At 70.4% G+C, this 452,674-nt stretch carries 393 protein-coding genes, 3 tRNA genes, 3 rRNA genes and 42 pseudogenes (1 of these 441 running past the window's edge); 259 read left to right on the forward strand and 182 right to left on the reverse strand.

The window, feature by feature from the left end:
• Positions 1 to 221: 221 nt before the first annotated feature.
• The 5 genes and pseudogenes from ACXKR8_RS36715 to ACXKR8_RS36735 all read left to right on the forward strand — a co-directional run bounded on the left by ACXKR8_RS36715 (position 222) and on the right by ACXKR8_RS36735 (position 5,202).
• Positions 222 to 755 carry a glycosyltransferase family 28 protein gene (locus ACXKR8_RS36715; protein WP_458268871.1) on the forward strand — a complete coding sequence of 178 codons (534 nt, stop codon included), beginning with the start codon at positions 222 to 224 and terminating at the stop codon, positions 753 to 755.
• Positions 710 to 1,714: a serine hydrolase domain-containing protein gene (locus ACXKR8_RS36720; protein ID WP_458268872.1), complete on the forward strand. Its 1,005-nt coding sequence runs from the start codon at positions 710 to 712 to the stop codon at positions 1,712 to 1,714. Before ACXKR8_RS36715 ends, ACXKR8_RS36720 begins: the two co-directional genes overlap by 46 nt.
• Positions 1,715 to 1,945: 231 nt before the next feature.
• Entirely contained in the window at positions 1,946 to 2,656 is a 711-nt protein-coding gene (locus tag ACXKR8_RS36725; protein WP_458268873.1) for a polysaccharide deacetylase family protein, read from the forward strand.
• Positions 2,657 to 2,703: 47 nt separating this feature from the next.
• Positions 2,704 to 3,567, forward strand: a complete 864-nt coding sequence (locus ACXKR8_RS36730; RefSeq protein WP_458268874.1) for a GNAT family N-acetyltransferase — start codon at positions 2,704 to 2,706, stop codon at positions 3,565 to 3,567.
• A gap of 86 nt (positions 3,568 to 3,653) precedes the next feature.
• A pseudogene (locus ACXKR8_RS36735) lies at positions 3,654 to 5,202 on the forward strand (ISAzo13-like element transposase-related protein).
• A gap of 62 nt (positions 5,203 to 5,264) precedes the next feature.
• Here the strand turns inward: ACXKR8_RS36735 and ACXKR8_RS36740 are convergent.
• From ACXKR8_RS36740 to ACXKR8_RS36790, 11 genes are all read right to left on the reverse strand, one after another.
• Positions 5,265 to 6,734 (reverse strand): AMP-binding protein, encoded by a 1,470-nt coding sequence (locus tag ACXKR8_RS36740; protein WP_458268876.1) that lies wholly within the window; start codon positions 6,732 to 6,734, stop codon positions 5,265 to 5,267.
• Positions 6,731 to 7,219: an acyl carrier protein gene (locus ACXKR8_RS36745; protein WP_458268877.1), complete on the reverse strand. Its 489-nt coding sequence runs from the start codon at positions 7,217 to 7,219 to the stop codon at positions 6,731 to 6,733. Before ACXKR8_RS36745 ends, ACXKR8_RS36740 begins: the two co-directional genes overlap by 4 nt.
• The gene (locus ACXKR8_RS36750; protein WP_458268878.1) at positions 7,216 to 8,640 is read right to left on the reverse strand and encodes an ANL family adenylate-forming protein; all 1,425 of its coding nucleotides are present in this window, start codon (positions 8,638 to 8,640) and stop codon (positions 7,216 to 7,218) included. The genes ACXKR8_RS36745 and ACXKR8_RS36750 overlap by 4 nt, the downstream gene beginning before the upstream one ends.
• Before the next feature lie 38 nt (positions 8,641 to 8,678).
• Positions 8,679 to 9,848 (reverse strand): MFS transporter, encoded by a 1,170-nt coding sequence (locus ACXKR8_RS36755; RefSeq protein WP_458268879.1) that lies wholly within the window; start codon positions 9,846 to 9,848, stop codon positions 8,679 to 8,681.
• A complete protein-coding gene (locus tag ACXKR8_RS36760; protein WP_458268880.1) occupies positions 9,835 to 10,440 on the reverse strand; it encodes a hypothetical protein in 606 nt (201 codons plus the stop codon). Before ACXKR8_RS36760 ends, ACXKR8_RS36755 begins: the two co-directional genes overlap by 14 nt.
• A 38-nt stretch (positions 10,441 to 10,478) precedes the next feature.
• On the reverse strand, positions 10,479 to 11,606 hold the full coding sequence (locus ACXKR8_RS36765; protein WP_458268881.1) for an insulinase family protein: 1,128 nt from the start codon (positions 11,604 to 11,606) through the stop codon (positions 10,479 to 10,481).
• A gap of 1 nt (position 11,607) precedes the next feature.
• On the reverse strand, positions 11,608 to 12,663 hold the full coding sequence (locus ACXKR8_RS36770) for a JmjC domain-containing protein (protein ID WP_458268882.1): 1,056 nt from the start codon (positions 12,661 to 12,663) through the stop codon (positions 11,608 to 11,610).
• Position 12,664: 1 nt separating this feature from the next.
• Complete coding sequence (locus tag ACXKR8_RS36775) at positions 12,665 to 13,438, reverse strand: SagB/ThcOx family dehydrogenase (protein WP_458268883.1); 774 nt, start codon at positions 13,436 to 13,438, stop codon at positions 12,665 to 12,667.
• Positions 13,439 to 13,559: 121 nt separating this feature from the next.
• Positions 13,560 to 14,429: a YcaO-like family protein gene (locus ACXKR8_RS36780; RefSeq protein WP_462099970.1), complete on the reverse strand. Its 870-nt coding sequence runs from the start codon at positions 14,427 to 14,429 to the stop codon at positions 13,560 to 13,562.
• A 206-nt stretch (positions 14,430 to 14,635) separates the two neighbouring features.
• The gene (locus ACXKR8_RS36785; RefSeq protein WP_458268885.1) at positions 14,636 to 15,235 is read right to left on the reverse strand and encodes a TOMM precursor leader peptide-binding protein; all 600 of its coding nucleotides are present in this window, start codon (positions 15,233 to 15,235) and stop codon (positions 14,636 to 14,638) included.
• Positions 15,232 to 16,584 (reverse strand): MmgE/PrpD family protein, encoded by a 1,353-nt coding sequence (locus ACXKR8_RS36790; RefSeq protein ID WP_458268886.1) that lies wholly within the window; start codon positions 16,582 to 16,584, stop codon positions 15,232 to 15,234. Before ACXKR8_RS36790 ends, ACXKR8_RS36785 begins: the two co-directional genes overlap by 4 nt.
• A gap of 803 nt (positions 16,585 to 17,387) precedes the next feature.
• Here ACXKR8_RS36790 and ACXKR8_RS36795 point away from each other — a divergent pair.
• Positions 17,388 to 18,797, forward strand: a complete 1,410-nt coding sequence (locus ACXKR8_RS36795; RefSeq protein WP_458268887.1) for a condensation domain-containing protein — start codon at positions 17,388 to 17,390, stop codon at positions 18,795 to 18,797.
• A 177-nt stretch (positions 18,798 to 18,974) separates the two neighbouring features.
• On the opposite strand, the gene ACXKR8_RS36800 is transcribed toward ACXKR8_RS36795, so the two are convergent.
• Complete coding sequence (locus ACXKR8_RS36800; RefSeq protein WP_458268888.1) at positions 18,975 to 20,510, reverse strand: TldD/PmbA family protein; 1,536 nt, start codon at positions 20,508 to 20,510, stop codon at positions 18,975 to 18,977.
• A gap of 110 nt (positions 20,511 to 20,620) precedes the next feature.
• Between ACXKR8_RS36800 and ACXKR8_RS36805 the strand changes: the two genes are divergently transcribed.
• From ACXKR8_RS36805 to fabI, 3 genes are all read left to right on the forward strand, one after another.
• Positions 20,621 to 20,694: transfer RNA gene (locus ACXKR8_RS36805), tRNA-Met, on the forward strand.
• 224 nt (positions 20,695 to 20,918) lie between these two features.
• A complete protein-coding gene (fabG, locus tag ACXKR8_RS36810) occupies positions 20,919 to 21,623 on the forward strand; it encodes a 3-oxoacyl-[acyl-carrier-protein] reductase (protein ID WP_458268889.1) in 705 nt (234 codons plus the stop codon).
• Between the two features lie 5 nt (positions 21,624 to 21,628).
• A complete protein-coding gene (gene fabI, locus ACXKR8_RS36815) occupies positions 21,629 to 22,399 on the forward strand; it encodes an enoyl-ACP reductase FabI (protein ID WP_458268890.1) in 771 nt (256 codons plus the stop codon).
• Positions 22,400 to 22,516: 117 nt separating this feature from the next.
• On the opposite strand, the gene ACXKR8_RS36820 is transcribed toward fabI, so the two are convergent.
• The gene (locus tag ACXKR8_RS36820) at positions 22,517 to 23,194 is read right to left on the reverse strand and encodes a FadR/GntR family transcriptional regulator (RefSeq protein ID WP_458268891.1); all 678 of its coding nucleotides are present in this window, start codon (positions 23,192 to 23,194) and stop codon (positions 22,517 to 22,519) included.
• Positions 23,195 to 23,301: 107 nt separating this feature from the next.
• Between ACXKR8_RS36820 and ACXKR8_RS36825 the strand changes: the two genes are divergently transcribed.
• The 3 genes from ACXKR8_RS36825 to ACXKR8_RS36835 all read left to right on the forward strand — a co-directional run bounded on the left by ACXKR8_RS36825 (position 23,302) and on the right by ACXKR8_RS36835 (position 25,358).
• Positions 23,302 to 24,591: an MFS transporter gene (locus ACXKR8_RS36825; protein ID WP_458268892.1), complete on the forward strand. Its 1,290-nt coding sequence runs from the start codon at positions 23,302 to 23,304 to the stop codon at positions 24,589 to 24,591.
• 68 nt (positions 24,592 to 24,659) lie between these two features.
• Positions 24,660 to 24,782, forward strand: coding sequence for an SGM_5486 family transporter-associated protein (locus ACXKR8_RS36830; RefSeq protein ID WP_458268893.1), 123 nt, complete (start codon positions 24,660 to 24,662; stop codon positions 24,780 to 24,782).
• Between the two features lie 39 nt (positions 24,783 to 24,821).
• Complete coding sequence (locus tag ACXKR8_RS36835) at positions 24,822 to 25,358, forward strand: SixA phosphatase family protein (protein ID WP_458268894.1); 537 nt, start codon at positions 24,822 to 24,824, stop codon at positions 25,356 to 25,358.
• A gap of 100 nt (positions 25,359 to 25,458) precedes the next feature.
• On the opposite strand, the gene serB is transcribed toward ACXKR8_RS36835, so the two are convergent.
• From serB to ACXKR8_RS36850, 3 genes and pseudogenes are all read right to left on the reverse strand, one after another.
• Positions 25,459 to 26,673: a phosphoserine phosphatase SerB gene (gene serB, locus ACXKR8_RS36840; RefSeq protein WP_458268895.1), complete on the reverse strand. Its 1,215-nt coding sequence runs from the start codon at positions 26,671 to 26,673 to the stop codon at positions 25,459 to 25,461.
• Between the two features lie 168 nt (positions 26,674 to 26,841).
• Positions 26,842 to 27,944, reverse strand: a pseudogene (locus ACXKR8_RS36845) (streptophobe family protein).
• Complete coding sequence (locus ACXKR8_RS36850) at positions 27,827 to 28,639, reverse strand: streptophobe family protein (RefSeq protein ID WP_462099971.1); 813 nt, start codon at positions 28,637 to 28,639, stop codon at positions 27,827 to 27,829. The pseudogene ACXKR8_RS36845 and the gene ACXKR8_RS36850 overlap by 118 nt, the downstream one beginning before the upstream one ends.
• A 183-nt stretch (positions 28,640 to 28,822) precedes the next feature.
• Between ACXKR8_RS36850 and ACXKR8_RS36855 the strand changes: the two genes are divergently transcribed.
• A complete protein-coding gene (locus ACXKR8_RS36855) occupies positions 28,823 to 31,351 on the forward strand; it encodes an FHA domain-containing protein (protein ID WP_458275184.1) in 2,529 nt (842 codons plus the stop codon).
• 189 nt (positions 31,352 to 31,540) lie between these two features.
• Positions 31,541 to 32,332: an MHYT domain-containing protein gene (locus tag ACXKR8_RS36860; RefSeq protein WP_458268897.1), complete on the forward strand. Its 792-nt coding sequence runs from the start codon at positions 31,541 to 31,543 to the stop codon at positions 32,330 to 32,332.
• A gap of 27 nt (positions 32,333 to 32,359) precedes the next feature.
• Here the strand turns inward: ACXKR8_RS36860 and ACXKR8_RS36865 are convergent, their stop codons facing one another.
• Entirely contained in the window at positions 32,360 to 33,451 is a 1,092-nt protein-coding gene (locus ACXKR8_RS36865) for an S-adenosylmethionine:tRNA ribosyltransferase-isomerase (protein WP_458275185.1), read from the reverse strand.
• A gap of 161 nt (positions 33,452 to 33,612) precedes the next feature.
• Positions 33,613 to 34,311 (reverse strand): SDR family NAD(P)-dependent oxidoreductase, encoded by a 699-nt coding sequence (locus ACXKR8_RS36870; RefSeq protein WP_458268898.1) that lies wholly within the window; start codon positions 34,309 to 34,311, stop codon positions 33,613 to 33,615.
• 275 nt (positions 34,312 to 34,586) lie between these two features.
• On the opposite strand from ACXKR8_RS36870, the gene ACXKR8_RS36875 reads away from it, so the two are divergent.
• A complete protein-coding gene (locus ACXKR8_RS36875; protein WP_458275186.1) occupies positions 34,587 to 35,681 on the forward strand; it encodes a GAF domain-containing sensor histidine kinase in 1,095 nt (364 codons plus the stop codon).
• Complete coding sequence (locus ACXKR8_RS36880) at positions 35,674 to 36,336, forward strand: response regulator (RefSeq protein WP_458268899.1); 663 nt, start codon at positions 35,674 to 35,676, stop codon at positions 36,334 to 36,336. Before ACXKR8_RS36875 ends, ACXKR8_RS36880 begins: the two co-directional genes overlap by 8 nt.
• Before the next feature lie 18 nt (positions 36,337 to 36,354).
• Here ACXKR8_RS36880 and ACXKR8_RS36885 read toward each other — a convergent pair whose 3' ends face one another.
• On the reverse strand, positions 36,355 to 37,146 hold the full coding sequence (locus tag ACXKR8_RS36885) for a hypothetical protein (protein ID WP_458268900.1): 792 nt from the start codon (positions 37,144 to 37,146) through the stop codon (positions 36,355 to 36,357).
• Positions 37,147 to 37,250: 104 nt separating this feature from the next.
• Here ACXKR8_RS36885 and ACXKR8_RS36890 point away from each other — a divergent pair, with 104 nt between their 5' ends.
• From ACXKR8_RS36890 to ACXKR8_RS36915, 6 genes and pseudogenes are all read left to right on the forward strand, one after another.
• The gene (locus tag ACXKR8_RS36890) at positions 37,251 to 38,042 is read left to right on the forward strand and encodes an ABC transporter ATP-binding protein (protein ID WP_458268901.1); all 792 of its coding nucleotides are present in this window, start codon (positions 37,251 to 37,253) and stop codon (positions 38,040 to 38,042) included.
• Positions 38,043 to 38,204: 162 nt separating this feature from the next.
• Positions 38,205 to 38,560: pseudogene (locus ACXKR8_RS36895) on the forward strand (NfeD family protein).
• Between the two features lie 58 nt (positions 38,561 to 38,618).
• A complete protein-coding gene (locus ACXKR8_RS36900) occupies positions 38,619 to 39,584 on the forward strand; it encodes an SPFH domain-containing protein (protein ID WP_458268902.1) in 966 nt (321 codons plus the stop codon).
• Positions 39,585 to 39,676: 92 nt separating this feature from the next.
• Positions 39,677 to 40,431: pseudogene (locus ACXKR8_RS36905) on the forward strand (sulfite exporter TauE/SafE family protein).
• Between the two features lie 66 nt (positions 40,432 to 40,497).
• Complete coding sequence (locus ACXKR8_RS36910; RefSeq protein WP_458268904.1) at positions 40,498 to 40,809, forward strand: 4a-hydroxytetrahydrobiopterin dehydratase; 312 nt, start codon at positions 40,498 to 40,500, stop codon at positions 40,807 to 40,809.
• Between the two features lie 43 nt (positions 40,810 to 40,852).
• Positions 40,853 to 42,730: an outer membrane protein assembly factor BamB family protein gene (locus ACXKR8_RS36915; protein ID WP_462099972.1), complete on the forward strand. Its 1,878-nt coding sequence runs from the start codon at positions 40,853 to 40,855 to the stop codon at positions 42,728 to 42,730.
• 147 nt (positions 42,731 to 42,877) lie between these two features.
• Here the strand turns inward: ACXKR8_RS36915 and ACXKR8_RS36920 are convergent.
• Both ACXKR8_RS36920 and ACXKR8_RS36925 read right to left on the reverse strand, forming a co-directional pair.
• Positions 42,878 to 43,378, reverse strand: a pseudogene (locus ACXKR8_RS36920) (HNH endonuclease).
• 125 nt (positions 43,379 to 43,503) lie between these two features.
• Entirely contained in the window at positions 43,504 to 44,037 is a 534-nt protein-coding gene (locus tag ACXKR8_RS36925; RefSeq protein ID WP_458268907.1) for a YbhB/YbcL family Raf kinase inhibitor-like protein, read from the reverse strand.
• A gap of 110 nt (positions 44,038 to 44,147) precedes the next feature.
• Here ACXKR8_RS36925 and ACXKR8_RS36930 point away from each other — a divergent pair, with 110 nt between their 5' ends.
• Positions 44,148 to 44,804, forward strand: a complete 657-nt coding sequence (locus ACXKR8_RS36930; protein ID WP_458268908.1) for a DNA-3-methyladenine glycosylase — start codon at positions 44,148 to 44,150, stop codon at positions 44,802 to 44,804.
• Here the strand turns inward: ACXKR8_RS36930 and ACXKR8_RS36935 are convergent.
• Together ACXKR8_RS36935 and ACXKR8_RS36940 are read right to left on the reverse strand one after the other, a co-directional pair.
• On the reverse strand, positions 44,788 to 45,090 hold the full coding sequence (locus ACXKR8_RS36935; protein WP_458268909.1) for a hypothetical protein: 303 nt from the start codon (positions 45,088 to 45,090) through the stop codon (positions 44,788 to 44,790). The two genes, ACXKR8_RS36930 and ACXKR8_RS36935, sit on opposite strands and share 17 nt — an antisense overlap.
• 1,079 nt (positions 45,091 to 46,169) lie before the next feature.
• The gene (locus ACXKR8_RS36940) at positions 46,170 to 46,364 is read right to left on the reverse strand and encodes a hypothetical protein (RefSeq protein ID WP_462099973.1); all 195 of its coding nucleotides are present in this window, start codon (positions 46,362 to 46,364) and stop codon (positions 46,170 to 46,172) included.
• Positions 46,365 to 46,495: 131 nt separating this feature from the next.
• Between ACXKR8_RS36940 and ACXKR8_RS36945 the strand changes: the two genes are divergently transcribed.
• From ACXKR8_RS36945 to ACXKR8_RS36980, 8 genes are all read left to right on the forward strand, one after another.
• Complete coding sequence (locus ACXKR8_RS36945; protein WP_462099974.1) at positions 46,496 to 46,813, forward strand: hypothetical protein; 318 nt, start codon at positions 46,496 to 46,498, stop codon at positions 46,811 to 46,813.
• 29 nt (positions 46,814 to 46,842) lie between these two features.
• On the forward strand, positions 46,843 to 47,697 hold the full coding sequence (locus ACXKR8_RS36950) for a DUF4397 domain-containing protein (protein ID WP_458268911.1): 855 nt from the start codon (positions 46,843 to 46,845) through the stop codon (positions 47,695 to 47,697).
• Positions 47,698 to 47,704: 7 nt separating this feature from the next.
• Entirely contained in the window at positions 47,705 to 48,367 is a 663-nt protein-coding gene (locus tag ACXKR8_RS36955; protein ID WP_458268912.1) for a class F sortase, read from the forward strand.
• A 136-nt stretch (positions 48,368 to 48,503) separates the two neighbouring features.
• Positions 48,504 to 49,283, forward strand: coding sequence for a ferritin-like domain-containing protein (locus ACXKR8_RS36960; protein ID WP_458268913.1), 780 nt, complete (start codon positions 48,504 to 48,506; stop codon positions 49,281 to 49,283).
• Complete coding sequence (locus ACXKR8_RS36965) at positions 49,280 to 49,927, forward strand: ferritin-like domain-containing protein (protein WP_462099975.1); 648 nt, start codon at positions 49,280 to 49,282, stop codon at positions 49,925 to 49,927. The genes ACXKR8_RS36960 and ACXKR8_RS36965 overlap by 4 nt, the downstream gene beginning before the upstream one ends.
• Positions 49,858 to 50,079: a ferritin-like domain-containing protein gene (locus ACXKR8_RS36970; RefSeq protein WP_462099976.1), complete on the forward strand. Its 222-nt coding sequence runs from the start codon at positions 49,858 to 49,860 to the stop codon at positions 50,077 to 50,079. Before ACXKR8_RS36965 ends, ACXKR8_RS36970 begins: the two co-directional genes overlap by 70 nt.
• 184 nt (positions 50,080 to 50,263) lie before the next feature.
• Complete coding sequence (locus ACXKR8_RS36975; RefSeq protein ID WP_458268914.1) at positions 50,264 to 50,644, forward strand: cupredoxin domain-containing protein; 381 nt, start codon at positions 50,264 to 50,266, stop codon at positions 50,642 to 50,644.
• A 43-nt stretch (positions 50,645 to 50,687) separates the two neighbouring features.
• The gene (locus tag ACXKR8_RS36980; protein ID WP_458268915.1) at positions 50,688 to 51,101 is read left to right on the forward strand and encodes a hypothetical protein; all 414 of its coding nucleotides are present in this window, start codon (positions 50,688 to 50,690) and stop codon (positions 51,099 to 51,101) included.
• A 30-nt stretch (positions 51,102 to 51,131) separates the two neighbouring features.
• On the opposite strand, the gene ACXKR8_RS36985 is transcribed toward ACXKR8_RS36980, so the two are convergent.
• A complete protein-coding gene (locus ACXKR8_RS36985; protein WP_462099977.1) occupies positions 51,132 to 53,237 on the reverse strand; it encodes a SpoIIE family protein phosphatase in 2,106 nt (701 codons plus the stop codon).
• A gap of 136 nt (positions 53,238 to 53,373) precedes the next feature.
• Between ACXKR8_RS36985 and ACXKR8_RS36990 the strand changes: the two genes are divergently transcribed.
• The 8 genes and pseudogenes from ACXKR8_RS36990 (at position 53,374) to ACXKR8_RS37025 (ending at position 64,222) form a co-directional block, all read left to right on the forward strand.
• The gene (locus tag ACXKR8_RS36990; RefSeq protein ID WP_458268917.1) at positions 53,374 to 54,396 is read left to right on the forward strand and encodes a discoidin domain-containing protein; all 1,023 of its coding nucleotides are present in this window, start codon (positions 53,374 to 53,376) and stop codon (positions 54,394 to 54,396) included.
• Positions 54,397 to 54,500: 104 nt separating this feature from the next.
• Complete coding sequence (tyrS, locus tag ACXKR8_RS36995) at positions 54,501 to 55,772, forward strand: tyrosine--tRNA ligase (protein ID WP_458268918.1); 1,272 nt, start codon at positions 54,501 to 54,503, stop codon at positions 55,770 to 55,772.
• Between the two features lie 634 nt (positions 55,773 to 56,406).
• Positions 56,407 to 57,933: ribosomal RNA gene (locus ACXKR8_RS37000) — 16S ribosomal RNA — on the forward strand.
• Positions 57,934 to 58,225: 292 nt separating this feature from the next.
• Positions 58,226 to 61,349: ribosomal RNA gene (locus ACXKR8_RS37005) — 23S ribosomal RNA — on the forward strand.
• A gap of 116 nt (positions 61,350 to 61,465) precedes the next feature.
• Positions 61,466 to 61,582: ribosomal RNA gene (gene rrf, locus ACXKR8_RS37010) — 5S ribosomal RNA — on the forward strand.
• The 16S, 23S and 5S rRNA genes sit together here, the layout of an rRNA operon.
• A 212-nt stretch (positions 61,583 to 61,794) precedes the next feature.
• Positions 61,795 to 62,333: pseudogene (locus ACXKR8_RS37015) on the forward strand (DEAD/DEAH box helicase); the annotation flags it as partial.
• Between the two features lie 104 nt (positions 62,334 to 62,437).
• Positions 62,438 to 63,037: pseudogene (locus tag ACXKR8_RS37020) on the forward strand (DEAD/DEAH box helicase); the annotation flags it as partial.
• Positions 63,038 to 63,439: 402 nt separating this feature from the next.
• Complete coding sequence (locus tag ACXKR8_RS37025) at positions 63,440 to 64,222, forward strand: tetratricopeptide repeat protein (RefSeq protein ID WP_458275188.1); 783 nt, start codon at positions 63,440 to 63,442, stop codon at positions 64,220 to 64,222.
• An 84-nt stretch (positions 64,223 to 64,306) separates the two neighbouring features.
• Here the strand turns inward: ACXKR8_RS37025 and ACXKR8_RS37030 are convergent, their stop codons facing one another.
• A complete protein-coding gene (locus ACXKR8_RS37030; protein ID WP_458268919.1) occupies positions 64,307 to 65,638 on the reverse strand; it encodes a DUF1015 family protein in 1,332 nt (443 codons plus the stop codon).
• Between the two features lie 43 nt (positions 65,639 to 65,681).
• Between ACXKR8_RS37030 and ACXKR8_RS37035 the strand changes: the two genes are divergently transcribed.
• Both ACXKR8_RS37035 and ACXKR8_RS37040 read left to right on the forward strand, forming a co-directional pair.
• Complete coding sequence (locus ACXKR8_RS37035; RefSeq protein ID WP_458268920.1) at positions 65,682 to 66,146, forward strand: tetratricopeptide repeat protein; 465 nt, start codon at positions 65,682 to 65,684, stop codon at positions 66,144 to 66,146.
• A gap of 11 nt (positions 66,147 to 66,157) precedes the next feature.
• Positions 66,158 to 67,165, forward strand: coding sequence for an HAD-IIA family hydrolase (locus tag ACXKR8_RS37040; protein ID WP_458268921.1), 1,008 nt, complete (start codon positions 66,158 to 66,160; stop codon positions 67,163 to 67,165).
• Positions 67,166 to 67,204: 39 nt separating this feature from the next.
• Here the strand turns inward: ACXKR8_RS37040 and ACXKR8_RS37045 are convergent, their stop codons facing one another.
• Positions 67,205 to 67,552 (reverse strand): sterol-binding protein, encoded by a 348-nt coding sequence (locus ACXKR8_RS37045; protein ID WP_458268922.1) that lies wholly within the window; start codon positions 67,550 to 67,552, stop codon positions 67,205 to 67,207.
• A 113-nt stretch (positions 67,553 to 67,665) separates the two neighbouring features.
• Here ACXKR8_RS37045 and ACXKR8_RS37050 point away from each other — a divergent pair, with 113 nt between their 5' ends.
• The 6 genes from ACXKR8_RS37050 to ACXKR8_RS37075 all read left to right on the forward strand — a co-directional run bounded on the left by ACXKR8_RS37050 (position 67,666) and on the right by ACXKR8_RS37075 (position 73,677).
• The gene (locus ACXKR8_RS37050) at positions 67,666 to 68,511 is read left to right on the forward strand and encodes a hypothetical protein (protein WP_458268923.1); all 846 of its coding nucleotides are present in this window, start codon (positions 67,666 to 67,668) and stop codon (positions 68,509 to 68,511) included.
• Positions 68,504 to 68,680, forward strand: a complete 177-nt coding sequence (locus ACXKR8_RS37055; protein WP_458268924.1) for a hypothetical protein — start codon at positions 68,504 to 68,506, stop codon at positions 68,678 to 68,680. Before ACXKR8_RS37050 ends, ACXKR8_RS37055 begins: the two co-directional genes overlap by 8 nt.
• Before the next feature lie 20 nt (positions 68,681 to 68,700).
• Positions 68,701 to 69,513 (forward strand): TlyA family RNA methyltransferase, encoded by an 813-nt coding sequence (locus ACXKR8_RS37060; RefSeq protein ID WP_458268925.1) that lies wholly within the window; start codon positions 68,701 to 68,703, stop codon positions 69,511 to 69,513.
• Between the two features lie 88 nt (positions 69,514 to 69,601).
• Positions 69,602 to 70,498, forward strand: coding sequence for an NAD kinase (locus tag ACXKR8_RS37065; protein ID WP_458268926.1), 897 nt, complete (start codon positions 69,602 to 69,604; stop codon positions 70,496 to 70,498).
• Positions 70,499 to 70,693: 195 nt separating this feature from the next.
• Entirely contained in the window at positions 70,694 to 72,421 is a 1,728-nt protein-coding gene (recN, locus tag ACXKR8_RS37070; RefSeq protein WP_458268927.1) for a DNA repair protein RecN, read from the forward strand.
• Between the two features lie 116 nt (positions 72,422 to 72,537).
• Positions 72,538 to 73,677 (forward strand): glycosyltransferase family 4 protein, encoded by a 1,140-nt coding sequence (locus tag ACXKR8_RS37075; RefSeq protein ID WP_458268928.1) that lies wholly within the window; start codon positions 72,538 to 72,540, stop codon positions 73,675 to 73,677.
• A 59-nt stretch (positions 73,678 to 73,736) separates the two neighbouring features.
• Here the strand turns inward: ACXKR8_RS37075 and ACXKR8_RS37080 are convergent, their stop codons facing one another.
• The 3 genes from ACXKR8_RS37080 to ACXKR8_RS37090 form a co-directional block, all read right to left on the reverse strand.
• A complete protein-coding gene (locus ACXKR8_RS37080) occupies positions 73,737 to 74,420 on the reverse strand; it encodes an HAD-IA family hydrolase (RefSeq protein WP_458268929.1) in 684 nt (227 codons plus the stop codon).
• 75 nt (positions 74,421 to 74,495) lie between these two features.
• Complete coding sequence (locus ACXKR8_RS37085; protein ID WP_458268930.1) at positions 74,496 to 74,711, reverse strand: DUF6243 family protein; 216 nt, start codon at positions 74,709 to 74,711, stop codon at positions 74,496 to 74,498.
• Between the two features lie 62 nt (positions 74,712 to 74,773).
• Complete coding sequence (locus ACXKR8_RS37090; RefSeq protein WP_458268931.1) at positions 74,774 to 76,699, reverse strand: glycoside hydrolase family 15 protein; 1,926 nt, start codon at positions 76,697 to 76,699, stop codon at positions 74,774 to 74,776.
• 423 nt (positions 76,700 to 77,122) lie between these two features.
• Between ACXKR8_RS37090 and ACXKR8_RS37095 the strand changes: the two genes are divergently transcribed.
• From ACXKR8_RS37095 to ACXKR8_RS37145, 11 genes and pseudogenes are all read left to right on the forward strand, one after another.
• On the forward strand, positions 77,123 to 78,781 hold the full coding sequence (locus tag ACXKR8_RS37095) for a CTP synthase (protein ID WP_462099978.1): 1,659 nt from the start codon (positions 77,123 to 77,125) through the stop codon (positions 78,779 to 78,781).
• Positions 78,782 to 78,883: 102 nt separating this feature from the next.
• Entirely contained in the window at positions 78,884 to 79,531 is a 648-nt protein-coding gene (locus tag ACXKR8_RS37100) for an NUDIX domain-containing protein (protein WP_458268933.1), read from the forward strand.
• Between the two features lie 72 nt (positions 79,532 to 79,603).
• Positions 79,604 to 81,739, forward strand: a complete 2,136-nt coding sequence (locus ACXKR8_RS37105; RefSeq protein ID WP_458268934.1) for a hypothetical protein — start codon at positions 79,604 to 79,606, stop codon at positions 81,737 to 81,739.
• A gap of 222 nt (positions 81,740 to 81,961) precedes the next feature.
• A complete protein-coding gene (ald, locus tag ACXKR8_RS37110) occupies positions 81,962 to 83,077 on the forward strand; it encodes an alanine dehydrogenase (RefSeq protein ID WP_458268935.1) in 1,116 nt (371 codons plus the stop codon).
• A 387-nt stretch (positions 83,078 to 83,464) separates the two neighbouring features.
• Positions 83,465 to 84,661: a ParA family protein gene (locus tag ACXKR8_RS37115; protein ID WP_462099979.1), complete on the forward strand. Its 1,197-nt coding sequence runs from the start codon at positions 83,465 to 83,467 to the stop codon at positions 84,659 to 84,661.
• Positions 84,646 to 85,188, forward strand: a complete 543-nt coding sequence (locus ACXKR8_RS37120; protein ID WP_458268937.1) for a hypothetical protein — start codon at positions 84,646 to 84,648, stop codon at positions 85,186 to 85,188. Before ACXKR8_RS37115 ends, ACXKR8_RS37120 begins: the two co-directional genes overlap by 16 nt.
• Before the next feature lie 47 nt (positions 85,189 to 85,235).
• Positions 85,236 to 86,093: a segregation and condensation protein A gene (locus tag ACXKR8_RS37125; protein ID WP_458268938.1), complete on the forward strand. Its 858-nt coding sequence runs from the start codon at positions 85,236 to 85,238 to the stop codon at positions 86,091 to 86,093.
• A 395-nt stretch (positions 86,094 to 86,488) separates the two neighbouring features.
• Entirely contained in the window at positions 86,489 to 87,106 is a 618-nt protein-coding gene (gene scpB / locus ACXKR8_RS37130) for an SMC-Scp complex subunit ScpB (protein ID WP_458275189.1), read from the forward strand.
• A gap of 61 nt (positions 87,107 to 87,167) precedes the next feature.
• Positions 87,168 to 88,319, forward strand: a complete 1,152-nt coding sequence (locus tag ACXKR8_RS37135) for a pseudouridine synthase (RefSeq protein ID WP_458268939.1) — start codon at positions 87,168 to 87,170, stop codon at positions 88,317 to 88,319.
• Positions 88,320 to 88,334: 15 nt separating this feature from the next.
• The gene (locus tag ACXKR8_RS37140; RefSeq protein WP_458268940.1) at positions 88,335 to 88,922 is read left to right on the forward strand and encodes a TetR/AcrR family transcriptional regulator; all 588 of its coding nucleotides are present in this window, start codon (positions 88,335 to 88,337) and stop codon (positions 88,920 to 88,922) included.
• Positions 88,923 to 89,179: 257 nt separating this feature from the next.
• Positions 89,180 to 90,542: pseudogene (locus tag ACXKR8_RS37145) on the forward strand (MFS transporter).
• 94 nt (positions 90,543 to 90,636) lie between these two features.
• Here ACXKR8_RS37145 and ACXKR8_RS37150 read toward each other — a convergent pair.
• The 5 genes from ACXKR8_RS37150 to ACXKR8_RS37170 form a co-directional block, all read right to left on the reverse strand.
• Positions 90,637 to 90,711 (reverse strand) — tRNA-Trp (locus ACXKR8_RS37150).
• A 408-nt stretch (positions 90,712 to 91,119) separates the two neighbouring features.
• Positions 91,120 to 91,195: transfer RNA gene (locus ACXKR8_RS37155), tRNA-His, on the reverse strand.
• Positions 91,196 to 91,237: 42 nt separating this feature from the next.
• Positions 91,238 to 91,405 (reverse strand): hypothetical protein, encoded by a 168-nt coding sequence (locus tag ACXKR8_RS37160; RefSeq protein WP_458268943.1) that lies wholly within the window; start codon positions 91,403 to 91,405, stop codon positions 91,238 to 91,240.
• Positions 91,406 to 91,460: 55 nt separating this feature from the next.
• Positions 91,461 to 91,823, reverse strand: coding sequence for a DUF952 domain-containing protein (locus ACXKR8_RS37165; protein ID WP_458268944.1), 363 nt, complete (start codon positions 91,821 to 91,823; stop codon positions 91,461 to 91,463).
• Between the two features lie 83 nt (positions 91,824 to 91,906).
• Entirely contained in the window at positions 91,907 to 93,148 is a 1,242-nt protein-coding gene (locus tag ACXKR8_RS37170) for a glycoside hydrolase family 6 protein (protein ID WP_458268945.1), read from the reverse strand.
• A 231-nt stretch (positions 93,149 to 93,379) separates the two neighbouring features.
• On the opposite strand from ACXKR8_RS37170, the pseudogene ACXKR8_RS37175 reads away from it, so the two are divergent.
• A pseudogene (locus ACXKR8_RS37175) lies at positions 93,380 to 94,502 on the forward strand (M24 family metallopeptidase).
• Here ACXKR8_RS37175 and ACXKR8_RS37180 read toward each other — a convergent pair.
• A complete protein-coding gene (locus ACXKR8_RS37180) occupies positions 94,468 to 95,919 on the reverse strand; it encodes an aminotransferase-like domain-containing protein (protein ID WP_458268947.1) in 1,452 nt (483 codons plus the stop codon). The pseudogene ACXKR8_RS37175 and the gene ACXKR8_RS37180 overlap by 35 nt on opposite strands.
• A 52-nt stretch (positions 95,920 to 95,971) precedes the next feature.
• Here ACXKR8_RS37180 and ACXKR8_RS37185 point away from each other — a divergent pair, with 52 nt between their 5' ends.
• The 4 genes from ACXKR8_RS37185 to der all read left to right on the forward strand — a co-directional run bounded on the left by ACXKR8_RS37185 (position 95,972) and on the right by der (position 100,427).
• Positions 95,972 to 96,961 carry a DMT family transporter gene (locus tag ACXKR8_RS37185; RefSeq protein ID WP_458268948.1) on the forward strand — a complete coding sequence of 330 codons (990 nt, stop codon included), beginning with the start codon at positions 95,972 to 95,974 and terminating at the stop codon, positions 96,959 to 96,961.
• A gap of 6 nt (positions 96,962 to 96,967) precedes the next feature.
• Positions 96,968 to 98,059 carry a prephenate dehydrogenase gene (locus ACXKR8_RS37190; protein WP_458268949.1) on the forward strand — a complete coding sequence of 364 codons (1,092 nt, stop codon included), beginning with the start codon at positions 96,968 to 96,970 and terminating at the stop codon, positions 98,057 to 98,059.
• Positions 98,060 to 98,158: 99 nt separating this feature from the next.
• Positions 98,159 to 98,875, forward strand: a complete 717-nt coding sequence (gene cmk, locus ACXKR8_RS37195; RefSeq protein ID WP_458268950.1) for a (d)CMP kinase — start codon at positions 98,159 to 98,161, stop codon at positions 98,873 to 98,875.
• A gap of 97 nt (positions 98,876 to 98,972) precedes the next feature.
• Positions 98,973 to 100,427 (forward strand): ribosome biogenesis GTPase Der, encoded by a 1,455-nt coding sequence (gene der, locus ACXKR8_RS37200; protein ID WP_458268951.1) that lies wholly within the window; start codon positions 98,973 to 98,975, stop codon positions 100,425 to 100,427.
• 74 nt (positions 100,428 to 100,501) lie between these two features.
• Here der and ACXKR8_RS37205 read toward each other — a convergent pair whose 3' ends face one another.
• Both ACXKR8_RS37205 and ACXKR8_RS37210 read right to left on the reverse strand, forming a co-directional pair.
• Positions 100,502 to 100,801: a hypothetical protein gene (locus ACXKR8_RS37205; protein ID WP_458268952.1), complete on the reverse strand. Its 300-nt coding sequence runs from the start codon at positions 100,799 to 100,801 to the stop codon at positions 100,502 to 100,504.
• Between the two features lie 103 nt (positions 100,802 to 100,904).
• Positions 100,905 to 101,783 (reverse strand): hypothetical protein, encoded by an 879-nt coding sequence (locus ACXKR8_RS37210; protein WP_458268953.1) that lies wholly within the window; start codon positions 101,781 to 101,783, stop codon positions 100,905 to 100,907.
• Positions 101,784 to 102,364: 581 nt separating this feature from the next.
• On the opposite strand from ACXKR8_RS37210, the gene ACXKR8_RS37215 reads away from it, so the two are divergent.
• Complete coding sequence (locus tag ACXKR8_RS37215; protein ID WP_458268954.1) at positions 102,365 to 103,108, forward strand: LysM peptidoglycan-binding domain-containing protein; 744 nt, start codon at positions 102,365 to 102,367, stop codon at positions 103,106 to 103,108.
• A 260-nt stretch (positions 103,109 to 103,368) separates the two neighbouring features.
• A pseudogene (locus ACXKR8_RS37220) lies at positions 103,369 to 103,506 on the forward strand (transglycosylase family protein); the annotation flags it as partial.
• Here the strand turns inward: ACXKR8_RS37220 and ACXKR8_RS37225 are convergent.
• A complete protein-coding gene (locus ACXKR8_RS37225; RefSeq protein WP_458275293.1) occupies positions 103,470 to 103,634 on the reverse strand; it encodes a hypothetical protein in 165 nt (54 codons plus the stop codon). The pseudogene ACXKR8_RS37220 and the gene ACXKR8_RS37225 sit on opposite strands and share 37 nt — an antisense overlap.
• A gap of 280 nt (positions 103,635 to 103,914) precedes the next feature.
• Here ACXKR8_RS37225 and ACXKR8_RS37230 point away from each other — a divergent pair, with 280 nt between their 5' ends.
• Complete coding sequence (locus ACXKR8_RS37230) at positions 103,915 to 104,052, forward strand: LysM peptidoglycan-binding domain-containing protein (RefSeq protein WP_458275294.1); 138 nt, start codon at positions 103,915 to 103,917, stop codon at positions 104,050 to 104,052.
• Here the strand turns inward: ACXKR8_RS37230 and ACXKR8_RS37235 are convergent.
• The 4 genes from ACXKR8_RS37235 to ACXKR8_RS37250 are packed head-to-tail and all read right to left on the reverse strand — an operon-like array spanning position 104,038 to position 107,989.
• Positions 104,038 to 104,799 (reverse strand): ATP-binding cassette domain-containing protein, encoded by a 762-nt coding sequence (locus ACXKR8_RS37235; RefSeq protein WP_458268955.1) that lies wholly within the window; start codon positions 104,797 to 104,799, stop codon positions 104,038 to 104,040. The two genes, ACXKR8_RS37230 and ACXKR8_RS37235, sit on opposite strands and share 15 nt — an antisense overlap.
• Before the next feature lie 30 nt (positions 104,800 to 104,829).
• Positions 104,830 to 105,534: an ATP-binding cassette domain-containing protein gene (locus tag ACXKR8_RS37240; RefSeq protein WP_458268956.1), complete on the reverse strand. Its 705-nt coding sequence runs from the start codon at positions 105,532 to 105,534 to the stop codon at positions 104,830 to 104,832.
• Positions 105,531 to 107,444 carry a branched-chain amino acid ABC transporter permease gene (locus tag ACXKR8_RS37245; protein ID WP_458268957.1) on the reverse strand — a complete coding sequence of 638 codons (1,914 nt, stop codon included), beginning with the start codon at positions 107,442 to 107,444 and terminating at the stop codon, positions 105,531 to 105,533. Before ACXKR8_RS37245 ends, ACXKR8_RS37240 begins: the two co-directional genes overlap by 4 nt.
• Entirely contained in the window at positions 107,441 to 107,989 is a 549-nt protein-coding gene (locus tag ACXKR8_RS37250; RefSeq protein ID WP_458268958.1) for a hypothetical protein, read from the reverse strand. The genes ACXKR8_RS37245 and ACXKR8_RS37250 overlap by 4 nt, the downstream gene beginning before the upstream one ends.
• Positions 107,990 to 108,137: 148 nt before the next feature.
• Between ACXKR8_RS37250 and ACXKR8_RS37255 the strand changes: the two genes are divergently transcribed.
• The 5 genes from ACXKR8_RS37255 to ACXKR8_RS37275 all read left to right on the forward strand — a co-directional run bounded on the left by ACXKR8_RS37255 (position 108,138) and on the right by ACXKR8_RS37275 (position 113,124).
• Entirely contained in the window at positions 108,138 to 108,734 is a 597-nt protein-coding gene (locus tag ACXKR8_RS37255) for a hypothetical protein (protein ID WP_458268959.1), read from the forward strand.
• 28 nt (positions 108,735 to 108,762) lie between these two features.
• Complete coding sequence (locus tag ACXKR8_RS37260; protein ID WP_458268960.1) at positions 108,763 to 110,103, forward strand: ABC transporter substrate-binding protein; 1,341 nt, start codon at positions 108,763 to 108,765, stop codon at positions 110,101 to 110,103.
• Between the two features lie 105 nt (positions 110,104 to 110,208).
• Positions 110,209 to 111,069: an acyl-CoA thioesterase gene (locus ACXKR8_RS37265; protein WP_458268961.1), complete on the forward strand. Its 861-nt coding sequence runs from the start codon at positions 110,209 to 110,211 to the stop codon at positions 111,067 to 111,069.
• Between the two features lie 96 nt (positions 111,070 to 111,165).
• Entirely contained in the window at positions 111,166 to 112,446 is a 1,281-nt protein-coding gene (locus ACXKR8_RS37270) for an MFS transporter (protein ID WP_458275190.1), read from the forward strand.
• 165 nt (positions 112,447 to 112,611) lie between these two features.
• Positions 112,612 to 113,124 carry a hypothetical protein gene (locus ACXKR8_RS37275; protein ID WP_458268962.1) on the forward strand — a complete coding sequence of 171 codons (513 nt, stop codon included), beginning with the start codon at positions 112,612 to 112,614 and terminating at the stop codon, positions 113,122 to 113,124.
• On the opposite strand, the gene ACXKR8_RS37280 is transcribed toward ACXKR8_RS37275, so the two are convergent.
• Positions 113,073 to 113,693: a phosphonate degradation HD-domain oxygenase gene (locus tag ACXKR8_RS37280; RefSeq protein ID WP_458268963.1), complete on the reverse strand. Its 621-nt coding sequence runs from the start codon at positions 113,691 to 113,693 to the stop codon at positions 113,073 to 113,075. The two genes, ACXKR8_RS37275 and ACXKR8_RS37280, sit on opposite strands and share 52 nt — an antisense overlap.
• 131 nt (positions 113,694 to 113,824) lie before the next feature.
• Between ACXKR8_RS37280 and ACXKR8_RS37285 the strand changes: the two genes are divergently transcribed.
• The 5 genes from ACXKR8_RS37285 (at position 113,825) to ACXKR8_RS37305 (ending at position 118,225) form a co-directional block, all read left to right on the forward strand.
• On the forward strand, positions 113,825 to 114,298 hold the full coding sequence (locus tag ACXKR8_RS37285) for a hypothetical protein (protein WP_458268964.1): 474 nt from the start codon (positions 113,825 to 113,827) through the stop codon (positions 114,296 to 114,298).
• A 96-nt stretch (positions 114,299 to 114,394) separates the two neighbouring features.
• On the forward strand, positions 114,395 to 115,645 hold the full coding sequence (locus ACXKR8_RS37290; protein WP_458268965.1) for an FUSC family protein: 1,251 nt from the start codon (positions 114,395 to 114,397) through the stop codon (positions 115,643 to 115,645).
• A 104-nt stretch (positions 115,646 to 115,749) separates the two neighbouring features.
• Positions 115,750 to 115,953, forward strand: a complete 204-nt coding sequence (locus ACXKR8_RS37295) for a hypothetical protein (protein ID WP_458268966.1) — start codon at positions 115,750 to 115,752, stop codon at positions 115,951 to 115,953.
• Positions 115,954 to 116,073: 120 nt separating this feature from the next.
• On the forward strand, positions 116,074 to 116,991 hold the full coding sequence (locus tag ACXKR8_RS37300) for an RNA polymerase sigma factor SigF (protein WP_458268967.1): 918 nt from the start codon (positions 116,074 to 116,076) through the stop codon (positions 116,989 to 116,991).
• Between the two features lie 160 nt (positions 116,992 to 117,151).
• Positions 117,152 to 118,225, forward strand: a complete 1,074-nt coding sequence (locus ACXKR8_RS37305; protein WP_458268968.1) for a fatty acid desaturase family protein — start codon at positions 117,152 to 117,154, stop codon at positions 118,223 to 118,225.
• Between the two features lie 22 nt (positions 118,226 to 118,247).
• Here the strand turns inward: ACXKR8_RS37305 and ACXKR8_RS37310 are convergent, their stop codons facing one another.
• A complete protein-coding gene (locus tag ACXKR8_RS37310; RefSeq protein ID WP_458268969.1) occupies positions 118,248 to 118,778 on the reverse strand; it encodes an NUDIX domain-containing protein in 531 nt (176 codons plus the stop codon).
• Positions 118,779 to 118,839: 61 nt separating this feature from the next.
• Positions 118,840 to 119,598: an SAM-dependent methyltransferase gene (locus ACXKR8_RS37315; RefSeq protein ID WP_462099980.1), complete on the reverse strand. Its 759-nt coding sequence runs from the start codon at positions 119,596 to 119,598 to the stop codon at positions 118,840 to 118,842.
• Between the two features lie 245 nt (positions 119,599 to 119,843).
• Here ACXKR8_RS37315 and ACXKR8_RS37320 point away from each other — a divergent pair, with 245 nt between their 5' ends.
• Positions 119,844 to 120,566 (forward strand): GntR family transcriptional regulator, encoded by a 723-nt coding sequence (locus ACXKR8_RS37320; protein WP_458268971.1) that lies wholly within the window; start codon positions 119,844 to 119,846, stop codon positions 120,564 to 120,566.
• 174 nt (positions 120,567 to 120,740) lie between these two features.
• Positions 120,741 to 121,709 (forward strand): SIS domain-containing protein, encoded by a 969-nt coding sequence (locus tag ACXKR8_RS37325; RefSeq protein ID WP_462099981.1) that lies wholly within the window; start codon positions 120,741 to 120,743, stop codon positions 121,707 to 121,709.
• On the opposite strand, the gene ACXKR8_RS37330 is transcribed toward ACXKR8_RS37325, so the two are convergent.
• A complete protein-coding gene (locus tag ACXKR8_RS37330; RefSeq protein WP_458268973.1) occupies positions 121,675 to 124,017 on the reverse strand; it encodes a SpoIIE family protein phosphatase in 2,343 nt (780 codons plus the stop codon). The genes ACXKR8_RS37325 and ACXKR8_RS37330 overlap by 35 nt on opposite strands.
• Before the next feature lie 159 nt (positions 124,018 to 124,176).
• On the opposite strand from ACXKR8_RS37330, the gene ACXKR8_RS37335 reads away from it, so the two are divergent.
• Positions 124,177 to 125,061 carry an ATP-grasp domain-containing protein gene (locus ACXKR8_RS37335; RefSeq protein WP_458268974.1) on the forward strand — a complete coding sequence of 295 codons (885 nt, stop codon included), beginning with the start codon at positions 124,177 to 124,179 and terminating at the stop codon, positions 125,059 to 125,061.
• Positions 125,062 to 125,128: 67 nt separating this feature from the next.
• Here ACXKR8_RS37335 and ACXKR8_RS37340 read toward each other — a convergent pair whose 3' ends face one another.
• From ACXKR8_RS37340 to ACXKR8_RS37355, 4 genes are all read right to left on the reverse strand, one after another.
• Positions 125,129 to 125,983: an SCO6745 family protein gene (locus tag ACXKR8_RS37340; protein WP_458268975.1), complete on the reverse strand. Its 855-nt coding sequence runs from the start codon at positions 125,981 to 125,983 to the stop codon at positions 125,129 to 125,131.
• Positions 125,980 to 126,534 carry an ATP-binding protein gene (locus ACXKR8_RS37345; protein WP_458268976.1) on the reverse strand — a complete coding sequence of 185 codons (555 nt, stop codon included), beginning with the start codon at positions 126,532 to 126,534 and terminating at the stop codon, positions 125,980 to 125,982. Before ACXKR8_RS37345 ends, ACXKR8_RS37340 begins: the two co-directional genes overlap by 4 nt.
• A 108-nt stretch (positions 126,535 to 126,642) precedes the next feature.
• Entirely contained in the window at positions 126,643 to 126,987 is a 345-nt protein-coding gene (locus tag ACXKR8_RS37350; RefSeq protein WP_458268977.1) for a hypothetical protein, read from the reverse strand.
• A 66-nt stretch (positions 126,988 to 127,053) separates the two neighbouring features.
• Positions 127,054 to 127,971, reverse strand: coding sequence for an SDR family oxidoreductase (locus tag ACXKR8_RS37355; protein WP_458268978.1), 918 nt, complete (start codon positions 127,969 to 127,971; stop codon positions 127,054 to 127,056).
• 117 nt (positions 127,972 to 128,088) lie between these two features.
• On the opposite strand from ACXKR8_RS37355, the gene ACXKR8_RS37360 reads away from it, so the two are divergent.
• From ACXKR8_RS37360 to ACXKR8_RS37375, 4 genes are read left to right on the forward strand one after another with little or no spacing between them, the layout of a single operon-like run.
• Positions 128,089 to 128,766, forward strand: coding sequence for a TetR/AcrR family transcriptional regulator (locus ACXKR8_RS37360; protein WP_458268979.1), 678 nt, complete (start codon positions 128,089 to 128,091; stop codon positions 128,764 to 128,766).
• A gap of 60 nt (positions 128,767 to 128,826) precedes the next feature.
• Positions 128,827 to 129,231: a PPOX class F420-dependent oxidoreductase gene (locus ACXKR8_RS37365; RefSeq protein WP_458268980.1), complete on the forward strand. Its 405-nt coding sequence runs from the start codon at positions 128,827 to 128,829 to the stop codon at positions 129,229 to 129,231.
• Between the two features lie 57 nt (positions 129,232 to 129,288).
• A complete protein-coding gene (locus ACXKR8_RS37370; RefSeq protein ID WP_458268981.1) occupies positions 129,289 to 129,675 on the forward strand; it encodes a DUF427 domain-containing protein in 387 nt (128 codons plus the stop codon).
• A complete protein-coding gene (locus tag ACXKR8_RS37375; RefSeq protein WP_458268982.1) occupies positions 129,672 to 129,989 on the forward strand; it encodes a hypothetical protein in 318 nt (105 codons plus the stop codon). Before ACXKR8_RS37370 ends, ACXKR8_RS37375 begins: the two co-directional genes overlap by 4 nt.
• Here ACXKR8_RS37375 and ACXKR8_RS37380 read toward each other — a convergent pair.
• Together ACXKR8_RS37380 and ACXKR8_RS37385 are read right to left on the reverse strand one after the other, a co-directional pair.
• A complete protein-coding gene (locus ACXKR8_RS37380; protein WP_458268983.1) occupies positions 129,986 to 130,699 on the reverse strand; it encodes a lysophospholipid acyltransferase family protein in 714 nt (237 codons plus the stop codon). The genes ACXKR8_RS37375 and ACXKR8_RS37380 overlap by 4 nt on opposite strands.
• Positions 130,700 to 130,743: 44 nt before the next feature.
• Entirely contained in the window at positions 130,744 to 131,637 is an 894-nt protein-coding gene (locus ACXKR8_RS37385) for a helix-turn-helix domain-containing protein (protein ID WP_458268984.1), read from the reverse strand.
• Positions 131,638 to 131,790: 153 nt separating this feature from the next.
• Here ACXKR8_RS37385 and ACXKR8_RS37390 point away from each other — a divergent pair, with 153 nt between their 5' ends.
• The 4 genes and pseudogenes from ACXKR8_RS37390 to ACXKR8_RS37405 form a co-directional block, all read left to right on the forward strand.
• Positions 131,791 to 132,726, forward strand: a complete 936-nt coding sequence (locus ACXKR8_RS37390; RefSeq protein WP_458268985.1) for an SDR family NAD(P)-dependent oxidoreductase — start codon at positions 131,791 to 131,793, stop codon at positions 132,724 to 132,726.
• Between the two features lie 417 nt (positions 132,727 to 133,143).
• On the forward strand, positions 133,144 to 133,530 hold the full coding sequence (locus ACXKR8_RS37395; RefSeq protein WP_458268986.1) for a helix-turn-helix domain-containing protein: 387 nt from the start codon (positions 133,144 to 133,146) through the stop codon (positions 133,528 to 133,530).
• Between the two features lie 86 nt (positions 133,531 to 133,616).
• Complete coding sequence (locus ACXKR8_RS37400; protein ID WP_458268987.1) at positions 133,617 to 134,138, forward strand: hypothetical protein; 522 nt, start codon at positions 133,617 to 133,619, stop codon at positions 134,136 to 134,138.
• A gap of 41 nt (positions 134,139 to 134,179) precedes the next feature.
• Positions 134,180 to 135,376 (forward strand): annotated as a pseudogene (locus tag ACXKR8_RS37405) (MAB_1171c family putative transporter); the annotation flags it as partial.
• Positions 135,377 to 136,157: 781 nt separating this feature from the next.
• Here the strand turns inward: ACXKR8_RS37405 and ACXKR8_RS37410 are convergent.
• Both ACXKR8_RS37410 and ACXKR8_RS37415 read right to left on the reverse strand, forming a co-directional pair.
• Entirely contained in the window at positions 136,158 to 136,757 is a 600-nt protein-coding gene (locus ACXKR8_RS37410) for a DUF6461 domain-containing protein (RefSeq protein ID WP_458268989.1), read from the reverse strand.
• A gap of 84 nt (positions 136,758 to 136,841) precedes the next feature.
• On the reverse strand, positions 136,842 to 137,339 hold the full coding sequence (locus ACXKR8_RS37415) for a peptidylprolyl isomerase (RefSeq protein WP_458268990.1): 498 nt from the start codon (positions 137,337 to 137,339) through the stop codon (positions 136,842 to 136,844).
• 249 nt (positions 137,340 to 137,588) lie between these two features.
• Between ACXKR8_RS37415 and ACXKR8_RS37420 the strand changes: the two genes are divergently transcribed.
• Positions 137,589 to 139,202: a cellulose binding domain-containing protein gene (locus ACXKR8_RS37420; RefSeq protein ID WP_458268991.1), complete on the forward strand. Its 1,614-nt coding sequence runs from the start codon at positions 137,589 to 137,591 to the stop codon at positions 139,200 to 139,202.
• Positions 139,203 to 139,256: 54 nt separating this feature from the next.
• Positions 139,257 to 139,937: a nucleoside/nucleotide kinase family protein gene (locus ACXKR8_RS37425; protein ID WP_458268992.1), complete on the forward strand. Its 681-nt coding sequence runs from the start codon at positions 139,257 to 139,259 to the stop codon at positions 139,935 to 139,937.
• A gap of 67 nt (positions 139,938 to 140,004) precedes the next feature.
• Here the strand turns inward: ACXKR8_RS37425 and ACXKR8_RS37430 are convergent, their stop codons facing one another.
• From ACXKR8_RS37430 to ACXKR8_RS37445, 4 genes are all read right to left on the reverse strand, one after another.
• Positions 140,005 to 141,108, reverse strand: coding sequence for a hypothetical protein (locus ACXKR8_RS37430; RefSeq protein ID WP_458268993.1), 1,104 nt, complete (start codon positions 141,106 to 141,108; stop codon positions 140,005 to 140,007).
• Between the two features lie 130 nt (positions 141,109 to 141,238).
• Positions 141,239 to 142,546: a class I SAM-dependent methyltransferase gene (locus tag ACXKR8_RS37435; protein WP_458268994.1), complete on the reverse strand. Its 1,308-nt coding sequence runs from the start codon at positions 142,544 to 142,546 to the stop codon at positions 141,239 to 141,241.
• A 154-nt stretch (positions 142,547 to 142,700) separates the two neighbouring features.
• Entirely contained in the window at positions 142,701 to 143,090 is a 390-nt protein-coding gene (locus ACXKR8_RS37440) for a discoidin domain-containing protein (protein ID WP_462099982.1), read from the reverse strand.
• 8 nt (positions 143,091 to 143,098) lie between these two features.
• Positions 143,099 to 146,362, reverse strand: a complete 3,264-nt coding sequence (locus ACXKR8_RS37445) for a choice-of-anchor D domain-containing protein (protein ID WP_462099983.1) — start codon at positions 146,360 to 146,362, stop codon at positions 143,099 to 143,101.
• Positions 146,363 to 146,540: 178 nt separating this feature from the next.
• On the opposite strand from ACXKR8_RS37445, the gene ACXKR8_RS37450 reads away from it, so the two are divergent.
• Positions 146,541 to 147,356, forward strand: a complete 816-nt coding sequence (locus tag ACXKR8_RS37450; RefSeq protein WP_462099984.1) for a hypothetical protein — start codon at positions 146,541 to 146,543, stop codon at positions 147,354 to 147,356.
• On the opposite strand, the gene ACXKR8_RS37455 is transcribed toward ACXKR8_RS37450, so the two are convergent.
• Both ACXKR8_RS37455 and ACXKR8_RS37460 read right to left on the reverse strand, forming a co-directional pair.
• Positions 147,308 to 148,171 carry a glycoside hydrolase family 19 protein gene (locus ACXKR8_RS37455; protein ID WP_462100714.1) on the reverse strand — a complete coding sequence of 288 codons (864 nt, stop codon included), beginning with the start codon at positions 148,169 to 148,171 and terminating at the stop codon, positions 147,308 to 147,310. The two genes, ACXKR8_RS37450 and ACXKR8_RS37455, sit on opposite strands and share 49 nt — an antisense overlap.
• A 395-nt stretch (positions 148,172 to 148,566) precedes the next feature.
• Complete coding sequence (locus ACXKR8_RS37460; RefSeq protein ID WP_458268998.1) at positions 148,567 to 150,048, reverse strand: SDR family oxidoreductase; 1,482 nt, start codon at positions 150,046 to 150,048, stop codon at positions 148,567 to 148,569.
• A 660-nt stretch (positions 150,049 to 150,708) separates the two neighbouring features.
• Here ACXKR8_RS37460 and ACXKR8_RS37465 point away from each other — a divergent pair.
• From ACXKR8_RS37465 to ACXKR8_RS37480, 4 genes are all read left to right on the forward strand, one after another.
• A complete protein-coding gene (locus ACXKR8_RS37465; protein WP_462099985.1) occupies positions 150,709 to 150,957 on the forward strand; it encodes a VOC family protein in 249 nt (82 codons plus the stop codon).
• Between the two features lie 84 nt (positions 150,958 to 151,041).
• Positions 151,042 to 151,287, forward strand: coding sequence for a hypothetical protein (locus ACXKR8_RS37470; protein ID WP_462099986.1), 246 nt, complete (start codon positions 151,042 to 151,044; stop codon positions 151,285 to 151,287).
• Positions 151,284 to 151,691 (forward strand): DUF308 domain-containing protein, encoded by a 408-nt coding sequence (locus ACXKR8_RS37475; protein WP_462099987.1) that lies wholly within the window; start codon positions 151,284 to 151,286, stop codon positions 151,689 to 151,691. Before ACXKR8_RS37470 ends, ACXKR8_RS37475 begins: the two co-directional genes overlap by 4 nt.
• Before the next feature lie 152 nt (positions 151,692 to 151,843).
• Positions 151,844 to 152,797 (forward strand): site-specific recombinase, encoded by a 954-nt coding sequence (locus ACXKR8_RS37480; protein ID WP_458269001.1) that lies wholly within the window; start codon positions 151,844 to 151,846, stop codon positions 152,795 to 152,797.
• Between the two features lie 3 nt (positions 152,798 to 152,800).
• Here the strand turns inward: ACXKR8_RS37480 and ACXKR8_RS37485 are convergent, their stop codons facing one another.
• Complete coding sequence (locus ACXKR8_RS37485) at positions 152,801 to 153,031, reverse strand: hypothetical protein (RefSeq protein WP_462100763.1); 231 nt, start codon at positions 153,029 to 153,031, stop codon at positions 152,801 to 152,803.
• Here ACXKR8_RS37485 and ACXKR8_RS37490 point away from each other — a divergent pair.
• From ACXKR8_RS37490 to ACXKR8_RS37515, 6 genes and pseudogenes are all read left to right on the forward strand, one after another.
• A pseudogene (locus ACXKR8_RS37490) lies at positions 152,922 to 153,948 on the forward strand (MFS transporter). The gene ACXKR8_RS37485 and the pseudogene ACXKR8_RS37490 sit on opposite strands and share 110 nt — an antisense overlap.
• A 10-nt stretch (positions 153,949 to 153,958) precedes the next feature.
• Positions 153,959 to 156,287, forward strand: a pseudogene (locus tag ACXKR8_RS37495) (molybdopterin oxidoreductase family protein).
• A 7-nt stretch (positions 156,288 to 156,294) separates the two neighbouring features.
• Positions 156,295 to 156,921: a 4Fe-4S dicluster domain-containing protein gene (locus ACXKR8_RS37500; RefSeq protein ID WP_458269004.1), complete on the forward strand. Its 627-nt coding sequence runs from the start codon at positions 156,295 to 156,297 to the stop codon at positions 156,919 to 156,921.
• Positions 156,918 to 157,583 carry a QcrA and Rieske domain-containing protein gene (locus ACXKR8_RS37505; RefSeq protein ID WP_458269005.1) on the forward strand — a complete coding sequence of 222 codons (666 nt, stop codon included), beginning with the start codon at positions 156,918 to 156,920 and terminating at the stop codon, positions 157,581 to 157,583. Before ACXKR8_RS37500 ends, ACXKR8_RS37505 begins: the two co-directional genes overlap by 4 nt.
• A 6-nt stretch (positions 157,584 to 157,589) precedes the next feature.
• Positions 157,590 to 157,976 (forward strand): hypothetical protein, encoded by a 387-nt coding sequence (locus ACXKR8_RS37510; protein WP_458269006.1) that lies wholly within the window; start codon positions 157,590 to 157,592, stop codon positions 157,974 to 157,976.
• Between the two features lie 39 nt (positions 157,977 to 158,015).
• Positions 158,016 to 159,302 (forward strand): MFS transporter, encoded by a 1,287-nt coding sequence (locus ACXKR8_RS37515; protein WP_458269007.1) that lies wholly within the window; start codon positions 158,016 to 158,018, stop codon positions 159,300 to 159,302.
• Between the two features lie 18 nt (positions 159,303 to 159,320).
• On the opposite strand, the gene ACXKR8_RS37520 is transcribed toward ACXKR8_RS37515, so the two are convergent.
• The 6 genes and pseudogenes from ACXKR8_RS37520 to ACXKR8_RS37545 all read right to left on the reverse strand — a co-directional run bounded on the left by ACXKR8_RS37520 (position 159,321) and on the right by ACXKR8_RS37545 (position 165,862).
• A complete protein-coding gene (locus tag ACXKR8_RS37520) occupies positions 159,321 to 159,869 on the reverse strand; it encodes a YceI family protein (protein WP_458269008.1) in 549 nt (182 codons plus the stop codon).
• Between the two features lie 4 nt (positions 159,870 to 159,873).
• Positions 159,874 to 160,896 carry a prolyl oligopeptidase family serine peptidase gene (locus tag ACXKR8_RS37525; protein ID WP_458269009.1) on the reverse strand — a complete coding sequence of 341 codons (1,023 nt, stop codon included), beginning with the start codon at positions 160,894 to 160,896 and terminating at the stop codon, positions 159,874 to 159,876.
• Positions 160,897 to 161,314: 418 nt separating this feature from the next.
• A pseudogene (locus tag ACXKR8_RS37530) lies at positions 161,315 to 162,499 on the reverse strand (MFS transporter); the annotation flags it as partial.
• Between the two features lie 76 nt (positions 162,500 to 162,575).
• Positions 162,576 to 163,973, reverse strand: coding sequence for an FAD-binding oxidoreductase (locus ACXKR8_RS37535; protein WP_458269011.1), 1,398 nt, complete (start codon positions 163,971 to 163,973; stop codon positions 162,576 to 162,578).
• A 270-nt stretch (positions 163,974 to 164,243) separates the two neighbouring features.
• Positions 164,244 to 164,780, reverse strand: a complete 537-nt coding sequence (locus tag ACXKR8_RS37540) for a DoxX family protein (RefSeq protein WP_458269012.1) — start codon at positions 164,778 to 164,780, stop codon at positions 164,244 to 164,246.
• Positions 164,780 to 165,862 carry an LLM class flavin-dependent oxidoreductase gene (locus ACXKR8_RS37545; protein WP_458269013.1) on the reverse strand — a complete coding sequence of 361 codons (1,083 nt, stop codon included), beginning with the start codon at positions 165,860 to 165,862 and terminating at the stop codon, positions 164,780 to 164,782. Before ACXKR8_RS37545 ends, ACXKR8_RS37540 begins: the two co-directional genes overlap by 1 nt.
• A 311-nt stretch (positions 165,863 to 166,173) precedes the next feature.
• Here ACXKR8_RS37545 and ACXKR8_RS37550 point away from each other — a divergent pair, with 311 nt between their 5' ends.
• The 5 genes from ACXKR8_RS37550 to ACXKR8_RS37570 all read left to right on the forward strand — a co-directional run bounded on the left by ACXKR8_RS37550 (position 166,174) and on the right by ACXKR8_RS37570 (position 170,202).
• A complete protein-coding gene (locus tag ACXKR8_RS37550) occupies positions 166,174 to 166,533 on the forward strand; it encodes an antibiotic biosynthesis monooxygenase family protein (RefSeq protein WP_458269014.1) in 360 nt (119 codons plus the stop codon).
• Positions 166,526 to 167,389: a cupin domain-containing protein gene (locus tag ACXKR8_RS37555; protein ID WP_458269015.1), complete on the forward strand. Its 864-nt coding sequence runs from the start codon at positions 166,526 to 166,528 to the stop codon at positions 167,387 to 167,389. The genes ACXKR8_RS37550 and ACXKR8_RS37555 overlap by 8 nt, the downstream gene beginning before the upstream one ends.
• A 63-nt stretch (positions 167,390 to 167,452) precedes the next feature.
• A complete protein-coding gene (locus ACXKR8_RS37560; RefSeq protein ID WP_458269016.1) occupies positions 167,453 to 168,001 on the forward strand; it encodes an ester cyclase in 549 nt (182 codons plus the stop codon).
• A 1-nt stretch (position 168,002) separates the two neighbouring features.
• Positions 168,003 to 169,082 (forward strand): alkene reductase, encoded by a 1,080-nt coding sequence (locus ACXKR8_RS37565; RefSeq protein WP_458269017.1) that lies wholly within the window; start codon positions 168,003 to 168,005, stop codon positions 169,080 to 169,082.
• Positions 169,083 to 169,230: 148 nt separating this feature from the next.
• Complete coding sequence (locus ACXKR8_RS37570; RefSeq protein ID WP_458269018.1) at positions 169,231 to 170,202, forward strand: LacI family DNA-binding transcriptional regulator; 972 nt, start codon at positions 169,231 to 169,233, stop codon at positions 170,200 to 170,202.
• A gap of 50 nt (positions 170,203 to 170,252) precedes the next feature.
• Here the strand turns inward: ACXKR8_RS37570 and ACXKR8_RS37575 are convergent, their stop codons facing one another.
• Positions 170,253 to 171,305, reverse strand: a complete 1,053-nt coding sequence (locus tag ACXKR8_RS37575; RefSeq protein ID WP_458269019.1) for a LacI family DNA-binding transcriptional regulator — start codon at positions 171,303 to 171,305, stop codon at positions 170,253 to 170,255.
• A 232-nt stretch (positions 171,306 to 171,537) separates the two neighbouring features.
• Between ACXKR8_RS37575 and ACXKR8_RS37580 the strand changes: the two genes are divergently transcribed.
• From ACXKR8_RS37580 to ACXKR8_RS37610, 7 genes and pseudogenes are all read left to right on the forward strand, one after another.
• Positions 171,538 to 172,485 (forward strand): NAD(P)-dependent oxidoreductase, encoded by a 948-nt coding sequence (locus ACXKR8_RS37580; protein WP_458269020.1) that lies wholly within the window; start codon positions 171,538 to 171,540, stop codon positions 172,483 to 172,485.
• Positions 172,482 to 173,774: a M24 family metallopeptidase gene (locus ACXKR8_RS37585; protein ID WP_458269021.1), complete on the forward strand. Its 1,293-nt coding sequence runs from the start codon at positions 172,482 to 172,484 to the stop codon at positions 173,772 to 173,774. The genes ACXKR8_RS37580 and ACXKR8_RS37585 overlap by 4 nt, the downstream gene beginning before the upstream one ends.
• Before the next feature lie 39 nt (positions 173,775 to 173,813).
• On the forward strand, positions 173,814 to 174,872 hold the full coding sequence (locus ACXKR8_RS37590; RefSeq protein WP_458269022.1) for a thiamine pyrophosphate-dependent dehydrogenase E1 component subunit alpha: 1,059 nt from the start codon (positions 173,814 to 173,816) through the stop codon (positions 174,870 to 174,872).
• Entirely contained in the window at positions 174,860 to 175,837 is a 978-nt protein-coding gene (locus ACXKR8_RS37595; RefSeq protein WP_458269023.1) for an alpha-ketoacid dehydrogenase subunit beta, read from the forward strand. The genes ACXKR8_RS37590 and ACXKR8_RS37595 overlap by 13 nt, the downstream gene beginning before the upstream one ends.
• A 71-nt stretch (positions 175,838 to 175,908) precedes the next feature.
• Positions 175,909 to 177,363, forward strand: a complete 1,455-nt coding sequence (locus ACXKR8_RS37600) for an NAD-dependent succinate-semialdehyde dehydrogenase (protein WP_458275191.1) — start codon at positions 175,909 to 175,911, stop codon at positions 177,361 to 177,363.
• A gap of 47 nt (positions 177,364 to 177,410) precedes the next feature.
• The gene (locus ACXKR8_RS37605) at positions 177,411 to 178,715 is read left to right on the forward strand and encodes a dihydrolipoamide acetyltransferase family protein (RefSeq protein WP_458269024.1); all 1,305 of its coding nucleotides are present in this window, start codon (positions 177,411 to 177,413) and stop codon (positions 178,713 to 178,715) included.
• Positions 178,712 to 179,702 (forward strand): annotated as a pseudogene (locus ACXKR8_RS37610) (FAD-dependent oxidoreductase). The gene ACXKR8_RS37605 and the pseudogene ACXKR8_RS37610 overlap by 4 nt, the downstream one beginning before the upstream one ends.
• Positions 179,703 to 179,782: 80 nt before the next feature.
• On the opposite strand, the gene ACXKR8_RS37615 reads toward ACXKR8_RS37610, so the two are convergent.
• The gene (locus tag ACXKR8_RS37615; RefSeq protein WP_458269025.1) at positions 179,783 to 180,256 is read right to left on the reverse strand and encodes a MarR family winged helix-turn-helix transcriptional regulator; all 474 of its coding nucleotides are present in this window, start codon (positions 180,254 to 180,256) and stop codon (positions 179,783 to 179,785) included.
• 97 nt (positions 180,257 to 180,353) lie between these two features.
• On the opposite strand from ACXKR8_RS37615, the gene ACXKR8_RS37620 reads away from it, so the two are divergent.
• Together ACXKR8_RS37620 and ACXKR8_RS37625 are read left to right on the forward strand one after the other, a co-directional pair.
• Positions 180,354 to 180,824, forward strand: a complete 471-nt coding sequence (locus ACXKR8_RS37620) for a DUF6069 family protein (RefSeq protein ID WP_458269026.1) — start codon at positions 180,354 to 180,356, stop codon at positions 180,822 to 180,824.
• A 440-nt stretch (positions 180,825 to 181,264) separates the two neighbouring features.
• Positions 181,265 to 181,576: a hypothetical protein gene (locus ACXKR8_RS37625; RefSeq protein WP_462099988.1), complete on the forward strand. Its 312-nt coding sequence runs from the start codon at positions 181,265 to 181,267 to the stop codon at positions 181,574 to 181,576.
• A 105-nt stretch (positions 181,577 to 181,681) separates the two neighbouring features.
• Here the strand turns inward: ACXKR8_RS37625 and ACXKR8_RS37630 are convergent.
• From ACXKR8_RS37630 to ACXKR8_RS37640, 3 genes and pseudogenes are all read right to left on the reverse strand, one after another.
• Positions 181,682 to 182,867, reverse strand: a pseudogene (locus ACXKR8_RS37630) (alginate lyase family protein).
• 104 nt (positions 182,868 to 182,971) lie between these two features.
• Positions 182,972 to 183,439, reverse strand: a complete 468-nt coding sequence (locus tag ACXKR8_RS37635) for an alginate lyase family protein (RefSeq protein WP_462100715.1) — start codon at positions 183,437 to 183,439, stop codon at positions 182,972 to 182,974.
• A gap of 55 nt (positions 183,440 to 183,494) precedes the next feature.
• Positions 183,495 to 184,349, reverse strand: a pseudogene (locus ACXKR8_RS37640) (alginate lyase family protein); the annotation flags it as partial.
• A gap of 364 nt (positions 184,350 to 184,713) precedes the next feature.
• Between ACXKR8_RS37640 and ACXKR8_RS37645 the strand changes: the two are divergent.
• From ACXKR8_RS37645 to ACXKR8_RS37660, 4 genes and pseudogenes are all read left to right on the forward strand, one after another.
• Entirely contained in the window at positions 184,714 to 186,048 is a 1,335-nt protein-coding gene (locus ACXKR8_RS37645; protein WP_458275193.1) for an ABC transporter substrate-binding protein, read from the forward strand.
• Positions 186,049 to 186,086: 38 nt separating this feature from the next.
• The gene (locus ACXKR8_RS37650) at positions 186,087 to 186,995 is read left to right on the forward strand and encodes a carbohydrate ABC transporter permease (protein WP_458269029.1); all 909 of its coding nucleotides are present in this window, start codon (positions 186,087 to 186,089) and stop codon (positions 186,993 to 186,995) included.
• Positions 186,992 to 187,905, forward strand: a pseudogene (locus ACXKR8_RS37655) (carbohydrate ABC transporter permease). The gene ACXKR8_RS37650 and the pseudogene ACXKR8_RS37655 overlap by 4 nt, the downstream one beginning before the upstream one ends.
• A gap of 18 nt (positions 187,906 to 187,923) precedes the next feature.
• Positions 187,924 to 188,937, forward strand: a complete 1,014-nt coding sequence (locus tag ACXKR8_RS37660; RefSeq protein WP_458269031.1) for a hydroxyacid dehydrogenase — start codon at positions 187,924 to 187,926, stop codon at positions 188,935 to 188,937.
• 63 nt (positions 188,938 to 189,000) lie between these two features.
• On the opposite strand, the pseudogene ACXKR8_RS37665 reads toward ACXKR8_RS37660, so the two are convergent.
• Positions 189,001 to 191,221: pseudogene (locus tag ACXKR8_RS37665) on the reverse strand (NADP-dependent isocitrate dehydrogenase).
• 121 nt (positions 191,222 to 191,342) lie between these two features.
• Here ACXKR8_RS37665 and recQ point away from each other — a divergent pair.
• The 3 genes from recQ to ACXKR8_RS37680 all read left to right on the forward strand — a co-directional run bounded on the left by recQ (position 191,343) and on the right by ACXKR8_RS37680 (position 195,003).
• Positions 191,343 to 193,283, forward strand: coding sequence for a DNA helicase RecQ (gene recQ, locus ACXKR8_RS37670; RefSeq protein ID WP_458269033.1), 1,941 nt, complete (start codon positions 191,343 to 191,345; stop codon positions 193,281 to 193,283).
• A gap of 95 nt (positions 193,284 to 193,378) precedes the next feature.
• The gene (locus ACXKR8_RS37675) at positions 193,379 to 194,023 is read left to right on the forward strand and encodes a cation:proton antiporter domain-containing protein (protein ID WP_462099989.1); all 645 of its coding nucleotides are present in this window, start codon (positions 193,379 to 193,381) and stop codon (positions 194,021 to 194,023) included.
• The gene (locus tag ACXKR8_RS37680) at positions 193,924 to 195,003 is read left to right on the forward strand and encodes a cation:proton antiporter domain-containing protein (protein WP_462099990.1); all 1,080 of its coding nucleotides are present in this window, start codon (positions 193,924 to 193,926) and stop codon (positions 195,001 to 195,003) included. The genes ACXKR8_RS37675 and ACXKR8_RS37680 overlap by 100 nt, the downstream gene beginning before the upstream one ends.
• A 20-nt stretch (positions 195,004 to 195,023) precedes the next feature.
• Here ACXKR8_RS37680 and ACXKR8_RS37685 read toward each other — a convergent pair whose 3' ends face one another.
• Positions 195,024 to 195,392, reverse strand: a complete 369-nt coding sequence (locus ACXKR8_RS37685) for a winged helix-turn-helix transcriptional regulator (protein ID WP_458269035.1) — start codon at positions 195,390 to 195,392, stop codon at positions 195,024 to 195,026.
• Between the two features lie 65 nt (positions 195,393 to 195,457).
• Here ACXKR8_RS37685 and ACXKR8_RS37690 point away from each other — a divergent pair, with 65 nt between their 5' ends.
• From ACXKR8_RS37690 to ACXKR8_RS37700, 3 genes and pseudogenes are all read left to right on the forward strand, one after another.
• Positions 195,458 to 196,468, forward strand: a complete 1,011-nt coding sequence (locus tag ACXKR8_RS37690; protein ID WP_458269036.1) for a zinc-binding alcohol dehydrogenase family protein — start codon at positions 195,458 to 195,460, stop codon at positions 196,466 to 196,468.
• A 163-nt stretch (positions 196,469 to 196,631) separates the two neighbouring features.
• Positions 196,632 to 197,502 (forward strand): annotated as a pseudogene (locus ACXKR8_RS37695) (chitosanase).
• Positions 197,503 to 197,612: 110 nt separating this feature from the next.
• Entirely contained in the window at positions 197,613 to 197,855 is a 243-nt protein-coding gene (locus tag ACXKR8_RS37700; RefSeq protein ID WP_458269038.1) for a hypothetical protein, read from the forward strand.
• Between the two features lie 24 nt (positions 197,856 to 197,879).
• Here ACXKR8_RS37700 and ACXKR8_RS37705 read toward each other — a convergent pair whose 3' ends face one another.
• Complete coding sequence (locus ACXKR8_RS37705) at positions 197,880 to 198,413, reverse strand: GNAT family N-acetyltransferase (protein ID WP_458269039.1); 534 nt, start codon at positions 198,411 to 198,413, stop codon at positions 197,880 to 197,882.
• 46 nt (positions 198,414 to 198,459) lie between these two features.
• Entirely contained in the window at positions 198,460 to 198,843 is a 384-nt protein-coding gene (locus ACXKR8_RS37710) for a hypothetical protein (protein ID WP_462099991.1), read from the reverse strand.
• Between the two features lie 205 nt (positions 198,844 to 199,048).
• Between ACXKR8_RS37710 and ACXKR8_RS37715 the strand changes: the two genes are divergently transcribed.
• The 5 genes from ACXKR8_RS37715 to ACXKR8_RS37735 all read left to right on the forward strand — a co-directional run bounded on the left by ACXKR8_RS37715 (position 199,049) and on the right by ACXKR8_RS37735 (position 202,456).
• Entirely contained in the window at positions 199,049 to 199,813 is a 765-nt protein-coding gene (locus ACXKR8_RS37715) for a DUF4232 domain-containing protein (RefSeq protein ID WP_458269041.1), read from the forward strand.
• 3 nt (positions 199,814 to 199,816) lie between these two features.
• Positions 199,817 to 200,506, forward strand: coding sequence for a class F sortase (locus tag ACXKR8_RS37720; protein WP_458269042.1), 690 nt, complete (start codon positions 199,817 to 199,819; stop codon positions 200,504 to 200,506).
• Between the two features lie 85 nt (positions 200,507 to 200,591).
• Complete coding sequence (locus ACXKR8_RS37725) at positions 200,592 to 201,098, forward strand: RNA polymerase sigma factor (protein ID WP_458269043.1); 507 nt, start codon at positions 200,592 to 200,594, stop codon at positions 201,096 to 201,098.
• Positions 201,082 to 201,933, forward strand: a complete 852-nt coding sequence (locus tag ACXKR8_RS37730) for a DUF4232 domain-containing protein (protein ID WP_458269044.1) — start codon at positions 201,082 to 201,084, stop codon at positions 201,931 to 201,933. Before ACXKR8_RS37725 ends, ACXKR8_RS37730 begins: the two co-directional genes overlap by 17 nt.
• Before the next feature lie 25 nt (positions 201,934 to 201,958).
• Positions 201,959 to 202,456 (forward strand): N-acetyltransferase, encoded by a 498-nt coding sequence (locus ACXKR8_RS37735; protein ID WP_458275194.1) that lies wholly within the window; start codon positions 201,959 to 201,961, stop codon positions 202,454 to 202,456.
• A gap of 42 nt (positions 202,457 to 202,498) precedes the next feature.
• Here ACXKR8_RS37735 and ACXKR8_RS37740 read toward each other — a convergent pair whose 3' ends face one another.
• Entirely contained in the window at positions 202,499 to 203,155 is a 657-nt protein-coding gene (locus ACXKR8_RS37740; RefSeq protein WP_458269045.1) for a GOLPH3/VPS74 family protein, read from the reverse strand.
• Between the two features lie 41 nt (positions 203,156 to 203,196).
• Between ACXKR8_RS37740 and ACXKR8_RS37745 the strand changes: the two genes are divergently transcribed.
• Both ACXKR8_RS37745 and ACXKR8_RS37750 read left to right on the forward strand, forming a co-directional pair.
• Entirely contained in the window at positions 203,197 to 203,583 is a 387-nt protein-coding gene (locus ACXKR8_RS37745; RefSeq protein ID WP_458269046.1) for a VOC family protein, read from the forward strand.
• 83 nt (positions 203,584 to 203,666) lie between these two features.
• Complete coding sequence (locus ACXKR8_RS37750) at positions 203,667 to 204,020, forward strand: hypothetical protein (RefSeq protein WP_458269047.1); 354 nt, start codon at positions 203,667 to 203,669, stop codon at positions 204,018 to 204,020.
• 18 nt (positions 204,021 to 204,038) lie between these two features.
• Here the strand turns inward: ACXKR8_RS37750 and ACXKR8_RS37755 are convergent, their stop codons facing one another.
• Positions 204,039 to 205,835, reverse strand: a complete 1,797-nt coding sequence (locus tag ACXKR8_RS37755) for a glycoside hydrolase family 35 protein (RefSeq protein WP_458269048.1) — start codon at positions 205,833 to 205,835, stop codon at positions 204,039 to 204,041.
• The gene (locus ACXKR8_RS37760) at positions 205,832 to 208,816 is read right to left on the reverse strand and encodes a glycoside hydrolase family 2 TIM barrel-domain containing protein (RefSeq protein ID WP_458269049.1); all 2,985 of its coding nucleotides are present in this window, start codon (positions 208,814 to 208,816) and stop codon (positions 205,832 to 205,834) included. Before ACXKR8_RS37760 ends, ACXKR8_RS37755 begins: the two co-directional genes overlap by 4 nt.
• 210 nt (positions 208,817 to 209,026) lie before the next feature.
• Here ACXKR8_RS37760 and ACXKR8_RS37765 point away from each other — a divergent pair, with 210 nt between their 5' ends.
• From ACXKR8_RS37765 to ACXKR8_RS37785, 5 genes are all read left to right on the forward strand, one after another.
• Positions 209,027 to 210,106: a LacI family DNA-binding transcriptional regulator gene (locus tag ACXKR8_RS37765; protein ID WP_458269050.1), complete on the forward strand. Its 1,080-nt coding sequence runs from the start codon at positions 209,027 to 209,029 to the stop codon at positions 210,104 to 210,106.
• 118 nt (positions 210,107 to 210,224) lie between these two features.
• Complete coding sequence (locus ACXKR8_RS37770) at positions 210,225 to 211,580, forward strand: ABC transporter substrate-binding protein (RefSeq protein WP_462099992.1); 1,356 nt, start codon at positions 210,225 to 210,227, stop codon at positions 211,578 to 211,580.
• Between the two features lie 28 nt (positions 211,581 to 211,608).
• On the forward strand, positions 211,609 to 212,559 hold the full coding sequence (locus ACXKR8_RS37775) for a carbohydrate ABC transporter permease (RefSeq protein ID WP_458269052.1): 951 nt from the start codon (positions 211,609 to 211,611) through the stop codon (positions 212,557 to 212,559).
• Entirely contained in the window at positions 212,556 to 213,470 is a 915-nt protein-coding gene (locus ACXKR8_RS37780; RefSeq protein ID WP_458269053.1) for a carbohydrate ABC transporter permease, read from the forward strand. Before ACXKR8_RS37775 ends, ACXKR8_RS37780 begins: the two co-directional genes overlap by 4 nt.
• Positions 213,471 to 213,504: 34 nt before the next feature.
• Positions 213,505 to 214,533 (forward strand): hydroxyacid dehydrogenase, encoded by a 1,029-nt coding sequence (locus tag ACXKR8_RS37785; protein WP_458269054.1) that lies wholly within the window; start codon positions 213,505 to 213,507, stop codon positions 214,531 to 214,533.
• 38 nt (positions 214,534 to 214,571) lie between these two features.
• Here the strand turns inward: ACXKR8_RS37785 and ACXKR8_RS37790 are convergent, their stop codons facing one another.
• Complete coding sequence (locus tag ACXKR8_RS37790; protein ID WP_458269055.1) at positions 214,572 to 215,657, reverse strand: LacI family DNA-binding transcriptional regulator; 1,086 nt, start codon at positions 215,655 to 215,657, stop codon at positions 214,572 to 214,574.
• A 245-nt stretch (positions 215,658 to 215,902) separates the two neighbouring features.
• Here ACXKR8_RS37790 and ACXKR8_RS37795 point away from each other — a divergent pair, with 245 nt between their 5' ends.
• Together ACXKR8_RS37795 and ACXKR8_RS37800 are read left to right on the forward strand one after the other, a co-directional pair.
• Positions 215,903 to 218,836: a polysaccharide lyase family 8 super-sandwich domain-containing protein gene (locus ACXKR8_RS37795; protein WP_458269056.1), complete on the forward strand. Its 2,934-nt coding sequence runs from the start codon at positions 215,903 to 215,905 to the stop codon at positions 218,834 to 218,836.
• 37 nt (positions 218,837 to 218,873) lie between these two features.
• Positions 218,874 to 219,758, forward strand: a complete 885-nt coding sequence (locus tag ACXKR8_RS37800) for an alkaline phosphatase family protein (protein ID WP_458269057.1) — start codon at positions 218,874 to 218,876, stop codon at positions 219,756 to 219,758.
• A 45-nt stretch (positions 219,759 to 219,803) separates the two neighbouring features.
• On the opposite strand, the gene ACXKR8_RS37805 is transcribed toward ACXKR8_RS37800, so the two are convergent.
• Positions 219,804 to 220,574: a DeoR/GlpR family DNA-binding transcription regulator gene (locus ACXKR8_RS37805; protein ID WP_458269058.1), complete on the reverse strand. Its 771-nt coding sequence runs from the start codon at positions 220,572 to 220,574 to the stop codon at positions 219,804 to 219,806.
• A 292-nt stretch (positions 220,575 to 220,866) separates the two neighbouring features.
• On the opposite strand from ACXKR8_RS37805, the gene ACXKR8_RS37810 reads away from it, so the two are divergent.
• Positions 220,867 to 222,084, forward strand: coding sequence for a ricin-type beta-trefoil lectin domain protein (locus tag ACXKR8_RS37810; protein WP_458269059.1), 1,218 nt, complete (start codon positions 220,867 to 220,869; stop codon positions 222,082 to 222,084).
• Positions 222,085 to 222,340: 256 nt separating this feature from the next.
• Here ACXKR8_RS37810 and ACXKR8_RS37815 read toward each other — a convergent pair whose 3' ends face one another.
• Complete coding sequence (locus tag ACXKR8_RS37815) at positions 222,341 to 222,856, reverse strand: rho GDP-dissociation inhibitor (protein WP_458269060.1); 516 nt, start codon at positions 222,854 to 222,856, stop codon at positions 222,341 to 222,343.
• A 266-nt stretch (positions 222,857 to 223,122) separates the two neighbouring features.
• Here ACXKR8_RS37815 and ACXKR8_RS37820 point away from each other — a divergent pair.
• The 3 genes and pseudogenes from ACXKR8_RS37820 to ACXKR8_RS37830 form a co-directional block, all read left to right on the forward strand.
• Positions 223,123 to 223,215, forward strand: a pseudogene (locus tag ACXKR8_RS37820) (hypothetical protein); the annotation flags it as partial.
• A 131-nt stretch (positions 223,216 to 223,346) separates the two neighbouring features.
• A pseudogene (locus tag ACXKR8_RS37825) lies at positions 223,347 to 224,315 on the forward strand (MFS transporter); the annotation flags it as partial.
• Positions 224,316 to 224,388: 73 nt separating this feature from the next.
• Positions 224,389 to 224,997 (forward strand): MFS transporter, encoded by a 609-nt coding sequence (locus ACXKR8_RS37830; protein ID WP_462099993.1) that lies wholly within the window; start codon positions 224,389 to 224,391, stop codon positions 224,995 to 224,997.
• Between the two features lie 80 nt (positions 224,998 to 225,077).
• On the opposite strand, the gene ACXKR8_RS37835 is transcribed toward ACXKR8_RS37830, so the two are convergent.
• Positions 225,078 to 225,857 carry an NAD(P)H-dependent oxidoreductase gene (locus ACXKR8_RS37835; RefSeq protein ID WP_458269062.1) on the reverse strand — a complete coding sequence of 260 codons (780 nt, stop codon included), beginning with the start codon at positions 225,855 to 225,857 and terminating at the stop codon, positions 225,078 to 225,080.
• A 179-nt stretch (positions 225,858 to 226,036) separates the two neighbouring features.
• Here ACXKR8_RS37835 and ACXKR8_RS37840 point away from each other — a divergent pair.
• From ACXKR8_RS37840 to ACXKR8_RS37855, 4 genes and pseudogenes are all read left to right on the forward strand, one after another.
• Positions 226,037 to 226,886, forward strand: a pseudogene (locus tag ACXKR8_RS37840) (helix-turn-helix transcriptional regulator).
• Between the two features lie 154 nt (positions 226,887 to 227,040).
• A pseudogene (locus tag ACXKR8_RS37845) lies at positions 227,041 to 227,529 on the forward strand (glycogen debranching N-terminal domain-containing protein); the annotation flags it as partial.
• A 511-nt stretch (positions 227,530 to 228,040) separates the two neighbouring features.
• Entirely contained in the window at positions 228,041 to 228,493 is a 453-nt protein-coding gene (locus tag ACXKR8_RS37850) for a glucosidase family protein (RefSeq protein WP_462100764.1), read from the forward strand.
• Between the two features lie 5 nt (positions 228,494 to 228,498).
• A complete protein-coding gene (locus ACXKR8_RS37855; RefSeq protein WP_462100765.1) occupies positions 228,499 to 229,107 on the forward strand; it encodes a hypothetical protein in 609 nt (202 codons plus the stop codon).
• Here ACXKR8_RS37855 and ACXKR8_RS37860 read toward each other — a convergent pair.
• On the reverse strand, positions 229,069 to 229,593 hold the full coding sequence (locus ACXKR8_RS37860) for a glycosyltransferase (RefSeq protein WP_462100716.1): 525 nt from the start codon (positions 229,591 to 229,593) through the stop codon (positions 229,069 to 229,071). The genes ACXKR8_RS37855 and ACXKR8_RS37860 overlap by 39 nt on opposite strands.
• A complete protein-coding gene (locus ACXKR8_RS37865) occupies positions 229,560 to 230,141 on the reverse strand; it encodes a hypothetical protein (RefSeq protein WP_462099994.1) in 582 nt (193 codons plus the stop codon). Before ACXKR8_RS37865 ends, ACXKR8_RS37860 begins: the two co-directional genes overlap by 34 nt.
• Positions 230,142 to 230,660: 519 nt before the next feature.
• Between ACXKR8_RS37865 and ACXKR8_RS37870 the strand changes: the two genes are divergently transcribed.
• Positions 230,661 to 233,426: a tetratricopeptide repeat protein gene (locus ACXKR8_RS37870; RefSeq protein WP_458269066.1), complete on the forward strand. Its 2,766-nt coding sequence runs from the start codon at positions 230,661 to 230,663 to the stop codon at positions 233,424 to 233,426.
• 105 nt (positions 233,427 to 233,531) lie between these two features.
• Here ACXKR8_RS37870 and ACXKR8_RS37875 read toward each other — a convergent pair whose 3' ends face one another.
• Positions 233,532 to 234,761: an MFS transporter gene (locus ACXKR8_RS37875; protein ID WP_462099995.1), complete on the reverse strand. Its 1,230-nt coding sequence runs from the start codon at positions 234,759 to 234,761 to the stop codon at positions 233,532 to 233,534.
• Positions 234,762 to 235,063: 302 nt separating this feature from the next.
• Positions 235,064 to 235,882: a sirohydrochlorin chelatase gene (locus ACXKR8_RS37880; RefSeq protein ID WP_458269068.1), complete on the reverse strand. Its 819-nt coding sequence runs from the start codon at positions 235,880 to 235,882 to the stop codon at positions 235,064 to 235,066.
• Between the two features lie 228 nt (positions 235,883 to 236,110).
• Here ACXKR8_RS37880 and nirB point away from each other — a divergent pair, with 228 nt between their 5' ends.
• Positions 236,111 to 238,630, forward strand: a complete 2,520-nt coding sequence (gene nirB, locus ACXKR8_RS37885) for a nitrite reductase large subunit NirB (protein ID WP_458269069.1) — start codon at positions 236,111 to 236,113, stop codon at positions 238,628 to 238,630.
• A gap of 1 nt (position 238,631) precedes the next feature.
• The gene (gene nirD / locus ACXKR8_RS37890) at positions 238,632 to 239,003 is read left to right on the forward strand and encodes a nitrite reductase small subunit NirD (RefSeq protein ID WP_458269070.1); all 372 of its coding nucleotides are present in this window, start codon (positions 238,632 to 238,634) and stop codon (positions 239,001 to 239,003) included.
• Positions 239,004 to 239,046: 43 nt separating this feature from the next.
• Here the strand turns inward: nirD and ACXKR8_RS37895 are convergent, their stop codons facing one another.
• Together ACXKR8_RS37895 and ACXKR8_RS37900 are read right to left on the reverse strand one after the other, a co-directional pair.
• Positions 239,047 to 240,153 (reverse strand): glycosyl hydrolase family 18 protein, encoded by a 1,107-nt coding sequence (locus ACXKR8_RS37895; protein ID WP_458269071.1) that lies wholly within the window; start codon positions 240,151 to 240,153, stop codon positions 239,047 to 239,049.
• A 77-nt stretch (positions 240,154 to 240,230) separates the two neighbouring features.
• Positions 240,231 to 241,058 (reverse strand): GntR family transcriptional regulator, encoded by an 828-nt coding sequence (locus ACXKR8_RS37900; RefSeq protein WP_458269072.1) that lies wholly within the window; start codon positions 241,056 to 241,058, stop codon positions 240,231 to 240,233.
• 168 nt (positions 241,059 to 241,226) lie between these two features.
• On the opposite strand from ACXKR8_RS37900, the gene ACXKR8_RS37905 reads away from it, so the two are divergent.
• Both ACXKR8_RS37905 and ACXKR8_RS37910 read left to right on the forward strand, forming a co-directional pair.
• Positions 241,227 to 242,570 (forward strand): ABC transporter substrate-binding protein, encoded by a 1,344-nt coding sequence (locus ACXKR8_RS37905; protein WP_458269073.1) that lies wholly within the window; start codon positions 241,227 to 241,229, stop codon positions 242,568 to 242,570.
• A gap of 16 nt (positions 242,571 to 242,586) precedes the next feature.
• The gene (locus tag ACXKR8_RS37910; protein ID WP_458269074.1) at positions 242,587 to 243,579 is read left to right on the forward strand and encodes a carbohydrate ABC transporter permease; all 993 of its coding nucleotides are present in this window, start codon (positions 242,587 to 242,589) and stop codon (positions 243,577 to 243,579) included.
• Positions 243,580 to 243,607: 28 nt separating this feature from the next.
• On the opposite strand, the gene ACXKR8_RS37915 is transcribed toward ACXKR8_RS37910, so the two are convergent.
• Complete coding sequence (locus tag ACXKR8_RS37915; protein WP_458269075.1) at positions 243,608 to 244,804, reverse strand: RNA-guided endonuclease InsQ/TnpB family protein; 1,197 nt, start codon at positions 244,802 to 244,804, stop codon at positions 243,608 to 243,610.
• Between the two features lie 146 nt (positions 244,805 to 244,950).
• Between ACXKR8_RS37915 and ACXKR8_RS37920 the strand changes: the two genes are divergently transcribed.
• The 3 genes from ACXKR8_RS37920 to ACXKR8_RS37930 are packed head-to-tail and all read left to right on the forward strand — an operon-like array spanning position 244,951 to position 248,173.
• Positions 244,951 to 245,853: a carbohydrate ABC transporter permease gene (locus ACXKR8_RS37920; RefSeq protein WP_458269076.1), complete on the forward strand. Its 903-nt coding sequence runs from the start codon at positions 244,951 to 244,953 to the stop codon at positions 245,851 to 245,853.
• Positions 245,850 to 247,097 carry a 6-phospho-beta-glucosidase gene (locus ACXKR8_RS37925; protein ID WP_458269077.1) on the forward strand — a complete coding sequence of 416 codons (1,248 nt, stop codon included), beginning with the start codon at positions 245,850 to 245,852 and terminating at the stop codon, positions 247,095 to 247,097. The genes ACXKR8_RS37920 and ACXKR8_RS37925 overlap by 4 nt, the downstream gene beginning before the upstream one ends.
• On the forward strand, positions 247,097 to 248,173 hold the full coding sequence (locus ACXKR8_RS37930; protein WP_458269078.1) for an N-acetylglucosamine kinase: 1,077 nt from the start codon (positions 247,097 to 247,099) through the stop codon (positions 248,171 to 248,173). Before ACXKR8_RS37925 ends, ACXKR8_RS37930 begins: the two co-directional genes overlap by 1 nt.
• Here the strand turns inward: ACXKR8_RS37930 and ACXKR8_RS37935 are convergent.
• The 3 genes from ACXKR8_RS37935 to ACXKR8_RS37945 all read right to left on the reverse strand — a co-directional run bounded on the left by ACXKR8_RS37935 (position 248,142) and on the right by ACXKR8_RS37945 (position 252,979).
• A complete protein-coding gene (locus ACXKR8_RS37935) occupies positions 248,142 to 249,923 on the reverse strand; it encodes a sensor histidine kinase (protein WP_458269079.1) in 1,782 nt (593 codons plus the stop codon). The genes ACXKR8_RS37930 and ACXKR8_RS37935 overlap by 32 nt on opposite strands.
• Positions 249,913 to 250,635 (reverse strand): response regulator transcription factor, encoded by a 723-nt coding sequence (locus ACXKR8_RS37940; protein WP_458269080.1) that lies wholly within the window; start codon positions 250,633 to 250,635, stop codon positions 249,913 to 249,915. The genes ACXKR8_RS37935 and ACXKR8_RS37940 overlap by 11 nt, the downstream gene beginning before the upstream one ends.
• A 97-nt stretch (positions 250,636 to 250,732) precedes the next feature.
• Positions 250,733 to 252,979: a sigma-70 family RNA polymerase sigma factor gene (locus tag ACXKR8_RS37945; RefSeq protein ID WP_458269081.1), complete on the reverse strand. Its 2,247-nt coding sequence runs from the start codon at positions 252,977 to 252,979 to the stop codon at positions 250,733 to 250,735.
• A gap of 395 nt (positions 252,980 to 253,374) precedes the next feature.
• On the opposite strand from ACXKR8_RS37945, the gene ACXKR8_RS37950 reads away from it, so the two are divergent.
• Positions 253,375 to 254,268, forward strand: a complete 894-nt coding sequence (locus tag ACXKR8_RS37950; protein ID WP_458269082.1) for a polysaccharide deacetylase family protein — start codon at positions 253,375 to 253,377, stop codon at positions 254,266 to 254,268.
• Positions 254,269 to 254,289: 21 nt separating this feature from the next.
• On the opposite strand, the gene ACXKR8_RS37955 is transcribed toward ACXKR8_RS37950, so the two are convergent.
• Together ACXKR8_RS37955 and ACXKR8_RS37960 are read right to left on the reverse strand one after the other, a co-directional pair.
• Positions 254,290 to 255,603, reverse strand: a complete 1,314-nt coding sequence (locus tag ACXKR8_RS37955; protein ID WP_458269083.1) for an LCP family protein — start codon at positions 255,601 to 255,603, stop codon at positions 254,290 to 254,292.
• A gap of 48 nt (positions 255,604 to 255,651) precedes the next feature.
• Positions 255,652 to 255,897 (reverse strand): hypothetical protein, encoded by a 246-nt coding sequence (locus ACXKR8_RS37960; protein WP_458269084.1) that lies wholly within the window; start codon positions 255,895 to 255,897, stop codon positions 255,652 to 255,654.
• Between the two features lie 490 nt (positions 255,898 to 256,387).
• Here ACXKR8_RS37960 and ACXKR8_RS37965 point away from each other — a divergent pair, with 490 nt between their 5' ends.
• Complete coding sequence (locus ACXKR8_RS37965) at positions 256,388 to 256,735, forward strand: VOC family protein (RefSeq protein WP_458269085.1); 348 nt, start codon at positions 256,388 to 256,390, stop codon at positions 256,733 to 256,735.
• A gap of 19 nt (positions 256,736 to 256,754) precedes the next feature.
• Here the strand turns inward: ACXKR8_RS37965 and ACXKR8_RS37970 are convergent, their stop codons facing one another.
• The 6 genes from ACXKR8_RS37970 to ACXKR8_RS37995 all read right to left on the reverse strand — a co-directional run bounded on the left by ACXKR8_RS37970 (position 256,755) and on the right by ACXKR8_RS37995 (position 263,150).
• Complete coding sequence (locus ACXKR8_RS37970; RefSeq protein WP_458269086.1) at positions 256,755 to 257,471, reverse strand: class I SAM-dependent DNA methyltransferase; 717 nt, start codon at positions 257,469 to 257,471, stop codon at positions 256,755 to 256,757.
• A 94-nt stretch (positions 257,472 to 257,565) separates the two neighbouring features.
• The gene (locus tag ACXKR8_RS37975) at positions 257,566 to 258,669 is read right to left on the reverse strand and encodes a TIGR03118 family protein (RefSeq protein ID WP_458269087.1); all 1,104 of its coding nucleotides are present in this window, start codon (positions 258,667 to 258,669) and stop codon (positions 257,566 to 257,568) included.
• A 104-nt stretch (positions 258,670 to 258,773) separates the two neighbouring features.
• Complete coding sequence (locus ACXKR8_RS37980; RefSeq protein WP_458269088.1) at positions 258,774 to 259,529, reverse strand: alpha/beta fold hydrolase; 756 nt, start codon at positions 259,527 to 259,529, stop codon at positions 258,774 to 258,776.
• On the reverse strand, positions 259,526 to 260,974 hold the full coding sequence (locus ACXKR8_RS37985) for an NAD(P)/FAD-dependent oxidoreductase (protein ID WP_458269089.1): 1,449 nt from the start codon (positions 260,972 to 260,974) through the stop codon (positions 259,526 to 259,528). Before ACXKR8_RS37985 ends, ACXKR8_RS37980 begins: the two co-directional genes overlap by 4 nt.
• A 30-nt stretch (positions 260,975 to 261,004) precedes the next feature.
• Positions 261,005 to 262,498, reverse strand: a complete 1,494-nt coding sequence (locus ACXKR8_RS37990; RefSeq protein WP_458269090.1) for an APC family permease — start codon at positions 262,496 to 262,498, stop codon at positions 261,005 to 261,007.
• A gap of 112 nt (positions 262,499 to 262,610) precedes the next feature.
• Complete coding sequence (locus ACXKR8_RS37995; protein WP_458269091.1) at positions 262,611 to 263,150, reverse strand: hypothetical protein; 540 nt, start codon at positions 263,148 to 263,150, stop codon at positions 262,611 to 262,613.
• 264 nt (positions 263,151 to 263,414) lie between these two features.
• On the opposite strand from ACXKR8_RS37995, the gene ACXKR8_RS38000 reads away from it, so the two are divergent.
• Complete coding sequence (locus tag ACXKR8_RS38000) at positions 263,415 to 266,264, forward strand: fascin domain-containing protein (protein WP_458269092.1); 2,850 nt, start codon at positions 263,415 to 263,417, stop codon at positions 266,262 to 266,264.
• Positions 266,265 to 266,348: 84 nt separating this feature from the next.
• On the opposite strand, the gene ACXKR8_RS38005 is transcribed toward ACXKR8_RS38000, so the two are convergent.
• Complete coding sequence (locus ACXKR8_RS38005; protein ID WP_458269093.1) at positions 266,349 to 266,732, reverse strand: DUF5997 family protein; 384 nt, start codon at positions 266,730 to 266,732, stop codon at positions 266,349 to 266,351.
• 55 nt (positions 266,733 to 266,787) lie between these two features.
• On the opposite strand from ACXKR8_RS38005, the gene ACXKR8_RS38010 reads away from it, so the two are divergent.
• From ACXKR8_RS38010 to ACXKR8_RS38030, 5 genes are all read left to right on the forward strand, one after another.
• A complete protein-coding gene (locus ACXKR8_RS38010) occupies positions 266,788 to 267,618 on the forward strand; it encodes a LysR substrate-binding domain-containing protein (protein WP_458269094.1) in 831 nt (276 codons plus the stop codon).
• A gap of 251 nt (positions 267,619 to 267,869) precedes the next feature.
• Positions 267,870 to 268,529, forward strand: a complete 660-nt coding sequence (locus ACXKR8_RS38015; protein ID WP_462099996.1) for an SAM-dependent methyltransferase — start codon at positions 267,870 to 267,872, stop codon at positions 268,527 to 268,529.
• A 113-nt stretch (positions 268,530 to 268,642) separates the two neighbouring features.
• Positions 268,643 to 268,813, forward strand: coding sequence for a hydrophobic protein (locus tag ACXKR8_RS38020; RefSeq protein ID WP_458268253.1), 171 nt, complete (start codon positions 268,643 to 268,645; stop codon positions 268,811 to 268,813).
• Between the two features lie 152 nt (positions 268,814 to 268,965).
• Complete coding sequence (locus tag ACXKR8_RS38025; RefSeq protein ID WP_458275195.1) at positions 268,966 to 270,540, forward strand: FMN-binding glutamate synthase family protein; 1,575 nt, start codon at positions 268,966 to 268,968, stop codon at positions 270,538 to 270,540.
• A gap of 55 nt (positions 270,541 to 270,595) precedes the next feature.
• On the forward strand, positions 270,596 to 272,326 hold the full coding sequence (locus ACXKR8_RS38030; protein ID WP_458269096.1) for a thiamine pyrophosphate-dependent enzyme: 1,731 nt from the start codon (positions 270,596 to 270,598) through the stop codon (positions 272,324 to 272,326).
• 38 nt (positions 272,327 to 272,364) lie between these two features.
• Here the strand turns inward: ACXKR8_RS38030 and ACXKR8_RS38035 are convergent, their stop codons facing one another.
• Positions 272,365 to 273,696, reverse strand: coding sequence for a GAF domain-containing SpoIIE family protein phosphatase (locus tag ACXKR8_RS38035; RefSeq protein WP_458269097.1), 1,332 nt, complete (start codon positions 273,694 to 273,696; stop codon positions 272,365 to 272,367).
• 78 nt (positions 273,697 to 273,774) lie between these two features.
• Positions 273,775 to 274,041: an STAS domain-containing protein gene (locus ACXKR8_RS38040; protein ID WP_462099997.1), complete on the reverse strand. Its 267-nt coding sequence runs from the start codon at positions 274,039 to 274,041 to the stop codon at positions 273,775 to 273,777.
• 261 nt (positions 274,042 to 274,302) lie between these two features.
• On the opposite strand from ACXKR8_RS38040, the gene ACXKR8_RS38045 reads away from it, so the two are divergent.
• Positions 274,303 to 274,752: an ATP-binding protein gene (locus tag ACXKR8_RS38045; protein ID WP_458269099.1), complete on the forward strand. Its 450-nt coding sequence runs from the start codon at positions 274,303 to 274,305 to the stop codon at positions 274,750 to 274,752.
• Here ACXKR8_RS38045 and ACXKR8_RS38050 read toward each other — a convergent pair.
• Complete coding sequence (locus tag ACXKR8_RS38050) at positions 274,736 to 274,885, reverse strand: hypothetical protein (protein ID WP_458269100.1); 150 nt, start codon at positions 274,883 to 274,885, stop codon at positions 274,736 to 274,738. The two genes, ACXKR8_RS38045 and ACXKR8_RS38050, sit on opposite strands and share 17 nt — an antisense overlap.
• A 3-nt stretch (positions 274,886 to 274,888) precedes the next feature.
• Between ACXKR8_RS38050 and ACXKR8_RS38055 the strand changes: the two genes are divergently transcribed.
• Positions 274,889 to 275,413, forward strand: a complete 525-nt coding sequence (locus tag ACXKR8_RS38055; RefSeq protein WP_458269101.1) for a LysR substrate-binding domain-containing protein — start codon at positions 274,889 to 274,891, stop codon at positions 275,411 to 275,413.
• A 31-nt stretch (positions 275,414 to 275,444) separates the two neighbouring features.
• On the opposite strand, the gene ACXKR8_RS38060 is transcribed toward ACXKR8_RS38055, so the two are convergent.
• Positions 275,445 to 276,332, reverse strand: coding sequence for a hypothetical protein (locus ACXKR8_RS38060; protein WP_458269102.1), 888 nt, complete (start codon positions 276,330 to 276,332; stop codon positions 275,445 to 275,447).
• Positions 276,333 to 276,588: 256 nt separating this feature from the next.
• Between ACXKR8_RS38060 and ACXKR8_RS38065 the strand changes: the two genes are divergently transcribed.
• From ACXKR8_RS38065 to ACXKR8_RS38085, 5 genes are all read left to right on the forward strand, one after another.
• Positions 276,589 to 277,776: an MFS transporter gene (locus tag ACXKR8_RS38065; protein WP_458269103.1), complete on the forward strand. Its 1,188-nt coding sequence runs from the start codon at positions 276,589 to 276,591 to the stop codon at positions 277,774 to 277,776.
• Between the two features lie 129 nt (positions 277,777 to 277,905).
• Positions 277,906 to 279,063 (forward strand): hypothetical protein, encoded by a 1,158-nt coding sequence (locus tag ACXKR8_RS38070; protein ID WP_462099998.1) that lies wholly within the window; start codon positions 277,906 to 277,908, stop codon positions 279,061 to 279,063.
• Positions 279,060 to 279,479, forward strand: coding sequence for a hypothetical protein (locus tag ACXKR8_RS38075; protein ID WP_462099999.1), 420 nt, complete (start codon positions 279,060 to 279,062; stop codon positions 279,477 to 279,479). Before ACXKR8_RS38070 ends, ACXKR8_RS38075 begins: the two co-directional genes overlap by 4 nt.
• 62 nt (positions 279,480 to 279,541) lie before the next feature.
• Entirely contained in the window at positions 279,542 to 280,717 is a 1,176-nt protein-coding gene (locus ACXKR8_RS38080; RefSeq protein ID WP_458269105.1) for a serine hydrolase domain-containing protein, read from the forward strand.
• A gap of 25 nt (positions 280,718 to 280,742) precedes the next feature.
• Positions 280,743 to 281,660 (forward strand): LysR family transcriptional regulator, encoded by a 918-nt coding sequence (locus tag ACXKR8_RS38085; protein WP_458269106.1) that lies wholly within the window; start codon positions 280,743 to 280,745, stop codon positions 281,658 to 281,660.
• 40 nt (positions 281,661 to 281,700) lie between these two features.
• Here ACXKR8_RS38085 and ACXKR8_RS38090 read toward each other — a convergent pair whose 3' ends face one another.
• Both ACXKR8_RS38090 and ACXKR8_RS38095 read right to left on the reverse strand, forming a co-directional pair.
• Entirely contained in the window at positions 281,701 to 282,750 is a 1,050-nt protein-coding gene (locus ACXKR8_RS38090) for a hypothetical protein (RefSeq protein ID WP_458269107.1), read from the reverse strand.
• Positions 282,751 to 282,789: 39 nt separating this feature from the next.
• Positions 282,790 to 283,365: a GNAT family N-acetyltransferase gene (locus tag ACXKR8_RS38095; protein ID WP_458269108.1), complete on the reverse strand. Its 576-nt coding sequence runs from the start codon at positions 283,363 to 283,365 to the stop codon at positions 282,790 to 282,792.
• 141 nt (positions 283,366 to 283,506) lie between these two features.
• Here ACXKR8_RS38095 and ACXKR8_RS38100 point away from each other — a divergent pair, with 141 nt between their 5' ends.
• A complete protein-coding gene (locus ACXKR8_RS38100; RefSeq protein WP_458269109.1) occupies positions 283,507 to 284,067 on the forward strand; it encodes a hypothetical protein in 561 nt (186 codons plus the stop codon).
• Between the two features lie 37 nt (positions 284,068 to 284,104).
• Here the strand turns inward: ACXKR8_RS38100 and ACXKR8_RS38105 are convergent, their stop codons facing one another.
• Positions 284,105 to 284,680: an AAA family ATPase gene (locus ACXKR8_RS38105; RefSeq protein ID WP_458269110.1), complete on the reverse strand. Its 576-nt coding sequence runs from the start codon at positions 284,678 to 284,680 to the stop codon at positions 284,105 to 284,107.
• 194 nt (positions 284,681 to 284,874) lie between these two features.
• Here ACXKR8_RS38105 and ACXKR8_RS38110 point away from each other — a divergent pair.
• Together ACXKR8_RS38110 and ACXKR8_RS38115 are read left to right on the forward strand one after the other, a co-directional pair.
• A pseudogene (locus ACXKR8_RS38110) lies at positions 284,875 to 285,349 on the forward strand (DIP1984 family protein).
• 414 nt (positions 285,350 to 285,763) lie between these two features.
• Positions 285,764 to 286,615: a DUF72 domain-containing protein gene (locus tag ACXKR8_RS38115; RefSeq protein WP_458269111.1), complete on the forward strand. Its 852-nt coding sequence runs from the start codon at positions 285,764 to 285,766 to the stop codon at positions 286,613 to 286,615.
• A gap of 51 nt (positions 286,616 to 286,666) precedes the next feature.
• Here the strand turns inward: ACXKR8_RS38115 and ACXKR8_RS38120 are convergent, their stop codons facing one another.
• Positions 286,667 to 288,409: a choice-of-anchor P family protein gene (locus ACXKR8_RS38120; protein ID WP_458269112.1), complete on the reverse strand. Its 1,743-nt coding sequence runs from the start codon at positions 288,407 to 288,409 to the stop codon at positions 286,667 to 286,669.
• Between the two features lie 284 nt (positions 288,410 to 288,693).
• On the opposite strand from ACXKR8_RS38120, the gene ACXKR8_RS38125 reads away from it, so the two are divergent.
• The 7 genes from ACXKR8_RS38125 to ACXKR8_RS38155 all read left to right on the forward strand — a co-directional run bounded on the left by ACXKR8_RS38125 (position 288,694) and on the right by ACXKR8_RS38155 (position 298,822).
• Positions 288,694 to 289,287, forward strand: a complete 594-nt coding sequence (locus ACXKR8_RS38125) for a TetR family transcriptional regulator (protein WP_458275197.1) — start codon at positions 288,694 to 288,696, stop codon at positions 289,285 to 289,287.
• Between the two features lie 77 nt (positions 289,288 to 289,364).
• On the forward strand, positions 289,365 to 290,897 hold the full coding sequence (locus ACXKR8_RS38130) for an MFS transporter (protein ID WP_458269113.1): 1,533 nt from the start codon (positions 289,365 to 289,367) through the stop codon (positions 290,895 to 290,897).
• 157 nt (positions 290,898 to 291,054) lie between these two features.
• Positions 291,055 to 292,026, forward strand: a complete 972-nt coding sequence (locus tag ACXKR8_RS38135; protein WP_458269114.1) for an esterase/lipase family protein — start codon at positions 291,055 to 291,057, stop codon at positions 292,024 to 292,026.
• Positions 292,027 to 292,085: 59 nt separating this feature from the next.
• Entirely contained in the window at positions 292,086 to 294,086 is a 2,001-nt protein-coding gene (locus tag ACXKR8_RS38140; protein ID WP_458269115.1) for a vWA-MoxR associated conflict system protein, read from the forward strand.
• On the forward strand, positions 294,083 to 295,045 hold the full coding sequence (locus ACXKR8_RS38145) for an AAA family ATPase (RefSeq protein WP_458269116.1): 963 nt from the start codon (positions 294,083 to 294,085) through the stop codon (positions 295,043 to 295,045). Before ACXKR8_RS38140 ends, ACXKR8_RS38145 begins: the two co-directional genes overlap by 4 nt.
• Before the next feature lie 37 nt (positions 295,046 to 295,082).
• Positions 295,083 to 297,800: an SAV_2336 N-terminal domain-related protein gene (locus tag ACXKR8_RS38150; RefSeq protein WP_462100000.1), complete on the forward strand. Its 2,718-nt coding sequence runs from the start codon at positions 295,083 to 295,085 to the stop codon at positions 297,798 to 297,800.
• 146 nt (positions 297,801 to 297,946) lie between these two features.
• Positions 297,947 to 298,822 carry a TIR-like protein FxsC gene (locus ACXKR8_RS38155; protein ID WP_462100001.1) on the forward strand — a complete coding sequence of 292 codons (876 nt, stop codon included), beginning with the start codon at positions 297,947 to 297,949 and terminating at the stop codon, positions 298,820 to 298,822.
• Here the strand turns inward: ACXKR8_RS38155 and ACXKR8_RS38160 are convergent.
• The 3 genes from ACXKR8_RS38160 to ACXKR8_RS38170 all read right to left on the reverse strand — a co-directional run bounded on the left by ACXKR8_RS38160 (position 298,816) and on the right by ACXKR8_RS38170 (position 302,176).
• Entirely contained in the window at positions 298,816 to 299,523 is a 708-nt protein-coding gene (locus ACXKR8_RS38160; RefSeq protein ID WP_458269118.1) for a maleylpyruvate isomerase family mycothiol-dependent enzyme, read from the reverse strand. The genes ACXKR8_RS38155 and ACXKR8_RS38160 overlap by 7 nt on opposite strands.
• Before the next feature lie 133 nt (positions 299,524 to 299,656).
• The gene (locus tag ACXKR8_RS38165; protein ID WP_458269119.1) at positions 299,657 to 301,606 is read right to left on the reverse strand and encodes an ABC transporter ATP-binding protein; all 1,950 of its coding nucleotides are present in this window, start codon (positions 301,604 to 301,606) and stop codon (positions 299,657 to 299,659) included.
• Between the two features lie 108 nt (positions 301,607 to 301,714).
• Positions 301,715 to 302,176 (reverse strand): MarR family winged helix-turn-helix transcriptional regulator, encoded by a 462-nt coding sequence (locus tag ACXKR8_RS38170; protein ID WP_458269120.1) that lies wholly within the window; start codon positions 302,174 to 302,176, stop codon positions 301,715 to 301,717.
• Positions 302,177 to 302,311: 135 nt separating this feature from the next.
• Here ACXKR8_RS38170 and ACXKR8_RS38175 point away from each other — a divergent pair, with 135 nt between their 5' ends.
• Both ACXKR8_RS38175 and ACXKR8_RS38180 read left to right on the forward strand, forming a co-directional pair.
• Positions 302,312 to 303,418 (forward strand): ABC transporter permease, encoded by a 1,107-nt coding sequence (locus ACXKR8_RS38175; protein ID WP_458269121.1) that lies wholly within the window; start codon positions 302,312 to 302,314, stop codon positions 303,416 to 303,418.
• 96 nt (positions 303,419 to 303,514) lie between these two features.
• Positions 303,515 to 303,679, forward strand: coding sequence for a hypothetical protein (locus tag ACXKR8_RS38180; protein ID WP_462100002.1), 165 nt, complete (start codon positions 303,515 to 303,517; stop codon positions 303,677 to 303,679).
• A gap of 92 nt (positions 303,680 to 303,771) precedes the next feature.
• Here ACXKR8_RS38180 and ACXKR8_RS38185 read toward each other — a convergent pair whose 3' ends face one another.
• Positions 303,772 to 304,629 (reverse strand): L,D-transpeptidase family protein, encoded by an 858-nt coding sequence (locus ACXKR8_RS38185; protein ID WP_458269123.1) that lies wholly within the window; start codon positions 304,627 to 304,629, stop codon positions 303,772 to 303,774.
• A 601-nt stretch (positions 304,630 to 305,230) separates the two neighbouring features.
• On the opposite strand from ACXKR8_RS38185, the gene ACXKR8_RS38190 reads away from it, so the two are divergent.
• From ACXKR8_RS38190 to ACXKR8_RS38205, 4 genes are all read left to right on the forward strand, one after another.
• A complete protein-coding gene (locus ACXKR8_RS38190) occupies positions 305,231 to 306,025 on the forward strand; it encodes a helix-turn-helix domain-containing protein (RefSeq protein WP_458269124.1) in 795 nt (264 codons plus the stop codon).
• A 160-nt stretch (positions 306,026 to 306,185) separates the two neighbouring features.
• Positions 306,186 to 307,661 carry an MFS transporter gene (locus ACXKR8_RS38195; protein WP_458269125.1) on the forward strand — a complete coding sequence of 492 codons (1,476 nt, stop codon included), beginning with the start codon at positions 306,186 to 306,188 and terminating at the stop codon, positions 307,659 to 307,661.
• 94 nt (positions 307,662 to 307,755) lie between these two features.
• Complete coding sequence (locus ACXKR8_RS38200; RefSeq protein ID WP_458269126.1) at positions 307,756 to 308,121, forward strand: nuclear transport factor 2 family protein; 366 nt, start codon at positions 307,756 to 307,758, stop codon at positions 308,119 to 308,121.
• 638 nt (positions 308,122 to 308,759) lie between these two features.
• A complete protein-coding gene (locus ACXKR8_RS38205) occupies positions 308,760 to 310,700 on the forward strand; it encodes a hypothetical protein (RefSeq protein ID WP_458269127.1) in 1,941 nt (646 codons plus the stop codon).
• A gap of 11 nt (positions 310,701 to 310,711) precedes the next feature.
• Here the strand turns inward: ACXKR8_RS38205 and ACXKR8_RS38210 are convergent, their stop codons facing one another.
• Positions 310,712 to 310,873: a hypothetical protein gene (locus ACXKR8_RS38210; RefSeq protein WP_458269128.1), complete on the reverse strand. Its 162-nt coding sequence runs from the start codon at positions 310,871 to 310,873 to the stop codon at positions 310,712 to 310,714.
• Positions 310,874 to 310,912: 39 nt separating this feature from the next.
• Positions 310,913 to 312,319, reverse strand: coding sequence for a DUF6777 domain-containing protein (locus ACXKR8_RS38215; RefSeq protein ID WP_462100003.1), 1,407 nt, complete (start codon positions 312,317 to 312,319; stop codon positions 310,913 to 310,915).
• A 249-nt stretch (positions 312,320 to 312,568) separates the two neighbouring features.
• Here ACXKR8_RS38215 and ACXKR8_RS38220 point away from each other — a divergent pair, with 249 nt between their 5' ends.
• The gene (locus tag ACXKR8_RS38220) at positions 312,569 to 313,933 is read left to right on the forward strand and encodes a streptophobe family protein (RefSeq protein WP_458269130.1); all 1,365 of its coding nucleotides are present in this window, start codon (positions 312,569 to 312,571) and stop codon (positions 313,931 to 313,933) included.
• Positions 313,934 to 313,949: 16 nt separating this feature from the next.
• On the opposite strand, the gene ACXKR8_RS38225 is transcribed toward ACXKR8_RS38220, so the two are convergent.
• From ACXKR8_RS38225 to ACXKR8_RS38240, 4 genes are all read right to left on the reverse strand, one after another.
• The gene (locus ACXKR8_RS38225) at positions 313,950 to 315,029 is read right to left on the reverse strand and encodes a serine/threonine-protein kinase (RefSeq protein WP_458275198.1); all 1,080 of its coding nucleotides are present in this window, start codon (positions 315,027 to 315,029) and stop codon (positions 313,950 to 313,952) included.
• Positions 315,029 to 315,562, reverse strand: a complete 534-nt coding sequence (locus tag ACXKR8_RS38230) for a hypothetical protein (protein ID WP_458269131.1) — start codon at positions 315,560 to 315,562, stop codon at positions 315,029 to 315,031. Before ACXKR8_RS38230 ends, ACXKR8_RS38225 begins: the two co-directional genes overlap by 1 nt.
• Positions 315,563 to 315,652: 90 nt before the next feature.
• Positions 315,653 to 317,986 carry an FHA domain-containing protein gene (locus ACXKR8_RS38235; protein ID WP_458269132.1) on the reverse strand — a complete coding sequence of 778 codons (2,334 nt, stop codon included), beginning with the start codon at positions 317,984 to 317,986 and terminating at the stop codon, positions 315,653 to 315,655.
• 71 nt (positions 317,987 to 318,057) lie between these two features.
• On the reverse strand, positions 318,058 to 319,065 hold the full coding sequence (locus tag ACXKR8_RS38240; protein ID WP_458269133.1) for a helix-turn-helix transcriptional regulator: 1,008 nt from the start codon (positions 319,063 to 319,065) through the stop codon (positions 318,058 to 318,060).
• 97 nt (positions 319,066 to 319,162) lie between these two features.
• Here ACXKR8_RS38240 and ACXKR8_RS38245 point away from each other — a divergent pair, with 97 nt between their 5' ends.
• Both ACXKR8_RS38245 and ACXKR8_RS38250 read left to right on the forward strand, forming a co-directional pair.
• A complete protein-coding gene (locus tag ACXKR8_RS38245; RefSeq protein WP_458269134.1) occupies positions 319,163 to 319,585 on the forward strand; it encodes a VOC family protein in 423 nt (140 codons plus the stop codon).
• A 23-nt stretch (positions 319,586 to 319,608) separates the two neighbouring features.
• On the forward strand, positions 319,609 to 320,703 hold the full coding sequence (locus ACXKR8_RS38250; RefSeq protein ID WP_458269135.1) for a winged helix DNA-binding domain-containing protein: 1,095 nt from the start codon (positions 319,609 to 319,611) through the stop codon (positions 320,701 to 320,703).
• Positions 320,704 to 320,847: 144 nt separating this feature from the next.
• Here the strand turns inward: ACXKR8_RS38250 and ACXKR8_RS38255 are convergent, their stop codons facing one another.
• Together ACXKR8_RS38255 and ACXKR8_RS38260 are read right to left on the reverse strand one after the other, a co-directional pair.
• Positions 320,848 to 321,462, reverse strand: coding sequence for a hypothetical protein (locus ACXKR8_RS38255; protein WP_458269136.1), 615 nt, complete (start codon positions 321,460 to 321,462; stop codon positions 320,848 to 320,850).
• A gap of 124 nt (positions 321,463 to 321,586) precedes the next feature.
• Positions 321,587 to 323,044, reverse strand: a complete 1,458-nt coding sequence (locus ACXKR8_RS38260) for an MFS transporter (protein ID WP_458269137.1) — start codon at positions 323,042 to 323,044, stop codon at positions 321,587 to 321,589.
• Between the two features lie 163 nt (positions 323,045 to 323,207).
• Between ACXKR8_RS38260 and ACXKR8_RS38265 the strand changes: the two genes are divergently transcribed.
• The 3 genes from ACXKR8_RS38265 to ACXKR8_RS38275 all read left to right on the forward strand — a co-directional run bounded on the left by ACXKR8_RS38265 (position 323,208) and on the right by ACXKR8_RS38275 (position 324,945).
• Positions 323,208 to 323,855: a TetR/AcrR family transcriptional regulator gene (locus tag ACXKR8_RS38265; protein ID WP_458275199.1), complete on the forward strand. Its 648-nt coding sequence runs from the start codon at positions 323,208 to 323,210 to the stop codon at positions 323,853 to 323,855.
• Positions 323,856 to 324,058: 203 nt separating this feature from the next.
• Positions 324,059 to 324,643 (forward strand): RNA 2',3'-cyclic phosphodiesterase, encoded by a 585-nt coding sequence (gene thpR / locus ACXKR8_RS38270; protein WP_458269138.1) that lies wholly within the window; start codon positions 324,059 to 324,061, stop codon positions 324,641 to 324,643.
• Complete coding sequence (locus ACXKR8_RS38275) at positions 324,619 to 324,945, forward strand: FCD domain-containing protein (RefSeq protein ID WP_458269139.1); 327 nt, start codon at positions 324,619 to 324,621, stop codon at positions 324,943 to 324,945. The genes thpR and ACXKR8_RS38275 overlap by 25 nt, the downstream gene beginning before the upstream one ends.
• 19 nt (positions 324,946 to 324,964) lie before the next feature.
• Here the strand turns inward: ACXKR8_RS38275 and ACXKR8_RS38280 are convergent, their stop codons facing one another.
• From ACXKR8_RS38280 to ACXKR8_RS38300, 5 genes are read right to left on the reverse strand one after another with little or no spacing between them, the layout of a single operon-like run.
• The gene (locus ACXKR8_RS38280; RefSeq protein WP_458269140.1) at positions 324,965 to 325,633 is read right to left on the reverse strand and encodes a response regulator transcription factor; all 669 of its coding nucleotides are present in this window, start codon (positions 325,631 to 325,633) and stop codon (positions 324,965 to 324,967) included.
• Positions 325,630 to 326,088 (reverse strand): sensor histidine kinase, encoded by a 459-nt coding sequence (locus ACXKR8_RS38285; RefSeq protein WP_462100004.1) that lies wholly within the window; start codon positions 326,086 to 326,088, stop codon positions 325,630 to 325,632. Before ACXKR8_RS38285 ends, ACXKR8_RS38280 begins: the two co-directional genes overlap by 4 nt.
• Before the next feature lie 5 nt (positions 326,089 to 326,093).
• Entirely contained in the window at positions 326,094 to 326,795 is a 702-nt protein-coding gene (locus ACXKR8_RS38290; RefSeq protein WP_462100005.1) for a DUF7134 domain-containing protein, read from the reverse strand.
• A 16-nt stretch (positions 326,796 to 326,811) separates the two neighbouring features.
• Positions 326,812 to 327,642, reverse strand: coding sequence for an ABC transporter permease (locus tag ACXKR8_RS38295; protein WP_458269142.1), 831 nt, complete (start codon positions 327,640 to 327,642; stop codon positions 326,812 to 326,814).
• The gene (locus ACXKR8_RS38300; RefSeq protein WP_458269143.1) at positions 327,639 to 328,565 is read right to left on the reverse strand and encodes an ABC transporter ATP-binding protein; all 927 of its coding nucleotides are present in this window, start codon (positions 328,563 to 328,565) and stop codon (positions 327,639 to 327,641) included. Before ACXKR8_RS38300 ends, ACXKR8_RS38295 begins: the two co-directional genes overlap by 4 nt.
• A gap of 356 nt (positions 328,566 to 328,921) precedes the next feature.
• On the opposite strand from ACXKR8_RS38300, the pseudogene ACXKR8_RS38305 reads away from it, so the two are divergent.
• Positions 328,922 to 329,011: pseudogene (locus ACXKR8_RS38305) on the forward strand (aminotransferase class I/II-fold pyridoxal phosphate-dependent enzyme); the annotation flags it as partial.
• A gap of 155 nt (positions 329,012 to 329,166) precedes the next feature.
• Here the strand turns inward: ACXKR8_RS38305 and ACXKR8_RS38310 are convergent.
• Together ACXKR8_RS38310 and ACXKR8_RS38315 are read right to left on the reverse strand one after the other, a co-directional pair.
• Positions 329,167 to 329,562: an Imm50 family immunity protein gene (locus ACXKR8_RS38310; RefSeq protein WP_458269144.1), complete on the reverse strand. Its 396-nt coding sequence runs from the start codon at positions 329,560 to 329,562 to the stop codon at positions 329,167 to 329,169.
• Complete coding sequence (locus ACXKR8_RS38315) at positions 329,555 to 330,067, reverse strand: Imm50 family immunity protein (protein ID WP_458269145.1); 513 nt, start codon at positions 330,065 to 330,067, stop codon at positions 329,555 to 329,557. The genes ACXKR8_RS38310 and ACXKR8_RS38315 overlap by 8 nt, the downstream gene beginning before the upstream one ends.
• Before the next feature lie 154 nt (positions 330,068 to 330,221).
• Between ACXKR8_RS38315 and ACXKR8_RS38320 the strand changes: the two are divergent.
• Positions 330,222 to 330,689, forward strand: a pseudogene (locus ACXKR8_RS38320) (transposase); the annotation flags it as partial.
• A 642-nt stretch (positions 330,690 to 331,331) separates the two neighbouring features.
• Here ACXKR8_RS38320 and ACXKR8_RS38325 read toward each other — a convergent pair.
• Entirely contained in the window at positions 331,332 to 334,502 is a 3,171-nt protein-coding gene (locus ACXKR8_RS38325; protein WP_462100006.1) for a LamG-like jellyroll fold domain-containing protein, read from the reverse strand.
• Positions 334,503 to 334,788: 286 nt separating this feature from the next.
• Entirely contained in the window at positions 334,789 to 335,403 is a 615-nt protein-coding gene (locus ACXKR8_RS38330; RefSeq protein ID WP_462100007.1) for a hypothetical protein, read from the reverse strand.
• A 350-nt stretch (positions 335,404 to 335,753) separates the two neighbouring features.
• Between ACXKR8_RS38330 and ACXKR8_RS38335 the strand changes: the two genes are divergently transcribed.
• From ACXKR8_RS38335 to ACXKR8_RS38365, 7 genes are all read left to right on the forward strand, one after another.
• The gene (locus ACXKR8_RS38335) at positions 335,754 to 336,989 is read left to right on the forward strand and encodes an ISL3 family transposase (RefSeq protein ID WP_458274984.1); all 1,236 of its coding nucleotides are present in this window, start codon (positions 335,754 to 335,756) and stop codon (positions 336,987 to 336,989) included.
• 59 nt (positions 336,990 to 337,048) lie between these two features.
• On the forward strand, positions 337,049 to 337,339 hold the full coding sequence (locus ACXKR8_RS38340) for a transposase (protein ID WP_458266877.1): 291 nt from the start codon (positions 337,049 to 337,051) through the stop codon (positions 337,337 to 337,339).
• Between the two features lie 319 nt (positions 337,340 to 337,658).
• Positions 337,659 to 337,868 (forward strand): transposase family protein, encoded by a 210-nt coding sequence (locus tag ACXKR8_RS38345; RefSeq protein WP_462100717.1) that lies wholly within the window; start codon positions 337,659 to 337,661, stop codon positions 337,866 to 337,868.
• Positions 337,811 to 338,893 carry an ISL3 family transposase gene (locus tag ACXKR8_RS38350; RefSeq protein ID WP_462100008.1) on the forward strand — a complete coding sequence of 361 codons (1,083 nt, stop codon included), beginning with the start codon at positions 337,811 to 337,813 and terminating at the stop codon, positions 338,891 to 338,893. The genes ACXKR8_RS38345 and ACXKR8_RS38350 overlap by 58 nt, the downstream gene beginning before the upstream one ends.
• A gap of 33 nt (positions 338,894 to 338,926) precedes the next feature.
• On the forward strand, positions 338,927 to 339,769 hold the full coding sequence (locus tag ACXKR8_RS38355; RefSeq protein ID WP_458275200.1) for an IS3 family transposase: 843 nt from the start codon (positions 338,927 to 338,929) through the stop codon (positions 339,767 to 339,769).
• 398 nt (positions 339,770 to 340,167) lie between these two features.
• Positions 340,168 to 340,983, forward strand: coding sequence for a polymorphic toxin-type HINT domain-containing protein (locus ACXKR8_RS38360; RefSeq protein ID WP_462100009.1), 816 nt, complete (start codon positions 340,168 to 340,170; stop codon positions 340,981 to 340,983).
• Positions 340,976 to 341,446, forward strand: coding sequence for an SUKH-3 domain-containing protein (locus tag ACXKR8_RS38365; protein ID WP_458269148.1), 471 nt, complete (start codon positions 340,976 to 340,978; stop codon positions 341,444 to 341,446). The genes ACXKR8_RS38360 and ACXKR8_RS38365 overlap by 8 nt, the downstream gene beginning before the upstream one ends.
• Positions 341,447 to 341,686: 240 nt before the next feature.
• On the opposite strand, the pseudogene ACXKR8_RS38370 reads toward ACXKR8_RS38365, so the two are convergent.
• Positions 341,687 to 341,923: pseudogene (locus ACXKR8_RS38370) on the reverse strand (tyrosine-type recombinase/integrase); the annotation flags it as partial.
• Between the two features lie 744 nt (positions 341,924 to 342,667).
• On the opposite strand from ACXKR8_RS38370, the gene ACXKR8_RS38375 reads away from it, so the two are divergent.
• Together ACXKR8_RS38375 and ACXKR8_RS38380 are read left to right on the forward strand one after the other, a co-directional pair.
• Positions 342,668 to 343,066, forward strand: coding sequence for a transposase (locus ACXKR8_RS38375; RefSeq protein ID WP_458266979.1), 399 nt, complete (start codon positions 342,668 to 342,670; stop codon positions 343,064 to 343,066).
• Positions 343,063 to 344,097 (forward strand): IS3 family transposase, encoded by a 1,035-nt coding sequence (locus ACXKR8_RS38380; RefSeq protein WP_458274906.1) that lies wholly within the window; start codon positions 343,063 to 343,065, stop codon positions 344,095 to 344,097. The genes ACXKR8_RS38375 and ACXKR8_RS38380 overlap by 4 nt, the downstream gene beginning before the upstream one ends.
• Here the strand turns inward: ACXKR8_RS38380 and ACXKR8_RS38385 are convergent.
• Positions 344,077 to 346,446 carry an NACHT domain-containing protein gene (locus tag ACXKR8_RS38385; protein WP_462100010.1) on the reverse strand — a complete coding sequence of 790 codons (2,370 nt, stop codon included), beginning with the start codon at positions 346,444 to 346,446 and terminating at the stop codon, positions 344,077 to 344,079. The two genes, ACXKR8_RS38380 and ACXKR8_RS38385, sit on opposite strands and share 21 nt — an antisense overlap.
• A gap of 367 nt (positions 346,447 to 346,813) precedes the next feature.
• On the opposite strand from ACXKR8_RS38385, the gene ACXKR8_RS38390 reads away from it, so the two are divergent.
• Positions 346,814 to 348,214 (forward strand): IS1380 family transposase, encoded by a 1,401-nt coding sequence (locus ACXKR8_RS38390; RefSeq protein WP_458266600.1) that lies wholly within the window; start codon positions 346,814 to 346,816, stop codon positions 348,212 to 348,214.
• A gap of 369 nt (positions 348,215 to 348,583) precedes the next feature.
• Here ACXKR8_RS38390 and ACXKR8_RS38395 read toward each other — a convergent pair whose 3' ends face one another.
• Positions 348,584 to 348,895, reverse strand: coding sequence for a trypco2 family protein (locus ACXKR8_RS38395; RefSeq protein WP_458269150.1), 312 nt, complete (start codon positions 348,893 to 348,895; stop codon positions 348,584 to 348,586).
• A 118-nt stretch (positions 348,896 to 349,013) separates the two neighbouring features.
• Here ACXKR8_RS38395 and ACXKR8_RS38400 point away from each other — a divergent pair.
• The 5 genes and pseudogenes from ACXKR8_RS38400 to ACXKR8_RS38420 form a co-directional block, all read left to right on the forward strand.
• Positions 349,014 to 349,732, forward strand: a pseudogene (locus ACXKR8_RS38400) (transposase); the annotation flags it as partial.
• Between the two features lie 63 nt (positions 349,733 to 349,795).
• Positions 349,796 to 350,008, forward strand: coding sequence for a hypothetical protein (locus ACXKR8_RS38405; protein WP_458269151.1), 213 nt, complete (start codon positions 349,796 to 349,798; stop codon positions 350,006 to 350,008).
• Between the two features lie 1,259 nt (positions 350,009 to 351,267).
• Positions 351,268 to 351,876 carry a restriction endonuclease gene (locus ACXKR8_RS38410; protein ID WP_458269152.1) on the forward strand — a complete coding sequence of 203 codons (609 nt, stop codon included), beginning with the start codon at positions 351,268 to 351,270 and terminating at the stop codon, positions 351,874 to 351,876.
• A 102-nt stretch (positions 351,877 to 351,978) separates the two neighbouring features.
• Positions 351,979 to 352,416 (forward strand): MerR family transcriptional regulator, encoded by a 438-nt coding sequence (locus tag ACXKR8_RS38415; protein ID WP_458269153.1) that lies wholly within the window; start codon positions 351,979 to 351,981, stop codon positions 352,414 to 352,416.
• Positions 352,413 to 353,384, forward strand: a complete 972-nt coding sequence (locus ACXKR8_RS38420; protein WP_458269154.1) for an NAD-dependent epimerase/dehydratase family protein — start codon at positions 352,413 to 352,415, stop codon at positions 353,382 to 353,384. The genes ACXKR8_RS38415 and ACXKR8_RS38420 overlap by 4 nt, the downstream gene beginning before the upstream one ends.
• A 94-nt stretch (positions 353,385 to 353,478) precedes the next feature.
• Here the strand turns inward: ACXKR8_RS38420 and ACXKR8_RS38425 are convergent, their stop codons facing one another.
• Entirely contained in the window at positions 353,479 to 354,756 is a 1,278-nt protein-coding gene (locus tag ACXKR8_RS38425; RefSeq protein WP_458269155.1) for a competence protein CoiA family protein, read from the reverse strand.
• 279 nt (positions 354,757 to 355,035) lie between these two features.
• Between ACXKR8_RS38425 and ACXKR8_RS38430 the strand changes: the two genes are divergently transcribed.
• From ACXKR8_RS38430 to ACXKR8_RS38440, 3 genes and pseudogenes are all read left to right on the forward strand, one after another.
• On the forward strand, positions 355,036 to 355,620 hold the full coding sequence (locus ACXKR8_RS38430; RefSeq protein WP_458269156.1) for a DUF4365 domain-containing protein: 585 nt from the start codon (positions 355,036 to 355,038) through the stop codon (positions 355,618 to 355,620).
• Positions 355,559 to 355,831 carry a hypothetical protein gene (locus tag ACXKR8_RS38435; protein ID WP_458269157.1) on the forward strand — a complete coding sequence of 91 codons (273 nt, stop codon included), beginning with the start codon at positions 355,559 to 355,561 and terminating at the stop codon, positions 355,829 to 355,831. The genes ACXKR8_RS38430 and ACXKR8_RS38435 overlap by 62 nt, the downstream gene beginning before the upstream one ends.
• 24 nt (positions 355,832 to 355,855) lie before the next feature.
• Positions 355,856 to 356,142, forward strand: a pseudogene (locus tag ACXKR8_RS38440) (transposase); the annotation flags it as partial.
• Between the two features lie 12 nt (positions 356,143 to 356,154).
• Here the strand turns inward: ACXKR8_RS38440 and ACXKR8_RS38445 are convergent.
• Positions 356,155 to 356,910: pseudogene (locus tag ACXKR8_RS38445) on the reverse strand (ISAzo13-like element transposase-related protein); the annotation flags it as partial.
• 39 nt (positions 356,911 to 356,949) lie between these two features.
• Here ACXKR8_RS38445 and ACXKR8_RS38450 point away from each other — a divergent pair.
• Positions 356,950 to 358,308 (forward strand): IS4 family transposase, encoded by a 1,359-nt coding sequence (locus ACXKR8_RS38450; protein ID WP_458269158.1) that lies wholly within the window; start codon positions 356,950 to 356,952, stop codon positions 358,306 to 358,308.
• A 17-nt stretch (positions 358,309 to 358,325) separates the two neighbouring features.
• Here ACXKR8_RS38450 and ACXKR8_RS38455 read toward each other — a convergent pair.
• A pseudogene (locus tag ACXKR8_RS38455) lies at positions 358,326 to 359,276 on the reverse strand (ISAzo13 family transposase); the annotation flags it as partial.
• Between the two features lie 63 nt (positions 359,277 to 359,339).
• On the opposite strand from ACXKR8_RS38455, the pseudogene ACXKR8_RS38460 reads away from it, so the two are divergent.
• From ACXKR8_RS38460 to ACXKR8_RS38480, 5 genes and pseudogenes are all read left to right on the forward strand, one after another.
• A pseudogene (locus tag ACXKR8_RS38460) lies at positions 359,340 to 360,233 on the forward strand (IS3 family transposase); the annotation flags it as partial.
• A gap of 261 nt (positions 360,234 to 360,494) precedes the next feature.
• Positions 360,495 to 360,809: pseudogene (locus tag ACXKR8_RS38465) on the forward strand (Uma2 family endonuclease); the annotation flags it as partial.
• A 5-nt stretch (positions 360,810 to 360,814) separates the two neighbouring features.
• Positions 360,815 to 360,946: a hypothetical protein gene (locus ACXKR8_RS38470; protein WP_462100766.1), complete on the forward strand. Its 132-nt coding sequence runs from the start codon at positions 360,815 to 360,817 to the stop codon at positions 360,944 to 360,946.
• A gap of 227 nt (positions 360,947 to 361,173) precedes the next feature.
• Positions 361,174 to 361,317: a hypothetical protein gene (locus ACXKR8_RS38475; RefSeq protein WP_458269160.1), complete on the forward strand. Its 144-nt coding sequence runs from the start codon at positions 361,174 to 361,176 to the stop codon at positions 361,315 to 361,317.
• A gap of 511 nt (positions 361,318 to 361,828) precedes the next feature.
• Positions 361,829 to 362,236 (forward strand): CBS domain-containing protein, encoded by a 408-nt coding sequence (locus ACXKR8_RS38480; protein WP_458275201.1) that lies wholly within the window; start codon positions 361,829 to 361,831, stop codon positions 362,234 to 362,236.
• A 121-nt stretch (positions 362,237 to 362,357) separates the two neighbouring features.
• Here ACXKR8_RS38480 and ACXKR8_RS38485 read toward each other — a convergent pair whose 3' ends face one another.
• From ACXKR8_RS38485 to ACXKR8_RS38505, 5 genes and pseudogenes are all read right to left on the reverse strand, one after another.
• Complete coding sequence (locus tag ACXKR8_RS38485) at positions 362,358 to 362,495, reverse strand: hypothetical protein (RefSeq protein WP_458269161.1); 138 nt, start codon at positions 362,493 to 362,495, stop codon at positions 362,358 to 362,360.
• A gap of 38 nt (positions 362,496 to 362,533) precedes the next feature.
• Positions 362,534 to 362,974 (reverse strand): Hsp20/alpha crystallin family protein, encoded by a 441-nt coding sequence (locus tag ACXKR8_RS38490; protein WP_458269162.1) that lies wholly within the window; start codon positions 362,972 to 362,974, stop codon positions 362,534 to 362,536.
• Between the two features lie 369 nt (positions 362,975 to 363,343).
• A pseudogene (locus ACXKR8_RS38495) lies at positions 363,344 to 363,681 on the reverse strand (MerR family transcriptional regulator).
• Between the two features lie 912 nt (positions 363,682 to 364,593).
• Positions 364,594 to 364,890, reverse strand: coding sequence for an STAS domain-containing protein (locus ACXKR8_RS38500; RefSeq protein ID WP_462100011.1), 297 nt, complete (start codon positions 364,888 to 364,890; stop codon positions 364,594 to 364,596).
• Positions 364,891 to 365,368: 478 nt separating this feature from the next.
• The gene (locus ACXKR8_RS38505) at positions 365,369 to 365,572 is read right to left on the reverse strand and encodes a cold-shock protein (RefSeq protein ID WP_458269164.1); all 204 of its coding nucleotides are present in this window, start codon (positions 365,570 to 365,572) and stop codon (positions 365,369 to 365,371) included.
• Positions 365,573 to 366,306: 734 nt separating this feature from the next.
• Here ACXKR8_RS38505 and ACXKR8_RS38510 point away from each other — a divergent pair.
• From ACXKR8_RS38510 to ACXKR8_RS38520, 3 genes are all read left to right on the forward strand, one after another.
• Entirely contained in the window at positions 366,307 to 366,510 is a 204-nt protein-coding gene (locus tag ACXKR8_RS38510) for a cold-shock protein (protein WP_458269165.1), read from the forward strand.
• 394 nt (positions 366,511 to 366,904) lie between these two features.
• Positions 366,905 to 368,410: a DEAD/DEAH box helicase gene (locus tag ACXKR8_RS38515; RefSeq protein WP_458275202.1), complete on the forward strand. Its 1,506-nt coding sequence runs from the start codon at positions 366,905 to 366,907 to the stop codon at positions 368,408 to 368,410.
• 387 nt (positions 368,411 to 368,797) lie between these two features.
• Positions 368,798 to 369,226: an Hsp20/alpha crystallin family protein gene (locus ACXKR8_RS38520; protein WP_458269166.1), complete on the forward strand. Its 429-nt coding sequence runs from the start codon at positions 368,798 to 368,800 to the stop codon at positions 369,224 to 369,226.
• Between the two features lie 78 nt (positions 369,227 to 369,304).
• Here ACXKR8_RS38520 and ACXKR8_RS38525 read toward each other — a convergent pair whose 3' ends face one another.
• The gene (locus tag ACXKR8_RS38525) at positions 369,305 to 369,706 is read right to left on the reverse strand and encodes a hypothetical protein (RefSeq protein ID WP_458269167.1); all 402 of its coding nucleotides are present in this window, start codon (positions 369,704 to 369,706) and stop codon (positions 369,305 to 369,307) included.
• 189 nt (positions 369,707 to 369,895) lie between these two features.
• On the opposite strand from ACXKR8_RS38525, the gene ACXKR8_RS38530 reads away from it, so the two are divergent.
• The 7 genes from ACXKR8_RS38530 to ACXKR8_RS38560 all read left to right on the forward strand — a co-directional run bounded on the left by ACXKR8_RS38530 (position 369,896) and on the right by ACXKR8_RS38560 (position 376,722).
• Positions 369,896 to 370,285 (forward strand): hypothetical protein, encoded by a 390-nt coding sequence (locus tag ACXKR8_RS38530; RefSeq protein WP_458269168.1) that lies wholly within the window; start codon positions 369,896 to 369,898, stop codon positions 370,283 to 370,285.
• Positions 370,286 to 370,486: 201 nt separating this feature from the next.
• On the forward strand, positions 370,487 to 372,001 hold the full coding sequence (gene istA / locus ACXKR8_RS38535; protein WP_458267424.1) for an IS21 family transposase: 1,515 nt from the start codon (positions 370,487 to 370,489) through the stop codon (positions 371,999 to 372,001).
• A 44-nt stretch (positions 372,002 to 372,045) separates the two neighbouring features.
• Entirely contained in the window at positions 372,046 to 372,819 is a 774-nt protein-coding gene (istB, locus tag ACXKR8_RS38540) for an IS21-like element helper ATPase IstB (protein WP_458267423.1), read from the forward strand.
• Between the two features lie 277 nt (positions 372,820 to 373,096).
• Positions 373,097 to 373,435: an RNA polymerase-binding protein RbpA gene (locus ACXKR8_RS38545; protein ID WP_458269169.1), complete on the forward strand. Its 339-nt coding sequence runs from the start codon at positions 373,097 to 373,099 to the stop codon at positions 373,433 to 373,435.
• 1,066 nt (positions 373,436 to 374,501) lie between these two features.
• On the forward strand, positions 374,502 to 374,840 hold the full coding sequence (locus ACXKR8_RS38550) for a MerR family transcriptional regulator (RefSeq protein WP_458269170.1): 339 nt from the start codon (positions 374,502 to 374,504) through the stop codon (positions 374,838 to 374,840).
• Between the two features lie 1,143 nt (positions 374,841 to 375,983).
• Positions 375,984 to 376,205: a hypothetical protein gene (locus ACXKR8_RS38555; RefSeq protein WP_458269171.1), complete on the forward strand. Its 222-nt coding sequence runs from the start codon at positions 375,984 to 375,986 to the stop codon at positions 376,203 to 376,205.
• A gap of 133 nt (positions 376,206 to 376,338) precedes the next feature.
• A complete protein-coding gene (locus tag ACXKR8_RS38560; protein ID WP_458269172.1) occupies positions 376,339 to 376,722 on the forward strand; it encodes a hypothetical protein in 384 nt (127 codons plus the stop codon).
• A gap of 254 nt (positions 376,723 to 376,976) precedes the next feature.
• On the opposite strand, the gene ACXKR8_RS38565 is transcribed toward ACXKR8_RS38560, so the two are convergent.
• The 8 genes from ACXKR8_RS38565 to ACXKR8_RS38600 form a co-directional block, all read right to left on the reverse strand.
• On the reverse strand, positions 376,977 to 377,408 hold the full coding sequence (locus ACXKR8_RS38565; protein ID WP_458269173.1) for an ATP-binding protein: 432 nt from the start codon (positions 377,406 to 377,408) through the stop codon (positions 376,977 to 376,979).
• Positions 377,409 to 377,617: 209 nt separating this feature from the next.
• Entirely contained in the window at positions 377,618 to 377,788 is a 171-nt protein-coding gene (locus ACXKR8_RS38570; RefSeq protein WP_458269174.1) for a DUF5670 family protein, read from the reverse strand.
• Positions 377,789 to 377,971: 183 nt separating this feature from the next.
• Complete coding sequence (locus ACXKR8_RS38575; RefSeq protein ID WP_458269175.1) at positions 377,972 to 378,301, reverse strand: STAS domain-containing protein; 330 nt, start codon at positions 378,299 to 378,301, stop codon at positions 377,972 to 377,974.
• A gap of 13 nt (positions 378,302 to 378,314) precedes the next feature.
• Positions 378,315 to 379,652 carry a SpoIIE family protein phosphatase gene (locus ACXKR8_RS38580; protein ID WP_458269176.1) on the reverse strand — a complete coding sequence of 446 codons (1,338 nt, stop codon included), beginning with the start codon at positions 379,650 to 379,652 and terminating at the stop codon, positions 378,315 to 378,317.
• Positions 379,652 to 380,455, reverse strand: a complete 804-nt coding sequence (locus ACXKR8_RS38585) for an alpha/beta fold hydrolase (protein WP_458269177.1) — start codon at positions 380,453 to 380,455, stop codon at positions 379,652 to 379,654. Before ACXKR8_RS38585 ends, ACXKR8_RS38580 begins: the two co-directional genes overlap by 1 nt.
• 1,181 nt (positions 380,456 to 381,636) lie before the next feature.
• The gene (locus ACXKR8_RS38590; protein ID WP_458269178.1) at positions 381,637 to 382,797 is read right to left on the reverse strand and encodes a SpoIIE family protein phosphatase; all 1,161 of its coding nucleotides are present in this window, start codon (positions 382,795 to 382,797) and stop codon (positions 381,637 to 381,639) included.
• 627 nt (positions 382,798 to 383,424) lie between these two features.
• A complete protein-coding gene (locus tag ACXKR8_RS38595; protein WP_458274906.1) occupies positions 383,425 to 384,459 on the reverse strand; it encodes an IS3 family transposase in 1,035 nt (344 codons plus the stop codon).
• Positions 384,456 to 384,878: a transposase gene (locus ACXKR8_RS38600; protein WP_462100012.1), complete on the reverse strand. Its 423-nt coding sequence runs from the start codon at positions 384,876 to 384,878 to the stop codon at positions 384,456 to 384,458. The genes ACXKR8_RS38595 and ACXKR8_RS38600 overlap by 4 nt, the downstream gene beginning before the upstream one ends.
• 460 nt (positions 384,879 to 385,338) lie before the next feature.
• Between ACXKR8_RS38600 and ACXKR8_RS38605 the strand changes: the two genes are divergently transcribed.
• From ACXKR8_RS38605 to ACXKR8_RS38625, 5 genes and pseudogenes are all read left to right on the forward strand, one after another.
• On the forward strand, positions 385,339 to 385,653 hold the full coding sequence (locus tag ACXKR8_RS38605) for a MerR family transcriptional regulator (RefSeq protein ID WP_458269179.1): 315 nt from the start codon (positions 385,339 to 385,341) through the stop codon (positions 385,651 to 385,653).
• 4 nt (positions 385,654 to 385,657) lie between these two features.
• Positions 385,658 to 386,091 (forward strand): annotated as a pseudogene (locus ACXKR8_RS38610) (hemolysin III family protein); the annotation flags it as partial.
• Between the two features lie 965 nt (positions 386,092 to 387,056).
• Positions 387,057 to 387,407, forward strand: coding sequence for an STAS domain-containing protein (locus ACXKR8_RS38615; RefSeq protein ID WP_458269180.1), 351 nt, complete (start codon positions 387,057 to 387,059; stop codon positions 387,405 to 387,407).
• A 174-nt stretch (positions 387,408 to 387,581) separates the two neighbouring features.
• Positions 387,582 to 388,703 (forward strand): IS630 family transposase, encoded by a 1,122-nt coding sequence (locus ACXKR8_RS38620; protein WP_458269181.1) that lies wholly within the window; start codon positions 387,582 to 387,584, stop codon positions 388,701 to 388,703.
• 602 nt (positions 388,704 to 389,305) lie between these two features.
• Positions 389,306 to 390,502: a sialidase family protein gene (locus ACXKR8_RS38625; RefSeq protein WP_458269182.1), complete on the forward strand. Its 1,197-nt coding sequence runs from the start codon at positions 389,306 to 389,308 to the stop codon at positions 390,500 to 390,502.
• Between the two features lie 76 nt (positions 390,503 to 390,578).
• Here ACXKR8_RS38625 and ACXKR8_RS38630 read toward each other — a convergent pair whose 3' ends face one another.
• Both ACXKR8_RS38630 and ACXKR8_RS38635 read right to left on the reverse strand, forming a co-directional pair.
• On the reverse strand, positions 390,579 to 391,412 hold the full coding sequence (locus ACXKR8_RS38630) for a phospholipase D-like domain-containing protein (RefSeq protein ID WP_462100013.1): 834 nt from the start codon (positions 391,410 to 391,412) through the stop codon (positions 390,579 to 390,581).
• Positions 391,413 to 391,591: 179 nt separating this feature from the next.
• Positions 391,592 to 392,191 (reverse strand): phospholipase D-like domain-containing protein, encoded by a 600-nt coding sequence (locus ACXKR8_RS38635; RefSeq protein WP_462100014.1) that lies wholly within the window; start codon positions 392,189 to 392,191, stop codon positions 391,592 to 391,594.
• 475 nt (positions 392,192 to 392,666) lie between these two features.
• On the opposite strand from ACXKR8_RS38635, the gene ACXKR8_RS38640 reads away from it, so the two are divergent.
• A complete protein-coding gene (locus ACXKR8_RS38640; protein WP_458275295.1) occupies positions 392,667 to 392,789 on the forward strand; it encodes a hypothetical protein in 123 nt (40 codons plus the stop codon).
• Positions 392,790 to 393,248: 459 nt separating this feature from the next.
• Complete coding sequence (locus tag ACXKR8_RS38645) at positions 393,249 to 393,527, forward strand: hypothetical protein (RefSeq protein ID WP_458269185.1); 279 nt, start codon at positions 393,249 to 393,251, stop codon at positions 393,525 to 393,527.
• A gap of 28 nt (positions 393,528 to 393,555) precedes the next feature.
• Here the strand turns inward: ACXKR8_RS38645 and ACXKR8_RS38650 are convergent, their stop codons facing one another.
• The 3 genes and pseudogenes from ACXKR8_RS38650 to ACXKR8_RS38660 all read right to left on the reverse strand — a co-directional run bounded on the left by ACXKR8_RS38650 (position 393,556) and on the right by ACXKR8_RS38660 (position 394,637).
• The gene (locus ACXKR8_RS38650; RefSeq protein ID WP_458269186.1) at positions 393,556 to 393,762 is read right to left on the reverse strand and encodes a DUF5133 domain-containing protein; all 207 of its coding nucleotides are present in this window, start codon (positions 393,760 to 393,762) and stop codon (positions 393,556 to 393,558) included.
• Between the two features lie 166 nt (positions 393,763 to 393,928).
• Positions 393,929 to 394,356: pseudogene (locus ACXKR8_RS38655) on the reverse strand (Hsp20/alpha crystallin family protein).
• A 107-nt stretch (positions 394,357 to 394,463) separates the two neighbouring features.
• Positions 394,464 to 394,637, reverse strand: coding sequence for a hypothetical protein (locus tag ACXKR8_RS38660; protein WP_458269187.1), 174 nt, complete (start codon positions 394,635 to 394,637; stop codon positions 394,464 to 394,466).
• 126 nt (positions 394,638 to 394,763) lie between these two features.
• On the opposite strand from ACXKR8_RS38660, the gene ACXKR8_RS38665 reads away from it, so the two are divergent.
• Both ACXKR8_RS38665 and ACXKR8_RS38670 read left to right on the forward strand, forming a co-directional pair.
• Positions 394,764 to 396,008 (forward strand): IS110 family RNA-guided transposase, encoded by a 1,245-nt coding sequence (locus ACXKR8_RS38665; protein ID WP_458269188.1) that lies wholly within the window; start codon positions 394,764 to 394,766, stop codon positions 396,006 to 396,008.
• A gap of 295 nt (positions 396,009 to 396,303) precedes the next feature.
• Complete coding sequence (locus ACXKR8_RS38670; protein ID WP_458269189.1) at positions 396,304 to 396,477, forward strand: CsbD family protein; 174 nt, start codon at positions 396,304 to 396,306, stop codon at positions 396,475 to 396,477.
• A 276-nt stretch (positions 396,478 to 396,753) separates the two neighbouring features.
• Here the strand turns inward: ACXKR8_RS38670 and ACXKR8_RS38675 are convergent, their stop codons facing one another.
• Positions 396,754 to 397,662, reverse strand: coding sequence for an RNA polymerase sigma factor SigF (locus tag ACXKR8_RS38675; RefSeq protein ID WP_458269190.1), 909 nt, complete (start codon positions 397,660 to 397,662; stop codon positions 396,754 to 396,756).
• 302 nt (positions 397,663 to 397,964) lie between these two features.
• Positions 397,965 to 399,317: a PP2C family protein-serine/threonine phosphatase gene (locus tag ACXKR8_RS38680; protein WP_458269191.1), complete on the reverse strand. Its 1,353-nt coding sequence runs from the start codon at positions 399,315 to 399,317 to the stop codon at positions 397,965 to 397,967.
• A 685-nt stretch (positions 399,318 to 400,002) separates the two neighbouring features.
• On the opposite strand from ACXKR8_RS38680, the gene ACXKR8_RS38685 reads away from it, so the two are divergent.
• The 3 genes from ACXKR8_RS38685 to ACXKR8_RS38695 all read left to right on the forward strand — a co-directional run bounded on the left by ACXKR8_RS38685 (position 400,003) and on the right by ACXKR8_RS38695 (position 402,180).
• Complete coding sequence (locus tag ACXKR8_RS38685) at positions 400,003 to 400,320, forward strand: MerR family transcriptional regulator (protein ID WP_458269192.1); 318 nt, start codon at positions 400,003 to 400,005, stop codon at positions 400,318 to 400,320.
• A 91-nt stretch (positions 400,321 to 400,411) separates the two neighbouring features.
• Positions 400,412 to 401,230 (forward strand): MEDS domain-containing protein, encoded by an 819-nt coding sequence (locus tag ACXKR8_RS38690; protein WP_458269193.1) that lies wholly within the window; start codon positions 400,412 to 400,414, stop codon positions 401,228 to 401,230.
• Positions 401,227 to 402,180: an anti-sigma factor RsbA family regulatory protein gene (locus ACXKR8_RS38695; protein ID WP_458269194.1), complete on the forward strand. Its 954-nt coding sequence runs from the start codon at positions 401,227 to 401,229 to the stop codon at positions 402,178 to 402,180. Before ACXKR8_RS38690 ends, ACXKR8_RS38695 begins: the two co-directional genes overlap by 4 nt.
• A gap of 66 nt (positions 402,181 to 402,246) precedes the next feature.
• Here the strand turns inward: ACXKR8_RS38695 and ACXKR8_RS38700 are convergent, their stop codons facing one another.
• From ACXKR8_RS38700 to ACXKR8_RS38720, 5 genes are all read right to left on the reverse strand, one after another.
• Entirely contained in the window at positions 402,247 to 402,588 is a 342-nt protein-coding gene (locus ACXKR8_RS38700) for an STAS domain-containing protein (RefSeq protein ID WP_458269195.1), read from the reverse strand.
• Positions 402,589 to 403,628: 1,040 nt separating this feature from the next.
• A complete protein-coding gene (locus ACXKR8_RS38705; RefSeq protein WP_458274906.1) occupies positions 403,629 to 404,663 on the reverse strand; it encodes an IS3 family transposase in 1,035 nt (344 codons plus the stop codon).
• Positions 404,660 to 405,058, reverse strand: a complete 399-nt coding sequence (locus tag ACXKR8_RS38710; RefSeq protein WP_458266979.1) for a transposase — start codon at positions 405,056 to 405,058, stop codon at positions 404,660 to 404,662. Before ACXKR8_RS38710 ends, ACXKR8_RS38705 begins: the two co-directional genes overlap by 4 nt.
• Positions 405,059 to 405,213: 155 nt before the next feature.
• Complete coding sequence (locus ACXKR8_RS38715) at positions 405,214 to 405,861, reverse strand: lipocalin family protein (RefSeq protein WP_458269196.1); 648 nt, start codon at positions 405,859 to 405,861, stop codon at positions 405,214 to 405,216.
• 145 nt (positions 405,862 to 406,006) lie between these two features.
• Positions 406,007 to 406,312, reverse strand: coding sequence for a YtxH domain-containing protein (locus tag ACXKR8_RS38720; RefSeq protein ID WP_458269197.1), 306 nt, complete (start codon positions 406,310 to 406,312; stop codon positions 406,007 to 406,009).
• A gap of 800 nt (positions 406,313 to 407,112) precedes the next feature.
• Between ACXKR8_RS38720 and ACXKR8_RS38725 the strand changes: the two genes are divergently transcribed.
• From ACXKR8_RS38725 to ACXKR8_RS38740, 4 genes are all read left to right on the forward strand, one after another.
• The gene (locus ACXKR8_RS38725) at positions 407,113 to 407,325 is read left to right on the forward strand and encodes a hypothetical protein (protein ID WP_458269198.1); all 213 of its coding nucleotides are present in this window, start codon (positions 407,113 to 407,115) and stop codon (positions 407,323 to 407,325) included.
• Positions 407,326 to 407,388: 63 nt separating this feature from the next.
• Entirely contained in the window at positions 407,389 to 408,117 is a 729-nt protein-coding gene (locus tag ACXKR8_RS38730) for an ANTAR domain-containing protein (protein WP_458269199.1), read from the forward strand.
• 5 nt (positions 408,118 to 408,122) lie between these two features.
• Entirely contained in the window at positions 408,123 to 408,866 is a 744-nt protein-coding gene (locus tag ACXKR8_RS38735; RefSeq protein WP_458269200.1) for a GAF and ANTAR domain-containing protein, read from the forward strand.
• Between the two features lie 365 nt (positions 408,867 to 409,231).
• A complete protein-coding gene (locus ACXKR8_RS38740) occupies positions 409,232 to 410,335 on the forward strand; it encodes a hypothetical protein (RefSeq protein WP_458269201.1) in 1,104 nt (367 codons plus the stop codon).
• Positions 410,336 to 410,526: 191 nt separating this feature from the next.
• On the opposite strand, the gene ACXKR8_RS38745 is transcribed toward ACXKR8_RS38740, so the two are convergent.
• From ACXKR8_RS38745 to ACXKR8_RS38755, 3 genes are all read right to left on the reverse strand, one after another.
• A complete protein-coding gene (locus ACXKR8_RS38745; protein ID WP_458269202.1) occupies positions 410,527 to 411,033 on the reverse strand; it encodes a hypothetical protein in 507 nt (168 codons plus the stop codon).
• Between the two features lie 158 nt (positions 411,034 to 411,191).
• Positions 411,192 to 411,617: an ATP-binding protein gene (locus ACXKR8_RS38750; protein ID WP_458269203.1), complete on the reverse strand. Its 426-nt coding sequence runs from the start codon at positions 411,615 to 411,617 to the stop codon at positions 411,192 to 411,194.
• Positions 411,618 to 411,828: 211 nt separating this feature from the next.
• Entirely contained in the window at positions 411,829 to 411,999 is a 171-nt protein-coding gene (locus ACXKR8_RS38755; RefSeq protein WP_458269204.1) for a hydrophobic protein, read from the reverse strand.
• A gap of 559 nt (positions 412,000 to 412,558) precedes the next feature.
• Between ACXKR8_RS38755 and ACXKR8_RS38760 the strand changes: the two genes are divergently transcribed.
• Complete coding sequence (locus tag ACXKR8_RS38760; protein ID WP_380505530.1) at positions 412,559 to 412,762, forward strand: cold-shock protein; 204 nt, start codon at positions 412,559 to 412,561, stop codon at positions 412,760 to 412,762.
• A 274-nt stretch (positions 412,763 to 413,036) separates the two neighbouring features.
• Positions 413,037 to 413,503 (forward strand): annotated as a pseudogene (locus ACXKR8_RS38765) (Hsp20/alpha crystallin family protein).
• A gap of 76 nt (positions 413,504 to 413,579) precedes the next feature.
• Here ACXKR8_RS38765 and ACXKR8_RS38770 read toward each other — a convergent pair.
• Positions 413,580 to 413,957: a hypothetical protein gene (locus tag ACXKR8_RS38770; RefSeq protein WP_458269205.1), complete on the reverse strand. Its 378-nt coding sequence runs from the start codon at positions 413,955 to 413,957 to the stop codon at positions 413,580 to 413,582.
• A gap of 1,306 nt (positions 413,958 to 415,263) precedes the next feature.
• On the opposite strand from ACXKR8_RS38770, the gene ACXKR8_RS38775 reads away from it, so the two are divergent.
• Together ACXKR8_RS38775 and ACXKR8_RS38780 are read left to right on the forward strand one after the other, a co-directional pair.
• Complete coding sequence (locus tag ACXKR8_RS38775; protein ID WP_458269206.1) at positions 415,264 to 416,040, forward strand: hypothetical protein; 777 nt, start codon at positions 415,264 to 415,266, stop codon at positions 416,038 to 416,040.
• Between the two features lie 215 nt (positions 416,041 to 416,255).
• Positions 416,256 to 416,441: a hypothetical protein gene (locus ACXKR8_RS38780; RefSeq protein WP_458269207.1), complete on the forward strand. Its 186-nt coding sequence runs from the start codon at positions 416,256 to 416,258 to the stop codon at positions 416,439 to 416,441.
• Positions 416,442 to 416,450: 9 nt separating this feature from the next.
• Here ACXKR8_RS38780 and ACXKR8_RS38785 read toward each other — a convergent pair whose 3' ends face one another.
• Entirely contained in the window at positions 416,451 to 417,947 is a 1,497-nt protein-coding gene (locus ACXKR8_RS38785) for a bifunctional phosphatase PAP2/diacylglycerol kinase family protein (RefSeq protein ID WP_458269208.1), read from the reverse strand.
• 225 nt (positions 417,948 to 418,172) lie between these two features.
• On the opposite strand from ACXKR8_RS38785, the pseudogene ACXKR8_RS38790 reads away from it, so the two are divergent.
• Positions 418,173 to 418,935 (forward strand): annotated as a pseudogene (locus tag ACXKR8_RS38790) (DUF1206 domain-containing protein).
• 290 nt (positions 418,936 to 419,225) lie between these two features.
• A pseudogene (locus ACXKR8_RS38795) lies at positions 419,226 to 419,966 on the forward strand (DUF1206 domain-containing protein); the annotation flags it as partial.
• A 104-nt stretch (positions 419,967 to 420,070) separates the two neighbouring features.
• On the opposite strand, the gene ACXKR8_RS38800 reads toward ACXKR8_RS38795, so the two are convergent.
• A complete protein-coding gene (locus ACXKR8_RS38800) occupies positions 420,071 to 420,904 on the reverse strand; it encodes a phosphatase PAP2 family protein (RefSeq protein WP_458269211.1) in 834 nt (277 codons plus the stop codon).
• A gap of 202 nt (positions 420,905 to 421,106) precedes the next feature.
• On the opposite strand from ACXKR8_RS38800, the gene ACXKR8_RS38805 reads away from it, so the two are divergent.
• On the forward strand, positions 421,107 to 421,406 hold the full coding sequence (locus ACXKR8_RS38805; protein ID WP_458269212.1) for a hypothetical protein: 300 nt from the start codon (positions 421,107 to 421,109) through the stop codon (positions 421,404 to 421,406).
• A gap of 61 nt (positions 421,407 to 421,467) precedes the next feature.
• Here ACXKR8_RS38805 and ACXKR8_RS38810 read toward each other — a convergent pair whose 3' ends face one another.
• The gene (locus ACXKR8_RS38810) at positions 421,468 to 422,145 is read right to left on the reverse strand and encodes a YhjD/YihY/BrkB family envelope integrity protein (RefSeq protein WP_458269213.1); all 678 of its coding nucleotides are present in this window, start codon (positions 422,143 to 422,145) and stop codon (positions 421,468 to 421,470) included.
• On the opposite strand from ACXKR8_RS38810, the gene ACXKR8_RS38815 reads away from it, so the two are divergent.
• The gene (locus ACXKR8_RS38815; RefSeq protein WP_458269214.1) at positions 422,125 to 422,625 is read left to right on the forward strand and encodes a hypothetical protein; all 501 of its coding nucleotides are present in this window, start codon (positions 422,125 to 422,127) and stop codon (positions 422,623 to 422,625) included. The genes ACXKR8_RS38810 and ACXKR8_RS38815 overlap by 21 nt on opposite strands.
• Positions 422,626 to 423,235: 610 nt before the next feature.
• Here the strand turns inward: ACXKR8_RS38815 and ACXKR8_RS38820 are convergent.
• The 5 genes and pseudogenes from ACXKR8_RS38820 to ACXKR8_RS38840 all read right to left on the reverse strand — a co-directional run bounded on the left by ACXKR8_RS38820 (position 423,236) and on the right by ACXKR8_RS38840 (position 429,900).
• Positions 423,236 to 425,866 carry a choice-of-anchor D domain-containing protein gene (locus ACXKR8_RS38820; RefSeq protein WP_458269215.1) on the reverse strand — a complete coding sequence of 877 codons (2,631 nt, stop codon included), beginning with the start codon at positions 425,864 to 425,866 and terminating at the stop codon, positions 423,236 to 423,238.
• Between the two features lie 826 nt (positions 425,867 to 426,692).
• Entirely contained in the window at positions 426,693 to 427,133 is a 441-nt protein-coding gene (locus ACXKR8_RS38825) for an RICIN domain-containing protein (RefSeq protein ID WP_458275203.1), read from the reverse strand.
• A gap of 33 nt (positions 427,134 to 427,166) precedes the next feature.
• Positions 427,167 to 428,348 (reverse strand): annotated as a pseudogene (locus tag ACXKR8_RS38830) (glycoside hydrolase family 64 protein); the annotation flags it as partial.
• 461 nt (positions 428,349 to 428,809) lie between these two features.
• A complete protein-coding gene (locus ACXKR8_RS38835) occupies positions 428,810 to 429,415 on the reverse strand; it encodes an acetate uptake transporter (protein ID WP_458269216.1) in 606 nt (201 codons plus the stop codon).
• A gap of 329 nt (positions 429,416 to 429,744) precedes the next feature.
• Positions 429,745 to 429,900, reverse strand: a complete 156-nt coding sequence (locus ACXKR8_RS38840) for a hypothetical protein (RefSeq protein WP_458269217.1) — start codon at positions 429,898 to 429,900, stop codon at positions 429,745 to 429,747.
• Positions 429,901 to 429,982: 82 nt separating this feature from the next.
• Between ACXKR8_RS38840 and ACXKR8_RS38845 the strand changes: the two genes are divergently transcribed.
• The gene (locus tag ACXKR8_RS38845) at positions 429,983 to 430,381 is read left to right on the forward strand and encodes a transposase (protein WP_458266979.1); all 399 of its coding nucleotides are present in this window, start codon (positions 429,983 to 429,985) and stop codon (positions 430,379 to 430,381) included.
• Complete coding sequence (locus tag ACXKR8_RS38850; protein ID WP_458274906.1) at positions 430,378 to 431,412, forward strand: IS3 family transposase; 1,035 nt, start codon at positions 430,378 to 430,380, stop codon at positions 431,410 to 431,412. Before ACXKR8_RS38845 ends, ACXKR8_RS38850 begins: the two co-directional genes overlap by 4 nt.
• Before the next feature lie 13 nt (positions 431,413 to 431,425).
• Here the strand turns inward: ACXKR8_RS38850 and ACXKR8_RS38855 are convergent, their stop codons facing one another.
• The 7 genes and pseudogenes from ACXKR8_RS38855 to ACXKR8_RS38885 all read right to left on the reverse strand — a co-directional run bounded on the left by ACXKR8_RS38855 (position 431,426) and on the right by ACXKR8_RS38885 (position 442,035).
• The gene (locus ACXKR8_RS38855) at positions 431,426 to 433,549 is read right to left on the reverse strand and encodes a ricin-type beta-trefoil lectin domain protein (RefSeq protein WP_458269218.1); all 2,124 of its coding nucleotides are present in this window, start codon (positions 433,547 to 433,549) and stop codon (positions 431,426 to 431,428) included.
• Positions 433,550 to 433,694: 145 nt separating this feature from the next.
• Positions 433,695 to 435,071 carry a chitinase gene (locus tag ACXKR8_RS38860; RefSeq protein ID WP_458269219.1) on the reverse strand — a complete coding sequence of 459 codons (1,377 nt, stop codon included), beginning with the start codon at positions 435,069 to 435,071 and terminating at the stop codon, positions 433,695 to 433,697.
• 381 nt (positions 435,072 to 435,452) lie between these two features.
• A pseudogene (locus tag ACXKR8_RS38865) lies at positions 435,453 to 437,046 on the reverse strand (glycoside hydrolase family 27 protein).
• Positions 437,047 to 437,124: 78 nt separating this feature from the next.
• Entirely contained in the window at positions 437,125 to 438,159 is a 1,035-nt protein-coding gene (locus ACXKR8_RS38870) for an IS3 family transposase (protein WP_458274906.1), read from the reverse strand.
• Positions 438,156 to 438,554, reverse strand: coding sequence for a transposase (locus tag ACXKR8_RS38875; RefSeq protein WP_458266979.1), 399 nt, complete (start codon positions 438,552 to 438,554; stop codon positions 438,156 to 438,158). Before ACXKR8_RS38875 ends, ACXKR8_RS38870 begins: the two co-directional genes overlap by 4 nt.
• A gap of 179 nt (positions 438,555 to 438,733) precedes the next feature.
• Positions 438,734 to 439,459, reverse strand: coding sequence for a class I SAM-dependent methyltransferase (locus ACXKR8_RS38880; protein ID WP_458269220.1), 726 nt, complete (start codon positions 439,457 to 439,459; stop codon positions 438,734 to 438,736).
• 194 nt (positions 439,460 to 439,653) lie between these two features.
• On the reverse strand, positions 439,654 to 442,035 hold the full coding sequence (locus ACXKR8_RS38885; protein WP_458269221.1) for a ricin-type beta-trefoil lectin domain protein: 2,382 nt from the start codon (positions 442,033 to 442,035) through the stop codon (positions 439,654 to 439,656).
• A 1,775-nt stretch (positions 442,036 to 443,810) separates the two neighbouring features.
• On the opposite strand from ACXKR8_RS38885, the gene ACXKR8_RS38890 reads away from it, so the two are divergent.
• The 6 genes from ACXKR8_RS38890 to ACXKR8_RS38915 all read left to right on the forward strand — a co-directional run.
• Positions 443,811 to 445,340 carry a ricin-type beta-trefoil lectin domain protein gene (locus ACXKR8_RS38890; protein WP_462100015.1) on the forward strand — a complete coding sequence of 510 codons (1,530 nt, stop codon included), beginning with the start codon at positions 443,811 to 443,813 and terminating at the stop codon, positions 445,338 to 445,340.
• A gap of 207 nt (positions 445,341 to 445,547) precedes the next feature.
• A complete protein-coding gene (locus tag ACXKR8_RS38895) occupies positions 445,548 to 446,882 on the forward strand; it encodes a ricin-type beta-trefoil lectin domain protein (protein WP_458269223.1) in 1,335 nt (444 codons plus the stop codon).
• 347 nt (positions 446,883 to 447,229) lie between these two features.
• Entirely contained in the window at positions 447,230 to 448,465 is a 1,236-nt protein-coding gene (locus ACXKR8_RS38900; RefSeq protein WP_462100016.1) for a ricin-type beta-trefoil lectin domain protein, read from the forward strand.
• Positions 448,466 to 448,544: 79 nt separating this feature from the next.
• Entirely contained in the window at positions 448,545 to 449,696 is a 1,152-nt protein-coding gene (locus ACXKR8_RS38905; RefSeq protein WP_458269225.1) for a ricin-type beta-trefoil lectin domain protein, read from the forward strand.
• 102 nt (positions 449,697 to 449,798) lie between these two features.
• A complete protein-coding gene (locus tag ACXKR8_RS38910) occupies positions 449,799 to 451,751 on the forward strand; it encodes an RICIN domain-containing protein (RefSeq protein WP_458269226.1) in 1,953 nt (650 codons plus the stop codon).
• 193 nt (positions 451,752 to 451,944) lie between these two features.
• On the forward strand, positions 451,945 to 452,674 hold the beginning of the coding sequence (locus ACXKR8_RS38915) for an NPCBM/NEW2 domain-containing protein (RefSeq protein WP_458269227.1). Its footprint extends 2,036 nt past the window's final position; 730 of the gene's 2,766 nt are visible here — the first part of the coding sequence; the start codon lies at positions 451,945 to 451,947; its stop codon lies beyond the right edge, outside the window.

The following is a 452,674-nucleotide window of genomic DNA, read 5'->3' on the forward strand; positions in this document are numbered from 1 at the left end:
AGGGACATGCCGCAGACTTGTATGTCGACCAAGCACTCGGCGCGCCGGCCCCGCAGTCGTCCTTGCCCAGGAATGCAGTCTGGCTCGGGGGTCTCGAGCACCTACTCATACGCAAGGACGTTCAGTATGCCCGAACGAGGAAGATCGTAGCGCATTCCACTCCACTGCCACAGGTCCTCTGCTACTTCGGTGCCACTGACCCCTACCGCGCACTCCCGGTGGTGGTGCGCCTGCTGATGGCGACCGGTCTGCCCATGCATGTCAGGGCCATCAGTGCGGATGCGGACATTCAAAGGAGAATAGAGATGATTCGCACGAATGCGGCGCAGGAAATCACTGTATGCACGCCGACACACCAATTGCCCGATCTTGTTCGCGCGTCCGATCTCGTCGTCACGGCGGCAGGAAGTTCGGTCGGCGAACTGCTCTGCGTGGGCACGGCGGTCGCACTGGCCACGGTCACCCCCCGACAAGAGCCTGTCTACCAGGCACTCCTGAAGGCCGGTCTGGCGATCGGGCTGGGGCCTGTGGACCTGTTCGACGACGCCGCCGTCCAGACCCTGCGGTCGTTGCTGCTCTCGCCCGGACGTCGGGCCGAACTCCGCGACCGTGGCAGGGAAGCGGTGGACGGCCAAGGAGCCGCCAGGGTCGCGGCAACCCTGCTGGCGATGGCCGATGCCCGGGGTGAGGACACCCCCATACTTTCGGGATGCACCACGAAACTGCTCACATCCAACAGGCACTCGATCAGCTGACAGAGCGTGGCGTTCTGCTCGGGGCCGAGGTCTTCCACTCACTGCGAGGAGAGGTCCACCGGCTGACGGCGGGTGAGGCTGCTCCCGGACTCGGTCCTGCGGACACCGTGGGGCGGCTGTACTGCACGAACAAGCCCGTTCTCGCAGTGATCGTCGGCATCGCCGCGCAACGGGGGCTCCTCGACCTGCGGGCCCCGTTGAGCCGCTACTTCGACCGCTGCGGTACCGCCATGTCCTCGGTGACAGCGGCGGACCTGCTCGCGCACACGGTCAACCTCCCTCCCGCGCTGCACCACTCCGTCAAGGTGCTCCAGGAGCGGGCCGGATTGACCGTCGCGACGGCGTCCAGGCGGCCCGGAAGACCGCAGTACAACGCGCAGAGCGGCTCGGTGGTGATCGGGGCCCTGCTCGAAAGGGTCTACGGCCTGCCCCTGGCCGGGGTCATCGAGGAAGAGGTGGCACGGCCACTCGGCCTGCGCGGCCTCGCCCTCACCCCGAGGCCGGACCAGTTCTACCGCCCCCTGCACCGGCGCGGTGGCAGCACGCGCTTCGTACCGCTCGAAGACGAGGCACTGGGCCTCGACGAGGCCAACCCCGGACAGGCCGGCGTGTCGACCGCCGCCGACATGGGCGTGCTGTACTCGGACATCACGCGTTCGCTCAACGGCGGCGGCGTCCTCCTCAAGCCCTCAACCGCCAGGCAGTTGACGTCCGCGAGCCATACGGTCCAGCTGTACCACCTCGGTGTGCGCTCCTGGGGCATGGGCTTCCAATGCGACCTGGCCCGCGGGATCCTGGGCCCGGGCTGGGGCCCCCGCACCTTCGGCCACATAGGCACCACTCCGCGCCGCGTCGCCGTGCTCCACGCCGCGGACCCGGACGCGGACCGCGTGCTCGCACTGCGGCTGTTCAACCCCATGGACGACGGCTCGGTACGGCGCCTCACGACCGTCCTCTGACTTTCTCATGCACATGGGGCCCGACTTCCTCGATCGTTCGAAACGGGACAAAGGTTGCACTTTCCCCTTTCCGTCGGCCCTACATGGTCTGGACCATTGACACGGCACTTTGCCTGATGCAATCCTTGCACGCACCATGGTTTGCAGTGGTGGCGCAAGGGGTCGCGGCACCACGGTAAATCCTTACTTATCCGAGCTACATCCTTAGACGGCTACAGTGGGCGAGGAGAGTTGAAGCAGCCAGGTTATCCCGTCCCTTCCGCATTACCCGTAGGATCTTCCATCTCATCAGTCCGCACCGATACGCGGGCAGTAGTTCTTACTTACGACGACGGGCCGCAACCCGGCAGCACGGATGCCGTTCTCAATGCCTTGGACGAACATCAGGCCAAGGCGACTTTTTTTGTCCTGCAATCACGCGTGAACCGCTATCGGAGTCTGCTGGGCGACGTGGTGGCGGCCGGCCATGAAATAGGACTGCACGGTGCCGACCACCGGAGGCTCCCCGATCTCGACGTGCGGGACGTCGTCAGCCGGACCCGTGACGCCCGCCACTGCCTTGAGGACACTCTGGGCCGGGAGGTAACCCTGTTCCGGCCGCCCTACGGAGAGCAGTCGCTGGACACCTGGCATGCCGTGGTCGGCCTCGGGCTGGTTCCAGTCCTCTGGTCACACGTGCTGCGTGACTGGCAGGACGATCCGGAACGGCACCTCGCTAGTACCGCTCTGGACAGTGCGTGTCCGGGTGCCGTCCTGCTTGCGCACGACGGTTTCGCCGGTCCCGAGGACGGCGCCTTCGACGGCCCGCCGCCGCGGGTCGACCGCGGTGCGCTGACGCGGTCCCTGCTGGAGATGTACCGCGAGTCCGGCCTGGTCGGCTGCTCACTCGGACAGGCACTTGAACACGGCGAACCCACGCTGAAAGTCGAGATCACACATTGAACGAGGTATCCGGGGAAACGACGGTCAGGCCCCTTCTCCCCGAGGACATGCTGCAGGTGGAGAAGATCTGCCGGGAGGAACTGACGCTGGAACCGGACGCCGGTTGCTTTCCGCGGCTGCTCGGCGATCGTCCGCACGTGGGGATCGGCGCGGAGTACGAGGGAGCGCTCGCCGGCGCGGCGTTCGGTTCGACGGCCGCGGAGAGCGGGGTGACGATCGGTTTTGTGGACCTCGTCGTCACCTCGGCGCAGTACCGGCGCCTTCGTCTGGCGACCCGCATGCTGACGGAGCTCGAACGAGAACTCGCCCGGCTCGGGTGCGTGGAGATCGTCGTCCGGGGGAACCCGCCGTGCCATGTCTGGCCAGGAGTGGATGTCCGCTACACCCCCGCTGTGGGGTTCTTCGAGCGGGCGGGCTTCACGCGTGACGGCTGGGCGGTGAACATGACCGTCGACCTGCACACGGCGCCCCTGGAGACGGGGAGCGACGAGCAGCGCCTGCAGGCGGCGGGAATCACGGTCAGACGTGCCGACCACCGGGACCAGGCATCGCTGGCCCGGCTCGCCGGCTGTGATCCCTCGTGGCCCGCGAACTGGCCGGGTGAGGTCGCGCGAGCACTCGACGGTGGCCAGGGGGGCTGCTTCGTGGCGGTCTCGGACGGCGGGATCGTCGGTTTCTCCGCTTTCGGCGTCAACCGTCTGCACCTGGTGGGACCGGCGGCGGTGGCTCCCCCGTCGCAGGGCCGCGGAATCGGAACCGTCCTGCTCCGCCGCTGCCTCGTTGAACTCCGTGACGCCCACCTCCTCGACGAGGCGGAGCTCGGATGGGTGGGTCCCATCGCCATGTACGCGGACAAGATGGAAGCCCGAATCGGTCGTTACTTCTGGCAGTACAGCAAGTCACTGGCGTAGGCGATCCGCCATTTCCCGTACATGCCGCACCGGACGGGTTCATCGCGGGCGAGTACCATTGAATTTCCTATTCTAAGGATCCGACAGTGGCTGACAGTATCGAGGAGGCCTTGGAGGAAAAATTCGGCAGGCTTCTTCCCTATCTTGACGAACGTCGGCAGCGATTGGTGCTCGGCGCCGACGCGAAAGCACTGGGCCACGGCGGGATCAAGCTCGTGGCACGCGCGGCCGGTGTTTCCGAGGAAATCGTGGCCCGCGGTTCGGCCGAACTGGAATCGGGAGATCCGCAATCGGCAGAGCCGGTGTCCGGACGGGTCCGCGTGCCCGAAAGGGGACGCAAGCGCCTGCGCGAGAAGAATCCACATCTCGTCACTTCCATGCTGGCTCTGATGGAGCCGGAACGACGGCGTGAGCCGGAGGCCCCGCTTCTCTGGACGATGAAGTCGACCAGGGCACTCGCCTCCGAGTTGTGCGCCCAAGGACACTCGGTGAGCGCCGACACAGTCGGCGCCCTCCTCAGGGCCGAGGGGTTCGTGCTGAAGGACGCCACCCGTTCGGGCGGGGGAGCCAGGCCGGGTGACCGGGAGAGGCAACTGCGCTACATCATCGCCCGGGTCGGCGAGTTCACAGCCGCAGGAGAGCCGGTGATCAACTTGGGCACCAGGAAGAAGGTCGCGCAGCGAAGCCGGGGAACCGTCGCCGAGCCTGCCTGGACCCCGCGAGCGGTGACGCCGAGACCGCCGCGATCGCCGTCACCACACTGCGTCGGTGGTGGCACGCGGAGGGACAGCTGAGCTACCCGAAAGCACATCACATGCTGGTCGTCGCCGACGCCGGGGGGGCGGACAGCCACCGGGTTCGCGCCTGGAAGAAGGAGCTGACGGACTTCGCCGATGCCAGCGGACTCTGCCTGACCCTGTGTCACTTCCCCCCGCGACCTCCAAGTGGAACGGGGTGGAGCGCCGACTGCATTCGAGGGTCAGCACCGCATGGCACGGAAGCCGGCTGACCAGCCATGAGGTCGTCATCCACACAGTCGCCACTGGCGCCCCCCAGAGCGGGGCGACGATATCCGCAGACATTGACCCGCATGCCCGCCAGTCCGGGGGAGACCCCCAGGGAGCCAAGGGCCGGCTGCCGCTGGAGCCGCACCCCTGGCGCGGCACCTGGAACTACACCATACGGCTGCAGCGGCTCGAGCCGGCGCCCCCTCATGATTTCGGACGGTTTCCCGCAGGGGACAAGGCGCCCAACTGGCTCGCCCACCCGAACCTGATCGGGTTCGAACCGGATGCCTGGCAGGCTCTGCTCCAGCGCTACACCGCCTATCTGGACGCCGTGCCACGGGTGGTCATCCCCGGTCGCCGCCCCGGCCCGGGAGCCGGCAGCCGCCTGCTCTCCCCGGCTGACCGCCTGCTGGTCACCGTTCTCACCAAGCGCTGGGGCCTGCCCCAGGCACCCTTGGCAGCCCTGCTCGGCGTCTCCAAGGCCAGGATCGGTGCCGCTGTCCGCGAGGTGACCCCGGATCTGGAGGCCCTCGGATGCACCGTCCACCGCAGCGGGACGACCGTGACCGATGTCGAGGGGCTGGCTGCCGTCGCCAACGGTCGTAGCCGTCCGGGTGCCCCGCAGTGAACGAACCGCGACCACCCCGTCGACCTGGACGGGGGGCGCCGGCGAAACCGGGGAGCGGCTGATCATCCGCCCGTGATCCGTACGGGGGCCGGGGCGGATCCGCCCACCAGGGGTCTCGTCAGGGACAGGTAGCTGATCTTTCCCGAGGAGGTCCGGGGGAGGTGCCGGACCGCGCGCAACCTCAGACAGCCACGCGGAACCCCGAGGCCCGACACCCCTGCGGCGCGCAGCCTGGCCACGTGGTCCTCGTCCCCCTCGACGCACAACAGGACCTCGTCGGGTCCGGTGAGCACAGCGGCCGTGGCGACCAGGCCGAGCGCGGCTGTCGCAGCGGCCTCGACCGAGTCGAGGTTGACCTTCTCGCCGAGGATCTTGACCTGCCTGTCGACACGCCCCTCCAGGTAGAGCATGCCCGCGCGCAGCCGCCCCAGGTCTCCCGTGCGGAGTCGTCCGCCACCTGTTCCGCCCGTTCCGAGGTCGTCGCGGGTCGCGGAGTAGCCGAGCATCACATTGGGACCGGTGTAGTACACCTCTCCGAGTTCGCCGGGGTCCGCCTCCGTTCCGTCCTCACGCAGGACCTCGATCCTCCCGCCTGGGAGGGGAGTTCCCGCGCTTCCCTCGTGTTCTCCGGCCAGCGCGGGGTTCAGGCAGGTCATACGCGCTGTCGCTTCGGTCTGCCCGTACATGTAGAACAGCGATCCCCGCTCGCCGAGCGCCTGGCGCAGCGTGCGCAGGGAGTGCGCCGGCAGCGGCCCCCCCGCCACCAGAAGGCTGCGCAGTGAGCCCAGCATCGCCATCGACGTCGGGGATCCCAGCAGAAACTGTGCCGTCGTCGGGACCAGGCCGGTGGTCGTGGTGCCGGAGCGCCTGGCCTCCGCCCAGAAGCGCCCGGCGGTGGGCGAGACGGTCGTCAGGGCCAGGGCAGCACCTGCGGCAAGGTGCGAGTTGACCATGGAAAGGCCGAAGCTGTAGTCCAGGCGGAGCGAGGTGGCGGCTACGTCGGACGCCTGAATGTCCGTCACCTCCGCAATGCCTTCGGCGTTGCCGGCGAGATTGTCGTACGAGAGACGTACGAGCTTTCCCTTGGACAGGGACCCGGAGGTCCGTGCGACCAGAGCCAGCTCCGGTGCCGGCTCGGTCCCGGCTGCCTCTCTCACGCGGCAGGCCACCCCCACCAGGGGAATGCCGTCCACGGGAGCCCGGTAGCAGGACGTCGCCTGCGCCGCTGTGACGCAGGCGACGCCCAATATCAGGTCGGGACGCAGGCGTTCGATCAAACCGGGCACGTCGTCCGCCGCCTCGACCAGCACCACGGCATGGCCCGCGTGCAGCGCGGCAAGGTAGGCCAGCGCCCCCGGGAGCGAGCGCGGACTACCCACCATCACCAGCTTCTTGGTCCCGTCGCCGATGTGGGCGGCGATCTCGTCCCTCGCCGCTCGCGCACGGGCCCGGGAGAGGACCTGAGTGGCGTTCAGGAGGGCCGGAGCATCGTCACGGCCTCCGGCGAGCAGGTCGAGTGCGGTCCGGATCACCGGTTGCTCTCGATGTCCGTCGCAAGCTGTGCCAGGGACTTGCTCCGGAAGATCTCGACCGGATCGAGCTCAACCGCCCATGCCTCCGTTATCGCTTCGCTCAGTTCAAGGCAGAACAACGAGTCGCCGCCCAGATGCCATATGCTGTCCGCCGTGCTGACCACGGAGTCCTCGGGCAGCATGAGAACGACGCGCTCCACGAGCTGAGACTCCACGTCCCCCACGGGAGCGACAGTCCTGTGGAATTCTCCCGCCGCGACGGACTCGTCACGGATCACATCGGGGCCGAAGTCCTCGTCCAGGAAGAACGCCGCGAAGACCAGGCTGTGCACATCGACCCCGAGAAGCGAACCCAGCCGGTAACGGACCTCCGGGACCGACATGAAGGATGAAACCGATACGGCCGCGATGGTCTCGCCGGCCGGGGACACCCGGTAGATCCCCGAGAAGTACGGATTTTCACGGATTGCACGCACGTCGGTCATGTCTCTCGAATCTCCTCGTCAAGCATCTCAAGCACCAGGGAACGGTTGATCTTTCCCGCGGTCGATCTCGGAACAGCGTCGACCTGGACCAATTTGCGCGGGACGGCGGCCGGTGGCAGTCTGCGCCGCAGGTCCGACGCCAGTGCGGCCAAGCCGTTCACGGGAGATCCGGGCCCGAGCACCACACAGCAGGCGACGCGCTGCCCCGTGACCGGATTCGGCATGCCGACCGCGGCGGCGTCCTGGACCCATGCGACGTCCATCAGCGCGTCCTCGACATCCGTCGCGAGGACCGTGACGCCGCCCACGGTGATCCTCGCCTGCGACCTCGGCTCCAGGAAGAGATATCCGTCATCGTCGAGCCGCCCCTGGTCGCCGATGCTCACATATCCGTTGCGACGCCATTTCACGGCGTCCCCGTGGCCGATGTGAAGGTCGCGCGCCGAGCCACCCGCCCGGAAGTAGACGTCGCCCACGACACCCGGCGCGACGGGCCTGTCCTCCGAATCCATGACGGCGATGGAGGTGTAGAACCCCATGCCCACCGTTCCGGGCCGGGATTCCCACTCGTCGCCGCGCGCCACCGACGTTCCGATTCCCTCGGACGAGCCGAAGATCTCGTAGACGTTCCCGGGGCCCAGCCGCTCATGCCAGAAGCGCTTCAGCGACGCGGGGCAGGCGGCGCTCATATGGACCAGGGTGCGGAGGCACAGGTCATCCTTCGTCTGGGCGAGCTGACGCTTCATCATGCGCATGTGGAAAGGCGTCGCCAGCATCCACTCAATTCGGTTCTCCTGGACCTCGCGCAGAATCCGCGCAGGGTCGGGCTTTTCGAACAGGTGAATCTCCACCGGGTGATTCAAGGCGTCCAGGAGCATGCTTACCGTGGCCGCGTGACGCACCGAACCGGCCAGGCAGACCCGCATGCCGGCTTTCAGTCCCACCGAGGACGCCAGACTCAGCCTGCGGTCCCGCTGGAGTGCCGGGCGCATGGTGGTGTTCACGGCGTACCGCACCCGGCCGCTGGTCCCACCAGTACGCAGCAGCAAGGCCGCTGGCGGCAGCGTCATCGGTCGCGTACCGGGGGCGGGGGCCAGACGCTGCCCTGACTCCAGGCTGCGGGCCGCGAGGCCGAGGGTCGCCAGCCGTTCGAGCGTCGGCAAGACGCCGGGACCCCCGTCAGGTTCGGGTATGACGACCGGATTGGGCAGGCCGAGTGCCGACAGGAACTCCAGCAGATACCGCGCGAACCCCGCCGCGACGCCGGGAACCAGGCACTCGGACTCATCCGGGACCTCCCGGTACCGTTCGCGTATGCGCAGGATCGACGTCCCGATGTCAGCGGGCCGCAGGGTCTCGGTGCCGCCGTTCTCCAGATGGAGGACGACACTGGCGGACGGTGTCCAGTGCCGGGTGCCCATACCGCTCCTCTCTGCCTTCGTGTTCACCGTTCCCGCGTTCACTCGGCGACGGATTCGAGCATGGTCCGGTCACGGTAGACAACGAAGATCCCCACGGCTACGACCCCTGCCGCGACCGCGCACAACGTGAAGATCTCCTGCCAGGAGATCTGCGTCATCAACAGCCCCGCGAGGGCCGCGCCGAGGGCGCGCCCCGTGCGCGTGACCATCCGGTAGGCGGCTGTCGTGCGTCCCAGCAACGCTCCCGACGTGGAGAGCTGCCGTGCGGTCACCGACACGGTGTTCCACAGGAGACCTGCGGCACCCCCCACGACGAGGCTGATGACGATGACCGGCCAACTGGACGTGAACGCCGGGACGATGAACCAGACGACCCATCCGACGAGGCTGATCCCCAGGAGGGAGCCGAGCGGGAACTTCGCCACGAGACGCCCGAGCAGCCGCCCTCCAGCGAACGCCCCCGCCGCACTCGCGAGGAGGAGCAGCGCGTAGGTGAGACTGGTGGCGCCCAGCCCCTTGCCGGACAGCGCGAACGCCGTGAAAGAGGTCTCCCAGACGTACCAGATGGCCGAGACGACGAAACTGAGGGAGGCGAGCTGCCTGAGCGTGCGGTGCCGGAGGATCTGCTGGAAGCCGCCCAGACTTGCCACCGCCATGGCCCGCGTCGTCATGTGTCCACCGTTCAACGCGGGCGTGGCCGGCAGCGTCAGGGTGACGAACAGGGTGAGCGCCCCGAAGAGCGCCAGGGCGGATGTGGCGAGCAGCTGGCTCCACAGCAGCAGCAGTCCACCGGCGAGCGGTCCCACGAAGGCGCCGTACAGCTGCGAGATCTTGGCGATCTCGGTGTTGGCCGGGATCAGCTGACCCGGATCCGAGACCAGCTGCGGGACTAGTGACTGACGGGCGATCTCCGAGGCGACGCCGCAGCTGCTCAGGCCGAAGGCCAGGATCGCGAGGGCCACCGGGGCGGGGCTCCCCGACAGGTACAGCACAGCGAGGACACAGGCCAGTCCGGTCCGTACGAACGCGGACATCCGCAGGAGCCGAGTGCGGGACATGTGGTCCGCCAGGTAGCCCACGGGCAAGGAGACCAGCGTCCACGGAGCTGTCGCGGCGAAGAACACAACCGCCACGCCGAGCTTCCCGGTCGCCTGTTGCGCGAGGACGGGCAGGACGATGGTGAACGCCCCGTCCTCAAGGCTGGACACGGTGCTGATCCGACGGAGCATCAGCAGGGGCTTCCGGTCGTCCTTCCCGGTCGGAGGCGTCGACGTGCTCGGCTTCCATATCCTGCCTGTGCTCAGCAATCTGTCGCTCCAACTCTTTGAGGGGGGGCAGGTAGGTCCTGGCCTCCGGTGACTGCGCCGTGACCCAGCGAACCGGATCGGAGGGCGCGCACGCGTACGGCGCCCGGCACCAGGGCGATCTTGACGGCAGACGGTCCGTCGAGGCCAGGCGGGTCCCGAGCCTCGACGCCGCGGCGGCCCATTGCCCGCTCGTCATGGCGGGATCCTGGACGAACTGCTGGAGTGCCTGGTGGACGAGCGTGAGGTTGCTGAGTTCGTGTGCACCGGAGGACGTGAACGTGAGCGCGAGGACTCCGCCGCGGGTCCGCTCGGGAAGCAGCGCCAGCCGGACGCGGAACAGGGTTCCGGTGAGCCTTCCGGCACGCATGAGGGGGCCGGTGAAGCCCCCCGCGAGGTGTTCGGCGAGGCACAGCCAGAGGAGGGTGTCGTCACGGGAGGCCACATCGACGGGTGCGACCGCGCAGAAGTGCGACGGTCGGAGGGCGAGGTCCATGACGGCTCCCCACCGGTTCGTCGGTGTCGTGGGCCGGGTCACCCGCTCCCCCCGGTGACGGCCGCTGCGACGTTCCGCGCGACCTGCTCGGGCACCAGTCCGGCGAAGGGAACCCCGATCCTGTCGCCGAGCAGCATCGCGGCCGTGTGACGCGAGCAGGCGGCCGACGTCTCGACGCGCCTGTCCCACTCGGTGGTCAGCTGTTGGTGGCACCAGTCCAAACGGCGCTGGTCGAAGGCCGCCGCGTGCGCGTTCCCGACGCACTCCTCGACAACGTCCGCAGCCGTGCCCGGGGGGAGGGGCAGGACCAGCGTGGTCGGTGCGTCCTCACTGAACCACTCGTCGAACAGGCCGTACCAGGGCGGGCCGCACCTGGACCCGGTTGACCCGGCAACCGCCCTCGCGACCAGCATCGCGGCCGCCAGGGCGGCGCTCTGACCAGCGAGGTCGCCTTCGAAGACGGGTATGACGAGTTCGTCGCCACGCGCGGGCTCACCGGCCGGCGTCCCACCGTCGGCGCGGAGCGATGGGACCGCCGCGCCCGCTGCCGGGCTCCTCGGTCCCAGCACCGACTCCACATCGGCGGGCGCGACGACGGACGGGTTGGCGACCACGGCCACGCCGCAGCGCTCCGGACGCACCTTGTCGGCGATGAACTCCTCCCAGACGTCCCCGTGGACGGCCGAGCCGTTCATGGCCGGCGTGACGATGGGGTCATGGTCGACCCCGATGGCACCGTGCGATGTCGCGACCCGCCAGCGCCAGCGATCCGACCAGGGCGCGAGCCTGGTCTTCTCCAGTACCTCGTTACGGATGACCTCCGACTGCCGCTGGACGGTTCCGGCCGGTCGGCCAGGACTGCCCACGTGGGACACGAGCAGTTCCAGAGCGCGTAGGAGGTGCTCCTGCGGTCCGCAGACGCCGACGGACAGGTGGTCCCTCCTCGTCTGTGCCTCCAGGAGGAACCCCTGATCCTCCAACTGGGCGTAAGGGGAGGCGTGGCTGTCCCGGGGCGCCATGAGCATGTGCTCCGCGAAATGGGCGAGCCCGGCCCGGCCGGCGCCCTCCGCCCGGAAGCCGGCGGGGAACGCGAGGGTGACCGAACCGGTGTCGCCACCGTCCTCGCACCAGGCCAGCCCGGGTGCCACCACCTCGACTGTCCTCATGTCAGGCATCCGTGAGAGTGATCAGGCCCGACACCGCGAGCTCCTGGATCGCCCCGAGGACGCGACCGGTGTCGTCGGCGCGGAGCAGGTCGTCGACGGCCACGGAACGGGTCGCGCTCAGGGAGTCGAGCACCTCGGCATGGGTTCTGGCGTCCTCCGGCAGGACGTCGACGAAGGAACGCCGGACGTACAGGCCGGCGATGCCGTCCCGGGTGGGACCGCCACTGGTCGTGTGGGGAAGGTTCATGAACGTGGGAGCCATGCTGCTTCCCAGCTTCTCCTCCACGAAGGAGGCCACGCCGACGCCGGTCAGGGCACTCGTCTGCCGAGCGAGCGCCGTGGCGGTGAGGGCAGGGTCGTTTCCGTCCACTGCGCACTTCAGTCGGTCGTCCTGTGATCCCGTGACCACCCACGCGAGCAGTTCCTGCACGTTCGGGCGCGGTATGGCGAAGGTGATGTGCAACGAGCCCCGTACGTCCGTGGCCACGTCATGGGGCGTTCCCTCAGGCAGGTACAGCACGTCGCCCGGGTTCATGGCCACCTGGGCGGCGTCCGCCCCTTCGCCTACGGTCCAGTGCTTCCGCCCTCGGCCCTGGACCACGAAGACATCGTGGGAGTCCCGGTGCACCCCGAAGCCGGGTGCCCCGTGCAACGAGGCGTAGAGGTTCGCCTGGACACGTGCCCTGAACACGCCGGCCAGGGCCCGCGCCACCCCGTCTGCCCACGGGTCGATCAAGTCGAGCTGATCGACGACCAGGGTCCCCCCGGACGCCAGCGCCCGGTGTACGGCCTCCGGCACCAGACGGTGGAAGGCCCTGGACCCGCCGGCCTGCGCCGCACGGAACAGGCCGTCCGCCGGTGCCTCTCCTCCCACGACGCGCACCTGGTCGGTTCTGAGATTCCCGTACTGGAGCGCCCGGTTCAGATCGCTCCAGGAGAACTGGTCCCCGGTCGGCAGAGCGCCGGGACGATGGAGGAAGGTCAGGCCCATCGCCTCCGACAGGTCACTCCCGGGAATGCCGAGTACCGACTCGACCTTGCCGTCCGTGACAATCATGTCAACGTCCTTCCTCGATGCCGCTGAAGGCGATCGCCGTCACAGGAACCTCCGAATCCGGTGTACAGAGCAGCAGTTGCGCCATCGGAGCGTCGGCGAATCCGCCCAGTACGCACGTGCCGACGGACATCGCTCCGGCGACCAGGCACGTCGTCTGCGCGGCGGCGCCGGCTTCCATCAGTGCGTAGCGGTAGCCGCGAGAGCCGTACTTCATTTCAAGGCGGTCCAGGGACGCGGTGAGCATCAGGACCGCGCACGTCCGGGTCACCCATCCGTCCCCGAAGAGGAACCGCAGCAGTTCGCCGGTCATCCCGCTCCGCAGGCGCGCCAGCCGGTGATGGGCCACACCGTAGCTGTACACACCCGACGGGAGTCCGGTGACGTTGTGCGCCAGGAGGTAGAACTCGCATCCCAAGCGCCCGCCCGCGGACGGGTAGGGGCGGTGCCAGTGCCCGGGGGCGTACTGCTCCGGGGACTCGGAGTGCGTCGTGTACCACAGCAACTTCGAGAGCTCGGCCACCGTCACCTGCTCCAGGGCGCTGCGGTGGCTGCTCCGCGCTGCCAGCCACTCGGCACCGGACCCGGAGGGCGGCTCACCGGGATCGGGCAGCTCCACCCCTTCCAGTCTGGGGAAGGACTTCGAGTTGTAGGTGAACCACTCCTCGGGCCACTTGTCGACCGGCAGCATCACCCAAGTCGAGAGCATGGCCGCGTCGGCGTAGGCGGTGCGATGGAAATCGAGCGCCGAAGAAGTCGTTCCTGGGTCAACGCTCATGATCACTTCCGTTAGGCGTAGGGGTGGGGATCACGGGAGAGGGTCTCCTGCACGGGTATGCCGACTATCCGTCGGTCGCGCTCGCTGAAGAACAGGGGCTGGAGCCGCGGGTACAGGACCTTCACGACCGAGACGCCGGCCCTGCCGAGTTCGGGGTGGTGATGTCCGCGACGTACCCCTCGTCCAGCACAGCACGGGTGTGGCCGTCCTGGAGCGGCATGGAGTCCCCGAACAGGAAGTCCAGCTTCTGCGAAGTCCCTGGCTGAGCCCAATGGACGACTCGGTCCTCGATCGACTCAAGCTCGGCGGCGGCCACCGGCGCCACATCCCCGAGAAAGTCGCGCGCTTGTCGGCGGGCGTGCAGCGCCTCGCTGATCGCACCACTCGCAGCCTGCGCCAGGGACAGCCCGCACGCGCTCCCCATGGTGAGGGCGGGGAACCGGCCGGTTTCGTCGGTCACCCGGCACACCGCGACCGGATACGGTTCCTCGACGAGGCAGGAGACGCGCAACTCCAGCCCCAGCACGCGCGCCTCCAGGGCCATGCAGAGGGCGCCGGGGTCGAGCGGCAGGCTCTCCCACGCGACCTCCCGACCGCCGAGTCGGTGATAGTGCGACAGCAGGATCGCATGACGCTCGAACGCCTCGCGGGTCGCCCGCGCCGTCGCGTCGTCGATCGAGAAGCCGGCGGCGGCGCCGTTGCTGCTCGGATCGCACAGCATGGCCCGTGGGTCCCGCTCGTCGAACGGGCAGTACACGAACTGGGCCGGTATCAGCACTTGCCCCGACGAGGGGTCGCCGATCCTGGTCGCACCGCACCAGTGCATGGGTTCCTGCCAGGCCGGCGAGGACCGGAAGGGCTCCGGAAACGACCCGGGGTCGATCGTGCCGTCCAGGTCCGCGGTGGTTCCGTACGCCAGGTCCGCGACCGGCAGCGTACTCATGGAGATGCGTTCGGCGGCCTCCATGAGTGCCTTGAGCTTCGCCGGCACCCCTCGTCCGCGGCCGCCCGTGGCACGGGGGTTCCGGGCCGAACCCCGGGGGAGGTTGGTGTTGGGCGGCAGTTGGGCCACCCAACCCCGGCCCCTCGGCTCGTCGTTGTAGAAGTCGTCCAGCGGGTAGAGCGAACTCACGCCGCCACCGAGGAGGAGTTGACGCAGCCGTAGCACCTGATCCCGCGTCGGCTCGTGTGCGATGCTCACCGTGACTGCTCCAGGAGGAACGACTCGAACAGGGCCGAGCACGACTCGCAGCCGTCGACCTGGCTGACGTTGGCGAACGTGACCCTGCCGGTACGGTGGTCGACCAGGGCCACAGCCCCCATCGTCGCCGGAAGGGCGCCATCGAGGCGCACGATCCTCTCCACTTCCCGTGCGACTGTCACCGCCACGAGGCGGGCGCTGAGCAGCTCCGTGGTGGCCGGGTCGCAGGGCGGTTCCGCCGGCCACACGGCTGACGCCATGTCACGGATCCCCCGGTAGTCGGCGCACTGGATGCAGGAGGAGTAGCCCGGGGTCATGAGGGGGCCCACCGAGGTCCAGTCACCGTGGACGACCACCGGCAGGTGCAGACCTCCGCGCCGCGCCCAGTCGAGGCCGCGGGCGAAGAAGAGGTCGTCCATGTCGTCGGCGCCTGTGACGTCCACACACAGACTGCCGCCGGGTGCAGTGCTCTCGTCGGCGATTCCGGCGGGGTACCCGGAGTCCGCGAGCAGCCTGGCGGTCTCGGCAGCCACGAGCGGCTGCGACGGCGACGCCCAGAGGTGGGTGCCGGATATCAGGACGGGAGGAAATGTCACTTCAGCTCTCCATTTGCAGGACGCACTTCTTCACATCCGATGCCCGTGCCGGATCTGCATACGTCCAGAAGGTGGCGCACGAGTGTGTACGGGTCGTCGGCGGAATTCTCTGGCAGTAGTTCGAGGCCGAGCAGTTCGCCCAGGACAGCGGCCTTCCTCGGCAGGATCCCGTATCCGTCTCGGCTGTGTCCTTCCCGCTGGCCGGCAGCCTCTTCGGCGAAGGTCCCTTCGGTGGTGACAGCGATGACCCGGACCGCTCGGTCGTCGTCCAGCTCATGCAGCGTGACGACGTCGGCGACCTGCCTCACCGCCTCCGTCGACACCTCGGCCAGTGGTGTCCAGTGGTCCTTGCCCAGGAGCCAGCAGACAGCGATGTTGTGCACCAGGTCGTAGGGCTCCAGCCAGGCGGACCCGTCTGAGCGCCGATGCGCGCGGGCCATGAATCGAGGCAGGTCCACCCGCAGCCGCTGGATCTTCGCCGTCGGCAACCGGCGGCGCAGGTCGGACACCGCCGCGAGTACCTCGAAGAAGTAGGCACAGCACGGCACGGACTTCAGGGACGTGCGGGCCTCGGCGGACAGCCACGGCAACGAGGCAGCCGCAGGTGTATCCGTCCCGACTCCCATCGCCGCCAGGGGTTTCCACCACTCCCGCGCGGCAGACCTGTCGATCACGGAGTGCGAGGCGCCCTCCTCGACCGCGGCATACGCGAGCCTCATCGCCTGACCCATCTGGAACAGGCGACCGTCGCTGCCGAGCAGGTCGTAATCTGACCGGAAGGTGGAGAGGAAAAGGCGCAGGCACCAGGTGAGCCGCTCGGTCGGCATGCCGCGGAGGCGCGCGAGCGCGTAGACCGCCGCCAGGCCGCCCAGCACGGGTGTGGCGTGGAAACCGTTCTCCCGCATGGCGGCCTTGGTTGACAACCCCAGGCGGACGGCGAATTCCGTGGCCAGTGCCTGGATGCCCAGGGCGTCGTCGAGGAATGTGTCCGTACCCGTCAGGAGCACGGGCGTCAGGAACGCGGCCAGATGGCCACCCGCGAGGTAGTTCACAGAGTCGTAGTCACCAGCGATGCCAGCCAGCAGATTCACACGCGCCGCCTCAGGAGTGGAAGCCCTGAGAGTGGTCCACCATACGGGGGATGCGGTCGGTCCGAGCGCGGTGGAATTGCCCGCCGCAGAGACGGCAGCCGCTTCGCATCCGTCGCCGAGGGAATGAGTGATCAGCGCGCAGAGAAGGAAGTCCGCCGCAGCCGCCGCCGCGTCGTCGACCAGAGCCGCCGGGACGGGCAGGGCGCCGGAATATCCATTCATCCATTCGTTGAGTGCCGCGCCGAAATTCTCGTTCATGAAACAGGTAAACCTTCTCGCAGCGCAGCGTGACGGGGCCCGGGATTTCAGCTCTCGCAGGTGGCTTCGGCACCGGGGACTGCGTGCCGAAGCCACACTCCTTACTTATATCCAGTGCCACGTACTCACGACACTCGCCGGCGGCCTGCCGCCGACAGGATATTCAGTGTGCTCAGCGGCCGTTGTCGCTCGACGCCGGAACCATCGCACGGGCACGCCCGTTGTCGCTCGACGCCGGAACCATCGCACGGGCACGGCCGTTGTCGCTCGACGCCGGAACCATCGCTCGGTCAGTGTTTCACAGGTTCTCCTGCCTCTCCAGGTAAACAGCGGGAAATTCACCCCGGTTGGGGCCTCAACTAAGATCGCCAGCGACCGGTGATTTTGTCAACGACCGCCGACACGGCCGGTGGCAGTTCCCGGGTTGCCCGATTTGACCAATTGGGCCGGGGAGGGCACGAATGTCACATCGGGAGACCCGGAGGGGCCCGGAGCCATGAGATGCGGGGGGCATCGATCGCGGATTGAGGACACTCGGATATGTCCTGCTTATGGCGACAATGCGGACATCCTGGGCGCTGCAATGGAGCCGGTCCGGTGACGGAAAATATGCCGGATCCCGGACGGGCATCGCATGAGTGGGCCTGCCATTTTCCGGAACCGTCGCGGTAGTTGCATCCTGGACAGGGGTTCAAGGCAAGTGATAGCGTCGCGCTCCCGCAGTCAAATTTATTCGACCGTCCTGCGTCAAATTAACACGCGACCCGCTGAAACCCGCACGATTATTCCGCCGGAGGAAGGCGATGGCACGCAAGAAAGTCCATGAAGTCCACTTCAATGGTTCCAGGTCTGCCGAGGCGCCACTCACCTGGGGTCAGCGCGCCATATGGCAGTCGATTCACTGGGCCGAAGCCCAGGCCCAATACTTCAATATCGCACGGGTGATGCGCGTCGATCTGGCCGTACAGGTGGAAGCCGCCCTCCGGGGAATATCCGAACTCATATCCCTGCACGAAGTGCTGCGCACCCGCTTCCCCGGAATCGGTGAATCGCTCCGGCAAGTCGTCCACCAGGACGGCGTACTGGAAGTGGACATCATCGAAGGCGATGGAACGGACGCCAAGGCGGTCGCCGACGAGCTGGCGAGCCGCGTTTTTGTGCCCGCCGACGAGTGGCCGATCCGATGTGTCCTGTTCGTCAACGATGGAGTTGTGACCGGGGCGGCTTTCGCCTACTCGCACCTGGCAGTCGACCACATCGCCGTCATGGTGCTGGAACGGGACCTGCTCGACCTCTGGGCGGCCAAGTCCGTGGCGCCGCCCGCCTGGTCGCCCGTGGACCAGGCCGCTTACGAGGCGTCGGAAGCCGGCCGGCGCCGCGGCGAACAGGCCCTGGACTACTGGCGCCGCTCACTGCGTACGGCTCCCACCTGCCTTTTCGGCACGGACACCGGTGAACGCGGCGAGAGCCGCTTCGTGCGGCTGGGGATGGAGTCGCGTGCCGTCGCCGTGGCGGCCACCAGGATCGCCGAGCGGTGCCGGGTCAGTTCCAGCACGGTGCTCCTTACCTCGGTCGCCACCGTTCTCGCACAGGCCACGGGGCGGCGCCAGACGGTCATGCAACTGATCGCGGCCAACCGCCAGTACGCTCGCAGCCGCTCGCTCGTGGCGCAGACTGCGGAGAACGCCCTGTTCTCGTTGGATACGCGCGACACGACCTTCGAGGAACTGGTGCAGAGGTCCCTCGAAGCGGCGACCCTCGCGTACCGGTTCGCGCTCTATGATCCCTACGAGGTGAAGCGGCTCGTCAAGCAGGGCGGCAGCGGTGTTCCCGGGCAGTTCCCGGACCTCTCCGCCTACTTCAACGACGCGCGCATCCATGACCGTTGGCAGGGACTGACACGCTCCGACGTGGCCGCCGCGGATCTACGTCGCCTGACCGAGGAGACCGAGGTCCAGTTCGTAGGATCTTGGGCACGCCAGGACGCGAGCTTCTTCGTCCACACGTCGTACGCCCCGGAGACGTGCCGCCTGTATCTCATGGCAGACACGGCGAAGGTTCCCCGGACGTCCGTCGAAGCACTGCTCCGATCGATGGAAACGGTGCTGGTCGAAGCGGCCGAGGACCCCACCGTCACGGTGGACCGGTTGACCTCGGCGCTGTCCCTGCCCACAGCGGCGTCCACCGCCACCACACCACTCCTGACTCCCTGAACGGACGTCCCGGCAGGGCAATGGTGCCGGTGGCCTGCGTCTTGTGCGGCATGGCCCGGCTCTGCCCGCCGCTGCCCGGACGAGCCGAACGGCCCACCGAGCACACCGACTGGCCGATCGGAGGGACTCCGGCTTCCTGCTGCGCCGTTGGACCGATCGGCCAGCCGCTTGTGCCGATCAGGAACGACCGGCCTCCTGCTGCGTGTTGAGCACATTGACGTTGCGGAACAGGGCCGACGGGCAGCCGTGTGAAACCGCCGCGACCTGGCCGGGCTGCGCCTTACCGCAGTTCATCGCCCCGCCCAGGACGTAGGTCTGGGGCCCTCCGACCGCTTCCAGGGAACCCCAGAAGTCGGTGGTGGTGCCCTGGTAGGCGAAGTCCTTGACCTGCCCGGCCAGCTTCCCTCCCCGGATCCTGAACGCCCGCTGTCCCGTGAACTGGAAGTTGTAGCGCTGCATGTCGATCGACCAGGAGCGGTCGCCGACCACGTACACGCCGTCCTCCACCCCGGCGATCAGCCCGGCGGTGTCGGGGCCGCCGACGGCGGGCTGCAGCGACACGTTGGCCATCCGCTGCACCGGGACGTGCGCGGGGGAGTCGGCGAAGGCGCAGCCGTTGGACCGGCCCAGCTCCTTCAGCCGGGCCATCCGCCGGTCCAGCTGGTAGCCGACCAGGGTCCCGTCCTTCACCAGGTCCCAGGACCGGGTCCGGACGCCCTCGTCGTCGAAGCCGATGGTGGACAGGCCGTGCTCGGCGGTGCGGTCCCCGGTGACGTGCATGATGTCGGAGCCGTAGCGCAGGCTGCCCAGCTTGTCGAAGGTCGCGAAGGAGGTGCCCGCGTAGGCGGCCTCGTAGCCCAGCGCCCGGTCCAACTCGGTGGCGTGCCCGATCGACTCATGGATCGTCAGCCACAGGTTGGACGGGTCGATCACCAGGTCGTAGCGGCCGGCCTCGACGCTCGGCGCCTTCATCTTCTCGGCCAGCAGCTCCGGCAGTCGGGCCAGCTCGGCCTCCCAGTCCCAGCCCGTGCCGCGCAGGTACTCCCAGCCCCGCCCGGCCGGCGGGGCCAGCGTCCGCATCGAGTCGAAGGCGCCGGTCGCCTCGTCCACCGAGGTGGCCTCCAGCTCCGGGTCGATCCGCAGCCGCTGCTGGGTGGTGACCGTGCCCGCGGTGTCCGCGTAGAACTTGTTCTCCTGCACGGTCACCAGCGAGGCGGTGACGTGGGAGACGCCGGCGCCGCCCAGCAGCCTGCTGCTCCAGTCCGCCAGCAGCGCGGTCTTCTCCGCGTCCGACACCTCGAACGGGTTGACCTGGTAGGAGGACACCCAGGTCGCGTCCGGGTAGACCGGCTCGTCGGCCAGCTCGACCAGGTCCTCGGTACCGGAGGCGGCGCCGATCCCGGCCGAGAGCCGGGCCACGGCCACCGCCTGCTCGGCGACCCGCTCGGCCGCTCCGGGGGTCAGGTCCACCCCGGCCGCGAAGCCCCAGGCGCCGTTGTGCACCACGCGGACGGCGAAGCCCAGTTGGAGCGTGTCCGAGGTCCCGGCGGGCCGGGCGTCCCGCAGCCGCCAGGAGGCGCTGCGGACCCGCTCCAGGCGGAAGTCGGCATGGCTCACCCCGAGCGCGCGCGCCCGCGACAGCGCGGCGTCGGCGAGCGTGTGCAGCGGCAGAGCCAGGAACGTGGGATCGAGGGGGGACGAGGTGTCCGGCATCAATCTCCTCCAGAGGGGTGGAGTGGTTGTCGTCTCGCATCCTGCCCTATCGCCCAGGGAATCCCATTCGCTTTTTCCCGCAGAGCCGGGGTACGGTGTGGACACAACGACGCGGGGTGGAGCAGCTCGGTAGCTCGCTGGGCTCATAACCCAGAGGTCGCAGGTTCAAATCCTGTCCCCGCTACTCGCAGGTCAGAAGGTCCGGCACCCAGGTGTCGGGCCTTCTGTCGTTGGGCTTCCTCCGGAGCGGGACTGTGGGAAACCCACAGTCCAGGGCCGATCTCCCTGTCGGCGGCGGATTCGTCCGCGTCCGACGAATCCGGATAGCGTCACCATGCGTCCACCTGTGGCGCCGCGACTTCGACCACCACCGTTCAGCAGCACACGTCAGCAGAGAGAGGTAGACCTTTGAGCCGCTCGGTTCTCGTCACCGGAGGCAACCGGGGCATCGGCCTCGCGATCGCCCGGGCCTTCGCCGAGGCGGGCGACAAGGTCGCCGTCACCTACCGCTCGGGCGAGCCCCCGGCCGGGCTGTTCGGCGTGAAGTGCGACATCACCGACTCCGAGCAGGTCGAGCAGGCGTTCAAGGAGGTCGAGGCCGAGCACGGCCCGGTCGAGATCCTGGTCGCCAACGCCGGCGTCACCAAGGACACCCTGCTGCTGCGGATGACCGAGGAGGACTTCAGCTCGGTCGTCGACACCAACCTCACCGGCGCCTTCCGGGTCGTCAAGCGGGCCACCAAGCTGATGATGCGGGCCCGCAAGGGGCGCGTGGTGCTGATCTCCTCGGTGGTCGGCCTCAGCGGCTCGCCGGGCCAGTCGAACTACGCGGCCTCCAAGGCCGGCCTGGTCGGCTTCGCCCGCTCGCTGGCCCGTGAGCTGGGCCCGCGCAACATCACCGTCAATGTGGTCGCCCCCGGTTTCGTCGACACCGACATGACCGCGGTGCTCAGTGCCGAGCGCCGGGCCGAGATCGTCGCGGGCGTGCCGCTGGGCCGCTACGCCGCGCCGGACGAGATCGCTTCCACCGTGCGCTTCCTCGCCTCGGACGAGGCCGCATACATCACCGGAGCCGTCATTCCTGTCGACGGCGGATTGGGCATGGGTCACTGACCGCTATGAGTGGAATCCTTGAGGGCAAGCGCATCCTGGTCACCGGCGTGCTGATGGAGTCCTCCATCGCGTTCCAGGTGGCGAAGCTGGCACAGGAGCAGGGCGCGGAGATCATCCTCAGCGCCTGGCCCCGCCCCACCCTGACCGAGCGCATCGCCAAGAAGCTCCCCAAGCCGGTCAAGGTGCTTGAGCTGGACGTCTCCAACCAGGAGCACCTGGACGGCCTGTCGGAGAAGATCCGCGAGGAGCTGGGCGACCGCCTGGACGGAGTGGTCCACTCCATCGGCTTCGCCCCGCAGGACGCCCTGGGCGGCAACTTCCTGAACACCCCCTGGGAGTCCGTGGCCACGGCCGTGCAGATCTCGGCGTTCTCGCTGAAGTCGCTGACCATGGCCTGCCTGCCGCTGATGGAGGAGGGCGGCTCGGTGGTCGGCCTCACCTTCGACGCCACCATCGCCTGGCCGCAGTACGACTGGATGGGCCCGGCCAAGGCCGCGCTGGAGGCCACCTCCCGCTACCTGGCCCGCGACCTGGGAAAGCAGAACATCCGCTGCAACCTGGTCTCGGCCGGTCCGCTCAAGTCGATGGCCGCCAAGTCCATCCCCGGCTTCGACACCCTGGCCGACACCTGGAACGTCCGCTCCCCGCTGGCCTGGGACGTCACCGACCCCGAGCCGGCCGGCCGCGGCGTGGTCGCGCTGCTCTCCGACTGGTTCCCCAAGACCACCGGCGAGATCGTCCACGTCGACGGCGGCCTGCACGCGATCGGCGCCTGACGCCTGCCGCTTCGGTGGTGCCGCTTCGGTTCTGCTGCTTCGGTGCTGCCGCTTCGGTGACGGGCCCGTCCCCTCGTGGGTGCGGGCCCGTCGTCGTTCCGCCGAGCTGTCGGGCCGTCAGGCCGTGGTCTCCAGGTTGCAGCGGCCGACCACCGAGGCGGCCTCGGCGGCGGCGCGTTCGCCGTCCTGGGCGCGGATGGCGGTGACGATGTCGGCGTGCGGGATGTAGCGGTCCGGATCGAGGCTCGGGCCGACGTCCTTGCGCAGATGGGCGCGGAGCACCTCGCCGAGGTCGGCGTAGAGGGCGGCCATCACCTCGTTGTGCGAGGCGGCCACCACGGACTGGTGGAACGCGGCGTCGGCCTGGATGAAGTCCTCGGTGTTCCCCGCGTACCAGGCGTCCTCGCGGCGGGCGGCGGCCAGCTCCATCAGCTCCAGGTCGCGTTCGGTGCGGCGCTCGGCGGCGAGCCGGGCGGCCGAGGACTCCAGCGTCGCCCGCAGCTCGGCGACCTGCGACTGCTCCGCGTCGGCGAAGCGCCGGTGCATCACCCCGGCCAGCTCACTGGTCGCCAGCACATACGTCCCCGAGCCCTGCCGGATGTCCAGCAGGCCGTTGTGGGCCAGCGCCCTGACCGCCTCGCGGACGGTGTTGCGGGCGACGCCGAGCTGCTCCACCAGCTCGACCTCGGTGGGGATGCGGGAGCCCACCGGCCACTCGCCGGAGGTGATCTGGGTGCGCAGCTGGGCGATCACCTGGTCGGCCAGCGGCTCACGCCGGGGCGAGGTCAGCGCCATCGAACTCTCCTTGTGGTGCCTGCGAAACATTGGATGGCCCCATCATCGCCCCTTTGGGTTCGCGAAAGTGGCTTCCTGAAGTCATCCCATCATTCTATGATGGTTTCATGCCTGCCGCTGAGACCACCACCACTACCGCCCCGACACCGAAGCCGACCCCCCCGACCGCCTTCACCCCCTTCACCCCTCAGCGCACCCGCTGGCTGCTCGCGGTGGCCATCGCGATCGCCGCCTTCAACCTCCGCCCCGCCGTCGCCGCCCTCGGGCCGATGCTGGACCAGGTCCGCGGCAGCCTGCACATGAGCGCCGCGGTGGCCGGCCTGCTCACCGCCCTGCCCTCGTTCTGCTTCGCACTGCTGGGCCTGCTCGCCCCGGTGCTGGCCCGCAGGATCGGCCCGGCCGCCACCGTCTGCGCCGGCATGGGCGCCATCGCGCTTGGTCTGGCGGCCCGCGCGCTGGCTCCGAACAGCGCGGTGTTCCTGCTGCTCAGCGCGCTGGCGCTGGCCGGTATCGCGGTCTCCAATGTGCTGATGCCGGTCCTGGTGAAGCGCTACTTCCCGGACCGGGTCGGCCCGGTCACCGGGCTGTACTCCATGTCGCTGGCCCTGGGCACCTCCACCGCCGCCGCTGTCGCCGTCCCGCTGACCAGCGCCCTCGGCGGCAACTGGCGGGTCGGCCTGGGCGTCTGGTCGCTGACCGCCGCCGTCGCGCTGGCCCTGTGGCTGGCCCACCTCGCGGTCACCCGCCGCCACGACGCCCGCGCGGTCGCCGCCGGAACGGCGCTGGCCGCCGCCCCGGCCGTCCCGGCCAGGTTCCGGATCACCCGCAGCCGGACCGCCTGGGCGCTCGCCGTCTTCTTCGGGCTCCAGGCCACCGCCGCCTACGCCACCATGGGCTGGCTGCCGCAGATCTTCCAGGACGCCGGCATCTCCGCCACCGAGTCCGGCGTGCTGCTGGCCGTCACCATGGCCGTCGGCGCCCCGCTCGCCTTTGTCATCCCCTCCTACGCGGCCCGCCGCCCGGACCAGGGCGCCATCGTGATCACCCTCTCGGCGGCCGGCCTCGCCGCCTACGCGGGCCTGGCCTTCGCCCCGGCCGCCGCGCCCTGGGCCTGGGCGGTGCTGGCCGGGCTGGCCAACTGCGCCTTCCCGCTGACCCTGACCATGATCGGCCTGCGCACCCGCACCAGCGAGGGGGTCACCCGGCTCTCCGCCTTCGCCCAGGGCGTCGGCTATCTGATCTCGGTGCCGGGACCGATCCTGATCGGCGTGCTCTACCAGCGCGAGCACGGCTGGTACGGGCCGCTGGCCTTCCTCGCGGTGCTGATGGCCGCCCAGGCGGTGGTCGGCCGGCGCGCGGCGCGTCCGCGCCAGATCGAGGACGAGATCGGGCGGTAGCGGGTCGGAAGGTAAGAGCGGCGGACCCCGGATCGGGGCCCCGGGAAACGGGTGGCAGACTCAACCGCATGCCCGTTCTCGAACCGAATCCCACCGGCGGCCACAAGAAGCTGCTCCAGTTCTTCGGCCTGATCCTGGCGATCCTCGTGGTCATCGGCATCCTCGCCAGCTTCGCCACAAAGATGGGCTGACCAATACCTCTCTCCCCGAATTCTGGGAAGCTGGAAGGTATGAGCGTCGATTCGTCCCGCAGGATCATCGTCCTCCGGCACGCCAAGGCCGACTGGCCCTCCGTGCCCGACCACGAGCGGCCCCTCGCCGACCGTGGCCGCAAGGACGCACCCGTAGCCGGACGCTGGCTCGCCGGCACCGGCATCATCCCCGACCTCGCCCTCTGCTCCACCGCTGAGCGGACCCGTGAGACCTGGAAGCTCTTCGCCCACGAGCTCCCCAGCCGTCCCAGAACCGTGTACGAGGACCGGCTGTACGAAGCCGCGCCCGGTCAGCTCATCGAGGTCCTCCAGGAGGTCCCCGAGGATGTCGAGACGGTGCTGCTGGTGGGTCACAACCCCGGAGTGCAGGGCCTCACCGAGGTCCTGGCCGGGGGAGCCGAGGCGGACACCCTGACCCGGCTGCGCAGCAGCGGGTTCCCCACGGCGGGGGTCGCGGTGCTGACCCTGGACCTGCCCTGGAAGGCGCTGGAGCCGGGCACCGCCCATCTCACCACCTTCTACACCCCGAAGGACTCGGCCGCCGCGGACGCCTAGGGACACCAAAGGAGGGGCGCGCGAACAACTTCGCGCGCCCCTCCCGTACACCCGCAAGCCCTACACCGCGTAAGCCCTACACCGCGTAAGCCCTGTGCGGCTACACCGCGTCGGCGTCCTCGACCTCTTCGCGGGAGATCCCCAGCAGATACAGCACGGTGTCCAGGAACGGCACGTTCACCGCCGTGTCCGCCGCCTCGCGGACCACCGGCTTGGCGTTGAAGGCCACCCCGAGCCCGGCCGCGTTCAGCATGTCCAGGTCGTTGGCGCCGTCGCCGATCGCCACGGTCTGCTCCAGCGGCACCCCGGCCGCCTCGGCGAAGTGCCGCAGCATCCGCGCCTTCCCGGCCCGGTCCACGATCTCGCCGACCACCCGGCCGGTGAACTTCCCGTCCGCCACCTCCAGGGTGTTCGCCGCGGAGTAGTCCAGGCCGAGCCGCTCCACCAGGTCGTCGGTCACCTGGGTGAAGCCGCCGGAGACGATCGCCACCTGGTAGCCGAGCCGCTTCAGGGTCCGGATCAGCGTCCGCGCGCCCGGCGTCAGCCGCACCTCGGCGCGGACCTTCGCCACCACGTCCTCGCTCAGCCCGGCCAGCAGGGCGACCCGGGCCCGCAGCGACTCGGCGAAGTCCAGCTCGCCCGCCATCGCGGCGGCGGTCACCGAGGCGACCTCGGCCTCGCAGCCCGCGTGGGCCGCGAAGAGCTCGATCACCTCGTCCTGGATCAGGGTGGAGTCGACGTCCATCACGATCAGCCGCTTGGCCCGGCGCTGCAGCCCGGAGCGGACCACCGCCACGTCCACCCGCTGCACGGCGGCCTCGGAGACCAGCTCGGACCGCAGCAGCTCGGTCGGCACACCGGAGACGGCCAGCTCCACCGCCGTGACCGGGTACTTCGCCAGCCGGAACACCCGGTCGATGTTGCCGCCGCAGTCGGTCACCCGGGCGCTGAGCGCGGCGACCGCCGCGGCGGTCAGCGGGTGGCCGAGCACGGTCACATGCGAGCGGCCCTCGCCGCGCGGACGGTTGTCGCCGGTCCCGGAGATGACCTCGGCCTGCAGTTTCTGGCCGTCGGCCCAGCGGTGCACCTCGGCCCGCAGCTCGCCCTCCAGCGGGGGCGCGGTGACCAGGGCGCACAGCACTATCCGGCCCCGGGTCACCACCTGTTCGAAGTCGACCACGTCGACCCCGTGCTCGGCGAGGGTGGTGAAGAGCCCGGTGGTGATACCGGGGCGGTCCTTGCCGAAGACCTTGACGAGCAGGGTCCGGGGCTCGGGTGCGGGGTGGGCTGCAGGGGCCGGGGGCGTTGCGCTCATGGTGCGCCCCACGCTACCCGTCCGCCACGCCCCCGCTCAGCACCGTCCCGCCCACCGGACAGGCCCGCTGGACGGGCCCGCTGGACGGGCCCGCTGGACGGGCCCGCTGGACGGGCCCGCTGGACGGGCCCGCTGGACGGGCCCACCGGACAGGCCCGCCGGGCCGGGTTACCGCCCCGGCGGGGCGGTCGGCGGGGGAGGCGTCTGGGCCGGGCCGCCCGAGTAGGGGTTGTAGCCGCCCTGGCCGGGCCCGGACGGCTGCGGCGGCCCCACCGGAGGCGGCCCGGGCTGGACCGGCGGGGCCGCTGGCGGCGGGTTCCCGGTCCGCTGGTAGGGGTTGTCCTGCTGCGGCGCGCGCCCCGGGGACACCGGGGTCTGCGGCAGCCCGCCGTACCCTCCAGATCCAGATCCGGGTCCGGGTCCGGGTCCAGGTCCGGGCCCGGGGGCCTGCGGCGGCAGGTACGGGGGCTGCGGCCGCAGATCCACCCGCGTCCCCTCAAGGCCGGCCGAAGCGGCCCCCGCCGGCGCCAGCGTCTCCCGCTTGGCCGAGGCCGTACTGAACCGCGCCACCAGCAGCGACCCCAGGAAGCCGAACACCGCCCCCTCGACCAGCCCGATCAGCAGCCCCACCAGCACGTTCCCGGTGATGCTCAACCCGGCCCCGACCGCGTCGAAGCCGAACACCGACAGATTCGCGTCCACCGACACCGAGGCCAGCACCAGCAGCAGGCCTGTCACCACCGCCAGCGCCACCCCCAGCCGCAGCCCGGCGCCCAGCGCCTCCCGCGCGCTGCTCTGCGGCAGCACCGGACGCGGCGTCCGGACCGCGGCGACCACGCCGACCGCCAGCAGCATCAGCGCCACCGCGACCGGCAGCAGCCACACCCGCCCGTCCAGCCGGCCCAGGCTGCTCAGCGTGATCTCCTGCCCGCTGCCGCCCTTGAGCAGGGTGTTCACCGGGCTGGGCAGGAAGCCGGAGAGCGGTCCGCTGGCCTTGCCGTTCAGCGGCACGGCCATGCCGAGCAGCACCGCCAGGAACACCCCGTTCGGGTGGCCAGCAGGACGCCGCCCACGGTCTTCCCGCCGCCGCTGCCGGTCAGCCCGACCACGATCCCGGCCAGCGCGCCCACCAGCACCACGCCGACCAGCACCGTCACCAGCGCCGAGGCGACCGGGCGCACGCCGCGGCGCAGCCCGTCCGCGCCGAGCGGCAGCGGGCAGCGGCGGGAGGCGGCCAGCGCGACGGCCAGCACCACCAGGATCCAGAGCAGTCCGAGGCCGAGCGTCGGCAGCAGTTCGACCTTGAAGCCGACGGTGGGCTGGTGTTGCCGCCGAGCACTCCGCCCAGCGTGCCGGTGAGCCCGCCGAGCGGATCCCCGCCGCCACCCGTGCCGCTGCTGTCGCCGAGCAGTCCGCCGAGACCGCTCAGCGGATCGCTGCCGCTGCCGCCGCTCTTGCCGCCGCCGGTCAGTGACGCCACCTTGATGGCCACCGAGCCGTTCCCGGCCCAGGCCACGATCCCGAGCAGGACCAGGAACGCGACGACCGCCCCGGCGGCCCGTGCCAGCAGCATCCCCGGGTCGAGCACCTTCAGCCGGTGCAGCGGCCTGACGAACAGCCAGCCCAGCACCAGCGCGCCGACCAGGCTCACCCCGAGCGGCATGATCCCGATCGCGCCGTGCGCCGCCGCCGCGTCCATCCCGAAGACCGAGACGTCCCCGGACGGGCTGATCCGTCCGCCGACCGCCATGGCGACCATCGCCGCAGTGAGCGCGCCGACCGAGGCATAGCTGTCGAGCCCGAGCAGATGGACCCCGAGCGCGGTCACCGCGCCCATCGCGACGAACGCCCAACTGGCCGCCACCGCCGCCGAAACCACCCCGTACAGCGCACTCTCGCGCAGCCTGCCGCCGCTGCTTCCGCCCGATCCGGCCGCCGCCGGCCCCTGGTGCCCGTACACCGTCATCGTCTGCCCGCCCCTGTGGAAACCGCTGCTCTGCCGTCAGGTTGCCACACGGTTACGGTCTCGGGGTCCGGTTCCCTGCACGTTGATCGAGCTGGAATGATTCCCCCCATCGTTCAGCATCCCTAAACTGCCCCTGTCAAGAGTGGGGACTACTCGGGGGACTACATCGTGGGGCAGGCAACAGTGCCGCAACTGGTACTTGAACTCAACGGACAACGCAGGACTCTGGAACCGGGGCGCAGTTACACCCTCGGACGCGACCCGCAGTCGGACGTCGCGGTCGACGACGCACGGGTCTCCTGGCGCCATGCCACCATCGCGTACCACGGCAACGGCTGGGTACTCGAGGACCTGGGCAGTACGAACGGCACCTATGCCAATGGCCAGCGGAGCAATCAGATCACCCTCGGGCAGGGCGCCGTGGTCACCCTGGGCAACGCCGAGAGCGGGCCGAGGCTGACCTTCGCCGGGGTGCCCGCCCCGGTGGTGCCAGGCGCGGGCGCCCCCGGCGGGGGCGGCGACTGGCACGACCAGGGCACCGCGCGCTTCAACCCGGCCGCGAACCCGGCCGCCCAGGGCGGCTTCCCGCAGCAGCAGGTGCCCCAGCAGGGCGGGTACAACCAGCCGCCCTACGGCGGTCCCGGCAGCGGCGCCAACGTCGGCGGCTACCACCAGCAGCCGTCGCAGCCCGCGCCCGAGCCGGTCTACGGCTCGCGCAATCCCACCATGGTCCGCAACCTGGCCGGTGGCCTGCGCACCATCAGGATCGGCCGCGGACTCGACAACGAGCTGGTGGTCTCCGACCTCTCGGTCTCCCGGCACCACGCCGAACTGCGCCAGCTGCAGGACGGCCGCTACGAGATCGTCGACCTGGAGAGCCACAACGGCACCTACCTCAACGGCCAGCCGATCGACCGCAGGCTGCTCGGCCCGCAGGACATCGTCGGCGTCGGCCACTCGACCTTCCGGCTGGTCGGCGACCAGCTCGAGGAGTTCGTCGACACCGGCGAGGTCTCCTTCTCGGCCCGTCACCTGACGGTCGAGGTGGACTTCAAGGGCGGCAAGAAGGTCCTGCTGGACAACGTCAGCTTCGGGGTGCCGGAGAAGTCGCTGGTCGCGGTGATCGGCCCGTCCGGGTCCGGCAAGTCGACGCTGCTGCGCGCCCTCACCGGCTACCGCCCGGCCGACCGCGGCGACGTGCTCTACGACGGCCGTGACCTCTACAAGCAGTTCGCCGAGCTGCGCCAGCGCATCGGCCTGGTGCCGCAGGACGACATCCTGCACTCCCAGCTGACCGTCAGGACGGCCCTGAAGTACGCGGCCGAGCTGCGGTTCCCCGGCGACACCGAGGCGTCCGAGCGGGCCCGCCGGGTCGACGAGGTGCTGGTGGAGCTGCACCTGGAGAAGCGCGCCGACAACAAGATCACCGCGCTCTCCGGCGGCCAGCGCAAGCGCGTCTCGGTCGCCCTGGAGCTGCTCACCAAGCCGTCGCTGATCTTCCTGGACGAGCCCACCTCGGGCCTCGACCCGGGCATGGACCGCGACGTCATGAAGATGCTGCGCGGCCTCGCCGACGAGGGCCGCACGGTCCTGGTGGTGACCCACTCGGTGGCCGAACTCGCGCTCTGCGACCGGCTGCTGGTGATGGCCCCGGGCGGTGCGGTGGCCTTCTTCGGCCCGCCGAAGGAAGCGCTGCACTTCTTCGGCTTCGAGACCTGGGCCGACGTCTTCCAGGCCTTCGAGAACTACCCGGACCACGACTGGGCCGGCCGCTTCCGCGGTTCGGTGCACTACCAGATGTACTCCGCGGACGTGGAGGCCGTGCAGGCGCAGTCGTCGCAGATACAGCACGAGCAGTCCAAGCCGCCGAAGCAGCAGAGCTGGGGCTCCCAGCTGTCCACCCTGGTCCGCCGCTACGCCACGGTCATCGGCGCGGACAAGGGCTTCGTCGGCCTGCTGATCGCGCTGCCGCTGATCATGGGCGCGATGAGCCTGGCCCTCGGCTCCTCCGCCGGGCTGGTGGGGACGGGTGATCCGCAGAAGCCCAACACCGACGCCGGCACGCTGCTGCTGGTGATCGCGGTGGGGGTGTGCCTCACCGGTGCGGCCAACTCGGTCCGCGAGCTGATCAAGGAACGGGTGATCTACGAGCGCGAACGCGCGGTCGGCCTGTCCCGCTCGGCGTACATGATGTCCAAGGTGATCGTGCTGGGCGTGATCACCGCGCTGCAGTCCATCGTGCTGTCGGTGATGGGCATCCTGCCGAACAAGCTGCCCAAGCACGGCCTGCTGATCTCCTCCACGCCGCTGCCCGAGATGGTGCTCGTCTTCACGCTGCTCGGCATCGTCTCGATGATGCTCGGTCTGGTGGTCTCGGCCGTGGTCAAGACCGCGGAGAAGACCATGCCGCTGCTGGTGCTGCTGGCGATCCTCCAGGTGGTCTTCTGCGGCGTGCTGGTCAAGCTGACCCAGCCGGGCGTGGCCCAGCTGGTCTGGCTGGTGCCCTCGCGCTGGGCGGTCGCCGCCGTGGCGGCCACCGTCAACCTGGCCGCCATCGGCGACCCGGCGCACGCCGACGACAAGCTGTGGACGCACACCCTGACCCAGTGGTCGATCGACGTGGGCGCGCTGGTCTTCCTCGGCCTGGTCTGCGCGTTCCTGGTGGTCCGGCTGCTGCGCAGGCACGAGCCCGAGGTCATGCGCTCCAGCTGACCCCGGTACCGGAACGAACGACGTGGCCGCACCCCGAAGACCGGGGTGCGGCCTCGTCGCGTGCGGTCCTGCATCGAATGCATAACCCTTCCGGCAGCTTGCCCGAAACCCGCAACGTGCATCGCGTGGAGCCTCGTAGCATGCACTTCGTCACCCTCGTGGTCGAACACATGAACGGAAATCACGCAAATGGCGCATATGAACGGGTTCGCCCATGGCTTTGTGAACCCCCTTCTCGCCTATCTCATCGCCACCATCGGCGCGGCTCTCGGGCTCCGCTGCACCGTCCGCGCGATCTCGCTCCCGCCGGAGCGCCGCCGGGGCTGGCTGCTGCTCGCCGCCAGCGCCATCGGCTGCGGCATCTGGACCATGCACTTCATCGCCATGCTGGGCTTCTCGGTCACCGACGCCTCCATCGTCTACAACGTGCCGCTCACCCTGCTCAGCCTCGCCGTCGCCGTGGTCGTGGTCGGCATCGGCGTCTTCTACGTCGGCTACCGCCCGCAGGGCTGGGGGACGCTGCTCATCGGCGGCGTGCTGACCGGCGTCGGCGTCGCGGTGATGCACTACATGGGCATGGCCGCGATGAACATCAACGGCACGGTCGGCTACAAGCCGCTGATCGTGGTCGCCTCGGTCGGCATCGCGGTCTTCGCCGCGACCGCCGCGCTCTGGATGACCCTCAACATCCGCGGCGTCTGGGCCTCCGCGCTCTCCGCCATGATCGCCGGCGTCGCCGTCTGCGCCATGCACTACACCGCGATGGAGGCGGTGACGGTGCGGCTGGTCGGCGGCCTGCCGCCGCACGGCACTCCCGCCGCCCAGTTCATCCTCCCGGTCGCGGTGGGCATCGTGGTCTTCCTGACGGTGGCAGGCATCGTCGTCGCCATGTCCCCGCACGAGGACGACCGCAAGCGCCAGGACGAGCCCCAGGAGCGGATCCAGGTCACCCTCTTCGACGGCAGGACCCGCGGCCTCTAGGAGGAGCGCGGCCGCCGGCGACCGGCGCTAACGCGCCAGGATCAGGTGCAGATCGCCGAACTCGTGCCACAGGTACCGCTCCCGCAGCGCCTCCGCGTAGGAGAGGTCGAGCAGCGGGCGTCCCGCTATCGCCTCCAGCATCAGCAGGTGCGAGGCGCGGGGTTCGTGCAGGCCGGTCAGCAGCCCGTCGACCACCCGGACCCCGCGCGCCGGGGTGATCACCAGCTCGGTCCACCCCGAGGCCGCCCGCAGCACCCCGTCGGGGTCCACCGCCGACTCCAGCGCCCGGACCGCGGTGGTCCCCACCGCCACCACCCGGGAGCCGGCCCGCCGGGCCGCCTCGACCACCCGCACGGTCGCCGCGGGCACCTCGAACCACTCCGCGTACGGCGGCTCGTGCGACTCCACCGAGGCGACGCCGGTGTGCAGGGTGATCGGCACGATCTGCACGCCCCGGCTCACCAGTTGCGCCACCAGCTCCGCGGTGAACGGCCGGGCCGCGCTCGGCATCTCCGCCGAACCGGCCGTGGCCGGCCCCTCCACGGCGGCCAGCGAACGCGCGAACACCGTCTGGTACGCGGCCAGCGGCCGGTCCGCGTCGGTGTAGCCGTAGCGGATCGCCCGCCCGTGCCGGGCCAGGTACGCCAGCGGATCGGCCACCGGGAAGTCCGCCGTCCACAGCCGCCCGGCCCCGCCGGGCAACGGCTCCAGCTGCGCCAGCACGGCCCCGCCCGCCAGCCGTACCCGGACCGGTCCGCCGTCCCCGATCCGCTGCCGGGTGCTGCCGTGCCCGTCCGGGGTCCGCAGCTCGACCACCCAGCGCCGGGCCGAGCGCCGGGTCGAGAAGTGCGCGACCACCTGCTCGCCGCCGCCCTGCACCCGACCGTCCACTGCGGCCGGCAGCGTCGCCGAGGTGTTCACCACCAGCACGTCCCCGGCCTCCAGCAGCCGCGGCAGATCCCGGAAGGCGTGGTGCGCCGTCAGCGGCTCGCCGCCGTCCGCGAACCGGCCGAGCAGCAGCCGGACGTCGTCCCGCCCGGCCCGGCCGCGCTCCTCCGGCGGCGCGGTCGCCTCCAGCTCCTCCGGCAGGTCGAACTCGTCCACCCCGAAGCCGTCCAGGGCCGCTGCCAGCTCCTCCGCCGCCGCCTCCTTCCGGACCGGGTAGGCCAGATGCCCGGCCCGGTCCCCGCGCTTGCGGCTGTCGCCCTGCTTGCGGCTGGGCCCGCCGCCGCCCCGGCGGACGATCCCCGGCTCCGCCCCCGACTCCACCTGCTGCGTCCTCACCGGGTCCACTCCTTCACGCCCCGCCCCGACACCGCGTACCGTCCGCTCCGCGCGCCGCTGCCGACCAGCTCCAGCAGGGCCGGCACGGCGGACTCCTCCGGCAGCGGGCGTCCGCTGCCGTCGTCGTCCGGCACCGCCGCCGCGTACATCGCGGTGCGCATGTCGCCCGGGTCGACCCACCACACCCGCAGCTCCGGCTCCTCCACCGCGAGCACCGCCGACAGCTGGTCCAGCGCGGCCTTGCTCGCGCCGTAGCCGCCCCAGGTCTCGTAGGCCTCGACGGCCGCGTCCGAGCTGATGTTCAGCACCGCGCCGCCGGACGCCCGCAGCAGCGGCAGCGCGGCCTGGACCAGCGCCAGCGGCGCCACCGCATTGGCCTCCAGCACCTCCCGGAAGCCGTCCAGGCTGTGCGAGGCCAGCGGGACCAGCGGTTCCGCGCCCAGCGCGCCGGCATTGTTGACCAGCAGGTCGACCCCGCCCAACTCCGCTGCCGCGGCGATCAGTTCAGCCCGGTGCCCGGGGTCGGTGACATCCCCGGGCAGCGCCACCACCGAGGTGTGCAGCTCGGCCGCGACCGCCCCGAGCGCCTCCGCCCCGCGGGCGTCCAGCACCAGCGACCACCCCTCGGCGGCCAGCGCGCGTGCCAGCGCCCGGCCCAGTCCTCGCGACGCTCCGGTGACTACAGCGACAGCCATGACCCGCTCCTCACATGTCCGTTCTTCCGCTCTCCACGGTAGGCACCGGCACCCCTCCGGACCTCCGCCGCGGGGGAGCCGACGGCAGGGCCCTTGGACCTAGTCCTCCGGTCCTGGGCCCCGCACCCCCGACGCCCGATGCCCGGTGGATCACCCGACGGTACGGTGGCGGCATGTCCCCGCGTCCGAACACCGACCGGCCGAGCCAGAGCTGCGGCCCGACCGACGACCCGTGCCTCGACGGCATCGAGGCGGTGAGCACCGCCGTGCTCGCGATGAGCCGTCATCTGGAGGTGCGCGAGGTGCTGCAGCGCATCGTCACCTCGGCCCGCACCCTGGTCGGCGCGGAGTACGCGGCCCTCGGGGTCCCGGACGACCACGGCGGCTTCGCCCAGTTCGTCGTGGACGGCATCAGCGACCAGCAGTGGCGCGAGATCGGCCCGCTGCCGCGCCAGCACGGCATCCTCGCGGCGATGATGAAGGAGACCACCCCGCAGCGGCTCGACGACGTCCGCCAGGACCCCCGCTTCGTCGGCTGGCCGCAGGCGCACCCGGACATGGCCGCGTTCCTGGGCGTCCCGATCCTCGACGACGACGAGATCCTCGGGGCTCTGTTTCTTGCAAACAAGACGGGTAGCGCCGACGCGCACGCCCCGTTCACCCCGCACGACGAGCACCTGCTGCGGATCCTCGCCGCGCACGCGGCCCTCGCCCTCACCAACGCCCGCCTCTACGAGCGCAGCCGCGAGCTGACCCTGGTCAGCGAGCGGGCCAGGATCGCCCACGACCTCCATGACGCGGTCTCGCAGAAGCTCTTCTCGCTGCGGCTCACCGCCCAGGCCGCCTCCGCCCTGGTCTCCCGCGACCCGGACCGGGCCAGGGCCGAGCTCGCCGAGGTCTCCCGGCTCGCCGCCGAGGCCGCCGAGGAGCTGCGCGCCGTGGTGGTCGAGCTGCGTCCGGCCGCGCTGGACGAGGACGGCCTGCTGCCCACCCTCCGCTCCCAGGTCGAGGTGCTCAACCGGGCCCACGGCGCGGAGGTCGGCTTCACCCACACCAGGATCCACGCGCTGCCCTCGGCCCAGGAGGCGGCCGTGCTGAGGGTCGCCCAGGAGGCCCTGCACAACGCGCTGCGCCACTCCGGCGCCACCCATGTCCGGGTCCAACTCGGCCCGCTCGCAGGCAGCCGCGGCGCCCTGCTGACGGTCGCCGACGACGGCCGCGGCTTCGTCCCGGCCGAGGTCCGCCGGGCCGGCCGGCACCTGGGCCTGGTGTCCATGCGGGACCGCGCGGCCGGCGTCGGCGGCGCGCTGCGGATCGAATCGGCCCCCGGCCGGGGGACCGTGGTGGAACTGGAGGTCCCCGGTGGCTGAGGAACAAGAAGGCAGACGCGCTCGGATCCGGGTGCTGCTCGTCGACGACCACCAGGTGGTCCGCCGGGGGCTGCGCACCTTCCTGGAGGTCCAGGACGACATCGAGGTGGTCGGCGAGGCCGCCGACGGCGCCGAGGGCGTGGAGCGCGCCGAGGAGCTGCGCCCCGACGTGGTGCTGATGGACGTGAAGATGCCGGGCACCGACGGCATCGAGGCGCTGCGCATCCTCAAGGAGCTGGGCAACCCGGCCCGGGTCCTGGTGGTGACCAGTTTCACCGAGCACCGCACGGTGGTCCCCGCGCTGCGGGCCGGGGCCGCCGGGTACGTCTACAAGGACGTCGACCCGGAGGCCCTGGCCGGGGCGATCCGCTCGGTGCACGCCGGCCATGTGCTGCTCCAACCCGAGCTGGCCGGCGCCCTGCTGGCGGACGAGTCGCCGCGCAGCCCGCAGGGCCGGGGCGGCTCGCTGACCGAGCGCGAGCAGGAGGTGCTCGGCCATATCGCCGACGGGCGCTCCAACCGGGAGATCGCCCGGGTGCTGCACCTCTCCGAGAAGACGGTGAAGACCCATGTCTCCAACATCCTGATGAAGCTGGACCTCGCCGACCGCACCCAGGCGGCGCTCTGGGCGGTCAGGAACGGCATGACCCGCTGACCCGACCCCATTCCGGGGTCAGGGCCGCACCGGCTCGTCCACCATCGCGTTGTACGCCGCCACCGTCGCCCGCCGGGCCGCCCGTCCCAGCGGACGCATCGCGGCCTCCCTGGCCGCCATCTCCCCGGCGCTGACCGCGGCGCCCGCGTCGGCCGAGGCCAGCGCGAGCAGCGAGCGCACCTGCCGGGCCGACTGCAGCACCCGGACCGCCCGGGGCTGGTAGCCGGGCGCCAGCAGCTCCGGCTGGCGGCGCTTGCGGTAGGCCTCCAGGGCCCGCTGCACCGAGGGGCCCCCGCCGGCCACGTCCAGCCGCAGCAGCAGCGCCGTGGCCTCGCGCAGCGCCTCCGCCAGCTCCCGCTCGGCGTCCCGCAGCTGCGGGACGTCCGCCGGGACGCCCGGGTCCACCGGCAGTACTCGCCACTCCACCCGGACCAGCTGGTCCCCCTCGGGCCCGTGCCGGACCACCTGGGGCAGCAGGCCGAGCGAGGGGCCGCCGGTGGTCAGCACCGCCTCCCCGGCCAGCAGCGCCTGCTCGTTGAAGCCGGCCGGCCCGGTCAGTCCCAGCGGATGCCCCGGCGCGGGCAGCGCCAGCCGCAGCCCGGTCGCCCCGGCGATCCGCAGCCGCCCCAGCCCCAGGGTCAGTCCGTCCCCCTCCATCTCGTGCTGGTCGTCGCCGCCCCGCACCGCCTCGCCCGCCTGGTCGGGCGAGGTGAACCCGCCCAGCCAGGCGTTGCCCCAGGCAACCAGTCGCCCCGATCGGGGCTCGTCGAATACGTCATCGGGACGGCTTCCGCCGGTGTTCTGCGCCATGGGGCAAGCCTACGAAGAAGTCGTACACACAAGTGGCGTAGGTTTTGCCTCGACGAAGACGAAATCTGCGGCAAGCAGCAATCTGCATTGGGGAAGGCGTACGCATGAGCGACGTGCTCGAGCTGGTGGACGTATCCGTGGTCCGGGACGGACGCGCGCTGGTGGAGCAGGTGTCCTGGTCCGTCGCCGAAGGTGAGCGCTGGGTCATCCTCGGCCCCAACGGCGCGGGCAAGACCACCTTGCTCCAGGTCGCCTCCTCCTATCTCTTCCCCTCCAGCGGCACCGCCGCGATCCTCGGCGAGAAGCTCGGCGGCGTCGACGTCTTCGAGCTGCGCCCCCGGATCGGCCTGGCCGGCGCCTCGATGGTGGACAAACTGCCGCGCCGGCAGACCGTGCTGGACACCGTGCTCACCGCCGCCTACGGGATGACCGCCACCTGGCGCGAGCAGTACGACACCTCCGACGAGACCCGGGCCCGGCTACTGCTGGACCTGCTCGGCATGGCCGAGTACACCGGCCGCCGCTTCGGCACCCTCTCCGAGGGCGAGCGCAAGCGCACCCTGATCGCCCGCGCCCTGATGACCGACCCCGAGCTGCTGCTGCTGGACGAGCCGGCCGCGGGGCTCGACCTCGGCGGCCGCGAGGACCTGGTCCGCCGGCTCGGCGCGCTGGCCCGGGACCCCAAGGCCCCGGCCATGGTGATGGTGACCCACCACGTGGAGGAGGTCCCGCCGGGCTTCACCCATGTGCTGATGATCCGTCAGGGCAAGGTGCTCGCGGCCGGGCCGCTGGAGGACACCCTCACCCCGCGCAACCTCTCGCTCTGCTTCGGCCTGCCGCTCACCCTCGAACGCCATGCCGACCGCTGGTCCGCCCGCGGCCTGCCGCTGGGCTAGCAGCCTGCCGCACGATTTCCCCCACGCGACGTCAACATCCGGACTACCTGCGCAAACCCCTCTCCACGGACCCGTTCCGCCACCTACCATGGGGCCGTGGAGAACTGGATGTGGTGGTTGATCGTCGCGGCCGTCCTCGGCGTGCCGCTGGTGGTCACGGCCATGCCGGAGTTCGGCATGTTCGCGATCGGCGCCGGGGCCGCCGCGGTCACCGGCGTCGCGGGCGGGGGACGGTCGCGCAGTTCGTGGTCTTCCTGGTCGTCTCGGTCGCGCTGGTGGTCTTCGTCCGCCCGCTGGCCATGCGGCAGTTGAGGCGTGGGCCGCAGTTCAGGACGGGTATCGACGCGCTCACCGGCGCCACCGCCCTGGTCCTGGAACAGGTCGACGAGCACGGCGGACGGATCAAGCTCCAGGGCGAGGTCTGGTCTGCCCGCTCGCTGGACCCGGGCCAGGTCTTCACAGCAGGCCAGCAGGTGAACGTCGCGGAGATCGACGGCGCCACCGCCCTCGTCCTCTAAGCCGAATGACTGGCGTCCGACTAGCGACCGACGACCGACCGACTTTTTTGGAGTCCTCGTGAATTCCGTGATCATCGTTCTGGTCATCCTGGTCATCCTGGCGTTCGTCGCACTGATCAAGACGATCCAGGTGATCCCCCAGGCGAGCGCGGCGATCGTGGAGCGCTTCGGCCGCTACACCCGCACCCTGAACGCGGGCCTCAACATCGTGGTGCCGTTCATCGACACCATCCGCAACCGGATAGACCTGCGCGAGCAGGTGGTGCCCTTCCCGCCGCAGCCGGTGATCACCCAGGACAACCTGGTGGTCAACATCGACACGGTCATCTACTACCAGGTCACCAACGCCAGGGACGCGACCTACGAGGTCGCCAGCTACATCCAGGCGATCGAGCAGCTGACCGTCACCACCCTCCGCAACATCATCGGCAGCATGGACCTGGAGTCCACCCTCACCTCCCGCGAGACCATCAACGCCGGCCTGCGCGGCGTCCTGGACGAGGCCACCGGCAAGTGGGGCATCCGGGTCAACCGGGTCGAGCTGAAGGCGATCGAGCCGCCGACCTCCATCCAGGACTCGATGGAGAAGCAGATGCGCGCGGACCGCGACAAGCGCGCCGCGATCCTCACCGCCGAGGGCGCCCGGCAGGCCCAGATCCTCACCGCCGAGGGCCAGAAGCAGGCCGAGGTGCTGCGCGCCGAGGGTGAGGCCCAGGCCGCCGTGCTCCGCGCGGACGGTGAGGCCGCGGCCATCCGCACCGTCTTCGAGGCCATCCACGAGGGCAACGCCGACCAGAAGCTGCTCGCCTACCAGTACCTGCAGACGCTCCCGGAGATCGCCAAGGGCGACGCCAACAAGCTCTGGATCATCCCGAGCGAGATCGGCGACGCCCTCAAGGGTATCGGCGGCGCCTTCACCGGCCTCACCCCCAAGGACGTGGCGCCGGTCGGCGAGGCCAACGGCTCCACCGTCCCGCCGCAGATGGACAAGCGCCGCGAGTACCCCTCGATCGATCCCGAGTGAGGTGATCCCGGATGATGGGCCGCCGCACCCCTCCACCCGCTGGTCGTGCATGATCTGAAGCGCACGAACAGCGAAAACGAAGGGGTACGGCCATGTCACCGTGGGAGGCAGTCGGCGTCTTCGCCGCCGGAATCGGGGCCGGGACCATCAACACCGTGGTCGGCTCGGGCACCCTGATCACCTTCCCGGTCCTGCTCGCGTCGGCCTGCCACCGGTCACCGCGAACGTCTCCAACACCCTGGGGCTGGTCCCGGGATCGGTCAGCGGCGCCCTCGGCTACCGCGAGGAGCTCCGCGGCCAGCGGCCCCGGCTGCTCCGCCTCGGCAGTGCCGCGCTCCTCGGCGGACTGCTCGGAGCGATCCTGCTGCTGGTCCTGCCGGCCGGGGCCTTCAAGGCGATCGTCCCGGTGCTGATCGGCATCGCGCTGCTGATGGTGGTGTTCCAGCCCTGGCTTGCGAAGTACCTGGCCGCCCACCGCACCGAGCCGGTCCGGGCCGAGGGCGGCGTGGCGCTGCTGGTCGGCGTGTTCGCCACCGGCATCTACGGCGGCTACTTCGGCGCGGCCCAGGGCGTACTGCTGCTCGGCCTGATGGGCCTGCTGCTCGACGACGACCTGCAGCGGATCAACGCGACCAAGAACGTCCTCGCGCTACTGGTCAACGGCATCGCCGCGGTCTTCTTCCTGTTCGCCGCGCCCATCGACCGGACCGCCGCGCTGCTGATCGCGGCCGGCTCCGTCATCGGCGGCCAGCTCGGCTCCCGGGTCGGCCGCAAGCTCCCGCCGACCGCGCTCCGCGCCCTGATCGTCGCGGTCGGCATCGCCGCCATGGTCAAGCTGCTGCTCTAGCTCCCTGCTGAGGCGTCCGGTGGCGTAGGTTCATTCGACGTCCCCCACCAGCCAGGAGCAAACCCCATGAGCAAGCGGCCCGAACGACTCACCGATGAACAGATCGCCGACGGCGTCCGTGAGATCCCGAACTGGCACCGCGAGGGGGACGCGCTGCTGCGCACCCTGCAGGCCCCCGACTTCCCGGCGGCCGTCCGCATCGTCGTCGCCGTCGCCGAGGCCGCCGAGGCGATGGACCACCACCCGGACATCGACATCCGCTGGCGCACCCTGCACTTCGCCCTGACCACGCACGACGTCGGCGGCATCACCGTGCTGGACCTCCAGCTGGCCGCCGCGGTCGACACGGCGGTCGACACGGTCCTCAGCTCCCCGTGAGATGCTGACGGCCGCATCGTGAAGTCGGGAGCTGACGGAACCCATGGAACGCGACCCATCCGGTACCGAGTACGGGCAGTACTGGCAGCCCGAGGACCAGCAGGCGGAGGGCCACCCCCCGCCCGTCCCGCCGCAGGGCGAGGGCTACGACCAGTCCGGGTACGGCTACCCGGCGCAGCCGTACCCGGAGCAGCAGCCGTACCAGGAGCAGTCGTACCCGGAGCAGCAGTCGTACCCGGATCCCCCGTACCAGCCGCAGCCGCAGCAGTACGCCGCCTATCCCGAGCAGCAGCAGTACCCAGCCGCCCCGTACCCGGACCAGGGCTACTACCAGCCCACCCCGAACGAGTACCAGCCCACCCCGAACGAGTACCAGCCCATCCCGTACGAGTACCAGCCCGCCGAGTACCAGTACGGCGTCCCGCCCCAGCAGCAGGGCTACCAGCCGGCGGCCGACACCACCGCCCAGTGGTCCGCCGCCGAGATGTACCAGTCCGACCCGTACCAGGCCGAGTACCCGCCCCCGGAGTACCCGCCCGCCGCCGCAGAGCCTCCCGTCGCCGAGCCCGAGCTTGCCGCAGACCCGGACCAGGAACCTGCGCCGGATCCCGCTGCCGCCCCCGCGGGCCCCCTGCTGCCGCGCCTCGCCGCCGCCGCGACCGGTCGGGCCCCGGGCACCGACCGCCGCAGCTTCCTGATCCGGGCCGGCATCGGCGGCCTCGCCCTGATCGTGGTGGCCGCCGCGGGCTACGCCGTCGCGGGCAAGGGCTCCACCAAGAAGCCCACCGCGGGTGCCGTCGCCCAGGCCAACCTGGCCGGCAGCCACAGCAAGGCCTGGTCCGCCCCCGCGGTCCCGGCGACGGCCGGCAACGACGGCCTGCTCGGCTCCTGGCTGCTGCCCACCGCCCTGGTCCGCGGCGACGGCGCGGGGGTCACCGCCTACGACACCGCCAAGGGCGCCAAGCTCTGGACGGTCGCCCCACCGGCGCCCGGCGCGGTCCCCTGCGCGATGTCACCCTCCGTCAGCTCCACCGGCATCGGCGCCGTCCTGTTCCAGGCGAAGCCGGGCACCGGACAGGCCTGCACCCTGCTGGTCGCGGTGGACACCGCGACCGGGCAGCAGAAGTGGACCGCCACGATCAACAAGGCCACCAAGGCCTACGGCGCCTCGGTCATGGTGAACGACACCCGGGCCGTCGCCGTCGGCGACGCGGCAGCGGTCGGCTACGACCTGACCACCGGCAAGCAGAGCTGGACCTACGCCGGCCCCGGCAAGTTCTGCGGCGCCCTCGGCGGCAGCGGCGCGGGCAGCACCCTGCTGCTGCAGAGCACCTGCGCCGACACCAGCCCCAAGCAGCAGGCCATCGACCTCGACGCGGACACCGGCAAGCTCACCTGGTGGCGCGGCCTGCCGCAGACCGCCTCCTCGTACACCGTGCTCTCGGCCGCCCCGGCCGTGGTCGCGGTGCACATGACCGACGCCGGCAAGGACAGCATCATGTCCTTCAGCGCCAAGGGCGACACCCAGGCCACCATCTTCGCCTCGCAGACCGCCGGGATGCTGGACTCCACCCACGGCGCCTTCGATCCCGACCCGGCGCTGTTCTTCCAGGGCAGCACGATGATCGCCGAGATCACCCCGGGCGGGGCCGCCAGCGGTACCGCCGGACTGCTCACGGCGTTCAACCTGGTCGACGGCAAGCAGCTGTGGCAGGCCACGCCCAAGGAGAAGGGCCGCTCCGCGCTGGTCGGCATCGACGGCACCGCCGCCGTGGTCGCGACCGAGGAGCGGATCGGCCAGCAGGCCAAGCTCAGCCACTACGACCTGGCCACCGGCCAGGAGACCGCGGGCGGCAACTTCCCCAGGGCACCGGCTCGCTGCTCACCTCGGGCCGGATTCTCTACCGCAGCAACCTGGTGACGGTCCTCCCCGAGTTCACCAACCCCTACGGCACCTCGGCCACGGCGTTCACCACCGCCGGCTGAGACGCCGACCGGGGGTGAGTCGTCGGCCCGGACCCCCGTGCCGGGCCGACGACAGCTCTGAGAGGGCTCACGCGGGCTGCCCTCACGCGGGCAGCGGCAGCCACTCCGGCAGCTCCCGCGCTTCGCCCCGAGCGCCAGCATCAGCGACGCCTCCGGGGTGGGTTCGAACGGCTTGACCAGCAGCGCCATCCCGGCCTGCTCAGGCGTGCGGTCAGCCTTGCGCTGGTTGTCTGCGGCGCAGGCCGCGACCGTGTTCAGCCAGGTGTCGCCGCCCCCGCGCGACTTCGGCAGCACATGGTCGACGGTGCTCGCGCGCCGCCCGCAGTAGGCGCAGCGGAAGCCGTCCCGGATCAGTACCCCCCGCCGCGACCAGGCGGCCCGTTGTCGGAACGGCAACCCGTACGTACCGGCGCAGCCGCACCACCCTCGGCAGCGGCAGTTCCACCGACGCGGCCCGCACCAGGCGCAGCGGATGCGCGTGCTCGACGACGGCCTTGTCCTGGAGTACGAGCACGACGGCGCGCTGCAGCGACACCGTCGACAGCGGCTCATAGCTCGCGTTGAGCACGAGTGTGTTGCGCATTCCGGCCACCTCCAGGATTCGGTCCGCCGCCACGGCGGCCTGCGTGACCACTGTGACGGCGGACCTACCCCCGGAACAACGTAATTTCCGCCCCGGCTACTCCCGGCCGGGCCGGACCCTCCCGGCTACTGCTTCGGGGCCTCGTACTCGGCGATCAGCTGGGCCCGCCCCAGCGTGTGGAAGCGGAGATTGAACCCGACCACGGCGGGCGAGGCGTCCGCGTCCGGACCGAGCTTCTCCTGGTCCACCGCGTAGACCGTGAAGACATAGCGGTGCGGGCCGTCCCCGGGCGGCGGCGCGGCACCGCCGAAGTCACGGGTGCCGTAGTCGTTGCGCACGTGCACGGCGCCCTCGGGCAGTCCCTTGAAGCTGCCGCTGCCGGCCCCCTGCGGCAGTTCGGTCACCGCGGCCGGGAGGTCGAACACCGACCAGTGCCAGAAGCCGCTGCCGGTCGGCGCGTCCGGGTCGTAGCAGGTCACCGCGTAGCTCAGGGTCCCAGCCGGGGCGCCCTCCCAGCTCAGCTGGGGCGAGAGGTTCCCCTCGCTGTACACATGCGCGTCCGGCAGCACCCCGTCGGCGCCGAAGTCGGCGCTGCGCACGGTGAACGCCGGCACCGGCGGATGGAAGTCGTGGGGGAGCGGCCGCCTGGAATCCGACATTGCGTCAACCTCCTGCATCGAGCCCGGTCTGTACCGGTTCAGGCTATCCCCGCCCCGCTGTCTAGGATCGTCGAGAAGGACGGCAGACGCACCGAGGGAGGGACCCGCACGTGTCCGACACCGACACCGGCAGCCTGCTGCCCCGGGAGTTCTTCGCCCGCCCGGCGCACGAGGTCGCCCCCGAGCTGCTGGGGCGGCTGCTGCTGCGGCAGGAGCCGGACCAGGGCCCCGCCGCGGCGGTCCTGCTGCGGATCACCGAGGTGGAGGCGTACGAGGGGGACATCGATCCGGCCGCCCACGGATTCCGGGGCCGGACCGCCCGCAACGCCGTGATGTTCGGCCCGGCCGGGCACCTCTACGTCTACTGGATCTACGGCATGCACCACGCCGCCAACCTGGTCTGCGGCGATCCGGAGGAGTCGCACGGGGTGCTGATCCGGGCGGGTGAGGTGGTCCAGGGGCAGCCGCACGCGCTGCGCCGCCGGTCGACCGCGAAGAGCGCGGCGGAACTGGCGAAGGGCCCCGGCCGGCTCACCCTGGCGCTGGGGATCGACCGCACGCTGGACGGGGCCGACGTGTGCGACCCGCGGTCCGAGGTCCGGATGTACGAGGGCGTCCCGCTGCCCCGGTCCCGGGTCCGCAGCGGACCGCGGACCGGTGTCTCCAAGGCCTATGAGACGCCCTGGCGCTTCTGGGAGGCGGACGACCCGACGGTGAGCCCGTACCGTCGGCACGTTCCCCGTAGGCGCGCTACTCCTGCCACTTGAGGATCTGGTGCAGGGCGTCGAACATGTCGCGGCGCTCGGGGCCGAACCAGTCGTTCACCTGTTGCAGCACCGCCTGCGGCGAGGTCGGCTCCTCGGCCCGGGTGAGCGCGGAGGCGGAGGCGCTGAGCTCGTCCGCGGCCACCGAGAGCGCGCCCGAGGCCTGCGCCAGGCTCGGCCAGTCGCCGGAGCCGACCGCCGCTCCGCACTGCCGCAGCAGTCCCAGCACCAGGGCGTACTGCTCGGCCAGCTGTCGGCCGGCGTCGGACAGGACCGGATCAGTGGACATGCCACGACCGTAGGGCCCGCTCGCCGCCGCTGCCACCGGGGCGGCTCCGGCCGGGGTCGCACATTCGGGTGATGCGCCCCCGGGCTCGGTTACCCCGCGGTTCGGCCGGTCGTTGACCCGTGGTGACAGCAATGCGGATGTCCCCTTCGTTCCATTCGACGGATACGGAAGCGGAAACGGTTCTGCGGTCGTCGTTGGAGCCGATCTTCGAGGAGCTGGTCCGGGAATGGTTCGCCGAAGGCCGTATCGTGCCGGGGGTGGAAGATCGTGATTCGACCAGCATTGATCGACAATAGTTGCTATCTGTCTTACTGATGATGCAGAAAGTAACGATCCTTGCCAATGTTCTTCGCCTGTGCTGCTATCTAAGTTGCATGAGGCCCTGCCGGGAGTTTCTGGCCCGACGGTAACCGGCGCTGTGTGTGCGGCAACGCACACCACGACCTTCAGGTTCTGGCCCTCACTACTCCTCTGGCGAGCGAGCCGTGCCTCAAAATCTTTTCGAACCGCGCAAATCGGTCAAACGTGAACGTCCGCCCGCCTTTGCGCCCGGGCTGGAACCGTCACGCGATCCCGCCATTCCGCGGCAGGTGATCAGGCGAATATCGGACGAGCCCCCGGTTGAGCCACCAGCCGGGGTGTCGGCCGCGGTGTCGGCCGAGCCCGAGGTGTCGGCCGAGGCCGCGGCCACGGTCGGCCTGTCGGCGCCGGTCCACGAGCCGTCATGGCTGCGGGTCTACTGGAACACGTTCCGTTCCTTCGCCCGAAGACGGTTGGGTCTTGGTCCCAGAAGCCCGCGGACACCCGACCACTCGGGGTCCGCGCGCCGTCCCTTCCTCATCGTCACCGCAGTCGTGCTCGTCCTCGCCCTGCTGGGCGGCGGAGCGCTGCTGGTGGCCGGCCAGCACCGTGCGTCCCGGACCGCTGCCGCCCCGCCGCCCGGCCCCGCCCCGAAGTCCGGGGCCCCCAGCGGCGTCCCCTCACCCGCCGAGCGTTCCGACACGGCCCGGTGGATCATCGACAACGTCGGCCCCGGCCAACTGGTCGCCTGCGACGCGGCCGTCTGCGGGACGCTGGCCTCACTCGGCTTCCCGGCCGCCTCCCTGGTCCAGATCCAGGACAGCGCGCAGGCCCTGCAGAACGCCGACGTGGCCGTGGTCACCACCACCCTCCGCGCCCGGCTCGGCGCCGACCTGCTCGCGGTGACCGCCGTCGAGCCGCTCGCCGTCTTCGGCACCGGCGCCCAGGCGATCACCGTGCAGGCGGTCGCCCACGCCGGCCGGGCCGCCTACACCCGGCAGCTGGCCGCGGACCTCGCCAGCGCCGCCAGGCGGGCAAGGCCCTGCTGGCGAACCGCCACCTCAGCATCGCCCCCCAGGCCCGCAGCGCGCTCGCGCGCGGCCTGGTGGACACCCGGGTGTGCGCGCTGCTGGCCACCCTCAGCGCCGGCCACACCGTCGCGGTCGCCTCCTTCGGCGTCCAGCAGCCCGGCGCCGGCCCCGACATCCCGCTCAGCTCGGTGCAGATCACCGGCATCGACCACCAGTCGCCGACCGGCGCCAGCGCCCCGGCGCGGGCGCTGCGCGCGCTCGTCGCCGCCCAGCAGCCGCCCTACCGGCCGCTGGCCACCGCCTCCCTCGTGGCCGGGGTCGGCGTTCCCGCACTTGCCCTGCACTACTCCCAGCCCGCCCCCCTGGCCGGTCTGGACAGTACGACGTCCTGAGCGCCACCCCCTTCGGAAAGGCTACTTCCATGGCACTCCGTCACCTCCGCAGACCCGCGGCCGTGCTGCTCGCCGCAGGTCTCGGCACCGCCTGGCTGGTCGGCCCGGCCGCCGCCAGCGCCCCCCGGGCCACCGCCTGGTCCGGCGGCTGGCTCCGGCTGGCCCACTTCTCACCGGGAACCCCGGCGGTGGACGTCTACCTGTACCCCTACGGCGGCTCTGACGCGGCGCTGGTGCTCAAGCACGTCTCCTACGGGGACGCCTCACCGTACGAGTCGGTGGCCACCGGCCAGTACACCGTGGCCATGCGGCTGGCCGGAGCGTCCTCGTCGGTGCAGCCGGTCATCTCCTCCACGGTGGACGTCGAGCGCGGCAAGGCCTACACCGTGGCCGGCCTCGGACCCACCAAGGCGCTCCAACTCGAGACGCTGCCGGACCAGTTGACTGCCCCCAGCGGTGAGGCGGGGGTGCGGGTGATCCAGGCCTCGCTGACCCAGCCGAACGTCACCGTGCATGTGGCGAGCCAGGACCAGAGCAGCCTCCGCTTCCCGACCTCGACCCCCTACCGGACCGTCCCGGCGGGCAGCACCACGGTCAAGGTCACCGCGGGAGCCGCCAGCACCACCCGCACCGTGGACTTCGCCGGTCGCAGCACCCACACCCTGGTGGTGCTCTCATCGGCCAACGCCGCACCGAAGCTGGTCGATCTCACCGACTCCGCCGGGCCCGCCAACCAGCCCAAGGGCGGCGTGGCAGCAGGCCTGGGCGGCGCGGCCGCCGCACCCGCGTCCTCGGCGATACCCGCGATCGCGGGCTGGGGCGCCGCGCTGCTGGCCGGAGCCGTTGTCGCCCTCTTCGCCGCCAGGCGCCTGCGACGGGCCTGAGCCGGTAGTGGCCCGCCACGCGAAACCCCGGTCGAAGGGCCGGCTCGCCGCCGGCTCGCTGGTGCTGCTGGGAGCGGCATCGGCGGTCGGCGGCGCGGTCGGGCTCGGGGCGACCCTGGAGCACCGGGGCGCCCCCGGCGGCACGTCCAGCGTGCAGATGATGGGCGGCGCGTCCACCGCGGGGGCCGCCGTCGGACCGGTCGTCGCCCAGAGCAAGGCGCCGACCGGCCGTACCTCGGTGCGGCCCCGCAGCCTCTCGATCCCCGCGCTCAAGGTGCGGAGCAGCCTGGGGTCCCTGGGCCTGTCCTCGACCGGGGCCTTGGACGTCCCCAGCGATCCCGCGCAGGCCGGCTGGTTCAACGGCGGACCGGTCCCCGGCCAGGCCGGACCGGCCGTGATCGTCGGCCATGTGGACTCGCGCACCGGCCCCGGAGTGTTCGCCGACCTCCGACTGCTGCGGATCGGGGACGTCATCACCATCGCCCTGAGCAATGGCTCAAGCGTGCGCTTCCAGGTGACGTCCATTCAGCACTACCCCAAGGACGACTTTCCCACCGCCGACGTCTACGGCGGCCGCCCCGACCCTGAGCTGCGCCTGATCACCTGCGGAGGGCCTTTCAAGGGCCAGGAGTACCTCGACAACGTGGTCGTCTACGCACGACTCGCTTAGAACCGTATGAGTGAACCCGGGTTTAGCGAGGCGTGGCGACCCATCCGCCACGCCGTTCACTGCGAAGCATGTGTCAGGGGTCACCGGCAGAAGGCCGGTGCTCCTGGCATGACATGTGGATCAGAGATGGGGCGTGATGGGCGAGGAGCACCTCGATACCCGGTTGTTGGTGGAGTTGACCGAGCAGTCGCAGGATTTGAACAGCGACGCGTTGCGGATCACTCGTGAGGCGCTGACCGAGTACTCGGAGCAGGAGCCGGTGCGGCGTTGGTGGCAGCGCAGTGGCACGGTGGCGGCGGTGGTCGGTGGCGCGGCGTTGCTGGGTTCGGCGCGGGCGGCGGCGGCGTCGGGTGACGACATCATGGCGTTGCAGACGGCGGCGTCGTTGGAGAACCTGGCGGTCAGTGTGTATACGACTGCTGCGGGGTTGCCGTTCATCAAGGACGGCAACAAGACGGTGGCGGCGTTCATCACCAAGACCACCGCTCAGCACAAGGCGCACGGGCAGGCGTTCGACTCCGCTGCCACCCAGGCCGGTGGCAAGGCGCAGAACGACCCGGACCCGAAGTACCTGGCGGTCGTCAAGCAGATGCTGCCCTCGATCAAGACCCCCGCCGATGTGGTGAAGCTGGCGATCACCCTGGAGGACGTGGCGGCGCAGACCTACACCAGCTATGTGTCCAAGGTGACCGACCCGCAGCTGCGGAAGCTGTTCGCCTCGGTCGCCCCGGTGGAGGCGCAGCACCGTTCGACGCTGCTGGCGGTGCAGGCGCTGCTGGCCGGCGGCGCGCCGCAGCTGATCGCGATCCCCACGGATGCGGCGAAGCTGCCGGCGGCGGCTGGCAGTGTCGGGTTCCCCGACGCGTTCTACCCGACCAAGAGTGCTTCGCCGATCAGTGAAGGGGCCGTGAAGTGAGTGCTGGCAACGACAGCTGGCAGCTGCCGATCTCCGAGGGCGAACTCACCCGCCTGACCCGCGACCTGGATGAGGCGCACCGCGAGCACCTGCCGCTGATGCACGCGGCGGCAGCGGACCTGACCGAGGAGCTGCGGTCCTCGTCCCGGCGCGGGTTCCTGCTGGGGACCGGCGGGGTGGCGGCGGCGCTGGCGCTGGCGGCGTGCTCGAGCAGCAGTTCGACCAAGAGCGCGGTCGGCGCGCCGAGCGCCTCCGCGTCCGGGTCGGGCGGGGCGTCCTCGGGCAGCAGTATGTACACCGGTGACCTGCAGGTCGTCGCCCTGGCCACCGCATTGGAGAACCAGGCCGTGGGCGCGTACACGGCGGCTTTGGCGGCGGCGAAGGCGGGGAAGCTGGGGACGGTGCCGCCGGCGGTGGGGACGTTCGCGACCACGGCGATGGGCCAGCACGCGGATCACGCGAAGGCGTGGAACGCGGTGCTGACCGGGGCCGGGAAGCCGGCCATCACCACCGTGCCGCTGTCCAACCAGCCCGCCACGCTGAAGGCCCTGGGGCGGCGAGCACGGTCGGGGCGGTGGCGAAGCTGGCGCTGGACCTGGAGAACCAGGCTGCGCAGACGTATCTGTTCGCGACGTACAACGTGACCAGTGCGGCGGGGATCGCGACGGCGGCGAGCATCGCGCCGGTCGAGGCGATGCACGCGGCGATCTTGAACTTCGTGCTGGGCCAGTACCCGGTCCCGGACGACTTCCTGCCGGTCGACAAGGCCGCCAGCCCCACCCTCCTCACCGTCTGACCATCAGGGCGGTGCCACCGATTCCTGTACGAACGGTGCACCGCCCTGTTCTGCGCCCCCGGAGCCCCTCGAAGAGCTCTGTCCGAGTTGCGGACCCGGGTAAGGGGGGATCGACTTGCCCCACGTTCCGCCGACTGATTCGAGGCCGCCCGTGTTCCGCTCCGCACGTCTGCTTCCCGCCCTGTTGCTGCTCGCACTGCCTCTGGCGGCCTGCTCCAGCAGCACCAAGAGCGCTGTCAGCGCCCCCAGCGCGGCGACCAGCGCGGCGGCGACGAGCGCGGCGGCCACAGCGAGTGCCCCGGCTGACGCCTCCGCCCCGCAGATCATGATCGACAACTTCAAGTTCAGCCCCGCCACCCTGACGGTCAAGCCCGGCCAGAAGGTGACCGTGGTCAACAAGGACTCCACCACCCACACGGTCACCGCCACCGCAGGCAAGGCCTTCGACACCGGCGACATCGCCTCGGGCGCCTCCGGCAGCTTCACCGCCCCCAGCGCGCCCGGCAGCTATCCCTACGACTGCACCATCCACCAGTTCATGCACGGCACCCTCACCGTCAAGTGAGGCTCGCCGTCAGGTAAGGCCCACCGTCAAGCAAGGAGGCCCGATGGCCGTCGCCCGTACCGTTCTGCGCATCGCGGCGGCCGTCGGCCTGGCCATCGACGCCGCCGTCCACGCCAAGCTGGCCGGCCAGTACGACGCCGTCGCCGGAAGCATCAGTGAGGGCACGCTCTTCCGGATCGAGGCCGGGGCCGCCGCCCTGGCCGTGGTCCTGGTGCTGGCCTGGCGGCGGTCGCTGGGCGACCTCTTCGCCTGGGGGACCGCGCTGGCCGGCATCGCCGCGATCCTGCTCTATCGCTATGTCGACGTCGGCTCGCTCGGCCCGCTGCCCAACATGTACGAACCCATCTGGTCCAGTGACAAGCTCTGGGCCCTCGCCGGACAGGCTCTCGCCGTGCTCAGCCTGGTTCCGCTGCTGGTCCCGCTCCTCACCGCCCGCCGCTCCGGCTCCAAGCGCTGACCGCTGCGCCCGGTCCGCTATGTCCGTCCGCTACGTCCCGTCCGCCACGGCATGCGGGCGGAAGGCCAGCACCGCGATGTCGTCGCGGACGTCGGGCACCTGGGCCAGCAGCCGTTCGCACAGGTCGGCGACCGGCAGCCCGCGGTCCGCGGCCGCCGCCGCGGCCAGCCGCTCCAGCCCCCGGGCCAGGTGCTCGCCGGGGATCTCGACCAGTCCGCCGGTGAACAGCAGCAGGGTGTCGCCAGGATCGACGCGATGCCGGTGGGTGGCCCGCGGCCGGGTCGGATCGACGCACAGCGGAATGTCGGCCTCACCGTCCCCCAGCAGCCGCGGCGGTCCTGAGGCCGGCAGCAGCAGCGGCGGCGGGTGTCCGGCGTTGGACCAGGCCGCCTCCCAGCCACCGTCCGAGGGGACCAGGTGGACGTGGATGACGGTGGCGAAGGCGGCCACCTCAAGACCGGTGGCGGCGAGGTCGAGCTCGGCCAGGATCTCGGCCGGCGCGTCCGGGTCGCCGTGGGTGTAGGCGAGGGCGCGCAGCATGCTGCGCAGCTGGCCCATGGCGGTGGCGGCGGCCAGGTCGTGTCCGGCCACGTCGCCGATGGTCAGGTTGAGCGAGCCGTCGGGGAGCAGGAAGGCGTCGAACCAGTCCCCGCCGACCTCGGCGGTCCGGCTGCTGGGCTGGTAGCGGGCGGTGAGATCAGCCCCGGGCACGGCTGGCGTGCTGGTCAGCAGGGCGCGTTGCAGAGCCAGCGCGACCTGCCGGGTGCGCTGCAGTTCCAACGACTGGCCCAGCGGCCCCTGCGCCAGCTGCAGCACCTCGTGCAGCAGCGCGATATAGGCGCGGTCCGGATGCGGCCGGGGCTCGCAGACGGCTGCCCCGGCCAGCGCCACCACGGTTCCGTCGATGATGATCGGGACCAGGGTGATCGCGGTGGCCCGGGCCTCGGTGAGCCAGGCGGCCGAGACGGTCGGCACCGTTCCCGGCGGCGGGGACTCCGGATCGAAGGTGAGCAGGGTCGGCCGACGGTCGGTGACGACCTGCCGGGCCTGCGCTCCGAGCAGGTACTCCTGACGCAGCATCGGCGGCAGCGGGGGCAGCCCCGGCCGGGCCACGGAGGCGACCCGGGTGGCGGAGATGCTGCCACCGGGGGGCTGGTCCGGGTCGCTGATCAGGAAGATCGCACAGGCGTCGGCCAGGTCCGGGACCACGACGGCGGCCATCGCCGCGAAGGCCTCGTCCATGTGCGGGGTGTCGGTGACCGCGACGGCACGGGCCAGCAGATCCTCGCGCAGCCGGTTGCGCCACTGGTCCTCGATGTCGGCGGTGGCCCCGATCCACTCCACGATCTCGTCGTCATGGATCACCGGGACGGCGCGGCACTGCACATGGCGGTACTCGCCGTTCGCGGCCCGGATCCGGAAGGTGGCCTCGAACATCTCCCGGCTGGCGGCCGACCGCTGCCAGGCATCGGTCAGCTCCTGGATGTCCAGCGGGTGGATCACGTCGAACCAGCCGGTGTCCATCGACTTCCGCCAGGGCTGGCCGGTGTAGCTCTCCCACCCCTCGACGAGTTCGGTCATCGACCCGTCGGGACGGGTCACCCACACCATCTGCGAGACCGCCGAGACCAGGGCCTCGTAGCGGCGCAGCGTCTCCAGCCGCTGCTCGGACAGCAGCTGGGCGTGCCGGGCCGCGCTGACCTCGGCGGTGGTGTCGATCAGCGCCACCAGCACCCCGCGGCCGTAGCGGGACCGCACCGGCGAGACGCTGTAGACAAAGTAGTGCTCGCTCCCGCCCGGGCCCTCCACCGAACGCGGGGCGGTCACCTGGCGCGCCTTGCCGTCGGCGTCGATCTGGTCGAGCAGGGCGAAGAACGGGTCGGCCGGCATCCCGGCGAGGGCCTCCCGGAGCGGGACTCCGCGCGGCCGGTCGCCGAAGAGGTCGCGGAACGCCTGGTTGTGGTAGACCAGCCGGTGCTGCGGGCCGGCCGTGAGCGCGATCATCACCACGGCCTGGTCGAATACCTCGGGGTGAGTTCCGGGCCCGGGCGCATACCGCCTTCCCCCTCGGCGGGAGCACCGGTGGAACGCATCAAGCCTCCCTGGTGGCCCGGGTGCCGACAGAATCACCAGCATGCCTGAGCCCGGGTCCGCCCGCCCCTCGGCCGGACGGCAGGGTCACCCGTCCGGAGGCGTGACAGGCATGACGATTCGTACACGCTTGCTGCACAATCAGCGCCGTTCAGCTTGTGTCGGCGGCGGGGGAGTGCCCATGGCGGATCAGCATGACGACGCGGGCGAGGCCGACACTGTCAGGATCCCGCTGCCGGGGGAGACCGCCCTGGTCCGCCCCTATGTGAACCAGGCGGTGGCGGAACCGACCGAGGAGCTCGGCAGCGTCCTTGAACCCGGCCCCTTCGGGCGCGGCGCCGACCGTCCGACCATGGCCTGGCCGGCCCGTGCGCAGCCGCTGGACCGCGATCCCAGGCTGGTCGGCGGCGCCCGCAGGACCGCCGCCCGGCGCCCCCACCGCCATCGCACCGCGCTGCTGATCGGGGTGGGCGCGGCCGCCCTGGCCGGCATCGGGTTCGCCGTCGCCGGCGCAGCCCACCTGCTCTCCGGCGGAGCTGACGCCCCGTCCGGACAGAACGCCCCGATGCTGAGCGGCCCGCTGGCGTCCGCCTCCGGCGGAGCCGTCCCCGCGAAACCGTCCACCGGGTCCGGCAGTCCCGACCCGAGCCTGCGCTCCGGTCCCGCCCGGACCAGCGGTGCCTCGGCCCCGGCCTCGACCGCCCCGTCCGCCACCGAGGGCTCCGCGCCCGCCACCCATGCCAACGGCACGGAGACCGGCGGCCCCGGGCCGACCGTGGGCCCGAACGCGATCCTCCGCGTCGCCTCGGCCTCGGACAGCGGTCACACCCAGTCCTATACCGCGGGCAATGCCGTGGACGGCGACCCGGACTCCTACTGGGAGAGCACCGACAACGCCTTCCCGCAGAGCCTGACCGTTGACCTGGGCGCCGACCGCAGCGTGGGCCGGCTGGTCCTGCGGCTGCCGCCGCTCTCCAGCTGGGGCGCCCGCACCCAGACCCTGGCCGTGCTGGGCAGTACCACCGGCACCGCCTTCACCGGTCTGACCGGTCCGGCGGGCTACACCTTCGACCCCGGCACCGGCAACACCGTCACCGTGCTGCTGCCCGCCCACCCTTCGGTCCGCTACCTGCGGCTGACCTTCACCGGCAACAGCGGCTGGCCGGCCGGACAGCTCTCGGATTTCCAGGCCTATTCGTCCTGACCGCGGACCGGATCGGAGGAAAATCCGATGGCGGGAACCGCGTAGGCTCGACGAGGCTGTGCGGACAACCGGCGCCGGCCCCCGACCAGAGGAGAAGCGAGACCGTGACGGACATCGTCGACGAGCTGAAGTGGCGTGGGCTGATCGCCCTGTCCACCGACGAGGACGCACTGCGCAAGGCATTCGCGGACGGTCCGGTCACGTTCTATTGCGGGTTCGACCCGACGGCCTCCAGCATGCACATGGGCAACCTGGTGCAGCTGCTCACCATGCGCCGGATCCAGGACGCGGGCAACTTCCCGCTGCCCCTGGCCGGCGGCGCCACCGGCCTGATCGGCGACCCCCGCCCCACCTCGGAGCGGACGCTGAACGACCCGGAGACCGTCGCCGCCTGGGCGACCCGCTTCCGCGGCCAGTTCGAGCGCTTCCTCGACTTCGAGGGCCCGTACGCGGCCCGCATCGTCAACAACCTGGACTGGACCTCGGGTCTTTCGGCGATCAGCCTGCTCCGCGACATCGGCAAGTACTTCCGGGTCAACACCATGATCGCGAAGGAGGCCGTGGCCCGACGCCTCAACTCCGACGCCGGCATCAGCTACACCGAGTTCAGCTACCAGGTGCTCCAGGGCATGGACTACCTGGAGCTCAACCGCCGCTACGGCTGCACCCTGCAGACCGGGGGCAGCGACCAGTGGGGCAACCTCACGGCCGGCACCGAGCTGATCCGCAAGGCCGACGGCAAGTCGGTGCACGCCCTCGGCACCCCGCTGATCGTGAAGGCGGACGGCACCAAGTTCGGCAAGACCGAGACCGGCACCATCTGGCTCGACCCCGAACTGACCAGCCCCTACGCCTTCTACCAGTTCTGGCTGAACGCGGACGACCGGGACGTCGCCAACTACCTCAGAATCTTCACCTTCCGCTCACGGGAGGAGATCGAGGAGCTGGAGCGGCAGACGGTCGACAAGCCGGCCGCCCGCGCCGCCCAGCGCGCGCTGGCCGAGGACCTGACTGCCCTGGTCCATGGCCAGGACCAGCTCGACCGCGCCGTCGCCGCCTCCCGGGCGCTCTTCGGCCAGGGCGAGCTCAGCGACCTGGACGCCCGCACCCTGGACGCCGCCGTCGCCGAGCTGCCGCAGGCCAGGGTGGCTGAACTCCCCAGCGTGGTGGACCTGTTGGCCGCCACCGGGCTGGTCCCCAGCAAGTCCGCCGCCCGCCGGGCGGTCAAGGAGGGCGGCGCCTACCTCAACAACACCAAGGTCACCGACGAGGAGGCGACCCCCGGCACGGCCGACCTGCTGCACGGCCGCTGGCTGCTGCTGCGCCGCGGCAAGCGCAGCCTCGCCGCGGTCGAGTTCGCCCCGGCAGGCGACTGACCTGCAGCGGAACCCGTCGAAGGCGAAGGTCCAAAAGATCTTCGCCTTCGATGTTTGACGCAGCACTCAGAAGCGTCTAATGTTGGCCGAGTCGCCTGATTCGGACCGGTACGTCGCACGGGGCTTCGCCTCGCCGCACCGGTCCTCACGTGACCACGTTGCACAGTTCAGTCCGCCACCTCAAACGATCTCTTCGAGGCCGACGCACGCGTCGATTTCGAATCGGATCGCTTTTGCGTGCGAATTGGCAGCCGTGATTTCCGGGTCCCCGGAAAATGCGGTAGCGTAACGCCGGTCGTCAAGCGACACCCCACCTCGGCGGGGAGCGGAAATGAAATTCGGCCGGTTCGCCCGGACGAAACGGATCTGCTAAGCTGAGAAACGAAACGAGCGCCCGGAGGGCCGGTCTGAAAGCCGCCTGAAGGAAGCGTCCGTTCCTTGAGAACTCAACAGCGTGCCAAAAGTCAACGCCAAATGTTGATACCCCGTCCGCCCTCCTTTTGGTGGGTGGTCGAGGTTCCTTTGGGAAAAAATAGAGCAGTAAACACTAGCGAGGACGCAGTGCACGGGGTCGGCTATTCCGCTGATCGTCGTGCCGCTCTTTCGCGGGTGCTATCAGGATTACCTGATGACATTCACGGAGAGTTTGATCCTGGCTCAGGACGAACGCTGGCGGCGTGCTTAACACATGCAAGTCGAACGGTGAAGCCCTTCTGGGTGGATCAGTGGCGAACGGGTGAGTAACACGTGGGCAATCTGCCCTGCATTCTGGGACAAGCCTTGGAAACGAGGTCTAATACCGGATACGACGCATCTCCGCATGGGGTGTGCGTGGAAAGCTCCGGCGATGCAGGATGAGCCCGCGGCCTATCAGCTTGTTGGTGGGGTAATGGCCTACCAAGGCGACGACGGGTAGCCGGCCTGAGAGGGCGACCGGCCACACTGGGACTGAGACACGGCCCAGACTCCTACGGGAGGCAGCAGTGGGGAATATTGCACAATGGGCGAAAGCCTGATGCAGCGACGCCGCGTGAGGGATGACGGCCTTCGGGTTGTAAACCTCTTTCAGCAGGGAAGAAGCGCAAGTGACGGTACCTGCAGAAGAAGCACCGGCTAACTACGTGCCAGCAGCCGCGGTAATACGTAGGGTGCGAGCGTTGTCCGGATTTATTGGGCGTAAAGAGCTCGTAGGCGGCTTGTCGCGTCGGATGTGAAAGCCCGGGGCTTAACTCCGGGTCTGCATTCGATACGGGCAGGCTAGAGTGTGGTAGGGGAGATCGGAATTCCTGGTGTAGCGGTGAAATGCGCAGATATCAGGAGGAACACCGGTGGCGAAGGCGGATCTCTGGGCCATTACTGACGCTGAGGAGCGAAAGCGTGGGGAGCGAACAGGATTAGATACCCTGGTAGTCCACGCCGTAAACGTTGGGAACTAGGTGTGGGTCACATTCCACGTGGTCCGCGCCGCAGCTAACGCATTAAGTTCCCCGCCTGGGGAGTACGGCCGCAAGGCTAAAACTCAAAGGAATTGACGGGGGCCCGCACAAGCAGCGGAGCATGTGGCTTAATTCGACGCAACGCGAAGAACCTTACCAAGGCTTGACATATACCGGAAACGTGCAGAGATGTACGCCCCCTTGTGGTCGGTATACAGGTGGTGCATGGTTGTCGTCAGCTCGTGTCGTGAGATGTTGGGTTAAGTCCCGCAACGAGCGCAACCCTCGTTCTGTGTTGCCAGCATGCCTTTCGGGGTGATGGGGACTCACAGGAGACTGCCGGGGTCAACTCGGAGGAAGGTGGGGACGACGTCAAATCATCATGCCCCTTATGTCTTGGGCTGCACACGTGCTACAATGGCCGGTACAATGAGCTGCGATACCGCGAGGTGGAGCGAATCTCAAAAAAGCCGGTCTCAGTTCGGATTGGGGTCTGCAACTCGACCCCATGAAGTCGGAGTTGCTAGTAATCGCAGATCAGCATTGCTGCGGTGAATACGTTCCCGGGCCTTGTACACACCGCCCGTCACGTCACGAAAGTCGGTAACACCCGAAGCCGGTGGCCTAACCCGTAAGGGAAGGAGCTGTCGAAGGTGGGACCAGCGATTGGGACGAAGTCGTAACAAGGTAGCCGTACCGGAAGGTGCGGCTGGATCACCTCCTTTCTAAGGAGCACAGTGCCACTGCGTCAGCATCTGTCTGACGGTGGCCAGCTCATGGGTGGAACGTTGACTATTCGGCACCGCACGGTCCTTCGGGTCTCTGGTACTGCGCTTCGGCGCGTGGAACGAGGTCTGGTGGGGTGGGTGGTGTCGGGCGCGCTGTTGGGTCCTGAGGGTACGGCCGGAAGGTCTGTGTCCTTTGAACGCCGGCCCCAGTGAACTTCGCACCGTGTGTGTGGGGGTGATGGGTGGTTGGTCGTTGCTTGAGAACTGCACAGTGGACGCGAGCATCTGTGGCCAAGTTTTTAAGGGCGCACGGTGGATGCCTTGGCACTAGGAACCGATGAAGGACGTGGGAGGCCACGATAGGCCCCGGGGAGCTGTCAACCGAGCTTTGATCCGGGGGTGTCCGAATGGGGAAACCCGGCAGTCGTCATGGGCTGTCACCCGCCGCTGAACACATAGGCGGTGTGGAGGGAACGCGGGGAAGTGAAACATCTCAGTACCCGCAGGAAGAGAAAACAACCGTGATTCCGAGAGTAGTGGCGAGCGAAATCGGATGAGGCTAAACCAGTCACGTGTGATACCCGGCAGGGGTTGCGTGGTTGGGGTCGTGGGATTGCACTTCAGTTGTCTGCCGACTTCTGGGCGAGTCAGAAACCGTATGGGTAGTCGAAGGACATGCGAAAGGTCCGGCGTAGAGGGTAAGACCCCCGTAGACGAAACCTGTACGGCTTGCTTGTGCAACTCCCAAGTAGCACGGAGCCCGAGAAATTCCGTGTGAATCTGGCGGGACCACCCGCTAAGCCTAAATATTCCCTAGTGACCGATAGCGGACAGTACCGTGAGGGAATGGTGAAAAGTACCGCGGGAGCGGAGTGAAATAGTACCTGAAACCGTGTGCCTACAAGCCGTGGGAGCGTCGTCAGGAGGGCTTGCCCTTACTGATCGTGACTGCGTGCCTTTTGAAGAATGAGCCTGCGAGTTTGCGGTGTGTTGCGAGGTTAACCCGTGTGGGGTAGCCGTAGCGAAAGCGAGTCCGAATAGGGCGACATAGTAGCGCGCCCAAGACCCGAAGCGGAGTGATCTAGCCATGGGCAGGTTGAAGCGCGGGTAAGACCGTGTGGAGGACCGAACCCACCAGGGTTGAAAACCTGGGGGATGACCTGTGGTTAGGGGTGAAAGGCAATCAAACTCCGTGATAGCTGGTTCTCCCCGAAATGCATTTAGGTGCAGCGTCGCGTGTTTCTTGCCGGAGGTAGAGCACTGGATAGGCGATGGGCCCCACCGGGTTACTGACCTTAGCCAAACTCCGAATGCCGGTAAGTGAGAGCGCGGCAGTGAGACTGTGGGGGATAAGCTCCATGGTCGAGAGGGAAACAGCCCAGAACACCGGCTAAGGCCCCTAAGCGTGTGCTAAGTGGGAAAGGATGTGGAGTCGCAGAGACAACCAGGAGGTTGGCTTAGAAGCAGCCACCCTTTAAAGAGTGCGTAATAGCTCACTGGTCAAGTGATTCCGCGCCGACAATGTAGCGGGGCTCAAGTACACCGCCGAAGCCGTGTCATTGCAACGTGAAGCCCCAACGGGTGTTGTGATGGGTAGGGGAGCGTCGTGTGCCGGGTGAAGCGGCGGCGGAAGCCAGTCGTGGACGGTTCACGAGTGAGAATGCAGGCATGAGTAGCGATACAAGAGTGGGAAACTCTTGCGCCGATTGACCAAGGGTTCCTGGGTCAAGCTGATCTGCCCAGGGTAAGTCGGGACCTAAGGCGAGGCCGACAGGCGTAGTCGATGGACAACGGGTTGATATTCCCGTACCCGCTTTGAAGCGCCAACGTCGAACCTCTGAATGCTAAAGCCGCGAAGCCGCCCTGAAGTCTTCGGATGGATGGGAGTGGTGGAGCCGCTGACCCAACAGGGTAGTAGGTGAGCGATGGGGTGACGCAGGAAGGTAGTCCAGCCCGGGCGGTGGTTGTCCCGGGGTAAGGGTGTAGGACGTGTGATAGGCAAATCCGTCGCACATATAGTCTGAGACCTGATGCCGAGCCGATTGTGGTGAAGTGGATGATCCTATGCTGTCGAGAAAAGCCTCTAGCGAGTTTCATGGCGGCCCGTACCCCAAACCGACTCAGGTGGTCAGGTAGAGAATACCGAGGCGTTCGGGTGAACTATGGTTAAGGAACTCGGCAAAATGCCCCCGTAACTTCGGGAGAAGGGGGGCCGGAACTGGTGATGGGACTTGCTCCTTGAGCTGGGGCCGGCCGCAGAGACCAGCGAGAAGCGACTGTTTACTAAAAACACAGGTCCGTGCGAAGCCGTAAGGCGATGTATACGGACTGACGCCTGCCCGGTGCTGGAACGTTAAGGGGACCGGTTAGCTCTGTTTCGACGGGGCGAGGCTGAGAACTTAAGCGCCAGTAAACGGCGGTGGTAACTATAACCATCCTAAGGTAGCGAAATTCCTTGTCGGGTAAGTTCCGACCTGCACGAATGGCGTAACGACTTCTCGACTGTCTCAACCATAGGCCCGGTGAAATTGCATTACGAGTAAAGATGCTCGTTTCGCGCAGCAGGACGGAAAGACCCCGGGACCTTTACTATAGCTTGATATTGGTGTTCGGTTCGGCTTGTGTAGGATAGGTGGGAGACTTTGAAGCTCAGACGCCAGTTTGGGTGGAGTCGTCGTTGAAATACCACTCTGGTCGTGCTGGATGTCTAACCTGGGTCCGTGATCCGGATCAGGGACAGTGTCTGGTGGGTAGTTTAACTGGGGCGGTTGCCTCCTAAAATGTAACGGAGGCGCCCAAAGGTTCCCTCAGCCTGGTTGGCAATCAGGTGTTGAGTGTAAGTGCACAAGGGAGCTTGACTGTGAGACCGACGGGTCGAGCAGGTGCGAAAGCAGGGACTAGTGATCCGGCGGTGGCTTGTGGAAGCGCCGTCGCTCAACGGATAAAAGGTACCCCGGGGATAACAGGCTGATCTTCCCCAAGAGTCCATATCGACGGGATGGTTTGGCACCTCGATGTCGGCTCGTCGCATCCTGGGGCTGGAGTAGGTCCCAAGGGTTGGGCTGTTCGCCCATTAAAGCGGTACGCGAGCTGGGTTTAGAACGTCGTGAGACAGTTCGGTCCCTATCCGCTGCGCGCGCAGGAGTCTTGAGAAGGGCTGTCCCTAGTACGAGAGGACCGGGACGGACGAACCTCTGGTGTGCCAGTTGTCCTGCCAAGGGCATGGCTGGTTGGCTACGTTCGGAAAGGATAACCGCTGAAAGCATCTAAGCGGGAAGCCTGCTTCGAGATGAGGACTCCCACCACCATCGAGTGGGTAAGGCTCCCAGTAGACGACTGGGTTGATAGGCCGGATGTGGAAGCCCTGTAAGGGGTGGAGCTGACCGGTACTAATAGGCCGAGGGCTTGACCATAGTTGCTACGCGTCCACTGTGCAGTTCCCGGGTTGCGAACAGCCCCCGGTGAGCGTGCTGAATTTATTCGGCACAGTCACAATTGAAGAGAGTGTTCGCTGAACACCCGATAGGGTTTCGGTGGTCATAGCGTGAGGGAAACGCCCGGTAACATCCCGAACCCGGAAGCTAAGCCTCATAGCGCCGATGGTACTGCAGGGGGGACCCTGTGGGAGAGTAGGACGCCGCCGAACAATCATTCAGAGCCGCGGCCCCAGCGATTCGCTGGGGCCGCGGCTTTTTGTGTTTTAGCAGGACCGTACGGAGCCGGTTGTAGCTCGTGAGCGAGCACCTGCCGAGTGCGGGACAATGAGTGTTGGTGACGTGCCTACAGTGCCGTCGCCAGGATGTTGCTGGTAGACCAGAAGGAGTCATGTCAATGTCTAACCCCCCTCAGGGACGCCCGGAGCGCCGCTCGGGCGACGGATCGCAGGGTGCAGGGGGCGCGGGCCGGCGTGACTCCCGTGGCGGCGGGTTCAACCGCGACGACCGTGCCCCGCGCCGCGACGACCGCCCCTCCTCCGGTGGCGGTGGTGGCTTCAACCGCGATGACCGCGGCCCGCGCCGGGACGACCGTCCCTCGACGGGTGGCAGCTACCGTCGCGACGATCGCCCCTCCGGTGGCGGTGGCTTCAACCGGGATGACCGTGGCCCGCGTCGCGACGACCGCCCCTCCACGGGTGGTGGGTTCCGTCGCGACGACCGCCCTCTGGCAGTGGTGGTGGCTTCAACCGTGACGACCGCGGCCCGCGCCGCGATGACCGCCCGTCCACGGGTGGTCGTCCCTCCGGTGGCGGTGGTGGCTTCAACCGTGACGATCGTGGCCCGCGCCGCGATGACCGCCCTTCCTCCGGTGGCGGTGGTGGCTTCAACCGCGATGACCGCGGCCCGCGTCGGGACGACCGTCCCTCGACCGGTGGCAGTTTCCGTCGGGATGACCGGCCTTCTGGTGGTGGTGGGTTCAACCGCGATGACCGTGGCCCGCGCCGCGATGACCGCCCTCGACCGGTGGTGGGTTCCGTCCCTCCGGTGGTGGCGGTGGGTTCAACCGTGACGACCGTGGTCCCCGTCGGGATGACCGTCCGTCCACGGGTGGTGGGTTCCGTCCCTCCGGTGGTGGCGGTGGGTTCAACCGTGACGACCGTGGTCCCCGTCGGGATGACCGTCCGTCCACGGGTGGTGGGTTCCGTCCCTCCGGTGGTGGCGGTGGGTTCAACCGTGACGACCGTGGCCCGCGCAGGGATGACCGCCCCTCCTCCGGGGGTGGCTTCAACCGGGACGACCGGCCCCGTAGTGGTGGCTTCAACCGGGATGACCGCGGCCCGCGCCGCGACGACCGCCCGTCCACCGGTGGTGGGTTTCGTCGGGACGACCGGCCTTCTGGTGGCGGTGGGTTCAACCGCGATGACCGTGGCCCGCGCCGCGATGACCGCCCCTCCACCGGTGGTGGGTTCCGTCCCTCCGGTGGTGGTGGCGGGTTCAACCGTGATGACCGTGGCCCGCGCAGGGATGACCGCCCCTCCTCCGGGGGTGGCTTCAACCGTGACGACCGGCCCCGTGGCGGCGGGTTCAACCGCGATGACCGCGGCCCGCGCCGCGACGACCGACCCTCGACCGGGGGTGGCTTCAACCGGGACGACCGGCCCCGTAGTGGTGGCTTCAACCGTGACGACCGTGGTCCGCGTCGGGACGACCGTCCGTCGACCGGCGGGCGTCCTGCCGGTGGTGGGTATGACCGGGGGCCGCGTCGTGACGATCGGCCCGCCAGTGGTGGTGGGTTCAACCGGGACGACCGTGGCCCGCGCCGCGACGACCGCCCCTCCTCCGGTGGCGGTGGTGGGTTCAACCGGGACGACCGTGGCCCGCGTCGGGACGACCGCCCGTCGACCGGCGGTGGCAGCTACCGTCGGGACGACCGGCCGTCGTCCGGTGGGGGTTACAACCGGGACGACCGGCAGGGAGACGAGCGGCGGAGTGAGCCGGTTCGTCGGCTGCCGATCGATGAGGACATCACCGGGCAGGAGATCGACGGTGATGTCCGGCAGGAGCTGATGAGCCTGCCGAAGACGCTCGCGGACGACGTCGCCAAGAACCTGGTGATGGTCGCCCGGATGCTGGACGCGGAGCCGGAGGAGGCGTACGCCTACTCGCGGGTCGCGCTGCGGCTGGCGTCGCGGGTGGCGGCTGTGCGGGAAGCGGCCGGGTTCGCCTCGTATGTGACGGAGCGTTACTCGGAGGCTCTCACCGAGTTCCGTGCCTCGCGGCGGATGACCGGGCTGGCTGACCTGTGGCCGGTCATGGCGGACTGCGAGCGCGGTCTGGGTCGGCCGGAGCGGGCGCTGGAGATGGCGGGCGCCCCCGAGGTGAAGCAGCTGGACAAGGCCGGGCAGATCGAGATGCGCCTGGTCGCGGCCGGTGCGCGCAGTGACATGGAGGAGTTCGACGCCGCTGTGGTGACGTTGGAGTGCTCCGAGCTCGGTTCCAACTCGGTGCAGCCGTGGACCGCCCGTCTGCGCTATGCCTACGCGGACGCGCTGATCGGCGCCGGGCGTGCGGGCGAGGCGCGGGAGTGGTTCGCGAAGGCGGCCGAGGCCGACCAGAGCGGGACCACCAATGCGGCCGAGCGGCTCGCGGAGATCGACGGCATCGAGTTCGTGGACGCGCTCGACCCCGACGTCGAGGTCGAGGACGCGGTCCAGGGCGAGGACGCCGAGGACAGCGACGGCGAGTTCGCCGAGGGCGACGGCGAGGACTACTACGACGACGATGACGAAGAGGACGAGGAGGAGGGGGCTGCCGGCTCCACCTCCCACTCCGGCTCCTCCGACGAGTGAGCGAGTGATCGCGTGACTGAGTGATCGCGTGACTGAGTGACTGTGGCCCGCACCGGGAGAAACGGTGCGGGCCACAGTTGTTTCTCAGCGCAGCAGCAGGCTGCGCAGCACCAGCCCGGTGGCCGGCTTGGGGCCGAAGGAGGTGGACTTCCGCGGCATCGTCACGCCCTGTTCGGCCAGTCGGCGGACCACGCCCTCCTCGACCGGGTGCAGCAGCACCGCGGTGCCGCCGTCGCGGGTGGCCTCGCGGACGGCGGCGGTGGTGTCGTGCAGGTAGCCGATGTGCTCGGGGGAGTCGGGGACGTTCCAGACCCGGTCCAGCAGGACCGAGTGCAGCACGGTGGCGTCCAGCCTGCGGTACTCCTCGGGGCGGTCGGCGGGGACGGCGGCCTCCAGGGTGGCCCGGTCGGGCCCGGTGAGCAGGTGGAAGCCGCCGCCCCCGGCCAGCACGAAGGCGTTGGCCCCGGTGGCCTTGGCCGCGCCCAGGGCCGCGACGGCGGCCTGCTGGGAGTCGCCGAGACCTGTGGTCTCCCAGACCGGGCCGAGCGCGGCGAGGGCCCGGTCCAGCGGGAGCTGGTGCAGCACCCGGTGGATGGCCCGGACCCGGAGCGGGTAGCGGGCGGTGTCGACCAGCAGGACCAGACCGCGGTCCCAGGGGCTGTGCGCCAGGTAGCGGTGCTCCCGCTGCAGCCGCAGGTACATGGCCCAGCGGTGGTGCCCGTCGGCGATCAGGGCCCGGCGGGTGGCGAGGTCGGCGCTGACGGCGCTGAGCTCCGCCGGGGCGGTGACGGACCAGAGCCGGTGGGTGGTGCCGTCGGCGGTGGTGCTGGTGAGCAGCGGCTCGCCGGCGGCCGCCCGTTCCACCACCTCGGCCGCGCGCCCGTCCCCCCGGTAGGTGAGCAGCAGCGGCTCCAGGTTGGCCTTGGTGGTGCGCATCAGGCCGACCCGGTCGGCGACGGGGCGGGGCATCACGTCCTCGTGCGGGAGCACCACGCCGGCGCTGGGGCCGCTGACGGCGAGGGCGCCGATCAGGCCGCGCTGGAGCAGCCCGTCGGAGGTCTGCTGCTCGTAGACGTAGAGGGCGGGCTCGGGGTCGGCGGTCAGCACGCCCTTGCGCTGCCACTCGGCGAGGAGCCGGGCGGCGTGCCGGTAGCCGCTCTCGGCGGTCGGCTGGGGGCGGGGCAGGATCAGCCGGACGATGTTGTGCGGGTCGCCGGTCTCCAGCAGCAGCCGCCCCTCCGGGTCGACCACGTCGTACGGGGGGGAGGTGACGGCGGCGAGGGAGCTGACGTGCGCCGGGTTGTAGCGCAGGCCCCGGAAGGGGGCCAGCGACAATCCGGCGGCGGCCACCCGGCCGGCGTCCCCGTACCTGAAATCTGCTGGATCGTCTGCACTGTCTGCTCTCACTCTGGGCATGTTAATCGGGTATGCCCAGAGGGCTGATGGGAGAGGAGCCGCGATGAGGGAGCGGGCACGCAGTGGCGAGGGTGCTCCGGCCGGTGATGTGTACGACTGGTTCCGGCGCGGGAGCGCGCTGCTGGAGACCGGGCATCCGGGGGCGGCGGAGCAGTTGCTGACCCGGGCGGCGGAGGCCGAGCCGGGGTCGACGGCGATCAGGGAGGCGCTGGCGCGGGCGCAGTTCGACGCGGGGGCCTACCCGGCGGCGCTGGAGAGCTTCCGGGAGCTGGCGGGGGCGGACCCGGCCAATGACTACGCACAGTTCGGCTGGGGCCTGGCGGCGGCCCGGATCAGGGACTTCGAGGAGTCGGCGGTGCATCTGGCGCTGGCGGTGGCGATGCGTCCCGAGATCGCGCACTACCGGGCGGCGCTGAAGCAGACCAGGGCGACGCTGAAGGCCCGGGCCGGGGGATTCGACAACGTCGGATTCGATAACGTCGGGCAGGACGAACCACCGGACGAGTAGGAAGAACCCAGATGCCTGAGCAGCCGCTGCACCGGATCTACGACACCGCCCTGCTGGACCTGGACGGGGTGGTGTACGCGGGGCCCCGGGCGATCGAGCACGCGGTGGAGTCCCTGGCCGAGGCACGGGAGGCGGGCATGCGGCTCGCCTATGTCACCAACAACGCCTCGCGCACGCCCAAGGCCGTGGCCGCCCATCTGAGCGAGCTGGGGGTGCCCGCTGAGCCGGACGACGTGATCACCTCGGCCCAGGCGGCGGCCCGGGTGGTGGCCGGCAAGGTGCCCGAGGGCGCCAAGGTGCTGGTCATCGGCGGCGAGGGCCTGATCGAGGCGGTGCGCGAGCGCGGGCTGGAGCCGGTGCGCTCGCTGGACGACGACCCGGCGGCGGTGGTGCAGGGCTACGACGCCACCGTGGGCTGGCAGCAGCTGGCCGAGGCCTCCTACGCGGTGGCGAAGGGGCTGCCCTGGGTGGCCTCCAACACCGATCTGACCATCCCCACCGCGCGGGGCACCGCGCCCGGCAACGGCACGCTGGTCGCCGCGGTCCGCACGGCGACCGGCGTGGAGCCCGAGGTGGCCGGGAAGCCGCTGCCGCCGATGCACCGGGAGACCATCCTCAGGACCGGGGCGAAGCATCCGCTGGTGGTCGGGGACCGGCTGGACACCGACATCGAGGGGGCGTTCAACGGGGGCGTGGACAGCCTGCTGGTGTTCACCGGGGTGAGCCGACCCGAGGAGCTGCCGGAGGCCCCGGCGAAGTACCGGCCCACCTACCTGGCCGCCGACCTGCGCGGGCTGCTGCGGGTGCAGCCGGAGCTGGTGGCCGGGGACGGCGGCGCGTACAGCTGCGGCGGCTGGACGGTGACCGTGGCCGACGGCGCGCTGAGCCTGGCCGAGGAGCGCGGGGACGACCCCTACGACGGGCTGCGGGCGCTGTGTGCCGCCGCCTGGGCGGCGGCTGACGCGGATGGGGGAACGACGCCGAAGTGGCGTGAGGCGCTGGCCGCGTTGGCGCTCTGAGGATCTTTCAGCTTTCGGACTTCCCTGGGACTTCGGACGTCAGAGGAGCTTGCGGAGCTGGAGCAGGTCGCGGATGCCTGCCTCCAGCTTGACCCGGCCGGTGGCCCAGGCGGAGGCGAAGTTGAGCTTGCCGCCGACCAGGGCGACCAGGTCGTCGCCGGTCATCGACAGTCCGATCTGCGCCTTCTCGGCGGGCCGGCCCGGGCTTTCGGTCAGGCCGGTGATGCTGCCGCCCTGGAGCCGTCCCGAGAAGGTGATGTCGAGATCGGTGATCCAGCAGGTCAGCGAGCGGTCCAGGGCGGCCGCTGAGCGGACGTTGCCCTCGGCCTTGCCGAGGTTCCGGCTGAGCTGCTCCAGTGCCGCGCGGCACTCGGCGGGGTTGGCCATGGTGCGCTGTACTCCCGTTGTGCTGGGGTGTCGTGGTGTGGTGGTGACGACCTTGCCAGACGGTACCGCAGTGCGTGTGAGTGAGAGACTGAGCGTGAGAGAGGGAGACCTGTATGCGCGACGTGTTGCGTGACTGCCTCAAGGTCGCGGCGGAGGCCGCGGGCGGGGTTGTGGTAGTGGTCGAGGAGGCACAGAAGCGTGCCGAGGGGGAGCTGCGCAAGCGGGTGCCGGAACCGGTGCAGCAGGCGGTGGTCGAGGTGGCCGGCGCGGTCCGCACCGAGGCGGACAAGGTGTGGAGCCGGTTGGGCGACGGCGTGGTGCAGATCGGCGTGGTGCTGGAGTTCCTGGAGCAGCAGGTCCGGCAGTTGCAGGGGGGCGCGGTGAGCGTGCCGGTCGCCGAGGACGACGCTTCCGCGGCGGAGGGGGCTGCGGGGCCTGGTGCGGCGCCTACTTCGGCGCGGGCCGAGCGGGCGTTCCCGGCGTCCTCCCGGAAGCGCTCGGCGGCGGCGCGGCCGGTGCGGGTCGTCGTGGACGAGGACCCGGTGGACCCCGAGCTGGCCGCGGCGGCGGCGCGGCGCCGGGCGGCGGTCCCGGGGATGAAGAAGGCCGCCGAGCGACGGGCGCCTGCGGCGGAGCCGGTCGAGCCGGTGGTGGCTCCGGCCAAGAAGACCACCGCGAAGCGAGCCCCTGCGAAGAAGACCGCGGTGCCGAAGGCGGCTCCGGCCCGGAAGACTGCGGCCGAGCCGGTTACCGCGCCGGCTTCGGTGAAGCAGGCCGCGGTGAAGAAGGCCCCCGCGAAGCCGGTCGCGGCCAAGAAGACGGCCGCGGACAAGGCTGTTGCCGGGCAGGCTCCGGCCAGGAAGACCGTGGTCAAGAAGGTTCCCGCCAAGCAGGCCCCTGCCAAGAAGAGCACGGCGAAGAAGGCTCAGTCCGGGAAGGCCGGGGCCGGGGATGAGTGAGCCGGTGCTGCTGGAGACCGGGCACGGGGCCGTGGACGGGGCCCTGGCTCGGCTCGGTGAGTTGGGCGGGGTCCCGGTCGAGGCGCATGCGGAGGTGTACGAGGGCGTGCACCAGGTGCTGCGTGACACCCTGAGCGCACTGGACGCACCGCGTCCGGGCCTTGTGTAAACAGAGGAGCTGAACCGCACGTGGCAGTCGCACGACGCCGTCTGGACGCAGAGCTGGTCCGTCGGAACCTCGCCCGGTCCCGGGAGCACGCCAGTGAGCTGATCGCCGCCGGACGGGTCAGCGTGGGCGGGGCGACGGCGACCAAGCCGGCCACCCAGGTGGAGACCGCGGCGGCGGTGGTCGTCGCCAAGGACGACAACGACCCCGACTACGTCTCCCGCGGCGGCCACAAGCTGGCCGGCGCGCTGGCGGCGTTCGTCCCGGCGGGCCTCGCGCTGGAGCGGCGGCGCTGCCTGGACGCGGGCGCGTCCACCGGCGGGTTCACCGATGTGCTGCTGCGGGCCGGGGTCGACCGGGTGCTCGCCGTGGACGTCGGCTACGGGCAGCTGGCCTGGTCGCTGCAGAGCGACGACCGGGTGACCGTGCTGGACCGGACGAACGTCCGCGAGCTGACGCTGGAGCAGATCGGCGGGGTGCCGGTGGACCTGGTGGTGAGCGATCTGTCGTTCATTCCGCTGGGCCTGGTGCTGCCCGCGCTGGTCGGCTGCACCGCGCCGGACGGCGACCTGGTGCTGATGGTGAAGCCGCAGTTCGAGGTGGGCAAGGAGCGGCTCGGCAGCGGCGGGGTGGTCCGCAGCGCGCAGCTGCGGCAGGAGATGGTGGAGAAGGTCGCCGGGCAGGGCGCGGCGCTGGGTCTGGGCGTGCGCGGGGTGGTCGCCAGCCCGCTGCCGGGTCCGTCCGGGAACGTGGAGTACTTCCTCTGGTTCCGGCGCGACGCCGAGCCGCTGGACCCGGCCGAGGCTCGGCGGGCGGTAGCCGAAGGGCCGCAGTAGCCGGGGGTGGCAGCCGGTAAGGTCGGGGAACTGCACACAGTGAGCACCGACCGGGCCGAGGGTGTCCCGGCACGCGCTGGAGGAACAGATGAGTGACCGTACGGTCTTCCTGCTCGCGCACACCGGCCGCGAGGAGGCCCTGCAGAGCGTAGAACGGCTGGTCGAGGGCTTGCTGGAGGCGGGGATCCGGCTTCGGGTGCTGGCCTCGGAGGAGCCCGACATGGGGTTTCCGATCGGGGTGGAGGCGGTGCCGACCGGCCCGGGCGCGGCGGTGGGCTGCGAGCTGATCCTGGTGCTGGGGGGCGACGGAACGCTGCTGCGCGGCGCCGAGATCTCGCGGGAGTCCGGGGTGCCGATGCTCGGGGTGAACCTGGGCCGGGTGGGCTTCCTGGCCGAGGCCGAGCGCGAGGATCTGCAGACGGTCGTGGACCGGGTGGTGGACAGCGACTACGAGGTCGAGGAGCGGATGACCCTCGATGTCGTCGTTCGAACGGACGGCCGGATCGTGCACCGCGACTGGGCGTTGAACGAGGCGTCGGTGGAGAAGGCATCACGCGAACGCATGATCGAGGTCGTCACCGAGGTGGACGGCCGTCCGGTGTCCACCTTCGGCTGCGACGGGGTGGTCTGCGCCACCCCGACCGGGTCGACGGCCTATGCCTTCTCGGCCGGAGGACCGGTGGTCTGGCCGGAGGTGGAGGCGCTGCTGATGGTGCCGATCAGCGCCCACGCGCTGTTCGCCAAGCCGCTGGTGACCTCCCCGGACTCGGTGCTCGCGGTCGAGGTCCAGGCCAGGACCCCGCACGGGGTGCTCTGGTGCGACGGACGGCGGACCGTGGAACTGCCGCCGGGGGCCCGGGTGGAGGTCCGCAGGGGCGCCATCCCGGTGCGGCTGGCCCGGTTGCACCGGGCGCCGTTCACCGACCGGCTGGTCGCCAAATTCGCGCTGCCGGTCACCGGCTGGCGCGGCGCGGCGCAGCGCTGACCGCTTCGCGGGCGCGATCGGCGGTGTGGCCGGTCGGCTTCGCCGTGCGGCGCGGCGGAGCACTACGCTCAGTCCCAAGCAGGACCGATCGAAGGACCGACTCGACTGGGGAGCCACAGCTCCCCGCATATTTCCCCAGAGGGGCCAGAGGGGCTAGTGAGCACTCGCCGAGAGGAAACGGTGCAGGTCAACGGCATGAAACGGCCCCGCCTCGAAGAGATGCGGATACGCGCACTCGGCGTGATCGAGGACGCCGTGGTCGAGCTGTCGCCCGGGTTCACGGTGGTGACCGGTGAGACCGGGGCGGGCAAGACCATGGTGGTGACCAGCCTGGGACTGCTGCTGGGCGGCCGGGCCGATCCGGCCTTGGTGCGGACCGGGGCCGAGCGGGCCGTGGTCGAGGGCCGGGTGGCCTTCGCCGAGGGCTCGCCCGCCGCGCAGCGGGCCCTGGACGCCGGGGCCGAGCTGGACGACGGCGCCCTGCTGATCAGCCGTACGGTCTCCGCCGAGGGGCGCTCACGGGCGCACGTCGGGGGCCGCTCAGTCCCGGTGAGCCTGCTGGCGACCCTGGGCGAGGACCTGATCGCGGTGCACGGCCAGACCGACCAGCAGCGGCTGCTGCAGCCGGGCAAGCAGCGCGGCGCGCTGGACCGCTATGCCGGGGACACCGTGGCCGAGCCGCTGACCGAGTACCAGGCGGCCTTCCGCCGGCTGCGCGAGGTCAGCGCCCGGCTGGAGGAGCTGACCACCCGGGCCAGGGAGCGGGCCCAGGAGGCCGATCTGCTGCGGTTCGGCCTGGACGAGGTGGCCGCGGCCGAGCCGGTCGCCCACGAGGACCTGGAGCTGGCTGCCGAGTCCGAGCGGCTCGGGCACGCCGACGCGCTGTCCTCGGCCGCGAACCTGGCGCACGGCGCGCTGGCGGGCGACCCGTCCGACCAGGACGCGCTGGACGCCGGCACGCTGCTGGCGCAGGCCCGGCGGGCGCTGGAGTCGGTACGCGGGCACGACCAGCGGCTGGCGGCGCTGGCCGACCGGCTCGGCGAGGTCGGCTATCTGCTCTCCGACATCGGCGGGGATCTGGCCGGGTACGCGGACGACCTGGACGCCGACCCGGCGCGGCTGGCCTCGGTGGAGGAACGGCGGGCGGTGCTGGCGCACCTGGTGCGCAAGTACGGCAGCCCGGACGGCGGCCTTGACGAGGTGCTGGACTGGGCCGAGAGCGCAGCTCTCCGACTGACCGAGCTGGACGGCGACGACGACACGATCAGTGCTCTCGAAGAAGAGCAGGACTCTCTTCACGGAGCGGTGTCCGCACTTGCCGCGCAGCTCACCGAGGCCCGGCAGGCCGCCGCCGAGGACTTCGCCAAGGCCGTCACCGCCGAACTGACCGAGCTGGCCATGCCGCACGCCCGGGTCAGCTTCGGGATCACCCCCGCCGCCGACTTCGGCCCGTACGGCATCGACGAGGTCGAGGTGCTGCTCGCCCCGCACCCCGGCGCGCCGCCCCGTCCGATCGCCAAGGGCGCGTCCGGCGGCGAGCTGTCCCGGGTGATGCTCGCGGTCGAGGTGGTCTTCGCCGGGGCGGACCCGGTGCCGACGTATCTCTTCGACGAGGTGGACGCCGGCGTCGGCGGCAAGGCCGCGGTCGAGGTCGGCCGCAGGCTGGCCCGGCTCGCCCGGACCTCGCAGGTGATCGTTGTCACCCATCTGCCCCAGGTCGCCGCGTTCGCCGACCGGCACCTGGTGGTGGAGAAGACCGTCGACGGGACGGTCACCCGCAGCGGGGTGACCACGCTGAGTGACGCAGAGCGGGTCAGAGAGCTGTCCCGGATGCTGGCCGGCCTGGAGGACTCGGAGCTGGGCCGGGCCCACGCGGAGGAACTGCTGGCGGCCGCACGGACGGTGGCGCCGCCGAACGGGTGAGCAGCCCCGGTCCGAGGAGTCACCGGGGCTGCTGCCGACTGTCCAAGACCGGGCCCGAGCTGGCATTGTTGTGCCGCGCCAGCCCACCCACCACTGCAGGGGAGACGAACCGGACCGTGGAGCACACCTCGGCAGCCCCTACCGGAGAACTGCACGCCGTCCTCGTTCTGGCGGGCAGTTCCGGCGGCATCGGCGCGCATGTCCGGTCGCTGGCCCAGGGACTGAGCGCGCACGGACTCGAGGTCACCGTCTGCGGACCGGCCGAGACCGACGAGATGTTCGGCTTCTCGGCCTCCGGCGCCCGGTTCCACCCGGTCGAGATCACCCCGACCCCGGGACCGCGCACCGACGCGGCGGCGGTCGGCGAGCTGCGCCGGGCCTTCGCCCGCGCCTCGCTGGTGCACGCGCACGGGCTGCGGGCGGCGCTGCTGTCCGACCTGGCGCTGCGCACCGCCCGGGCGGGCACCCCGCTGGTGGTCACCTCGCACCACGCCAACCTGGCGACCGGGGTGGAGCGCAGGCTGCTGCGGCTGATGGAGCGCAGGGTCGCCAAGTCGGCCGACCTGGTCCTCGGCGCCTCCTCGGACCTGGTCACCCGGGCCCGCGACCTCGGCGCCGCCGACGCCAGACTCGGCCCGGTCGCGGCCCCGCCGCTGCCGGTCCCGGTCCCGGAGCGCAGCCGCGAGGAGATCCGCAAGGCACTGCTCGGCAGCCGGGAGCGGGCCGACCGGCCGGTGGTGCTCGCGGTGGGCCGGCTGGTGCCGCAGAAGAACTTCCACCTGCTGCTGGACGCGGCCTCCGGCTGGCGCGGCGGCGAGGAGCCGCTGCTGCTGATCGCCGGCGAGGGGCCCGAGCAGGGGGCGCTGCGGGCCCGGATCAAGTCGGAGAAGCTGCGGGTGAAGCTGCTGGGGCAGCGCGCCGATGTGGTGGAACTGCTGGCCGCGGCCGACCTGGTGGTGATCCCCTCACGCTGGGAGGCGCGGTCGCTGGTCGCCCAGGAGGCGCTGCGGGCCGGGGTGCCGCTGGTCGCCACCGCGGTCGGGGGGCTTCCCGAGCTGGTCGGGGACGCGGCAGTGCTGGTCCCTCCGGGGGATCCGACGGCACTGGCCGCGGCGGTGTCCGGGCTGCTGGCCGACGGCGGTCGGCGCGGCGAGTTGGCTGCGGCGGGGCAGCAGCAGGCTTTGACCTGGCCTGATGAGGCGGCGACGGTGGCTCAGGTGTTGAGTGTGTACGACGAACTGACGGGGGAGCGGTGAGGCGCGGGTTGCGCGGTGGTTTTTCGCGCAGTTCCTCGCGCCCCTGAGGCAGTACCGGGCTAGGGAGTGACGGTGACGGTGAGGGTGCCGTTGGCCTCGGCGACTACGGTGACCTGTTCCAGGGAGTCCACGGAGACTGTCGCGCCGTAGCCAGCCGTGGCTGCGCCGACGCCGATGACCTGCATGCCGGCGGCGAGCCCTGCGGCGACTCCTGCCTCGGAGTCCTCGAACACGATGCAGTCCGCGGCGGCCACGCCCAGCAGCGAGGCGCCCAGCAGGAAGCCCTCGGGGTCGGGCTTGCTCAGGGTGACGTGCTCGGCGGTGACCGCCACCGGCGGCAGCGGCAGGTCCGCGGCGTCCATCCGGGCCCGGGCCAGGGCGTCGTCGGCCGAGGTGACCAGGGCGTGCGGGAGGCCGCCGAGTGAGGCCAGGAAGGCCGCGGCGCCGCCGATCGCGGTGACGCCTTCGGTGTCGACCGTCTCCTGGACCAGCATCCGGGCGTTCTCTTCGAGGTTCTGCTCCATCGGGCGGTCCGGCAGCAGGATCGCCATGCTGGCGAAGCCCTGGCGGCCGTGCACGACCGACATCACCTGGTCGCAGTCCAGGCCGTGCTCCCGGGCCCAGGCGTGCCAGACCCGTTCCACCGCGGGGCCCGAGTCGACCAGGGTGCCGTCCATGTCGAGCAGCAGGGCGCGGCCGGTCAGCGTGCTGACAGCGGCTGTCGGGGTGACGGTGACGGGCATGTGTCTCCTTGGATGGACCGAGGTTTGTTCCTCAATCATACAAAGGACCCGCGACTCCGTGGAGGCGGCGGTGGGTCAGCTCTGTACGGCGTCGTCGTCCGTCTGCTCGGGGCCCTCGGCTGCGGCTGCCTTCTCGCGCATCTTGCGCACCAGTTCCGCCTTCTGGTCGACGGCACTCTGGCGGTCGAGGTTGCGGTGCGGACCGTTGTTCTGCCGTTCGGCGCGGGACAGCCTCTTCCGCTGGCCGCCGCCCATGCCCACGGGGTTGTTGATGTTCTTGCTGTCGGTCACGGGTTCTCCCGGTAGTGACGTGAAGTGATCTGTGGATTCATCGGTGCGGGACGGGCACGGACCTACAGGCCCGGGAGGCCGCCGCAGGCGTTGAGGCGCAGGGCGGTGTCGATCAGCGGGACGTGGCTGAAGGCCTGCGGGAAGTTGCCGACCTGGCGCTTGAGCCGGGGGTCCCACTCCTCGGCCAGCAGGCCGACGTCATTGCGGATCGACAGCAGCTTCTCGAACAGCTGCCGGGCCTCGGCCACCCGGCCGATCATCGCCAGGTCGTCGGCCAGCCAGAACGAGCAGGCCAGGAACGCGCCCTCGTCGCCGGGCAGGCCGTCCAGGCCCTCCTCGCCGCCGCTGGTCGGGTAGCGCAGCACGAAGCCGTCGGGGGTGAGCAGCTCGCGCTGGATCGCCTCGATGGTGCCGATCACCCGCTTGTCGTCCGGCGGAAGGAAGCCCACCTGCGGGATCAGCAGCAGCGAGGCGTCCAGCTCCTTGGAGCCGTAGGACTGGGTGAAGGTGTTGCGCTCCGGGTCGAAGCCGTTCTCGCAGACGTCCTCGTGGATGTCGTCGCGCAGTTGCCGCCAGCGCTCCAGCGGGCCCTCGTGCGGGGTCTCCTCGATCATGCGGATGGTGCGGTCCACCGCGACCCAGGCCATCACCTTGGAGTGGACGAAGTGCCGGCGCGGGCCGCGCACCTCCCAGATGCCCTCGTCCGGGTCGCGCCAGTGCTGCTCCAGGTAGCCGATCAGCCGCAGCTGCAGCAGGAAGGCGTGGTCGTTGCGGGCCAGGCCGGTCATGTGGGCCAGGTGCAGCGCCTCGACCACCTCGCCGTAGACGTCCAGCTGGAGCTGTTCGGCGGCGCCGTTGCCGATCCGGACCGGGCCGGAGTTCTCATAGCCGGGGAGCCAGTCCAGGGTGGCCTCGGTGAGCTCGCGCTCGCCCGCGATCCCGTACATGATCTGCAGGTTCTCCGGGTCGCCGGCCACCGCCCGCAGCAGCCACTCGCGCCAGGCGCGGGCCTCGTCCCGGTAGCCGGTGCGGAGCAGCGAGGAGAGGGTGATGGTGGCGTCGCGGAGCCAGGTGAAGCGGTAGTCCCAGTTGCGCACGCCGCCGATGTCCTCCGGCAGCGAGGTGGTGGGGGCCGCGACGATGCCGCCGGTCGGGGCGTAGGTGAGGCCCTTCAGGGTGATCAGCGAGCGGACCACGGCCTCCCGGTAGGGGCCCTGGTAGGTGCACTGGGAGGCCCAGTCCAGCCAGAACTCCTCGGTGGTGGTCAGCGCCTCCTCGGCGTCCGGCTGGTCCGGCGGGCCGAGGTGGGAGGGCTGCCAGGTGAGCGCGAAGGCGATCCGCTGCCCGGCCTGGACGGTGAAGTCGGCGTAGGTGGTGAGGTTGCGGCCGTAGGTCTCGGCCTCGCCGTCCAGCCAGACCGAGTCGGGTCCGGCGACGGCGACGGTGCGGACGTTCTCCGGGTTCGCCGGGTCCTCGACCTTGTGCACCCAGGGCACGATCCGGCCGTAGGAGAAGCGCATCCGCAGCGCCGAGCGCATCCGGACCCGGCCGCTGACGCCCTCGACGATGCGGATCATCTGCGGCACCGCGCCGCGCTCGGGCAGTCCGCGCGGGGGCATGAAGTCGATCACCCGGACCGTCCCGCGCGGGGTGTCCCACTCCTGCTCCAGGATCAGCGAGTCGCCCCGGTAGCGGCGCCGGGTGGCCGGCTGGGCCGGGGCGGCGGCGGTGGGCGGCAGGGCCCGGAACTCGCCGGTGCTGTCGAAGCCGGTGGGGGCCGGCTTCGGTGGGACCGGCGGCTTCTCGGGGACGGGGTCGGCCGGGCCGATCCGCCAGAACCCGTGCTCGTCGGTGCCGAGCAGCCCGGCGAAGACGGCCGGGGAGTCGAACCGGGGCAGGCACAGCCAGTCGACCGAACCGTCCCGGCTGACCAGGGCGGCCGTCTGCATGTCGCCGATGAGTGCGTAGTCCTCGATGCGGGCGGCCATGTGGATCTCCAGTTCGCGCGATGAACAACACGGCGTCGCCGGTGCGGGGAAAGTGCGGGGAGGGAGTGCGGGGAGTGTGGGGGAGTCTGCTCGCGGAGGAGTCGTGTCCTCCGGCGGTCTTCCGCCGATCCGTCAGGTGCTGTGATGCGCCGGGGACCTGTGCGCCCCCTGATAGGGGAACGCGTCCGTGCAGGATACGACGTCCCACCGGGTGGGTGGGAACTCCGTGATCGTGGCGCGCCGCCGAGCAGCGGCGGGAGCACGATCACGCCGAGTGACTGATAGGCTGGTACCCCGTGGACTGGTGCTAGGCACCGCCGCCAACCCACCCCCGCGTCAGCACGCCGGGGGTGCGCAGGGTCCGGCCGACACCTGTGAAAACGCAACCACGGGAGCCCCCTCTTGGCACAGCCCCATTCCGGTGTGAACCGGAACAACACGACGACCAAGCACCTCTTCGTCACCGGGGGCGTCGCCTCCTCGCTCGGCAAGGGGCTCACCGCCTCCAGCCTCGGGGCCCTGCTGAAGGCGCGTGGGCTGCGGGTGACCATGCAGAAGCTGGACCCGTACCTCAACGTCGACCCCGGCACCATGAACCCGTTCCAGCACGGTGAGGTCTTCGTCACCGACGACGGCGCCGAGACCGACCTGGACATCGGCCACTACGAGCGGTTCCTCGACACCAACCTGCACGGCTCGGCGAACGTCACCACCGGGCAGGTGTACTCGACCGTCATCGCCAAGGAGCGCCGCGGCGAGTACCTGGGCGACACGGTGCAGGTCATCCCGCACATCACCAACGAGATCAAGTCCAGGATCCGCCGGATGGCGACCGACGACGTGGACGTGGTGATCACCGAGGTCGGCGGCACCGTCGGCGACATCGAGTCGCTGCCCTTCCTGGAGGCCGTCCGCCAGGTCCGGCACGAGGTCGGCCGGGACAACGTCTTCTTCGTGCACGTCTCGCTGCTCCCCTACATCGGCCCGTCCGGCGAGCTCAAGACCAAGCCGACCCAGCACTCGGTGTCCGCGCTGCGCAGCATCGGCATCCAGCCGGACGCGATCGTGCTGCGGGCCGACCGCGAGGTCCCGCAGGCCATCAAGCGCAAGATCTCGCTGATGTGCGACGTGGACGAGGAGGCCGTGGTCGCCGCGATCGACGCCAAGTCGATCTACGACATCCCCAAGGTGCTGCACTCCGAGGGCCTGGACGCCTACGTCGTCCGCCGGCTCGGGCTGGCCTTCCGGGACGTGGACTGGACCGTCTGGGACGACCTGCTGCGCCGGGTGCACGAGCCCGAGCACACCGTGAAGGTCGCGCTGGTCGGCAAGTACATCGACCTGCCGGACGCCTACCTCTCGGTGACCGAGGCGCTGCGGGCCGGCGGCTTCGCCAACCGGGCCAAGGTCGAGATCAAGTGGGTCACCTCCGACGACTGCAAGACCCCGGCCGGCGCCGAGGAGCAGCTCGGCGACGTGGACGCGATCTGCATCCCCGGCGGCTTCGGCGACCGGGGCGTGGACGGCAAGGTCGCCGCGATCACCTACGGCCGGGAGAAGAAGATCCCGCTGCTGGGCCTGTGCCTGGGCCTGCAGTGCGTGGTCATCGAGGCCGCGCGCAACCTGGCCGGGCTGCCCGAGGCCAACTCCACCGAGTTCGACTCGGCGGCGCAGCACCCGGTGATCTCGACCATGGCCGAGCAGCTGGAGATCGTCGACGGCAAGGGCGACCTGGGCGGCACCATGCGGCTCGGGCTCTACCCGGCGAAGCTGGCCGAGGGCTCGATCGTCCGCGAGGTGTACGGCGGCGAGCCGTACGTCGAGGAGCGGCACCGCCACCGCTACGAGGTCAACAACTCGTACCGCAGCGAGCTCGAGAAGACCGGGCTGGTGTTCTCCGGGCTCTCCCCGAAGGGGGACCTGGTGGAGTACGTGGAGTACCCGCGCGAGGTGCATCCGTACCTGGTGGCGACGCAGGCGCATCCGGAACTGAAGTCCCGGCCGACGCGGCCGCATCCGCTGTTCGCGGGGCTGGTGGCCGCGGCGGTGCGGCGGCAGGGGCCTTCCGCGGCGTCGGAGTAGGCGCTCGGGCCGGCGCGGGTGGCTGTTTGCGCAGTTCCCCGCGCCCCCACGTGGTTGCATGGCTGAGCACTGAACTTGAGCACGGCGACGTGGAGGCTTGGGATGCGGCGGGAAGCGGTTGTGGACAGTCCGGAGGAGTGGCCGGTGACGTCCTCGCGGACGTCGTTCCACGGGAGGGTGTGGGACATCCTCACCGAGGAGGTGGTGATGCCGGACGGGGCCACCGCCGCCCGTGACTTTCAGCGGCACCCCGGCGCGGTCGGCGTGCTCGCGCTGGACGAGCAGCGGCGGGTGCTGCTGGTGCGGCAGTACCGGCACCCGGTGCGGCACCGGTTGTGGGAGCTCCCGGCGGGGCTGCTGGACGTCCCCGGCGAGAACCCGCTGCACGCCGCGCAGCGGGAGTTCTACGAGGAGGCGCACGCCAAGGCGGGGGACTGGCGGGTGCTGATCGACTTCTACAGCTCGCCCGGCGGCTCCTCCGAGGCGCTGCGGATCTTCCTGGCGCAGGATCTGGCCGAGGCCGACGGCGACCGGTTCCAGGCCGAGCACGAGGAGCTGGACCTGCAGATCGACCGGGTCGACCTGGACGAGCTGGTCCGGCTGGTGCTGGCCGGGGAGCTGCACAACGGCGCGCTGGTGGCCTCGGTGATGGCGGCGAAGGTCGCCCTGGACAGCGATGTGTACGGGGACGCCGGCCTGGTCGGCCTGCGACCGGCCGACGCCCCCTGGCCCGCGCGTCCGTTCGAGTGAGTTGCGGGTGACCGGGGCACCGGCCGGGCGCAGCTGCGGAGCCGCGCCCGGTCGGTGAACTACGCTGCGCAGGTGGCTGCAGCACAGACGGCACGTCAGAACCGCCCGCTCGGCACGGCCGGCACGCCCGGCAGTCTCCGAGCCGAACTGCCTGCGGATTCCCCCTACTTCACCGGTCGGCGGGCGGAACTCGCCCAGCTGGCCGACGAGGTGGGACGGCCCGCGCTGGGCTCCCTGCCCGAGGACGGCTCCGCGCTGTCCTGCCGGGTGCTGCTGGTCGCCGGGCGCCCCGGGTCCGGCCGGACCGCGCTGGCCGTGCGCTTCGCCCGCGGCGTCGCCGAGGACTATCCCGACGGCCGGTTCTTCGTCCGGATGAGCACCCCGGACGGCCTGCCGGTCGCCGCGGGGGAGGCGGCCCGGCTGCTGCTCGGGGCGCTGGGCGAGCCGCGCGGCGCGCTGGGCCCGGACGGGCCGGCCGACGACGCCGCCGACTGCGCCACCCTGCGCGAGGTGCTGGCGCAGCGTCAGGTGCTGCTGCTGCTCGATGACGTGCAGCAGGCCGAGCAGGTCAGGGCGCTGCTGCCGCAGGGGTCGGGCTGCCTGGTGGTGGCGGTCACCTCGGGGCCGCTGACCGGCCTGGCCGACGCCCGGCCCTGTGTGATCGGCGGGCTGGACCTGGCCGCGGCCACCGCGCTGCTGGTCGGTCTGGCCGGGGAGACCAGGATCGTCTGCGACCCGGTCGCCGCGCGGACCCTGGCGGAGATGCTGGCCTGCCACCCGACGGCGCTGGCGCTGGCCGGGGGCTGGCTCCGGGCCCGACCCCGGGCCTCGGTGACGGATGTGCTGCGGCTGCTGTCGGTACCCGCGGCGGTCGTGGTCGCGCCCCGGGTGGAGCTGGAGAAGCGGCCCGGCGCGGCCGAACCGGGGCCCGAGCCGCTGCGGCGGGCCTTCGAGCTGGTCCACGCCGGGCTGCCGGCCCCGGCCGCGCGGCTGCTCCGGCTGCTGACGCTGGCTCCGGACGGGGTGACCGACCCGCGGACCGCCTCGGCCCTGCTCGGCTGCCCGGTCGACGCCGCCGCCGTGCACCTTGCCACCCTCGCCGAGCAGCAGTTGCTCCAGCCCGCGCCCGCGCCGGGCCCGGACCCCAGCCCGCACCGCTACCGGCTGCCGGGCTGCCTGCGTCCGGCGCTGACCGGGCTGCTCGCGGCGGACCGCGCGTCCGAGACCGAGCTGGCCGGGGCCCGGCTGCTGGAACGGCTCACCCGGCTGCTCACCGCCTGCTGCCAGCAGCTGGCCCCGGCCGGAGCCGCCAGGGGTCCGGTGGCCCAGCCGCTGCCCGGGCCGCTGCGCTTCGGCGGCCAGGCCGAGGCCTGGACCTGGCTGGACACCGAGCTGCCCGCGCTGCGCGCGGCGGTCCGCACCGCACAGGCGGACGGCGCGCTGGACGGCCTGGCGATGCGGCTCGCCACCGCGCTGGTGCGGGCGCTGCCGCTGTGGGCCGGCTCCGACCCGCCGGTCGCGGCCGACCTCTACGCCCTGCACACCACCGTGCTGGAACTGGCGCTGCGCGGGGGTTTCCGCCGCCAGCAGGCCGCCGCGCTGGTCAACCTGGGCGACCTGCACGCCGCCGCCGGGCAGCACCTCCGGGCGCTGGAGCGCTACCGGGCCGGGCTCGGCCCGGCCCGGGCCGCCGACGACCAGACCGCGGTGGGCCGGATCCTGGAGGCCGTCGCCGGGGCCCACCGGGCCTCGGGGGACCTGGTCCGCGCCATCGACTGGTACGGCAGGGCGCTGGCGCTGCGCCGCAAGCGCGGCGAGCAGCAGGACGAGCTGCGGCTACTGGGGCGGCTCGCGGCGGCGCACACCGCCCACGGGCGGCTGGCGGACGCGCTGCGGGACTACCGCGCGGCGGCGGCGCTGCACCGCAAGCTGGGGGACGAGGCGGCCGCGGTCGGCGCGACGCTGGGCGCGGCCCGGGTCCAGGAGCTGGCCGGGAACACCGAGCAGTCGCTGCGGACCCAGCGCGAGGCGCTGGCGGCGGCCCGGCAGTGCGCCGACCCGGCCACGGCGCTGCGGCTCCAGGTCCAGGTGCTGCTGCGGATGGCCGAGGCGCTGGAGCGGGCCGGGGACCCGGCCGGGGCGTGGGCGCAGCGGGAGCAGGCCGCGGCGCTGGCGGCCGGGCCGGGGCCCGAGTCTGGTATGTCCTGATCCTGAGCGGGTAGGCGTTGTGCGTGCTATCAGGTGAATGTTTCAAGGGATAGTCGCGCAAGCCTACGAAACTGCCAACGGTTCCCTTGGATTTGGTCACATTGGAAGGCTGGCGCATCGACCAGGCTTCATTACACTCGGAAGGGCCGCAACCAGTGCGCGGCCACCCCGTCGGTGTTTCCGCCGTCGGGGACCCCCCATGTGCAAGGGACGTGTTTAGCCGTGAAGGTCGGCATCCCCCGCGAGGTCAAGAACCACGAGTACCGCGTGGCGATCACGCCCGCAGGCGTTCACGAGCTGGTCCGCAACGGGCACCAGGTCGTCATCGAGCAGAACGCAGGCGACGGTTCGTCCATCCCCGACGCCGAGTACGTGGCGGCCGGCGCCGAGATCCTCGGCACCGCCGACGAGGTGTGGGCCGCTGCCGACCTGCTGCTCAAGGTCAAGGAGCCGATCGCGGAGGAGTACCACCGCCTCCGCAAGGGCCAGACCCTGTTCACCTACCTGCACCTGGCCGCCTCCCGCGAGTGCACCGACGCGCTGCTGGCCTCCGGGACCACCGCCATCGCCTACGAGACGGTGCAGACCGCCAACGGCGCGCTGCCGCTGCTCGCCCCGATGTCCGAGGTCGCGGGCCGGCTGGCCCCGCAGGTCGGCTCGTACCACCTGATGCGTCCGGCCGGCGGCCGCGGCACCCTGCCCGGCGGCGTCCCCGGCACCCACGCGGCCAAGTGCGTGGTCATCGGCGGCGGCGTCTCCGGCTGGCACGCGGCGACCATCGCCATCGGCATGGGCTACGACGTGACCCTGCTGGACCGCGACGTCAGCAAGCTGCGCGAGGCCGACAAGATCTTCGGCAACAGGATCAAGGCGATCGCCTCCAACGCCTTCGAGCTGGAGAAGGCCGTGCTCGAGGCCGACCTGGTCATCGGCGCGGTGCTGATCCCCGGCGCCAAGGCCCCCAAGCTGGTCACCAACGAGCTGGTCTCGCGGATGAAGCCCGGCTCGGTGCTGGTCGACATCGCCATCGACCAGGGCGGCTGCTTCGAGGACTCCCGGGCCACCACGCACGCCGAGCCGACCTTCCCGGTCCACAACTCGGTCTTCTACTGCGTGGCCAACATGCCCGGCGCGGTCCCCAACACCTCGACCTACGCGCTCACCAACGTGACGCTGCCGTACATCGTCGAGCTGGCCAACCACGGTTGGAAGGAGGCGTGCGCCCGCGACGCCGCGCTCGCCAAGGGCCTCAACGCGCACGAGGGACAGCTGACGTACGGTCCGGTCGCCGAGGCGCACGGTCTGCACGCGGCGGAACTGGCCGACGTCCTGGCCTGATCCTCACCCCGAAGGGGGCGTGAGACGGCTGCTCATGGCTGTTTCACGCCCCCTTCTGTCGTCCTCTTGGGTCCTAATGTCGACACATCGTCAACTTGATGCCAACGAATGTCACTCCCGCGCTGGGGCGCCGGTGATGGTCGTATGGGCTGTTATGCCGCCAGTTCTCTGGCATCGTGGCGGTGTGCAGGCGCGGTTCTGGCCATCACGTCGGGATCTAGTCATATCGACATGTTGGTTCATGCATCACTGCTGTGGTGGTTGACGCTACTGTGTCGTTGCTAGGCTGCGGCACGGCACATGCCGCCCAGTGGAGGGGGCACAGCCCCAGAGCCCCACCAAAAGTTTCCGGTGTCAACGGCGGTCGCCAAGGAGGTAAGACGACTTGTGAATGAGTCGACATTTGCTCCCGGGGGTGGTCAGCCAGGACTTGTGCAGAACAGCACCGGTCTCTCCGGGGAGGACTCGGCGGACGTGCGGACCTTTGACGCCCGCCGGCCGGAACCCGAGTACGACGCCCACAACTACCCGGGCCAGCAACCCGGTCCCTACGAGGCAGCCGCCCGCGGCACCGACCCCGGCGGGACGGAGTTCCGCGACACCACCGCCTTCGAGGCGGTCGAGCCGGGCCTGGTCTACGCCGAGCTGCCGGACGGTCAGTTCTACGACCCCGACGCCGAGTACGAGCCCGACGCCGAGTACGCGGCCACCCTGGCCCCGGACGCCGCCCGTCAGCGCCGCGAGCGGGTCGGCCCCACCGGCCGTCCGCTGCCGTACTTCCCGATCCCCTCGCCGCTGACCGAGCACGGTCCGGCGAAGATCGTCGCGATGTGCAACCAGAAGGGCGGGGTCGGCAAGACCACCTCGACCATCAACCTGGGCGCCGCGCTGGCCGAATACGGCCGACGGGTGCTGCTGGTCGACTTCGACCCGCAGGGCGCCCTCTCGGTCGGCCTCGGCGTCAACCCGATGGAGCTGGACCTCACCGTCTACAACCTGCTGATGGAGCGGGGCCTGACGGCCGACGAGGTGCTGCTGAAGACCGCCGTGCCCGGCATGGACCTGCTCCCCTCCAACATCGACCTGTCGGCCGCCGAGGTGCAGCTGGTCAGCGAGGTGGCCCGGGAGTCGGCGCTGGCGCGGGCGCTCAAGCCGCTGCTGCCGGACTACGACTACGTCATCATCGACTGCCAGCCGTCCCTGGGGCTGCTGACCGTCAATGCGCTGACCGCAGCCGACAGCGTCATCGTGCCGCTGGAGTGCGAGTTCTTCGCACTGCGCGGGGTCGCGCTGCTCACCGAGACGATCGAGAAGGTCTGCGAGCGGCTCAACCCCGACCTGCGCCTGGACGGCATCCTGGCCACCATGTACGACTCGCGCACGGTCCACAGCCGCGAGGTGCTGGCCCGGGTCACCGAGGCGTTCGGCGACCACGTCTTCCACACCGTCATCGGCCGCACGGTGCGCTTCCCGGAGACCACGGTGGCCGGCGAGCCGATCACCACCTACGCCTCCAACTCGGTCGGCGCCGCCGCCTATCGCCAGCTCGCCAGGGAGGTGCTCGCCAGGTGCCCCGTCGAGTGAGCCTCCCGGGAGCGGACGAACTGTTCCGGACCACCGGGGGGATGTCGCTCACCCCCGCACCCCGCTCGCCGGAGTCCGCCCAGTCGCGGGAGGGCCGCGAGGCGCGGGAGGCCCAGGCCCGCGAGGACCGGGAAGCCCGCGAGGGCCGGCCGGCCGACGCCGCGGGCGAGCACGGAGCGGCCCAGGCCGAACCGAGCACGCCCGCCCAGCGGCAGCCCGGCGGCCAGCCCCCGGCCCAGCACAACGGCACCCCCGCCCCGGCGGGGGAGGCCGCCGCCCGGCGCAAGCCGCGCGGCGGGGGCCGCTCCCGTCCGACCGGACGCGAGCGGCACGAGGAGAAGATCACGGTCTATGTCTCCGCCGAGGAGCTGATCGACCTGGAGCACGCCCGGCTGGTGCTCCGGGGCGAGCACGGGCTCGCGGTCGACCGGGGGCGGATAGTGCGGGAGGCCGTCGCGGTGGTCCTGGCGGACCTGGAGCAGCGCGGCGAGGCCAGCATCCTGGTCCGGAGGCTGCGCGGCCGCTGAGGCGGTCGGTGCTGGGAGTTGTCAGTGGTGGGACTTATGGTGTTCGCGTGAGCGCACCTGTCCTGCCCCCACTGCTGGTCGAACCCGAGCTCGAGGCCGAGCCGTCGGGTGGCTTCCAGGTGCACCTCGACAATTTCGAGGGCCCCTTCGACCTGCTGCTCGGCCTGATCGCCAAGCACAAGATGGACGTCACCGAGGTCTCGCTGTCCCGGGTCACCGACGAGTTCATCGCCCACATCAGGGCCATGGGAGCGGACTGGGACCTGGACCTGGCCAGCGAGTTCCTGGTGGTCGCGGCGACCCTGCTCGACCTCAAGGCGGCCCGGCTGCTCCCGGTCGCCGAGCTGGAGGACGAGGAGGACCTCGCCCTGCTGGAGGCCCGCGACCTGCTCTTCGCCCGGCTGCTGCAGTACCGGGCCTACAAGCAGATCGCGGCCCTGTTCGCCGAGCGCTGGTCGGCCGAGCAGCTGCGCCGGCCCCGGACCGCGGGGCTTGAGCCGCAGCACGCCGCGCTGCTGCCCGAGGTGGTGATCAGCATCAGCCCCGAGGGCTTCGCCCGACTGGCGGCCAAGGCGTTCGAGCCCAGGCCGAAGCCGGTGGTCTACATCGAGCACATCCACTCGTCCAGGGTCAGCGTCCGGGAGCAGGCGGCGCTGGTGGCCGAGCGGCTGCAGCTGCTGGGCGAGGCGACCTTCCGCACCCTGACCGAGGACGCCCCGGACGTGCTGACGGTGGTGGCCAGGTTCCTGGCGCTGCTGGAGCTGTACCGGGAGCGGGTGCTGCTGTTCGACCAGCCGGAGGCGCTGGGGGAGCTGCTGGTGCAGTGGATCGGGGCGGAGGGGGCACATGTCGAGGTGAGTGAGGAGTTCGACGCGGCACCTGAGCAGAAGGGTGAGGACGGATGAGCAGCAGTCACGAGGAGCAGGGCGGTCTGCCGCCGCAGGGCGCGGGCCAGGGCAGCGGCCAGGGCGCCGGTCGGCGCAGGCTGGGGATGCCGGGGCGGCCGCGTCCCGGGGAGTACCTGGAGAACACCTGGATCGAGCCGGAGGACTCGCTGGAGCCGCCGCTGCCGGGCGGGCCCGATCCGGTGCAGCCCGACCCGGTGCCCTCGCCCAGCCCGCAGCCGGTCCCCGAGCCGTTCCCGCAGCCCACGCCGGAGCCCGACCCGTTCCCGCGGCCCACCCCCGAGCCGGACCCGATCCCGGAGCCCGCGCCCGGACCGAGCCCGATCCCCGACCCGGTGCCCGCGCCGCCGACCCCGCCGCTGCCGCCGCACCCCCCGCTGCCGGACCCGGAGCCGCTGCCGCTGCCCGAGCCCGGGCCGCTGACCGCGCTGGCCGTGGTGGAGCTGAAGCCCGCGCTGGAGGCGATCCTCATGGTCGTCACCGAGCCGACCACCAGCGCGCACCTGGCCCAGGTGCTGGAGCGGCCCAAGCGGGTGGTGGACCGGGCGCTGAAGGAGCTGGCCGCCGAGTACACCGAGCAGGGCCGCGGCTTCGAGCTGCGCTTTGTGGCCGGGGGCTGGCGCTACTACAGTCGGGTGTCCTGCGCCCCCGCGGTCGAGCGCTACGTCCTGGACGGCCAGCACGCCCGGCTCACGCAGGCCGCGCTGGAGACGCTGGCGGTCATCGCGTACCGGCAGCCGGTGTCCCGTTCCCGGGTATCCGTCGTCCGTGGTGTGAACTGTGACGGTGTCATGCGTACCCTGGTACAGAGGGGTCTGGTCGAGGAGACCGGGTCCGAACCGGAGACAGGAGCGATCCTGTACCGGACGACGAACACATTTTTGGAACGGATGGGGCTGCGCGGCCTGGACGAGCTGCCGGAGCTGGCCCCCTTCCTGCCCGAGGCCGACGACGTGGAAGCGGACTCGCAGGAGGGCTCCGCGGTCGCCGAGGCGGTCGTAATGAGCAGGTGAACAGGCAGGCGCACCCGCCCTGGGACGCGGCCCCGACGACGGATCGACAACGGACTTCTTGATGCGTAGCGGTAACGGTAACGGTAGGAACAGCAGTGGCGGCGGCGGCAGCGCCGGGAGCGGTTCGCGTGGCGGGAGCCAGCGCGGCGGTAGCAGCAGCGGCGGCACGGGACGTGGCGGCGCGGGGCGGGGTGGTACTGGGCGGGGTGGCGCGCAGGGGAACAGCAAGCGCGAGAGCGGCAGCGGCTGGGACAAGGAGGCGCCGCGTCCCGAGCAGCGCTCCTACGACCGTCCCGAGTTCGGCGCGCGTCCGGCCGGGCAGGGGCGCTCGGTCGGCCAGATCCGCCCCGGCGGTCTCGGCGGCGGCGCGGGCGCCAGGCGCGGCCCGGCCAAGCCGGTGCGCTCGCGCGAGCTGCAGGCCAAGGTGGAGGACGCCGTCCGCGCCCGCCACGACAAGCCCGCGGTGAAGCTTCCGAAGACCCACGGCGAGCCCGAGGGCGAGCGGCTGCAGAAGGTGCTCGCGCGGGCGGGCATGGGCAGCCGCCGCGCCTGCGAGGAGCTGATCGACCAGGGCCGGGTCGAGGTCAACGGCGAGCGGGTGCGCGAGCAGGGCAAGCGGGTCGACCCGCAGCACGACGAGATCAAGGTGGACGGCCTGACCGTCGCCACCCAGTCGTACCTGTTCTTCGCGCTGAACAAGCCGGTCGGCGTGGTCGCGACGATGGAGGACCCGGACGGCCGGCAGTGCCTCGGCGACTACGTGAACAACCGGGAGACCCGGCTGTTCCACGTGGGCCGCCTGGACACCGAGACCGAGGGCATCATCCTGCTCACCAACCACGGCGAGCTGGCGCACCGGCTGACCCACCCCAAGTACGGGGTCACCAAGACCTACCTGGCCGCGATCCAGGGCCCGATCCCGCGCGACCTGGGCAAGCAGCTGGCCCAGGGCATCGAGCTGGAGGACGGCTGGGCCCGCGCCGACAGCTTCAAGGTGGTCCAGAACGTCGGCAAGAACTACCTGGTCGAGATCAGCCTGCACGAGGGCCGCAAGCACATCGTGCGCCGGCTGCTCTCGGAGATGGGCTACCCGGTCGAGAAGCTGGTCCGGGTGCAGTTCGGCCCGATCCCGCTGGGCGACCAGAAGTCCGGTTGGCTGCGCCGCCTCACCAACCCCGAGGTCGGCCAGCTGATGAAGTCCGTCGGTCTGTAAGGGCCGGTAGGTGAGATGACCGCGACGGTGCGCCGTTCCCGACTCAGCGACGAGCGGGAGGCCGAGCTCTACCAGGCAGTGATCGCGCTGGTGCGCGAGGTGGGCTATGAGGCGATGACCATGGACGCCGTCGCGGCCCGCAGCAAGTCCAGCAAGGCGACCCTGTACCGGCAGTGGGAGGGGAAGCCGAAGCTGGTCGCTGCGGCGATGCGGCACAGCAGGGCGCCGGTGGCGGACGACATCGACACCGGCAGCCTGCGCGGCGACCTGCACGAGCTGGCCCGGACCCTCGGCGAGGGCGCGGAGCAGGACACCGTGTTCATGAGCGCGGTCGGCCACGCCGCGCACAGCAACCCCGACCTGGCCCTGGCGCTGCGGGAGATGCTGATCGACCCGGAGCTGGCCCGGCTCTCCCTGGTGCTGGGACGGGCGGTGCAACGCGGCGAGGTGCGGGACGACGCGCCGGCGGCCGAGTTCTTCGCGCACACCCTGGTGGGGGCGATGACGGCGCGGAAGGTCCTGGAGGACAGCTTCGCGGATGCCGAGTACCTGATCCGCTACATCGACGCGGTGGTGCTCCCCGCGTTCGGCGTCACGGGCTGAGGCGTGCGTCACATCTGGGCTTGAGGCGCTCGTCACATCCGGCGTGGCGATCTATCGAAACGGTTGCGTTTCGATAGATCGCGTCATACGTTTGCTCCGTACGAAACCGTTTCGTTCGGAGAGAAGCCATGACCCAGACTTCCATCGACGCCCGCGTCGACACACCGCCCGGCGTGGCAGCCGCCCCCGCGCACCGCTGGTGGGTGCTGGCCGTCATCGGCCTGGCCCAGCTGATGGTCGTCCTGGACGCGACTGTCGTGAACATCGCCCTGCCCTCCGCGCAGCACGCCCTGGGCTTCTCCGACGGCGACCGGCAGTGGGTCGTCACCGCCTACTCGCTCGCCTTCGGCAGCCTGCTGCTGCTCGGCGGCCGACTGGCCGACCTGATCGGCCGGAAGGTGGTCTTCCTGATCGGGGTGGGCGGCTTCGCCGCCGCCTCCGCGCTGGCGGGCGCGGCCACCAGCTTCGAGGTCCTGGTCGCCGGACGGGCCCTGCAGGGCCTCTTCGGCGCCATGCTGGCCCCGGCCGCGCTGTCGCTGCTGAACACCACCTTCACCGACGCCAAGGAGCGGGCCAAGGCGTTCGGCATCTTCGGCGCCATCGCCGGCCGGCGGCGGCATCGGCCTGCTGCTGGGCGGGGTGCTCACGGAGCACCTCAGCTGGCGCTGGACGCTCTACGTGAACCTCTTCTTCGCGGTGTTCGCGCTGGCCGGCGGCCTGATCTTCCTCAAGCGCGGCACCGCCACCAACCGTCCCAAGCTGGACCTCCCCGGCACCCTGCTGGTCTCGGCCGGACTCTTCGGCCTGGTCTACGGCTTCTCCAACGCCGAGACCAAGAGCTGGTCCTCGCCGCAGACCTGGGGCTTCCTGGTGGCCGGCGGCCTGCTGCTGGCACTGTTCGGCTGGTGGCAGACCCGGGCCACGCACCCGCTGCTGCCGCTGCGGGTCCTGCTCGACCGCAACAGGGGCGCCTCGTTCCTGGTGGTGGCCATCTCCGGCGCGGGCATGTTCGGGGTGTTCCTGTTCCTGACCTACTACCTGCAGGTGTCGCTGCACTACAGCCCGGTCAGCACCGGCCTCGCCTTCCTGCCGATGATCGGCGCCCTGGTCGTCACCGCGCAGCTGTCCACCATCGTGCTGATCCCGAGGTTCGGGCCGAAGCCGGTGATCCCGCTCGGGATGGCCATGGCGGCGGGCGGCATGGCGCTGCTCACCGGGCTCGACCTGTCCAGCACCTATGCGGCCAACGTGCTGCCCGCCCTGCTGCTGACCGGCCTCGGCTTCGGCCTGGTGCTGCCCCCGGCGATGAGCCTGGCGACGGACCGGATCGGTCCCGAGGACGCCGGGGTCGCCTCGGCGGCGGTCAACACCATGCAGCAGATCGGCGGCTCCATCGGCACCGCGCTGCTGAACACCCTCGCCGCCAGCGCGGCCACCGCCTACGCGGCGAGCCACGGCCGCACCCCGGACGTGCTGGCCCAGGCCCAGCTGCACAGCTACGCCACCGCCTACTGGTGGTCCTCGGGCTTCTTCGCGGTGGGCGCGGTCATCGCCCTGGTGCTCTACCGGCGGGGCCGGGTCACCGTCGACCCGGACGCCCCGGTGGCCGTCCACATGTGACCTGTCGTCACCCGAGCCCCGCGAGCCCCGGTCTGCTCCCCTCCCGCCGAGGGGGGAGAACAGACCGGGGCTCGCGGCCGTGCACCGGCTGAAGCTGGGTCGGCAGGATTCGAACCTGCGGCGTGCCGCTTTGGAGACGGCTGCTCTGGCCGGACTGAGCTACGACCCAATGCCTGTGCCGAGGCTACGGAGGGCAACGTCCGGTTCGCGAGCGGTTTTTCGGGGTGGGCCTGGGTATGCAGCGGGCATGGCTGAGATCTTGGTGGAAGAGAACTTCGTTCGCATCGACGGCGACGACATGAACGCCCTGCTGAACATCCTGGACCGGATCGGGATCGAGGCCGAGCCCACCGCGCCGCGGCACAATGACGGCGGCGGGGACCACAGCGGGTGGATCCTGGCGGTGCACTGGCTCAACGCGGGCCGGATCGACCCGGTCGCGGACGCGGCCTTCCCCGGCGCGTTCGAGGAGATCTGCGCACACACTTCAGGACCGCGGGCCGGGTGCCCCCGTCCCGGGTCCTCGTCTACGGCTCCGACGACGCGGTGCTGCGCAGCTACACGCCCAACAGCGATCTGGGGTGATCGACGGGAATCGAACCCGCAACAACCGCGACCACAACGCGGCGCTCTACCAGTTGAGCTACGACCACAGTGCGATCGTACGAACCAGTCGGTCCGGAGGGCGAGTGGTTTTACGCCCCGTGGGGGTCTGCCTCAGGTGTCAGGCCGAGGGTGTGCAGGAAGGCGTGTTGGTTGGGGCTGCGGCCCAGGAAGTCGGTGACGAGTCGGGTGGCGTCGACGCTGCCGCCGCGTTCGAGGACGGTGCGGCGGTAGGTCAGGCCGAGTTCCGGGGCCGCCACACCGGCCCGGCAGGCGTCGATCGCGCCCTGGCACGCCTCGGCGAGCGCGGCGGGGTCAGCTCCAGGCGGCGAGGGTGGACCAGCGGCCGGCGGCGTCGCGTTCGACTTCGAGCATGCCGGCCACGGCCGAGCGGTTGACCGGGCCGTAGATGTGCGGGAAGAGGACGCTCGCGGCCGTGCCCGGGGGCGGGGTGGGGGCGGCGGGCTCCCAGCGGACCGGGGAGTCGAGGGCTTCCTCGTTGATCAGCAGGACCATCAGCGGGCCCGGCGTGTGCGAGAAGCGGTCGTTGGCGACGGCCAGCACCGCGTCCTCGTCCGGGGAGCAGTGGATGAAACCCTCCAGCGCCAGCGAGGCCGTGGCGTAGGGGCGGTCCGGGTGCGCCAGCCAGCCGTCGAGCGTCGTCAGGTGGAGAATCATCTCCCAGTTGTACCCTCCCCTCCCGGCGCCCACAAGTGAGCTGGTGATCACTCATGGGCGGCGGGAGGAGCGGCCGGTGGCTGCTACCGGGCGAAGGGCGCGAGGAGGGACGCGAGGTTGAAGCGCAGGGCGGGCGCGGCGTCCTGGGCGAGGCTGAGGGCCTGCGCGGGCCACCAGGCTCCGGCCGCCGGGTCGGTGATCCCGTACTCGGGGTCGGCCGGTCCGGCTGTGCCGCGGGTGCAGCTGCCGTCGGACTCGCCGGGGACCTTGATCCAGAGGAAGGCGTCGAGCAGCGGGACCCCGGTGTTCGCGGTCGGCCGGGTGCCGAGGCCGCGGTCGGGCGGGTTGCACCAGGTCTGCGGGTCGCCGGTGTATGTGCCGGCTGCCGGGGTCCAGGGGCCCTGGCCGTTGCGGCTGCTGTCGATCACGAAGTGCGGAAGCACGGCTGTGGCCGGGACATGGGCGGTGTACCAGGCATCGGCATCGGCGGCGGGCCAGTACTGGTTGGCGCAGTCGTCGGCGGTGGCGCCCGGGGTGTTCCGCAGGTACCAGCTGCACTCGGCGACCTCGGTCCCGTACCGGGTGAGGTCGGCGTCGGTCTGGTAGTTGGAGACATTGAGGAAGAAGCCCTGGGCCTGCGCGAGCCCGCCCTGGAGCAGGAGTTGTGCCTGGGTGCCCACGTTCTGCCAGGCGCTGTGGCCGCCGTCGAGGTAGACCAGGGCGCCGCTCTGCTGCTCCAGCCGGTCGACGGCGGCGCTCAGTTGGGCCAGCCGGTCGGTCTGCTGCTGGGCGGTGCCGCCGCAGTAGGCGGGGCTGAGCGCCAGACCGTCGGGTTCGAGCACGACGACGGTGCGGTGGCTGCCGATGCCCTGGGCGAGGGCGTCGACCCAGGCCGCGTAGTCCGCGCCGGTGGCCGCGCCGCCGGCCGAGTACTGGGAGCAGTCGCGGCCGGGGACGTCGTAGGCGACGGCAACCGGGACCTGGTGCTGCCGGGCGGCCTTGGCCTGCAGTGCGGCCATGTCATGGGTGGTCTGAGCAGGGGCCGCGGTGCCGGTGAACCACTGGGCGACCGGCCAGGAGGCCAGCTCGGCCATGCTGAGGGCGTCCTTGACCTGGCCTGCCTTGAGGTCGGTCAGCGCCTGGGCGGCGGACTTGCTCGCCGGGTCGACGAAGAAGTGACTGGTGGCCGGGAGGGTACGGGCGACCGGCTTGGCCGGGGCGGCCGACGCGGCGGAGGCCGGGGTGGCAACGAGTCCGACGGCGGCGGTCAGCAGTGCCAGCGCGGCGAGCAGCGGCTTGGAGCGGAGATATGGGAGCGCTTCCATCAACGTGGTGCACCATGCCTTTCAGCGGGTGGGCCGAGAACGGTATGTGCGTGGCAGCGAGTTGACGAAGCAGCAGCTCGGTGCCGCTGAATATCAAGCCAGCGGGAGCGGTCGGGCGTCAAGAGAATGGACGGGAGCGCTCCCAGATTTTCCCGGCGCCGCCCGCCGAGGAGCACAGATGTCCAGCGGGTCGGCTGCCGCCACCTCGGTGGGGCGTGATGGACTGACGCCATGGCCCATGACGCTGCGCTCTACCCCGCCGACCGGATCACCCGCGCCCAGAAGGCTGCGGCCGACGCCGGGCTGGACGCCCTGCTGGTGTCGCCGGGACCCGACCTGCGCTATCTGACCGGGTACCAGGCGCTGCCGCTGGAGCGGCTGACCTGCCTGGTCGCGCCCGCGAGCGGGGAGCCGTTCCTGGTGGTGCCGCTGCTGGAGCAGCCGGCCGCGGAGGCCTCCCCGGTGGGCGGTCTCGGCATCGAGATCGTCGGCTGGCGGGAGACCGAGGACCCCTACGCGCTGGTCGCGTCCCGGCTGCCGGCCGGCCGGGCGCTGCGCCGGGTGGGGGTGGACAACCACATGTGGGCCGAGAAGGTGCTGGCGTTCAGGACCGCGCTGCCGGGGGCGGAGCAGGCGCTCGCCGGGGAGGTGCTGGGCGAGCTGAGGATGCGCAAGTCCGCCGCCGAGATCGAGGCGCTGGCGGCAGGCGGGTGCCGCGATCGACACGGTGCACGCGGCGGTGGGGGAGTGGCTGCGGCCGGGCCGTACCGAGCGCGAGGTGGGCCGGGACATCGCCGACGCGATCATCGCCGCGGGCCATGCCACGGTCGACTTCGTCATCGTCGCCTCCGGGCCGAACGGGGCCAGCCCGCACCACGAGGTCTCCGACCGGGTGATCCGGGCCGGAGACCCGGTGGTGGTCGACATCGGCGGCACCATGCCCTCCGGCTACTGCTCGGACTCCACCCGCGACTACTGCGTGGGCGAGGCCCCGGCGGACTATCTGCGCGCCTTCGAGGTGCTGCTGGCGGCGCAGACCGCGCAGTGCGCGGCGGTCCGCCCCGGCATCACCGCGGAGCAACTGGACGCGGTCGGCCGGGATCTGATCACCGAGGCCGGCTACGGCGAGCGGTTCATCCACCGCACCGGGCACGGGATCGGGCTGGAGACCCATGAGGAGCCCTACATCGTCTCCGGCTCGGCCCGGCCGCTGGAGCCCGGGATGGCCTTCTCGATCGAGCCCGGGATCTACCTCCCCGGCCAGTACGGCGCCAGGATCGAGGACATCGCGGTCTGCACCGGGGACGGCGGCGAGCGGCTCAATCTGACGACGCGTGAGCTGCGGATCCTCTAGCCGTCGCCAGCACCTGATTCAACAGCCGTGCCCCGTCCGTGAGTTGCTGCACATTCGCGGCGCCCGCGTAGCTGACCCTGAGGTGCGGGGACGGGGCTTCGGCCGGGTAGTAGGCGTGGCCCGGGGTGACCGCGACGCCGGCCCGGAAGGCGGCGGCGGTGACCGCGGTCTCGTCGGCGCCCTCGGCCAGGCGGAGCCAGAGGTGGTAGCCGCCGAAGGGGGTGTGCCGCGGCCTCAGCTCGGCGCCGAGGGCCTGGACCAGGGCCTGCCGGCGGTCGCGCAGGGCGGTGGCGACGCCGCGCAGGTGGGTCCGCCAGGCGGGGGCGGCGACCAGTTCCAGCGCGGTCTCCTGGAGCGGGCGCGGGACGAAGAAGCTGTCCACCGCCTGGAGCGCGCGCAGCCGTTCGAACGCCGGGCCGCGGGCGCTGAGGGCGGCGATCCGCAGGCTCGGCGAACTCGGCTTGGTGAGCGAGCGGACGTGCACCACCACCCCGTCCGGGTCGTCGGCGGCCAGTGGCGGCGGCAGCGGGGGAGCGTCGGCGTGGACCAGGTTGCGGGCGAAGTCGTCCTCGATCACAAAGGCCCCCGCGGCCCGGGCGATCCGCAGCACTTCGGTCCGCCGCTGCGGCCCGAGCACGGCCCCGGTGGGGTTCTGGAACAGCGGTTGGCAGACGAACACCCGGGCCCCGGTGGCGGCGAAGGCGTCCGCGAGCAGGTCGGTGCGCACGCCCTCGGCGTCCATCGGGACCGGGACCGGGCGCAGCCCGGCGGCGCGGGCGATGGCGAGCATGCCGGGGTAGGTCGGCGACTCGACCAGCACCGGCGCGCCGGGGGGCGCGAGGGCGCGCAGGGCGGTGCTGAGCGCGCTCTGGCCGCCGGCGGTGACCAGCACGTCCGCCGCGCCGAGGGCGTGCGCCGGGCCGGAGATGTCGGCGGCGAACCAGGCCCGCAGTTCCGGCAGCCCCTCGGTCGGCGGACGGGTCCAGACCCCCGGCCGGCGACCCGCTCTGGCCAGGGCGGCGGCGAGGGCGCGCTCGGGCTGGAGCGAGGGGTGCAGATAGCCGCCGTTGAGGTCGATCACATCCGGCGGCGGGATGGTGAGCGTGGCCAGCACCCCGGAGGCGTCCACCCCGCGTGAACCTGCCCCGGAGCTGAGGGCGACCTGCTGCCAGGACAGGTCGCCGGGCTGCCGGGTAGCGCTGCCACGCGCCCGTACCCGGAACACGCCCGCGCCCGGGCGGGCGACCACCAGGCCCTCGGCGGCGAGGACGGCGATGGCGCGGGCGACCGTGCCCGGGCTGACGTGGTACTCAGCCATCAGCGCCCGGCTGGGCGGCAGCATCCGGCCGTCCGGGTAGCGGTGGAGCTCCCGGCGCAGGGACTCCGCCAGGGCGGCCACACTGCTACGCTCATTCATGAGAGATCATGATAGCGCTACGACAAAGTTTCTGGCATCCGGTAGCGGTGGGGTGGCCCTGGCCGGGCTCGGGGTGCTCACCTTCTCCTTCAGCTTTCCGGCCACCGCCTGGGCGCTGGACGGCGGCCACGGCCTCGGCCCCTGGACGGTCACCGGCGTCCGCGGCGTACTGGCGGCGCTGCTCGCGCTCGGCTGCCTGCGCGCCGGGCGGGTGCCGATACCCGCGCGCCGGCACTGGCGCGGGCTGCTGGCGGTGGCCCTGGGCTGCGTGGTCGGCTTCCCGCTGCTCACCACCCTGGCCCTGCAGACCTCCACCTCGGCGCACTCCGCCGTGGTCATCGGGGTGCTGCCGCTGGCCACGGCGGCCGTCTCCGCGCTGCTCAACCGGACCCGGCTGTCGTTCTGGTTCTGGGGCGCGGCCGGGGCCGGGGCGGTGGTGGTCGCCGTGTTCGCGCTGTGGCAGAACCACGGGCGGCCGACCGCGGCCGACCTCTGCCTGCTCGGCGCGCTGCTGGTGTGCGCGGTCGGCTACGCGGAGGGCGGCCGACTGGCCCGGGAGCTGCCCGGCTGGCAGGTGATCGGCTGGGGCGTGGTCGCGGCCCTGCCGGTGACCGCGCTGACCGCGGCGGTCGGCCTCGCCGTGGAACCGGTCGGTCTGACCGCCCACGCGCTGGCCGGGATCGGCTACCTGGCCGCGGTCTCCCAGTTCGGCGGCTTTGTCCTCTGGTACCGGGGGATGGCGGTGATCGGGGTGCCGCGGGCCAGCCAGCTGCAGCTGGCCCAGCCGCTGCTGACGCTGCTCTGGTCGGTGCTGCTGCTCGGTGAGCAGCTGCCCGCGTCCGCGCTGGTGGCGGCGGTGCTGGTGCTCGGCTGCATCGCCACCACCCAGCGGGTGGGGCGCAGCCGCGCCCGCGGGCGCGGTGAATTCAGCTCAGCCCAGGGAGCGGTTCAGCTGAATGGTGTCGCAGGGGCGGCTGAGGATACGGAATCATGGGGGCGGAGCCAGGCTCCACCCGCTCCCGCCACGTACCGAAGGACGTAGCCCGCCATGCGTACCGCCGCCGTGATCGGCACCGGACTGATCGGGACCTCCGCCGCGCTCGCGCTGAGCGCGCGGGGAATAAGCGTGCATCTGCGGGACGTCGACCCCGACGCCGCCCGCACCGCCGCCTCGCTCGGCGCCGGGACGGTGGACGATCCCGAGGGTGTGGTGGATCTGGCGATCATCGCGGTGCCGCCGCCGCTGATCGCCTCGGTGCTGGCCGAGTGCCAGCGGCAGGGGCTGGCCCGCAGTTACACCGACGTCGCCAGTGTGAAGGCGGGCCCCCGGCAGGACATCGCGGCGCTCGGCTGCGACACGGTCCACTACATCGGCGGCCACCCCATGGCCGGGGCCGAGCGGTCCGGTCCGCTGGCGGCGCGGGCGGATCTGTTCGAGGGGCGGACCTGGGTGCTGACGCCCTCCGCCGACACCGACACCGACACCCTCAACGCCGCCCTCGAGCTGGTCGCGCTGTGCGGGGCGGTGCCGGTGGTGATGGACGCCCAGGCGCACGACCGCGCCGTCGCACTGGTCTCGCACACCCCGCAGGTGCTGGCCAGCCTGGTCGCGGCCCGGCTGGAGCACGCCGAGGAGAACGCGGTCCGGCTGGCCGGGCCCGGGATCAGGGACACCACCAGGATCGCCGGGTCGAACGCCAGGATGTGGGTGGAGATCCTCAGTGCCAACGCCGGGGTCGTCGCCGACATCCTGGAGGAGTTGGCGGCCGATCTGGGCGGGGCTGTCGCCGGACTGCGCTCGATGGCAGCCGCCGACGAGGCCAAGCGCGCGGAGGGCGCTGGCGCGGTCGAGGACGTGCTGCGCCGCGGCAACGCAGGACGGGCCCGGATCCCCGGCAAGCACGGGGCGCCGCCGACCCGGTATGAGGTGGTCGCCGTGGTCATCGGCGACCAGCCGGGCGAGCTGGCCCGCCTCTTCGCCGAGGCCGGACGGGCCGGGGTCAACATCGAGGACGTGCTGATCGAGCACTCCACCGGGCTGCAGGCGGGCCTGGTCCAGCTGATGGTGGCGCCCTCGGCTGTGGTAGGGCTCACGTCCGCGCTGCAGGAGCGGGGCTGGCGAGTGCGATCGGACCGGTAACCTTGGGGGAAGACCCCGCCGTGCCGAGCCGTGCTGCCCAGATACCGACAGGTACCGATCATGGGCGCGGGCCGTGAACCAGAGAGAAGGACTTTCGCCGTGGCCCTCCACCCTGCACCGAGTGGCGCCGACCGCTCGGACGCCCCGGTGATCGTCGTCCTCGACGGCCCGGCGGGCACCGGCAAGTCCACCGTCTCCCGTGAGATCGCCACCCGGCTCGGCCTCAGCTTCCTCGACACCGGGGCCATGTACCGGGCGATGACGCACTGGCTGCTGCAGAACGGGGTCGACGTCAACGACCCCGACGCGGTGGCGCTGGCCTCCTCCAAGCCGGTGATCCTGTCCGGCACCGATGCGAGCGGTCCGACCATCACCGTCGACGGCGTGGACGTCTCCGGGCCGATCCGCGGCGCGGAGGTCACCGGCGCGGTCAGCGCCGTCTCCGCCGTCCCCGAGGTGCGGACCCGGCTGGTCGAGCTGCAGCGCGGCTCGGCCGCGGCCGCACCGCGCGGCATCGTCGCCGAAGGCCGGGACATGGGCACGGTGGTCTTCCCGGCCGCCGACCTCAAGGTCTTCCTCACCGCCTCCGCCACCACCAGGGCCGCCCGCCGGGCCGCGCAGCTCGGGGTGACCGACCCCGCCGAGATCGTCGCGATCCTGGTGGACATCGAGCGCCGCGACGCGGCCGACTCGGGACGGGCCACCTCGCCGCTGGCCAAGGCCGACGACGCGATCGAGGTCGACACCAGCGAGATGGCACCGGACGAGGTCATCACGCACATCCTGGGACTGGTGCGTGAGCGCGCGAGCGCCTAGAGCCTGTCCGAGAGAACCGGCCGCCGCGGCGGCCCCCGCACCATCCCGCATTGCGCGCCCCTCCCGGGCGACCACGAACGAGAGTTGGCACCGCACCATGAGCAACGAGATCGTCGGCAGCAACGCCGGCAACGGCGAGCTGGACCCGGCGGACTACGCCGAGTTCATGGCGCTCGCCGCTGAGGAGGGCTTCGACCCCGAGGACGTCGACTTCAACGACGGCGGTCCGCTGCCGGTGCTCGCCATCGTCGGCCGTCCCAACGTCGGCAAGTCGAGCCTGGTCAACCGGATCATCGGCCGCCGCGAGGCGGTCGTCGAGGACAAGCCGGGCGTCACCCGGGACCGGGTGCGCTACGAGGCCACCTGGAACGGCCGCCGCTTCCAGATCGTCGACACCGGCGGCTGGGAGCTGGACGTCTTCGGCCTGGACGCCATGGTCGCCGCGCAGGCCGAGGTCGGCATCGAGAACTCCGACGCGGTGCTGTTCGTGGTGGACGCCACCGTCGGCTCCACCGACGCCGACGAGGCGCTGGTCAAGCTGGTCCGCAAGTCCGGCAAGCCGGTGGTGCTCTGCGCCAACAAGGTGGACGGGCTCTCCGGCGAGGCCGACGCCGCCGCGCTGTGGTCGCTGGGCCTGGGCGAGCCGTACTGCGTCTCCGCGCTGCACGGCCGCGGCTCCGGCGACCTGCTGGACGCGATCCTGGCGAAGCTGCCGCCCGCGCCCGAGCAGCGCTTCGGCGGCGAGCCGATCGGCGGCCCGCGCCGGGTCGCGCTGATCGGCCGTCCCAACGTCGGCAAGTCCAGCCTGCTGAACAAGGTCGCCAAGGAGGACCGGGTCGTCGTCAACGCGGTCGCCGGGACCACCCGGGACCCGGTCGACGAGCTGATCGAGCTCGGCGGCAAGACCTGGAAGTTCATCGACACGGCCGGCATCCGGCGCCGGGTGCACCAGACGGCGGGCGCCGACTTCTACGCCTCGCTGCGCACTGCCGCGGCGCTGGAGAAGGCCGAGGTGGCGGTCGTCCTGATCGACGCCAGCGAGACCCTGGCCGAGCAGGACACCCGGATCATCACCATGGCGGTCGAGTCCGGCCGCGCCGTCGTCGTGGCCTACAACAAGTGGGACCAGATCGACGAGGAGCGCCGCTATTACCTGGAGAAGGAAATCGAGACGGACCTGGTCCAGGTCCAGTGGGCGCCCCGGGTCAATGTCTCCGCGCTGACCGGTCGGCACATGGAGAAGCTGGTCCCGGCGATCGAGACCGCGCTGGAGGGCTGGGAGACCCGCATTCCCACCGCCCGCCTCAACGCCTTCCTCGGCGAGCTGGTGGCTGGCCACCCGCACCCGGTGCGCGGCGGCAAGCAGCCCCGCATCCTGTTCGGCACCCAGGCCGGCGCCAAGCCGCCGCGGTTCGTGCTGTTCGCCTCGGGCTTCATCGAGGCCGGCTACCGCCGCTTCGTGGAGCGCCGGCTGCGCGAGGAGTTCGGCTTCGTCGGGACGCCGATCTCGATCAGCGTCCGGGTGCGTGAGAAGCGCGGCCGCAAGAAGTAAGCGCTTGTATGCGCGGGCATGACGGTGGGCCCCGGGTCGGTGACCCGGGGCCCACCGTCATGCCGCCGACGGGGTCAGCCGCGGCCGGGCGGCAGTGAGAGATAGCCGCGGTGGCGGCCCATACCGCCGGAGGAGGCGTACCCGTCGCCGGACGGGTAGTACGGGCCGAAGCCGTTGAAGCGCAGATCCTCCTCGCCGGAGTGGTCCCCGGGGAGGGCGCGGAACAGGCGCCTGAACTCCGAGTACAGGGCGTCGTAGATCGGAGTCGGGGACGGCGGCTCCGGTTCGTACGAGCGCGGGGAGGGCATCAGCGGGACGCTCGGCGGGCGGCTGTCGGCCCAGCGGGGCGGCGGGAAGGAGTTGAAGGTCTGCACGTCATGGCCAACGACCGGACGCCCCACGGGATGCGGGGCAGCGGTTGTGAGCCTGTGCGACCTTCCCGGCGCACCGGGCCTTCCTGGCTCAGCGGGCGGGCGGTCAGGTTCCGGCGAGCGGGAGGACCGCGCCGACCAACAGGCCGTGCCGGGCCGCGCCGTCCATGGCGTTGCGCAGCAGGTCCTCGCGGGGCTGGCGGCCGACGCTCCCGGCGGGCGCGGCATACATCACCACCTCGCCCTGCTGGGTCGCGGCGGACCGCCACGCCTCGGTGACCTGCAGCGGCTGGTGCGCCTGCCACCAGGCGATGGTGCCGCTGCCCTTGGCCGGCTGCAGGATGGCGTGCAGCTGGCCCATGGCCATCAGCACCGACCAGCCGGCCAGCTCGACCGGCGGCTGCTCGACGTCGAAGACCTGGCCGAAGCCGTGCTCCAGCAGCATCGAGGCGAAGTGGTCCCGGCCGGTCTCGTCGCCGGGCCGGCCGACCGGGCCGGTGGGCTCCACGACCAGCGCGGCCCGGGGGACGCCCGCGTACGGGCCGGTCTGGCTCAGCACCAGGCCGCAGGTGACGCCGAGGACGGCGGCCTGGGGGACGGCCTGCGGGGGCTGCGCGGCGGGGGCCTGCGGGGTGGTGTGCTGCTCCTGGTGCGGGAGGGCGGCCGGGGCGGACGTGGGGGCCGGCGCGGCGGGCGCGGCGTCGCCGGGGGTCTGGCTGATGCTGCGCACGGCGCCGAGCAGCTGCTCCTCGGCGACCGGGACCACCTGGGACGGAATGCAGCGCGCGTGTGCGAAGGCCAGGACGGCGGTCTCCTCGCCGACGAAGAGCACGGTCGCGGTCGACTCCTGGGTGACGTCGCCCGGCGCCCGGCAATGGGTGCAGTCGTACCGGTCGGGCGCGGTTACTCCGGTGAGCAGGCGGTCGGCCTCGTCGTCGCCGATCTCGGCACGGACCTCGTCGCTGACGTCGATCAAGCGCGGCACGAACACTCCTTGGGTCATCAGGGGCTGGGGAGGGTGTTCCAGCCGTGATGACAAACGGATTGGGTGTGCTCCGGGTCACGGTCGGGGGCGGTCGAGTCGGAGAGAGATAAGGACCGATCTGACAACGTGCTGGTCAGTGATGACGCTACGTCGACAATGTGGGCCAGCTCACTCGAATGCTTATGTGGTTGAGACCACACCAATCACGATCGATCATGCGCAAAAAGGATAAATCGCCCGGGGTGGGCTGGCCGTCCTTGATCAATACCGTTGGTAATGGGCCTCTGAGCTGCGGAGACGTGAGGTCATTTGAAGGCATGGCAGGAGTTGCCTACGTTCGGACACCGGTGCAACGAGCACCACCCGGGTTCTACCCACCTCCGCACGATTCCCCGGCTCACCCCGAGGAATCGTGCCCGCCGCCGCAGGACAGGTCGGTGCCGAGTGGAGGGTGCCGGGGGTGGTTCCAGGCAGACGGTTCCCACGCTGCCGGACCCGCTCCGTGAACTGCGGCGACGGAGGACGAGTGCGTATGACGCGCCGCCCGTCGACCCGGCCGGGACTGTCGAGTAAGGGACTTCATGATTTTTCGCCGCGAGAACGACGCTGCCCGCACCGCCGCTGCCACGAGTGGTAACCGAAAGAGCCGCATCCGTGCGGCCGTGATCGCCGGTGTGGTCGTCGCCGCCCCCGTGGCCGGTCTGGTGACCGCGACCAACGCCTCCGCCGCGTCCAACTCCACCTGGGACGCGGTCGCCCAGTGCGAGAGCGGCGGCAACTGGAGCATCGACACCGGCAACGGCTACTACGGTGGCCTGCAGTTCTCCGCCTCCACCTGGGCCGCCTTCGGCGGCACCCAGTACGCCTCCACCGCGAACCAGGCCAGCCAGGGCCAGCAGATCGCTGTGGCCGAGCAGGTCCTCGCCTCGCAGGGCCCCGGCGCGTGGCCGGTGTGCGGCCCCCAGGCCGGGCTGAGCCAGGGCGGCGCGGCGGCGAGCGTGGACACCTCGTCCTCGTCCTCGTCTTCGGACTCCTCGGCGTCCGCTGCCCAGTCGGCTCCGTCGGCCTCCTCCTCGGACAACGGCAGCAGCAGCAACAACAGCAGCAGCGACGATTCCGCGAGTGCCAGCAGCAGCGAGTCGGCCCCGGCTCCCGCTACGGCGAAGGCCACCGGCGCCACCTACACGGTGAAGTCCGGCGACACCCTGGGCCACATCGCCCAGGCGAACGGCGAGTCCTGGCAGACGCTGTACGCGGCCAACAAGAGCGTGGTCGGCGCCAACCCCGACCTGATCTTCCCCGGTCAGGTGCTCTCCATCGGCTGACCGTTCGTCGGTCGCCTGCCTTCGGCGGCACAGCACCCCTGCGGGGGCGCTGTGCCGCCGTTCGTGTGAGGGGGCGGCGAGTCGGACTGTCGGATCGTCAGATTGTGCGCTGAGCTGACTTAACGTCATCTGTCATGGCCACAGGGATGAAGGTATTGGTGGTAGCGGCGACCGTGGCCGCAGCTGTCGCCGCGGTGCCGTGGACGGCTGACCCAGGGTCCTCGCGGCGGGTCGCGGTCTCGGTGTGGGACCGGCTCGCCATGTGCGAGAGCAGCGGCAACTGGCACATCAACACCGGGAACGGCTATTACGGCGGGGTGCAGATCTCTGCCGAGACCTGGGGCGAGGCCGGTGGGCGGAGTTACGCGAAGCGGCCGGACCTGGCGACGAAGACGCAGCAGATCGCGGTCGCGGAACGGATCCTGGCCTGGCAGGGGTGGACGGCCTGGCCGTCCTGCTCCAAGCAGCTGGGGCTGGGAGCAGCCCCGAAGCCGACGCCAAAGCCGACCCCGAAACCTGTGCCCAAGCCCACGCCGACCCCGAAGCCTGTGCCCAAGCCGACGCCCAAGCCCGTGCCGAAGCCCACGCCGACCCCGAAGCCTGTGCCTAAGCCGACGCCCAAGCCCGTGCCCACCCCGAAGCCCGTGCCGACCCCCACGCCCGTGCCTACGCTCCCGCCGAAGCCTGTGTCAGTTCCGACGCCGAGGCCGACGCCCGTGCCCGTTCCGGTGCCGGCTCCCGTGGCGCCGCCACGGCCCGTGCCGACTCCCGTTCCGGCGCCCAAGCCCCTGCGGTACACCGTGCGGGTGGGTGACACCTTGTCGGCCATCGCTGCGCGGTATCGGGTCCAGGGCGGTTGGCCCGCCCTCTACCGGCTCAATCGGGCCGTCGTCGGTTCCGACCCCGACGTGCTGCTGGCCGGGACGGTGCTACGGCTGGCGTAGCGCCCGCGCCCGCGCCGGCGCCCGCGACAGCGCTGGCGGCGACGGCCGCCGCCAGGGCCGGTTCGCCCGCCTCGCCGGCGAAGGCGACGGCGCCGCGGTGGAGCACATAGACCAGGTCGGGCTGGGGGACGCGGGCGTCGCCGCGCGCAGGGTCTGTTCGGCGAGGACGACGGTCCGTCCCCCCGCTGCCGCCGCGACCAGCGCCTCGTGCACCCGGGTCAGCACCGGGGCGGCGAGCCCGCGGCCCAGCTCGTCCAGCAGCAGCAGCCGGGACGGCCCGGCCAGGGCCACCGCCAGCGCGACCATCTGCTGCTCGCCGCCGGACAGGCTGCCCGCGCCGCGGTTCCGCAGCCGGACCAGCTCGGGGAAGAGGTCGAGCGCCGTGTCGCGGGCGGAGGCGGTCAGCCGGGAGAGGTGGTCGGCGACGGTGAGCGACGGGAAGACCGCGCGCTCGGCCGGGACCAGGGTCAGGCCGAGCCGGGCCCGGCGGTAGGCGTCGAGCCCGGTGATGTCGCGGGGGCCGTCGCGGGGCCCGTCCCGATGGTCGCCGCCGCCCGACCACAGCACCCGGCCGCCGGAGAGCGGGACCGTCCCGGCCAGGGCGTGCAGGGCGGTGCTGCGGCCCGCGCCGTTGCGGCCGAGCAGGATGGTGCGGCGGGCGGTGGGGATCCGCAGGTCGATGCCGTGCAGGGCCTCCAGCGGGCCGTAGCGGACGCGCGCCCCCTGCAGCGCGATCTCCACGCTCATCGGCGTGGCCCGTTCATCGTCGGAGCCCGTTCATCGGCGGGGCCGTTCGTCTGCGGTGTCCAACCGTCCGGCGGCCATGGTGTGGACGCGGTGGGCGATCCGGTCGATCAGCTCGCGGTCGTGCTCGACCAGCAGGACGGCCCGGCCGTCCTCGGCGAGCGCCGTGAGCAGCTGGGCCAGCAGCTCGGTCTCGGCGGCGTCCAGCCCCGCGGCCGGCTCGTCCAGCAGCAGCACGGCGGGGTCGCCGGCCAGGGCGCGGCCGAGTTCGAGCAGCCGCAGGGTGCCGGTGGGGAGCGCGGCGGCGGACCGGTCCGCGAGCGGTTCCAGGCCGAGCTGGCGCAGCGTCCGGGCGACGGCGAACTCGGCGTCGCGCGGCGAGCGGCGTCCGGCCTGTTCGGCGCCGATCCGGAGGTTGTCGGCGACGGTGAGGCCGGGGAAGACGGCGAGCTGCTGGAAGGTGCGGGCCAGGCCGAGGCGGGCCCGGGTGTATTCGGGGAGGCGGGTGATGTCGCGTCCGTCGAGCAGGACCTGTCCGGCGTCGGGGCGTTCGGCGCCGCTGAGGCAGCGGAACAGGGTGCTCTTGCCCGCGCCGTTGGCCCCGGTGAGTGCGGTGATCCGGCCGGGCGGGACATCGAGGGACACCCCGTCCAGGGCCGCGACCCCGCCGTAGTGACGGACCAGGTCACGGGCGCTGAGGCCGGTTCGCGGCGTGGCCGTCGGCGGCGACGCGGTCATCGGCGACCACCCGCCAGCTGCCGGGCCAGCCGCCGGCCGAGCGGGCTCAGCCGGACCGGGGGAGCGGGGGATGCTTCGGTGGGCGGGGGCGCAGGTGACAGCAGGGCGCTCCAGCCACGCGGGGACCACCCGCGCAGCAGCGCGAGAACGCCGATCGCCGCTGCCGAGACGCCGGCCGAGGTGGCGGCGTCCAGCGCGGTGAGGGCCATCGCGGCGAGCACCGCGCCGGAGGCGCTGCTGGTCCCGAAGACCACCACGGCGGCGAACCAGAGCAGCCCGAGCACCGGGTCGAAGGCGTCGGGGTCGAAGGCCTGCGCGCCGAGCCCCAGCAGGCTGCCGCCGAGCGCGGCCAGCGCCGCGCCCGCGGTGAAGGCCAGCAGCTTCAGCCGGGGGACGTTCACGCCGGAGGCGTACGCCGCCGGTTCGTGGTCCCGGATCGCGCCGAGGCCCCGTCCGGTCCGGCCCCGGTGCAGGCCGCGGACCAGCAGCAGGGCCGTCGCCAGCAGCGCCAGTTCGGCCAGGTAGAAGACCCGGTCGTCGGCCCAGGGGCCGGTGCGGTCGAGGCGGATGCCGACAGTGAGATAAGGCTGTTGAAAGACAAGTCGACTCATGGCCGTACCGACCGCGAAGGTGGTCAGCGCCAGGGCGAGCCCGCGCCGCCGGATCGCGGGCCAGCCGACCAGCAGCCCGCAGGGGGCGGCGATGGCGACCGCGGTCAGCAGAGCCGTGACGGCAGGCAGCTCGGCTCCCGCCAGCGTGCCGGTGAGCAGCGCGCCCAGGCCCGCGTACCCGGCCTGCCCGAGCGAGATCTGACCGCCGTAGCCGGTGACCACCACCAGCGAGAGCAGCACCAGCGCCAGGGCGGGCCCCGGCAGCAGTGCCCGCAGATCGCCGCCGCGCAGATCCAGCGGCACCAGCAGCAGGAGCAGGCAGGCCGCGCGCCGCACCATACGCAGGGTATCGGCGGTCGGCCCGGTGGGCGGCAGCGGGGGCAGGGCCGGGACGGCGCCGGTCGCCCGGGCCAGCCGGCCGGGCAGGAACACCACCGCGAGCAGCGCGAGCACGAACAGGTCGGCGCCCGCGGACTGGAGCAACGGGCCTCCCCATCCCGTGGGGTGAAAGGCCGTCAGTTCGCTCTGGCCGATCCCCAGCGCCAACGCCGCGGCGACCGCGAGCGGCAGGCTGCGCAGCCCGGCCGCGACGGCGACCGACAGCGTCTCCATCACCAGCAGCGGCAGCCCGTACGGGTCCAGCCGCAGCGCCGGGGCCAGCAGGACGCCGGTGAGCCCGGCGGTGAAGGCGCCGAAGGCCCAGCCGACCGAGGAGACCCGGTCGGCGTCCATCCCGGAGAGCTCGGCGAGGCGGCGGTTGTCCACCACCGCCCGTACCGTGGTGCCGAACGCGGTCCAGCGGCTGACCGCGCCGACGCCCACCGCGATCACCAGCACCGCGCCGAGGTCGACGACGGTGTCCAGGGTGAGCCGCAGGCCGCCGGGGAGGCCGATCGGGGTGGCCGGGACCAGGGCCGGGGCATCGGTGAGCGGGGTCAGCCCCCAGACCAGCGCCGCTGTTCCGATCAGCAGCACGAACACGCCGAGCCCGGCGACCAGGGTCTCCACCGTGCCGGCGTTGCGGCGTTGGAGCCGGCGGAACACGAGCACGTCCATCAGCACGCCGAGGCCGGGCGCGAACACCAGCACGCAGGCGGGGACCGCGAGGGCGCGCGGCCAGTGCCAGACCACCACGGTCTGCCGGAGGGCGTAGGCGGTGACCATGGCGACCGCGCCCTGGGCGAGGTTGAGCACCCCGGTCGCGCGGTGGCAGACCACCAGGCCGATGCCGGACAGCGCGGCGGCGCTGCCCACGGCGAGCCCGGCGACCGCGAGGTCCACCGGCAGCGGAACGGTCATGCCCCCTCCGGCGGTTCGCAGAGCGGGCAGGGGCGCAGGCCGCGCGCGGCGACGTCCCCGTTGAGCAGGTGCTCCGGATCCTGGCGGCCCTGCACCAGCAGGCAGTCGGAGCGGTGGTACGTCCGGCCGCCGGGCACGGCGAGCAGCAGGGGCACGGCGGCGGGCGCGGCGGCCGGCGGGGCGACGGCCGCGGAACGCTGAGCCTGCTCGGTCTGCTCGGCCTGCACGGCTTCGGTCAGCAGCCGGGTGAGCAGCGCGAGTTGACGCTGCAGCTGCTCGTACTCGGGGGTCGGCCGGGGCTGGCGGCGGCGGGCCGCCAGCAGCACCGAGCCGCCGACGATCAGGGCCGCCCCGGGGGCGCTGGCCGAGGCCAGGAAGGGGACCTGACGGGCGGTGTAGCGCTCGCCGGACACCCCGTACCAGCCGAGCGCGCACAGCAGGACGCCGCCGGCGCAGCAGATCCAGCCCAGCCGGTCGCGCAGGGCCTGGGCGGCCTTCGTCGCCCGGCTCGGTACGGGTGGTGCTGCGGGTGGTGCGGCCGCCATCGATCCCCCAACCGGTTCTGCTCGGTCACAGTCCTTCATCTTTTTCGCTGATGCGTGCAGCGACGGGACCATCATCCGCCGAAACCGGTAGCTTGGTGATAGCTGACGGTGCGTCAGATTGAATATGGATTCGGACGGTGAGGATTCCATGACCAACGGTTCCGCAAACGTTCACGGGTACCTTCCGCGCGCTGCCGTCGGGGCGGCGGTGCTGCTCCTTGCCACGGCCTGCGGAAGCAGCGGAGGCGGCAGCACGGCGGCGCCCAGCGCGTCCGCCACCGCCGCCGCGCCCACCACCAGCGCCGCGGCCCCGGCGACCACCGCGGCGGCCGCGCCCGCCGCCTGCGGGACCGGCGCCGCGCCGACGGTCAGCGGCACCGGGCCCAGCGACACCGCCGGTGCGGCCACCGCGATCTCCACCAGTTACCAGAAGTTCTTCGACCCGGCCACGCCCCCCACCACCAAGCTCGGCCTGCTGGAGAAGGGCACCACGTTCGCCCCGGTGCTGCAGTCCTTCGGCAAGAACCCGCTGGCCGCGAAGGCCACCGCCACGGTGCTGACGGTCTCCTTCACCAGCGCGACCGCCGCCGACGTCACCTACAACCTCTGTGTCAGCGGGGCGCCGGCGCTGCCCGGTTCGGCCGGGAAGTCGGTTCTGGTGGGCGGTGTCTGGCAGGTCGCCGACGCCACCCTGTGCAACCTGATCAAGCTGAGCGGCGGGACCTCTCCGGCGGTCTGTGCCTGAGCCGGACCCGTCCCGTACCGTGCTGCCCATGCTTCCTCGACGGACGGCAGGACGGGCCCTGGCAGCGCTGCTGCTCACGGCCGTCCTGCCGCTGGCGGCCTGCGGAAGCAGGCTGCCGGAACGGGACTTCGCCGGGCCGACGGGCGGCTCCGCGGGCGCGCCGGGAGCGTCCGGCGCCGGCTCCGCGCAGCCGCCGCTCACCGTCGGCATCGTCGCCTCGGTCTCCAGCGTGCTCGGCAACGAGGCGTTCAGCGGGCCGATGTACGGGGCGCAGGCGTTCTTCCGCGCGCTCAATGCCGCCGGGGGCGTAGGCGGACGTCAGGTCAACGTGGTGACCTGCGACGACAGCGGCAGCGGCAGCGGCAACCAGGCCTGTGTGCACAAGCTGATCGACCAGGACCATGTGGTCGCCCTGGTCGCCACCAGTGCCCTCGACTACGCGGGCGCCCCGTACGTCAGCGCCCAGGGCGTGCCCGACATCGGCGGCGAGCCGATCGACACCCCCTACGACCGCTATCCGCACCTCTACCAGATCTACGGCAGCAGCGAGCCCAGGGACGGCCGGTCCCTCGGCTGGAACGGCACCCAGTACGCCACCACCGAGGTCTACCGGTACTTCAGTCAGAAGCTCGGGCTGCGCTCGGCCGCCGTGGTCGGCTACAACCAGGCCGACTCGGCCCGCTACGCCGCCCAGTTGGTGCAGGGCCTCAAGGCCGAGGGCTACCGGGTGCTGACCGAGACGGTGGACTTCGCCCTGCCCAACTTCGCGGCCGTGGCAGCCCAGTTGAAGTCCCACGGCACGCAACTGCTGCTGGACGCGATGGACACCAGGGGCAATGTGGCGCTGTGCCAGGCGATGGCCTCGGCCGGGGTGAGCGTGGCGGCCAAGGTGACCAATGTGCAGAACTGGACCGCGCAGGCGGGCCACGACTACCAGTCGGTGCCCGGCTGCCTGGACGCGCTGTGGGTGACCTCCGACAGCCGCTCCTACCAGGACGTGAAGTACCCGGCGGTGGCCGCGTTCCGGGCCGCGATGACGCGCTACTTCCCGGCTCGGGAGCAGCAGTTGTCGCAGTGGGAGCTGGAGGGCTGGGCGGCCGCGCAGTGGTTCGCCGACGCGGCCGGCTCCTGCGGCGCCCAGATCGACCGGGCCTGCCTGGACCGTTATCTGCAGCGGCCGCAGCCCTATGACGCACATGGACTGCTGGTCCCGACCGGCTTCACCCCGAAGCCGGCCCCCAGCGGACCGCAGCGGGCCTGCCTGGACGTGGCCCGCTGGCAGGGCGGCAGCAACGGCGGCTGGGTGACCCAGGTACCGGACATGGACACCGACTGCTTCCAGGTCCCGGCCCTTCCCTACCACTCCTGAGCGGCGCGGTCGATTCACCCCGCCCCGGCCCCGGTGTGCTGGTCTGCGGTGATGCCAGGAAAGTGCGAGACCATGTGTCCTGAGAACTGAGGACAGGAGCTTGGCATGGGCAACCCGGTGGACCAGCTGGTCGATCTGTTGGATCTGGAGCAGATCGAGGTCAACATCTTCCGCGGCCGGAGCCCGGAGGAGTCGCTGCAGCGGGTCTTCGGCGGGCAGGTCGCCGGGCAGGCGCTGATCGCGGCGGGGCGCACGGTGGCGGCCGACCGCCCGGTCCACTCGCTGCACGCCTACTTCCTGCGGCCCGGCAGCCCCGGGGTGCCGATCGTCTACCAGGTGGACCGGATCAGGGACGGACGCTCCTTCACCACCCGCCGGGTGCTCGGGGTCCAGCAGGGCCGGACGATCTTCGCGCTGACCGCGGACTTCCACCTGCCGGAGGAGTCGCCGTTCGAGCACCAGCTGCCGATGGCGCCGGTCCCGCAGCCCGAGGAGCTGCCGACCGCGCTGGAGGAGGTCGGCGCGGTGCTCGGCGAGCTGCCGCCGTTCATCAGCCGCCGCCAGCCCTTCGACATCCGTTATGTGGAGCGGCTGCGCTGGACCGAGGAGGAGCTGGCCGGCGTCGAGCCGCGCAGCGCGGTGTGGCTGCGCACCAACGGCCAGCTCGGGGACGACCAGCTGGTGCACGCCTGCGCGGTCACCTATGCCAGCGACATGACCCTGCTGGACGCGGTACGGATCCCGGTCGAGCCGCTGTGGGGCAAGCGGCACTTCGACATGGCCTCGCTGGACCACGCGATGTGGTTCCACCGTCCGTTCCGGGCCGACGACTGGCTGCTCTACCAGCAGGAGTCGCCGGTCGCGGTCGGCGGCCGGGGGCTGGCCCGGGGGCAGCTGTTCAACCGGCAGGGGGAACTGGTGGTGTCGGTGATGCAGGAGGGGCTGTTCCGGCGGATCGCCGACTGACCCCAGGGGAGACCGCCGGAGCGGGGAGAGGGATGATGTGACGTGCCCAAGGAACAGCTGACCCCCGCTCCGCCCGCCGTACCGCCCGCCGATCCGATCGCCCCGGCCGCCGAATCCGGCCGGTTCCGCAGACTGGCCCGTACCGCTCTCGCGGACGTCACCCCGCTGCGGACCAGCCCGGACTTCCGGCGGCTCTGGTTCGGGCAGAGCGTGTCCTCGGTGGGCCAGCAGATGACCGCGCTGGCCATCTCGGTCCAGGTGTACGCGCTGACCGGCTCACCCTTCGCGACCGGTCTGGTCGGCCTGTGCTCGCTGGTGCCGCTGGTCGTCTTCGGGCTCTACGGCGGGGCCATCGCCGACACTATGGACCGCCGCAAACTGGGTCTTTTCGGTGCGACCGGTCTTGCCGTGCTGTCCGCCGGGCTCGCGGCGCAGGCCTTCCTCGGGGTGCGCCAGGTCGGCGTGCTCTACGCGGTGGTGGCGCTGCAGGCGGTCTGCTTCGCGCTGAACGCCCCGGCCCGGGCCTCGATGGTGCCCCGGCTGGTGCCCGCCGAGCAGCTGCCCGCCGCCAACGCGCTGTCCACGGTCAGCATGAACCTCGGGCTGACCATCGGACCGATGCTCGGCGGGCTGATGATCGGGGTGTGGAGCTACCAGGCCGCTTACCTGTTCGACGCGGTGGCGTTCAGCGCCTCGCTGTACGCGATGTGGCGGCTGCCCTCGATGCGTCCCGAGGGCGACCCGGCCGGCTCCGGCCGCCGGGCCCGGGCCTCGGTCCTGGACGGGCTGCGCTTTCTGCGCGACCGCCCCAATCTGCGGATGAGCTTCATGGCGGACCTCGCCGCGATGGTGTTCGGGATGCCCCGCGCGCTGTTCCCCGCGCTCGCCCTGGTCCTCTACCACGGCGACGCCCGCACGGTCGGGCTGCTCGCCGCCGCCCCGGCGGTCGGGGCGCTGCTCGGGGCGCTGTTCTCCGGCTGGGTCAGCCGGGTGCACCGGCACGGCCTCGCGGTGATCTGCGCGGTGCTGGCCTGGGGCCTGTCCATCGCCGGGTTCGGCCTGGCCAGGCAGCTGTGGCTGGGGCTGATCCTGCTGGCGATGGCCGGGGCGGCGGACACCGTGAGCATGATCTTCCGCAACACGATCATGCAGGCGGCCGCACCGGACGACATGCGCGGACGGCTGCAGGGAGTGTTCGTCGTGGTGGTCGCCGGCGGGCCCCGGCTGGGCGACTTCGAGTCCGGCAGCGTGGCCCAGCTCACCAGCCCCACCTTCTCCGCCGTCAGCGGCGGCCTCGCCTGCGTCGCCGCGATGCTGCTGCTCACCGCCCGGCACCCGGCCTTCGCCCGCTACGACGCGCGGAACCCGGTGGCCTGAGCCGCTTGGGGGCGGGGAGTGACAAGGACGCGTATGGATGGGCGGGGCCGGCGTCAGGGGGGCGTCAAGGGCGGGTCCCCTGAGGGCGTGGCTGGGCTTCGATGGAGTCAGGCACCCGGTTCGGCGGACTGAAACCCGGGGCCGCTCGGCGCCCTGGAGGTTCTCATGGCCGGCACCCAGTCACTCTCGCGTTCGATTCCCCGTTCGTTCGCTCGTCCCAGCAGCCGTGGCAGCCGTAGCAGCGGGGCGACCGTCGCCGCGGCCGGTGAGCGCCGTGCGGTGCTGTCGGCGCCGATGGCGCTGGTGCTGGCCTTCGCCGTGGCGGTCCCGATCTCGATCCTGGTCACCGCGGCGGGGATGTGGGGCCAGCCGCTGTTCCTGCTGGTGGCGCTGGGCGCGGCGGCCTGCGCCCTCGGCTGGTGCTGCGACCTGGCCGGGAGCGTCCTGGTCGGGGTGGTGTTCTGGATGTTCCTGGACGGCTTCGACCTGCACCACTGGGGCGTCCTCAGCTGGGACGGCCGGACCGACGCGATCCGCCTCGGCGTCCTGGTCGCGGCCGGGGTGGCGGGCGCGCTGGCCCGGTACGCGCGGGACGCGTCCCGGCTGCACCGCTGGTCGCGTCCTGACTACACCGCCGGCGAGGAGGCCGGGAGCAGCCCCGCCAGCAGCGGCAGGTAGTGGGCCAGCGGCGGGGCCGTCAGCAGCGGGTCCTTGGCCTGCTCGTCCCAGCGGCGCAGCCGGACCGCGTCGGCGGCGTGCGGGCCGGATTCGAACGCGGTCGCCTGGTCCTGGGTCATCGGGCCGCCCTGGACCCGGAGGGTCTGGATCGAGGCATCCGAGAGCCGCCCGAAGTAGCCGGGCTCGACCGCGCACAGATAGCGCTTCGCGGCCACGTGCAGCCGTACCGGCTCGGTGACCTCCGGGCCGAACCACTGGGCCAGCCAGTCCGCGCCGGTGTGGCTGTGCCGGTTGTCGGTCCCGGCCATGAGCGCGTCCCCGGAGAGACCGCCCTGAGCCCTGGTCAGCGCCTCGAAGTGGCCCACGTCGTGCAGCAGGGCCGCCGCGACCAGCGGTGCCGGGGCTCCTGCGGCCTCGGCCAGCGCGGCGGTCTGCAGCATGTGCGCGGCCTGGGTGACCTCCTCGCCGAAGTACTCGGCGGCGCCGGCGCCCGCGAACAGGTCGGCCAGTGCGGTCAGGACGTCGGGCAGGTCGGATCCGTCGGGTGCGGGGCTGGCCGGCTGGGGCATCGGGGTGTCCTCCGCTGGGTGGGTGCGACGGGAAGGCCTTCTGGTACTGATCCCCCGGGAGGAGACGGTGACACCGCCTGACATCATCGCGGTGACGGGCGGGCGGCCGTCCGATGATCGGTGGGGGAATCGTGGACAGGGCGCGGCGGGTCGGGGTGGCGGTGTCGGTGGCGTCGGCGCTGCTGCTCCTGCTGACGGCGGGGGACCGGGCGCAAGGGCCGGTGGTGCGGCTGGACCGGGCTGAGGTCAGCGCGGACCTGGCCGCAGCGGCGACAGCGAGCGGACTGAACGGGAATCAGGGCGCGATCGCCGTTCTGACCGCTGGTCGGGGCAAGCCGCTGCGGCCTGAATGCCTGGTCACCCGCATCGCATCCGGGCCGTTCACCCCGGCCGGGATCGATCGGAGCACCGCCGTGCGGGCGTACACCGCCTCGGTGGCCGCCCTGCGACGGCAGGGCTGGATCCCGACCGGCCGCGCCGGCATGCCCGGCTCCACCGCGCTGACCAGGGGAGGGTGGACCGTCACCGTCATGGGTCCCGGCGATGCCATCGGGACGGACATCGAGAGCTCGGTCGACTTCACGGCGATCAAACAGGCCTGCTGAGCCGCGCGGTCCGAGCCGGGGCGTGGTTCATCGGCGCAGGCTGTGGGCCATGTCATAGTGAGGGTCATGCGGCGGCTTCCAGGGCAGGGGCAGCGGATGCCTGGTGTACCTGTACGGCGGATGCTCACCGACCTGCTGACCGAGGTGAAGAAGCGCCGCAATGATCCGGTGGTCGTGCAGACCCTGCGGGCCACCGTCGCCGCGACCCTCGCCTACGCCGTCGCGCTGCGGCTGAGCAGCGAACCGGCGCCGCTGACCGCGCCGCTCACCGCGCTGCTGGTGGTGCAGGTGACGCTGTACTCGACGCTGAAGACCAGCATCCGCCGGGTGAACGCCGTGGTGGTCGGGGTGCTGCTGGCGATCGGGTTCAGCTCGGTGGTCGGCCTGAGCTGGTGGAGCCTGGGGCTGGTCATCCTGGCGGCGCTGACGGTGGGCCAGTTCGTCCGGGTGGACGAGTTCGTGAACGAGGTCGCGATCAGCGCGATGCTGGTGCTCGGCGTGACCAGGCTGGCGTCCCAGGCCTGGGACCGGGTGCTGGAGACGCTGATCGGGGCCGGGGTGGGGCTGGCCTTCAACTTCCTGTTCGCCCCACCGGTGTGGGTGGACACGGCGGGGGAGTCCCTGGAGGACCTGGCCCGCCGGGTGCGGCTGCTGCTGCTGCGGCTCGGCGAGGAACTGGACGCCCCGCCCGCCGTCGAACGGGCCGCCGCCCGGCTGCACGAGGCCCGGCACCTGGACCAGGACATCGCCGAGGTCGACGGGTCGCTCCGGCAGGCCGAGGACAGCCTGCGGCTGAACCCCCGGATCAGCGAGGGGCTGCTGTCCCGGCTGGTGCTGCGGACCGGTCTGGACACGCTGGAGATCTGCGTGGTGGTGGTGCGGGTGCTGGCCCGCTCGCTGACCGACCTGGCCAAGCAGCACGAGGCGGACGGCCCGGAGCAGGCGGACCGGCCGATCTTCTCCGAGCAGGTGGCGGTCTCGCTGGGGGAACTGTTCGCGCACATCGGCGACGCCCTGGTCAGTTTTTCGGTGCTGGTGACCACCCAGGTCAGCAGCAACGCGGAGGAGGCCGAATCCCGGCTCACCGCGGAACTCGCCGCGGCCTGGGGCAGCCGGGAGAACGTCGCCCGGCTGCTGCTGCACCGCATCCAGGAGACCCCCGAGGACTGGCAGTTGCATGGTTCGCTGCTCGCCGAGGTGGACCGGATCCTGGACGAACTGGCGCCGGAGCACCGCTCCAAGCGGCTGATGGAGGAACTGGACCGGGCCTCACTGACGAAGCGTCAGCGCCGGGTTGGGTTCGGTGTGGTCCAGCGGACCGTCCGCCGACGTCGTCACTCTGCGTAACTCTTCGAGATGCGCGGCGACTTGCCGCCTGCGACGGTGGTGGAGAGCCCACCGGATGTGGGTTCGGCGTTCCAGTTGAACTGACCCATGCAGGAGACGCACTCATGTCGAAGGTCAAGAACCGCGACCGCAAGCAGAAGACCGCTGCCCACGCCGACCACAGCGCGCAGGCGGCCCAGGGCGCCCGGGGCGCCCACGGCGACAAGGCCATGTCGCCGGAGATGCAGGACGCGCCGACGCTGCTGATGCCGACCACCTCGGCGCAGCCGTCGGCGCGGAAGAAGGAGAAGCGGTACGGGCACAACTGAGCCGGTGTGATCCGGCGGGTGTGATCCGGCTGTTGCGGCAGCCCCTGCGGTGCGTGCCCCGATTCATTTCGGGGTGCGCACCACAGGCATGAGTGCGGTGATGCCGGGTACACGCGGCCCATGACCGTCGACACGCAGGTGATTCCGCAGGCCGCCGCCGCAGCCGCCGCCGTACGTCCCGCCGTACGCACCGTCGCAGGCCCCGCTGCCGCGGACGCCGGGGCGTACTTCCCCGAGCTGGACCTCTCCGAGCCGCGCCGGGTCAGCCCGGTCGACGCGCGGGCGATGTCGAAGGTGCTCTTCGCCCGGCTGGCCGTGCTGGAGGAGGGGACGCACGAGTACCAGTACGTGCGCAATACGCTGATCGAGCTGAACCTGACCCTGGTGAAGTTCGCCGCGGGGCGGTTCCGCACCCGCAGCGAGCCGATGGAGGACATCGTCCAGGTCGGCACGATCGGGCTGATCAAGGCGATCGACCGGTTCGACCTGGACCACGAGGTGGAGTTCCCCACCTTCGCGATGCCCACCATCGTCGGCGAGATCAAGCGCTTCTTCCGCGACACCAGTTGGGCCGTGCACGTGCCGCGCCGGCTGCAGGAACTGCGGCTGCAACTGGCCAAGGCCACCGACGAACTCGCCCAGCGGATGGACCGGGCGCCGACGCCCAAGGAACTCGCCGCGCACCTCGAACTCACCGAGGACGAGGTCCGCGAGGGCCTGGTCGCTGCCAACGGCTACTCGGTCAGCTCCATCGACGCCGGCACCCCCGGCGCGGAGGCGGACGACGACAGCTCCTCGTTCACCTCGCGCCTGGGCGAGCTGGACCCGAGCATCGAGGCCGTCGAGAACCTGGAGTCCCTCAAGCCGCTGATCGCCCAACTGACGGACCGGGAACGGCTGATCCTCTCCATGCGCTTCGTGGAGGACATGACGCAGTCGCAGATCGGCGCCCAGCTGGGCATCTCGCAGATGCATGTCTCCCGACTGCTGTCCCGGGCCCTGGGACGCCTCCGCGCACCGCTGCTCGTCGAGGAGTAGGACAGGAGTAGGACCAGGTCGACTCGGGGGGGTGGCCGCAGGGGGTTAACCCCCGAGTGGGGCGGGTGGGCGCTCCATGGTTCGGAGTGGGTGGTGATCTCTAGGTTGTGAGGCAGGGGCGGCGGTTGGCCGCCTCTGCCCGCGAGCCGAGGAGATCCGGATGTCGACGCAGGTCAGCGCGCCCCCGAGCGGGCAGCGGGAGTGGCCGGAGACCTCCGGGCCCGCCGCCGCCGGGGAAGGCAGCGAGTTCGCTCCGCTGCTGCGGACGGTACGGGCGGCGGGGCTGCTGGAGCGGCAGACCGGGTGGTACGCGCGAAGCATCGGGCTGAACCTGCTGCTGGTCGCCGCGACCTGGACCGGGGTGGTGCTGCTCGGCGGCTCCTGGTGGGTGCTGCTGCTCGCGGCTCCCGCCGCGGTGTTCGGGGCGCGCACCGCCTTCCTGGGCCATGACGCCGGGCACCAGCAGATAGCCGCCAGTCGGCGGGTGAACCGGGTGATCGGCCTGGTGCACGGCAATCTGCTGCTGGGGATGGGCATGGGCTGGTGGACCGACAAGCACAACCGGCACCACGCCAACCCCAACCACGTCGACAAGGATCCGGACGTCGGGGTGGGCGTGCTGGTCTGGACGCAGCGTCAGGCGGCCGAACGGGACGGCTTCGCACGGTGGCTGACCCGCAATCAGGCCCGGTTGTTCTTCCCGCTGCTGCTGCTGGAGGGTGTCGCCCTCAAGGTGTCGAGCATCCAGGACCTGCGGCACCGGAGCGGGCGGGACCGGCTGGTCGAGGGCGGGCTGCTGGCGCTGCACCTGGTCGGCTACGTGTCCCTGCTGCTGGTGGCGATGGGCCCGTGGCAGGCGCTGGCGTTCGCCGCCCTGCACCACGCGCTGTTCGGGCTGCACCTGGGCTGCGCCTTCGCGCCCAACCACAAGGGCATGGAGATGCCGGACCCGGACGGCCCCCGCTGGGGCCACCTCCGCCGCCAGGTGCTGACCTCGCGCAATGTCCGCGGCGGCCCGTTCACCGACTGGTTCCTCGGCGGACTCAACTACCAAATTGATCACCACCTCTTCCCCAGCATGGCCCGATCCCGGCTGAAGGCGGCCCAGCCGCTGATCCGGGCGCACTGCGCCGCGCTCGGGCTCCCGTACACCGAGACCGGGCTGGTCGAGTCGTACCGGCAGGGGCTGCAGCACATGCACGAGGTCGGCGCCGAGTTGCGGGACGCGGCCTGAGTAGCGGGTTTTGGGCTGTTGGCTACAGCCGCAGCGCGGCCAGGAGCAGGGCGGTGACACTGCCGGCCTCGGTGATCGCGCCCTCGCGGACGGCGGTGACCGCCTCCGCCAGCGGGCGCCAGCTGAGGACCATGCCCTCCTCGCTCGGCTCCCGGGCCAGCACGCCGGGCCGGAGCCCGCGGGCCAGGAACAGATGGGCCCTGGCCGGGGTGGCGGTGGGGAGTTGGTCGATGACACCGAGCGGTTCCAGGGTGTCGGCCCGCCAGCCGGTCTCCTCCTCCAGTTCGCGCCGGGCTGCCGCCTCCGGCTGCTCCGAGCGGTCCACATTGCCGCCGGGGACCAGCAGCATCCGACGCTGCTGGAGGTAGAACTGGTCCTCGACCAGCGCGACCCGTCCGTCCTGGTCCACGGCGACGACGCGGACGGCGTCGGCGACGTCCACCCAGTCCCAGGTGCCGGTGACGCCCTCGGCGATGAGCAGGTCGTCCTGGTAGGCGCGGACGAAGCGGCCGTCGGTGAGCTGGCGGCGGTTGGTGCGGGACCAGGTGCTCATCGGGGGCCTTTCCGAGTCCGGGCAGTGGGGGTCCAGGCAGTGGGGCGGGAGACGGTGCCGGTCAGGGCTTGATGCCGACGCCGCCGTAGAAGCCGCGGCTGCCGTTCCACTCCTCGTGCGTCGCCTCGGCACGCCAGTTGGCGACCGGGACCAGGCCGGGCTCGATCAGCTCCACCCCGGCGAACAGCTCGCCGATCTCGCTGCGGGACCGGAGGTGCAGTTGGGCGCTGGCCTTGCTGTACGGGCCCTTCAGCTGCTCGGCGCGCCCGGAGAAGTCCTCGCCCTCGGCGTCCCAGGAGCCATGGCTGAGGATCAGCAGGCTGCCCGGGGCCAGCGGGGCGAGCAACTCCCCGACGATGGCGTGCGGGTCGTCGGAGTCCGGGATGAAGTGCAGGATCGCGGCCAGGACCAGGGCGACCGGCTCGTCGTAGTCGATCACCTTCTGCACCACCGGGTCGGTCAGGATCTTCCCGGGCTCCCGCAGATCGGCCTGGACCACATGGGTCGCACCGTGGCCGGTCCCCGCCATCAGCGCGCGGGCGTGGGTCAGCACGATCGGGTCGTTGTCGACATAGGCCACCCGGGCCTGCGGGTTGACCTGCTGGGCCACCACATGGGTGTTGCCCGCGGTCGGGATCCCGGTGCCGATGTCGAGGAACTGGGAGAGGCCGGCCGACGCCGCGTAGTGGATCGCCCGCCCGAGGAAGGCCCGGTTCATCCGGGCGGCCATCCGCATCTCCGGCACGATCCGCAGCACCTGCTCGGCTGCTTCCCGGTCGGCGGGGAAGTTGTCTTTTCCACCCAAGTAGTAGTCATACATGCGGGACGGGTGCGCTATCGCCATGTTTCAGATCGGCGGACGGCGCATGGTTCGGGTCCTGCGACTCGGCCGTTGGTCTGATTCCCTGTGCCACTGCCGTACCCCCCGCACATCCGCACCTTGCGTGTAGCCGCCAGGGTAGGCCCCCCAACCCCGCCCTGCCCCCGGTTTTGCTCATTGTATTGGTTTTGTCTTCCTGGTATGTTTTTTGTCTTGGATGGGGCGGCTGACGATGAGGGGCTCGGATGTTGTGGGTCGAGGCGGCCGGGGTGGTGGAGCAGCGGGTCAGGGACGGGGTGTTCGCTGCCGGGCGGCGGCTTCCGGCTGAGCGGGAGCTGTGCGAGCAGCTGGGGGTCAGCCGGGTCACGCTGCGGCGGGCGCTGCACCATCTGGTCGACCAGGGGGTGCTCAACTCCTCGCACGGACGCGGCTGGTACGTCGCGACCCGCAGCGACCGCGGCGACCGCGGCGACCGGGAGTGGCCCAACTCGCTGGAGTCCTTCACCGAGACCGCGCACCGCAAGGGCCTCGAACCGTCCGCGCTGGTGCTCCGCGCCGAGGTCGCCCCGGCGACGCTGGACGAGGCCGACGAGTTCGGGATCGCGGCCGGTGCCGAGCTGTTCCACCTGGACCGGGTGCGGATGCTGGACGGGCTGCCGATCGGGGTCGACGCCTCGCGGGTGGTGCTGGCGCTGGCACCCGGTCTGACCAGCGCGGACTTCGCCGACTCCTCGCTGCTGGAGCAGCTGGCCGGAGCCGGATTCGAACCGGCACGGGCCGAGGCGATGATCGAGTCCCGCGGCTGTCCGGCGGAGATCGCCCCGCACCTCGACCTGGCCGAGGGGGATCCGGTGCTGGTCATGCAGCAGGTGATGACCGACGCCGACGACCGCGTCGTGCTGATCACCACCCTCACCTACCGGGGCGACCGGTACCGGCTGCGGACCTCCTTCGTTCGCCAGTCGTGAAGGCTCGTGAAAGTCCGTGAAAGTTCTTGAGAGGAAGCGCCCTGTGTCTCCAGCGCCCGAAGGAACCATCCCCTATCTGCGGGGACGGGCGGCCCAGCCCGCCGCCCTGGAACGCATCGCCGTCCGGGTCGCCGAGCAGCTCGCCGGCACCGACCTGACCGCATCGCCCGCCCGGTGCTCACCGGCATCGGCGCCAGCCATGCCGCGCTGGCGCTGCCGGTCCGGCTGCTCGGCGAGGACGGGGTCGCCGCACGGCGGGTGCTGGCCGGGGATCTCGGCCCAGGGCCGGTCTTCGACGACGCCGACCTGGTGCTCGGGGTGTCCCAGTCGGGGCGCAGCACCGAGACCCTGGAGGCCCTCGGCCGGGTCCCGCAGCAGCGGCGGGCCGCGCTGGTCAATGTGGCCGGCTCACCGCTGACGGCGGCGGTCGGCCTCGCGATAGACCTCGGCAGCGAGCCGGACAGCTATGCCTCCACCGTCGGCTACACCGGCACGCTGCTCGGCCTGGCGCTGGCGGCCAGGGCCCTGGCCGGACGCCCGGCCGCGGAGGCTCTCGGCGAGTGGGCCGGGATCGGGGCGGCGCTGGAACGCCATGAGGCGGCGGTCGGCCCGGTGGTGGACGCCGTCGCCGAGGCCGCCGCCGGGATCGTCGCCGCCGATGTGGTCGCCTCGGGTGCGGCCAGATCGGCGTCCGAGGCGGGCGCGCTGCTGCTGCGCGAGGTGTGCCGGGTCCCGGCCGGGGCCCAGGTCACCCGCAACTATCTGCACGGGGCGATGGAGTCGGCCGGGCGCACCCTGCATGTGGTGATCGGTGACGGCCGCGAGATCGAACTCGCCCGCACCCTGGCTGCGGCGGGGCACCTGACGCTGGTTGTCACCGCGACGGCGCTGACCGGGGCGGGGCAGTTGTTCGTGGCCCGGCTCCCGGAGGGGATCCCGCTGCCGGTCCGCACCGTGCTGGAGACCGCGGTGGTGCAACGGCTCGCGGGTGCGTTGGCGCAGGTGCGCGGGGTGGACATGGAGGAGTTCGTGTTCCACCACACGGACACCAAAACCGACGTCATCACCGACGTCATCACCGACGTCATCACCGACGTCATCACCGATGTCAGCTCTGCGGCAGCCGGACCAGCAGCAGGGTGATGTCGTCGTTGTGCGCCTCGGGGGCCGGGATCAGGGCGTGCAGCAGGCAGTCGGCGGCCCGGTCCAGCAGGTGCGCATCGTCGTGCCCGGTCTCGGACGGTCCGTCCGCGAGGGCGGATTCCAGTGTGTCGGCCAGGAGTTGGATCCGCTGGTCGATGTCGGTGTCCGGGGTCTCCACCAGGCCGTCGGTGTAGAGGGCGAGGGTCGAACCCGGCGGCAACCGGTGCACGGCCTGCCGGTGCGGGAACCCGCCGACGCCGAGCGGGACGCTGATCGGGGCGGCCAGCGCCCGGGGCGGCTGTTGCGGCGCGGCGATCAGCGTCGGCAGGTGCCCGGCCGAGCAGACGGTGAGGCAGCCGGCCTCGGGGTCCAGCACCAGGTAGCAGCAGGTGACCAGTTGGTCCGGCAGCTCGGCGACAAAGGCGTCCAGCGCAGTCATCAGCCGGGCCGGCGACATTCCGGTCTTGGCCAACGCATGCGCGGCGGCCCGGAGTTGGCCCATCACCGCGGCGGCGTGCACACCGCGGCCCATCACGTCCCCGATCAGGACGCCGAACCGGCCGCCGTCGAGCGGGATCAGGTCGAACCAGTCGCCGCCCACGCCGGCCTCCTCGGCCGAGGCCAGATACCGGCTGGCGGTGGGGAGTTGGGCGAGTTTCGGCGGGGTTCCCATCAGGCTGTGCTGCAGTGTGAGCGCGATCCGGCGCTGCTGCTCGTACAGGGTCCGGCGTTCGGCCTCGGCCTGCTTGCGTTCGCTGATGTCGCGGATCGCGGCGGAGACCAGCAGACCGTCCTCGGTCTGCAGCGGGCTGACGCTGATCTCGACCGGGAAGTCGTGGCCGTCCCGGTGACGTGCGTGGAGATCCCGTTGCGGTCCCGTGAGTTGGCCCGGGCCGGTGAGTTGCTGCGGGCCTGTCAGTGTGGGGGAGTCCGGCAGCAGCAGCGAGAGCGGGCGGCCGACCAGGTCCTCGCGGCGGTGGTCGAACAGCTTCTCGGTCTGCGCGTTGACCATGACGATGACGCCGTCGCCGTCGGAGATCACGGTGGCGTCGGGGCCGGACTCCAGCAGGTCGCGGAACCGCTGCTGCAGCCGGTCCGCCTCGCGCCGGGCCAGCACCCGGTCGGTGACGTCCAGGGAGACGCCGCAGACCGCGTAGGCGCGTCCGGCGCTGTCGTTGAGCGGGAACAGCGTGGTCAGGTAGTGGTGCGGGCCGTCCTGCTGGGGGAACACGTCCTCCCGCTGGACCGATCCGCCGGCGTTGCGGGCGGCGTGGTCGGCGGCCCGGGCGGCCAGCGCCGCGTCCTTGGGCAGCAGGTCCTCGACCGTGGCGCCGACCACTTTCCCGGCCGCCGCGCCGACCAGGTGCTCGAAGCGGGAGTTGGCGGCCAGGAAGCGGCCGTCCAGATCCCTGGTGAAGATGACGGCGGGAGTGTGGTCCATGAAGGCCTGCAACTGCGCGTACTCGCCGATCTTCCGCTCGGCCCCGGTCCTGGCGGTCTCCACCCGGCGGGACAGGGCCAGCGCGCCGAAACTGCCGGCCAGCAGCACGGTCACCCGGCCCAGCACCATCAGCGTGACGCCCTGCCTGGCGCCGAACAAGTGCGCGTTCTGGCCCGCGAGTTGGACCCAGCCCAGCAGCGGGATCAGGGTCAGTGTCGCCCCGAAGATCCACCGGCCCAGCAGCCCGGTGGTCCCGGCGTTGGTCAGCAGCGCGGCCAGGCCCTCGTCCGGTCGCGCCAGGAACAGCGCGACGCCGGTCAGGACCAGGGCCAGGGCGGTGTTCACGGCCATTCCGGTGCCGTCGCCGAACGGCCCCAACTGCCGGACGCTGTAGGCGAAGCTGTACAGCCGGGCCTGGCCGGTCAGGGCCACTGCCAGGCCCAGGGCCTGGCCCAGCAGGACCACCCGCGGACGGGTCGAGCACACCGCGGGCAGCGCGGCGGCGGTCAGTACCAGCCCGAGGGCGGTGTCGGGCGCGTGGAGCGAGGCGATCACCGCCGCGGCGACCGCCGCAGCGCCGACGATCCGCCGGCCTCCGGCCGACGGCTCGCGGCGGACGACCAGCAGCAGGGCGCCGGCCAGGATCGCCAGCGCCACCGCGGAGTTGGGCTCCATCGGCACCGGCTGGCCGGCTAACACACCCCTGAGCAGACCACTGTGCAGCGGCAGGCCCAGCAGCGCCGCCCAGGCCAGCAGCAGGGCGAGCAGCGCTCCGAGCGACCCGGCGGCCCGGGCCAACCGCAGCACCAACGGATGCCCGGGCAGGGCCGGTCCGGGTGCCCGCGGTTCGGGTGTCCACTCCGGCATCTGGCATCACCACACGTTCATTTGCGCTGCCTGCATCGGCTGCCGGATCAGAATGACAACGGTAGCCAGGAATGCCGGTGGGCGAGGGACTATCCCCAAACACATGATCCGCACGCCGGTACGATCAACGGAACGATCAACGGAACGAAGGAGATGCCGATGGCGTCCACCGGACGCGTGCTGCTGGCCACCTCGACGGACGGGATCGAGCGCGACGCCGACCTCCCGCTGCTGCTGGACGCCCTGCGGACGCGCGGGCTGGACGCCGAGGCCGTGTACTGGGACGCGGACGGCTACGACTGGTCCGGCTGCGACGCCGTGGTGATCAGGTCCACCTGGGGCTACAGCAATGAACTGGCGGAGTACCTCGGCTGGGTCGACCGGGTGGCCGCGGTCACCCGGTTGCACAACCCGGCTCCGGTGGTGCACTGGAGCAGCGACAAGCGCTATCTGCGGGATCTCGCGGAGCGGGGCGTGCCGGTCGTGCCGACCACCTTCCTGGCGCCGGGGGAACCGGTGACGCTGCCCGGGGACCCGGAGTTCGTGGTCAAGCCGACGGTCTCGGCCGGGGCCCGGGACACCGCCCGCTACACCGCGGACCGGACCGCCCTCGCCGAAGCCCATGTGCGGGCGCTGCACGCGGCCGGACGAACGGTGATGGTGCAGCCCTATCTGTCGCGGATCGCCGAGGGCGAGCGGGCGCTGGTGTTCCTCGGCGGGGAGTTCAGCCATGCGATGCGCAAGGGGCCGGTGCTGACCGACATCGGCGTGATCGACAACGACCGGGTCTCCCACCCCGACCTGCTGGTCCATCAGCCCTCCGCCGCCGAGATCGAACTCGCCACGGCGGCGCTCGCCGCCGCGCCGGACGCCGACCGGCTGCTGTTCGCCCGGGTGGACCTCGCCCTCGCCGAGGACGGGAGCCCGGTGCTGATGGAACTGGAGCTGGTCGAGCCCAATCTCTTCCTCAGCTGCGACCCCGGCGCCCTGGACCGGTTCGCCCGGACGATCCAGGAGTGGACGGCGCCCACCGGGTCCGCCTGAGGCGGGGCGCGTCCACCTCCTGGACGCCGGGTGGCCGGGCGCTGGACGCCGGGTGCCGGACGCCGGGTCAGGCGGTGGCGAAGACCCCGGCGGGGAAGGCGCCGTTGGTCAGCGCGGTGCGGGTCAGCCGGTTGGCGATCTCGGTCAGCCGCTCCACCCCGGGCTGGCCCAGGTGCTGGTAGGGGGCGTGTCCGAGGGTGTCGGTGAGCGCCTCGATCTGGCGGCGCTGGTCCAGCCCGCTCGGGGTCTGGTTGCCTTCGGCGTCCAGCAGGCCGCGCTCGCGCAGCCGTTCCACGCAGGCGTCCCATTCCTCCTGGGACCAGCCGCGGCTGGCGCGGGCGAACCCGGCGGTGAAGCCCTTGTTGGTGGCGGTGTGGGTGACCAGCGCCTCGATGCCGTCCAGCTCGGCGCCGGTCAGCGCGGCGAGGTGGCCGTCGCCGCGGTGCTCGCGCAGCAGGGTGAGGGCGTGCCACAGGGCGAGGTGCGGCTGCTCGGGCACCGGGAGGTCGGCGTGCGCCGCGTAGAGGGGACGTCCGGCGGCGCCGCACGCGGACGCGGCCTGGGACGCCAGCTCGGCGGCCTCGGCGATCTCCGGGTCGGCGAGCGCCTCCTCGCCCAGCAGTCGGCGCAGCACCCGGTCGACGGCGCGCAGCCGCGCGTCGAGGACGGCCTGCGGCATCGCCAGCTCCCACGCCTGCGGGATGTGGTGGGCCACCAGGCCGGGGCTGAAGTTGAAGAAGGTGGCGGCGACCGTTCCGGCGCCGACCGCGCCCATCGCCGCGGCCCGGCCGGCGAAGTAGCACATGCGACCGGCCCGGAGACCGGCCGCGGTGAACTCCTCCTCGGCCTCGGGCGCGAAGTAGATCAGTGAGTGCAGCGGGTTGAGCGCCTGGTAACAGCGCCTACTCTCCAGTAGCTTCATGGGCCCACTCTAGGGACGCCGTCTGTTCCAGGCCAGCCGCCGTGATGCGCCAGGCGCGGGGTGGGCTCGCACGGGCCGGTCGCGCGCGGGGCCGTCTCGCACGGGCCGGTCTCGCACGGGTCGGTCTCGCGCGGGGCGGCGAGGCGGGCGGTGACGGTCTTGCCGCCGGCCTGCCGCCGGATGTCGACCTGCTCGGCGAGCGAGGTCAGCAGGTGCCAGCCGAAGCCGCCGGTGGCGGTGGTGAGGCCGGGCGTGCGGGGCCGGGGGCGGACCGGGCTGGTGTCGCCCACGGTGACCGTCACCGTCGCGTGGGCCGGGTCCTCGGTGAGGGACAGGGTGCACGGGCCGGGCGCGTGGCGTACCGCGTTGGAGACCAGTTCGCTGACCGCGACCAGCAGGTCGCCGACAGCGGTCGCGGTCAGTGGCGGGGCGGTGGCGGTGAGGAAGCGGCGGGTGTGATCGCGGGCCCGGCCCACTGTTCCGGCCTGTCCGGTCAGCGCCCAGGTCGCTGACCGGGCCGGTCCGCTCGCCTTGTGCTCGCCCGTGTACATGCCCTCCTCCTGCCCAGGGGTCGTCCTGATATGTTCCGTTTCGGCCGTCGTCGTCCGGATGGCCCCGCGACCCTCCTGGCCTCGGGTTCCTGTGGTCGGGTACGGGCGTCAGGGCCGTTCGTCGCCGTAGAGCCGGAGGGTGTGGGGCTGGGGGAGCCGGCCCTGGAGCCGGGCCAGCGAGACGGCCTGCTTGGTCCGCAACTGCTCCAGATTGCTGTCGTAGCCCTGCTGGATCCGCTCCAGGCTCTGCCGCCACTGCGCCTCGGCCGTCGCGAGCGCCACCGTGGCGGCGTCGAGCGCGACCAGGGTCTGCGCGTACAGCTCGCGGTGCTCGGCCGCCATCCGCTCGTAGCTCCGCCGGCAGGCCCGCAGCCGGCGCCGGTAGAGCAGCGCGGCGAGCAGCGATCCCAGCGCGGCGGCGCCGAGGCAGGCGATGGCAACAGCAACGGCCACGGCCGCCTCCTGGGCGCTGGGGGAACCCCATGGTCGCAAACAACCCGCCGCGGGAGCCAGCAGGGGTCAGGCCGGGAGGGAGACCCCGGTGAGGCGTTCGGCCTCGGCCCAGAGCCGGGCGTTGGCGGCCTGGTCCAGGGCCCGGCGGGTGGTCTTGGCGGGGGCGGTGGGGCCGACCAGTCCGAAGCGTCCGCCCGGGCCGAAGTAGCCGGCGGCGGTGGCGTCCGGGCTGGTGGCGGCGTAGAGCAGCGGCTCGGCGCCCTGTTCGACCTGCTGCTTGGGCAGGAAGTCCATGCTGTTGAGGAGCGAGCGCTTGGGCTTGTCGCGGCCCAGGTTCGCGCCCGCCGACTGCAGGTTGGTGAGGGTGTAGCCGGGGTGCGCGCCGGTGCTGAGCAGGTTCCAGCCGCGTGCGGCGGCGACCGCGGCGAGCTGCTGGGTGAGTATCAGGTCGGCGAGCTTGGACTGGGCGTAGGAGAGGTTGGCGCTGTAGCGGCGGCGCTCCCACTGCAGGTCGTCGAAGCGGATCCGGCCGTAGCTGGCGGTGCCGCTGCTCATGGTGGCCACCCGCGGGGCCTCGGCCGCCAGCAGCAGCGGCAGCAGCCGCAGGGTCAGCGCGAACGGGCCGAGGAAGTTGCTGCCCAGCTGCAGTTCGAAGCCGTCGGCGGTGGTCATCCGGGTCGGCGGGGCCATCACTCCGGCGTTGTTCACCAGCAGGTCGAGCGGGGTTCCGTCGGCGATCAGCCCGTCGGCGAACTCCTGGACCGAGGCCAGGTCGGCCAGGTCGATCCGGCGCACCTCCAACTGCGCGTCCGGGTGCTGGGCCAGGATCTCGGCGCGGGCCTGCTCGCCCTTGGCGACGGTGCGGACGGCCAGGACCACCCGGGCCCCGGCGCCGGCGAGCCGGCGGGCGGTCTCCTTGCCGGTGCCGCTGTTGGCTCCGGTGACGACGACGAACTTCCCGGTCTGGTCGGGGACGGTGTACATGCGAGGGCTCCTCTGGCGCTGGGGGCGGGGGCCTTATCGGACCGCCGGTCTGTTGTATTGAACGCTAGCAGACTGGCGGTCTGATAACAACAGACCGGAGGTCTGTAGACTGCCCGCATGACCTCGCCCTTCCAGCGCGCCCGCAGCGACGAGCAGCGCGCCGTACGCCGCCAGGCGATCCTGGACACCACCGCCGCGATGCTGGTCGAGATGCCGGTGGCCCAGGTGAGCCTCAATGAGCTGAGCCGGCGGGTCGGGCTGGCCAAGTCGAATGTGCTGCGCTACTTCGAATCCCGCGAGGCGGTGCTGCTGGAGCTGCTGGACGTCGCCTCGCGGGAGTGGCTGGAGCAGCTGGGACCGGCCTTCGCCGCCGCGGTGGACGGGGTGGAACCGGCGGGGCGCGGTGACCGGGCGGTCGCCGCGCTCGCCGCCACGCTGGCGGCCCGTCCGGTGCTGTGCGACCTGGTCGGCGCGCAGGCCGCGGTGCTGGAGCGCAATGTCTCCCCGGCCGTCGCGGCGGAGTACAAGCACGCGTCGATCGCCAATGTCGGCACCCTGGCCCGGCTGGTCCGCGACCACGTCCCCGAGCTGACCGAGGCGGACGCGCTGCGGTTCGCCGCGGTCACCGTGATGGTGACCGGCGCGGTCTGGACGCACTCGCACCCGACTCCCGCGATGCTGGCCGTCTACGAGGCGGATCCGTCGCTCGCGTCCATGCGGCTCGACTTCACCGAGGCGCTGCGGCAGACCCTGGAAGTACTGCTCTCGGGGCTGCTCGCCCGCGCCTCGCGCTGACCGCCGGGCGGGGTGGCAGACTGGCGTTGCGTCCCGCAACCACCCAGCACCACCCGCATCGTGGAGAGCACCGTGGAACTCACCGACGACCTGCTCGCGCTGCTGACCCAGCCGAGCACCTGCTATCTCGCCACCTCGATGGCGGACGGCTCGCCCCAGCTCACCCAGACCTGGGTCGACACGGACGGGAAGCACGTGCTGATCAACAGCGTGCAGGGCCATCTGAAGGTGCGGAACATCGCCCGCGACCCCCGCGTCGCGGTGACCGTCTCCGACCCGGCCAACCCGTCCCGCTACTTCCAGGTGCGCGGACGCGTCCTGGACGTGACCACGGACGGGGCGGTCGAGCACATCGAGAAGCTGTCGCAGCGCTACCTAGGCGGCCCGTACCCCTGGTTCGGCGGCCGGGACCAGACCCGGGTGCTCCTGGTGATCGAGGCCGATCGGATCAGCGGGATGGGGTAGTCGCCTGACAGCGGTTGCGTGCTCCCAGCCCCGACTCAGCAGAGAGAAGTGCCTGTCATGACTACCGACCGACCCGTCCTGCAGCCGAGCCCGAAGCACCCCATCACCGTCGAGGCGAACCCCGACCGGGTCGTCGTCACCGTGGCCGGCCGCGCGGTCGCCGACACCCGGCGGGCCCTGACGCTGCGTGAGGCGAGCTACCCGGCGGTGCTGTACATCCCGATCGCGGACGTGGACCGCTCGCTGCTGGAACGCAGCGACACCACCAGCTACTGCCCGTTCAAGGGCGAGGCGAACTACTACAGCATCCCCGCGGGCGGCGAGCGCTCGGTGGACGCGGTGTGGGTGTACGAGTCCCCGCACCCGGCCCTCGCCGAGATCAAGGACCATGTCGCGTTCTACCCCGACCGGGTCGACGCCATCGAGGGCGGAGCCTCCGCATGAGCAAGTACGTGCTGACGATCCCCGGCACCTTCCTGGCCCCGCTCCGGCCGGAGGCGAAGACCCGGCTGCTGAACGCACTGCAGGGGGTCGACCCGGACGAGGTGGGCTCCTCCGTCCCCGGCGACCTGGGGCTGCTGACCCTGGACGAGGACGGCGCCAGGTTCGTGCTGCACCTCGAGGTCGAGGCCGCGGACCGCGGCGCGGCCGAGGCCGAGGCGGTCTCGGTGGCCCGCGGCGCGCTGGCCGCGGCCGGCTACGACGAGGACACCGCGCCGACCGGCGCCCCGGCCGTGACCGCGATCGACGTCGGCTAACTTGCCGGGCTCTGATGTGCCGCCCGGCGCTCGTCCGCCTCGGCGTACCCGGCGGCCGTGCGCCGGGCGGCGACGACCGCCGCGTGGGCCTGGGCGGTCGCCTCGGGCAGGGTGCCGGTCAGCTGGACCGGTACGCCGAGGTGGACGTGCAGCCGGGGGCGCCGCAGCGGCGCGGTGAGCAGCCCGGCCAGCTGCTTGACCCGCCCGCCGGAGGTGATCCGGCGGGCGCCGGCCTGTCCCAGCGGGACCACCGGCGCCCCGCTGGCCAGGGCCAGCCGGGCCACCCCGGAGCGGAAGCCCTCCGGGTCGCGATCGCCCGAGTCCAGCCGCTTCGGCAGGCGTCCCTCGGGATAGATCACCACCACCCGTCCGTCCGCCAGCGCCTTCGCCGCCTGGTCCAGGGCGTCGGCCGCGCGGCGGTCGCCGCGGTGCACCGGGATGTGCCCCTCGGCGCGCAGCCGGGCCCCGAGCAGCGGTATCCGCCACAGGCCGGCGGTGGCCAGCACCACCGGCTGCCGGACGCCCTGCCGGGCCAGCGCGGCCAGCACCACGCCGGGGTCGATCAGCGAACTGTGGTTGGCCGCGACGATGCTGCCGGGGGCGGGGCCGTTGACTCCGTCGGCCTGGGAGTAGGCGTCCGGGGTGATGTCGGAGGTGACGTCGAGGCGGCCCAGGGCGGGCAGGACGCGGCGGGCTATGTCGCTGAGCATGCGCCCATCCTGGCGCAGTCGGCGGCCCTGGCACATGAGTACGGCTACTCGGGTAGGACGGCGGGGGGCGCGGGCGCCCGGGGTTCGGCCGGTTCCGTGGTCCAGTCGGCCAGCAGCCGCAGCGCCTGCGCCGAGGGCGAGCCAGGCTCGACGGTGTAGAGGCCGAGGGTCAGATCGGGGTCGCCGGTCGGGTGGAAGACCTCGTACTCCAGGGTGAGGTCGCCGGCCACCGGGTGGTGGTAGCTCTTGCTGCCGTGGCTCCGCCGGAGCACGTCGTGGTCGGCCCACCAGCGGCGGAAGTCCCGGTCGCGGACCGACAGCTCACCGACCAGCTCGGCCAGCCGCGGGTCGTCCTGGTGCCGTCCGGCGTACAGGTGCAGCCCGGCGACGGTGCCGCGGGCGGCGGACTCCCAGTCGGTGTAGAGGTCGCGGGCGGACTCGTCCAGGAAGAGGTAGCGGGACATGTTGCGCTCGTGCCGGGGCAGCGCGTCGAAGTCGGTGTACAGCACCCGGGCCAGCCGGTTGCTGGCCAGCACGTCGTTGCGGTGGCCGAGCAGCACGGCCGGGGCGTCCGCCCACTGCTCCACCACCCGGAGCAGCCCGGGACGGACCCGCTGCGGCGGCAGCGGACGCCGGCGGGCCCGGCTGGGCCGGGCCAGGGTGAACAGGTGGCCGCGTTCGAGGTCGTTGAGCCGCAGCGCCCGGGCGACCGCGTCGAGCACCGCCTCGGAGGCATTGATGTTCCGCCCGCGCTCCAGCCGGACGTAGTAGTCCACGCTCACCCCGGCGAGCATGGCGACCTCCTCCCGCCGCAGGCCGGGCACCCGGCGGGCGCCGGACTGCGGCGGGAGGCCGGCCTCGGCCGGGCTGATCCTGGCCCGGCGGGAGCGCAGGTAGTCCCTGAGTTCGTTGGTCTCCTCGGCGGAGTGGTGGTCCATGTCCTCCAGGCTAGGTCCGATGGGGCGCGGTCACCGGACCGGAGAGGGGTTCTGCTGGACCCCCGGTCGAGGCGTCACTGTTGCCCGGCCCCGGGCCGGTGCTTGTCTGGTGGAGGGGAACCACGCACCACCGCACAGAACAGGACACCCGAGATGACCGACTCCACCCGCGTCACCACTCCCTTCACCGCCACCTCCACCGCCGCCGAGGTCGCGGCCGGGATCGACCTCACCGGCCGCAGGGCCGTCGTCACCGGCGCGACCTCCGGCATCGGCATCGAGACCGCCCGGGCGCTCGCCGCCGCCGGCGCGGAGGTGACCCTCGCCGTCCGCGACACCGGGGCCGGACAGCGGGTCGCCAAGGAGATCACCGCGACCCACCCCGAGGCCGAGTTGCGCGTGGCCGCCCTGGACCTCTCCGACCTGGCGTCCGTCGCCGCCTTCGGCGCCGGTTGGGAGGGGCCGCTGCATCTGCTGGTCAACAACGCGGGGGTGATGGCGACCCCGGAACTGCGGACCCCGCAGGGCTGGGAGCTGCAGTTCGCCACCAACCACCTGGGCCACTTCGCGCTCGCCACCGGGCTGCGCCCCGCGCTCGCCGCGGCCGGCGGGGCCCGGATCGCCGCGGTCAGCTCCGTCGCGCACCTGAACGCCCCGGTCGACTTCGACGATCTGCACTTCGAGCGCCGCGCCTACGACGGCGCGCTCGCCTACGCGCAGTCCAAGACCGCGGTCGTGCTGTTCGCGGTGGAGGCCGCGAAGCGCTGGGCCGCGGACGGGATCACCGTCAACGCGCTGCACCCCGGCGCGATCCTGACCAATCTGACCCGGCACATGGACAGCGCGGAGCTCGCTGCCGCGGTCGCCCGCGGCTACACCTTCAAGACCCCGGAGCAGGGTGCGGCCACCTCGGTCCTGGTGGCGACCTCGGCCCGGCTCGACGGCGTGAGCGGACGCTACTTCGAGGACTGCGACGAGGCCCCCCGCCACGTCCCGGGCGGTGCCCAGGTCGGTGTCGCCGCTCATGCCCTCGACCCCGCCGCGGCCGCACGCCTGTGGCAGGTCAGCCTCGACCTGCTGGCCCTGTGACCCGGCCTTGGCGGACGTCGCTGGAGACCCTTGCGGGTCGTGGATCCACCAGTGCTTGTAGTCAAGGGAGTTGATGAATATCAGGGTCGCCGCGACAACCTCCACGATCCTCGCTGGCGATCCGAGGCATGTCAACCAGCAGTTGAGACTATTTCGCTCTTGCGTGCGAATAACTGGGAAAAGTCGGTAGTTGACACATCTATTGGCTGCCGGTCAGTCAACTGCGTGTTGAGGCCGAACGGAGCGGTGGCGGTCCGGGGCGGTCGGCCTCTAAGGTGCGTGCAAGGATGATGTGGTTGATGGGGGCCTTCTATGACACCGGGTCAGAAGCCACGGCCGGACCGGGACGCTCGACCCCCCGGTCCTGGATCGGGGTTCGCCGACCGCCTCAACTGGCTTTTCGGGACGATCCATCCGATGGCCGGCCCCTACAGCAACGCCCATGTGGTCCGGGTGATCAAGGGCAATCCGGAGAAGTACGGCAGTGTGTCGCTCACTGAGCAGTACCTCTCGCAACTGCGCAAGGGGCAGCGCACCGCGCCGAGCGACGAGACCAAGCGGGCGGTCGCCCTGTTCTTCGGCATCCCGGTCGGCTGGCTGCTGGGCGAGCTGGATCCGGCCGCGGCCCGGCAGGTGGAGAACGAGGTCCAGTTGCTCGCGCTGGCCCTGCGCGACGAGGGTGTGAAGTCGATCGCGCTGCGCAGTTTCGGCCTGCCGAGCGAGATGCAGAACCTGGTGCTGGGCCTGCTCGGGCAGATGCGCGGCCAGGCCGGACTGCCCGGCGACCACGAGGCCGAGGATTGAGCCCGGATGAGATCCTGCCTTCCCCGGTCCGACCGGTGGCCGTGGCCGTCCATCGCTGGCGCGCGCCGGGTGCGGAGGGTCGGACCATGAACGCCCTGCGCCGCGCCTGCGCCCGACTGGTCGAAGGGCTGGAGATCCCCGCCGACTGCGACCTGGACGGCCTGGTCCAGCACATCGCCCGGGCCACCGGCCGCACGCTGACGGCCAGGGCCGCCCCGCTGGGCCCGCGGGTCTCCGGGCTCACCCTGGACACCGGGACGCACGGCCTGATCCTCTACCAGCAGCACACCACGGTCTGGCACCAGACCGGCATCGTGCTGCATGAACTCGGCCACCTGGCCTGCCGGCACGAGTCCTCCCCGGAGGCGATGGTGGAGGCGGCGCGGCTGCTGGCCCAGGTGACCGACCCGGCGCAGATGGCGCAGCACTTCGGCGCCGGCGTGCACGCCCGGCACCACGGCTACCACAAGCGGGCCGAGTTGGAGGCCGAGGAGTTCGCGGTCCAGGTCACCGCGCGGCTGCCGCTGCTGGCCGTGGCCGGCTCCTCGCAGGCCGTGGACCGGCTCGCCCCCTCACTGGAGCACCGACGCCCCGGCGGCGCCTCGTGAGCGCCTTCTGGGAGACCTGTCTGGACGTCGGGTACCCGCTGGTGGGGGCGCTCTCGTACGGGGTGGTCGGGCACAAGCTGAACGCGCTGCGGCGGGTGGGCTGGGATCCCGCGCTGGCGGCGATGGCGGCCTGTCCCGCCTTCAGCGGGTCGGCGTTCCTGGTCGCGACGCCGGTGGTCTACCGCTCGCTCGACCACGCGGTCGGCGTGCCCAATCTGGCCACCCTGCTGGTGTACGCGCTGATCACGGCCTGCGGGGCCAGCGCGCAGGTGCTGCTGGTGCTGTGGCCGACGCATCAGGCCCAGCGCCGCGACGGCCGGGTCGGCTGGCTGGCGCTGCGTCGGCTGCGCGCCCAACTGGCGCTCTCCGCAGTCACGCTGGCGCTGATGGGCGCCCTGTTCTGGTCCGGCGCAGCGCGGTTGCGGGCTCGGGAGACACCGACCACCTTCGACACCGTCCACGCCGCCGTTCCGGCCGTGGCGGTGTTCCTGATGGTCTATCAACTCGCTTTCGTGGCCATCCTGGTGCGGTTGGCGCTGCTGTGCCGGACGCTGGCCGTCGAACCGGCGGTGGCCGCCCGGTACTGGCACGCCAGGGGATTGCGGCTGATCGGCGCGGGCTCCTGGATCGCCCTGGGCTACGGGGCCGCCAAACTCACCGCGATCCTGCTGCGGCTGGCCGGCCGCCACGCCGACGTGCTGTCGACCGTCGTGGCCCCGGAGTTCGCCTCGGTCGGCGCGGTGCTGATCGCGGCCGGCTTCTCCGCCACGGTGGTGGGCCCGCGGCTGGTGCTGTGGCGCCGATATCGTCAAGTCGCCCCGCTGCAGCGGGTGCTGACCCGGGCCCTGCCGCACACCCGGATGCCCCGGCTGTGGTGGGAGGGGCTGCTGCCGCAGGGCTGGCGGCACCGTGAGTGGCAGCGCCAGGTGATGGAGTCCAGGGACGCCCAGGTGCTGCTGACCCAGTACGCGGCTGCCGATGTCGCCGACCGGGTGCTCGCCCTGGCGGGGGCAGTCGGGGCAGCCGGAGCAGGGGAATCGGGCGGAGCAGTCGGGTCGGCGGGAGCGGCTGTCGTCGAGCAGGAGCGGCGGGCGCTGGTGGACGCGGTCAGCCTGCGCTCGGGACTGGCCCGCTACCGGCTCGGCCACCGGCCCGTCCCGCTGCCGGCGCAGCCCTCGTACGGTGGCCGCGACGCCGGTGGGGACGTCACCTCGGACCAGCACGACCTGGCCCGGGTCGCGCTGGCCTTCTTCGGTCCGGCGGCGGAGCTGGACCCGCAGGGACCGGCCGCGGCCCCCGGCCCGAACGCCGCCGAGCGGGTCCGCCGGATGGCGCTGACCACGCACCGCGACGACCTGCGGATCGGGCTGACGCTGGGGCTGTGGCGCACCTTCGCGGTGCCCGCCATCGCCTCCACCCTGGTCGCCGCGGGCGGGATGGTCACCGATCCGGACGCGCGGGCCGAGGCCACCGGGCTGATCCTGTTCCAGCTCCTGGAGGACGGCCTGGACGACCCGGCCGGCGCCCCGGTGATCGAGCACCTGCGCCGGGTCCACCGCGGCCTGGACCAGGAGCTGATGCGCTACGTCCTCACGGTCTTCGCGCTGGAGCCGGTCCGGTTCATCGACAGCCGCGGCGCCCGGCCGCTCAGCGCCCAGGACCGGGCCGATCTGATCGGCTTCTACGGCGCGCTGGCCACGGCCCTCGGGATCGTGCCCCCGCCGGGGGACGTCGACGACTGGTCCCGCTGGTCCCGGGCCTTCGAGCAGGCGCACTTCGCCCCCACCGCGGACGCCGCGCTGCTGTGGACCAGCACCCGCGCCCTCGCCGCCCGCCGGCTCCCGGAACCCCTGCGCCGCCCGCTCCGCGGACTCGCGATCGCCGCGGCCACCACCCTGCTCGACCCCCGCTGCGCGCCGCCGTCCAGGCCCCGAAGCCGGGCCGGGCCGCCCGCGCCCTGGTCACCGCCCTGTTGGCCCTGCGCCGGCGTCGGGCCGCCCGCCACGGAGGAGAAGACGGCTAAGCGGTGCGTGGAGGGCGGAGCCGGGCGCTGTAGGCCGGGTTGGTCATCAGGTCGGCGTGCGGAAGGCCGATGCCGAGCCCCTCCAGCAGGCGGAAGAACAGCTCGCGTTCGCCCAGCGGTCCGGCCTCGCCCTGGTCCGGGTCGGCGCCCAGGGCCCGCAGTTCGGGGTCGAACCGATGGATGTGGCTACCGGTACGGTCGCCGGGGGTGAGGCTCAGCATGGTGTTGATGCCGGTCACCAGCCGCCCGTTCTCGGCGTAGCGGAAGTCCACCATCGGCTTCTCATTGGTGTGCAGCACGACCGCCGAGGTCTGCTCGGAGACCGCGCAGACGAGCCGGTCGTCCTCGACGCACCGCCAGCTGGCCTCCTCCCAGGCCCAGGCCCAGCTCCCGTACCGTCCGGCGAGCACCACATAGCCGTCGTCGTCGTAGACGAGGTCGCCGAACTCCTGGTCGTAGGCACGCCGGTCGCGCTCGGCGAGGGTGGCCGGGTCCGCGCCCATCCGCTCCAGCAGCTGCCCGGGGGTGAGATCGCGCGCGAAGGTGAGGCTCAGCAGCGGAAGGTCCTGCCCGAACATCCAGTCGAGACCGCTCATCCGGCTGTGCTCCTGTCTGAGAACGTCAAGATGGCCCCGCTCGAACGAGCGGGGCCACCTCGGGTGGGTCGGATACGGCTGGCGTCAGATGACTCCGGAGTCGGAGATGGTGATCTTGGCCTTGGTCTTGCCGTTGGAGGTGCCGTAGCCCTCGATCTTGCTGACCAGGTCCAGGCTCTCCTTGTCGGCGACCTCGCCGAAGACGACGTGCTTGCCGTCGAGCCAGTCGGTCACCACGGTGGTGATGAAGAACTGCGAGCCGTTGGTGTTGGGGCCGGCGTTGGCCATCGACAGCAGGCCCGGCTTGCTGTGGGTGAGCTTGAAGTTCTCGTCGGGGAACTTGTTTCCGTAGATGCTCTTGCCGCCGGTGCCGTTGCCGGCCGTGAAGTCGCCGCCCTGCAGCATGAAGCCGGGGATGACGCGGTGGAAGGAGGAGCCCTTGAAGCCGAACCCCTGCTCGCCGGTCGCCAGGGCGCGGAAGTTCTCCGCCGTCTTGGGAACCACGTCCTCGAACAGGTTGAAGGTGATCCGCCCGGCGGGCTCGTCGTTGATGGTGATGTCGAAGTAGACCTTGATCGTCATAAGACCATCCTGACACTCCCCGGCACCCCCGGGCGACCGTTTGGGTGTCTTGTGCGGCACAAATCACCCGATCCGGGGCAGTGACGGCGGGTTCCGGACCTTGTCCGCCATGGCCTGCAGCACTCTTGACGGCGGGCATTGGTCTGGACCACCGTAGGGGTGCCGCGGCAGTTCCATGCATGGAGAACCCCCACACACTCCTTCAGCAGCACGAGCTCTGTGCTGCCCCACGCCCGGGAGGACACGCCCATGAGGCGCGTCACCTTGCCCTTCACCGCCGCCGCGGCCCTGCTCGCCGCCCCGCTGCTGCTCCCCGCCACCGCCCATGCCGCCAACGGGCTCACCGGGCTGATCGCGAACTTCGCGGTCACCTCGAGCTGGCAGAGCGGCTTCGAGGGCACCTACACGATCACCAACAACAGCAATGCGCCCGTCAGCACCTGGTCCCTCGGCTTCGACCTCCCCACCGGCGAAGCCGTCACCAGCGCCTGGAACGGCACGCTCACCCACTCCGGCACCCACTACACCGTGACCGCGCCGAGCTGGGCGGCCCCGCTGGCCCCGGGGGCCACCGCCGACGTGGTCGGGATGGACTTCTCCACCGGCGCCACCCAGACCCCGCCCGCCAACTGCCTGATCAACAACGCGCCGTGCCAGGGCCTCCCGCCCGACCTGGTCGCGCCCTCGGTCCCGACCGGCCTGGCGGTCACCGGGACCGGGCCCGGCAGCGTCGCGCTGTCCTGGCACGCGTCCACCGACAATGTCGCGGTCACCGGCTACCACGTGTACGAGGGCAGCTCGGTCGTGGCGACGGTCACCTCGGCCGCCGCCAACCTCACCGGGCTGCTGGCCGGCAGCAGCCACACCGTCAGCGTCGCGGCCTTCGACGCGGCGGGCAACGAGTCGGCGCACTCCGCCACGCTGACCGCCACCGCGGGCAGCGGCACCGCCCCCGGCGCCGCGGCCCCGTACGTGGACCTCGGCTCCTACCCCACGCCCAGCCTGCCGGCGATCGCGGCGGCGACCGGTCTGAAGCAGTTCTCGCTGGCGTTCATCATCAACGGCAGCACTCCCTGCACCGCGAGCTGGTTCGGCGCCTACGACCCCGCCAGCGGCTGGGACAAGGCGGATTTCGACGCGATCAGGGCGGCCGGCGGTGACGTCCGGCCCTCCTTCGGCGGCGCCAACGGCACCGAACTGGCGCAGTCCTGCACCACCGTGGCCAGTCTCACCGCGCAGTACCAGAAGGTGGTCGACGTCTACGGGCTGGACCGGATCGACTTCGACATCGAGGGCGCGGCCGTGGTCGACCACACCTCGGTCGACCGCCGGTCCGCCGCCATCGCCGCGGTCCAGGCCGCGCAGCGGGCCAAGGGCCGGGACCTCAAGGTGACGCTGACCCTGCCGGTGCTGCCCACCGGGCTGACCGCGGACGGCGTCTACGTGCTGCAGTCCGCCAAGAACGCGGGTGTGACGGTGGACGCGGTCAACGTCATGGCCATGGACTTCGGCGACTCCACCGCCCCCAACCCGGCCGGGAAGATGGGCGCGTACGCGATCCAGTCGGCGCAGTCCACCCAGGCCCAGATCAAGCAGGTCTGGACCAGCCTGACCGCGGCCCAGGCCTGGCGGATGGTCGGGGTCACCCCGATGCTCGGGGTGAACGACAACACCAGTGAGGTGTTCGGACTGGCCGACGCCTCGCAGCTGATCACCTTCGCCCAGCAGAACCACCTGGGCGAGCTGGCGTTCTGGGAGGTCACCCGGGACGCGCACGCCTGCCAGGGCGGGCTGTCCAGCTGCACCAACATCACCCAGACGCCCTACCAGTTCTCCAAGCTGTTCGCCGGCTTCACCGGCTGACGCACCGCCGCGGGCGGCGGGGCAGCGGCCCCGCCACCCGCAGTACAGTGCCCTATGAGCGATGCAGACGAGATCCCGGTGCTGCCGTGGTCGGTGCCGGACCTGGCCGAGTCGGCACGGGCGCTGCTGCGGCCCGGCGGACGGCGCCTGCTGGGGCTGACCGGCCCGCCGGGGGCGGGAAAGAGCGCCCTGGCCGCCGAACTCTGCGCGGCGCTGGGGCCGCTGGCGGCCTGCGTCCCGATGGACGGCTTCCATCTGGCCAACCAGGTGCTCCGGCAGCTGGGACTGGCCGACCGCAAGGGCTCGCCGCCCAGTTTCGACGTCGGCGGATTCCAGGCGCTGCTGCGGCGGTTGCGCGCCGACACCGATACCGGCACGGACGCCGGAGCCGACGCCGACGAGGTGGTGTACGCACCGGAGTTCCGGCGCGAACTGGAGGAGCCGGTCGCCGGGGCCCTCGCGATTCCGGGCAGTGTGCGACTGGTCGTGGTCGAGGGCAACTACCTGCTGCTGGACCAGGGCCGCTGGGCGGAGACCGCGCCGCTGCTCGACGAGGTGTGGTACCTCCGCCCGGAGGAGCCGGTCCGGCTGGAACGGTTGCTTCGGCGGCACCGGGCCCACGGGCGTTCCGCGGCCGAGGCGGAAGCCTGGGTGGCCGGCAACGACGAGCCCAACGCACGGCTGATCGCCGCCACCGCGCACCGGGCGAACCGCGTCATCGCCGTGCCGCAATGAAGGAAACCCGCTGATCCGCCCCCGCCGTCGGACTGCTCGGTGACGGCGGGGGAGCGGCGGCAGCTGGTCAGACGTTGACCGCGGCGGTGTAGCGGGCGCGCTTGTCGTCCCCGGTCTGCTCGGCGACGGCGCCTTCCTTGACCATGCTCTTCAGCACGTTGCGGAAGTTCGTCGCGTCCGAGGACTTCCACTCGTCGCCCATGACGGCCCGGGACACCTCGCCCGCGGACTGCGGCTCCTGCAGCGCCTGCAGCGTCGCCACGATCTTCGCCCGGTCCGCACGCACCGGCTTCGCCGGGGTGACCGACTCGGCCTTCGGCGCGGTCCGCGCGGCGGGGACGGTGGGCTTCTTGGCGGCGGGGGCCTTCTTCGCCGCCTTCTTCGGGGTCGCCTTCTTGGCGGCGGCCTTCTTCGGCGCCGCCTTCTTGGCCGCTGCCTTGGTGACCACGGCCTCCGCGACGGGGGCCTCGACGACCGGAGCCTCGGCGACGACCACCTCGACCACCGGTGCCTCCACGACCGCTGCCTTCTTGGCGACCAGCGCCTTCTTGGCCACCGGCGCCTTCTTGGCGGCGGCCTTGCGGGGCTTCTTCGCCGGAGCCTCCGCGGTGGCGGAGTAGAACGCGGTGCCCGCCTGCGCGGACTTGGCGGCGAGACCGGCCTTGGTGAGCACGGACAGGGCCCGGCGGATCGCCTGGACCGCGGCGCTGCTCGCGTCCGCGCCGTTCACGTCGGCGGAGATCTCGGCGACCTTGTGCACACCCGGCGTGGTCTCCAGGAAGCCGAGGACCGCGAGCTGGCTCGGGTTCAGTGCCTCCCTGGTCAGCGGCGCCGACACGGCCGCGGGCGCGGCCTCGGCCGCCTCCACGACCACGACGACCTCGGTGGCCTCGACCACCTCGGTTGCTTCCACCGCCTTCGGCGCCGCCGAAACCGCCGCCGCCGAAACTGTTGCCGCGCTGTTGAGTTCGCCCAGCTTGGCGACCAGCAGGTCGCGGCTGGCCACCAGGTTTTCGACGGACGCCTGTCGCGCCGTCAGCTCCTGGTTCAGCTCCGCAACGGACTGTCCGGCCGCTGTGAGTTCGTTGTCGAGGTCGTTCAACTGCCCGCTGAGGTAGTCGCGAATACCCGCAAGTACCGACTCGAGCTTGTTGCTTGCTGCTTCTGCCATGAGCGCCTTACCCATCATCCGAACCAATACGTTCCCGTGATGGTAGGCACAACTGCGACCAGTTGCGTTACCAGTTGCCGGATATCACTCGACCGGGGTTCGCAACGGGCCGCCCGATGTCATGCATTTCTCATCCGTTCCAGGGCCCTCGAACCAGCGGCATACCGGCTTCGCCGCCCACGCGGGTACGCACCGCGAGGATCTGGTTGACGCCGATTCCATTCTGTTCGAAGGCCACCGCCGACGCCGCCATGTAGAGCCGCCACACCCGGGCCCGCCCTGGTGGGACCAGGTGCACCGCCCTTTCCCAGTTGCGTTCCAGGTTGGTCACCCAGGCCCGCAGGGTGAGTGCGTAGTGCTCCCGGATGGACTCCAGGTCGCGCACCTCGAAACCGGCTTTCTCCAACGCGGAGACCGTGCTGCCGACCGGAGCGAGCTCCCCGTCGGGAAACACATAGCGGTCGATGAACTCATCCACCGCGTAGGTCGATTCGTCGGCCCGCGGGGGCCGGGCGATCTGGTGGTTGAGCAGTCGGCCACCGGGCCGCAGCAGTCCGTACAGCTGCTCCGCGTACGTCTGGTACGCCACCGCGCCGACGTGTTCGGCCATCCCGATCGAGGAGATCGCGTCGAACGGGCCGTCGTCGATCTGGCGGTAGTCCTGCACCCTGATCTCGATCCGGTCCGCAAGACCGGCCTCCACCACGCGCTTGCGCGCGAGTTCGGCCTGCTCGACGGAGATGGTGACGCCCACCGCGTGCACGCCGTAGTGCTCGGCCGCGTGCAGCACCATCGAGCCCCAGCCGCAGCCGACGTCGAGCAGCCGCTGACCGGGGCGGAGCGCGAGCTTGCGGCAGACCAGGTCGAGTTTGGCGGCCTGGGCGTCCTCCAGCGCGGTGTCCTGGCTGTCGAAGTAGGCGCAGGAGTAGACAAACGAGGGGCCGAGGATCAGCCGGTAGAAGTCGTTGCCGACGTCGTAGTGGTGGCTGATCGCGGCCCGGTCGCGGCGCAGGCTGTGCTTCAGGCCGCGGCGGGGCCGGTTCTCCTCCCGCGGCGGCGGCGGGGGCAGTGCCGGGCCGGCCAGGGCGAGCACCTGTCCGGCCAGTCGCAGCAGCCGGGGATCGGGCAGCAGCCGGCGGGCGCGGCTCTCGGCCGCGGCTTCGCTGTCGTCGTGCTGCCACACCAGCGGCGCCAGCCGCCGCAGCGCCTCGTAGAGGTCGCCCTCGATGGTGATCTCCCCGGCGACCCAGGCCCGGGCCAGTCCGAGTTCGCCGGGCTTCCACAGCAGCCGGTGCAGGGCCCGGCGACTGCGGACGACCAGTGCGGGGGCGTCCTTGGGGCCGACCTCGCTGCCGTCCCAGGCGCGCAACCGCAGCGGCAACGGACCGCCCAGTGCCTCCGCCAGCAGTGTGCCGAGCCGTCCTGCTGCCTGATCCATGGGAACCAGCCTCACAATCGATCCTCTTACCACTTACCTACGACTCCCCGAGCCGCTAGCACCATACACATAAGTTGCTATATACATCTAGATTGTATTTTCGAGCCGGGGAACGCCTGGAAGCAAGGCCGGCCGCCCACCGGGGAGGGCCGGGTCAGGAGAAGATCTGCACCTCCGAGAGCTGGGCGGCGGGCCAGCCGGTGTTGGCCGTGACATTGAGCCGCAGATAGCGGACGGTGCTGGTCGGGACGGTGATGGTGACCGTGTTGCCGGTGGCCGGGTCGAAGGTGTAGCCGGCCGAGGCCTTGAGCGTGGTCCAGCTGCTGCCGTCGGTGGAGCCCTGCACCGAGAGGGTCTGGGTGCGGCTGGCCCAGGCCGTGGCCGGCGGCAGGTCCAGGGTGACCGTGCTGACGCTCTTGGCGCTCCCCAGGTCCGCCTGCAGCCACTGCGGGAAGGCGTTGTCGGTGCTCTCCCAGTAGCTGCTGGTGTTGCCGTCATTGGTGTTGCCGGGGGCGTAGCCCTGGGTGGTGCCGCTGGCGGTCATGGTGGCGGTCAGCGCCAGGTTGCCGCCGCCGCCCCGCCGGCCGCGTTGCCGGTGCCGCTGAGCGCCACGGTGAGCGGTCCGGCCGGGTCGTTGGAGCTGACCGAGACGTTGCCGCCGCGGGTCCCGGTGGCGGTGGGCTTGAAGGTCACGCTGACGGTGCAGGAGGCGCCGACGGCCAGGGTGCTGCCGCAGGTGGTGCTGTCGCTGTAGTCACCGGTGGCGGTGACGGCGCCGAGGGTGGCCGCCGCCGTGCCGTGGTTGCTGACGGTGGTGGTCTGCGCCGCGCTGCTGCTGCCGACGGTCTGACCGGTGAAGGTCAGGCTGGCCGGAGCCGCCGCCAGCGCGGGCGCGGTACTGCCGCCGCCGGTGCCGGTACCGCCGCCGCCCGGGAAGATCTGCAGCTCGGAGAACTGCGCGGCGGGCCAGCCGGTGTTGCCGGTGACATTCAGCCGCAGATAGCGGACGCTGCTGGTCGGCAGGCTGATGCTGACGGTGTTCCCGGTGGCCGGGTCGAAGGTGTAGCCGGCCGAGGCCTTGAGCGTGGTCCAGGTGCTGCCGTCGGTGGAGCCCAGGACCGAGAGGGTCTGGGTGCGGCTGGCCCAGGCCGTGGCCGGCGGCAGGTCCAGGGTGAGCGAGCCCACCTGCTGGGCCGAGCCGAGGTCGGCCTGCAGCCACTGCGGGAAGGCGCTGCTGTTGCTCTCCCAGTAGCTGCTGGTGTTGCCGTCATTGGTGTTGGAGGCGGGGAAGCCGCCGGTGCTGCTGCTCGCGGTGAGGGTGGCGGCCGCCGCGAGGTTGGTGGTGGAGGAGACCCCGGTGCCGCTGAGCGCGGTGCCGACCGGGGTCGCGGTGGTGGAGTTGGCGACGGCCAGGGTGCCGGTCTGGGCCCCGCCGGTGGTCGGGGTGAAGGTGACGCTGACGGTGCAGGAGGCGCCGGCGGCGAGCGTGCCGCCGCAGGTGTTGGTCTGGGCGAAGGGGCCGGTGGCGGTGATCGAGTTGAGGGTGGCCGAACCCGGGCCCGGGTTGCTGACGGTGACGGTCTTCGCCGCGGTGGTGCTGCCCACGGCGATGCTGCCGAAGGCGAGCGAGCCGGGGCTGGCCGAGACCGGGGTGTTCACCGTGGTGCCGCCGTCGGTCCCGATCAGCTGCACCGTGCGGGCGCCGCCGGACTGGCTGTTGGGGATGGTCAGGGTGCCGGTGGTGATGCCCGAGGCGGGCGCGGTGTACGCGACGTCGACCTGGCACCACATGCCGGGGTCGGTGTCATTGGCGGCCGCCAGGCTGCTGCCGCAGGGCTTGGCGGCGTCCGGGGTGACCGTGAACCCGCCGGTGGCGGAGATCCCGCCGAGGGCGGCGGCCGAGCGTCCGGCGTTGTAGACGGTGACCTTCTGCACCGGGGTGGTGTGGCCGACCGTGGCGTTCTGGAAGGTCACCGTGCTCGGGAAGGAGGTGACCGGAGCGTTGGCGGGGAAGCCGCAGGTGGCCGCGGTCGACCAGCCGCTGTTGCCGGAGCCGGTGTTGAGGGCGAAGCCGGAGCCGCAGTCCTCCACCCCGCCGACCCCGACGCCGGTGGCGGTCACGCCGGAGACGCTGGCCGAACCCGAGGTCTGGTCCTGGAAGACATAGGTGCCGACGTTGTTGACGGTGTCATTGCTGATATTGATCCCGCTGATCGGCTTGCCGCCCTCCAGCGTGCCCTCGAACTGGAACGCCTCGTACGGGCTGTCGTCGATCTCGTTGCCGGTGACATTGATGGTCCCGGTCATCGCCGAGTCCAGGGCGAAGAACCACATCGCGCCGACCCCGTAGTCCCAGCCGGGGTCGAACTGGCCGGTGCGCACCAGCTTGTTGCCGCTGATGGTGGTGGTCCCGGCGAGGGCGGCCGCGCCGAAGCGGTTGCCGACGTGGATGCCGCCGCCGCGGGTCACGGTGTCCTGGAGCAGGTTGTTGGTGGCACTGTTGTCCGAACCGCCGTAGAAGGCGATGTTGTTGGCGAGTCCGGGCGAGTCGACCGTGTTGTGGTCGAAGACGTCGCCGCTGTCGTTGGTCGAGGACCACAGGGCCAGGCCGTCGTCCTGGGTGTTGCGCAGGAAACTGTTGCTGACCGAGGAGTTGGTGACCCCGCCGTCGAAGTTGATGCCGTCGGCGAGGGTGTCCTGGATCCGCATGTTCTGCAGCTTCAGATTGGTGGTCGCGCCGACGATCCAGGCGCCGACCTTGGCGTTCTGGATCCAGACATTGGAGATGGTGGTGTTGTTGAAGCCGCCGTTGAAGCCGTTGACCGAACCGTCGCTGTCGTCACGGGTGTTGACGTTGCCGAAGATCGACAGGTCGTGCACGGTGACCCCGGTGGTCTGTCCGACGTTCCCCTGGAACTCCACGTTGTGGCCGGTCAGTTCGGTGTACCACTCGCCGGCTCCGGCGACCCCGACCTTGTTCAGGCCGATCGGCGCGGTGATGTCGTACAGGCCCTGCGGCAGGTACACCCCGGTGCCCGCGGCGGAGGCGTCGTTGATCGCCTGCTGCAGCTTGGTGGTGGCGTCGGCGACGCCGGTGCTGTCGATGTTGTAGGGCGCCTGGGTGACGTCGAGGTAGCCGGCCGGCTTGGGCAGCGGGGCCGGCACGTTCTCGAAGTCGGCGGTGTTGATGGCGTACCAGGGCGCGGTGTCACCGGCGTCGATCTGCAGCTTGACCACGGTGCCGGCCGGGAGCACCGAGGGGAACATGGTCCGCACGTCGTTGTAGAAGTCGTGCGGCACCGCGCTCTGCGGATCGCCGACGTCGGCCGGGTTGCTGGTGAAGGTGTACGCCCCGTACAGCCAGCTGTCCTTGGAGGCCAGTTGGATGTCCTGGGACTTGGCGCCGTTGACGTAGACGCTCAGCGGCGCGGTCAGCCCGGCGCCGTCCAGCGAGTCGGGCAGCGCGTAGTGGAAGTCCACCGCGTTCGCCGGGGCGGTGAGCGTGAACGACACATACTTGCCCTGGCCCACCAGTTGCACCGCCTGACGGCCGGTCGCCTCCGAGGCCAGGGTGCCGTAGGTGTAGTCGGGAGCCAGTACGTTGCCGTTGGTGGTGGCGTTCGCGGCCAGGTACTCGGTGAACGGCACGGCGGCCCCGGGGGCGGTCGCCGCGGCGGCCCCTGTGGCCGGCAGCGCCAGCAGCGGTGCGGCGGCCAGCAGGACGCCGGCCGTGACACCCGCCGCCAGCCGCCGAGCCCTTCGGGGGACGGTCCGGTCGGATGCACGCCGCTGGGCGCGAAGGGGGAAGTGGAACACGTACGGCTCCTCTGGGGTGGGGGGCCTCACCTAATCATTTCTGACAGATGACCACAAGATGTCTACCGATGTTTGCAAAATCTCGACATGATGCCGAGTGCGATTGACCGGAGAGTCAGCAGCCCTGCTGGTGGCGGAAGTTGGCCCCGCGCGCGATCCTGGAGCAGGGGCGATGACGATGACGAAGCGTCAGGGGATGCGGCGGTCCAGCCTGGTGCTGGCACTGCTGGCGGTCGTACTGGTCGGCTACTGGGGCGCGGTGCTGCTGGCGCTCGGTCCTGAGGACGCGGCACCGTGTGCGGCGGGCGCCCCGGCCTCGGCGCCCTGCCTGCGCAGCCTGCCGGTCAAGGTGACCTCCCTGATCGACAAACCGATCACCGGAAACGCCTACAGCAGGCGCTACTTCCTCGGCTACACCCATGGCGTGACGCTGACCGGGCTGCCCGGCGGGCCCCGCAGGGCGGTGCTCTCGGGGACGGACTACTTCTTCCTCGGGCTGACGACCGGCCAGCCGGCCACCGCGACGCTGTGGGGCGGCAAGCTGGTCCAGGTGGGCGCCGGCGGGAAGACGGCCTACGTCTACGGCTACAGCACCCGCGACCGGCTCTGGGGGATCGGGGCCTCGGCCGCGCCGCTGCTGGTCGTGCTGCTCATGCTCCGGGTCGGCCGCCGCCCGATGCCGCCCAGGGTCCGACCGCCGCTGTTCGCCGTCGATCTGGCGACGCTGCCGGTGCTGGTGGGCGCGCTGCTCTGGTTCCACGCGGACGCGGACCATCTGCACGGCCTGCTGGTGGCCGTGCTGGGGACGGCCGCCCTGGCCGTCCAACTCGCCTGCCAGCAGTGGCGTTCGGACGGACCGGAGGAGCGGACGGCCCCCGCCCCCCGGGTGCGGGGAGCGGGGCCGTCTCATGACGCCTGGTCAGTGCAGCCTGGTGCCAATGGTGTTCAGCAGGTCAGGTTGCCGCCGGGGGTGACCCCGAGGATCGCCGCGTAGCTCTGGTACTTGCTGACCCGGTCCTGCATCTCGGCGGTGTTGTTGCCGTTGCACTCCAGGCCGCCGTTGATGCTGCGGATGGTCTCGCCGAAGCCGTAGCCGTTGACCATGGCGTTGTGCGCGGTCATCGTGCCGGGGCCGTTCTGGGTGTCCCAGTACCAGAGCCCGGTCTTCCAGGCGACCGAGGCGTCGGTCTGGACCAGGTTGGGGTTGTCCAGCAGGTCGATGCCGAGCGCGTCGCCGGCGGCCTTGTAGTTGAAGTTCCAGCTCAGCTGCATCGGACCGCGCCCGTAGTAGGCGTACGTCCCGGCCGGGCAGCCGTACGGCTCACTCGCGCAGTAGTTTCCCGACTGGTCGATCTCGGTGATGTAGACCAGTCCGCCGGTCTCATGGCTGACGTTGGCCAGGAACGCGGCGGCCTCCTGGGCCCGGACGGTGCTGCTGCCGGTGGCGGCGAAGGCCGGGTAGGCGCTGAGCGCGGCGACCAGGCCGCTGTAGCTGTAGAAGGAGTTCCGGCTCGGGAACATCTGGTTGAACTGAGCCTCGCTGACCGGGAATCCGCCGGTGCTCGGAGGCGTCGTGGTGCCGCCGCCGGAGCAGCTGTAGGGCGACCAGTACCAGGTGCTGATGGTCGGGTCGTAGCCCGGGTTGTCATGCGTCGCCACGTAGTACAGGCCGTTGCTGTACTGGACGATCGCGCCCGTGGCGTACGAGGTGCCGGCCGCCCAGGCCGGGTAGGAGCAGCTGCCGCCGGCGGGCGGTGTGGTCGGCGGCGTGGTGGTGCCGCCGCCGCAGGCGCCCTCGTCCGTCCACACCCCACCGAACCGCCGGGGGTGTCGTTCTGGGTCCACCACTTGGCCATCCAGTTGTGGCTGTTGTACGAGCTGACACCGCCGTTGGTGTAGACGGCGGTCGAGCTCCAGGCCGCCGCGCAGCCCACGGTCGAGGCCGAGGCCGTCGGCAGGACGAACGCCAGGCCGGTGAGCAGGGCGAGGGCCGAGAGGAACGCCAGTATGCGTTGTCGCGACATGCGGTCACTCCTTCGTGCGGGTGGGGCCGCACGTGGTTGAGGACAGGTCTGTCCCCCTCGGGTCCGCCACGAGGGACGGCCCGGTCGGGGACATGACATGACTCAACCCGCCCTGGTCTATACCTGTCAATGACTTGGCGGGCAGACCTTCCAGTTCGGCGACGCCTCGGCACAGTTCCGCTAGGCCTCGGCGCGGGCCTGGTTGGTGATGTTGCGGGCCATGCCGCCGAAGACGACGGCGTGGAAGGGGGCGACGGACCACCAGTAGAGGTGGCCGGCCAGGCCGCGGGGGTGGAACAGGGCGCGCTGCCGGTAACGGGTCCGCCCCTCCTGGTCCTGCTCGACGCTGAGTTCCAGCCACGCCAGCCCCGGCAGCCGCATCTCCGCGCGCAGCCGCAGCAGCCGCCCGGGGGTGAGCTCCTCGACCCGCCAGAAGTCCAGCGAGTCGCCGACCCGCAGCCGGTCCCGGTCGCGCCGGCCGCGGCGCAGGCCGACCCCGCCGGCCAGCCGGTCCAGCCAGCCGCGGACCGCCCAGGCCAGCGGGAAGGAGTACCAGCCGTGCTCGCCGCCGATGCCCTCGACCACGCGCCACAGCGCGGCCGGGTCCACGTCCACGGTCAGCGTGCGGTCGTCCTGGTAGAGGCTGCCGCCGGCCCAGTCCGGGTCGCTCGGCAGCGAGTCGCTGGGCGCGCCCGGCAGTGAGGCGGAGGACCAGCGGGTCTCCACCTCGGCCTCCCTGATCCGCTTCAGGGCGAGCCCGGCGGCCTGCTCGAACCCCAGCAGTCCGCCCTCGGGATCGGGCACATAGGCCGCGATGTCGTGCTCGGAGCAGACCACCTCCTGCCGCAGCGACTCCACCAGCGGCCGGGCGATCGCCCGGGGGACCGGGGTGACCAGGCCGACCCAGTGGCTGGAGAGGGTCGGCGTCAGCACCGGGACCGGGACGATCAGCCGGTGCGCAAGACCGGCCACCGCGGCGTAGCGCAGCATCATCTCGCGGTAGGTCAGGATGTCCGGGCCGCCGATGTCGAACGAGCGGTTGACGTCCTCGGGCAGTTCCGCGGCGCCGGCCAGGTAGCGCAGCACGTCGCGGACGGCGATGGGCTGGATCCTGGTGTTCACCCAACTGGGTGTGACCATGACCGGCAGTCGTTCGGTGAGGTAGCGCAGCATCTCGAAGGACGCCGACCCCGAACCGATGACCACGGCCGCGCGCAGCTCCGCCGTCGGCACGCCCGAGGCCCGCAGGATCCGCCCGACCTCGGCCCGCGAGCGCAGGTGCGGCGACAGCTCCTCCGCCGGTACGCCCTGCGGGACCAGCCCGCCGAGGTACACGATCCGCCGTACCCCGGCCGCGGCGGCCGCCTTGCCGAAGAGTTCGGCCGCCCTGGCGTCGGTGCGTTCGAAGGTCGAGCCCGTCCCCAGCGCGTGCACCAGGTAGTAGGCGACATCCACCCCCTCGAAGGCGGCGGGAAGGGTCTCCGCCCTGGTCACATCGCCCTCGGCCACCTCGACCTGCTGGTGCCAGGGCTGGTCCCGGAGCCGGCGCCGGTCGCGGACCAGGCAGCGCACGCTGTTCCCGGTCGCGAGCAGCACCGGGACCAGCCGCCCGCCGATGTAGCCCGTGCCACCGGTGACCAGGCACGTGGTAGTTGATTCCATGGCTCCAGCAGAGCGCATGGCGGTGCTGCTGTCGCGTCCTGCGACCAGGGACACCAGACTCTGACTCAGACAGAGGCGCTGACTCACAGGACGAGGCAGGAGAGGGGCGACGGGTGCTTCCAGAAACCGGCGGGTCCAGGGTGCCGTGTGTTCCCGGTGCCCCCAGCTGGGTCGGCCTGCTGTCCACCGACCCCGAGGCGTCGCAGCGCTTCTACGGCGAACTGCTCGGCTGGCAGTTCGACTCCGTGGACGAGGACTGGGGCCACTACTCCTACGCCATGGTGCAGGGGGCCTGGACCGCCGGGGTGGGCTCCGTCCCGCCCGGCTGGCGCGGCGCGCGCCGACCTGGACCGTGTTCTTCGGCGTCGAGGACACATCGAGCGGGCGGTCCAGCGGACCCGGGAGCACCTCGGCACGGTGGGGATCGGCCCGCTCGACTTCACCTCGGGCCGGGCCCGCGGTCGCGGTCGACCCGAACAACGCGGTCTTCGGGCTGTGGCAGGGGGTGCCGGGCCCGGCCCGGGCGCTGCGGATGCTCGGCGCCCCGTCCTGGATGGAGCTCTCCACCGACGCGTTCGCCGCCGCGCTCTTCTACGGCGCGGTGCTGGACTGGGCCGTCCACGACCGCAGCGACCTGGACGTGTCCTGGAGAACGAGCGGGTGGTGCTGCGCGCCGCGGGACGCCGGATCGCCGCCATGCGGACGGCCGAACCCACCGCGTCCGCGCTGCCGGAGCGTCCGCTGTGGCGGGTCTTCTTCTCGGTCGCGACCGCCGACACCGCCGCCGAGCACGCCCGCAGGCTCGGCGGCACGCTGCTCGCACCGGTCGAGAGCACGCCGTACGGACGGGTGGCGCGGCTCCGTGACCCCGAGGGCGCGCAGTTCTCGCTGATCAGTGCCGACGAGTAGAACCTCGCGACAGCAGGCGAAGAACCGGGAACCGGACGAGGATGTCACTGAGCAAGTCAGTGCATCCTGCGAGAGGTAGGCGCCATGACCTCCACCACCGGTCCGCACCCCACCGGACCCACCGGGCCCCACGCCGGCGATCCGCACAGCGGTGCTCCGCAGCCCGGCGTGCCCCGCTTCGGCAGCCCCGGGCTGATCGCCCTGGCCGACGCCGCCTGGCAGGTCCTGATCGCGGCCGGGGTGGTGTCCGTCGTGCTGGGCATCGTCGTCCTGGTCTGGCCGCACGCCACCCTCGCCGTCGTCGGCGTGCTGTTCGGATCTACCTGGTGATCAGCGGTGTGTTCCAGCTGGCGGGGGCCTTCGGCTCGCACGTGCCGGGCACGATGCGCGCCGTCGGCTTCGTCAGCGGCGCGCTCAGCCTGCTGCTGGGCCTGATCTGCTTCCGCGGCGCGGCCGAGTCGATCCTGCTGCTCGCGCTGTGGATCGGCTTCGGCTGGCTGCTCCAGGGCGTCATGCTGACCGCGATGGCGGTCTCCACCGAGGGGCTCCCGGCCCGCGGCTGGCAGACCTTCCTGGGCGTGCTGACGGCCCTGGCCGGGATCGTGCTGATCGTCTCCCCGTTCGGCTCGCTGACCGTCCTCGCGGTCGTCTCCGGGATCGCGCTGGTCGTCCTCGGCATCACCGAGATCGCCCACGCCGTACAGCTCCGCAACCTCACCAGGCGCGCAACCTGACCAGGCGCGCCGGCTGACCCCGGAGCCCCTCGGCGGTCAGCCGAGCGGGTGACGCGGCCCGGTTGCCCCGTGTCGCACGGCTGTACCGCCCCGAGCCGCACCGCACTCTGGGAGCCGACCCCTCAGGCCGACTCCGAGAGAGGTGGGACCGGGTGACTGTCGCGCACGCACCTGAGCGCGGGACGATGCGGCCACCGCCACGCGGCCGGCTGCTGTTCCCGGCGGCCGGCCCGCCGGACTACCTGACGGCGGTGGACTGCTACCTGCTGGCCGCCCGGATCTCCGAGAGCTCGGCCCGGATCTACCGGATCTCCCTGGTCAACTGGTCCTGGCTGCTGGCCGGTCGGCCCACCCCGCTGGGACCGTTCCGACGCGGGGCCGAACCGCCGCCGCTGGCCCTGGCGGTGCTGGACGACCCGGGCCTGCCGCGGCGGCTGGCCGAGTCCGCCGCCGCCAGGGCGGACGCGGTGGACTCGGACACCGTGCAGCGCGAGCTGTCGATCCTGCGCAAGGCGATCCGCTGGTGGCGCGGCCAGGGCTGGATCAGCGCGGATCCCACCCAGGGGATCGAACGGCGGCCCTCGTCGCCGTCCTCGGTGCAACTGCTGTCGCCGCATCAGATCGCCCGGCTGTGGCAGCTGGAGGCGCCGCTGCGGGAGCGGACCCTGTGGCGGCTGGTCCATGAGACCGCGCTGCCGCTGGAGGGCGTGCTGGCCCTGAACGTGGAGGACGTGCTGCCCTCCGCCAAGGACCGCACCCGTCGGCGGCTGCCCTGGCAGCCGGCCACGATCCGCTCGCTGGCGCATCTGATCGGCGTCCGCAGGAGCGGCCCGCTGTTCCTGACCGCGGCCCTGGGCCCGCAGGCGGTGCCGGCCCGTGACCGGTGCCCGATCACCGGCTGGACCCGGCTGCCGGTCCGGCACGCCGAGAACATCTTCGAGCACGCCACCCGACTGCTGGCCAACCCGCTGGCCGACAGTCGGCAGTTGGGCGAACTGCACGGCTGGACCCTGCGCCAGCTGCACCACACCCGGTCGACCGGCACGGGTCGCGCGCACCCGTCCGGCGCAACTGTGGGTGCTGCGGCGCAGTACTGCGATATCTAACGGTTATGGTCGATTTGTGACCATTGAAGCCGCCGTCGAACCTGACGCGAACCCGGGACCGGGTTCCGGGTCCGGCCCGCACACCGACGCCGAAGCCGCCGCCCGCACGGTCAGGACCCGGGCGGTGCTGATCGCCACCGCCCTGTCGGTGCTGCTGGTGGTCGGCATCGTGCTGGGCAGCCGGGGTCTGCGGGACTTCGACTCCGCGCTGATCCCGTACACCGTGGCCACCATCTTCCTCACCTTCGGGGTCACCTACCGCTATCTGGTCTGGATCTCGGCCCGGCCCGCCTGGCGGCTGTTCCGCAAGGGCCTCGGCACCGCGTTCTCCTGGCAGAACTTCCGCCGCCCCCACCGCGCTGCCCCGGATGGCGGCCACCTACCTGGGCTTCCAGCGCTTCCTCGGGGCGCGTTCGCACCAGCGCTGGATCGCGCACCAGGCGATGTTCTGGGGCTGCCTGATCGCGGTGGGCATCACCTTCCCGCTGACCTGGGGCTGGTTCACCTTCACCGGCTCCAGCGCCACCGGGCCCGGCTACGAGATGCGGGTGTGGGGCTTCAAGGTCCTCGGGTTCAGCTCCAGCAGCCTCTTCGGCTGGGCCATGTACCACGGGCTCGACCTGGCGGCGGTGCTGGTCATCGGCGGTGCCGGCTACTTCCTGTGGCGGCGCACCAGGGACCGGGCGGCGACCACCGGGCAGCGCTTCGGCTACGACTTCCTACCGCTGCTGGCGCTGCTCACCATCTCGGTCACCGGCCTGCTGCTCACCTTCTCCGAGATCTGCCTGCACGGCGGCGGCTACCAGTTCCTGGCCGTGCTGCACATGGTCTCGGTCGTGTTCACCCTGGTCTACCTGCCCTTCGGCAAGTTCTTCCACATCGTGCAGCGGCCGGCGGCGGTGGGGATGCAGCTGTTCAAGTACAACGCCCGCACCGAGGCCGCGGAACCCGGCCAGGTCGCGGGCGAGGGGCTGTTCGCCTGCCGCCGCTGCGGCGAGGCCGTCGACACCGCCCCGTACGTGGAGAACCTGCGCGGCACCATGCGGGATCTGAAGCTCGACTTCGACCAGTGGGCCGAGTACTGCCCGCGCTGCAAGCGCGTCCTGCGCGGCAGCGCCTATCTGCAGCACGTGAAGCGGGGATTCAAATGAGGCGATTCACATGAGCAGCCCCTTCGGCGGTTCCAGGCCCGGCCCGGTGCCGGTGTCGCTGGACCCCACCGTGGCTCCGCCCGGCACCCGCAACTTCCGTGACGCGGGCGGCATCCCGGCCGACCAGTGGCACGCGAACCAGGTCAAGCAGACCCTGGTGCCGACCCACTGCTGCTTCTGCGGGGTCCAGTGCGGGATGTACCTGCGGGTGAACGACCACGGCAAGGTCTTCGGAGTGGAGCCGCGGAACCACGACATCAACCGCAGCCGGCTCTGTCCCAAAGGCCTCAACGCCTACCAGCAGGTGAACCACCCGGACCGGCTCACCGCCCCGCTGATGCGCCGCAGCCGGGACGAGCCGCTGCGCGAGGTGAGCTGGGACGAGGCGCTGGACTTCACCGTGGCCGAGGTGCGCCGGATCCAGGCCGCGTACGGCAACGACGCCTTCGGGCTGCTGGGCGGCGCCAGTCTGTTCTCCGAGAAGACCTACCTGGTCGGCAAGTTCGGCCGGGTGGCGCTGAAGACCCGTCATGTCGACTACAACGGCCGGCTGTGCATGGTCAGCGCGGCCGGCGCCAACAAGCTGTCCTTCGGCATCGACCGGGCCGCCAACCCCTTCGCCGACATCCTGCAGACCGACTGCCTGCTGATCGCCGGCTCCAATGTCGGCGAGTGCTTCCCGGTGATGACCCAGTACCTGTGGGGCGCCAGGGACCGGGGCGCGTCGCTGATCGTGGTCGACCCCCGGGAGACCGCGATCGCCCGCACCGCCGACATCCATGTCGCGCTGCGCTCCGGCACCGACTCCGCCTTCTTCAACGCGGTGCTGCACGTGGTGGTCCGCGAGGGCCTGACCGACGAGGCGTTCCTGGCCGAGCACACCACCGGCTGGGAGGAGTTGAAGGCCAAGGTGGCCGAGTACCCGCCCGAGCGCGCGGCCGGGATCTGCGGCATCCCGGCCTCCCAGGTCGAAGAGGTGGCCCGGATGTTCGCCGGTGCCGGTCGGGCCATGGCCTGGCACGCCCGGGGGATCGAGCACCACACCCAGGGCGTGGAGAACTGCCTGACCGTCATCAACCTCTGCACCGCGACCGGGAACCTGGGCAAGCCGGGGGCCGGCTACGGCACCATCACCGGCCAGGGCAACGGCCAGGGCGGGCGCGAGCACGGCCAGAAGTCCGACATGCTGCCCGGCGGACGCTCCATCAACGACCCCGAGGCCCGGCAGTTCATCTCCGACTTCTGGGGCATCGAGGAGACCGAGCTGCCGCAGGCCGGGACCTCGATGATGGAGATGGTCTGGCAGATGCAGAGCGAGGAGATCCGCGGCCTGATCGGGATCTGCAACAACCCCTTTGTCTCACTGCCCAACTACGCGGTGGTCAAGGACGGTTACGACAGCCTGGAATTCCACGCCCAGTTTCGACTTCTTCCTCTCCGAGACCGCCGCCAACGCCCATGTGGTCTTCCCGGTCACCACCTGGGCCGAGGACGAAGGGGTGATGGCCAATGCCGAGGCCCGGGTGGTCAAGCACAACAAGGCCCAGGAGCCCGCGCCCGGGGTGCGCACCGACACCTGGGTGATGTGCGAGATCGCCCGGCGGCTCGGCGTGGGGGACAAGTTCGCGTTCGACGGTTCGCGGGCGGTGTTCGACGAGCTGCGGCACGCCTCCGCCGGATCGGTCAACGACTACTACGGCATCACCTATGAGCGGCTCGAGGAGACCGGCGGCATCGCCTGGCCCTGCCCCGACCTGGACCACCCCGGCACGCCCCGGTTGTTCGAGGGCGGCCTGACGTACCACGCCGACCAGAAGGTCCATCTGCAGTCCGTGGAGTGGCACCCGCCGGCCGACCCCTTCGACGAGCAGTACCCGTTGCGGCTCACCACCGGGCGCACGGTGGCGCACTTCCTCTCCGGGAACCAGACCCGGCGGCTGGGCGCGCTGGTCGAGCAGACCCCCCGTCCCTGGGTGGAACTGCACCCCACCCACGGCTACCGCAACGGCGACCCGGTCAGGGTCACCACCCGGCGCGGCAGCGAGGTGCTGCCCGCGCTGGTGACCCAGGCGATCCGGCCCGACCATGTCTTCATCCCCTACCACTGGCCGTTCCCGACCTCGGCGAACGCACTGACCATCGATGCGCTCGACCCGCGCTCCAAGATCCCGGAGTACAAGGTCTGCGCCTGCCGGATCGACCCCGCCCCCGCGGTGGACGAGGTCCCGGCCCCGCCGATGCCCCCGGGCCGCTCGGCCTATCCGGAGGCCCAGGCCTCCCGCGACGACCCGATGCCGCCCACCTCCCCGCAGGGGCGTGGCACGGGCGAAGGGACGTGACCCGGAGATGATGGGACGAACGCTCTTCATCGACCCCGGACGCTGCATCGGCTGCCAGGCCTGCGTGTCAGGCTGCCGGGAGTGCGACTCGCACCGCGGCAAGTCCATGATCCACCTGGACTACCCGGACGAGGGCAGCTCGGTGGCCTCGCTGCCGACGGTGTGCATGCACTGCGAGGACCCGGTGGCGCCCTGCGCCGAGGTCTGCCCGGCCGAGGCGATCCTGATCAGCCCGGACGGGGTGGTCCACGAGGCCGACCCGACCCGCTGCATCGGCTGCGGCAACTGCGTCAACGCCTGCCCGTTCGGGGTGCCCAAGATCGACCTCGAAGCCAAGCTGCAGATGAAGTGCAACCTCTGCTACGACCGCACCTCGATCGGCCTGGCCCCGATGTGCGCGACGGTCTGCCCGACCGGCGCGCTGTTCTACGGGACCCTGGAGGAGCTCCAGGCCGAGCGGCCCAACGTGGACGTCTCCACCTGGTTCGAGTTCGGCGATGTGCAGATCACCACCGGGGTGGCCATGGTCATCCCGGCCGACAAGCGCAACCGCCCGGTCCCGGGCGGGATGCCGACCCTTCCCCTGGTGCAGATCAACGGACGCGATGTGGGCGACGGCGGAGGACCGCAGTGAACGACTCGACGGCCGAGCAGTCGACGGCCCATGACCCGACGACGAGAGAGCAGGCAGCGCAGGCGGAGCGGAGCCGCGCGGCGGAGAACGCCGCCCTGCGTGAGCGGCTCGGCACCGACTCGCTGACCTCGCGCCGCGACTACCTCCGGGTGATGACCACGGTCTCCGGCGGCCTGCTGGTCGGCAGTGTCGCGGTCTCGGCCGGCGTGCTGCACCGGCACGGCGACGCCGCGGCGGCGGACCTCCCGGTGCTGCGGGTGGCCGAGAAGCTGGCCCGAGGGCAGGCGGTCACCTTCGCCTACCCGGGCGAGCACGACCGGGCGATGGCGGTCCGGCTCGCCGACGGCAGCGTGGTGGGCTACTCCACCATCTGCACCCACCTGGCCTGCGGCGTCCTCTGGCGCGAGGAGAAGGGCGAGGAGGGGGAACTGTACTGCCCGTGCCACGAGGGCTCCTTCGACGTGCGCACCGGCGAGGTCACCGGGGGGCCGCCGCCGCGCGGCCTGCCCAAGGTGCTGCTGGAGGAGCGCGCCGACGGCAGCGTCTGGGCGGTGGGCACGGCCTACTCGGACGAGACCGTACGGCACGCCGCCTGCCGGCAGCTGAGCGCGATCCGTCCCGGCGTCGCGACCCGGGGCTGCCCGGCCGCTGGAGGGAACTGATCCGCCATGAGCCAACCGCCTGACACCCCGTCTCCAGCTGACTACTCGTCGAACTGGGGCGCACCCGGCAGCGCACAGCCGCACCTCAACCGCCCGGTGCCCGAGCGCTATCCGCAGATCCGGCCCACCAGCGGCTACGGCGATCCCCGGGTGGTCCACAGCGGTCCTGGGCCGGGAGCGGGGACCGAGCAGGAGCCCGAGCGCTCGGCGATCCTCACCGCCAGGCTGTTCGTCGTCCTCAGCGTGGTGGCCGGACAGTTGTGGGCGCTGAGCGTCGGCGTCGACTCCTGGATGGAGGGCCGCACCGGAACCGCCTGGTGGTGCACCGGCTTTGAGGCGCTGTCGTTCCTGATCGCCCTGGGCGCCTGGCGGATCGGCCCGCGCGACCGCTGAGCCGCCCGCCCACCACCCCGAGCACGGAGAGACCGAACGATGACCGACACCCGCGCCGGCAGCGGTTCTGACAGTGCCTCACTTTCTGACAGTGGATCAGGAACGGCCGGTGCAAAGCCGACGAAGGCCGCCATCCCCACCGCGGCCTGGGTCAACCTCGCCGTCGCGACGGTCGGCATCGCCGTCAACTTCTGGGCCTGGGGCCTGATCAGCCCCCTGGGCACGACCTACAAGCAGCAGCTCGGCCTCAGCTCGTTCCAGCAGTCTTTCCTGGTCGCCGTGCCGGTCCTGGTCGGTTCGCTGGGCCGGATTCCGGTGGGCGCGCTGACCGACAAGTTCGGGGCCCGGCTGGTGGTCCCGGCGATCAGCTTCGCCACCATCCTGCCGGTGCTGGCGCTGAGCCTGGTCCACAGCTATGCGCTGCTGCTGGTGGTCGGCTTCTTCCTCGGCATCGGCGGCAGCTTCTTCGCCGCGGGCGTCCCCTACGTCAACGCCTGGTTCCCGCCCGCCCGGCGCGGTCTGGCCATCGGCATCTTCGGCATCGGCACCGGCGGCACGGCCATCGCCTCCTTCTTCACCGCCAGGTTGCTGCGCTGGTACGACAACACCAACACCATGTTCTACCTGGTCGCGATCGTGCTCGCGGTCTACGGGCTGATCGCCGTGCTGGTCGCCAGGGACGCGCCGGGCCGGCAGGTGCCGGACCAGCTGTTCGGCCGCCGCTTCACCGACGCGCTGCGGCACCCGGCCACCCTGCCGATGTCCCTGCTCTACGCCGTCTCCTTCGGCGCCTTCGTCGCCATGGGCGTCTACCTCCCCACCTACCTCAAGGAGGCGTACGGGCTGAGCCAGGACGGGGCCTCCACCAGGGCGGCCGGGTTCACCCTGGTGGCGGTGCTGTTCCGGCCGCTGGGCGGCAGCCTCTCGGACCGGATCGGTCCGGCGAAGGTGCTGATCGGCTCCTTCGGCACGCTGGGCGTCACCGCGGTCTGGCAGGCGTTCCAGCCCGGCCTCAACCCCTGGTCCACGGTGGCCTTCCTGGTCATGGCCGCCAGCGTCGGACTGGCCTGCGGCGCGGTGTTCGCCCTGGTCGCCAACGTCACCCCGAAGGAGAAGGTCGGCACGGTCACCGGCCTGGTCGGCGCCGCCGGCGGCCTCGGCGGCTACTTCCCCCCACTGGTCATGGGCTCGGTCTACGGCAGCACCGGCTCCTACGCGATCGGTCTGATGCTGCTCTCGGACGCCGCCTTCGCCGCACTGGTCTACTGTTCGGCCCGGCTCCGCGGCCGGGACCGCAGGGACAGCCCCAACGCCTTCGGCAGCTGAGCAGCCCTCGACCTGCGCTCAGCCGTGGACGAAGCAGACGTTCAGGATGACCACGGGCGGGCCCTTGATCATCCCGGCGCGGTTCCAGGACATGCCGAACTCCTCCCGGTTGATCGTGAGTTCGGCGCTGAGGGTGACCTCGGTGGGGCCGGCCGCGACGGCCTGGGCGGTGAAGGCCAGCGGGCGGGTCCTGGCCAGCACGGTGAGGCTGCCGGTGATCTCCACCGTGCCGTCCGGACCGGGCACGGCGCTGTCGGCGGTGAAGCCGAAGACCGGGTAGCGCTCGACGTCGAAGAAGTCCGCGCTGCGGAGGTGGGTGTCGAGTCTGGCCTGGCCGGTCCTGACCGAGCCGGCGTCGACGGTGAGGCTGCCGGTCGCGGTGTGGTCGGGGCCGATCTCGCCCTCGCCGCCGACCGTGTCGAAACTGCCGGTGACGGTGGCCAGGCCCCAGATCGACCTGGCTCTGAGGCCGACCGAGGATCGCGCGGGGTCCAGGGTCCAGTGTCCGCTTTCCAGTGCGGTCAGCAGCGTGGCGGGCGGGGTGCCGGTGGTCGGACGGTCGGTCATGGGGTCAGGCCTCTCGCTGATGCAGGGTGGTGTGGCCCAGGTGCTTGCCGAGGAACGCCACGATGTCGTCCATCACCTGTTGGGTGGTCCAGGGGAGCCCGGAGACGGTGTCGCCCAGGAAGGCCAGGTCGCCGTGGTTGGCGTCCAGCAGCAGATACCGGGTGCTGTCGGCCCCGGCGGCCCGCAGGGCGTGGTGCAGCAGCAGGGTCTGGTCGGGCGGGATGAGGGTGTCGGCGCTGCCGTGCAGCAGCAGGAAGGGCGGGGTGGACGCGTCGGCGTAACCGGCCGGATTGGACCGCGCGACCGCGTCCGACTCCTCGGCCGCCCGGTCGAAGTCGATGCCGACCTGCGCGAGGTCGGACGGCCCGAACTTGTCGACCACGGCCTGCACCCGGCTGCTCCGGTCCAGGTGCTCGCCGACCTCGAACTCCTCACGTCCGTTGGTGGTGCCGGTCATCGCGGCGAGGTAGCCGCCCGCCGACTCCCCGTAGACGGCGACCCGCTCCGGGTCGATGCCGTACCGGTCGGCGTGGGCCCGCAGATAGCGGATCGCCGACTTCACGTCCGCGACCGCGTCCCGGTAGGTGGCGCCGTTGAGGATGGTCCGGTACTGGACCGAGGCCACCGCGTAGCCCTGTTCGGCCAGGTAGGTGCGCTGGTCCAGCCCGTTCTCCTTGAGCGCCATGACGAAGCCGCCGCCCGGGAGGTAGACGACCAGGGGCTTCGCGCCCTCGGTCGCGGGGATCTGGAGGTCCAGCCGCAGCTCGACCGGCTCCCCGGTGGCGGACAGCGGTGTCGCGTAGACGAGGTCGCTGTGCGTGGCCACCCCCGGGGTCGTCCCGAGCTGGATCTGGGCTCCGGTCGGCCGGATCACCGTGCTGGTACTGGTGTCGCCCGGCTCCACGGAGGTGGCCAGGGTGATCCCCAACGCCTCGGCGATGGCCCGGTCGGGACCGGCGGGGGCAGGATCCGGAAGGGCAGGATCCGGGAGGGCGGTGGGCGCCGCGTCGGCGTTGGGCTCGGTCATGGCTCTCCTCGGAGGTCAGGCGGTCGCGGGTGCGGCGAGTGCGTCGAACTCCGGCTCGGTGGCCGGGAGGTCGGCGTGGCGACCGTGCAGGACCAGACCGGCCAGCAGGCAGGACAGCAAGCGCGGCGCCGGCGCAGAGCAGGAATCCGGCCGAGTAGCCGTCGCCGAGGGCGTGCAGGGCCAGCGGCGCTGCGGCGCCGGGAGGCGACTGCGGCGGGAGCGAGTTGACCGCGAGCGGCCCCCCGGCCGTCGCGATCTGACCCGCTGCCGCCTTGACGCCCATCGGCAGCGGAGAGCCGGCCAGGGCGGAGTTGAACCCGGTGGAGGCTCGGCTCAGCGCGATCGCCCCGATCAGGGCGGGACCGATGGCCGCGCCGAAGTCGCGCAGCTGGCTGGTGGTGCCACTGGCCATCCCGGCCAGCCGGATCGGCACGGTGTTGACGGCGGTCGCGGTGATGGAGGAGACCGCGAGGGTGAAGCCGATCCCGATCAGGATCAGCGGCGCGATCAGCGAGGGCAGCCCCAGGTCGGTGATCGGGAGCCGGGAGAGCAGCACGTCGCCGATGGCGATCAGCAGGAAGCCGCCGCTCAGCAGCCAGCGCGCGGAGACCCGGTGCAGCAGCTTGGCGGTCACCGGGGCCAGCACCAGCGTGGGCCCGTTGGTGAACAGGAAGGCCACCGCGATCCGCAGCGGGCTCTGGTGCTGGATCGGGCCGAGCCGGATGCTGAGGGCGTAGCAGGTGCCGATGAAGCTGAATATGCCGATCACCGCGACGATGGCGGCGACGCTGAACAGCCGGTTCTTGAACAGGTCCAACTGCAGCAGCGGTGCCGGGGAGCGCAGTTCGGCGATCACGAACAGGCTCAGGAAGACCGCTGCGATCAGGAAGGCGGTGACGACGGGGGCGGCTCCCCAGCCGTCGGTGGGTCCCTGAATGATGCCGTAGAGCAGGGCGAACAGGCCGATGGCGATGGTGAGTTGGCCCGGAATGTCGAGAGAGCGGCCCTGCGGCGCCTTGGAGTCGTGGGCGATCAGACCCACCGCCCCGCTGATCACGGCCAGCAGGGCGAGGATGACGAACGCCCAGCGCCAGGAACCGTAGTTGCCGGTGATGCCACCGAGCATCGGGGCGACGAAGCCGCCGGCGGCCAGGCAGGCGGACCAGGCCGCGATCGCGGTGGCGCGCTGCTTGGGCGTGTGGGTGCCGACGGCGATCATGGCGAGCGAACTGGGCAGGATGCCGGCCGCGCCGACACCGGCCAGGGCCTGGCCGGCCCACAGGTAGTGCACGCTGCCCGCGCCGGCTGACAGGGCCTCGCCCAGGGCCAGCAGCAGGGCGCCGCCGACGAGGAGGCGCTTGCGTCCGAACAGGTCCCCGAGCACCCCGAAGGTGAGTTCGAGGACGGCGACGGGCAGCAGGGTGGCGTCGGAGATCCAGGTCAGCTGGGACCCGGTGGTGTGCAGTGAGGTCTGCAGCAGGCCGTTGAGGGTGGCCGGGATCGCCAGTGCGGTCTGGGCGATGCAGATCGCCAGGCAGCAGGCGATCAGGGTGCTCATGGGCAGGGTTCTGGTGGTGACGGGTGGAGTCGTGGTCTGAGTCATGCCGCATCCAAAGGTGGTGGTGGAGAACTGGGGTGGGGGTGCTCCTGCGGTGTGCTCGTGCGGGGTGGGGTCGTGGTTACGGCGCCGGCTCGATCGGGACGTTGCCGCGGAACACCCGCTCGGGGTCGAGCCGGTGCTTGATCCGCTGCAGCCGCGCGTAGGTCTCCGGCGGGTAGACGCTGCGGACCCGGTCCGGTTCGGTGTCGAGGAAGTTGATGTAGCCGGCGTCGGAGCCGACGCTGTCCATCCCGGCGTAGGTGTCCCGGGCCCAGCCGATCTGGGTCTCGGCCTCCTCCGGCTCGGTCCAGGCCGCGACGACGTTGAGGATGTACGCGGCACCGCGGTGCGCGAACGCGGTCGCGTCCACCGGAACCCGGCTGGCCGCGCCGCCCAGCCGGAGCACCTCGATCTGCGCGTGCCGTCCGGGCAGTCGGCCCCCGGCCTCCAGCAGGGCCTTGATCGCGGTGTCGTCCACCCGGTCGAGGTAGCGGGACTTGTTGTAGTTGGACCGGCCGTGCGGATGCAGGTCGTCCTGCATGGACTGCACGGCGACGTACGGCATCCGGGCCACGAAGCTCATCACCGGCGAGCTCTGCTTGATCAGTTGATCCATCGGTGCGGCGCCCTGGGCCAGGTCGCCGGACCACACCGCGTTGACCATCACCACCGGTCGGCCGACCAGCTCCGGCGGCATGCCGGGCATCGGCGGAGCCAGGCAGGTGATGCAGATGGCGCTCAGCGCGTCGGACGCGGCCTCCATGGTGGACACGTAGTGCGCCACCGCCCGGGGCAGGTCCTCCAGCAGGAAGGCCGCCTGGCCGAACAGGACGTCGCTCACCGGGTGGGTCCGCAGGGTGAACTCGGTGACGACGCCGAAGTTGCCGCCCCCGCCGCGCAGCGCCCACAGCAGCTCCGCGTCCTCGCCCTCCTCCTCGCCGGCCCGAACGATGCTGCCGTCCGCGGTGACGACCTCGGCGCCGGTGATGTTGTCGCAGGTCAGCCCGAAGTTGCGGAAGGTCCAGCCGAATCCGCCGCCCAGCGCGAGACCGCCGAGGCCGGTGTGCGAGACCACACCGGCCGGGACGATGCGGCCGCGCTCGGCGGCCTTGCTGTCGACGTCCGCCAGCAGACAGCCGCCGCCGGCGCGGACGCTCGTCCCGTCCTCGGCGAAGGTGACCGAGCGCAGCCGGGAGAGGTCCACCACGACGCCGTCGTCGCACACGGAGAGGCCGGCCACCTGGTGGCCGCCGCCGCGTACCGAGAGCGGGACGTTCGCCGCCCGCGCCGCGCGGACCACCGCGGCGACGTCGGCGGTGGACCGGCAGTGGGCGATGAGGGCGGGGCGCTTGTCGACCGTGGCGTTCCAGACGCGGCGCGCCTGGTCGTAGCCGGGGTCCGTGGGCAGAACCGCTTCGCCTTCGAAAGTGCCGTCGAGCGAGGCGAGGATCCTGCTGCCGGGCTGGGGGATGTCCATGGGAGACGTACGCTCCTGTTCGTGATGCTTGGCGGAGGGCCGGATGACGCTTGGCGGAGGGCCGGGTGTGCAGATCGTGGCGCGAGGGCTGTCAGCGCGACGGCGTTAAACCGGTTGCAGAGAGTTTGCTTCCGGCCCGCTACTCAGTCAAGACATGTGCCGGACCAGTTCATTCGAAGCTGCTGAAGACCAGCCCGTGGCGCTTTTTCCGGTGCGGGCAGGGTGATGCAACCCTTTGCTCAGGTGCTGGCCCGCCGCGCCGACAGACGCTCAGCGGCCGGGTACGGCCGGGGCCGGCGCGGGGGCGGGCGCGTCGGCGTTCCCGCGGCTGCGGGTGGCGACCACGACCAGGCCGGCCAGTACTCCCGCGGCCACCGCCAGCGGCCCCCAGGGGGCGCCCCGCGGCAGGTCGAGCCAGTGGTCCACGCTCAGCGCGCCGGGTCCGCAGAAACCGATCGCGGCCACCCCGGCCAGCAGCATCAGCTCGAACTCGAAGCCGTGCTTGCGGCCGTCCAGGCCGTTGCGCAGGTGCAGTGCGGTGACATTGGCGAGGACCCCGGTGAGCATCACCGTGGCCAGCACGCTGAGCGCGCCGGTGGCCGTCAGCACCGCGCCGGCGGTCTCGGTGGCGCCGGCGATCAGTGCCATCAGCCGTGGCGGACGGAAGCCCTGCGAGGCGAAGAACTTCTCGGCCCGGTCCAGGCCGCCGCCGTCCCACCAGCCGAAGAGCTTCTGGGTGCCGTGGAAGGCCATGATCACGAACAGGGTGAGCCGCAGGATCAGCAGGCCGTAGTCGGCGGCGCCCATCAGTCGCTCGAGGGGCGCGCCGCCGGGCTGAACTTCGGCAGCACCTCGTCCAGGAAGAGGTCCAGCGAGCGGCCGGACTCCGCCTCGGTCATGAAGCCGAAGTTGAACAGCAGCGACATGTGCCGGACCCCGGCCTCGGCAAAGGCGTTGATCTTCTCGGCGACGGTGGAGGGGCTGCCGACGATCATCGCGCGCTGCAGGAACTCGTCCGGGTTCTGCGGGGAGACGCCGACCACGCTCTTCAGGTGGGCGCTGTCCTTGATGTCACCGGTCATGGCGAAGTTCTTCTTCTGGTGCGCGCCCATCTCCTCCATCCGGGCCCGGGCGAAGGCGACCGCTTCCTCGTCGGTCTCCCCGACGATGACCTGCTTCTGCACCAGGCTCCAGTCCAGGCGCTCCTCGATGAAGGCCTCGTCGTGCCCGGCCTCGGCGAGCGCGTCGGTGTAGAGCTTGATCCGGGGGCCGATCACGTCCACTGTCTCCCGGGCGGTGAACAGGTACCAGCCCTTGCGGCCGGTCCACAGCACGCCCTCGTCGTTCTGGGTCGCCCGCGCGAACTTCGGGCGCGAGGCGTGGTAGGCGGCGGGCATGATCCGGGTGCGCAGCGAGCCGTGCTCGAAGGCGGTGGACCACTCGTAGTCCGGGTCCTCCGGCTTCTTGTCCAGGGCCCGTTCCATGACCTCCAGGTTGTGCAGCATCTGCTCGTGCCGCACCGAGGGGTCCCGGCCCAGGCCGGCGTACTCGACCGGGGAGCCACCGGCCGCGAAGCCGACGATGAGGTTGCCGCGGGTGATGATGTCGAGCAGGTTGCAGCTCTGCGCCAGCCGCATCGGGTTGTGCAGCGTGGGGACCGCGACGGCCATCAGGAACATGGTGCCGTCCGGCACCTGGGAACTGAGGTGGGCGGCCAGCATGAAGTTGTTGCCGTAGGTGTTGTAGCCGGAGAAGTGGTGCTCGGTGAGGGCGATGCCCTGGACACCGGCCTCGGTGGCGCGGACGGCCTGGGCGACGGTGTGCTCGATGATCGGCACGTCCTCCTCGGCTCCACGGGTCTGCGGGTTCAGATAGATCGAGAACCGCATGGCAGGTGCTCCTTCGAGGATCTGTTAAATCGGTTGCATTGAGATTTACCACGCACCTTCTGGACGGTCAATGCTTCTGACGGAAGCCCGGAAAGGCTCCGTTCCGGACCCGTACGGAAGGTCTGGAGCTGCTGAAAGCTTGCAGCGCGACACAGCTGCGGCACATGCTCGCCGGGTGCTGCGGAGAGGGTCGAGCGGCACGCGGACGCTGCGTTCTCCCTTGACAGTACTGGAGCCGCTGACCATCATCGTTAAATCGGTTGCATCAACCAGGCAGCACGCGACGATGCGAGAACAAGGAGCCCCCACAGATGGCAGACATCGTCTTCATCAACTGTTTTGAGGTACCGCTCGGACGGGAGAAGGAGTTCCTGGCCCTGTGGTCGCAGATCGACGACTACATGTGCGCCAAGCCCGGCTTCCGCTGGCGCAAGCTGCACCTCTCGCTCGACCCCCACACCCGCCTGCGCTACGTCAATGTGGCCGGCTGGGATTCGGCGGAGCAGTTCGACGCCGCCCACGACGGGGAGTTCCGCCGGATGCAGTCCCAGCCGGAGTGGCTGGAGTTCCCCGCCCTCCCCTCGCTCTACACCGTCGAGCAGGAGACCCACGCGGCCGCTTCCGTCGAGGCTTCCGTCGGCTCCTCCGTCGAGGCCTCCGCCGATGACTGACCTGCCCGGGGCGGGGGGACGGGTGGTCGCCGCGCGCGACCTGCGTCCCGCCGTGGTGCCGGGGCACTCCTTCCGGGTCCTCGCGGACGCGGCCGGGGCTGATGGTGCTCTCGGCACCGGCGGCGCCTTCAGCCTGACCGAGGCCGAGAGTCCCAAGGGCGCCGGCGTCCCGCCGCATGCCCACGACGGGTCGGTGGAGTGCTTCTACGTCCAGGACGGCGCGTACCGGCTGACCGTGAGCGGGACCTCGCACGAGCTGGGCCCGGGCGGATTCCTGCTGGTCCCGCGGGGTGCGTCGCACCAGTTCGAGGTGCTGGAGGGACAGGCGGCGGCGCTGGTCCTGTTCGCTCCGGCGGGCTTCGAGGAGGTGTTCCGGCAGATGCCGGAGGTCTTCGGAACCCCGGGGGAACCCGGCCCGCTCTGGGGCGAGGTCAACGCGCGGGCCGACACCCGGCTGCTGCACAGCGACGTGCACGATGACGCGGGAGCCGGGCCCGCTGCCCTGGTCAGGCCCGGGGGAGCGGCGGACGCCGCCGCACCCCGGTCGCTGACCCTGGCGGACTCGGCGGCGACCGGCACCGAGCTGCGGATCCGGCTGCGCGACGGCGACTCGGCCGGGATCGAATGGACGCCGGGGGCCTCGGCGACCGCGGTCTACGTCCTCGCCGGGCGCTACCGCTTCGACCTTCCCGGCGGTGAGCTGGAGGTCGGCGCGGGCGAGTACCTCGCGCTTCCGGGCGTAGCGGGCGCGGGGGGCGTAGCTGGGGCGGCGGGCGCACCAGGTGCGACGGGCGTGACGCGGGCGCGGGCCCTGGTCGCGGGCAGCCGGGCGCTGCTGCTGCACCTGGGCGACTGACGCCGCCGCCCTGACCCCTTGGGAAAGCTGTGAAGCGAGCAACACACCACGACAGGAGCCGCCATGACAACCAGTGAGACCCCTCCCACAGGCACCGAGCGGGCCCTCGGCGACCCGTCGCTGACGCCGCAGGAACGCGCCAATATCGAACTGGTGCTGATGTTCCGTGCGCTGCCGTTCTCGGAACGCAGCAAGTACACGGTCGAGAACTTCAAGCCGGGCCGGATGGGCATGGCCAATCTCGCCGAGGTCAAGGTCGGCGACGGTCCGAACTATGACGCGCGCTCGATACCGGACCGGGTGGACGAGATCCTTGAGATCATCGCCCACGGCGACCGGGTGTGGGCGACCTGGCTGATCAAGGGCACCCACCGCGGCGAGCTCTACGGCATCCCCGCCACCGGCCGCAGCGTCGAGGTCCTCGAACTCGGGCAGTGGCGGATCCAGGACGGCCTCATCTCCGAAGCCTGGTTCTTCGTCGACGAGTTGGCCCTGGTCCGGCAGCTGGGCCTCTGGCCGCAGCCGGACGCCGGGGACGCCGAGAACCCGGACACCGAAGACGCCAAAGACGCCGAGCACGACGCGCCCGACCACAGCACGAAGGAGCACTGAGATGGCTACCGTGTTCGACCCCATCGATCTCGGTGGACGCCGCCTGCCGAACCGGATCGTGATGGCCCCGATGAGCCGCAGCCGGGCCTACGGGCCCGCGGCCTGCCCCGGCCCCTCGACCGCCGCGTACTACCGCCAGCGCGCCTCGGCCGGTCTGATCATCACGGAGGGGATCCAGCCCTCCGCGGTGGCCCGCGGCTACCCCGCCACCCCCGGGCTCTACTCGCCGGAGCAGATCCGGGCCTGGCGTGCGGTCACCGACGAGGTGCACCAGGCCGGGGGCACCATCTTCGCCCAGCTGATGCACGCCGGCCGGATCGGCCACCCCAGCCTGCTGCCGGACGGCCTCACCCCGGTCGCCCCGTCACCGATCGCCGCTGCCGCGCAGGTGTTCACCGCCGAGGGCCCCCAGCCCTGCGTGGAACCGCGTGAACTCACCGGCGCGGAGATCGAGGCGACGGTCCAGGACTTCGCCGCCGCCGCCCGCAACGCGATCGCGGCCGGCTTCGACGGGGTCGAACTGCACGGGGCGAACGGCTTCCTGATCCACCAGTTCCTCTCCGCCCACTCCAATGCCCGTACCGACGGCTGGGGCGGGTCGGTCCCGGCCCGGATCCGCTTCGCGGTGGAGGTGACCCTGGCGGTGGTGGGCGCGATCGGCGCCGACCGGGTCGGCATCCAGCTCTCCCCGGGCAACCCCTACAACGACATGGTGGAGCAGGACCTGCCCGGCACCTATGGCCCCCTGGTCTCCGCGCTCGACGGCTTCGGCCTGGCCTACCTCAGCCTCACCGAGGGGGCCGACCGCGAGCTGACCCGGGAGCTGCGCCGGATCTGGTCGGGCGTGCTGCTGCTCAACCCGTTCACCGCACCCCGCTCGACCGGGCTGCCGGAACTGGGCCTGGTGGAGGACGGGACGACCGACCTGCTCTCCTTCGGCTCGCTGTTCCTGGCCAACCCGGACCTGCCGCGCCGGCTGGCCGCGGGCGGCCCGTTCAACGCGGCCGATCCGTCGACCTTCTACGGCGGCGACGACCGGGGCTACACCGACTACCCGTCCCTGGAAGCCGTCACGGCCTGAAGCCGGCCTGGAGCGGCCCGACGCGGCCTGAAACGGCCTGAAACGGCCTGAGGTCGGCCGGCGGCACAGGTACGGCATAGGATCTGCCCATCGTTATCGCACGCCAGAGGTGTTGGAGAGAATGGTCAACCGGTCCACCATCCGGGACGTGGCGCGCGTTGCCGGGGTCTCCGTCTCAACGGTCTCCAGGGTGTTCACCGCGCCCCAGCGCTTCCGCGACGAGACCCGGCAGAAGGTCTACGCCGCCGCCGAGCAGCTCAACTACGCCCCGAACCGGATGGCCGCCGCCCTCACCACGGGCCGTACCGGGAACATCGGCCTGATCGTCCCCAACCTCGCCAACCCGCTCTTCCCGGAGATGGTCAAGGCCGCCCAGCACCAGTCGCGACGGCACAACCTCGCTGCTCTGCTGGGCGACAGCGACGACGACGCGGACGACGAGGAGAAGCTGATCCGCACCCTGTCCAAGGATGTGGACGGGTTTCTGCTGTTCTCGTCCCTGCTGCGGGACGAGCAGATCGCGGCGGTCGGCGTGCTGTGCCCCACGGTGTTTGTGAACCGGCGCGTCGACGGCTACCCGTGCGTCCTGGTGGACGCGCTGCAGGGGATGCGGCAGCTCACCCAGTACCTGAGCAACCTCGGCCACACCAGCCTGTTCTACCTGGCCGGGCCGGCCAACTCCTGGGCCGCCAACGACCGGGTGGCGGCGCTGGTCCAGGCCGGGACGGAGACCGGGCTGCAGATAGACGTCTCCCCGGCGAACCGGCCGACCTTCGAGTCGGGAACGCTGGCGGCGGAGCAGCTGGTCCGTGCGCCGCTGCCGACGGCCGTGGTGTGCTTCAACGACGTCATGGCGATGGGCCTGACCGCCAGCCTGCTGCGGTCCGGCGTGCGGGTTCCGGAGCAGATCAGCGTGGTGGGCTGGGGCGGGACACAGCTGGCCAGCTACACCACCCCGGCGGTGACCACCATGGCCGTGCCGCTGGGGGAGCTGGGCAGCCTGGCCGTGGACCAGCTGCTGCTGGACCGGGGCTGCCCGACCAACCAGGACCCGGGACCGGTCAGCCTGGGAGTCTCCCTGGTCGCCCGGGCCACCACGGGCCGTGCACGAGTGAGTTGACTGAACGTCAGTTGTGCTTTGGCCTGTTGCTGAGCCGTTTTGACTGTGCGTCAGCTGTGTCGTGGTGCGGCCGTCGAGGCCCGGACGACCAAGCGCACCGGGAGCAGCACGGTCTTGGCGACCGGTGCCGATGAAGCCCCTTCCCCGCCACCGCTCGGAGCGTCCAGCTGTTCGAGCAGCAGTCGGGCCGCCTCCGCCCCCAGGTCCTGGTGCGGCACATGCACCGTGGTCAGTGGGGGCTGGAACTCGTCGGCGAACTGCATGTCGTTGTAGCCGACGAGGGAGATGTCCTCGGGGCAGCGCAGCCCGCGTTCGCGCAGCACATGCAGTGCGCCGAGGGCGATCAGGTCGTTGCCGGCCAGGATCGCCGTGGTGTCCGGGTGCCGGTCGAGCAGTTCCCGGGCCCCTTGCTCGCCCGCCCGCACCGAGTAGGCCCCGCTGACGACCACCGGCGCACGTTCCGGGGCGATCCCGGCCACCTCGACGGCATGGCGGAAGGCCCGGTTGCGGATCGTGCCGGTGGAGAGCGTCTGCGGGCCGGCCAGATGGGCCACCGCGCGGTGCCCCAGGCCCAGCAGGTGCTGCACGGCCAGGGTGACGCCCGCCCCGTCGTCCGCCGCGACCAGCGGGAACATGGCCAGGTCGGTGCCCCGGCTGAGCAGCACGATCGGCACGCCGATCGCGTGCGACTCCGCCAGCAGCGAGTGCTCGCGCTGCGCCGTGGCGACGATGAAGCCGTCCACCTGGCGCCCGAGCAGCGCCTCGAACTGGGTGCGCTCCTTGGCCTGGTCATTGTCGGTATTGGCCAGCAGCGCGGTGTAGCCGCGGCGGGTCAGCACCTCCTCGATCCCGCGCGCCATCGGCGGGAACAGCGGATTGGTGAGGTCCGGCAGCAGCACGCCGACCGTGAAGGAGCGGTTGGTGCGCAGGCTCCGGGCCGCGGTGTTGGGGGTGAATCCCAGCTCCTCGGCCACCGTGCGCACCCGCCGTACGGTCGCCGCGCTCACCCGGCCGCCGGCTTCGGGGTTCAGGGCTCGGGAGGCCGTGGCCTTGTGGACCCCGGCCAGGCGGGCCACATCGGCGATGGTCGGGCGCTTGCTCACCTGGGCAGTGTAGGGATCTTCGGAAGCCTCCACAATCGGCCGCCGCCCGCGCTCGGGAGCCGGGGTGCGACACCTCTTGACAGCCCTCGGGCAGCGGGGCGAGCATGAGAGCAATCGGTTGCGCAAAGAAGATGCTGATGTTCGCACCCCTCCCTTGCCCCGGCCATGGCAATCGAGTGCGCACTCGGCACCGCCACTGAACAGCTTTCCCTCTCAGAGCGAGGAACAACAGATGACCAACGTCGCCAAGGACCGGCCCAGGATCGGCTGGATCGGCACCGGCCGGATGGGCTTCCAACTGGCCACCCGACTGCTGGACGCCGGATACGACGTCGCCGTGCAGAACCGCACCCGGGCCAAGGCCGAACCGCTGGCCGAGCGCGGCGCGACGATCGTCGACCGGCCGGAGCAGCTGGCGGACCGTGACGTGGTGTTCGTCATGGTCTCCGCGTCCGCCGACCTGGAGTCGGTCACCACCGGACCCGGCGGGGTGCTCACCTCGCCGACCGCGGCCCCGGGCGTGCTGATCGACAGCTCCACGGTGTCCGCCGAGGTCTCCGCCCTGGTGCGGGCCGCCGCCGCCAAGCGCGGCACGGAACTGCTGGCCGCCCCGGTCAGCGGAAACCCCAAGGTGATCGCGGCCGGGCTGCTGACCGTCGCCGCCTCCGGGCCGCGCGAGGTCTTCGACCAGGTCGAGCCGCTGCTCCAAGTACTGGGCCGCGGGGTGACCTACGTCGGCGAGGACGAAGTGGCCCGCCTGGTCAAGATCGCACACAACGTCTTCCTGGGCGTCGTCACCCAGTCCCTGGCCGAGATCACCCTCCTCGCCGAGAAGGGCGGAGTCAGCCGGGCCGCGTTCCTGGCCTTCCTCAACGACTCGGTGATGGGCTCGGTCTTCACCCGCTACAAGTCGCCCGCGCTGGTCAACCTGGAGTTCAAGCCGACCTTTACGATGCCGCTGCTGCGCAAGGACTTCGACCTCGGCCTGGCCGCGGCCCGCGCCCTGGAGGTCCCGATGCCGCTGGCCTCGGCCACCGCGCAGCTGGTGGCCGGCGCGATCGGCGCGGGCCACACCGAGGAGGACTTCGCCACCCTGATCCTGGAGCAGGCCCGGCAGGCCGGAATGGTGCTGGAGCCCGAGAACGTGCCGGTGGACGACGGCCTGACGGTGCGGCAGTGACCGGGGCGACGCGCGGCTCTGCGGGTGGGGGCTCGGCGAACGCGAGTGCGGCGCTGCGGCCGATCCCGGCCTACGGCCACAGCGCGGTGGACTACGAGCAGCGGGTGGACTACGACCGGCTGCGGTCCTACCGGATCGAGCGGGCCCGGGCCGCGCTGGAGTCCAGCGAGTGCGGGGCGTTCCTGCTGTTCGACTTCTACAACATCCGCTACACCACCCAGACCTGGATCGGCGGGGCGCTCGGCGACAAGATGAGCCGCTACGCCCTGCTGACCCGCGGCGGCGAACCCGTGCTGTGGGACTTCGGCTCCGCGGCCCGGCACCACCAGCTCTACGCGCCGTGGCTGCGTCCGGAGAACTCCCGGGCGGGCATGCTCGGACTGCGCGGCGCGGTCGCCCCCGAGGCCGGTCTGATGCGCTCCGCGGTCCGCGAGATCAAGGGGATGCTGGAGGACGCGGGCCTGGCCCACCTCCCGGTCGGGGTGGACATCGTGGAGCCGCCGTTCCTCTTCGAGATGCAGCGGCAGGGCCTGAAGGTGGTCGACGCCCAGCAGTTGATGCTCGACGCCCGGCAGATCAAGTCCCAGGACGAGATCGCCCTGCTGTCGATGGCCGCGGCCATGGTCGACGGAGTCTACCAGGACATCGTCGAGGCGCTCAAGCCCGGCGTGCGCGAGAACGAGATCGTCGCACTGGCCAACAAGCGGCTGTACGAGATGGGTTCGGACCAGGTCGAGGCGATCAACGCGGTGTCGGGCGAGCGTTGCAACCCGCACCCGCACAACTTCTCCGACCGCATCATCCGGCCCGGCGACCAGGCGTTCTTCGACATCATCCAGTCCTACAACGGCTACCGGACCTGCTACTACCGCACCTTCGGCGTCGGCAGTTCGACGTCCTCGCAACGGGACGCCTACACCAGGGCCCGGGAGTGGATGGACGCGGCGATCGGCGTGGTCAAGCCCGGCGTGGGCACCGACCAGGTGGCCCGGATGTGGCCGGCCGCCGAGGAGTTCGGCTTCGCCAGTGAGATGGCGGCCTTCGGCCTGCAGTTCGGGCACGGGCTCGGCCTCGGCCTGCACGAGCGGCCGATCATCAGCCGGCTCAACAGCCTGGACAACCCGGTCGAGATCCAGGAGGGCATGGTCTTCGCGCTGGAGACCTACTGCCCGGCCTCGGACGGGTTCTCCGCCGCCCGGATCGAGGAGGAGGTCGTGGTGACGGCCGCCGGGCCGCAGATCCTCACCCGGTTCCCGGCGCAGGAGCTCTTCGTGGCGAACGCGTACTGACCCGACCCGACATCTATTCGGACCATTCGGAGGAGAGACATGGCAAGGGCAACAACTGGAAAATCCACCGCACCCCCCGCCGAGGACGCCACCGCGTCCCCGTCCGACCAGGAGACGCCGCCCGACGAGAAGACCGCGCTGGCGCTGTACCGGATGCAGGTGGAGCTGCGCTACTTCGAGCAGCGCGCCTACGACCTGTTCCTGCAGAGCCTGGTCAAGGGCACCAGCCACCTCTCGTTGGGGCAGGAGGCCATCGCGGCCGGCTTCGGCGTCGCCATGCGGGCGGACGACTACACCTTCGCCACCTACCGCGGCCATGCGCACACCCTGGCCCGGGGCGTCCCGATGGGCCCGGTGCTGGCCGAGCTGCTCGGCCGCGAGAACGGCCTGATGGCGGGCAAGGGCGGCTCGATGCACCTCACCAGCGTGGAGCACGGGGTGATGGGCTCCTACGCCATCATCGGCGCGCATCTGCCGATCGCCTGCGGGGCCGCCTGGAGCGCCCAGTACCGGGAGAGCGGCCAGGTCGCGGTGGCGTTCTTCGGCGACGGGACCACCAACATCGGGGCCTTCCACGAGGCACTCAACTTCGCCGCGATCTGGAAGCTGCCGGTGGTGTTCGTCTGCGAGAACAACCTCTGGATGGAGTACACCCGCACCAGCACGATCACCGCCGTGCCGCGCCCGGCCGCCGACCGGGCCGGCGCCTACGGGCTCGAGCCGATCGTGGTGGACGGCAATGACGCCGACGCCGTGCACCGGGTGGCCGTGGCCGCCCTGGAGAAGGCCCGCACCGGCGGCGGCCCGACCATGATCGAGGCCCTGACCTACCGCCACGGCGGCCACTCCCGGGCGGACCCGGGCAAGTACCGGCCGCAGCAGGAGGTCGACGAGTGGCTCGCCAAGGACCCGCTGCCGATGTACCGCGCGCGCCTGATCGCGGCCGGCGTCGCGAGCGCCGACCTGGACGAGATCGAGGCGGACGCCCACGCGGCGGTCGACCGCGCCACCGAGGAAGCCAAGGCCGGCCGAGTGCCCGGCCCCGAACTGCTGCTCAAGGACGTTTGGGCGGATGGAGGATCGTCATGGCGGAACTGACCTACCGTGAGGCCATAGCCAGGGGAATCGCCCAGGAGATGCGACGGGACCGCGGCGTCCTGTTCCTGGGCGAGGACGTGGCCGAGGCGGGCGGTGTCTTCAAGGGCACGGTCGGCCTGCTGGACGAGTTCGGGCCGGTGCGGGTACGGGACACCCCGATCAGCGAACAGGCCATCCTCGGCGCGGCCATGGGCGCGGCGATGACCGGGCTGCGGCCGATCGCCGAGATCATGTTCAGCGACTTCTTCGCGGTCTGCTGGGACATGGTGGTCAACGAGATCGCCAAGAGCCGGTACATGACGAATGGTCAGGTCTCCTTCCCGCTGGTGATCCGGGCCGGCAACGGCGGCGGTCTGCGGTTCGGCGCCCAGCACTCGCAGTCCGTGGAGAACTGGGCGATGGCGGTTCCAGGACTGAAGGTCGTGGTGCCGTCCAGCCCGCTGGACGTCATCGGGCTGATGTCCGCCGCCATCCGCGACCCCGACCCGGTCATCTTCCTGGAGCAGAAGGCGCTCTACTCCTCGCGCGGGGAGGTGCCGGACGGGGAGATCACCGACACCCTGGGCACCGCCAAGGTGCTGCGCCAGGGCAAGGACGCGGCGATCGTCACCATCGGCAGCATGGTGCCGCGCAGTCTGGAGGCCGCCGAGCGGCTGGCCGCGGTCGGCATCGACTGCACCGTGGTCGACGTCCGCTCGCTGGTCCCGCTGGACACCAGGACGATCCTCGGCGCGGTCGAGGCGACCGGGCGGCTGTTCACCGTCGAGGAGAACCCCCGGCTCTGCGGCTGGGGCGCCGAGGTGGTGTCGATCGTGGTCGAGGAGCAGTTCTTCAACCTCGACGCGCCGCCGATCCGGATCACCACCCCGCACATCCCGCTGCCGTCCGCCGACGCGCTGGAGGACCTGGCGCTGCCCTCGGTCGACCGCATCACCGCGACCATCCAGAAGGCGATGGACCAGTGACCCAGAACCAGCCCCCCGTCCAGGCCCTGCCCCCCACCCGGGCCCTGCCCCCCGTCCAGGCCGAGCCGCAGTTGCCGGCGCTGCTGCAGCTCGAGAAGGTCCCCACCGACCTGTTCATCGGCGGCCGTTGGCGGCCCTCCAGCGACGCATCGCGGATCGATGTGCTCGATCCGTCCACCGGCGAGAAGATCGCCGACACCGCCGACGGCACCGTCCAGGACGCGCTGGACGCGGTCGACGCGGCCGCGGCCGCGCTCCCCGGCTGGGCCGGCACCGCGCCGCGCAAGCGGTCCGAACTCCTCAGTCGGGTCTATGAACTGATGACTGGTCGGGCTGAGGAGTTCGCCGAACTCATCGTGCTGGAGAACGGCAAGACGCTCACCGACGCCCGCGCCGAGGTCGCCTACGCCGCCGAGTTCTTCCGCTGGTACGCCGAGGAGGCCGTGCGCGGCCTCGGCAGCGTGCAGACCGCGCCCTCGGGCGCCAACAGGATCCTGGTGCTGCGTCAGCCGGTGGGGGTGTCCGTGCTGGTCACCCCGTGGAACTTCCCCGCCGCGATGGCCACCCGCAAGATCGGCCCGGCACTCGCCGCCGGCTGCACCGTGGTGCTCAAGCCCGCCAGCGACACCCCGCTGACCGCGCTGGCCATCGCCGCCCTCTTCGAGGAGGCCGGGCTGCCGGACGGTGTGGTCAATGTGCTGCCGTCCCGCCGTTCCGGAGCCGTGGTCTCGGCGATGCTGGACGACCCACGGGTGCGCAAACTGTCCTTCACCGGCTCCACCGAGGTCGGCCGCACCCTGCTGGCGGCGGCGTCCCGGACGGTGGTCAACTGCTCGATGGAACTCGGCGGCAACGCCCCGTTCCTGGTCTTCGACGACGCCGACCTGGACGAGGCCGTGGCCGGGGCGATGATCGCCAAGATGCGCAACGGCGGCGAGGCCTGCACCGCGGCCAACCGCTTCTACGTCCAGGAAGCCGTGGTGGACGAGTTCACCAGCCGACTGGCGGCGGCCATGGGCGCGCTCAACATCGGCCCGGGGCTGGGGGCCGGGGTCGAACTCGGCCCGCTGGTCAACGCCGAGAGCCGGGACAAGGTCGCCCAACTGGTGGCGGAGACAGTGCGGTTGGGCGGTCGGGTGGTGGTCGGCGGCGAGGCGCTGGACCGTCCCGGGTTCTACTACCCGCCGACCGTCCTGGCCGACGTCCCCGCGGACGCACCCGTGCTGCGGGAGGAGGTCTTCGGACCGGTCGCCCCGATCGTCGGCTTCCGCACCGAGGAGGAGGCGGTGGCGCTGGCCAACGCCACCGAGTACGGCCTGGTCTCCTACGTCTACACCGGCAACCTCGCCCGCGGCCTGCGGGTGTCCGAGCAACTCGACTCCGGCATGGTCGGGTTGAACCGCGGGGTGGTCTCCGACCCGGCCGCGCCGTTCGGCGGCACCAAGCAGAGCGGGATCGGCCGCGAGGGCGGCCACGAGGGGCTGCTGGAGTTCACGGAATCCAAGTACATCGCCGTGTCCTGGTGACCGCAGAGGAAAGTCCTGGTGAGCGCAGAGGAAAGGAGCACACCCGCATGGACGTGACCATGCCCCAACTCGGAGAGACGGTCGCCGAGGCGACCCTCACCCGCTGGCTGCGCAAGGCCGGGGAGCAGGTGGTGGAAGGGGAGCCGCTGTTCGAGGTGTCCACCGACAAGGTGGACACCGAGATACCGGCCACCGCCACCGGCACCCTCGGCGAGATCCTGGTTCAGGCGGACCAGACCGTCCCGGTGGGCACCAGGCTGGCGGTGATCACGACGGCGGGGGCCGTCGCCGAGGTGGCGGCTGCGTCGGCCGGCAGCAACGGGAAGGTCGACGGAAAGGTCGACGGAAAGGTCGACGGAAAGGTCGACGGAACCCGCCATGGGAGCCTGACCCCCCTGGTGCGACGGCTGCTCGCAGAAAAGGAACTGACGGCTGATCAGGTGACCGGCACCGGCCCGCACGGCCGGATCACCCGCGGCGACATCCTGGCAGCCGCGGCTGCTGTCTCGGCGGCTGCGGCGGCTGCGTCCGAACCCGCCCCGGCCTCGGTGGCCCCCGTCCAGCCCGCCCCCGCCCCTGTTCCGGCACCCGCATCCGTCGCGCCCGCGCCCGCCCCCTCCCTCGCCCCCTCCCTCCGCAACGAAGCCCAGATCGTCCCCTTCAGTACGCGCCGCCGCCGTACGGCCGAGCACATGGTCCGCTCCAAGGCGACGTCGCCGCACACCCTGATGGCCATCGAGGTCGACTTCCACGGTGTGGACCGCGTCCGTCGCCCCGCGGCGGCCGCGTGGCGGGAGGCGGAGGGCTTCAGCCTGACCTACCTGCCCTTCATCACCCGCGCCGTGGTCGACGCGCTCACCGCCTTCCCGCACCTCAATGCCAGCGTCGGGGACGACGAACTGCTGGTCCACCGGCGGATCAACCTCGGCATCGCCGTCGACCTGGACGCCGACGGGCTCGTCGTCCCGGTCGTCAAGGATGCCGACGACAAGCGGCTGCGAGCCGTCGCCCGGGAGATCTCCGGCCTGGCCAAACAGGCCAGGAAGCAGCAACTCGGCCCCGACGACTACGCCGAGGGGACCTTCACCATCAGCAACCCCGGCCCCTACGGCACCCTGCTGACCGCCCCCATCATCAACCAGCCGCAGGTGGCGATCCTGGCCACCGACGCGGTGCGGCCACGACCGGTGGCCGTCCCCGCCTCGGACGGCTCCTACGCCGTGGTCGTCCACCCGGTCGGCAACCTCGCGCTGACCTTCGACCACCGAGCGCTGGACGGGGGGTACGCCGGCCGGTTCCTGGCCTTCCTCAAGGAGATCATCGAGAACCGCGACTGGGCCATCGAACTGTGACCGCCGGGCACTTTGACGTCGTCGTCCTCGGCGCCGGACCCGGCGGCTACACCGCCGCGATCCGCTGCGCGCAGCTCGGGCTGCGGGTGGCGGTCATCGAGGAGAAGTACTGGGGCGGGGTGTGTCTGAACGTCGGCTGCATCCCGTCCAAGGCGCTGCTGCGAAACGCCGAACTCGCCCACATCTTCACCCAGGAGGCGGAGACCTTCGGGATCCAGGTCGAGGGGCGGGTCAGCTTCGACTACCGGGAGGCGTATCTGCGGAGCCGCAGGATCGCCGACGGCCGGGTGGCCGGCGTGCACTACCTGATGAAGAAGAACGGCATCACCGAGTTCGACGGCAGGGGCACCTTCACCGACGACCACACGCTGCAGGTGGCACTGCGGGCGGGCGGCACCGAGACGGTCTCCTTCGAACACTGCATTGTCGCCGCCGGCGCGACCACCCGGCTGCTGCCGGGGACCGCGCTCAGCGAGCGGGTGGTCACCTACCAATGTGCCGCACATCTTCGCCATCGGTGATGTGACGGCCAAGCTGATGCTGGCGCACGCCGCCGAGTCGATGGGGGTGATCGCGGCCGAGACCATCGCCGGTGCGGAGACCATGGAGCTGGACTTCACCATGATTCCCCGTGCTACCTACTGTCAGCCGCAGATCGCCAGTTTCGGCTGGACCGAGGCGCAGGCGCGTGAGCAGGGGTTCGACGTCAAGGTGTCGAAGTTCCCGTTCACCGCCAACGGCAAGGCGCACGGGCTGGGGGATCCGGTCGGGTTCGTCAAGGTGATCAGCGACGGCACGTACGGCGAGCTGCTGGGCGCGCACCTGATCGGCCCCGAGGTCACTGAGCTGCTGCCGGAGCTGACCCTGGCCCAGCAGTGGGACCTGACGGTGCACGAGGTTGCCCGCAATGTGCACGCCCACCCGACCCTGGGCGAGGCGGTCAAGGAGGCCATCCACGGCCTGGCCGGCCACATGATCAATATGTGAAGCCGTGTGGCCGTGGTCCTACGTCGTAGCCGCAGCGCATGACACCGCGCTGCGGCTACGGCTGCTACTTGCTGCGGCGGTTACGGCCAGTGCGACCGCAGCTCGGGGCCGGCCAGGATCGCCTCGAAGATGCCTCGGAACTGCTCGACCTGCTCGGGTGTGAGCTGGTCGAAGATGAGCGCGCGCACCTGCCGGACGTGGCCGGGTGCGGCGTCCTTCAGCACGGCGAATCCGGCGTCGGTGAGCGTGGCGAGGTTGACGCGCCCGTTCGAGGGGTGCTTGTCCCTGCGGATCCAACCGCAGCCCTGGAGCTTCGTCGCGATGTGGGAGAGCCGGCTGGGGGAGAAGCGCAAGGCCTGCGCCAGCTGGGTCATGGTCAGGGTCCGGTCCGGGGCGTGGGAGAGCATGGCCATCAGCTGGTACTCGGTGTGGGGCAGATCGGAGTCCTGCTTCAGCTGCCGGTCCAACGCGTCCGGCAGCGCGTGCAGGGTCTCCATGAGTGCTTTCCATACTTGTTGCTCGCCGCTGTCCAGCCATCGCACCTCGTCGTCCATGAGGCCCATCCTATCGACATTTGAAATCTCAAGTTTTGAGGCATATGCTTTCACTTGAGATTTCAAGTTTCCTTCGTCGACCGATAGGACCCCTCTCATGCCGAATCCGATCCTGCAGGGCAGCGCCGACGCGGCGACCAGTGACGCAGTCGAGAAGCGGCGTCCCCTGGCGGCGACCGTGGGCCTGCTGCTGGCCGCCGTCGTGGTCGCCTCGCTCGTCAACACGGCCATCGCCGCCATCGCCCGTGCCGCAGGCGCCTCCTCGGACTTCAAGCCCCTGCAAGCGTCGGCCTTCGTCGCCTTCACCCTGTTCGGCATCCTCATCGGTGCCGCCGGCTGGGCACTGGTCCGCCGCCGCGCGCAGGACCCGCAGGCGCTCCTCCGCCGCCTGGTCCCCACCGTCCTGGTGATCTCCTTCGTCCCCGACCTGGCCATGCTCGTCAGCGACTACTCACCCCACTCCAGCACGGCGGGCGTCATCGGCCTCCTGTTCATGCACGTCGCCGTCGCCGCCATAGCCGTGACCACCTACCGCCGAGTCCTCCCGGTCGCGGACACCCGCCGCTGAGGCGTATCGGTTTGGGTGATCTGGGGTGGCGGGGGCGGGGGTTTGGGATATTGGCGCGATGACGGATGATCAGGGCGGGCCTGGGGAATCGGCGGGGGCGGCTGGGTTCTGGCGGGGGGTGGGGGCTCGGCCGGGGGTGGTCGGCTTGGTGGGGCTGGTAGTCGGGGCGGTGTTGGTCGGAGTGCCGTGGCTGCTTACCTCGGGTGGTTCGGGTTCGGGGGCCGGCTACGGGAGCGCCGGCTCGGGGGGTCGTGTGCTCAAGGCGCCTTCGGAGTTGGGGGAGTTGACCTCCTATGCGACCGCGCTGGGGCGGGTCGGCGGGGCCAAGGGGCAGGCGAGCGCGGCCGCGCAGAGCGCTCAGGACGTCAAGAGTGCTCAGCGGCTGTCCCAGGCGTAACGGCGGGGCGAGGGCGATTGTCCAGCGCTATGCCGACAGTGGTGTGGCGGAGATCGTCACCCTGAACGCGGTCTCCGCGTCGTCGCCGCAGCCCTACGTGCCCTATGAGGACGCGGCGCAGTTGGGGCTCGCGGTGCCCACGGACCAGTTGGTGCAGGTCGGCCAGGTCGCCTGTGTGGTCTTCAACCAGCCGACGGCGGCGGGGCAGAAGCCGGCGGGCGATTCGGTGGTGGTCACCTACTGCCAGCGCACCGGGAGCGGGCTGACCGTGCAGCTGCGGGCGAGTGGCGACCTCCAGCACCAGCCGGCGGAGATGGCTGCGCTGGTCGACAAGGCGTGGTCGGCGCTTTCCTGACCGGGTCGTTAGCGCGCCCCGGACCGTCGGGTGCTGTCCTGGTGCGTGTGGACAGGGAGGCGACGGCCCGGGGCGGGCGGGGGCGGGCGGGGTGAGCCAGCGGAGTCAGCGGCGGTTGTCGGCGTGGGTGAGGGTGTCCCAGGCGACGAACAGCTTGTTGGTGCCCTCCGGGCGCTCGGCCAGGGTCAGTTGCTCGGTGCCCGGCATGGCGAGGCCGACCCGGTTGTGCAGTTCATTGAGCCCGACCTCGGTGACCGGGCCGAGTCCCGTGGTGACCTTGCCGCCGCAGAGCCAGGACGGGACGGCCGCGCCCAGCTCGTACGTCGCCTGGAACTCCATGGCGTCCTTCAGTCGCTTGCCGACCAGCGGGTAGAGCGACCTGCCCTGGATCCGGGAGGTCTCCGCGACGTCGGAGATCGACGCGATGCCGTAGCCGGTGTGGACGAAGTCGCGGCAGGTCTCCTGGGTCAGGCCGGCCACATAGGTGGACTGCCCCTGCCAGTACTTGGCGATCAGCGCGGGGGTGTCATAGCCGCTGCCCGGGACCGTGTAGGGAAGCGGGCCGTCCGCGGGCTCGTACACATAGGCCTTGACCCGGTTGAGGTAGCGGGTGACGGCCTTGTTGTAGTCCGCCTTGTCGTTGAGGAACACCGAGATGCCGACGGAGGCGTCCATCATGCTGAGTTCCCAGTTGCCGTTGCCGTTGTAGCCGTTGATGATCTCCGGCAGGTAGACGGTCTGCAGCATGGTGGCGAAGCGGTTCACGTTCGGCCACCGGCCGTAGGTGTAGCGGATGATCTCCGCCGCCTGCGGCCACACCGTGCCGGCCCAGGCGGTCTGCAGCTGGGAGTTGGCGTTGGTGTGGGAGGTGATCACGGCCGACCAGGCGTCCATGATCTCGATCGACTTCTTGGCGTAGGCCGAGTTTCCGGTGATGTACCAGGCCAGGGCGTCGGTGTAGGCCGCGATGGCGTCCTGGCGCTCGTCGGTGCAGCCGAAGTTGGGGTTGGAGACGGGCCCGCACTCGACCACCGCGCGGGGCGCGGGGACGCGGGTCAGGGAGGCGTAGTCGCTGGCCATCAATCTGCGCGTTGGCGCTCTTCCAGGGCTCGACCCCGGCCCTGACCTCGGCCCGGACCAGGTCGAGCGAGGCGCGGCTGTTCAGGACACCGGGGTGCGAGAACCTGGCCGGGGCGTAGTTGACCGGGCGGGGGGTGTGCCCGGCGGCGGCGGGCGCCGAGGACGATGCTGAGGCGGTGCCTGGGGCGGCGCCGGCGAACAGGGTGGTCATCAGCGCGGCGATGACCAGCAGCGCTTTCTTTCGATGGAGTCGCAAGGGGAGCGCCTTCCGAATGGACGGGAGCGGGAGGACGGGGAATGGGGGACGGGGACGCGTCAGCAGGTGGGGCGGAGGGCCCACTGGTCGCCACTGGCCGGGGCCGGGACCAGCGGGATCGCCGCGCGGGCGGCTGCGTCGTCGCCCTGGTCGGCGGCTGCGTGCAGGGTGTGCAGCAGCTGGCTCTGGTCGATCGGGGTGCCGAGGTCCGGGTACGGCCAGGCGGCCGACCCCTGCTCGGCGGCCGGGATCAGGAAGCTGACGGCCTTGGCCAGGCTCGCGCCGCTGGGGGCGGTGTAGGACCAGAGGTTCACGCCGGTGTTGCGGCCGGTGGCGGCCAGCCGGCAGAGCGCGGTCAGATTGAAGGTGCTGTACTGCCAGGGCAGGGTGCGGGCCAGTTCCCGGGGCTGGGTGCCGTCGGGCTGGATCTGCGCGGCGATCCGCTTGGTCTCGGCGGTGGTGACGATGGCCCTGGCGGTCCTGGTGTCGCCGATGTAGAGCGCGATCGCGGCGTCCTGGGAGTCGATGAAAGCTGCCGTGGTTGTTGGTGGACGCCTGCTCCGCCTGGCCCTGCGGGCTGGTGTTCATCCAGTTCAGGTAGGTGGTGAGCCAGCTCTTGATGGCGCTGTGGTCGGTGCGGGTCCAGCCGGGCGCGCCGGAGTCCAGCAGGGCGAGGCCGTCGATGACGCCGGTGATCTGCTCGGAGGAGTCGATGATGCCGGAGCCGCGGATCGCGGTGGAGCAGGGGATGATCTGGGCGTAGAGCAGGTTGGGGTTCATCGCGGTGGCCGGGTTGGTGAACCAGGTGCGGACGTCGAGCTCGGCGCGGGCCGCGTAGCGGCGGTCCCCGGTGTAGTACCAGGCGAGGGCCAGGTCGGCGATCGCGGTCCAGGACGAGAGGCGCTCGCCGTGGTCGCTGATCGCGTCGGCGTCCGGATTGCGGTCGCCGTCCTTGGTGATGTACGGGCAGCCGTAGGGGTTGGCTGCGGTCTTGGGCTCGGTCGGCCACAGGTACGGGGCCTGGCTGAGGTAGTCGTGCTTGTCGCCGCTGGTCGGAGTCTGGGCCTTGTCGGTGACCGCCCACGGTCCGGTGGTCAGCTCGGCGTCGGCCGCGGCGGTCAGCTTGGCGAGTTCGGCCTTCAGCTTCTTGCTGTGCGGCAGCTGACGCTTGATCTGCTGCAACTGGCTGCCGTCGAGGACGACCGTGTGCGGCGCGGACGGGCCGTGGTGGCCGTGCGGACGTGGGCCGGCGTCGGCGGACGGCGCGACGGCGACGCCGAGCGAGAGGGCTGCGGCGAGGGTGGCGGCCAGGGCCGCGGCTCCGACGGCGAACCGCTTTCGCGGAGCCGACCGCAAAGCGGAACCCACAGCCGAACCCGAGGCCGAACACACGGCCGAACCCGAGGCGGCGGACGAGGAACTGTTTAACCGGAACATGAACACGTCCCTTTCGTTCGCGGTGCTGCGCGGACCGAGCGACGCCGAACCTAGGGAGCGTCAGATCGATCGTCAAGACTTGCGACCGAATGATCCCAATCGATCGAGATTGAGATGCGCACACCACGTGGCTGGACCGCTGGCCCGAGCGCAGGGCCCTATTGGAGGTGGAGCCTGCGTAGCGATCGATCAAGAGGTGGGATTGATCGCTCTATCGCTCTTGACTTCGACTGCCGTAGCGATTGAGGATGCAGAGCACCGCTCGCACCGCGTCCGGCCCGCCCACCCGGGCCCGGAGGACGGCCACCCCCGAAGAGGAGCCGCTGCCATGTCGCACCGCTCGATCCCCCTATCGACGAGCCGTATATCCCGACGCACCGTCAGAAACACGGCGACAGTGGCCTGTACGGTGATCGGCCTGGCCCTGCTCTCCGCCTGCGGCAGCAGCGGCGGTGGCAGCGGTTCGCCCGCGAAGTCCTCGTCCGAGGCCGCCGGGAAGCCGGTGAACATCACCTTCTGGGGCTGGACCCGGGGCACCCAGCAGGTGGTCGACGCCTTCAACGCCTCGCACAAGGACGTGCACGTCACGTTCGAGCAGATCCCCTCGGGCAACGCGGGCGGCTACGCCAAGATCTCCAACGCGGTGAAGGCGGGCAACGAACCCGACGTCTTCAACGTCGAGTACCAGATGCTCCCCACCTTCGTCAGCCAGGGCGCGGTCCAGGACCTCACCTCGCAGATGACCGACCTCAAGGCGAAGTACTCGCCGCAGGCGGTCGAACTCACCACCCTGGCCGGCAAGAACTGGGCCATCCCGCTGGACGCGGACGCGCAGGTGTTCTTCTACCGCAAGGACCTGTTCACCAAGTACAAGATCGCCGTCCCCACCACCTGGGACCAGTTCCGCACCGCCGCCCAGCAGTTGAAGGCAGCCGACCCGGCCACCAGGATCGGCCCCTTCTTCTCCGACGACCCGTCCACGCTGGAGGCGATGGCCTGGCAGGCGGGCGGGCAGTGGTTCGGCACCAGCGGTGACGCCTGGAAGGTCGACTTCCAGGACAGCGCCACCCAGAAGGTTTCCGGCTACTGGCAGGGCCTGGTGAAGGACGACCTGGTCCGGGTGCAGACCTCGTTCAGCCAGCAGTGGACCGCGTCGCTGCAGAAGGGCGAGACGGCGGGCTATGTCGGCGCCGCCTGGAGCGCCGGCGCGCTGAAGAGCGCGCTGCCGGACCAGTCCGGGAAGTGGGCGGTCGCCCCGATCCCCAGCTGGGACGGGCAGCCGGCCAGCGGGATGCTCGGCGGCAGCACCTTCGTCGTCGGCAAGGACAGCAAGAACCTCAAGGCCGACGTCGAGTTCTCGACCTGGGCCACCAGCAACGCGGCCGGTATGCAGGCGCGGATCTCCTCCGGCATCTCCTCGGTCTTCCCGGCCGACCCAGAGCTCGTCCCGGTCGCCCAGAAGGGCTTCGACACCGCCTTCTACGGCGGCCAGGACATCTTCCAGGTCTTCGCCGCCGGGGCGAAGTCGGTCAAGCCGGGCTGGAGTTGGGGCCCTTCGATGGGAGTGACCAACACCGCGATGAAGGACTCGTTCAGCAAGCTCACCGCCGGCAGCACCATCGACCAGGCCCTGCAGGCCGGCCAGGCCGCGACCCTCGCCGACCTGAAGACGCGCGGCGTGCAGGTCGCCAAGCAATGACCCAGCTCTTCTCCCCGGTGCGTGGCCGGAGAGCGGGAGTGCGGGGACGAGGGGGCGCGGCCACGCTCCTCCTCGCCCCGTTCTTCCTGCTGTTCGCCGCGGTCATCGCGGCCCCCGTCGGCTACGCGCTCTATCTGAGCCTGTGGACCGAGCACTCCTCGGGCCTCGGCTTCGGCGGCGCCCAGCGGGTCTTCAGCGGATTCGCCAACTACTCCCGGGTGATCAAGGACTCCGCCTTCCGCAACGGCTTCCTGATCACCGCTGAATACTGCCTGCTCTACATCCCGTTGATGCTCGGGGCCTCGCTCGGCCTGGCCCTGCTGATCGACTCCACCCTGGCCCGGGCCCGGCGCTTCTTCCAACTGGCGCTGTTCCTGCCGCACGCCGTGCCGGGCCTGGTCGCCGCCCTGGTCTGGATGTACCTCTACACCCCGGGCATCAGCCCGGTGGTCGGCGCCCTCGGCGGCGCCGGGGTGCATGTCGACCTGCTCTCCTCCGGCTTCACCCTGCCCTCGATCGTCAATATCGCGGTGTGGGAGTGGACCGGCTACAACATGGTCATCTTCTACGCCGCGCTGCAGGCCATCCCGGGCGAACTGCTGGAGGCCGCCACCATCGACGGCGCCTCGGCCGCCCGCACCGCCTGGAGCATCAAACTCCCGCTGATCCGGCCCTCCCTGGTGCTGACCATGCTGTTCACCGTGATCGGCTCGCTCCAGCTATTCACCGAACCGATGATCCTGCACGGCAGTTCGGCCTCGGTGATCAGCACCTGGACCCCCAATATGTACGCCTATAGCGCCGCGTTCGACCGCAACGACTACGGGCTTGCCGCCGCCGCCTCGGTGCTGCTCGCCCTGGTCGCCGCCGCGCTGTCGTTCACCGTCACCCGGTTCGGGGCCAAGCGCTCGACCAACTCCGGGCGACAGACGGAGGCCGCCGCATGACCGTCGACACCGTACGCGCCGCACCCGCCGCCCCGGTCGTCCGGACCAAGCCCGCGCGCGGACCGTGGACGCTGTCCAAGGCGGCGGTCAACGGCACCCTGGTGCTGGCCACGGCGTACACCCTGCTACCGGTGCTGTGGCTGGTCACCGCCTCGGCCAAGGACACCGGGGACCTGACCGGGGGCCAGGGCTTCTCGCTCAGCCGGCTGCACCTCGGTGCCAACCTGCACGACCTGGCCACGGCGGACGGCGGGATCTACTTCCGCTGGTACCTGAACTCCCTGCTCTACGCCGGGCTCGGCGCGCTGCTCTGCGCCTTCATCTGCGTCTGCGCCGGATACGCCTTCGAGACCTATGCCTTCCGGGGCAAGGAGAAGCTCTTCGGCGTGGTCCTGCTCGGGGTGCTGATCCCGACCACCGCGCTGGCCCTGCCGATGTACCTGCTGGCCTCCAAGACCGGCCTGGTCAAACACCTTCTGGTCGGTCTTCGTGCCGACCCTGGTCAACCCGTTCGGGGTCTACCTGGCCCGGGTGTTCACGGCCGGTTACGTCCCCGGCGAGGTGCTGGAGGCGGCCCGGGTGGACGGGGCGGGGGAGTTGCGCACCTTCTGGTCGGTCGGGCTGCGGATGGTGATGCCGGGCTTCGTCACGGTGTTCCTGTTCCAGTTCACGGCCATCTGGAACAACTTCTTCCTGCCGCTGGTCATGCTCTCCAACACCAAGCTGTTTCCCGGTCAGCCTCGGCCTGTACGCCTGGAACAGTCAGACCCGCACCGAGCCGTCCTACTACCCCCTGGTGGTGACCGGGGCGATGCTCGCGATCCTCCCGCTGATCATCGCCTTCGTCGTCCTGCAGCGGTTCTGGAAGGCCGGTCTGACCGCCGGCAGCGTGAAAGTGACGCAGTGCTGAAACAGACCGGAGCGACCCATGACCGCACGCCCCCGGGTTCTTCTCGCGATGAACCCCGACATCGCCCCGGTGCTCCTGGACCGCGACTCCAGAGCCCGGCTGGCCGCTGTCGCCGAGGTGGACTTCGACCTCGTCCTCAATGACTTCAGGGCGCCCGCCGCGGCCGCGGCGCTCGGCGGGGCCGACCTGCTGCTCAGCTGCTGGGGCGTCCCGGCGCTGGACGAGGCGGCGCTCGCCGCCGCGCCCCGGCTGCGCGGGGTGGTCCACGCGGCGGGTTCCATCCGCCGTCTGATCACCGAGGCGTGCTGGCAGCGCGGGCTCCACATCACCTCGGCGGCCTGGGCCAACGCGCTGCCGGTCGCCGAGTACACGGTGGCCGTGGTGCTGCTCGCCAACAAGCAGGTGCTGCGGATCCGCGACACCTACCGCAAGCAGCGGGGCGTGCGTCCGGATCTGCACGCCCTCTACACCGGCACCGGCAACTACCACCGCACCGTCGGCATCATCGGCGCCTCCCGGATCGGCCGGCGGGTGCTGGAACTGCTGCGCCCCTACGACCTGGACCTGCTGCTCTACGACCCGTTCCTGACCGCGGCGGAGGCCGAGGGGCTCAGCGCCCGGCTGGTCGGCCTGGACGAGCTGTGCTCCCGCTCGGACGTGGTCAGCATCCACGCCCCGCAGCTCCCGGCGACCCGGCACCTGATCGACCGGTCCCGGCTGGCGCTGCTCCGGGACGGCGCCACCCTGGTCAACACCGCCAGGGGCTCGCTGGTGGACCAGGAGGCGCTGATCGCCGAGGTGTCCACCGGCCGGATCGACGCCGTCATCGACGTCACCGAACCGGATGTGCTGCCCGCCGACTCACCCCTCTACGACCTGCCCAACGTGCTGCTCACCCCGCACATCGCGGGCTCGCTCGGCAATGAGCTGCACCGGATGGCCGCGGCCGCGGTGGACGAGGTGGAGCGCTATGCGGCCGGGCTGCCCTTCGCCCACCCGATGTCGCGCGGCGACATGGAGCGCTCGGCGTAGCCGGGGACAGAAAGAGGGGGAAGGGCCGACGGCCCTTCCCCCTCCTCGGAACCGCGTGCCTGCTCAGCCGAGCGTGGCGATGGCCTCGTTGAAGGTCGTCGACGGACGCATCACGGCCGCCGCCTTGGCGGGGTCGGGCTGGTAAGTAGCCGCCGATGTCGGTGGGCGAGCCCTGGACCGCGATCAGCTCGGCCACGATGGTCTGCTCCTGCTCCGCCAGCGTCTTGGCGAGCGCCGCGAACGCCTCCGCGAGCTGGGCGTCGGCGGTCTGCGCGGCCAGCTCCTGGGCCCAGTAGAGGGCCAGGTAGAAGTGGCTGCCGCGGTTGTCGATGCCGCCCAGCTTGCGGCTCGGCGACTTGTCCTCGTTGAGGAAGGTGCCGGTCGCCCGGTCGAGGGTGTCGGCCAGGATCTGGGCCCGGGCGTTGTCCGTGGTCTGCGCCAGGTGCTCGAAGCTGACCGCCAGCGCCAGGAACTCGCCCAGGCTGTCCCAGCGCAGGTAGTTCTCCTTGACCAGCTGCTGCACGTGCTTGGGCGCGGAGCCGCCGGCGCCGGTCTCGAACAGGCCGCCGCCGTTGATCAGCGGGACCACCGAGAGCATCTTGGCGCTGGTGCCGAGCTCCAGGATCGGGAACAGGTCGGTCAGGTAGTCGCGCAGCACATTGCCGGTGACCGAGATGGTGTCCTCGCCGCGGCGGATCCGCTCCAGGGTGAAGGCGGTCGCCTCCTCCGGGGACTTGATCTCGATCTGCAGCCCGTCGGTGTCGTGCTCGGGCAGGTACGCCTTGACCTTGGCGATCAGGTTGGCGTCGTGCGCGCGGGTCTCGTCCAGCCAGAACACGGTCGGGTTGCCGGTGGCCCGCGCGCGGTTGACCGCGAGCTTGACCCAGTCCCGGATCGGCACATCCTTGGTCTGGCACATCCGGAACAGGTCGCCGGCGCCCACCGGCTGCTCCAGCACGGTGTTCCCGGCCTGGTCGACCACCCGGACGGTGCCGTCCACCGCGATCTCGAAGGTCTTGTCGTGGCTGCCGTACTCCTCGGCCGCCTGCGCCATCAGGCCGACGTTGGGCACCGAGCCCATGGTGGCCGGGTCGTAGGCGCCGTGGGCGCGGCAGTCGTCGATGACGACCTGGTAGACCCCGGCGTAGCTGCTGTCGGGGATGACGGCGAGGGTGTCGGCCTCCTTGCCGTCCGGGCCCCACATGTGGCCGGAGCTGCGGATCATGGCCGGCATGGACGCGTCGACGATGACGTCGCTCGGTACGTGCAGGTTGGTGATGCCGCGGTCGGAGTCGACCATGGCCAGGGCCGGGCCGTCGGCCAGTTCGGCGTCGAAGGAGGCCTTGACCTCTGCTCCCTCGGGCAGCGCGTCCAGGCCCTTGAGGATGCCGCCGAGCCCGTCGTTGGGGCTCAGGCCGGCCGCCGCGAGCACCGCGCCGTACTGGGTGAAGGTCTTCGGGAAGAAGGCCTTGACCACGTGGCCGAAGATGATCGGGTCGGAGACCTTCATCATGGTGGCCTTGAGGTGCACCGAGAACAGCACGCCCTCGGTCTTGGCCCGGACCACCTGGGCCGCGAAGAACGACTCCAGCGCGGCCACGTGCATGACCGAGGCGTCCACGACCTCGCCGGCCAGCACCGGCACCGAGGCGCGCAGCACCGTGGTGCTGCCGTCGGCGGCCACCAGTTCGATCCGCAGCGAGTCGTCGGCGGCGAGGACCGCGGACTTCTCGGTGGAGCGGAAGTCGTCGGCGGTCATGTGCGCGACATTGGTCTTGGACTCGGGGGTCCAGGCGCCCATCCGGTGCGGGTGCGCCTTGGCGTAGTTCTTGACCGAGGCGGGGGCGCGACGGTCGGAGTTGCCTTCGCGCAGCACCGGGTTCACGGCGCTGCCCTTGATCTTGTCGTACCGGGCGCGGACGTCGCGGTCCTCGTCGGTCTTGGGGTCGTCCGGGTAGTCGGGCAGCGCGTAGCCCTGCTGCTGCAGCTCCGCGACCGCGGCCTTGAGCTGCGGGATCGAGGCCGACACATTCGGCAGCTTGATGATGTTGGCACCGGGGGTCTTGGCGAGCGCGCCCAGCTCAGCGAGGGCGTCCTCGATGCGCCGGCCCTCCTCAAGACGCTCGGGGAAGCTCGCGATGATGCGCCCGGCCAGGGAGATGTCACGCGTCTCCACCCTGACGCCCGCTGTGGAGGCGTACGCCTGGACCACGGGCAGGAACGAATACGTCGCCAGGGCCGGGGCCTCGTCAGTGTGCGTATAGATGATGGTCGAGTCAGTCACCAGTACTCCGCTTCACGTCGAAAACGTCTCGATATCAAGATATCTCGTGTCCGGCCCTCCCCGACACCCACCCCGATCGAACTCGTCGTGTCGTGTCCGAGCGGGCCCGTACAATCGGCGGATGAGCGTTCCGAGCCAGAGCCCGAGCCTCGCCGAACACGATGCCGAAGACAGTGCCGAACACGTTGCCGAAGACGGTGCAGAGAGCAGCACCGAGGACACCGAGGCGCTGCGGGTGCTGCGCCGGGTCTTCGGGTACGACGCCTTCCGGGGCAGTCAGCAGGAGGTCGTCGAGCATGTGATCGGCGGCGGGGACGCCCTGGTGCTGATGCCGACCGGCGGCGGCAAGTCGCTGTGCTACCAGATCCCGGCGCTGGTGCGGCCCGGGGTCGGCGTGGTGGTCTCGCCGCTGATCGCGCTGATGCAGGACCAGGTCGACGCGCTGCGGGCGCTCGGGGTGCGGGCCGGCTTCCTCAACTCCTCGCAGAGCTTCGACGAGCGGCGGCTGGTGGAGGCCGAGTTCATCGCCGGCGAGCTGGACCTGCTCTACCTGGCGCCGGAGCGGCTGCGGGTGGAGGCGACGGTCCGGCTGCTGCAGCGCGGCACGATCTCGCTGTTCGCGATCGACGAGGCGCACTGCGTCGCCCAGTGGGGGCACGACTTCCGCCCGGACTACCTGGCCCTGTCCTCGCTGCACGAGTACTGGCCGGACGTGCCGCGGATCGCGCTGACCGCGACCGCCACCGCGGCCACCCACGCCGAGATCACCTCCCGGCTGGGCCTGGAGAACGCGCGCCACTTCGTGGCGAGCTTCGACCGGCCCAACATCCAGTACCGGATCGCCCCCAAGGACGAGCCGAAGAAGCAGCTGCTCAGCCTGCTGCGCACCGAGCACCCCGACGAGGCCGGGATCGTCTACTGCCTGTCCCGGGCCTCGGTCGACAAGACCGCGGCCTACCTGGTCGAGCGGGGCGTGGACGCGCTGCCCTACCACGCCGGTCTCGACCAGCGGGTCCGGGCCGAGAACCAGTCCAGGTTCCTCCGCGAGGACGGCCTGGTGATGGTCGCGACCATCGCCTTCGGCATGGGCATCGACAAGCCCGATGTGCGCTTCGTTGCCCACCTGGACCTGCCCAAGTCGGTCGAGGGCTACTACCAGGAGACGGGCCGGGCCGGCCGCGACGGGCTGCCCTCCACCGCCTGGCTGGCCTACGGCTTCCAGGACGTGGTGCAGCAGCGCAAGATGATCGAGACCTCCGAGGGCGACCAGGCGCACCGCCGCCGGCTGGCGGCCCACGTCGACGCGATGCTCGCGCTGTGCGAGACGGTGGAGTGCCGCCGGGTCCAACTCCTGGACTACTTCGGGCAGAAGAGCGAGCCCTGCGGCAACTGCGACACCTGCCTGGTGCCGCCGGCCTCCTGGGACGGCACGGTCGCCGCGCAGAAGTTCCTGTCCACGGTGGTGCGGTTGCAGCGCGAGCGCGGCCAGAAGTTCGGCGCCACCCAGATCATCGACATCCTGCTGGGCCGGAAGACCGCCAAGGTGATCCAGTTCGACCATGACGGGCTGAGCGTCTTCGGCGTGGGCGCCGATCTGACCGAGGCCGAATGGCGGTCGGTGGCACGGCAGTTGCTCTCCCAGCGACTGGTCGCGGTCGAGGGCGAGTACGGCACGCTGGTGCTCACCGAGGACAGCGCCGACGTGCTCGGCGGACGCCGAGAGGTCTCGCTGCGCCGCGATCCGGAGAAGCCGGCCCGGGCCGCCAAGGCGGCCGGCGCCAGGTCGGGCGGCGGGTCCGGACGGAAGGCCGCCCCGGTCGACCTGCCCGCCGAACTCCTGCCGGTCTTCGAGCAGTTGCGGGCCTGGCGGGCCGCCACCGCCAAGGAGCAGGGCGTGCCCGCGTATGTGGTCTTCCATGACGCGACCCTGCGGGAGATCGCCGCTACCGCCCCGACCACCCTGGCCGAACTCGGCTCGGTCAGCGGGGTCGGCGAGAACAAGCTCGCCACCTACGGCCAGCTGATCCTGGACCTGCTGGCGGCCCCGGCGGGCGTCGAGTAACGTCGCTGCTGGTGTGCCGGGAAGTCTGGTCGGCGCGAGGGATGGTCTGACGCGACCTGTGGAAGCGCCCTCGGTAGCGGATCAGAGGTGCGCGGATGCACGCGGTCGGGCTCGTCCTACTCCTGGTGGTCCTCGGTACCGCGGTGGCCACCTGGGCCCGGCGCTGGAGCGTCCCCGCGCCCTCGCTGCTGGTCCTGGTCGGGCTGGCCGTGGCGCTGATACCAGGGGTGCCCGGGCTGCACATCGCGCCGCAGACGATCGGCCTGGTGGTGCTGCCGCCGCTGCTCTACGCCTCGGCGGAGGAACTGTCGGTGCGTGATCTGCGCACCGTCTGGCGGCCGGTGACGGTGCTGGCGTTCGGCCTGGTGCTGGCCTCGGCCGCGGTGGTGGGCGTGCTGGCCTCCGTGCTCACCCCGCTCACCGGGTCGATGGCCTTCGTCCTGGGCACGGTGCTGGCCAGCACCGACCCGGTCGCGGTGACCGCGCTGGGACGCCGGCTGTCGCTGCCGGGGCGGGTGCAGGTGCTGGTGCAGGCCGAGAGCCTGTTCAACGACGCGACCTCGCTGGTGCTGTTCAAGGTCGCGCTCAGCGTCGCGGTGGCCGGGGGCGCGGTCGGCTGGGGGGCCGCCGGGGCGAGTTCGTGCTGCTGGCCGGCGGCGGCAGCGCGGTGGGCGCCGCGGTGGCCGGGCTGGTCGGGCAGATCCGCCGCCGCACCGCCGATCCGGTGCTGGAGACGGTGATCGCGCTGGTCACCCCGTACGGGGCGTATGTGCTGGCGGAGTCGGCGCACGCGTCGGGGGTGACCGCGGTGGTGGTCGCCGGGGTGCTGCTGGGCCGCTCCGGGCACCGGCTCTCCGACGCCCGGATCCGGCTGCAGGTGGAGGCCGTGTACGCGGTGGTGGTGTTCGGCCTGGAGAGCGTGGTGTTCAGCATCGTCGGCCTGGAACTGCCCACTCTGGTACGGGAACTGCCGGGCGGCAGCGGTGATTGGCCGCTGCAGGCATTGGCCGTCGCGCTGGTGCTGATCGCGCTGCGGGTGCTGTGGATGCTGCCGCTCTCGGCCACCGTGCAGCCGGACCGCGGGCAGTCCTCCTGGCGGGTGGCGGGGGTGGTGACCTGGGCCGGGACCAGGGGGGTGATGCCGCTGGCCGCCGCGCTGTCGATCCCGCTGGTGGCCGCCGACGGGACGCCGCTGCCAGGGCGGCCGCTGGTGCTGGTGCTGACCACGGCGGTGGTGGTCTTCACGCTGGTGGTGCAGGGGCTGACGCTGGCCGGGGCGGTCAGCCGCTCCGGGCTCGCGGTGGAACCCGAGCACAGCGCCCAGGAGGAGGCCCGTACTCGGGAGGCCCTGGCCCGGGCCGCGCTGGCCCACCTGGACCAGCTGAACGACCTGGAGACCGTCCCGGCCCCGGCCCTGGAACGGGCCCGCCGCAACCTGGACGCCCGGCTGGAGCAGGCCGTCGAGCAGAGCGCGGGCCTGGACGGGGGCCTGCAGGGGAGCCCGCACGGGGGAGCGGGCGGGGGAGCGGAGGCGGGCGCCGGGGGAGGCGGTGACGGGATACCGCTGCTGGAGGCCTACCGCGGCCTGCGCCGCGACATCGTCGCCCGGCAGGGGGCCGAACTCCACCGGCTCTACGACGCGCACCAGGTCAGCGACACCACCCGGCGCCGACTGCAGCACGATCTCGACCTGGAGGCAGCAGCGCTGGGGCCCCGCTGACGGTCGGCTGTCGAGCGGTTCTAGGCGGGGGTGGGAAAGCGTTCGATGTTGTCCTCGACCCAGGTGCGCAGCGCCGCCAGCGGCACGCAGGCGTCCCGGCCCAGGCCGGTCAGCGCGTACTCCACATGGAGCGGGACGGCGGGGTAGACGGTGCGGGTGACCAGCTCGTGGTCCTCCAGCCGGCGCAGCACCGCGGTCAGCACCTTGGGGCTGATCCCGTCCAGGCGGGCCTTGATCGCCCCGAACCGGATCGGGCCGGCCTCCAGGGCCCCCAGCGCCAGCGCGCTCCACTTGTCCGCCAGCAGGTCGAGTATGGACCGGCAGGGGCAGTTCGCCGCGTAGACGTCCTGCTGGACGGACAGGGCGATGCGGGGGCGCGGCGTGGCCATCGTAGTTCCTTCGGGATAGTAGGTGTCGTTGCGGGTAACTAGTACCCGGGATCTACATTGCCAGTATGAACGCACCGACCACCACCCATGCCATCGCCGCCACCGCCTCCGGGCCCGTGGACGCGGACACCTCCTTCGTCGCCGTGAAGCTCGACCTGCCCGCCCCCGGGCCGCACGACCTGCTGGTCGAGGTCCGTGCGGTCTCGGTGAACCCGGTGGACGTCAAGGTCCGCGCCTCCTTCGGCCCGCAGGACGACCCCAAGGTCCTCGGCTTCGACGCGGCCGGAATCGTCCGCGCCACCGGCGACCGGGTGACCGCGTTCCAGGTCGGCGACGAGGTCTACTACGCCGGATCCATCGCCCGTCCCGGTTCCAATGCCGCCCACCAGCTGGTCGACGAGCGGATCACCGGCCACAAGCCGGCCACCCTGGACTTCGCCGAGGCCGCCGCGCTGCCGCTGACCACGATCACGGCCTGGGAGACGCTGTTCGAACGGATGGGCCTGGGCCAGGACAGTACCGGCACGCTGCTGGTGATGGCCGGCGCGGGCGGCGTCGGTTCGATGGTGGTCCAGTTGGCCCGGCAGCTGACCGGGGTCACCGTGATCGCCACCGCCTCCCGGCCCGAGTCCGCCGCCTGGGCCGAATCGCTGGGCGCGCACCACATCGTCGACCACCGTCACCTGGTCGAGCAGGTGCGGGCGATCGCCCCGCAGGGCGTGAACTACATCTTCTCGCCCTTCTCCGCGGGCAATGAGCAGACCTACGCCGACCTCATGGCGGTCCACGGCCAGGTGGTCGCGATCGACGAACCGGAGGGCCTCGACCTGCTGCCGCTGAAGTCCAAGAGCCAGAGCTGGCACTGGGAACTGATGTTCACCCGGCCGCTGTTCGACCCGGAGAGCACCGCTCAGCGGGCGCTGCTGGAGCAGGTGGCCCGGTTGGTCGACCAGGGGGTGCTGCGCACCACGCTCACCAGGAAGCTCACTCCGATCACCGCGGAGACCCTGCGCGAGGCGCACCGCGCGGTGGAGGGCTCGGCCATGATCGGCAAGATCGTGGTCGCCGCGGAGTAGCCGTGGCCGCAGCGGTGGCCATGGGTCTTGACACGCCTGTTTGTCGGGGGCGAGGATTCACACACAGTTTTAGGAAAGTTTCCTAACAAGGAGCTTCGACTGCCGGCCGGCATTCCAGTCCTCAGCTGCTCCCGCACTCCCCACACTGCCAGGAGACCCCCAGATGACTGAGTCCGACGACAGGCGCCTCGGGCGCCGCACCTTCATCGTCGCGAGCGCCATGACCGCCGTCGGCGCCCTTGCCTTCGGCAGCACCCAGGCGATGGCCTCCACCACCCCTTCGAGCTCCTCGGCCCAGGCCACGGCAGCTGCGGCCGCGTCGGTGGACCTCACCGACGCGCACAAGAAGGAGATCGCGATGGAGCTTGTCTCCAGTGCGGAGAACTCCTCGTTGGACTGGAAGGCGCAGTACAAGTACATCGAGGACATCGGTGACGGGCGCGGGTACACCGCGGGGATCATCGGGTTCTGTTCGGGGACCGGTGACATGCTGGAGCTGGTGCAGGCGTACACCGCGACGAAGCCGGGCAATGTGCTGGCGAAGTACCTGCCGGCGCTGAAGAAGGTCAATGGCACGGCCTCGCACACCGGTCTGGGCAGTGCGTTCGTGGCGGACTGGAAGACCGCGGCCAAGGACACGGTGTTCCAGACCGCGCAGAACAACGAGCGCGACCGGGTGTACTTCAACCCGGCCGTCCAGCAGGCCAAGGCGGACGGGTTGCGGGCGCTGGGTCAGTTTCATCTACTACGACGCGATCGTGATGCACGGTCCGGGCGATGACCCGACCAGCTTCGGCGGGATCCGCAAGACCGCGATGAAGAAGGCCAAGACCCCGGCCCAGGGCGGCAATGAGACCACGTACCTCAATGCCTACCTGGACGCCCGCAAGGCGGCGATGCTCACCGAGGCCGCCCACGACGACACCAGCCGGGTCGACACCGAGCAGCGGGTCTTCCTCAAGGCCGGCAACCTCGACCTCAACCCCCCGCTCACCTGGAAGACCTACGGCGACAGCTACACCATCAAGAGCTGACACCGGCTGAATCCGAGAGGACAACGGGACGACGGGGCGGGCGGGGGTTGGTGCCGACCTCCGCCCGCCCTTTTCGACCAGTGATTCGACCAACGATGAGAGGGCGCACCATGGGAATCCGCAACGGCAATGTCGGGCTGCTCCACTGGTGCGTCCGGCTGAACACCCGCACGCCCGACGGCCGCCGGGGTGAGCAGAGCATCATCGTGGCGGCGGTGAAGGTCCGCGAGGCCGAGCAACTCGCCTGGGAGCAGGCGCACACCCCCGAGGCGGTACGCAGCCGCAGGGGCGCGGCCATCATCTCCAAACGGCATCAGTTGCGCGCCTGCTCGATCGCGGGATCGCAGTCCTGAGGGTTGCTTCAGCAGGTCGGAGCACTACCCCGGGTCGGTGGCCAGTCTGGCGTGCAGTTCCACGTCGTAGCGCTTCTCGCCGTAGCGGAGTTTGGCCCGTTCCAGGCCCTCCACCTTGAACCCGGCCCGTTCCGCGACACGGCAGGAGGCCGGGTTGTTGGTCCGGTGCCCCAGTTCCAGCCGGAACAACCCCAGGTCCTCGAAGGCCCACCCGCAGAGTGCGCCCGCGGCGGCGGCGGCCACACCACGGCCGCGCGCCGACTCCACGATCCAGTACGACACCCAGCCGGTGTCATGACGACGGTCCACCGAGGACACGGTCACGCTGCCCAGCACGGTGGCCCGGTGGTCGACAACGGCCCAGGAGTATCCGGTCCGGCCGTCCCAGTCGCGTCGACGGTCCGCCAGCCACAGCAGCGCGTCCGCGGCGTCGAGGATGGGCCGCCCGGCCTGACGGACCATCTCCGCCGGCGCGAACGCCGCCAGCACCGCGGTCGCGTCCGTGTCGTCCCAGCGGCGCAGGGTCAGCCCCGTGGACGTCGTCAGTTGATCTCTCATGCCCCCAACCTCGCCCACCGGTCCCGCAATCGTCAACGGAACCAGCTCAGTTGCGCTCGTCCAGGTCCACCTGCGGCAGGTCTTCCAGCTCTTTCTTTGACAATTCGACCTGCACGGTTCCGCCCGCGTAGGTCACGGTGCGGATCGGGATGGCGACGGTCTTCCTGCCCCACAGCTGCCCTTCCTCGAGCCGGACATGGGTCACCGCGTGGTCCTGCGGGTCGATGACCAGCCCCTTGACCTGGCGGATCTCGCCGTCCTTGGACTCGAGGCCGTCCCCGCGGCGGATCTCCACCTCGCCCTTCGGGACGCGGTCGTAGGTGGTCGTCCGAGCCTCGCCGCCGAGCGGGGCGACGGACAGCGGACCGCCCAGACCCATGGCGCCCAGCTTCGCGCGTCCACCTGGCTTTGAGGCGGACATGTCGCGCATGCCCGGCATTGACCGACCGACTCGCGCTACCCGGCACCCGCGGTGCCCTCGTTCGGTTCGAGAGGTTCGAGAGGGACGTTTCTCGCATTTTGCCTCCCCTTTACAACCTGGACCGGGGCTGCGTCGTCTCTCCGCACGTAGTGCAAGACGGCCAGCGCGGGGCTTCCCACAGAGCCCCGGCGGCCTCAGCAGAGAGAAGCCAGCCATGCGCAGCAGTACACGAACCCTCGGCGTCCTGGTCTGCGCGGCCGCAGCGGTCGGGATCGCCCCCGTCGCCGCGGTCGCCGCGACCCCGGGCCTGAGCACGGCGTCCACCCCGATGTGTGCGACCTCGCAGCTCACCGCCAAGCTCGGCGGCGGCGACGCGGGGGCCGGGAACCTCTACCGCTACCTGGTGCTGACCAACCACAGCAAGACGACCTGCCATGTCACCGGCTACCCCGGGCTGTCGCTGCTGACCGCGGCCGGCAAGCAGATCGGCGCCCCGGCGACCAGGCAGAGCCTGGCGTACTCCGCGGTGGTGCTGCGTCCCGGGAAGTCGGCGAGCGACACCATCCACACCATCAACCGGCAGGGCACCAGCAAGACCGAGTGCCTGCCCACCTCCGCCAAGCTGCGGGTCTACCCGCCCGGCAACAAGGCCGCGCTGGTCTTCCCGGGTCAGGTCACCAACTGCGACAAGCTGCTCAGTGTCACCCCGTTCACCGCGGGCACCGGCGGCAACCCGTCGAACACGGTGACTGCCACCGGTACCGGGCAGACCGGAACCGCGCAGGTCACCACCGTGCCCAAGGGCGCCCCCGACACCGGTCTGGTGCTCGCCGCGCAGTCGGTCTCCGGCTCGGGCTCAGGTTCCGACACCGCTGCTGTCGCCGGGGCTGCCGCGGGCGGCGCGCTGCTGCTCGGCGATTTCGGGAGCCTCGTGCTGCGGCGGAACCGCAGCCGGGTCGCGGCCCGGGTCCAGGGCTGACCGTTGACTGTCCTCAACCGGACCGGGAGGAGTGCGGCAGCCGTCACCCTGGCTGCCGCACTCCTCGCGCTGTCCCAACTCGCCGGCTGCTCCGCACCGGCCGCCCCGTCCGTGGTGGTCAGCACCAGTACGGCGGGCAACCCGGCGGCCGGCCCTGCGACCGGCCCGGTGACCAGCGCACCCGCCGGGGACGGAGCGGTTTCAGGCGCACCGGCCGCACCCGCCGCGCTGGCGCGATCCGTGCCGGAGCGGCTGGAGATCCCCGGGATCGGGGTGGACACGCCGGTCATGCAGCTGGGCCTGGCCGCCGACGGCACCGTCGGCGTGCCGCCGATCGAGGCGCATTCCCCGGCCGGCTGGTACGACGGCTCGCCGACCCCGGGCCAGGTCGGCCCCGCGGTGATCCTCGGCCATGTCACGGTCGGGCAGTTCGGCGACGGCGTCTTCCTGCACCTCTCCCGGATGAAGGCGGGCGACCGCATCACGGTGGTGCTCAAGGACGGCCACTCGGCGGAGTTCGCGGTGGATTCGGTGCAGACGGTCGCGAAGAGCGAGTTCCCGAAAGCCTCCGTCTACGGGAACGTCGACCATCCCGCGCTGCGTCTCATTACCTGCGGCGGTACCCGTGCCGGTGACGGCAGCGGGTACACGGACAACGTCGTCGTCTATGCCTCACTGGTCCGGGCGACCTGACGTGACCCGACCCATCTGCACGGGTGTCGCGGCGGTGCCCGGCCGGGCACCGGGCCGCGGGCACGGGTTCCAACGAGCGACACAAGTGAGGAGAACGGTCATCCGGTCTCACGAAAGCGCGGCGTCCGAACTGTTCGCGGCACTCTATCCGCGCCTTGCGGGTTGGTGCCGCGGACTTGTCGACGACGACGGAACCGCGCATGAGATCGCCTCGGAGGCGTTCGCCCGGCTGTGGGCCCGCTGGAGCAAGGTCGAGGAGCCCCGTGGTTTCCTCTTTGTCACCGCGGCCAACCTGGTGCGGGACCACTGGCAGAAACTGGAGCGCGAACGCCGGGCCTACCGGCGCGCCACCACGGAGGAACTCGTGAAGCAGCAACTGGAAGGGACCGCCGACCCCTCCGTGCGCCTGCTGGTGCAGTCGCTGCCGGAACGGCTGCGCACGCCCGTCCTGCTGCACTACTACGCCGACCTGCCGGTCCGGGAGGTCTCGGTGCTGCTCGCGCGCAACGAGGGCACGGTCAAGTCCGACCTGCACACCGCCCGGGAACTGCTCCGCGCCAAGCTCGGAGGACACCATGACCGGACCGTCTGACGACGAGGAGCAGACGCCCGGCGCGCCCGATCCGCTGGACGCGCTGCTGCGGCCGTCGACCCAGTACCTGCCGGTGCCGCCGGGCTCCTTCGAGCGGACCTGGCGCACGTCCGTCCGACGGCGCCGGGCCAAGGCGGCCGTCGGGGGCGGCCTCGCGGTGGCGGTCGTCGCCGGGGCGCTGTACCTGGTCGGCCCGCTGTCGCCGACCGGCTCCACCGTGGTGGTCACCCCGCCCGCCAGCAGCGGCCGGCTCGCCCCCGGGCCGAGCGGGACGTCGCCGACCCCCTCCCCGTCCCGGACCACCCCCGCACCGGGGACCGGGAGCCCCTCGGCCGGGACCCCCGGCCAGACCAGCGGCAGCCCCAGCGCCACCGGCAGCCGGGGGAGCGGGAGCACCGGCACGGTCGGATCCACCCCGATGTGCGCGACCTCGCAGCTCACGGCCTCGCTGGGCGGCGGCGACGCGGGGGCGGGCAACCTCTACCGCTACCTGGTGCTGACCAATCACAGCCGGACCACCTGCCATGTCACCGGCTACCCGGGGCTGTCGCTGCTGAACGCCGCCGGCAAGCTGATCGGTGTACCGGCGACGGAGCAGAGCTTGGCCCACTCCCCGGTGGTGCTGCATCCCGGCGCGTCGGCGAGCGACACCATCCACACCGTCAACAAGCAGGGCACCAGCAGCACCGAATGCCTGCCGACCTCGGTCGACCTCCGGATCTACCCGCCCGGCAACAAGGATTCGCTGGTCTTCCCCGGCCAGGTCACCAACTGCGACAACGAGTTCAGCGTCACCCCGTTCACCGCGGGCACGACCGGCAACCCGTCGAACTAGGGTGGTCGGTATGACCACTGATGCGATGAGCTGGCTGCCTGAGGACTTCGTCCACCCCGTCCACGTGCCGGTGCCCGGAACCGGGTTCCACCTGCGGCCGATCCGTGAGGCGGACACGGCGATCGACTACCCCGCCGTGATGGGCTCCCGGGAGCGCCTGTGGGAGATCTTCGGCCCGGCCTGGGCTTGGCCGAAGGAGACGATGACCTACGAGGAGGACCGCATCGACCTGCTGCGGCACGAGAAGGAGATTGCCGCACACCAGTCGTTCAACTACGCGCTGCTGGACGAGGAGGAGACCGCTGTCTTCGGCTGCGTCTACATCGACCCGCCCGAGCGCACCGGCTCCGATGGCGAGGTCTCCTGGTGGGTGGTGGACGACCTCGTCGGCGGCGAGGTCGAGCGTGCGCTCGACGCGCTGGTGCCGCAGTGGATCGCCGCCGACTGGCCCTTGCGGCAGCCCTGCTATGTGGGCCGCGACATCAGCTGGCAGGACTGGCTCGCGCTGCCGCGTGCCCGGTGACGGGCGCGGTTGACCGGTGGCAACGGGCTCAGTGATACGGGCTCAGTGATGGTGTCCTGAGCCCACGTCGCCGGAGCCACCGTGATGATGTCCGCCGGCGGAATCATGATGGTGTCCGTGCCCGGTGCCGGAGAGCGGTTGACCGGAATCGAGGCGGGCGAGCCTGCCACGGATTGCCCAGCCTCGTGGGCCGCGATACAGCCGGGCATCAAGACCACAGGCGTGAACCAGCGAAGCCAGACCCCGGGCAGCCGGATCGGTGTCGACCTCACCGCGGGCAGCACGCTCGACCCGCTGCCGCACCGCCCCCTGCCGAGCCCTGTCGACCAGCGTGACGGCCGGAGGCACCTGCGGCCGGCGCGGGGCCATTCGATCGACGCGGACAGCCTTCTGGTCCTCCAGCCGGGAGAGATACTCCTGAGCCAGCCCCCGCGGCGTCTCCCGAATCCAGGACTTCAGGGTGGGCGCGGGGGATGTTCGGCCGAGGCGCTGCAAGGAGTTGTTCAGCCTGCGGTCTTCCACCGGGGCCGTGTCACGGACCTCGACACGACCGATGCCGGAGGTCAGCTCGATTCGTTCGAACAGCGCCAACTCGAGCAGTTCGGCGGCCTGCAACCCGAATCCGATCCGATCGGCCACTCGGATCCGCCCGGTGCGCGGATGGATCGCCAGCAGCAGTAGATCGTCCCCCAGAGTCATGTCTTGCATGCTAAGGCGAAGGCGGGCCGTAGGGTCGGGGGGTGGCGCATATTCTGAGCAGTCGAGTTCTGTTGCATCCGAGCGATCTTGAGGTCAGCCGGGCCTTCTACCGGGACGCGCTCGGGCTGGAGATCTACCGGGAGTTCGGCACCGGGAGCAGCCGGGGGACGGTGTTCTTCCTCGGCGGCGGCTTTCTTGAGGTGTCCGGGCACAGTGACGCGCCCGCCGCCGAAGGCATGGAGCTGTGGTTCCAGGTGGGCGACCTCGCCGCCGCGCACCGTGAGTTCGCCGGACGCGGGGTGTCGGTGCTGCGGGAGCCGCGGCGGGAACCGTGGGGGCTGCTGGAGATGTGGATCAGCGATCCGGACGGCGTCCGGATCTGCGTGGTGGAGGTCCCCGCCGACCACCCGCTGCGCTACCGCCCCTGAGAGTTCGGGTTCGGGGCGTAGGGCCCGTTGGTTCGGGACCTTTGGCGGGCGGGGGGTGGTACGGGGGTGGCGAGGATGGAGGCATGCGATTCCGCCCCCGTCCCCTGCGAGTTCTCTCCGCCGCCGCGTTCGCCGCGGTGGTTGCCCTGACCAGCGCGGCCTGCGACGGCAGCGAGGCCCGCGATGCCGAGCGAACCCCGCCGCCGGTGAGTACGCCGTCGGGGTCGCCGCCGCCCGTGCCATCGCCTGAGAAGCCGATCGACGACGTGGTCGAGGAGGTCGCCACTGAGGAGCCCGCGACGAAGAAGCCCCGTCCGCGGGCTCCCGAGCGGTCGACCGAGCGTGAGCGGACCGAGCGTGAGCGGATCGAGGCGGAGCAGAAGGGCCGGGAGGCCGGCCAGAAGTGGCGTGAGTACGGGGAGTCCTGGCGGCGTTGATTCCCCGTCGGATCACGGTCACCACTCCGGGATGGGCGCCTCCTGGGCCGGGCCGAGGTCGGCCGACTCCCGAATCTCCACGGTCGGTCCCGGGCGGTGCAGTTCCAGCACCACGATCTCATTGCGCCCGGCCCGCCACAGTGGTCCCGGCGCGTAGAGGGTGCGCTGCGGTCCGGTCTCCCAGTAGCGGCCGAGGGCGAAGCCGTTGAGCCAGACCATGCCCTTGGTCCAGCCGGGCAGGGCGAGGAAGCCGTCGGCGGGGGAGTCGAGGTCCAGGGTGTGTCGGTGGAAGGCCGGGCCTTGGAGCTCGCGGCCGTTGGGCGTGGACCAGTCCAGCGCGGAGAGGTCGGTCAGCGGGAGCGGTCGGATCTCCCAGTCGAACTGGTACTGGGCGTCCAGCCGGACACCGCCGCTGATGCCCTTGCGATCGGCCAGCCGGGGGCCGTAGTTGATCCGGCCCTGGTTCTCCACCAGCACGTCCAGCACCGCGCCGCGTTCCGGCACCGCCAGGCCCAGGGTCTGCAGCGGACGGTCCCGGTGCAGCACGCCCAACTCGGCGCCGTCCAGGAAGACCTGGGCCCGGTCGCCGAGTCCGTCGATCGACAACTCCGCGTATTCCAGCGGCCCGCGCAGCCGGGTTCGGTAGTGGATCAGGCCGAGGGACTGGCCCAGGGCCTCCATCGGCTCGGTGTAGGTGCGCCGGTGCGGTGTGGAGAGCACGTCCAGGGATTCCAGCAGGCCGACGCGTTCGGCCTGCTTGCCGCGGACGATGGAACGTGCGGCCAACCGGGGCAGTGGAGCAGGCAACTGATGGGTGGTCGGGCCCATATGACGGGCAATCACCTCCTGGAACAGATGGAACTTCTCGGTCAGTTCACCGGCTTCGCCGACCGGGGCGTCGTAGTCGTAGCTGGTGACGGTGGGCTGGTAGCGGACGTCGTCGTGGTTGGCGCCGTTCCACCAGCCGAAGTTGGTGCCGCCGTGGCCCATGTAGATGTTGACCGAGGCCCCTGCCGTGAGCAGCCGGTCGAGCACCTCGGCGGCCTCCTTGGCGTCCCGGGTGTGGTGCGGCTCGCCCCAGTGGTCGAACCAGCCGTGCCAGTACTCCATGCACACCAGCGGCCCACTGGGCTGGTGCCGGCGGAGAGTCGCCAACGCGCTGTCGGGGCGCGAGCCGAAGGTGCCGGTGCTGAGGACGCCGGGCAGCCGTCCGCCGAGCTGGAAGCCGTCGGCGGCGCCGTCCGCGGTGAACAGCAGGCAGTCCGCCCCGCGCCGGAGCAGCCCGTCGCGCAGATGCGCCAGATAGGCGGTGTCATTGCCGTAGCTGCCGTACTCGTTCTCCACCTGCATGGCGACGATCGGGCCGCCGTTGCTGAGCAGGAGCGGCAGCAGCACCGGCAGCAGCACGTCGAACCAGGCGTCGACCGCGGCCAGATAGCGCGGTTCGCTGCGGCGCAGCTTCAGCAGCGGGTCGGCCAGCAGCCACCCGGGGAGGCCGCCGAACTCCCACTCCGCGCAGATGAAGGGACCGGGGCGGACGATGACGTCGAGCCCGAGGTTGGCGGCGATGCGGAGGAAGGCGGCGACGTCCTGCGCACCGGAGAAGTCGTACTGCCCGGGGGAGGGCTCATGGACGTTCCAGGCGACATAGGTCTCCACCGTGTTGACGCCCATGGCGCGGAGCCGGGTCAGCCGGTCCCGCCAGAGGTCGGGGTGGACCCGGAAGTAGTGGATGGCGGCGGAGACGATCCGGTGCGGCTGCCCATCGCGCAGGAAACCGTCGCCGCTGACGGACAGTCCGGTCCCGGCCGTCATCGGGCTGCTCCGTTCGGCTCGGGGCGCTCGGGGCGCTCGGGGCGGACGGCGTCGAAGAGCAGAGTGAACTGGACCGGGGTGACGGTCAGTTGGTGCTCCGGCAGGGCGCCGGGTCCGCAGGAGGCGGTGCCGAGGCCCTGGTGGCTGTGGTCCAGGGTGAGCACGACCCGGTCGCCGGGACGCAGGTCGGAGGTGTGCCGGGCGGCGTCGAGATCCTCTGCGGTCCAGCGGCGGGCGGTGAAGTCGAAGCCGGCGGGGCCCTCGCCCCTGGCGACCCCTTCGACCCGGAGGCCGGTACCTGCCGCGTCGGTGAACTCCGCCCAGCGGGTGCCGCTGCGGTTGCCGTTCTCCTGCGGCATCACATAGGGGGTCTGCAGCGCGTCCAGGTCGCTGCTGAAGCGGCCGACCCTGGCCGACAGCCTGCTGTCCCGGTAGGACTCGCCCGGGCCCAGGCCGTACCAGTCGACCCGCTGGATCGCGGCGGGGAGCGCCAGCCGCAGCCCCAGCCGGGGGAGTGGCACGCCGGTCCAGTCGCCTGTCGGCTCCACCTGGAGATCCAGCCGGAGCCGTCCGTCCTGGTCGCTCCAGCGGTAGTCGGCGAGCAGCGCGAGGTCGGTGGCGGCGGGGGCGACCCGGGTGCGGATCAGCAGGCTGCCGTCCTCGACCGTGCGGGAGACGGTGCGGTGCCGCATCCGGTCCAGCCCGAGCGCGCGCCAGATCCGGGCCAGGGAGTGCTCGCCGCCGCCGTGGTCGTTGTCGGTGGGGGCGCGCCAGACGTCCAGCCGCAGGCGGTCCAGGAACAGCTGGTCGAGGCGGAGCTGAAGGTCCCGCGCTGAGCCGGGCCCGGGGCGCGAAGCAGCGGGTGCGGCAGCGGGTGCGGCGGGGAACGCGGTGGCCGTGATCGGCAGCTGGCCCCAGGCGACCTCGTGTCCGGCCGGGGCCCAGGGCTGCTCGGCGGCGAGCACGGCCCGTACCGTCAGCCAGGTCTCACCGCTGGTGGCGGGGAGGGCCGGGAGCGCGGGCAGCGGCAGGTCGACCGAGGCGCCGGCCGGGGTGGCCGGGACGTCGAGCCGCCCGGTCGCGACCGGGACGCCCTGCTGCTCCAGGGTCCAGTGGAAGTCGAGGTGGTCCAGCGCGGACATGTCGTACTGGTTGGCGATCCGCAGGCCGTCGCCGGGGGCGCTGCCGGCGCTGCCGATCCTTACCGGTTCGATCACCTTGGCGTACTCGATCAGACCGGGGGACGGGGTGCGGTCGGGGAACAGCAGGCCGTCGGCGAGGAAGTTGCCGTCGTGCAGCGGCTCGCCGAAGTCGCCGCCGTAGGCGTAGTCGACGGTGCCGCCGTCGGCCCCGCGCCGGGGCAGGCCGTGGTCGATCCACTCCCAGACGAAGCCGCCCTGCAGCCGCTGATGGCGCTCGAACAGCTGCTGGTACTCGGCCAGGCCGCCCGGCCCGTTGCCCATGGCGTGGGCGTACTCGCACTGCAGGAAGGGCAGCCCGCGGCGGTGGGCGTCCCGCTCGGGCGTGGACGCCGGGTCCTCGGCGCGGCGGCCGATGGCCTCGACCTCGGCGTGCGAGGCGTACATCCTGGAGTAGACGTCGACATAGGGGCTGTCCCAGTCGCCCTCGTAGTGGACCGGACGCTCCGGGTCGCGGTCGTGGCACCAGGCGGCCATGGCCTCCAGGTTGGCTCCGTGGCCGGACTCATTGCCCAGCGACCAGAGCAGGATCGCCGGGTGGTTCTTGTCGCGTTCGACGGTGCGCCGCATCCGGTCCAGGCAGGCGTCCAGCCAGCGCGGGTCGTCGGTGGGGTTGTTGCGCCAACCCACCTGCTCGAAACCGTGGGTCTCCAGGTCGCACTCGTCGACGACCCAGAGCCCGTACTCGTCGCAGAGGTCCAGGAAGTCGGCGTGCGGGGGGTAGTGGCTGGTCCGCACGGCGTTGATGTTGTGCTGCTTCATCAGCAGCACATCGGCCAGCATGGCGGCCCGGTCCAGGGCGCGGCCCTGCTCCGGGTGCCACTCGTGCCGGTTGACGCCGCGGAACAGGATGCGGCGGCCGTTGACCTTGAGCACCCCGTCCTCGATGGCGATGCTGCGGAAGCCGATCCGGAGCTGCAGCGTCTCCTGTCCGGTGCTGAGCGTGGCCCGGTAGAGCCGCGGCTGCTCGGCGGACCAGGGCTCGACGGCGGGCAGGGCGTGCGGGCCTGCCGGGTCCACCTCGTGCAGGCCCAGCTCGGGGACGCTGAGCCGGGCCGGGCCCGCGGTCTCCACGGAGAGGGTGCCGCCGCCGGTGGTGTGGTCGTAGTCGGCGTGGACGAAGAAGTCGTCCAGGGCGGGCTCGGGGCGGGCGAGCAGGGTGACGCCGCGGAAGATCCCGGACAGCCACCACATGTCCTGGTCCTCCAGGTAGCTGCCGGCCGACCACTGGTGCACCCGCACGGCCAGGGTGTTCCGGCCGGGGCGCAGCAGGCCGCCGACCTCGAACTCGTGCGCGAGGCGGCTGCCCATGGCATGGCCGAGCAGCGTGCCGTTCAGCCAGACCCGGAAGCAGGAGTCGACCCCGTCGAACCGGAGCAGCGTGCGGGAATCGTCGGGCCAGTCCTGCGGGAGGTCGAAGACCCGGCGGTACTCGCCGGTCGGGTTCTCGTCCGGGACGTGGGGCGGGTCGATCGGGAAGGGGTAGCTGACGTTGGTGTACGCGGGGGAGCCGTGGCCGTGCAGCTGCCAGTGGCCGGGGACCGGCAGCAGGCCCCAGCCGGAGTCGTCGAAGCCCTCGCTCGCGAAGCCCCCGCTCGTGAACCCGTCGCTCGCGGAGTCGTCGGACTCTTCCGGCGCGGCGGGCAGCAGCCGAAAGCGCCAGTCGCCGTCCAGCGGGAGCGCGGGGGCCGAGGACGGGGCCACGGCGCGCGGGGGGACGGAGCCGGAGCCGGGTGCCGGGTCCTCGTAGTACCTCCCGGGGGTGGCAGGAACAGCAGGCACGGCACTCCTTCGGGCAGAACAGGCGAGGCGCAGAGGGCGAGGCGCAGAGGGCGGGGCGCAGAGGGCGGGGCGCAGGGCGGGGCAGGCAGGACTGACGTTCGCAAACGGTACTGGGAGGAATCTAGGAAGCCAGGGGCACTTGCGTCAAGAGTGATCGATCGTATGATCACGAAACGAAAGTTTCGTTCACCCAGCACGGGGAGACCGCGAGTGCACACATCCTTGGACGGCCGCCGGGACCGGATCCTCGGGCTGGTGGGGGAGCGCCCCAGCTGGCGGATCACCGACCTCGCCGCGGAACTCGGGGTCTCCGCGGTCACCGTGCGGCGGGACGTGGAGACGCTGGCCGAGGCCGGTCTGCTGGACCGCAGCCACGGCCGGGTGGCCCGGCTCGCCGCCGCCCGACCGGAGGGCCGGGCCTCCGGCCAGGGACCGCTGCTGGGGATGGTGGTCCCGGCGGCCGGCTACTACTTCGCCGAGGTGATCCGGGGCGCCAGGGCCGCCGCCGAGGCCGGCGGCGCGCGGCTGGTGCTGGGCATCTCCGACTACTCCGCGGCCGGTGACGTCGAGCAGGTCTGCGCCCTGGTCGCGGCCGGGGTCCAGGGGCTGCTGCTGACGCCGAACTGGACCGACGGGCAGCCGGGTCCTGGTGAGGAGGAGTGGCTGCTCGGCCTGGGGCTCCCGGTGGTGCTGGTCGAACGCAGCGCCGGGCCCGGCAGCGCGTTGGCCGCGCTGGACCGGGTCTGCTCCGACCACGCCCACGGCGCCGCGTCCGCGGTGCGCCACCTGGCCGGGCTCGGCCACCAGCGGATCGCCCTGCTGACCAGCCCCCGTACGCCCACGGCCCGGCACATCAGGACCGGTTACCGCACCGCGCTACGGGCGCTCGGCCTGGACGAACCAGCCTCCTTTGCGGCCTCTCCGGTGGACGACGAAGCCCTGGCCGCCGCTGTGGCCAGCGGCGACGTCACCGCCGCCCTGGTGCACACCGACGCCGACGCGATCGTGCTGCTGCGCAAGCTGCGGGCGCGGGGCGTCCGGGTGCCGGAGGACCTGGCGCTGATCGCCTACGACGACGAGATCGCGGCGCTGGCCGACGTCCCGCTGACCGCTGTGGCGCCGCCCAAGCGGACCATCGGCACGGCCGCGCTGGAGCTGTTGCGGCTGCGGATCCCCCTCCCCGGGAAGAGCCCGCAGCAGCGCGAGGTACCGTACCGGCACCTTGAACTGCTTCCTGAGCTGCGGATACGTGCGTCCTGTGGCGGTTTGCCAGCCGAGGTGACCACATAACGATCGAGTGACCGATCGAAAGATGAATGGAACTTTTCTCTTGACTTCGATCGTAACGATCTCAATGATGGCGCTTCAGCAGAACCGGAACCGAGTCCACCACCACGGGAGCTCCGTTATGACGCTCAGCCCGACCCGCACCGCCCCCACTGCCTGCACGGGAAGCACCGCCCGCACGGGAAGCACCGGCCGCAGGCTCGCCGCCGCCACCTGCGTCCTGCTGTCGCTGGCGACCGTCGCAGGCTGCGCGAGCAGCGGCGCCAAGACCGCCCCCGCCAAGGCCTCGGGCAAGCCGGTCGAGCTCACCTTCTGGTCCTGGACCAAGAACTCCGACCAGGTCGTCGCCGCCTTCAACGCGAGCCACAAGGACATCCACGTCACCTACTCGCAGACCACCAGCGGCGCCGAGGGCTACGCCAAGATCTTCGCCGCGATCAAGGCGGGCAACGGCCCGGACCTGTTCAACTGCGAGTACGCCGAGCTGCCCAACTTCGTCAGCCAGGGCGACGTCCAGGACATCAGCCAGTACGCCACCAGCGCGGTCACCTCCAAGTTCGCCGCCGGCGCCACCCAGCTCACCAGCCTCGGCGGCAAGACCTGGGCGATCCCCTACGACATCGAGCCGCAGGAGTTCTACTACCGCAAGGACCTGTTCCAGAAGTACCACCTGACCGTGCCCACCACCTGGGCCGAGTTCCAGGCCGACGCGGTGGCCCTGCACAAGGCCGACCCCCAGGCCAAGCTGGTGAACTTCCCGACCGACGACGCCTCCACCTTCGCGGCCTTGGCCTGGCAGGCCGGCGGCACCTGGTTCGGCACCAGCGGCGACAGCTGGAAGGTCGACTTCCAGGACCCGGCCACCCAGAAGGTCGCCGCCTACTGGCAGCAGCTGATCGACTCCAAGCTGGTCGGCTCCGACCTGACCAGCAGCCCGGCCCTGACCGCCAACATCAACAAGGGCGACGTCCTCGGCATGATCAACGGCCCGTTCGAGGCCGCCTACCTCTCGGCCGGCTTCGCCGACCAGTCCGGCAAGTGGGCCGTGGCCCCCCTGCCGACCTGGGACGGGACGCCCGGCGTCGGCACCGTCGGCGGTTCCAGCTACGCCGTGACCAAGAACAGCAAGAACGCGGCCGCCGCCGTGGAGTTCGCCACCTGGATGTCCACCAACGCCGACGCCGTCGCCGCGCGGGTCCAGGGCGGCGCCTCCAGCGCGCTGCCGGCCGACCCGCAGATGGTGGCCGTCGCGAAGAAGAGCTTCACCACCCCTTCTTCGGCGGCCAGGACGTCTACGGCGCCGCCGCGCAGGCCACCACCGCGATCAAGCCGGGCTGGACCTGGGGCCCCGCGATGGTCTCCACCTGGACCGCCTTCACCGACCCCTTCGGCAAGGTCGGCAAGGGCGGCACCATCGCCTCGGCGCTGCAGATCGCGCAGACCGCCACGGTCAACCAGATCAAGGCCGCCGGCCTGAACGTCAGCAACGGCTGAGGCCGGCGACGATGGCTCTGATCACCAAGCCATCCGCCGCACCGCGGGCGCCGTCAACGGCGCCCGCGGCCCGCGGCCGCAGCCGCGGCAAGGGCGCCGCGGCGGCGCTGATGGCCCCCTTCTTCGTCCTCTTCGCCCTCGCCACGCTGGCTCCGATCGGCTACGCGATCTGGCTCAGCCTGTTCCAGGAGCACCACTCCGGGCTCGGCTTCGGCGCGGCCACCACGGTCTTCAGCGGCCTCTCCAACTACGGCACGGTGCTGGCCGACCCGGTGTTCCGCTCGGGCTTCCTGCATGTGGCGCTGTTCGCGCTGGTCTATGTGCCGCTGATGCTGGGCGGCTCGCTGCTGGTGGCGCTGCTGCTGGACTCGGTGCTGGCCCGGGCCAGGCGCTTCTTCCAGCTGGTCCTGTTCCTGCCGCACGTGGTGCCCAGCATCATCGCCGCGATCGTCTGGCTGTACCTCTACACACCCGGGGTCAGCCCGATCGTCTCGGCGCTGCAGTCGGGCGGCATCGGCTTCAGCCTGGACACCCCGTTCACCGCGATCCCGGCCGTCGCCAACGTGGCGATCTGGGAGGTGCTCGGCTACAACGTCGTCATCTTCTACGCGGCCCTGCAGGCCATTCCCAGGGAACTGCTGGAGGCCGCGGTGATCGACGGAGCCTCCGAGCTGAGGATCTCACGGTCCATCAAACTGCCGCTGGTCCGCAGCTCGGTCGGCCTGGTCGGCCTGTTCACCGGCATCGGCGTGCTGCAGCTGTTCCAGGAGCCGCTGCTGCTGCACCGGGCCGCACCCGGGGTGATCACCACCTTCTGGACGCCCAACATGGACAACTACGCGCAGGCGTTCAACAACTCCGACTACGGGCTGTCCGCCGCGGGATCGATCCTGCTCGCCCTGGTCTGCGCGGCCCTGTCCTTCCTGGTCACCCGGATCTCCAACCCGTGGAGGAGCTCATGACCACCGCAACGGCGCCCCCTGCCGCAGCAGCGTCGGCCACGGCGACGGCGCCGAACCCCGGGCCGTCCCGCCACCGCCGGACCATGTCGAAGGCCGCCGTCAACGCGGCGCTGGCGCTGGCCGCGCTCTACACCTTCTTCCCGCTGGTGTGGATGCTGCTCGCCGCGGCCAAGGACCCGACCGGGGTGATGAGCGGACAGGTCTTCTCCCTGCGGCACTTCGACCTGTTCGCCAACCTCTCCGGCCTGGTGCACCAGGACCACGGGATCTACCTCCGCTGGTTCGGCAACTCGCTCCTCTACGCCGGGGGCGGCTCCCTGGTCTGCGCCCTGGTCAGCGTCGCGGCCGGCTACGCCTTCGACACCTACGACTTCCCCGGCAAGGAGAAGCTGTTCGGCCTGGTCCTGATCGGGGTGCTGATCCCCAGCGCCGCCACCGTGCTGCCGATGTACCTGCTCGCCTCCAAGGTGCACCTGGTCAACACCGTCTGGGCGATCATGATCCCGTCCGTGGTCAACCCCTTCGGGGTCTACCTGGCCCGGGTCTTCAGCGCCGGCTACGTCCCCACCGAGGTGGTCGAGGCGGCCCGGGTCGACGGCGCCTCGGAGCTGCGGATCTTCCGGTCGGTCGGCCTGCCGATGCTGAAGTCCGGATTCACCACGATCATGCTCTTCCAGTTCTCGGCGATCTGGAACGGCTTCTTCCTGGCTCTGGTGATGCTCTCGAACCAGCGGCTCTACCCGGTCAGCCTGGGCCTCTACATGTGGAACGACTCGGTGGCCCAGGACGCGCCGTCCATGATCTCGCTGGTGATCTCCGGGTCGGTGGTCGCGGTCATCCCGGTGATCCTGCTCTTCCTCTGCCTCCAGCGGTTCTGGCGGGCCGGGCTCACCGCAGGAAGCGTCAAGTAACCGTCGTCATCGGTGCCCAAGGAGCCTGCCCGACATGTCCACACCCGACGGCCACCTGCCGCGCCGTCCCCGCACCATGCTCGCGATGAGCCCCGAGCTGCTCCCCAGGATCCTGGGGACAGCCGCGGCCGAGCGGCTCGACCGGGTCGCCGACCTGGTCCCCGGGGTCTTCGACGACTTCGGCACCCGGGCGGCGAGGCTCGCCCTCGCCGAGACCGAGGTGCTGCTCAGCTTCTGGGGCTGCCCCCCGGTCGACCGGGCCGTCCTGGCCGCGGCACCCCGGCTGCGGGCCGTGGTGCACGCCGCCGGATCGGTCAAGTACATCGTCACCCCGGACTGCTGGCGCCGCGGCGTCGAGGTCTCCTCAGCGGCCTGGGCCAACGCCCTGCCGGTCGCCGAGTACACCGTCGCCGCGGTGCTGATGTCCAACAAGCGGCTGCTGCAGATCAGCGCCGACTTCCGGCGGGTGCGGCACCTCGACGACTGGCACCACCGCTACGCCAACATCGGCAACTACCGCCGCACGGTGGGCCTGGTCGGCGCTTCGCGGATCGGCCGCCGGGTGATCGAGCTGCTCCGCCCCTACGATCTGGACCTGGTGGTCCACGATCCGTATCTGTCCGAGGCCGAGGCCGAGGCGATGGGGGTGCGCAAGCTCGGCCTCGACGAACTGTGCGCGGTCTCCGACGTGCTCAGCATCCATGCGCCCGCCCTGGACGAGACCCGCCGGATGATCGACCGCAGGCGGCTGGCGCTGCTCCCGGACGGGGCCACCGTGATCAACACCGCCCGGGGCTCGCTGATCGACACCGACGCGTTGGTCGAGGAGTTGTGCGGCGGGCGGTTGCACGCGGTCCTGGACGTCACGGATCCGGAGCTGCTGCCCGTCGACTCCCCGCTCTACGAGCTGCCGAATGTGCTGCTGACGCCGCATGTGGCGGGGTCGGTCGGCGGCGAGCTGCACCGGATGGCCGACTCGGCGGTGGCCGAGCTGGCCCGCTTCGCCGCGGGGCAGCCCTTCGCCCACCCGGTGCTGCCGGAGCAGCTGGACCGAACCGCCTGATGCCGTTGACGGTTCGTCGGTCAATGCCTGAGTTCCCGTCAACTTCCTTTCAGAGCCTGTGTGGAGGCGCGTAGGTGCAGCTGCGGCAGCAGGTCGAGGTGGCGTCGGGGCGTGCCCGCCCCGGGCGCCTCGGCCAGCCGGGAGAGCAGCAGCCCGACCGCGGCCTCGCCGAGGGCCTGCTTGGGCGGTGCCACCGCCGTCAGCGGGACGTCCGCGAGCGCGGCCATCTCGTCGTCGTAGGCGATCAGGGCGATGTCCTCGGGAACCCGGAGCCCCTGCGCCTGGAGGTGCTGCAGCAGCACCAGCGCCTCGGTGTCGGTGTGCACCAGGGCGGCGTCCACCTTGCCCGCCGCGACCAGGTCGGGCAGCTGCCGGAGCCGGGCGCCGAAGTCCGGCGCGGGCGGCAGCACCGGCGCGGTGAGGCCGAGCGCGGCCAGGCCGGTGCGGTAGCCGGTGCCCACATAGCCGGCGGTCGGGGTGTCCTCGCGGGCCAGCAGCGCGATCCTCCGGCGGCCCAGCCCGGCCAGGTGCCGGACCGCGGCGCAGGCCCCGTGCACATGGTCGGTGCAGACCCGGTCCAGTTCGGCGGCGGCGGAGCCGGAGGCGGCACGGCGCTCCAGCAGCACGGTGGGGACGCCCAGGCCGAGGATCCGGCCCTCCTCCTCGGCGGTCGGGGTGTCGGCCGCCCAGTTGGGGGTCAGCAGCAGCCCGTGCACGCCGCTGTCCAGCATGGACGCGATCTGGGCGGCGTCCTCCTCCGGGCGGTAGTCGGAGATGCCCAGCACCAGCCGGGCGCCTGCCGCCGCGGCGGCGGCCTGCACCCCGCGGATGACCTCGGCGTAGTAGTAGTACGCGGCGGGCACGACCAGGCCGAGCACGGCCGTCGGCGGGGTGCCGGGCGGCCGATGGCCTGCCCCGCCGGTATCGACGGCCGCGGCCTCCGGCCAGGCGACCGAGCCGTGCACCCGGCGCAGCAGCCCCTGTTCGGCCAGGGCCTCGACATGGCGCCGGGTGGTGACGGCGGAGATGCCGAGCTCGTCCGCCAGTTCGGCCACGCGCAGACTGCCGCGCTCCTTGACCAGGAGCAGGATCCGCTCCTGGCGTTCCTCGACGGACTGTCGCACGACGGCTCCCTCTGTGGCGGGACGGGTGGTGGCGGGACGAACGGTGATGGCGCAGACGCTAACGCAGGGTCGGCGGCGTTGACGCGACCCGGGGATCGATCATACGGTCAGTCGCTCAGGAGTTGTGTATCAATGGTCATTTCTTATGCGCGAACCGTTGACCTTGATTTCGGAAAGCGCTTACCCTCTGCTGCATCCGGCGGCGATGGCCTCCGGATCTGCGAGCTCTGAGGCAAGGAGGCCACATGGCGACGCTCTTCTCCCGGCGACGTTTTCTGCAGGTCGGTGCGGCCGGGGCGGCGCTGGCCTGCACCGCGCAGTGGGTCGCGCCGACGGCCGCCCGGGCCGCGGACGCCTACGACGGGCTGCGTGCCACCTGGCTGCAGCTGCTCACCGGCAGCGGCTTCGACGCCGCCGCTGCCCCCTACGCCGCGGCCCTGAGCACCCTCGGCAGCCAGGCCTCCACCTACCAGGGCAGCATGGCCCCGGGCAGCTCCGCGCTGTGGAGCGATCTGCCGCTGGGCACCGTCTCCGCCAATGTCAGCACCAGCTACAGCCGGTTGAAGACGATGGCCCTGGCCTGGGCCCAGCCCGGCACCGGCGTCACCGGCAGCGCTAACCTCGCCACCGCGGTGAGCACCGGCCTCGACTACCTCTGCGCCCATGCCTACACCGCCACCGCCGCCAGCTACGACAACTGGTGGGACTGGCAGATCGGCAGCCCGGAAGCCCTGCTGGACACGGCCGTCCTGGTCTACGGGCAGCTCAGCGCGGCCCAGATCGCGAGCTACTGCTCCGCTGTCGACCACTACGTCCCCGACTCCTCGGTGGCCGCCTACAGCGGGACCAGCACCGGCGCCAACCGGGTCGACCTGTGCCGGGTGATGGCCCTGCGCGGCGTCCTCGGCAAGAGCTCGGCGAAGCTGGCCACCGCCTCCGCCGCGCTCTCCCCGGTCTTCCCCTATGTCCTCACCGGCGACGGCCTCTACCCCGACGGCTCGTTCATCCAGCACTCGTTCATCCCCTACACCGGCTCCTACGGCGAGGTGATGATCGGCGGGCTGAGCCGGCTGCTGGCCCTGCTCGCCGGATCGACCTGGGCGGTCACCGACCCGGCCCGGCAGAACCTGTTCGACTCCGTCGCCACCGCCTACGCCCCCTTCCTCTACAACGGCCTGGTGATGGACGGCGTGGTCGGCCGGGCGATGAGCCGCGGGCTGATGAAGACCGACCCGCTGCAGATCCAGCAGGACGACCACCGGCGCGGGCACGGCCTGGTCTCCGACATCCTGCGGCTGGCCGACTCGGGTGTGGCCGGCGCGGCGCAGAGCGCGCAGTGGAAGGCCATGGCCAAGGGCTGGATGCAGCGGGACTACTACAGCCCGTTCCTCTCCGACGCGACCCTGGGCGTGCCCGAACTCGCCCGGGCGCAGGCCCTGCTCGGGGACTCCTCGGTCACCCCCGCGGCCGAGCCGACCGGCAGCCGGGTGTTCGGCATGGACCGGGCCGTGCACCGCCGCACCGACTGGGCCGCCGCGGTGAGCATGTGCTCGGCGCGCACCAGCTACTACGAGACCGGCAACGGCGAGAATGTGCGCGGCTGGCACACCAGCGCGGGCATGCTGTCCTGGTGGGGCTCGACCTACGGCGACGGCCAGTACTCCGACGCCTTCTGGCCCACCGTCAACCCCTACCGGCTGCCCGGCACCACCGTCTCCACCAAGGCCCTGGCCGACGCCGCCGGCGGCGCCTGGGGCGCGTCCCACCCCGACGCGGTCTGGGTCGGCGGCGCGACCGACGGCAGCTACGCCGCGGTGGGCCAGGACGTCCGCGGCCTCTCCAGCACCCTGAGCGGCAAGAAGTCCTGGTTCTTCCTGGACGACTCGGTGATGTGCCTGGGCGCGGGCATCAGCTGCACCGACGGCGTCGGCGTGGAGACCGTGGTCGACAACCGCAACCTGGGGGCGACCGGCACCCACAGCCTCACCGTCGACGGCGCCGCCCAGCCGACCACCCTGGGCTGGAACGCGCAGTTCACCGGGGCCACCTCGATCGCCGTCGGCGGCTTCGGCGGCTACGTCTTCCCCGGCGGAGCCACCGTCAACGCCCTGCGCGAGGCCCGTACCGGTGCCTGGTCCGACCTCAACTCCGGCGGCATGACCACGCCGCAGACCCGGCGCTACCTCACCCTCTGGTTCGCCCACGGCACCGACCCGAGCGCGGCCGGCTACAGCTACCTGCTGATGCCCGGCGCCACCCCCGCGGCCACCGCCGCCCGCGCCGCCGCGCCCACCGTCACCGTGCTGGCCAACAGCGCTGCGGTGCAGGCGGTCAGCGACAGCGCCTCGGGTGTCACCGCCGCCAACTTCTTCGCCGCCGGCAGCGCCGGACCGATCACCGTCAGCGCGCCCTGCTCGGTGCTGGTCCGCGAGCACGGCGGCACGCTGACGGTCAGCGTCGCCGACCCCTCCCGGCTCGCCGCCACGGTCCGGGTCACCGTGGCCCGCTCCGGCTACACCGCGGCGACGGCGGGTCCGGGCATCTCGGTGCTCGGCACCTCCGGCCAGATCACCGTGCTGGCGGAGACCGGCGGCGCCCGCGGCGCCTCGCGCACCGCGACGCTCAGCAGCTCGGGCCCGGCCGCCACCCCGGCCACCGCCGCCCTGCTCGCCCCGGTCGCGGACAGCTACGTCCGCGACGGCAGCAGCTACAGCGCCGTCAACTACGGCAGCGCCACCACCATGGCGGTGAAGAACACCAACAGCTCCGGCAGCGGCTACGGCCGGCAGGCGCTGCTGACGTTCGACACCTCGGGGGTCACCGGAACGGTCGGCCGGGCGGTGCTGTGGGTGAACGGGGCGGTGGCCGACGCCGGCGGCACCCAGACCACGCTGCAGGCCTTCGCCACCGCGAGCCACAGCTGGACCGAGTCGGCGGTGACCTGGAACAACGCCCCGGCCCTGGGAGCAGCCCAGGGCACCGGCGAGGTCTGCACCGTCGCCGACTGGGTCGGCCTCGACGTCACCGCCGCGGTCGCGGCCTCGGTCGGTGCGGCGGGCGGTGACGGCACCGCCTCGCTGGCGGTCTGGGAGCCGCTCGGCGCGGTCGGCCTGGCCGTACTGCTCAACAGCCGGGAGAACGGCGCCAACCCGCCGCAGCTCCAGATCATCAGCCACTGACGCCAGCCCCCACTGATTTCGGACTAAGGAACAGCGCGTGCACTCCCTCACCACCCCTCGGCCCCGGGTCCTCGTCGTCGGCATCGACGGCGTCCGGCTCGATGTGCTCCGCACCCTGCGGACCCCGCACCTGGACGCCGTCGCCGAGGCCGGGTTCCTCGCCCCGATCGAGATAGACCAGGACACCCCGACCATGTCGGGCCCCTGCTGGGCCACCATCGCCACCGGCGTCGTCCCCGCCAAGCACGGCGTCTACGGCAACCACTTCGGCGGCAACCGGCTCGCCGTGTTCCCCGACTTCACCACCCGGCTGGCCAAGGAGGACGGCCGCAGCACCTTCGCCGTCGGGGGCTGGGAGCCGCTGATGATCTCCCAGAGCGGCGGCCCGCTCTTCGCCGCGCCCAGCAGGCTCAGCTACATCGCCCCGCGCGCCGAGACCGCCGAGGACTGGGAGGACTGCGACGAGCGGGTGACCGGGGAGGCCGTCCGGGTCCTCACCGACGAGGACCCCGAGGCCTCCTTCGTCTACCTCGGGGCGGTCGACGAGACGGCCCATCTGCACGGCTGCGGGGACCGCTACCGGCAGGCGATCACCACGGCGGACGCCCGGCTCGGGCGGCTGCTCGGGGCGCTGCGGGGCCGGGCCGGGTGGGCCGGGGAGGCCTGGACCGTGATCGTGGTCACCGACCACGGGCACGTCGAGACGGGCGGCCACGGCGGCCGCAGCCCGGAGGAGCGGACCGCCTGGGTGGCCTGCTCCGCGCCGGGCCTTCCGGCCGGGGGACCGCCGTCGCGTCCGCTGCGCCATGTCGACGTCGCCGCCCAGGTCTACGCCTCACTGGGCCGCCGGATCGACCCGCACTGGACCCTGGACGGACAGCCGTTCACGGCTGCCGCTGCGGTGCCGGCCTTGGCGCGCTGAGCCGGGGCCGGGGGAGGCCCGGGCGGCCGGGGCGGGCCGGGCGGATCAGCCTGCGGCGAGCAGCACGTTCCCGGCCAGGCCGGTGAGTCGCTCGCGGTAGCGCGCCCCGGCGGCCGGGGCGGCGTCGGTGACCAGGGTGTCGATCTGGTCCGGGGTGGCGAAGCGGGCGAACGAGGGCTCGCCCAGCCTGCCGCGGTCCGCCAGGACCACGGTGCGGCGGGCGGCCCGGACGAAGGCGGCGTTGGTCTCGGCCTCGGCGAGGTCGCCGACCCCCGCCCCGCCGGCGTCAAGTCCGGTGCAGCCGACGAAGAGCAGGTCCACGGTGAGCCCCCGGAGCGCGCCGGCGACCAGCGGTCCGACCAGCGGGCCGCCTGGCCGCTCGCGGGCGCCGCCGGTGAGCACCACATTGCGCCGGTGGGGGGCCGCCGCGTGGAAGAGGTCGGCGGCCTCGCGGGAGTTGGTCACCACGGTCAGCCCGGGGACCGACAGCAGGGCCGCGGCCAGGCAAGCGGTCTCCTCCGTGCCCACCAGCGCGATGTTCATCCCCGGAGCGGCCAGAGCGGCGGCCGCCGCCGCGCGAGCGCGCTCGGCGACGGCCGCTGCTGCTGCTGCCACTGTCGGCGTGGGCGTCGGCGCGTGCTGGGCGAAGGCTCCGCCGTACACCCGTTCCACCCCGCCGCGCAGGCTCAGGAAGTCGAGGTCGCGACGGATGGTCACGGTGGAGACCCCGAACCGTGCGGCGGTCTCGGTGACCCGGATGCCACGACCGGAATCGATCTCCGCCAGGATCGCGGCCCGCCTCTGTTGGGTCAGCATCCCGCCACCTCCAGCCGGTCCAGCGTCGATGAAGCCATTGGCGGTCATCTTCAGGGCGCAAACGCTCATAGTCAAGTGTTCTGAGCTGTTAAACGGTCGTTCGATCATTCGGTCAAGAATCTGAGTTCAAGATCTGTAGACAGAAACCCTCTGCGGCGGCAGAGAGCGTTCTCTCGTTCAACCACATGAACACACAGGTCAGACCTATCGGGCGTTTAGGCCCGCCACAAGCCGCAGAAATTGTTAGGAAGGTTTCCTGCCCAGAATCTTGACGCACTGTCATCAACGCTAGTTGACTCCCCCCGCCAGCAAGCAGCACGCGACCACGCTGCCGCAGCAGACCCCCACCGCCTTCGAAAGGCATGCCATGCAACGACTACGAGTCGCCCTGGCCGGGGCGGCCGTGGCGGTGGCGACGCTTGTCGCCACTGTCACCTTCGCCGCGCCCTCCTCGCTCGCCTCGGTCACCCCGGCCGCGGTCGCCCCCGCCGCGACCAGCCCGACCGCCGCCCAGCTCCTGGCCCAGACCCAGTCCTGCACGCCGGCCTCGACCGGCAAGTACGCCACGGACGAGGGTGAAGCGGCCACGATCAACATCTGCAAGAAGGGGTCGGCCTTCTTCTGGACCTCCGACATGGACATCGACTGCGACGGGATCACCACCTCCCACTGCAGCAGCTCGACCGACCCCTCGTACTACAACGAGACCTCGTTCCAGACCTCGACCGGGAAGTTCTTCACCTCGGACGTCACCCACTACTACGTGATCCCGCTGCCCAGCTCCCGCTTCAACTACCAGAGCCAGGGCATCACCGCCGGCAGCGTGGCCGCGGTCATCTACAACAACAAGCTGGTCTACGCCGTCTTCGCGGACGAGGGCCCGGACGACATCATCGGTGAGGGGTCCTACTCCCTGGCAACCGCGCTCGGCATCGACCCCAACCCGGCCACCGGGGGCACCGAGGGTCCGGTGACCTTCATCGTCTTCCCCGGCCATGTGCCCAGCCCGGTGGAGAACAACACCGCCATCGACGGCACCGGCGCCTCGGCCGCCGGCAGCTGGCTCGGAACCGGCGGCACGACCCCGCCCACGTCCCCGCCGCCCACCACCCCGCCCCCCGTCGGCGGCAGCGGCCAGATCACCGGCTACGGCAGCAAGTGCGTCGACCTGGCCGGCGCCAGCAGCGCCAACGGCACCGCGGTGCAGCTCTACACCTGCAACGGCACCAACGCCCAGAACTGGACCGTCGCCAGCAACGGCAGCCTGCAGGCGCTCGGCAAGTGCATGGACGTCACCTCGGCCGGCACCGCCAACGGCAGCAAGGTCCAGCTCTACACCTGCAACGGCACCGGCTCCCAGGTCTGGCAGCACCAGAGCAACGGCGAGCTGCTCAACCCGCAGTCCGGCAAGTGCCTGGACGCCACCGGCCCCAGCTCGGCCAACGGCACCCGGCTGCAGATCTGGACCTGCAGCGACGGCGCCAACCAGCAGTGGCAGCTGCCTGCCTGATCCTTCGGCGGCAGCAAGCGGGTGGCCCCGGGATTCTGCTCCGGGGCCACCCGTTCCCATGCGCCCGGCCTGTCGGCGACAGGAATCAGCGATCGCTGTGATGGCCCGAAGCGATCGGTGACGCCGCCCGCTCGGCCTTGGCGTGCTGCTGGACCGCCTTACCCACCCCCAGGCCTGAGCCCTTTCGTGCTCGGTAGGCCGCCCGTCCCGGGCAAGCGCCCTCTGTGCCTGCCCCGGGACAGCAGGACTTCACGGGTCAGGCGGCCGGCCAGTCGTGGGTGATGTCGACGGCGTACTCCAGCTCCGCGACCAGCTTGTTGTCGTCATCGTGGAACACCGTCTTGACGTTGTAATGGCCGCGGTTGAGCATCCCGCTGGGGGCCTCGTCCCAGTAGTGCCGGGGGATGGTCACCGACTGCGGGTTGTCCCTGGGGGAGAACGAGCCCAGCATCAGCTGGTCCTTGTCGACTCTCAGGCCCTTGCGGTAGTGGTTGGTGGTGTACTTGGTGCCGAGGACGGAGCCACCGTCCGCACGGAAGCCGATCACGATCCGGTAGTGGCAGGACTCGGCCAGGACGAGCGCCTTCGTCTTCATCTCGGTGAGTACCTCCGGGTCGTCCAGCTGCCACGTGCGGCTGGGACGGCCCTCTACCTGCAGCGTGAGGGTGAGCAGGCTGATCGTGCCGCTGCCCGTCCCCGGGTCATCGTTGCGGTCGTCCTTCGGCATTGCTTCTTTTTCCTCTGCCAGCTGCCGGGCGATGTCCTCGCGCATGCTGTCCTCCTCCAATGTGTTGTGACCGGGACCTCGCAGACCTGGCTTGTGACAGGCCCGCCCCTGAAGATCACCACGTCCGGACACAGTCCGACAGCACCACACCTCCGGACAGGCCGCTCCCCACCCAGCCCTCACCAGCTTCTGGCCTCATCGCCGTTCACACGTACGGGGCCATCCATCCACCGGCACTGATTGACTACCTGGTCTCGTCAGCGGTCCTCCGCGCCGACGAGCAGGTCCGCGCCGTTGCCGACGCCGCTGTCATGGTGCAGGTCTTCACCCAGGGCGGCCGCTCCGTCCCGGAGAAGCAGCGGCTGTACGCCGCGATCAACGCCAATCTCGGCGAGGTCGGCGTCCGCGGGCAGGACGTGTTCATCAGCTCCATCGAGAACACTGCCGCCGACTGGTCCTTCGGCTACGGTCGGGCCCAGTACGTCGAAAGCGACCTCGCCGCCGGGGCTCCGCACCCGAAAGGACAGCTCTCAGCATGGCCACCACGCCCACGCCAGCCGCCGCACCGGCCGCCGCCCACGGGGACTCGCCGTGGGCGCCGCTGGCCGCCAGGACCTTCCGGATCCTGTGGATCGCCCAGTTCGCGTCCAATCTGGGCACCTGGGTCCAGACCGTCGGCGCGCAGTGGCTGCTGCTCGGACACGGCCCGGCCTGGGTCGCGCTGGTGCAGACGGCCTCCAGCCTGCCGGTGTTCCTGCTCGCCCTGCCCTCGGGGGTGCTGGCCGACCTCACCGACCGCCGACGGCTGCTGCTGACCGCACAGCTGGGCATGTCCGTCATCGCCGGCGCGCTGGCGCTGCTGACCCTACTGGGCCACACCACTCCCGCCCTGCTGCTGGCCCTGACCTTCCTGCTCGGCTGCGGCGCGGCGCTGACCGGACCGGCCTGGCAGGCCATCCAGCCCGAACTGGTGCCGCGGGCCCAGCTGAAGCAGGCGTCCGCGCTGGGCGCGGTCAACCTCAACATCGCCCGCGCGCTCGGCCCGGCCCTGGGCGGCGTGCTGGTCGCCACGGCCGGCACCGGCTGGACCTTCCTGCTGAACGCGGTCTCCTTCCTGTTCATCGCCGCCGCCCTGCTGCTCTGGAAGCGCCCGGCGCAGACCCCCGTGGACGACAGCGAGCGCGAACGGGCCCTGGCCGCGGTGCGGGCCGCCACCCGCTATCTGCGGAGCGCCCCCGGCGTGCGCCGGATCCTGCTGCGCGCGGCGCTGTTCGTCCCCGCGGCCTCCGCCCTGTGGTCGCTGCTGCCCAGCCTCGCCGCCGAGCGGCTGCACCTGAGCTCCGGCAGTTACGGCCTGCTGCTGGGCGCGGTCGGCATCGGCGCCGTGGCCGGTGCGATCCTGCTGCCCAGGATCAGCCGGCGGGTCGGCGGCAGCACCGTCCTGCTCGGGTCCGGGGTCGCCTTCGCCGCCGCGACCGCCACCACGCCGCTGTGCGGCAGCGGGGTGCTGGCCGCGCTGCCGCTGCTGGTCAGCGGTGCCGCCTGGATCGGTGCGATGTCCACTCTCAAACTCCGCCATGCAATTGCTGCTGCCGCCCTGGGTACGGGCCCGCGGCCTGGCCTTCTACCTGGTGGTCTTCATGGGCGGCCAGGCATTCGGCGCCCTGGCCTGGGGGCTGCTCGCGGCCCGCACCAGCCTGACCGCCGCGCTGCTCACCGCGGGCGGGCTGCTGCTGGCCGGCACCATGACCCTTCGCTGGCTGCCGCTGCGCGACAACGCCGACTTCGACCGGACGCTGTCCAGCACCTGGCCGGACCCGGTCCTGGCGCTGGAGCCCCGGCCCGCCGACGGGCCGGTCCAGATCATGATCGACTACCGGGTCGCCGCAGCGGACCAGGCCTCGTTCGCCGAGGCCATGCGCCTGGTGGAACTCTCCCGCCGCCGCACCGGTGCGATCTCCTGGGGTCTGTTCCAGGACACCACCGAGGCCGACCGGTTCACCGAGACCTTCCTGGTCTCCTCCTGGTCCGAGCACCTCGCCCAGCACCACACCCGCTATACCGGACACGACCACGACATCGAAGAAGCCGCCCGCACCTTCACCACCCAGCCTCCCGAAGTCCGCCACGGGCTGCCTCCGCAGACCGAGTTGCCGCCGGCCGGCGGGGTCCCTGCGACGGAGTGAGCGGCTGTGTACCTCGGCGACTTGGTTGTGCGACGCGCGGGTGCGTCGGACTCGGACGCGCTGGTCGGGATCGACGGCGGTCAGCCGCGTACGTGCAGGTCGAAGCCGGTGCGGCCCGCGGGCTCCAGGCCCTGCTTCAGGTGCAGGGAGGGGATCGCGTAGTCGCCGAAGTTCTGCCGCCGGAAGGCGATCGGCTCGGTCGACTCCAGGGTGAGCAGCCGCTGCTCCCAGGCCTTGGCGGCATCTGCGTAGTCCGCACCGCTCATCCGGTCGGTGCCGTACAGCACGAACGGCGGCAGCACCTCGATGCCCGGGTAGTAGAGGATGCCGTGGTGGATCGGGAACAGCAGATCGTCGATGGGGCCGTTGATCCCGCGAGCCGCGTAGTGCGACTCCGGGCCGCCGGCGGTCACCGACAACAGGGCCCTCCGGCCCGCGAGGGTGCCTTCGCCGAAGCGCTCGCCGTACCGGGTGTCGCTGTGCTCACCGACGCCGTACGCGAAGTGGTAGGTGAACACCCGGTCCACCCAGCCCTTGAGGATCGCGGGCATCGCGTACCACCACAGCGGGAACTGGAAGATGATCGTGTCGGCCCACAACAGCTTCTCCTGCTCGGCGCGGACGTCCGGGGTGAGCGTCCCGGCCTGGAAGGCCCGGCCCGAGTCCAGGGCGACCTTCAGCGGGCTCGAGGCGTCCGGGCCGTAGTCCGCGGCGTCCACGACCGCCTTCCAGTTCATCGCGTACAGATCGCTCACCCGTACCTCGTGCCCGGCGGTCTCCAAGGTGGACACCGCGAGGTCCTTCAGCGAGCTGTTGAGCGACTTCGGCTCCGGGTGGGCGTGGACGATCAGCGTCTTCATGGAAACTCCTGCGGATCAGTTGACTGTGGATCAGTTGACTTCGGATCACCTGCCTTTGATTCTGGGCACCGTGGCGCCCGGCGTTCAGGGGCGCTGCTTCCGTCGGACCGGACTTCCTGGTATCGGCAGGACCACCCTCACGGGCAGTACCGGGGCAGCACCGAGGCGATACTGGAGCCATGGGCGATGATCTCGCGGGCTTCCTGCGGACCCGGCGCTCCCGGGTCGACCCGGCGGCCGTCGGCATCCCGGTCGACCGTCGCCGCCGGGTCGACGGGCTGCGCCGCGAAGAGGTCGCGCACCTGTCCGGAGTCAGCGTCGACTACTACGTTCGCCTGGAGCAGGGCCGCGCGACCCAGCCCTCCGAGCAGGTGATGGACGCGCTCGCCCGCGTCCTCGGCCTCGACGACACCGAACGGGGCCACCTCTACCGGCTCGCCCGGCAGCGCCGCCGCCGGGCCAAGGCGCCGGGCGGGAGGGTCCGGCCGGAACTGCTGCGGGTCCTCGACCTGGTCGCCGACGCACCAGCGCTGATCATGGACCACCGGCTGGACGTGCTCGCCGGGAACCGCCTCGCCGGGCTCCTCTACGGGCGGCCGATGCCGGGCCTGAACACCGCCCGGCACCTCTTCCTCGAGGAGGCCGAGCGCGGGCTCTACGCGGACTGGGAGAACTGCACCCTCGACGTGGTCGGGCATCTGCGGCTGGCCGCGGGCAAGTACCCCGAGGACCCCCGGCTGGCCTCGCTCATCGGCGAACTGACGATGGGCAGCGAGCGCTTCGCCCGCCTCTGGGCCCGTGCGGACGTGCGGGCCCGCACCCATGGGCGCAAGGCGTACCGGCACCCGCTGGTCGGGCTGCTGGAACTGCACCAGGAGAACTTCGCGCCAACGGACGCGTCGGGCATGGAGCTGCTGGTGCTGTCCGCGGCCCCCGGCAGCCCCGCCGAGGACGGGGCTGCGCCTGCTCGCGGGCCTGGCCGGGGACTGCGGCGACGCGCCGTCCCCGGTGGCCGCGCCGGTCCGTTGAGGTAGCCGCGTGATAACGCCCGGCTGAACGGTTCCTCCGCACCCGAAGGGGGGAGGACCCGACTGTGTTCGAATATGTCGCACCGTCACGGGACCCGGTTCTGCAGCCTCTGCTCCACGACGCCACGATCTGTCTGTCCGCTCCGGCCTTCGCGGTGTCCGGCTGGGACGGGCAGCTGCGCGGGCGCGGGGCCGACGGTTTCTACGACCGGGACCGGAGGCTGCTGCACACCCTGCACCTGCTGATCGACGAGCGGGAGCCGGAGCCCGTCGGCTCGCACCGGCTGGGCCCCGACCGGATGCGCTTTGTCGCGGTGCACCGCTATCCGGGGGATCCGACGGACGATCCGACGATCCTGGTCGAACGCATCCGGCGGACGGCCGGGGTCGACCACCTGGGCGTGGAGAGCGTCTCGGTCCGCAACGACGGGCCGAGCGAGCGGGTGCTGGACATCAGCATCGCCGCGGCGACGGATCTCGCCGACATCGCGGCGGTGAAGAGCGGGCGCGGCGCGACCGTGGTCGCGGCCACCGCCACCAGCACCGGGCTGACCTGGAGTGTCGGCTTCGGGCCGATGGAGATCCGGGCCGATCTCGAGGTCGGGGACCAGGGCGCCGAGATCACCGACGGTCCCGAGGGCGGCACCCTCACCTGGCCCGGGGTCCGGCTGCCACCGGGGGAGAGCTGGGAGGTGAGCCTGCGGGTCCGCGGCGCGGCGGTGGCGCCCTCGCCGGACCACCCGGACGCGCCCACCACCGAGGTGCCCTGGTCGGAGCCCACGGTGCAGGGGACCACCGCCTGGTCGCCCTGGTCCGGCACGGGCTCGCCGACCTGCGCGCCCTGCGCCTGGCCGACCCGCAGAGCCGCGGACGATCAACAGAGCGACCGCTCACCGCGCGAGGACCAGTTCGTGGCGGCCGGCTGCCCCTGGTACCTCACCCTGTTCGGCCGGGACAGCATCTGGGCCGCCCGGATGACGCTCCCGCTGGGCACCGAGCTGGCCCGCGGCACGCTATGGACGCTGGCCCGGCGCCAGGGCACCGCGCACGACCGCTTCCGGGAGGAGGCCCCGGGCCGGATCCTGCACGAACTGCGCCGGGGCGAGTCGGTGCACGACGCGCGGGCTGCGCCTGCCGGCCCGCTACTACGGCACCGTGGACGCGACTCCGCTGTTCGTCACCCTGCTGGTGGAGGCCTGGCACTGGGGTCTGCCCCAGGCCGAGCTCGAACAGCTGCTGCCCTACGCGGAGCGGGCGATGCGCTGGGTGATCGAGAGCTGCGCCCAGGACGAGGACGGCCTGCTCCGCTACCACCCGCGTCCCGGCGGCCTGGCCCACCAGAGCTGGAAGGACTCCACCGACGCGGTCCGCGACGCGCTCGGCCGACAGGTGCCGCCCCCGCTGGCGCTGTGCGAGGTGCAGGGCTATGCGTACCAGGCGGCGATCGGACTGGCGACCCTGATGGACGCGCTGGGCCGGATCGACGAGGCGTACGAACTCCAGGCCTGGGCCCGGGCGTTGCGGAAGAGCTTCCACGGCGCCTTCTGGGTCGCGTCGCCGGGCGGGCCGGCCCGCGCTATGTCGCCATCGCGGTCGGCCGGGGCCTGATCCCGGTGACCGGACCCGCGTCCAACATGGGCCAGTTGCTGGGGACCGGGATCCTCGCACCCGCGGACTGCGCCGATGTCGCGGCCTGGCTGGTCGACCCCGAACTGAACTCCGGCTGGGGGCTCCGCAGCCGCTCGGCGCAGGTCCCGGGCTTCAACCCGCTGAGCTACCACGGTGGTTCGGTCTGGACCCATGACTCGGCGATCGCGATCCAGGGCCTCTGCGCGGTCGGCTGCCACCCCGAGGCGGCCCGGTTGACCACCGGGCTGCTCGACGCCGCCACCCACTTCGGCTACCGGATGCCCGAGCTGTACGGGGGCGTCGAGCGTTCCGCCGAGGCCCCCGTACCGCTGGACTATCCGGCGGCCTGCCGCCCGCAGGGCTGGGCGGCGGCCTCCGGCCCCGCGCTGCTGGGCGCGTTGCTGGGGCTGCACCCCGACCTGCCCACCCGTACCCTCCGGGTCCGGCCGATGCCGCCGGACCTGCTCGGCCCGCTGGAGGTCGGCGGGCTCCGCCTGGCCGGGGCCGAGATCGGGGTACGGGTGGACCGCTCCGGCGCGGTCGAGGTGACCGGCCTACCGCCCGACTGGCATACGGTCATCGGCGACAACTGAAGCACCATCGGCGAGAACTGAGACAGCTTCCGGGGCAACTGGTGCCACATCCGTCACAACTGACACCACCTCGATGGCAACTGATCTGGCCTCGACGGGAACTGACACTATGTCGGACACCCGCCGAGGCCGGCTCCGGCCGGTGCAGTGGAGTGCGCTGCCGTACTCCGCGAGCATCGCGTCCAGGTAGCTGCTCTCCAGATCGAAGTGCCGCAGCACATGCTGACGGCCCTTCAGTCCCATCTTCCGTGCCCGCTCCGGGCTGTTGAGCAGTTCGGCGATGCGGTCGGCGAGCTTGTGGTGGTCCCGGTCCGGCACCACATAGCCGACCTCGCAGTCCTTGCTCACACCCTCGTCCAGGCCGCCCATCCGGGTCACCACCACCGGTCGGGCGGAGCACATCGCCTCCAGTGGCGCCAGCCCCATCGGCTCGGCGAAGCTGGAGGGGTAGATCACCACCTGGGCCCGGGCGTAGAGGCCGGGCATGTCGGCCACCCCGCCTGCTTGAAGTCCACCCGCGTGGCGAGCCCGCGCTCGGCGATCAGCTTGTTCAGCTTGGCCCGGAACCCGTCCTTCTCATGGTGGAAGTCCACGCAGTCAGGAGTCGCGGTGAGCAGCAGCTTTGGCTCCACCCCCGGGCACAGGCCGGAGTCGACGATATGGGCGATGGCCTCGATCGCGAGTTCCGCGCCCTTGTCGGGGATGAGCCGGGCCGGCAGCAGGACCGTGCCGGGTTCGGCGCTGCTCAGCGGCGGCACCGCCAGGAAGCGGGCGGTGTCGATGCCGAGATAGGTGCGCTTGGCGGCGACGTCCAGGACCCGTCGGCAGTCCTGGCTGAGGAAGTCGGACACGGCGAAGTGGCCGTCCCACTGCTTCACCGCGTCGGCCGCCGGGTGGCCCTGTTCCTGCCAGACGCTGTGGTAGGTGTGCAGCAGCACCAGGTCCAACTCCTGGCGCTGCCTTCGCTCTTCGCGCAGACGCAGCAGCGCGTGCGCCGGGGCGTCGGTGAAGTGGTGCAGGTTGTGACCGTGCACCAGCCTGATGCCGCCCCCCCAACTCGCGCTTGAACCAGTCGTACAACTCCTGCCGGGCCTGCGGGCAGGCCACGTCCGTCTGGGTCGCCAGGTCCAGGCCGGGGTGGCGGACCACCTCGACGCCTTCCGGCTGGTGCGGGTCGCGGGTCCCGGTGAAGACGGTCACCGGGTAGTCGCGTCGGCTCAATAACTGCGAGTAGTCCCACAGGTGGGACTCGACCCCGCCCACCGTCGGCGGGAAGGCCCAGTGCACCAGGGCGAGAGGTGTCCCCATCGGCGGATGATGGGGGTCCTGCGGGTCGTTCACTGCGCCTCCGACATTTCAAATCCAGAATCCGAGGATCCTAACGAGGCTTGGGCCCGCGAGGTGACGGGTTTGGCTTTTCGCCATAATCCGCCCCCTGCGCTTCGCCCGCGCCCCTGGCGCCTCGACGTACTGCGCCCCCCTGTGCGCCTTGCCGATATGCGGCCGCAGCGCTCCAATACAAGACAGTAGGGACGAAACTGCTAGGGGGCCGCATGAGGGCAAGTCGCACCAGCGGGCAGTCGGGACCGAACCGGGCGCTGGTGGTCTGCGTCGCCGTCGCCGGGATCGCGGTGCTGGGGACGTTCAGTCAGATCATCGCGCAGACGCTGCCGCGCGGGGGATTGGCGTTCTGGCTGCTCACCGCGGGGGCGGCGGTGCTGACCGCGGGGGCCGCGGTGATGGCGCTGTTCCCGGTGAAGACCCGGGACACTCCGGCGGACGAGGAGCCCCGGCAGCTGCCGCCGCACAATCTGCCTCCGTTGACCACGTTCTTCACCGGGCGGAACCGTGAACTCGCCGCCATCGAGGCGGCCCTGCGCCCGCACCACGCGACGCCGCGGGGGCGTCGCGGCGGTCCCGGTGCCCAGGCCGCGCCACGGGTGTGCACGGTGCACGGGCTCGGGGGCGTGGGCAAGTCGCAACTGAGTCTGGCCTATGCCAAAACCCATCTCGAACAGCATCTGATCACCCGTTGGCTGAACGCCTCGCGCCCCAACACCCTGCGTGGTGAACTCCTTGAGCTGGCCGCCTGCGTGGGCGTCCCCTACAACGTGAGCAAGACGGTGATGCTCACCAAGTTGTGGGGCTGGCTGCGGGACCACCCGGGGTGGCTGCTGGTGTACGACGACGTGCAGGAGTTCCCGGACGTGTCCAGGAGCCGGGAGAGCAGCGGGTTGCGTGGGCTCAGCCGCTACCTGCCGCCCGAGGGGCGCGGCGAGATCCTGATCACCACCCAGCGGCGCGGATCCTGGGACGGCCTGTCCGACGCCGAGATCGCGCTGGCGCCGCTGGTCCCCGTCGACGGCCTGGCGTTCCTGCGGGCCCGTACCGGCGAGGACGAGGGCGAGTTCACCGAGCTCGGCAACCGGCTGGGCTGGCTGCCGCTGGCGCTGGAGCAGGCGGGCGCCTACATCGACCAGGCGGGCATCGGGATCCAGGACTACCTGGACCACCTGCCGGAGCTGGCCGCGATCGGCGACGCCGACGAGAAGACCTTCGCCCTGGCCATCGAGCGGGTGACCCGCACCCAGCCGGCCGCCGAGGACCTGTTACGCCTGTGTGCTTTTCTGGCGTCGGAGGATGTGCCGACCAGCACGCTCTACCGCTACCGGGCGGTGCTGCCCGAGCGGCTGCGCCGGGCGATGAGCGATCAGCCGAGCTTCAACCGCACCGTGGCGCTGCTGGTCAACCACTCGCTGCTGACCCGCAGCGGGGAGGGCCGGGCCGCCCCCCTCGCCTACGGGCTGCATCCGCGGGTGCAGCTGTTCATCCGGCACCGGCTGGACCAGTTGGGGCGGCTGGAGTGGTCCCACGCCGCCGTGCGCCTGGTCGAGGCCGCCTTCCCGGCCACCCTGGAGCACCAGGACCTGCGCGAGGCCAGCGAACGGCTGATGCCCCATGTGGAGGCCAGCACCAGCGAGTTCTCCTGGGGCAACGACGCCGAACGGGAGGAGTGGGAGGGCCTCGACGCGACGGCCGGGAGCCAGGGGACGGGCGATCCGGAGGCGATCGTCCGACTGCTGCGCCGGGCCGGGTGCTACCAGGAGTACCGCTGCGACTGGACCCGGGCGCTGTCGCTGTTCGAGCAGGAGGCGCAGCTGCGCGACCTGGGGATCGGCGGCGACCTGCTGGGCCGCGCGGAGGCCCGGCTGGCGGTGGCCCGCCAGTACTTCCTGCTGGCCCGGCTGGACGAGGCCGAGGCGGCCTGCCGCGAGGCGCTGGGACACTGCGCGGGGCACCGGGCCGAGCCCGACTTCCTGCGGATGGAGGCCAAGTGCCTGCGGGAGCTCGGCGGGGTGCTGCGGGAGCAGGTGCGTTTCGCGGAGGCCCTGGAGGCGATCCGGACGGCCATCAAGATCTACGAGGGCCATGGATCCGGCTGGGAGACCCTGGACTGGGCGATCGCGGAGCAGCAGGCCGGCATGGTGCACCGCAACGCCGGCCGCCCGGCCGAGGCCACCGCCTGCTACCGCAGGGCGGCGCTGCTGGTGCCGGGCAGCGGCAGCCAGGAGCCGGCCGAGCACCTGCTGTTCCGGGCCATGCTGCGCCGCGACCTGGGCATCGTGGCCCAGGACATGGGTGATCTCGACCTGGCCGAGCGGGAACTGCGGGCCGCGCTGCTGGCCTTCCAGGAACAGGGGGCCTCCGACTTCGACACGGCCCAGGTCTCCAAGTTCCTGGCCGATGTGCTGCGCCGCCAGGGCGAGCGCTCGCTGGCGGCGGTCCGCCCGCTGCGGCACCCGCTGCGCGGTCGGGCCCTGCGCGGGCAGGCGGCGGCCCGGCTGGACGAGGCCTGGGTGCTGCTCGGGCCCGCGGTGGCGCTGCACCAGCGGCGCCGCGACACCGAGGAGCACAAGTACGCCGCCTGCCTCAACAAGCGCGGTTCGCTGGAGCTGGCGCTCGGCCGCGCCGCCGACGCCAGGGCGACGCTGGAGGAGGCCGAGGGCATCTACCGGTTGCAGTACGGCGAGAACCACCACTACCGGGCCAAGGCGCTGTCCCGGCTCGGCCCGGTGCTGCTGGCGCTCGGCGACGCCGACCGGGCCGTGGCGGTGCTGCGTGAGGCCGAGGCGATCTTCCTCGGCGCGCTCGGCGAGGACCACCCGGTGATGGTGGCGGTCTGGCAGAGCCTGGCGGACTGCCTGCAGGGCGGCCCCGAGGCGGACTTCCTGCGGCAGCGGGCGGACCGGCTCGCCGGCACCCTGCTCTCCGGCACCACGGACGCGTCCCCGCTGGTGACGGCACCGGAGCCGGTGTAGCGGGGGCCTCTTCCCAACGTGTCCAGGACATGGCCAGGCCCCGCCGGGGGGAGCCGGCGGGGCCTGGGGTCGGGGTGCCGCGCGGGGCGGCGAGGGCGCAAAGGGTCAGCTGTGCGCCTCCGCGTTGCGGCGGGCGTACCACCACCAGGTGACGGCCACACAGGTGCCGTAGAAGGCGACGAAGGACCAGAGCGCCGAGGTCACCGAGAAGTTGGCGAACATCGCCGGGATGAAGAAGAAGCCGTAGGCGGCGATGGCGGAGGAGAAGCCGGTGACCGCACCGGACTCCATCTCGGCCTGCTTCAGCGCGGCGCTCCTGGCCTCCTCGCCCTTGCCCTCGGCCTCGCGCAGGTGCTGGGCCCGGAAGATGGCCGGGATCTGCTGGAAGGTCGAGCCGTTGCCCAGGCCGGAGAAGGAGAAGGCGAACAGGAAGGCGATCAGGAAGCCCCAGAAGCTGCCCCCGGAACCGTCCGAGGGGAGGAAGTAGATCACCGCGGCGATGGACAGCGCCATGCCGACGAAGGAGATCAGGGTGCAGCGCGCACCGCCGACGCGGTCGGCGATCCAGCCGCCGGCCCAGCGCATCAGCGCGCCGCAGAGCGGGCCGAGCCAGGCGTAGGTGGTGGCGGAGTAGGCCGGGTCGATCGGGGTGAAGGTGGTCTTGATCAGCAGCGGCAGCGCGGCGGCGAAGCCGATGAAGGAGCCGAAGGTCCCGACGTAGAGCCAGGTCATCAGCCAGGTGTGCTTGCGCTTGAAGATGATCTTCTGCCGGCTGAACGGGGCGGCCGAGGCCTTGAGGTCGTTCATCAGGAACCAGGCCAGCGCGGCCATGACCAGCAGCAGCGGCACCCAGAGGAAGGCGCCGTTCTGCAGCCACACCTCGCTGCCGCCGACCTTCTTGGTCTGCGAGCCGCCGGCCGGGGAGAGCAGCACGCCGGCGGTGACCACCAGCGGCGCGACCAGCTGCACCACCGAGACGCCCAGGTTGCCCAGGCCGCCGTTGATGCCGAGCGCGTTGCCCTTGAGCTGCTTGGGGTAGAAGAAGCCGATGTTGACCATGGACGAGGCGAAGTTGGCCCCGCCCATGCCGCAGAGCGCGGCGATGGTGAGCATGATCCAGTACGGGGTGGAGCTGTCCTGCACCGCGAAGCCCAGCCACAGCAGCGGCGCGACCAGCACCAGGGTGCTCAGCGCGGTCCAGCGCCGGCCGCCGACCAGCGGCATCAGAAAGGTGTAGGCGATCCGCAGGGTGCCGCCGGTGATACCGGGCACCGCCGTCAGCCAGAACAGCTGCGAGGCGCTGTAGGGGAAGCCCACCGCACCGAGGTTGACCACGGTGACCGACCAGAACCTGCCAGACCACGAAGCCCAGCAGCAGCGCCGGCACCGAGATCCACAGGTTGCGGGCGGCCACCTTGCGTCCGGTGGACTGCCAGAAGCCCGGGTCCTCCGGATGCCAGTCGGTGATCTCCGCGCCCGGCCGGTACTGCCGGTCGGCCGCGTGGCGCGGGGGCCCCGGCGGCTCGGCGGGGGCGCCGGATGTCGGCCTGTCATGGACGAGCTGGCTCATGTCGCAGAGCTCCTGGATTGCCGGAGGACGACTGTCGGGAGTGCCCGACACGGGCCGTCGAAAGGCTTCAGGCGGCCGATTCCATGCTCGCTCGGCCGGCGGCGCCCTGGAGCCGGAGAAGGTCACCACTCGGCGGGACCATGGTCACGGACGTGGCCGCGGACGCCGCCGCGCGGTAGCGCTGCAGCACCAGCCCGGCCACGTCCGGGTGGTCCGCGAGCGGTTGGGCGACGGCCCAGGCGCCCGCCTGCGCCAGGCCGGCGGTGAACCGGCCGGGAGCGAGCAGATGCGTGGAGACCGCGATCCGGCGGTGCCCGGCGGCGCGCAGCGCCTCGACCGCCGCGGGGACGGTCGGCGCGGCCGCCGAGCAGTAGCCGGGGAGGACCGGGACCGTCCGTCCCAGTCGGGCCCGCAGGTGTTCCGCCGCCTGCAGCACGCCGTCGTTGCCGCCCGGGCGGCTGGATCCTGCGCCCGCCAGCACCACCGCGTCGGCCCGGCCCCCGGCCCGCCGCTCGGCGTCCCGCAGCCGGTCGTGCAGCGCCCGGCCGATCCGCGGGTCCCCGCTGAGACCCGGGGTGAGCCGGTGCCCGCGATCATGACGATCCGTCAGAATGGCGGGGATGTCGACACGTTGGTGGAAACCTGGGCCCAGCAGCAGTGGCACCAGCACCGCCCGGCGGGCCGGGGACGCCTCCACCGCGTCCAGCGCCTCGGCGAGCGAGGGCCGCTGGATGTCCAGATGCCCCACCCGGACGTCGGCGGCCGGGACGGTGGCGACCGCAGCGCCCGCCGTCAGCATCCGGACCAGTCGGCCGATGGTCTCCGCCGCAACGGGCAGCGCGCTGCCGTGCACGGCGAGCAGCAGTACCGGGGCCCTGTCGCCCATGGTCGGTCCGTCCCTTCCCACCGGGCCCGGCACGTCCGCCGGGCCCCCGCATCCGACGGTAGGGCGGGCGAAGGGACGGACGGACCCGGCGCAGGGCCCCTGCCGAGGGGACGAAAGGCCTGCTGAGTGGAGGCGTTCGCCCGGCCGTCCGGAACGGCGCCGCTACTACGGTCGGATGGGCGGGGATGCGTTGCCGCGTCGTTCTGCTGAGAAGTGAGGAACAGGGCTATGGCAGGGACTTTGGTCGTCGTCGGGCACGGCATGGTGGGCCACCGCCTGCTGGAGGCGCTCGCCGAACGCGGTGCGCTGTCCGGCCCCGGGGGCGGCGGCTGGCATGCGGTGGTGCTGGCCGAGGAGCCGCGGGCCGCCTACGACCGGGTGCACCTCTCCAGTCGTTTCACCGGCGCCAGCGCCGAGGACCTCGGTCTGGCCGGCCCGGACTTCTTCACCGAGCACGGCATCGAGCTGCGGCTCGGCGACCCGGTGCTGCGGATCGACCGCGAAGCCCGCCAGGTCACCACCGCCTCCGGCCGGATCCAGCCGTACGACGCGCTGGTCATGGCCACCGGGTCGGCGCCGTTCGTCCCGCCGATCGAGGGCGCGGAAGGCTCCGGCAGCTTCAGCTACCGCACCCTGGCCGACGTCGAGGCGATCACCGCCCACGCGGCCTCCGCCGGGGACCGCGGCGGGGTGGTCGTCGGCGGCGGACTGCTCGGCCTCGAGGCCGCCGGAGCGCTGCGCAGCCTGGGCCTGCGCACCACCGTGGTCGAGTTCGCCCCCCGGCTGATGCCGCTGCAGGTGGACGCCGGCGGGGCGGCCGTGCTGCAGGCCACCATCGAGGGCATGGGCGTCGACGTCCGCACCGGGGTCGGCGCGGCGGCGGTGGAGCGGGACCAGGACGGCCTGGTCACCGCCCTGCTGCTGACCGACGGCAGCCGGATCGAGGCCGACCTGGTGCTGTTCTCGGCCGGCGTCCGGCCCCGGGACACCCTGGCCCGCGAGGCCGGGCTGCTGGTCGGCCGGCGCGGCGGGGTCTCCGTCGACAAGTACTGCCGCAGCGTGGACCCGGCCGTCTACGCCGTCGGCGAGTGCGCCGAGACCTGCGACGGCCAGGTCTACGGCCTGGTCGCGCCCGGCTACCGGATGGCCGAGGTGGTCGCCGAGCAGCTCGCCGGGGACGGCGCGCTGGAGTTCACCGGCGCCGACACCGACACCAAGCTCAAGCTGATGGGCGCGGACGTCGCCAGCTTCGGCGACCCCTTCCAGCAGGACGAGCAGACCGTCGAGGTGCTGTTCTCCGACAGCAGCCAGGGCGTCTACAAGAAGCTGGTGCTCGGCCCGGACGGCCGGCTGCTCGGCGGCATCCTGGTCGGCGACGCCACCGCCTACGCCTCGCTGCGCCCGCACGCCGGGACCGAGCGCCCGCTGCCGGTGGCCGCCGAGAGCTTTCTGCTGCCGCGGGGCGGCGGCACCGAGCCGGGGGCGGACCTGCTGCCGGACGAGGCCGTGGTCTGCAGCTGCCACAACGTCAGCAAGGGCCAGGTCAAGGGCGCGATCGCGGACGAGGGGCTGACCGACCTGGCCGGGATCAAGCGCTGCACCAGGGCGGGAACCGGCTGCGGCGGCTGCGTCGGAGCACTGGAGTCGCTGCTGGGCGCGGAGCTCGACGCCGCGGGCATCGAGCGCACGCCGGGTCTGTGCGAGCACTTCACGCTGTCCCGGGTCGAGCTCTACCGGGCGGTCCGCGCCGGCCGGCTCACCACGTTCGCTGCAGTTCTTGCCGCCCATGGCACGGGAGTTGAGGGCTGTGTGATCTGCAAGCCGACCGTGGCCGGCATCCTGGCCACCCTCGGTCCCGAGCTGGGCCTGACCCACATCCTGGACGGCGAGCAGGCCGGGCTGCAGGACAGCAACGACCGCTACCTGGCCAATCTGCAGAAGGACGGCACCTACTCGGTCGTGCCGCGGATCCCCGGCGGCGAACTGACGGCCGATCAGCTGATCGCCATCGGCGAGGTGGCCCGGGACTTCGCGCTCTACACGAAGATCACCGGCGGCCAGCGGATCGACCTGTTCGGCGCCAGGGCCGAGCAGCTCCCGTCCATCTGGCGGCGGTTGGTGGACGCCGGATTCGAGTCGGGGCACGCCTACGGAAAGTCGCTACGGACCGTCAAGTCCTGCGTCGGGTCCACGTGGTGCCGCTTCGGGCAGGGCGACTCGGTGCAGCTCGCCATCGACCTGGAACTGCGCTACCGGGGCCTGCGCACCCCGCACAAGGTCAAGGGCGGCGTCTCCGGCTGCCTGCGCGAGTGCGCCGAGGCCCGGGGCAAGGACATCGGGGTGATCGCCACCGCCAACGGCTGGAACCTCTACGTCGGCGGCAACGGCGGCACCACCCCCCGCCACGCGGACCTGCTCGCCGCCGACCTCGGCACCGAGGAGCTGATCCGCCTGGTCGACCGGTTCCTGATGTACTACGCCCGCACCGGCGAGCGGCTGGAACGCACCTCGGCCTGGCTGGAGCGGCTCCCCGGCGGGGTGGACGGCCTGCGCCGGATCATCCAGGACGACGCCGAGGGCCTGGGCGCGGACCTGGACGCGCAGATGGCCGCCCATGTCGCCGCCTACCAGGACGAGTGGCGGGCGGTCCTGGACGACCCGGCCAAACTGCGCCGCTTCGTCCCCTTCGTCAACGCCGACGCGCCGGCCACCGAAGCGCCGTCCGCCCGCTCCCTGCAGGAGGTCTGAGATGCCCAAGGACGACAACCGCGTGGAACTGCTGCTCCCGGACGGCCGGTGGCTCGCGGTCTGCGCCTACCGCGATCTGGAGCCCGGTCACGGGGTGGCCGTGCTGCTGCCGGGCGGCGTGCGCGCGGCGCTGTTCCGCACCGCGAGCGGGGAGGTGTTCGCGGTGGACGGCCAGGACCCGTACTCCGGTGCGCAGGTCATCGCGGACGGCATCGTCGGCGACCGCGCGGGGGAGCCCACGATCACCTCGCCGATGCACAAGCAGACCTTCGACCTGCGCACCGGCGTCTGCCTGGACGAGCCGGACGCCCCGGAGCGGGCCCTCACCGTCCATCAGTTGCGGCTCACCCCGCCGCGGCCCCGGCTGCTCTGACGGCCGGGACGCGACAGGGCACGACGGGTCTTCTGACGCCGGCTCAGCCGGTGAACCAGGGGTTGCCGCCGCCCAGGGACCAGACCGAGACCTTGGTGACGCCGAGTGAGGTCAGCACGGCCAGCTTGGTGTTGAGCGCGGTGCTGTCGACATAGTCGTAGAGGGTGCCGCCGGAGACCCAGCGGATCTCGCCGGAGGAGGGGTCGCGCCGGGCGGCGATGGTGGACGCGTTGGTGGAGAAGCCGGGGCTCTTCTTCATGTCGCTGAACTGGATGTTGCCGGTGACATTGTCCAGGTCGCACGGGTCGGCCGAGCTGATGCCGTAGGAGGGCAGGGCGATGGTCAGCTTGGCGTGGTCCGGGACCTTGCTCTGGGCGTACTGGGTGACCTGCTTGAGCCAGGCCAACGGGGTGATCGGCAGGCAGCGGGCGCCCGGGGCGGTGTCGAACTCCTCGTCATAGGCCATGATCGTCAGCTCGTCCACGCCCTCGGCGCTGACCGCCGCGTAGTCGTAGAAGGACTCGTTCTCGGTCATCGCCGGGGCGTCGACCAGCAGCTTCTTGCCCTGGGCGTGCAGCGAGGAGGCGAGCTGGCCGAGGAAGGTCTTGTAGTTGGTGAAGTCCTGGGCGCTCCAGGACCAGTAGTCCTCCAGGTCCACGTCCACCCCGCTCAGGTTGGCGCTGACGGCGAGCGAGGTGAGCTGGGAGACCGCGCTGCTGCGGTTGCTGCTGCTGCTCACCAGGGCGTGCACGTCGGCGGTGGTCATCCCCGAGACGGTCGGGTACTGGTAGGCGGAGTGCGCCTTGAGGTCGGCGACGTTGGCGGCGCTGTAGGCGTTGCAGAGGCCGCTGGCGGCGGTCTCCAGGGAGACCTTGCCCTTGCTGGTGATGGTCCAGTACTCGGGCTTGAGCGCCCCGTTCTTGACCCGGTTGTCGGCGTACTCGGCAGGCCCGGTGCACTGGGTGTCACCGGGGGAACCCGGGTAGAGCCAGGCCTCCAGCTCGACGCCCGAGGTCGCGGCAACGCTCCTCGGTGCGGCGGCGGCCACGGGGTGGGCGGTGGTTCCGGCGTCGGCGGAGGCGAGGCCGACGCTGACGGCGGTGACCGCGCAGGCGGCCGCGGCGGCCAAGGTGAGTGTGCGACGAAGCATGATCCATCCCTTTCGGAGGGCGCGCAGTGGGGGTTTGCGACGGTGGAGCAGTCGAAGCAGTGGAATCGGTACATCGGTCAGGCCTTGTCGCTCCAGTACGGGTCCAGCACGAGGGTGTCCGCACCGGGCACGGTCGAGGCCGCCGACCAGGAGCCGCCGAGCACCCGGCCGTTGTCGGGCCTGGCGGCCAGCGAGAGTTGCGTGGAGATCCGGTACCGGTCGCCCCGGTAGACGGAGTGGGTGAACTCCACCACCCGGCCGTCGGCGTCCCTGGTCTCCCGTTCGAAGAGCAGCGCCGGGGCGTGCAGGGGCACGCCCAGCATCTCCGCCTCCTCCTCGTCGACCACCGTGGGTTCGATGATCTGCGAGGCGTCGGTGAGCAGGATGCCGAAGCGGCGTCCGAGCAACTGGTAGAAGGAGTGCTGCTCCAGATCCTGCGCGGTCAGTCCGGGGACCAGCGCCTGCGGGACGTAGAGGGTCTCCACGGAGATGGGGACGCCGTCCACGAACCGCAGCCGGGTGATCCGCAGGATCTGCTCGCCCGGTGACACCTGCAGCCGCCGCCCGATCCTGGGGCCGGCCGTGCTGCTGCGGAAGTCGACCGTGCGGCTGGTCCACACGCCGTCCACGCCACCGACGCCGAGGGTGTGGCCGGCGGTCTGGGCGAGGTGCTGGGCGACCTTGGCCTGGGCGACGAACACACCGCGGCCGTGCTCACGGACCAGCAGTCCGTCCCGCACCAGGTCGTCGACGACCGAGCGCAGAGTGGGGCGGGAGACCCCGAGGTCCTCGCACAACTGCCGTTCGCCCGGGATCGGCGCGCCGACCCTGGTCTCCTCGACCAGGTCGAGCAGATGCTCCCGGATCCGTTCCCGCTTCTGCCCGCGGCTCTCATTGCTGACCATTCCCTTACCAGTCCTCCTCCGTCATGGATCGCATCAGGAGGAGATTACCGTGCTGCCGCACCTGGTGTGGTGGTGGGGCAGTAATGAGGCTCTTGACGTTGACCGAATGATGACCCAGGATGTGGCCACTGGTCAATAAGAGGTCAATATTTATCTTCGGAGGACCCGATGTCCGCTCACCGCACCAGACACACCACCGCCCTCGCCCTGGCCGCCGTCACCGCCCTGGTGGTCAGCGGCTGCAGCACCGGCAGCGGCAGCTCGCAGCCGAACACCGGGGCCGGCGACACCACACCGGTGACCATCACCTTCTGGCACGGTTTCAGCTCCCCGCACGAGATCGCGTCGGTCAACGCGGTGCTGGCGATGTTCCACCAGAAGTACCCGTACATCACCGTGAAGAGCGTGCCCGCGGAGACCGACGACAAGGTCAACCAGGCCATTCGCGGCGGCACCGCGCCGGACGTGGACGCCTCCTTCAACGCGGCGAACGTCGGCGGCTGGTGTTCCACCGGCGCGTTCCAGGACCTCACTCCCGACATCAAGGCCGACCAGGTCGATCTGAGCCAGATCCCCAAGGCGGTCCAGTCCTACACCGCCTTCGACGGCAAGCGCTGCACCATGCCCTGGCTGGCCGACACCTTCGGGCTCTACTACAACAAGAAGCTGTTCGCGGCGGCCGGGATCACCGCCCCGCCGAAGACCATGACCGAGCTGGCCGCGGACGCCAAGAAGCTCACCGTGCTCAACCCGGACGGCTCCATCAAGACCGCCGGGTTCATGCCCTACCTGGGCGCCTACGAGATGCTCACCGAGCACCTGGTCACCAGCTGGGGCGGCACCTGGCTGAAGCCCGACGGGACCTCCAACGTCGGCACCGACCCGGCCTTCGCCTCGGCGATGACCTGGCAGAAGAACCTGGTCGACTGGTTCGGCCAGGCCAAGCTCGCCAAGTTCAAGGCCGGCATGCCGGACGAGTTCTCGGCCCAGAACTCCTTCGAGACCGGCCATCTGGCGATGATGGTGGACGGCGAGTGGCGCACGGCCTTCATCAAGAACGACAAGTCGAGCGTCGACTACGCCACCGCCCCGATGCCGGTGGCCGACGACCAGCCCCAGCTCTACGGCTCCGGCTATGTCGGCGGCAATGTGATCGGCATCCCGCGCGGCTCCAAGCACCCGGACGCCGCCTGGAAGCTGGTCAAGTTCCTCACCACCGACACCGAGGCGGTGACCTCGCTGGCCGACGCCATCGGCAACGTCCCCACCACCCTCCCGGCACTGGACTCCCCGTCGCTGACGCTGGCCAAGGACCCCCAGTTCGCCACCTTCCTGGGGGTGTTCAAGAACCCGCACACCTCCACCACCCCGGCCAGCGCGGACGGCGGCGCCTATCTGACCAACTACGGTCTTTTCGCCAACAAGTGGCAGACCGGGCAGATCCCCGACCTGCAGGCCGGGCTGAAGGCCGTCGACAAGCAGAACGACGCCGCGCTCACCCTCGGCCAGTGAGGGACGGGCACCGCTGATGAGCACACTTCTCGCCACCGGCGCAGCACCACCCCCCGCCGCCGCCGCCGCAGCCGATCCGGCCCTGCGCGCCAGGCACCGGCGGAACCGGCTCCGGGTCCTGCTCTTCCTCGCCCCCGGACTGGTCGGCTTCGCGGTCTTCCTGGTCTATCCGCTGGTGATGACGGTCTGGCTGTCCTTCACCAACTCCAACATGATCACCCCGGCCCAGTTCGTCGGCCTGCGCAACTACCGCTTCATGCTCGGCTCCGACCCGCAGCTCTGGCAGGCCGTCCGGAACACCGGCTGGCTGGTCGTGATCATGGTCCCGGCGCAGGTGCTCTTCGCCCTGGGCGTGGCCATGGTCACCGCACGGCTCAAGACCGGCGCCGGGATCTTCCGCACCCTGTTCTACCTGCCGGCCCTGGCCCCGCCGGTCGCCGCCACGGTCGCCTTCGTCTGCATGTTCAACCCGGCCTCCGGCCCGGTGAACCACCTGCTCGGCCTGGTCGGCGTGCACGGGCCGCTCTGGTTCGACTCACCGGCCTGGTCCAAGCCGGCGCTGACCCTGCTCTCGCTCTGGGGCAGCGGCACGGTGATGGTCATCTTCCTGGCCGCCCTGCTGGACGTCCCGGCCGAGCAGTACGAGGCGGCCGAGCTGGACGGCGCCAACCCCTGGCAGCGGTTCCGCTACGTCACCCTGCCCGCGATCTCCCCGGTGGTGCTGTTCGCCACCGTGACCGGGGTGATCGCCGGACTGCAGTACTTCACCCAGGCCATGGTCGCCGCCCAGGTCGCCAACGGCGGCATTCAGGCCGCCCCCGGCTACCCCAACGGCTCCACGATGACCTTCCCGCAGGAGCTCTACATCACCGGCTTCAACCAGTTCCACGCCGGCTACGCCTGCGCGCTGGCGGTGGTGCTGTTCGTGGTGTCGATGGCCTTCACCCTCGTCCTGCTGCGCCGGGCGTCCGGCTTCAACCCCCAGGAGAACTCGGAGTCGCCGCTTTGACATCCCCCTCCGCGGACGGAGGGGTTCCTCACTTCGCAGCGAGGGCTTCCTGCTTCGTTGCCAGTAGCCCGCTTGGAGGACTCCATTGAGGTCTTACACCGGCTCCACAGGCGTTCACCGCAAGCCCTGCGGCGAGAATATTGCGCGCCGCGTTCACGTCCCGGTCGTGGACCACCGTGCAGGCGGGGCAGATCCAGGTCCGGATATTCAACGGCAGTTTCCGTGCCCGATACCCGCACGTGGAGCAGGTCTTGCTGCTGGGGTACCAGCGGTCGACCACCACCAGGTTACGGCCATACCAGTGGGCTTTATAGGTCAGTTGGGTGCGCAGTTCGGTCCAGGCCGCGTCGCTGACGGCGCGAGCCAGGGTGTGGTTCTTGAGCATATTACGGACGCTCAGATCCTCGATCACGATCAGTTGGTTTTCCTGAACGAGTCGGGTGGTGATCTTGTGCAGGAAGTCCCGGCGCCGGTCCGAGATCCGGGCATGCACCCGGACGACCTTGAGTCGTGCCTTGTCGCGGTTGGCGGAGCCCTTCTGTTTCCTGGCCAGCGCCCGTTGGGCCCGGGTCAGACGGATACGGTCGGCTTTCTCGAATTTAGGGTTAGCGATCTTCTCGCCAGTGGACAGGGTGAGCAGGGTGCTGATCCCGGCATCCAGACCTACCGCTGTGTCCACCCGTGGCAGGGCCTGTACGGCAGGATCCTGGCAGAGCAGGGAAACGAACCAGCGTCCGGCCGAATCCTGCGAGACCGTGACGGTGGACGGCGACGCACCTTCAGGCAGCGGGCGCGACCAGACGATGTCCAGCGGTGCGGACATCTTGGCGAGTTTGAGCAGCCCGTCGCGGTAGCTGAACGCGGAGCGGGTGTACTCCGCCGAGCGGCGCGACTTCTTCTTGGACTTGAACGTCGGGTATTTCGCCCGACCCTGCCAGAAGTTTACGAACGCGTTCTGGAGGTGCCGCAGGCACTGCTGCAGTGGCACCGAGGAAACCTCCGTCAGGAATGCCAGTTCCTGGGTCTTCTTCCATGCGGTGAGCATGGCCGAGGTGGCGTTGTAGCTGATTCGTTCTTGTCGTTGGGTCCAGCCTTCAGAGCGGGCCTGCAGTGCTCGGTTGTAGACCAGGCGCACACAACCGAACGTGCGGGCCAGTTCAACGGCCTGCCCATCGGTGGGATAGAAGCGGTACTTGAAGGCCCGCATCACCGGATCGGTGTGCATGCGACACAAACTAACCCTAGTAACTGTAAGTATGCAAACATGCACATCAGGACACTCCCGGGCCAACGAACCGCTCCGAGGTTCCCACCTTCATACGCGCCTACTTCCCTGTGTAAACGCCGGGGTATCCACGCAAGGAGAACCCTATGACCACCGTCGCACCGGCCCGCGTCCCACCGTCCACCCGTGCGGTCTCGCCGCACCGGGCCGCCCGCAGCCGGGCCCGCCGTCGCCGGGCACTGGTCTGGATCGCCGACCACGCCGTCGCGGTCGGTCTTGCCTGCGCCTTCATCGGCCCGATCGTGTTCGTCTTCCTGACCTCGGTGATGACCGACCAGCAGTCGCTCAGCTCCGACCTGTGGCCGCGGCACTGGCAGTGGTCCAACTACACCGCGGTGTTCCGGACCGCCCCGTTCGGCACCTGGCTGCTCAACACCGTGGTCTACGCGGTCAGCGCCACCGCGGCCATGCTGGTCTCCAGCATCCCGGTCGCCTACGCGCTGGCACGCTTCCGCTTCAAGGGCCGCAACCTGGCCTTCCTCGCGGTGATCACCATGATGATGCTGCCGCCCCAGGTGCTGGTCATCCCGATGTATCTGATGTGGGCCCGGCTGCATCTGACCGGCACCATCTGGCCGTTGGTCGTTCCCTCGCTGTTCGGCGACGCCTTCTCGGTGTTCCTGCTGCGGCAGTTCCTGCTCACCATCCCCGAGGACTACCTCAACGCGGCCAGGATCGACGGCTGCAGCGAACTCAAGGTGCTCACCCGGGTGGTGCTGCCGATGATGCGCCCGGCCGTGGTCGCGGTCGGCCTGTTCGCCTTCTTCAACGCCTGGAACGACTACTACGGGCCGCTGATCTACACCGGCGAGACGCCGGCGCACTGGACCCTGGCACTCGGCCTGGCCAGCTTCAAGACCTCGCACGCGGTCCAGTGGAACCTCACCATGGCCGCCACCCTGATCGCGATGGCACCCGTGATCATCGTTTTCTTCTTCGCCCAGAAAGCCTTCATCGAGGGCGTCACACTGACAGGAGTCAAAGGTTGAAGATCACCGTTATCGGCGGTGGGTCCACCTACACCCCCGAACTGGTCGACGGATTCGCCCGGTTGGGCTTCCCGGTCGAGGAGATCGCCCTGGTCGACCCGGACGCCGACCGGCTCGCCGTGATCGCCCCGCTGGCCCGGCGGATCCTGTCCCGGCTGGGCCACCCCGCCGTGGTCACCGCCACCGCGGACCCGGACGCGGGCATCGACGGCGCCGGCGCGGTGCTGTTCCAACTGCGGATCGGCGGCCAGGAGACCCGTCACATCGACGAGACCCTGCCGCACGGCTGCGGCTGCATCGGCCAGGAGACCACCGGGGCAGGCGGGTTGGCCAAGGCGCTGCGCACCGTGCCGGTGGTGCTTGACCTGGCCGAACGGGTGGCCAAACGCGCCCCCGAGGCCTGGATCGTCGACTTCGCCAACCCGGTCGGCATCGTCACCCGGGCCCTGCTGGACGCCGGGCACCGGGCGGTGGGGCTGTGCAACGTGGCCATCGGCTTCCAGCGCACCTTCGCCGACTGGCTCGGCGTGGACCACCGCCGGATCACCCTGGACCATGTCGGCCTGAACCATCTGACCTGGGAGCGGGCCGTCCTGCTGGACGGGGTGGACGTGCTGCCGCAACTGCTGGACGAGCACGGCCAGGCGCTGGCCGAGCGGCTGCACATGCCGCTGGAGGTGGTGCGCCGGCTGGGCGTGATCCCCTCCTACTACCTGCGCTACTACTACGCCCATGACGAGGTGCTGGCCGAGCAGTTGGTCAATCCCTCGCGCGCCGAGGAGGTCGCCGGAATGGAGCGCGACCTGCTCCGGCTCTACGCCGACCCCGCGCTGGACCACAAGCCCGAGCTGCTGGAGCAGCGCGGCGGCGCCTACTACTCCGAGGCGGCGGTGCAACTGGTGCACGCGCTCACCGCCGACACCGGCGAGGTCAGGGTCGCCAATGTGCGCAACAACGGCACCCTGCCGTTCCTGTCCGACGACGCGGTGATCGAGGTGCCGGCCAGGATCGGCGCACACGGGGCGACCCCGCTGCCGGTGGCCCCGGTGGAGCCGCTGTTCGCCGGGCTGATCGCGCATGTGACGGCCTATGAGGAACTGGCGCTGCAGGCGGCGTTGCACGGCGGCGTCGAGCGGGTCGCCAAGGCGCTGCTGGCGCACCCGCTGATCGGCCAGATCGAACCGGCCGAGCAACTCGCCCACAAGCTGGTCGCGGCCAACCAGCAGCATCTACGGTGGGCCTGATGGAGCGTCAATCTTTGCCTGATGGGCTGTTGCTGGCGGTCGACGGCGGCAACAGCAAGACCGATGCGGCGGTCGTCGGCGGCGATGGCACGGTGCTCGGCCGGGCCCGCGGGCTCGGGTTCCGTCCCCAAGTGGACGGCCTCGCCGCGGCCATGGAGGTGCTGTCCGGGGTGCGGGCCGAGGCGCTGGCCGCCGCCGGGCTGCCGCCCGGGACGGTGGCCGACGGCATCGCCGCCTTCCTCGCCGGGGCGGACCTCCCGCACGAGGTGGCGGCGCTCGACCAGGCCGTGGCCGCCCGCGGTTGGGCGCGGGTGCGACGGGTCGACAACGACACCTTCGCCCTGCTGTGTGCGGGGGCAAGCCGCCCCTGGGGCGTCGCGGTGGTCTGCGGCACCGGCATCAACTGCGTCGGCGTCGCCCCGGACGGTCGCAGGACCGGGTTCCCGGCGCTGGGGCCGATCTCGGGCGACTGGGGCGGCGGCGCCGACCTCGGCGCCGCCGCGCTGTGGCACGCGGTCAGGGACGAGGACGGCCGGGGCCCGCAGACCGCTCTGAGCAAGGCCGTGACCAGCCATTTCAACACCAGCAGCGTGTTTGAGGTGACCGCCGCCCTGCACAGCGGCGAACTTCCGGAACTCCGGCTGAGCGAACTGTGCCCGGCGGTCTTCGCCGCCTGCGACCAGGATGACCGGATCGCCCGGGGGCTGGTGCGGCGGCTGGCCGACGAGATCGCGGGCATGGCCCTCACCGTGCTGCGCCGACTCGACCTGGACGGGACGGACTCCGGGGAGGTGGAGGTGGTCCTGGGCGGCAGCGTCCTGGCTTCGCGGCACCCGCTGCTGCTCGGCCGGATCGAGCAGCTGCTCGCGGCGGGGGCCCCCGGGGTCAGGCCGGTGGTCAGCACCGCACCGCCGCTGCTCGGCGCGGCGCTGGCGGCACTTGAGCTGGGCCCGGAACGTCCGGCATCGGACGCAGCGCGGGCGGCCGCCGCGGCACGCCTGCGCGGATCACTGGGTGCGGGGGCGGCGGCCGAGGCCGCCGGGGTCAGTCCGCCTGGTCCGGCAGCCGCACGGTGAACACCGATCCCGCCCCCGGGGTGCTGGCCGCGGTGACGGTGCCGCCGTGCGCCTCGACCAGCTGCCGCACGATGGCCAGCCCCAGGCCGCTGCCGCCGGTCTGCCGGTTGCGGGACTTCTCCGCGCGCCAGAAGCGCTCGAAGATGTGCGGCAGATCCTCGGGGCCGATGCCGCTGCCGGTGTCGGCGACCTGGATCAGGGTCTCCTGGCCCGCCCGGTAGGCGGTCACGGTGACACTGCCGCCGGTGGGCGTGTGCCGGATGCCGTTGGACACCAGGTTGCCGATCGCCTGGCGCAGCCGGAGCGGGTCGGCCACCAGCTTGGGGTCGCCCTCGGTCCTGGTGTCCAGGGTGACCCCGGCCGCCCTGGCGGCGTCCTGGTGCGCGGCCGCCACCCGCTGCACCACCTCGCGCAGCCGGACGGGTTCGGGGTGCAGTCGGAAGGTGTCCGCGTCGGCGGCGGCCAGGTCGCGCAGGTCGTCGATGATGTGCTGCAGCAGCAGCGCCTCCTGCAGCAGCGAGGACACCAGCGGCGGGTCCGCCACCGCGACGCCGTCCTGGACCGCCTCCAGCCAGCCGCGGATGTTGCTCAGCGGGGTCCGCAGCTCATGGGCGACATCGCTGACCATCGCCTCCCGCTGCTGCTCCATCCGCTCGCGGCGCTGCGAGAGGTCGTTGAAGGCGGCGGCGAGGTAGCTGATCTCGTCCTTGCCCCGGACCGGGACCCGGGCATGCGGCTCGCTGGGGTGCTGGGCCGCCTCCGCCAGCGTCCGCAGCGGCCGGATCAGCCGGGTGGCCACCAGGGCGGTGACGGTGATGGTGACCGCCAGCACCAGCGCGGTCACCTCCGCGATGCGGACGGTGTTGGCCCGGGACAGGTCGAACACCGAGCCGGGGGTCTGGGTCGGGCTGGTGACGAAGAGCAGCGCGGCCGGCGCCACGTAGGGGGCGAGCTGTTCCCGGCGGCCGGACTCGACACAGGCCGCGATGGCCTGGGAGGCCTTCTTGGAGGTGGTCGGCTGCCCGCTCCAGGAGTAGCTGAGGTTGACCTGGACCGGGGGCAGCCCCTGCCGGGTCACACAGGGGTTGACCAGGGCGTCGAGTTGGTTGAGCGCCTTGGTCTCGCCCGGGGTGGGGAAGCGGAGCAGCTTGGAGTTGCATTTCTCGATCACCAGTATCGCCGCGTAGCCGCTGCTGGTGATGACGTCGGGACGTCCGGCCGGGCTGGTGGCGACCTGGGCGGTCTGCCCCTGGTACTGGAGGCAGCGGATCGTCTCGTCCGCCTCCTCGAGCAGGTCCGCCTGTTCCTTGCCGCTGAGCTGGAACGGGCCGGTGGCCTGGGGGGAGATCCGGCTGGTCCCGGAGCCGGCGCCGAGCGAGGGGTCCACGTTGAGCGGATCCACCACGGCGGAGGCCTGGAGCGGCAGCGGGGAGGCGTCGGCGGGTGCGGAGTCGGCGAGCGGGAGCCGGGCCGAGGTGGTCAGCGCGATGCGGCGGCCGGTGCCCCGGGCCAGCTCGGTGACCGCGGGGCCGACACCGTCCCAGCTGTGGTGGGTGGCGGCGTAGCTCAGCAGGGTGCTGTAGATCCTGGCGTCCTGGGACAGCGCCTGGCTCTGCTGCTGCTCGATGGCACGCGAGGTGGACTTCACCGCCAGCCACGCGGTGGCTGCGATCGAGCAGACGGCCACCAGCACCGAGGTGGCCAGCAGCCGCACCACCAGGCTCCGCCGCAGCGGGACACTACGGGGCACGGCGCCGACCGCCCGATCCGTCGGTGAGTTTGTAGCCCACGCCGAACACCGTCACCAGGCACACCGGGCGGCGGGGGTCGGGTTCGATCTTCTTGCGCAGGTTCATCACATGCATGTCGATGGCGCGCTCGGTGGTGTAGGGATCGAAGCCGTGGATCTCCTGCAGCAGCTGGGACCGGTTGAAGACCCGGTCGGGCTGGGCCGCCATCGCCGCCAGGATCTCGAACTCGCCGCGGGTGCACTCCACCGGGTCGGCACCGAAGGTCACCTCGCGCCGCTCCGGATCGACGCTGAGGTGGCCCACCCGCAGCGCCCCGTCGCCCCAGCTCTTGCCCCAGCCGCCGCCCGACCTGCTCCGGCGGAGCAGGGTGCGCACCCGGGCCATCAGCTCGCGGGGGCTGTAGGGCTTGGTCATGTAGTCGTCGGCGCCCAGGTCCAGCCCCCGCAGCAGGTCCTCCTCGCCGCTGCGGGCGGTGAGCATCAGCACCGGCACCTCGCTCTCCCGGCGCAGGGTGCGGCACACCTCCAGGCCGTCCATCCCCGGCATCATCACATCCAGGATGATCAGGTCGGGGTGGGTCCGGCGGGCCTCCTCCAGCGCGGCGCGTCCGTCGTGGACGACGACAGCGGTGTGGCCCTCGCGCTCCAGATAGCGCCGGACCAGCTCAGCCTGCATCTCGTCGTCCTCGGCGACCAGAACACGTGTACCCATGACAGCGATCCTAAGCAGATGGATCCCGGATCCGGTCGGCGGAGGCGGTCCGAACCACAATCTGACAACTCTCTGACATCCTCCCCATCGCCCTCCGCTACCGGGCGTGGAACTTCAGGCGCACCAACTGCTGGGCACCTGAATCCGGCTGAAAGTACGTCAGATACTCCACCAGCCCGTTCTGCCGCGCGTATTCGGGGTGGGCGAACAGGGCGTAGTTGTTGTTCCGGCCCCCGGGGGTCTGCAGCGCGGTCCGGGCGGCCGACCAGGGGCCGAAGGGCGAGCCGCCCACCTGGTACATCACGGCGTTGCTGCCGAAGGGCATGTAGACATTGACGAAGGCCCGCAGTGCCGGGTCGTAGAAGACGGTCTGACCTGCGGCTCCGGGTGCGATCACATGGGTGCCCGCGCCTGGGTCGGCACTCCATTTCCCGCCGCCGGTGTAGAAGCGCCACTGGGAGCGGTCGGTGATCCCGGCCAGCGGCACCCGGCCGAGCTTGCAGCCGTAGCCGGTGCAGTCCCCGTAGGTGTAGGCGGTGTCGCCGACGACCAGGGAGGCGGCGCTGAACACCTGGTCCGGGCCGAAGAACGCGGTCGGGTCCAGGCCCTCGACGCTGCTGACCTTCGGTCCGTTGGCGGCGACCAGCCGGGTCACCGTGCCGGTGTCCATGTCCAGCGCCGCGATCCCGCCGCCCAGGCCCCTGCCCAGCGGCCCCGAGCACGGTGTGCCCGCGGCCCCGCCACGGCAGAGCTTGCCGTAGAACACCAGCACCCGGTGGTGCTTGGGGTCGGCGATGGTCGGCCCCGGCCAGAAGCCGAAGACCGCCCCGCAGTACTGGTCCCGGCTGCCGGCGCAGCCGCCGGCCCCGCTGTGCGCGGCCTCGAACGCCCGCTCCGGGGCGGTCAGCGGCAGCAGGTTCACGGGGGTCTGAGCCGGGTTGACGGTGAAGGGATTGCCCGAGGTCAGCGTGATGCCGTCGGTGGCGTCGAGGTCGGTGGTGACGGCGCCGCTGTTGGACAGGAAGCCCCAGGGGTTCTTCAGCGTGGTGTCGTCGAAGACCCACACCGAGCGGTTCCCGTACCCGGTGCTCTGCCCGTTGTCCCGACCGGCCACCCGGCTGTTCTGGGTCAACCGCGAGACCGTTACCGCCTGCACCTGGGGCAGCGGGGGGACCACGCTGGAGAAGACCGGCGTCGTGGCGGAGGCAGCGGCCGAGGGGGTGGTGGGCCGGGGCTGGACGGCGGGTCGTGACACTGGGGCCGACACCGCCGGCACGGGGCTCGCGCTGTGGGTCCGGGGCGAGGAGGTGCGCTGGACCTGGTGCGTCCCGGTCGCGGACGGCCGGGACGGGCCTGCCCCCCGCGTGCTCGCCACCGCCGTGCCGAGGCCGGCCAGCAGGACCACCGCGGCAGCCGATACGGCCACCTTGCCCGCCGTCCCAGACAGCAGGGTGATCCGGCCCGCGCCGTGCGGCAGGGTCCCGTGACCGGACGCCCGATGCGGCCCGCCCGTCGCTGGGCTTGGACCGGCCGTCGCTGCCGCTGGGCTCAGACCGGCCGTGCTCGAGCCGAGCCGGGCCGGTGGCAGTGCCAGCGGCAGCCCGGCGAGCAGCCGCGCCAACGGGACCAGCCGCTCGGTGCGTCCGGCGCAGGCCGGGCACTCCCGGAGGTGGCGGGCGATCCGCTTCCGCAGCAGCGGACTCGGCTCCGCCTCGGCCGACGCGGCGGCAAGGCCCGGGCAGCGGGCCTCAGCGCCGAGCACCCGGACGATCGAACGGGCGACGTCCAGCTGCGCCTTCATCCGCTGGACCCGGACGGCCACCTTCGCCGGCGACTCGCCGAGCGACGCGGCCAGCTCCGCGCGATCGAGGTGCCCGGACGCCTCCAGCCACCACAGCGACAGCAGATCCCGGAACCCCGGGTCCAACCAGCGCGCGGCCTCGGCCACCTCCCGCTGCTCCTGGGACAGGCTCTCGCGGAGGATCAGGAGCGCCACGAAGTCGGCGGCCGGATCGGCCTGCTCCGCGAGCGGCGGAGCGAGGTGCAGCCGCTGCGAGCGGGCCTGGCGTCGGGCCTCGGACAGCTGGCGCAGACAGATCGCCACGATCCAGGAGCGCAGGCTCTCCAGTTGTCGCACCGCGGGCAGCCCGGTGATGATCCGCAGCATGGTCTCCTGCACGATGTCGTCGACGTCGAGATCGCTCTCGGCGGCGCGGCCGACGACGTTGTAGACCAGCGGCAGATAGCCGCTGACCAGCGCTTCACGGGCCTCCCGGTCGCCCTGGACGGCGGCCTCGGCGACTCGCTCGTGGGGTATGTGGTCGTGGTACACGGACTGCCTCACCCGGTTGGTTGGTCGCGCCCGGCGGCGCGGCTCCTGTCGGAGGCGTATCGCGCAGGGCCCGGATATCACTTTTCGGCTCCGGCACCGGGCTCCGGCACCGGGCTGCGGCCGTTGCCCGCGGCAAAGGAGAAGGCCCCGGTCGCACTCGGGGGGGAGGTGCGACCGGGGCCGTCGGGGGGGGTGGGCCACCCTAGGCGGCTGCGGGCGCCCGGAGCGGCCACCGGCGGGGACATCAGGTTGCGCTAAGGTCCAGCTTCGGCTCCGCGAAGGTCAGCGCCCGGGGCCGGGCCCGATGCCGAGCCGGAGGCCCGGCCCGCTGCGGCTGCGCCGGCTCGCACCAGAACCTGACGGCTGTCTGACGGCTTCCTGACATCTGTCGCCCAGGATCCGACAGCATGGCGAACAAGACCGACTTCCTGAGGCAGAACACCGGGCCCGGCGGCCACCTCGCCGGGGCCGAGCGCATGTACGAGGAGGTCCTCGCCGAACCGGGGGAGCAACCGGCCCGGCCGGGGGTGTCCCGGCGGGTGCTTTTCGCCGCCGCCGGGGTGACCCTGCTGAGCGGATGCGGAGCCGCCCAGGCGCGCAGCGCGGTCACCATCCGGGCCACGTCGTCCACGACTCCGCCGGTGCCCTCCGAGCGGTCGACAGCCACGCCGACCGCGACGTCGACCCCGAGTGCCACCCCGCGCCCTTCGCTGCCGGTGCAGACCAAGCCGCAGTTCTACGTCCACGGCGGTGCCAAGGTCATCGCGTTGACCCTGGACGACGGTCCGAGCGAGTACACCCCGCAGATCCTGGAGATCCTGCGGGAGCACCGGGTCACCGCCACCTTCTGCATGATCGGCCGTCAGATAGCGGCCCGTGCCTCCCTGGTGAAGGAGGTGGCCGCGGCCGGGCACCACATCACCAACCACACCTGGGACCACTCCGACCTGAGCCGACTGCCCCTCGGCGCGGTGACCGGTCAGATCGCCCGCACCACCGAGGCCATGGCCGACGTCGGCCTCGTCCCGACGATGTTCCGGGCCCCCTTCGGCGCCTGGTCGCACACGGTGTTCGAGGCCGCTGCCGCCGCGAATCTGCGTCCGCTGGACTGGTCGGTCGACCCGCGGGACTGGTCCAGGCCCGGCACCCAGAGCATCGTGTCGACCATCACCCGGACCACCAGGACCGGATCGATCATCCTGGACCACGACGGCGGCGGGGACCGCTCGCAGACGGTCGCGGCGATGAGGATCTGGCTGCCCCAACTGCTGGCCGAGGGCTACCGCTTCACCACTCCCTGAGCGGCTGGCGCCCCCAGTGGCTCAGGGGGCGGTGTTCTTGACCCCCGGGCTGTTGGCGTAGGCCTGGACCGGGGTCATCCCGACACCGTTCACCTGCACCGTGTACTGGGTGCCGACATTGGCGCAGGCGTTGACCTGGTTCCCGGTCTGCGCGTGGGAGTCGGCGAGGGCCGCGGCGGAGCCGGGCGGCTTCGGGGCGTGCGACGCGGGCGGGAGCGACGTGCCGGGGGTGGCCGTCGTGGCCGACGTCGACACCGAGGGTGATGCTGCGGCAGAGGCCGACGCCGACGCCGAGGCGGTGCCCGCGGTGAGCGGTCGGTCGTTGATGATCGCGGCGAACAGGTGCTTGGCCTGGTTGTCGACCACGACCCGGTTGATGTCCTCCGGGTCGGCATGGGTCTGCATCGTGGTGAAGGTTATTCGGTCGGTAGGGACCTTCCCGAGATCCTCGGCGAGCCCGATCAGCTTGGTGATGCTGCCCAGGCCGGTGTCCACGGTCAGTGCCTTGGTGGCGGAGTTCGCGAGGCTCCACAGCGCGGTGGGGTCGCTGAGCGTGCCGGCGCTCTTGATCTTGTTGACCATCTGGGTGATGAACACATGCTGGGCGTAGGTGCGGCCCAGGTCGCTGCCGTCGTCGAAGCCGTGCCGGGTGCGGAGGAACTCCAGCGCGCCCTGGCCTTTCAGGGTGTGCGTGCCCTTGGCGAGCTTCAGGCCGGAATACGGGTCGTAGACGTTGTTGTCGACGCAGACGTTCACCCCGCCCACGGCGTCGGACATGCTCACCACACCACTGAAGTCGATCATTGCGAAATGGTCGATGGGTATTCCGGTCAGTTTGTGCACCGCCGCCACCGAGCAGGCCGGGCCGTACTGCAGCGCGCTGTTGATCTGGGCGTAGGAGCCGGAGGTGTGCTCCCCGGTCTCGGGATCGCGGCAGGCCGGCGTGTGCATCATGGTGTCGCGGGGGATGCTCATCACCGTGGCGTTGCTGCGGTCCGCGGAGAGGTGCACCAGCATCTCGACGTCGGCGTTGGAGCCGGGCCCGCAGTCGCCGCCGATCCGGCAGTCGGCCGCGCTGTCGCGTGTGTCCGAACCGATGACCAGGATGTTGAGCGGGGTGTGGCCGAAGGCGTCCGGCTTCTCGGTGCCCAGCGCGGCGCTCCTGCTGCTGGGGCCGGCGGTGGCGCCGTCGGAGGTGTCGTCGGTGTAGAGCGAGGCGGTCTTGATGTTGCCGTTGAGGTGCTCGTACACATAGGCGCCACCGGCCGCGCCCGCGGCCAGGACACCGGCTGCGGAGAACGAAAGTATCTTCAGCACCTTGCTTCGGTTCGGCATGGCCGAACCGTATCGACAAGATGTCAGAAAGCAGTCAGCAATTGTTTGTCAGATGAGACTTGCCGAAAGCATCCGGGCATAGAGGTCATGCCGGCTCGCGGCGAGAGCTGCCCCGTTGCGGTGCCGCATGGCCTGCGGGGTGTGTGCCTCTTCCCACGCGGCGTCGACGGCTTCGGCGAAGGTGTGGGCCAGGACGATGAACGTCTGCTTCCCGGAGGCACACGTGGCGGCGTGGATGGGGAGGTCGACCGACCAGCGCGGCTTGAGATCGTTGACGGATCCCGTGAATCCCATGACCTTCTCCTTGGAGCGATGTGGTCTACGCCACTATGCACCGGTGGTGTAGACCATTTCTAGGGGCTGCCGCGGAATTTGTGCCCCTCGTGCTCCATTTGTGATGAAACCCAGCACCCCGAGCCTGTCGGCAGAGGAAAAGGCCAGGTCAGAGCAGGGTCCGACGAAACACCCCAGGGTCGCCGTAAAGTTGCCGAATGGGCAACCCGCGGCCGACTTCGGCGTTCCACGCAGACAATATCTCCGCCTTGGCCACCGACCGGCTGGTCGGCGCCCTGGACGCGCGGGCGGCGAACGCCGGGGTCCGCCGCCTGCGGGCATGGGCGCACGCCGCGCTCGCCGCGCGGCCGGGCGAGCGGGCGCTGGACCGGTGGCGCGCTGGCCGCGGCGGCCAATCCGCAGGCCGGACGGCGGCTGCCGGGCCATCTGGCCGAGGCCGGTCTGAGGCCTTGCCGTAGGCCGCCGGGGCCACCGAAGAGAAGGGGACAGCGTGCTCAACTACCTTGCGCTGAAGTGCCTGCGCCTGGAGGAATGCCTCGCCTTCTACTCCGCGCTGGGCTTTGTGTTCGTGCCCGAGACCCATCAGCGGGTGCCGCTGCACCACGCCGCGCGGCAGCACGGCCTGACCCTGGAACTGCACGGTGCGGAGGCCCGTGGCGATCTCACCGGCGACGGCACCAGGCTCGGGCTCGCCGTCCCGGACCTGGCCGCGGCGGTGGCGGACGCGGTCGCGGCCGGTGGGGTGCTGCAGAGCCCGCCCAGGGAGGGGCCGTGGGGCGTCCGGGCCGTGCTCGTTGACCCTGACGGCCGCCGGGTCGAACTCACTCCGGCGAGTTGATCCCTGACTCAACGTCACCCTACTTGCGGGCCAGCACCAGGCGGCAGCGCGGGCTGCCGTCGTCCAGCGTTCCCAGCGCGGTCAGCGGCAGCGTCTCGACGGTGAAGCCGGCCTGCTCCAGATCGCTTCTGACCTCGTGCAGCGGGAAGGTCCGGTAGTACATGACGAAGGTCGGCCGACGTAGCGCGTTGCGGACGTACATGACGGTGTCGAAACCCCACAGCGTCCAGTACAGCTGCGAGCCGACCCGGGGCGGGGCGCCGATCGGGAAGGCGAAGCAGCCGCCGGGGCGCAGGGACTGGTAGGCCTGAGCGAACAGCCCGGGCCGCTCCCGGGGCAGGAAGTGCCCGAACGCCCCGAAGCTGACCACCAGGTCGAACCGCGGCCCGAACGGCAGCTGCCGGGCGTCCGCCCGGACCCAGTCGACAGCCTCGCCGACGGCGGACCTGGCCCGAGCGGTGTCGAGCATCCCGGCGCTGAAGTCAACGGCCACCACCCGCTCGTCGCACAGCTGCCGCAGCAGCTCCGTCCCCGCCCCGGTCCCGCAGCAGAGGTCGAGCCCCGTGCCGAAGGGCCCGAGCGGCGCCAGCGTCTCGGCGACGGCATCGAGCACCGGGGCCGGGGTCCGGAAGGGGGTGTGGTCGAAGCGGGGCGCCAGCAGGTCGTAACCGCGCTCGACGGACGAGAGCGCCTGCACGGCGAGTTCGCGAAGGGACGGACCCTGGGGAGTGAACACCCTCCGCAGCCTAAGGCCTGGCAGACCGGCCCCACCGCCTGACGAGGCCGGCCGAAGCGCCCCACGCGCTCCGGCCGGCCCGGTTTCACCGGCCCTACTTGGCGGTCAGGATGCCCAGCAGGCCGTGTGTCTCCTTGTCAGGACCGGCGCTGAACCAGACCGAGTTCGGTCCGCCGGCGACGGCGTCACCGGTGATCAGGCCCCACAGCTTGTCGATCCTGACGGTGTGGCCGCGGGTGTCGGTCAGCGTGCCGGCGAAGCGGCCGGTAGCCGGGTCGAAGGCGTGGATGGTGCCGTTGCCGAAGTTGCCGACCAGCAGGTCGCCGGAGAAGCGGCCGAACGAGGACGGGGCGATCACCAGGCCCCACGGCGAGTCCAGCACACCGCGCGAGGCGATCCGCTTGACCAGGGTGCCGTAGGAGGTGAACTCGTCCACGAAGCCGTGGCCTGCGCCGGCCACGTCGAACTGCTTGTTGGCGTCCTGCTGGGCGTACGTCACATACACGTTGCCGCCGAGCACCTGGACGTTGAACGGCGCGTAGTTGCGCGGCACCGACGGATCCCGGAACAGGCCGCTGACGTCCAGCCTCTGGAACGAGGAGTTGAAGACGTCGACGCGGTTGTCATGGAAGTCCGCCGCCAGCAGCAGCGGCCCGAACGGGCTGGTGGCCAGGGTCAGTCCGGTGTAGGCGGCCCCCGGCACGGTGGCCGCGGTGACGGCCTGGGTGCCGTTCGCGCCGGTCCACGCCGCGATCGTGCCGCCCACGGTGGCGAAGAGGAACGCGGCCGGCGTGGTGGTGCCGGGGACGGCGAAGCCGGTGCTGCCGTTGAAGGTCTGGCCGGTGACCGGGCCGCCGGGGATCTTGACGACCAGCGGCGAGGCGGCCGGCACGGCGGCCACCGGGCTGCCGTCGACCGCGCCGTTGTAGAGCGTGGAGGTCATCGTGCCCGCGTTGGACACCCACAGCGGGGTGTTCGGCCCACGGGAGAGGCCCCAGGCGTTGACCAGGTTCGGATCCGTCAACTGCGCCTTGCCGGGCTGGTCGGAGACCAGGTCGGTCCGGGTCACGCCGTGCGCCGCCGCCGGACCGTGGCTGTCCTGGTGCGGGCTGGCGCTGGCCGAGCCCGCCGTGGTCAGCGCGACGGTCACGGTCACGGCGGCCGCGAGTGCCGCCGCGGGTATGAGCCTTCTGATCATCCTGCTTCTCCCTGAGATGTGCCGACAAATCCGGCGAGGACAGAGCAGACAGGACTACGCGGACCGAAGGCTCCTGGTTCAACGTTCAACTCGGGCCGGCCAACTCAGTGGTTTTTCTCCAGGCCGGCGTGGAACTCGTTCAGCACCGCCGCGCCCTGCTGCGGGTCCTGGAGCATCCACCAGTGTCCGAGCCCCTCCAGCACGGCCTCCTCGGCGCCGAGCCGGCCTGCCGCGCGGTGGGCCAACGCGGGGCCGCCGACATAGGCGTCCGCCGTCGCGTTGATGACCAGGGCCGGACGGCGCTCGGCCCGTTCGAGTTCGGCGCCCCAGCCGGCCAGGGCGGGCTGCGCGGCCGAGCGGTAGAGCGCCAGGATGCAGCGGCCCATCTCCGGCCCGGCGGCCGCCACCGAGGCCGCCGCTGCCTCGGCCGTCATCCCGCCCTTGACCAGCCCCGCGACCTGCCTCTCGACCGGTGCGCCGAACCGCGAGACGACGGTTTCCTCGCCCACCCCCGGCGTCTGCCAGAGCTGCGCCAGGTCGTGCCACACATACGCCGGGTCGGTGCCCCCGGCGATGTCGCTGCACCAGGACCGGATCAGGTCGGGTCGCCGGGCCGCGACCCGCTGGACGTGGCCGCCGCCCCAGTCGTGCCCGACCAGGTCGATCGGACCCTCGATCTGCTCCAACTCACCGACCAGCCAGGCCAGGTAGTCGTCGGAGGTGGCGCCGAAACCCTCCGGCACGGGTGCGCCGAATCCGGGCGGGGAGAGGGTGATCACGTCGTCGCGGCCGAGCGCGCGGCGCAGCGGCTCCCAGATCGCCGCGGTTTCGGGAACACCGTGGACCAGGATGAGCGTCATTGATTGCCTCCAGCAGGGGTGCTGCCATGAACAGCAGCGGGGTTCTTCTCCGGCGAGTCCGGCGAGTCCGGCGAGTCCGGTGGGTTCAGCGAGTCCGGTGGGTTCAGCGAGCTCGCCGGGTGCGAGTCCAGTGAGGCGCGGGCGACCCGGAGCAGCACTCCCGGCGCCAGCAGCCGCTCCGGGCCCTCCACCAGGTTGAGCACCCGCAGGAACGCGGTGGCGACCGCGGTGTCCTGTTCGGCCGCCCGGTAGACGCGGGCCAGATAGCGGTTGAGCAGCCTGCCCCGGAGCGGCAGGGCGCTCCCGGCCTCGGGAAACCGCAGGTCCGAGCCCACCGCTGTGCTCCACGGGGTGTCGATCAGCTTGGCCGCGCCATGGAAGAACCGCCGCGCCAGTTGGTCGTCGGGCCCCGCCGCGAGCAGCTCCCGCAGCAGCAGCGCCTCCAGCGTCGCGATCGTCATCCCCTGCCCGTAGACGGGGTTGAGGCTGCACAGGGCGTCGCCGGTGACCAGATAGCCGGCCGGGAACGCGGTGAGCGCCTCGTAGTGCCGCCGGACGCTCGCGGGGTGCCGGATCCGCACCGGCTCGGTGAGCCGGGTGGCGGTGCGCAGGAAGACCGCGAAGTCCCGGCTGGGCATGGCTGTCACATAGTCGGCCAGGCCCTCGTCGTCCATCGGCGGCTGCTCGCCGAAGACCCCGCCGACGCTGAGGACGAACCGGTCCCGCTCCAGCGCGAGCAGGAAGCCGCCGCGCGGTGATCCCGGGTAGGCGCTGATCGCGGTGCCCAGCCGGCCGTCGAGCTGCTGCGGCTCACGCCGGTAGGTCCGGGAGACATAGGTGAGGTCCACCGCGAGCTTCTGCTCCGGCGGGCGCGGGTAGCCCAGCTGCTCCAGCCAGGCCGGGGTCCGCGAACCGCGGCCGCCGGCGTCCACGACCAGGTCCGCCCGGATCGTCGAGGCCGCCGCGCCGTCGGACCGCGGCGCGATGCCGACCCCGGTCACCCGGCGCCGGTCCTCGGTGGTGACCAGGCTCAGCACGTCGCAGTCGTCGATGATCTCGACGCCGGGCAGCGCGGCCACTCGTTCCCTGACCGTGAACTCCAGCAGTGCCCTGGTCGACGCGAGGCCGAGCAGTCCGGAGCGGACCGGCTTGATCAGGTGTCCGTCGATGTACCAGTGGATGTCGGACTGGATGTCCCCCCGCACGGCTCCGGCCGTCAGCAGCTCGGCCTCGAACCCGGGGAACAGCTCGTCCAGGCCGAGCAGGCCGCGGGCCAGCAGACCGTGCAGGTGGCCGCTCTGCGGCACACCGCGCCGGTCGGCCGGCCCGTCGGGAAGGACGTCGCGGTCGATGACCACGACGCTGCTGAAGGTGTCGCTCAGGGCGCGGGCGGCGAGGAGCCCCGCCATGCTCGCGCCGATCACGACCGCCTGTGTGTGCTCCATCCCCCAGTTCATGCCAATACCGCGGCTGCGCTAACCCACCGGGGTCGGTTCCGCTCGCTGCTCCTCCAGGTACTCCTCGCGGATCTCCTTGGGCCCGAACGGCCAGACCTTCTCGAACCGGGACCACACCGCGAAGGCCAGGCAGCCGACGGCGAGCCAGGCCAGCGACCATTCGATCGGGTGGACGCCGGGGGCGGCCTTGTCCGCGTAGCCGTAGATGACCAGCCAGCCGATGCCGGCCAGGATGCCCGGCGCCGGGTAGAGCCACATCTTGTAGGGGCGGACCAGCCCGGGCTGCCGCTTCCGCAGCACGGTCACCGCCGCCACCTGGGCCAGCGACTGGATGATCACCATCACCGTGACCAGCAGGCTGATCAGGGTCTGCAGATTGGTGTGCCGTCCGAACAGGAAGCCGGCGGCGGTGATCACGCCCATGCTGACCAGGCCGAGGACCGGGAAGCGGTGCTTGGGGTGGAGCGTGCCGAACTGCTTGAAGAAGACGCGTTCCCGTGCTGCCTCGAAGGGGACCCGGGAGCCGCCGAGCAGCCCGGTGAACACCGAGGCGAAGGCGGTGATCAGGATCAGCACGGTCACCACCTGCGCGGCGGTGTGGCCCCAGGCCTTCTCCAGCACCACGGAGGCGACCGAGGTGTAGGCGGCGGATTTGGTGTCGAGCATGTCGTGCCAGTTCACCACGCCGAGGACGCCGATCTGCATCAGCAGGTAGATGCCCATGATGGCGATGATCGAGTAGACGATGGCGCGCGGCATGACCCGGCCCGGGTCCTTGATCTCGGCGCCGGTGTAGGAGGCGGTGTTGTAGCCGAGGTAGTCGTAGATGCCGATGGTCAGCCCGGACGCGAAGGCCAGCCAGAAGCTGCCGTGGGTGAGCTGGATCGCGTGCGCGGGCCAGTCGAACGCCTGCGAGGCGTTGAAGTGGCTGTAGGAGGCGATGATCAGGGCGGCCACGGCGACGATCATCACCGACCACATGAACACCGTGATCCGGCCGATGCTGTCGATCCGCCGCCAGAGCAGCAGGACCACCAGCGCCACGACCCCGACGCCGACCAGGTCGCCCTCAAGCGAGGTCATGCCGGGCCACAGGTAGCCCAGGTAGGAGACCAGGCCGACCACTCCGGTGGACATGATCAGCGGGATGAACAGCATCGCCGTCCACACGAACAGGAACGGCATCAGCTTGCCGGTGCGGTACTGGAACGCCTCCCGCAGGTAGACGTAGGTGCCGCCGGAACCGGGCAGCGAGCTGCCGAGCTCGGCCCAGACCAGCCCGTCGAGCAGGGCGAGCACGGCCCCGGCGATCCAGCCGATGATCGCCTGCGGCCCGCCGAACGCGGCCACCATCACCGGGATGGTGATGAACGGGCCGACGCCGCACATCTGGCTCATGTTGATGGTGGTGGCCTGGAACAGACCGATGCGGCGGACGAGCCCGGAGCCGGGGCCGGTACCGGAACCGGAACCGGCCGGATTCGGGGGAGCTGGTGTGGGTGTGGTGGACACCGCAGACCTCCAGAAGTGCAGGCGGAAGCCTCAGAAAGTAAGGCCCGATTAAGTTAAACTCCTTAACTTCCTACGTCAAGGGCCTGCCGTCCGGTGATCAACGATGACCGGGTCAGTTGTCGCGTCCGACGATGCGGTCGGTGATCATGCTGGTGACGCCGCTGGTGCGTCCGCCGACCAGCTCCCAGGAGCGGTCGATGCCGAGGGCGATCAGGGCGATCAGGGCCACGCAGGCGTCGGAGACCGGGTCGGTGTCCCGCGGGTCGACGATCAGCCGGATTCCCGAGCTCGCCAGGAACAGCATCACCAGCAGGAAGACCGACACGATGATCAGCGCGCGGCGCCGCGGCTGGTCGCCCTCGGCTGCTCTGATGCGCCGCAGGGATACCACGGAGAACAGTATTCCCGCCGCCCCGACCACGGTGGACGGCCAGCCGATGTGCGCCTGCGGCAGCAGTGCGATCAGTGCCAGCACCAGGGTCGACGAGAAGGCGGTGAGGGCCATGGTCGCCCGCACCTGGTGCAGTGCCAGCGCCTTCGGCCCGACCACCTTCTCCGGGGCGACTGACACCGCGACAAACAGCAGTCCGATCAAGGCTGCTGACGCCCCGGCGAGGGCGAGAAAGAAGTTCTGGAAGCTCTGCTCGATCATGCGGACTCCGTCCCGGACAGCGTGGCCGCAGACCGTCGATCAACAGTAGCCGTTTGCGCGTTCATTTCATGTCATCCGATCAATTACCAGAAGGAGTGCTGGTGGTCGCGATGGTCAAGAGCTGGGACAAGGCCAACTTGGCAGCTCTACCAAGGGAAAGTTTGGTTCGGAGCCTTGACAGCGAATGCCGGGAGGCCGAATCTCTGGTCTACATCATCCGATGTTTCGCGGGTGTGCCGCCTCGGCGCGCCGGAGGAGGATTCCATGTTTGCCAAACGATCGCGGCGCAGTCGATGCGCCCGGTTCCTACCGGTGCTGCTGCTGTCGCTGGCGATTCCAGGAGTCGGCCCGGTCCTGGGCGCTCCGGCTGCCGCTGCGGCGACCACCACCACTGCCTGGCAGAACGGCGGCTTCTCCCTGGACACCGCCAATGTGGTGCGCCGCGCCGACATGGTGCTGGGCAAGCCGAACACCGCGCCCGGCCAGTTCGTGCCGCTGGGCAACGGCACCCTCGGCGCCGCGGTGTGGGCGGCCGGCGGGTTCACCGCGCAACTGAACCGCTCCGACACCTTCCCGGACCGCAAGTCACCCGGCCAACTCGTCATCCCCGGGCTGTCCAAGCTGACCGGCGCGTCCGACTTCACCGGTTACCTCGACGCCTATGACGGGATGCTGCACGAGTCCGGCGGCGGGATGACGCTCACCGCCTATGTCCGCAGCGACACCGCGCAGTTGGTGGTCGACGTCACCGGCGCCGACCCCAACAGCAGCCAGACCGCGCAGATCAAACTGTGGAGCGGCCGCTCGCCCTCGGCCCAGGCCTCGGGATCCACCGCCACCCTCGCCGAGACCTGGGTCGACAACAGCGGCCAGGGCGCCTCCGGGCAGACCTTCGGCTCGCTGCTCGGCCTGAGCGCGGGCGGCCGCAATGTGTCGGCGTCCACCCCCGACTCGCTGACCGGGCAGGTCGCCTTCACCCCCAACGCCGACGGCAGCTTCCGGGTGATCGTCGCCGCCCCCGGCTGGACCGGGGGCAACGCCCTGACCACCGCCAACTCGGTCATCAACGGCGACACCACCAAGGCCGCCTCCGCGCTGACCTCGGCCCACCTGGCCTGGTGGCACAACTACTGGAGCACCGCCGGGTTGATCAAGATCACCTCCGCGGACGGTTCCGGCGAGTACGTCGAGAACCTGCGCACGCTCTACCTCTACGACGCCGCGGCCGAACGCGGCGGATCGGTTCCCGGCTCCCAGGCCGGCGTCGCCGACCTCTTCAACTTCTCCCAGGACCACCAGGACTGGTTCCCGGCCGGCTACTGGTTCTGGAATCTGCGGATGCAGGTCCAGGCGAACATCTCGGCCGGCGAGTCCAGCCTCAACGACCCGGTGCTGAACCTCTACACCAGCAACGTCAACAACATCGCGGCCTGGACCACCGCCAAGGTGCCCGGCACGCAGGGGCTCTGCGTTCCCGAGACCATGCGCTTCAACGGCAACGGCACCTACAACGGCGGCGAGGGCGGCGCGTCCTGCGACTCGACGATCTCCCCGACCTACAACTCGCTGACCTACACCAGCGGCGCCGAGATCGGCCTGTGGATCTGGCAGGAGTACCTGGCCACCGACAACCTGTCGCTGCTCAGCACCAACTACCCGCTGATCAGCGGCGCCGCCAAGTTCCTGCTGTCGGTCGCGACCACCGGCTCGGACGGTCTGCTGCACACCCAGGCCAACGCCCATGAGACCCAGTGGAACGTCAAGGACCCGGTCACCGACATCGTCGCCATGCAGGCGCTGTTCCCGGTCGCGGTCAAGGCGGCCCAGACGCTGGGCGTGGACTCGGCACTGGTCACCCAGCTGAACGCTGCTATCCCGAAGATCCCGCCGCTGCCGCGCACCGACACCGCGACCCAGACCCAGCTGCTGACCGCCTCCGCCGACTCGGCCGGCGCCGACATGATCGCCCTCTCGGCGCAGCCGACCGTCGCCCGCAGCAACAGCGAGAACCTGGGCCTGGAGGCCGTCTGGCCGTACAACCTGATCGGTGACAGCGGGACGCTGACCGATCTGGCCAAGCGCACCTACACCTCGCGCAGCTACGTCAACAGCAACGACTGGAGCAACGACCCGCTGCAGGCCGCCCGGCTGGGCCTGGCGAGCGAGGTCAAGAACGACCTGCTCGCCGCGACCAAGTCCTACCAGGCCTACCCCTCCGGGCTGGCCAGCTTCACCGGCACCAGCGCGCAGGAGCCCTACATCGAGCAGTCGGGGGTGCTGGCCGCGAGCGTGAGCGAGGCGTTGGTCCAGGACTACGACGGACTGCTGCGGATCGCCCCGGCCTGGCCCTCGGACTGGACCGGCGAGGGCACCGTCTACATCCAGCACAACACCAAGGTCGACGTCCAGGTCTCCGGCGGCACCGCGACCACGGTCGGCATCGTCTCCGGCAGCAACTCGCCGATCACCGTGCGCAGCCCCTGGCCCGGCAAGGCCGTCACCGTCGTCGACGGCAGCACCGGGGCGACCGTGCTGGCCTCGCAGAGCAACGCCAGCTTCACCATCGCGGCCCAGACCGGCAAGTCCTACCTGGTCGAGCAGACCTCGGCGCCGACCACCGCGCTGCCGTTCGCCGGCATCGGCGGCAGCCCGGCCAGTGCCGCCCGGCACCTCGGCAGTGTCTCCATCGGGCTCGACGGGACCGCCACCACCCCCGGCGGTTCGGTGATCAGCCTGAAGGCCCACGCCAACGGCAAGTACGTCACCGCCGACAACGCGGGGGCGGCGCCGCTGATCGCCAACCGGACGGCCATCGGCAGCTGGGAGTCCTTCGACGAGATCGACCTCGGCGGCGGCAACATCGCCCTCAAGTCGCACGCCAACGGCCAGTACGTGTGTGCGGACTCGGCCGGGGCGTCTCCGCTGATCGCCAACCGAACCTCGGTGGGCCCCTGGGAGACCTTCGCGCTGATCCACAACGGCGACGGCAGCGTCAGCCTGCGCTCGCAGGCCGACAACGAGTACGTCACCGCGGAGAGCGCGGGCGCGGACCCGCTGATCGCCAACCGGACGGGCATCGGCCCGTGGGAGGAGTTCGACCTCGTCAACGACTGACGGCGAAGCAGCTCAGATGGCTGCTGGGCGGCGCCCCGGTACATCACGGGGCGTCGCCCGCCGGCGGCTCCGCCGCCCGGGCGGCTACTTCTTCGTCGTCTTCTCCTTGAGGCGCAGGGCCTCCTTGCGGACGTCCGCCTGGGTGGCGCGCTCGTGCTGGAGCCACAGCGGGTTCTCGGCCTTGAGCGTGTCGATCTGCTCGGTGGTGAGCGCCTCGGTGACGCCGCCGCGGGCGAGGCCCGAGATGGAGACGCCGAGCTTGGTCGCGACGACCGGCCGGGGGTGCGGGCCGTTGCGGCGCAGCTCCACCAGCCACTCGGGGGCGTCGGTCTGCAGCGCCTGCAGCTCGTCCCGGGAGACAACGCCCTCCTGGAACTCGGCAGGGGTGGCCTCCAGGTACACACCGAGTTTCTTCGCCGCTGTCGCGGGCTTCATCGTCTGGGTCGTCTTCGGTTTGAGCGATGTCATGGACCAAGGGTATCGAGCGAGAGGCCGCCCTCATCACAGCCGGTAGCCTGGCCGCGTGACTGAAACGCAAGGACCCGCCCCGTTCCGGCTCGCCTACGTGCCCGGAGTGACCCCCACCAAGTGGGTCCAGATCTGGCACGAGCGGCTGCCCGAGGTCCCGCTCACCCTGATCTCCGTGCCGGCCGCTGAGGGCACGCCGCTGCTGCGGGACGGCGGCGCCGAGGCCGGGCTCGTCCGGCTGCCGGTCGACCGGACGGTCCTCAGTGCGATCCCGCTGTACACCGAGACCACGGTGGTGGTGATCCCGACCGAGCACCGGGCGGCCGCCGCCGCCGAGGTCAGCGCGGCGGACCTGGCCGAGGACATCGTGCTGCACCCGCTGGACGAGGTCCTGGACTGGGAGAGCCGCCCGGGCCTGCCCGCGATCGAGCGGCCGGCCACCACGGCCGCGGCCATCGAACTGGTGGCGGCCGGCGTGGGGCTCCTGGTCGTCCCGCAGTCGCTGGCCCGGCTGCACCACCGCAAGGACCTCACCTACCGCCCGGTCCCGGACGCGCCCCAGTCGCAGGTCGCCCTGTCCTGGCCGGAGGAGCAGACCACCGACCTGGTGGAGGAACTGATCGGGATCGTCCGCGGCCGGACCGCCAACAGCTCACGGGGACGCGGAGCGCCCGCGGCCCAACCGAAGCAGGAAGCGAAGTCCAAGCCGAAGCAGGGGCAGCCGTCGAAGGCTGTGGCGGGGCGTCGCGGCGGCTCCAAGGCAGGCAGCCCCAAGGCAGGGGGAGCCAAGGCAGGCAGCCCCAAGGCAGGCGGAGCCAAGGCAGGCGGCTCCAAGAGTGGCAGCTCCAAGGCCGGTCGGCGCGGAAAGCCGGGACGTCGGTCCTGAATCCGGTCCGGAGGGCTGCGGATCTTGCCCCGCGGGCCGCGGGTTGTGATCATAGGGAGGTCTGCCGGATGGGGCTTGGGAAGGTGTGAGGGTGATGGGGGACCAGCCGCAGCCGGGCGAGGGCCAGGAGCAGCAGGGGGCGAGTATCGCCCGGATCTACGACTCGTACCTGGGCGGTGGGCACAAGCGTCCGGTCGACGACCTGGCGGTGCGCGAGGTCATCGAGATGATGCCGGAAACTGCCCGCGCTGATGCGGGTGAACCTGGCCTTCCTGAAGCGCTGTGTGGGCTATCTCGCGGACGCGGGGATACGCGGTTTCCTCGACCTGGGCGCCGGGATCCCGACCGTGGACAACGTCCATGAGATCGCACAGGCCGCCGACCCGGACGCGCGGACCGTCTATGTCGACAAGGATCCGCTGGCCGTGCATGAGCGGCGGCTGCTGGTGGCCGGCAACGACGGCGCGCTGAGCATCGAGGCCGACCTGCGCGACACCGCGCGGATCCTGGGCGATCCCGAGACCGTGCGCCTGCTGCGGCTGGGTTCGGGCGAGCCGTTCGCGGTGCTGCTGAGCGCGGTGCTGCACTTCGTTCCCGACGACGACGAGGTGATCGCCCTGCTCGCGGCCTACCGGGCGGCCATGCCGAGCGGCAGTTACCTGGTGATCTCCCACGGCACCGCCAAGCACGGGTCGGCCGAGCGGGTGCGGCAGGCCGCCCAGCGCTACTCGGAGACGGTCGCACCGATGAAACTGCGTTCCATGGAGGAGCTGGAAGCCCTGCTCGGGGGGTTCGAGCTGGTCGAACCGGGGGTGGTGTACTGCTCCAACTGGCGCCCCAGCCTCGGCTACCAGGCAGGTCCCGACTCGGAGGCGCTGCCCCAGATCGGCGTCGTCGCCCGCAAGCTCTGAGCCAGGCCCCGGTCAGGGGTCGGGCGCAGAGCCGGTTGCGGGTCGGGCCGGCTCAAGAGGGCTGTTTGCGTCGTTTGACTGCGGGCAGGCGCTGCTGCAGGAGAGTGATAACTATGGGTCCAGTCCTGCTTGTTCTGCTTCTCGCCCTCATTCTCGGGGGCGCCGGTTTCGCGATTCATATCCTGTGGTGGATCGCCATTGTGGTGCTGGTGCTGTGGGCGCTCGGCTTCGTCTTCCGCGGCGCGGGCTCCGGCGGCAGCCGCGGCCGCTGGTACCGATGGTGACCGGCTGACGGCTCACCGCGCACATCTCCGATGCGTCGCTCACCCCTGGGGTGGACGGCGCATCAGTGCGTTATCGGTGTGTCGTGGCGCGGTGGCGGGCGCGCCGCAGGTATGCCGGACATGATCGGGGACAGGAGGTCCCTGTGCTGAGAATGATGTGGGTCGCGCTGCTGGGTTGTTGTGCCGTGGTCGGCGTGGTGGCGGCGGTGGTGCTGTCGCCGTGGTGGTGGTTCGCCGGAGCCCCGCTGGTCGCGCTGTTCGCGCTGGCCGTGTGGGATCTGGTGCAGCGGCGGCACTCGGTGCTGCGGAACTACCCGGTGCTGGGCCATCTGCGATTCCTGCTGGAGGGCATCCGCCCCGAACTGCAGCAGTACTTCGTGGAACGCAACGTCGACGGCCGGCCCTTCGACCGCGACACCCGCAGCATCGTCTACGAACGCGCCAAGGGCACCGAGGCCGAGGAGCCCTTCGGCACCGAACGGGACCTCTATGAGACCGGGCGCGAGTTCCTGATCCCCTCGATGGCCCCGCGACCGGTGCGCGAGGAACTGCCGCGGGTGCTGATCGGCGGCCCCGACTGCACCAAGCCCTACGACATGGCGCTGCTGAACGTCTCCGCGATGAGCTTCGGCTCGCTGTCCTCGAACGCCGTCCTCGCGCTGAACACCGGAGCCGCGCTGGGCGGCTTCGCCCACGACACCGGCGAGGGCGGCCTGTCGGAGTACCACCTGCGGCCCGGCGGCGACCTGGTCTGGGAGATCGGCACCGGCTACTTCGGCTGCCGCACCGAGCAGGGCGGCTTCGACGGCCGGATGTTCGCCGACAAGGCGGCCCAGGACCAGGTGCGCTGTGTGTCGCTGAAGCTCAGCCAGGGCGCCAAGCCCGGCATCGGCGGGGTGCTGCCCGGCGCCAAGGTCAACGCCGAGATCGCCCGGGTCCGCGGCGTCCCGCAGGGGCAGACCGTCATCTCCCCGCCGTTCCACCAGGTCTTCTCCACCCCGCGCGAGCTGGTGGCCTTCATCGCCCGGATGCGCGAGCTGGCGGGCGGCAAGCCGACCGGTTTCAAGCTGTGCGTCGGCTCCCGCAGCCAGTTCCTGGCGGTGTGCAAGGCGATGCTGGAGGAGAACGTCACCCCCGACTTCATCATCGTCGACGGCGCCGAGGGCGGCACCGGGGCGGCCCCGCTGGAGTTCGCCGACAACGTCGGCATGCCGCTGACGGACGGCCTGACCACCGTGCACCAGGCCCTGGTCGGGGTCGGCCTGCGGGACCGGATCAAGATCGGCGCCAGCGGCAAGGTGGCCACCGGCAGCGACCTGGTCAAGCGGCTGCTGCAGGGGGCCGACTACACCAACGCCGCCCGGGCGATGATGTTCGCGATCGGCTGCATCCAGGCCCAGCGCTGCCACACCAACACCTGCCCGGTCGGGGTGACCACCCAGGACCCGCGCCGGGCCCGGGCGTTGGAGGTCGGTGACAAGTCCCGCCGGGTGCAGCGGTTCCAGGAGGCCACGGTCAAGAGCGCGCTGCAGATCATGGCGTCGATGGGCGTGGACCACCCGTCCGAACTGGGCCCGCACATGCTGCTGCGGCGGATGGACCCGGTGACCGTGCGCTCCTACGCCGAGCTCTACCCGCCGCTGGCGCCGGGGGAGTTGGTGCACCAGGCGCCGCAGGCCTGGGCGGCGGACTGGAAGCTGGCGGACCCCGACCGCTTCACCGTCTGACCTGTTCGCTTTTTCTGAATTGCCTGCCCGCTCGACGAACCGGAGGACCCTTCCCGTGGCACGAACCGTGGCCCGTGTGATCATCGACGCCCTGCAGGAGCTGGAGGTCGGGCATGTCTTCGGCGTGGTCGGCGACGCCCTGAACCCGCTGACCGACGCGATCCGTACCACCGAGGGCGTGGAGTGGGTGGGCTGCCGTCACGAGGAGGCCGCGGCGTTCGCCGCAAGCGCCCAGTCCCAGCTCTCCGGCACTCTCGGCGTCTGCATGGGCACGGTCGGGCCCGGCGCGATCCATCTGCTGAACGGCCTCTACGACGCCGCGAAGAGCCGTACCCCGGTGCTCGCCATCGCCGGACAGGTCCCGCTGTCGGAGATGGGCAGCGACTACTTCCAGGAGGTCGACAACGACCTGCTGTTCCGGGACGTCGCCGTCTTCCGTGCGACCGTCACCTCGCCGGACCAGATGCCCCGCCTGCTCGAAGCAGCCGTACGCGCGGCCGTCGGCCACGGCGGGGTGGCGGTGCTGACCGTCCCCGGGGATCTGGGCGACCAGGAGCTGACCCAGGACCGTCCGGCCCGTTTCCCGCGCGCCCGGCAGCTGACCCGGCCGGACGAGCCCGGCATCCTGGAGGCGGCCGAGATCATCAACGCCGGCTCCAAGCTCACCCTGCTGGTGGGGCGCGGGGCCAGGGACGCCCGCCAGGAGGTGCTCGCGCTGGCCGAGCACACCGGCGCGCCGATGGTGCTCACGCTCAAGGCCAAGGAGGGCTTCGAGGGTGACAACCCCTATCAGGTCGGCCAGACCGGCCTGATCGGCAATCCCGCCGCCGCCGCGGCCCTCGACGACTGCGACACCCTGCTGATGCTCGGCACCGACTTCCCCTACCGCGACTGGTACCCCAGCGGCTGCCGGATCGTCCAGATCGACACCCAGGAGCAGCACCTGGGACGGCGGGTGCCGATCGACGCCGGGCTGGCCGGGGACGTCGGCGCCACCCTGCGCGCCCTGCTGCCGCACCTGGACGCCAAGCCGGACCGGGCCCATCTGGACAAGGCCCGCGAGCACTTCGACGGCTGGCGGACCGGTCAGCAGCGGCTGGCCGAGCCCACCCACGACACCAAGCGCTGGACCGGACGGCTGCGCGGCAAGGTGGACAACCCGGCCCACGACATCCGTCCGGAGGCCCTGGCCGCCGCCGTCGACGCGGCCGCCGACGACGACGCGATCTTCACCTCCGACACCGGCATGGCCACGGTCTGGCTGTCCCGCTTCGTGACCATGCACGGCGACCGCCGGCTGATCGGCTCCTACAACCTCGGCTCGATGGCCAACGCCATGCCGCAGGCCCTGGGCGCGCAACTGTGGGCACCGGACCGCCAGGTGGTCGCCTTCTGCGGGGACGGCGGGCTCAGCATGCTGCTGGGCGACCTGATGACCATCAAGACCTACCAACTGCCGGTGAAACTGGTGGTCTTCGACAACCGCCGGCTCGGCATGGTGAAACTGGAGCAGGAACAGGCCGGGCTGGCCGAGTTCGGCACCGTCCTGGACAACCCCGACTTCGCCGCCGTCGCCACCGCGCTCGGGCTGACCGGCATCCGGGTCACCGACCCGGCCGCCCTCACCGACAGCGTCCGCCGCGCCTTCGCGACCCCGGGGCCGGTGCTGCTGGACGTCCTGACGAACCCTCAGGAAGTCGCCGTGCCCGGAAAGCCCACGGTCCAACAGGGTTGGGGCTTCGCCATCGCCAAGGTCAAGGAACTGCTGCAGAGCCACGAGGACTGAGCCTCGGTTCCGAAAGACCCGCAGTCAGCCTGCGGTGGTCACCCCGCGGGCGATCCCTCGGGGCGGGGCGGCACCCGCAGGGCGAGCAGGGCGGTGTCGTCGCTGGGCCAGTCGCCGGTGTGGGCGGCCAGCGCCGAGGTGATCCGCTCGATCAGGGCCGCGGCGCTGAGGCCGGCGCACCCGGCCAGCACCCGGGCCAGGCCGTCCTCGCCGAACATCGGACGGCTGCCGGGGGTCCCCGGTCGGCGGCGGGCCTCGGTGGCGCCGTCGGTGTACATCAGCAGCGCGTCGCCCGGCCCCAGCCGGAAGCGGACGTCGGTGAGGCGGATCTTCGGCAGCACGCCGATCAGCGAGCCGGGGCTGCCGACCGGCTGGACCCGGCCGTCCGCGCGCAGGATCAGCGCGGGCGGGTGTCCGGCGGTGCAGAGGCGGCCGGACAGGCCGAAGCCGGTGGTCCGGAAGGTGGTGCAGACCGCCGTCAGAAAGCGTTCGCCGCCGCGCTGTTCCAGCAGCGCGGCGTTCAGGCGTTCCAGGACGACGGCGGGGGAGGCGTGCTGGCCGGCCTCGGCCCGCAGGGTGTAGCGGGCCAGGGCGGTCACCTTGGCCGCTTCGACGCCCTTGCCGCAGACGTCGCCGAGGACGGTGCACCAGCGGGAGCCCTGGGAGCGGAAGAGGTCGTAGAAGTCGCCCAGGACGTCGGCGCCGCCCTCGGCGGCGGGCAGGTAGGCGGCGGCGGTGTCCAGCCCGGGGACGGGGGTGAGGTGCGGGGGGAGCAGGCTCTCCTGCAGGGTGCGGGCCAGCGCCGTCTGGGCGGCGGCGGAGGCCTCCGCGGCGGCCAGGGCCTGGCGCAGGTTCACCTCGTTGCTCACCGCCCGGGCGAGCGAGGCGAGGTTGTCGAGCTCGCTCGGCAGCCAGCGCCGCGGCTGCTCGTCGATGACGCAGAAGCTGCCCAGGATCTGGCCGGTGGCGGACAGGATGGGGTAGCCGGCCCAGGCGCCGATGCTCATCGGCCCGACCGAGGGGTGGTCCTGGGTGCGCGGGTCGTTGGCCGCGTCCTCGATCACCAGGGCGCCGCCGCTGCCGATGAGGAGGTAGCAGAAGCTCTCCTGGACCGGGCCCTGGCGCTGGGCGACGGTGTCGGCGTCCACGCCGATGCAGGACTTCCAGAAGGACCGCCGGTCGTCGACGAAGGTCACGAAGGCGCGGCCGGCCCCGGTGATCGAGGCGGCCAGTGAGGCCAGTTCGTCGAACTCCGGCTCGGCGGGGGTGTCCAGCAGCCCGGTGGCCCGCACCGCGGCCAGCCGGACCGGGTCGTACACCTGCTCCGGCATCGGCGCGGCGGCGCCGCGGTCAGGGCGCGGCGGGTTCATCGGGGACCGGGAAGGCGGCGTCCACGCTGGGGACGGTGGGGATGAGCTGGTCGACCCCGGTGACGGCCATCAGCCGCTTCAGCCGTCCGGGATCGCGGTCAGCACCAGGGAGCCGTCCACCGCGGCGGCGTGGTGGAAGATCCGGATCATGCAGTTCAGACCGGAGGAGTCGCAGAAGCCCACGCCGGAGAGGTCGAGCACCAGGTGCCGGTAGCCCTGGTCGATGAGCCGGGTCGCGGCCTCGGTCAGCGGGTCCACGTTGTCGTGGTCGATCTCACCGGCGACCGAGAGCAGCACGCGCAGGCCCTGGGAACGGCCCACCGCCACCGAGAGGTCGGCGCTCACGCCGACACGGCTGCCGGGCGGCTGCGGGTGGTGCGGCTGCGCCTGATGCTGCTCGTCATTGCGGGGCCCCTTGTCCTGCCGGAAGGCTGTCCAGGTGGGTCGGAGACCGCCCCAGGAGATTCAACCCCATTTGGCATATGCCAATCAAGTCGGCGGCCGACCCACCTGTCCGAAGGGTCCTCGGCAACGAACCAGAACAGTGCCGCCGCGTGTCATCATCCACGACATGCCCACTCGGGCCCAGGGCAGGAGTGCACCACGATGTCGAATGCCGATCAGCCGCAGCATCCGCAGGCCCGCGCCGGGACCTGGCTCCTGGACGGGCTGTCGGGCACGGCCGGCACGGCGCGGCACTTCGCCCGCACCTTCCTGGACGCCAGTCGGCCGCCGCTGACCGCCGCGGCGGCCGACGACGTCCTGCTCGCCGTCAGCGAGCTGGTCACCAACGCGGTACGACACGCGCCGGGCCCCTGCACGCTTCGACTGGCCGATCACGGAGAGACGCTGCTGCTCTCCGTGTCGGACACCAGCACGGTCACCCCCACCGCGCGCCGCCCCGACCTGGAACGCGGCGGCGGCTTCGGCTGGCACCTGCTGCACACCCTCGCACACGAGCTCACGGTCGCGCCCGACCACGGCGGGAAGACCATCCGGGCCGTCCTGCCCAGTCCCCGCAGCGGGGGAGGCCGCCCCGCTACGCCGCCGGGCTGAGGTGCTTGACGAGGGCCAGGAAGACATGGAGGTTCGCGACCTTGCTGACCTTGTCCGTCGCCCACGGGCGGGTTTCGAGCGGCTCCCGCGCGGCGTCCGGCTGAACTCCGCGGGACGGGCGCTGCACCGCCACGCCGTGGACGTCCTGGAGCGCCTGTCCCGGGCGGAGCAGGAGCTGACCGCGATCCACGCCGGTCAGGCCGGGGTGCTGCGGGTCGGGGCGTTCGCGACCGCGAACATCTCCCTGGTGCCCGCCGCCCTGCGGGCGTTCAAGCAGGCCAGACCCGATGTCGAGGTCATCGCGGCCGAGGGCCGGAGCAGCACGCTGATGCGGCGCCTCGCGGCCGGGACGGTCGATCTCGCCGTCGTCAGCGACTACCCGTCCGGCCTGCCGCGGGCGGACGGTGTCACCCGAGCGGGCTTCCGACCCAGGGAGGTGATCAGAATCGCGGAGTGGAGCGGCAAGTTCGGCTATGCGGCGGCCGGTCTCGGGGTGGTCCTGGTGCCCTCGCTCGCCCTGTGGGCGGTCCCGGCCGAGCTCGCCGTGTGCAGACTCGACGACACCCTGCGCCGAACCGTGCACACCGCCCTCCCCGCGACCCCGCTGCCCGCCGCCCTGACCCTGCGCGACCTGCTGCACGCCGCGGCGGGGAGTCTGTAGCCGGCGCCGAGTGATCCCCCCGGGAATCCCGTCACGGTCGGCGCCGGGGCGGGGCGGCCCGTGCTGTGCGTTGACGCAGGACCAGCAGGGTCCAGCCGCGGCCGGTCGGATCCAGCGGCCTGGTCGCGGTGGTGAAGAGTTCGGCGGCCCGGCGGTAGGAGAGCCGTCCTCGGCCGGTCACCGGGCAGCGGTCGGCTGCCGACGTGGCGGCCGACGCCCGCCGAGCGGTGACGAACACCGGCCCGGCCGTGCGGCCGACCACCAGCATCGGCAGCAGGCGCGCTGAGTTGGCCCCCCAGTGCAGTGGCGGCGCCACACCTGCTTTGGTACGTCGGCCGGGCAGGTCGAGGTGGTTGATGTCGAGGGCGAGCACCCGCTCGACGGCGGCTCCCGACTCATGGAGGAGGTACCACAGCGCCAACTCCCGCAGCGGGGCCCGCAGTGCGAGGACGGCACGGGCCTGGTCCGGGCAGACGACGGGAGCCGAGGGGGCGGGCTGCGGCCCAGGTCCAGGTCCAGGCCCAGGCCCAGGCCCCGACCCCGGCAGCGCCAGCACGGCCGCCGGGTCAGCGGTGATCCAGCCTTGGGCCTGCCACCAGGCGGTCGCGGCTCTCAGGCAGGCCAGTTCGCGGGCCAGGGTGCGTGGCGCTGTGCTGGCGGCTCGATCGACCAGCCCCCGTTGCAGTCGCGCAGCGGCCTGCGGGTCGTCCAGCAGAGCCAGCGGAGCAAGGGGCGGACGGGCGCTCCTGCGCGCGGACCCGGTCGGAGCCCGGCGGTCGACCAGCGGCCAGGCCCACCCCTGCAGCGAGATGCGGTAGACGCGGCGGGAGGAGCCGCTGAGATCGGCCGCCGCGAGGTAGCGGTCGACCGCGGCGCCGTACTCCACCGGTATCGGGCGCTGCTGAATCGGTTCGACCATAGCCGCAGTAAATTCCTTTCCTCGGGCTGGTTAATTCTTTGGACAAGAAGCCTACCAACAGCCTTCATTCAGTAAATAGCAGCCATTTACTGCGGTAATCCGGGGCGAAGTAAAATTGCTAGTAAAGGACTCAACTTTACGCTCCGAAATCCTTGTCAGGGGTGAATCGGCGGCGGAACACTGCGGGGCCATGACCCTTCGCACCCGTCCATCGGCTCCCCTCCGACGCCCGAGGTCCACGCGCCACCGTCTGCGCGTGTTGCGGCACTCCCGGTTCCGCCGCTTTCTCGTCGGCCGGAGCACGTCGCTGCTCGGCTCCGGGATGAACACGATCGGCACGACCTTCGCCGTACTGCGACTGCCCGGCGGCGGCGTCGACGCTGTCGGCCTGGTGATGGCGGCGCGGATCCTGGCCATCCTGGCCGTGCTCCTGCTGGGCGGCGTGCTCACCGACCGGATCGGCGCCCGGACGGTGATGCTGACGGCCGATCTGCTCCGGTTCGGCGCCCAGGGCGTCCTGGCCGTGCTGCTGCTCACCGGCAGCGCGCGGATCTGGGAAGTGGTCGTCCTGGCCGTCCTGCTCGGAGTGGGGGAGGGCGGCTTCGGTCCGGGCCTGACGGCGCTGGTGCCCGGCCTGGTCCCCGCAGCGGACCTCACCGACGCCAACTCCCTGCTGCAGATCGCCCAAGCGGTCGCCTCGGTGGCGGGCCCGGGCCTGGCCGGCCTGCTCGTCGCTGTCTCCGGGGCCGGCACCGTGGTCGCCGTCGATGCGGCCAGCTACGGTGTCAGCGCCCTGGCCCTGGCCGGGTTGCGGCTGTCACCACCGGTCACCGCCCGCCTCGGGCTGCTCACCGACCTGGGACGCGGCTGGCACGAGTTCACCTCCCGCACCTGGCTGTGGGTCACCACCCTCCACATCGGCCTGTTCAACTTCGTGCTGTGGGCGCCGTTCCTGGTACTGGGACCGACCCTCGCCCAGCAGCGGCTCGGCGGCGCGCGTTCCTGGGGCGTGGTGCTGGCCCTGTACGGAGCCGGATCGATCGGCGGCGGCCTGGCGTTGCTCGGCCGCAACCCGCGGTACGCACTCGCCTGGTCCATGGGCGCCTCGGCGGGCTGGGCCCTGCCCGCCGCCGCCTTGGCCGCGCGGCTGCCGTTGACCTGGGTGGTAGCAGCGGCGGCTCCCGCGGGCGCCGGGGCGGCAGTGTGCGGCACGCTGCTCACCACCGTCACCCAGCGCGAGATCCCGGCCGAGGTCCGCGGCCGCACCAGCGCGTTCAGCAGCCTGGGCGCATTCGCCCTGGGCCCCCTCGGGCTGGCCCTGGCCGGACCAGTCGCGGACGCGGTGGGAGCCGACCGGCTGCTGGCCTTCGGCGCAGCCTGGCAACTGACCGCAGTCCTGGCAGTCCTGGCGGTCCCCTCCATACGCAGACACACCGCAAGGTGACGGCCCAACCTGTCCCCCACGGGGGCCGGGCGCAATCTCGGTGGTGACGCGGCGGCGCGGCCCGATAGCGTGGCCGACCTCGGCTGTGGGAACCGCCCATGCGGGAGCCGCTCAAGGGAGGGAACGGGGTTGACCACGACCAGTGCGTCGAACGGGGGCCTACGCGTTGTCCGCGCTGAGGCGCTGGCTGCGGTGCGCGGAATTCGCGTCCGGGACTTCCCCTCCACCTCCGCCTCCACTCTCATCGCCGCGACCGCGCGTGCCGAGGTCGCCCTGTCGGCGCTGGAGGCGGCTGACGACCTTCGGCGACTTCCGCCGAGTTGGTGGGTCGACTTCGACCAGGATGTCCGCTCGAGCAGTGCGTGGCGGACTCCGGCTCCGGTTCCGGCCGCAGCCACGACCACCGGGCAGAGCCGGCCCCTGTCCGAAGCGTGGCAGTGGGCCTTGGCGGTCTGCGCCGCCGATGGACGCCGCCGAGAGGCCGCTCTGCTGGAGAACCGGTTGCCGCTCGGGCATCCGGTCCTGATGCCGCTGCTGGTGCTGCGCTGCGCGGACTGGGCCGTACCGGTAGGCCGCCGGGCCGAGCGCCGCCTCGCCTCGGCGCTCGCCGCCGCGGCCCCGGTGGATCTGGCCGTGGCCTGCGCGGTGGCCTGGGCCTGCGAGCCGCGCTCCCGCGGGGCGGCGGCCGTCCGCATGGCCACCGACCAGCTGCACGCGGCGGATCCCGCCGTCTGGCAGCACCTGTTCGCGCTGTCGGACCACCGCACCCGCCGCCGTGCCCTCACCGAGGCGCTGCGCCAGCACGCCCTCGGGTCCAGCGAGTTGATCGCGCTCGCTCTGGCCGACCCGGACGTCACCGTCGCCCACGGCGCCGCCGAAAGCGTCCTGCGGCAGAGCGTCCCCTTGGTCGACGCTGCCCTCTCGTCTGCTGCTGAGGCTGTGGTGAACCGGATCCTGGCCGCGCGCATCCCCCGGGTCCGCGCCGCCGCGGTCACCGTGCTGCGCCGCGGCCAGCGCCCTGACCTGGCTGTTCCTCTCCTTCTTGACCGTCCCGCGCTGGTTCGTGAGACCGCTCGCTGGGTGCTGCGCAGCCATGGACAGGACCCCGCCGCGCACTGCCGCGAGCAGATCGCCCGCCCCGGCGCGGTGACGACCGCGGGCGCGGTGAGCGGCCTGGCCGAGTGCGGCGATGCCGCCGACGTCCCTGGCTGCGCACCCAACTGGCCAACTCCGGACCGAAGGCCCGCGCCGCCGCGGTACGCGCCCTGGCCGGCCTGGCCCTGTTGAACGTGGAGGAGCTGCTGGCCCTGCTGGAGCAGGACCCCGCGCCCTCGGTCGGCCGTGCGGCGGTCGCGGCACTCGTGCCCGAGGTCCATCGCATTCCACGGGCCCGGCTGCAGGCATGGCTGTCTCCCGAGCAACGGCCGAAGCTCCGCGCCCACGCGGCCGTACTGCTCCGGGCCACCGACCCGTGGACCCGACTGGAGACGGACCTGCGTCTGCTCACCGACCCGGATCCGGACCTGATCCGTGCCGCCGGTGCGGATCTGCACATCTGGATCGGCCTGACCTCCCTCGGACCTGATGTTCCGTCAGCCGAGCAGGCGGCCCTGGTGGAATCCCTGCTGGCATCGGCCGATGCCGTCCTCAGCGGCCCGGCGCTGCGGCAGCTGCACTTCCGGTTCCCGCGTCACAGCCCGTAGGGCTCGGTCTCCCAGGCATCAACCAGCGTGCCGCCCACCGACCAGGTGGCAGGATGGTTGGTATGACGACCATGGGCGGTGAGGTCGCGGCCGGGTTCGAACCGGTACGTGAGGCGTTCGAGGCGAACTTCGCGACGCACGGGGACATCGGCGCCGCGGTCTGTGTGTACCGGGACGGAAAGCCGGTGGTGGATCTGTGGGGCGGGGTCGCCGACCCCGCCACCGGGCGGCCCTGGGAGCGGGAGACGCTGCAGCTGGTCTACTCGGCGACCAAGGGCGTTACCGCGACCGCCGCGCATCTGCTGGTCCAGCGCGGCGAGTTGGACCTGGACGCGCCAGTGGCCCAGTACTGGCCGGAGTTCGCCGCCAACGGCAAGGCCGGGATCCCGGTGCGCTGGCTGCTGACCCACCAGGCGGGCCTGGCCGCGTTGGACCGACCGGTGCCAGTGGCCGACGCGCTGGCCTGGCAGCCGATGGTGGCCGCGCTGGCCGCCCAGCGGCCGCTGTGGACCCCGGGCACCGCGCACGGCTACCACGGCCGGACCTTCGGCTGGCTGGTCGGCGAGGTGATCCGCCGGGTGTCCGGCCGTACGCCGGGCCGGTTCTTCGCCGAGGAGATCGCCGCCCCGCTCGGCGCGGACTTCTTCATCGGGCTGCCGGCGAGTGAGCGCCACCGGGTCAGCCGGATGGTGTACCAGCAGCCGGATCTGGCGTTCGCCGCCGAGTCGCCGGAGTCGGTGCCCGAGGAGTTCCGCGCGGTGGTGACCGCCATGCTCGACCCGGACTCGCTGAGCAACCGGGCGTTCGCGATCACCGACCCGGCCGAGATGGACTTCAACTCGCCCGAGGTGCAGGCCGCGGAGATCCCGGCCTCCAACGGCATCGGCACCGCGCGCGGACTGGCCCGGATGTACGCCGCGCTGATCGGGGAGGTGGACGGCGTGCGGCTGTTCACGCCGGAGACCCTCGCGTCGGCGACCAGGGAGCAGGCCGCGGGACCGGACCGGGTGATCGTGCTGCCGACCCGGTTCGGCTCCGGATACATGCTGCCCACCGCGACCAACCCGATGACCGGACCGAAGTCCTTCGGCCACCCCGGCCGCGGCGGCTCGCTCGGCTTCGCCGACCCCGAGCATGGCATCGCCTTCGGCTACGTCATGAACCACATCATCGAGGGCGCCGCTCAGGACCTGCGCGCCACGTCACTGGCGGACGCGGTGCGGAAGTCACTGGGCTGACCGACCGGATCGATAGGCTGAGCGCATGGCAGTCTCCCTGCGTCAGCTTGAGTACTTCGTGGCCGTGGTCGACGAGGGATCCTTCACCGCTGCGGCCCAGCTCCTCCATGTCACCCAGCCGGGCCTGTCGCACCAGATCCAGGCCCTGGAGCGGGAGCTCGGCGGCCCGCTGCTGGAGCGGCTGCCGCGCCGGGTCCGGCTGACCCCGGCCGGCCGCACCGTGCTCCCGCACGCGCGGGCCAGCCTGGCCCACGCGGAGCGGGCCAGCAGCGCCGGACGCCGGGCCTCCGGCATCGCCACGGGCGAGCTGCACGTCGGCACGCTCTTCTCGATCAGCACCGGCGTCCTGCCCCGCGCCCTGCGCGACTGGCGCCGGGGCTACCCCGAACTCACGGTCCAGCTGGTCGAGTTCCGCCACAGCGACGACCTCGTCGCGGCCATGGAGGCAGGCAACGCCGACCTCGCGGTCGGCCCGGTCCCGCCCGGCTGGGACGGCCCGATCCGCGAGATCGGCACCGAGGAGTTCGTCATCGCGGCAGCTCCCGACACGGACCTGCCCACCGACACCCACCGCATCCGCATCGCCGACCTGGCCGCCCACGAATGGGTGCACTTCACCCCGCAGAGCGGGCTGTCCGAGATCCTGGACCGGGTCTGCGGCACCGCCGGATTCCAGCCCCGGGTCTCCGTCCGCACCGAGCAGGGCCCCTCCGCGCTCAACCTGGCCCTGGCCGGCGTCGGCATCGCCCTGGTTCCCGGCAACATCGTTCCCCCGCACTTCGAAGGCACCCTGCTGCGCCCCGACCCGCCGGTACGCCGCCCGCTGTCGGTGTACACCAGGGTCCGCCCCGACCCGATCACCGCCGCCTTCGTCGAAGCCATCGCCGACCAGACCCTGGTCACCCCGCCGCACATCCTGCGGAGGCTGCACTTCGAGCAGTGACGCCGGACGAGGCATACGGCCCGGCCTCAGCGGTCCGCTCTCAGCGGCCGTTGGTGCTGGCCGGCGCCACCCCGGCGAACCAGTGCGCGACCTCGTCCGGGGCTAGGACGCGTTCCAGGTCCAGGCTCGCCGGCATGCCCGGGAAGAACCGTCCGGCAGGCCAGCTGCGCCGGTAGGGCGCATCGTCGAGCACCAGCAGGCGTACGCCGTTGACGACCGGTATGTCGCTGGGCGTGCCCTCGTTCCAGACCCACTGTCCGGCAGGCGCCACCAGGTTGAATGATCCGCTGGTCGGCGGACGGTCCTGGGGGGCGACATTGCTGTCCAGGCACAGGGCGACGGCCTGGGCCGTGGGGGCCTCGCCAGGGAGGTGTCGCCCGCCGATGAGCACCCCGCCCAGCAGGGTGTGCAACTGGAAGTTGTCACCGATGCCGCTCATCCGCAGCCCGAAGCCGGTGCGGCTGGGGCGGTGCAGGGCGATCAGCGGCTCCTCGTCGAGGACCAGCAGGGAGTAGACCAGGCACCGGAGTTGCTCCGCCCCGCCGAGCCGTTCGGCCGCCGCGAGGAGGCCGTCGCGCTCCCGGCAGGCCTGCCGGACGGCCTGGTGCGAAAGCATCGCCACGGATGCCCGCTCCCACTGCTCCAGGGAGAACCAGCCGGTGGACAGTCGCTGGAGCTCCGCGTCGGCTGTGTCCCGCAGCAGTGTGTGTGCCTTCGACTCGGGGTCGTGCGGCTCCGGAAGCTCGCCCAGGTCGGCCGCCTCCCAGCGCTCGGCGAACTCGGCCGCGTTCTCCAGTGCCGCCCGCGCCCCGGACAGTACGGGCTCGGCGCACACGACGGGATCCGCACCGCCCTCCACACAGGCGCCGACCATCACGGCGACAATGCCCCGAGGGCCCTCCGGCAGTTGCTCCATCACCGCGGCCAGCCGGGGCCCTGCCTCGGCCCATTCCGCGTCGCGTGGGCGGGACTCGCCCCAGATCGCCTGCTGAAGCGCTTCGAACGCGGCTTGCCGGTTGCTGTCCCGTGCCTCGACGGCTGCGGTGAAGGCGTCGACGCTCTTCCGCAGCGCGGGCTTCCCGAAGATCATGGCGGCACCATATCCGACTGCCGGTAGGTGCGACCAGGGTCATCGGTCGGGCTTGGGCCCGGCCTTCCGCTGCCACCGCTGCTCGCCGTCCTGCCACTGGTCGGTGGGGGTGAGGCCGATGCCGGTGGCCACGGCAGCCGAGGCGAGGTGGTCGGGGTGGATGTGGGCGATTACGGTTGAGGCCCCTGAGGTCTCGCCCTGGCTCAGCAGCCAGGTGGCCAGGGCGTCGGCGGCCTCGGTGGCGATGCCGCGGCCCTGCCAGGGGGTGCCCACCACCCAGGCGATCTCGGCGACGGGGCGGCTGTCGCCCGTCCGGCCGACGGTGGCCTGCACCGTGCCCACCAGGCAGTCTTCCTCGCGCAGCCGGATCACCCAGTTCCACCAGGAGACGTCTGGGTCGGGTGAACCGGCCACCAGCCGCTCATAGCGCGAGCGCAGCGCATCGGGGGTGGCGGGGGAGCCGCCGATGAAGGTGTGCAGCCCAGGGTCGGACAGCACCGCGGCCATCTCCGCGGCGTGCTCGACCGCCAGTGGCAGCAGGTCGAGGCGGCCGGTGCGGAGGGCCTGTGGGGCGCCGGCACCGAAGACATCACGCGGGGAAACCAGTTCGTCCATGATCCGAAGCCTAGGCGGTGGTGCCTGAGGACGTTGGTCCTTCGTTGTCAGGACCAACGCCGCAGGGCGGGTACCGGGAGCCGTTGGAAGATTTTTCCGTGCCCCTGTCGCGGGGGCGCCCCTCGACGAAAAGGTCCCTCCATGCGCAAGCCCCGCCTCCTCGCCGCCATCGCTCTCGCCCTGGCCGCCGTCACCGCGGTGGGCTCCGCGGTGGTCGCCACGCCTGCTTCCGCGGCCGGCTACGACGGCCACTACGGTGACGCCTGGATCGGTGGAAAGTGGGGGCAGGACTACTACACCTACGCCCACCGCAGCGCCGACCTGAAGGTCACCGCCAGCGGCCCGGCCCAGGTCAAGCACGGTGAGGAGTACCTCTACACCGTCGACGTCACCAACCGCGGCAAGGCCTCCGCCACCCGGGTCGGACTGGTGAGCCAGGTTCCCGCGGGCTTCACCTACCTGGCCCACCGGGTCGACCACGGCAGCGCCACCGAGCACCTCGGCGCGACGATCTACGACGGCGGCCGGATCGTCGCCGACTTCGGCACCTTGCGTCCGGGCGAGACCGCCCGCCTGCAGATCGCCGGCACGGCGCCCGGGTTCGGCGGGGGAACGATGAAGCAGCTCAACGACACCTGGACGAGCAGCCCGGAGACGGAGCTGCGCAACAACCACTCCACCGTGGCGACCACCATCCGCTGACCGAAGAGGCCCTCCGGGCAGCCTTGGTGACGCATCGTCAGTCGTCGATTCGAGCCCTGGCCAGGTCGGCGAGGATCAGATCCACGGTCTGGTCCGCGGTCAGGTGGGTGGTGTCCAGCCACAGTCCACGTCGCGGGGTCTCCTGGCGCAGGGTGCGGTCGAGGAGGTCCACGGTCCAGGGGCCGCCGCCGTAGCCGTCCTTGCGACGTGCGGCCTCGCGGTCCGCGACCGCATGCGCGGCGGGGGCCAGCACGACCAGGTAGCGGGGGCGGGTCCGCACCGCGGCGAGAAACTCGTCCAGATGCTCGCCGAGGACGACATCCTGGACGATCACGGTCCATCCGGCCTCCGCGTACAGATCGGCGGTGGCGGCGGACGCCCGGTAGCGCAACCGGAGTTGGCGGGTGGCCTCGGCGGTCGGCGTTGGGGTGAACTCCTCGCGACCCGACACAACCATGCGCCGAAAGCTGTCCCCGCGCAGATGGACCGAACGCGGCAGCCGCTCCGCGAGCAGTTGAGCGACCGTGGACTTCCCCGACGCCATGACCCCCGTGACGAGCACGACCGCGGACGAGAGCTCGCGCGTGGGTTCCTGCTTACGTTCCCGCGCCATGAATCAGACCCCCCGGTTCCCTGCCACGAGCCAACACCCACACGATGTCCGTACCTCGGCCACCTATGGTGCCACGCCCACGCCCACGCCCAGGGCCTGCCCGGCCCGGCCCGGAAACCCGATGCGCCGGCACGGTCCCGACCCGCATACTTGCCCGACGATCACGAGGACGAAGGCGGAGAGGTGATGACGTGGTGAAACTCGCGGAAGCTCTGGCGCAGCGCGCGGATGCGACGCGGCAGGTGGAGCAGTTGCGGGCGCGCGTCGTCAGCAGCGCCCGCTACCAGGAGGGCGAGGTCCCGGCGGAGGACGCGGCCGCAGTTGCTGGTGCGGGCCGGCGAGGCGTTGGACGAGCTGGAAATCCTGATCCGCCGGATCAACCGGACCAACTCCGCCGCGGTGGTCGAGGGCGGCGGCACACTGACCGACGCGCTGGCGCGCCGGGACGTCCTGCGGCTGCGCCACGCGGTGGTCACATCGGCGGCCGACGCCGCAGCGGGGCGCGACCAGCGCGGGATGGGGCGGCAGCTGCGCTCCGAGCTGACAATGCTGTCCGCGCTGCCGGTCGCCGAACTCCGTTCGCAGGCCGACGTCCTGGCCAGGGAGATCCGTGAGGTGGACGTACGCATCCAGCGGACGAACTGGGAGGTCGACCTCGCCGAGGAGTGAACTCACAGCTGGGTGTGGGAGCAGGTAGTCGTCATGGAGGCGTGCACACGCCGCGGGCCGGCGGTTCCTCCGGCCCACTTCTGGCGCGCGGAGAGCAGCGCAGGGGTTCGACTCCCCAATAGACAGTGCAGCTCAGCACCGCGTACAAGTGATCGCGCACAACACACAGCACACCACCACGTGCAGATCCAGACGACGAGGGCGGGAACGGGGCATCCCACACCCCGGTTCAGGTCCGGTGGGACGCGGAAGTCGCTTCCACCGGACCTGACAGTTGTACTCAACCTGCTCCGCCGTAAGGGCGGGCACGGAAACCGGGCAGGACCGGGGCGAGTGACATCAGCGCAGCAGAGTGGGAACTGCAACCGACCGGCTGGGCGACTACGGGGCAGGGACGTCCGTTAGGCTCGGGGTATGAAACTGCACGTCGGGTGCGCGATGTGGGCACACCCCTCCTGGCAGGGGCGGCTGTTGCCGCACCCGCTCGCGCCCCGGGAGCGCTTGCGGGCGTATGCGAGCTGGTGCAACGCGGTGGAGGGCAACACGACCTTCTACGCCACGCCGTCCGCGGACACGGTCAGGTCCTGGGCCGAGCAGACCGGGCCGGACTTCCGGTTCCTGCTCAAGCTTCCCAAGCAGATCACCCATGAGCGCCGGCTGGCCGACACCGACGACCTGCTGCGCGTCTTCCTCGACGTGATGGAGCCGCTCGGCCCGCGGGTGCACGGCCTGTGGGTCCAACTGCCGGCGTCCTTCGGCCCCAACAACCTCGGCGCGCTGGCCGCGTTCCTGCACCGGATGCCGCGCGGGCTCCACTGCACCGTCGAAGTCCGCCACCCCGCGTTCTTCGAGGACCCGCGCTGGGAGCGGCGGTTGGAGGGGGTCCTGGCCGACGTCGGCGCCGAGTGGACGTCCTTCGACACCACCGACCTGTTCGCCACCCCGCCGAGCAGCGAGGCGGAACGGGAGGCGTGGGAGAAGAAGCCCCGGCTGCCGCGCAGGTCCCGCGCGCTCACCGCGCATCCGGTGGTCCGCTACATCGGTCGGGACGACGTGCGGCGCACGGGCGAGAGCTGGCGCCACTGGACCGGCACGGTCGCCGACTGGCTGCGCGAGGGCCGCTCGCCCACGGTGTTCCTGCACACCCCGGACAATGACGAGGCCCTCACCCTCGCCCGGCGGTTCCATGACGAGGTGAGGGCTCTCGTTCCCGAGCTCGAACCGCTGCCCGAACCGGTCCCGGCCGGCCCGCCGACGCTCTTCTGACGGTCGGGCCGACCGGAACTGATCGTGTGTCAGCTAACAGAGCAGAACAGTTCAGCCGACCGGGCAGGTGTCGGTGCTCGTCAGCAGCGCCGCCGTGCTCTGGGCGACGGTGAGGTGGGTGCCGGTCAACAGGGTCAGGGACAGGGCGGTGACGGTGATGCCCCTGCCCCCGGCGACGGGAGTCTGCTGGTTGAGGACCAGCGACCCGACCAACGGCAGGTCGATGGTGGTGTTGGGGGCCGGGTTCGCGGCCACCGCGGCCCCGAGGACCCGCAGATGGGTGAGCACGGTCGACCCCTGGACGCTGACCGGTCCCGGTCCGCCGCTGGTCAGGGCGCTTCGGGCCTGCGCGCTTGTGGTGACCGCGTCGGCGCTGATCACCCCCGCCAGCAGGTTGATCCCCGCGGTCTGGGCGTGGGCGGTGGCGGTGCGGGTGCCGTCGTGGTCGATGGCGCCGGCGGCGTCCGTGGTCACCGCACCGAGGCCGCCGAGGGTGCCGAGACCGGCGCTGACCACGGTGTGGGTGTCGGCGCCGGCCGCGGTGGTGCACTCGTGGGCGGAGGGGTCGACCGGGCCGATGCCCAGCAGCGGTGAGGTGAGCCGGGCGCCGTTGGCGCGGGCGTCGAAGACCGGTGCGGTGAACGTCACCGAGGCGCAGCCGGGCGGGTCGACGCCGACCTGGTCGGTGATCGCCGCGGCGCACAGCTGGTAGCTGGCGTCGGCGCTGGAGGTGACCTGGACGGTGACGGTGCAGGAGCTCTGTCCGGCGGCCAGGTTGCCTCCGACCTGCAGGGTGCTGCCGTCCGGGCCGGGGGTGGCGTGGCCGGTGCCGCAGGTGGTGGTCGCGCCGGGGGCGGCGAGGGAGAGACCGGTGGGCAGGTGGGCGGTGAAGGACCAGCCGTTCTTGGCGGCCAGCTCGCTGGTGTTGGTCAGGGTGAACGTCAGCGCGGCCGGTGCGCCGATCGGCAGCTGCGCGGGCGAGGCGCTCAGGTCGAGCTGCGGGGTGGCGTCCAGGAGTCGGATGTTGTCGATGGCGCCGTCGTTGCCGTTGCCGCTGGCCTGGTCGTTGACCAGGCGGATGCCGGCCGTCGCCCCGCTGAAGAGGACCGAGCCGTTGCTGGCGTAGGTGCCCACCGAGGTTCCGCCGATGACGGCGCCGGGGGTCTGGCAGACGTCGATGGGCGAGGTCGAGGTGGGCAGCGCGGCGCTGCCGTCCAGCAGGAAGAAGGACAGCAGGGGGTGGTTGGTGAAGCAGTTCTGGGCGGCGGCGTCGACCGAGAAGGTCAGGAAGCGGCCGGTGGCGTGCAGCGGGATCGGCTTCACGGTCTGCAGCTCGGTCAGTCCGCCGCCGGGGTCGCCCTGGGTGTAGGCGGTCACGGCGTGGTTGGTGGCCGGGTCGGCGCCGGACCAGGTGCCCAGGGCCGCGGCCATCTGCTTGGTGGCGGACCAGTAGCCGGCGCAGCCGGTGCCGGGCGGCGGGGTGGCGGGCGCCTGCTGGGAGACCAGCAGGCCGTTGCACCCGGTCAGCCAGGCCGGGGCGGCGGTGTAGGTCTCGGCGAGCGGGCCGGTGCCGGTGTAGTCGGTCAGCAGGGTGGGTGTTCCGGCCTGGCCGTTCTCGAAGTCCTCGCTGAAGACGACGGCCGGCGCGCTGGGCGTGCCGGGGTGGCCGGGGGCGTCGGCGTAGGCCGGAGCCACGCCGGTCAGGCCGGTTGCGCCGGTCAGTCCGACCGCGGCCAGTGCCGTCAGCGCGGCGACGGCGGTGGCGGCGCGGCGCAGGCCCGGGAGGTTTCTCATGCTCAGGTGGGTGGAGGAGGACGTCACGAGGGATCCCCTGTTCGTCGGCGGGTCCACGCGTCCGCGCCGGTTCGGGTGCGAGCGGACGGACGCGTTCCTGCTCACCATCCAGGAGCCGTGCCCCGGGCAGACCGGCTTCGCGGATTCCCGGGGCGGCGCACGGAAGCGCAGCGTGCCCGCTCCCGTGCTGCGGCACGCCCCCCGGCTGTGTCATGGTCGGTGGGGTTACAGATTTTGAAATGTGTAACCCATCGGCGTACCGTAGTCCCCATGGACAGTGAACGCTGATGGCCACGGGGACGGCGCTGGACGCCGAGACGATCCTGGCGGCCACCGAGGAGGTGCTGCGCCGCTACGGGCCGGCCAAGGCCACCGTGGTGGACGTGGCACGTGCGCTCGGGGTGAGCCATGCCGCCGTCTACCGGCACTTTCCCTCGAAGTCCGCGCTGCGCGAGGCCGTCACCCGGCGCTGGGCCGCCCGCTCGTACGCCAGTCTCGCGGCAGTCGCGGCCGACACCACGCTGCGCCCGCCGGAGCGACTGCGGGCCTGGCTGAACGCGCTGTTCGCCATCAAGCGGGCGAAGGCCCTCGACGACCCGGAACTCCTGGCCACCTACCGGGTACTGGTGTCCGAGTACAGCGAGGTGATCGCCGAGCACCTCGCCGGACTGGTCGGACAGGTGCGCGGCATCGTCGCCGACGGCATTGCCGGCGGTGACTTCACCGCGCCCGACCTGGACGCGACGGCGCTGGCCGTCTTCGAGGCGGCCACCGCCTACCACCACCCCGCCCATGTGGCCGACTGGCGCCGGGACGGGGTCGAGGACCGCTTCGCGGCGATCTGCGACCTCATCGTCGACGGCCTGCGAGCCCGCTGACCTCTCCCGCAGGGGCACCCGCCCCCCCGCATGAACCAGACCCCGCACCACACGATCGAGACAAGGCAACGCACACCATGACCGACGACGCGATACCCGCTCTGGATCCCAGGCGATGGAGGGCCCTGGCCTTCATCGCGCTGGCGCAGCTGATGGTCGTCCTCGACGGCACCATCGTTAACATCGCCCTCCCGTCAGCGCAGCGCGACCTGGGCATCTCCGACGCCAACCGGCAGTGGGTCGTCACGGCCTACGCGCTGGCGTTCGGCGGCCTGCTGCTGTTCGGCGGCCGCATCTCGGACCGCTGGGGGCGCCGCCGCGCCTTCATGATCGGCCTGATCGGATTCGCCGGGGCCTCCGCCCTGGGCGGCGCCGCGGTGAACACCAGCATGCTGCTGGGCGCCCGCGCGCTGCAGGGCGCGTTCGGCGCCGTCCTCGCCCCGGCGGCGCTCTCGCTGCTGACGGTGATGTTCACCCAGCCGAAGGAGCGGGCCAAGGCCTTCGGCATCTACGGTGCCATCTCCGGTGGTGGCGCGGCGATCGGCCTGATCCTCGGCGGCCTGCTCACCGAGTACGCCAACTGGCGCTGGACCCTCTACGTCAACGTGATCATCGCCGCGATCGCCGTGGCCGGCGCGGTGTTCGAGATCAAGGAGCCGCCGGGCGCCCGGCAGACCACCCGCCTGGACATCCCCGGCATCGTGCTGGCCGGCGCCGGCCTCGCGTCCCTGGTCTACGGCTTCAACAAGGCCGAGTCGGACGGCTGGAGCTCGACCACCACGCTGGGCTTCATCGGCGCGGCCGTGCTGCTGCTCGCGGCTTTCGTGGTGGTGCAGTCCCGTACCAAGGCTCCGCTGCTGCCGCTGCGGGTGGTGCTGGACCGCAACCGCGGTGGCGCGTACCTCACCATCGGCATCTCGGTGGTGGGCATGTTCGGCGCATTCCTGTTCCTCACCTACTACCTCCAGGTGGTCCTCGGCTACAGCCCGGTGACCAGCGGGTTCGCCTTCCTGCCGATGGTCGTCGGGATGATGCTCGGCGCCACCCAGGTCGCGGTCCGGCTGCTGCCGAAGGTCCCCGCGCGGTTCCTGATGGCCCCGGGCGCGTTCATCGCGGCGGGCGCCATGCTCATCCTGACCCAGATCAAGCCGTCCGGCTCCTACCCGACGCATGTGCTGCCCGCGCTGCTGATGCTCGGTTTCGGCATGGGCCTGGTGTTCATGCCCGCCATGAACCTGGCCACGCTCGGCGTGAAGGGCCAGGACGCCGGGGTCGCCTCGGCCATGGTCAGCACGTCGCAGCAGGTCGGCGGCGCCATCGGCACCTCGCTGCTCAGCACCATCGCCAACAGCGCCACCGCCGACTACGCCAAGTCGCATGCGGCGGGCGTCCATTCGGCGGCCGACGCGGCGATGCTGAAGTCGAGCGCCATGGTCCACGGCTTCACTCAGGCCTACTGGGTCGCGGCCGGTCTGCTCGCCCTGGCCGGACTGTCCGCGGCGCTGCTGGTCAACGCCCGTCCGCAGCGGGGCGGCCACGGCGCGGTCGGCCCGGGCAGCGAAGCGGACGCGGACGAGGCAGGCGCGGTGACCCCGACCCTGGCCCACTGACCCTGGCCCACTGACGCCGGCCTACTGACGCCGGCCTACTGACGCCGGGCCGCTCAACTCGGCCCACTTAAGCGCTATTTCCGGGATTGTCCTGTTCCGTTTCTCCGCGCAGGGCTAGAGTTGCCGGGGCGTTGCAGGGGGCGCTACAGGGGGCGGGATGAACGGGGCGGACAAGTCTCAGCTGGTTTTTGTGCACGGCATCGGCGGCGTACGGGATGCCCGGCAGGAGTGCCGCGCCTGGGTGGAGGCCCTGGCCGACGGCGCACGGCGGGCCGGACACGCCGATGCCGTGTCCGGCCTGACCCAGGGCTGGTTGGCGGACATCCGATTCGCGGACTACAGCGACCTGTTCGTCTCCCGGGGAGCCCAGGGCCCCGACGCCGAGGACCTCGGGGACGAACAAGTCGCGTTTCTGGACGCGCTGGTACGGGAGGCGATCGATGAACTCGGCCGCCAGGCCGAGGAACGGGGAGACCGGCGCACCCTGCTCGTCCTCGACGACGCGCGGATCCAGTTACCCGGTGCGGATGGTGAGTTGCAGGGGGCCCTGGAGCCGCTCCGGGTCCTCGGCAATGTCCTGACCACCGTGCTGCAGATCCCCGGACTCCGACAGGCCGCCCAGTGGGCCGGCAGTCGGTCCCTGCTCGGCCAACTGTCCCAGGTGGGACGCTATTTGGACCGGGCCGGGGTGGACGACAGCGGGCAGACTCTGGACGCGCGGATACGGGCGCGGGTGCTGGAGGCGGTGGATCCTAGCCGTCCCCTGGTGGTGGTGGCGCATTCGCTCGGAACAGTGGTGGCGTTCGAGGCCCTGCACGGCTATGACGGCCCGGTGCGGCTCCTGGTGACCCTGGGATCGCCGCTGGCGACCGGCACGGCGGTGCTGCCGCGGGTGCGACCGAAACCGCCGTGCACCCCGGAGTCGGTCCAGCGGTGGCTGAACTTCTGGGACCGGGACGACCTCGTCGTCGCGCGCCCGCGGGTGCACAAGTGGATGTCGGCCAATGCGTCCGGGGTGGCACCGGTGACGGAGCGGGTGGACTCCGACGGGGTGTGGGTGCACACCGCGACCAAGTACCTGCGGCAGTCGGATGTGGCCGGCCCCGTCGTCGAGGCGCTGCGCACGTGAGGAGTGGACCGGCGCGGCATGTCCTGGTGCTGGCCGCCCAGTGCCAGGAGGCGGGTCCGTTGGCAAAGTTGGAGCGGGCGGCGGAAGCGCTGCACGCCGTACTGACCAGCCCGGCGCTGGGCCAGTGCCTGGCCCGGGAAGGTGAACACCCGTCCCTGCTGGTGAGTTCGGAGCTGGAGCCCGAGGACGTCCGCAAGGCCGTGAAGGAGGCGGTACGGCAGGCCAGGGCGGACAACGCCGTCCTGGTGGTCGCGTTCCTGGGCCACGGGTTCACCACACCGCAGCAGACCGAGCTGTACTTCATGGTTCGCGATTCCACCGATCAGAGCACCATGTCGGCGGTCAATGTCGGGCAGTTGCTGTCCGAGGCAGCCGACGAGCCCGGCCTGGAAGGGGTGATAGCCCTGGTCGACACCTGCCGTGCGGCAGGCGCGGTACCGGACGGCGGCCGGCTCGCGGGCGGAATCCGCGGAGGCCGCACCAGACTGAGCGTGCTGACCGCCGCCGCCGATCAGCCGGCCCGCGACATGTCGCTGACCTTCGCCCTCGTCGAGATCCTGCGGCAGGGACTCCCCGAAGCCGGCTCGCTGCTGTACGTCGGCCAGCTGCTCACCGACTCCCTGCGCGCCAGGGTCAAGGGCCAGGTGGTCGGCCGGGCCGAGTACGACAACGATCCGTACGCCCTGGAAGGCATGTGGCTGGCCCGCAACCCGCGCCACATCGGCGGGAACCGCAACGAGGCGGTGGGACGGCTGGGTCGGGATTCACTGCGGCAGGCCGTGGAGATGTGGCGGGGAAAGGACCAACTGCCCGAGCGCTGGACCCACGCGGCGCTGGTCGAACTCCAGGAGTTCGCCCGAACCGGCCAGGTGGGGGAGGAGAGCGACCCGCACTGGCGCGGCCGGGTGGACGACGTGGTGACCGCGCTGCTGGAGTGCGCCCGCACCACTGAGGTGCTCAACGGCCTGCTGGCTGACGTCCTGACCAGCGAACTGCTGCGCAGCGCAGGGCGGTTGGCCGACTTCCCGATCGAGGCGGAGGGCGCGGCACTGCTGCGGAACCTGCTGGAGCACGCCACCCTGGGCGACCCGCTGGTCGTGGACACCGCCTCGCCCTGGCGCGGTCTGGCCCGGCTGGTGGCCGCCCTCGTCCACACGGCCGGGCTCGACCGGCAGGACGCCCGGCTGCGGGAGTGGGTCCGCCGACTGCAGCTGACCACCGAATTCAACGACGCCCTGGCCGAGTTCACCCAGCGGCAGCAGCAGCGGAGTCTGCGCCTGGTGATCAGCCTGGCCGCCGCCTGGACCGGCTGGCCCGAGGAGGTGGACGCCTGGCTGGTGCGCGGCGGCTCGGCGCTGCCCCTGCAAAAGCAGTTCCGCTGTGAACCCGCGGACCGCAAGGGTGCGGAGAAGGCCATCGGAAAGGCCCTGACCTGGGCCCGGAGTCAACTCCCGGCTCCGGATCTGCTGCGGAACGTGGACGTGGCCGCGCCCGCCCATCTGCTGGCGCAGTGGCAGCCCGAGGAGGCCAAGGTGAGCCGCGACTTCATCCTCGGGAACCGGCGCACCGTCGTCGCCCGCTGGAGCGGACGGCTGGATCCCGGCAACGCCGAGATCAATGACGCCGCCCGCGAAGCGCTCCGGGTCATGGGCGCCTGCGGCACGGTACGGGTGGACTGGGTCACCGCGGCCACCCTGCGGGACCGGCCGGCCCTGGAACGCAGCCTCATGGCCGGCCGGTACGCGGCGGCGCTCGGCGTCGACCACCACCCCGAGGACCTGCAGGAGCTGCTGGAACTGCTGCTCCCGTACATGCCGATCATCCTGTGGCCGCGCGCCGACGCCCTCCCCCTGGACGGCCGGCTCCAGGCCCTGGTGCGCCAGCACTGGAACGAGCTGCCCGACGGTTTCGCCACCGCCTACAGCGACCGCTGGGTGGAGGGCGCCGGCTACCCGACCGGGCTCGGCGACATCCGCGCCGTGTGGCACGACGAGGCCTGGCTGGAGTTCTGCCGCCCGTTCGAGAACCGTGTGGTAACAGCCCCCGAGGAGGACCTGTGACCTGGAATCCGTACTACCGTGGCGACGGCGAGCAGCGGCGGATCCCGTTGGCCGAACCACCGCCGTGGCGGACCTTCCCCCGTGCCCCGCAGCACCGGCAGTACCAGCCACCGCGGGGCCTGGTCGACGCGGTCAACGCCGCTCTGTATCTGCGCCGCCCGCTCCTGGTCACCGGACCGGCCGGGTCGGGGAAGTCCACCGTGATCGAGCAGGTGGCCCACGAGCTCGATCTGGGCTCGGTGCTGCGCTGGCACATCACCTCCCACAGCACCCTCACCGAGGCCCTGTACCGGTACGACGCGCTGGGCCGCATCCATGCCCAGAACCTGCAGGCCGCGGCGACCGGCCGCCGTCCCGGCGGGCGCTCGAACCGCAACCACAGCCGTGACGACATCGCCCCGTTCCTGCAACTCGGCCCGCTGGGCACCGCCCTGCTGCCGTCGGACCGGCCCCGGGCGCTGCTCATCGACGAGGTGGACAAGAGCGACCTGGACCTGCCCAGCGACCTGCTGGAGGCCCTGGAGCGCGGCGAGTTCGAGATTCCCGAGCTGGTCCGCTACCGGCGTCCCAAGGTCAGGATCCGGGAGTGGGACAGCCGGAGCGAGCACCTGGTCGAGCACGGTCGGATCCAGTGCACGCAGTTCCCCTTCATCGTCCTGACCAGCAACGGCGAGCGGGACTTCCCCCCGGCCTTTCTGCGCCGGTGCATCCGCTTCCGGATGCCCGCGCTCACCAAGGAACTGCTGCGGGACATCGTCGAGGCGCATTTCGACCGCACTCCGGGGGAGCAGGCCCAGACACTGATCGATGAGTTCTTCGACCTGGTGGCCCATGGCGACCACCTCGCCGTCGACCAGCTCCTCAACGCGGTGGCTCTGCTCACCGGCGACCAGGCGCCCGAAGGAGAGCAGTACACCGACCTCCACGAACTGCTCCTGCGCGAGCTCTCCCGTGCCTGACTCGTCCGCGCCTGACTCTCCTGTGTCCGACTCGTCCGTGCCTGACTCGTTGCACCGGCTGCTGACCGCGCTGAGCAAGGTGCTGCCGAGCGGTACCGACCCGCGTACCCTCGCCGACGCCCTGTGGCTGGCGGCCGCCCGCACCACGACCGACGACGCGGACGGCCGGCACCCGGCCCCCGGCCAGGCGGACGACGGACGTGAAGGCACGGCTTCTGCGGAGCAGCGGGCCGGGGACGGGGTTCGCAACTCCGACGGTACGGACGGCGCCTCGGTCTTCATCCGCGGTCCGGAGGGCGCCAACCGGGTGCGTGGCACGGCGCTGTCCCTGGGACGCGGCGATCCACTGCCTGACGCCCTGGCCCTCGGCCGGGCACTGCAGCCGTTCCGGCGGGCGTGGCGCCGCGGCAGCCGGACCCGCCTGGACATCGACGCCACCGTGGACCACTACGCCCGGGGCGGCCCGCTGGTGCCGCTGTTCTCCCCGGCTCCGGAGCCCTGGTTCGAAACCGTCGTGGTGGTGGACGGGTCGCTGTCGATGAGCGTCTGGGAGGAGACCGCGCGCGCCCTGACCGGCCTGCTCAGCGGCCTGGGAGCCTTCCGCGCCGTGCACACCTGGCGCCTGGAGTGGCCGGACGGCCGGCCGCGGATCCTCGACCACCAGGGGAGCGTGGTGCCCGACGACCGCGCCCCCCACCACGGCAGCGGTGCGCACGGGCGCCGGCTGATCCTGGTGGTCTCCGACTGCGCCGCCCGCGGCTGGCAGCAACCGGGGCCGTGGCAGATGCTGACGGACTGGGGCCGGCAGGTTCCGGTGGCCCTCATCAACCCGCTGCCGCAGCGGCTGTGGCGCCGTTCCGCCCTCGACCTGCCGGCCGTGCGCACCACCGCTCCCCAGGCCGGCGTACGCAACAGCGTGCTGCGCCACCGCCCTCCCGCGCGACACCGGCTCCCGGCAGGGGGTGTGGACCCGCGCCGCCCGTGGCAGGCGCTGCCGGTCGTCTCGTTCACCCCCCATTCCCTGAGCACCTGGGCCCGGGCCCTGATGCGCGCGGACCCGAACGGCTGCGACGCCGTCCTGATCCCCGCCACCGGGCGGCTCCCCGGCGCGGTCCCCGCCCGCGCCGGCGGTCCGACCACCGTCGACGACGCCGCGGTCCTCGCCGACGCCTTCCTCCGGACCGCCTCCGGTCCGGCCGCGCGGCTGGCGGTGCTGTGCTCCGACCTGCCCGAGATCACCCTGCCGCTGCTCCATGTGCTGCGCGACCAGGCCGTCCCCGAGGCCCAGCTCACCGACCTCGCGGAGCTGCTCACCAGCGGGCTGCTGGTCGTCACCCGTGCCCCCGGGCAGGATCCGGTGATGGCGTTCCATGCCGCCGCGCGCGACCGACTGCGGAGCTACCTGACCACGTACGACGCCTGGCAGACGCTGCGAGCCCTCAGCCGTCACCTTGCTCTCGACCCCTATGCGCCCCACGGCATGGCCGCCGTTCTGCACGACGACCGAGCCGTCACCGAACTCCCGGCCCAGATCCGCCCCTTCGCACTCGCCGCCTCCGCCACCCGGCGACTCCTCGGCATCCCCGGCGTTTCTGACAGGCCTGGTGTTTCTGACAGGCCCGGCGGACGCGACGACGCGGGTCCGGAAGCATCTGTGCGGCCGATACCAGGGCTGCCGGAGCCGGTCACGCCGGCCGGCGGCGCCACCCGTTCCTCTGCCCTTCCGGGTTACGCGGGATCTGGCCCCGAGATCGAGCATGGACTGCCCTTCATCGGCCGCACGGCCGAACTCGCCGACCTGACTGAATGGCGTGACGATCCGTCAAGAAGCGGCGTCTCTGTCCAGCTGGTGTACGGGGCTGCTGGAGAGGGCAAGACCCGGCTGGCTGCCGAATTCGTCGAACTGAGCCGACAGATCGGTTGGACCGTACGTCAGTTGACCGAAGCTTCAGCACAGTTCATCGATGTCAGAGAGCGCGCCCTGCTCGTGGTGGACGACGCCGAGCGATGGCCGACCTCCACTCTGCAGGCATTCCTCGAACCGTTCCTGCGCCAAGGGCACGACCGTCCGGCCCGAGTTCTGCTGATGGCACGTCAGTCTGGGCCCTGGTGGCAGGAATTCAACCACTGGCTCGGCGGGCTCGGCGTTCCCTTCCGGACCACTCTCCTGAGACCCCTGGCCACCAACTCCTCCACACGAACCGCGCTCTTCCGCCGGGCACGCGACTACTTCGCCAACTCCCTGGGCCTGCCCCCTGCGCTGGCCCACCGCATCGATCCGCCCCTGTCCCTGGTGCAGGACTCGGCCGATACCCGAGCCGCAGAGCTGCTTTCGGTCGCCCTGGGTGCCGTGGTTGCCCAGTTGGGGCAGGGTAGCGCCGGCAGCGACCGCGGGATCGTAGAGGTCGAGCAGACCCATCCGATGTCCTCCACAAGCAGTGGAACCGTGCACCTGGGGACCGGCCTGGCACTGGGCCCCCGCCTGATCCTCACCGCTGCACCCCAGTCCATTTCGGCGGACGGGTTTTTCACCGCAAGGATCCGCAGCGCACGAGGTGGTGGGGCCGCAGGCGGCTGGATCGACTCCCATCTCCTGTGGACCGACCCCACCCGCGACGCTGCCCTTCTGAGGACTGAAGCAGACATCCCAGGCCTGGCCACGCCACCCCTTTGGGGCGGGGGACGGGGTCCCAACCCCTCGGCCCATGCGAACTCATCGGCTTTCCGTTCCTCTCGCCCGAAGGGATGCATCTGACAGGCAACCTGACCGCCCGGGGCACCCGCGGACGATTCGAGTTCGACGTTCAAAGCCAATCGCCAGAGCCAGGCTCGCCTGGAGGCTCTCGTTGGCCGGGACTCTCTGGGGCGCCTGTCTTCTTCCAGGAACACCTGATCGGCATCGTGACCAGAACAGAACGGGATGATTCGCTTCCGGTGGTCGCGATCAGTGAACTGGTCAGCGATCCGACATTCACCACCCTCATCGGCGGACATCTCGGCCAGGAACCCCGGCTCGAATCCCTCCCTCTCGCCGGCTCCGTCGCGGAGCCGGTGTCGTCACCGCTACGCGCGGCCCCGGAGGCAGGTCGGTCAAGTCCCTTGCCGGCCCCGGCTTTCATGCTCAGCTATGCGCGCCCCGTGCGCGGGGCGGGAGCCGATACCGGGCCCATCCGGAAGTTCCACGACGACCTCTTCGAGGAGCTCGGTTACCTCGCCCCGAGGATCCAACAGGGCAGAGCCCTCGGCTTCGACCAGGAGATGCCCCTCGGCACTGACTGGCAGCGCCGGTTGGCCTACGATCTGGCCCACTGTCGTTCCCTGGTACCGCTGGTGTCCACGCCGTTCTTCGACAGTGAGTGGTGTGGCAAGGAGTGGTCGGTCTTCACCCAGCGCCGGGTGGTGACCCGCCCGCCCGTGCCGCAGGACGCGCATGCGGTGGTACCGGTCATTTGGGTACCTGTCCCGCCGGAGAGGATGCATCCAGTCGTCCAGCGACTGCAGTACACCAATCAGAATCTGCCGACCTCCTACGTCCGGGACGGCCTGCTCGCGCTGAGTAGACGCGACGGCCGCAACAGTCGCGACTACCGGCGGGTCGTCAACGGCATCGCCACGCGCATCGCCGAATTGATACAGCACAGCACCGTCGAGCCCGGCAGGGTGGTGAACCTGGACACCGCCCCCAACGCCTTCCTGGAGGCGAAGGGACACCCGGACTGGTCGGGTGTGCGGTTCTGGCACGAAGAGGAGGGCTCAGAGATTGGTGACGGTCAATAGAGGAAGGGTGGCTGGGGCAGTGCCGCACCGTCCTGCACGATCAGGTCAGCACCTGGGGAACGGCGTCCCATCAGCCAGGCCAGAAGTGAGCTTCTCGGGCCGTGGATCACTGCTGCCGACCGCACGTTGCCGATGTCGTACCAGGAGTCGGTGTCGGTGTCAGTGGCATGCAACCTCATGGCAGGAGCATCGGCGCGTGCGTTGAACGACGCGACCACCCGGCCCAGCATGCCGTGGACGAAGTCGTCCGGCCACTGCGCGGGCGTGTAGCCGGCGTCCAGATCGACATGGTGGATCACCACCTCGCACAGCCGGGAATCGGCGGCCCGTGCCGCAGGATGCTGCTGCCCCCGAGTCCAGCGCACTGTCCGACTCCACGTCACGGGTGTCATCCGCCGGTACTCCGCGGCGAATTGAGCCGCGCTGTCGCGCAGGTCGGCCACGAGTGCGCCGACGCCGCGACCCGCACCCGTCTCGATCTGTTCGTCCCGGGCTGCCAGGCTCGGATACTCCGGCGTCTCCACCCCGGTCCTGGCCCAGGTCAGCAGATGCCGCCCGCCATCGGCGTTGCGGGCCAGGTGCGTCAGGACATGCCCCCGTGACCAGCCCGGCAGCAGCGACGGTTCACGCACCTCGGCGTCGGTGAGCCGCGCTGCCGTCCGAAGCACCTGCGCGGTCGCAGCCTCGATCTGCTCGAGCATGCCCGCAGGGTCAAAGCCTGAGGAGCCGTCCCGCGTGGCGCCGTCGTCATTCACTTCGTCGGGCACAGGCGTCCCTTCCCGACCGGCGCCAGCAACGCCGACCTACTCGGTGATCGTCACAGGATAAATGCGGTCACGGCTGTGGCTCGCGCTGGTCGGGGAGGAGGGCCTTGTCGGCGTGCTGTTGGAGTTGCCACAGCTCCGCCAGCAGGCCGCCGGCGTTGAGCAGTGAGGTCAGGTCGCCCTCCTCGTGGATCTCGCCGTCCTTCAGCACCACGATCCGGTCCGCCAGCACCAGGTTCGACAGCCGGTGGGTCACCAGTACCACGGCCCGCTCGCGGGCCAGTTCCCGCAGTGCGGACACCACCGCGTGCTCCCCGCGCGCGTCCAGCGCACTGGTCGGCTCGTCCATCACCAGCAGCGACCCCCTCCGGTAGAACGCCCTGCTGATCGCCAAGCGCTGCCATTCGCCCCCGGACAGGTCCTGGCCGCCCCAGAAGGCTCGGGCGAGCATCGTCCGCAGCCCCTTGGGCAGCTTGGTGACCACGCTGTCCGCCCCGGCCGCCTTCGCCGCGGCCATGACCGCCTCGTCGCCCTCCTCGTACGGCTGGCCGAGGGTGATGTTGCCCTCCACCGTGAAGGGGAACCTCGCGTACTGCTGCGGTACGTACGAGAGGTTGCGCCACAGCGCGTGCGGGTCCAGTTCGGTCACATCGCGGCCGTCCCAGGTGACCTGGCCGCTCTCGGCGACCAGGAGCCCGGACAGCAGCTTGGCCAGGGTCGTCTTGCCCGAGCCGTTCTCCCCGACCAGCGCCACCAACTCCCCCCGCCGCACCCGGAAGTCCACCGCCCGCAGCGACGGCCGCTCCGCGCCGGGGTAGGTGTAGCTGACCCGCTCGGCCCGCACCACCTCGGGCGCCGCCGGCACCCCGCTGCCGCGCCGCAGGCTGTGACCGCCGGCCTCGGTGAGGAACGCCCGCCAGTCCGAGAGGTAGAGGGAGGTGCGAAAGAGCCGGGTCGCGGCCGCGACCATGCCCCACAGCGCGTTGCTGACCACCTGCAGCGACACCACCGCCGCCCCGGCGTGGGCCACCGACATCCGGCCGCTCACCAGCAGGTACACCAGACCGGCCCATACCAGGAACGAGGCCGCCCCGGCGACGGCCGATCCCACCAGCGCCACCTTCGCGGTGCGCCACGCCGCCCGCTGCTCGCTGGCGCGCACCCGGGCCGCGTGGTGCTGGTAGCGGCTCAGCAGGTAGGGGGCCATGGTGCCGGCGCGGACCTGGTCGGCCGGGTACTTGTCGATCAGGTGCCAGCGCAGCACGCCCATCATCCGCCGGTCCGAGGTGGTCTCCTGGTAGGAGGTGTACTCCAGCCGCTGGGAGCGGACCGCGGAGGCCCAGCGCGGCACGACCCCCAGCGCGAGCAGGGGGAGCAGGACCGGATGCAGCACGGTGATCACGAACGATGCGGCGATCAGCGACGCGGCGGCGGCCAGCAGGTCCTGCGAGCCGGAGACCAGGTCGGGTGCGCCGTTGGCCCCGCGCTCGGCGGCGTCGACGCGGTCGTTGAAGCCGGCGTGCTCGTAGGCCACCAGTTCCGTGCCGGAGACGGCCTGCAGCAGCATCAGCTCGGCCTCGGCGCCGATCCGCGGGGCCACCCGCCGCGACAGGCCCACCACGGCCACCCCCAGCACCGCCCGCACCACCGCGGCCACGGCCAGCACGATCAGTGAGGGCAGCGCCGCGTGCAGCCGGGCGCCGATCTGGCCGGAGGCGATGAACGCGCCGATGGTCGTGGTGGTGGCCAGCAGCCCGAACGCCTGTACGGTGCCGGCGGCGGCCTGGCACAGCAGCAGCGCCACCACGGCCCGCCGGTCCACCCGCCACCCCAGCGCGAACGTCTCCCGCAGCAGGCCCGGCAGCCGGGCCGACATCCGCGCCACCGAGGCGGTGCCCAGCTGCTTGTCGGCGCTGTCCCACCCGAAGCTGAGACCGTAGTCTTCTTCTTCTTCCTCCTCCGCCGCCTCCTGCTCGGTCGAGGTGTCCGCCGCCTGCGGTGATAAGTCCGGTACCGTCATATTTGCCCCCCGCTACTGGCCGACCAGAGCCCCCTCCTTGGTAGCGATGTGCCGCGCTTCCGGCAAGCCCGCCTCCGGCGCACCGTCCACGGAGTGCCGCGGATCGGATCACTTGTCGTCGGGGCCGAAGACGTGCAGGGCCTCGGGGAAGTTGTGCTGGACCAGGCGTTGGAGCAGGGCCTGCACAGTGGCCTGTTCCTCGGCGGACAGGACCGCGAACATCCTCTCCTGCACCTCCTCGACCAGCTCCTGGGCCTGGTCGGCCAGGTCCAGGCCCGCCTCGCTGAGCCGTAGCTCCAGGATGCGCCGGTTGGACGGGTGCGGGCTGCGGGTGACCAGGTCCCGGTTGATGAGCCCGGTGACGGCCGCGCCCATGGACTGGGCGGTCAGCCCCGCCCGCCGGGCGACCTCGGCGCTGGAGATGCCGGGAAACAGGCCCACCTGGGTGAGGCAGCGCAGCTGGGCCAGATTGAGATCGAGCGGGCGCAGGGCCTTCTCCAGGCGCTGGGACGCGGCCTGCCCGAACTGCCAGGCCAGGTAGCCGGGGCGGGTGGACGGATCGTTGATCACCAGCAGAACCTCTCTCTCCGTACCTCTCGGGGAACCTCTCGCGGAACCTCTCCTGGGCCCCCGGCACATGTAAGGCTCCTGATAACACCGTGCTAGGTTGTCAGGAACCTTATATTACCTGGAGAGGTCTTCCGCGTGTCCTCTACGCCCCCCGTCGAGTCGGAACCCCGTGTCGAGCCCCAGGCTGAAACCCACCACCATCACGCCCGCACCCGTCCCCACCCGCACGCCGTCGACGCCGCCCCGCCCCGCAGCACTGCTGCCGCCGGGGCGAAGGGGGTGCTGCTGCCGGCGCTGGTCGTGCTGGTCATCGGCTCGATATTCGTCAGCGTCTACCTCGCCGCGTTCCACGCACCCCAGCCGCACAAGCTGCCGGTGGCCGTGGTCGGCACCTCGCAGACCCTCGGCGAGGTCAGGTCGGAGCTGAACGCGGCCCAGCCCGGCGGCTTCGACGTCCGGGCCTACCCCGACGCCGCCCAGGCCCGGGACGCACTCGAGCACCGCACCGTGTACGCCGCCTATGTCGCCACCGCGACCAACAGTGCGGCCACCGCGACCAACAGTGCGCAACTGCTCTACGCGGGCGCCAACGGCACGGGCGTGACCGCCTCCGTGACCGGGGCGTTCGGCGAGATCGCCAAGGCCGCCGGCCACCCGCTCACCACCGTGGACGCGGTGCCGTCCTCCAGCGGCGACACCCGCGGGCTGTCGGTGTTCTATGCCGCGTTCGGGGTGATCCTGGCCGGCTTCATGTTCGGATCGACCACCTACCAGCTCGCACCCCGGCTGGAGTTCCGGCTGCGGATGCTCAGCCTGCTGGTCTTCGGGGCGCTGAGCGGGACCATGGTCGCCCTGGTCGCCGGTCACGCTTTCAGCGCACTGCCAGGGCCGTTCGTCGCGATCGCGGCCGTGGTCGGCCTGATGGCGATGGCCGCCGGGGCAGCCACCATGCTGATGCTGCGCCTGTTCGGACCGGCCGGGATCAGCCTCAGCGCGATCGTGCTGCTGATCCTCGGCAACAGCAGCAGCGGCGGCATCCTGCCGGCCGACTACCTACCGGGCTGGCTGCACCCCCTGCACGCGATCCTGCCGGTCGGCGTCGGTGTACGGGCCATCCAGGGCGTGGCCTACTTCCGGCACGACGGCCTGGCAAGCGGCGTCACCATCCTGGTGGCGTGGGTCGTCGTCTGCGCAGGCGCCCTGTTCCTGCGAGACCTCCGAACCGCCCGAAAGGCCAACTGAGCCCGGCCCGTGCCGGATTACAGTCCCGCCCGGGTGAAACCGCGATGAAACCCCTGCCCCCGTAGAAAGGAGCCCCAGCTGAAGAGACCGGATTCGGTGCCCTTCAAGAAGGCCGACGCCGCTTGCAAGGCCTATCTGCCGCCCGCTCAGGGCGGCCAGTTGAACGGCCCCGGTGGGTCGACCCCCGCCGACCTGGTGAAGTTCGCCGCGTGGTCGTCCCGGTCCTGGGCTGGGGAGGAGGCCTGGGCGCCTCCCTCCTGATCGGCGCGATCGCCGGCCTGCTGCCGGCCCTACGAGCAGCGCGGATGGCCCCACCGAAGCCCTCAGAACCGCCTGACCACGCCCCGCGGCGGTCAGCCGATGGCGATGACGGGGTGGTTGGTGGGGTTGATCCATTTGATGATCTGGGTCATGACGGCGGCGGGTAGGGCGACGCAGCCGGCGGTGGGTCCGGCTTGGGGGCCGAGGTCGTGGAGGAAGATCCCGGCGCCGCGGCCTTTGACGGCGGGGTTCATGTTGTAGTTGATGACCAGGGCGTTGTTGTACTGGGTGGGGTACTCGATCAGGTGCTCGCTGCCGTCGTCGCCGGCTTCGGTGAGGTGGAAGCCGCCCTGGGTGGAGGTGCGCATCTGGTTGTAGTAGGCGGAGGTGGGGTCCTCGACCCACCAGTCGGTGCTGGTGACCTGGTGGTAGGGCATGGTGGTGCCGGGGTTGGCGCCGACGCCGAAGCCCTGGGTGATGGTGTAAGTGCCGGTGGGGGTGGTGTCGGTGCCCTGCTTGCGGGTGGTGCCGGCGATGATGCCGGCCGAGCCGATCCGGGCGGCGGTGGTGGTGTACTTCGCGGTCCAGGTGTTGCCGCTCTTCTGCCAGGCGGTGACGGTGGCGGTGCTGCCGGTGGCTTTGACGGTGATGACCTGGGTGGCGGAGCCGAGGGTGACCGCGACCGGGAACGGCAGCTTGGGGGCGGTGGTGACGTAGGAGCCCTTGGGCAGCGCGAGCTTCTCGCCGGGGTGGATCACGTACGGGGGCTTGATCTTGTTGTCCTTCGCCAGGGCGGTGTACCCGCCCGGTACGTGCTCCTTGGCCGCGATCCCGGACAGCGAGTCCCCGCTCTTGACGGTGTAACTGGACACCGGCGTGGTCCCGGCGGGGGTCGCGGCCTGCGCGGCACTGGCACCGAGCACCCCGGCACCGACACCGACCGCGGTCAACGAGGCAGCGGCGGTGGTGCTGCGCAGGAGTGGGGTGCGGGGGGCGGGCGTGGCGCGGGGAGGACGTGGACATGGTTGAGGTACTCCGGGTGCGGTGGGTTGGTGCTGCGGCGGTGAGCGAAATTCCTTGGGGCACGCGGTGCCCGTGGGGTGTCAGGGTAGCCAGGAACCCCCACGAATACCGGTGTTTGCTTGTCAGGCTTGGTAAGAAGTAGCCGAAGAAGCGATGCCACCAGTTGGGCCGCTGAACGTGCGGGTGCAGTCGGGTAACGGCTCGGGGCACCCGCCGCGCTGGTTGTCTCGGGTCGTCGGTTTGCCAGGGGTAGCGGAACTGCTCGGGACGCAGCTGCCATGCTTCGAGGGTGGTCGTCACTTCCGGTTCGGCTGGCGCGGTGACTGGTGTGATGTCGACGAACGCTCGGCGATCGGGGTGGAGGGTCGGAACCTCGGTGACCAAGCGCTGGCCGAGCCGCAACGCGGTCAGCAGGTCTGCGCATGTCCGTGACATGCTGGTGACGGCGTGTCCGGCCGGTCAGCGCGGTCGGCGGAGCCGCCATCCGTCCATCGTGGAGCGGCTGTTGGGCGAGGGAGTGAGTCGCGGATGACCGTGTCGGAGCAGCGTGCACAGCCCCAGGTGGGACCGATGCTGCGGCAGTGGCGGGAGCAACGCCGGCTCAGTCAGCTGGAACTGGCGCTGCAGGCGGGGGTGTCGGCCCGGCATGTCAGCTTCATGGAGACCGGCCGGGCCAGGCCCAGCCGGGCCATGGTGCTGCGCCTCGCCGACCAGCTGGACGTGCCGATGCGGGAGCGCAACCCGCTGCTGCTGGCCGCCGGTTACGCCCCGGTCTTCGCCGAGACGCCGCTGGCCGCCCCGGTCATGGGCCCGGTCCTTGATGCGATCGGCCAGGTGCTGCGGGGGCACGATCCGTACCCGGCGCTGGTGGTCGACGGGGACTGGAACCTGGTCGACTCGAACGCCGGATTCGCCCTGTTCACCGAAGGGGTCGCGGCCGAACTCCTGGAGCCGCCGGTGAACGCGCTGCGGCTGGTGCTGCACCCCAAGGGCATGGCGCCGGGGGTGGTCAACCTCGGCGTGTGGCGGGCCAAGCTGCTGAACCGGCTGCGTCGGCGTACGGCGCTCGACGGGCGGCTGCTGCCGCTGTACCAGGAACTGCTGGAGTACCCCTGCGACCAGGAGGAGCCCGAGGTCGACATCCCCGGTCTCGGCGACATCTGCACTCCGCTGCAGCTGCGCCGCGACGGCCTGGAACTGTCGTTCTTCGGCACGCTGGCGACCTTCGGCACGCCGCGCGACATCACGGTCGCCGAACTGGTCATCGAGTCCTTCTTCCCGGCCGACGCGCAGACCGCCGAAGCGGTGCGCAGGCCGAAATAACGGCCTCCCGGGTAGGCGCGCACTACCTCGGACGTAATTGACCCGCTTACTCCTCGACACCAGATTGGCCGTGTCGCGTCCTCGCGTCCTCGCGTCCTCGCGTCCCCGGCCGTTCCGGACAACAGGCGGACCGCCGCCTGATCGAGCAGGAGTTGTCCTCATGACCACCAGCACCAGTTCCGCCACGTCCCCGGGCGGGACGGCACAGTCGTCGTCGCCGCCCACGCCGCATCGGGCGGCACTGCCCATCGTCCTGGTCGGGGTCTTCCTGAGCGGCCTGGACTTCTTCATCGTCAATGTGGCGATCCCCTCCATGCAGTCCGATCTGCACGCCACGCAGGCGCAGATCCAGATGATCGTGGCCGGCTACGCGCTGATGTACGGCGTCGGCATGATCACCGGCGGCAGGCTCGGTGACCTCTTCGGTCGCCGCCGGATGTTCGCCCTGGCCATGACCGCGTTCACGCTCGCCTCGACGGCCTGCGGGCTCGCCCCGAACCCGACCGTGCTGCTGGCGTTCCGGCTGGTTCAGGGCGCGGCGGCGGCGGTGATGGCGCCCCAGGTACTGGCGATCTTCGCCACCGTGTACACCGGCGAGGCCCGGGCCCGGGCCATCAACTGGTACGGCGCGACCTCCGGCTTCGCCGCGGTGTTCGGACAGCTGATCGGCGGTGTGCTGATCAAGACCGATGCGTTCCACCTGGAGTGGCGCGGCTGCTTCCTGATCAACCTGCCGATCGGCCTGGCGGCCGCGGCGCTGGCGCTCAGGTACGTCCCCGAGTCGAAGGCCCCCGGCCGCCCCAAGCTGGACCTCGTCGGCATGGTGCTGGTGACCGTGGCCCTGGTGGCGGTCTGCCTTCCGCTGATCGAGGGCAGGCAGCAGGGCTGGCCGCTGTGGACCTGGCTCTGCCTGGTCGCCGCGGTTCCGCTGTTCGTGCTGTTCGCTCGGCAGCAGGGCCGGGTCCGGGCCTCGGGGGCGGCGCCCTCGGTCGACTTCACCCTCTTCCGGGAGCGCGCGTTCTCCGCGGGACTGGTCGCCCAGCTGACCTTTTGGACCGGCATGGCGTCCTACTTCCTGGTGCTGGCGCTGTACCTCCAGGAGGGGCGCGGACTGGAGCCGCTCAACTCGGGCCTGGTCTTCGGCGCCCTCGGGATCGGCTACATCATCACCTCGATGACGGCCAGGAAGGTCGCCGCCAAGGTCGGCCGGCAGACCATCGCCCTGGGCTGCGTGATCCGCGTGGTCGCCCTGGTCCTGGAGATCTGGGCGGTGACCAGCAGCGGCGGCAGCGGCAGTAGTGCCAGCACCGGCAGCATCGGCTGGCTGATCCCAGGTCTGTTCCTGGACGGGGCGGGCATGGGCCTCGCCGTCGCCCCGCTCGCCTCCACGGTGCTGTCCCGGGTCTCCCCGCAGAACGCCGGCTCCGCCGCGGGCGTGCTGACGACCGGGCTGCAGGTCGGCAACGCCCTCGGGGTGTCGCTGATCGGGCTGGTCTTCTACAACGTCCTCGCCCGCACCAGCGGAGCCGAGTCCTACCCGCACGCCTTCCGTGCCTGCCTGTACTTCGTCCTGGGCATCACCGTGCTGCTCGCCCTGGTGGTCCAGGCCCTGCCGAAGACCGCGGACGGCAGGTAGTCCCGCACGGCAGGTAGCCCCGCACGGCGAGCAGCTCCGGCCGCCGGACAGTCCCCTGAACCGGAGCATGAACCGACGCAGAGAGAAGTGCACCATGAGCGACCTGAACCTCTTCGCCCAGCGCTACATCGCGGTGTGGAACGAGCCCGACCCCGAACTGCGCCGCAAGGCGATCGCCGAACTGTTCGCGGCGGACGCCGTACACCTGACGCCCGCTCAGGAGGTGCGCGGGCACGAGGAGCTGGAGGTGCGGATCGGCACGGCCTACGAGAGGTGGGTCAAGCCCGGCGGGCACGTCTTCCGCGCCGCGTCGAACGCCAACGGCCACCATGACGCGGTGCGCTTCAACTGGCACATGGTGCACCTCGCCTCCGACACGGTGGTGTCCGTCGGTTTCGACTTCATCATCCTCGACCAGGACGGACTGATCGTCAGCGACCACCAGTTCGTCGACAGCTGACGCGAACCTGCGCAAGATGGCCCCGCCGCCTCAACACCCGGGTCCGGCGGGACCACGGCGCCTGACGGGAGCACAGCACCTGACGAGTGCGCACATCGGCCCCTCGCGCCCCCGCGAGGGGCCGCCGCCGTTGCCCACCGCCTCCCCGATCCGCGCAGGACGGACCGCGTATTCATTCGGGCTAATGTCCCGGCGTCCGGATGCGCATCCCCGGCGGAATGATTAACTGGACGTCAGTACGGGTTGTACGCGGATCGGGGCGCATCCAGTTCTTTTGCCGCCCAGATTTCTTCCGGCCGACCCCTGGTATTCATGTGCGAGTTCCTCTCCGGGGATGCGGCCTCTGCATACTCGTCCTGTCCTGCTGCGGGGCGAAACCACGAGGCACGGGCCTCGCCGAGGCACTCCCTTCGCTTTGTAAGAAATAGACAATACGGGTGTGAATTCAACGGCGAATGCCGTGGATTCCTCGGATGCGGGGAGCGGAAGTGACGGGCCAGGAACGCAACGGGGGTCGGACGTTCGCCGTGGCCGTACGGCCGCTGATCGAGGGTCCGGTCCAGGGCCCACTGCGGAGTCCGGCGCTCCTCCGTCGACCCTCGGGCTCAGGGCTCGGCGGTCGCAGTCCCAGGGTTTTGGTGTCTTCTCTGGTGCTGTGCTGGCTGCTGCCGCTGGCTCTCGGGGTGCTGCACCTGCAGGTGCTGACCCTGGTGGTGGCGCTGCTGGCGATCGGCTCGCTGGTGCGGGTCGGGGGCGGGCTGGTGGACCGGCTGATGGTCTCCGGGCTGCTGCTGTCGGGTGCGCTGATGGCCTTGGGGCTGATCGCCTCGGTGTGGCCCTGGCGGCTGGATCCGTTGCCCGCGGGCGCGGTGCTGCTCTCGGTGATCGCCCTGGCCGGCTGGTACGGCAACCGCAGGCCGCGCTTTCCGCTGCGGCTGCGCTGGTCGGACAGCGTCATCCTGGGTACCGGCCTGGTCGTGTGGCACTTCGTCCACCGCGGCGTCACCGGCCGGCTCGGCAACGGCATGATGATGGTGGGGGACCGCTTCTCCCACTTCGCGCTCTTCGAGTCGATCGGCCGCATCGGCGGCTACCTCTTCCTGCACCAGAGCGCCGGCCGGGTCTCCACCCTGGGCAACACCGCCGCGGAGTACCCGCAGGGCTCACACTTCCTGTTCGCCTGGGTCGACGTCTTCGTCCGCTCCAGCACCGTCCCACTGAGCACCCCGCAGTCCCTGTCCCGCTACTTCACCTACGTCCTGCTGGCGTTCGTACTCCTGTGCGCCAGCGTGGTGTGGGCCACCCGCTGGGTCGCCGGCCCACGCCTGGCCGGCTGGCGAACAGGGGCAGTCTGCACGGTCGCCGCCTGCCTGGTCCTGGCCGCACCACTGACCGAACTGCTCCGCCAGGGCTTCGACTCCGAAATCGTCGGACTGGCCTTCCTCGCCGTCTCCGCGGCACTACTACTACGCCCGGCGATGGGCCAGGTCGAATACGCACTGGTGGCCGCAGCCGGACTGATCACCGTCGGCTACAGCTACAACATCTACATGGTCTTCGTGGCCCTACCGATCGCAGCCGGACTACTGGTGCTCCACCGCCGCCAACGCCGACACCGGATGGCGCTACTACTCTCGCTGGCCGCGGCGGGCGCCGTCGCCGTGCTCCCCAGCGTGCTGAGCCTGCTCTCCCCCTTCGACATCGGCCAGCAATCCGTCGCCAACGGGGTGATGATCCACTTCGACCGGGCGACCGTGGTCGGCCTGGGCATCGTGGTGATCGTCTCCCCGCTGTTCTCGATGAACCGGCCCACTGCGACGCTGCGCCTGATCCTGGCCACCGCGGTGGGCACCGTGCTGGTGCTCGGGCTGTTCGCGGCCTGGCAGATCCACCGCAGCGGCACCGTCTCCTACTACTTCGAAAAAATGGCCTTCGCCGCCTTCGTCATCTTCCTCATCTGCCTGGGATCCGTCGGCGGACTGCTACGCCCGCTCGCCCCCCGGGGCCGAACCGCACCACTGCCGCGCAGACTGCAGGAACCGCTGCTCGCGGTCGGCGTGGGCGCGGCGGCGCTGAGCCTCTTCGCCGGCTTCCAGTGGGGCATCCCCTCGGTCGGCAGGGTCTCCGCACCATGGCGGCTCAGCGCGCTGGTCACCTGGTCGACCGAGCGGCAGGGAAACCCGCTCGCCGACAGCGCCCGAACCTTCATGACCAGGGACATGGCGAGGTCGACCGCGCCGGTGATCACCCTCTACCTGGACTCCGGCAGCCTCAACTGGCAGACCACCTATCTGGCGCAGTCCCTGCTGCGGAGCAATGGCCTGATGACGAACCTTCCGCTGCTGATCAATGTGAACATGGGCGCAAGCTACATCAGTGGCGCCAAGTACCGGGATTCCCTGGAGAAATTGCAGCTGCTGCTGCACGGGCTGCCGACACGGCCCACGATCCTGGTCGGCGACAAGCGGCTGTCCGAAAAGATCGGACACGATCTGAACAGTGGCTGGGTACCCACGACAAAGGTGCTGTTCGCACCGCTCATCCACTATCCGCAGGCAGCGGATGCTCCATCCGAATGATCTTTTGGGGTTCAGCCGATGCTCGCTGCGAGTTGGCGGGTGTGTTCCTCCCAGGCGACGGTGAGGCGGTCGACGGCGGACTTCAGGGTCTGCGGGGATTCGGCGGTACCGGGGTCCCTCGTGCCGCTGCCAGCCGTCCAGGGCGACGCGAGCAACGCGACCGAGTCCCGCACCTGATCTCCCCCTGGCCAGGTAGCTGTCGGGGAACCGGGTCAGGGGGAAAGGCCCTGCTGCGGCTCCAGAGTCAGCAGGGAGGGGCCGGTGGCGGAGCTCGAGTTGAGCGGAGCCCCGCTGAGGGAGGACGGCGGGGTCGCCGCGGTGGTGGGTGCGGACACCGTCGGGGTGGGTGTGGTCGAGGTGTGCGAGGGCGCGGTCGACGGGGAGGCGGTGGTGCCGGTCGGCGAGGCGGAACCGCTGGTGGAGCTGCTGGCCGAGGTGCTCGGCGAGGTGGAGGTGGAGGCGGAGCTGGAACTGGAACTGCTGGAGGTGGGCGTCGGCGGGGGAACCTTGTGGTCCGAACTGCCGTGGCTGCCGATCGGTCGGTTGAACCAGGTCCCGTGCTGCGGGTCGTAGAGCACGACGACGGTGATCTGGGTGACCGAGGGCTCCACCACCACGATGTCGCTCGACCGGAAGGACGACCACGCGGTGCCGGTGTAGGTCTGCGGGGCCGTCGACTGCACGGGAGGCGACAGCGGGTTTCCGCAGGCGCAGCGGGCCCGGGGCAGTCCGTGGCCGTCGATCAGCACGGCCGTGCCGCTCTGCAGCACGGACTGGAACGAGGTCGCCGCACCGTTGCTGAACCCGTGGTTGGTGACCCGGGTGTCGACCCGCAGCACCACCGGCGTGAGCGACTTCAGATAGGTCGGGATGGAGTTCTGCGGGATGCCCTCGACGGCGGCCCAGGCCTTCCCCTTGTCCGGGTGCGAGGTGAGAAAGGCCGACAGCTGGGCGACGTCGCAGCTGGAGAGCCGCTCGGAGCCGCCGTACAGACCGGTGGCCGAGCCCTGCACGGTGGTGGTGCCGCCGCCGGTGGTGGTGCCCGGAGCCCCGCTGCCGGCGGTCGAGGCGGTGGGGGTCGGCGTCGGGGTGGCGGCGGCCTTGGCGACGGACGGGGTGAAGGGGGCCGGTCCCGCGTCGTTCACCGGTTGCAGGGCGAGGGCCTGGGCGCTGGTGTTGGCGGACTTCGACGTCCGGCCGTTCAGCACCAGTGCCAGGACGACGGCGATCGCGGCCACCCCGACCACGCCCGCGAGCGCGAGCGGTCGGCGCCACCAGGGGCGGTGCGGACGGCCCGAGGCGGAGGCCGCGCTCAACCGGCGGTCGGGCGGCGGCGGGGCGGGCGGCGTCCCGGAGATCTGGGTCGGCGGTTCGGCACCCGGAACCGCTCCCGGAACCCCGCCCGGAAGCCCGCCCGGAACCGCGGGCGGGGCCTGCGGCGACACCGGGGGCGGCTCCGGGCGGGATCGGCCCGCCGAGGGCGGGCCCGGGATCTGGCCCGACGGGGGCGGGCTCGACGAAGGTCCGGAGACCGGCCCCGACGGCGGTCCTGCGGGCGGCCCTGCGGGCGGGTCGACCGGCGGTTCGGCGGGCGTGTCGGCGGGCGGTTGGGTACTCACGAGCCTTGCCTCCCAGGCATGGACGGCCGACACCGCCCAGCAGAGCGGCCCCGGGTGTCACCCCTCCAGGCGGCACGGACGGTCCGTACACACCCCGCAACTCCCATTGTTCTCCCTCGACCAGGTGTCCCCGCAACCGCAGCGGCCGGCCGGGGCTCTGCGCGGATCCGGTTCGCGTATCCGGCTCGCCGAGTCGCGCACCTTGTCCGAAGCTGGAATGGCCCGGTGCGACCTTCGGGAGGAGTCGGCGTGCAAGCGAGCGACCTTTCAACAGGGCCCCGGCCGACGCGGTCCCAGCGGCTCGGCCTCGGTGGCTGGGCGTCCGCTGCCGGGGCCGTACTCTGCGCGCTCGCGGCGATGGCGGCGGTCTCGGCGCTCGGACTGTGGCTGGCGCACGCGACCTCTCTGCCCGGTGGCGCGTTCCTGCCGGTCGTGGCGGCGACGGTGCTGATGGCCCTCGGCGTGCCGGTGACCCTCGACGGGGGCGCGGGCTTCCTGGTCCAGGCGAACGCGGGGATCGCGGTACTGCCGCTGTCGGTGAGCCTGGTCGGGGCGCTGGTGGCGGCCGGGTGCTTCCTCCGGCCGCTGCGTCTGCGGGCCGTCGTCACCACCGCTGAGCTGCTCGGTCGTGCGGCGCGGGTGGCGGTGCTGTGGGTGCTGGCGCTGCTGCTGCTCACCCGGTTGGCCCGGCACAGTTTCACGCTGCCCACCGGCAGCGGGGTGACCGACCAGATCGGTGGCGCGCTGGGAGTGGCCCCGACCGTGGGATTCCGTACCGGGCTGGCCGCCACGGTCGGCTTCGGCCTGCTCTGGCTGCTGGTGGTGCTCGCGCTGGCCTTCGCGGTCTCCCGGGCGGCGCCACTGCCGGCCGCGCTGCTGCGCTTCCAGGCGGCGGTGCGGCCCACGGCCTCGGCGGTCCTGCTGGTGCTGCTGGCGTATGTGGCGCTCGGCCTGGTTGCCGGGGTGATGGCCGCGGTGGCGCGGAGGCAGGCCGGGGACACCTTCGCGGTGGTCGCCCTCGCCCTGCCGAACCTGGTCTGGCTCGCCTTCGGCATCGGCCTCGGCGGGGCCTGGCAGGGGCATGTGAACGCCGGGATCGGCCTGCCGATGCCCAAGGCCCTCTCCTCGGTCCTGCAGACCGTCGGGACCAAGGACGTCACGCTGGATCTGGGCACCCTCGCCCGCTACGACGGCCGGGTGTGGCTGCTGCCGGTGCTGGCCGCGGTGCTGCTGGCGGCCGGCGCGGTGCTGATGGTCGTGCGTGCGCCACGGCGGGTGGCCCCCTGGCACTGGGCCCTGCGTTTCGGCGTCGCGCTCGCCCTGACGATGCTGCTGGTGGGGCTGCTGACCCGGATCTCCGCCGGGTACGGCCTCGGCCTGCTGGGCGTCGGCGGCAGCGGCGGGCTGGACGGCCTCGGCAGCCTGCTCGGCGGGGGGACCGGCGGAGCGGCCGGTGGCGGGAGCGGGGCTGTCGCCGGGTCGGTGTTCCTGCACGCGGACCTGCTCAGAGGGGTGCTGCTCGGCGCGCTCTGGGGCGCCCTGGCCGGGCTGCTGGGCGGGTTGGCCGGTGACCGGTTCCGACACGGTGCCCGCCGGGCGGGGCGTGGGCTGTAGTCGGGGAGGGCCGGTGTCAGGGCGCGTTCGGCGGGGTCTTCGGCGGGGCCGGGGCGGTGGCATAGACGGGGGCTGCCCAGGCGGGCGGGGCCGGAGGTTCCGTCTCGTCGGGCCTGAGGACGGGGACCAGCCGGGTCGGTTCCCGCACCGCCGCGACCGGTGTGGCGCCGTGCGGCCGCTGCAGGCCCGCTGCGCGGAGGGCGGCGACAAAGGCGAGGCAGCTGTCGTAGCGCTCCTCGGGAGTCTTCGCGAGGGCCTTCGCCAGGATCGCGTCGAGTTCTCCGGGCAGGTCGGGCCGGTCGGACCCGTCGCCTGGGTCGCCCCGGTCGGCTCCGGTCGGCCCGCGGGGGAGGGGTGGGGGTGGCTCGTGCAGGTGGGCCCAGAGCATGGCCAGTTCGTCCTGGCGTCGGAAGGGTGAGCTGCCCGCCAAGCACTCGTAGACCACGCAGCCCAGGCTGTAGACGTCGCAGCGGCCGTCGACCGGGCGTCCGGAGATCTGTTCGGGCGCCACATAGTCGACCGTCCCCACGAACTGTCCGACCGTGGTCAGGCCGGTCAGGGAGAGGGACTTCTTGGTCAGGCCGAAATCGGTCAGATAGACATGTTCCGGGTGGTCGCTGTCGGTGCCCTCCGCGACCAGGATGTTGCCGGGTTTGACGTCCCGGTGCACCAGATCGTGGGCGTGGGCCGCGTCCAGCGCCGAGGCGATCTGGGCGGTGATCCGGGTGGCCTGCTGCAGCGAGAGCGGACCCTCCCGGTCCAGCAGGACCCGCAGGTCGCGGCCGCGGACGTAGCGCATCGCGATGAAGAGGACGCCCTCCGCCTCGCCGGCGTCGAACACCGGGACGATGTGCGGGTGGTCGATGGACGCGGCCACCCGCGACTCGTACTCGAACCGTTTGCGGAAGAGGTCGTTGCGGGCGAGTTCGGGGGCCAGCAGTTTGACCGCGACCGTCCGTCCGAGGCGCAGGTCCTCGGCCTGGTAGACCACGGCCATGCCGCCCCGGCCGATCTCCCGCTCCAGGCGGTAGCCGGCGATCTGCCGCCCGGTCATGCCGGAGGCCGGCACCCCCGAGGCGCCCGAGGCATCGGCCATCAGGGCTCCGCCGTCCGGGCCGGCGGCTGCCACTGCTGTTGCACCTCCGGCGGGACCTCCACCGTGGCGTAGGTCCTGAGCTGGGCGCCGTCGCAGTAGTACCAGCGGCCCTGTTCCAGGTCGAGCAGCCAGGCGGCGTCCCCGTCGACGACGGCGCCGAGGTGGAAGTCACGGGTCCGGCTGCGGAAGGCCGCCAGGTCGATCCGCCCGTCGGCCAGTTGCTCCACCTGCGCGCGGTACTCCGCGAGCGCCCGCTCCAGCCGGGCGAGCAGCGGGCGGGGATCGGCCGTTCGGGTGAGCGGGTGTTCGGTCCCGGGCGGGCTGTGCGGCAGCGAGACCAGCATCCGGCCGTCCACCCAGGCCGACCAGCCGTTGGAGCAGAGGACCCGGGCCCAGTCCCCGCGGCTGTCGGTCAACTGCACCGGCAGCAGCGGGTCGAGCGGCGCGGACGGTTCGGACGGCTCCGGTCCGGCCCAGGTGGCCAGGCCCTCCGCGGGCACCACATGCGTGGGCCGAAACTCGAACGCGTTCATGGGAACGTCCTATCCGCGCGAGCGGCTGCGCGCCACCCGGCACTGCGCCGTCCGGCGCCGCATCACGCGCCACCGGTCCGACGGCTGCCGCTACTTCCGCATCACCGCGGGTTCGTGCCTGCGCAGCAGTCGGGCGACCGCCAGCGAGAACACCGTCGAGAGCACCACCAGCATGCCCATGTCCAGCAGCCAGGTGGAAGCCTGGTGGGCGAACAGCGGGTCGGCGGTGAGCGTGCCGGGCACGATCCGGTGCAGGTCGATCGTGCTGGCCATGGCGCCCAGGGCCCAGCGCGAGGGCACCAGCCAGGAGAGCTGGTCGAGCACCGGGACGCCGTTGAGCGGCAGCAGCGCGCCGCAGAACACCACCTGCACGATGGCCAGCAGCACCAGCAGCGGCATGGTCACCTCCTCCTTCTTGACCAGCGCGGAGACCAGCAGGCCCAGGGCCATGGCGGTGAAGGCGAGCAGCGCGGCGGCGAGGGTGATCTCCAGCAGCGGGGGCATCAGCACCCCGCCGCCCTGCGGTCGGAGCTTGACGCCGAACAGCCCGACCATGGTGAGCACCACCGCCTGCACCACCGTCACCGCGCCCAGGACCACGAGTTTCGAGCAGAGGTAGGCGGACCGGGACAGCCCGACGGATCGCTCGCGCTGGTAGATCACCCGTTCCTTGACCAGTTCGCGGACCGCGTTGGCCGCGCCGGTGAGCACACAGCCGACGCAGACGATCAGCAGGGCGTTGAGGGCCGTGGTGTCGGTCAGCGTGCTGCCGGCCAGGGCCCGGGCCATGGCGCCCATCACGAAGGGCAGCGCCACCATGATGGCGAGGAAGGTGCGGTCGGCCGCGAGCGCCGCGGAGTAGCGCCGGATCAGCGTGCCCAGCTGCGCGCCCCAGCCCTGCGCGGGGGCGGCCGGGACCGGGGGACGGGTCTGCGGGGCGCTCCGGCCGGGCTGCTCCATGACCGAGGCGATGTACTGCCGGTACGGGGCGGAGCCGCGGAACTGGGCGGCCCAGTCGCGGTCGGTGTCGTTCTCGAAGGCGTCGAAGGCGTCCGGCCAGTCGGCGAAGCCGAAGAAGGCCAGGGTCTCGCCCGGCGGACCGTAGAAGGCGATCCGGCCGCCGGGGGCGAGCAGCAGCAGCCGGTCGCAGACGTCCAGGCTGAGCACGCTGTGGGTGACCACGACCACGGTGCGGCCGTCGTCCGCCAGGCTGCGCAGCATGTGCATCACCGAGCGGTCCATGCCCGGGTCGAGCCCGGAGGTGGGTTCGTCCAGGAACAGCAGCGAGGGCTTGGTGAGCAGTTCCAGGGCGACGCTGACCCGCTTGCGCTGACCGCCGGAGAGGCTGGAGATCACCTGGTCGGCGCGCTGGCCCAGGCCCAGTTCGGTGATCACCTCCTCGACCCGGCCGCGCCGTTCGGCGGCCGTGGTGTCGCCGGGGAAGCGCAGTTCGGCGGCGTAGCCGAGGGCCCGGCGCACGGTCAGCTGGGTGTGCAGGATGTCGTCCTGCGGGACCAGGCCGATCCGGCGGCGCAGCTCGGCGTAGTCCCGGTAGAGGTCGCGGCCGTCGTAGTGGACCGTGCCGCGGTCGGCGGGACGGAGCCCGGTGAGGGCGTTGAGCAGGGTGGACTTGCCCGCGCCGCTCGGCCCGGCCACCGCGAGCATGGTCTTCTGGCCGACCGGGAAGCTGACCGAGTCGAGCAGGGTGCGCCGTCCTTCGCCCACCTCGACCACCAGGCCTGCCACGTCCAGGGTGACGTCCCCGGTGTCCACGAACTCCTGGAGTTCGTCGCCGACCAGGCAGAACACCGAGTGTCCGATGCCGAGCAGGTCGGCCGGTCCGAGCGGGGCGCGGTCGACCGGGCGGCCGTTGACATAGGTCGCGTTGTGGCTGGCCAGGTCCACGATCTCGTAGCCCCCGTCAGGGGCGGCCCGGAGTTCGGCGTGGTGGCGGGAGACGGTGAGGTCGGGGACGACCAGGTCGTTGTCGGCGCCGCGGCCGATCCGCAGGGTCCGCGCGGGCAGCCGGCGGATCCTGGTCGGCTGCCGGTAGGAGCCGGTGAGCGAGGTCAGCGCGGACGGGCCGGCCGGGCGGACCGGTTCGGTCGGCCGGGGCAGCTCGCTGAGCGCGGCCCAGGCGCCGTCGACGGCGTCCCCGAAGCGCAGCAGGCAGCCCGCGCCGACGTCGAGATGCCGCACCTGGCGGCCGTCGGCGTAGGTGCCGTTGCTGCTGCCGACGTCGTCGAGGATCCAGTGTCCGCCGTCCGGGTGCAGCACGGCGTGGTGCCAGGAGACCCGGGGGTCGGCGAGGACGATGTCGCTCAGGGGGTCCCGCCCCAGCTGGTACGAGCGGCTGGGGCTGATCAGCTGCGAGTCGCCGTCCGTCTTGAGCACGAGCTCCGGGGCTGCGGAATACTCTCCCATACCACGACAATTTACCGCCGCACCCCGGTTGCCGCCTCCGCCGACCGGGCCGTCCCGGCCGGCGTCCTCAGCTACCGCCTCCGGGCGACGCCCTCATGAGCGGCGCCTGAGTCGCGTGCGGCGTCGGCGTAGCGTGCGGCGAGGTCGGAGAACGCGGTGACCAGTTGCGGTGGGCCGACGACTTCGAACGCGGAGTCGAAGCTGCCGATGGCGGCGGCGAGTCCGGTCCAGGACCAGGACCCGAGGGTGAGCCGGCAGCGGTGCGGGCCGAGTTCCTCGACGATTCCGTCCTGGGTGAAGGGCGCGACCTCGGCGGCCGGGAGGTCGAGGATGACCTCGCCCCGGCAGGGCCAGTCGCTGGTGGTGCCGTCGGTGCCGCGGAACCGGCCGACGACGAAGGTGGACACGTCGCCGCCGGGCAGTTCGCGGGGGACGAAGCGGGGACCGGTGGGTGTGCGCAGCCGGATGCGGTCGACGCGGAACGTGCGCCAGTCCTCGCGGTGCAGGTCCCAGGCCACGAGGTACCAGCGCTGCCCCCATGCGACCAGGTGGTGGGGTTGCACCCGGCGGACGTCGTCGACCGGGCGAGCTGAGCCGGGAAGGTAGTCGAAGCCCAGCTCCTCGTGGGCGTGGATGGCCCGGCTCAGGTCCACCAGGACCTGGGCATCGACCTGCACGGTGTCCCGGGCAGCAGGAGGTTCGACGGCAGTGATCTGCACCAGGTCGATCCGGTGCCGGAGGCGTGGCGGCATGACCTGGCGCAGGGTCGCCAGCGCGCGGGAGGCGTCCTCGGCGACAGTGGTGCCGGCAGCCGCGGTCTGCAGGGCGACAGCCAGGGCGACGGCCTGGCCGTCGTCGAACAGCAGCGGCGGCATGCGCGTGCCGGCCTCCAGCCGGTAGCCGCCGGCAGGCCCTTTGACGGTGGTGATCGGGTAGTCGAGTTCGCGCAGCCGGTCGATGTCACGGCGCACGGTGCGCGAGGTGATGCCCAGCCGTCCGGCGAGGTCCTCGCCGGACCAGTCACGGTGCGTCTGCAGCAGCGAGAGCAGGGCGAGCAGCCGCGAGGAGGTCTTATGCATGTCACCCATTCTGCCTGGAGTACAGGACACAACCTGTCCGCTACCCCTGGCAGAGTGGCACATGAGCCGTCCACCACATCGAGGCAGGGAGCAGGCCATGTCCGTCACCACCACCACTCACTTGAACTTCCGCGGCACCGCACGCGAGGCGCTGGACTTCTACCAGTCCGTCTTCGGCGGACGCAGTGTCGCCGTCACCTACAAGGACGCCGGCGCCGTACGACACGAGGACGAGGCGGACTGGGTCATGTGGGGCGAGGTGGCCGGTGACAACGGCTTCCACGTCATGGCCTACGACGTGCCCGCCCAACTGCCCCTGGAACGGGGCGAGAACCCGTTCTTCGTCTCCGTGCGCGGTGCGGACGCCGAGGAGATCAGCGCGCTGTGGGGCAAGCTCGCCCAGGGCTCGACCGTCGTACATCCGCTCGAGGTCGCGCCGTGGGCACCGCTGTACGGCATGCTCACCGACCGCTTCGGCATCACCTGGGTCCTGGACGTCAGCGTCCCGTACAACGGCTGAACGCGCCGCGGCCTGACGACGCCATGACCGTCCTCGACGCGCGTGCACTCAACCGCGCCACCCTCGCCCGCCAGCACCTGCTCGAGCGCAGCGACACCTCCGTGGCGCAGGCAGTGGCGCATCTGTGCGGCCTGCAGGCACAGGAACCCCAGGAACCCTTCACCGGACTGTGGTCCCGTCTGTCCGACTTCACGCCCGAGCAGTCGGACGACGCGCTCGTCGGCCGCACCGTGGTGCGCACCCACCTGATGCGACGCACCGTCCACCTCGTCACCGCCGCCGACGCGCTCGCCTGGCGGGCGCGCCACGACACCATGCTGCGCCAGCGAGTCCTGGGCACCTACCGGCGCGAACTGGCCGGCGTCGACCTGGACGAGGTCGCCGCCGCCGGCCGCTCGGTCATGGCGGACGAGCAGCCCCGCACCATGACCGAGCTTGTCCAGGCGGTCGAAGCCCGCTGGCCCGGGCCGCCGCGCCGGGTCCTGGGCGAGCTGCTGGTCGCAGCGCTCGTCCCGATGGCCCAACTCCCGCCCCGGGGCCTGTGGAAGCAGACCGCCGGCGTACGCAACCTGCCGTTGAGCACCTGGCTGGGACGGGACGTCGACCCCCTGCCCGCCGATGGCAGCGATCCCGTCGGACAGCAACTGCTGCACCGCTACCTCGCCGCCTACGGGCCCGCCGCCAGCGCGGACCTACGCGCCTGGTGCGGCCTCGCGGGCCTTCCCGCCGCCATCAAAGCCGCCCGGGAAGAACTCGTCGTCTTCCGTGACGAACGCGGCCGCGAACTGCTCGACCTTCCCGACGCCCCTCGCCCCCACCCCGACACCCCCGCCCCGGTCCGGTTCCTGCCGGCCTTCGACAACGCGATCCTGGGCTACGCCGACCGAAGCCGCATCATCGACGCCCCCCACCTCGGCCTCTCCGTCGCAGGCCACCGCACCGTCCTCGTCGACGGCCGCGTCTCCGCCACCTGGACCGTGCGCGACCATCACCTGCACATCAGCCCCCTGCGCCCCCTCGCCGCCCCGGAACAGGAGGCCGTCCACGCCGAGGCCCAGGAGCTGACCACCTTCCTGGACAGCGGCATCACCGACATCCAATTCGCCCCAGCAAGCTGACAGTTACACACGCCTTCCCTCCACGTCCCCCATGGCCTGCTGGACCGCCGAACAGTCTCGCCTCCGAGGCCGGAAGACGGGGTTCGCGACCGCCCTGAACGGGTCCGCCCCACCCTGCGGGTGTTCGAACGCCTTGCCGATGGGTCAGAGGGTGTCCTTGATGTGGCAACGGGCAAAGTCCCACGGGGCGGGCGCGTTCGCAGCCTCGTACTCCGAGGCGATGCCGAACACGCTTCCGCAACCCGGGCACTCCGCCCGGCCGAACAGGTGCCTGACGCCCCAGGCGAGCCCTGTCTGTTCGTCCCGCTCAACCAACTCGTGCAGCATCCTCCCGACGCTGCTCAGTTCAGCTGCTGTGGCTGACCGCAGAGGGACCCGGTGTACGTCCCCCAGATGCCAGTCCCGAATCGAGGAGTAGCAGCCGTAGTCGCCGATCGCGATCGTCACCGCCTGGTGGCAGTGCGGACAGACGACGGCGTAGAAGGAGTCAGTGAAGTCGTCCAGAGTCTCGAACCACAGGGGTTGGCCGTCGAAGGCGAGTATGGCCTTCAGCAATCCGACGTAGGTCCGCCTGTCCTGACTGGGCGTCAGGCGCGTAGTGGCCGTGTCACGCAGCCGTGCCAGGGTCGGACCCTGGCGGGCCACCTCCTCATCACCGCCGTAGTGGAGCTGAAGCAATCCGCCCGCGATGGAGCCGGCCAGGTCGAGCGCCCAGCCCCCGGAGGTCGTGGTCTCGGCGATGTCTGCCAGTCGTGGCAACGCGGCGACGCTCGCTGGGGAGATGGTTCCCTGGTGGCACAAGCACGCCTTGGGCAGCGGCGTGCCAGTCCCCGGCGTCGTCGCGGCTGCGCCGGTATCGGACTTCGCGCCGGGCGAAGCGGCCTCAGGCGGGCTCTTCGGTGGCGTGGGAGTCGGTGAGGGTGAGTGCGCCGGCCGCCGCGACGATGCCGACGACCATCGCCAGCACCGCGTAGGTGATCCGCTCGCCGTGGAAGAACGATGCCACGAGGGCGTCACTCCAGGTGCCTGCGGGCAGCTGCGTGGTGACCAGTGCGGCGATCAGGGTGCCGACCACGGCGGTGCCGATGCTGCTGCCGACCTCCTGGGCGGTGTCGTTGAGCGCCGTGCCGATGGACGTGCGGTTGCTCGGCATCGCGTCGACGAGTGCGATGGCGCAGATCGTCATGACGGTGCGCAGCCCGATGGTCATCACGACCATGCAGACCGCGATGGCGCCGTACCCGTGGTCGACGCCCCAGGAGAGGCCGGCCAGTGAGCCGGCCAGGCAGGCCGCGCCGACCAGGCAGGCGATGCGGTGGCCGAACCGCTTCGCGAGCCACTCGGACAGGGGGGTCGCGGCGATCATGGTCACGATGATCGGCAGGTTCGCCAGGCCGGCCCGGACGGGGCTCCACCCGTAGGCGTACTGGAAGTGCAGGATCAGCCCGAACATTACGGCGGCCATCGCGATGGACGTGCCGACCTGGGCGATGGCGGCGCCGCGGACGGTGCCGTTGGCGAAGAGGCGGAGGTCCAGCATGGGCGCTGCGCTGCGGCGCTCGTGCCAGACGAACCCGATGCCCGCGGCGATGGCGCCGAGGACCGAGGCGAGAGTGGCCACGGAGAGCCAGCCGTGCTCGACGCCGCTGGTCAGCGAGTAGCAGGCGAGGCCGATGGCGGTGACGCTCAGCGCGGCGCCCGGCAGGTCGAGCTTGTCGTGGGTCAGGTCCTCCGGCTGGTCGGCGGGGACGCCCAGGCGGACGCCGATGGCCGCGATCAGGGCGATCGGGGCGTTGACGACCAGGAGCCACTGCCACTTCACGTGCGCCAGGGCGGTGCCGCCGAGCAGCGGGCCGAGGACGAAGCCGGACATGCCGACGACGATCATCAGGGTCATCGCGCGCATCCGCAGCGCCTGGTCCTCGAACAGCCTGAAGACCAGCGAGTTGGTGATAGGTGCCATCGCCGCGGCGGCGATGCCGAGGCCGGCCCGCAGGCTGATGAGCTGCCCTGCGGTGGTAACGGCGACGACGGCCAGGCTCAGCAGGCCGAACACCGCGAGGCCGACCAGCAGCACGCGCCGGCGCCCGAGCCGGTCGGCCATCGATCCTGCCGTCAGCAGCAGGCCGCCGAACGTGAGCGAGTACGCGCCGGTGACCCACTGCAGCGCGGTCGTGCTGCTGTCGAGGTCTCGGCCGATCGTGGGCAGTGCGATCGAGAGCAGCGTGTTGTCGACCATCTCGACGAAGAAGGCCAGGCAGAGCGCGGCCAGGGGGATCCACGCCGCGCGCAGGGACGGATAGGTGCGCGATGCGGCGGGCGCGGTGGCGGTGGTGGTCATGGCGGGGCCTCCTTTCGGGAACGTCGCCGAATATCGAACGACGTTCCATGATAGAACGAAGTTCGATAGCGAGACAAGTTGTGATTGGATGTGTGTCATGACACGCCCGCGACCAGAGCCCGCCGAGCGCCCGTCCCGGGGACGTCGACGGGCCTCGCACTCCATCGAGGCCGTCCTCACCGCGGCAGTGGACCTGCTCGACGAGGCGGGCGAGCCCGCGCTGACCCTCCGTGCCCTGGCCACCCGGCTCGGCACCGGCGTCGGCAGCATCTACTGGTACGTCTCGGGCAAGGACGAGCTGCTCGACCGGGCCGTCGACCACGTGCTCGGCGGGGTGCTGACCGCCGCCGAAGGGCAGACGGGCAGCGGTGACCCCTTCGACGACCTGCGGGTGATGGCCGTCACGCTGTTCGACGCGATCGTGGACCGGCCGTGGCTGGGTTCGCGCTTCATGCGCGACATCGACGTCGAGGGCAACTCGCTGCGGCTCTACGAGGAACTGGGGCAGCTGACCCTTGGCCTCGACCTCACCCCGCTGCAGCGGTTCCACGCCGTGTCGGCCGTCGTCGGCGTCGTCGTCAGCAACGCCGCCGACCTGGGACAGGAGCCGCCCGAGGCAGTGGTCGACGGCTGCGTGGACCGCGAAGAGTTCTTCGGCCGCTACGCCGCGACCTGGCGCGCGCTCGACGCCCAGGAGTACCCCTTCGTGCACGACATCGTCGACGAGTTCGAAAGACACGACGACAAGGAGCAGTTCCTCGCCGCGCTGGAGCTGACCCTGGCGGGCCTCCGCCTCCAGGCCGGGGCCTGATCTCGAGGCTGCCGTCGGCGTCCTGAGCGAGCCCGTGGTCACCAGGGTCTACGCACAGTTCGCCAGAGCATCTTCTCCACTCGGCCGGTACTCGCACTTTGATTCCTCGGGGCCCGGCCCCGCGGCGCGAGGCACTGTTCGAGCTTCACTTCCGAAGCCCGCGCCCGGCGAAGGGACGATCGGGAAGGTGCTAGAAAGCCCTGGTGACCGATCATCCTCAGCAGCCCTCGACCGTACGCGTGTTCGTTGCGCTCGCCCCGCCCGACGAGGCGAAGGACGAGTTGGCGAGTGCCCTGCAGCCCGTCTACGAGCAGTACTCCCACCTGCGGTGGAACCGGATCGAGGACTGGCACATCACCCTGGCGTTTCTCGGCGAGCTCCCGGTAGCCGCCGTCCCGGTCCTGCAGCCGGCGCTCGCCCGGCTGGCTGCGTCCCGCCCACCCCTGAGCTTGGGCCTGAACGGCGGCGGCCACTTCGACGAACGCCTGCTGTGGAGCGGGATCCAGGGTGAACTCGGAGGACTCCACCTGCTCGCCGACGACGTCCGGAACCTGGCGCGGACCTGCGGTGTCACTTTCCAGGAGCGCCCGCTACGCCCCCACCTGACGTTGGCTCGGGCACGCCGGGGTGACCAGGCCGACATCCCGTCGGCGGCTGCGGGCCTCGCCGACTTCGCCGGCCAGCCGTGGCAAGCCGAGCGCCTCCACCTGGTGGGGAGCAACGGGCCGGGCCCGGGAGCCATCCGCTACCAGGACATCGAGGCGTGGCGGTTCGGCGGCGAGAGCTGATCGGGCCGTCCCGCCCTGCCCTTGCCGATCACCTCATCCATGCAGGTGAGGCAGGGCTCCAGCATCGACAGCTGCTCGCAGCGGCGGGCAACCCCCTGCTCACCCAGTTCTACACCTCGCTGCGTGACCGGCAGGTCCGCATGGTCGCGGAATCCGTCGCCGTCGACCCCGGACGTCATCAGAGCATCCTGGCCGAGCACGCCGCCATCGCCGAAGCTGTCAGAGCCGGTGAGCTGGAAGACGCACTCGCCGCCGTCCGCACCCACATCGCGAGCACCAAGCGCGCACTGGGCCTCGTGTAGCCGACCCGCAGCGGCCTGCTCAGCGATGCGGTGGGGTGAGTCCGTTCTCGTAGGCGAAGATGACTGCCTGGATCCGGTCGCGCAGCTGCAATTTGGCGAGGATGCGGGCGACGTGTGTCTTGACGGTGGTTTCCGACAGGACCAGGCGGTCGGCGATCTCCTGGTTGGTGCGGCCGGACGTCAACTCGGTGAACACCTGCCGCTCGCGCTGGGTCAGCGGTTCCAGGACATCCCTGTGGGCTGCGCCGGCGTCAGCGGGGTGAAAGGTGCCGGCGTAGGCGTCCAGCAGGCGGCGGGTCGTGCTGGGGGCCAGGATCGCGTCACCCGCGGCCACTGTCCGGATCCCCGCGATGAGTTCCTCGGTCCGGGCGTTCTTGAGCAGGAATCCGCTGGCCCCGGCGTGCAGGCCGGCGAAGGCGTATTCGTCCACGTCGAAGGTGGTCAGGATCAGCACCTTCACCTCCGGCAGGTGGGCGGCGATGTGGCGGGTGGCCTCGATCCCGTTCGTCCCGGGCATGCGGACGTCCATCAGGACGACGTCCGGCCGAAGCGCCGCGGCCTGCTCGATCGCCTGGGCGCCGTTCGCTGCCTCTCCCACGGCTTCCATGCCGGGCTGCGCGTCGATGATCATTTTGAAGCCGCGGCGCAGCAGGTCCTGGTCGTCGGCGAGCACCACCCGGATGGTCATACCGCACCTTCCGGGTCGGTCACCGCGAGGTCGGCGGTGACCTCCCAGCCGCCGCCGCGGGTCGGGCCCGCGTGGAACTCGCCCTGGTAGAGGGCGGTGCGTTCGCGCATGCCCACCAGTCCGTGTCCGGTTGTCCCGGCGTTCGCCGGTGTGCCCGGTTCGCCGTCGTCGGTGACCTGGATCCGGACATGGTCCTTGCGGTGGTCGAGGGTGACATTGACGCGTCGGACGTTGCGGCCGTGTTTGAGCACGTTGGTCAGACTCTCCTGGATGATGCGGTAGACGTTGAGCTGGGCGGTGGGCGCCAGATTTCCCGGTTCGCCGGAGACGGCCAGTTCGACGGACAGGCCGGCTGAGCGGGCGATGGAGATCAGGTCGGGCAGTTGCTCGGTGCCGGGCAGAGGTGCCATTTCCGCCGGTCCGGCGCCGCGGAGGACGCCGAGGATGCGTTGCATCTCGGTCAGTGCCTGGCGTCCGACCTCCGCTGCCTGGGTGACGGTCTCGCGCACCGGGCCCGGGGGCTCGTGGCGGCGGCGGCGTCATTGAGGGTGATCATGACAGCGAGGCTGTGGGCGATGACATCGTGCATCTCGCGCGCCATCCGGGTGCGCTCCTCGGCCACCGCGATCCGGGCCCGGTGGTCGCGGTCGCGTTCGGCGGTCTCGGCGCGCTCGATCATCGAGGCCAGATAGGCCCGCCGGGTACGCACGTACAGGCCGATGACCAGGGCGGCGGTCACCGTGCCGGTGGCCATCAGCGCGGTCAGCCACTGGCGGCCCTGCGGGGTCCATCGTGCGACAGCCATGACGACGCCGCTCACGGCCACGAAAAGGGCTGCGGCGAGCAGCCAGCGCCGCCGTTCCCACGTACCGAGGGAGTACAGCATGATCAGTACGGCTGGGGCCGCGGCGATGGCGATGGCGCCGGTCAGCCACGTCGCGAAGCAGATCGCCGCGACCAGCGCCGCAGCGGTTCCCGGGGCGCGGCGGCGCAGGACCAGGGGCGCGGCAAGCGCCACGTCCCAGTACGGGGCGAGGGCCGTGCGGTAGTCGGGACCGTACCGGTCGGCCAGTGCCGCCGCGAGGGCAACGCCACAGGCCAGCAGCACGTCCGGGAGAAGCGGACGTGCTGCCGACGGGGCGCTGTTGAGGGCGGCGGGCATGGGTTCAGCGTCTCATTCAGGCGTCACGGCGGCGCAGCGTGACCGAGGCCGCGACGATGGCGACCACGGCCCAGGCGCACAGCACCAGCACGCCGGCCCCCGGGGACAGGCTCGGTGTATCAGGCTGGGCCACGGTGAACGCTTCACCTGCCTGGGAGGGGAAGAACTGCGCGATGTGCTTGCCCGTCGAGCCGAACAGAGCGAAGAGCTGGGGCACGACGAAGATCAGGGCGAAGAAGCTGACCAGGGAGCCGGGGGTCGAGCGCACCATCCAGGCGATCATCCCGCCGATCACCCCGGCCAGCACCAGGTACAGGTTGGTGCCCAGCACGTAACGCCACACCCCGGGGTCGGACAGGGAGAACCCAGGACGGGACTGGCTGATCACGGCCTGCGAGACGAGGAAGGTGACGACGGTGGCCACGGTCATCACCACCGCGGTGATCGCGAAGAACACCGCGAGCTTGGCCCACAGCACCGGCTGGCGCCTGGGGACAGCGGCGAAGGTCGAGCGGATCATGCCGGTGCTGAACTCGCTGGACACGAACAGCACCCCCAGAGCGCCGATCAGCAACTGCCCCAGGAAGAAGCCCTGCAGCGGCGCCGAGGATGCCAGGTCATTGGCATCCTGGTTCCCGGTCAGCTGGCGCGTGTTGAAGCCGATGACCAACCCGATGGCCAGCATCCCGACCACGGCCGCGCCCAGCACCGCCCAAGTCGAGCGCAAGCTGCGCCACTTGATCCACTCGGACTTCACCGCCCGGCCGAGGGAGACCGGCCGGCTGTCGACGCGGACCCGGGCGCTGCGCAGGGCGGTGGTGGCGTCGGTGGTGGTGGTGGTGCTCATGCGGCGTCCTCGGTGAACTCGACGGTGGAGCGGTAGTCGACGGAGTCGTCGGTCAGCGCCATGTAGGCCTCTTCCAGGGAGGCTGCACGGGGGGCCAGTTCGAGGAGGACGATGCCGGCTGATGCGGCGGTCCTGCCGATGTGGTCGCTGGTCAGGCCCTGCACCTCCAGCGTCTGGTCCGCGATGTCGCGCACGGTCACCTCGGGACCGGCCAGCAGCCCGGAGAGCCGGCCTGCCTGGGGGGAACGGACCGTGACGACGTCGGCGGACGCGCCGGCGATGAAGTCCGCCATCGACTGGTCCCGCAGCAGCCTGCCCTTCCCGACCAGGATGATGTGGTCGGCGGTCAGCGCCATCTCACTCATCAGGTGCGAGGACAGGAACACGGTGCGCCCCTCGTCGGCCAACCCCTTGAGCAGGTTGCGGATCCACCGCACCCCGTCCGGGTCCAGGCCGTTGACCGGCTCGTCGAGGATCAGCGTCTGCGGATCCGCCAGCAGTGCCGAGGCGATGCCCAGCCGCTGCCCCATCCCCAGCGAGAACGCGCCGGCCCGGCGACCGGCCACATCGCCCAGCCCGACCATGCCGATCACCTCGTCGACCCGCTCGGCCGAGATCCCCGCCGTTGCTGCCATCGCCAGCAGATGGTTGCGCGCCGAGCGGCCGGTGTGCACCGCCCGGGCCTCCAGAAGCGCTCCGACCTCAGCCAGCGGACGCCGGTGTTCGGCGAACGGCTTCCCGTTCACCGTGACCGAACCGGACGTCGGGGAGTCCAGCCCCATGATCATCCGCATCGTCGTCGACTTGCCCGCGCCATTGGGACCCAGGAAGCCGGTGATGACGCCCGGCTCGACGGTGAACGACAACCCGTCGACGGCCAGCTTGTCCCCGTAGCGTTTGGTCAAACCCTCGGCCTTAATCACGCGTCCTCCAGAAGATGTCCTGTCTACCGCTTCAGCCTAGGAAGCCGTCCCCCGTGCCCGAGTCCTCCGCCCGAGGTGTCTTACGGGCCTGTGGGGTCATCCGCCCGGAGGACCCCACGGCCGCGCCGGGGCGAGAACCTGTACGGCGCGCCGCCACGCCCAGCACCACTGCCCTCCGGGCGGCGCCTCACCGCTGATGACGCTCCTTGCGCGCAGGGGGCGGTGCGCGCGTCGGTGTGCTCGTTCCATCCCGCGCCGATCCCGGCCGTCGCCTCGGTCTCGGCCTCGGCTTCGATCAGTTCCTGTTCGATCAGTTCCTGCGGCAGGCTCCGCTTGGCCACCGAGCGAACCAGTGCTCCAAGTCCTACGGGCTGGCCGGGATGCGGGTCGGTTACGCAGTGGCCCATGAACCGGTCGCCGAGGCACTGCGGAAGACAGCGGTCCCCTGCTGATGGCCAGTCATGATGGTTTTGGTGTAGCTGACCTGCAGCATTGCCCATGCCTGATTGCCCCATGCCTGGGTGTCTTCCGATCATCAGCGGCTCTCACCTCGTGGGTGAAGTCGCCTGTGCACCAATCCGCTCTTGACCGGCGAGTGATGTCACCGCGATCGGCTCCACAGGCGTCCGACTGGGGACTCAGCTCGGATCTCGGTGGCCTCGAAGGACAGGCGCTTTTCCTGGCCGGCGAGCACGACCGTGTTCGTAGCGAGTGTGGCGGTGGTTGTGGGCCAGCCGGACCAGCCGTCCACCTCGAAGTTCTTCACGCCGATGCAGACCAGGACGAATTCGACCGCGTTGTGCGCGTGCGCCTGCCACAGGTCCGCGGCGCCGGCCGGGACGCCGAGGGCAGAGAACCTCAAGGTGACCGACGCTGCGCGTTCGTCGATGAGAACGGAGGTCAGGTCGTAGGCACTCAGCGGTGGCGGGGGTGAGCCGAGGACGTCGCGGACCGTCGCGGGATTGGTCACCTCGGCAGACCAGTCGTGGTCACTCATAGAACGCCTTCGCGGTCGTGGGAGGCAGTACCTGGTGCAGGTGCTGGTCAACGCGGCTCTCGAACCAGCGCCGAGCGGTATCGGGGTCCGCGTCGATGGAGCGGTACGCGTTGAGATGGCCAGCCTTGAGGCCGGCCCAGGCGGTGAAGTCCAACGAGAATCCCGCTCCGTGCACCGCGACCCTGATCCGGCGTTCGTGGACCTGGACGAGGGGGCTGAGCTCGACGTCGACCACGGTGCGGTCGGGAACGCCCCGCATCCGCAGGTCCTCGCCCACGGCCAGGAATTCGATCTGGGCCTCGAACCGGTCGCAGCCCGCCTCGGTCCACGTCAGTGGAGCGCGGTCCGGAAAGCGCGGCAGCTCCATCCGCAACTTCACGCTGGGGCCGCAGGGGCTCAGGTGGACCGACCTGAGGACCAGATGCTCCAAGGGCGGCAGCTCGGTATAGAGCGCGATCAGCCGCTCGGAGTGGACCAAGAGCTGGGACCACTTGTCGGCTGGCATGGATGGGCTCCTCTGCTCTGGAGATCTCGCGCTCGGCGAGGCCGACCAGATCATCGTCCAAGGGGCGGCCAGAGACCTTAAAAGTGCCCCTGAAATGCGATGATAGGGCTTGTCGAAGGTCCTGTTACATCGCCGGGCATGAGGCACTTTCCAGATGAAGAAGCGTAGCGGGTCCTATCCGCGCGTCCGGATATCGGGTGGCGGATCAGAGGTGGTCTCGCAGGCCAGCGCGGTGCTGCTGGTGGACACCGCCCGCGTCAGCGGGCTGGACACCGCACTTTCGTCGGCGCTGTCGCCCTGGCGCAAGGACCGCACAGTCCACGACCCGGGCAAGATACTCCTGGATATGGCCCTGGCCGTCGCTCTGGGCGGGGACTGCCTGGGAGACGTGGCCCTGCTGCGGGCCGAGCCCGCACTGTTCGGGAACGTCGCCTCCGATCCGAACGTGTCCCGCCTGATCGCCGTCCTCGCAGCAGCGGGCCCCAGGGCACTGACCGCCATCCGCGCAGCACGCGCACAGGCCCGGCAGCACGCATGGGCCCCGGTCAAGGACCGCTCCCCGGACCGGGGCGGCCGGGTGACCGTGGACATCGACGGTGTCCTGGTCACCGCCCACTCCGAAGCCGTTCTGGTCCCCAGGTGGTCCCCAGTGCGGCCGTAACCCCCTTGACTGGAGCTCGCCGGAACGTCCTTGACTCCTGATGGTCCGTCATGCAGAAGGCCGTTGACCCGGACTTTCGTCCGGATCAACGGCCTTCTGACTCACTGTCGGGACGACAGAATTTGAACCTGCGACCCCCTGACCCCCAGTCAAGTGCCGGGAGTATATGTCGCATTGTGGCGCACGCTGTGCACGAGATTGACGTGCATTCTGACATGACTCGGCAATCATTGCGGGGGGCGAGTGGCTATCGGTGGTCCCAGAATGGTCCCAAGGAGGGCGGTCACGCGGCGTGACGACGCTCGGACTTGCGGATTTTTCGCTGGAACGATGTTGTCCTTGGCGATATCGGTGGGGGCTGTTGACGGGGCGCCTGTTGAGGGTCACAGGTTCCCCACCAGTGGGGATGACTTCTTGAACCCCACAGGTCATGGGGAGAGTCCTGCCGGGGAAGGGACTTGGCGCGAATGGGTTTCCGGCGCGGCGTGCTCAAGGTCTATCCAGCGCGTCGGGCTTACCGGCACTCGGGTAGACCTGTAGCCCGGACGTGGAGGTGGGCGCCAGGTTGCCCCGGCGCCCACCTCTGACAGGTGTGCTGCCTTGCTAGCTGCCTGTGCCGGCGAGCTTGGTGATGAGGCTGTCGGGGGCGAGGATCGCGGTGCTGAGATCCGGGGTTCCGCTGCTCATCTCGTCGTCGGTGAGTTGGTGGATGCCGGGGTTGGTGTAGACGTCATAGGCGCTGGTGGTGAAGTCGAAGAAGAGGGTGCCGGCGGGGGGTGTATTGGATGCCTCTTTGGCGATCCAGCTGGCGGGGACGGGCACGCTGTTGTCGGGGTCCAGCCCGAGGCTGTCTTCGTCGGCGCTGGTGACGGGTGCGGCGACGCCTTGGATGATCACGTAGGTGTTGGGGTCGGCGCCGGTGGTGGTGGCGTCGTTGACCAGTGAGTCGTCGGCTGGTTTTGCGGCGGTCTGGGCGGTGATCCAGGAGGTGGGCACCGGGATGGGGGTGCCGGGGTAGGTGCCGATGGCCTGGTCGGCTGGTGTGATGGGGACCAGGGCTCCGCCGACGGTGGTGTAGGTGTTCGGGTCGGTGCCGGAGGCGTCGGTGACCAGGGTGCCGTCGCCCAGGAGTTTGGGGATCAGGGTGGTCTGGTCGGAGGCGTAGGTCTGGGTCAGTCCGAGGTAGACGTCGTCGGTGACGGCCTGGACAGTGCTGGTGTCGTAGTTGTCGGTGGTGGTGTCGCTGTCGGCGATGGGGAATCCGAAGCTGTCTTCGACGATCAGTAGGCCGGGGTGGTTGGCGGAGTGGACGATGGTCCCGTCCGGGATCTGGCTGATGTCACCGATGATCGGCAGGCCCTTGGGGGTGCAGCCGCCGCCGGGCAGTTCGGTGGACGCCAGGGCGTAGGGGTAGACCTGCAGGGTGCTGATCTGGCCGGTGAAGGGGTTGGTGGTACTGGTGTTCGCGGCTCCGAGGATCAGAGGGGCGGTGTAGTCGATGTTCGGCTGGGTGACGGTGTGGCTGCCCGCGGGGCAGCCGTTGACATAGAGGGTCATGGTGTGGGGCGTGGCGCTGGCGTCGTAGACGGCGGTGAGGGTATCGGTGGCCCCGTCAGCGCCGTATTCGGGCTCCGTGTTGCCGTTCAGGCTCCACATGGTGCTGTTGGTGACCGTGGGCGGACTGGTGGGGGTCGCAGAGTCGGACAGCTGGAAGAACCAGGGGGTGCCGGGGCCGGTGTCGCCCAGGCAGAAGCCGTTGTTGGTGCCGGTGCCCTGGCACATGACGTCGGTGGTGGCCGCTGGTCCTGCGGGGTCCTGGGTTGCCTGGACGCTGAGGCTGAAGCTCTTGGTGGGGTCCAGGGCGGGGGCTTGAGTGGTGAGGTAGTTGCTGCCGTTGAAGGCTGCGGGTGTGTTGGGTTGCAGGATGGTGGCGGCGCTGGGGCCGGTGGCTTTGTTCTCGTTGCCGGTGTCGCCGGCGGCGCCGGTGGTGTCCGGGCCCTGAAGGGGCCAGGTGTCGCGGTCCAGGGCTGCGGGGGCGGGGTTGGGGACGGTGTTGTCGAGCTGTTGTGAGGCGGCGGTGTCGGCGGCGACGGTGCCGTAGGCGAGGGGTGCGGCCAGAGCGGTCTCGGGTCCGAAGGCGGTCTGGTAGAGGCGCACGTCGGAGATGGAGCCGTGGAAGCCTTGGTAGGCAGTGGTGGCGGTGGGGAAGGATGCATCGCCGATGGCGATGCTGCCGTTCTGGTCGAAGACGGGGGTGGTGTTGGTGGCGGTGGCGGCGAGTTGGCCGTTGACGTACAGGGCCATGGTGCCGTCGATGTCGTAGACGCCGACCAGGTGGGTCCACTGGTTCAAGGTGGCTGCGCCCAGGGCTGAGTCCGCGCTGGGGTAGCTGGGGTTGGTGGCTGAAGTGGTGGTGGTGAAGCTCCAGGTCTTGGTGGGCTCCTCGTAGCCGAGGAAGAAGGCCTGACTGTTGGGGGTGCTCTGGGTGACGGCCCATTGGTCGTCGCCGTCGTCGGCGGAGAGTTTGACCCAGGCCGAGACGGTGTAGCTGGCCGCGGTGTTCAGCCGGTCGGCGCCCGGGACGGCCAGGTAGTTGGTGCCGTTGAAGGTAGGTGTGGTGCCGGTGGGGTTGGCCTTGGCGTTGTTGGTGTCGGCCGCCGTCAGCGTGGTGTCGTTCGACCAGGTGACGGCGGTGCCGTTGTAGGTGGCGTGAGCGGCCGAGTCGATGCTGGCGCTGCCGGTGTCGTTGGCTGTCTTGGCGCCGGTGCCCTCATTGAGAGCCCACTGGTTCCTGCCGATTCCGACCGGGTCCTGGGTGTTGATCTGGGCTCCGGGAGAGGTGATGCCCGAATCGACGGTGACCGTGCCGGTGCTGTTGAGCAGGTACAGGTCGGGCTTGCCGTCGCGGGTGCCGTTGGGGCCGCCGGTGACGTCGCCCGGTGAGGTGACGATGGGATAGGCGGCAGGGTCCACATAGCCGACCGGCTGCTGGTTGGATCCCGCCAGGGCAGTGGTGGCGCCGTTGTTCCAGTTCTCGTCGAGCCCGTTGGTGCAGTCCCACAGGACCACTTGGGTACCGGGGGTGGTGACGGAGCCATGGTCGGCCAGGCACCTGCCCGACTCGGTGTTGATCAACTGCCCGTTGGGGCCGGCCTTCCACTGCTGGGCGCCGGTTCCGTTGCAGGTGTATTCGTCGACCTTGGTGTTGTTGGCGGTGCCCGAGAGCCATGCGTCCAGGCACATGCCCATCGCGCGCACAGTGCCGTCGGTACCCAGCACCCAGTTCTGCGCCGCAGTATTGCTGCACGGGTAGACGTCCACCTTGCCGCCGGCAGTGATGGACGAGCCGCTGTCGTCCAGGCACTGCTGCGGGCTGACAGCGACGGAGGAGACCAGGGGCCTGCGGGCTTGGGCGCGTGCAGCAGCGGCGGCTCCATCACTGGCGCGGAGCCCGAGGTGAGCGTCACCGGGGACAGCGGCAGCGGGTAGGCGTACACCACGCCGGAGGTGTTGTCGCGCGCCCACAGGGTGGTCACTCCGGCCACGGTGCCCGGGGTGATCAGGGTCATCCGGGACCAGTCGCCGTCGCCCAGCAGGATCGCGCCGGCCAGGGTGGCACCGCTGCCGCCCTGGTAGAGCCAGAGTTTTCCGTTCTCCATGGTGATCAGGTCCGCGAAGTCGTTCTGCGGCTGGAACACGCTGCCGGGTGCGGCGATCTGGGTGGTGGTGCGCCAGGACGGGTCGAGTCCCTGGCAGCGGCTGGGGTCGATGCACGCGGTGGGTTTGAGCAACGACTGGGCCTTGCCGCCGACCTGGGTGAACCCGGGGGCCGCGGTGCCCTTGGAGGCCTCGTCGTTCTCGTCGCTGTACAGCTGGTGTGTCTGGGTCTGGAAGGCGTACAGGTCGTCGAAGGACTTGGCGTGCATGCTGCCGCGGTGCACGACCTGGAACGGCTTCCAACTCGTGCCGTCCGGTGCCTGGGCGGCCGAGGAGACCTGGACCGGGGTGGCCGAGGGCGCGCTTGCGGGCAGCATCATCAGGTTGCCGCTGCTGTTGGTGGTCAGCAGGTCGGGCTTGCCGTCTCCGGTGACATCGCCAGGACTGACCGGGGCGTCAGCGTTCCAGGGGCGTAGAAGCTGTAGGAGCCCGCGTTCTGGGAGGCGTTGCCGGCCAGGTCCACCGCCTTGACGTACAGCTGGTAGACCCCCGAGGTGTTGACCGGGATGGTGATGTTGGCGCTGACGGTGCCGTCGCCCTGGTTGCTGACGGCGGTGACCGTCGTGCCGCTGGTCAGCGTAGGTTGCTGGCCGATGCTGTAGATGAACTTGCTGATCCCGGACGCCAGGCAGGCCCGACGGTTGCAGTCATTGATCGGAGTCGGGTCCTTGGCCGTTACCGTGAACGTGGTGGTCGCGTTGGGGCCCGACTGCCCGGTGCCGGTCTGGCCGCTGCTCAGCGTGGGATAGGCGGCGTTGGCGGCGAAGGTGGGGGTGCTGGGCGGGGTCAGGTCAGCCGCGAAGTAGCACCACTGCAGCCACGGGGATTGCAGGGTGCCGTCGTCGGCCTGCACCCACCAGCCGTAGTCGTGCCCGTCCTGGGCGGTGAAGCCGACTGTCTGGCTCGCGGCAGCGCCGGGCGAGGTCCACGCGCTGACACGGTCCGGCGAGAAGACCATCTCCTTGCCGGCGCTGTCATTCCTGTTGGTGTCATAGATGTGGTAGCGGGCGAGGACTGAACCCCGACCACTTTCGTGGGTCTTCAAACTTGATGGGCCGTCAGCGGCTTGAGCCAATTGACTGTCACGTTGGGTGACGATGCCGGGTGTGGTGTGCCCCGGATGCAAGGAGCCCGCAGGGATTGGTGATCATGGTTCTTGTCTAGAGAAACCGATCACGAACACCTGCGGGCTCGAACATCAACGATACCTGTGCCGATACGGACGCGACACTGCTGCTGGGCCTGGAGGGGCTGGGGGTGATCAAGGTGGAGGAGGTCGGGCCGGCTCTCGTCGTGCACGTGGCGACGGTGGACGAGGGTGCGCGGGCATGCCCGGAGTGCGGAGTGCTCTCCACGACGAGGAAGGGCCCACGTCTCACCCGCCCCCGCCAACTTCCTTACGGTGGACGACGTGTGGATCTGCACTGGCACAAGTCCCGTTGGTTCTGCGCGGAACCGCTGTGCCCGCGCGGCTCGTTCACCGAGCAGGTCCGCGAGGTGCCAGCGGGGGCCCGGCTGACCCGCGCGCTGCGGCGCGAGGCCGGACGCGTGGTGGCCGACGACGGCCGCACGGTCGTACAGGCCGGCCGTGACCTGGGCATCTCCTGGCCCACTGCCCAAGCTGCCTTCGAACAGTACGCCGAGCTCGTCCTGCCTGATCAGCCGCCCGTGACCGAGGCCGTCGGCATCGACGAGACCCGCAGGGGCAAGCCGGTCTGGCGGGAGAACCCCGAAACGGGCACATGGGAACTGGTCGCCGACGCCTGGCATATCGGCTTCGTCGACGCGGTCGGCGGCCAGGGCCTGCTCGGGCAGGTCGAGGGCCGCAACGCCGCCTCCGTCGCCGCCTGGCTCACCCTCCAGCCCGAGACCTGGAAACAGCGGGTCAGGTACGTGGCCATCGACCTGTGCGCCACCTTCCGCGCCGCCGTGCGCACCGCCCTGCCCCACGCCCGAATCGTCGTGGACTGCTTCCACGTCGTCCAGCTCGCCCAGCGCCACCTGGCCGACCTGCGCCGCCGCCTCACCTGGAGGCACCACGGCCGCCGCGCCCGCAAGGGCGACCCCGTCTGGAGCGTCCGCAAGCTCCTGCGCCGCAACAAGGAAGACCTCACCACCACAGAACTGGCCACGCTTGCCGACGAGTTGACCGATATGGGTACCTACGGCAAGCAGATCCTCGACGGCTGGCGTGCCAAGGAGCTCCTGCGCGACCTGCTGCGGCTCACCGCCAAGCACGCCCACGTCCTTCCCGACCGCTCCGCGGTCTCCGCCGCCCGCTACCGCTTCCAGGCCTTCTGTGCCGACCGCCCCTACCTGGTCGAACTGGTCACCCTCGCCGAAACCGTCGACCAGTGGTGGCACGGCATCGAGAACTACATCAAAACCGGCATAACGAACGCCGCATCCGAAGGCAACAACCGCGTGATCAAGCTCGAAGCCCGCAAGGCCTACGGCTTCCGAAACCGCCGGAGCCAACGCCTGCGATCACACTGCGCAACCACCCGAAGGGCACGCGGAAAGCTGACGACCCATCAACTTTGATGACCCGCTTTCGTGGACACTGGAAGTAGTTCACTCAAGTGTCAAGTGGGAAGTGCACGATGGTTTCAAAGCGGAAGAAGTACACCCAGGAGTACAAGGCAGAGGCCGTAGAGCTAGTGGTGAGCTCCGGCCGGCCCGTGGCTGAGATTGCCCGGGACCTCGGTCTGAACGAGGGAACCCTAGGAAACTGGGTAAATGCCGCGAAGAGGAGCGGAAGCATCAAAGACAAGCCGCTGACCATCGACGAGCGCGTCCATATGAAGGAACTCGAAGACGAAGTACGGAAGCTCCGCATGGAGCGGGACTTCCTAAAAAAAGCAGCGGCGTGGTTTGCGAGCCAGAACCAATAAAGTTCGCCTTCATCCTGCAAGTCCACGACGAGCAGGTCGGCAAGCCGGGTCTTCAAACTTGATGGGCCGTCAGCGGCTTGAGCCAATTGACTGTCACGTTGGGTGACGATGCCGGGTGTGGTGTGCCCCGGATGCAAGGAGCCCGCAGGGATTGGTGATCATGGTTCTTGTCTAGAGAAACCGATCACGAACACCTGCGGGCTCGAACATCAACGATACCTGTGCCGATACGGACGCGACACTGCTGCTGGGCCTGGAGGGGCTGGGGGTGATCAAGGTGGAGGAGGTCGGGCCGGCTCTCGTCGTGCACGTGGCGACGGTGGACGAGGGTGCGCGGGCATGCCCGGAGTGCGGAGTGCTCTCCACGACGAGGAAGGGCCCACGTCTCACCCGCCCCCGCCAACTTCCTTACGGTGGACGACGTGTGGATCTGCACTGGCACAAGTCCCGTTGGTTCTGCGCGGAACCGCTGTGCCCGCGCGGCTCGTTCACCGAGCAGGTCCGCGAGGTGCCAGCGGGGCCCGGCTGACCCGCGCGCTGCGGCGCGAGGCCGGACGCGTGGTGGCCGACGACGGCCGCACGGTCGTACAGGCCGGCCGTGACCTGGGCATCTCCTGGCCCACTGCCCAAGCTGCCTTCGAACAGTACGCCGAGCTCGTCCTGCCTGATCAGCCGCCCGTGACCGAGGCCGTCGGCATCGACGAGACCCGCAGGGGCAAGCCGGTCTGGCGGGAGAACCCCGAAACGGGCACATGGGAACTGGTCGCCGACGCCTGGCATATCGGCTTCGTCGACGCGGTCGGCGGCCAGGGCCTGCTCGGGCAGGTCGAGGGCCGCAACGCCGCCTCCGTCGCCGCCTGGCTCACCCTCCAGCCCGAGACCTGGAAACAGCGGGTCAGGTACGTGGCCATCGACCTGTGCGCCACCTTCCGCGCCGCCGTGCGCACCGCCCTGCCCCACGCCCGAATCGTCGTGGACTGCTTCCACGTCGTCCAGCTCGCCCAGCGCCACCTGGCCGACCTGCGCCGCCGCCTCACCTGGAGGCACCACGGCCGCCGCGCCCGCAAGGGCGACCCCGTCTGGAGCGTCCGCAAGCTCCTGCGCCGCAACAAGGAAGACCTCACCACCACAGAACTGGCCACGCTTGCCGACGAGTTGACCGATATGGGTACCTACGGCAAGCAGATCCTCGACGGCTGGCGTGCCAAGGAGCTCCTGCGCGACCTGCTGCGGCTCACCGCCAAGCACGCCCACGTCCTTCCCGACCGCTCCGCGGTCTCCGCCGCCCGCTACCGCTTCCAGGCCTTCTGTGCCGACCGCCCCTACCTGGTCGAACTGGTCACCCTCGCCGAAACCGTCGACCAGTGGTGGCACGGCATCGAGAACTACATCAAAACCGGCATAACGAACGCCGCATCCGAAGGCAACAACCGCGTGATCAAGCTCGAAGCCCGCAAGGCCTACGGCTTCCGAAACCGCCGGAGCCAACGCCTGCGATCACACTGCGCAACCACCCGAAGGGCACGCGGAAAGCTGACGACCCATCAACTTTGATGACCCGGCAAGCCACGCCGCTTCATATATCCCATCAACTTCATGTGCAAGATGCTGGACGTATCGCGTACCGGATTCTACTCGTGGATCCGCCGTGAGGAGTCCGCACACGCACGACGCGATGTCGAACTTACCCGACTCATCATCGCTATCGACAAAGTCAACAGGGGTCGCTACGGGATCGACCGGATACACGCGCAGCTGGCCCGCCAGGGCGAGCGCGTGTCACCCAAGCGCGTCCGACGCCTGGCCAGGGCCGCTGGGCTGGCGTGCATCCATCCACGGCCCTACAAGGCCACCACCGTCCAGGATCCGGCGAACAGGCGCGGCCTGGTGGACCTCGTCGAGCGGAATTTCGTCCCGGAAAAGAAAGACCAGATATGGTACGGTGACATCACTTACATTCACACCGCAGAAGGCTGGGCCTATATGGCGACAGTCATCGACGGGTATTCGCGGAAGCTCATCGGCTGGTCGGTCGCTGACCACATGCGCGAAGACATGGTGATCCAGGCGCTAGACATGGCGATCCGAAATCGCCAGCCGGCACAGGGTGAAGTCGTCATGCATACAGACCGTGGCAGTCAGTACACCGGTAGTAAATTTCGCGACCAATGTCTTGACAGCGGAATCCTGCCTTCGGTAGGAAAGACGGGGATCTGCTTCGACAACGCCGCAGCAGAGTCGTTCAACGCAACCCTGAAAAAGGAATTGATCCACCTGCACGTGTGGACAACAATAAAGCAGGTCGGGAGTGCAATATTTGAATACACCGAGTCTTACTACAATCGACACAGGATTCAACGTGAGCTCGGCTACCTATCTCCCTATGAATACGAGAGTGGGTCCACACTAAGCGCAGCACTAGCAGCATAAAAGACTGTCTTCGAAATCGGTCGGCCTCCACTCGACGGCCCTGACGTCATCCATGCACCTGATGGTGGGGCTATCTACGGAGATGCCACCCTCCCAGACGGGACAAAGATCGACGACCTTCCCGCTGACGCCCAGGAGGACGCCCAAGCTGCTCTAACGCGCGAGGAGAACCAGGCGGCCCACGCCGAAAGGCGCCTAGCAGCAGCTGATGCTGCAAGCGCAAAAAGCGACGCCATGAGCGCGGCCGATGACCTCGCAGCAAAACGCGGACATGCCGATGCGGAACTCCAAGCCGAGCGTGCGGCTGCGGCCAAGACGCAGCCCTCTGATGCTGCCACAGGGCGAGTGACACAAGTACGGGTGCCAAGTGCAGCTTCGCTCCGATAACACTGGTACTGATGAGCGATGGCACCACCAAGCCAATCAGCACCATCCATGTCGGCGACAAGGTCGAGTCCGCTGACCCCACCACCGGCAAGGATGTCGGAGGCCGCACGGTTCAGCACATCTGGATCAACCACGACGCCGACCTCCTGAACGTCACCGTCAACGACGGAAACGGCCGCACCAGCACGATTGACACCACCGCCAACCACCCCTTCTGGGATGACACCACTCATGCTTGGACCCGGGCCGACCACCTCAAGTCCGGCGACAAGCTCGCCAGTACCAAGAAAAACCATCCCATGGTCCTGGCTACCAAGGCCACGCCCGGAGCAGCAGACCGCTGGAACCTTACCGTCGCCCAACTCCACACGTACTATGTGATGGCGGGGACCACTCCGGTTCTCGTGCATAACACGTCAAGTGCATCGTGCGATCTGACGGCACTGAAAGACTATGCGAACCAGGAGCGGACCCCTCCGCCGGGAGTGCGTCGGACCAGTGTGGTTACCCAGATCACTCAGCAAACGCCAAGTGGTCTCTACGTGGTCATGGCGAAGAGTCAGCCTCGTACTTTGCTTGATGTTCCGAACGATATGGAGATCTTCGTCCTTGATCGGAAAATACACCTCGGCTGCGGTGAGATTGGCTGCTTGGCGCAGATGATAGGGGATGGCGTGGACCCAACTGGGGCAACCTCAACCTCTCTATTTGTCAGAGGTCCTGACTCGAAGGATGCTGGGCTTCACGGCAGCGTTATTGATCCATGTGGTCGTTGCAAGGCGACCCTTGATCACCTCGGCGTAGATTGGACGTCCGCAGATGGATAGAGCATTTCTTTTTGATGCAAATGCCGCATTGGAGCCGACACGATCAGCTCTGGTAGCCGCTGGATGGTCGCCCAATCGCTATGTCGATATGAGCTTGCAATCCGAGGATTTTGCGCGCTGGGGTGTGCCGATGCATACGTGCGCCAGACGTATTCTTGAGCAGCTCTACGGCTTGAAGATTGAACCTTTCGTCTTGGAGGGGGAAAATTATTCTGTAGACTCTCTGGATTTCAATCCGAATGCTGCGGCTGAAATGGATGTGATTCTGGAGCTCAATCATCTCTTTGGAGATGACTTCTTTCCAGTGGCACTGATGTACGTGAGTGGCATCTATGTTTCTGCTGCAGGAGTGACGGTCTGCTCTCAGCAGGATGAATTCTGGAAGGTCGGCGATAAGTTTTCCGAATCTCTGGACCGACTGATCTGTGCGGAAGGTGAAATCGAGCGCTTCGATCGATTGTAGATTTACATGAAATCGGGACTCCAGTCCCTGTGTCGGCTATCTCGCATTTGGCTAGGGATCGGCAGATCGGCAGTCAGTCATGTAGTATGCTGGTATTTGGGTGAGTCGGTTTGCTGAAACGCTTTTTGATTCACTGATGGAAATTGTGCCAGGGCTTGGCAGGATAAAGGATAGAGGCCCCACCAGATGTGATTCTGGTGGGGCCTCTGGTGTGTCTTGACGGCAACGGCGACGGCAACGTCAGCGGACGAAGATCCCAGAAGTGGGCGGGTCCTCTTCGTCGCCGGGCTCGGCGGGAGTGGCGACGTCGGGGATGGCCAGGGCGTTGCCGAGGGCTTCGATGGCCTAGTGCTGGAGGCGGAGGCGGACGTGGGCGTAAATCTCGGCGGTAACGGCAACGTGGGCATGGCCGAGCAACTGCTTGATCACGACGAGGTCGACGCCTTGTTCCAGGAGCAGGGTGCCGGCGGCGCGGCGGGGTGTCGATGGGCTGCGCGGACACGGTGGCCTCCTTGGAAACCTGCTGGGTCCACGGTAACGGCGGCGTAGGCCACGGGTCAGCCCTTCGCCACACTGACTGGGGCGCCCTAGGGTGATGGGCAGGAACCGGACCGGCTTGCCGAGCTGCTCCGCAAGATCCAGTACCGCCCTAGTGGAGCTGCCGTTGTAGCCGGTCGCGTCGCTGACGACCACGACCTTGTCCGCCAGATCTTGTGGCGGTGCAGGCGGTCCAGGCGGAGCTTCAGGTCGTTGGCTTCCTGCAGTCGGCCCACAGCGCCCAGCCCGGGGAGCGACGTCTCCTACAAAGCGGCCCGGAGCATCCCACGATGATCAACTGCTTGGTCGTTCAGCCAACCAGTCGCGCAACTCATCATGTCGGAACTGGTAGGCCCGCGCAGTCACGCGGAGTAGACCGACACTCGCTGCCCAGTGCAGAAAGGCATTGAGACGCCAAGGCAGCTGCCGCCCCCGGGCTATGAGCAGCATTCCTGCGTAGGAACGACTCACCTCCGAGACGAAGCCGGGCCCACTGCCGAGCCAAGCGGCGGTTGCGGTGGCTACGGCCAAGTATGGTGGCAATGAGAACCAAGGCTCCGCGAGACCGATGTACAGGGCCAGGCCGAAGCCCGGAATCCCGGTAATAGCCCTCTCTGACAGTCTCGACTGAGACGTCCGGTTCGTCCGGGTTAGTCTGGATGGGCGAGACAGGAGATTCCCGGCATGGCTTCCAATACCACCACCTCACGCACAGCCCCCGAGCCCGACCCGGCCCCGCGGCCGAAGCGGCGCACGTTCACGGCGGAATACAAGCTGCGGATCGTCGCTGAGTACGATGCCGCCCCCAGCGGGGAGAAGGGCGCGGTCCTGCGCCGCGAGCGGTTGTACCACTCGCACATCATCGAGTGGCGGGCCGCGCGAGACGCCGGAGCGATGGCCACGCTCGCCGACCGGCGGACCTCGCCCGCACGCCCCAAGAGGCCCGCCGAAGCAGCCGAGGCCGAGCGGCTGCGCAAGAGGCTGGCCGTCGTGGAACGGGAGCTGGCGCAGAAGGACGCCGCCCTGGAGCTGCTGGGAAAAGCTTCCGCACTCTTGGAACTGCTCTCCAAGAGTGCGGGCTGAAAGCCGAGGCCGAGCAGGTCGCCGACGAGCTCTTCCAGTCGCTGGAGCGGGAGTTGAACACCACTGCGGCCTGCCGGCTGACCGGTCGCTCACGGGCCACGCACTACCGTCGGCTCAACCCGCCCCCGCCGCGCGAGCGCGCTCCGCGCCCCTCGCCGCCCTCAGCTCTGGCTCCGGCGGAGCGCGCGCGGATCCTGGCACTGATGAACAGCCCGGCCTATGCCGAACTGGCACCTGCCCAGATCTGGGCGCGCGAACTGGACGAGGGCCGCTACTACTGCTCAGTGCGCACGATGTACCGGATCCTGGAGGCCCAGGGCCAGACCGGCGAGCGCCGCCGCCAGGCCACCCACGCCGCCAAGTCCATCCCCGAACTCGTGGCCACCGCCCCCTCGCAGGTCTTCAGTTGGGACATCACCAAACTGGCCGGACCAGACAAGGGCATCTGGTACCACGCCTACGTCATCATCGACATCTTCAGCCGCTACGTCGTCGGCTACACCGTGGAGATGGCCGAATCGGCCGAGCGCGCCGAGGAGTTGATCAGCGAGACCGTCGAACGCAACGGCATCGCCCCCGAGCACCTGCACGCGGACCGCGGCACCTCGATGACCAGCAAGAAAGTCTCGCAGTTGCTCATCGATCTGGGCGTGACGCGCTCGCACTCGCGCCCCAAGGTCTCGAATGACAACCCGTACAGCGAAAGCCAGTTCAAAACCACGAAGTACATGGCCGACTACCCGGCGCGGTTCGACTCCCTGAACCACGCACGCGAGTGGTTCGACTCATTCATTGCCTATTACAACCATGAGCATCGCCATTCGGGCATCGGGCTGCACACGCCTGCGTCCGTGCACTTCGGCACCGCCGGCCAAGTCCAGGACCAGCGCGCCGTCACGCTCAACGAGGCATACGCCCGCCACCCCGAACGCTTCGCCCGCCGCCCCCGCCCGCCCAAGATCCCCGATCAGGCGTGGATCAACGACCCCGCCAAACGCAGAGAACCCGAATCAGCACAACAGAGCGCATAACCGTACGAACGTCTCATTTGACTTGACACGTTCCGTAGCCCCGACTAGAAAGTCGCGGTGCACTGCAGTGGATGGGGTTGGTACGCCGTCATATTCGGGGTCGGGCATTCCGCCTGTGCGGTGCTGGCGGAACGCGATCCCGCGAGGAATCCCGAGCAGTAGGCCCAGTGCCCCTGCCCCCCAGCCTGCAGCTATGCCGCCGTCCGCGCCGAACCGGCCGAGCACCCTGTCGGCAAGTACGCCCGTCACCAGAGCGGTGCCCACGCCAACCACAGCCACTACCTTCGTATACACGTCCTTGCGGACCGCAACGGCGAAGCCCAACCCGAAGACGAAGGCGAAGCCGCCACCGAAGGCAAGGCCGAAAGTCGGGTCTGTAAACCGCGCGATTACCAGCCCAGAAGCCCCGCCCACGATCCCTCCGAGCCCGATCCGCGACAGGCCAAGCCGACTGCGGAGCCGTGCCGGGTTGATGTCCCTGGGCTGAACCCAGCGCCGCTGTACGGCCCATGCGGACGAGATCGGCAGCAGCGCGATCAAGCTCAGCAGTAGAATCCCTGGACTAGGAAACATCCCACGCCGCGCGCAGTCGATGGCTAGGCAGGCTAGTAGCGGGGCCCATAGCAGGACGGTGAGCAGCGCGGCTGCCAGCCTCGGAGCGTGCGGGCCTGTGATAGGCCACAGTCGGTGCGGCACGATGTCCTGCCGAGACGGTGGATGCCCAGGAAACGTAGGGATTCCCTCAGTAACCATGAACCGGGCAAGCACGGAAAGCCAGTAGAGCGCGGCTTCCTCGCTGTATGCATGACGACCGCGACCTGGTCTTTGCTGTGCGACCCTCGCGGGGACCAACTGCGAAATTAGCCGCTTTCGCAGTTCCTGGGCTGTGTTCGCGCCAGCGAAAGGCCCAGATCCAAGTGCAGGGCTTTGGAGTGATTCGCTGTGCCCACCGCCCAGGATGTCGCCAGCCAGGCTGAGCAGCCATGGGCTGTTCAGGTCTGCGTCCGATTCGGTTTCTAGCCCAACGAGGACCGAGGCATCGACATGGCGTTTGCGCAGGTACTCCTGGGCGGCGCGCGAATCCACTGGATCGACGAGAACAACAGCGCTCGTGGGCAAGAACCCCTCTCCTGAGACAGTCTCCAGGCGGGCAAAAGCTTCGCGTCGACAGGTCAGCACGAATGCGCCTGAATACTCTTCCATTGCTTCGAGAGCGCGAGACGCGCGAAGGTCGTCGGACGCCACTGGGTCCATTTCGTCCAGGCCATCCAGCACTGGCACCAAACGGCCGGCACGAATCAGCTCGCGTACGGCAAGGACGTCGACGCCTTCGAGCGCATCCGCGGTTGCGGTGGCCGCCCAGTCCAGGAATGCCGCTTCGTCGGGGTTCCAGTCAGCCAGACTGATGACATAAGCCAGGGGCCCTGAGTCCTCCTGTAGCAAGGAGTTCGCCAGCTCCAGCGCCAGCAGTGTCTTACCCGATCCAGCTTCACCGGTGATCACAAGCCGCCGCGGGTCAAGATCTAGGAAGTATTCGGCGACCGTTGCGAAGCTGCCATGCGTTGATGCGTGCAGCGGCTGCAGTCTGGCGGTTGGGTGCAGTTGGAACGTCACATCGATGGCAGGACGGCTCGACCTCCCGTGCTCGCCGTGAGGCAGCAAGTTCCGCCGCCGCCGTGCCACAGCGATCCGGAAACCCGTCCGTAACGCGTCCTCGACCCCGGTCTGGGGTAGATCAACTAGTCTACCCTTGTCGCCCGCTTCCTCTGGTTTGCGCTGGAGCAGTCGTAGGCCGGCACCGAGCATAGCTAGCGCACCCATGGCAGTCAGCCCATCCGATCGTGCGGTCTGTGTCCAGAGCTGTGCGGTTAAAACCAACGCGCCGAAAAGAAGAAGCACGTTTGCCGGCCGCAGCCACGAAGGCCACCCCGGGTCGGCCGCATGGTCTGATGCTACTTGGGGGGCCAGTGCCGGAAGCGTGTCGTCGACAAGTTCAGGTTGGGCGTGAGGGTGGGTGATCTCGTGGACCACCGGTGCTACGCCATGGGCAACCAACGCCTCGCGGAATCGCCGGATGGTGAGAAGGTGATCGATCCTTGCGGCAGCAAGCCACGGCGCTCCTGCGGAATCCCTTCGCTCCCTGCCGCGGTTGAGGGCGAGTACGCCGATAAGAGTTCCACCGCACCAGACGGCGCTGCCCGAAGCGCCATCCCAGAAGTCTAGGCCGTCGTGGGCTACGGGGATGTGCTTGGCATCGACAATGATCTCGACCATGCCGCGCTTGACAGCGGTGCCCTGCCCCAGCCTCGCCCGAGTCAGCAGGGTGTCCTGGATATTGTTCCAGAACATGCCCTTGGGGTATCCGACAGCCCAGCAGGGGAGATCGACCTGACGGGGCATGGCACCGAAGACAACGGGTTCTAGATCCGTTTCCACCCAATTCGGGTCAGTGATGCGCACCAGTGCTGCATCACTGTGATCTGCAGCGATTCCGACCTCCGGCGGCCCGGCTGGCCATAGGAGCTCCGCATGGTAGTGAACTGGATCTTGACCAGGCCCCTGCAGTCGAGTCACTTCAAGTGGCCGTCCTCTGAACCCGAATCCACCGATGAATGACCTGTCCGAGGCCTGGACATAACGACGCGGATGCCCTCTGACCTGGGACGATGGGACTTCCTACAGAACCAAGTCGCCAGAACGAGAGAACATCCGCGAGATGCAATCCTGCCATGCCGCCACAGCGGTTTCCGCCGTCTTCGACGAGCCGAACCTGATCGCCGATGCCGGGCTGCTGTCGCTGGTCCGGCTGGCCGAGCGGGCCGGCCTGCGGCAACTGGCCGCGTCCGCGCTCCGCATCGAGGGCGCCGACAACAGCGGCGGAGCCAACCCGGCCGCCAAAGTGATGTCGCTGATCAGCGCGATGTGCGCGGGCGCGGACAGCATCGACGACGCGGCGCGGCTGCGGCACGGCGCGATGGACCGCGCCTTCACCTCGGTCCGCGCGCCCTCCACCCTGGGCACCTTCCTGCGCTCCTTCACCCACGGCCACAACCGCCAGCTCCACCGCGTTCACCGCGACTTCCTGGCCCGACTGGCCCGCAGCACCCCACTGCTGCCCGGCGCCGACACACTGATGTTCATCGACATCGACCCCACCCACCGCCGCGTGTACGGCCACGCCAAGCAGGGCGCGCAGGTCGGCCGCCTCAAGGGCCAGCGCACCCTGCACCCGATCCTGGCCACCCTGTCCACCCCGATCGCCCGGCCCGTGATCGGCGCGGTCCGCCTGCGCCGCGGCAAGGCCGCCGACGTCCGCGGAGCCGAGAGCTTCGTGAGCGAGGCCCTGGCCATAGCGAAGGAGACCGGCGGCACCGGGATCCGCCTGGTCCGCGCGGACAGCAAGTTCTACACCGCCGACGTGGTCGCCGCCTGCCGCCGGGCCGGCGCCCGATTCTCCCTGACCACCGGCATGAACCCCTCCATCGCGGGCGCGATCTCCCGCATCCCGCAGGAGTCCTGGACGGCGATCCGCTACCCGGACGCCTTCGTCGACCCCGACACCGGCGAGATGGTCTCCGACGCCGAGGTCGCCGAGATCCCCTACACCGCCTTCACCGGCCGAAGGAAGTCCGAGCACGTCACCGCCCGGCTGATCGTGCGCCGGGTCCGCCGATTGAACGCCGAAGTGGCCCAGGGTCAGGGCGAGTTGTTCACCGCCTGGCGTTACCACCCCGTCTTCACCGACAGCTCCTTCGCGGTGCTGCAGGCGGAACTGCACCACCGGCAGCACGCCGTGGTGGAGCAGGTGATCGCGGACGGGAAGTCCGGGCCTCTGGCCCACCTGCCGTCCGGGAACTTCCAGGCCAACGCCGCGTGGCTGACCCTGTGGGCGATGTCGCACAACCTGCTGCGGGCCGCCGGTGCGCTGACCTCGGTCTTCCACGCCAAGGCCACCACAGCGACCCTGCGCGCCCACCTGGTCCACGTCCCGGCCCGGCTCGCGCGCACCGCGCGCACCAAATTGACGGTGCATCTGCCCGAGCACTGGCCCTGGCGCGACGCCTTCACCGCCCTGTTCGAGGCCGTCCACTCCCCACCGCCGCGCCCGGCGGCCTGACCGCCACAAGATCCCGCACCGCGACGGCCCGACGGCCACCGGCGACAGCGCCACCAACCGCTCCCGACCCCGCACAACCCCTCGGACAGGCCGCGACCCGCGCACGGCGGCTACCGCACACCCTCAACCTGTTGCCCCCAGCGGCCGACCGTCCACGGGCAGGAGAGCAACCCCGAAATGATCAGCCGGTGGATTCGGGCTGAAGCCCTCTGGAGCCGCAACGTGATAGGCCGTCAGGATGAGCCGGTTAGCGACAAGAAAGCCCGAGCCGCGTCTGGCCGCGTCTGGAGAGACCACCTCGACCACTCGCGAAAGCTCCACCACCACACATACTCCCGCTCAGAAGCACCCGACTCGTGGGAATTCCGCTCAACGCTGGCCGGCCGCCCAGTCACCCGAGATACGCGCGTCATGGCCCGGTGATTCCTCAGGCTGCAGCGTGAGCTTGATCCGGTGCATGCGCTCGTCGGCGATTGCCCCCCTAGCGTCGGCGCTCCAGGGCAGCACGAGGATGCGCGTGCGCGCCTCGCCCTCTTTCTTCACTGAAACAGTGAACTCAAGCTCCACTGGACCAGTCCGGAATTTCAGGGGCTCACTGGCTCCGGCGGACATGGCCTCTTGGAGCTCTCTGCGCACCGCACTGATGGTTTCGTTCAGTCCAACCCACGGCTCATGTGCCACAGCTCCCCCAATTCCGCTGTCTGCGCGCTCTGTTCACTGAGGCTACAGGCCTCACGCATCATGGGTGTCATTCCTCAGAGATCGACTGTCCGCTGCAAGGATGATGGCGTCAGCGCCTGTCCGCGAACGCTGGAACCAGGTCCACGTCCTGCTCGGCAAAGGCGTGGGCCTGCTCGAATGCGCCCGCCGCCTGAACCTGGCGCTCAACACCGTCAAACGCTACGCACGCAACCAGGAACCCCAGGCTATGCGCCGCGCCCCGCAGTACCGGCCCACGCTGGTCGACCCCTACCGCGACCACCTGCGCACCCGCCGGTCCGCGGACCCCGCCGTGTCCGTGCTGCAGCTCTTCCGCGAGATCAAGGAGCGGGGCTATACCGGCAGTCTCAACCTCCTCTACCGCTACCTCACCCAGGGCCGCGCCGAAGGAGAGCGGTCAGTCATCACTCCGCGCCACCTGGGCCGACTTCTCCTGACCTGCCCCGACAACCTGTGCGACAAGGATGCCGAACTCCTCCGCGACCTCACCACCGCCTGCGCGGAGATGACAGACCTCGCCCGCCTCGTCCACGAGTTCGCCGAACTCCTCACTCCCACCGCCGGCAACGACACCAAACTCACCGAATGGATCACGACCGTCCGCGGCTGCGGCCTGCCCCACCTGCACACCTTCGCGAACGGCCTCGAACTCGACCGCGCCGCCGTCAACGCCGGTCTCACCCTGCCGCACCACAACGGCCGCACCGAAGGCGTCAACACACGCACCAAGAGAATCATGAGGCAGATGCACGGCCGAGCCGGCATCCCCTCCTCCGCCACCGCATCCTCCTCCCATAGCCATCACTCAGCGCCACCACCGAATATGGGCCAGAGCCCTTCACCGTACAGACCCTCACCTAGATGGCGGACGCCGGCGTCCCGCCGCATGTCCTCAGGGAGATCGCCGGGCACGGCCAACTCACCACCACGCAGCGGTATCTGCACCCGAGCAAGCGCTCCGTGCACCTGGCGGGCACAGCCCTGAGCGCCTACCTCGCGGCCGGCCGCGAGATGCCTGACCCTGTCCCGCCCACCAGCCCAGATTCAGCGAGGCACCTGCGCTCCGTGGGCTGACGCTCGATCACCGATCGCTCTGCCCGCCCCTCGGGACCTGCTCCCGCGGTGGCGGGCAGAGTCGCGTCCGGGGCCAGTTCACTGCCTGCACGACGCGCTCGGATTGCCTGTTTCCGGAGCGGGGCGTTCCGGAAGTGGCTGGATGTCATCGAAATGTTGGCTGAAATTGGTCGCCCCCTACCTACGCTCATTACGCAGAGTAATCGGAATCGGGCCTCTTTTGAGGTCCCATAAGCCGCAAAACGGTCACGGACATGACCCGTGGTCCCAAAGTGGTCCCAAGCAGTATGCGAACTACTTTCGGGCGAATCTGACGCACCCTCAGCAAGAAGGCCGCTGACCTGGAGTTTCCTCCTGCCAGCGGCCTTCTTTTTTCTGTCGGGACGACAGGATTTGAACCTGCGACCCCCTGACCCCCAGCCCGGTAGGTGTACTATATTTGCCGTTATGATGCACTTTCAGTCACGTACTGAGCGTGGAGAATGGGCATCTTCGAGTACTTCGCGCATGGGTGGTCGAGGTGTGTGGTCCCCAGCTGGTCCCCGGCATCCATTGGCTACGGCAGGCCAGGGTCAGTCTCCTCCTATACCTGCGGTGACCGGTGGGCATGTCGCCATCAAAAGCGCCGGGCGGTGCCATCCTGTTCGGCGTTCCCGGAGCCTCTGGGTGTTCTGCAGTCGGCGATCCATGCCGGGAATTGCCGATTGCCACCGCCACCCTGTGTGACATCAGCTCAGGCCCGCTGGAAGCAGACCTACAACCCGTCGTGCCGGCGCGCTGTGCCAGCGATGCCGGGCGTGCCCGGCATCCGCTCGTGACAGCGCTCCCTTTCAAGCAGCAGAACGTCCACCGTCGGGCACTACGTGCATGGCAACGCACAACGTCTGGTCCCAAAGTGGTCCCAAGGATGGCTGTAACTCGCAGTGATACAACTCATCTGGCACGCCTGCGAGCGTCATCCGACCCGATCACCGCTCCGGGCGGATCACCCAGCTCAAGGGCCGGGGCCAGCGCGGAGCCGCCCTGCTTGCTCCCAGTGCCTGTGGGCTGCCGGGGGAGCGGGTGATGGGTCCAGGAGGCGTCGAGGCGGTCTTCCCCGATGGCAGGGAACCCGCTCACACTGCAACGGGCGACATCGGCATGAGGGGGATGCAGTGGCGAAGCAGCGTGCGCGTCGATTGTCGGGCCGCAAGAAGCGGGAGCGGCGTCGGAGGTTACGTCTGGCGGGTATCTCCGTGGTCGGGCTCCTGCTCATAGCCTTGATCCTCTTCTGGGCGAAGGTGTGGCCCTACGTCCTCGGCATCGCGTTGCTGGCCGTGGTCGGCGTCGCAAGCGGGCGCCTGTGGCGCACGCACCGCAGGCTGCGCGGGGAAGACCAGCGGTGGCGGGCCGAGGACCAGGTCCGTGCCGGCCACCGCACGCTGGCCGAGGTCGACTCGATGTCGGGCACCGAGTTCGAGGAGTTCGTGGCCGGGCTGTGCCGCAGGGACGGATGCACCCGCGTCCAGGTCGTCGGCGGTGCCGGCGACAACGGTGCGGACGTCCGCGGGATCATGCCCGACGGGCGCAGTTTCGTGATCCAGTGCAAGCGCTATACGCCTTCCAGCGCCATCGCCAGCCGTGAGATGCGCGACCTGCTCGGTGCCCGGGTCCACTTCAAGGCGGATCTGGCCGTGTTCGTCACCACCACCCGCTTCACCCGCCCCTCCGTGGCCTTCGCCCAGGAGCACGACATCCTCGCTGTCCACCGCGACCACCTGGGCCTGTGGAACAGCGGCACCACCCTGCCCGCCCTGGCAGAGGTCAACGGAGCCGGCCAGGGGGACCGCCACCACCAGGCCCGCTGGAAGCAGACCTACAACCCGTGACGCCACCGCGCTGGTGCTGTGACCGTGTAGGTTCGCCGTGTTCGTGGTCCGTTCCGCTGCCGGGTTTGCCTTCAAGCGCTTGAGGTGTGTGACGCTGCGGGTATGACAGCGTTCACCATCCAAGACGTCTCACGGCGCAGCGGGCTGAGTGAGCCGACCCTGCGCTACTACGAGCAGGTCGGCCTGGTCGGCCCGATCGACCGCGACGAGCAGAGCGGACACCGCCGCTACCGCGACGAGGACCTGCACACCCTGGAAGCCCTGGCCTGCCTGCGTGCGGTCGGCGTGGGCATCGAGGACATGCGCACCTACCAGGCCAACCTCGGCCGCCGCCAGGAGAGCGCGGGCGAGCAGCGGGACCTGCTGCTGCGGCACGCCGAACGGATCCAGGCGGAGATCGCCGCCCGGCGGCTGCGGCTCGAGTACCTGCGTGAGAAGGCCGCGCTGTGGGATGCCCGCGACCGCGGCGACACCGTCGCCGAGGCCGCAGCCGTTCAGGCGTCCATGGACGCCGCCCGTCGTCTGGAGGTGCTGCGATGAGCCCGGTTCTGGTCACCGGCGGCAACGGCTACCTGGGCACGCAGCTGATCGCCGCGCTGCTGCGGGAGGGCAGGACAGTGCGCGCCACCGTTCGTTCCAAGGGCCAGGAGGAGGGCCTGCGGACAGCGGTGCGCCGAGGCGGAGCCGAGGACGCCGGGCTGGAGGTGGTCACCGCCGACCTGATGTCCGACGACGGCTGGGCCGCGGCCCTGGCCGGCTGCGAGGAGGTGCACCACACCGCCTCGCCGATTCCCTCCGTCCAGCCGCAGGACCCCGACGAGCTGATCGTCCCGGCTCGCGCGGGCTCGCTGCGGGTGCTGCGCGCCGCCCGCGATGCCGGGGCCCGGCGGGTCGTGCTGACCTCCTCCTTCGCTGCGGTCGGCTACACCCCCAAGCCCAGTGCTGACTACTCGGAGGAGGACTGGACCGATCCGGACACCCCGGGACTGGCTCCCTACCCCCGCTCCAAGACGGTCGCCGAACGCGCCGCCTGGGAGTGGATGCAGCGCGAGGGCGGCGACACCGAGCTGGTTGTAGTCAACCCGACGTTCATCCTCGGTCCAACCCTCACCACCGACCTGCGCTCCTCCACCCACCTGGTCAAGGCGATGCTGGACGGCACCATGAGCGTCGCCCCGCGGTTCCGCTTTGGCCTGGTCGACGTCCGCGACGTGGCCGACGCCCACCTTCGCGCCATGGCGGTGCCCCAGGCGGCGGGCAAGCGCTACCTGGCCGTCGCCGACGGCCCCACACTGACCTTCCTGGAAGTGGCCGCGATCCTGCGCCGCCACCTGGGCCCGCAGGCCGCCAACGCCCCCACCACGCAGGCCCCCGGCGACGAGCTCCCACACCTGGTCATCCACAACGACCGCGCCCGCGCGGATCTGGGCTGGCGCCCCCGCGCGGTCGAGACCACTGTCGTGGAGACCGCCGAGAGCCTGCGTGCGCTGGGCCTGATCGGCGGCTGAGCCGCACGGCACAACCCGGCGAACCTGCGCGGTCAAAGCACTGGGCGGTACCTGCGCGTTCCCTGTGGTCCGCGCAGGGCACCGATTCATGCCGTCAACGGCGTCCCGCAGTGACTCGGGCGCGGCAGCTTCCACAGGCGTGCCGGCCGCTGGCTCCGTAGCGGTTGATCGGTGTGCCGCATCCGGCGCACGGGCCCACCTCCCAGGGCCTGCAGTGCTGCAGAGCGGCTGCGGCACAGCGCTGTTGTTCGGTGAGATCGAGGCGCTGCTGGATCTGCGGGATCACGAGCAGCCGAGGGGGGACCTCGTCGAAGGTGTGCAGTCCGGTGCCGCCGACGTCCCCGCGCCGGGGCCGGGGGTCGTTGAAGACGAACGTCTCGTCCCCGTACCGGCAGGTCGGGTCGAGGTCCTGCTTGGTGAAGGTCAGGCCGTCCTCGGCCTCGGGCTGGGTGGGTTCCTTGTCGTCGCTGGGCCCGTAGATCTCCAGCCACCGCTCGCGGTCGGCGGCGGGCACCCACATCAGCGAGAAGCTATGGGGATCACGCTGACTGGGAATGCGCATCGGCAGGTACTCGCCGTCGGCGCTGGCCACGACTAGGTGGTCGACTTCGGTGGGCGGTTTCGGCGGCAGGCACAGCACGGGAAGCATCCATTGCGCGTGGAACCGGCCGCAGGAACTGCCCGTGTCAGGACAGGGCCGCTCACTGCTCGGCAGGCACTTCCAGCACTGGAGGTGCCGTACGCCCGCGCGCACCAGCATGGTCTGCGGGGAGGCGATCTCCTTCCAGGTGAAGTCGTCGACCCGCGCCCACGGTGCCCGATCGATCAACGTGGCCCGGTCGCTGTTGGTCACCCACAGCGGCACGATGCCCGCGTCGGCGGAGGCCTGGGAGCGGCGACGGACCGTGCCGGCGGTGATCGGCGCGTACTGCGCCTCCCATCCGATGCGTCGGCCTCCGGGTCCGGTGACCAGGACATCGCTGCGGACCTTGCCGTCCGCGCTGCGTGCTTCGACCTCGGCGGCCAGGCCGTGGCGCTCGGCGCTGCGCGCGATGCGCTCCTTCATGGCCTTGTGCTTGTCGCTCTCCTCGGCCGTCGGGATCCTGCGGATCGGCAGGTGGGCCGCGACCAGGACGCTGTGCCCATTGACGGGCCGACGCTGGATCGTCATCCACGGGGTGTGCTCTCCGTCCTCCTCGGCTTGGCAGACACCGTCGTTGTGGTGCTCCAGGCACTCCAGGAGTGCACGGTCGCGCTTGTCGATCGGCTGGGTGATCTCCTCCAACAGTCCCGGCCGGTCGGGATTGCCGAGATCTGCGTGGCTGAGCTCGATCACGGTGCGGTACCCGGTGTGGAACACCCCGTTCGCCATGCATATGAGCGTAGAACCGGGTTGTGATATGCGACAGGGAGCGCACCCCGCTGGCGGCGATGCCCGGGCTGCGTGGAACGACCTGAAGCAACCGCCTGGCTGGCGGCAACTTGACGTGCGCGACGCGGACCGCGCTTCTGCCGGGTGGGCGACGATGCTCGACGCTGGTGCGCTTGATCACCATCCACTTCCAGCGGTTTGTGTCAGTGCCACCACGTACTGTGCTGTATGGGAGCTTGCGCCTCACCGAGCTTGGCGCCGGTCCCTGGGAGGACGGGAATGGCCGACCGCAAGACGATGACCAAGCAGACGCTGATCGGGGAGAAGGGCATCGACCTGATCAATCGGCGCTGTCTGCAGATGGGGTATCTCTTTCACCCGCGCCGTGTCGATCACGGCATCGACGGCCACATCGACCTCGTGGAATCCGGGACCGGCGCCGTGCTGAACCTGACGCTGTTGGTGCAGAGCAAAGCGCAGGAACGGCTGTTCCAGGGCGAGACTCCCGATGGCTTCCACTACCTATGCGATCAGCGGGACTTGGATATGTGGTTGTCCGGGAACGCCCCCGTCATTCTGATCTTCTCCCACCCCGAACTGGAGGAGGCCTGGTGGGTCGAGGTGAAGGCCGCCTTCCCTGATGCGGCGACCCGCGCGCGGCGCACCATCCGAATCGATAAGGCGACGCAGAAGTTTGACCGCGGCGCTGCTGGACCTGGCCATGCCGAGGGACGCCGGGCTCTACCTGCACCCGCCCTCGCTCATCGAGACCCTCACCACCAACTTGCTGCAGGTGGCAGCGATGCCCGACTCGCTGTTCGTTGCCACCAGCCGCTTCGGCAGCGACTACCGCGCAGCCGGTGAGGCGCTGGCCATGGCAGGGGAGCGGGTCGCCGGTTGGATCCTGCGCGACGGCATGGTCTACTCCTTCGCCAACCTGCGTGAGAAGCCCGGGTCGATCCTGTGCGAAGGCGACGTGGAGGAGCACGAGAGGGCGGAGTGGGCCGACAGCGACGACCTCGACATGCGCGGGCCTTTGCCCTTGATCGAGGACACCCTGATCATTGGATCGTGAAGATCCATAGGACAGGAGTTCCCGTTGGGGACGTCGAAGTACTCGCCTGAGTTTCGGGCCGATGCCGTCGCTTTGTTCCGGGCCAGCCCCGGGCGTACGTATGCCGCGGTGGCCAGGGACCTGGGAGTGAACCACGAGACGCTGCGCGTGTGGGTGCGCGAGGCCGAGCAGGCCGCTGTGCCCGGCGCGGCGGCGTCGAGCGCCTTGGAGAAGGAGAACAGGCAGCTCAAGGCCCGGGTGAAGGAACTCGAGATGGAGCGGGAGATCCTGCACCGGGCAGCGAAGTATTTTGCGGGCGAGACGAACTGGTGAGGAGCCGTAATTCAACTACTGCCTGTTTCGATCACGGCTTTCAGTGCTTCGACGCTCCGTGGCGGGTGGGTCGGACGGTGGGCAAGGATCGCGGTCATCTCGGTTCCCCCGAAGGCCAGGAGCGGCCTGCTCGCGTGGGCGTGGTAGGCCACGGTGGTCTGGGGGCGGCGGAGGAGTCGGGCGATCAAGGTGATCGTGACAGTGTTGCGAGAGCTGAGGAGGGCAGCCAGCACCCGATGGCGATGGTCAAGGACCCCGAAGCCGGGGTTGCGGCCCCGCCGGTCGCGGCCCTCGGCTTGGCGGTTTGCTTCAGCCAGGAGGTCTCGGCAGGGTTCGAGCCGGTGGACGAGTTGGTCGAACTGCTCGCGGGTCATCCCGGTCAGAGCTGGGTGGGTCAGCAGATAGGTGACATCGGGCGGGATGGCCGGTGTCGGCGGACGGGGTGGCGGGCTGGGCGCCGCGGGGGCGCGAGGGGCGATGACGTAGTTCCACTCGCCGTGGAACTCGTCGCGCGTGACGCGCTGGGACACGGCCCGACGTTCGGCCTTGGTGAGCTTGCGGCCCGTGGGGTAGTCGTTCTCGTCGAGGACGGCCTGGACAGTCAGTCCGGTTTTGGTTCGGGTGGCGGAGATGGTCTGGAGTAGGACTTCGTAGCTGGTCAGCGGCTGTCCGCGGAGGCTGTGGGTGATGCGGGAGAACAATCGGTGCTCTACCTTGTTCCACTTTGAAGTGCCAGGCCAATGCCGTTGCTTGAGATGGCAAGCAGTTGTACGTGACGTCGGCTGGGTGCGGTCGTTGTTCTGGGCATGCATCCGTGGGTGGGGTTATCCGATCATGTGCGCCTGGGGGTGCTCACCCGGTGGGTGACGCCGGAGCTTGTCGCCGAGGCGTTGGCCAAGTGCGGGGTCCGCGACAAGAAGCCGGGCGCGTTGCCGGCCGGGTTTATGGTGTATTTCACCCTCGCGTTGGCGCTGTTCCAGCAGGACTCGTACGACGACGTGGCGGAGAACCTGGTGGGCGCGATAGCCGGGATGGGCGAGAATGTGCCGAACAAGGCGTCGTTCACCCGGGCTCGGCAGCGGCTGGGGCCGCGGGTCCTGGAGTACGTGTACCGGGCCCTGTCCGGCCCACTGGCCCAGGAGGACCTCCCCGGTTCGTTCTACCAGGGGATGCGCCTGGCCGCGGTGGACGGGTTCGTGCTCGACGCGCCGGACACAGCGGCCAACCGGACCGCGTTCGGGGGCCCGTCCAAGAATGGGCAGCCGGCGGGGTTTCCGCAGGTGCGGGTGGTGACCTTGACCGAGTGCGGCACCCATGCGCAGGTCGACGCGGCTGTGGGAGGCTTCAACGGCGGTGAGCGGGACCTGGCGATCGCTCTGGCTGGCTCGGCGGCCGGGATGCTCGTGGTCATGGACCGCAACTTTCCCGGAGTCGCCCTGTGGAAGGCCTATCTGGAGGCCGGATCGCACCTGCTCCTGCGGGCCCGTTCACCGGTCGCGCACCGACCGGTCAAGCATCTCGGTGACGGCACCTACCTGGGGAGGATGAACCTGGCCGGGCAGAAGGGCGCGCACCCCGGCGGGGTGCTGGTGCGGGTGATCGAGTACCGCGTCGACGGCGGCGAAGTGGTGCGGCTGCTGACCGACCTACTGGACCCGGCGGCTTTTCCGGCGGCCGAACTGGCAGCCCTGTACCGGGAAAGATGGGAGGCGGAGTCGGCGTTTCGGCAGATCAAGACGTTCCAGCGCGGACCGGCCGAAGTCCTGCGCTCCGGCGACCCCGATCTCGTGCGGCAGGAGGTGTGGGCGCACCTGGCAGTGCACCACTGCCTGACCCGGGTCGTCATGCAACTGGCCGACGACAACCGGATCGACCCGGACCGGATCTCGTTCGTGAAGGTCCTCAAGCACACCCGCCGCAGCGTGGTCCGCCAGAGCGCGAACACCCCCACGAAGATCAAGAAATTCCTGGCCGTACTCGCGATGAAAGTCCGCCGCAAACTCGACAACGGAGCCAGGCGACTGCGTGAGGCTGACCGGCACCTCAAACGGCCGGACTCGAAGTACTCCTCCAAACTCACCTACCGGATCAACAGCCGCGACCGGCGGCCCACGCGGCGCATCACAACCAAGGTCATCACCCTGCACCACGCGATACTTCACTGACTCAAGCAACGGCATTGAGTGCCAGGCGGGAAGTGAGCGACACGGATGCTCAGTCCGAGTTCGTCGCAGAGGGCAGCCAGGTCCATTTTGAACAGCACGGAGTCGGCAGCGTTCGCCCCGCCGGCGTCTGCAGTGATCAGCAGGCTGGTGGCGTCGGGGTAGTCCCAGCGGCCCTGCTTCATCCACCAGCGCCGCAGTGAGGCCGCGGCGAACGCGGCGGTGTTGCGGTCGGTGCCCACGTTGACCCAGCCGGAGTCATTGGCGAGGTCGTAGATGCCGTACGGGATCGCGATCGGGGTGTCCGGGTCGGTGAAGTCGTGGTCCGGGGCTGTGACGGGCTGGCCCTGCGGCCGCCAGCTGCGGCCAGCGCGGGCGAAGTCGCCGATCGGCTCCTTCTGCTTCGCGTCGATGCTCACCACTGGCAAGCCCTGGGCCAGGAACTGTTCGACGGTGGTGTTGATGTGCCGGAACTGCGCGTCACGGTCGGGGACTTGGGCCCCAGCCCTGGTCTTGGCCATGCCCTGCAGGCTGAACCCCATCTGATGCAGCAGTCTGCCGACCAGCGAAGCACTGGCCGGGTGCCCGGCCGCCGCCAGTTCGCCGGCAAGGTCTCGCAGCGACGCGGTGGTCCAGCGCAGCGGGGAGACCGGATCTCCGATCTCCCGCGGCTCAATCAGCGCCTCCAGCGCCGCGACCAGGCCGGGGTCACGCTCAGTGGCGGACTTGCGCCCGCCTCCTGCCCGGCGCACCCGTCCAAGGGGGGCCGCCCCTTCGATCAGCTCGGCGCGGCCCCGGGCGACGGTCGACTCCGACACTTCGGCCAGCCGGGCAACCGCCTTGGACCCGCCATGCCCCAACGCCTTGGCCTCGGTGGCCAGATACAGGCGGCGCTGCCGCTCGTCGAGGTGCGGCAGGAGCGCCGCGAACTTCACATCCAGGACCGCCAGGACCCGTTCCGGTATCGCCACAACAATCCGTATACCACCAGCGATGACTCGGAAGGACCATAACTCCCACTTATTCCGTTACATCTCCTGAGCCGCTTCACGTTCGTTGCCGACCACCACAGCGCCTACGGCGTGAAGCGGCTGTGCAGGCTCCTGCATGTCTCCCGTTCCGGGTACTACCGCTGGCTGCGGGCCGCGCCGGCCCGCGCCGAGCGCGAGCACGCCGACCAGGTCCTGGAAGCGCGCATCGCCGAGCTCCACCAGGAGTCCGACGGCACCTACGGCAGTCCCCGGATCACCGCCGAGCTGCGCGAGGAGGGCCGGATGGTGAACCACAAGCGGGTGGCCCGGCTGATGCGCCGCGGCGGGATCGTGGGGGTACACCTGCGGAAGAGGGTCCGCACGACCGTCCCCGCCCCCGACGCGGTCCCGGTGCCGGACCTGCTCCAGCGCGACTTCACCGCCTCCGCGCCAAACCAGAGATACGTCGGAGACATCACCTGTCTCCCGGTCGGCGAGGACCGCTTCCTTTACCTGGCAACGGTGTTGGACCTGTACTCCAAGCGCCTGGTGGGATGGTCGATCGCCGACCACATGCGCACCGGGCTGATAGTCGACGCTCTGCGGGCCGCCGCCGGCACCCGCGGCGGGGACCTGCGCGGGGCGATTTTCCACAGCGACAACGGGGCCCAGTACGTCTCCAAGGAGTTCGCCGCCCTGTGTGGTGAGTTCGGCGTGGTCCGATCGCGCGGGGCTGTCGGCACGAGCGCGGACAACGCCGCCGCGGAGTCGTTCAACGCCAGTCTGAAGCGGGAGACCCTCAAGGGCGCCAAGCGCTGGCCCGGTGCCCGCGCCGCCCGCCTGGACGTGTTCCGCTGGGTGACCCGCTACAACACCCGGCGACGGCACTCCGCCCTTGGCCAGCAGAGCCCCATCCACTACGAACAACGATCAACTACGCTGACCCTCGCCGCATGACACCCGGTGTCCTCGATCAAGGGCGAAGCCCCTGGAGAGCGCGCCGGGGTCTTGAGCGGCGGTGGCGCGAGCTGTCGCTGTGAAGTCCGTGGGGAGGTGCTGGCCCGTACGGTGGCGGTGTCCGTTGGCCGTTTGGGAGGCGCGCGATGAGCACGATGTACCCGGGGTACGCGCAGTGGCTGCGGCAGGTTCGGCGGTCGATGAAGCTGCCCAAGGCGGTCAAGCTGCTGTTCGACCGGGGGCGTCTGTTTCTGTCCGCCGGTGGCGGAGGCCCACAGCGAGGCGGGCGACTCGATCCGGCTGCAGTTGGCGGAGCAGCTCGCCGGTGAGGCGGGGCTGCACGTGACGCGGGACAAGGGGGTGCTGCCGGAGCTGGACGGCTACACGCCTGAACCGGACGTGCTGGTGGTGGACGCGGGAGTGCTCGGTCCGGGGGACGCTTTCCTCGGGCAGGAGCATGTGCACTTCGTTGCCGAGAGCGTGTCGCGTTCCACGGTCGGTCAGGACTACGGGCGCAAGCTCGACCAGTACGCTGCGCGCGGCATCCCGGTGTACTTGGTTGTGGATGTGCTGACCGGGGAGTGCGTTCTGTACCGGGAGCCGAAGGGGACGAGTACACCTCGGCGGTGCCCTACCGCTTCGGCGAGGAGGTCCGTTTCACCCTCGCCCAGGTCGCCGTGACGGTGCGCACCGACTTCAAGAGGATCCGCTGACTTCTGTCGGTCCCTGAGCCGAGGCGGCACGATCTCGGGTTCCTGTGAACCCCTCACGAGACTGCGCCGGAGCCGGCTGCTCCTCGTGCCCGCGGGGATGGCCCCAAGCACGGTCGAGGGGCTTCTCCCCTGGGCTCGGGGTCGGGGCGGCTGCGCCGGTCAAGGGGGGTGTGCGGTCCGTACGATGGCGGTGTCTGGTGGTGGGTTCGGGGTGTGCGGTGAGTGCGGTGGATCCGGGGTACGCGCACTGGCTGCGGCAGGTCCGGAAGTCGATGGGGCTGCCGAAGGCGGAGAAGGTGCTCCGCGGGGTGGGGTTCTCCGACTGCCCGAGCTTGAACGTCCTGCTGGCCCTGGGTCTGATCCAGGCGTAGTGCTCTGCCGCGCCGTCAGGGCCCGCTGTGGGAACCGCGGGTGCCGTCCGGCGTCCGGTGGGGGCCGGTCGGCCTCCTGTGGTGCGGGGTGGGCGCGGGCACAGTGAGGCCGTGGACCAGGGAAAGAGGAGCAGGCCATGGCAGTGACACCGCACGGCGGCAGCACCGGCCCGGCGGGGCGTGAGCCGCGGCCCGAGGACGCGCGGATCCCCTGGGATGGGTTGCCCCGGTACAGCCGGGTCAGGGATCTGAAGATCCATCAGGTCGTTCCGGTCGCCCCCGGAGCCGACTACGCGAGCCTGGTGGCCGCCGTGCACGACCACCACGACGACCTGCTTCCGGTGGTCGAGGGTGGCCTGCTCGTCGGTCTGGTCACCGCCTCCGACCTGCTCGGCAGGCTCGCCGTCCAGGCGCTGCCCGGGCGGGGGACGCGCTTTGCGACCCGCCAGGTCCGGGCACTGCGCCGGCGTGCCGCCGGGGTCACGGCCGGTGAGCTGATGTCCGCACCCGTCTGGACCGTCCCGAGGACACCGGTGTCGCCGAGGCGGCCGCGCTGGCCATCCGGCACCGGGTGCACCACCTGCCCGTCACCGACCATCGGAACCGTCTGTTCGGCCTGGTCTGTCTCTGCGACTTGCTGGGCGCCGTGCGCAGGGACGACGCGGAGGTCCGCTCCGAGGTGCTCTACCTCGCCGTCGCCACCGACGTGGGGGCCGACCGGGCCTCGCTGCGGGTGGACTGCGAGCACGGTCGGGTCCAGCTCACCGCCTGCACGGCCCGGCACAGCCAGGCGAACGCCCTGCTGGCACGGGTCCGTGCGGTCGAGGGTGTCGTCGCCGTCGACGACTCCCTCAGCTGGCACGCCGACGACCTGCTCGCCCGCAGCAGCCGCAGCACTTCTGAGCCGCGGCACCGGTAGTCAGTGGCCGGTGCCGGTGTCGGTGCTGCCGCCGGTGTTGGTGGGGACGAAGTCGAGGAGGTGAGCGCCGACGGGTGCCTGACCGCCGAACCGGAGCCGCTGAACCTCTGGGCTCGGGCTTCTAGCGGCGCTTCCCGGTCGTTCGGGCGCCGGCCTGGCAGCGCGGTAGGGGCGGGTCGCGGGAGGTGGGGACCTCGCTGTCGTCCTCGCCCTCGATCGGGGAGGCGACGCCGTCGGCGGCCGGGAAAAGGTCACGCAAGATCGACATGTCACGAGCGGCGGGACCCTACGGATGGGTCAGGAGGTGATGGCCTCGCGTTCATCCCGGGCGGTGATGGTGATCTTGCGGGGGCGGGCTTTTTCGCTGATCGGCACGCGCACGCTCAGCACGCCCTGGTCGTAGTGGGCCTCGATCCGCTCGGTGTCCAGTGCGTTGCCCAGGAACACCTGCCGGGAGAACCGGCCAAGGACGCGCTCGTCCGCCAGCACCTGTGCACCGGGCGGCAACTGGGCGGAACGCTCGGCGCGCACAGTGAGCACGTTGTGCTGCACGTCCAGGTCCACGGTCTGTGGGTCGATGCCCGGCAGGTCCAGGCGCAGCACGAACACTTCACCGTCGCGGTAGGCGACAAGGGGCATCCCCGCCGGCTGGGAGACGGTGCCGACCTGCTGCTGGGTGAGGCGGTCGAGTTCGCGCAGGGCGTCGGTAGGCATCGGCAAGGTGATCAGCTCCTCCACAGGCGTCAATGGTCACGGGTGCCCAGGGACGGCATAACGCCAGGTCTCCCGGATCAGCTCCAGCCGGGCACCACGAAGAAAAGTTATAGCGCCAGACAAGCTTTCCTGACAAGCAGAGGCTCAACTCTCTGTTTCAGTCTGCGCAGATTCAAGAAGGGCCGCGACCGGGGGGCAGGAGCTTTGGCGTGGTAGGTCTGGCTAGACGCTTCTGGCACGTGAACAACGGTGCCCTCGAACGTGATCCAAGGGCCTCCAGAGGGAGACCCGCCCGGCCGGCCAGGCGGGTGGCCCCTGAGCGCGATGTCGCCGAGGGCGTCGCGTAGGCGCGGGGCGATGGCTGCGACGACGACGGAGAGGGCCTTTGCCCTGTCAGGCTGCGGTAGCGTGGTTTGCCGACTCGGCCGCGCGGCGGTACTCGGTGTGGATACGCCTGGCTTCTTCGAGTTGGTCTTCGAGGATGACGATGCGGCAGGCGGCCTCGATCGGGGTGCCCTGGTCGACCAGTTCGCGGGCGCGGGCGGCGATGCGCAGCTGGTAGCGGGAGTAGCGGCGGTGGCCGCCGGTGGAGCGCAGCGGGGTGATCAGGCGGCGTCGCCGATGGCGCGCAGGAAGCCCTGGGTGGTGCCGAGTATCTCGGCGGCCCGGCCCATGGTGTAGGCGGGGTAGTCGTCGTCGTCGAGACGCCCGAACGAGTCGTCTGCTGTCATCTGTCCCTCTCTCTGGACAACGCGTGGAGGGGCCCTGGTGCCGTCTGGCACCAGGGCCCCGAAGGAACTGCTACACCATCTGCCGGCCCTGGAACTGCGCCGGCCCTCTGTTTCCGCAGGCCCGACCGTGTCGCTGTCGGGGATGCGGGGATCGCGGTTGCTTGACCTCAGACCACCTCACTATCGATGTCCTGCGGTACCCGGGTTCATAACTTCCGCCCGGGCGATCCTGATGGCGCCTGGATCCTCCGTTCATCCCTCTGGGATCAATCACTTACCGAAAAGCGGTACTGCGAACTACTGGTGACCTGCGGTAGCGCCACTCTCCGGCAGCCAGTCCCGTCGCCCAACCTGCTCTTGCTCTGGCTTGGAACCCCACTGCCGAACCTCCCGGTGCGCGCGCCCGCAGCCGACGCCTTCACCGAGGTACTGCCCACTCAACTTCACCGCTGCGACCTGTACTGCGGTACTGCCACCTCGTCCTGCGGTCGTGCTTGTGGCGGCCCCTGATCACTGCGGGCCACCCGGTGCGGTAGTCAGTCCCGTCGCCATCCAGCAATAGTCATGGCTTCGGAACTCCACCACCGCACCGCCCTGCGAACTGCACTTACTCGTACTAATGCCCGGCAGTTCGTTTCTGCCAGGCCCCGCTGTCTTCTTCGCTACGAGAGAAACCATAACCACAGCACTACTGGGATGTCTACTCCAGCCACTGTAGATTTTCCATACCTCGCGGGAGAGGTAGCCTGCCCTGGTCTCCGAGGCTGGGAGCCCCTGGCTGGGGCTGGGATGCGCTGCGGAGGCCTCATGTCCCGGGATTGCGCTCCACGGGTATCCGTGTTCTTCGCGGGGTCGGACTGGTGCGGCCAGTTAGTGCGTCGGCGACTGTGGCGTGGCAGGGAAGCAGGACAGTCAGGCGGGTGGCCAGCAGCAGCGCGCCGATCTGGTGCCGGGTGTAGACCAGGCGCAACCAGCCGCCCTCACGGTCGGCGCGGTCGCGGGCTGTGCACAGGATCCCAGGGCCGAGGCGTCCATGAAGGTGACCGCGCTCAGGTCCACGACCAGCCGCCGGACGCCCCCAGGGCTGCCTCGACGGTTGAGGTCCATCCGCAGCACCGCCGTGGTTGCCACATCCAGCTCACCGCACGCGGTGACCACGCGGCACAGCGCCCCGACGGCCTCCGGCTCCTGATCAATGTCGGCATCCACGGGACAACTCCCTCTGCTTGACCTGCGCGTGTGGCGCTGTGGCAGGCGAAGCCGGGGTCTGGGGCCGACGCAGCCCCGAGCATAGCGGGAGTGAGAGGGCGCATACGCAGCGTGAGGGAAGCGGCAGCATGCGGTCGGAACTAGGAGCACAATGTCCGGGTGCCGCAGCTCGGCCTAGAGCCGCTCGGCGCACGGCCGCCCTTGCCGTCGTGCCCGCGAAGTGGACGCGTCTCCGCGGGTTCGGACCGCGATTGCCGAGCGCGGCTCAGGGTGCGCACAGGTCACAGTGCTGAAGCAGAAGCAGGAACCGGCTGCGCGAGAACCTCCGGCGCACCTGCTGGCCTGGACAGCCCGGGCTTCGCTGAAGACCTGCCTCGCTCGGTTCCAGATGGGCCGGCAGGCACGCTTCCGCGACTAGGGCGCAGCGACAGCAGTGATGCCCCGCTCGGCCGGACGCGGGGCATCACCGGGAGGTGCGTCAGACGACCTGGATGTTCTCCGCCTGCGGACCCTTCTGGCCCTGGGTGACCTCGAACTCGACCTTCTGGCCCTCCTGGAGCTCGCGGAAGCCCTGGGCGTTGATGTTGGAGTAGTGGGCGAAGACGTCGGGGCCGCCGCCGTCCTGGGCGATGAAACCGAAGCCCTTCTCCGCGTTGAACCACTTCACAGTTCCACTGGCCATGTGCTGCTCCCTGTCGGGGACGAGGGTCCTCGCTGGTGAGGACCCTGGTGGTGTGGGTTGCCTGCCTTGGTCCTCCGACAGCTGGTGAAGCGGTACTTCGGACACACGACTGCTGGTCACGCGGCCAGGTCTACCCAGCACCCCCGCTACGGCAAACTGATGATCCGACTAGATCACGTCCAATCGCAGAACCATCGCCTGCCGGCGGCTTCCTGGCGTCGCACGGCCGGTGGCACGGTGCGGACCCCGCACCGACGACCTACCGCGATTCCCCCGCCACAGCCCCTCTGCGATCGCAGGCCGGCTCCTGCGCCTTGCCGGGGTGCGCCGGGACGGCGCAGCCGTCTTCGTGGCCAAGGGTGCCTGGTGACACGACGCCGTCCGGTAGTCGAATACACCTGGCGGAGTGCGATGAAGGCCGGGCAGACCCCCAGACCTGGGCCGGGGGCCTGGGTATCCGGTGAGGGCGTTGGCTCCCGCGTTCGGCCGACGCCGTATGTCGGACGGACCGTCAGTTTGCTTCGCGGAGATTTGATGCCCCACAGAACGCTTGCCCCTGCTACAGTCATGAATGTTGCAGTTGTGGTTCCCATGAACTTATGTGTGCGCCTGCTGGTTGTAGCCAACAGGCGCATTTTTGTTTTCCCGGACACGCTCCGGGCTGGTCATCATCACGGCGGCCCAAGACCTGTGACGTACGGGTCTCGGAACAGGCCCCATCAAGGAGTACATATATGACTACTGGCACTGTGAAGTGGTTCAACGCGGAAAAGGGCTTTGGCTTCATCGAGCAGGAGGGTGGCGGCGCTGACGTGTTCGCCCACTACTCGAACATCAACGCCCAGGGCTTCCGCGAGCTGCTTGAGGGCCAGAAGGTCGAGTTCGACGTCACGCAGGGCCAGAAGGGCCCGCAGGCCGAGAACATTCGTCCGATCTGATTTCCACCGCCGCGGTAGTCGTTACTGCGAAGCACCTGCCCGAACCGCGTACACCCATGGTTCGGGCAGGTGGCACCAACTCTTGAACACCATTCTGGCCCGCACTCGGGCCCTCTGGCTCCGCCACCGGCGATCCACCCCGCGAGACGCACTGCGCCGCGTACGGGTATCGCCCTTCCGTGACTCACTGCTGTCGTATCTCTGAGTACGGTTCGAGGTTTCTGCCGCCCGTTCCGGGTGTGCGCCGACCGTAGGTGACGTGCCGAACGGTTCTACCGTCCACGCTCCGCATTCTCAATTCTCTTCGGCTCGTTCGTGCGATCTCCCCGCGTCCTTCTGCGCGGCCAGGAGTCTTCCTCGACGCGCGCCGCATTCGAGGAAGGTCCTCCCCGTGATCCGTTCCACTCGTTCCACCGACCGCAGTTCCAGCCCGCATGCCCGCTCGGCGTCGCGTGCCGAGGTCGCCGGCTCCTCCTACGGTCGCCGCACCTCGCGCAGCTCGTCCCCGAGGGAGCGTCAGGGCGGCTCTGTGCAAGGCGAGTTCGCGCTGCCGGTGAGCACCACCCCGGCACTGCCCGCGGTGGAGGCGTTCAGCGACCTGGACATGCCCGCCGCCCTGCTGGCGACCCTGGCCGGTCAGGGTGTGACCGCGCCGTTCCCGATCCAGGCCGCCACCCTGCCCAACTCCCTGGCCGGTCGCGACGTCCTGGGCCGTGGCCGTACCGGTTCCGGCAAGACCATCGCCTTCGGCCTCGCCGTCCTGGCCCGCACCGCCGGCCGCAAGGCCGAGCCCCGTCAGCCGCTGGCCCTGGTCCTGGTCCCGACCCGGGAACTGGCCCAGCAGGTCACCGACGCGCTGACCCCCTACGCCCACGCGGTCCGGCTGCGGCTGGCCACCGTGGTCGGCGGGATGTCCATCAGCCGCCAGGCCCAATCCCTGCAGCGCGGAGCCGAGTTGGTCATCGCCACCCCGGGCCGCCTGAAGGACCTGATCGAGCGCGGCGACTGCCGCCTGGACCAGGTCACCGTCACCGTGCTGGACGAGGCCGACCAGATGGCCGACATGGGCTTCCTGCCCCAGGTCACCGAACTCCTGGACCAGGTCGCCCCCGGCGGCCAGACCATGCTCTTCTCCGCCACCCTGGACCGCAACGTCGACCGCCTGGTGCGCCGCTTCCTCAAGGACCCGGTGACCCACTCGGTCGACCCCTCCTCGGCGACGGTCAGCACCATGGAGCACCACCTGCTTCACATCCAGGGCAGTGACAAGAACGCGGCCATCGCCCACATCGCCTCGCGCACCGGCGGGGTCATCATGTTCACCGACACCCGCCACGGCGCCGACCGCCTGGTCCTGGACCTGCTGGCCAACGGGGTCAAGGCGGCCGCGCTGCACGGCGGCAAGTCCCAGCCGCAGCGCACCCGCACCCTGGACCAGTTCCGCAACGGCCAGGTCACCGCGCTGATCGCGACCAACGTCGCGGCCCGCGGCATCCACGTCGACGGTCTGGACCTGGTCGTCAACATCGACCCGCCGACCGACCACAAGGACTACCTGCACCGCGGCGGACGCACCGCCCGCGCCGGGGAGTCCGGCACCGTGGTCACCCTGGTGCTGCCCAACCAGCGCCGCGAGATGACCCGGCTGATGCACACCGCCGGCATCACCCCGCACACCACCCAGATCCACTCCGCCGACGCCGCACTCGCCCGCATCACCGGAGCCTGCGTACCCAGCGGCGTCCCGGTCGTGGTCAGCAACCCGGTGGTCGAACGCCCCCGCCGCGGTGCCTCGGCCGGCGGCCGCAGCAACCCGCGTAACCGCCCCGCCGCGCGCGCCGTGAACGGTGCGCCCGTCGCCCGCAGCCAGCCCGCACGCCGTCCGCGCGTCGCAGCGTAGGACCTCCAGCCCGCATTGGCCGGGCAGAGCGGACCAGTAGCGCAGAGTCGTAGTCGTGGAGTGATGATTCCACGACTACGACCCTGCGCTGTTGTGCCACCAGGAAGACTGCAGTGCTGGGGTCCCGGTGGTTCAGTGAACGCGTCCATCCTGCTGGGCATTTCTCGTGCCGAAGGAGCCGGTTTGCCGAGACGCGCGGGTCGCGGTCCCCGCGAGGCGCACTCTCTGCCCGGTGTCGGACCGCGCTACCGACCTGTCCTCTGCGGCGCGAAGGGTGCGCACAGGCCGCCCAACAGAGTTGAGTCGAGCTTGCTCAACCTGGCGACCGTGTGCTAAAAAATTGCCGTCGCGATGTGCATCCCCCAACAGGTGAAGGAGTGAGTCAAGATGCTCATGCGTACCGACCCCTTCCGTGAGCTGGACCGGCTGACCCAGCAGGTGCTGGGCACCCCCGCCCGTCCGGCCGCGATGCCGCTGGACGCGTTCCGCCACGGCGACGTGTTCGTGGTCGAGCTGGACCTGCCCGGAGTGGACCCGGAATCGATCGACCTGAACGTGGAGCGCAACGTGCTGACGGTGCGCGCCGAGCGCCGTCCCAGCGCCGGTGAGAACGTCGAGCTGCTGGTGTCCGAGCGCCCCCGCGGCTCCTTCAGCCGCCAGCTGTTCCTGGGCGACACGCTTGACACCGAGTGCATCGATGCAGGCTACGACGCGGGCGTCCTGACGTTGCGGATCCCGGTGGCCGACCGAGCCAAGCCCCGCAAGATCGCCATCAGTCACGGCAGCACCCAGCGCCAGATCGAAGCCACGGTCTGACCGACCCCACAGCCCAGCCCCGGCCGAATCAGGACGCCCTCCGGGCCGGGGCTCCGCGGCCGAAACGGTGCTGGCCCGCTACCAGATCCGTCTGCGGGTTCCCCACAGTGGCCGGTGGCCTGCGCAGGCCGTGCGCGGGTATGGAAGTGGATCGAGGTCGGCGTCGGTGACGATATCGGCGCGGCCACCCAGCATGGCGAGCCGTTCGCGCAGGACTGCCGCTGCGTGCTCGCGCGTCACCTGCGTCAAGCCGAAGTCCTCCATGGCCTTGACCAGGACTTCGTCCACGGTGACCAGCATCGTTTGGGCGCGGTCGGCCCTTGAACGGGCCCGGCGAACAGTCCAATCGGCGGCACTGACCAACTTGCGGTGCTCACGGCTGGCCGACCGCCTCTCGCGGTCGGCCCTTTGCCGTCGAGTTGTCCACACCACCAGCACCACCATCCCCGATACCGCCACCATCCACCGGCCGACCGCCACCTGACCCCTCCTCCATCACACGACGGTTCCCTGACGATCCGTCTACCCCACCCAGCAACCCGCGATGACCAGCGCCACGCCGCCGGCCATCCGGTACACCCACACAGCGGGCAACCGGCCACCGCGCTGTCGGCAGCCGAGTGGGCGCACTCGACCCCCCACCGCTGTCAGCAGCACTACAGAGGCACGATGACCGACACGTGTGCGTGCGAGGCCCCCGCCCCCGACCGGGCCTATGCCAAGGCCCCCGACCTGCGCGGGGAGTTCACCCGCCTGATGGCCCTGACGCCCGACGCATTGGCCGGCCGCCTGGCGGGGGCGCAGCTCCGTGCGTACCTGCTGTGCCGGGCAGCGGTCAAGGACCGCACCGCGCTGATCGCCGTCCTGAGCGAGGCCGACCGCGACTTCGCCAAGGCAGCTGCCGAAGAGGCCGAAGCCGCCGCCGAGGCGCTATGGAACCACGACGCGCAACACACTGCAGGGCATGGCCCAGGGCCCCGGTCGGCCCGCACCGACGCGGCAGGAGAGAGTCTGCGTCCCTACGTACGCCGCCACTACCTGAACTGGGTTTCGACGTGATCGTCCCGCAGCCGCGTACTGTCGGCGGCCGTGGCAGAGTCCAGGTGTGCGGCCAGTTGAGTCCAGGCTGATGGCCACCGGAAATCCAGGTGGATGGCCTGTTGACCTGTGGTGTTCCTGATCGCTCCCTTTATCTGAAGAAGACCCCTCCGTCCGGTTTGCTGGTGTTTGCGAGCATCAGCTACCGGCCGGAGAGGTCCTATGACGAAGTCTGACAGAGAGATCATGGAAATCTTTGAGGCGTACGACCTGACGGAGACCGTCTGGTCGGCGGCGGCCCTGAGCGGGCACGACCCCAAGACCGTCAAGCGGTATGTCCAGGCCCGTGACCACGGGCTCAATCCCTTCGAGCACGCGCCGCGGCCGAAGATGATCGACGCCTACCTGGAGAAGATCGAGGAGTGGGTCGACCAGACCCACGCGGCGATCCGGGCGGACGTGGCCCACGACAAGCTCGTGCGGATGGGCTTCGCGGGCAGTGCGCGCTCGACCAGGCGGGCGGTGAACGCGGCGAAGGGCGCGTGGCGGTCCGGGCGGCGGCGCTCCTACCGGCCGTGGATCACCGAGCCGGGGATGTGGCTGCAGTTCGACTGGGGCGAGGGCCCGCGCATCGGCGGGCGGCGGACCTGGCTGTTCTGCGCGTGGCTGTCGTGGTCGCGGTTCCGGGTCGTTATCCCGGTCTGGGACTGCACGTTGGGCACCCTGGTGGCCTGCCTGGACACCACGTTGCGCAGGATCGGCGGAGCGCCGACCTACATCCTGACCGACAACGCGAAGACCGTCACCGTCGACCACATCGCGGGGATACCGGTGCGGCACCCGCAGATGGTCGCCGCCGGCCGGCACTACGGCTGCCAGATCGTCTCCTGCGTGCCCTACGACCCCGAGTCCAAGGGCGGCGCGGAGGCCACGGTCCGCATCGCGAAGGCCGACCTGGTGCCCACCACCGCGAACCTGCGGCCCTCCTACGACACCTTCGCCGAGCTGGCCGATGCCTGCCGCAGTTGGTGCCTGGAGGTCAACGCGCGGCGCCACCGCTCGACCGCGCAGATCCCTGACCTGCGGCTGGAGATCGAACGTGCGACCTTGCACGTCCTTCCCGCCGAGCCGTTGGCGTTGGCGCTGGGCGCTGAGAGGACGGTGGGCGCGGACCGGACTGTCAGTTTCAACGCGGTGCGCTACTCGACGCCGCCGGGCTATACCGGGCAGCGGGTGTGGTGCCGGGTGGTGGGTGAGGAACTGTCGATCACCGCGCGCACCGACACCGGCGACCTCGCCGAGATCTGGCGCCACCAGCTGTCGACCCCGGGGGTCCCGCAGATCATCGACGCGCACTACCCCGACCACCCCGAGGGCCGGAGCATCCTCGCGCCGCGGCTGGCACCGCGCTCGGAGGCGGAGATCGCGTTCGTGGGCATCGGCCCCGGGGCGGGGCGCTGGCTCAAGGAGGCCGGACCCGCCGGCGCGGTGCGCATCCGCGCGAAGATGGCCCGCGCGGTCGAGCTGGCCACCGTCATGGGCAGCGACAACGTCGACCGGGCCCTGGGGCTGGCAGCCACAGCCGGACGCTTCGCCGACGACGACCTGGTCTCCATCCTGGAACACCTCCAGGGCAGCACGCCCCTGGGCGAGGTCGTGCGCGCGGACGAGAGCCACTCCGCCCAGAGCGGCACCTCGGGCTGGCAAGCCCTGGGCCAGCAGAACAACCCACGCTGACCACACCCACCCTGACTATCCATCACCAGACGATCGGCACCGCCATGTCCTTCCCCAACCCGCCCGCCATCCCCGAGGAACTCGACAAGCTGATGCGCCGCATGCGCCTGCCCTACATGCGCAAGGCCGCCCCCGACGTCCTGGCCACCGCCCGCGCCCAACGCTGGGACCCCGCCGAGGTCCTACGGCTGCTGATCGCCGAGGAGGTCACCGGCCGCGACGCCGCCACCCGACGCCTTCGGCGTCACTCGGCGAACTTCCCCACCGGCAAGACCCTCGCGTCCTGGCGCACCGAGGATTCCACCATCCCCGAACCCACCCAGAACTCCCTGACGACCCTGGAATGGATCGGCCGAGCCGAGAACCTGGTCATCGCCGGTCCCTCGGGGACCGGGAAAAGCCACTTCACCGAGGGTCTGGCCCAGGCCGCGATCGAGAAGGACCTGAAGGTGGCCTGGTTCACCCTGGAGACCCTGACCGCCGCGATCGGCAAGTCGAAGGTCGACGGGTCCACCGCCCGCACCGTCGCCCGGATCTGCCGCGCTGATCTGATCGTTTTGGACGATATTGGCCTGCTGCCGGTCGGCGAGGACGCCGCCGAGGCGTTCTACCGCATCATCGACGCCGCCTACGAGCGCCGCTCCATCGCGGTGACCAGCAACATTCACCCCTCAGGCTTCGACACGATCATGCCCAAGACCCTCGCGGGTGCCAGCACCGACCGCCTCATGCACCACGCCCACCTCGTCACCACCACCGGCGACTCCCACCGCCTCGCCGAAGCCCTCGCCGGCAAGGGCGTGGTCCCTCTGAACTGACCTCCCCCACCCCAGGAGCACCACTGACCACAGGCCTGGGTTTCTGATGGCCACCAGCCTGGTGAACCCACGACCACCTACCTGGGGATCTCAATGACCGTTGACACGCGTACCGGCGCTGGTGTGACTGCCCAGCGCCATACGGATCAGGCAAGTGCCCCGGGTACGGCGCCCCATCCAGGCACGCGGCTCGGTGGGGCGGAGGCGGTTGCTACCCGTACGCTGGGTGGCTGCCTTCGGCTTGGAGGCGGGTCGTTCGGGATGAGGGGTGTGGGGCGTGGCGGGACGCAGTAGCGGTATTCGGGGCAGTCAGGTCGGTGCGGGGCCGATGGGGGAGAACGAGCGCGGTGAGTCGGCGCCCCGCACGGTGGTCTCCTTCTGGTGCGGCAACGGGCACGAGGTCCGGATCGGGTTCTCCCTGGAGGCGGTGACCCCGCAGGAGTGGGACTGCCCCAAGTGCGGGCTGGTCGCGAGCACGGACCGCGACAACGCCCCGGCGCCCGTCAGTACCGTGCCCTACAAGACACATCTGGGGTATTTGCGCCAGCGTCGTACCCAGGAGGAGGGCGACCTCCTGCTGGAGGAGGCACTCGCCAAGCTCCGCGGAACCATCTGAACCATCGTGGGCCGCAGCTGTGTCACTCGGTGAGGGCAGTGAGCAGTCGTCGTGCGGACGGCGATCAGGGCGGAGTCGTCGGTGTTGTCGGGGGCCAAGGCGCGGAGGAGTCCCTCGTAGGTATCGAAATCACCGGTGAGCTGGTCCTCGGCGTCGCAGTGCCACTACGGTCCTGTGCAGCCGCCCCTGCTCGTCCACGAGACCGATCGCGCACCAGTTCACCCAACGCGGACACCAGGATGCACGTCAGCCACCGCAGCGCGGCCTCCACCTCGAGGGTGCTCACCAGTACCTCGCCGGCATTGGCCAGCACGGTACGACGGTCCACCGTGCTGCTGGACGGCACGGTCCACGTCATCGTCTTCAGCTGGTGCCGGGTTCTGCTGCCTGCCGCGCATCTCTCCTGCTGGATCGGTGGAGCACCCGCAGCCCGCGCCTGCGGCAGGCACGCGGACCTATCCGCCGGGCCACTGCCCCCTGGCCGTGGCGAGGCTGCTTCGCGGTGGGCGTCCGGGCGGGCGTCTGTACGCGATCCGCCGTGAACCCGTCCTTGGGGCCCGATGGCTCTGGTGGCGGTGGCCGCGACGGACATAAATCTATCGGGGCTGCGCTAGACAACACGAGCAGCAGCAGGTTAGATTCCTCTCGTAGCCAAGTAAGTCAGCAGGGTGCGGCAGACACGGAACTGCCGCGCACACGCAGGTGGAACGGCAGTGGAGTACTGAGGGCCGGTTGCAGGTATCGGTGGTCCCAGTGCTGGCTGCCGGGTCAAACGGTCGCAGGGCCGTGGAAATGCGGTACGCAGTTGTATGTGCAGTACAGCGGTTGATGAACGACACAGATTCGGGATCGCCCGCGGCCCACTGGCCTGCGGAACCGTGCGCAGCTGAAGGGCCGAGGATTCCCGGTCGCGTAGCTGCGGAGCCCGCACCCCTTTCACCAGGTGGTACGGAGAGGTTAACCCGGTGCCCACGGCATCGGCTGATGATGTGTCTGCAGTCCGTCGGGGCCCTGGCGCGGTACACAGCCAGGGCCCCGACGTGTGTCCCCCACTAGACGAGGTGCAGTGATACTGAACGCCAACCAGCCGGTCGACAGACTCGACGACGACGACTACCCCGCCTACACGATGGGCCGCGCGGCCGAGATGATCGGCGCCACCCCCGGCTTCCTGCGCGCCATCGGCGACCTGGGGCTGATCACCCCGCTGCGCTCGGAGGGCGGCCACCGCCGCTACTCCCGCTACCAGCTGCGGATCGCCACACGGGCGCGCGATCTGGTGTCCCACGGCACCTCGGTGGAATCGGCCTGCAAGATCGTGATCCTGGAGGACCAGCTCGAAGAGGCCCTGCGCCTGAACCAGGAAATGCGCGAGCGCGAGCAGCCCAACCACGGGACGGCCTGAAACTCCTCGCACTGCCACCAGGGCGAAAGAGTCAGCGCCGAGAACGGGATCCGTACCCGGTAAAACGACTGACCCCCGGAGGCACTGCGAGCGGCACCCCTGCAGGGACAGGGCAGCCAAGGTGTTCATCTGCGGTGCGTACGAGCGGTCCGCCAAGTCCTGAGGGGATTTGACCTGGACCTGGGCGCGGCGTCGACCCCTGGCTGCCGGTGCATGGAACCAGGAGGCTACCTGCCTTATCCTACTGGGGAAATCTACTGGGGCTGGAGTAGACATTGCCATTGAGAGTGGCTAGCGTTTCTCTCGTAGCAAGCGCCGCCCGGGAAGATTCCGGATGGCGAGGCAGGTGCAGTTGAGTTCGCGCAGTAATGACATGGCCTCGGTAGCGGGGTTCTTTCGCCAGGCGGTCGTGATGGCGGCAGGACCGGTTGCCGAGGAGGCTGCCCGCAGTGATCAGGGGCGGTCGACAGGGAAGAAGTTCATGCAATACGCAGTAATTGATTGACGTGTGACTCGCAGTTGAACAGTTGAGTTGGCATTGCGAACACCAGCAGGTCTCGCCGGATGGTTCGGCGTGGTAGGCGCCGAAGTCGGCGCGGTGAGAACAGGTGGGGCTCAGGCGACTGGGCCGGGCAGTCAACGGCGCCAGGGGCGGACCTCCCACCAGGCAGCCCGCAGTTACATGGGCGACAACAGAGCCAGCCGCGCATCAGTAGGCGGAAATATCAGCAGGTTGAAGTACAGGAACATGGCAGGTTCGAGGAACAGGAGGGTATGGAGCATCATCAGGATCGCCCGGCCGGTGTTAGTTGACCGGACGAACGCCGCAGAGGCCAGATCGACGAAGAAGGTGGTCCTCGGTCACGTATACGCGATCCCCGCGCCCCGTTTCCTTGGGGCCGTGCGGAAACTGAGAGCCAGCGAACGCAGCTGGTAGATGGTGTTGTATCCCCCCATAAGGGCCCCGGTGCCACGGCACCGGGGCCCTCGCTGTTCCGCAGGACGGGACACAACGTTTCCCCTGCCGATGGGAAACCCCGGCGCTGGGGAAGGGCAAGGTCCTGGCGCACGTTGCGCGCCGCCTCAGGCTCGTGCTCTGTGCGGGGCTTCCTCGCCGCCGCGACTGCGGGCATACTGGCCGTAATGACAAATATGCGTATGGCCAAGCGTCACCTGCCGTCCAGCCCCTTCAAGGCCGCCGTTGTGCCCCCGAGCAAGCTCTTCGCCGTGGGCAACCGAGTCACCCATGACGTCTACGGCCTTGGCCGGGTCACCAGTGTCGAGAACGGCGTGGCGGTCCTGGTCGACTTCGGCGCACTCCTGAAGCGCATCGCCAGCCCCTACGCCAAGATGACCGCCCTCTAGAAGCGGCCGTAGCCGCCCGGGATGCAACCGGGCGGCACGCTTCCTCCGGCCGCCCGGCCGCGTCGGCCGCAGACTTCCTCGTGTGCACAGAGGCTGGAGTGGTAGAGCCGCTGGTGGCGGGTAGGGTCCCACCATGCTTGTGACTCCCGGGACCTCAGCGCTGCTGCGCCACGACGGCCACCCCTTCGCGCAGTTGGGTGCGCGGGTGTGGGACGACCTGCACCAACTCGGGATGCTTGTCTTCGACGCGGAGGCGCCGCAAGAGGGGTGCGGTCGGGGCATCTCCTTGCTGGTGTCGCAGTCGGGAGTGATGCTCGGGTGGATCCTGGCGGACGAGTCGGAGATCGACAGCACCACCCCGGCGGGCCGGCAAGCGCGCACCTCGGTGACGATCCTCACCGGAGCCCTGTCGAGCGTCCTGCTGGCGATCGGATACCGCGTACGCGTCGAATACATGGACGGTGCCATCCCCGCCCCGTACCTGTACGTGGACGGCTACACGGCCCGACCGCACTGAATCATCGACCAGGACCCGCTGCCTGCGGTTCCCCTGTGCCGGCTCCCTCGGATCCGGCGACCCGAGCCACGTGGACGACAACCCACATCAGGGCGGCTCGAAAGGAAAGGGCGGCCCCAGGGCAGCTTGCAGTGACGTCGCACTCGTCCGGTAGGCAGTGGGTACCTGATCATGATCGCGGACTGAAGATGCAGGCACGCCGGCTCCGCCCCGGCGGACAAGTGAGGTCCGCTGTGCCGAGGCCGAAAGGGTGTTCAGATTCCGGCGAGCACGAGGCGCGGCAGGATGGCAGTGATGGTCTTTCCGTCCGCCCGGGCGGTGATGCGCACGTGTCGGGCCAGGTTCCTCAGGAGGTGCCACCCGAAGCCGCCGGTTCCGCTGGACAGGTCAGCGGTGCGGGGGACCGGGAGGGAAGCGACATTGTCGGTGACCGCGATGATCACCTGCTTGTGGTCCTGCGTCAGGCTGAGCGTGCACGGTCCCGGGGCATGGCGCACGGCGTTGGAGACGAGTTCGCTGACCACCAGCAGCACATCGCCCATGACAGCTTCGGGCAGCGTCTCGTTCGGGCCGGTGAAGAACACTCTGGTGAGGTCGCGGGCCGCGCCGACGGAGCCGTGCAGGCCATGCAGCGCGTAGCTGGCGTGCCGAGGAGTGGCAGGGAAAGGTTCCTGGGACGGGCTCATGCGCCGCAGCTCCTCTCATGAGGGGGAAGGTGTCGTACCTCCCGCCTTCCCGAACTAGGGGACGGAAATCAACCATTCGGCGCTCGATGCGCACCAATCACCCAAATGCACACACACGCCACTGCATACAAGCGCCGACAGCGTCGGAATATGCCGCTGCGCCGGCCGCCGGGAAGGCGGGCGGCGCAGCGGGCGCGGTTCAGTTGTGGCTACCAGCGGTACCAGCGGCCCCTGCCGCCGCCGGAGTTGGCGCCGCGGAACACGAAGCCCAGGGCCCACAGGACCAGGACCACGATCGCGATCCACCACAGGATGTGCAGAGCGAAGCCTGCGCCGCCCAGGATCAGCGCGAGCAGTAGAACAAGAAGTACCGGACCCATAGTTATCATCCTCCTGGCGCCGCTCCCGCCCTGTGGTCGATCGCGCAAACGCGCTTGTTGACCTGCTCGGATTCACCCGTTTCGGCTGCTGCACGCGCGGGAATCGGAGCCCGGACACCATCGCTGCAGGCCGTGTTCTGAGGACGTGTCCCTGGGGTGGTTGCCGCCGCGGTAGCGCGGAGATCAGGCGGTCTCGCTTGCGGGGTGGATGGTGAAGACGTGGTGCAGGCCGACGATCGTGAGGATGCGCAGGGTGTCGGCGGGGACGGCGGCCAGGATCACGTCGGCGCCGGCAGCTTGGGCGTACTGGCGTGCGGCCAGTAGGGCGGTGATGCCGGTGGAGTCGCAGAAGTCCAGGCCGGACAGGTCGATGACCAGATTCTGGCCCGGGCTCAGGTCAAGCCCCTCGACCCGAGCACGCAGCCTTGGGGCGTGTTCGAAGTCGAGTGCGCCGGACACGTGCAGAACGGGTCCGGTGGCGGTGTCGCGGTGGGTGAGGTTCAGCGGGCTCATCACAGGTGGTTCGCTACTGCGTGGGAGTGGGATTGGTGGCGGGGAGGCCGAGTGCGAGCAGGGCGGTGTCGTCGTTCAGGCCCTCGCCGAAGCTCGCCAGGAGCCCGGTCAGCGCGGTGATCAGCCCGTGGGCGGTGGCGGGGGCGTGGTCGGTGGCGAAGGCGCGGAGGGCGTCGTCGCCGAAGAGGCTTTGGCGGGTGGGGCCGGTGCGGGCCTCGGTGAGGCCGTCGGTGTAGAGCAGCAGGGTGTCGCCGGGGAGCAGGGTGGTCTGCGCGGTGCTGAACGGGGCGGTGGGCAGGGCGCCGACGAGGAGTCCTCCGGGAGTGGCGAGGGCCTGGGTGCGGCCGTCGGCGCGGAGTACCAGGGCGGGCGGGTGGCCGCCGGAGGCGAGGCGGACGGTGGCGTGGCCGTGGTCGACGGCGGGTTCGATGACGCCGAAGATCGCGGTGCAGAAGCGGGGGTCACCGCTGGCGCCGTACCGCTCGTACAGGATGGTGTTCAGCGTGGTCAGGGCGGTAGTCGGCTCGGGGTCGTGGAGAGCTGCGGCTCGTAGGGCGTAGCGGGTCAGTGAGGTCAGGGCGGCTGCTTGGGGGCCTTTGCCGCACACGTCGCCGAGGAAGAACGCCCACCGGCCCTGGCCCAGGGGGAACAGGTCGTAGAAGTCGCCGCCGAGACGGTCCAGGGAGGCGGTGTGGTAGTGGGCGGCCGCTTCCAGGCCCGGCACGCGGGGCAGGGTGGCGGGTAGGAGGGACTGCTGCAGCACGGCGAGCGCGTCGGCCAGCCGTTCCCGTTCCGCCTCGGCCTGTCGCCGGGCTTCCTCCGCTTCGGCGCGCGCCTGCTCGGCCTCGGCGCGGGCCTGGTCGGCGTCCTGTCGGCGGCGCAGGAGTTCTTGCTCGTAGGCGCGCCGGTCGGTGGCGTCGAAGACGGTGGTGCGGATCAGCAGCGGCTCACCCTCATCGCTGTGCTTGACCCTGGAGGTGACCAGCACGGGCAGACGGTGCCCGTCGGCGCCTTTCAACTCCAGGGCGATGCCGCGCAGTTCGCCCTGCATGCGCAGCAGTGGTGCGAAGTGCGTCTCGTGGTAGAGCTTCCCGCCGACGGTGAGCAGATCGGTGAAGCGCATCTGGCCCACCACCGCGCCGCGCTGCAGTCCGAGCCAGTCCAGTAGGGTGGTGTTGATCTTGGCGATGGTGCCGTCCATCAGCGTCGACAGGTACCCGCAGGGAGCCGACTCGTACAGTTCCTCGGCACTGTCCTCCAGCAGCGCACTGAACGCGGCATCGGTGCCCGCCGCGTCCCCGGCACCCGCCGGCTCCCCGCCCTCACCGGCCTCCTCGCCGGTGCGGCACATCACCGCTGGTCTGCCAGGAAGCCGAGGATCGCTTCGCTGGTGGCTTCCGGCGCGCTCAACTGCGGGCAGTGCCCCGTGGCGTCCAGGGTGATCAGGTGTGACGACGGGATCGCGGCGTGCACGTATGCGCCCACCTCGCGGGGTGCGATCACGTCCTGGGAGCACTCCAGGACCAGGGTGGGCACCGTCACGCTCGCCAGATCCTCGCGGCTGTCGGACAGGAAGGTGGTGCGGGCGAAGACCCGGGCCATGTCCGGGTCGGTGGCGCAGAAGCTGTTGGTCAGCTCCTGCCCCAGCTCCGGCCGCTCCGGATTAGCCATGATCACCGGGGCCATCGCGGAGGACCACCCCAGGTAGTTCGACTCCAGCGAGGCCAGCAGTTCCTCGATGTCCTCGGCCGTGAAGCCGCCGCGGTACGCGCCGTCGTCGATGTACCGCGGCGAGGGAGCCACCATCACCAGCGCCCGGATCCGCCGCGGCGCCATCTGCGCAGCCAGCACCCCCACCATGGCGCTGACCGAGTGCCCCACGAACACGGCACCCGCTAGATCCAGTTCCTCGCAGACCTCCACCACATCCTGGGCATAGCCCTGGAGCGAGGAGTAACGCTCCTGGCTCCAGGCGGACAGATCCGAACCGCCGGAGCCCACGTAGTCGAACAACACCACCCGGTAGTGCTGCGCCAGGGTCGGCACGATCAGGCGCCACATGTTCTGGTCGCAGCCGAACCCGTGCGCCAGCACCAACACCGGCCCATCCGCCGGGCCGGTGACCGTCACGTTGTTCCTGCTGCGGATGTCCATCCGGCCATAATCCCATCTGGTCCAAGGGGTCCGAGCGCTCAGTGCTGGGCAGCTCGCACGGGAACGAGCGGCCGTCGTACACGTTGCCCGGCGTCCTTCCGGGCCCGGGCGCCGCAGATGCGAGGTGAGGCATGCCAGCGAAGCCGAAGCCTTTGTGCTCGGCGCGATCGGGCGCCTTGCGGGATCCGGAACACGGATCGGGGCGGCTGCGTGCTAAGGGCCCCGATGCGAGGAGACACCGGGACCCCGACAGGATCTGCAACCGAACCGGCACCCCGCGCACTGCCTGGTGACCGGGTCCGGCCAACTCATTCTGGATACTGCCCATGCTTCGTCCACCGGCATTCCCCGATGGGTGCGTCCTGCGCTGACTGCAGGAAGAATATTAACCAGGCATAGGAGAGCTGTCTACTTTTGCCGGAGTAGATTTCCTGTCTGGTTTGGGTCTGTGCTGCGCGTGCGGAGGTGAGCGGATCTGAACTGGGGTACCTGCTGCCCGCAGCTCCTTCGGACGTGAGGCTCACACTTTGGCCGTCCACGGAGAGGCGGCGCTACCGGCACCTGGAGCCCTTGGCGGCGGCAGTGAAGGTCAATAGATCCGCCGGGTCACCAGCACTGCGGGCGTCGTGGACCGCCCAGGAATCCAGGCTCGCGGTCAAAGGAACCAGGACCACAGCCACCAGGCACGCGAGTGCGGGCGCGAACCAGAACGAGTCGCGCAGGTACTCGCGGCAGGCGGACAGTGATCGGGGCCTAGGCGACGGCGGCCTCAGGTGGATGGCCATGCTCCAGGTTAGGCAGCGGCGGGGGGACAACCGCGCATTGCCTCAGGTGCGGCGTGGGGAAGGCGGCGTGCGCAGCCGGGACCATGTTCGATCCCGACGCAGCCCCCTGCCCGCGGGATTCCCTGCCGGTGGGGAGACCGGGGAGGGCCGTTGTCGCCATGTCGGTCGGCAAGGCGACGTAGCGCGGCCCGGTCAGCCTCAGCAGTATGGCCACAACGCGCCCAGTGCGCTCACCCCTCACGACCAGGTTCGCTGTCAAACGCCTCGATTGGATGTCAGAGGACAAGGGTGACGGTCGTGTCCTGTCGGCGATGAGGTTTGACCGATTTCACCGATTCCTGACGGCTTGGAGCCGGCCGTATCACAGGCTGGCCGGCTCCGCCCGAAGTGGCGTGCTCACCACATGCCTTTGGCCACAACGATGGAGGCGTCGTCGTGGTACTTGCCGGCGGTGCGCAGGAGCTGGCCCGCGATCACGGCGGGGGAGTGCTGGAGGAGTCCGGGAAGTTCCTGAGGTCTCCATCGCTCGGTCAAGCCGTCGGAGTGCATGACCAGTGCGCTGCCGGGTGGTAGGGAGTGGGAGGAGGCGCGCACGGTCGCTGCCTGGTGTCCGGCGGTCCCGGATACCGAGGGCAGGCTGGTCTTGGATGCGGGCGTCACCACGGCGGCGGCGATGTTGCCCACCGCGCAGAAGAGCACCCGCTTCTGGTCTGGTTCGATGCGTGCCACGGCCACAGCGGCGCCCCGTGTGCCGGACAGGGCCTGGTGGATCTCCTGGAGGGCCTCGTCGGGTGATCGGCACCTGCTGCTGCGGAAGGCGCGGATCGCGGCCTGGGCGGCCAGCTGCGCCAGGGGGCCGTGGCCCAGACCGTCACAGAGCATCACCAGGATCGCCCGGCGCGAGTCGGATGCGGCAGACGCGGGTTTCCCGGGGGGCCGGTCGCTCCTTGGCGCGGCCGGGTCCGGAACACCGGCCTGCGGGTCCACCCCGGTGTTGGGCAGGTGAAGCCTGGGCGCTGATCTCGCGGCATCGTCCCAGCGTGCTGCCCAGCTGTCCCCGCACTCCTGGCCTCCGCTGATGGGCCGGGTCACTCCTTCCACCACGGATTGCGCCGGCCCACCGCTGGACGCGGTGGGTCTACCGGCGTCCCGTGGCCAGAAGCGCGCCAGCATGACGGTTCCCTGGCCGGGGATGGAGTGCAGGTCGAAGGTGTCCGCGAGCCGGGCGATCATGCCCAGTCCGATGCCCAGCGTGCCGGCGGTCGAGCGGCCGTCGCGCATCGACGCGGCCACGTCCGCCATACCGGGCCCGGTGTCCATGGCCAGGAATTCGATCCCGGCGCGTTCTTCATTCCGCACGATTCTCAGCACGATCGACCCGGCTACCGCGTGCTTGTACAGGTTGGAGGCGGCCTCGGACACCGCCAGGGCGACCTCGCCGGCCCGGTGCTCACTCAGCCCGACCCGTCCGGCCAGCCGCGAGGCTGCCGCCGGGGCACCGGTGAGGCCGTCGCGGAACCACGCCACGTCCTCGCTGTCCAGAAGCAGGACGCTCACGGCGTGCGCCCGGCGCCGCAGGGCCAGATCGCGGGCCGCTTCCTACCGGCCTGGCCGTAGCCCATGGCAGCCCCCGAAGTGAAAGGCGTACCGGCGGGGGTTCCGCCGGTCCCGCCGACAGCAGCCTGCCCGAAGTCGAGCAGTGATCCCTGCGAATCGACCCGTCCGCAAGGGTGCGGGAAGACGGCATATGCACAGTGTGCCCCTCGGTAGGTGCGGCAGGTTACCTCTGGCTCGGGCACTGAAAAATCTATGGCGGCTGGAGTAGACATTGGCTCGTGGTGTGGTTATGGTTTCTCTCGTAGCCAAGAAGACAGCAGGGCCTGGCAGATGCGAACTGCCGGGCAGTGGTGCGAGTAAGTGCATGTGCAGGGCGGTGCGGTGGTGGAGTTCCGGAGCCAGAGCAGTTGCAGGACGGCGACGGGACTGACGACCGGACCGGGTGGCCCGCAGTGATCAGGGGCCGCTACCAGGCAGAACCGCAGTAAGAAGTGAAGTACTGGCAGGTGCAGTTGGCAGTACGCAGCGGTGAAGTTGAGTGAGCGGTACCTCGGTGAAGGCGTCGGCTGCGGACGCGCGCACCGGGAGGTTCCGGAACGTGTCAAGTCAAATGAGACGTTCGTACGGTTATGCGCTCTGTTGTGCTGATTCGGGTTCTCTGCGTTTGGCGGGGTCGTTGATCCACGCCTGATCGGGGATCTTGGGCGGGCGGGGGCGGCGGGCGAAGCGTTCGGGGTGGCGGGCGTATGCCTCGTTGAGCGTGACGGCGCGCTGGTCCTGGACTTGGCCGGCGGTGCCGAAGTGCACGGACGCAGGCGTGTGCAGCCCGATGCCCGAATGGCGATGCTCATGGTTGTAATAGGCAATGAATGAGTCGAACCACTCGCGTGCGTGGTTCAGGGAGTCGAACCGCGCCGGGTAGTCGGCCATGTACTTCGTGGTTTTGAACTGGCTTTCGCTGTACGGGTTGTCATTCGAGACCTTGGGGCGCGAGTGCGAGCGCGTCACGCCCAGATCGATGAGCAACTGCGAGACTTTCTTGCTGGTCATCGAGGTGCCGCGGTCCGCGTGCAGGTGCTCGGGGGCGATGCCGTTGCGTTCGACGGTCTCGCTGATCAACTCCTCGGCGCGCTCGGCCGATTCGGCCATCTCCACGGTGTAGCCGACGACGTAGCGGCTGAAGATGTCGATGATGACGTAGGCGTGGTACCAGATGCCCTTGTCTGGTCCGGCCAGTTTGGTGATGTCCCAACTGAAGACCTGCGAGGGGGCGGTGGCCACGAGTTCGGGGATGGACTTGGCGGCGTGGGTGGCCTGGCGGCGGCGCTCGCCGGTCTGGCCCTGGGCCTCCAGGATCCGGTACATCGTGCGCACTGAGCAGTAGTAGCGGCCCTCGTCCAGTTCGCGCGCCCAGATCTGGGCAGGTGCCAGTTCGGCATAGGCCGGGCTGTTCATCAGTGCCAGGATCCGCGCGCGCTCCGCCGGAGCCAGAGCTGAGGGCGGCGAGGGGCGCGGAGCGCGCTCGCGCGGCGGGGGCGGGTTGAGCCGACGGTAGTGCGTGGCCCGTGAGCGACCGGTCAGCCGGCAGGCCGCAGTGGTGTTCAACTCCCGCTCCAGCGACTGGAAGAGCTCGTCGGCGACCTGCTCGGCCTCGGCTTTCAGCCCGCACTCTTGGAGAGCAGTTCCAAGAGTGCGGAAGCTTTTCCCAGCAGCTCCAGGGCGGCGTCCTTCTGCGCCAGCTCCCGTTCCACGACGGCCAGCCTCTTGCGCAGCCGCTCGGCCTCGGCTGCTTCGGCGGGCCTCTTGGGGCGTGCGGGCGAGGTCCGCCGGTCGGCGAGCGTGGCCATCGCTCCGGCGTCTCGCGCGGCCCGCCACTCGATGATGTGCGAGTGGTACAACCGCTCGCGGCGCAGGACCGCGCCCTTCTCCCCGCTGGGGGCGGCATCGTACTCAGCGACGATCCGCAGCTTGTATTCCGCCGTGAACGTGCGCCGCTTCGGCCGCGGGGCCGGGTCGGGCTCGGGGCTGTGCGTGAGGTGGTGGTATTGGAAGCCATGCCGGGAATCTCCTGTCTCGCCCATCCAGACTAACCCGGACGAACCGGACGTCTCAGTCGAGACTGTCAGAGAGGGTTCGGCAGTGGGGTTCCAACCCGAGCAGGTGCAGGTAGGGCGACGGGGCTGGCTGTCGAAGAGTGGCGCTGCGACAGGTCACCGTGCAGTTCGCAACACAAGCAGTACGCATGAGAGCAGTACCGCAGTACGCAAGTGATCGATCCCAGAGGGACGAACGGAGGAACCAGGCATCATCAGGATCGCCCGGGCGGACGTACTGAGCCCGGGTACCGCAGGACATCGATAGTGAGGTGGTCTGAGGTCAAGCAACCGCGATCCCCGCAACGCCCCCCAACCCCCGGGTGGGCCCGCGGAAACAGAGGGCCGGCGCAGTTCCAGGGCTGGCAGATGGTGTATCAGTTCCTTCGGGGCCCTGGTGCCAGATGGCGCCAGGGCCCCTCCACGCGTTGTACAGAAAGAGGGACAGATGACAGCAGGCGACTCCTTCGGGCGTCTCGATGACGACGACTACCCCGCCTACACGATGGGCCGCGCCGCCGAGATGCTCGGTACCACCCAGGGCTTCCTGCGCGCCATCGGCGACGCCCGCCTCATCACCCCACTGCGCTCCACCGGCGGCCACCGCCGCTACTCCCGCTACCAACTGCGCATCGCCGCCCGCGCCCGCGAACTGGTCGACCAGGGCACCTCGATCGAGGCCGCCTGCCGCATCGTCATCCTCGAAGACCAGCTCGAAGAAGCCCAGCGCATCAACGCCGAACACCACCGACCCGCAGCGTGAGCACATGACCACCCAAGACACCCAGCCGTCGGCGCACGGACAGCAGCCCCAGCCCCACTCCGGCGCCGCACCCGGCACCCTGCGCACCCCCGCTGACGAACCGCCCGCCGGCACGACCGGACGGCTGACTGCGGGGCAGGGAGCCCCCGGCCCGGACGGCGGCGTGCAGCACGCGGCGGCCTTGTTGAAGCCCAGGACGCGCGGCTGGTTGCACGCCGGCATGTTCCCCCTCGCGCTGGTCGGCGGCATCGTCCAGTTCGCTGTGGCGCGCTCGACAGCCGGGCAGTGGCGTGTTCGGTGTTCGCACCCTCGGCTCTGCTGCTGTTCGGAACCAGTCGGATCCACCACCGTGGGACATGGGGTCCGCGAGGCGATGCGCTCCTGCGGCGGCTGGACCACGCCAACATCTTCCTGATCATCGTCTCCCCGGCGCTGCCGGATCGGTGGCTCCGGAGAGCCTGTGGGATGCTGGCAGGGTGTTTGGATGGGCGCCTCGAACCAGCTCATTCGGCTCTCCCGGGCCTTGCGGTGGTCTGCTCCGAGGTACGGATACAGTACACATGATGACGAGAAACGACGAGGATCGGCGAGAGTCAGTGAGAGGGATTTTCGCAGGTCAGGCGGTATGTCAGCTACGTTTGTGCAGGTCAGAGGTTTGCATGCTAAGTCCTCGTAATGCGTAGGTCTCGGGTTCGAATCCCGAAGGCGGCCCAAAGTAGGACATTTTTTCAGGGCGTATCGGACATCTCGGGTGGGTATGAGATACGCCCACTGTGCGCAGTACTCGTGGGCAAGGTCAACGAAAATGCCCAGGTCAGGGCAGTCTCTGGATGTCTGATGGCCCCGAAGGCGAGTACCGCTCCCCTTGGGGCGGAGATCACCCACATGGATCAGACCAACACCTAGGAAGCGACAGCTACTTGACCGTGCTGACGACGACTGGGGTGATCGCAGTACACATTCGGTACACATGAAGATGGATCAAGGACCGCGACACCCAGCAGTAGGCACACCGAGCACCACAGCAGGAATGGGCAGTCGCGACGCTGCGGGCACACGGGGCAAATCATTCTGCGGACGCCCGGGGGCCGTCCTCGCTTGAGTGCTGCGCGACCCGAGGCCCGGCCAGGTGGAAGGTGGCCTGGGAGGGCGGGGGTGGTGGTCCATGGCTGGTTCCCCGTTGATCGGTTCGAGTCATATGGGTGCCGAATAGTGCACCTTCCCCGACCTTCCGCCTCGATGCTCGAACAAGAGAGCGGCTTTGGTGGCGTGAGTCCATACTTACTGGCCAGACAGCACACTGGCCCCGCGGTCGGGTCATCCGCGATCCTTGGGACAGCACGCCCACCGGTTGACTACCGGCGAGCGGTCACCCCTACCTCACCCGCGGGAGCGCTCCGTTCATGACCCCAGAACTGTCCTTCACCGTTCAGCGCGACGGCGCGCTGGCTGTGGTCCAGGTCAGCGGCGCTATGGACTACGACACCAGCCCCGCGCTGGAACGGGCCCTGGCCGACCTGGTCCAGGACGGTGCGCATCACCTGGTCCTGGATATGGCGGCAGTGGACTTTTGCGACTCCTCCGGCATCAATGCCCTCATCCGTGCGCTGGCTCGCGCCAAGCAAGAGCAGGGTTCTCTAGCGTTGGCTGCGGCCACGCACCGGGTTCAGGGCGTCCTGGAAATGACCGGCGTCGATGCGGTCATCACGACGTACCCCACCGTCGCCGTCGCCCTGGGCAGCCAGCCCGCCTGAGTGAGGCCAGTACAGGGCCGGGACTCCCCGCGCGTTGGCGGTACATACCGCAATGGCGTTCTCCGGAGCTCCGCCCTGCTCAACTAGTGCGGTGACCGGGTGACTTCGCCGGGTTGGTGGGGTGTGGGACGGTGGACTGTTGGGCTTCAACTTTTCCGGCTTCGCGGAGGCGTGGTGGCAGAGCCAGTCAGGGTCCGTCGGTTATCCGACCAGGAGGGCCAGAAGCTGCAGCAGATCGTGCGGCGCGGCACCATGAACACGGTGCGCTACCGGCGCGCGATGATGCTGCTGGCCTCGGCCGGAGGCAACCGGGTCCCGGTCATCGCCCAGCTGGTGGCGGCCGACGAGGACACCGTGCGCGACGTCATCCACCGGTTCAACGAGATCGGCCTGGCCGCACTGGACCCTCAGTGGGCGGGAGGCCGTCCCCGCCAGCTCAGCCCTGACGACGAGGACTTCGTCGTCAAGACGGCCACCACCCGACCCACCCGCCTGGGCCAGCCCTTCACCCACTGGTCCTTGCGCAAACTCGCCGACTACCTGCCCACCGTCCCGGGACGGGCCATCGGCCTGCGACGCGAGGCCCTGCGATGCCTGCTCGCCCGACGCGGCGTCACCTTCCAGCGCACCAGCACCTGGAAGGAGTCCACCGATCCCCACTACGACACCAAGCTCGACCGCATCGAGTACCTGCTGGAGCACGCACCCGGGCGCGTCTTCGCGTTCGACGAGTTCGGACCGCTCGGCATCCGCCCCACCGCCGGGTCCGGCTGGGCACCGTCCGGCCGCCCGAACCGGCTGCCGGCCACCTACCACCGCACCCACGGCGTGACCTACTTCCACGGCTGCTACTCGGTGGGCACCGACACCCTGTGGGGCGTCAACCGCCGCCACAAGAGCGGCGTGAACTCCCTGGCCGCGCTCAAGTCAATCCGGGCCGCGCGACCCGACGGCGCACCGATACACGTGATCATGGACAATCTGTCCGCCCACAAGGGCACCAAGATCCGCACCTGGGCGAAGAAGTACCAGGTCGAACTGTGCTTCACCCCGACCAACGCCTCCTGGGCCGACCCGATCGAGGCCCACTTCGGGCCCCTGCGTCAGTTCACCCTGGCCAACTCCCACCACCCGAACCACACCGTCCAGACCCGGGCCCTGCACGCCTACCTGCGCTGGCGCAACACCCACGCCCGCCATCCCGACGTCCTGGCCGCCCAACGCCGCGAACGCGCCCGCATCCGCAGCGAGAAGGGCATCCGCTGGGGCGGACGCCCCCTCCTCGCCGTCGCATAGCCCACCGACCCGGCGAAGTCACCCGGTCACCGCACTAGCCAGGGGCAAGGAGTTCCGGGGAGGGTTGCGCGTCGTCCCTGAGCTGGGTCCTCGGCGTCTCCAACTGCGGACACGTTTGTGTTGCGTCATCTGCAGGGCCGGCTCAGCACGGCCGTCGGCCGCCGCATCCGTGTCGACGTTTGTCGTAGGCGGATGCGGGGGTCCAGGGCCGCTTGCAGGACGCACTGCTTGGTCACCTGACCGTACAAAGTCTGATGACGGGCCCCTTCTGCTGCAGCAGTACCCCGGCGCGGTTTTCCAAGAAGATCGAGGGGCGGTCCGCAGTGTGAGTCCTCGTCCTGCGGTTCCGTAGTAGGGGAAGTGTCCGGGGGCGACCGAGACTTCAGGCGGACTCCGCAGCACAGCTGGTCCCGGCACTGTAGAGGCAGGACCGGGAGATGGTGGCGGCGCGCCGCTTCTTCCACAGAAGGGGTATCTCATGGACTTGCTGATCCGTCGTACCGTGCCGGGTGTTCATGGCCGTGTCAGCGATAGGAGTGGTCCGCATGACGGTTGGTGACGCGGCTGCGGGAACGCTTGTCCCACCAAGGGTGCCCACGAACGTGCAAGTCACCGGGGACCGGTTCACCGCGCACATCGAACCGTCCCTCGCGGTGAACCCGCGCAACCGGAACAACCTGCTCGCAGCATGCCGGGTCTTCGAGGGACCGTTGATCGGCATCGCCGCCTACGCGTCCTTCGACGCAGGCGCTACCTGGTCCGGCACCGGGTTGCTACCGGGCCGGGCCGCGGACTCGGACGGCAACGCCAGCGTGTCCTTCGACGAACGGGGCCAAGGATTCGTGTGCGGCGTTGTGGCGAACGGGGCGACTCGACGCGGCGACGCGCACCTGTGGGCCACAGCCGACGGGGGCCGCAGCTTCCGGCCGCCGGTCATCGCGATCCCGGGCAGCGGTGGCCTGACCGACCACCCCTCGCTCACGATCGACCCTGCGTCCGCCGCGTCACCGCCCTGCCTCTACGTGGCCGGCAGGCTCTACGGCACCGCGGATGACGGGGTGGTGTTGGCCTGTTCCCACGACGGAGGCCGCAGTTTCGAGCAGCCCCGTCATCTCGACGCGGACGCAGGGGCGCAGGCCGCATCCCCGGTGGCCGCTGCCGGGGCCGACGGGTCGGTGAGCGTCGTGTACCTCGTGGCCGACGCCTGCGGTGACATCACCGTGCGGGCCCTGTCGTCCACCGACCGTGGCCGCAGCTTCGGGGCGCCGACCGAACTGGTCCGGATCGGCAGCGCGGCACCCGATCTGAGACCGGTGACTGCCAAGAGCGGTCCGGCGATCGCCGCCGCGCCTGGTGGCGCTGTCGTGGTCGCTGCGATCACCGACTGGAACGACGCCACCGGAACCTCGCAGATCCTGCTGTGCGCCTCCGCCGACCACGGACGCACCTGGAGCGCACCAGGGGCCGTGGCCACCAGTCGGAAGACCGTCTTCCTTCAGCCCCAGCTCGCCGTCGACGACCTGGGCCGGATCGCGGTCTCGGTCTACGCACTGTCCATCGCCCAGGCCCGTGTCGACGTCCTGCTCTACCTCTCCGAGCCCGGGCGGGTCGCCTTCGGGCTGCCGCAACGCGTCACTAGCCAGTCCTTCGATCCCGTCCAGGCCGTCTATACCGGCAGCACCCGCTGGCTCGGCAACTACCAAGGCCTTGCCGGAGCAGGCAGGACCATCTATCCAATCTGGACCGACACCCGTACCGGCGACACACAGATCTTCACAGCGGCACTGCTCACCGCGTGAGTCGGCAGAAACTCGTTCATGCGTCCGTCGTGACGGGCTCGAACGGATCTGCGCGGGCGTCCGGCAGAGCGCGCCGTCAATAGGCGTTCTGCCTGCGCATGGCTCGCGGCCGGCCGTCGGGGTCGGCGACCAGGCGTGCGGGGACTGTGGCCAGGATGGTTGCCAGGGGTGTCAGCTGGGGGGTGGCGTAGCGCCGTAGCCGGCCGGGCGGTCGCTGGCCTTGGCGGCCGGTGCGGTGCCACTGGTCCAGCATTGCCGCCGTGGTGGCGAAGGCATCGAAGGCGGTGGCGGGGTCGCACAGCGGGTCCGCGGCGGCCAGGTCCGCGGGCGGGTTTTGGTCGAGGTGTTCGCGGTTCAGCCGCAGGCGCAGGTTGCGGGCGTAGCTGCGGGCGCCGTCGCCCAGGCCGGCCGGGTCGCGGGGTTCGCGGGGGTCGAGCCGGTCGTCCAGGATGGCGCAGCTGAGTTCGGAGTCGTGGGTCCAGGAGCGGCGGTTGACGTTGTCGGAGCCCACCGAGGCCCAGACGTCGTCGATGACGCAGGCCTTGGCGTGGACGTAGACGGGGGTGCCGGTGTGGTTCTCCAGGCTGTAGGGGGCGAATCGTTCTCCGCCGGCCCGGTGGAGCAGGTCCAGGGCTTGGATGCGGCCCAGGAGGTTCATCGGCCCTGACAGCTTCCCGTCCTGGTCCGGGAAGGCGGGCAGGACGGCGATCATACGTAGCTGTGGCTGGGCGGCCAGGGCCTGGGCGAAGCTGGTGACGATCTCGGCGGACCATAGGTACTGGTCCTCCAGGTAGATCAGCGCCCGGGCCCGGGTCAGGGCCTTGCGGTAGGCGCGGGCGATGCTGCGTTCCCCATGCGGGGCGAAGGGGTAGCCGTGGCGCAGCGCCGGGTAGGTACGCAGGACCTGCACCGTTGCTGTGCCGCGCGGGGCCGGGTCGGGGAGTTGGGCGGGCAGCGGGCTGGCTTTGGTGTCCTCGCGGTCGACGAGTTGACGCAGGCGGCTCAGGGGGCTACGGCTGAGCGGGGCCGGGTCCTGCCAGCGTTCGCGGAAGCTGGCCTCGACATCGCCGACGGCAGGTCCGCGTACCGCTAGCTGGATGTCGTGCCACGGGGCCGGGGACCATAGGGGGCTGATAGGGGCAGCGGGTTGGGGTCGCCGTGGTGGTCGGCGGTGTCGCGGCGGCTGTGGCACAGGTCGATGCCGCCGACGAAGGCCACGTCGCGTTCGGGACGACCGGGGTGGCGCAGGACGACGAACTTCTGGTGGTGCGAGCCGCCGGGGCGCACCCGCATGTCGAGCAGGCACTCGCCGCCGGCCGCCTCGATCTCCTCACCCAGGTGGCGGTTCTCGCGCTCGCTGAACTGCAACTGGTCCAGGTGCGAGCGCCAGACCAGCCCCTTGACGATCACCCCTCGGCGGGCGGCGTCGCACAGCACCTCGCCGATCGCGCTGCCGGGACCGTCCAGCTCTTCATCGGGGTCACCACGCCAGTCGGTGAACAGGAGCAGGTCCCCTGTCTGCTGGGCGCGGATGGCTGCGAGGAGCTCGGCGAAGTAAGCCTCGCCGTGCACGAGCGGTGTCACGTCGTTGCCCGTCGACCAGGCCAGCCCATCGGCGCGACGCCGATCCAGCGCAGTGGCCGGGTTGCCGCGCTCGCCAACAGCGAGCAGCCAGTCCTGGGGTTTCACGCAGCCACCTCCGAGTCGGTCACGTCCGCGGCTTCCCTACCCGCACGGGCGTCCACCATACGAGGCCCGGCTTCCTCGTCGTTTCTGGCGGCTTGTGCGGCACCGTTCAGGGTAGGCGCAGGAGCGGTCCTACAGAGATCGACAGCGTCGCGAGCCGGGCGCTGGGGACCGGCCGCTGACCTTCGCGCGTCTTGCCCGGGGCAAGGCGCTTCGAACCCACCGGGAGCATTGTGTCCACTACCACCGACCTGCAGCGTCCGCTCGGTCCCACATCGCACGCCACAGGGTCGTGCGATCCTGTGCCCGATGAGAACCTCGCCCGCCCGGCATCGGAGGCGCCAGACACGGCACGCGCGATTGCGATGCGCGCTGGGCAGCTGCTGTTGTGGGTGCTGGTGACCGCCCCGATCGCCCTGGTCCTGACGGGGCTGTGCCTGGCTCTGATCGGTGCCGCGTTCGCCCTGTTCATGGGCTGATGCCGCCGCAGCAGGACCGATGGCGCGCGATCACCGGCGCCCACCTCGTCGCCCGGGTCCATACCGGCGCCAAGTTCGAGAACGGTGTCCTGGTCGAGCGCGAGGAAGTCACATCGGACTGATGGTCCCCGGCGTTCCGCAGGTGGGTGGAAAGGCAGTTGCCGCAAGTCCTGGGTTCAACAGGTGAGCCCCCGCCTGGTGACATGAATCCCTGCCTGAACAGGGATGATGCGCAGAATAGCCAAAATGCCCGTGTCACTAGGCGCTGCTAGAACCGCAGGTCAGAGCGGTGCCAACGGCGGCCGATTGCCAGCGGGCCTGGCTCGTCCAGTTGTTGCCCAATCAGACTCGCGAACCGTGGCCACGTGTGCAGCGGTTCGACCGGCCCAGGCCGCATCGTAAGCCGCTGACCTGGGGAAACGTCGAAGCCTAGTGACACGCCCTGTCGCTAGGCTTCTCGTCGTCCCCGCAGGTCAGAGCGGGTTTCAGTGCCCTAGTCGGCACGCCCAACTGTCGAACCCGGGCAAGTGTGGCCACCTGCTCGAATCGCCACTGTGGAAACCTACTTGGAAACCGAGCGCATGACGCTTCGCCGATTCACCCGCGCCGACGCCGACGACCTGGCCGTCCTGCACGGCCACGCGACCGTCATGCGGAGCATCGACAACGGTCGACCGGTGCCCCGGGCCGTGGTCGAGCAGCAGCAACTGCCGGACATTCTGCGCGAGTACGACGACCTCCCCGTCGGCCTGGGCCCCACCGAACCGTTCAAGCGCCTGCTGTCCATGGGCGGCGTTGACCGGATCATCGCTACGGCCAGCGGCGCCCAGCGCCCTGCCGAGGGCGGCCCCGCGCGCTGAGAGGGCCCTGCTTGTGGGTGGGCTCCTCTCAGGCGGCGGTTGCCAGGGAGCGCTCGCGGTGGGAGGTCAGCAGGCAGCGCGCCCGGGCCAGGGCCTGTTCGGGCTCTCGTACTCCAGTGGACGCGCACAGGGTGTAGTGAAGATCCTCGCGCCGGGAGGCTGTGTCCGGACGGTCCTGCAACGCGTCCAGTTCGGCGACGAGGCGGTCGAGCAGCGGAAGGTTGATCAACGGCATGGCCTGCTCCAGAGGCGAGGCGGGGGGAACCGCGTAGCGGAGCCCACGACGCTAATGTTCAGGGAAGGGCGGGGCGAGCGGGGCTGTGCGACTCGGGCAGGACGCCACACAGCCCCGGGAGGTCACGATGACCCGTGCTTGCGGCTGGGTTATCCATGCGGGCGGGTTACGGGCCGGCGTTGATCTGGCGCGGGGTACTGCCGCCGCTGATGGAGATCTTGCGTGGCTTGGCCTGCTCGGCGACGGGAATACGCAGCGTCAGGACGCCCGCGTCGTAGGCGGCGTCGATGCGCTCGGTGTCCAGCGTCTCGCCCAGGAACAGCTGGCGGCTGAACGCGCCGCGCGGGCGGTCGGAGAGCAGCAGCTCGGCGTCCTCGCCGACGCTGGGCCGGCGCTCGGCGCGCACCGTCAGTACGTTGCGCTCCACCCCAAGGTCGATCGACTCCGGGGCCACCCCCGGAAGGTCGAGCTCGACAACGAAGGTCTCCGCGTCGCGGTAGGCGTCCATCGGATCGCGGCCGGTCGCGCGGTGGTGCCCAGCACCTGCTGGGTCAGCCGGTCGAGCTCGCGGAAGGGGTCGGTACGCATGAGCATCGTGGATCACTCCTTGTCCGGTAGAGGGATGCACATGGCAGCGGCAGATTTATAGCACCCGACCAAATAGTTGACAAGCTTCCACTCAACCCTTCTTGCCTTGCAGGTCAGCAACTCAGTGCGGCTTCGCCGCACGCCGGGGGGCGGGTAAATGGGTTGGTGCGCGCCAGTGGGGCTTCGGTGAGCGCTGGTGGTGACCTGTAGGGGTTCGGGACCATGCGATTGCCGTTCCGGCCGAAACCGATCGCCTCTTTGGTGCCGTCGAGCCCGTAGGTCAGCATGGTGCTGAGGACCGTCCACGGGAACCGTGGAGTGTTGCCGCGAGCACGCGCGTTAGATTCTTGATCCACCCTGGTCCTCCCGGAACGGTGTACGCGTTGCCCTCCACCGAGTGACAGGAGCGAGCCGTGGACGTCCTCCACGAACGCTGCGCGGGTCTGGACATCAGCAAGAAGGACGCCAAGGTCTGCGTGCGCACGCCCAACACGCGCCGGCGCGGGACCTTCACCTCCGAGACAAGGACCTGGGCCTCGACCACCAACGCGATCCTGGACCTGCGTGAACACCTGATCGAAGCACAGGTGACGCTGGTGGTGATCGAGGCGACATCGGACTACTGGAAACCGTTCCTCTACCTGCTGTCCGAGGGCTTGAACGTGATCCTGGTCAACGCCCGCCAGGCCAAGAACCTGCCCGGCCGCAAGACCGACGTCTCCGATGCCGCCTGGCTGGCGCAACTCGGCGCCCACGGGCTGCTGCGGGCCTCGTTCGTGCCGGACGAACCCGTCCGGGAACTGCGTGACCTCACCCGCGCCCGCACCCACGCCACCCGCGAACGAAGCAAAGTCGTCCAGCGGCTGGAGAAACTACTGGAGGACACCGGCATCAAACTCTCCTCGGTGGCCGCCGACATCATGGGCGTCTCCGGACGGGCCATGCTCGAAGCCCTGATCGCCGGTGAGCACGACCCCGGGCAGCTGGCGGACCTGGCCAAGCGCCGGATGCGCAGCAAGATCCCCGCTCTCACCGAGGCGCTGACCGGTCGCTTCCGCGAGCACCACTCCTTCCTGGTCCAGCTCTACCTGGACCAGTACGACCAGCTCACCGCCATGCTGGAGAAGCTGACCACCCGGATCCAGGAGGCGATGGCCCCCTTTCGCCCCGTGCTCGACCTCCTGGAAACCGTCCCGGGAATCAGCCGAGCCGTCGCCGAAGTCGTCGTCGCCGAGACCGGAGGCGACATGAGCCGCTTCCCCAGCGCCAAACACCTGGCCTCCTGGGCCGGGGTCTGCCCCGGCCACCACGAGTCCGCCGGCCGATCCAAGAGCGCCAAGGTCAGACCCGGCAACCCCTACCTCAAGGGGACCCTGGGTATCGCCGCGATGGGAGCCGCCCGAACCAACGACTCCTACCTGCAGGCCCGCTACCGGCGCCTCACCTCCCGCCGCGGCGTCATGAAGGCCTTGGTCGCCGTCGAACACTCGATCATCACCGCGATCTGGCACATGCTCACCACCAACAGTCCCTACCACGACCTGGGCGGCGCCTACTTCGTCCAGCGCGACCCCGAACGTGCCACCCGACGCGCGATCACCCAACTGAACCAACTCGGCTTCACCGTCACCCTCAACCCGATCGACAACGCCGCCTAAACGACCACGCCACCCGCACCGGCTGCCTGCGCTGGCCACCGGACCCGTCAGCGCGCCCGAAACCCGCCTGAGCTGGGCCTATTTACGCGTTAGGGGGCATGCAAGGTGGGCATTCCCCCCGATGTGCCCCGCCGGGCGGGACCTCGCCTCACTATGGCCGGAACACGGGGACGCGCCTTTGGCTTCGTGCGTCTCATCGACACGTCGGCAATTTCCTGCGATCGGCCTGTGTGCGCTTGGGTCGCCTGGGTACGCGTTCCTCGACGAGGTGACCGACGAGCGGGAGGAGCAGCGCATGAGCACCGAGGACAAGGCCGGCAACACCGCCGACAAGGTCAAGGGCAAGGCCAAGGAGACGGCCGGCAGGGCGGTGGGCAACGAGCGCCTGACCGCCGAGGGCAAGGCAGACCAGGCCAAGGGCGACGCCAAGCAGGCCGTCGAGAAGGCCAAGGACGCCCTCAAGGACTGACCGTCCGCCTGATCGGTCCGTACCCACCGGTGGCCCCTCGCCAGAGCGAGGGGCCACCGGCACGTCTCCAGCAGCGGACAGCCTGTGCGGCTGCACCCGACCGGCCCTACCCCCGGTGTCGCGCTACCCGGCCCGGAGGACTTGCGTTCACACCGGCCACAACACGCACATCCTTCACACCCGGAGCCAGACAGTCCCGGAAACCCTGGGGCATTCCGTGCAACTGCGAGCGCCGCCCCAGTGGGGGCGGGGTGCCGGGAAGGCCGAGAAGAAAGTTCAGTCCTGGACCAGGAGCTGGTCGCGCAGCTTGCCCAGGGTGCGCGAGAGCAGACGCGAGACCTGCATCTGCGAGACGCCCAGGACGTCGCCGATTTCGGACTGGGTCATCTCGGCGCCGAAGCGCATGGACAGGATGGCCCTGTCCCGCTCGCCCAGCTGCGCCATGAGCGGCTTGAGGGATTCCAGGTCGACGACCAGGTCCATGCCGGGGTCGACCTCGCCCAGGCGGGCGGTGAACGCGGATCCTTCGTCGCCGTCCTCGCCGCCGGGGGCGCCGGCGTCGATGGAGCTGACGGAGTAGCCGTTGGCTGCCACCAGTCCTTCGCGGACCTCGTCCTCGCTGATCTCCAGGTGGGCGGCGAGTTCGGCGTTGGTCGGCGGCCGGCCGATGCGGAAAGTGAGGTCGTCGATGGCCTTGGCCAGGGCCAGGCGCAGTTCCTGCAGGCGGCGCGGGACGTGGACGGCCCAGCTGGTGTCGCGGAAGAAGCGCTTGATCTCGCCGATGATGGTGGGCATGGCGAAGGTGGGGAACTCGACCTCCTGGTCGAGGTCGAACCGGTCGATGGCCTTGATCAGGCCGATGTTGCCGACCTGGACGATGTCCTCCATCGGCTCGCTGCGGGTCTTGAACCGCCGGGCCGCGAACTTCACCAGGGTCAGGTTCAGCTCGATCAAGGTGTTGCGCACGTACTGGTACTCGTGCGTCCCCTCCTCCAGCTCCGCCAGCCGCGCGAACAGGACCTTCGACATGGCCCGCGCGTCGGCGCCGCTGTTGTTGCGCGGGTCCGTCAGGTCCAGCTCGGGGAACAGCTCTGCTCCTCGGCGTCCTGCTGCGGGCTCGGTGACCGCGGGGGCGTACGGCGCGGTGCGGGTCGCTCGCACGGTGGCCTGCAGGCTGGACGGCATCGGAAGATCCCCTCTCGGACGAGACACGGCAACAGGTTGCGAACGGGCGCACCTGCGCCCGCGCGACGGCTTGTACCCCGCGCGGCGCAGTTCAGCACCTCGAAGCGTAGGAAGATATTACGCCCCTCGCCGAAGACCGTTCGGCGCTGCGCTGCTGCGCTGCGCCGCCTGGTGTGCCTTCGCCACGGTGCTCACCGCCGCGATAGCCAAGGCACACTCCTGATCTGCACTCGGGCTCCGGATCGAGAGGCTGTGCCCGCGCCGGGCGTTGATCCATCTCTGCGTTGCCCGCGTGGGTCTGGTCATTCGGCCAGGGCGGTGGCTGGTCCCTGGTCGGGGGCGGGTGTGCGGACGGCGATCAGGGCGACGTCGTCGGTGCTGTCGGGGGCCAGGGCGCGTAGGAGTTCCTCGCAGAGGTCGTCCAGGGGTGCGCGGGCCAGGGGTGCGGCGTGTCGGCGCAGTCGGGCCAGGCCGCGGTCCAGGTCCTCGCCGCGGCGTTCGATCAGGCCGTCGGTGTACAGCAGGACGACGCTGTGCGGCGGCAGGGGGGTGAAGGCGTCGGGGCGGGCGCGGGAGGGGTCCACCCCGAGCAGGAGGCTGCGGCCCTCCTCCAGGAACCTGGTCTCGCCCTCGGCGGTGATCAGCAGGGGTGGGAGGTGGCCGGCGACCGCGTAGTGCAGTTTCCACCACTGGTCGGCGGAGGTCTTCTCTACCAGGGCGTAGATGCAGGTCATGGTCTGCCCGCGGTACAGGATGTCGTTGGCGGCGTCGAGTCGGGCCAGGATCTTGCCGGGGGGTTCCTTGCGGTCGCAGGCGATGCCGCGAAGCATGTTCCGTGCCTGGCTCATGCGTACCGCCGCGTTCAGGTCGTGTCCGGCCACGTCGCCGATGATCAGCGCGGTGGCGCCCTCGGGCAGCATGAAGGCGTCGTACCAGTCCCCGCCGACCTCCGCGCCGGCCCGCGCGGGCTGGTAGCGGGCGGCCAGTTCCAGGGCGCCGGTGGTGAGCAGGGTGGGCAGCAGGGAGCGTTGCAACCGCTCGGCGGTCTGTTGGACCTGGGCGTGCAGGGCGGCGTTGTCGACCGCCAGTGCGATCCGGTGGGCCAGGTCCTGCACCAGCGGCAGGTCCTCCACCTCCAGGGCAACGCCGTGCTTGACGCGTACCAGGCTGATCACCCCCAGCGCCTGTCCGCGCGAGCGCAGCGCGCACACGACCGCGCTGGTGGCCCCCAGCCGGGTGAACAGCTCCTGCTCTATCAGCGCCAACGGATCCCCGCCCGGGTCCGGGCGGGGGAAGTCGTTGCTGAGGACAGGGGTGTGGGAGCGCAGGGCCTGGGCCACCATCGCGGGGGAGCCGTCAGTGAAGGGGGGCAGCGCCTCCTCGAAGGCGCTCAAGGGGGGGCCGTCGGGATCGCGGTGCGCGACCACGCTGCGGTGCAGCCGACCCTGCTCGTCGGCCAGGTCGATCGCGCACCAGTCGGCCAGGGAGGGCACCAGGATGCGCGCCAGCCGCCGCAGCGCGGTCTCCACCTCGAGGGTGCTGGCCAGTGCCTCGTTGGCGTTGGCCAGCACGCTCAGACGGTCCAGCGCCTGCTGAACTACCCCGTCCACGTCGTAGTCGTCGGCCGGTGCACGGTCCAGCTGCTCGCCGCTCATGTCCCGTGCTCATTCCCTGGGTCGGTGGAGCACTCGCAGCGCGTCCGGCGTGAAGGGTCCGGGAACAAGCCGCGGCTCCTGCCTACGGGCAGGCTAGCGGACGCACCTGAGCCGGCGGACCCAGCCGTGGCGGAAGGAGGTCACCGCGGGACATACGTGAGGTACCTGTGACCGCTTCGTAAGTGCGCCGTTGTCGGCCCCGGGGCCCCGGCGTCGGTCGGTGCGCGACACGGTCAGAAAATCTATCGTGGCCCGACTAGACATCAGGTGCTCAGGGGAGTTAGCTTCTTCCTGTAGCCGAGTAAGTCAGCAGGGTGTGGCAGACACGGAACTGCCATGCGAGCGAATGTGTGGAACGGCAGTGGAGTGCTGAGGGCCGGTTGCAGGTATCGGTGGTCCCAGGGCTGGCTGCCGGGTCGTGCGGTCGCAGGGCCGTGAAAAGGGAAGTTGTACAGGCACAGCATTCGGGATCGCCCGCCGACCGTGGGTCGGGCGGGAGCCGTGCGTCAGCTGAAGGGCCGAGGATCCCCGGTCGCGCAGCTGCGGAGCCCGCACCCTTGCCGGGTGTGGAGAGGTCGACCCGGTGCCCTGGGCACCGGCTGATGATGTGTGCGCAGTCCGTCGGGGCCCAGGCGCGGTTCAAAGCCCGGGCCCCGACGCGTGCCCCCGACAGATTCGAGGTGCAGTGATACTCAAAACCCGCCCCACGCTCGACAGGCTCGACGACGACGACTACCCCGCCTACACCATGGGCCGCGCGGCCGAGATGATCGGCGCCACCCCCGGCTTCCTGCGCGCGATCGGCGAAATCGGCCTGATCACCCCGCTGCGCTCAGGCGGCGGCCACCGCCGCTACTCGCGCTACCAGCTGCGTGTCGCCAGCCGCGCTCGGGACCTGGTCTCGCACGGCACCTCGGTGGAGGCCGCCTGCAAGATCGTGATCCTGGAGGACCAGCTCGAAGAAGCCCTGCGCCTGAACCAGCGACTACGCGAGGGTTCGTAGCGCGCCGAACCTGCCGTGCACGCTCCGCGGGCGCAGCTGTGGCGCCGCGTGAAGAGGGTAGGGTGCCGGGAGGTCGAGCGAGGAGGCTTGGGTGAGGGGCACGCGGGAGCTGCCGACCCTGGACCTGGTCGATACGGGCGACCATGTGTGCTGGCTGGTCGATCAGGGCGAGGACTTCATGTCCCTCGCGCGCGGGTTCCTGGCCGACGGCGCCCTGTTCGGCGACAAGGTCCTGGTCCTCGGCTCGGCCGAGACCCGGTGGCTGGACCGCGGCACGGCGCAGGGCCTGTACCTGGACCCGGAGACCGAGCGCGGCACCCGCGCCGGATGGGGCACCCAGGCGGTGCTGGCGGCGGTGCGCCGGGAGGCGGACGCGGCCGGCCGCGAGGGGTTCCGGGCCCTGCGGGTCCTGGCGCACGCGGACCGCATATGGCCCACCGGGGCCAGCCCCCGGAGCGTGGCCCGTTACGAACTGGACCTGGACGCGCTGGTCGCCGACACCGGGACCCTGGTGGTCTGCGCCTACCACCGTGCGAGCTTCTCCCAGGCGACACTGGAGGTGGCCCTCGGTGTACATCCCCACCAGGCGGGCAGACGGTCACCGATGCCCGACTTTCGGATGTTCAGTGTGGGAACGGACTGCTGGAGCGTGAGCGGAGTGGTCGACACCGACGGAGCCGCAGCCTTCCGCACAGCCGTGAGCCACCTGATGGCCCGCTCGGCGACGGTGCGGCTGCGGTGCCATGACCTGCAGCTGATGGACGCCGCCGCCATGGAAGCGCTGGCGCACTGCGCCCGCGCGCTGCCCGGACGCAGGATCGTGCTGGAGGGCGCGAACCCCACGGTGCGGCGTTGCTGGACGCTGCTGGGCTTCGACACTGCGCAGGTCCCGGTGGAGCTGGCCCCGTGACTCAGTCCAGCACAGCCGCCGACCCCGGGACGGGCTTCCGTCACGAGCTGTACGCCTACCGGGGCGAAGGCCAGTTCCTCCAGGGCGCCCTGGCCTTCATCGACGACGCCCGGGCAGGGAGCGAGACGGTCCTGGTGGCGGTCACCGAGGCCAGGGAACGCCTCCTGCGCGTCGAACTGGAAGACCGCGGGGCAACCGGCGGCGTGACGTTCCTGGACGTGGCGGCCCTGGGGCGCAATCCCGGCCGCCTGATCCCGGCCTGGCAGGAGTGGATCACCAAGCATGCCGCCGAGGGACACGCGGTGCGCGGGATCAGCGAGTCGTCCTGGGAGCAGCGCACAGCGCCCGAGACGGAGGAGCTCCACTACCACGAGCGGCTGATGAACCTCGCCTTCGCGCAGTCCCCGGCCTGGTGGCTGCTGTGCCCCTACGACAGCACGGCACTGGATCGCGCCGTCCTGGAGGCGGCCGGACGCTGCCACCCGCAGGCGCTGACCGCAGGCGGCCACGGTGCCAACCCGGCGTTCGTCGAGGAACCCTTCGCCTTTGCCGACCTGTCCGCACCGTGCGACCCGGCGCAGGAACTCCTCTTCCGCACCGGGGAACTGGCGGCCGTGCGGGCCAAGGTGACCGCGTGCGCCACCGAGCACGGCATGGACGCCACGCGCCTGCAGGAACTCCTGATCGCCGCCACCGAGGCCGCCTCCAACAGCAACAAGTACGGCGGCGGCCGGGGAACCCTGCGCACCTGGGCCCAGGACGGCACGCTGATCTGCGAGTTCCACGACTCCGGCCACATCCAGGACCCCCTGATCGGCCGGGTGCGCCCCACCATCGACCAGCACGGGGGCCGCGGCATGTGGCTGGTCCACCAACTGTGCGACCTCGTCCAGATCCGCTCGACCCCCGACAGCGGCACCACCGTGCGGCTGCACACCGCACTGCACTGAATCCCCCCTGTGCGGGGGACCGGTTCGGTCCGGTGGGCCTCCTTGGCAGCACCCGCCACCGGCAGCTCAGAGGGGTCGAATGTCCAAGGGCTCCAGCAGGAGCCGCGTCAGCCCCGTGAGGGCGATGACCCGCGCGAGCGGGGGCGAGTACCGCACGAGGTGCTGTGCCACGCCGCAGCGGTGCGCCGTGGCCCAGGCCCCCACCAGGGCGCCCGCGCTGGCGGCATCGCAGAACGTCACCAGGAGGGCGTCGATGCCGATGCGGTCGACCATCGGATCGCCCAGGACGCGGTCGATCATGATGTTCAGGTGCGGCACCGCCTCCAGGTCGAGCTCACCGCAGAGCAGGATGCTGGCCCTCGCGTCGTGGTGGACGGCGACGGCGTCAAAGGCCGGATCGGCTCGCATCAGTCCTCCAGGGATCGCCACCGGTCTGGGACTGGCCGGCCGCGGGGACTTTCAAGGCCCCGCGATGCGGGCGGTCAGTCCCGCAGCTTCAGCTGCAGCTGTGGGACCCGGGCCACCGTGCACCGTGCTGGCGCGGTGCGTCGATCCGGCTCCCGCCCGGCAGCCTCGGTGGATCGCACCTGCCTTCAGGATGTTCGTAAATCTGTCGGCGCTGGAGTAGACATTGCTGTTGGTTGTGGTTAGTGTTTCTCTCGTAGCGCCGAGCAGGAAGTACTCGCCGGGAAGGTTCCGGCGGGTGGGCAGTGCAGTACCGGAAGTGCTTCGGTAGCGGGTCCGTGTCGTCAGGCGGTAGTGGTGGCGGCGCGTTCGGTTGCCGAGGTGGCGGCCCGCAGTGATCAGGGGCCGCTTGGATGTGCCGTAGTTCGCAGTTCAAGCAGGATGTGGTACCCGCAGTTCAGTTGAGTTGGCAGTACGAACACCCGCAGGACGCGCCGGATGATTCGGCGTGGTAGGTGCCGAAGTTGGCGCGGTGACGGTAGGTGGCAAGTGACTGAGTTCGGGCAGTTAGGGCGGATTCAGGAGCTCATGCTTCGTCGTGTGCCCCGCAGGTAGGGGCAGCAGTGGTGCTACCGCGCGTCAGTAGGCGGCAGTAAACAGCAGGATGCAGTACAGAACATGGCAGGTACGAGGAACAGGAGGGTACGGAGCATCATCAGGATCGCCCGGCCGGTGGTAGTTGCCCGGGCGGACACCGCAGAGGCCAGATCTACGAAGAAGGTGGTCCTCGGTCACGCATACGCGATCCCCGCACCCCGTCTCCTCGGGGCTGTGCGGTAACTGAAACCCGGTGATCGCAGCCGGTAGATGGTGTTGTATCCCCCATCAGGGTCCCGGTGCCTCGGCGCCGGGACCCTCGCTCGTGCAGCACGCCGGCACGCGTCCACCGCCGCCCACTGGCCACGATCGGGACCGCCGACACCAAGAATGCCGGGGGTACGGTCGTCACGGAACGTGTCAAGTCAAATGAGACGTTCGTACGGTTATGCGCTCTGTTGTGCTGATTCGGGTTCTCTGCGTTTGGCGGGGTCGTTGATCCACGCCTGATCGGGGATCTTGGGCGGGCGGGGGCGGCGGGCGAAGCGTTCGGGGTGGCGGGCGTATGCCTCGTTGAGCGTGACGGCGCGCTGGTCCTGGACTTGGCCGGCGGTGCCGAAGTGCACGGACGCAGGCGTGTGCAGCCCGATGCCCGAATGGCGATGCTCATGGTTGTAATAGGCAATGAATGAGTCGAACCACTCGCGTGCGTGGTTCAGGGAGTCGAACCGCGCCGGGTAGTCGGCCATGTACTTCGTGGTTTTGAACTGGCTTTCGCTGTACGGGTTGTCATTCGAGACCTTGGGGCGCGAGTGCGAGCGCGTCACGCCCAGATCGATGAGCAACTGCGAGACTTTCTTGCTGGTCATCGAGGTGCCGCGGTCCGCGTGCAGGTGCTCGGGGGCGATGCCGTTGCGTTCGACGGTCTCGCTGATCAACTCCTCGGCGCGCTCGGCCGATTCGGCCATCTCCACGGTGTAGCCGACGACGTAGCGGCTGAAGATGTCGATGATGACGTAGGCGTGGTACCAGATGCCCTTGTCTGGTCCGGCCAGTTTGGTGATGTCCCAACTGAAGACCTGCGAGGGGGCGGTGGCCACGAGTTCGGGGATGGACTTGGCGGCGTGGGTGGCCTGGCGGCGGCGCTCGCCGGTCTGGCCCTGGGCCTCCAGGATCCGGTACATCGTGCGCACTGAGCAGTAGTAGCGGCCCTCGTCCAGTTCGCGCGCCCAGATCTGGGCAGGTGCCAGTTCGGCATAGGCCGGGCTGTTCATCAGTGCCAGGATCCGCGCGCGCTCCGCCGGAGCCAGAGCTGAGGGCGGCGAGGGGCGCGGAGCGCGCTCGCGCGGCGGGGGCGGGTTGAGCCGACGGTAGTGCGTGGCCCGTGAGCGACCGGTCAGCCGGCAGGCCGCAGTGGTGTTCAACTCCCGCTCCAGCGACTGGAAGAGCTCGTCGGCGACCTGCTCGGCCTCGGCTTTCAGCCCGCACTCTTGGAGAGCAGTTCCAAGAGTGCGGAAGCTTTTCCCAGCAGCTCCAGGGCGGCGTCCTTCTGCGCCAGCTCCCGTTCCACGACGGCCAGCCTCTTGCGCAGCCGCTCGGCCTCGGCTGCTTCGGCGGGCCTCTTGGGGCGTGCGGGCGAGGTCCGCCGGTCGGCGAGCGTGGCCATCGCTCCGGCGTCTCGCGCGGCCCGCCACTCGATGATGTGCGAGTGGTACAACCGCTCGCGGCGCAGGACCGCGCCCTTCTCCCCGCTGGGGGCGGCATCGTACTCAGCGACGATCCGCAGCTTGTATTCCGCCGTGAACGTGCGCCGCTTCGGCCGCGGGGCCGGGTCGGGCTCGGGGGCTGTGCGTGAGGTGGTGGTATTGGAAGCCATGCCGGGAATCTCCTGTCTCGCCCATCCAGACTAACCCGGACGAACCGGACGTCTCAGTCGAGACTGTCAGAGAGGGTCAGCCTCCCTCAGAGCGTCGTACGCGCTGACGCCCAAGCTGGAGAACACTTGTCACGCCCCGGATATCGGCTTGCGGACTACAGGGAAATCCCCGACGGATAGGCCGAGAAGGGGACCCGCTGCTGAGAGCCACCGGTCTGTCGGGTGGTGCGCAGCTGTCCGGCGTCCAAGCCGCTGCGCTCTAGCGCTTCCTTGGCGCCGTCGTACTGGTCGTCGGTCAGCAAGGGGGTGCGGGACAGGACGAACCCGCTGCGGCGCGACTGGTCGGTGACTACGGCCCAGTCGTATTCGGGGCCAAGGCCGATGACCACGTAGTTAGCGGTACTTTCGTGCTTGTAGCCCCCCTGGCGGTCCGCCCGCCGGAAGGAGACGTTCAGCTGGCTGTTCTCCTCATCTAGGGGCTGTGCCGCGCCGTTGATGCGGCTCTGGCTCCCCCACCAGGTGGTGCAGCTGTTCTGCACGCCGACCGTGCCGTCGGAGCGCAGGGTGTACTGGGCCTGCGCGTCCTTGGCGCACTGCAACTCGTACCAGGCCGGTACGGCTGCGATCTGGAACCAGCTGCCCAGATAGCGTTGGACGTCGATCCCCTTGACCGGCTGGAGCGGCGGCGCCTGGTCAAGGTCGCCGACCGTGGCGCGCATCCGCCGGTTGACTGCTCTCACCGCCGCAGCGGTGCCCACAGCCGCGCCGGTGGCGACCGCTGCCGTGCGAAGAATCCTGGCCATCTCGAACTCCTGGTGGTCGTTGACATCAGGTTCTGTGACACCGTCGCAGAGTGCCGGGCCTGGCCAGTGTCGTGTGTGCGGATCGGCCAAGCCTGCCTGGAGAGCGACGACGGGCGGTTGCACCCAGGGTCCGGTGTTTGCTGCCCTACTGGGGAACCGTGGTCATCTCAGGGTCGCCGGTGCGGTATTCCGCTGTTCGGTCGCGTAGGTGAGCCAGGCGCTCGTGGGCCGTGGGGTGCAGGCGGTGGCCGATCTTCTCGACCAAGGTGTGGGCAGCGGCGTGGGTTGTTGATCCGACTGCTTGAGTGGCGGTGCGCGTGGCCGACTGCACGGCTGGGGCCTGGGTGATCGCGTGCGAGGCCCTACGGATCTGGTCGTAGCGTTCGCGTCCGGCTCGGGTGCCGAGTACGTAGCCCAGGGCGAGCCCGGTGATGAAGGTGGGCTTGCGCATGTCGCCTCCTCAATCTGGTGATCTCGTGCGGGGGGCGGTGCCGGTCGGCCGCTGAGGGGCTCCTTGGCGTCACTGGCCGCAGCGCCCCGCCTTCCGCTTGCTGGGTACGCGCCTACCCGGTGCGAGCCCGGTGAAGCGCCGTCGCCCGGGGGCTCGGGCTGTCGAAAGCGCGGTTGGTTTGGTGGAACGACAGGCGCCGGCCCGCACAGCTCAGCTGTGCGGCATGCCGTTTGCGCAGTAGGTGCCGACCTGCTGTTAGTCGGCGTCGCCGGTGTGATTGTCCCTATTGTGCTGTGGGTCGCGGGCGTGGGCCCGTGCGAAGCGCACCTTCCGCACCCGGCTGGATTCGGGGGTAGACGCGAGGACTATGCTGCGAGGCACGTCCTGGACCCCGACGTGGATAGCGCGATTGTCGTGTAGGTGCCTGCGGGGAGCGGATGGTTCGTCTTCTCCCTGAGGGGCACAGGTATCGAGGCGAGGCCGGTCGAGCTTGTTGCCCTGGCATGTCAGGGTCATCGGGTCGGCCCTTCGCCTGACCTGTCCAGGCGTCCGACTACAGGAGATGCAGGCGCAGAGGGCCGAGAGGACCGGCCCGCCCGGCGAGGCACCGTATGGTCTCAAGAACCGAGGCGTTATGCCCGTTCTGCAGAACCTGAATCTCTACCGGCACGACCGAGGCACCCGAGCGACGATCACTGTTGCGGGTGAGATCGACCTGGACACCGCGGCCCCGGTGGGGGTGATGGTCGAGGGCTGCCTGCGCGAGGGAATCCGCACGATCGACATCGACCTGACCGCCCTTGCCTTCTGCGACCTGGGCGGCCTGGCACATGTTCCTGGGCGCCGCCGCGCGCACGGAGGCGGCCCAGGGCTCGCTGTACCTGCACCACCCGCGTCCGATCCTGGTCCGGCTCCTGGATCTGACCGGTACCGGGTTCCTCCTCGACGAGCCGTCCCCGGCGCCCCGGGTCCTCGACCCCTTCGCGGCACCTGACCGGCTGCTGGTCTCATGACCAGCTCCGGGACCACCGCAGCGGCACACCCGGTCCAGGTCGCGGGGCGCGCGGTGATGACGGGTGATCAGTGACCGCATGATCGCGGTCCTGCGCCTGCTGCAGCTGGGCGACTGGTCCCAGGGCGAGGACGTCACCACGGCCGGCGCCGACGCCCTGGGGGTGCATGGCCTGGCGGTCTCCCTGGTCACCGAGGCTGGCCCCACCGAACTCCTGTGGTGCTCGGACAAGACAACGCGCCGCTTCGAGGACCTGCAGCTGACCCTCGGCGAGGGACCGGGGCCCGACGCGGTCCGCACGGGTGCGATGGTATGGGTGCCCGACCTGGCCCAGGTCCGCCATGCCCGCTGGCCGGCCCTGGCCATGGAGGCCCCGGACCTGGACGCCCGTGCGGTGTTCTGCTTCCCGATGAGCATCGGCGCGATCCGCGTCGGCGTCCTGACCGCGGTTCGACGCACCCCGGGGCCGCTGACCACCCAGCAGGCCGACGACGCGGTGATCCTGGCCGCCGCGCTCACCGCCCGCTGCCTGGACGGCGGCGAGCCACCCCTGGACACCCCCGCACTGGCAGGTTCCCCGCACTCCTTGCAGCACGCGGTGGTCCACCAGGCGACCGGGATGCTCAGCGTCCAACTCTCCCTGCCACTGCCCCAGGCCCTCCTACGGCTGCGCGCGCACGCCTACAGCAGCGGACGCCCCATCACCGACATCTCCCAGGACGTGGTGGACCGGCGGCTGCGCCTGGACCACCACGGCAACGGCACGCCCCCGAACCTCGAAGACAAGGACTGACCGCCATGAGCCGGGAACAACGCATCACCGAGATCTTCGTCGAAGTCGCCGACTCCCTGGTGGAGGACTTCGACCTCATCGACTTCCTCCAGCAACTGTCCGTGCGATGCATGGAACTGATCGACGTCGCGGCAGTCGGCATCCTGCTGGCCGACCAGCACGACGTCCTGCAGACCATGGCCGCCTCCGACGAGCACACCCGGCTGCTGGAACTCTTCGCCACCCAGCACGACCAGGGCCCCTGCGTGGAGTGCTACAAGAGCGGGCACCCGCACACCAACATCGACCTCACCGACCCGCAGGTCATCGCACGCTGGCCGCAGTTCGCCCCCCGCGCCGCCGCGACCGGGTTCGTGGCCGCCAACGTCCTGCCGCTGCGGCTGCGCGGGCGGGTCATCGGCACACTCGCCCTGTTCCAGAGCGACCCGGACCCCCTCAGCGACCAGGACATCACCCTGGCCCAGGTCCTGGCCGGAATCGCGACCATCGCCCTGCTCCAGCAACGCACCGCCGCCCACAGCGAGGTCGAACGCGTCCAGCTCCAGCACGCCCTGACCAGCCGCATCGTCCTGGAACAGGCCAAAGGCATCCTGGCGGAACGCTGGCACACCACCGTCGACCAGGCGTTCACGCGATTCCGCGACTACGCCCGCGCCCACCACCACCAGCTCGCCCCCCTCGCCCGCGAGATCGCCAGCGGCACATTCGACACCACCCTGATCCCGGACGCTCCCGCCCCCACGGGCTGACGTCTCCTGTGGGCGCAGATGCCGAGGGACCCCTGAAAGGGTGACGAGATGAGAGCGCCGGGACCTGATCCCGGTGTGCCCAGAAAGCTCGGCCCGACACCGGCGCCGCAACGCGCAAAGGTTCGGGAAGTGGCCTAAAGTACGAGCAACGTCCCAGACCCTGACGTGGCCATCACTGGTACGGCGCGAACCCCAGGGGAGCGGACGATGCATTTCAGACTGAGCGCGGGCAGGCCCTTCGACCACGCGCGGGTGCTTCCTTCCGCTTCGTGGGCGGTGCCCGTGGCCGGACCCAGGGGCACCACCCATGAGGGCACCGCTGGGGCGTCGCGGCCGCGCGGCCGTACCCGATGACCGGCGCCCGCATGAGCGCGGCCTTGCGCCTGCTCCAGTGCCACGACCCGTTCCAGGAGGTCCCCGACGTCACCGCGGCGTTCACCACAGCCCTGGAGATGGACGGTCTGGTGGTCTCCTTGCTGACCGATGGCGAGGACCTCGAACTCCTGTGGTGTTCCGAGGGGCCCACGCGTCACTTCGAGGATCTGCAGTTCACCCTCGGACAGGGGCCGGGACCCGACACCGTCCGCACCGGGGCGGTGCAGTGGGTGCCCGACTGGGCGCACGTCCATCCCGGTCGGTGGCCCGCACTCACCTCCCAGGCCACCGCACTGCAGGCCCAGGCGGTCTTCTGCTTCCCGCTGGCGATCGGCACCGTCCGCATCGGCGTCCTGACCACCGTGCGCCGCGCCCCTGGCCCCCTGGACAGGCACCAGGCCGACAACGCCTGGATGCTCGCCGCCGCGTTGACCGCCCGCTACCTGAACACCGGCCAAGCACGGCTGGAGCACCTGGCCCCGGGCGGGACGCCGCCGCGCCGCCGGTTCTACCAGGCCAGCGGCATGGTTGGTGCCCAACTCGGCATCCCGGCATCCCAGGCGGTACTGCGACTGCGTGCCTTCGCCTACAGCAGTGGACGCCCCCTGACCGACATCTGCCAGGACGTGCTGGACCGCCGGTCCGCCTGGACCACGGCAACGACTGACCGCCGGCAGCAACCGCCTGGCCGAACCCCGAGGGCCCACGCGCCGCGACCGGGCCCGGCCATCCGGGGCGGCAGCCCAGCAGGGCGGTCTCCTTTGGCACGCATCGAACCCGACCAGGACCGTGTGCTGTTCTGCGGCGTCGGAACCATCGCCGCCGCACTGATCGAGACCGCATCCAAGACCAGGCTGTCCTCCGTGCCGGGCATCGTCGGCCACCAGATGCGAGGCCTTCGCACCTTCACCTACCCCACTACTGGCCAGCGGCGCCCTGGTGATGCGCTCCGACGGCCTGAGCGGACGCCGGGACACCGACGCCCTGCCGGATTCCTCCAGCACACCCCGCTCCCCATCGCTGGTCGACTCCTGCGCCACAGCGGCGCGCACCGCGACGAGGCGGGTACCGTCGTTGCCAAGAAGCTCCGATGACGTCACCTCAGGAGTGCACGGATCGGTACCGACTGGCTCTGCGCGACCCGAGCCGTCCGGTGGAGGGGGCGACCTGAAGGCCGCCTGTCACGCCCCGGCGACGCCTGGCCCACCGAACGCGTCCATCTCAGTCGATTTCGCCCGCTTCCTCGCCACCAACCGCCCCGCGCCGGTGAACACCGAAGGTGTCCTCACCAGGAGCGTTCGCCCGGGCCCGGTAGGGGCTGCGGGCGCTCAGCGGCAGCGGGCGCCATCGCCGCACTGCGGTCTCCCAGGCTGGGGTCAGCGATCGGGCTGGCCTCAAGATGATGGTGGAGCACCTCCTGGACTGCCTGTTGAAGCGAGGCGAAGGCAGGAGTCCCGAAGCTGTCCAGGAGCGCGCGGCGCTCCAGCTCTCCCAGGCCCGGCCGGGCCGGAGCACCTTCAACCGCTGCTAGCGCGAAGGCGCGCACCGTTCCCAGGACGCCCGCCCCGTACGCCTCACCGAGTGCCACCGATGCCACCTGGGAGCCGGTCAACGCGGACAACGAGGCCCGGCTGTGGATCGCCGCAGCAAGGAACACCACCACCAGCGACCGCTGCTGCGCCCACCACACCCCAGCCGCGGGCTGGTGCTCTTCGTGCCACCGCACGAGCTGGTCGGCCCCGGTCAGGCAGAAGTCCCAGGTGCTGTCGCTGATCGGCTGATCCGTGTCCATGCCGGTGACCGTACCCCCGCCGCCCGCCCGCATCCACCAGCAGGAGACCCAACTGCCTTTCCCCGTAGAGCAGGCAACCGAGGCGCCGCACCGGGGCCGACCTGCCGACCTGTGGATCCGTCCCGGGCGTCAGCTCTCTTCCGCATCGTCGGGGGCGGTCAGATCCCCAGGAGCAGCAGGCGTGGTACGACGGCGGTGATGGTCTTGCCGTGGGGGGTGAGCGTGATGCGCACGTAGCGGGCCAGTTCCTTCAGGAGATGCCAGCCGAAGCCCCCGGTGCCCCCCGCCAGGTCGGCGCTGCGGGGCATGGGCAGGGTGGCGATGCCGTCGCTGACCGCGATCGTCACCTGCTCGGGGTCCTGCGTCAGTCGGAGCGTGCACGGCCCCGGAGCATGGCGGACGGCGTTGGAGACTAGCTCGCTGACCACCAGGATCGCGTCTCTCAGGACCGGCTCGGCCAGCGGCTCATCGGGGGCTGTGAAGAACGTGGTGGCGAAGTCGCGGGCCGCCGCGACTGAGCCGTGCAGGCCGTCGAGGTCGCAGCTGGCGGACCGTGGAGCGAAAGACTCCTGGGACGGGCTCATGCGCCGCAGCTCCTCTCGGCAGGGGGAAGGTGTCGTGTCGGCCGCCTTCCCGATACCAGCCGTTGAAACCAGTCGCACGCGCCCAAAGCGCATCAATCACCCGTATGCACAACAGTCCTGCAGTCGGCCGAGAGGACGCCGACCCCACTAGGACAGGCTGCTGCGCTGCCCACCAGGCAGGCGGGCAGCGCAGCGGGTTGCGTTCAGGGGGCTACCAGCGGTACCAACGGCCCCTGCCGCCACCGGAATTCGCGCCGCGGAACACGAAGCCCAAGGCCCACAGAACCAGGACCACAATCGCGATCCACCACAGAACGTGCAGTGCGAAGCCTGCGCCGCCCAGGACCAGGGCGAGCAGCAGAACAAGAAGTACCGGACCCATAGTTATCATCCTCCTGACGCCGCTCCTGCCCTTCGCCGGGTGCCCTAAACAGGCCGGTTGACCTGCGCAGATGAGGCCGGGCCGGACGCTGCGCACTGGGTGGTGACCAGCCTGGCGCGGACGGTCGCCCAGCTGGGGCCGCGGGTCCACGGACCGGGGCCCCAGCTGGGCGACCGTGTGGGTAGGCAAATCTCTGCGACGTCCTACCAGCCCACTGCCAACCTCCGTGCGCGGAAGGAGGCGTCGTCGGAACCCTGGAGTGCCGCAGCGCGCTGCCGGTGCACCGGGGCGGTGACGGGACCTGCACCGCCTACCGGCGAACCGGGCCACCGCGGCAGGCGCAGGTCGCGGGGGCGAACCCTGGGGGCCGTGTCCTGTGGTGGCGGGGACGCCGGAGCGGTAGCGTGGTGGCCAGGAGCAGTCGTGGTTCCGAGTCGTCCTCGCCCGTGATCGCGTTCACGGGCGTTCACTGCCCGGGACCGCGTGCTTGCGAGGCGGGCCGGGCACGTCGGCCGCATAGTGCGGGCGTCGGCGGCTGCGCATGTCAAGGAGAAACAGCATGGCCAGTGGCACCGTGAAGTGGTTCAACGCCGAGAAGGGCTTCGGCTTCATCGAGCAGGACGGTGGCGGCGCTGACGTCTTCGCCCACTACTCGAACATCAACGCCCAGGGCTTCCGCGAGCTGCTGGAGGGCCAGAAGGTGACCTTCGACGTCACGCAGGGCCAGAAGGGCCCGCAGGCGGAGAACATCGTCCCGGCCTGACATCCCCGAACCCCACCGCGCCCCGCCGGCAGCCCGCAGCTGCCGACGGGGCGCGGTTGCGTTCCAGTCGGGAAGCGGGGCAGGGGAGCGGGACGCGGCGATGCTCCCTCTCGGCTGCGCCCCTTGCATGGGCTGCCCTCTGTCGTGGCCGGTGGGCCGGAGGCCGCCGGGGCCGGTGGTGCGCCACGCAGCGCTTCCCTTCGGCACGGTGTCGTGACACCAGCGGCCGAGGTTGAGCCAAGGTTGCTCAATCTGTCTGCCTCGTGCTACATAAATGGCGTCGCGATGTGCATCCCCCGACAGGCGAAGGAATGAGACACGATGCTCAGACCCCTTCCGTGAGCTGGCCGGTTGACCCAGCAGGTACTGGGCACCACTGCCCGCCCGGCCGCGATGCCCCTGAACGCGTTCCGCGCCGGTGAGGAGTTCGTGGTCGAGCTGGACCTGCCCGGAGTGGACCCGGACTCGATCGACTTGGACGTGGAGCGCAATGTGCTGACGGTGCGCGCCGAGCGCCGTCCCAGCGTCGGCGAGGACGTCGAACTGCTGGTGTCCGAGCGTCCCCGCGGCGCCTTCAGCCGCCAGCTGCTCCTGGGGGACACACTGGACACCACGCGGATCGACGCCGCCTACGAGTCAGGCGTCCTGACGCTGCGGATCCCGGTGGCCGAACAGGCCAAGCCCTGCAAGATCACCATCAGCCGTGGCAGCACGCAGCGGCAGATCCATGCAACGGTCTGACCGGCCGGCCCCCCAACCCCGGACCGGAGCCTGCGGACTGCGGGCTGCGGGTTGAGGTAGGCCGCAGCCCGGCCCGCTACCAGGCCGGGCTGCGGCGGTCTCCCCACAGCGGCCGGTGGCTCGCGCAGGCGGTACGCGGACAAGGAAGCGGATCGAGGTCGGCGTCGGTGACGATGTCGGCGCAGCCCCCCAGCAGACCCAGCCGCTCGCGCAGCACCGCCGCCGCGTGCTCGCGGGCCACCCGCCGCAACCCGAAGTCCTCCATGGCCCTGGTTAGGACCTCGTCCACGGTGACCAGCACCATCTGGTCGCGGCCGGCCGCGAACCGCGCCCGCCGCAGAGCCCAGTCCGCCGCGTTGACCAACGCCCGGTGCTCACGACTGATCTCCCGCACCTGGCCGCCGCTCTCACGCCGCCGAGCGGACCACACCGCCAGCACCACCGTCCCCGCCATCAGCCCCCGTCACGGCCGCCAGCCACCGGCTGATCGCCACCTGACCCCTCCTCCACCCAACGACGTTTGCCTGCCGATTCCTATACCCCACCAGGGAACGCGCCACCACATGCCACGCCGAAGCCCTCAGGCGCGTCCAGTAGCCAGGCAGCCGCTTGCTGCCACGCCGCTGGTGCACCCCAGGACCTACCCGTGGCCAACCGGACGTGCCCCGATGCCCACCACTGTCACCAGTACGACCGAGGGACCATGACCGACACGTTGGAATGCGAGGCCCCCACCCCTGACCGGGCCTACGCCCACGCCCCAGCACTGCGCGGTGAGTTCACCCATCTGATGGACCAGATGCCCCACGCGCTGGCCAGCCGCCTGGCTGCGCCCGAGCACCGCGAGTACCTGCTGCGCCGGGCAGCGGTGAAGGACCGCACTGCGCTGATCGCTGTCCTGAGTGACGCCGACCGTGACCTCGCCAAGGCAGCGGCCGAAGAAGCCGAGGCCGCAGCCAGGGCGCTGTGGCACCACGACGGGCAACAGGACTCTGGGCAACTGCCCGCGGTGCTCCCGGCACGGAGGGGCGGGGGAGGGCCTGCGAGGCTACGTCCGCAGCCAGTACCTGATCTGGGCGGCGAGATAGTCCCGAGCCGGCGGCCACACAGGTCAGACCCAAGATGCGAGGCCAGCCGCAGGGACGCAGAACAGCCAGCCCCCACCCCTTCGCGGCGGATTCCGGTGGATCGCCCCCGGCACCCCCGCACCCCGCGAGGCCGCGCGACCGGCTGGCCTTGCGAGGAGCTCTGCTGGATCCTCACCGAACAGGTGGAATGCTGGTGAGGGCGGCCGGTGCATTGACGGTGAGTCCGTGATGGCAACTCCACAAACTGCAGTCCGGGGCGCCCCGTCCGTGCGGAATGTGGGCTCACGGCAACACACTTCACGGCGGATGTGTCTACCATCACGGGAACACAATGGCCTCAAATGACGGGTACGGCACTCATGGCAGACACAGAAACCAGCAGGATCAAGTCGGTTCTCGCCGGGATTCGCGACTATCTCAGAGGCCAACTCGATGAGCTGGACCTGGAACTGCGCCACGCGGAGCAGGCCGTGGTGGAGGTGAGCCGGGAACTCACCGCCAAGCGGGAAAAGGTGGAGGTCCTGACGGCCGGCCGTCACCTCCTGGCATCGAAATTGGCCGAGCTCGACGGGGCCAAGAATTCCGGGACGATCGCGCGGGCCCGCCGCTCACGCAAGACCGCAGCCGCCGCGGTGCCCCCGAAGTTGCGGCCCAGGTTCAGGGCATGCCGTGGTGGGAGCGCTGCCCGACAGTGCTTCGACCGCTGCGCCGCAGACCTCCGCCCCCACGTCCAGGAAGAGGGGCGCGGCCCAACAAAGCCAGGTCCTGGAATACCTGAACGCCAACCCGGGCATTCACAAGGTCGCCGAGATCGCCGCCGCGGTAAGCGGCCCGGACGCCTCGCCTTCGGCCGTTCAAGGAATTCGACGCGCCCTGGCAGCACTCCTGCAGGCCGGACAGGCGGACAAGTCGACACAGTCGGGCACGGCCTTCTATTCCGCCGCCACCGCATCTGCCGCGGCACCTGCGGTGAAGGGCAGGGCGACACGAAAGAAGGCCGCGCCACAGGACGCTAAGGCGACTGCGACCGACCCCGACACGACAGTGGACACGTCATCCGGCAAGGGAGCGCGTATTCCGGCGGCCCGCAAGGCGAAGACCGCGCCCAAGGCGTCACCTGCCAAGAAGGCCGTGCCGACCAGGACGGCGCCGAAGAAGGTCGAAGGGGGGGCCGCATCCTTGCCTGCGGCGGGTGAGCAGGACTCTGCCTCCGTTCCGGCGCCGAAGTCGGTGCGGGCGGACCGGGTGGCCATCGTGGCAACGCTCCGTGCCGCCGCACAGCCGCAGTCGGCCGCGGAGCTGTCCCGGTCGGTGATGGGGGAGCAGTGGAAGCCCTCGGATGCGACCAACTTCCGTAACGTCCTCAAGAGTCTGGTGAAGGAAGGCGCCGTTGCGGTGGTCCCTGGGGACAAGAACCGTTCCAGCTATACGGCCGTTCCCACCGCCTGATCCAGGAGCACCGCTCCAGCTCCCGGCAGGCAGCACACCCGACCGGTTTCCCTGGATTCTCGGCGGCCCCGGCGTGCCGGGGCCGCCGGACCATGCCCTCCTACCGTCCGGCGCCCTGCCGGGGATCAGTGGCGTCCGGACCGCCCGGACCTCGCGCCCCCCTTCCACTCGTGTGGGGGACTGCGCGGTCAGCGGAGGAGCGGTATGCCACCTTCATGAAGCCACCGACCGATGCCGTACTGACGGGCATGGCCCAAGTGATCGATGCACTCGTGCTGGCGGTCCGGACAGGCGATGCGCCAAGGACCGAGGAACTGCTGTTCCAGTTCTGCCGCCTCGCGGAGTTCGAGGACCTGCTGAGGTTGAGGACCGCACTGGAGGCCGATCTGTGGAGGCATTGAGGCGCAGCGTCAGTCCTGGGGCGGCAGGTAGACGTTGAGCGCGTGGAGGGCCTTGTCCAGGATGAGGGTGCTGCCCGCAGGGCTTATCTCGCCGTCGCGGGCGTAGTGCTCGGTGTCGTGGATGCCGTCGATGCGCAGGTGGGAGACGGAGGCGGCCTGGTAGACGCGGGAGCGGGCCAGGGTGCCGGTCAGGAACGCGGCGACCAGGCGGGTGCGGGCCAGGGGGTGGCTGCCGTCCACCGCGCGGATGTCCAGGGTGCCGTCGTTAAGGCTTTTGCGGAAGCTGGGCGCGAACCCGGGCGGGTCGTAGCGCCCGTTGCCGGCGAACAGCAGCCACAGGCTGCGCTCCTTGCCGTCGATGACAGCCCGGGTGGGCTGGCCCGTGGCCAGGACCCGGACCAGTCCAACCCCCAGGGCTGGCCATTTGCCGAGGTACTTCTCCAGTGATTCGCGGGCGCGGACCAGTTCGGGGTAGACCCCGATGCTGAACGTGTTGAGGAAGTACGCCGGCTCCGGCTCGCCTTGCTCCGCGCTGCTCGTGGCGCCCTTGGAGATAATGCGTCCCAGGTCTACTGACCCGCCGTTGCCTTCCCGGACGGCGGCCACGGTGTCCTGCAGGGTGAAGATGCCAAGGTCGGCGGTGAAGTGGTTCAGGGTGCCGCCGGGGAAGACAGCCAGCGGCAGCCTGTGCTCGGCGGCCAGCAGGGCGGCGGCGTTGACCGTGCCATCTCCGCCGGCCACCCCCAGCGCACTGTCCCCACCGGCGGCTTCGACGTCGGCCACGGCCTGGTCGAGCAGGGCGATCAGGTCCTGGTCGCCCTCGCGCACCCGCACGTCCGCGTGCGGCAGCTCGGCGCGCAGCTGCGCCTCCACGCTGTCCGCGCTGCCGGAGGAGCTGTTGACCACCACGATCAGGCCCCGGCCCTGGGGCAGCGCCGGCACCTGGACCCGGGCCCGGGCTGCTTGCGCCGGTGCGTCGTCGCGCAGCGGCCACCACCGCAGCGTCAGCGCCGCCACCCCGGCCCCCAGCGCTGCTCCCGCCACTACGTCGCTGGGGTAGTGCGCCCCGGTGTAGACGCGTGAGCCAGCCACCGCCGCGGCCAGCGGGATGACCGCTGCGCCCAGCCAGGGTGACTCCAGGGTGACGGCGGTGGCGAACGCGGCGGCGGAGGCCGCGTGCCCGGAGGGGAAGGAGGTGGTGATCGGGGGATGCAGCAGCCGGCGGGCTATCGGCACAGCGGTGGTGACCGGGCGTCGACGACCGGTCAGCTGCTTGGCCACGACGTTCGCGGCGGTGGACGCCAAAGCCAGGGCACCGATGCCCCGCATGGCGGCACGGCGCGCGCTGCGGTTCCGCGAGAGCCCGAGCGCGGCACCTGCAGCCAGCCACAGCATCCCGTGGTTGGCGCTGCGCCCCAGGCGCGGCAGCACGGGGTCAAGGCCCCGGGGGTGCGCGGCGGCCACGCGGTCGAACAGGCGCACGTCGAGGTTCTGCAGTCGTCCCATGGCCCCCGGATACCCCCATCGGGTTCGAACACGCAGCCGGTGCCCCGAGGCGTGCCATGCGGGGTGCCGGGCAGGGGTGAGCGCAGCGGTGCGCGCTGCGCACCCGTGTGTTGAGGGAGGGTCATCGTGGCGTCGTCGCACGCGCACAGCGGAGGGACCGGGGCAGGCAGCCGCTCGGATTCCTCGTCTTCTTCATCGGTTCCGCGCCCCAGCGAGAAGGGTGCGCTGCGCACGGCGGGCCGTGCGGGCTTCGTGGCACGCGGGGTGGTCTACGTCCTGATCGGCGTCCTCGCGATCGAGATCGCGTTCGGCAAGGGCGGAGCGGAGGCGGACCGCCAGGGCGCGCTGCACCAAGTGGCCTCCCAGCCCTTCGGCCTGGCGATGCTGTGGATCCTGGTGGTCGGCTTCGCCTGCATGACCCTGTGGCGCGCCTCCCTTGCGGTGTTCGGCGAGGGCGGCCAGAAGAAGACCGGCAGCCGGGTCCTCAGCGCCGGGCGCGCGGTGTTCTACGCCTCGGTGTGCTGGGGCACCGCCGCCTACGCGGCCGGCAGCGGGGGACAGTCGGGCAGCAACGCCAAGTCCCAGGACTGGACCTCCTCCGCACTCAAACTCCCCGGCGGCCAGGCCCTGGTAGCGATCGCCGGCGTCGTCCTGTTCGCCGTCGGGGTAGGCATCGCGGTCAGCGCGATCCGCCGCAAGTTCCTCAAGAAGATCGACACCGCCACGATGAGCGCACGGACCCGCAAGGCCGTGACCGCCCTGGGCATCGGCGGCAACACCGCCCGCGGCACCGTCTTCGCCAGCGCCGGGGTCTTCATCGTCATCGCCGCCATCCACTTCGACCCCCACCAGGCCAAGGGCATGGGACGCCACCCTGCGCAGCTTCGCCCACACCCCGGCCGGCCCCTGGCTGCTCGTACTGATCGCCCTGGGTCTGGTGCTCTTCGGCGCCTTCTCCTTCGCCTCCGCACGCTGGCGCAAACTCTGACCTGCCCTCCTGCCACCTCTCAGGAAGGTTTGACGACGAAGCGTCAAACACTCCCGCCAGTGGTCGTTTTCAGACGTGGCTCTGGGGCAGCCGGGGGGCAGGAGGCACACATGGACTGGACACTATCCGGCAGGCGTCACACCCGCACCCGCCGCACCAGCAGTTCCCGCTACAGCCGCACCGGCAGATCCCGCGAACGCTCCCCGCGCACCCGGTCGCGCGGGGGCTGGGGTTCCCGGCGGGTGGCCGGGGCAGGGGCGATAGACGGCCTTGCCCGCGCGGGCTTCATAGCCCGGGGCGTGGTCTACATCGTCATCGGCATCCTGGCCGTACTGGTGGGACTGGGCTACGGGCGCCATGACCTTGACCGCGCCGGCGCGTTGGTGGCGATTGCCGACGAGCCCTTCGGGGCCCTACTGCTGTGGCTGCTGGTCATCGGCTTCGTCGGGCTGGCCCTGTGGCGCGCGGTGCGCGCCGCTAGCTCCGCCGAGAGCGGCGGCCACCGGCTCCTGGACGCGGTGCGCGCCATCGTCTACGCAGTCGCCGCCTGGAGTACGTACCAGTTCCTGGTCCACGGCCGCACCCCCACCACGTCCGACGACAGCGCCCACGACGTCAGCGCCCGCCTGCTGCACACCGACGGCGGACGCGTCCTGATGATCGTCGCCTCACTGGTCGTCATCGCGGTCGGGATCGCCATCGTCGCTCGTGCGGTCAGCAAGCGCTTCGCCGAACGCCTGCGCACCGGCTGGATGACCTACCGCACCCGCGACCTGGTGCTGCGCCTGGGCCAGGCCGGCCACATCGCCCGCGGCGTGATCGTCGTCGCCGTCGGCTTCTTCGCCCTGCAGGCCGCCCTGTCCGACAGCCCGGGAAAGGCCAAGGGCCTGGACGCCACGCTGCGGACCTTCGCGCAGACTTCCTTCGGCCCGCTGGTACTGGTCCTGGTGGCGCTTGGCCTGATCGCGTTCGGGCTGTACTCCTTCGCCGAAGCCCGCTGGCGTCGCACCCTGGGCGGCGTCCCCCGCTGACAGGGAGCACCCCCGCAGCGGCCCGTTCCTACACCACACCGCCCCGGTGAGGCCCCTCAGACCTGAGGGTCCTCACCGGGGCGGTGCATGCCGACCCTGAGGTATCAGGGCGGCGGAGGAGTACCCGCCGCGTTGCGCTCGCTGTTGCCCTGTCCACCGGTGCCTGTCGGCAGGGCAGTGGTCAGCTGGCGCACCGCTGCGTTGAGACGGGGCAGCAACGCGCAGGTCAGCGCTGTCGCCAGGAGCCATCCGGCCAGCACGTCGGTGGGCCAGTGGACACCGAGGTAGACCCGGCTGACCCCGACGCAGACCGCCCACAGCGCGGCCACTGCGCACACCGACAGGCAGGTCCACCAGTGGTGGCAGTACCTCAGCAGGACCGCCGCCAGAGTGATGGCTACCACCGCGGACGTGGTGGTATGCCCTGAAGGAAGTGCGGCACCGCTGGCAGCGGTGGCCCAGTCTGCCCGCGGCGGACGCGGCCGTGCCAAGGAGCTTGCCACTGCGACGCGGACGGCTTCGGCCGCGGCCAGCGCCAGGACGCCGATCACTGCCCCACGCCAGGAGCGCGTGCGACTGGAAGAGGCCAGTGCCCCGGCCAGCGCCGCCAAGATATAGGGCGGCGCTCCCGTCCCGGTGAACGAGACCCAGCGTGCGGCGGACGGCCAAGGACCGCTTCGGTGGGACATCGCCCAACGGTGCACCGCACTGTCGAAGGGGAACGCAGCGCCCCCGCGCGCGGCCACGACCATCACCAGGACGGCGAGCAGGACCACCGCCCCTGCGGCCCCCGCGATCCCTCGGCGCGACAGCTTCCCCGGGGCTGGCAGCGCGTGGGAAACCTGCGCCAGTCGCCTCGTCCAATGCTCCCGCTGAGCAGCCATCGCACTCCCTGCCAGGATCCCGCGCGTCGATGCAGGAACGGCCCCGATGGCCATCCAATGTCTACCACGTTGTAGACGCACACGCTGACGTCGAGTCGGGCTCCTCACGTGGCAGGGCAGCCTCAAAGATCATCCACGCGAGGGGATTTGACGTAGTACGACCCGGTCGCGACGCACGCGCGGGACGGATGGGACACCGGAGACAGGGCAGAAGTGATCCATGAGCGAAGTATTGGTGGAACACGATCCCGATCGAATGGACACGCAGGACATGGCGGCCGTCCTGGCCGTTCTAGACGGCATCGCCGTCGCCGCCGAACCGACCCGGGCGACCGGCGGCGTTGACCAGCGAGTGTGGACCCTGTGCGTGCACTGGCTGCAGAAGGGGCCGGTGTCCTCGGACACCGAGGCCGCCCTGCCCGCAGCCCTGGCCCGCATCCGCGACCACTTTGTCACCCGCGGGCGCACACCGCCCGCGCGGTTGGAACTGCGCGGGCTCGACCACGTGGTACTCCTGACCATCGACGCCGGAACAGCAGCGACCCGGACGAACTGATCCCAGCCACGACCCGCGGATAGCCGACAGGCTGGTTGGCCGCGGACGGCTGGTCCCGCGCTCAGGGGGTCCGGGACGTGATTTCCTGGCGGAGGAGTTCGACGGTGAACTGGGCTCCGGCCAGTAGGGCGAGGTTGGAGACCCAGAGCCAGACCAGGAACACGACGACTCCGGCCAGTGAGCCGTACAGGCGCCCGTAGGAGCCGAAGGTGGCGGCGTACACCGCGAAGGCCGCCGAGGCGGCGAGCCACAGCACGGCGGCCAGGGCGCCGCCCGGCAGGGACCGGCGAAAGCCCCGGGACGCGGGCGGCCCGGACCTGAACAGCACCATTACCAGCAGAGCCACCAGGAGCAGCAGGGTGGGCCACTTGAGCACGACCCAGGCAGCGGCGCCCGCTGTGCCGAGACCGACGGCGTGGCCTAGGGCCTGGGCGAGCGGGTCGGTCAGGACCAGGACCATGGCGCTGGCGACCAGCACGAGCAGCAGGACGGCGGCGGTCAGGACGATGGTGTGGGCCTTGCGCCAAACCGGGCGGGTGTCTTTGACTCCATGCAGGACGTGCAGGGCGCGTCGGAAGACGGCGAGGTAGCTGGAGGCGGACCACAGGGCGCTGGCAGTGCCGGTGACGACCAGGACCCACGCGGCTGAGCGGTCCGCCGCCCCGCCCAGGGCCTGCCGCAGCGCGGCCCCGGACTGAGCAGGGGCCCAGACGCTGACGTGGGCTACCAGGGCGTCCATGACCGAGCGGCTGACCAGGCCGATCACCGAGACGCTCACCAGCAGTGCCCCGCGGACGCCACCGCGAAGCTCCACGCGCTGGCGCAGGTTCCCGCAGCCGACCTGGTCTACCTCAGCTCCCATGGCAAACCCGTCCAGAACGCAGCCGCCCAACTCGCCGCCCTCGCCGCAGTACCCGCGGACGACCTGGCCTACCTACACACCTACGGACCCCGACTCCAAGACCCCACGACCGTCGCGGCGCTGACCTACCTGCACCAGCACGCTGCCGCCGTTCAGAAGGCACACCACGACTCCCCCCGGCAGTGGCAGCACTACCTCTGGATCGCTGTCGCCGGCCAACTCCTGTTCATTCCGCTCATCTTCGTCATGGCTGGCTACTGGGACCCCCGCCAGGCCAAGCGCCAGGAAATCGAACACGAGGTGTGGCTCCAGAGTCAACTCGCCGCCCTGACCGACAAGGACCACACCACGGCCTGAGCCGCCCTGCGATCCACGAGCAGGGAGCTACGAGGCGTAGCCGCCACCGGCACCGCCGTGGTTGCGGCAGTAGGTCACTCAGCCGAGCGGCCGGCTGCCGCCGGCGACCAAGTCGGGGCGGACACCCCAGGACTCCAGCAGCCGATGACCACGACCGCGCCAGGGCGCCACGCAGACCGGCCCGTCAACTGCAGGAACCGAAGGGTGCCGCGGCTGCCTCTCACGGGCGGTTTGATCTTCGTGCCCTCCACGGTCTGCGTGCGCAACCGCTCGTGTTGGGATGCCGATGCGGCGAGGCAAAACACCCTTGGCGATAGCATCTACCAGCCCGGGTGGTCTACCGGGGAGCGATTGCAGCGCCCCGCCTATGTGGCGGGGCGCTGCGATGGGAGGGCTTGATGGGTGGTCTGGGGATACCCGCGGGATCCGAGTTGGGTGCGGGTGGAGGAGGCGGTGGCGGTGCGGGGGTAGAGCCAGAGTGTGCTGGCGTTGTCGCGGGCGATGACGTCCTTGTTGTTTTCGAACCTGGGAGGCTTGCCGTGGGCGGACGGAGCTTTAGGAGAGTCCGACCACGGTCGCGAGTGCCGCGATCATCGCTGCCGGCTCTGGTCTATGGGAGTGTCCACTGCTGGTTGGCGCCCCCGTCGCAGTCCCAGATGTCGACCTGGGTCTGGTTGGTGGCGCTGAAGCCGGGGTCGTCGAGGCAGCGTCCGGAGGAGGCGCTGACTAGTTCGCCGTTGGCCTGGTGTGTCCATTGCTGGTTGGTGCCGCCGTTGCAGTCCCAGAGCTGGATTTTGGTGCCGTTGGCGGTGCCTAGGGCGGTGACGTCTGCGCACTTGCCGTTGATCTGCAGGGTGCCGTTGCTGAAGGTCCAGGTCTGGGTGGGTCCGCCGTGGCAGTCGTAGATGACGACCGGGGTGGCGTTGGCGCCGTTGTTGTTGTCGTCCAGGCACTTGCCGGTGATCCCGGAGGCGATCTGGCCGGTGGTGGCGGTGACGCCGGTGCCGGTGAGCTTTTCCAGGATGGCGCCCTGCCCGTCGTCACCGGTGATCGAGTACTGGGCGGATGCCGCGCCCAGGGCGGTGGGGGTGAAGGTGATGGTCTGGGTGATGCTGTCGCCCGGGGACAACTGCTGGCCCTCAGAGACGGGGGTGCTCGTGTTGAACGCGCCGACCGGCGGTGCGGCCTTGGTCAGGGTCAGGGTGATGTTCCCGGTGTTGGAGATGGTGAAGGTCTTGGTGGCCGACTGGCCCAGTCCCACCGAGCCGAAGTCCAGCGGGTTGGGTGTGATGCTCAGGTGGGCGGCCCCAGTGACCGCTGTTCCGGCAAGCGGTACGGTCACCGCTCCGGCGTTGCTGGTGACCGACAGGGATCCGCTCTGGTTGCCGGCGGTGGTCGGAGTGTAGGTCACCGAGATCGACACGGAGGCCCCTGCTGCCAGGGTGGACCCGTTGGCGGGGAACCCGGTGGCGGTGAAGGGCGCTGATGGCGGGGTGGATCCGGTGATGGTGACCGGTGCGGTGCCGGTGTTCGTGATGCTGACGCTGACGGTGTTGTGCGCGCCGGTGGGTACGGTGCCGAAGGCAATCGTTGCGGGGGTTGCCCCCAAACCGGTCTTGGTCCCGGCGCCGTGCAGGTCCAGGGACACGGTACCTGTGTTGGTGGTGAAGACCAGGCTGCCGGTGGCTCCTCCAGTGGCGTTGGGCGTGAAGGAGACCGGCACGCTCAGGGTCTGTCCGGCGGTCAGGCTGACGGGGAGCGCGGGCGGGGTGGCGCCGTAGGGCGCGGCTGTCGCGATGCCGGTAATGGTGACGGCGCGGGCAGCGCTGACGGTGACGGTGGCGTGCCCGGTGCTGCCGACGGCCACGTTGCCGAAGTCGGTGGGAGAGGAGGTCAGGGACGCGGTGGTGGGCCGGCCGAAGCCGATCACGTGCCCGTCGCGGGTGCCGATGTAGACCCGGCCAGCATCGGTGGCCGGGGTGGCGAACTTGTTCGCGGTGCCGATGGCGGCCGAGTAGCGCAGGTGCAGCTGGCCGTTCTGCGGCACTGCGTCGTAGGCCCGCAACTGGCCCCCGGAGCCGTCGGACCCGTTGGAGTAGACCACCCAGACGATGGCCGAGCCGGACGTGGTTCCGTCCGAGGTGACGACCGGGGCGCCGGAGGTGAACCCGAAGGTCGAGGAACTGGTTCCGGCCGAGGACAGCACCGGAAGGCCGCTGCCGTTCACCCCGTACTTCAGGGCCCGTAGGTAGCCGCCGTTCTCGACGTCGTAGACGTAGCCTCCGTCGCCGCCCCAGAATGCGGGGTGGTCCCAGGTGCCGTTGTAGGGGCCGGCCGGTGCGCCGACCGAGTTGTCGCCGCCGCCGGGACCTTGACCCATGCCGCCGAGGTTGTCCCGGTCGAGCAGGAAGACCCGCCCGTCCTTGCCGCTCTGCACCATCAGGTGCGGGTGGGCGGTGGTGCCGAAGCCCGCGGGCAGGCCCATCGGTCCGCCGGCGCCGAAGTCGGTGTCGTCCTGGTCGAGTTTGCTGTTGTTGTTCGGGCTGAAGAAGTCCTTCGCAGTCAGCGAGCCGTCGGCGTTGACCTGCAGCCGGACCACCGACTCGCCCAGCGTGCCGGGTGGGCTGGAACCCGGGCCGGGGGCGGGGGAGACCCCGTTTCCGGTGGCCACGATGATTCGGCCGGAACCGTCGGAGACCAGGCCGCCGCCGGACTGCCAGATGCCGCCCTCCGCGGAGGCGGATCCTGACTCGGTCGACCAGAGCGTCGACATCGCCGGGGTGGTCGTCTTCACGCCCGCGACATATCCGACGTAGGGGCCGTAGTCGCAGTTGCTGGCAAATCCGGCATAGACCACGCCACCGAGCAGGAGCAGTCCGGGGCGCTGGTTGGCGGTCTCGGCGTTGAAGGTGTTACCCGGGTTGTTGCTGGCCTGCCCCTGGATCACCACTGGCCAGCCGGACCGCTCGGCGCCGGTGGCGGGGTTGATCGAGTGCATGTAGAAGTGCGGGTGGGCAGCGTCGGCGCCGTCGTTGACCTTGGCGAGGAAGAACACCGCACCGGTGGCCGGGTCGTACACCGGGGAGCTGGTGATGCCGATGTTCGGTACCAGGTCCCCGCAGCCCAGGGTCGATGCGGGCCAGGACGGGCCGACACTGCGCGACCACGTGATTGCACCGGTGACTGCGTCCATGCCGTAGATGTAGTTGTTCTCCGTCGCGGCGACTACCGTGCCACCCACGACCAGTGGTTGCGCGTACACCTGGCCATTGACCGGCGTGGAGAAGAGCTGGCCAAAGTCCGGGGCTGACACTGCGGACGGGCCGAGTGCCGGTTCGTTGGCATCCCATCCGGTGCGTAGCGTGTCGTAGGAGACTGTCGTGTCATCGGCAGAAGCCAGGTTGGGCAGTGCGCCCATCGTGGCGCAGAACACCGCTGCGGCTACCGAGCCGTAAAGGAATCTGCGGAAGAAGCGACCGAGCATGGGGTGTCTCCAAACAGAAATCGGCGGACGTTTGGCAGCTGTGAATGCTGATGTTGTTCGTGTGCTTCGGCGCGCACTTGTCGCAGCAAGCCCGAGCCGGAGGTGGGTACGGTTGCTCAGCAGGCCCAATGGAGCGGGTTCCAGTGCTGACGCTTGCGCGGTGCCAGGAGCTCTCCGGTGGGTTGCTGAAGCGCTGAGGTAATGAGGGCGCTGCTGTTGTCGATCGTCGGCATCGAAGCATGACGGCCTGCGACCGAGCGGTGGACTGCCTCATGCACCCTCTAGCACCGTACCGGTCGTACACATATCCACAGGGGTTGTGGATAGCACTCGCGACCTCGGCGTCAGATCGGCGTTTCGCATGGTGCCCGCTCCTGGGAGCACCATGGATGGCTATTGACCTGGTGCCTGCACCGTGGGGAGTGCCCGGGAGGCCGGGTGCAGAACCTGCCGCCGTTGGGGAGAACGACGGCAGGCCCTGCAACGGGAGGCCGGGCTGCAGGAGCCGCGCGGTGTGGCGGCCCTTGGCTGCCGGCTGGTCAATATAGCTCGGTCGAGGAGAATGGATTGCTGCTGTGGTGGTTTAGCTTGCGGTGAGTTGGAAGGACTGGTTGGTGCCGTTGTTGCAGGTCCATTGTTCGATCAGGGTGCCGTTGGTGGTGGAGGCGCCGGTGATGTCGAGGCATTTGCCGCTGTTGCGGGCGACGAAGTGGTACTTGCCGTCGGACTGGAGGACGGGGAGCCATTGCTGGTTGGCTCCGCCGTTCAGGCCCCAGGTGTCGAGGTCGGTCCCGTCGGCGGTGGAGCTGGCGGGGACGTCGATGACCTGGTGGTTGCCGGCGGAGTTGCGGTTGGTGATGGTGTAGTAGCCGCTGTCGGTGGGGGTGAACTGCCACTGCTGGTTGGCCTGGCCTGCGCAGGGCCACTGCAGGATCGGGGTCCCGTTGGCGGTGCCCGCACCGGAGGCGTCCACGCACTGGCCGGAGTTGGTGTTGGCCAGCTGGTACCAGGCCGTGGTGCTCACCGGACCAGTCGGCGGCGTCGACCCGGAACCGTCGAGCGGGTTGAGGGTGATGGAGGCCTGGGTCGGGTTGTTGTCCTGGACCAGCGACTCGTGGTGGCCGACGTCGTCGAAGGCGAAGGCGTAGGCGTTGCCGTCGGCCATCTGCGCATGCAGGGCCTTGGCGTAGTAGTTGGTGTCCGCGTCCTGGTAGAAGCTGGCGGCGCTGGAGTCGGGCTGGTTGGAGTTGGTGAGCAGGGTGGTGCGGTTGTACGCGGCGCACAAGGTGCGCGAGATCGGGCCCCGAACCAGGTCGTTGGGGGCGTCCAGGGCGTTGTTGCAGCTGAAGATGCTGTCCGAGTCGGGCTTTTGGAAGGAGGTGACCACGGCTCCGGCGCTGTTGGTGAAGTTCATGGTGTTGCCGGACACGCGCCCGAAGTACTGGGTGTTCGGCTGGTCCGCGAAGGGTGTGACGGTCAGCGTGGAGGAGCTGTACTTGGCCCACACGCGGTTGACGTAGTCGTCCATGATGTTGGCCGGCAGGGCGCCGGTCTCGATGCCGTGGCTGGGGGCCAGGGCGCGCAGGACTGTGCCGTCCGAGCGGGTCTGCACGAGGTTGGCCCAGCCGCCGGGCTGGCTCTTGAGGGCGTTGAAGAAGGCGGTGTAGCCGCCCGGCTTGAGCGTGCCGGTGGTCTGGGTGCTCCCGTTGGCGTCCGTGGCTCCCACAGCGTAGGGGATCGCGAACATGTCGACCTGGGTGCTGTTGATCCACAGCCCGGAGTCGTTGAGGGTGTACTCGGTCCAGTCGAACAGGATGTTGTGGTTCGGATCGGTGGGGTTCTGCACCGCGGGCTGGACCAGTCCTCCGGTGGCCAGACTGAAGACCAGCTTCTGGCCGACGGAGAAGTAGAGCCGGCCGGAGAACTTCGGGATCCGGATGGTGGTGGACTGGCCGTTGGCCGGGCCAGCGATCGAGGCGTCCGGTGCCGGGCTGGGAGGGTTGGCGCCGGCCGGCCAGGGGTGGAAGGTGCCGTTGGCGTCGGCCCAGCCCTGCTGGTTGGTGGACAGCAGCGTTCCGAGATCATAGATGTAGATCGGGTCGCTGCGACCGGAGTTGTTGGTGAAGGTGAGCGGGATGGTGTCGGGTACCGAGGCGTTGGCGGACGGCGCGGTGAGCGCGGTCAGGCCTGCTGCGGTGAGGGCTGCGGCGAGGAACGCCGTCAGTAGCTTTCGTGCCATGGCACGTGTCTCCTCTTAATGGGGGTGGTTGCCCGGATGCAGGCGGAGGTGGGCGTACGCCGGCATGAGGGGGGTGTCGGCTGTCGCTGGTCCTGCGTGCCTGTCCGGCGGGCGCTGCCTGGAGAGCCGGAGAGGTCCAGACCTATTTGAGAGCGCTCTCAGCATTGAGCCGTGAGTTGTTATCTGTCAACGCCTCGAACGAGCCCCTTGCTGCGAATCCACGATGGTCCTACCGCCGTGTTGCTCGTCCACCGGTGAGTCGGGTGGACGATTTCTCGTGTGTGGGGGCATCGCAGGGCATGCTTCCGTGGCCCAGCGGTGAGTCCGACGAGTGGAGTCACGCTGAGCGTGAGGAGGGGACATGTCCGCGGCTCCCGCAGGGCCGAGTCCGGGGGCGGGTTCGCCATCGGAATTCCCGTGATCTCTATCTGTCTTGTGTTCATCGCTGCCTCAGGGGTGGACTAAATGGCGCGTGGCCATGTGGGAAGTGACTTGTTCTTCCAGGTGGCGTTCGCCGCTCCGGCCAGCGACCCGTACCAGGCGAGCAGCGCCGTGAGTAGGCCTGCCCATCCACCGGCCTGGGTGATCGTGGGGTGTTCGCTCAGGGCTCCGATCGTGAGCAGCAGGAAGGTCAGGGACAGGGCTGCGAAAACGGCGAGCACGACGCCGCTGACTCCGGTGGCGACCACCGTCATGTACACCGTGAAGATCGTCCAGGCCAGCAGGAACAGACCCGTTGCCTGGTAGGCGTGCGCGGGTGGCAGCTCCGGTGCCACGAACTGGACGTAGGCGGCGAAGGACAGCCAAAAGGAGCCGTATGAGGTGAAGGCCAAGGCACCGAAGGTGTTGTTCTTGCGGAACTCCCACATACCGGCAAGCAGTTGGGCTACACCGCCGTACCACAAGGCCACGGGCAGGACGACAGCTTCCAGTGCCTTGTCTGCGACGAGGTTCGCATTGAAGCAGGACAGGAGAAACGTGGTTAAGGCGAACGCGCCCAAGCCCAGTGGACCCGGGTCACCGATCGCAACATTGGAGGGCACGTCTGGCGCCGGTGTAAGAGGCATGGAACTCGTCCTTTGCGGTTGTAGGAGTACCCAGTTTTGGTTGGCCTTGCTCGCGTGCTTTGAGTGGGGAGCCAGCATGGGGGGACCCGTCCCTGTGGTCAGGAATGGCAGTGCGGTCGGACGACGCCGGGCGGGTTGAGCGGTAGCAGTTCGTGCTGTCCTGGAAGCCGGCCTCGGCAGAGCCCGAGCCCGTAGGGGTTTGCAAGTATGGCCTGGGCCCCGGCCCGCAGGTCGGGAGGACCTGCGGACCGGGGATGTGCGGTGTCAAGCATCGGTGTGTGGACGCATGGTCGGGTGGTGCGTCCGCCTCGGTCGCAGGGCGGATGGGCTCAGTAGTTGACCAGGTTGACCGGTCCGGGGTTGGCCGAACTGACTGCGGCACCGGTGCCGTTGATCACGGACTGGATGCCTCCCTGGTTGTTGAGCCACACGGTCAGCAGGTCATGGAACGCGATGCCCGAGGTGTGGGGCGCCTGGAAGGCCATGGCGTTCCCTCTCTGACAGTCTCGACTGAGACGTCCGGTTCGTCCGGGTTAGTCTGGATGGGCGAGACAGGAGATTCCCGGCATGGCTTCCAATACCACCACCTCACGCACAGCCCCCGAGCCCGACCCGGCCCCGCGGCCGAAGCGGCGCACGTTCACGGCGGAATACAAGCTGCGGATCGTCGCTGAGTACGATGCCGCCCCCAGCGGGGAGAAGGGCGCGGTCCTGCGCCGCGAGCGGTTGTACCACTCGCACATCATCGAGTGGCGGGCCGCGCGAGACGCCGGAGCGATGGCCACGCTCGCCGACCGGCGGACCTCGCCCGCACGCCCCAAGAGGCCCGCCGAAGCAGCCGAGGCCGAGCGGCTGCGCAAGAGGCTGGCCGTCGTGGAACGGGAGCTGGCGCAGAAGGACGCCGCCCTGGAGCTGCTGGGAAAAGCTTCCGCACTCTTGGAACTGCTCTCCAAGAGTGCGGGCTGAAAGCCGAGGCCGAGCAGGTCGCCGACGAGCTCTTCCAGTCGCTGGAGCGGGAGTTGAACACCACTGCGGCCTGCCGGCTGACCGGTCGCTCACGGGCCACGCACTACCGTCGGCTCAACCCGCCCCCGCCGCGCGAGCGCGCTCCGCGCCCCTCGCCGCCCTCAGCTCTGGCTCCGGCGGAGCGCGCGCGGATCCTGGCACTGATGAACAGCCCGGCCTATGCCGAACTGGCACCTGCCCAGATCTGGGCGCGCGAACTGGACGAGGGCCGCTACTACTGCTCAGTGCGCACGATGTACCGGATCCTGGAGGCCCAGGGCCAGACCGGCGAGCGCCGCCGCCAGGCCACCCACGCCGCCAAGTCCATCCCCGAACTCGTGGCCACCGCCCCCTCGCAGGTCTTCAGTTGGGACATCACCAAACTGGCCGGACCAGACAAGGGCATCTGGTACCACGCCTACGTCATCATCGACATCTTCAGCCGCTACGTCGTCGGCTACACCGTGGAGATGGCCGAATCGGCCGAGCGCGCCGAGGAGTTGATCAGCGAGACCGTCGAACGCAACGGCATCGCCCCCGAGCACCTGCACGCGGACCGCGGCACCTCGATGACCAGCAAGAAAGTCTCGCAGTTGCTCATCGATCTGGGCGTGACGCGCTCGCACTCGCGCCCCAAGGTCTCGAATGACAACCCGTACAGCGAAAGCCAGTTCAAAACCACGAAGTACATGGCCGACTACCCGGCGCGGTTCGACTCCCTGAACCACGCACGCGAGTGGTTCGACTCATTCATTGCCTATTACAACCATGAGCATCGCCATTCGGGCATCGGGCTGCACACGCCTGCGTCCGTGCACTTCGGCACCGCCGGCCAAGTCCAGGACCAGCGCGCCGTCACGCTCAACGAGGCATACGCCCGCCACCCCGAACGCTTCGCCCGCCGCCCCCGCCCGCCCAAGATCCCCGATCAGGCGTGGATCAACGACCCCGCCAAACGCAGAGAACCCGAATCAGCACAACAGAGCGCATAACCGTACGAACGTCTCATTTGACTTGACACGTTCCGTTCTGGATGGGCACGCCCGCGTCGAAGTTGGAGTAGCTGCCCATGCCGTAGCCGGTGAAGCTGCTGACGCTGCTGGGCAGGTAGAACGCGGGGTAGCCGTTCTGGGTGGAGCTCGCCTTCCAGGAGGCCTGGTTCGGTACGTCGTAGGGGTTCTCGTTCTGGAAGAAGATGACCTTGCCGCCCTGGCCGTTCCAGACGGTCTCGTACTGCTGGTAGTGCTCGACGGCCAGGCCGTAGGCAGTGACATTGTTGCCGTTGACGGTCAGGCCCGTCGCGGCGGTGTCGGAGGTCCAGGAGCCGCTGCCCGTGCCGTGGTCGGCGCGCCAGGACCAGACGTCGTCGAGGATCGAGTTGTTGCTGTTGTCGATGAACGCGTCGGTCACTGAGCCGGCCGCGGCGCCGCCGACCCGCAGGAAGACGTCGTCGATGGTGACGGGGTCACTGGCGTGGCTGACGGTGGATCCCGCGGTGCCGATGGTGAGCAGAGTCGGGGAGTTGACGGTGCCGGCGTCCAGGATCAGGTCGGAGATGTTGACGCCGCTGACGTCGGCCACGTTGATGGTGGTCTGTCCGGCGGTGGGGATCAGCGTCGCGAAGCCGAGGCCGATGATCTTCGTGTCGGCCCTGGTGACGTTGATCGTCTGGTTGTAGGTGTAGACCCCGGGGGTGAACAGCAGGTTGTTGCCCGCTGCCAGGGCCGCGTTGATCTGTGCGATCGTGCTGGCGGAGTTGACGACGTAGAACGAGCTCAGCGGCAGTGAGCTGCCGGGGGTGTTCCCGTTCGCCCAGCTCGCTCCGCTGGTGTTGGTCTGCACCGACGGGACGAACACGTTGTAGTTGCCCGAGGTGTCGGAGTACAGGTACGGCTCTTCCTCGGTGACGGGTGAGGTGGGCAGGGTGGTGTAGGGCTGGGGTCCGCCGGCGCCCACCGGGGTCGTGCCGAAGCTCTGGGCCGGGGCGCCGGGGTCACCGGAGAACACCTGGTTCCAGACGCCGTTGCTCCAGCTGCCGATCTTCGTGTTGCGCACCAGGAACTGCTGCTGGGAGCCGTTCTGGACGGTGCCGTTGAGTTGCGAGTCGGCGATGAATCCGCCGCTGGACCAGCCGGGCGATCCGTCGCAGTAGTCCATCAGGGTGACGTTGCCGTTGATGTTGACCCGGCGCATCGGGGCGGCCTGGGAGACGGCCCAGACTTCTTCACCCGCGAAGCAGCCGGTCAGTCCGGTGACGTTGATCGTCAGGTTCTTGACCGAGCGCCAGAAGTTGTTGGTGGCGTAGCACTGGGTCTGGTCGCCGCCAGTGCACTGGTTCCAGGAGTCGATCGTTCCGTTGATCACGACCTGGCCCGGATTCTGCCCAAGGCCCTGGACGCTCTCGTAGTAGCCGATCTGGAAGTCCAGCGGGTTGGCGGCAGAGCCGTAGGTTCCCGGTTGGAACAGGATCTCGTAGCGCTGGGTGCCGAACTGGTTCGGGTTCTGCTGGGTGCCGATCGCGTTGAGTGTGCTGGCTATCGTGCTCACGGACATGCTCGGATTGATCACGATCACGTTCGGTCCCAGGGCGCCGCCGGTCGGCGGGGGCGTGGTGCCACCGGTGCCGGGTAGGGTCCAGGCTTGGTTGGCTCCGCCGTTGCAGTCCCAGATGTCGAGTTGGGTGCCGGGGGTGGTGCTGAAGCCGGGGTCGTCCAGGCAGCGTCCGCTGGCGGGGTTGACCAGGGAGTTGTTGGCGCCCTGCTGCCAGACCTGGTTGCCGCCGCCGTTGCAGTCCCACAGCTCGACCAGGGCGCCGTTGGCGGTGGAGCCGCCGGTGATGTCCAGGCACTTGCCGTTGATCTGCAGCGTGTTGTTGGCTCCGACGGTCCATTGCTGGGCGGGGGTGTTGTTGCAGGTGTACAGGTCGGCCTTGGTGCCGTTGGCGTTGCTGCCGGTGAAGTCGTCCAGGCACAGGCCCTGGTACCCGGTGACCGCCCCGGACGTGGCGGCCTCGGCGACCGTGGCCAGGGCGCCCACGGCGCCGAGGCCTGCGCTGACCAGGACCACGGCCCCTAGGAGCGCTCCGAGCCGGTGCCGCATTCTGCGGCGTGTTGTTCTTCCCCACTGCATGGTGACTTCCTTACTGTCGGTTCGGTCGGATTCAGCGCCAGGGGTGGTGCTGAACGATCAATGGGATACGGACCGGTCGCTCCCGGTCCCACTGTTTGCCGGCAAGCCCGCGCTCGGTCTCGGCTCTGGATTTCGCAGCGCCCAGCTACGGCATCGCGTGGACGAACGCACCCTCGTTCAGGGCGAACTGGTTGCCGTTCTTGGCGTCCCAGGCGGTCGACCAGGTCATCACGCCGCCGATCGACGGCCAGAGGGTGGTGGGCTTGTAGGTACCGCAGTTGGTGCCCTTGGCGATGCAGTTCAGAGCGTTCTCGACCACGCTCGGCGCGACATAGCCGCTGCCCGCCGCGCTGGACGAGGCCGGGACGCCGATGCCGACCTGGGCGGGCTTGAGCCCGGCCTGGATGGCGGTGCAGACCATCGAGGTGATGAAGTCCACGCTGCCCTGGCTGTAGACGCCGCCGTCGCAGCCGTTCATCGAACCCGAGTTGTAGTACTGGGTGTTGACGATCGTCAGCACATCCTTGACGGCTAGTGCGGTCGCCAGGTAGTCGGAGCTGGCGGTCAGCATGTCGATGGTCTGCGGGGCCATGGTGAGCACGAAGCCGGAGCCGGCTTTGCTCGCCAGGGAGTGCAGGGCCTGCGCCATGTAGGTCGGGTTGAGGCCGTTCTCCAGGTCGATGTCGACCCCGTCGAAGCCGTAGGTCTGCATCAGCGCGTAGGCGCTGTTGGCGAAGTTGGTCGCGGCGGCGGAGCTGGCGACGCTGATGGTGCCGTTCTGGCCGCCGACCGAGAGGACCACTTTCTTGCCTGCGGCGTGCTTGGCGGCGATGTCGGCCTTGAACTGGGCGTCGGTGTAGCCGCCGAGCTTGCTCTGCAGGGTCGGGTCGAGTGAGAAGGTTATCCCGCCGGTGCTGCTCGGGTCGGCGGTGGCGAAGGAGACCGCGATGATGTCGTACGCCGAGTTGACGTCACTGATCTTCTGGTCGGTGGCGCCGTTGTCGAAGTCCTGCCAGTAGCCGGTGACCAGGTGCTTCCCGTTGCCGGGTGGCGGGGGCGAGGTGGTACCGCCGGGCAGGGCCCATGCTTGGTTGGCTCCGCCGTTGCAGTCCCACAGGTCGAGCTGGGTGCCAGGGGTGGTGCTGAATCCGGGGTCGTCCAGGCACTTGCCTGACGCTGGGTTGACCAGGGAGTTGTTGGCGCCCTGCTGCCAGACCTGGTTGGCTCCGCCGTTGCAGTCCCACAGCTCGACCAGGGCGCCGTTGGCGGTGGAGCCGCCGGTGATGTCCAGGCACTTGCCGTTGATCTGCAGGGTGCCGTTACTGGCGATGGTCCACTGCTGGGCGGGGGTGCTGTTGCAGCCGTACAGGTCCGCTTTGGTGCCGTTGGCGTTGCTGCCGGTGAAGTCGTCCAGACACAGGCCCTGGTACCCGGTGACCGCCCCGGACGTGGCAGCCTCGGCGACCGTGGCCAGGGCGCCGACGGCCCCCAGACTGGTGGCGGCCAGTATCACAGTTCCCACCAGCGCACCCGAAGCGTGCCGGGCAGTGCGACGTATGCTGCTTGCTCCTTGCATGGCGATTCCTTGCCGTCGGTGTTTCTCGGATTCAGCACCATGGGCGGCGCTGACGATCAAGGTGGCAATGCCAGGTCCGCGGACGGGCTGGCAGGCGGAGCTGGCTGGCATCGCCTTTGCGTTTACGGGCTGCGCGTATCCGGTTGCGTTCGGCGGTTCAGGTGCGGGGTTGGTGGTCCCGCGTCATGCTGGTTGCGGGCTTCGGCCCTGTCGACGCGCTTCCTTGGGTGCCACTGGTGGGCATCGGCGGGCTGAGAATGTCCGTGCGGGCCAAGCGGTCGGTGGGCAGGGGCCCGTGTTCGTGGGACAGTCGTGTGCGCGTCCGGGTCAGCCCAGGCTCCATTGCTGGTTGGCGCCGCCGTTGCAAGCCCAGAGCTCCAGTGCGGTGCCGTCGGTGTCGGCGGCCGGTTTGTCGCCGCCGGTGACATCGAGGCAAAGGCCGGACTGGATGCCGGTGATGGTGCCGTCGGGGTTGAGCCGCCATTGCTGGTTGACGCCGCCGTTGCATCGCCAGAGTTCGACCTGGGTGCCAGGGGAGGCGTGGTTGGCGTACGCGTCCAGGCACCGGGTGTCGCCGTACAGGCGCAGTTCGTCGGTGGGGGACAGGGTGACAGCCTGGTTAGTGCCGTTGTTGCAATCCCAGATCTCGATCGCGGTGCCGGGGCGGTCGCGCCGCCCTTGGCGTCCAGGCATCGGTGGGAGAAGGGGTTGACTAGGGGATGGGTGGTGCCGGTACTGCTTCCGCTGCCGACAGCGACCCGGTACATCACGGTTCCGTGCGGTGCGACGACAGCGCTGATCGTTGCGGTGGTCGTGGAGATCTGTTTGGTCCAGGCATTGGTGAGCCGGTACGAGGGTGCGGTTGCCTGTCCCACGGCGGCCGCTGTGGTGGAGATCGTCGCTGAGTGGGTGTTCTCGTTGGTGAGGGTGACCGCGTGGTCGCCGTTCGCCAGGGGTTTGGTCATGACGAGCAGTCCCGCGGCCAAGGACACTACGGTCCCCTGCTTGCCGAGGGGGTCCTGGTCGACTGCGATCACGTCGGTGTTCTTGAGGATCGCCAGGGTCGCGGGGCGTGCGCTGCGGAGGTCGGTGCCGATAAGCAGGGGTGCTGCCATCTCGGACCACAGGGTGAACTGGGTGCGGTACTCGGTGTCGGTCATCCCCCGTTGCCGACCTCCAGCATGTCCGGGTCGTTCCACGCTCCGGGTCTGGCGTAGGCAGCCAGGGCCTGGTTCCGGTGCACTATGCTGATCATGCTAGACCAGGTGTCGTTTATGTCGTCTGTGGTGCGCCATGAGTTCGCCAGGGCGGGGGCCCAAGTCCAGGGCTGGTTCGTACCCCACTCGCAGACGCTGAGGAGGATGGGGCGGCCGGTGGCCTTGAGTGCGTTCGTCATGGCCTGGTAGCGGGTCCTGGCGTCGATGCCGTTGTTCCCGCAGTTGTCGTACTTGAGGTAGTCCACCCCCCAGGACGCCCACAGGTTCGCGTCCTGCTGCTCGTGTCCCAGGCCGCCGGGGAAGCCCGAGCTGTTGCAGGTCATGGTTCCTGCGGTGGAGTAGAGGCCGAATTTGAGGCCTTTGGAGTGGACGTAGTCGGCGAGGGCTTTGATGCCGTCGGGGAAGCGCGCCGGGTCGGCGACCAGGTTGCCGGCGGCGTCGCGCTGTGGCAGGGCCCAGCAGTCGTCGAGGTTGACGTACTGGTATCCGGCGTCCTTGAGGCCCTCGGAGACGAAGCGGTCAGCGATGCCCTTGACCATCGCCTCGTTGAACTGCGGGCCGCAGTGCGTGGAGTTCCAGTTGTTGAAGCCCATCTGCGGTGTCAGGGCGAGCGTGTGATCGACTGCGGCCGCGGCAGGCGCGGCGATGGTCCGGGCCACGGCAGCACCTGCGGGCAACGCTGGGGGCGCTGCTGCGACGGCGATACCTGCGGCGGTCAGGACCAGGGGAGTGAATACCACGGCCAGGCGGAACGTGTCAAGTCAAATGAGACGTTCGTACGGTTATGCGCTCTGTTGTGCTGATTCGGGTTCTCTGCGTTTGGCGGGGTCGTTGATCCACGCCTGATCGGGGATCTTGGGCGGGCGGGGGCGGCGGGCGAAGCGTTCGGGGTGGCGGGCGTATGCCTCGTTGAGCGTGACGGCGCGCTGGTCCTGGACTTGGCCGGCGGTGCCGAAGTGCACGGACGCAGGCGTGTGCAGCCCGATGCCCGAATGGCGATGCTCATGGTTGTAATAGGCAATGAATGAGTCGAACCACTCGCGTGCGTGGTTCAGGGAGTCGAACCGCGCCGGGTAGTCGGCCATGTACTTCGTGGTTTTGAACTGGCTTTCGCTGTACGGGTTGTCATTCGAGACCTTGGGGCGCGAGTGCGAGCGCGTCACGCCCAGATCGATGAGCAACTGCGAGACTTTCTTGCTGGTCATCGAGGTGCCGCGGTCCGCGTGCAGGTGCTCGGGGGCGATGCCGTTGCGTTCGACGGTCTCGCTGATCAACTCCTCGGCGCGCTCGGCCGATTCGGCCATCTCCACGGTGTAGCCGACGACGTAGCGGCTGAAGATGTCGATGATGACGTAGGCGTGGTACCAGATGCCCTTGTCTGGTCCGGCCAGTTTGGTGATGTCCCAACTGAAGACCTGCGAGGGGGCGGTGGCCACGAGTTCGGGGATGGACTTGGCGGCGTGGGTGGCCTGGCGGCGGCGCTCGCCGGTCTGGCCCTGGGCCTCCAGGATCCGGTACATCGTGCGCACTGAGCAGTAGTAGCGGCCCTCGTCCAGTTCGCGCGCCCAGATCTGGGCAGGTGCCAGTTCGGCATAGGCCGGGCTGTTCATCAGTGCCAGGATCCGCGCGCGCTCCGCCGGAGCCAGAGCTGAGGGCGGCGAGGGGCGCGGAGCGCGCTCGCGCGGCGGGGGCGGGTTGAGCCGACGGTAGTGCGTGGCCCGTGAGCGACCGGTCAGCCGGCAGGCCGCAGTGGTGTTCAACTCCCGCTCCAGCGACTGGAAGAGCTCGTCGGCGACCTGCTCGGCCTCGGCTTTCAGCCCGCACTCTTGGAGAGCAGTTCCAAGAGTGCGGAAGCTTTTCCCAGCAGCTCCAGGGCGGCGTCCTTCTGCGCCAGCTCCCGTTCCACGACGGCCAGCCTCTTGCGCAGCCGCTCGGCCTCGGCTGCTTCGGCGGGCCTCTTGGGGCGTGCGGGCGAGGTCCGCCGGTCGGCGAGCGTGGCCATCGCTCCGGCGTCTCGCGCGGCCCGCCACTCGATGATGTGCGAGTGGTACAACCGCTCGCGGCGCAGGACCGCGCCCTTCTCCCCGCTGGGGGCGGCATCGTACTCAGCGACGATCCGCAGCTTGTATTCCGCCGTGAACGTGCGCCGCTTCGGCCGCGGGGCCGGGTCGGGCTCGGGGGCTGTGCGTGAGGTGGTGGTATTGGAAGCCATGCCGGGAATCTCCTGTCTCGCCCATCCAGACTAACCCGGACGAACCGGACGTCTCAGTCGAGACTGTCAGAGAGGGAGGCGGTGCCGCAGGTTCTTCACTTCGGTGGCCGTCCTAGGCTCCGGCGGCCTGGGGGCATCGGAGGTAGCTCCTGGAGGTAGCGGATCCCGGCTGGAAGGGTTCACCGCGGTGTCCCGTCCGGCGCAAGGCCTGCCGGCTTGCGTGCCCGGAGCAGGAGTGAGACGCCGGGCAGTGCGTGCACTGGCAGGTAGCGCTCGGCGGCGATCACGGTGCTGAGGACTCGGTTGGTGAGCGGGTGGAGGTCCTCCAGGTCGCTGCCGGTGCTTGTCCTGCGCCGCCAGGCGGCGACCGGCCGTAGCAGGACGTTCCAGCTGTGCAGTGTCTCGATGGTGAATCCGCTTGCCTGCACCACCTGCTGCAGGGTGTGTCGTTCGTAGCGGCGGACATGGTCGACGGCGACGTCGTGAGCCGACCACAGCCTCATGTCGCAGGGAACTGCGATCAGGACGGTCCCGCCGGGGCGCACCACGCGATGCATCTCCGCCATGGCTTGTCCGTCCTCGACGATGTGTTCAAGGATGTCGAACGCGACCACGAGATCGACGGTGCGGTCGGCGATCGGCAGTTGGCGGGCGTCTGCGCGGATCACGGTCAGGCCGCGGTCCCGTGCGACCTCGGCGCCCTCGGTTCCGTATTCGACGGCTATGGCCTTCCAGCCATGGGAGCGCAGGACCTGGGTGTTGCCGCCTCCTGCCGCGCCGATGTCCAGGGCGATGCCGTGTGTCTGCAGTTGGTCCAGTTCGCGGGCGAGGAGTGCTCGGCGTTCGCGGTACCACCAGTGACGGCCCTCCAGCTGTGTCAGCTTGCGGACTTCCGTGCCTTCCATGCGTTCCCCGGGATGTCGTTGTCGGTGGCTACGGGCGTGGCGGTTCGGCCGGCCGCTGGTGCATGTGTCGAACGAGGCTGTGCGGTCGCGGGTGGACGCTTTGGTGACGGCGTCCACCCGCGAGCGTCCCGTGAGCCGGGCTGCAGCCGAGGCTGTGGCGGGAGCCGGTGACGATCTCTTGTGTGGCGGGCGGCTCAGGTTGTCGCGGGCAGCGTCCATTGCTGGTTGCTGCCGGAGTTGCAGTCCCAGATGTCGACCTTGGTGCCGTTGGTGGTGCTGAAGCCGGGGTCGTCCAGGCAGCGTCCACTGCTCGGGTTGACCAGCGCCCCGTTCTGGGCCTGCCACTGCTGGTTGGCTCCGCCGTTGCAGGTCCACAGGCCCACCAGGGTTCCGTTGGCGGTGCCAGCGCCGGTGACGTCGAGGCAGAGGCCGTTGACCTGCAGCGTTCCGCCGGTGGCGGTCCACTGTGAGCTGGAGCCGGTGCAGTCCCAGATGTTGGCGACGGCACCCGCGGTGCTGGAGGCGCCGAAGTCGTCCAGGCACTTGCCGGCGATGCCGGAGGTGATCTGTCCCTTGGGTGTGGGGGCGGTACCGGTGCCTGGGGTGACGGAGAAGTTGTCGAACTGGTCGGTCCGGTAGCCCTGGATGCCCAGGCCTGCCTGACCGCTCTGGAAGGAGGTGTCGGTGACGGTGCTGATGGTGGTGCCGTCGACGGCGGCGCTGATGGTGGAGTCCTGGAATGTGAACGAGAGGTTGTGCCACTTGTTGGTGCCCAGCGCGGTGGTGGTTCCGGTGGCGATGGTGTGGTTGGAGCCGTCGGTGTACATCTTCTCGACCCACCACTGCCCGGTGTCCCTGATCCGGAAGTAGTAGGCGTTCATGTGTGACTGTGGGCGCGACTGGGTGCCGGCCCGGCCCAGGAGCTCGGTGGTGCCGGACGCGCTGAGAAGGGCGTTGGCGCTGACGGTGTAGTTGGACCAGGTGGGGTCGCCGGCCAGGGTGTAGGCGTCGGAGTCGTCCTGCCACTCGATGGGCTTGACGGGAGCCATCTGCTGCAGGCACTGGCCGGAGCGGCCGGCGGCGCAGGGCTGGACTTCGTAGGAGCCCTGCATGTCGGAGAAGTACTTCGCCTCGGTGCCGCTGGCGTCGGCGTCGAAGGTGTCGGAGTAGGGCAGCGCGAGGGCATGGGCGGCCGGGGCGGTGGCGGTGCCCTTGCCCTGGCCGGTGGTGGTGGTGACGGTGTAGACGTAGCCCGGCTGCATGGTCAGCGAGTAGGCGCCATTGCTGGGGGTGATGTCCTGGGTGTGGACGAAGCTGGTGGCCGCGCTCGGATTGTTGACGTTGGTGGCCCACACGTGCACGGTGCCGGTGGACAGGCCGCCCTTGACGGTGAAGTTGGCCGTCTGGGCCGAACCCGCGGTGGTGGTCTCCAGGATGGTGGAGTAGTCAGAATTGGTGTTCGACTTCACCGTGACGTAGGTGCCGTTGGACTCGGCGCCGCCCAGGTACCCGGAGGCGGAGTCGATGAACTTCCAGCCCGGCTGGGTGAACTGGGTGACCTGGGCGGTGGCCCAGGTGCTGGCGCCGATGGTGTAGTTGCCGGACCAGGGTGACCCGGCGGTGGCAAGGCCGACGGTGCTGTAGGGCAGGTTGGGGGTGATCGCGGCGATCAGGGGCCAGTTGAAGTAGCTGGTCATCTTCGCGTCGATGTAGCCGCGGGTAATGGCCCTGATCAGGGCCGGGGCCCCGGTGTTCATGTCCTGGGATCCGTTCTCGCTGTCCCACAGCGGCTTGCCGTTGGCCTGCGCGACCGCGGTGCTGGAGCAGGAGTCGGCGTTGCCACCGTCACCGCCGTTGCAGGAGTAGTGCGCCCCGATGATCGAGACCGCGTTGTTGAACGCGGCGTTCGACTTCATGTCGTCCGCCGTGCTCCAACCGCTGTCGTCGGCCACGATCTGCACACCGGAATAGCCGGCCGCGTTCAGCGACGAGCGCAGCTGGATGTACCAGTTGACGTCGTGGCCGCGCTCGTTCCAGCCGCCTAGGTACTTGACGTTGATGTTGTGCGACTTGGCGCAGCCGAGCCAGGAGATCAGGTAGTTGATGGTGTCGGTGGACCAGAAACCGTTGTTGATCCACCCCGGAGCGGCCCAGGCCAGGCCGTAGAACCCGATGTTGGGGTTGCGCTGCTGCGCCTGCTGGGCGAGCCAGAACTCGTAGCCGGCGTTGCAGTTGATTGCCCCGCGGCTGTGCTCGATGGAGGGCTCGGAGCCGTCGGTGGAGTTGGCGTCGCCGCCGATCTCCAGCTTGAGCAGTTGCAGGTTAGCCCCGTAACCGGGCTTGAACATGTAGTCCAGGATCTGGGACTGCTGGGCGGCCGGGTAGTCCGTCAGCAGGCGCGAGTTGCCGCCGCCGCCACTGATCGCACCGATGCCGTCGAAGGTACGTCCGCCTTGGCTTCCATCCACGGTGATCGACGTGGACGAGGCGGCTTGGGCTGGTCCGACACTCACTGCCAGGAGCGCGGCGAGCAGCGCCAGGACCCAAAGCGGGGCAAGTCGTTTGATGAGCTGCATAGTTGACACCTTCCAGGGGCAAGTTGGCGCACAGTGTGGCTTCGTGTTCGTTGTCGGGTCAATGTCCTGGACAAAGAAACATAAGTGCACAAGAACGAAGGTTTGCCGGCCTGCCCGCCGTCGGATGGTGCTGGATCAACCTGCTGCGCTGGTGGAGCCCCGTGTGGGGCGAGGGTTCACGGACCCCGGGGCTACCGGACTCGCGTGCTGCACGGGTGATCGACAGTGAGGATCAGCGGTGCCGCCGAGAGCTGCCAGGGGCGTTCCCGCCGGCCCTGCCTTGGGGTCCGGAATGACTTCATGTGTGCCCGAGCCTGCGTGCATCCGCCGCCGACACGCCCAAGGGCGTCGAAATCGGTTCTTCGCCTGGCCAGTTGCAGCCGCACATCGTCTGCTGTCGGGTGGGTCTCGCTAATTCCATGCAGGACTCCAGGGGATGCGGTGTTGCGCCCAGGCAAATTGAGAGCGCTCTCAGAAAATAAGGATCTGCCGGGAACGCGTCAATGGTCTGGACCAGAGAAGTGATTTTTGCATCCCATGGGCGCGAAGTTGCATCAGATCCTTGAGATCTGTCATCCACTGGCCTCGGGGCCCGCGGCGGGGCGACATGCCTGGCAGTTGCGGCCTTTGACGGCCGCAGGAGGGGCCGGGGCGTGTAGAGGTCAGCGGGGGATGGGCAGTTCGGTAGACGCCAGCCCTGCTGGCGCCGGCTAGGCGCTTGGGCCCAGGCGACACTGGGGGCTCGTGCGGCCACGGCGTCACTGCCCCCTGTCGGATGCAGGCGAAGGTCCCTGGATTCGCCTGCTCCGTCAGCGTTGTGTCGACCTGCAGTCCCTGTCGCGGCCTGCATCCTGGGACTGCGTCATGTCGGGCTCCGCCTCGCTGATGCTCGCCCGCGCGGCTGGCCCGGTGGCCCCGGGGGGTGAACCTGTGCCGGAGCTAAAGGCAGGATGACGCCTCGGTTCCCACGGGCCGGGCAGCGGCAGCGTTCCCTCGCCCCCCAGTGGCGCAGGGGCATGGACGGAGAACCCCGCCCCTCGCAGGCCGGAGGCCTGGGGTCCTCGCCTCAACTGATCAGGCCATGGTCGCGGCGCGCACGCGATGTTTGATTTTGTGTCAACTAATTTGCTTCTCAGTCCCATTGACAGAAGAACCAACATGAGTGCTCAATGTGCATTGGCGTCCACCCCACCCCCACGGTGTCCCTGGAGGCTGAACGACCACGCCCCTTCATGGCATGACCATGACGAGTCTGCGCGCGGTGCCGCTTCCATGCCGTCGTGCAACCCCCACCACCAGCCGTCTTGCCCCGCTGATCGACCACCGTAGTACGGCGTTCAGCGGGCAGTGAAGGAGAAGAACCATGCACACTGATCGGCGCGGAGCGGCAATCCGCTACCCGTCGCCCGTGACCCGCGCATCCTGCAGGTCGCCCCACCTTCCCGTGGCCTGATCAGGCCACCGGTCCGGCCTGCTGCTGCCGTCTGACCATGGGGGCGGATCACTGCCCGCCTCACCTGCCTGCCCGCAGATGAGGGGGCGGCCGCGTCCTGCCACGTCACCGGCGACGTCGACGTGCCACGAGGCCGCTTCCCGGCCCGCCGCGGACTGCCTCGAACTATGGCAGCACGCCGAGACTATGCACGCCCCGTTCCCCTTCCCCAGCGGCACCCCCATGCCCTGGGGCGACTCCCCGATTGGGTAGAACCATGAGAGCTCTCTCACGATGGGCTGTGGCATTTGCCGCTGCCATCGGACTCGCCGCGGCGATACCGATGGCAGCCCAGGCCACCACCGTCCCATCCACCACCACGAGCCATGTCACGACCAAGGCCGCGTGTTCCAAGCCGCTGCACCCTGGCGGCCCGGTCTGCTACTCGCTGATACGCACGGACGTCAAAGCCCTGCACGCCGATGCCCTCGCGCCGAACGCCACCCCCTCCGGCTACGGTCCGGCGGACCTGCAGAGCGCCTACAACCTCACCTCCGCCTCGGCATCGGCCGGAGCAGGGGCGACGGTTGCTGTCGTGGAGAACGCGGACGACCCGAACCTGGAAGCAGACCTCGGGACGTACCGCTCCCAGTTCGGCCTGCCCGCGTGCACCACCGGCAACGGGTGCTTCCGCAAGGTCAACCAGAGTGGCCAGCAGAGCAACTACCCGCCGGGCGACACCGGGTGGGGCACCGAGGCGTCACTTGACATCGACATGGTCTCCGCGATCTGCCCCCTGTGCCACATCCTGGTGGTCGAGGCCGGTGACCTGGGCGCCGCCCAGAACACCGCGGTCTCGCTGGGCGCGCACTTCATCTCCAACAGCTGGGGCACCGGCGACAACGCCGGCGACGCGGGCAACGACGGGGACTTCAACCACGCCGGGGTGGTCGACGTCGCCAGCTCCGGCGACGACGGCTACGGGGTGGGCTACCCCGCCTCCTCACGCTACGTCGTCGCCGCCGGCGGCACGACCTTGAACCGCAGCTCATCCGCGCGCGGATGGTCGGAGACCGCATGGTCCGGCTCGGGCGCGGGCTGCTCGTCCTGGGCGGCCAAGCCGTCCTGGCAGACGGACACCGGCTGCGCCAACCGCACGGTGGCCGACGTCTCGGCCGTGGCCGACCCCGGTACCGGGGTCGCCGTCTACGACACCTACGGAGCGGGCGGCTGGTTCCCCGTCGGCGGCACCAGTGCCTCCTCGCCGATCATCGCCTCCGTGTACGCCCTGGCCGGAGCCCCGGCGACGAACGCCGCTTCGGTGCTCTACGCCCACCGCTCGGGACTGAACGACATCACCTCCGGATCCGACGGCTCCTGCAACCCCTCCTACCTGTGCACGGCCACCACCGGATACGACGGGCCGACCGGACTGGGCACCCCCAACGGCCTCAGCGCCTTCACCGGAACCGGCACCCCCGGCGGCGGCAGCACGACCGGCGCGGTCAAGTCCGGTATCGCGGGCAAGTGCCTGGACGACTTCGCCGGCAGCAATGCCAACGGCACCAAGGCGGACCTGTACGACTGCAACGGCACCCCGGCCCAGTCGTGGACCTCGAACGGCAGCACGCTGCAGATCAACGGCAAGTGCCTGGACGTCACCGGCGGCTCCACCGCCAACGGCGCGCTGGTGGAGCTGTGGGACTGCAACGGCGGCGGGAACCAGGTCTGGCAGCGGGGAGCCAACAACTCCCTGGTCAACCCGGCCTCCGGCAAGTGCCTGGACGACCCCGGCTTCAGCACCACCAACGGCACCCAGCTCGACCTGTGGGACTGCAACGGCGGCAGCAACCAGCAGTGGAACCTGCCCTAACACCACCCCACCCCACCCCACCTGCGGGGCCCGCTGAAAGACCCCAATAGACCTTCGAAGCAAGGCACCTCTCTCTGCCCCGTTTGAGAGCGCTTCCAAAATCCACGTCTGGCCTACCAGCGGGCTCTGCACCCCCCGATGTGTGCATAAAGCAAGGAGAAGTGAGTGTTCACCAGACACAGACGGACATCGCGCGGTCGTCGTGGGTTGATCGCCCTCGCGGTTGTGGCGGCGACGTTCGGCGTTGCCGGCAGTGCCACCGCGGCGACCGCCCACCCAGCCTCCCAGACGGTGACCCTGGCCGCCAGACCGGCCGCTGTTCCGGGGCCGCCGGCGGGGTTCACGACGACGTGGAGCGACGACTTCAACGGCGGCGCCAACGCCGGCCTGAACACCGGGACGTGGAAGTACGACACCGGACCGGGCAGCAGCTTCGGTACCGGTGAGATCGAGACGATGACCAACAGCACGTCCAACGTCTACACCGACGGTAACGGCAACCTGGTCCTCAAGGCGCTGCACTCCGGCAGCGACCCCGGCTCCGGCTGGACGTCCGGGCGGGTGGAGACACAGGCGGCGACATTCGGCGCACCGGCCGGCGGGGTCGTCGAGATGCAGGCCTCCATCCAGCAGCCCAACCTCAACACCTCCAACGGCGCCGGGTACTGGCCCGCGTTCTGGATGCTTGGCTCCACGCTGCGCACCGGGACCGCGTGGCCGGGCTCCGGTGAGGTGGACATCCTGGAGGACATCAACAGTCGCAGCTCGGTCTTCGGGACGCTGCACTGCGGGGTCAACCCCGGTGGACCCTGCAACGAGAGCACCGGCATCGGCAGCGGCGAGCACGCGTGCGGGGGCTGCCAGACCGGCTACCACACCTACGCCGTGCAGATCGACCGCTCGGTGGCGCCCGAGCAGATCCGCTGGTACCTGGACGGCACCAACTACTTCACCGTCAACGCCAACCAAGTGGACGCCACCACATGGGCGAACGCGGTGGACCACCCCTTCTTCATCATCTTCGACCTGGCTATGGGCGGCGGCTTCCCCAACGCCTTCGGCGGAGGCCCCAATGGGTCCACCGTCTCCGGCGGCCAGATGAACATCGACTACGTCGCGGTCTACAACAAAGCCCCCGGCGGGGGCGGCGGCGGAGGAGGCTCCGCGGGCCCGGTGACGTCGGGGATCGGCGGCAAGTGCCTGGACGACTTCGCCGGCAGCAATGCCAACGGCACCAAGGCGGACCTGTACGACTGCAACGGCACCCCGGCCCAGTCGTGGACCTCGAACGGCAGCACGCTGCAGATCAACGGCAAGTGCCTGGACGTCACCGGCGGCTCCACCGCCAACGGCGCGCTGGTGGAGCTGTGGGACTGCAACGGCGGCGGGAACCAGGTCTGGCAGCGGGGAGCCAACAACTCCCTGGTCAACCCGGCCTCCGGCAAGTGCCTGGACGACCCCGGCTTCAGCACCACCAACGGCACCCAGCTCGACCTGTGGGACTGCAACGGCGGCAGCAACCAGCAGTGGAACCTGCCCTAACACCGCACCACCCCACCGAGGGCAGGGATCTTCCCGTTCCTGCCCCCGGTGGGGGCAACTCCCGGCACAAGCCAGAGAGCACTTTTTGAGCGCGGCCCTGATGTCGTGCTGTTCGCCGCAGCGCGGCTGCAAGGCGGTCGTATCCCGTTTAGCTTTCAAGGAGTCATGGCATGGCTATAGGTTCGAGAGCCGTTTCTGTTCTGTCCGCGCTCGGGGTGCTCGCAGCAGCTGGTGCCGCTGCGATAGGAGTCTCCTCCCCGGCTTTCGCCTCCTCGCCGAACCCGTGGCCTGCGCATGTCTTCGCCCCATTTGCGGACACATGGTCGGGCAATCTGACGCTCAGCAATGTGGCCAGCAGCTACGGAACGAAGTTCTTCACTATCGCGTTCGCCGACGGCGCGAACTGTCAGTGGTCGATCGGGCAGCAGGCGAGCCTGCAGTCTCAGATCGACAGCCTGCGTGCCCAGGGCGGCGATGTCTCGCTGTCCTTCGGCGGCTACGGATCCGACAGCGCGCTGACCGAGCTCGGCGACGCCTGCTCCACCCCGCTGGCCGCCGCAGCACAGATCGAGTCCGCGGTCACCACCTTCAACCTGTCCCACATCGACTTCGACATTGAGTCGAACTCGCTGACCAACGCGGCCGGGATCGACCGCAGGGATAAGGCCCTGGCCCAGGTCCGCAGCTGGGCCGCGACCAACGGCCGCGCACTGTCGATCTCGCTGACCATCCCGGCCAACCCCAACGGCCTGAGCCAGGACGGGGTCAACCTGCTCAACAACGCCCGCTCCAACGGCTTCACACCGGACATCGTCAACATCATGACCATGGACTACGCCACCTCCGGGACCGAGATGGGCAATGCCTCCAACCAGGCCCTGGACGCGACCGCGGGCCAGGTCGCCAGCGCCTTCGGCATCTCCACGGCGGCGGCCTACGCCAAGCTCGGCAATACCCCGATGATCGGCCAGAACGACAGCGCCGGAGAGGTCTTCACCCTGGCCGACGCAGCCAACGTGGAGTCCTACGACGCGTCCAAGGGTATCGCGCTGCTGTCCTACTGGTCCCAGAACCGGGACAACGGCGGCTGCGCGGGCGCGACCGCCGCCTCGGGCACCTGCAGCGGGGTCAGCCAGAACACCCGGGACTTCGCCCGCAAGTTCCAGCCCTTCACCAGCGGAGCCAGCACAGGCGGCGGAGGTTCTGCCAGTGCGGTGAAGTCCGGTGTGGCCGGCAAGTGCCTGGACGACTTCGCGGGCAGCAGCGCGAACGGTACCAAGGCCGATCTGTACGACTGCAACGGGACACCCGCGCAGGCGTGGACGTGGAGCGGCAGCACGCTACAGATCAACGGCAAGTGCCTGGACGTCACCGGCGGCTCCACCGCCAACGGCGCCCCGGTCGAGCTGTGGGACTGCAACGGCGGCGGCAACCAGGTCTGGCAGCAGGGTGCCAACAACTCCCTGATCAACCCCGCCTCCGGCAAGTGCCTGGACGACCCCGGCTTCAGCACCACCAACGGTACCCAACTCGACCTGTGGACCTGCAACAGCGGCACTAACCAGCAATGGCTCAAGAGCTGAGCACGGATCCACTCGGCCGCGCAGGCCGTGGCCGACTCGAGCGACACTCCACCCCACCCACGAAAGGCCAAGGTCGGTTGTGAAGAAATCATCGGCAATCCCCGTACTCGCAGTAGCGGCCGCGTTCGGGATCGCCGGGGCAGCCACGGCACCGGCCCAGGCCGCCCCCACCCCCGCCAGGGCCGCCGTCCCGGCCGCAACCGCCAGCTCCCTGCGGCTGGAACCGTTGGGAGACTCCATCACCTACGGCTACCAGAGCAGCACCGGCAACGGCTACCGCGGCCCGCTGTGGAACGAACTGGCAGCTGAGGGCCATCAACTGGACTTCGTGGGCTCGGTCAAGGGCGGCACGATGTCGGACCCCGACAACGAGGGGCACTCAGGCTGGCGGATCGACCAGATCGCCGCCATCACCGACTCCTCCTTGGCCACCTACAAGCCAAACGTGATCACGCTGATGATCGGCACCAACGACCTAGGGCAGAACTACCAGGTCTCCACCGCACCGGCCCGGCTCAGCGCGCTGGTCGATCAGATCGTGCGGGACGACCCGAGCGCAACCGTCCTGGTCGCGAACCTGATCGTGTCGACCAACACCGTGGTCGCCCCTGCCGAACCGGCGTACAACGCGACGATCCCGACCATGGTCGCGGCCAAGCAGGCGGCCGGCAAGCACGTCGCGTTCGTCGACATGAGCGCCCTGACCACGGCCGACCTGTACGACGCCCTGCACCCCAACGACGGCGGCTACCAGAAGATGGCCGACGCCTGGAACAAGGGCATCCAAGCAGCCGATGCCGCCGGATGGATCACTCCACCCGTCGCCAACGGCAGCCCCACTCCGGGTACCAGCAGCGCCTTCGCCTCCGGCATCGCGGGCAAGTGCCTGGACGACTTCGGCGGCAGTAGCGCCAACGGCACCAAGGTCGACTTGTACGGCTGCAACCGCACCACAGCCCAGACATGGGCCCCTTACTCGGACGGCACGTTGCGAACAGGCGGCAAGTGCCTGGACGTCACGGGCGGCTCGACCGCGGACGGCGCGCTGGTGGAGCTGTGGGACTGCAACGGCGGCGGCAACCAGGTCTGGCAGCAGGGCGCCAACAACAGCCTGATCAATCCGGCCTCCGGGAAGTGCCTGGACGACCCCGGCTTCAACGCCACCGACGGCACCCAGCTCGACCTGTGGGACTGCAACGGCGGCAGCAACCAGCAGTGGACCGCCGCGTAGGCACCCTGCACCGACCCCTGCCCGGGCGGTGGCTCCCGCAACGCAGCCGCCCGGGCCGGACCCAATCACCCACCCGCACATGACCGGAAGGGCTCCTCGAGTATGAAACGACTGAAATACGTCGCGGCCGGAACCGCGACGCTGGCGCTGGCGGCCGGGAGCTTCCTCCTGGCACCCGCCGCGCACGCCGCCGCCCTGCCCTCGGCGGACACCGTCTACCAGGCCTGGAACAACAGCTTCCTGTACCAGGGCAACGGCGACACGTACTACACCAGCCAGCTCAAGAGCAAAGGCACCACCCGGGCGGGGATGTGGATCGCGGCCCTGGACATCCAGGTCGCCCAGGACGTCTACGAGCGCACTCACGCACCCGCGGACCGCCAGCGGGTCAACGACCTGGTCAACACCTACCTGAAGTACGAGGGCACGGACTGGGAGTCCTGGGACGGCTGGAACGACGACATCGCCTGGGACGACACCACCGTCCTGCGCGGCTACCAGGAGACCGGCAACGCCGCCTGGCTGACCATCGCCGAGGACCAGTTCAACAAGACCTACAACCGGGGCTGGTCCGGTGACGGCGGCGGCGGGATCTGGGAGAACGACACCGACTACAGCAAGTGCTCGCTGAGCAACAACCCCATGGTCAGCATCGCCGCGACGCTCTACCAGATCACCGGCGACGGCGTCTACCTGACCAAGGCCGAGGCGATCTACGCCTGGGCGCGCGGCAACCTGGTTAACACCACCACCGGGGTGGTCAACGAGTGCATCGCCTTCCCCAACGGGAAGAGCGGCAGCACAGTTCTGCAGGCGTCGGACAACGCCTACAACGCCGGGTCGTTCATTGAGGCTGCTGACAACCTCTACCGGATCACCGGCAACAGCCAGTACCACGACGACGCGCAGCGCACTGCGGACCACTTCCTGAACACGGTCCCGATCGTGGCGAACAACCAGACCGCCGGCAGTTCCTACCAGTACTGGCTCTTCAAGGGCATCAGCGACTTCTGCACCGACGCCAACCTGTGCAGCCGCTACAACGCCTACATGCAGTCCAACGCAGCCCAGGCCTGGAGCGAGCGCGACGGCAACAACCTCACCTGGAACGACTGGACCAAGCCCACCAACGACCCCAACCCCGACGCCTTCGAGATGAACGGCATGGTCGGCCTGTTCCAGGTCCTGCCGACGACCGCGGCCTCACCGTTCTCGGGAGCCTACGAGATCCAGAACGCCACCAGTGGCCTGTCGCTGGGTGTGCAGGGCGACTCCACCGCCAACTCCGCGGCGATCGTCCAGGGCGCCGACACCGGTGACACCAGCGCCTCCTGGTCGTTCGTCCAGGAGAGCAACGGCTACTACGAGATCAAGAACTCCCGCAGCGGACAACTGCTGAATGTCAGCGCGGCCTCCGGTGCGCTGGGCGCCAAGATCGTCCAGTGGCCGGCCGGCGGCCTGATCCCGGGCAACGACCAGTGGAAGCCGGTCCACAACGCGGATGGCACATGGTCCTTCTACAACCGCAACAGCGATCTCGCCCTCGACAACCCCGGCGGGAGCACAGCTGCGGGCACGCAGTACGAGCAGTGGGCGCCGAACGACGGCGGCAACCAGAAGTTCACCTTGACCTCACGCACCGGAGGGGGAGCGCCTGCCCCCTCTGGCGGTACCGGGCCGGTCAGGTCCGGGGTCGCCGGCAAGTGCCTGGACCTGACCGGAGGCAACGCGACCAATGGCACCAAGGTCGAGCTGTGGTCGTGCAACGGGACGGGCGGACAGTCCTGGACAGCCGGTACTGACGGGACCCTGCGAACCTCGGGCAAGTGCCTGGACGCCACCGGAACCGGCACCGCCAACGGCACCCTGACCGAGATCTGGGACTGCAACGGCGGCGCCAACCAGCAGTGGCAGCCCTACAACGGCGGCTATCGCAACCCCGCCTCAGGGCGCTGCCTGGACGACCCCGGCGCCACCGCCACCGACGGTACCCAGCTGGAACTCTACGACTGCAACGGCACCACCGCCCAGATCTGGTCCCTGCCCGGCGCCTGACGTCCAGGCGGACCCAACAAGCAGCTGCCCGGCCCGGGCCGTGGGGGTCTCTGGGCCGGGCAGCTTCCCCATGTGTTGGATTGTGGACTCTTTTGTTCGAAGTATTGACCGGATCTGAACATGAAGAGACGCTAAGCGCCGTCCTCCTCTAGTGAAGGGTGCAACGATGCCACGAGTACGCAGACTCATCCCCTTGTGGACACTGGCGCTGCTGGCAGCGCTGCTGGCAAGCGGCACCACCACCGCCCATGCCGCTCCCCAGAAGCCGGCTGACGCAACGACCAGCACAGCGATCACGGTCGACGGCGGGCAGAGCGGTCGCACCTTCGACGGTATCGGCGCCATCAGCGGCGGCGGAGGCAACTCACGCCTGCTGACCGACTACCCCGCCGCCCAGCAGAAGCAGATCCTGGACTACATGTTCAAGCCCGGTTACGGGGCCAACCTGCAGCTGCTGAAGCTGGAGATCGGCGGGGACGCCAACTCCACCGACGGCTCCGAACCCTCCATCGAGCACACCAAGGGCACCGTCAACTGCAACGCCGGCTACGAGTTCTGGCTCGCCGAACAGGCCAAGGCCCGCAACCCCGACATCGGCCTGTACGGGCTGGCCTGGGCCGCACCCGGTTGGATCAACGGCGGCTTCTGGTCCACCGACACCATCAACTACCTCATCTCCTGGCTGGGCTGCGCCAAGACCCACGGCCTGAACATCACATACCTCGGCGGCTGGAACGAGCGAGGCCACGACGACGCCTGGTACGTCCAGCTGCGCACCGCCCTGGACGCGGCCGGCTACTCCGCCGTGCAGCTCGTGGCCGACGACAGCGGCTGGGACGTGGCCGACGACATGGCCAAGGACCCCGCGTTCAACAAGGCCGTGTCCATCATCGGCGCGCACTACCCCTGCGGCGGCGACGGCG

Source organism: Streptacidiphilus sp. PAMC 29251, from assembly GCF_054208735.2.

Excerpts from the sequence above, each read along its gene's own strand:
- ACXKR8_RS37035 (WP_458268920.1), top strand. The coding sequence starts at position 65,682 with ATGAGGGAGCGGGCACGCAGTGGCGAGGGTGCTCCGGCCGGTGATGTG.
- ACXKR8_RS37415 (WP_458268990.1), bottom strand. The coding sequence starts at position 137,339 with ATGACGATCAAGGTCTACTTCGACATCACCATCAACGACGAGCCCGCC.
- ACXKR8_RS36890 (WP_458268901.1), top strand. The coding sequence starts at position 37,251 with ATGAGCGACGTGCTCGAGCTGGTGGACGTATCCGTGGTCCGGGACGGA.
- nirD (WP_458269070.1), top strand. The coding sequence starts at position 238,632 with ATGCCCAAGGACGACAACCGCGTGGAACTGCTGCTCCCGGACGGCCGG.
- ACXKR8_RS37485 (WP_462100763.1), bottom strand. The coding sequence starts at position 153,031 with ATGGTGGCCACGGTGTACGGGATCAGCGCGGAGTCGAAGTCCCGCAGA.
- ACXKR8_RS37100 (WP_458268933.1), top strand. The coding sequence starts at position 78,884 with ATGCGGCGGGAAGCGGTTGTGGACAGTCCGGAGGAGTGGCCGGTGACG.
- ACXKR8_RS38680 (WP_458269191.1), bottom strand. The coding sequence starts at position 399,317 with ATGAGCGGCGAGCAGCTGGACCGTGCACCGGCCGACGACTACGACGTG.
- ACXKR8_RS37700 (WP_458269038.1), top strand. The coding sequence starts at position 197,613 with ATGGGAATCCGCAACGGCAATGTCGGGCTGCTCCACTGGTGCGTCCGG.
- ACXKR8_RS37715 (WP_458269041.1), top strand. The coding sequence starts at position 199,049 with ATGCGCAGCAGTACACGAACCCTCGGCGTCCTGGTCTGCGCGGCCGCA.
- ACXKR8_RS37620 (WP_458269026.1), top strand. The coding sequence starts at position 180,354 with ATGCCGAATCCGATCCTGCAGGGCAGCGCCGACGCGGCGACCAGTGAC.
- ACXKR8_RS38670 (WP_458269189.1), top strand. The coding sequence starts at position 396,304 with ATGAGCACCGAGGACAAGGCCGGCAACACCGCCGACAAGGTCAAGGGC.
- ACXKR8_RS37580 (WP_458269020.1), top strand. The coding sequence starts at position 171,538 with ATGACCAACGTCGCCAAGGACCGGCCCAGGATCGGCTGGATCGGCACC.
- ACXKR8_RS38735 (WP_458269200.1), top strand. The coding sequence starts at position 408,123 with ATGAGCCGGGAACAACGCATCACCGAGATCTTCGTCGAAGTCGCCGAC.
- ACXKR8_RS36790 (WP_458268886.1), bottom strand. The coding sequence starts at position 16,584 with ATGAACGAGAATTTCGGCGCGGCACTCAACGAATGGATGAATGGATAT.
- ACXKR8_RS37040 (WP_458268921.1), top strand. The coding sequence starts at position 66,158 with ATGCCTGAGCAGCCGCTGCACCGGATCTACGACACCGCCCTGCTGGAC.
- ACXKR8_RS36990 (WP_458268917.1), top strand. The coding sequence starts at position 53,374 with ATGGCGGATCAGCATGACGACGCGGGCGAGGCCGACACTGTCAGGATC.
- ACXKR8_RS36925 (WP_458268907.1), bottom strand. The coding sequence starts at position 44,037 with ATGTCGGATTCCAGGCGGCCGCTCCCCCACGACTTCCATCCGCCGGTG.
- ACXKR8_RS38365 (WP_458269148.1), top strand. The coding sequence starts at position 340,976 with ATGGATAGAGCATTTCTTTTTGATGCAAATGCCGCATTGGAGCCGACA.
- ACXKR8_RS37435 (WP_458268994.1), bottom strand. The coding sequence starts at position 142,546 with ATGGATCAGGCAGCAGGACGGCTCGGCACACTGCTGGCGGAGGCACTG.
- ACXKR8_RS37550 (WP_458269014.1), top strand. The coding sequence starts at position 166,174 with ATGGCAGACATCGTCTTCATCAACTGTTTTGAGGTACCGCTCGGACGG.
- ACXKR8_RS37995 (WP_458269091.1), bottom strand. The coding sequence starts at position 263,150 with ATGATCGAGCAGAGCTTCCAGAACTTCTTTCTCGCCCTCGCCGGGGCG.
- ACXKR8_RS38085 (WP_458269106.1), top strand. The coding sequence starts at position 280,743 with ATGGCAGTCTCCCTGCGTCAGCTTGAGTACTTCGTGGCCGTGGTCGAC.
- ACXKR8_RS37770 (WP_462099992.1), top strand. The coding sequence starts at position 210,225 with ATGACGCTCAGCCCGACCCGCACCGCCCCCACTGCCTGCACGGGAAGC.
- ACXKR8_RS37900 (WP_458269072.1), bottom strand. The coding sequence starts at position 241,058 with ATGGTCAGCAATGAGAGCCGCGGGCAGAAGCGGGAACGGATCCGGGAG.
- ACXKR8_RS37675 (WP_462099989.1), top strand. The coding sequence starts at position 193,379 with ATGCACGCGGTCGGGCTCGTCCTACTCCTGGTGGTCCTCGGTACCGCG.
- ACXKR8_RS37250 (WP_458268958.1), bottom strand. The coding sequence starts at position 107,989 with ATGGCGGCCGCACCACCCGCAGCACCACCCGTACCGAGCCGGGCGACG.
- ACXKR8_RS37555 (WP_458269015.1), top strand. The coding sequence starts at position 166,526 with ATGACTGACCTGCCCGGGGCGGGGGGACGGGTGGTCGCCGCGCGCGAC.
- ACXKR8_RS37905 (WP_458269073.1), top strand. The coding sequence starts at position 241,227 with ATGTCCGCTCACCGCACCAGACACACCACCGCCCTCGCCCTGGCCGCC.
- ACXKR8_RS38165 (WP_458269119.1), bottom strand. The coding sequence starts at position 301,606 with ATGACGGTACCGGACTTATCACCGCAGGCGGCGGACACCTCGACCGAG.
- ACXKR8_RS38810 (WP_458269213.1), bottom strand. The coding sequence starts at position 422,145 with ATGGACGCCCTGGTAGCCCACGTCAGCGTCTGGGCCCCTGCTCAGTCC.
- ACXKR8_RS38660 (WP_458269187.1), bottom strand. The coding sequence starts at position 394,637 with ATGCTGACCTACGGGCTCGACGGCACCAAAGAGGCGATCGGTTTCGGC.
- ACXKR8_RS38195 (WP_458269125.1), top strand. The coding sequence starts at position 306,186 with ATGACCACCAGCACCAGTTCCGCCACGTCCCCGGGCGGGACGGCACAG.
- ACXKR8_RS37390 (WP_458268985.1), top strand. The coding sequence starts at position 131,791 with ATGACCGACTCCACCCGCGTCACCACTCCCTTCACCGCCACCTCCACC.
- ACXKR8_RS37265 (WP_458268961.1), top strand. The coding sequence starts at position 110,209 with ATGGGCAACCCGGTGGACCAGCTGGTCGATCTGTTGGATCTGGAGCAG.
- ACXKR8_RS38605 (WP_458269179.1), top strand. The coding sequence starts at position 385,339 with ATGACAGCAGGCGACTCCTTCGGGCGTCTCGATGACGACGACTACCCC.
- ACXKR8_RS38230 (WP_458269131.1), bottom strand. The coding sequence starts at position 315,562 with ATGAACGCGTTCGAGTTTCGGCCCACGCATGTGGTGCCCGCGGAGGGC.
- ACXKR8_RS38855 (WP_458269218.1), bottom strand. The coding sequence starts at position 433,549 with ATGCAGTGGGGAAGAACAACACGCCGCAGAATGCGGCACCGGCTCGGA.
- ACXKR8_RS38615 (WP_458269180.1), top strand. The coding sequence starts at position 387,057 with ATGACCCCAGAACTGTCCTTCACCGTTCAGCGCGACGGCGCGCTGGCT.
- ACXKR8_RS36850 (WP_462099971.1), bottom strand. The coding sequence starts at position 28,639 with ATGACGGTGTACGGGCACCAGGGGCCGGCGGCGGCCGGATCGGGCGGA.
- ACXKR8_RS37930 (WP_458269078.1), top strand. The coding sequence starts at position 247,097 with ATGGAGCGTCAATCTTTGCCTGATGGGCTGTTGCTGGCGGTCGACGGC.
- istB (WP_458267423.1), top strand. The coding sequence starts at position 372,046 with ATGTCCTTCCCCAACCCGCCCGCCATCCCCGAGGAACTCGACAAGCTG.
- ACXKR8_RS37025 (WP_458275188.1), top strand. The coding sequence starts at position 63,440 with ATGAGCCTGCCGAAGACGCTCGCGGACGACGTCGCCAAGAACCTGGTG.
- ACXKR8_RS38575 (WP_458269175.1), bottom strand. The coding sequence starts at position 378,301 with ATGAGCCCGCTGAACCTCACCCACCGCGACACCGCCACCGGACCCGTT.
- ACXKR8_RS38415 (WP_458269153.1), top strand. The coding sequence starts at position 351,979 with ATGACAGCGTTCACCATCCAAGACGTCTCACGGCGCAGCGGGCTGAGT.
- ACXKR8_RS38310 (WP_458269144.1), bottom strand. The coding sequence starts at position 329,562 with ATGAGTGACCACGACTGGTCTGCCGAGGTGACCAATCCCGCGACGGTC.
- ACXKR8_RS36775 (WP_458268883.1), bottom strand. The coding sequence starts at position 13,438 with ATGAGCGTTGACCCAGGAACGACTTCTTCGGCGCTCGATTTCCATCGC.
- ACXKR8_RS38565 (WP_458269173.1), bottom strand. The coding sequence starts at position 377,408 with ATGAGCCCGTCCCAGGAACCTTTCCCTGCCACTCCTCGGCACGCCAGC.
- ACXKR8_RS37685 (WP_458269035.1), bottom strand. The coding sequence starts at position 195,392 with ATGGCCACGCCGCGCCCCCGCATCGCCCTGTCCGTCCAGCAGGACGTC.
- ACXKR8_RS36795 (WP_458268887.1), top strand. The coding sequence starts at position 17,388 with ATGGCACGCAAGAAAGTCCATGAAGTCCACTTCAATGGTTCCAGGTCT.
- ACXKR8_RS37260 (WP_458268960.1), top strand. The coding sequence starts at position 108,763 with ATGCTTCCTCGACGGACGGCAGGACGGGCCCTGGCAGCGCTGCTGCTC.
- ACXKR8_RS37335 (WP_458268974.1), top strand. The coding sequence starts at position 124,177 with ATGGCGTCCACCGGACGCGTGCTGCTGGCCACCTCGACGGACGGGATC.
- ACXKR8_RS37755 (WP_458269048.1), bottom strand. The coding sequence starts at position 205,835 with ATGACGGCCGGGACCGGACTGTCCGTCAGCGGCGACGGTTTCCTGCGC.
- ACXKR8_RS37030 (WP_458268919.1), bottom strand. The coding sequence starts at position 65,638 with ATGCCCAGAGTGAGAGCAGACAGTGCAGACGATCCAGCAGATTTCAGG.
- ACXKR8_RS37380 (WP_458268983.1), bottom strand. The coding sequence starts at position 130,699 with ATGCTCAGCGACATAGCCCGCCGCGTCCTGCCCGCCCTGGGCCGCCTC.
- ACXKR8_RS38340 (WP_458266877.1), top strand. The coding sequence starts at position 337,049 with ATGGTTTCAAAGCGGAAGAAGTACACCCAGGAGTACAAGGCAGAGGCC.
- ACXKR8_RS38045 (WP_458269099.1), top strand. The coding sequence starts at position 274,303 with ATGTCGAATGCCGATCAGCCGCAGCATCCGCAGGCCCGCGCCGGGACC.
- ACXKR8_RS38835 (WP_458269216.1), bottom strand. The coding sequence starts at position 429,415 with ATGCCTCTTACACCGGCGCCAGACGTGCCCTCCAATGTTGCGATCGGT.
- ACXKR8_RS38875 (WP_458266979.1), bottom strand. The coding sequence starts at position 438,554 with ATGGCTTCCAATACCACCACCTCACGCACAGCCCCCGAGCCCGACCCG.
- istA (WP_458267424.1), top strand. The coding sequence starts at position 370,487 with ATGACGAAGTCTGACAGAGAGATCATGGAAATCTTTGAGGCGTACGAC.
- ACXKR8_RS38740 (WP_458269201.1), top strand. The coding sequence starts at position 409,232 with ATGAGCGCGGCCTTGCGCCTGCTCCAGTGCCACGACCCGTTCCAGGAG.
- ACXKR8_RS37080 (WP_458268929.1), bottom strand. The coding sequence starts at position 74,420 with ATGCCCGTCACCGTCACCCCGACAGCCGCTGTCAGCACGCTGACCGGC.
- ACXKR8_RS37300 (WP_458268967.1), top strand. The coding sequence starts at position 116,074 with ATGACCGTCGACACGCAGGTGATTCCGCAGGCCGCCGCCGCAGCCGCC.
- ACXKR8_RS38890 (WP_462100015.1), top strand. The coding sequence starts at position 443,811 with ATGGCAGCCCAGGCCACCACCGTCCCATCCACCACCACGAGCCATGTC.
- ACXKR8_RS38510 (WP_458269165.1), top strand. The coding sequence starts at position 366,307 with ATGACTACTGGCACTGTGAAGTGGTTCAACGCGGAAAAGGGCTTTGGC.
- nirB (WP_458269069.1), top strand. The coding sequence starts at position 236,111 with ATGGCAGGGACTTTGGTCGTCGTCGGGCACGGCATGGTGGGCCACCGC.
- ACXKR8_RS38760 (WP_380505530.1), top strand. The coding sequence starts at position 412,559 with ATGGCCAGTGGCACCGTGAAGTGGTTCAACGCCGAGAAGGGCTTCGGC.
- ACXKR8_RS36935 (WP_458268909.1), bottom strand. The coding sequence starts at position 45,090 with ATGTCCACTGATCCGGTCCTGTCCGACGCCGGCCGACAGCTGGCCGAG.
- ACXKR8_RS37795 (WP_458269056.1), top strand. The coding sequence starts at position 215,903 with ATGGCGACGCTCTTCTCCCGGCGACGTTTTCTGCAGGTCGGTGCGGCC.
- ACXKR8_RS38025 (WP_458275195.1), top strand. The coding sequence starts at position 268,966 with ATGATGTGGGTCGCGCTGCTGGGTTGTTGTGCCGTGGTCGGCGTGGTG.
- ACXKR8_RS37450 (WP_462099984.1), top strand. The coding sequence starts at position 146,541 with ATGACGAAGCGTCAGGGGATGCGGCGGTCCAGCCTGGTGCTGGCACTG.
- ACXKR8_RS38105 (WP_458269110.1), bottom strand. The coding sequence starts at position 284,680 with ATGGCGCGGGAACGTAAGCAGGAACCCACGCGCGAGCTCTCGTCCGCG.
- ACXKR8_RS38240 (WP_458269133.1), bottom strand. The coding sequence starts at position 319,065 with ATGCATAAGACCTCCTCGCGGCTGCTCGCCCTGCTCTCGCTGCTGCAG.
- ACXKR8_RS37140 (WP_458268940.1), top strand. The coding sequence starts at position 88,335 with ATGACCGCGACGGTGCGCCGTTCCCGACTCAGCGACGAGCGGGAGGCC.
- ACXKR8_RS37805 (WP_458269058.1), bottom strand. The coding sequence starts at position 220,574 with ATGCTGACCCAACAGAGGCGGGCCGCGATCCTGGCGGAGATCGATTCC.
- ACXKR8_RS37190 (WP_458268949.1), top strand. The coding sequence starts at position 96,968 with ATGCGTACCGCCGCCGTGATCGGCACCGGACTGATCGGGACCTCCGCC.
- ACXKR8_RS37915 (WP_458269075.1), bottom strand. The coding sequence starts at position 244,804 with ATGCACACCGATCCGGTGATGCGGGCCTTCAAGTACCGCTTCTATCCC.
- ACXKR8_RS37985 (WP_458269089.1), bottom strand. The coding sequence starts at position 260,974 with ATGGAGCACACACAGGCGGTCGTGATCGGCGCGAGCATGGCGGGGCTC.
- ACXKR8_RS37515 (WP_458269007.1), top strand. The coding sequence starts at position 158,016 with ATGACCGACACCCGCGCCGGCAGCGGTTCTGACAGTGCCTCACTTTCT.
- ACXKR8_RS38805 (WP_458269212.1), top strand. The coding sequence starts at position 421,107 with ATGGACACGCAGGACATGGCGGCCGTCCTGGCCGTTCTAGACGGCATC.
- ACXKR8_RS38785 (WP_458269208.1), bottom strand. The coding sequence starts at position 417,947 with ATGGGACGACTGCAGAACCTCGACGTGCGCCTGTTCGACCGCGTGGCC.
- ACXKR8_RS37565 (WP_458269017.1), top strand. The coding sequence starts at position 168,003 with ATGGCTACCGTGTTCGACCCCATCGATCTCGGTGGACGCCGCCTGCCG.
- ACXKR8_RS37835 (WP_458269062.1), bottom strand. The coding sequence starts at position 225,857 with ATGAAGACGCTGATCGTCCACGCCCACCCGGAGCCGAAGTCGCTCAAC.
- recN (WP_458268927.1), top strand. The coding sequence starts at position 70,694 with ATGAAACGGCCCCGCCTCGAAGAGATGCGGATACGCGCACTCGGCGTG.
- ACXKR8_RS37730 (WP_458269044.1), top strand. The coding sequence starts at position 201,082 with ATGACCGGACCGTCTGACGACGAGGAGCAGACGCCCGGCGCGCCCGAT.
- ACXKR8_RS37240 (WP_458268956.1), bottom strand. The coding sequence starts at position 105,534 with ATGACCGCGTCGCCGCCGACGGCCACGCCGCGAACCGGCCTCAGCGCC.
- ACXKR8_RS38000 (WP_458269092.1), top strand. The coding sequence starts at position 263,415 with ATGTTTGCCAAACGATCGCGGCGCAGTCGATGCGCCCGGTTCCTACCG.
- ACXKR8_RS37235 (WP_458268955.1), bottom strand. The coding sequence starts at position 104,799 with ATGAGCGTGGAGATCGCGCTGCAGGGGGCGCGCGTCCGCTACGGCCCG.
- ACXKR8_RS37920 (WP_458269076.1), top strand. The coding sequence starts at position 244,951 with ATGACCACCGTCGCACCGGCCCGCGTCCCACCGTCCACCCGTGCGGTC.
- ACXKR8_RS37860 (WP_462100716.1), bottom strand. The coding sequence starts at position 229,593 with ATGCCCGGCCTCTACGCCCGGGCCCAGGTGGTGATCTACCCCTCCAGC.
- ACXKR8_RS37425 (WP_458268992.1), top strand. The coding sequence starts at position 139,257 with ATGAGCGATGCAGACGAGATCCCGGTGCTGCCGTGGTCGGTGCCGGAC.
- ACXKR8_RS38225 (WP_458275198.1), bottom strand. The coding sequence starts at position 315,029 with ATGGCCGATGCCTCGGGCGCCTCGGGGGTGCCGGCCTCCGGCATGACC.
- ACXKR8_RS38160 (WP_458269118.1), bottom strand. The coding sequence starts at position 299,523 with ATGCTCGAGCAGATCGAGGCTGCGACCGCGCAGGTGCTTCGGACGGCA.
- ACXKR8_RS37180 (WP_458268947.1), bottom strand. The coding sequence starts at position 95,919 with ATGAATGAGCGTAGCAGTGTGGCCGCCCTGGCGGAGTCCCTGCGCCGG.
- ACXKR8_RS38580 (WP_458269176.1), bottom strand. The coding sequence starts at position 379,652 with ATGTGCCGCACCGGCGAGGAGGCCGGTGAGGGCGGGGAGCCGGCGGGT.
- ACXKR8_RS38675 (WP_458269190.1), bottom strand. The coding sequence starts at position 397,662 with ATGCCGTCCAGCCTGCAGGCCACCGTGCGAGCGACCCGCACCGCGCCG.
- ACXKR8_RS37355 (WP_458268978.1), bottom strand. The coding sequence starts at position 127,971 with ATGTACACCGTCCCCGACCAGACCGGGAAGTTCGTCGTCGTCACCGGA.
- ACXKR8_RS37215 (WP_458268954.1), top strand. The coding sequence starts at position 102,365 with ATGATTTTTCGCCGCGAGAACGACGCTGCCCGCACCGCCGCTGCCACG.
- ACXKR8_RS37050 (WP_458268923.1), top strand. The coding sequence starts at position 67,666 with ATGCGCGACGTGTTGCGTGACTGCCTCAAGGTCGCGGCGGAGGCCGCG.
- ACXKR8_RS37255 (WP_458268959.1), top strand. The coding sequence starts at position 108,138 with ATGACCAACGGTTCCGCAAACGTTCACGGGTACCTTCCGCGCGCTGCC.
- ACXKR8_RS38755 (WP_458269204.1), bottom strand. The coding sequence starts at position 411,999 with ATGGGTCCGGTACTTCTTGTTCTGCTGCTCGCCCTGGTCCTGGGCGGC.
- ACXKR8_RS36860 (WP_458268897.1), top strand. The coding sequence starts at position 31,541 with ATGGCGCATATGAACGGGTTCGCCCATGGCTTTGTGAACCCCCTTCTC.
- ACXKR8_RS38290 (WP_462100005.1), bottom strand. The coding sequence starts at position 326,795 with ATGCCCGCCGCCCTCAACAGCGCCCCGTCGGCAGCACGTCCGCTTCTC.
- serB (WP_458268895.1), bottom strand. The coding sequence starts at position 26,673 with ATGAGCGCAACGCCCCCGGCCCCTGCAGCCCACCCCGCACCCGAGCCC.
- ACXKR8_RS37735 (WP_458275194.1), top strand. The coding sequence starts at position 201,959 with ATGAGCTGGCTGCCTGAGGACTTCGTCCACCCCGTCCACGTGCCGGTG.
- ACXKR8_RS37535 (WP_458269011.1), bottom strand. The coding sequence starts at position 163,973 with ATGGACATCCCCCAGCCCGGCAGCAGGATCCTCGCCTCGCTCGACGGC.
- ACXKR8_RS38250 (WP_458269135.1), top strand. The coding sequence starts at position 319,609 with ATGACCGTCCTCGACGCGCGTGCACTCAACCGCGCCACCCTCGCCCGC.
- ACXKR8_RS37245 (WP_458268957.1), bottom strand. The coding sequence starts at position 107,444 with ATGACCGTTCCGCTGCCGGTGGACCTCGCGGTCGCCGGGCTCGCCGTG.
- ACXKR8_RS38745 (WP_458269202.1), bottom strand. The coding sequence starts at position 411,033 with ATGGACACGGATCAGCCGATCAGCGACAGCACCTGGGACTTCTGCCTG.
- ACXKR8_RS38285 (WP_462100004.1), bottom strand. The coding sequence starts at position 326,088 with ATGCAACGCATCCTCGGCGTCCTCCGCGGCGCCGGACCGGCGGAAATG.
- ACXKR8_RS37595 (WP_458269023.1), top strand. The coding sequence starts at position 174,860 with ATGGCGGAACTGACCTACCGTGAGGCCATAGCCAGGGGAATCGCCCAG.
- ACXKR8_RS38005 (WP_458269093.1), bottom strand. The coding sequence starts at position 266,732 with ATGACATCGCTCAAACCGAAGACGACCCAGACGATGAAGCCCGCGACA.
- ACXKR8_RS38600 (WP_462100012.1), bottom strand. The coding sequence starts at position 384,878 with ATGGGCGAGACAGGAGATTCCCGGCATGGCTTCCAATACCACCACCTC.
- ACXKR8_RS37470 (WP_462099986.1), top strand. The coding sequence starts at position 151,042 with ATGACCTCCACCACCGGTCCGCACCCCACCGGACCCACCGGGCCCCAC.
- ACXKR8_RS38505 (WP_458269164.1), bottom strand. The coding sequence starts at position 365,572 with ATGGCCAGTGGAACTGTGAAGTGGTTCAACGCGGAGAAGGGCTTCGGT.
- ACXKR8_RS37170 (WP_458268945.1), bottom strand. The coding sequence starts at position 93,148 with ATGGAAGCGCTCCCATATCTCCGCTCCAAGCCGCTGCTCGCCGCGCTG.
- ACXKR8_RS38425 (WP_458269155.1), bottom strand. The coding sequence starts at position 354,756 with ATGGCGAACGGGGTGTTCCACACCGGGTACCGCACCGTGATCGAGCTC.
- ACXKR8_RS38385 (WP_462100010.1), bottom strand. The coding sequence starts at position 346,446 with ATGTTCTGGAACAATATCCAGGACACCCTGCTGACTCGGGCGAGGCTG.
- ACXKR8_RS38435 (WP_458269157.1), top strand. The coding sequence starts at position 355,559 with ATGCCCGACTCGCTGTTCGTTGCCACCAGCCGCTTCGGCAGCGACTAC.
- ACXKR8_RS38845 (WP_458266979.1), top strand. The coding sequence starts at position 429,983 with ATGGCTTCCAATACCACCACCTCACGCACAGCCCCCGAGCCCGACCCG.
- ACXKR8_RS38130 (WP_458269113.1), top strand. The coding sequence starts at position 289,365 with ATGACCGACGACGCGATACCCGCTCTGGATCCCAGGCGATGGAGGGCC.
- ACXKR8_RS38390 (WP_458266600.1), top strand. The coding sequence starts at position 346,814 with ATGCAATCCTGCCATGCCGCCACAGCGGTTTCCGCCGTCTTCGACGAG.
- ACXKR8_RS38020 (WP_458268253.1), top strand. The coding sequence starts at position 268,643 with ATGGGTCCAGTCCTGCTTGTTCTGCTTCTCGCCCTCATTCTCGGGGGC.
- ACXKR8_RS38060 (WP_458269102.1), bottom strand. The coding sequence starts at position 276,332 with ATGGTCGAACCGATTCAGCAGCGCCCGATACCGGTGGAGTACGGCGCC.
- ACXKR8_RS36765 (WP_458268881.1), bottom strand. The coding sequence starts at position 11,606 with ATGAGGACAGTCGAGGTGGTGGCACCCGGGCTGGCCTGGTGCGAGGAC.
- ACXKR8_RS37420 (WP_458268991.1), top strand. The coding sequence starts at position 137,589 with ATGAGGCGCGTCACCTTGCCCTTCACCGCCGCCGCGGCCCTGCTCGCC.
- ACXKR8_RS37980 (WP_458269088.1), bottom strand. The coding sequence starts at position 259,529 with ATGACGCTCATCCTGGTCCACGGTGTTCCCGAAACCGCGGCGATCTGG.
- ACXKR8_RS37430 (WP_458268993.1), bottom strand. The coding sequence starts at position 141,108 with ATGGCAGAAGCAGCAAGCAACAAGCTCGAGTCGGTACTTGCGGGTATT.
- ACXKR8_RS38650 (WP_458269186.1), bottom strand. The coding sequence starts at position 393,762 with ATGCCGTTGATCAACCTTCCGCTGCTCGACCGCCTCGTCGCCGAACTG.
- ACXKR8_RS37165 (WP_458268944.1), bottom strand. The coding sequence starts at position 91,823 with ATGATTCTCCACCTGACGACGCTCGACGGCTGGCTGGCGCACCCGGAC.
- ACXKR8_RS38910 (WP_458269226.1), top strand. The coding sequence starts at position 449,799 with ATGAAACGACTGAAATACGTCGCGGCCGGAACCGCGACGCTGGCGCTG.
- ACXKR8_RS38450 (WP_458269158.1), top strand. The coding sequence starts at position 356,950 with ATGCATCCGTGGGTGGGGTTATCCGATCATGTGCGCCTGGGGGTGCTC.
- ACXKR8_RS37330 (WP_458268973.1), bottom strand. The coding sequence starts at position 124,017 with ATGCCGGAGTGGACACCCGAACCGCGGGCACCCGGACCGGCCCTGCCC.
- ACXKR8_RS37400 (WP_458268987.1), top strand. The coding sequence starts at position 133,617 with ATGAACGCCCTGCGCCGCGCCTGCGCCCGACTGGTCGAAGGGCTGGAG.
- ACXKR8_RS37370 (WP_458268981.1), top strand. The coding sequence starts at position 129,289 with ATGACTACCGACCGACCCGTCCTGCAGCCGAGCCCGAAGCACCCCATC.
- ACXKR8_RS38555 (WP_458269171.1), top strand. The coding sequence starts at position 375,984 with ATGACAAATATGCGTATGGCCAAGCGTCACCTGCCGTCCAGCCCCTTC.
- ACXKR8_RS38750 (WP_458269203.1), bottom strand. The coding sequence starts at position 411,617 with ATGAGCCCGTCCCAGGAGTCTTTCGCTCCACGGTCCGCCAGCTGCGAC.
- ACXKR8_RS37605 (WP_458269024.1), top strand. The coding sequence starts at position 177,411 with ATGGACGTGACCATGCCCCAACTCGGAGAGACGGTCGCCGAGGCGACC.
- ACXKR8_RS38200 (WP_458269126.1), top strand. The coding sequence starts at position 307,756 with ATGAGCGACCTGAACCTCTTCGCCCAGCGCTACATCGCGGTGTGGAAC.
- ACXKR8_RS37830 (WP_462099993.1), top strand. The coding sequence starts at position 224,389 with ATGCAATTGCTGCTGCCGCCCTGGGTACGGGCCCGCGGCCTGGCCTTC.
- ACXKR8_RS37460 (WP_458268998.1), bottom strand. The coding sequence starts at position 150,048 with ATGGAATCAACTACCACGTGCCTGGTCACCGGTGGCACGGGCTACATC.
- ACXKR8_RS37135 (WP_458268939.1), top strand. The coding sequence starts at position 87,168 with ATGCGTAGCGGTAACGGTAACGGTAGGAACAGCAGTGGCGGCGGCGGC.
- ACXKR8_RS36950 (WP_458268911.1), top strand. The coding sequence starts at position 46,843 with ATGGCACTCCGTCACCTCCGCAGACCCGCGGCCGTGCTGCTCGCCGCA.
- ACXKR8_RS38235 (WP_458269132.1), bottom strand. The coding sequence starts at position 317,986 with ATGGGAGAGTATTCCGCAGCCCCGGAGCTCGTGCTCAAGACGGACGGC.
- ACXKR8_RS36910 (WP_458268904.1), top strand. The coding sequence starts at position 40,498 with ATGAGCAAGCGGCCCGAACGACTCACCGATGAACAGATCGCCGACGGC.
- ACXKR8_RS37775 (WP_458269052.1), top strand. The coding sequence starts at position 211,609 with ATGGCTCTGATCACCAAGCCATCCGCCGCACCGCGGGCGCCGTCAACG.
- ACXKR8_RS37560 (WP_458269016.1), top strand. The coding sequence starts at position 167,453 with ATGACAACCAGTGAGACCCCTCCCACAGGCACCGAGCGGGCCCTCGGC.
- ACXKR8_RS38095 (WP_458269108.1), bottom strand. The coding sequence starts at position 283,365 with ATGGACGAACTGGTTTCCCCGCGTGATGTCTTCGGTGCCGGCGCCCCA.
- ACXKR8_RS37315 (WP_462099980.1), bottom strand. The coding sequence starts at position 119,598 with ATGTATGACTACTACTTGGGTGGAAAAGACAACTTCCCCGCCGACCGG.
- ACXKR8_RS36875 (WP_458275186.1), top strand. The coding sequence starts at position 34,587 with ATGAGCCGTCATCTGGAGGTGCGCGAGGTGCTGCAGCGCATCGTCACC.
- fabI (WP_458268890.1), top strand. The coding sequence starts at position 21,629 with ATGAGTGGAATCCTTGAGGGCAAGCGCATCCTGGTCACCGGCGTGCTG.
- ACXKR8_RS37590 (WP_458269022.1), top strand. The coding sequence starts at position 173,814 with ATGGCAAGGGCAACAACTGGAAAATCCACCGCACCCCCCGCCGAGGAC.
- ACXKR8_RS38530 (WP_458269168.1), top strand. The coding sequence starts at position 369,896 with ATGACCGACACGTGTGCGTGCGAGGCCCCCGCCCCCGACCGGGCCTAT.
- ACXKR8_RS38260 (WP_458269137.1), bottom strand. The coding sequence starts at position 323,044 with ATGACCACCACCGCCACCGCGCCCGCCGCATCGCGCACCTATCCGTCC.
- ACXKR8_RS37960 (WP_458269084.1), bottom strand. The coding sequence starts at position 255,897 with ATGGGATTCACGGGATCCGTCAACGATCTCAAGCCGCGCTGGTCGGTC.
- ACXKR8_RS38280 (WP_458269140.1), bottom strand. The coding sequence starts at position 325,633 with ATGACCATCCGGGTGGTGCTCGCCGACGACCAGGACCTGCTGCGCCGC.
- ACXKR8_RS38100 (WP_458269109.1), top strand. The coding sequence starts at position 283,507 with ATGCGCAAGCCCCGCCTCCTCGCCGCCATCGCTCTCGCCCTGGCCGCC.
- ACXKR8_RS38035 (WP_458269097.1), bottom strand. The coding sequence starts at position 273,696 with ATGAACCCGCCGCGCCCTGACCGCGGCGCCGCCGCGCCGATGCCGGAG.
- ACXKR8_RS37520 (WP_458269008.1), bottom strand. The coding sequence starts at position 159,869 with ATGACCGACCGTCCGACCACCGGCACCCCGCCCGCCACGCTGCTGACC.
- ACXKR8_RS38800 (WP_458269211.1), bottom strand. The coding sequence starts at position 420,904 with ATGGCCATCGGGGCCGTTCCTGCATCGACGCGCGGGATCCTGGCAGGG.
- ACXKR8_RS38710 (WP_458266979.1), bottom strand. The coding sequence starts at position 405,058 with ATGGCTTCCAATACCACCACCTCACGCACAGCCCCCGAGCCCGACCCG.
- ACXKR8_RS38420 (WP_458269154.1), top strand. The coding sequence starts at position 352,413 with ATGAGCCCGGTTCTGGTCACCGGCGGCAACGGCTACCTGGGCACGCAG.
- ACXKR8_RS37540 (WP_458269012.1), bottom strand. The coding sequence starts at position 164,780 with ATGGGCGCCGCCGACTACGGCCTGCTGATCCTGCGGCTCACCCTGTTC.
- ACXKR8_RS37975 (WP_458269087.1), bottom strand. The coding sequence starts at position 258,669 with ATGATCAGAAGGCTCATACCCGCGGCGGCACTCGCGGCCGCCGTGACC.
- ACXKR8_RS37780 (WP_458269053.1), top strand. The coding sequence starts at position 212,556 with ATGACCACCGCAACGGCGCCCCCTGCCGCAGCAGCGTCGGCCACGGCG.
- ACXKR8_RS36800 (WP_458268888.1), bottom strand. The coding sequence starts at position 20,510 with ATGCCGGACACCTCGTCCCCCCTCGATCCCACGTTCCTGGCTCTGCCG.
- ACXKR8_RS37525 (WP_458269009.1), bottom strand. The coding sequence starts at position 160,896 with ATGACCGAGCCCAACGCCGACGCGGCGCCCACCGCCCTCCCGGATCCT.
- ACXKR8_RS37375 (WP_458268982.1), top strand. The coding sequence starts at position 129,672 with ATGAGCAAGTACGTGCTGACGATCCCCGGCACCTTCCTGGCCCCGCTC.
- ACXKR8_RS38295 (WP_458269142.1), bottom strand. The coding sequence starts at position 327,642 with ATGAGCACCACCACCACCACCGACGCCACCACCGCCCTGCGCAGCGCC.
- ACXKR8_RS37705 (WP_458269039.1), bottom strand. The coding sequence starts at position 198,413 with ATGAGAGATCAACTGACGACGTCCACGGGGCTGACCCTGCGCCGCTGG.
- ACXKR8_RS37395 (WP_458268986.1), top strand. The coding sequence starts at position 133,144 with ATGGCCGGCCCCTACAGCAACGCCCATGTGGTCCGGGTGATCAAGGGC.
- ACXKR8_RS38430 (WP_458269156.1), top strand. The coding sequence starts at position 355,036 with ATGGCCGACCGCAAGACGATGACCAAGCAGACGCTGATCGGGGAGAAG.
- ACXKR8_RS36720 (WP_458268872.1), top strand. The coding sequence starts at position 710 with ATGCACCACGAAACTGCTCACATCCAACAGGCACTCGATCAGCTGACA.
- ACXKR8_RS38715 (WP_458269196.1), bottom strand. The coding sequence starts at position 405,861 with ATGGCCAGGATTCTTCGCACGGCAGCGGTCGCCACCGGCGCGGCTGTG.
- ACXKR8_RS36980 (WP_458268915.1), top strand. The coding sequence starts at position 50,688 with ATGGCCGTCGCCCGTACCGTTCTGCGCATCGCGGCGGCCGTCGGCCTG.
- ACXKR8_RS38640 (WP_458275295.1), top strand. The coding sequence starts at position 392,667 with ATGCCGCCGCAGCAGGACCGATGGCGCGCGATCACCGGCGCCCACCTC.
- ACXKR8_RS37910 (WP_458269074.1), top strand. The coding sequence starts at position 242,587 with ATGAGCACACTTCTCGCCACCGGCGCAGCACCACCCCCCGCCGCCGCC.
- ACXKR8_RS37750 (WP_458269047.1), top strand. The coding sequence starts at position 203,667 with ATGCGATTCCGCCCCCGTCCCCTGCGAGTTCTCTCCGCCGCCGCGTTC.
- ACXKR8_RS37895 (WP_458269071.1), bottom strand. The coding sequence starts at position 240,153 with ATGCTTCGTCGCACACTCACCTTGGCCGCCGCGGCCGCCTGCGCGGTC.
- ACXKR8_RS37385 (WP_458268984.1), bottom strand. The coding sequence starts at position 131,637 with ATGGACCACCACTCCGCCGAGGAGACCAACGAACTCAGGGACTACCTG.
- ACXKR8_RS38645 (WP_458269185.1), top strand. The coding sequence starts at position 393,249 with ATGACGCTTCGCCGATTCACCCGCGCCGACGCCGACGACCTGGCCGTC.
- ACXKR8_RS37275 (WP_458268962.1), top strand. The coding sequence starts at position 112,612 with ATGGCCGGCACCCAGTCACTCTCGCGTTCGATTCCCCGTTCGTTCGCT.
- ACXKR8_RS37410 (WP_458268989.1), bottom strand. The coding sequence starts at position 136,757 with ATGAGCGGTCTCGACTGGATGTTCGGGCAGGACCTTCCGCTGCTGAGC.
- ACXKR8_RS36915 (WP_462099972.1), top strand. The coding sequence starts at position 40,853 with ATGGAACGCGACCCATCCGGTACCGAGTACGGGCAGTACTGGCAGCCC.
- recQ (WP_458269033.1), top strand. The coding sequence starts at position 191,343 with ATGAGCGTTCCGAGCCAGAGCCCGAGCCTCGCCGAACACGATGCCGAA.
- ACXKR8_RS36820 (WP_458268891.1), bottom strand. The coding sequence starts at position 23,194 with ATGGCGCTGACCTCGCCCCGGCGTGAGCCGCTGGCCGACCAGGTGATC.
- ACXKR8_RS38880 (WP_458269220.1), bottom strand. The coding sequence starts at position 439,459 with ATGGAAGGCACGGAAGTCCGCAAGCTGACACAGCTGGAGGGCCGTCAC.
- der (WP_458268951.1), top strand. The coding sequence starts at position 98,973 with ATGAGCAACGAGATCGTCGGCAGCAACGCCGGCAACGGCGAGCTGGAC.
- ACXKR8_RS36730 (WP_458268874.1), top strand. The coding sequence starts at position 2,704 with ATGCTGCAGGTGGAGAAGATCTGCCGGGAGGAACTGACGCTGGAACCG.
- ACXKR8_RS37870 (WP_458269066.1), top strand. The coding sequence starts at position 230,661 with ATGAGGGCAAGTCGCACCAGCGGGCAGTCGGGACCGAACCGGGCGCTG.
- ACXKR8_RS37690 (WP_458269036.1), top strand. The coding sequence starts at position 195,458 with ATGAACGCACCGACCACCACCCATGCCATCGCCGCCACCGCCTCCGGG.
- ACXKR8_RS38570 (WP_458269174.1), bottom strand. The coding sequence starts at position 377,788 with ATGGGTCCGGTACTTCTTGTTCTACTGCTCGCGCTGATCCTGGGCGGC.
- ACXKR8_RS37090 (WP_458268931.1), bottom strand. The coding sequence starts at position 76,699 with ATGGCCGCCCGCATCGAGGACTACGCACTCATCGGCGACATGCAGACG.
- ACXKR8_RS37950 (WP_458269082.1), top strand. The coding sequence starts at position 253,375 with ATGGCGAACAAGACCGACTTCCTGAGGCAGAACACCGGGCCCGGCGGC.
- ACXKR8_RS38770 (WP_458269205.1), bottom strand. The coding sequence starts at position 413,957 with ATGGCGGGGACGGTGGTGCTGGCGGTGTGGTCCGCTCGGCGGCGTGAG.
- ACXKR8_RS37345 (WP_458268976.1), bottom strand. The coding sequence starts at position 126,534 with ATGTACACGGGCGAGCACAAGGCGAGCGGACCGGCCCGGTCAGCGACC.
- ACXKR8_RS37785 (WP_458269054.1), top strand. The coding sequence starts at position 213,505 with ATGTCCACACCCGACGGCCACCTGCCGCGCCGTCCCCGCACCATGCTC.
- ACXKR8_RS38560 (WP_458269172.1), top strand. The coding sequence starts at position 376,339 with ATGCTTGTGACTCCCGGGACCTCAGCGCTGCTGCGCCACGACGGCCAC.
- ACXKR8_RS36825 (WP_458268892.1), top strand. The coding sequence starts at position 23,302 with ATGCCTGCCGCTGAGACCACCACCACTACCGCCCCGACACCGAAGCCG.
- ACXKR8_RS38405 (WP_458269151.1), top strand. The coding sequence starts at position 349,796 with ATGGCGGACGCCGGCGTCCCGCCGCATGTCCTCAGGGAGATCGCCGGG.
- ACXKR8_RS37065 (WP_458268926.1), top strand. The coding sequence starts at position 69,602 with ATGAGTGACCGTACGGTCTTCCTGCTCGCGCACACCGGCCGCGAGGAG.
- ACXKR8_RS38115 (WP_458269111.1), top strand. The coding sequence starts at position 285,764 with ATGAAACTGCACGTCGGGTGCGCGATGTGGGCACACCCCTCCTGGCAG.
- ACXKR8_RS36960 (WP_458268913.1), top strand. The coding sequence starts at position 48,504 with ATGGGCGAGGAGCACCTCGATACCCGGTTGTTGGTGGAGTTGACCGAG.
- ACXKR8_RS37710 (WP_462099991.1), bottom strand. The coding sequence starts at position 198,843 with ATGCGCGACATGTCCGCCTCAAAGCCAGGTGGACGCGCGAAGCTGGGC.
- ACXKR8_RS36830 (WP_458268893.1), top strand. The coding sequence starts at position 24,660 with ATGCCCGTTCTCGAACCGAATCCCACCGGCGGCCACAAGAAGCTGCTC.
- ACXKR8_RS38245 (WP_458269134.1), top strand. The coding sequence starts at position 319,163 with ATGTCCGTCACCACCACCACTCACTTGAACTTCCGCGGCACCGCACGC.
- ACXKR8_RS37615 (WP_458269025.1), bottom strand. The coding sequence starts at position 180,256 with ATGGACGACGAGGTGCGATGGCTGGACAGCGGCGAGCAACAAGTATGG.
- ACXKR8_RS36835 (WP_458268894.1), top strand. The coding sequence starts at position 24,822 with ATGAGCGTCGATTCGTCCCGCAGGATCATCGTCCTCCGGCACGCCAAG.
- ACXKR8_RS37660 (WP_458269031.1), top strand. The coding sequence starts at position 187,924 with ATGACCGCACGCCCCCGGGTTCTTCTCGCGATGAACCCCGACATCGCC.
- ACXKR8_RS38135 (WP_458269114.1), top strand. The coding sequence starts at position 291,055 with ATGAACGGGGCGGACAAGTCTCAGCTGGTTTTTGTGCACGGCATCGGC.
- ACXKR8_RS37305 (WP_458268968.1), top strand. The coding sequence starts at position 117,152 with ATGTCGACGCAGGTCAGCGCGCCCCCGAGCGGGCAGCGGGAGTGGCCG.
- ACXKR8_RS37740 (WP_458269045.1), bottom strand. The coding sequence starts at position 203,155 with ATGACTCTGGGGGACGATCTACTGCTGCTGGCGATCCATCCGCGCACC.
- ACXKR8_RS38885 (WP_458269221.1), bottom strand. The coding sequence starts at position 442,035 with ATGCAGCTCATCAAACGACTTGCCCCGCTTTGGGTCCTGGCGCTGCTC.
- ACXKR8_RS36760 (WP_458268880.1), bottom strand. The coding sequence starts at position 10,440 with ATGGACCTCGCCCTCCGACCGTCGCACTTCTGCGCGGTCGCACCCGTC.
- ACXKR8_RS37295 (WP_458268966.1), top strand. The coding sequence starts at position 115,750 with ATGTCGAAGGTCAAGAACCGCGACCGCAAGCAGAAGACCGCTGCCCAC.
- ACXKR8_RS36985 (WP_462099977.1), bottom strand. The coding sequence starts at position 53,237 with ATGCTGGTGATTCTGTCGGCACCCGGGCCACCAGGGAGGCTTGATGCG.
- ACXKR8_RS37955 (WP_458269083.1), bottom strand. The coding sequence starts at position 255,603 with ATGCCGAACCGAAGCAAGGTGCTGAAGATACTTTCGTTCTCCGCAGCC.
- ACXKR8_RS37310 (WP_458268969.1), bottom strand. The coding sequence starts at position 118,778 with ATGAGCACCTGGTCCCGCACCAACCGCCGCCAGCTCACCGACGGCCGC.
- ACXKR8_RS37940 (WP_458269080.1), bottom strand. The coding sequence starts at position 250,635 with ATGGGTACACGTGTTCTGGTCGCCGAGGACGACGAGATGCAGGCTGAG.
- ACXKR8_RS37290 (WP_458268965.1), top strand. The coding sequence starts at position 114,395 with ATGCCTGGTGTACCTGTACGGCGGATGCTCACCGACCTGCTGACCGAG.
- ACXKR8_RS38840 (WP_458269217.1), bottom strand. The coding sequence starts at position 429,900 with ATGGCCTTCCAGGCGCCCCACACCTCGGGCATCGCGTTCCATGACCTG.
- ACXKR8_RS38700 (WP_458269195.1), bottom strand. The coding sequence starts at position 402,588 with ATGCGAGCCGATCCGGCCTTTGACGCCGTCGCCGTCCACCACGACGCG.
- ACXKR8_RS37360 (WP_458268979.1), top strand. The coding sequence starts at position 128,089 with ATGACCTCGCCCTTCCAGCGCGCCCGCAGCGACGAGCAGCGCGCCGTA.
- ACXKR8_RS38780 (WP_458269207.1), top strand. The coding sequence starts at position 416,256 with ATGAAGCCACCGACCGATGCCGTACTGACGGGCATGGCCCAAGTGATC.
- ACXKR8_RS38080 (WP_458269105.1), top strand. The coding sequence starts at position 279,542 with ATGACGACCATGGGCGGTGAGGTCGCGGCCGGGTTCGAACCGGTACGT.
- ACXKR8_RS38120 (WP_458269112.1), bottom strand. The coding sequence starts at position 288,409 with ATGAGAAACCTCCCGGGCCTGCGCCGCGCCGCCACCGCCGTCGCCGCG.
- ACXKR8_RS37500 (WP_458269004.1), top strand. The coding sequence starts at position 156,295 with ATGATGGGACGAACGCTCTTCATCGACCCCGGACGCTGCATCGGCTGC.
- ACXKR8_RS38315 (WP_458269145.1), bottom strand. The coding sequence starts at position 330,067 with ATGCCAGCCGACAAGTGGTCCCAGCTCTTGGTCCACTCCGAGCGGCTG.
- ACXKR8_RS38190 (WP_458269124.1), top strand. The coding sequence starts at position 305,231 with ATGACCGTGTCGGAGCAGCGTGCACAGCCCCAGGTGGGACCGATGCTG.
- ACXKR8_RS37320 (WP_458268971.1), top strand. The coding sequence starts at position 119,844 with ATGTTGTGGGTCGAGGCGGCCGGGGTGGTGGAGCAGCGGGTCAGGGAC.
- ACXKR8_RS37055 (WP_458268924.1), top strand. The coding sequence starts at position 68,504 with ATGAGTGAGCCGGTGCTGCTGGAGACCGGGCACGGGGCCGTGGACGGG.
- ACXKR8_RS36885 (WP_458268900.1), bottom strand. The coding sequence starts at position 37,146 with ATGGCGCAGAACACCGGCGGAAGCCGTCCCGATGACGTATTCGACGAG.
- ACXKR8_RS38520 (WP_458269166.1), top strand. The coding sequence starts at position 368,798 with ATGCTCATGCGTACCGACCCCTTCCGTGAGCTGGACCGGCTGACCCAG.
- ACXKR8_RS38720 (WP_458269197.1), bottom strand. The coding sequence starts at position 406,312 with ATGCGCAAGCCCACCTTCATCACCGGGCTCGCCCTGGGCTACGTACTC.
- ACXKR8_RS37340 (WP_458268975.1), bottom strand. The coding sequence starts at position 125,983 with ATGAAGCTACTGGAGAGTAGGCGCTGTTACCAGGCGCTCAACCCGCTG.
- ACXKR8_RS38585 (WP_458269177.1), bottom strand. The coding sequence starts at position 380,455 with ATGGACATCCGCAGCAGGAACAACGTGACGGTCACCGGCCCGGCGGAT.
- ACXKR8_RS38330 (WP_462100007.1), bottom strand. The coding sequence starts at position 335,403 with ATGGTCTTCTCGCCGGACCGTGTCAGCGCGTGGACCTCGCCCGGCGCT.
- ACXKR8_RS38375 (WP_458266979.1), top strand. The coding sequence starts at position 342,668 with ATGGCTTCCAATACCACCACCTCACGCACAGCCCCCGAGCCCGACCCG.
- ACXKR8_RS36750 (WP_458268878.1), bottom strand. The coding sequence starts at position 8,640 with ATGGGCACCCGGCACTGGACACCGTCCGCCAGTGTCGTCCTCCATCTG.
- ACXKR8_RS36770 (WP_458268882.1), bottom strand. The coding sequence starts at position 12,663 with ATGATTGTCACGGACGGCAAGGTCGAGTCGGTACTCGGCATTCCCGGG.
- ACXKR8_RS37440 (WP_462099982.1), bottom strand. The coding sequence starts at position 143,090 with ATGACCGCCAGCGGCACCACCCAGGGCTACGCCCCCGGCAACACCAAT.
- ACXKR8_RS37510 (WP_458269006.1), top strand. The coding sequence starts at position 157,590 with ATGAGCCAACCGCCTGACACCCCGTCTCCAGCTGACTACTCGTCGAAC.
- ACXKR8_RS38360 (WP_462100009.1), top strand. The coding sequence starts at position 340,168 with ATGAGCGATGGCACCACCAAGCCAATCAGCACCATCCATGTCGGCGAC.
- ACXKR8_RS37815 (WP_458269060.1), bottom strand. The coding sequence starts at position 222,856 with ATGCGCGAGGACATCGCCCGGCAGCTGGCAGAGGAAAAAGAAGCAATG.
- ACXKR8_RS37880 (WP_458269068.1), bottom strand. The coding sequence starts at position 235,882 with ATGGGCGACAGGGCCCCGGTACTGCTGCTCGCCGTGCACGGCAGCGCG.
- ACXKR8_RS36870 (WP_458268898.1), bottom strand. The coding sequence starts at position 34,311 with ATGGCTGTCGCTGTAGTCACCGGAGCGTCGCGAGGACTGGGCCGGGCG.
- ACXKR8_RS36745 (WP_458268877.1), bottom strand. The coding sequence starts at position 7,219 with ATGACCGACGTGCGTGCAATCCGTGAAAATCCGTACTTCTCGGGGATC.
- ACXKR8_RS37545 (WP_458269013.1), bottom strand. The coding sequence starts at position 165,862 with ATGCGGTTCTCGATCTATCTGAACCCGCAGACCCGTGGAGCCGAGGAG.
- ACXKR8_RS38090 (WP_458269107.1), bottom strand. The coding sequence starts at position 282,750 with ATGATCTTCGGGAAGCCCGCGCTGCGGAAGAGCGTCGACGCCTTCACC.
- ACXKR8_RS37045 (WP_458268922.1), bottom strand. The coding sequence starts at position 67,552 with ATGGCCAACCCCGCCGAGTGCCGCGCGGCACTGGAGCAGCTCAGCCGG.
- ACXKR8_RS38015 (WP_462099996.1), top strand. The coding sequence starts at position 267,870 with ATGCGGGTGAACCTGGCCTTCCTGAAGCGCTGTGTGGGCTATCTCGCG.
- ACXKR8_RS37280 (WP_458268963.1), bottom strand. The coding sequence starts at position 113,693 with ATGCCCCAGCCGGCCAGCCCCGCACCCGACGGATCCGACCTGCCCGAC.